The 461,373-nt window shown below is 62.2% G+C and carries 379 protein-coding genes, 8 tRNA genes, 3 rRNA genes, 12 pseudogenes and 2 riboswitches (2 of these 404 only partly in view); of the genes and pseudogenes, 163 read left to right on the top strand and 239 right to left on the bottom strand.

What is annotated here, in order from left to right:
* The 5 genes in view from F8G81_RS10310 to F8G81_RS10290 are tightly spaced (at most 53 nt apart) and all read left to right on the top strand, a layout consistent with a single transcriptional unit that may run on beyond the window.
* On the top strand, positions 1-343 hold the 3' portion of the coding sequence (locus tag F8G81_RS10310; RefSeq protein WP_267278872.1) for an ectoine synthase. It extends 5 nt beyond the left edge of the window; 343 of the gene's 348 nt are visible here — the last part of the coding sequence; the start codon falls outside the window, past its left edge; it ends in the stop codon at positions 341-343.
* 29 nt (positions 344-372) lie between these two features.
* The gene (locus F8G81_RS10305; protein WP_416377139.1) at positions 373-1,302 is read left to right on the top strand and encodes a carbohydrate ABC transporter permease; all 930 of its coding nucleotides are present in this window, start codon (positions 373-375) and stop codon (positions 1,300-1,302) included.
* A gap of 1 nt (position 1,303) precedes the next feature.
* Positions 1,304-2,200 carry a carbohydrate ABC transporter permease gene (locus F8G81_RS10300; RefSeq protein ID WP_267278871.1) on the top strand — a complete coding sequence of 299 codons (897 nt, stop codon included), beginning with the start codon at positions 1,304-1,306 and terminating at the stop codon, positions 2,198-2,200.
* Positions 2,201-2,253: 53 nt separating this feature from the next.
* Positions 2,254-3,549 carry an ABC transporter substrate-binding protein gene (locus F8G81_RS10295; protein ID WP_267278870.1) on the top strand — a complete coding sequence of 432 codons (1,296 nt, stop codon included), beginning with the start codon at positions 2,254-2,256 and terminating at the stop codon, positions 3,547-3,549.
* Positions 3,550-3,590: 41 nt separating this feature from the next.
* Positions 3,591-4,076 (top strand): hypothetical protein, encoded by a 486-nt coding sequence (locus F8G81_RS10290; RefSeq protein ID WP_267278869.1) that lies wholly within the window; start codon positions 3,591-3,593, stop codon positions 4,074-4,076.
* Positions 4,077-4,357: 281 nt separating this feature from the next.
* On the opposite strand, the gene F8G81_RS10285 is transcribed toward F8G81_RS10290, so the two are convergent.
* Positions 4,358-7,039 carry a right-handed parallel beta-helix repeat-containing protein gene (locus F8G81_RS10285; RefSeq protein ID WP_267278868.1) on the bottom strand — a complete coding sequence of 894 codons (2,682 nt, stop codon included), beginning with the start codon at positions 7,037-7,039 and terminating at the stop codon, positions 4,358-4,360.
* Positions 7,040-7,651: 612 nt separating this feature from the next.
* Between F8G81_RS10285 and F8G81_RS10280 the strand changes: the two genes are divergently transcribed.
* The gene (locus F8G81_RS10280; RefSeq protein ID WP_267278867.1) at positions 7,652-8,509 is read left to right on the top strand and encodes an amidohydrolase family protein; all 858 of its coding nucleotides are present in this window, start codon (positions 7,652-7,654) and stop codon (positions 8,507-8,509) included.
* Positions 8,510-8,573: 64 nt separating this feature from the next.
* On the opposite strand, the gene F8G81_RS10275 is transcribed toward F8G81_RS10280, so the two are convergent.
* Positions 8,574-9,362: a FadR/GntR family transcriptional regulator gene (locus tag F8G81_RS10275; protein WP_267278866.1), complete on the bottom strand. Its 789-nt coding sequence runs from the start codon at positions 9,360-9,362 to the stop codon at positions 8,574-8,576.
* A gap of 138 nt (positions 9,363-9,500) precedes the next feature.
* Between F8G81_RS10275 and F8G81_RS10270 the strand changes: the two genes are divergently transcribed.
* The 6 genes from F8G81_RS10270 to F8G81_RS10245 all read left to right on the top strand — a co-directional run bounded on the left by F8G81_RS10270 (position 9,501) and on the right by F8G81_RS10245 (position 14,734).
* A complete protein-coding gene (locus F8G81_RS10270; RefSeq protein ID WP_267278865.1) occupies positions 9,501-10,601 on the top strand; it encodes a mandelate racemase/muconate lactonizing enzyme family protein in 1,101 nt (366 codons plus the stop codon).
* 90 nt (positions 10,602-10,691) lie between these two features.
* Positions 10,692-11,459, top strand: a complete 768-nt coding sequence (locus tag F8G81_RS10265) for a fumarylacetoacetate hydrolase family protein (RefSeq protein ID WP_267278864.1) — start codon at positions 10,692-10,694, stop codon at positions 11,457-11,459.
* A 17-nt stretch (positions 11,460-11,476) separates the two neighbouring features.
* Positions 11,477-12,223, top strand: coding sequence for an SDR family NAD(P)-dependent oxidoreductase (locus F8G81_RS10260; RefSeq protein WP_267278863.1), 747 nt, complete (start codon positions 11,477-11,479; stop codon positions 12,221-12,223).
* Positions 12,220-12,591 (top strand): L-rhamnose mutarotase, encoded by a 372-nt coding sequence (locus F8G81_RS10255; protein WP_267278862.1) that lies wholly within the window; start codon positions 12,220-12,222, stop codon positions 12,589-12,591. Before F8G81_RS10260 ends, F8G81_RS10255 begins: the two co-directional genes overlap by 4 nt.
* A gap of 17 nt (positions 12,592-12,608) precedes the next feature.
* Entirely contained in the window at positions 12,609-13,598 is a 990-nt protein-coding gene (locus F8G81_RS10250) for an aldo/keto reductase (protein ID WP_267278861.1), read from the top strand.
* A gap of 161 nt (positions 13,599-13,759) precedes the next feature.
* Positions 13,760-14,734, top strand: coding sequence for a hydroxyacid dehydrogenase (locus F8G81_RS10245; protein WP_267278860.1), 975 nt, complete (start codon positions 13,760-13,762; stop codon positions 14,732-14,734).
* 524 nt (positions 14,735-15,258) lie between these two features.
* Here F8G81_RS10245 and F8G81_RS10240 read toward each other — a convergent pair.
* The 3 genes from F8G81_RS10240 to F8G81_RS10230 are packed head-to-tail and all read right to left on the bottom strand — an operon-like array spanning position 15,259 to position 18,352.
* Positions 15,259-16,101: a carbohydrate ABC transporter permease gene (locus F8G81_RS10240; protein ID WP_267278859.1), complete on the bottom strand. Its 843-nt coding sequence runs from the start codon at positions 16,099-16,101 to the stop codon at positions 15,259-15,261.
* Complete coding sequence (locus tag F8G81_RS10235) at positions 16,101-17,057, bottom strand: carbohydrate ABC transporter permease (protein ID WP_267278858.1); 957 nt, start codon at positions 17,055-17,057, stop codon at positions 16,101-16,103. Before F8G81_RS10235 ends, F8G81_RS10240 begins: the two co-directional genes overlap by 1 nt.
* A gap of 17 nt (positions 17,058-17,074) precedes the next feature.
* The gene (locus F8G81_RS10230) at positions 17,075-18,352 is read right to left on the bottom strand and encodes an ABC transporter substrate-binding protein (protein WP_267278857.1); all 1,278 of its coding nucleotides are present in this window, start codon (positions 18,350-18,352) and stop codon (positions 17,075-17,077) included.
* A gap of 186 nt (positions 18,353-18,538) precedes the next feature.
* On the opposite strand from F8G81_RS10230, the gene F8G81_RS10225 reads away from it, so the two are divergent.
* On the top strand, positions 18,539-19,939 hold the full coding sequence (locus tag F8G81_RS10225) for a hypothetical protein (RefSeq protein WP_267278856.1): 1,401 nt from the start codon (positions 18,539-18,541) through the stop codon (positions 19,937-19,939).
* Between the two features lie 494 nt (positions 19,940-20,433).
* Positions 20,434-21,864 (top strand): NAD(P)-binding protein, encoded by a 1,431-nt coding sequence (locus tag F8G81_RS10220; protein ID WP_267278855.1) that lies wholly within the window; start codon positions 20,434-20,436, stop codon positions 21,862-21,864.
* A gap of 1,723 nt (positions 21,865-23,587) precedes the next feature.
* On the opposite strand, the gene F8G81_RS10210 is transcribed toward F8G81_RS10220, so the two are convergent.
* The 5 genes from F8G81_RS10210 to F8G81_RS10190 all read right to left on the bottom strand — a co-directional run bounded on the left by F8G81_RS10210 (position 23,588) and on the right by F8G81_RS10190 (position 28,178).
* Positions 23,588-24,022 carry a MaoC family dehydratase gene (locus F8G81_RS10210; protein ID WP_267278854.1) on the bottom strand — a complete coding sequence of 145 codons (435 nt, stop codon included), beginning with the start codon at positions 24,020-24,022 and terminating at the stop codon, positions 23,588-23,590.
* Positions 24,023-24,112: 90 nt separating this feature from the next.
* On the bottom strand, positions 24,113-24,616 hold the full coding sequence (locus tag F8G81_RS10205; RefSeq protein ID WP_267278853.1) for a flavin reductase family protein: 504 nt from the start codon (positions 24,614-24,616) through the stop codon (positions 24,113-24,115).
* Positions 24,617-24,800: 184 nt separating this feature from the next.
* The gene (locus F8G81_RS10200) at positions 24,801-25,436 is read right to left on the bottom strand and encodes a TetR/AcrR family transcriptional regulator (RefSeq protein ID WP_267278852.1); all 636 of its coding nucleotides are present in this window, start codon (positions 25,434-25,436) and stop codon (positions 24,801-24,803) included.
* Positions 25,427-26,695 carry an MFS transporter gene (locus tag F8G81_RS10195; RefSeq protein WP_267278851.1) on the bottom strand — a complete coding sequence of 423 codons (1,269 nt, stop codon included), beginning with the start codon at positions 26,693-26,695 and terminating at the stop codon, positions 25,427-25,429. Before F8G81_RS10195 ends, F8G81_RS10200 begins: the two co-directional genes overlap by 10 nt.
* A gap of 97 nt (positions 26,696-26,792) precedes the next feature.
* Positions 26,793-28,178 (bottom strand): LLM class flavin-dependent oxidoreductase, encoded by a 1,386-nt coding sequence (locus tag F8G81_RS10190; RefSeq protein ID WP_267278850.1) that lies wholly within the window; start codon positions 28,176-28,178, stop codon positions 26,793-26,795.
* Between the two features lie 360 nt (positions 28,179-28,538).
* Here F8G81_RS10190 and F8G81_RS10185 point away from each other — a divergent pair, with 360 nt between their 5' ends.
* From F8G81_RS10185 to F8G81_RS10170, 4 genes are all read left to right on the top strand, one after another.
* Positions 28,539-29,906 (top strand): MFS transporter, encoded by a 1,368-nt coding sequence (locus tag F8G81_RS10185; protein WP_267278849.1) that lies wholly within the window; start codon positions 28,539-28,541, stop codon positions 29,904-29,906.
* Positions 29,907-30,004: 98 nt separating this feature from the next.
* Positions 30,005-31,510, top strand: a complete 1,506-nt coding sequence (locus tag F8G81_RS10180) for a flavin-containing monooxygenase (RefSeq protein WP_267278848.1) — start codon at positions 30,005-30,007, stop codon at positions 31,508-31,510.
* Between the two features lie 594 nt (positions 31,511-32,104).
* Positions 32,105-33,610 carry an NAD-dependent succinate-semialdehyde dehydrogenase gene (locus tag F8G81_RS10175; RefSeq protein ID WP_267278847.1) on the top strand — a complete coding sequence of 502 codons (1,506 nt, stop codon included), beginning with the start codon at positions 32,105-32,107 and terminating at the stop codon, positions 33,608-33,610.
* 213 nt (positions 33,611-33,823) lie between these two features.
* A complete protein-coding gene (locus tag F8G81_RS10170; protein WP_267278846.1) occupies positions 33,824-34,519 on the top strand; it encodes a helix-turn-helix domain-containing protein in 696 nt (231 codons plus the stop codon).
* A 202-nt stretch (positions 34,520-34,721) separates the two neighbouring features.
* On the opposite strand, the gene F8G81_RS10165 is transcribed toward F8G81_RS10170, so the two are convergent.
* The 4 genes from F8G81_RS10165 to F8G81_RS10150 form a co-directional block, all read right to left on the bottom strand.
* Complete coding sequence (locus tag F8G81_RS10165; protein ID WP_267278845.1) at positions 34,722-36,047, bottom strand: bifunctional o-acetylhomoserine/o-acetylserine sulfhydrylase; 1,326 nt, start codon at positions 36,045-36,047, stop codon at positions 34,722-34,724.
* Between the two features lie 45 nt (positions 36,048-36,092).
* Positions 36,093-36,208, bottom strand: a riboswitch (SAM riboswitch).
* Between the two features lie 1,074 nt (positions 36,209-37,282).
* Positions 37,283-38,398 carry an alanine dehydrogenase gene (ald, locus tag F8G81_RS10160; protein ID WP_267278844.1) on the bottom strand — a complete coding sequence of 372 codons (1,116 nt, stop codon included), beginning with the start codon at positions 38,396-38,398 and terminating at the stop codon, positions 37,283-37,285.
* Between the two features lie 400 nt (positions 38,399-38,798).
* Positions 38,799-40,160 (bottom strand): NAD-dependent succinate-semialdehyde dehydrogenase, encoded by a 1,362-nt coding sequence (locus tag F8G81_RS10155; protein ID WP_267278843.1) that lies wholly within the window; start codon positions 40,158-40,160, stop codon positions 38,799-38,801.
* Positions 40,161-40,511: 351 nt separating this feature from the next.
* Positions 40,512-41,876, bottom strand: coding sequence for an NAD(P)-binding domain-containing protein (locus tag F8G81_RS10150; protein ID WP_267278842.1), 1,365 nt, complete (start codon positions 41,874-41,876; stop codon positions 40,512-40,514).
* A gap of 502 nt (positions 41,877-42,378) precedes the next feature.
* On the opposite strand from F8G81_RS10150, the gene F8G81_RS10145 reads away from it, so the two are divergent.
* The 3 genes from F8G81_RS10145 (at position 42,379) to pdxS (ending at position 46,612) form a co-directional block, all read left to right on the top strand.
* Complete coding sequence (locus tag F8G81_RS10145) at positions 42,379-43,794, top strand: APC family permease (protein WP_267278841.1); 1,416 nt, start codon at positions 42,379-42,381, stop codon at positions 43,792-43,794.
* 100 nt (positions 43,795-43,894) lie between these two features.
* Positions 43,895-45,331, top strand: a complete 1,437-nt coding sequence (locus tag F8G81_RS10140) for an aspartate aminotransferase family protein (protein ID WP_267278840.1) — start codon at positions 43,895-43,897, stop codon at positions 45,329-45,331.
* 432 nt (positions 45,332-45,763) lie between these two features.
* On the top strand, positions 45,764-46,612 hold the full coding sequence (gene pdxS, locus F8G81_RS10135; RefSeq protein WP_267278839.1) for a pyridoxal 5'-phosphate synthase lyase subunit PdxS: 849 nt from the start codon (positions 45,764-45,766) through the stop codon (positions 46,610-46,612).
* 846 nt (positions 46,613-47,458) lie between these two features.
* Here the strand turns inward: pdxS and F8G81_RS10130 are convergent.
* The 4 genes from F8G81_RS10130 to F8G81_RS10115 form a co-directional block, all read right to left on the bottom strand.
* Complete coding sequence (locus F8G81_RS10130) at positions 47,459-47,725, bottom strand: hypothetical protein (RefSeq protein WP_267278838.1); 267 nt, start codon at positions 47,723-47,725, stop codon at positions 47,459-47,461.
* Between the two features lie 274 nt (positions 47,726-47,999).
* Positions 48,000-48,503, bottom strand: a complete 504-nt coding sequence (locus F8G81_RS10125) for a flavin reductase family protein (protein WP_267278837.1) — start codon at positions 48,501-48,503, stop codon at positions 48,000-48,002.
* Positions 48,504-48,956: 453 nt separating this feature from the next.
* Positions 48,957-49,604 carry a TetR/AcrR family transcriptional regulator gene (locus F8G81_RS10120; RefSeq protein ID WP_267278836.1) on the bottom strand — a complete coding sequence of 216 codons (648 nt, stop codon included), beginning with the start codon at positions 49,602-49,604 and terminating at the stop codon, positions 48,957-48,959.
* A 347-nt stretch (positions 49,605-49,951) separates the two neighbouring features.
* Positions 49,952-50,995 carry an LLM class flavin-dependent oxidoreductase gene (locus tag F8G81_RS10115; RefSeq protein ID WP_267278835.1) on the bottom strand — a complete coding sequence of 348 codons (1,044 nt, stop codon included), beginning with the start codon at positions 50,993-50,995 and terminating at the stop codon, positions 49,952-49,954.
* Positions 50,996-51,128: 133 nt separating this feature from the next.
* On the opposite strand from F8G81_RS10115, the gene F8G81_RS10110 reads away from it, so the two are divergent.
* Positions 51,129-51,716 carry a CGNR zinc finger domain-containing protein gene (locus F8G81_RS10110; protein WP_267278834.1) on the top strand — a complete coding sequence of 196 codons (588 nt, stop codon included), beginning with the start codon at positions 51,129-51,131 and terminating at the stop codon, positions 51,714-51,716.
* Positions 51,717-51,801: 85 nt separating this feature from the next.
* On the opposite strand, the gene F8G81_RS10105 is transcribed toward F8G81_RS10110, so the two are convergent.
* The 6 genes and pseudogenes from F8G81_RS10105 to F8G81_RS10080 form a co-directional block, all read right to left on the bottom strand.
* The gene (locus F8G81_RS10105; protein ID WP_267278833.1) at positions 51,802-53,202 is read right to left on the bottom strand and encodes an MBL fold metallo-hydrolase; all 1,401 of its coding nucleotides are present in this window, start codon (positions 53,200-53,202) and stop codon (positions 51,802-51,804) included.
* A gap of 86 nt (positions 53,203-53,288) precedes the next feature.
* A complete protein-coding gene (gene trxA, locus F8G81_RS10100; RefSeq protein ID WP_267278832.1) occupies positions 53,289-53,651 on the bottom strand; it encodes a thioredoxin in 363 nt (120 codons plus the stop codon).
* A gap of 64 nt (positions 53,652-53,715) precedes the next feature.
* Positions 53,716-53,935: pseudogene (locus tag F8G81_RS10095) on the bottom strand (rhodanese-like domain-containing protein); the annotation flags it as partial.
* Between the two features lie 32 nt (positions 53,936-53,967).
* Positions 53,968-54,309, bottom strand: coding sequence for a rhodanese-like domain-containing protein (locus F8G81_RS10090; protein ID WP_267278831.1), 342 nt, complete (start codon positions 54,307-54,309; stop codon positions 53,968-53,970).
* Between the two features lie 27 nt (positions 54,310-54,336).
* Complete coding sequence (locus F8G81_RS10085; protein WP_267278830.1) at positions 54,337-55,236, bottom strand: sulfite exporter TauE/SafE family protein; 900 nt, start codon at positions 55,234-55,236, stop codon at positions 54,337-54,339.
* The gene (locus F8G81_RS10080) at positions 55,233-55,853 is read right to left on the bottom strand and encodes a rhodanese-like domain-containing protein (protein ID WP_267278829.1); all 621 of its coding nucleotides are present in this window, start codon (positions 55,851-55,853) and stop codon (positions 55,233-55,235) included. The genes F8G81_RS10085 and F8G81_RS10080 overlap by 4 nt, the downstream gene beginning before the upstream one ends.
* Before the next feature lie 122 nt (positions 55,854-55,975).
* Between F8G81_RS10080 and F8G81_RS10075 the strand changes: the two genes are divergently transcribed.
* The 3 genes and pseudogenes from F8G81_RS10075 to F8G81_RS10060 form a co-directional block, all read left to right on the top strand.
* A complete protein-coding gene (locus F8G81_RS10075) occupies positions 55,976-56,233 on the top strand; it encodes a metal-sensitive transcriptional regulator (RefSeq protein WP_011777016.1) in 258 nt (85 codons plus the stop codon).
* Between the two features lie 623 nt (positions 56,234-56,856).
* The gene (locus F8G81_RS10065) at positions 56,857-59,016 is read left to right on the top strand and encodes a glycogen debranching N-terminal domain-containing protein (protein ID WP_267278828.1); all 2,160 of its coding nucleotides are present in this window, start codon (positions 56,857-56,859) and stop codon (positions 59,014-59,016) included.
* Positions 59,017-59,171: 155 nt separating this feature from the next.
* Positions 59,172-59,535: pseudogene (locus F8G81_RS10060) on the top strand (recombinase family protein); the annotation flags it as partial.
* A gap of 524 nt (positions 59,536-60,059) precedes the next feature.
* On the opposite strand, the gene F8G81_RS10055 reads toward F8G81_RS10060, so the two are convergent.
* A complete protein-coding gene (locus F8G81_RS10055; RefSeq protein ID WP_267278827.1) occupies positions 60,060-60,974 on the bottom strand; it encodes a LysR family transcriptional regulator in 915 nt (304 codons plus the stop codon).
* Between the two features lie 114 nt (positions 60,975-61,088).
* Here F8G81_RS10055 and F8G81_RS10050 point away from each other — a divergent pair, with 114 nt between their 5' ends.
* From F8G81_RS10050 to F8G81_RS10035, 4 genes are all read left to right on the top strand, one after another.
* Positions 61,089-62,279, top strand: coding sequence for an NAD(P)/FAD-dependent oxidoreductase (locus F8G81_RS10050; protein ID WP_267278826.1), 1,191 nt, complete (start codon positions 61,089-61,091; stop codon positions 62,277-62,279).
* Positions 62,280-62,342: 63 nt separating this feature from the next.
* Positions 62,343-63,770, top strand: coding sequence for a VOC family protein (locus F8G81_RS10045; RefSeq protein ID WP_267278825.1), 1,428 nt, complete (start codon positions 62,343-62,345; stop codon positions 63,768-63,770).
* Between the two features lie 18 nt (positions 63,771-63,788).
* On the top strand, positions 63,789-65,327 hold the full coding sequence (locus tag F8G81_RS10040; RefSeq protein WP_267278824.1) for an aldehyde dehydrogenase family protein: 1,539 nt from the start codon (positions 63,789-63,791) through the stop codon (positions 65,325-65,327).
* 99 nt (positions 65,328-65,426) lie between these two features.
* Complete coding sequence (locus F8G81_RS10035) at positions 65,427-66,776, top strand: FAD-binding oxidoreductase (protein ID WP_267278823.1); 1,350 nt, start codon at positions 65,427-65,429, stop codon at positions 66,774-66,776.
* Between the two features lie 67 nt (positions 66,777-66,843).
* Here the strand turns inward: F8G81_RS10035 and F8G81_RS10030 are convergent, their stop codons facing one another.
* From F8G81_RS10030 to F8G81_RS10015, 4 genes are read right to left on the bottom strand one after another with little or no spacing between them, the layout of a single operon-like run.
* The gene (locus F8G81_RS10030; RefSeq protein ID WP_267278822.1) at positions 66,844-67,680 is read right to left on the bottom strand and encodes a substrate-binding periplasmic protein; all 837 of its coding nucleotides are present in this window, start codon (positions 67,678-67,680) and stop codon (positions 66,844-66,846) included.
* Between the two features lie 22 nt (positions 67,681-67,702).
* On the bottom strand, positions 67,703-68,356 hold the full coding sequence (locus F8G81_RS10025; RefSeq protein ID WP_267278821.1) for an amino acid ABC transporter permease: 654 nt from the start codon (positions 68,354-68,356) through the stop codon (positions 67,703-67,705).
* Positions 68,353-68,991, bottom strand: coding sequence for an amino acid ABC transporter permease (locus F8G81_RS10020; protein ID WP_267278820.1), 639 nt, complete (start codon positions 68,989-68,991; stop codon positions 68,353-68,355). Before F8G81_RS10020 ends, F8G81_RS10025 begins: the two co-directional genes overlap by 4 nt.
* 6 nt (positions 68,992-68,997) lie before the next feature.
* Entirely contained in the window at positions 68,998-69,768 is a 771-nt protein-coding gene (locus F8G81_RS10015; RefSeq protein WP_267278819.1) for an amino acid ABC transporter ATP-binding protein, read from the bottom strand.
* A gap of 263 nt (positions 69,769-70,031) precedes the next feature.
* On the opposite strand from F8G81_RS10015, the gene F8G81_RS10010 reads away from it, so the two are divergent.
* From F8G81_RS10010 to F8G81_RS23585, 3 genes and pseudogenes are all read left to right on the top strand, one after another.
* A complete protein-coding gene (locus tag F8G81_RS10010) occupies positions 70,032-71,057 on the top strand; it encodes a LysR family transcriptional regulator (protein ID WP_267278818.1) in 1,026 nt (341 codons plus the stop codon).
* 156 nt (positions 71,058-71,213) lie between these two features.
* Complete coding sequence (locus F8G81_RS10005) at positions 71,214-72,386, top strand: Glu/Leu/Phe/Val family dehydrogenase (RefSeq protein WP_267278817.1); 1,173 nt, start codon at positions 71,214-71,216, stop codon at positions 72,384-72,386.
* Positions 72,387-72,846: 460 nt separating this feature from the next.
* Positions 72,847-72,972, top strand: a pseudogene (locus tag F8G81_RS23585) (enoyl-CoA hydratase/isomerase family protein); the annotation flags it as partial.
* A 650-nt stretch (positions 72,973-73,622) separates the two neighbouring features.
* On the opposite strand, the gene F8G81_RS09995 reads toward F8G81_RS23585, so the two are convergent.
* On the bottom strand, positions 73,623-74,465 hold the full coding sequence (locus F8G81_RS09995; protein ID WP_267278816.1) for an SDR family oxidoreductase: 843 nt from the start codon (positions 74,463-74,465) through the stop codon (positions 73,623-73,625).
* Between the two features lie 64 nt (positions 74,466-74,529).
* Here F8G81_RS09995 and F8G81_RS09990 point away from each other — a divergent pair, with 64 nt between their 5' ends.
* From F8G81_RS09990 to F8G81_RS09970, 5 genes and pseudogenes are all read left to right on the top strand, one after another.
* Entirely contained in the window at positions 74,530-74,865 is a 336-nt protein-coding gene (locus F8G81_RS09990; protein WP_267278815.1) for a winged helix-turn-helix transcriptional regulator, read from the top strand.
* A 315-nt stretch (positions 74,866-75,180) separates the two neighbouring features.
* Positions 75,181-75,588, top strand: a complete 408-nt coding sequence (locus F8G81_RS09985; protein ID WP_267278814.1) for a transposase — start codon at positions 75,181-75,183, stop codon at positions 75,586-75,588.
* Between the two features lie 301 nt (positions 75,589-75,889).
* Positions 75,890-76,855, top strand: a complete 966-nt coding sequence (locus F8G81_RS09980) for an alpha/beta hydrolase (RefSeq protein ID WP_267278813.1) — start codon at positions 75,890-75,892, stop codon at positions 76,853-76,855.
* A gap of 128 nt (positions 76,856-76,983) precedes the next feature.
* Positions 76,984-77,172, top strand: a complete 189-nt coding sequence (locus tag F8G81_RS09975) for a hypothetical protein (RefSeq protein ID WP_267278812.1) — start codon at positions 76,984-76,986, stop codon at positions 77,170-77,172.
* Positions 77,173-77,343: 171 nt separating this feature from the next.
* Positions 77,344-77,510 (top strand): annotated as a pseudogene (locus tag F8G81_RS09970) (recombinase family protein); the annotation flags it as partial.
* A gap of 591 nt (positions 77,511-78,101) precedes the next feature.
* On the opposite strand, the gene F8G81_RS09960 reads toward F8G81_RS09970, so the two are convergent.
* The gene (locus F8G81_RS09960) at positions 78,102-78,443 is read right to left on the bottom strand and encodes a DMT family transporter (protein ID WP_267278810.1); all 342 of its coding nucleotides are present in this window, start codon (positions 78,441-78,443) and stop codon (positions 78,102-78,104) included.
* 1,228 nt (positions 78,444-79,671) lie between these two features.
* Between F8G81_RS09960 and F8G81_RS09955 the strand changes: the two genes are divergently transcribed.
* Positions 79,672-80,412, top strand: coding sequence for an IclR family transcriptional regulator (locus F8G81_RS09955; RefSeq protein WP_267278809.1), 741 nt, complete (start codon positions 79,672-79,674; stop codon positions 80,410-80,412).
* A 197-nt stretch (positions 80,413-80,609) separates the two neighbouring features.
* Positions 80,610-81,935 (top strand): tyrosine--tRNA ligase, encoded by a 1,326-nt coding sequence (gene tyrS, locus F8G81_RS09950; RefSeq protein WP_267278808.1) that lies wholly within the window; start codon positions 80,610-80,612, stop codon positions 81,933-81,935.
* 1,397 nt (positions 81,936-83,332) lie between these two features.
* On the opposite strand, the gene F8G81_RS09945 is transcribed toward tyrS (F8G81_RS09950), so the two are convergent.
* From F8G81_RS09945 to F8G81_RS09930, 4 genes are all read right to left on the bottom strand, one after another.
* The gene (locus tag F8G81_RS09945) at positions 83,333-84,790 is read right to left on the bottom strand and encodes an aldehyde dehydrogenase family protein (protein WP_267278807.1); all 1,458 of its coding nucleotides are present in this window, start codon (positions 84,788-84,790) and stop codon (positions 83,333-83,335) included.
* 197 nt (positions 84,791-84,987) lie between these two features.
* The gene (locus tag F8G81_RS09940; protein WP_267278806.1) at positions 84,988-85,395 is read right to left on the bottom strand and encodes an ester cyclase; all 408 of its coding nucleotides are present in this window, start codon (positions 85,393-85,395) and stop codon (positions 84,988-84,990) included.
* 93 nt (positions 85,396-85,488) lie between these two features.
* Positions 85,489-86,262 (bottom strand): MBL fold metallo-hydrolase, encoded by a 774-nt coding sequence (locus F8G81_RS09935; protein WP_267278805.1) that lies wholly within the window; start codon positions 86,260-86,262, stop codon positions 85,489-85,491.
* Between the two features lie 111 nt (positions 86,263-86,373).
* A complete protein-coding gene (locus F8G81_RS09930; protein ID WP_267278804.1) occupies positions 86,374-87,852 on the bottom strand; it encodes an APC family permease in 1,479 nt (492 codons plus the stop codon).
* A gap of 584 nt (positions 87,853-88,436) precedes the next feature.
* Here F8G81_RS09930 and F8G81_RS09925 point away from each other — a divergent pair.
* The 8 genes and pseudogenes from F8G81_RS09925 to F8G81_RS09890 form a co-directional block, all read left to right on the top strand.
* Positions 88,437-89,384 (top strand): LysR family transcriptional regulator, encoded by a 948-nt coding sequence (locus F8G81_RS09925; protein WP_267278803.1) that lies wholly within the window; start codon positions 88,437-88,439, stop codon positions 89,382-89,384.
* Positions 89,385-90,028: 644 nt separating this feature from the next.
* A complete protein-coding gene (locus F8G81_RS09920; protein ID WP_267278802.1) occupies positions 90,029-91,372 on the top strand; it encodes an aspartate aminotransferase family protein in 1,344 nt (447 codons plus the stop codon).
* A 585-nt stretch (positions 91,373-91,957) separates the two neighbouring features.
* Positions 91,958-92,488: pseudogene (locus tag F8G81_RS09915) on the top strand (aldehyde dehydrogenase family protein); the annotation flags it as partial.
* Between the two features lie 703 nt (positions 92,489-93,191).
* Positions 93,192-93,509, top strand: a complete 318-nt coding sequence (locus F8G81_RS09910; RefSeq protein ID WP_267278801.1) for an ArsR/SmtB family transcription factor — start codon at positions 93,192-93,194, stop codon at positions 93,507-93,509.
* 35 nt (positions 93,510-93,544) lie between these two features.
* Complete coding sequence (locus F8G81_RS09905) at positions 93,545-94,993, top strand: ABC transporter substrate-binding protein (RefSeq protein WP_267278800.1); 1,449 nt, start codon at positions 93,545-93,547, stop codon at positions 94,991-94,993.
* Positions 94,994-95,203: 210 nt separating this feature from the next.
* Entirely contained in the window at positions 95,204-96,556 is a 1,353-nt protein-coding gene (locus tag F8G81_RS09900) for an amidase family protein (protein ID WP_267278799.1), read from the top strand.
* 175 nt (positions 96,557-96,731) lie between these two features.
* Entirely contained in the window at positions 96,732-98,093 is a 1,362-nt protein-coding gene (locus F8G81_RS09895; RefSeq protein WP_267278798.1) for an MFS transporter, read from the top strand.
* 760 nt (positions 98,094-98,853) lie between these two features.
* Positions 98,854-99,501 (top strand): annotated as a pseudogene (locus tag F8G81_RS09890) (transposase); the annotation flags it as partial.
* A gap of 97 nt (positions 99,502-99,598) precedes the next feature.
* Here F8G81_RS09890 and F8G81_RS09885 read toward each other — a convergent pair.
* The 4 genes and pseudogenes from F8G81_RS09885 to F8G81_RS09870 form a co-directional block, all read right to left on the bottom strand.
* Positions 99,599-100,850: pseudogene (locus F8G81_RS09885) on the bottom strand (IS256 family transposase).
* A 136-nt stretch (positions 100,851-100,986) separates the two neighbouring features.
* Positions 100,987-102,088: pseudogene (locus F8G81_RS09880) on the bottom strand (PDDEXK nuclease domain-containing protein).
* 521 nt (positions 102,089-102,609) lie between these two features.
* Positions 102,610-103,083: a hypothetical protein gene (locus F8G81_RS09875; RefSeq protein WP_267278797.1), complete on the bottom strand. Its 474-nt coding sequence runs from the start codon at positions 103,081-103,083 to the stop codon at positions 102,610-102,612.
* A gap of 580 nt (positions 103,084-103,663) precedes the next feature.
* Positions 103,664-105,025, bottom strand: a complete 1,362-nt coding sequence (locus tag F8G81_RS09870; RefSeq protein WP_267278796.1) for an aspartate aminotransferase family protein — start codon at positions 105,023-105,025, stop codon at positions 103,664-103,666.
* Between the two features lie 127 nt (positions 105,026-105,152).
* Between F8G81_RS09870 and F8G81_RS09865 the strand changes: the two genes are divergently transcribed.
* Entirely contained in the window at positions 105,153-106,745 is a 1,593-nt protein-coding gene (locus F8G81_RS09865) for a PucR family transcriptional regulator (protein WP_267278795.1), read from the top strand.
* A gap of 92 nt (positions 106,746-106,837) precedes the next feature.
* Here F8G81_RS09865 and F8G81_RS09860 read toward each other — a convergent pair whose 3' ends face one another.
* The 5 genes from F8G81_RS09860 to F8G81_RS09845 form a co-directional block, all read right to left on the bottom strand.
* Entirely contained in the window at positions 106,838-108,343 is a 1,506-nt protein-coding gene (locus tag F8G81_RS09860; protein WP_416377125.1) for a CoA-acylating methylmalonate-semialdehyde dehydrogenase, read from the bottom strand.
* A 1,125-nt stretch (positions 108,344-109,468) separates the two neighbouring features.
* On the bottom strand, positions 109,469-111,127 hold the full coding sequence (locus tag F8G81_RS09855) for an FAD-dependent oxidoreductase (protein WP_267278793.1): 1,659 nt from the start codon (positions 111,125-111,127) through the stop codon (positions 109,469-109,471).
* Between the two features lie 111 nt (positions 111,128-111,238).
* A complete protein-coding gene (locus F8G81_RS09850; RefSeq protein WP_267278792.1) occupies positions 111,239-111,475 on the bottom strand; it encodes a hypothetical protein in 237 nt (78 codons plus the stop codon).
* 721 nt (positions 111,476-112,196) lie between these two features.
* The gene (locus F8G81_RS23580) at positions 112,197-112,394 is read right to left on the bottom strand and encodes an FAD-binding protein (protein ID WP_416377124.1); all 198 of its coding nucleotides are present in this window, start codon (positions 112,392-112,394) and stop codon (positions 112,197-112,199) included.
* 38 nt (positions 112,395-112,432) lie between these two features.
* Positions 112,433-113,293 carry an FAD-binding protein gene (locus F8G81_RS09845; protein WP_267278791.1) on the bottom strand — a complete coding sequence of 287 codons (861 nt, stop codon included), beginning with the start codon at positions 113,291-113,293 and terminating at the stop codon, positions 112,433-112,435.
* A gap of 516 nt (positions 113,294-113,809) precedes the next feature.
* Here F8G81_RS09845 and F8G81_RS09840 point away from each other — a divergent pair.
* The 3 genes from F8G81_RS09840 to F8G81_RS09830 all read left to right on the top strand — a co-directional run bounded on the left by F8G81_RS09840 (position 113,810) and on the right by F8G81_RS09830 (position 117,577).
* Complete coding sequence (locus tag F8G81_RS09840; protein WP_267278790.1) at positions 113,810-115,231, top strand: NAD(P)/FAD-dependent oxidoreductase; 1,422 nt, start codon at positions 113,810-113,812, stop codon at positions 115,229-115,231.
* Between the two features lie 212 nt (positions 115,232-115,443).
* Entirely contained in the window at positions 115,444-116,352 is a 909-nt protein-coding gene (locus F8G81_RS09835; protein ID WP_267278789.1) for an amidohydrolase family protein, read from the top strand.
* Between the two features lie 40 nt (positions 116,353-116,392).
* Positions 116,393-117,577 (top strand): PucR family transcriptional regulator, encoded by a 1,185-nt coding sequence (locus F8G81_RS09830; RefSeq protein WP_267278788.1) that lies wholly within the window; start codon positions 116,393-116,395, stop codon positions 117,575-117,577.
* A gap of 124 nt (positions 117,578-117,701) precedes the next feature.
* On the opposite strand, the gene F8G81_RS09825 is transcribed toward F8G81_RS09830, so the two are convergent.
* From F8G81_RS09825 to F8G81_RS09745, 17 genes are all read right to left on the bottom strand, one after another.
* Entirely contained in the window at positions 117,702-118,196 is a 495-nt protein-coding gene (locus F8G81_RS09825) for a DUF3237 domain-containing protein (protein WP_267278787.1), read from the bottom strand.
* 101 nt (positions 118,197-118,297) lie between these two features.
* Positions 118,298-120,202 (bottom strand): FAD-dependent monooxygenase, encoded by a 1,905-nt coding sequence (locus F8G81_RS09820; RefSeq protein ID WP_267278786.1) that lies wholly within the window; start codon positions 120,200-120,202, stop codon positions 118,298-118,300.
* An 80-nt stretch (positions 120,203-120,282) separates the two neighbouring features.
* Positions 120,283-121,122 carry a class III extradiol dioxygenase subunit beta gene (locus tag F8G81_RS09815; protein ID WP_267278785.1) on the bottom strand — a complete coding sequence of 280 codons (840 nt, stop codon included), beginning with the start codon at positions 121,120-121,122 and terminating at the stop codon, positions 120,283-120,285.
* The gene (locus F8G81_RS09810) at positions 121,115-121,486 is read right to left on the bottom strand and encodes a hypothetical protein (protein ID WP_267278784.1); all 372 of its coding nucleotides are present in this window, start codon (positions 121,484-121,486) and stop codon (positions 121,115-121,117) included. The genes F8G81_RS09815 and F8G81_RS09810 overlap by 8 nt, the downstream gene beginning before the upstream one ends.
* The gene (locus F8G81_RS09805) at positions 121,483-122,523 is read right to left on the bottom strand and encodes an amidohydrolase family protein (protein ID WP_267278783.1); all 1,041 of its coding nucleotides are present in this window, start codon (positions 122,521-122,523) and stop codon (positions 121,483-121,485) included. Before F8G81_RS09805 ends, F8G81_RS09810 begins: the two co-directional genes overlap by 4 nt.
* The gene (locus F8G81_RS09800) at positions 122,523-122,915 is read right to left on the bottom strand and encodes a RidA family protein (protein WP_267278782.1); all 393 of its coding nucleotides are present in this window, start codon (positions 122,913-122,915) and stop codon (positions 122,523-122,525) included. The genes F8G81_RS09805 and F8G81_RS09800 overlap by 1 nt, the downstream gene beginning before the upstream one ends.
* Positions 122,912-123,622: a 4-carboxy-4-hydroxy-2-oxoadipate aldolase/oxaloacetate decarboxylase gene (locus F8G81_RS09795; RefSeq protein ID WP_267278781.1), complete on the bottom strand. Its 711-nt coding sequence runs from the start codon at positions 123,620-123,622 to the stop codon at positions 122,912-122,914. Before F8G81_RS09795 ends, F8G81_RS09800 begins: the two co-directional genes overlap by 4 nt.
* The gene (locus tag F8G81_RS09790) at positions 123,619-124,272 is read right to left on the bottom strand and encodes an RraA family protein (RefSeq protein WP_267278780.1); all 654 of its coding nucleotides are present in this window, start codon (positions 124,270-124,272) and stop codon (positions 123,619-123,621) included. The genes F8G81_RS09795 and F8G81_RS09790 overlap by 4 nt, the downstream gene beginning before the upstream one ends.
* Positions 124,269-124,901 carry a 4-carboxy-4-hydroxy-2-oxoadipate aldolase/oxaloacetate decarboxylase gene (locus tag F8G81_RS09785; protein ID WP_323809238.1) on the bottom strand — a complete coding sequence of 211 codons (633 nt, stop codon included), beginning with the start codon at positions 124,899-124,901 and terminating at the stop codon, positions 124,269-124,271. Before F8G81_RS09785 ends, F8G81_RS09790 begins: the two co-directional genes overlap by 4 nt.
* Positions 124,902-125,196: 295 nt before the next feature.
* Complete coding sequence (locus F8G81_RS09780; RefSeq protein ID WP_267278778.1) at positions 125,197-125,940, bottom strand: SDR family NAD(P)-dependent oxidoreductase; 744 nt, start codon at positions 125,938-125,940, stop codon at positions 125,197-125,199.
* A gap of 42 nt (positions 125,941-125,982) precedes the next feature.
* Positions 125,983-127,626, bottom strand: a complete 1,644-nt coding sequence (locus F8G81_RS09775) for an amidohydrolase (protein WP_267278777.1) — start codon at positions 127,624-127,626, stop codon at positions 125,983-125,985.
* Complete coding sequence (locus F8G81_RS09770) at positions 127,623-128,465, bottom strand: ABC transporter ATP-binding protein (protein WP_267278776.1); 843 nt, start codon at positions 128,463-128,465, stop codon at positions 127,623-127,625. Before F8G81_RS09770 ends, F8G81_RS09775 begins: the two co-directional genes overlap by 4 nt.
* Positions 128,462-129,457, bottom strand: a complete 996-nt coding sequence (locus F8G81_RS09765) for an ABC transporter ATP-binding protein (protein ID WP_267278775.1) — start codon at positions 129,455-129,457, stop codon at positions 128,462-128,464. The genes F8G81_RS09770 and F8G81_RS09765 overlap by 4 nt, the downstream gene beginning before the upstream one ends.
* Positions 129,454-130,308 carry an ABC transporter permease gene (locus tag F8G81_RS09760; RefSeq protein WP_267278774.1) on the bottom strand — a complete coding sequence of 285 codons (855 nt, stop codon included), beginning with the start codon at positions 130,306-130,308 and terminating at the stop codon, positions 129,454-129,456. Before F8G81_RS09760 ends, F8G81_RS09765 begins: the two co-directional genes overlap by 4 nt.
* On the bottom strand, positions 130,305-131,249 hold the full coding sequence (locus F8G81_RS09755) for an ABC transporter permease (protein WP_267278773.1): 945 nt from the start codon (positions 131,247-131,249) through the stop codon (positions 130,305-130,307). The genes F8G81_RS09760 and F8G81_RS09755 overlap by 4 nt, the downstream gene beginning before the upstream one ends.
* 41 nt (positions 131,250-131,290) lie before the next feature.
* A complete protein-coding gene (locus F8G81_RS09750; RefSeq protein WP_267278772.1) occupies positions 131,291-132,724 on the bottom strand; it encodes an amidase in 1,434 nt (477 codons plus the stop codon).
* On the bottom strand, positions 132,721-134,490 hold the full coding sequence (locus tag F8G81_RS09745) for an ABC transporter substrate-binding protein (RefSeq protein WP_267278771.1): 1,770 nt from the start codon (positions 134,488-134,490) through the stop codon (positions 132,721-132,723). The genes F8G81_RS09750 and F8G81_RS09745 overlap by 4 nt, the downstream gene beginning before the upstream one ends.
* A gap of 131 nt (positions 134,491-134,621) precedes the next feature.
* On the opposite strand from F8G81_RS09745, the gene F8G81_RS09740 reads away from it, so the two are divergent.
* The 10 genes from F8G81_RS09740 to F8G81_RS09705 all read left to right on the top strand — a co-directional run bounded on the left by F8G81_RS09740 (position 134,622) and on the right by F8G81_RS09705 (position 143,998).
* Complete coding sequence (locus F8G81_RS09740; RefSeq protein WP_267278770.1) at positions 134,622-135,539, top strand: SDR family NAD(P)-dependent oxidoreductase; 918 nt, start codon at positions 134,622-134,624, stop codon at positions 135,537-135,539.
* A 76-nt stretch (positions 135,540-135,615) separates the two neighbouring features.
* Positions 135,616-137,205: an acyl-CoA synthetase gene (locus F8G81_RS09735; protein ID WP_267278769.1), complete on the top strand. Its 1,590-nt coding sequence runs from the start codon at positions 135,616-135,618 to the stop codon at positions 137,203-137,205.
* A gap of 70 nt (positions 137,206-137,275) precedes the next feature.
* On the top strand, positions 137,276-138,763 hold the full coding sequence (locus tag F8G81_RS09730; protein WP_267278768.1) for a gamma-aminobutyraldehyde dehydrogenase: 1,488 nt from the start codon (positions 137,276-137,278) through the stop codon (positions 138,761-138,763).
* A 139-nt stretch (positions 138,764-138,902) separates the two neighbouring features.
* On the top strand, positions 138,903-139,154 hold the full coding sequence (locus tag F8G81_RS09725; RefSeq protein ID WP_267278767.1) for a hypothetical protein: 252 nt from the start codon (positions 138,903-138,905) through the stop codon (positions 139,152-139,154).
* Positions 139,155-139,231: 77 nt separating this feature from the next.
* A complete protein-coding gene (locus F8G81_RS09720) occupies positions 139,232-139,468 on the top strand; it encodes a hypothetical protein (protein WP_267278766.1) in 237 nt (78 codons plus the stop codon).
* 345 nt (positions 139,469-139,813) lie between these two features.
* Positions 139,814-140,203, top strand: a complete 390-nt coding sequence (locus tag F8G81_RS09715) for a nuclear transport factor 2 family protein (protein ID WP_267279184.1) — start codon at positions 139,814-139,816, stop codon at positions 140,201-140,203.
* Positions 140,204-140,551: 348 nt separating this feature from the next.
* Complete coding sequence (locus tag F8G81_RS23575; protein WP_416377138.1) at positions 140,552-141,661, top strand: CoA transferase; 1,110 nt, start codon at positions 140,552-140,554, stop codon at positions 141,659-141,661.
* Positions 141,662-141,771: 110 nt separating this feature from the next.
* A complete protein-coding gene (locus F8G81_RS09710) occupies positions 141,772-142,245 on the top strand; it encodes a MaoC family dehydratase (protein ID WP_267278765.1) in 474 nt (157 codons plus the stop codon).
* Positions 142,203-142,787, top strand: coding sequence for a MarR family winged helix-turn-helix transcriptional regulator (locus F8G81_RS23570; protein WP_416377123.1), 585 nt, complete (start codon positions 142,203-142,205; stop codon positions 142,785-142,787). Before F8G81_RS09710 ends, F8G81_RS23570 begins: the two co-directional genes overlap by 43 nt.
* A gap of 638 nt (positions 142,788-143,425) precedes the next feature.
* Positions 143,426-143,998, top strand: coding sequence for a GNAT family N-acetyltransferase (locus tag F8G81_RS09705; protein ID WP_267278764.1), 573 nt, complete (start codon positions 143,426-143,428; stop codon positions 143,996-143,998).
* A 447-nt stretch (positions 143,999-144,445) separates the two neighbouring features.
* Here F8G81_RS09705 and F8G81_RS09700 read toward each other — a convergent pair whose 3' ends face one another.
* The 3 genes from F8G81_RS09700 to F8G81_RS09690 all read right to left on the bottom strand — a co-directional run bounded on the left by F8G81_RS09700 (position 144,446) and on the right by F8G81_RS09690 (position 147,287).
* Positions 144,446-144,934 carry a RidA family protein gene (locus F8G81_RS09700; protein WP_267278763.1) on the bottom strand — a complete coding sequence of 163 codons (489 nt, stop codon included), beginning with the start codon at positions 144,932-144,934 and terminating at the stop codon, positions 144,446-144,448.
* A gap of 35 nt (positions 144,935-144,969) precedes the next feature.
* A complete protein-coding gene (locus tag F8G81_RS09695; RefSeq protein WP_416377122.1) occupies positions 144,970-146,097 on the bottom strand; it encodes a PLP-dependent cysteine synthase family protein in 1,128 nt (375 codons plus the stop codon).
* Between the two features lie 275 nt (positions 146,098-146,372).
* Positions 146,373-147,287 (bottom strand): LysR family transcriptional regulator, encoded by a 915-nt coding sequence (locus F8G81_RS09690; protein ID WP_267278762.1) that lies wholly within the window; start codon positions 147,285-147,287, stop codon positions 146,373-146,375.
* Positions 147,288-147,566: 279 nt separating this feature from the next.
* Between F8G81_RS09690 and F8G81_RS09685 the strand changes: the two genes are divergently transcribed.
* The 3 genes from F8G81_RS09685 (at position 147,567) to F8G81_RS09675 (ending at position 151,762) form a co-directional block, all read left to right on the top strand.
* On the top strand, positions 147,567-148,892 hold the full coding sequence (locus tag F8G81_RS09685; protein ID WP_267278761.1) for an MFS transporter: 1,326 nt from the start codon (positions 147,567-147,569) through the stop codon (positions 148,890-148,892).
* Between the two features lie 133 nt (positions 148,893-149,025).
* Positions 149,026-150,225, top strand: coding sequence for an amidohydrolase family protein (locus tag F8G81_RS09680; protein ID WP_267278760.1), 1,200 nt, complete (start codon positions 149,026-149,028; stop codon positions 150,223-150,225).
* Positions 150,226-151,180: 955 nt separating this feature from the next.
* Positions 151,181-151,762 carry an L-2-amino-thiazoline-4-carboxylic acid hydrolase gene (locus F8G81_RS09675; RefSeq protein ID WP_267279182.1) on the top strand — a complete coding sequence of 194 codons (582 nt, stop codon included), beginning with the start codon at positions 151,181-151,183 and terminating at the stop codon, positions 151,760-151,762.
* Between the two features lie 519 nt (positions 151,763-152,281).
* Here F8G81_RS09675 and F8G81_RS09670 read toward each other — a convergent pair.
* Complete coding sequence (locus F8G81_RS09670; RefSeq protein WP_267278759.1) at positions 152,282-152,404, bottom strand: hypothetical protein; 123 nt, start codon at positions 152,402-152,404, stop codon at positions 152,282-152,284.
* 90 nt (positions 152,405-152,494) lie between these two features.
* On the opposite strand from F8G81_RS09670, the gene F8G81_RS09665 reads away from it, so the two are divergent.
* Positions 152,495-152,860, top strand: a complete 366-nt coding sequence (locus F8G81_RS09665) for a hypothetical protein (protein WP_267278758.1) — start codon at positions 152,495-152,497, stop codon at positions 152,858-152,860.
* A gap of 253 nt (positions 152,861-153,113) precedes the next feature.
* Here F8G81_RS09665 and F8G81_RS09660 read toward each other — a convergent pair whose 3' ends face one another.
* Complete coding sequence (locus tag F8G81_RS09660) at positions 153,114-153,272, bottom strand: hypothetical protein (protein ID WP_267278757.1); 159 nt, start codon at positions 153,270-153,272, stop codon at positions 153,114-153,116.
* Between F8G81_RS09660 and F8G81_RS09655 the strand changes: the two genes are divergently transcribed.
* From F8G81_RS09655 to F8G81_RS09620, 9 genes are all read left to right on the top strand, one after another.
* A complete protein-coding gene (locus F8G81_RS09655; RefSeq protein ID WP_267278756.1) occupies positions 153,271-154,371 on the top strand; it encodes an aminotransferase class III-fold pyridoxal phosphate-dependent enzyme in 1,101 nt (366 codons plus the stop codon). The genes F8G81_RS09660 and F8G81_RS09655 overlap by 2 nt on opposite strands.
* Before the next feature lie 371 nt (positions 154,372-154,742).
* Positions 154,743-155,528, top strand: a complete 786-nt coding sequence (locus tag F8G81_RS09650; protein WP_267278755.1) for a flavin reductase family protein — start codon at positions 154,743-154,745, stop codon at positions 155,526-155,528.
* Positions 155,529-155,597: 69 nt separating this feature from the next.
* Complete coding sequence (locus tag F8G81_RS23565) at positions 155,598-156,053, top strand: MaoC family dehydratase (RefSeq protein WP_416377121.1); 456 nt, start codon at positions 155,598-155,600, stop codon at positions 156,051-156,053.
* 538 nt (positions 156,054-156,591) lie between these two features.
* Entirely contained in the window at positions 156,592-158,097 is a 1,506-nt protein-coding gene (locus F8G81_RS09645; RefSeq protein WP_267278754.1) for a PucR family transcriptional regulator, read from the top strand.
* Between the two features lie 296 nt (positions 158,098-158,393).
* Positions 158,394-159,548, top strand: coding sequence for an alcohol dehydrogenase catalytic domain-containing protein (locus F8G81_RS09640; protein WP_267278753.1), 1,155 nt, complete (start codon positions 158,394-158,396; stop codon positions 159,546-159,548).
* A 33-nt stretch (positions 159,549-159,581) separates the two neighbouring features.
* Positions 159,582-161,069, top strand: coding sequence for a flavin-containing monooxygenase (locus F8G81_RS09635; protein ID WP_267278752.1), 1,488 nt, complete (start codon positions 159,582-159,584; stop codon positions 161,067-161,069).
* Positions 161,066-162,022, top strand: coding sequence for an alpha/beta hydrolase (locus tag F8G81_RS09630; RefSeq protein ID WP_267278751.1), 957 nt, complete (start codon positions 161,066-161,068; stop codon positions 162,020-162,022). The genes F8G81_RS09635 and F8G81_RS09630 overlap by 4 nt, the downstream gene beginning before the upstream one ends.
* A 145-nt stretch (positions 162,023-162,167) precedes the next feature.
* The gene (locus tag F8G81_RS09625; protein ID WP_267278750.1) at positions 162,168-163,676 is read left to right on the top strand and encodes an NAD-dependent succinate-semialdehyde dehydrogenase; all 1,509 of its coding nucleotides are present in this window, start codon (positions 162,168-162,170) and stop codon (positions 163,674-163,676) included.
* Positions 163,677-164,338: 662 nt separating this feature from the next.
* Positions 164,339-164,611, top strand: coding sequence for a hypothetical protein (locus F8G81_RS09620; RefSeq protein WP_267278749.1), 273 nt, complete (start codon positions 164,339-164,341; stop codon positions 164,609-164,611).
* Here F8G81_RS09620 and F8G81_RS09615 read toward each other — a convergent pair.
* The 3 genes from F8G81_RS09615 to F8G81_RS09605 all read right to left on the bottom strand — a co-directional run bounded on the left by F8G81_RS09615 (position 164,608) and on the right by F8G81_RS09605 (position 168,715).
* Positions 164,608-165,798 (bottom strand): acetyl-CoA C-acetyltransferase, encoded by a 1,191-nt coding sequence (locus F8G81_RS09615; protein ID WP_267278748.1) that lies wholly within the window; start codon positions 165,796-165,798, stop codon positions 164,608-164,610. The two genes, F8G81_RS09620 and F8G81_RS09615, sit on opposite strands and share 4 nt — an antisense overlap.
* Entirely contained in the window at positions 165,795-167,888 is a 2,094-nt protein-coding gene (locus F8G81_RS09610; protein WP_267278747.1) for a 3-hydroxyacyl-CoA dehydrogenase NAD-binding domain-containing protein, read from the bottom strand. The genes F8G81_RS09615 and F8G81_RS09610 overlap by 4 nt, the downstream gene beginning before the upstream one ends.
* Before the next feature lie 83 nt (positions 167,889-167,971).
* Positions 167,972-168,715 carry a TetR family transcriptional regulator gene (locus tag F8G81_RS09605; protein ID WP_267278746.1) on the bottom strand — a complete coding sequence of 248 codons (744 nt, stop codon included), beginning with the start codon at positions 168,713-168,715 and terminating at the stop codon, positions 167,972-167,974.
* Between the two features lie 63 nt (positions 168,716-168,778).
* Here F8G81_RS09605 and F8G81_RS09600 point away from each other — a divergent pair, with 63 nt between their 5' ends.
* From F8G81_RS09600 to F8G81_RS09570, 7 genes are all read left to right on the top strand, one after another.
* Positions 168,779-169,507 carry a GntR family transcriptional regulator gene (locus F8G81_RS09600; RefSeq protein ID WP_267278745.1) on the top strand — a complete coding sequence of 243 codons (729 nt, stop codon included), beginning with the start codon at positions 168,779-168,781 and terminating at the stop codon, positions 169,505-169,507.
* Between the two features lie 96 nt (positions 169,508-169,603).
* Positions 169,604-170,812 carry a CaiB/BaiF CoA transferase family protein gene (locus F8G81_RS09595; protein WP_267278744.1) on the top strand — a complete coding sequence of 403 codons (1,209 nt, stop codon included), beginning with the start codon at positions 169,604-169,606 and terminating at the stop codon, positions 170,810-170,812.
* Positions 170,791-171,951, top strand: a complete 1,161-nt coding sequence (locus F8G81_RS09590; RefSeq protein ID WP_267278743.1) for an acyl-CoA dehydrogenase family protein — start codon at positions 170,791-170,793, stop codon at positions 171,949-171,951. The genes F8G81_RS09595 and F8G81_RS09590 overlap by 22 nt, the downstream gene beginning before the upstream one ends.
* Before the next feature lie 624 nt (positions 171,952-172,575).
* On the top strand, positions 172,576-173,856 hold the full coding sequence (locus F8G81_RS09585; RefSeq protein WP_267278742.1) for an MFS transporter: 1,281 nt from the start codon (positions 172,576-172,578) through the stop codon (positions 173,854-173,856).
* On the top strand, positions 173,853-176,357 hold the full coding sequence (locus F8G81_RS09580) for a glycoside hydrolase family 3 C-terminal domain-containing protein (protein WP_267278741.1): 2,505 nt from the start codon (positions 173,853-173,855) through the stop codon (positions 176,355-176,357). Before F8G81_RS09585 ends, F8G81_RS09580 begins: the two co-directional genes overlap by 4 nt.
* A 3-nt stretch (positions 176,358-176,360) precedes the next feature.
* Positions 176,361-176,990 (top strand): TetR/AcrR family transcriptional regulator, encoded by a 630-nt coding sequence (locus F8G81_RS09575; protein WP_267278740.1) that lies wholly within the window; start codon positions 176,361-176,363, stop codon positions 176,988-176,990.
* Positions 176,991-177,073: 83 nt separating this feature from the next.
* The gene (locus F8G81_RS09570; protein ID WP_267278739.1) at positions 177,074-178,342 is read left to right on the top strand and encodes an MFS transporter; all 1,269 of its coding nucleotides are present in this window, start codon (positions 177,074-177,076) and stop codon (positions 178,340-178,342) included.
* A gap of 229 nt (positions 178,343-178,571) precedes the next feature.
* Here F8G81_RS09570 and F8G81_RS09565 read toward each other — a convergent pair.
* Positions 178,572-178,763 (bottom strand): annotated as a pseudogene (locus F8G81_RS09565) (enolase C-terminal domain-like protein); the annotation flags it as partial.
* Between the two features lie 452 nt (positions 178,764-179,215).
* Between F8G81_RS09565 and F8G81_RS09560 the strand changes: the two are divergent.
* The 5 genes from F8G81_RS09560 (at position 179,216) to F8G81_RS09540 (ending at position 190,024) form a co-directional block, all read left to right on the top strand.
* Positions 179,216-180,652 (top strand): GntR family transcriptional regulator, encoded by a 1,437-nt coding sequence (locus tag F8G81_RS09560; RefSeq protein WP_267278738.1) that lies wholly within the window; start codon positions 179,216-179,218, stop codon positions 180,650-180,652.
* Between the two features lie 952 nt (positions 180,653-181,604).
* Positions 181,605-182,639, top strand: coding sequence for a DUF4192 domain-containing protein (locus tag F8G81_RS09555; RefSeq protein WP_267278737.1), 1,035 nt, complete (start codon positions 181,605-181,607; stop codon positions 182,637-182,639).
* 831 nt (positions 182,640-183,470) lie between these two features.
* Complete coding sequence (mobF, locus tag F8G81_RS09550) at positions 183,471-187,046, top strand: MobF family relaxase (protein ID WP_267278736.1); 3,576 nt, start codon at positions 183,471-183,473, stop codon at positions 187,044-187,046.
* Between the two features lie 21 nt (positions 187,047-187,067).
* The gene (locus F8G81_RS09545) at positions 187,068-187,631 is read left to right on the top strand and encodes a hypothetical protein (RefSeq protein ID WP_267278735.1); all 564 of its coding nucleotides are present in this window, start codon (positions 187,068-187,070) and stop codon (positions 187,629-187,631) included.
* Between the two features lie 539 nt (positions 187,632-188,170).
* Complete coding sequence (locus F8G81_RS09540; protein ID WP_267278734.1) at positions 188,171-190,024, top strand: hypothetical protein; 1,854 nt, start codon at positions 188,171-188,173, stop codon at positions 190,022-190,024.
* A gap of 308 nt (positions 190,025-190,332) precedes the next feature.
* On the opposite strand, the gene F8G81_RS09535 is transcribed toward F8G81_RS09540, so the two are convergent.
* The 13 genes from F8G81_RS09535 to F8G81_RS09475 all read right to left on the bottom strand — a co-directional run bounded on the left by F8G81_RS09535 (position 190,333) and on the right by F8G81_RS09475 (position 206,226).
* On the bottom strand, positions 190,333-191,076 hold the full coding sequence (locus tag F8G81_RS09535) for a glycosyltransferase (protein ID WP_267278733.1): 744 nt from the start codon (positions 191,074-191,076) through the stop codon (positions 190,333-190,335).
* A complete protein-coding gene (locus F8G81_RS09530) occupies positions 191,045-192,073 on the bottom strand; it encodes a B12-binding domain-containing radical SAM protein (protein WP_267278732.1) in 1,029 nt (342 codons plus the stop codon). The genes F8G81_RS09535 and F8G81_RS09530 overlap by 32 nt, the downstream gene beginning before the upstream one ends.
* Positions 192,074-192,483: 410 nt before the next feature.
* Positions 192,484-193,608, bottom strand: coding sequence for a glycosyltransferase family 4 protein (locus F8G81_RS09525; RefSeq protein ID WP_267278731.1), 1,125 nt, complete (start codon positions 193,606-193,608; stop codon positions 192,484-192,486).
* Positions 193,596-194,189, bottom strand: a complete 594-nt coding sequence (locus F8G81_RS09520; RefSeq protein ID WP_267278730.1) for a class I SAM-dependent methyltransferase — start codon at positions 194,187-194,189, stop codon at positions 193,596-193,598. The genes F8G81_RS09525 and F8G81_RS09520 overlap by 13 nt, the downstream gene beginning before the upstream one ends.
* 98 nt (positions 194,190-194,287) lie before the next feature.
* A complete protein-coding gene (locus F8G81_RS09515; protein WP_267278729.1) occupies positions 194,288-195,517 on the bottom strand; it encodes a hypothetical protein in 1,230 nt (409 codons plus the stop codon).
* Between the two features lie 1,911 nt (positions 195,518-197,428).
* Complete coding sequence (locus F8G81_RS09510; protein ID WP_267278728.1) at positions 197,429-197,941, bottom strand: single-stranded DNA-binding protein; 513 nt, start codon at positions 197,939-197,941, stop codon at positions 197,429-197,431.
* Positions 197,942-197,998: 57 nt separating this feature from the next.
* Entirely contained in the window at positions 197,999-199,150 is a 1,152-nt protein-coding gene (locus F8G81_RS09505; RefSeq protein WP_267279181.1) for an ArdC-like ssDNA-binding domain-containing protein, read from the bottom strand.
* 88 nt (positions 199,151-199,238) lie between these two features.
* On the bottom strand, positions 199,239-199,751 hold the full coding sequence (locus F8G81_RS09500; RefSeq protein ID WP_267278727.1) for a hypothetical protein: 513 nt from the start codon (positions 199,749-199,751) through the stop codon (positions 199,239-199,241).
* The gene (locus tag F8G81_RS09495; RefSeq protein WP_267278726.1) at positions 199,735-201,492 is read right to left on the bottom strand and encodes a type IV secretory system conjugative DNA transfer family protein; all 1,758 of its coding nucleotides are present in this window, start codon (positions 201,490-201,492) and stop codon (positions 199,735-199,737) included. The genes F8G81_RS09500 and F8G81_RS09495 overlap by 17 nt, the downstream gene beginning before the upstream one ends.
* Before the next feature lie 60 nt (positions 201,493-201,552).
* Positions 201,553-202,767, bottom strand: coding sequence for an ATP-binding protein (locus F8G81_RS09490; RefSeq protein WP_267278725.1), 1,215 nt, complete (start codon positions 202,765-202,767; stop codon positions 201,553-201,555).
* A gap of 239 nt (positions 202,768-203,006) precedes the next feature.
* Positions 203,007-204,452, bottom strand: coding sequence for an SCO6880 family protein (locus tag F8G81_RS09485; RefSeq protein WP_267278724.1), 1,446 nt, complete (start codon positions 204,450-204,452; stop codon positions 203,007-203,009).
* A 58-nt stretch (positions 204,453-204,510) separates the two neighbouring features.
* The gene (locus tag F8G81_RS09480; protein WP_267278723.1) at positions 204,511-205,926 is read right to left on the bottom strand and encodes a type IV secretion system protein; all 1,416 of its coding nucleotides are present in this window, start codon (positions 205,924-205,926) and stop codon (positions 204,511-204,513) included.
* Between the two features lie 12 nt (positions 205,927-205,938).
* Positions 205,939-206,226, bottom strand: a complete 288-nt coding sequence (locus tag F8G81_RS09475; protein WP_267278722.1) for a hypothetical protein — start codon at positions 206,224-206,226, stop codon at positions 205,939-205,941.
* Between the two features lie 681 nt (positions 206,227-206,907).
* Here F8G81_RS09475 and F8G81_RS09470 point away from each other — a divergent pair.
* A pseudogene (locus F8G81_RS09470) lies at positions 206,908-207,306 on the top strand (recombinase family protein); the annotation flags it as partial.
* Positions 207,307-207,389: 83 nt separating this feature from the next.
* Here F8G81_RS09470 and F8G81_RS09465 read toward each other — a convergent pair.
* The 10 genes and pseudogenes from F8G81_RS09465 to F8G81_RS23560 form a co-directional block, all read right to left on the bottom strand.
* Complete coding sequence (locus F8G81_RS09465; RefSeq protein ID WP_267278721.1) at positions 207,390-208,496, bottom strand: hypothetical protein; 1,107 nt, start codon at positions 208,494-208,496, stop codon at positions 207,390-207,392.
* On the bottom strand, positions 208,493-210,265 hold the full coding sequence (locus F8G81_RS09460; RefSeq protein WP_267278720.1) for a hypothetical protein: 1,773 nt from the start codon (positions 210,263-210,265) through the stop codon (positions 208,493-208,495). The genes F8G81_RS09465 and F8G81_RS09460 overlap by 4 nt, the downstream gene beginning before the upstream one ends.
* A gap of 1,475 nt (positions 210,266-211,740) precedes the next feature.
* Entirely contained in the window at positions 211,741-212,361 is a 621-nt protein-coding gene (locus F8G81_RS09455) for an adenylate kinase (RefSeq protein ID WP_267278719.1), read from the bottom strand.
* Positions 212,362-212,551: 190 nt separating this feature from the next.
* Complete coding sequence (locus F8G81_RS09450) at positions 212,552-213,328, bottom strand: enoyl-CoA hydratase-related protein (RefSeq protein WP_267278718.1); 777 nt, start codon at positions 213,326-213,328, stop codon at positions 212,552-212,554.
* 33 nt (positions 213,329-213,361) lie between these two features.
* Positions 213,362-214,183 carry an enoyl-CoA hydratase/isomerase family protein gene (locus F8G81_RS09445; protein ID WP_267278717.1) on the bottom strand — a complete coding sequence of 274 codons (822 nt, stop codon included), beginning with the start codon at positions 214,181-214,183 and terminating at the stop codon, positions 213,362-213,364.
* Positions 214,184-214,186: 3 nt separating this feature from the next.
* Positions 214,187-215,761, bottom strand: a complete 1,575-nt coding sequence (locus F8G81_RS09440) for an AMP-binding protein (RefSeq protein ID WP_267278716.1) — start codon at positions 215,759-215,761, stop codon at positions 214,187-214,189.
* An 11-nt stretch (positions 215,762-215,772) separates the two neighbouring features.
* Positions 215,773-216,324, bottom strand: coding sequence for an OsmC family protein (locus tag F8G81_RS09435; RefSeq protein ID WP_267278715.1), 552 nt, complete (start codon positions 216,322-216,324; stop codon positions 215,773-215,775).
* Between the two features lie 60 nt (positions 216,325-216,384).
* Positions 216,385-217,968, bottom strand: a complete 1,584-nt coding sequence (locus tag F8G81_RS09430; RefSeq protein WP_267278714.1) for an MFS transporter — start codon at positions 217,966-217,968, stop codon at positions 216,385-216,387.
* A gap of 216 nt (positions 217,969-218,184) precedes the next feature.
* Positions 218,185-218,898, bottom strand: a complete 714-nt coding sequence (locus F8G81_RS09425; RefSeq protein WP_267278713.1) for a LysR substrate-binding domain-containing protein — start codon at positions 218,896-218,898, stop codon at positions 218,185-218,187.
* 42 nt (positions 218,899-218,940) lie between these two features.
* A pseudogene (locus F8G81_RS23560) lies at positions 218,941-219,048 on the bottom strand (helix-turn-helix domain-containing protein); the annotation flags it as partial.
* Positions 219,049-219,351: 303 nt separating this feature from the next.
* Between F8G81_RS23560 and F8G81_RS09420 the strand changes: the two are divergent.
* The 5 genes from F8G81_RS09420 to trxA (F8G81_RS09400) all read left to right on the top strand — a co-directional run bounded on the left by F8G81_RS09420 (position 219,352) and on the right by trxA (F8G81_RS09400) (position 224,710).
* On the top strand, positions 219,352-220,512 hold the full coding sequence (locus tag F8G81_RS09420; RefSeq protein WP_323809235.1) for an iron-containing alcohol dehydrogenase: 1,161 nt from the start codon (positions 219,352-219,354) through the stop codon (positions 220,510-220,512).
* Positions 220,513-220,531: 19 nt separating this feature from the next.
* Complete coding sequence (locus F8G81_RS09415; protein WP_267278711.1) at positions 220,532-221,551, top strand: enoyl-CoA hydratase/isomerase family protein; 1,020 nt, start codon at positions 220,532-220,534, stop codon at positions 221,549-221,551.
* Between the two features lie 54 nt (positions 221,552-221,605).
* Positions 221,606-222,577 (top strand): zinc-binding dehydrogenase, encoded by a 972-nt coding sequence (locus tag F8G81_RS09410; protein ID WP_267278710.1) that lies wholly within the window; start codon positions 221,606-221,608, stop codon positions 222,575-222,577.
* A gap of 109 nt (positions 222,578-222,686) precedes the next feature.
* The gene (locus F8G81_RS09405) at positions 222,687-224,201 is read left to right on the top strand and encodes a CoA-acylating methylmalonate-semialdehyde dehydrogenase (RefSeq protein WP_267278709.1); all 1,515 of its coding nucleotides are present in this window, start codon (positions 222,687-222,689) and stop codon (positions 224,199-224,201) included.
* A 185-nt stretch (positions 224,202-224,386) separates the two neighbouring features.
* The gene (gene trxA / locus F8G81_RS09400) at positions 224,387-224,710 is read left to right on the top strand and encodes a thioredoxin (RefSeq protein WP_267278708.1); all 324 of its coding nucleotides are present in this window, start codon (positions 224,387-224,389) and stop codon (positions 224,708-224,710) included.
* A gap of 825 nt (positions 224,711-225,535) precedes the next feature.
* On the opposite strand, the gene F8G81_RS09395 is transcribed toward trxA (F8G81_RS09400), so the two are convergent.
* Both F8G81_RS09395 and F8G81_RS23555 read right to left on the bottom strand, forming a co-directional pair.
* A complete protein-coding gene (locus tag F8G81_RS09395; RefSeq protein WP_267278707.1) occupies positions 225,536-226,666 on the bottom strand; it encodes a C40 family peptidase in 1,131 nt (376 codons plus the stop codon).
* A gap of 778 nt (positions 226,667-227,444) precedes the next feature.
* On the bottom strand, positions 227,445-228,149 hold the full coding sequence (locus F8G81_RS23555) for a hypothetical protein (protein ID WP_416377137.1): 705 nt from the start codon (positions 228,147-228,149) through the stop codon (positions 227,445-227,447).
* Between the two features lie 391 nt (positions 228,150-228,540).
* On the opposite strand from F8G81_RS23555, the gene F8G81_RS09390 reads away from it, so the two are divergent.
* On the top strand, positions 228,541-228,864 hold the full coding sequence (locus tag F8G81_RS09390) for an ArsR/SmtB family transcription factor (RefSeq protein WP_267278706.1): 324 nt from the start codon (positions 228,541-228,543) through the stop codon (positions 228,862-228,864).
* Here the strand turns inward: F8G81_RS09390 and F8G81_RS09385 are convergent.
* Entirely contained in the window at positions 228,818-229,324 is a 507-nt protein-coding gene (locus F8G81_RS09385; protein ID WP_267278705.1) for a hypothetical protein, read from the bottom strand. The two genes, F8G81_RS09390 and F8G81_RS09385, sit on opposite strands and share 47 nt — an antisense overlap.
* Before the next feature lie 202 nt (positions 229,325-229,526).
* On the opposite strand from F8G81_RS09385, the gene F8G81_RS23550 reads away from it, so the two are divergent.
* A complete protein-coding gene (locus tag F8G81_RS23550) occupies positions 229,527-229,805 on the top strand; it encodes an ArsR/SmtB family transcription factor (protein WP_416377120.1) in 279 nt (92 codons plus the stop codon).
* Between the two features lie 36 nt (positions 229,806-229,841).
* Here the strand turns inward: F8G81_RS23550 and F8G81_RS09380 are convergent, their stop codons facing one another.
* Genes F8G81_RS09380 through F8G81_RS09365 form a run of 4 tightly spaced genes read right to left on the bottom strand, consistent with a single transcriptional unit; the run spans position 229,842 to position 233,023 of the window.
* Positions 229,842-231,074 carry an alpha/beta hydrolase family protein gene (locus tag F8G81_RS09380; RefSeq protein WP_267278704.1) on the bottom strand — a complete coding sequence of 411 codons (1,233 nt, stop codon included), beginning with the start codon at positions 231,072-231,074 and terminating at the stop codon, positions 229,842-229,844.
* Positions 231,049-231,510, bottom strand: a complete 462-nt coding sequence (locus tag F8G81_RS09375) for a hypothetical protein (RefSeq protein WP_267278703.1) — start codon at positions 231,508-231,510, stop codon at positions 231,049-231,051. The genes F8G81_RS09380 and F8G81_RS09375 overlap by 26 nt, the downstream gene beginning before the upstream one ends.
* Positions 231,507-232,538 carry an MAB_1171c family putative transporter gene (locus F8G81_RS09370; RefSeq protein WP_267278702.1) on the bottom strand — a complete coding sequence of 344 codons (1,032 nt, stop codon included), beginning with the start codon at positions 232,536-232,538 and terminating at the stop codon, positions 231,507-231,509. Before F8G81_RS09370 ends, F8G81_RS09375 begins: the two co-directional genes overlap by 4 nt.
* Complete coding sequence (locus F8G81_RS09365; protein WP_267278701.1) at positions 232,535-233,023, bottom strand: hypothetical protein; 489 nt, start codon at positions 233,021-233,023, stop codon at positions 232,535-232,537. Before F8G81_RS09365 ends, F8G81_RS09370 begins: the two co-directional genes overlap by 4 nt.
* Before the next feature lie 253 nt (positions 233,024-233,276).
* Between F8G81_RS09365 and F8G81_RS09360 the strand changes: the two genes are divergently transcribed.
* On the top strand, positions 233,277-233,555 hold the full coding sequence (locus F8G81_RS09360; protein ID WP_267278700.1) for a hypothetical protein: 279 nt from the start codon (positions 233,277-233,279) through the stop codon (positions 233,553-233,555).
* Positions 233,556-233,594: 39 nt separating this feature from the next.
* Here F8G81_RS09360 and F8G81_RS09355 read toward each other — a convergent pair whose 3' ends face one another.
* On the bottom strand, positions 233,595-234,725 hold the full coding sequence (locus F8G81_RS09355) for a tyrosine-type recombinase/integrase (protein WP_267278699.1): 1,131 nt from the start codon (positions 234,723-234,725) through the stop codon (positions 233,595-233,597).
* Between the two features lie 86 nt (positions 234,726-234,811).
* Positions 234,812-234,893: transfer RNA gene (locus F8G81_RS09350), tRNA-Leu, on the bottom strand.
* A 207-nt stretch (positions 234,894-235,100) separates the two neighbouring features.
* Here F8G81_RS09350 and F8G81_RS09345 point away from each other — a divergent pair.
* Entirely contained in the window at positions 235,101-235,706 is a 606-nt protein-coding gene (locus F8G81_RS09345) for an ANTAR domain-containing response regulator (protein WP_267278698.1), read from the top strand.
* An 87-nt stretch (positions 235,707-235,793) separates the two neighbouring features.
* On the opposite strand, the gene pyk is transcribed toward F8G81_RS09345, so the two are convergent.
* The 11 genes from pyk to hisI form a co-directional block, all read right to left on the bottom strand.
* Positions 235,794-237,281, bottom strand: a complete 1,488-nt coding sequence (gene pyk, locus F8G81_RS09340) for a pyruvate kinase (protein ID WP_267278697.1) — start codon at positions 237,279-237,281, stop codon at positions 235,794-235,796.
* A 95-nt stretch (positions 237,282-237,376) separates the two neighbouring features.
* Positions 237,377-238,834 carry a glutamate synthase subunit beta gene (locus tag F8G81_RS09335; protein WP_267278696.1) on the bottom strand — a complete coding sequence of 486 codons (1,458 nt, stop codon included), beginning with the start codon at positions 238,832-238,834 and terminating at the stop codon, positions 237,377-237,379.
* Entirely contained in the window at positions 238,827-243,443 is a 4,617-nt protein-coding gene (gene gltB / locus F8G81_RS09330; RefSeq protein ID WP_267278695.1) for a glutamate synthase large subunit, read from the bottom strand. Before gltB ends, F8G81_RS09335 begins: the two co-directional genes overlap by 8 nt.
* A 265-nt stretch (positions 243,444-243,708) precedes the next feature.
* Positions 243,709-244,851, bottom strand: a complete 1,143-nt coding sequence (gene lgt, locus F8G81_RS09325) for a prolipoprotein diacylglyceryl transferase (protein WP_267278694.1) — start codon at positions 244,849-244,851, stop codon at positions 243,709-243,711.
* Positions 244,852-244,857: 6 nt separating this feature from the next.
* Positions 244,858-245,664 carry a tryptophan synthase subunit alpha gene (gene trpA, locus F8G81_RS09320; RefSeq protein ID WP_267278693.1) on the bottom strand — a complete coding sequence of 269 codons (807 nt, stop codon included), beginning with the start codon at positions 245,662-245,664 and terminating at the stop codon, positions 244,858-244,860.
* Positions 245,664-247,067, bottom strand: coding sequence for a tryptophan synthase subunit beta (gene trpB / locus F8G81_RS09315; RefSeq protein ID WP_267278692.1), 1,404 nt, complete (start codon positions 247,065-247,067; stop codon positions 245,664-245,666). Before trpB ends, trpA begins: the two co-directional genes overlap by 1 nt.
* A 131-nt stretch (positions 247,068-247,198) precedes the next feature.
* Positions 247,199-248,020 carry an indole-3-glycerol phosphate synthase TrpC gene (trpC, locus tag F8G81_RS09310; RefSeq protein ID WP_267278691.1) on the bottom strand — a complete coding sequence of 274 codons (822 nt, stop codon included), beginning with the start codon at positions 248,018-248,020 and terminating at the stop codon, positions 247,199-247,201.
* The gene (locus F8G81_RS09305; protein WP_267278690.1) at positions 248,020-248,307 is read right to left on the bottom strand and encodes an HGxxPAAW family protein; all 288 of its coding nucleotides are present in this window, start codon (positions 248,305-248,307) and stop codon (positions 248,020-248,022) included. The genes trpC and F8G81_RS09305 overlap by 1 nt, the downstream gene beginning before the upstream one ends.
* Before the next feature lie 108 nt (positions 248,308-248,415).
* Positions 248,416-249,081, bottom strand: a complete 666-nt coding sequence (locus F8G81_RS09300) for a Trp biosynthesis-associated membrane protein (protein ID WP_267278689.1) — start codon at positions 249,079-249,081, stop codon at positions 248,416-248,418.
* On the bottom strand, positions 249,081-250,697 hold the full coding sequence (locus F8G81_RS09295) for an anthranilate synthase component I (RefSeq protein ID WP_267279180.1): 1,617 nt from the start codon (positions 250,695-250,697) through the stop codon (positions 249,081-249,083). The genes F8G81_RS09300 and F8G81_RS09295 overlap by 1 nt, the downstream gene beginning before the upstream one ends.
* A 136-nt stretch (positions 250,698-250,833) precedes the next feature.
* Positions 250,834-251,319 (bottom strand): phosphoribosyl-AMP cyclohydrolase, encoded by a 486-nt coding sequence (gene hisI, locus F8G81_RS09290; protein ID WP_267278688.1) that lies wholly within the window; start codon positions 251,317-251,319, stop codon positions 250,834-250,836.
* 111 nt (positions 251,320-251,430) lie between these two features.
* Here hisI and F8G81_RS09285 point away from each other — a divergent pair, with 111 nt between their 5' ends.
* Positions 251,431-252,075, top strand: coding sequence for a TIGR03085 family metal-binding protein (locus F8G81_RS09285; protein ID WP_267279179.1), 645 nt, complete (start codon positions 251,431-251,433; stop codon positions 252,073-252,075).
* An 80-nt stretch (positions 252,076-252,155) separates the two neighbouring features.
* On the opposite strand, the gene hisF is transcribed toward F8G81_RS09285, so the two are convergent.
* From hisF to F8G81_RS09215, 14 genes are all read right to left on the bottom strand, one after another.
* Positions 252,156-252,932 carry an imidazole glycerol phosphate synthase subunit HisF gene (gene hisF, locus F8G81_RS09280; RefSeq protein WP_267278687.1) on the bottom strand — a complete coding sequence of 259 codons (777 nt, stop codon included), beginning with the start codon at positions 252,930-252,932 and terminating at the stop codon, positions 252,156-252,158.
* A 58-nt stretch (positions 252,933-252,990) separates the two neighbouring features.
* The gene (gene hisG / locus F8G81_RS09275; RefSeq protein WP_267278686.1) at positions 252,991-253,851 is read right to left on the bottom strand and encodes an ATP phosphoribosyltransferase; all 861 of its coding nucleotides are present in this window, start codon (positions 253,849-253,851) and stop codon (positions 252,991-252,993) included.
* 95 nt (positions 253,852-253,946) lie between these two features.
* Positions 253,947-254,210 carry a phosphoribosyl-ATP diphosphatase gene (locus F8G81_RS09270; RefSeq protein ID WP_028270786.1) on the bottom strand — a complete coding sequence of 88 codons (264 nt, stop codon included), beginning with the start codon at positions 254,208-254,210 and terminating at the stop codon, positions 253,947-253,949.
* Positions 254,211-254,305: 95 nt separating this feature from the next.
* Positions 254,306-254,791, bottom strand: coding sequence for a 6,7-dimethyl-8-ribityllumazine synthase (gene ribH, locus F8G81_RS09265; RefSeq protein WP_267278685.1), 486 nt, complete (start codon positions 254,789-254,791; stop codon positions 254,306-254,308).
* Between the two features lie 18 nt (positions 254,792-254,809).
* The gene (gene ribA, locus F8G81_RS09260) at positions 254,810-255,586 is read right to left on the bottom strand and encodes a GTP cyclohydrolase II (protein WP_267278684.1); all 777 of its coding nucleotides are present in this window, start codon (positions 255,584-255,586) and stop codon (positions 254,810-254,812) included.
* On the bottom strand, positions 255,583-256,314 hold the full coding sequence (gene ribB, locus F8G81_RS09255) for a 3,4-dihydroxy-2-butanone-4-phosphate synthase (RefSeq protein ID WP_267278683.1): 732 nt from the start codon (positions 256,312-256,314) through the stop codon (positions 255,583-255,585). The genes ribA and ribB overlap by 4 nt, the downstream gene beginning before the upstream one ends.
* Positions 256,311-257,015: a riboflavin synthase gene (locus F8G81_RS09250; RefSeq protein WP_267278682.1), complete on the bottom strand. Its 705-nt coding sequence runs from the start codon at positions 257,013-257,015 to the stop codon at positions 256,311-256,313. Before F8G81_RS09250 ends, ribB begins: the two co-directional genes overlap by 4 nt.
* The gene (ribD, locus tag F8G81_RS09245; RefSeq protein ID WP_267279178.1) at positions 257,015-258,082 is read right to left on the bottom strand and encodes a bifunctional diaminohydroxyphosphoribosylaminopyrimidine deaminase/5-amino-6-(5-phosphoribosylamino)uracil reductase RibD; all 1,068 of its coding nucleotides are present in this window, start codon (positions 258,080-258,082) and stop codon (positions 257,015-257,017) included. Before ribD ends, F8G81_RS09250 begins: the two co-directional genes overlap by 1 nt.
* 337 nt (positions 258,083-258,419) lie before the next feature.
* Positions 258,420-258,575: riboswitch (FMN riboswitch) on the bottom strand.
* Positions 258,576-258,614: 39 nt separating this feature from the next.
* Entirely contained in the window at positions 258,615-259,295 is a 681-nt protein-coding gene (gene rpe, locus F8G81_RS09240; RefSeq protein ID WP_267278681.1) for a ribulose-phosphate 3-epimerase, read from the bottom strand.
* A 75-nt stretch (positions 259,296-259,370) separates the two neighbouring features.
* Positions 259,371-260,990 carry an RsmB/NOP family class I SAM-dependent RNA methyltransferase gene (locus F8G81_RS09235; RefSeq protein WP_267278680.1) on the bottom strand — a complete coding sequence of 540 codons (1,620 nt, stop codon included), beginning with the start codon at positions 260,988-260,990 and terminating at the stop codon, positions 259,371-259,373.
* A complete protein-coding gene (gene fmt / locus F8G81_RS09230) occupies positions 260,987-261,907 on the bottom strand; it encodes a methionyl-tRNA formyltransferase (protein ID WP_267278679.1) in 921 nt (306 codons plus the stop codon). Before fmt ends, F8G81_RS09235 begins: the two co-directional genes overlap by 4 nt.
* On the bottom strand, positions 261,904-262,521 hold the full coding sequence (def, locus tag F8G81_RS09225; protein ID WP_267278678.1) for a peptide deformylase: 618 nt from the start codon (positions 262,519-262,521) through the stop codon (positions 261,904-261,906). The genes fmt and def overlap by 4 nt, the downstream gene beginning before the upstream one ends.
* Positions 262,522-262,614: 93 nt before the next feature.
* Complete coding sequence (locus F8G81_RS09220) at positions 262,615-263,475, bottom strand: cytochrome (protein WP_267278677.1); 861 nt, start codon at positions 263,473-263,475, stop codon at positions 262,615-262,617.
* A 92-nt stretch (positions 263,476-263,567) separates the two neighbouring features.
* A tRNA-Val gene (locus tag F8G81_RS09215) sits at positions 263,568-263,639 on the bottom strand.
* A gap of 272 nt (positions 263,640-263,911) precedes the next feature.
* Here F8G81_RS09215 and F8G81_RS09210 point away from each other — a divergent pair.
* The 7 genes from F8G81_RS09210 to F8G81_RS09180 all read left to right on the top strand — a co-directional run bounded on the left by F8G81_RS09210 (position 263,912) and on the right by F8G81_RS09180 (position 266,363).
* Positions 263,912-263,984: transfer RNA gene (locus tag F8G81_RS09210), tRNA-Gly, on the top strand.
* Positions 263,985-264,031: 47 nt separating this feature from the next.
* Positions 264,032-264,102 (top strand) — tRNA-Cys (locus tag F8G81_RS09205).
* A 40-nt stretch (positions 264,103-264,142) separates the two neighbouring features.
* Positions 264,143-264,217, top strand: a tRNA-Val gene (locus F8G81_RS09200).
* 54 nt (positions 264,218-264,271) lie between these two features.
* Positions 264,272-264,344, top strand: a tRNA-Gly gene (locus F8G81_RS09195).
* A gap of 61 nt (positions 264,345-264,405) precedes the next feature.
* Positions 264,406-264,477: transfer RNA gene (locus tag F8G81_RS09190), tRNA-Val, on the top strand.
* 192 nt (positions 264,478-264,669) lie between these two features.
* Positions 264,670-264,918: an antitoxin gene (locus F8G81_RS09185; protein WP_267278676.1), complete on the top strand. Its 249-nt coding sequence runs from the start codon at positions 264,670-264,672 to the stop codon at positions 264,916-264,918.
* A 227-nt stretch (positions 264,919-265,145) separates the two neighbouring features.
* Complete coding sequence (locus F8G81_RS09180; protein WP_267278675.1) at positions 265,146-266,363, top strand: benzoate/H(+) symporter BenE family transporter; 1,218 nt, start codon at positions 265,146-265,148, stop codon at positions 266,361-266,363.
* Between the two features lie 135 nt (positions 266,364-266,498).
* Here the strand turns inward: F8G81_RS09180 and zapE are convergent, their stop codons facing one another.
* On the bottom strand, positions 266,499-267,536 hold the full coding sequence (zapE, locus tag F8G81_RS09175) for a cell division protein ZapE (RefSeq protein ID WP_267278674.1): 1,038 nt from the start codon (positions 267,534-267,536) through the stop codon (positions 266,499-266,501).
* A gap of 217 nt (positions 267,537-267,753) precedes the next feature.
* Between zapE and F8G81_RS09170 the strand changes: the two genes are divergently transcribed.
* From F8G81_RS09170 to ybaK, 3 genes are read left to right on the top strand one after another with little or no spacing between them, the layout of a single operon-like run.
* A complete protein-coding gene (locus tag F8G81_RS09170; RefSeq protein WP_267278673.1) occupies positions 267,754-268,671 on the top strand; it encodes a sulfurtransferase in 918 nt (305 codons plus the stop codon).
* A 54-nt stretch (positions 268,672-268,725) separates the two neighbouring features.
* Positions 268,726-269,187, top strand: coding sequence for a SufE family protein (locus F8G81_RS09165; protein WP_267278672.1), 462 nt, complete (start codon positions 268,726-268,728; stop codon positions 269,185-269,187).
* Between the two features lie 16 nt (positions 269,188-269,203).
* A complete protein-coding gene (ybaK, locus tag F8G81_RS09160) occupies positions 269,204-269,701 on the top strand; it encodes a Cys-tRNA(Pro) deacylase (protein WP_267278671.1) in 498 nt (165 codons plus the stop codon).
* Between the two features lie 22 nt (positions 269,702-269,723).
* Here ybaK and F8G81_RS09155 read toward each other — a convergent pair whose 3' ends face one another.
* Entirely contained in the window at positions 269,724-271,010 is a 1,287-nt protein-coding gene (locus F8G81_RS09155; RefSeq protein ID WP_416377119.1) for an alpha/beta hydrolase family protein, read from the bottom strand.
* Positions 271,011-271,154: 144 nt separating this feature from the next.
* On the opposite strand from F8G81_RS09155, the gene F8G81_RS09150 reads away from it, so the two are divergent.
* The 9 genes from F8G81_RS09150 (at position 271,155) to F8G81_RS09110 (ending at position 281,464) form a co-directional block, all read left to right on the top strand.
* The gene (locus tag F8G81_RS09150; protein ID WP_267278670.1) at positions 271,155-271,646 is read left to right on the top strand and encodes a hypothetical protein; all 492 of its coding nucleotides are present in this window, start codon (positions 271,155-271,157) and stop codon (positions 271,644-271,646) included.
* 14 nt (positions 271,647-271,660) lie between these two features.
* Entirely contained in the window at positions 271,661-272,233 is a 573-nt protein-coding gene (gene msrB, locus F8G81_RS09145; RefSeq protein WP_267278669.1) for a peptide-methionine (R)-S-oxide reductase MsrB, read from the top strand.
* A gap of 150 nt (positions 272,234-272,383) precedes the next feature.
* A complete protein-coding gene (locus tag F8G81_RS09140) occupies positions 272,384-273,787 on the top strand; it encodes a DUF6421 family protein (protein WP_267278668.1) in 1,404 nt (467 codons plus the stop codon).
* On the top strand, positions 273,784-274,539 hold the full coding sequence (locus F8G81_RS09135) for an SDR family NAD(P)-dependent oxidoreductase (protein ID WP_267278667.1): 756 nt from the start codon (positions 273,784-273,786) through the stop codon (positions 274,537-274,539). The genes F8G81_RS09140 and F8G81_RS09135 overlap by 4 nt, the downstream gene beginning before the upstream one ends.
* A 31-nt stretch (positions 274,540-274,570) precedes the next feature.
* A complete protein-coding gene (locus F8G81_RS09130) occupies positions 274,571-275,680 on the top strand; it encodes a threonine aldolase family protein (protein WP_267279176.1) in 1,110 nt (369 codons plus the stop codon).
* Positions 275,681-275,741: 61 nt separating this feature from the next.
* Positions 275,742-276,392, top strand: a complete 651-nt coding sequence (locus tag F8G81_RS09125; RefSeq protein ID WP_267278666.1) for a DUF3000 domain-containing protein — start codon at positions 275,742-275,744, stop codon at positions 276,390-276,392.
* 86 nt (positions 276,393-276,478) lie between these two features.
* On the top strand, positions 276,479-277,819 hold the full coding sequence (locus F8G81_RS09120) for an HRDC domain-containing protein (protein WP_267278665.1): 1,341 nt from the start codon (positions 276,479-276,481) through the stop codon (positions 277,817-277,819).
* 136 nt (positions 277,820-277,955) lie between these two features.
* A complete protein-coding gene (locus F8G81_RS09115; protein ID WP_267278664.1) occupies positions 277,956-279,281 on the top strand; it encodes a thiolase family protein in 1,326 nt (441 codons plus the stop codon).
* Positions 279,278-281,464 (top strand): 3-hydroxyacyl-CoA dehydrogenase NAD-binding domain-containing protein, encoded by a 2,187-nt coding sequence (locus F8G81_RS09110; protein ID WP_267278663.1) that lies wholly within the window; start codon positions 279,278-279,280, stop codon positions 281,462-281,464. Before F8G81_RS09115 ends, F8G81_RS09110 begins: the two co-directional genes overlap by 4 nt.
* Before the next feature lie 171 nt (positions 281,465-281,635).
* Here the strand turns inward: F8G81_RS09110 and F8G81_RS09105 are convergent, their stop codons facing one another.
* The 11 genes from F8G81_RS09105 to F8G81_RS09055 form a co-directional block, all read right to left on the bottom strand.
* Entirely contained in the window at positions 281,636-283,306 is a 1,671-nt protein-coding gene (locus F8G81_RS09105; protein ID WP_267278662.1) for an ABC transporter ATP-binding protein, read from the bottom strand.
* A complete protein-coding gene (locus F8G81_RS09100; RefSeq protein ID WP_267278661.1) occupies positions 283,290-284,093 on the bottom strand; it encodes an energy-coupling factor transporter transmembrane component T family protein in 804 nt (267 codons plus the stop codon). Before F8G81_RS09100 ends, F8G81_RS09105 begins: the two co-directional genes overlap by 17 nt.
* On the bottom strand, positions 284,050-284,859 hold the full coding sequence (locus tag F8G81_RS09095) for an ECF transporter S component (RefSeq protein ID WP_267278660.1): 810 nt from the start codon (positions 284,857-284,859) through the stop codon (positions 284,050-284,052). Before F8G81_RS09095 ends, F8G81_RS09100 begins: the two co-directional genes overlap by 44 nt.
* A 135-nt stretch (positions 284,860-284,994) precedes the next feature.
* On the bottom strand, positions 284,995-286,050 hold the full coding sequence (locus tag F8G81_RS09090; RefSeq protein WP_267278659.1) for a nucleoside hydrolase: 1,056 nt from the start codon (positions 286,048-286,050) through the stop codon (positions 284,995-284,997).
* Between the two features lie 12 nt (positions 286,051-286,062).
* Positions 286,063-287,040, bottom strand: a complete 978-nt coding sequence (locus F8G81_RS09085) for an aldo/keto reductase (protein WP_267278658.1) — start codon at positions 287,038-287,040, stop codon at positions 286,063-286,065.
* Between the two features lie 8 nt (positions 287,041-287,048).
* Complete coding sequence (locus F8G81_RS09080; RefSeq protein ID WP_267278657.1) at positions 287,049-287,609, bottom strand: hypothetical protein; 561 nt, start codon at positions 287,607-287,609, stop codon at positions 287,049-287,051.
* Positions 287,606-288,223: a DUF402 domain-containing protein gene (locus F8G81_RS09075; protein ID WP_267278656.1), complete on the bottom strand. Its 618-nt coding sequence runs from the start codon at positions 288,221-288,223 to the stop codon at positions 287,606-287,608. The genes F8G81_RS09080 and F8G81_RS09075 overlap by 4 nt, the downstream gene beginning before the upstream one ends.
* Positions 288,220-290,193 carry a 1-deoxy-D-xylulose-5-phosphate synthase gene (gene dxs, locus F8G81_RS09070; protein ID WP_267278655.1) on the bottom strand — a complete coding sequence of 658 codons (1,974 nt, stop codon included), beginning with the start codon at positions 290,191-290,193 and terminating at the stop codon, positions 288,220-288,222. The genes F8G81_RS09075 and dxs overlap by 4 nt, the downstream gene beginning before the upstream one ends.
* 126 nt (positions 290,194-290,319) lie before the next feature.
* Positions 290,320-293,130, bottom strand: coding sequence for an aconitate hydratase AcnA (gene acnA / locus F8G81_RS09065; RefSeq protein ID WP_267278654.1), 2,811 nt, complete (start codon positions 293,128-293,130; stop codon positions 290,320-290,322).
* 165 nt (positions 293,131-293,295) lie between these two features.
* Positions 293,296-294,747: a class I SAM-dependent RNA methyltransferase gene (locus tag F8G81_RS09060; RefSeq protein WP_267278653.1), complete on the bottom strand. Its 1,452-nt coding sequence runs from the start codon at positions 294,745-294,747 to the stop codon at positions 293,296-293,298.
* Positions 294,744-296,699, bottom strand: a complete 1,956-nt coding sequence (locus F8G81_RS09055; protein WP_267279175.1) for an APC family permease — start codon at positions 296,697-296,699, stop codon at positions 294,744-294,746. The genes F8G81_RS09060 and F8G81_RS09055 overlap by 4 nt, the downstream gene beginning before the upstream one ends.
* A 131-nt stretch (positions 296,700-296,830) precedes the next feature.
* Here F8G81_RS09055 and F8G81_RS09050 point away from each other — a divergent pair, with 131 nt between their 5' ends.
* Both F8G81_RS09050 and F8G81_RS09045 read left to right on the top strand, forming a co-directional pair.
* Positions 296,831-297,505 (top strand): potassium channel family protein, encoded by a 675-nt coding sequence (locus F8G81_RS09050; protein ID WP_267278652.1) that lies wholly within the window; start codon positions 296,831-296,833, stop codon positions 297,503-297,505.
* On the top strand, positions 297,502-298,275 hold the full coding sequence (locus F8G81_RS09045; RefSeq protein WP_267278651.1) for a potassium channel family protein: 774 nt from the start codon (positions 297,502-297,504) through the stop codon (positions 298,273-298,275). The genes F8G81_RS09050 and F8G81_RS09045 overlap by 4 nt, the downstream gene beginning before the upstream one ends.
* Here the strand turns inward: F8G81_RS09045 and F8G81_RS09040 are convergent.
* The 4 genes from F8G81_RS09040 to dut form a co-directional block, all read right to left on the bottom strand.
* Entirely contained in the window at positions 298,242-298,997 is a 756-nt protein-coding gene (locus F8G81_RS09040; protein WP_267278650.1) for a DUF3159 domain-containing protein, read from the bottom strand. The two genes, F8G81_RS09045 and F8G81_RS09040, sit on opposite strands and share 34 nt — an antisense overlap.
* The gene (locus tag F8G81_RS09035) at positions 298,994-299,356 is read right to left on the bottom strand and encodes a hypothetical protein (protein ID WP_323809234.1); all 363 of its coding nucleotides are present in this window, start codon (positions 299,354-299,356) and stop codon (positions 298,994-298,996) included. The genes F8G81_RS09040 and F8G81_RS09035 overlap by 4 nt, the downstream gene beginning before the upstream one ends.
* A complete protein-coding gene (locus F8G81_RS09030) occupies positions 299,349-300,074 on the bottom strand; it encodes a DUF3710 domain-containing protein (protein ID WP_267278649.1) in 726 nt (241 codons plus the stop codon). Before F8G81_RS09030 ends, F8G81_RS09035 begins: the two co-directional genes overlap by 8 nt.
* A gap of 111 nt (positions 300,075-300,185) precedes the next feature.
* The gene (gene dut / locus F8G81_RS09025) at positions 300,186-300,764 is read right to left on the bottom strand and encodes a dUTP diphosphatase (protein ID WP_267278648.1); all 579 of its coding nucleotides are present in this window, start codon (positions 300,762-300,764) and stop codon (positions 300,186-300,188) included.
* Positions 300,765-300,860: 96 nt separating this feature from the next.
* Here dut and F8G81_RS09020 point away from each other — a divergent pair, with 96 nt between their 5' ends.
* Positions 300,861-301,349, top strand: coding sequence for a DUF3093 domain-containing protein (locus tag F8G81_RS09020; RefSeq protein WP_267278647.1), 489 nt, complete (start codon positions 300,861-300,863; stop codon positions 301,347-301,349).
* Positions 301,350-301,401: 52 nt separating this feature from the next.
* Here the strand turns inward: F8G81_RS09020 and F8G81_RS09015 are convergent, their stop codons facing one another.
* Positions 301,402-301,701, bottom strand: a complete 300-nt coding sequence (locus F8G81_RS09015; protein ID WP_267278646.1) for a DUF4193 domain-containing protein — start codon at positions 301,699-301,701, stop codon at positions 301,402-301,404.
* 284 nt (positions 301,702-301,985) lie between these two features.
* Here F8G81_RS09015 and sepH point away from each other — a divergent pair, with 284 nt between their 5' ends.
* Positions 301,986-303,425: a septation protein SepH gene (gene sepH / locus F8G81_RS09010; RefSeq protein WP_267278645.1), complete on the top strand. Its 1,440-nt coding sequence runs from the start codon at positions 301,986-301,988 to the stop codon at positions 303,423-303,425.
* A 25-nt stretch (positions 303,426-303,450) separates the two neighbouring features.
* Here the strand turns inward: sepH and F8G81_RS09005 are convergent, their stop codons facing one another.
* The 4 genes from F8G81_RS09005 to F8G81_RS08990 are packed head-to-tail and all read right to left on the bottom strand — an operon-like array spanning position 303,451 to position 308,933.
* Complete coding sequence (locus tag F8G81_RS09005) at positions 303,451-304,167, bottom strand: thymidine kinase (protein WP_267278644.1); 717 nt, start codon at positions 304,165-304,167, stop codon at positions 303,451-303,453.
* Positions 304,160-305,395, bottom strand: a complete 1,236-nt coding sequence (locus F8G81_RS09000) for an alkaline phosphatase family protein (RefSeq protein WP_267279173.1) — start codon at positions 305,393-305,395, stop codon at positions 304,160-304,162. Before F8G81_RS09000 ends, F8G81_RS09005 begins: the two co-directional genes overlap by 8 nt.
* Before the next feature lies 1 nt (position 305,396).
* Complete coding sequence (locus F8G81_RS08995) at positions 305,397-306,143, bottom strand: DUF5998 family protein (protein WP_267278643.1); 747 nt, start codon at positions 306,141-306,143, stop codon at positions 305,397-305,399.
* A gap of 42 nt (positions 306,144-306,185) precedes the next feature.
* Positions 306,186-308,933, bottom strand: coding sequence for a bifunctional GNAT family N-acetyltransferase/acetate--CoA ligase family protein (locus tag F8G81_RS08990; protein ID WP_267278642.1), 2,748 nt, complete (start codon positions 308,931-308,933; stop codon positions 306,186-306,188).
* Between the two features lie 66 nt (positions 308,934-308,999).
* On the opposite strand from F8G81_RS08990, the gene F8G81_RS08985 reads away from it, so the two are divergent.
* Positions 309,000-311,513: a DNA gyrase/topoisomerase IV subunit A gene (locus F8G81_RS08985; protein ID WP_267278641.1), complete on the top strand. Its 2,514-nt coding sequence runs from the start codon at positions 309,000-309,002 to the stop codon at positions 311,511-311,513.
* A gap of 9 nt (positions 311,514-311,522) precedes the next feature.
* On the top strand, positions 311,523-312,041 hold the full coding sequence (locus tag F8G81_RS08980) for a DinB family protein (RefSeq protein WP_267278640.1): 519 nt from the start codon (positions 311,523-311,525) through the stop codon (positions 312,039-312,041).
* 62 nt (positions 312,042-312,103) lie between these two features.
* Here F8G81_RS08980 and F8G81_RS08975 read toward each other — a convergent pair whose 3' ends face one another.
* The 4 genes from F8G81_RS08975 to F8G81_RS08960 all read right to left on the bottom strand — a co-directional run bounded on the left by F8G81_RS08975 (position 312,104) and on the right by F8G81_RS08960 (position 318,823).
* Entirely contained in the window at positions 312,104-312,568 is a 465-nt protein-coding gene (locus F8G81_RS08975; protein WP_267278639.1) for a pyridoxamine 5'-phosphate oxidase family protein, read from the bottom strand.
* 61 nt (positions 312,569-312,629) lie between these two features.
* Positions 312,630-316,145: a thiol reductant ABC exporter subunit CydD gene (gene cydD, locus F8G81_RS08970; protein ID WP_267278638.1), complete on the bottom strand. Its 3,516-nt coding sequence runs from the start codon at positions 316,143-316,145 to the stop codon at positions 312,630-312,632.
* A 1-nt stretch (position 316,146) separates the two neighbouring features.
* On the bottom strand, positions 316,147-317,196 hold the full coding sequence (cydB, locus tag F8G81_RS08965; RefSeq protein WP_267278637.1) for a cytochrome d ubiquinol oxidase subunit II: 1,050 nt from the start codon (positions 317,194-317,196) through the stop codon (positions 316,147-316,149).
* Positions 317,197-317,218: 22 nt separating this feature from the next.
* Positions 317,219-318,823 carry a cytochrome ubiquinol oxidase subunit I gene (locus F8G81_RS08960; protein WP_267278636.1) on the bottom strand — a complete coding sequence of 535 codons (1,605 nt, stop codon included), beginning with the start codon at positions 318,821-318,823 and terminating at the stop codon, positions 317,219-317,221.
* 266 nt (positions 318,824-319,089) lie between these two features.
* Here F8G81_RS08960 and F8G81_RS08955 point away from each other — a divergent pair, with 266 nt between their 5' ends.
* Together F8G81_RS08955 and F8G81_RS08950 are read left to right on the top strand one after the other, a co-directional pair.
* Positions 319,090-319,476: a BlaI/MecI/CopY family transcriptional regulator gene (locus tag F8G81_RS08955; RefSeq protein WP_267278635.1), complete on the top strand. Its 387-nt coding sequence runs from the start codon at positions 319,090-319,092 to the stop codon at positions 319,474-319,476.
* A gap of 6 nt (positions 319,477-319,482) precedes the next feature.
* Entirely contained in the window at positions 319,483-320,496 is a 1,014-nt protein-coding gene (locus F8G81_RS08950) for a M56 family metallopeptidase (RefSeq protein ID WP_267278634.1), read from the top strand.
* Positions 320,497-320,560: 64 nt separating this feature from the next.
* Here the strand turns inward: F8G81_RS08950 and F8G81_RS08945 are convergent, their stop codons facing one another.
* The gene (locus tag F8G81_RS08945) at positions 320,561-322,669 is read right to left on the bottom strand and encodes a DNA gyrase/topoisomerase IV subunit B (RefSeq protein ID WP_267278633.1); all 2,109 of its coding nucleotides are present in this window, start codon (positions 322,667-322,669) and stop codon (positions 320,561-320,563) included.
* Positions 322,670-322,924: 255 nt separating this feature from the next.
* Here F8G81_RS08945 and F8G81_RS08940 point away from each other — a divergent pair, with 255 nt between their 5' ends.
* Positions 322,925-323,146, top strand: coding sequence for a DUF7455 domain-containing protein (locus F8G81_RS08940; protein ID WP_267278632.1), 222 nt, complete (start codon positions 322,925-322,927; stop codon positions 323,144-323,146).
* Positions 323,147-323,329: 183 nt separating this feature from the next.
* Here the strand turns inward: F8G81_RS08940 and F8G81_RS08935 are convergent, their stop codons facing one another.
* The 4 genes from F8G81_RS08935 to F8G81_RS08920 all read right to left on the bottom strand — a co-directional run bounded on the left by F8G81_RS08935 (position 323,330) and on the right by F8G81_RS08920 (position 328,616).
* Positions 323,330-324,640: an RNA polymerase sigma factor gene (locus F8G81_RS08935; RefSeq protein WP_267278631.1), complete on the bottom strand. Its 1,311-nt coding sequence runs from the start codon at positions 324,638-324,640 to the stop codon at positions 323,330-323,332.
* A gap of 275 nt (positions 324,641-324,915) precedes the next feature.
* Positions 324,916-326,172 (bottom strand): DUF4192 family protein, encoded by a 1,257-nt coding sequence (locus tag F8G81_RS08930; protein WP_267278630.1) that lies wholly within the window; start codon positions 326,170-326,172, stop codon positions 324,916-324,918.
* A gap of 83 nt (positions 326,173-326,255) precedes the next feature.
* Positions 326,256-327,605 (bottom strand): MFS transporter, encoded by a 1,350-nt coding sequence (locus tag F8G81_RS08925; RefSeq protein WP_267278629.1) that lies wholly within the window; start codon positions 327,603-327,605, stop codon positions 326,256-326,258.
* Positions 327,606-327,677: 72 nt separating this feature from the next.
* Positions 327,678-328,616 carry a proteasome assembly chaperone family protein gene (locus tag F8G81_RS08920; RefSeq protein ID WP_267279172.1) on the bottom strand — a complete coding sequence of 313 codons (939 nt, stop codon included), beginning with the start codon at positions 328,614-328,616 and terminating at the stop codon, positions 327,678-327,680.
* A gap of 258 nt (positions 328,617-328,874) precedes the next feature.
* On the opposite strand from F8G81_RS08920, the gene F8G81_RS08915 reads away from it, so the two are divergent.
* From F8G81_RS08915 to F8G81_RS08895, 5 genes are all read left to right on the top strand, one after another.
* A complete protein-coding gene (locus tag F8G81_RS08915; RefSeq protein ID WP_267278628.1) occupies positions 328,875-330,401 on the top strand; it encodes a leucyl aminopeptidase in 1,527 nt (508 codons plus the stop codon).
* Between the two features lie 252 nt (positions 330,402-330,653).
* Positions 330,654-332,036, top strand: a complete 1,383-nt coding sequence (gene lpdA / locus F8G81_RS08910) for a dihydrolipoyl dehydrogenase (RefSeq protein ID WP_267278627.1) — start codon at positions 330,654-330,656, stop codon at positions 332,034-332,036.
* 126 nt (positions 332,037-332,162) lie between these two features.
* A complete protein-coding gene (sucB, locus tag F8G81_RS08905) occupies positions 332,163-333,956 on the top strand; it encodes a 2-oxoglutarate dehydrogenase, E2 component, dihydrolipoamide succinyltransferase (protein ID WP_267278626.1) in 1,794 nt (597 codons plus the stop codon).
* 191 nt (positions 333,957-334,147) lie between these two features.
* Positions 334,148-334,498 carry a hypothetical protein gene (locus F8G81_RS08900; RefSeq protein WP_267278625.1) on the top strand — a complete coding sequence of 117 codons (351 nt, stop codon included), beginning with the start codon at positions 334,148-334,150 and terminating at the stop codon, positions 334,496-334,498.
* A gap of 169 nt (positions 334,499-334,667) precedes the next feature.
* Positions 334,668-335,096 (top strand): OsmC family protein, encoded by a 429-nt coding sequence (locus F8G81_RS08895; RefSeq protein WP_267278624.1) that lies wholly within the window; start codon positions 334,668-334,670, stop codon positions 335,094-335,096.
* A 150-nt stretch (positions 335,097-335,246) separates the two neighbouring features.
* On the opposite strand, the gene F8G81_RS08890 is transcribed toward F8G81_RS08895, so the two are convergent.
* The gene (locus F8G81_RS08890; RefSeq protein ID WP_267278623.1) at positions 335,247-338,756 is read right to left on the bottom strand and encodes a S41 family peptidase; all 3,510 of its coding nucleotides are present in this window, start codon (positions 338,754-338,756) and stop codon (positions 335,247-335,249) included.
* Positions 338,757-338,829: 73 nt separating this feature from the next.
* Between F8G81_RS08890 and F8G81_RS08885 the strand changes: the two genes are divergently transcribed.
* Positions 338,830-339,723, top strand: a complete 894-nt coding sequence (locus F8G81_RS08885) for a TIGR01777 family oxidoreductase (protein ID WP_267278622.1) — start codon at positions 338,830-338,832, stop codon at positions 339,721-339,723.
* 29 nt (positions 339,724-339,752) lie between these two features.
* Here F8G81_RS08885 and F8G81_RS08880 read toward each other — a convergent pair whose 3' ends face one another.
* A complete protein-coding gene (locus tag F8G81_RS08880; RefSeq protein ID WP_267278621.1) occupies positions 339,753-341,621 on the bottom strand; it encodes a serine/threonine-protein kinase in 1,869 nt (622 codons plus the stop codon).
* A 138-nt stretch (positions 341,622-341,759) separates the two neighbouring features.
* On the opposite strand from F8G81_RS08880, the gene lipB reads away from it, so the two are divergent.
* From lipB to F8G81_RS08860, 4 genes are all read left to right on the top strand, one after another.
* Complete coding sequence (gene lipB, locus F8G81_RS08875) at positions 341,760-342,428, top strand: lipoyl(octanoyl) transferase LipB (RefSeq protein WP_267278620.1); 669 nt, start codon at positions 341,760-341,762, stop codon at positions 342,426-342,428.
* Complete coding sequence (gene lipA, locus F8G81_RS08870; protein WP_267278619.1) at positions 342,425-343,432, top strand: lipoyl synthase; 1,008 nt, start codon at positions 342,425-342,427, stop codon at positions 343,430-343,432. Before lipB ends, lipA begins: the two co-directional genes overlap by 4 nt.
* A gap of 86 nt (positions 343,433-343,518) precedes the next feature.
* A complete protein-coding gene (locus F8G81_RS08865) occupies positions 343,519-344,271 on the top strand; it encodes a DUF4191 domain-containing protein (protein WP_267278618.1) in 753 nt (250 codons plus the stop codon).
* Between the two features lie 131 nt (positions 344,272-344,402).
* Entirely contained in the window at positions 344,403-344,753 is a 351-nt protein-coding gene (locus F8G81_RS08860; protein ID WP_267278617.1) for a DUF3817 domain-containing protein, read from the top strand.
* A gap of 77 nt (positions 344,754-344,830) precedes the next feature.
* Here F8G81_RS08860 and F8G81_RS08855 read toward each other — a convergent pair whose 3' ends face one another.
* Positions 344,831-345,268, bottom strand: a complete 438-nt coding sequence (locus tag F8G81_RS08855; RefSeq protein ID WP_267278616.1) for an RDD family protein — start codon at positions 345,266-345,268, stop codon at positions 344,831-344,833.
* 261 nt (positions 345,269-345,529) lie between these two features.
* Between F8G81_RS08855 and glnA (F8G81_RS08850) the strand changes: the two genes are divergently transcribed.
* Positions 345,530-346,954: a type I glutamate--ammonia ligase gene (gene glnA / locus F8G81_RS08850; RefSeq protein ID WP_267278615.1), complete on the top strand. Its 1,425-nt coding sequence runs from the start codon at positions 345,530-345,532 to the stop codon at positions 346,952-346,954.
* 254 nt (positions 346,955-347,208) lie between these two features.
* On the opposite strand, the gene F8G81_RS08845 is transcribed toward glnA (F8G81_RS08850), so the two are convergent.
* The 7 genes from F8G81_RS08845 to glnA (F8G81_RS08815) all read right to left on the bottom strand — a co-directional run bounded on the left by F8G81_RS08845 (position 347,209) and on the right by glnA (F8G81_RS08815) (position 355,598).
* Positions 347,209-347,427 carry a hypothetical protein gene (locus F8G81_RS08845; RefSeq protein WP_267278614.1) on the bottom strand — a complete coding sequence of 73 codons (219 nt, stop codon included), beginning with the start codon at positions 347,425-347,427 and terminating at the stop codon, positions 347,209-347,211.
* 109 nt (positions 347,428-347,536) lie between these two features.
* On the bottom strand, positions 347,537-348,349 hold the full coding sequence (locus F8G81_RS08840) for an IS3 family transposase (protein WP_267278613.1): 813 nt from the start codon (positions 348,347-348,349) through the stop codon (positions 347,537-347,539).
* 38 nt (positions 348,350-348,387) lie between these two features.
* Positions 348,388-348,876 carry a helix-turn-helix domain-containing protein gene (locus tag F8G81_RS08835; protein WP_267278612.1) on the bottom strand — a complete coding sequence of 163 codons (489 nt, stop codon included), beginning with the start codon at positions 348,874-348,876 and terminating at the stop codon, positions 348,388-348,390.
* A 1,317-nt stretch (positions 348,877-350,193) separates the two neighbouring features.
* The gene (locus F8G81_RS08830) at positions 350,194-350,730 is read right to left on the bottom strand and encodes a GNAT family N-acetyltransferase (RefSeq protein ID WP_267278611.1); all 537 of its coding nucleotides are present in this window, start codon (positions 350,728-350,730) and stop codon (positions 350,194-350,196) included.
* A gap of 6 nt (positions 350,731-350,736) precedes the next feature.
* A complete protein-coding gene (locus F8G81_RS08825; protein ID WP_267278610.1) occupies positions 350,737-351,180 on the bottom strand; it encodes a VOC family protein in 444 nt (147 codons plus the stop codon).
* Positions 351,181-351,236: 56 nt separating this feature from the next.
* Entirely contained in the window at positions 351,237-354,248 is a 3,012-nt protein-coding gene (locus F8G81_RS08820; protein ID WP_267278609.1) for a bifunctional [glutamine synthetase] adenylyltransferase/[glutamine synthetase]-adenylyl-L-tyrosine phosphorylase, read from the bottom strand.
* A gap of 9 nt (positions 354,249-354,257) precedes the next feature.
* A complete protein-coding gene (gene glnA, locus F8G81_RS08815; protein WP_267278608.1) occupies positions 354,258-355,598 on the bottom strand; it encodes a type I glutamate--ammonia ligase in 1,341 nt (446 codons plus the stop codon).
* Between the two features lie 273 nt (positions 355,599-355,871).
* Between glnA (F8G81_RS08815) and panB the strand changes: the two genes are divergently transcribed.
* Positions 355,872-356,777 carry a 3-methyl-2-oxobutanoate hydroxymethyltransferase gene (panB, locus tag F8G81_RS08810; protein ID WP_267278607.1) on the top strand — a complete coding sequence of 302 codons (906 nt, stop codon included), beginning with the start codon at positions 355,872-355,874 and terminating at the stop codon, positions 356,775-356,777.
* 33 nt (positions 356,778-356,810) lie between these two features.
* On the opposite strand, the gene F8G81_RS08805 is transcribed toward panB, so the two are convergent.
* Positions 356,811-356,978, bottom strand: a complete 168-nt coding sequence (locus F8G81_RS08805) for an SPOR domain-containing protein (RefSeq protein WP_267278606.1) — start codon at positions 356,976-356,978, stop codon at positions 356,811-356,813.
* 120 nt (positions 356,979-357,098) lie between these two features.
* Here F8G81_RS08805 and map point away from each other — a divergent pair, with 120 nt between their 5' ends.
* From map to F8G81_RS08790, 3 genes are all read left to right on the top strand, one after another.
* On the top strand, positions 357,099-357,977 hold the full coding sequence (gene map, locus F8G81_RS08800; RefSeq protein WP_267278605.1) for a type I methionyl aminopeptidase: 879 nt from the start codon (positions 357,099-357,101) through the stop codon (positions 357,975-357,977).
* 69 nt (positions 357,978-358,046) lie between these two features.
* On the top strand, positions 358,047-358,850 hold the full coding sequence (gene ppgK / locus F8G81_RS08795) for a polyphosphate--glucose phosphotransferase (protein WP_267278604.1): 804 nt from the start codon (positions 358,047-358,049) through the stop codon (positions 358,848-358,850).
* Positions 358,851-358,852: 2 nt separating this feature from the next.
* Entirely contained in the window at positions 358,853-359,620 is a 768-nt protein-coding gene (locus tag F8G81_RS08790; RefSeq protein ID WP_267278603.1) for an SDR family oxidoreductase, read from the top strand.
* Positions 359,621-359,718: 98 nt separating this feature from the next.
* Here the strand turns inward: F8G81_RS08790 and nrdR are convergent, their stop codons facing one another.
* The 3 genes from nrdR to F8G81_RS08775 form a co-directional block, all read right to left on the bottom strand.
* Positions 359,719-360,234 (bottom strand): transcriptional regulator NrdR, encoded by a 516-nt coding sequence (gene nrdR / locus F8G81_RS08785; protein WP_267278602.1) that lies wholly within the window; start codon positions 360,232-360,234, stop codon positions 359,719-359,721.
* Positions 360,235-360,463: 229 nt separating this feature from the next.
* Positions 360,464-361,846, bottom strand: coding sequence for a histidinol dehydrogenase (gene hisD / locus F8G81_RS08780; RefSeq protein ID WP_267278601.1), 1,383 nt, complete (start codon positions 361,844-361,846; stop codon positions 360,464-360,466).
* A 9-nt stretch (positions 361,847-361,855) separates the two neighbouring features.
* Entirely contained in the window at positions 361,856-362,419 is a 564-nt protein-coding gene (locus F8G81_RS08775) for a hypothetical protein (protein ID WP_267278600.1), read from the bottom strand.
* Between the two features lie 137 nt (positions 362,420-362,556).
* Between F8G81_RS08775 and F8G81_RS08770 the strand changes: the two genes are divergently transcribed.
* Positions 362,557-363,057: a flavin reductase family protein gene (locus F8G81_RS08770; RefSeq protein WP_267278599.1), complete on the top strand. Its 501-nt coding sequence runs from the start codon at positions 362,557-362,559 to the stop codon at positions 363,055-363,057.
* A 32-nt stretch (positions 363,058-363,089) separates the two neighbouring features.
* Here the strand turns inward: F8G81_RS08770 and dnaE are convergent, their stop codons facing one another.
* The 23 genes from dnaE to dinB all read right to left on the bottom strand — a co-directional run bounded on the left by dnaE (position 363,090) and on the right by dinB (position 389,868).
* The gene (gene dnaE / locus F8G81_RS08765; RefSeq protein WP_267278598.1) at positions 363,090-366,647 is read right to left on the bottom strand and encodes a DNA polymerase III subunit alpha; all 3,558 of its coding nucleotides are present in this window, start codon (positions 366,645-366,647) and stop codon (positions 363,090-363,092) included.
* A 36-nt stretch (positions 366,648-366,683) separates the two neighbouring features.
* The gene (locus F8G81_RS08760; protein ID WP_267278597.1) at positions 366,684-367,610 is read right to left on the bottom strand and encodes an RluA family pseudouridine synthase; all 927 of its coding nucleotides are present in this window, start codon (positions 367,608-367,610) and stop codon (positions 366,684-366,686) included.
* On the bottom strand, positions 367,603-368,175 hold the full coding sequence (lspA, locus tag F8G81_RS08755) for a signal peptidase II (protein WP_267278596.1): 573 nt from the start codon (positions 368,173-368,175) through the stop codon (positions 367,603-367,605). The genes F8G81_RS08760 and lspA overlap by 8 nt, the downstream gene beginning before the upstream one ends.
* 90 nt (positions 368,176-368,265) lie before the next feature.
* Positions 368,266-368,961 carry a DivIVA domain-containing protein gene (locus F8G81_RS08750; RefSeq protein WP_267278595.1) on the bottom strand — a complete coding sequence of 232 codons (696 nt, stop codon included), beginning with the start codon at positions 368,959-368,961 and terminating at the stop codon, positions 368,266-368,268.
* A 176-nt stretch (positions 368,962-369,137) separates the two neighbouring features.
* Positions 369,138-369,425 (bottom strand): YggT family protein, encoded by a 288-nt coding sequence (locus tag F8G81_RS08745; protein WP_267278594.1) that lies wholly within the window; start codon positions 369,423-369,425, stop codon positions 369,138-369,140.
* A 122-nt stretch (positions 369,426-369,547) separates the two neighbouring features.
* A complete protein-coding gene (locus tag F8G81_RS08740) occupies positions 369,548-370,078 on the bottom strand; it encodes a cell division protein SepF (RefSeq protein WP_267278593.1) in 531 nt (176 codons plus the stop codon).
* Between the two features lie 87 nt (positions 370,079-370,165).
* Positions 370,166-370,870 carry a YggS family pyridoxal phosphate-dependent enzyme gene (locus F8G81_RS08735; RefSeq protein ID WP_267278592.1) on the bottom strand — a complete coding sequence of 235 codons (705 nt, stop codon included), beginning with the start codon at positions 370,868-370,870 and terminating at the stop codon, positions 370,166-370,168.
* A gap of 28 nt (positions 370,871-370,898) precedes the next feature.
* Positions 370,899-371,588 carry a polyphenol oxidase family protein gene (locus tag F8G81_RS08730; RefSeq protein ID WP_267278591.1) on the bottom strand — a complete coding sequence of 230 codons (690 nt, stop codon included), beginning with the start codon at positions 371,586-371,588 and terminating at the stop codon, positions 370,899-370,901.
* Between the two features lie 8 nt (positions 371,589-371,596).
* Positions 371,597-372,838, bottom strand: a complete 1,242-nt coding sequence (gene ftsZ, locus F8G81_RS08725) for a cell division protein FtsZ (protein ID WP_267278590.1) — start codon at positions 372,836-372,838, stop codon at positions 371,597-371,599.
* Positions 372,839-373,027: 189 nt separating this feature from the next.
* Positions 373,028-373,912, bottom strand: coding sequence for a cell division protein FtsQ/DivIB (locus F8G81_RS08720; protein WP_267278589.1), 885 nt, complete (start codon positions 373,910-373,912; stop codon positions 373,028-373,030).
* Positions 373,905-375,281, bottom strand: a complete 1,377-nt coding sequence (murC, locus tag F8G81_RS08715) for a UDP-N-acetylmuramate--L-alanine ligase (RefSeq protein ID WP_267278588.1) — start codon at positions 375,279-375,281, stop codon at positions 373,905-373,907. Before murC ends, F8G81_RS08720 begins: the two co-directional genes overlap by 8 nt.
* Complete coding sequence (gene murG / locus F8G81_RS08710; protein WP_267278587.1) at positions 375,278-376,378, bottom strand: undecaprenyldiphospho-muramoylpentapeptide beta-N-acetylglucosaminyltransferase; 1,101 nt, start codon at positions 376,376-376,378, stop codon at positions 375,278-375,280. The genes murC and murG overlap by 4 nt, the downstream gene beginning before the upstream one ends.
* Positions 376,379-376,384: 6 nt before the next feature.
* Positions 376,385-377,686 carry a putative lipid II flippase FtsW gene (gene ftsW / locus F8G81_RS08705; protein WP_267278586.1) on the bottom strand — a complete coding sequence of 434 codons (1,302 nt, stop codon included), beginning with the start codon at positions 377,684-377,686 and terminating at the stop codon, positions 376,385-376,387.
* A 2-nt stretch (positions 377,687-377,688) separates the two neighbouring features.
* Positions 377,689-379,266, bottom strand: coding sequence for a UDP-N-acetylmuramoyl-L-alanine--D-glutamate ligase (gene murD / locus F8G81_RS08700; RefSeq protein ID WP_267278585.1), 1,578 nt, complete (start codon positions 379,264-379,266; stop codon positions 377,689-377,691).
* Complete coding sequence (mraY, locus tag F8G81_RS08695; protein ID WP_267278584.1) at positions 379,248-380,357, bottom strand: phospho-N-acetylmuramoyl-pentapeptide-transferase; 1,110 nt, start codon at positions 380,355-380,357, stop codon at positions 379,248-379,250. The genes murD and mraY overlap by 19 nt, the downstream gene beginning before the upstream one ends.
* On the bottom strand, positions 380,354-381,820 hold the full coding sequence (locus F8G81_RS08690; RefSeq protein WP_267278583.1) for a UDP-N-acetylmuramoyl-tripeptide--D-alanyl-D-alanine ligase: 1,467 nt from the start codon (positions 381,818-381,820) through the stop codon (positions 380,354-380,356). The genes mraY and F8G81_RS08690 overlap by 4 nt, the downstream gene beginning before the upstream one ends.
* Before the next feature lie 6 nt (positions 381,821-381,826).
* On the bottom strand, positions 381,827-383,464 hold the full coding sequence (locus tag F8G81_RS08685; protein WP_416377118.1) for a UDP-N-acetylmuramoyl-L-alanyl-D-glutamate--2,6-diaminopimelate ligase: 1,638 nt from the start codon (positions 383,462-383,464) through the stop codon (positions 381,827-381,829).
* An 84-nt stretch (positions 383,465-383,548) separates the two neighbouring features.
* A complete protein-coding gene (locus F8G81_RS08680) occupies positions 383,549-385,345 on the bottom strand; it encodes a peptidoglycan D,D-transpeptidase FtsI family protein (RefSeq protein WP_267278582.1) in 1,797 nt (598 codons plus the stop codon).
* Positions 385,346-385,386: 41 nt separating this feature from the next.
* Complete coding sequence (locus F8G81_RS08675; protein ID WP_267278581.1) at positions 385,387-386,079, bottom strand: hypothetical protein; 693 nt, start codon at positions 386,077-386,079, stop codon at positions 385,387-385,389.
* Positions 386,076-387,068: a 16S rRNA (cytosine(1402)-N(4))-methyltransferase RsmH gene (rsmH, locus tag F8G81_RS08670; RefSeq protein WP_267278580.1), complete on the bottom strand. Its 993-nt coding sequence runs from the start codon at positions 387,066-387,068 to the stop codon at positions 386,076-386,078. Before rsmH ends, F8G81_RS08675 begins: the two co-directional genes overlap by 4 nt.
* 166 nt (positions 387,069-387,234) lie before the next feature.
* Complete coding sequence (mraZ, locus tag F8G81_RS08665; protein ID WP_267278579.1) at positions 387,235-387,663, bottom strand: division/cell wall cluster transcriptional repressor MraZ; 429 nt, start codon at positions 387,661-387,663, stop codon at positions 387,235-387,237.
* Positions 387,664-388,086: 423 nt separating this feature from the next.
* Complete coding sequence (locus F8G81_RS08660; protein ID WP_267278578.1) at positions 388,087-388,458, bottom strand: DUF3040 domain-containing protein; 372 nt, start codon at positions 388,456-388,458, stop codon at positions 388,087-388,089.
* Between the two features lie 261 nt (positions 388,459-388,719).
* Positions 388,720-389,868, bottom strand: coding sequence for a DNA polymerase IV (gene dinB / locus F8G81_RS08655; protein WP_267279170.1), 1,149 nt, complete (start codon positions 389,866-389,868; stop codon positions 388,720-388,722).
* A gap of 151 nt (positions 389,869-390,019) precedes the next feature.
* Here dinB and F8G81_RS08650 point away from each other — a divergent pair, with 151 nt between their 5' ends.
* Both F8G81_RS08650 and F8G81_RS08645 read left to right on the top strand, forming a co-directional pair.
* Positions 390,020-390,547, top strand: coding sequence for a hypothetical protein (locus F8G81_RS08650; RefSeq protein ID WP_267278577.1), 528 nt, complete (start codon positions 390,020-390,022; stop codon positions 390,545-390,547).
* Positions 390,544-391,638: a polyprenyl synthetase family protein gene (locus F8G81_RS08645; RefSeq protein ID WP_267278576.1), complete on the top strand. Its 1,095-nt coding sequence runs from the start codon at positions 390,544-390,546 to the stop codon at positions 391,636-391,638. The genes F8G81_RS08650 and F8G81_RS08645 overlap by 4 nt, the downstream gene beginning before the upstream one ends.
* A gap of 17 nt (positions 391,639-391,655) precedes the next feature.
* Here F8G81_RS08645 and F8G81_RS08640 read toward each other — a convergent pair whose 3' ends face one another.
* Positions 391,656-392,009, bottom strand: coding sequence for an Rv2175c family DNA-binding protein (locus F8G81_RS08640; RefSeq protein WP_267278575.1), 354 nt, complete (start codon positions 392,007-392,009; stop codon positions 391,656-391,658).
* A 260-nt stretch (positions 392,010-392,269) separates the two neighbouring features.
* Between F8G81_RS08640 and F8G81_RS08635 the strand changes: the two genes are divergently transcribed.
* Both F8G81_RS08635 and pknB read left to right on the top strand, forming a co-directional pair.
* Positions 392,270-393,673, top strand: coding sequence for a LysM peptidoglycan-binding domain-containing protein (locus F8G81_RS08635; RefSeq protein WP_267278574.1), 1,404 nt, complete (start codon positions 392,270-392,272; stop codon positions 393,671-393,673).
* A gap of 111 nt (positions 393,674-393,784) precedes the next feature.
* Complete coding sequence (gene pknB, locus F8G81_RS08630) at positions 393,785-395,836, top strand: Stk1 family PASTA domain-containing Ser/Thr kinase (RefSeq protein ID WP_267278573.1); 2,052 nt, start codon at positions 393,785-393,787, stop codon at positions 395,834-395,836.
* 60 nt (positions 395,837-395,896) lie between these two features.
* Here the strand turns inward: pknB and F8G81_RS08625 are convergent, their stop codons facing one another.
* Entirely contained in the window at positions 395,897-397,288 is a 1,392-nt protein-coding gene (locus F8G81_RS08625) for a class II 3-deoxy-7-phosphoheptulonate synthase (protein ID WP_267278572.1), read from the bottom strand.
* Between the two features lie 221 nt (positions 397,289-397,509).
* Positions 397,510-398,190, bottom strand: a pseudogene (locus F8G81_RS08620) (lysophospholipid acyltransferase family protein); the annotation flags it as partial.
* A 112-nt stretch (positions 398,191-398,302) separates the two neighbouring features.
* Between F8G81_RS08620 and F8G81_RS08615 the strand changes: the two are divergent.
* Genes F8G81_RS08615 through F8G81_RS08605 form a run of 3 tightly spaced genes read left to right on the top strand, consistent with a single transcriptional unit; the run spans position 398,303 to position 400,555 of the window.
* Positions 398,303-399,106, top strand: coding sequence for an alpha/beta hydrolase (locus F8G81_RS08615; RefSeq protein WP_267278571.1), 804 nt, complete (start codon positions 398,303-398,305; stop codon positions 399,104-399,106).
* Complete coding sequence (locus tag F8G81_RS08610) at positions 399,103-399,939, top strand: alpha/beta hydrolase (RefSeq protein WP_267278570.1); 837 nt, start codon at positions 399,103-399,105, stop codon at positions 399,937-399,939. Before F8G81_RS08615 ends, F8G81_RS08610 begins: the two co-directional genes overlap by 4 nt.
* Positions 399,932-400,555 carry a hypothetical protein gene (locus F8G81_RS08605; RefSeq protein ID WP_267278569.1) on the top strand — a complete coding sequence of 208 codons (624 nt, stop codon included), beginning with the start codon at positions 399,932-399,934 and terminating at the stop codon, positions 400,553-400,555. Before F8G81_RS08610 ends, F8G81_RS08605 begins: the two co-directional genes overlap by 8 nt.
* Positions 400,556-400,621: 66 nt before the next feature.
* Here the strand turns inward: F8G81_RS08605 and F8G81_RS08600 are convergent, their stop codons facing one another.
* Positions 400,622-401,713 carry an ROK family glucokinase gene (locus tag F8G81_RS08600; protein ID WP_267278568.1) on the bottom strand — a complete coding sequence of 364 codons (1,092 nt, stop codon included), beginning with the start codon at positions 401,711-401,713 and terminating at the stop codon, positions 400,622-400,624.
* Between the two features lie 177 nt (positions 401,714-401,890).
* Between F8G81_RS08600 and F8G81_RS08595 the strand changes: the two genes are divergently transcribed.
* Complete coding sequence (locus F8G81_RS08595; RefSeq protein WP_267278567.1) at positions 401,891-403,702, top strand: AMP-dependent synthetase/ligase; 1,812 nt, start codon at positions 401,891-401,893, stop codon at positions 403,700-403,702.
* A 104-nt stretch (positions 403,703-403,806) separates the two neighbouring features.
* Here the strand turns inward: F8G81_RS08595 and F8G81_RS08590 are convergent, their stop codons facing one another.
* Positions 403,807-407,205, bottom strand: coding sequence for a pyruvate carboxylase (locus F8G81_RS08590; protein ID WP_267278566.1), 3,399 nt, complete (start codon positions 407,203-407,205; stop codon positions 403,807-403,809).
* 301 nt (positions 407,206-407,506) lie between these two features.
* On the opposite strand from F8G81_RS08590, the gene F8G81_RS08585 reads away from it, so the two are divergent.
* The gene (locus tag F8G81_RS08585) at positions 407,507-408,328 is read left to right on the top strand and encodes a ParA family protein (RefSeq protein WP_267278565.1); all 822 of its coding nucleotides are present in this window, start codon (positions 407,507-407,509) and stop codon (positions 408,326-408,328) included.
* Between the two features lie 120 nt (positions 408,329-408,448).
* On the opposite strand, the gene F8G81_RS08580 is transcribed toward F8G81_RS08585, so the two are convergent.
* From F8G81_RS08580 to gcvH, 5 genes are all read right to left on the bottom strand, one after another.
* Positions 408,449-409,045: a MerR family transcriptional regulator gene (locus F8G81_RS08580; protein ID WP_267278564.1), complete on the bottom strand. Its 597-nt coding sequence runs from the start codon at positions 409,043-409,045 to the stop codon at positions 408,449-408,451.
* 236 nt (positions 409,046-409,281) lie between these two features.
* Positions 409,282-409,785 (bottom strand): bifunctional nuclease family protein, encoded by a 504-nt coding sequence (locus F8G81_RS08575; protein WP_267278563.1) that lies wholly within the window; start codon positions 409,783-409,785, stop codon positions 409,282-409,284.
* Positions 409,785-410,501, bottom strand: a complete 717-nt coding sequence (locus F8G81_RS08570) for a MerR family transcriptional regulator (RefSeq protein ID WP_267278562.1) — start codon at positions 410,499-410,501, stop codon at positions 409,785-409,787. Before F8G81_RS08570 ends, F8G81_RS08575 begins: the two co-directional genes overlap by 1 nt.
* A 23-nt stretch (positions 410,502-410,524) precedes the next feature.
* Positions 410,525-411,001 (bottom strand): FHA domain-containing protein, encoded by a 477-nt coding sequence (locus F8G81_RS08565; protein WP_267278561.1) that lies wholly within the window; start codon positions 410,999-411,001, stop codon positions 410,525-410,527.
* Positions 411,002-411,153: 152 nt separating this feature from the next.
* Positions 411,154-411,540, bottom strand: a complete 387-nt coding sequence (gcvH, locus tag F8G81_RS08560) for a glycine cleavage system protein GcvH (RefSeq protein ID WP_267278560.1) — start codon at positions 411,538-411,540, stop codon at positions 411,154-411,156.
* 119 nt (positions 411,541-411,659) lie between these two features.
* Here gcvH and F8G81_RS08555 point away from each other — a divergent pair, with 119 nt between their 5' ends.
* From F8G81_RS08555 to F8G81_RS08540, 4 genes are all read left to right on the top strand, one after another.
* A complete protein-coding gene (locus tag F8G81_RS08555; RefSeq protein WP_267278559.1) occupies positions 411,660-412,295 on the top strand; it encodes a hypothetical protein in 636 nt (211 codons plus the stop codon).
* A 4-nt stretch (positions 412,296-412,299) separates the two neighbouring features.
* A complete protein-coding gene (locus F8G81_RS08550) occupies positions 412,300-413,169 on the top strand; it encodes an Fpg/Nei family DNA glycosylase (RefSeq protein ID WP_267278558.1) in 870 nt (289 codons plus the stop codon).
* An 85-nt stretch (positions 413,170-413,254) separates the two neighbouring features.
* A complete protein-coding gene (locus F8G81_RS08545; protein ID WP_267278557.1) occupies positions 413,255-413,911 on the top strand; it encodes a MerR family transcriptional regulator in 657 nt (218 codons plus the stop codon).
* Positions 413,908-414,837, top strand: a complete 930-nt coding sequence (locus tag F8G81_RS08540) for an NAD-dependent epimerase/dehydratase family protein (RefSeq protein ID WP_267278556.1) — start codon at positions 413,908-413,910, stop codon at positions 414,835-414,837. Before F8G81_RS08545 ends, F8G81_RS08540 begins: the two co-directional genes overlap by 4 nt.
* 61 nt (positions 414,838-414,898) lie before the next feature.
* Here the strand turns inward: F8G81_RS08540 and F8G81_RS08535 are convergent.
* From F8G81_RS08535 to F8G81_RS08490, 10 genes are all read right to left on the bottom strand, one after another.
* A tRNA-Pro gene (locus F8G81_RS08535) sits at positions 414,899-414,975 on the bottom strand.
* 147 nt (positions 414,976-415,122) lie between these two features.
* Positions 415,123-416,673 carry a ribosome biogenesis GTPase Der gene (gene der, locus F8G81_RS08530; protein WP_267278555.1) on the bottom strand — a complete coding sequence of 517 codons (1,551 nt, stop codon included), beginning with the start codon at positions 416,671-416,673 and terminating at the stop codon, positions 415,123-415,125.
* 10 nt (positions 416,674-416,683) lie between these two features.
* Positions 416,684-417,364 (bottom strand): lysophospholipid acyltransferase family protein, encoded by a 681-nt coding sequence (locus F8G81_RS08525; RefSeq protein WP_267279169.1) that lies wholly within the window; start codon positions 417,362-417,364, stop codon positions 416,684-416,686.
* A gap of 31 nt (positions 417,365-417,395) precedes the next feature.
* On the bottom strand, positions 417,396-418,109 hold the full coding sequence (gene cmk, locus F8G81_RS08520) for a (d)CMP kinase (RefSeq protein ID WP_267278554.1): 714 nt from the start codon (positions 418,107-418,109) through the stop codon (positions 417,396-417,398).
* On the bottom strand, positions 418,109-419,218 hold the full coding sequence (locus F8G81_RS08515; RefSeq protein WP_267278553.1) for a prephenate dehydrogenase: 1,110 nt from the start codon (positions 419,216-419,218) through the stop codon (positions 418,109-418,111). Before F8G81_RS08515 ends, cmk begins: the two co-directional genes overlap by 1 nt.
* A gap of 3 nt (positions 419,219-419,221) precedes the next feature.
* Complete coding sequence (locus tag F8G81_RS08510) at positions 419,222-420,478, bottom strand: pseudouridine synthase (RefSeq protein WP_267278552.1); 1,257 nt, start codon at positions 420,476-420,478, stop codon at positions 419,222-419,224.
* Between the two features lie 111 nt (positions 420,479-420,589).
* The gene (gene scpB / locus F8G81_RS08505) at positions 420,590-421,159 is read right to left on the bottom strand and encodes an SMC-Scp complex subunit ScpB (protein ID WP_416377136.1); all 570 of its coding nucleotides are present in this window, start codon (positions 421,157-421,159) and stop codon (positions 420,590-420,592) included.
* 125 nt (positions 421,160-421,284) lie between these two features.
* Positions 421,285-422,097: a segregation and condensation protein A gene (locus tag F8G81_RS08500; RefSeq protein WP_267278550.1), complete on the bottom strand. Its 813-nt coding sequence runs from the start codon at positions 422,095-422,097 to the stop codon at positions 421,285-421,287.
* Between the two features lie 7 nt (positions 422,098-422,104).
* Positions 422,105-423,004: a ParA family protein gene (locus F8G81_RS08495; RefSeq protein WP_267278549.1), complete on the bottom strand. Its 900-nt coding sequence runs from the start codon at positions 423,002-423,004 to the stop codon at positions 422,105-422,107.
* A 245-nt stretch (positions 423,005-423,249) separates the two neighbouring features.
* Positions 423,250-424,596 (bottom strand): cation:dicarboxylate symporter family transporter, encoded by a 1,347-nt coding sequence (locus tag F8G81_RS08490; RefSeq protein ID WP_267278548.1) that lies wholly within the window; start codon positions 424,594-424,596, stop codon positions 423,250-423,252.
* A gap of 141 nt (positions 424,597-424,737) precedes the next feature.
* Here F8G81_RS08490 and F8G81_RS08485 point away from each other — a divergent pair, with 141 nt between their 5' ends.
* The 6 genes from F8G81_RS08485 to F8G81_RS08460 all read left to right on the top strand — a co-directional run bounded on the left by F8G81_RS08485 (position 424,738) and on the right by F8G81_RS08460 (position 431,514).
* Positions 424,738-426,378, top strand: a complete 1,641-nt coding sequence (locus tag F8G81_RS08485; RefSeq protein ID WP_267278547.1) for a sensor histidine kinase — start codon at positions 424,738-424,740, stop codon at positions 426,376-426,378.
* Positions 426,375-427,094, top strand: a complete 720-nt coding sequence (locus tag F8G81_RS08480) for a response regulator (RefSeq protein WP_267278546.1) — start codon at positions 426,375-426,377, stop codon at positions 427,092-427,094. The genes F8G81_RS08485 and F8G81_RS08480 overlap by 4 nt, the downstream gene beginning before the upstream one ends.
* Positions 427,095-427,224: 130 nt before the next feature.
* Positions 427,225-427,866, top strand: coding sequence for a GntR family transcriptional regulator (locus tag F8G81_RS08475; protein WP_267278545.1), 642 nt, complete (start codon positions 427,225-427,227; stop codon positions 427,864-427,866).
* 10 nt (positions 427,867-427,876) lie between these two features.
* Entirely contained in the window at positions 427,877-429,397 is a 1,521-nt protein-coding gene (locus tag F8G81_RS08470; RefSeq protein WP_267278544.1) for an MmgE/PrpD family protein, read from the top strand.
* Positions 429,398-430,300, top strand: a complete 903-nt coding sequence (gene prpB / locus F8G81_RS08465) for a methylisocitrate lyase (protein ID WP_267278543.1) — start codon at positions 429,398-429,400, stop codon at positions 430,298-430,300.
* Between the two features lie 62 nt (positions 430,301-430,362).
* The gene (locus F8G81_RS08460) at positions 430,363-431,514 is read left to right on the top strand and encodes a bifunctional 2-methylcitrate synthase/citrate synthase (protein WP_267278542.1); all 1,152 of its coding nucleotides are present in this window, start codon (positions 430,363-430,365) and stop codon (positions 431,512-431,514) included.
* 126 nt (positions 431,515-431,640) lie between these two features.
* On the opposite strand, the gene F8G81_RS08455 is transcribed toward F8G81_RS08460, so the two are convergent.
* The 8 genes from F8G81_RS08455 to F8G81_RS08420 form a co-directional block, all read right to left on the bottom strand.
* Positions 431,641-432,621 carry a hypothetical protein gene (locus F8G81_RS08455; RefSeq protein WP_267278541.1) on the bottom strand — a complete coding sequence of 327 codons (981 nt, stop codon included), beginning with the start codon at positions 432,619-432,621 and terminating at the stop codon, positions 431,641-431,643.
* 2 nt (positions 432,622-432,623) lie between these two features.
* Positions 432,624-433,133: an RNA polymerase sigma factor gene (locus tag F8G81_RS08450; protein ID WP_267278540.1), complete on the bottom strand. Its 510-nt coding sequence runs from the start codon at positions 433,131-433,133 to the stop codon at positions 432,624-432,626.
* Between the two features lie 134 nt (positions 433,134-433,267).
* Positions 433,268-433,753, bottom strand: coding sequence for an 8-oxo-dGTP diphosphatase (locus tag F8G81_RS08445; RefSeq protein WP_267278539.1), 486 nt, complete (start codon positions 433,751-433,753; stop codon positions 433,268-433,270).
* A gap of 40 nt (positions 433,754-433,793) precedes the next feature.
* Positions 433,794-434,591 (bottom strand): hypothetical protein, encoded by a 798-nt coding sequence (locus F8G81_RS08440; RefSeq protein WP_267278538.1) that lies wholly within the window; start codon positions 434,589-434,591, stop codon positions 433,794-433,796.
* Between the two features lie 2 nt (positions 434,592-434,593).
* Positions 434,594-435,070, bottom strand: coding sequence for an RNA polymerase sigma factor (locus F8G81_RS08435; RefSeq protein ID WP_267278537.1), 477 nt, complete (start codon positions 435,068-435,070; stop codon positions 434,594-434,596).
* Positions 435,071-435,209: 139 nt separating this feature from the next.
* Positions 435,210-436,220 carry a site-specific tyrosine recombinase XerD gene (gene xerD / locus F8G81_RS08430; protein ID WP_416377117.1) on the bottom strand — a complete coding sequence of 337 codons (1,011 nt, stop codon included), beginning with the start codon at positions 436,218-436,220 and terminating at the stop codon, positions 435,210-435,212.
* Positions 436,220-436,882, bottom strand: coding sequence for an NUDIX domain-containing protein (locus F8G81_RS08425; protein ID WP_267278536.1), 663 nt, complete (start codon positions 436,880-436,882; stop codon positions 436,220-436,222). Before F8G81_RS08425 ends, xerD begins: the two co-directional genes overlap by 1 nt.
* Before the next feature lie 28 nt (positions 436,883-436,910).
* Positions 436,911-438,698, bottom strand: coding sequence for a CTP synthase (locus F8G81_RS08420; protein ID WP_267278535.1), 1,788 nt, complete (start codon positions 438,696-438,698; stop codon positions 436,911-436,913).
* Between the two features lie 78 nt (positions 438,699-438,776).
* Between F8G81_RS08420 and F8G81_RS08415 the strand changes: the two genes are divergently transcribed.
* Complete coding sequence (locus tag F8G81_RS08415; RefSeq protein WP_267278534.1) at positions 438,777-439,307, top strand: DUF2867 domain-containing protein; 531 nt, start codon at positions 438,777-438,779, stop codon at positions 439,305-439,307.
* A gap of 33 nt (positions 439,308-439,340) precedes the next feature.
* On the opposite strand, the gene recN is transcribed toward F8G81_RS08415, so the two are convergent.
* The 13 genes from recN to F8G81_RS08350 form a co-directional block, all read right to left on the bottom strand.
* The gene (gene recN / locus F8G81_RS08410) at positions 439,341-441,080 is read right to left on the bottom strand and encodes a DNA repair protein RecN (protein WP_267278533.1); all 1,740 of its coding nucleotides are present in this window, start codon (positions 441,078-441,080) and stop codon (positions 439,341-439,343) included.
* A gap of 3 nt (positions 441,081-441,083) precedes the next feature.
* Positions 441,084-442,109 (bottom strand): NAD kinase, encoded by a 1,026-nt coding sequence (locus F8G81_RS08405; RefSeq protein ID WP_267278532.1) that lies wholly within the window; start codon positions 442,107-442,109, stop codon positions 441,084-441,086.
* A gap of 14 nt (positions 442,110-442,123) precedes the next feature.
* A complete protein-coding gene (locus F8G81_RS08400; protein ID WP_267278531.1) occupies positions 442,124-442,936 on the bottom strand; it encodes a TlyA family RNA methyltransferase in 813 nt (270 codons plus the stop codon).
* A 2-nt stretch (positions 442,937-442,938) separates the two neighbouring features.
* Positions 442,939-443,163, bottom strand: coding sequence for a hypothetical protein (locus F8G81_RS08395; RefSeq protein WP_267278530.1), 225 nt, complete (start codon positions 443,161-443,163; stop codon positions 442,939-442,941).
* Positions 443,164-443,172: 9 nt separating this feature from the next.
* On the bottom strand, positions 443,173-444,162 hold the full coding sequence (locus F8G81_RS08390; protein WP_267278529.1) for an HAD-IIA family hydrolase: 990 nt from the start codon (positions 444,160-444,162) through the stop codon (positions 443,173-443,175).
* Between the two features lie 5 nt (positions 444,163-444,167).
* Positions 444,168-446,192, bottom strand: coding sequence for a hypothetical protein (locus tag F8G81_RS08385; RefSeq protein WP_267278528.1), 2,025 nt, complete (start codon positions 446,190-446,192; stop codon positions 444,168-444,170).
* A gap of 343 nt (positions 446,193-446,535) precedes the next feature.
* A 5S ribosomal RNA gene (gene rrf, locus F8G81_RS08380) occupies positions 446,536-446,652 on the bottom strand.
* Positions 446,653-446,881: 229 nt separating this feature from the next.
* Positions 446,882-450,022 (bottom strand): 23S ribosomal RNA (locus F8G81_RS08375).
* Between the two features lie 538 nt (positions 450,023-450,560).
* A 16S ribosomal RNA gene (locus F8G81_RS08370) occupies positions 450,561-452,085 on the bottom strand.
* Together the 16S, 23S and 5S rRNA genes form the textbook arrangement of a ribosomal RNA operon.
* Positions 452,086-452,351: 266 nt before the next feature.
* Complete coding sequence (locus F8G81_RS08365) at positions 452,352-452,522, bottom strand: hypothetical protein (protein ID WP_267278527.1); 171 nt, start codon at positions 452,520-452,522, stop codon at positions 452,352-452,354.
* 60 nt (positions 452,523-452,582) lie between these two features.
* The gene (tyrS, locus tag F8G81_RS08360) at positions 452,583-453,896 is read right to left on the bottom strand and encodes a tyrosine--tRNA ligase (protein WP_267278526.1); all 1,314 of its coding nucleotides are present in this window, start codon (positions 453,894-453,896) and stop codon (positions 452,583-452,585) included.
* A gap of 119 nt (positions 453,897-454,015) precedes the next feature.
* Positions 454,016-456,244 carry a HelD family protein gene (locus F8G81_RS08355; protein ID WP_267278525.1) on the bottom strand — a complete coding sequence of 743 codons (2,229 nt, stop codon included), beginning with the start codon at positions 456,242-456,244 and terminating at the stop codon, positions 454,016-454,018.
* A gap of 137 nt (positions 456,245-456,381) precedes the next feature.
* Positions 456,382-457,032 (bottom strand): DNA-3-methyladenine glycosylase, encoded by a 651-nt coding sequence (locus tag F8G81_RS08350; RefSeq protein WP_267278524.1) that lies wholly within the window; start codon positions 457,030-457,032, stop codon positions 456,382-456,384.
* 126 nt (positions 457,033-457,158) lie between these two features.
* Here F8G81_RS08350 and F8G81_RS08345 point away from each other — a divergent pair, with 126 nt between their 5' ends.
* A complete protein-coding gene (locus F8G81_RS08345) occupies positions 457,159-458,655 on the top strand; it encodes a DNA-3-methyladenine glycosylase 2 family protein (RefSeq protein ID WP_267278523.1) in 1,497 nt (498 codons plus the stop codon).
* Positions 458,652-459,146 carry a methylated-DNA--[protein]-cysteine S-methyltransferase gene (locus F8G81_RS08340; protein WP_267278522.1) on the top strand — a complete coding sequence of 165 codons (495 nt, stop codon included), beginning with the start codon at positions 458,652-458,654 and terminating at the stop codon, positions 459,144-459,146. The genes F8G81_RS08345 and F8G81_RS08340 overlap by 4 nt, the downstream gene beginning before the upstream one ends.
* A gap of 30 nt (positions 459,147-459,176) precedes the next feature.
* Here the strand turns inward: F8G81_RS08340 and F8G81_RS08335 are convergent, their stop codons facing one another.
* The 3 genes from F8G81_RS08335 to argH form a co-directional block, all read right to left on the bottom strand.
* A complete protein-coding gene (locus F8G81_RS08335) occupies positions 459,177-459,980 on the bottom strand; it encodes a maleylpyruvate isomerase family mycothiol-dependent enzyme (protein WP_267278521.1) in 804 nt (267 codons plus the stop codon).
* A 9-nt stretch (positions 459,981-459,989) separates the two neighbouring features.
* A complete protein-coding gene (locus F8G81_RS08330) occupies positions 459,990-460,526 on the bottom strand; it encodes a pyridoxine/pyridoxamine 5'-phosphate oxidase (RefSeq protein WP_267278520.1) in 537 nt (178 codons plus the stop codon).
* Positions 460,527-460,654: 128 nt separating this feature from the next.
* Positions 460,655-461,373, bottom strand: the 3' portion of a protein-coding gene (gene argH / locus F8G81_RS08325; RefSeq protein ID WP_267278519.1) for an argininosuccinate lyase. 700 nt of this gene lie beyond the right edge of the window; 719 of the gene's 1,419 nt are visible here — the last part of the coding sequence; the start codon falls outside the window, past its right edge — the gene reads right to left on this strand; its stop codon occupies positions 460,655-460,657.

Raw genomic sequence — 461,373 nt, 5'->3', positions numbered from 1 at the left:
CCCCATAAGCTGGAGCCGCCCCGAGGACGTCGAGCGTATTGAACTGAAGGAAGGAGGAACCGAATTCAGTCATCGGCTGATCACCGAAAAACTGCACGGTTCTTCGTTCTCCTTCCACATCACGCACATCGCCCCATATTTTGAGCACACTGCCAAGGGGGACGGAGAGCACGAATCCGTGCTCTACTGCCTGCACGGCAGCTCAACACAGACACTGCCGGATGGAACAACGCACGAGTTCCGCCCGGGAGACGCCATGTATCTTCCCCGGGAACACACCTACGAACACAAAGTAGGCAGTTCCGGGCTCGTCTTCGCAGTCGCCTGCACCCCATCACGATGACAGCACCGGCAGCCCACCGTCCCTCGAAAATGGTCGCCGCCGACGAGGTTATGCCTGCCACAGCGAAGGTGCGCAGGCGGCCCAGGCGACAGCGCGTGGCCTACCTGTTCCTGCTTCCGTGGCTTCTGGGCATGGTGGTGATCACCCTCGGGCCGATGATTGCGTCCTTCTACTTGTCCCTCACGGATTACAACCTGATCGGACGGCAGAACTTTGTCGGTCTTGAGAACTACCAGCAGATGTTCACGAACGATGACCGTTTCATCTCATCACTGTGGGTAACTGCCCAATACGTTCTGATCTCGGTTCCGCTGCAGCTTGCCTTCGCACTCGGCCTTGCAGTCCTGCTGAACCAGGGCCTGCGTGGACTCTCCTTCTATCGCTCCGCCTACTACCTCCCTTCACTGCTCGGCAGCAGCGTTGCCATCGCCGTGCTGTGGCGACAGATATTTGGAGCGGAAGGCCTCTTCAACCAGGCACTTGGTCTCCTCGGGTTCAGCAACCTGCCCAACTGGATTTCCACACCTGAATGGGCGCTGGGAACAATCATGGTCCTCAACGTCTGGACATTTGGCGCGCCTATGCTGATCTTCCTTGCCGGCCTCCGACAGGTCCCCGTGGAGCTCCATGAGGCGGCAGCGATGGACGGAGCAGGGGTAGTGAGTAGGTTCTTCCGAATCACCCTGCCACTACTGAGCCCGGTCCTGTTCTTCAACCTGGTGCTCCAAATGATCAGCGCCTTCCAGACCTTCACCCAGGTCTACATCGTCAGCGGCGGAACCGGAGGACCCGTGGATTCAACCCTCTTCTACACGCTTTACCTCTACCAAAAGGCCTTCACCGAATTCGACATGGGATACGCCTCAGCCATGGCCTGGATTCTCCTCGCCATCACCGGCCTCTTCACATGGCTGGCCTTCGGGACTTCCAAATACTGGGTCCACTACTCCGGAGAGTGACATGACCAGCCAAACAAACATGATTCCCAAGGTTGCGCTCCTGCAGCCGCCAGGACGCGCACGCAAAAAGCCCACCTACCTGAGAAGGTTCGGTGCACACATCATCGTGAGCGGCTTGGGGCTGCTGATGCTCTACCCGCTCATTTGGATGCTGAGCAGCTCACTCAAGCCCACCGAAGCAATCTTTTCGGAACCGGGCCTTATCCCGGAGAACTTCACCCTGGACAACTACGTTCAGGGATGGAATGCACTCGGCCTCGACTTCGGAATCTTCGTAGCCAACTCCGCCGTGATCGCCGTCCTCTCCGTTGTCGGAAACCTCGTTTCCTGCTCGCTGGCGGCCTACGCCTTCGCCAGGCTCGAATTCCGATATAAAAAGGTGATGTTCGGCGCGATGCTGGCAACGCTGATGCTTCCCTTCCACGTTGTCCTCGTTCCGCAGTACATCCTTTTCCACTCGGCCGGCATGACTGACACGTTCTTTCCGCTGATCATCCCGAAGTTCCTAGCCGTTGACGCCTTCTTCATCTTCCTGATGGTCCAGTTCATCCGGGGCCTGCCCAAGGAATTGGATGACGCGGCCACGGTCGATGGGTGCTCAGCGGCCGGCGTTTTCTGGCGCATCATCCTGCCCCTAATGCGGCCCGCCCTCGCCGTCACGGCGGTCTTCACATTCATCTGGACATGGAATGACTTCCTCACCCCCCTGCTCTACCTGACCGACCAGGAACTGTTCACTGTGCCCCTGGCCCTGAATGCATTCTTGGACTCCGGCGGGGCCTCGGCATGGGGGCCACTGTTCGCCATGTCGATTCTGTCCGTTCTGCCCATCCTCGTAATTTTCATCATTTCCCAAAAACACCTCACCGAAGGCATCGCCACCAGCGGCCTGAAGTGATCACAGGCTGTTCCAACCCCAACCACCCACCCCCTCGCACCATGGAGAATGAAATGTCCTCAACTGTCACCCGCCGGAGTTTCCTCGGCTTCGGACTCGGCGCCGCCGCCGCGTTCGGAGTCGCCGGCTGCGCCGGATTCTCACCACAGGGCTCCAAGCCCTCCGGCAAACTCGAAGTCGGCATCTGGGGCGGCGCAGACCGCGCCAAGCTCTACCAGAGCGCCATCAACCTGTACACCAAGCGCAACGCTGACGTGCAAGCAACCCTCCAGTTCGCCGACAGCGCCCCGTACTTCGAACGTCTCACCACCTCGGCAGCTGCCGGCAACCTGCCCGACGTCTTCTGGATGACCGATACAAACATCGCCAGATACGCGGACGCCGGCGCACTGATGGACCTCAACAAGTACATCGGCGGCTCCATCAAGAAAGACGGAATCGGGGACGCCGGCGTGGACGCTGGCCGCAACCCTAAGGGCGTGTTCGGCCTCCCAACACATTTCAACAGCCAGGCAATCCTCACCGACAACGATGCGCTGGCAGCAAAAGGCGTCTCATTCTCCCAAGTAAAGACCTGGGACGACCTCGCAGCTGCGGCCAAACAGATGACCAACAGCGCCGAAGGCTACTACGGCCTCCTGGACCCGACACTCGGAACGAATCACCGCAGCTTCGAAGCCTGGGTCCGCCAAAGCGGTGCTGAACTGTTCACCGACGAGGGGAAGCTTGGTTTCGACGCAGCCGTCCTGGGCGATTGGTTCGCATACTGGGCAAAAATGCGCAAAGAAGGAACCATCCCTCCTGCAACAACCCAGACCGAATCCGATAGTGCGGGCTGGACCAGCGACCTTCTGGTTAAGTCCAAAGCAGCCATTCGGGTGGCCAGCGCATCACACCTGGGCGTCGTCAAGGGTCTCCGCCAAGGCAACATCGGACTCAACAGCTACCCTGTAAGGGCCGACGCCAGCAAGGACTGGTGGTTCTTCACCCCGATCCTGGTATGCGTCAGCGCGAAAACAGGCAACACGGACGCCGCGGCCGACATGGTCAACTTCTTCATCAACGACAAGGAAGCAGCCAGTCACACGCAGATAAGCATGGGAACACCCGCCGTGCCTGACGTCGCAAAGTCGCTGATTCCCAACCTCAAAGAAGACCAAGTGCTCGTCGTCAACCAAATCCTGCGCGAAATGGAACACCCCCGCCGCAGGGTCCCGCTGAAACCCGAAGGCTCGGACAAGCTGAACTCCGCCCTCACACGCATCGGCCAGGAAGTCGCCTTCGAAAAAACGTCAGTGTCCAACGGAGCCAGCGCAGTCATCGCCGATTCCGCACAGTACCTCAAATAATGAGCCCCCAACCTTCCAGCTCCCCGAAAGGAACAACCCGTATGAGCGATTTGACCACTGAAACAAACCTGAATATCAGCACCGCAGAGAGCGTATCCCTCGAAGGCACCCAGCGCTTCCAAATGAAGGAATACCTGACCCTCGGCCGGAAAATCGGAGGCCTCGCGGTCACCTACATTGGCCCGAACTTTCTCCGGCACTTCGGCGACTTCGTGGAAACAGACGTCCCGGCCCGCACGGTAAAGTACTGGACCCTCAAAGAATGGTCACTTGACGGGCCCATCACCCAAGCCCTCGCAGCACCATCACCCACTTCATCACTGGCATCCCTAATCCAGATCTTGGAATTAGGCCACGACGGTCCCGGACTCTTCAACGGCGAGTCCAACGTTCACTATCACACCTCCGACAAGGACGGCGCCCTCTGGACGCCTCACTGGTACGTCCGTGGCAATCGGCTCGGATTCGGCGCCCTCCCCGCAGGGGACGACGTCGGATGGGAACCAGGCGACCGGTTCTTCCTCTGATCTATTTTGGATTTGCTATCCACACGCTGAAATAACTGGAGATCGAATTTCGCAGTTGAAGCTGCCAGCCCGTACCGCTGGCAGCCTCAACTATGAGATCGAAAACATACTAAAAGGAGCAAGAGTAGATGAGTGGAGTAATTGTTGTCGGCGTTGATAGCAGCTCCAGCGGAGCGATTTCCCGGGAAGTCGCATCGGGAGGGTTCCAGTGGCAGCGCGCCCCTCTACCCTCCCGATGCAGCTTCTGTGGCGTTGTGCCACAGCCGGCTTCAGACTTCCGTCTACAGCTTCTTTAGCCTCGTTTCCAAGGTCGCCTCCGCCTTGTCAATCTGCTTGACCGTGGATTGACCGCTCGCATCCACCGCGATCGCTTCAGCGAGGGCAGTTTGTACCGCTTCGACCCGCTTCGGGGAATGCGCGTCCTGGTCCACAGCCCATCCCGCGTCGATCTGCACCCACAGGGCGGTCTTGTCCGGCACTGGTTGCGTGCCAACCACAGCACCGGGGAATTCGCTGTTCCAAGCCTCGATCCAGTCCACTCCAAAGTTTGGTGTCGTTGACAGCGAGCTTGAGTCGGAGAATGTTTGTGTATTCCGGTCGAATCCCACCTCCAGGGGAGTGCTCACTGACACTTGGATGCTGTCGAGGTCAGGGTTGTAGTGGTCGTAGTCATATTCGGTGAACTGCCAGTTCTCCGGCCATGTCTTTCCTCCCGGGCCCTCGTCAGGGGTGTTGATGAGCACGTTCCGAGCGATTTCGGTACCGGACGGCACGAGCAGTGAGTTCGGGTTTTCATATGCTGCCTCCACAGTGCACGAGCTCGTGTCGATCTTCTGGCACGCAGTGCCATCCGGATTCGATGGCCAGTACCAGTTGACGAGGTCAGGGTAGTCTTCCGCGTAGTGCTGTAGCCAGGTGTTGATGTTTGCCTGCGTATTCGTGAACCCCGTGCCGTCACCCGCCTTCAGCATGTCGTTGAATCGCTCGACATGCACCTTCTGATTTGGCACCGGCAGCGTGGCGCCATGCTTCGTACGGAATGACAACTCGAATCCCGCATACTCGTGATCGAGGAAGACGTTGTCAGTCACCTCGGACGCACGTCCGGAGTTGATGTAAACCGCCTCGGTTCCGGAGTCGAAGAGGTTGTGGTGGATGTTCATGGCCGACATCCCGTCGTCGAGGTAGATCGCCCATCGACGCGGACCGTCAATGTCCGCGAAGGTGTTGTAGGCTATCTCGTTGCCCAGGTACGTGAAGTCTCGGCCAGAGTAAATCGCTGCCTGGTCTGCGGCCGCCGTCACGACGTTCTCGAATCGGTTGTGAGTGATGAGCATATCGTTGCCGAAGATCTGCAGAGCCATTGTGGGCGTGTCATGTATGTAGTTGTGCGATGCCGTGTTGCCCACTCCGGCCAGGGTGATCGCGGGAGTGTAGTTCGCGAGAGTGAGTTTGGAGATGTTCCGGAACTCGTTGTGACTGACGATGTTATTGCCGCGTTCCAAGCTCTTCCGGTCGCCACCGGCGAGCCATACACCGCCACCGCCAAGGTCGTGGAAGGAGCTGTTCGCCACGTGATTATTGTGCCCACCGCGGCGGGTCTGATACTCGCCGAGAGCGGTCAACGTCTGGTTGTCTTCGCCAATCCTGATAGCGTCGAGGCTAAAGTTGGCGAACTCCGAGTTTTCAATTCGGCATGACTCACAATCAAACAGTTGTATCCCTACACCTGTACCGCCGTCGAACCTCAAATCATTGAATGATACACCGGCCACTCCCTCGAGCTTGAAGAAGGGCTCGCTGAGCGACGTCAACGATATCGACTTCCCGTCTACTGTGCCATCGGCAGGAAGGTAGTACAGCACGTTGTTGTCTTGCCACCGGTCGATGTAGTACTCGCCTGGGCTATCCAGCTCGTACAAGACATTTTGAGCAATGAGACTGTAAACGCCCCCTGAGCTGGTCGCTTTGTACATCGTGGGGTACTTGCTACGGAGGTTGTAACCATCATCGGCGGCGGAATATATCTGAACGTTCTCTGTGGCCCAATCTGTGCCAAAGAATCCACTCAGCCACCCGTCCGTCTCGTACTGCGAGTTGTCGACGTAGTAGGGGTCTCCTGCATTGGAGGAGTGCGGCGGTTGGTTGACCTGCTGCGTCCAGGTCGTCGGAGGACCCCACTTTAGAAAGCGCTCCTTTACGGCTGTGGAACCCGCATTGAAGATGGGTCCCGGCATCTGCAACATCTCGTCGTACGTTTTTGTAGAACTCGTCTTATCGGAGAAAAAATCGCGGGCGCCTTGCGGGGCGTATTTAACCGTTAGGTCAGCGCGAGTCATTTTCGCATCGCCATTCGGATACTGGGCAATCTTTTGTGTAACGCCTTCGACAAGGAGCTCGGGCGGAAGTGGCTGTTGCACCCAGTTGAACCCGTTCTTATAAATGTCGCCTGGCGCGATCCCAGCTGCGTCAAGATCGAGCGCATATATTTGGTCGCGCACCGAATCCTGCAGACGAGACGCCGACGAATACTGGGTTCCCGAGACATCTGCCAACTTATGGAAGCCGTCGGTGCTCAACGTACGAGCGCCGGTGAATTGGACCTCTTCACCCCGGTAGGAGGTGTAGGTGACGTAGGAGTTTTCAATGCCACTGAGCTTTGTCGTTTCCTCAACCTGATATACACCGCCCCGGATATAAACCACGCCTGGGGAAGCGGCTGACGTTTCTCCTGCCAGTAAATCCCGCGCTTCCGCGATCGACGACACCGGATCTTCGAAGGTACCCGCCGCATCCGGTGCGCCATCTGTCGCCACGAAGACAACGTGCTCCGGGGCGACCGCGGGGTCAGCTTCCTCCGCGGCCGCCGTTAAGGAAATCTTTGTGGCGGCGTTGGCAGGTTCTGTTTCGACGAGCTCTGTCATGGCAAGAGCTCCGGTGGCGAGGATGAAGGCTGTACTCATCCCGAGTAATCTTCGCCAAGGTCCAGAGCATTGAAGGATCAGGAACAACGGACATACCCCTTTCGCCTGAGGGTGCCGTCTTCGTTGACGGCTGGGACCAGCAGGCTATCGATCGAATGAAACATGGTGAAAGATACCTTATCTTACGTATTACGTTTAATGGCGATTTCAGAAGCGCCATTTTGCGCCCACCGCTGCAGGGAAGGGACAGCTGTCCTACTTTGGTTTTCTGGCCGGACACCATGCGAACCAATGGCCGGGACACGGACCTCACGATGGAATTCGTCGAAGGCGATATTCAGGCCGCCACGTATATTCCCGATTCCAGGGTGATGTGCAGCGGTCAGATCCCCGATCCCTGTGGCCATTAATGGAATAGCATTCTCCGCTAAGGGGGAACAGTGGGGTTGTCGGAACCAGCTGCAGCCCTGATATGTGTTGTTCTGGCACCACCATTGACGGTGATGGAGGACGCAGAATAGGCTGCGGGTCACACATATGACGTCTTATGCGGAGGATCCCGCGTTGCTGCGAATGAGGCTTCAGTCGCACACTGCCCCAAGCCAAAAGGGGAAGGTGTTATGCCCCTAAAACAACCAGTCAGGCGAAACCATGCAGCGCAACATCATTGACTCACACACGCACGTCTGGAACCGCTCGCGCCATCCCCAACCGTGGATTGATTCATCCATGTCGCCGATAAACCGGGACTTTTCGGCCGAGGATCTGCGGTCCGCACTCTCCGGCGTGGCATCTGCCGGACTACAGGTCTGCAAAGCCGTCATCGTGCAGGCTGTCAACTCCGATCAGGAGACCGATGACCTTCTTGCTGCCGCGTCAGAAGCTGGCATTGATGGCGTTGTGGGGTGGGTGGATGTGGCATCGGATGACCTTTCCGATGTCCTCGACCGCCGCCGTGCGGATCCAGCCGGGAAGCTGGTCGGCCTACGGCATCTGGCACACCTGGATCCGGACCCAGATTGGCTGGGCCGCAGCGATGTCGCCCGCGGCCTGACTACCATTGGCAACCATGGCCTGCCGTTCGACGTAGTTATCAGGCACTGGCAATTGTCCGCCGCATCGAAAGCCATCGCTTCCAAACCGGAAGTCAGCTTCGTCCTCAATCATCTGGGCAAGCCGCCCATCGCCTCCGGCGACCTGTCGGCCTGGTCTTCCGACCTGCGGGCCCTCGCGGACTGCCCGAATACCGTCGCCAAGCTCTCCGGACTTACCATCGAGGCCAACTGGAAGTCCTGGACCTATGAGGAGGTGGCCGCCGTTATGGATACCGCACTTGAGGCTTTCGGTGCTGACCGGCTCATGTTCGGTTCGGACTGGCCTCTCGTGCGGCTGACAGGCGGGTACCATTCGTGGCTTGAGACGTACTTGCAATGGTCGTCTTCGCTGTCCCCGAGCGAGCAGGAAGCCCTCGACCGGGGAACCGCGGCTGCTACCTACGGAATTGGATAGCGGGAAGCCGGAAAGGACATTAGCGGCCGCCGATGGGCGCCAGAGTCCCCGATTCGGTCGATTCTTAGTGCCGGCTTTTCCCGGCCACGGGCAAACGCCGCCGCTGCCATGAGCCTTCGATGTGGGAGCGCATGGCCGCCTCCGCTCCTGCTGAGTCACCGCTGGCGATCGCATCCAGGACCTGGCGGTGCTCGTCAATGGTCAGCTCGAAGGCGCGTTCCGGATCGCGGCCATGGTATCGCTGGCTCTCGACCGCCCGGTCACTCAACGAATGGGCGATGCTGGCAGCGAGACGGCTATCGGAAATCGCCATCACCAGACGGTGAAAATTAATGTCCGCCTGCCTGAAGGCAGACGGATCATCCAGGGCAAGTTCCATGGCACGCAGGGCTTTCCGCAGTTGATCAGCCTCTTCCACCGAGGCGCGGATTGCTGCGTCCCTCGCCATCAGGGACTCCAGGCTGGCCCGAACGGCACTGACTTCATCCAAAATGCCCAACGAGTCGTCGTGGTCAATCATCGCAGCCAGGACTGTCTCATCGGCAACGTCCCATGAGGATGTGGGATTCACTGTTGTACCCCGCCCCTGGGACACAGTGAGCAACCCTTTTTCCTCGACGCGCTTTATGGACTCCCGCAACACTGTTCGGCTGACGCCAAATTGCGCGGTCAGCGCCCCTTCTGCGGGCAGCAAATCGCCGGGCTTAAGGACACCCGTAACGATCACATCCACCAGGCTGCGCACTACCGCGACACCGAGCCTGGCAGCCGGCATTTTCGTCTCGAGATTAGGGATCCCCATGGAAACGACAGCTTGGCCCTCGGAAGGAGCCGAAAGTTCTGCGGTAGTCATAAATCGAGTCTACGTCAACGTATGTCGTACTACCTCTGCTCACCCTCGCAGACATATGATGTATGCTCTTTCCTAGTGATTCAATGACGAGATGCGAAGGCCAAAATGAAGATCATCGGCTACAGAAGCCTGACGACCGTGCATAACTGGGGGCGCCCTGTGGGGGACGTCAACGGGTTTGTCGAAGGAGGAATCACTGAGGTCCCAGTCCTCCTGGTCCTCACCGACGCTGGCCTTACGGGCGTGGGTCTCGGTCCCCACCCGGACATTGCCCGGGTATTTCCTGCCGTCGAAGGCGAAGACCCCCGCGCTGTGACATCTCTGTACGACCGCATGATCGCCAGGGTCTTCAAGTCAGGCCACGCCGGCACCACCTTCGGAACCATTGGTGCCCTGGACATGGCCCTCTGGGACCTAAAGGCCAAGATGGCAGAGGAACCGTTGTGGCGCACCCTCGGTGCCCGCGACCGCTTTGTCCCCGGATACGCCTCCGGTCTGGACATAGCACTCGATGACGAGTCACTTGTCCGCGTCTACCAGGGTTATGCCGACCGGGGCTTCTCCAGCGGAAAAATCAAAGGCGGAAGGGATCCCAGGACTGACATCGGCCGGCTTCGCGCCGTTGCCGATGTCCTGAGGCAGAATTCGCCAACACCTGCCCTTATGCTGGACGCCAATGAGGCGTGGACCCGCAAACAGGCCATCCGCTACGTCTGCGACGTGGAGTCCCAGATCCCGCTTGCTTGGATCGAAGAACCCGTTCGCCGATGGGATGCCGAGGGCCTGGCCATGGTCTCCCGCGGCGTCAAAGCATCTGTGGCCACGGGCGAGAATCTCGTTGGGCTTGAGCAATACCGCCCCCTTCTGGACGCAGGCGCCGTCGACGTGGTCCAGACCGGCATGGTGTGGGGCATTACCCACTTCCTCCGCGTGGCAACGATTGCGCACGCCAGGGACCTGCCCATTAGCCCGGTAGGGTACAACGGCAATCCCGTCGCCCACGCAGCGGCCGCAGTGCCCAACCACCTGACAACCGAAGTCCAGGACCTCAGCTTCCCGGATGGTCTTACCATCGACCAAACCATCGCCGACGGCGGCATCGTCCTCGGGGACGCCCCCGGGCTGGGTATCGAAGTCGACGAGGCCGCCATCGCCGCCATCGCCGAACGGTCCGGCTGGAAGAGCCCGGCAGGTCCTCACGTCCGGCCCGCGCGTGCCGGCCTGCAGCTGACCCCCTGAACTCCTACCCCCCAACAAAGAACAGAAGAAGGAACCGTGCCGTCGTCCCGGACTTCCCCAGAGCCAAACTCCTGAGCGAAAAGAGCATCCATGAAGTTCCAGCGCCGCAGTCCCATGGGCTACGAAACCCCTGCCGTTCTCATCGGGGACACCACCTATGACATCTCCTGCATCACCCCGGATATCGATGGTAAGTTCCTGTCCGGCACCGGCCCCGAAGCGGCCCAAAATGCCCTTGACGCCGGAAAGCTGGCTCCCCTGGAGGACCAGGATGCACGCGTGGGCGCACCCATCGCGCAGCCGACCAAAATTGTCTGCGTGGGCCTGAATTACCGGGACCACGCCGACGAGACCGGCGCCGAATACCCCACCGAGCCTGTGGTTTTCATGAAGGACCCTTCTACGATCATCGGCCCGTTCGACAGCGTGCCCATCCCCCGCGGGTCGGTCAAGACCGACTGGGAAGTCGAGCTCGGCATCGTCATTGGCAAGACCGCCCGATACCTCTCCGGTCCCGAGGAAGCCCACGACTACATCGCCGGGTACGTTCTCTCCCACGACGTTTCAGAGCGGGAGTTCCAGCTGGAACGCGGCGGCCAGTGGGTCAACGGCACCATGCGGCAGAACGGTTCCACCGCCAACCAAATCTTCAACGTCGCCCACATTGTGTGGTACCTGAGCCAGTTCATGGTCCTGCGCCCCGGAGATCTGGTCAACACCGGAACACCCGCGGGAGTCGCGCTGGGCCTGCCCGGTCAGCCCTACCTCACGGCTGGGGACGTCGTGGAACTTGAAATTGACGGGCTGGGCGCCTGCAGCCAGACCTTTGTCGCCGCAGATGTCTTCGATACCGTCTAAGCAGAAAGGCACCTCCAATGGGAGATTTTGAAGGACTCACTGCCGTCGTCACCGGCGGAGCGTCCGGAATCGGACTCACCACCGCCCAATTGTTGGCATCACAAGGCGCCAAGGTCGCAGTGCTTGACAGGAACGTCGACTCTTTGCCGGCACCGCTCACCGGGTTCAAAGCCGACGTCACGTCGACTGCATCCGTCCGGGCTGCGATCCATGCAATTGGCACGTGGTCCGGCGGGATCGACATCGTAGTAAATAACGCCGGCGTCAGTGCCATCGGCACCGTGGAAGAGAACGACGAAGACCAATGGCGGAAGGTACTGGATGTAAACCTCATCGGCATCGCCCGGGTATCCGCGGCTGCCATGCCATGGCTGCGTAAGTCCCACCATGCAGCCATCGTTAACACCGGATCCGTGGCCGCACTGAACGGCCTGCCCAACCGCGCCCTGTACAGCGCCTCCAAGGGCGGGGTCCTGTCCCTTACCTATGCGATGGCCGCCGATGTGGTCCGGGAAGGCATCCGCGTCAACGTGGTCCTTCCGGGCACGGTGGACACACCCTTCGTTTCTAACTTCCTCAAAAGCTTCGATGATCCAATCGCTGAGCGGGCGGCACTGGACGCACGGCAGCCTACGGGCCGAATGGTTAGCACAGACGAAGTCGCGCACGCCATCGTTCATCTTGCCCACCCTGCGGCGACTTCCACCACGGGCACCGCCCTTGAGGTCGACGGCGGCATGGCCAACCTCCGGGTACGGCCGTGACATCGCCAGCACCCCGCTGCGGGACTGAAAGAATCAGCGAACCTGAGCGCCACGCCCTGGTGGTGGCAATCCGTCCGGGCATGCGGGAACGCTACCTCGAACTCCACGCCGCCGTCTGGCCACAGGTGGAGGCGACACTCACCGCCTGCAACTTGACCAACTACAGCATTTTCATTCGGGACGAGATCCTATTCGCCTACTACGAATACCGCGGCAAGGACCACGACGCCGACATGGCGCGAATTGCCGAGGACCCGATCACCCGGGAATGGTGGACCCACACCGATCCCTGCCAGTCCGCCTTTTTCCTTGACCTTCCCCCCAATGAGCGGTGGGCTGAGCTGCAGGAAGTCTGGCACCTCCCATGAGCGTGGAGCCGCACACCGTGAACCAAACGACCCTGCCCACCCGGCCCATAGCATCCACCGGGTTACGGATCTCCGAGATCGGCTTCGGGGCCGCCAGCTTGGGTAACCTCTACCGGGCGACCAGCGATACGGAGGCGCAACACGCCGTCGAGCGGGCCTGGGACCTCGGAATCCGGTACTTCGATACCGCCCCTCACTACGGTCTCGGCCTTTCCGAACGCCGTATAGGCGCCGCCCTAAAGCAGTATCCGCGGGATGAATACGTTCTCTCCACTAAAGTCGGAAGGCTCTTGGTCCCCAACCAGAACCCCCTAGGCCAGGACGGGGACTTTGTCGTCCCTGATGACCTGCGGCGTCAGTGGGACTTCAGCCAGGACGGGATCCTAAAATCCCTGAAGGCAAGCCTTGACCGGTTGGGCACAGACCGGGTTGACGTCCTCTACTCCCATGACCCGGACCAGAATTGCCCCGATTCCGCATGGCAGGCAGCTGAGACGTTGACCGAGCTTCGGGACTGCGGGGTCATCGGCGCCCGGGGCATCGGTACAAACTCCGCGGAGCAACTGGCCGAACTGTTCGCCGCCGATGCCATCGACGTCGCCATGCTCGCTGGCCGCTTCACGCTGCTCGAAGCCGACGGCATCCATGAACTCCTGGAAGCCGCCACCAAACACGGCAAATCCATCGTCGCAGTCGGTGTCTTTAATTCAGGCCTTCTTGCCAACCCCAGACCGCCGGCGGACGCCCACTACAACTACGCTCCGGCACCTGCCGAAATGCTGGCCCGCGCTAACCGGTTGGCCGACGTGTGCGAGGCGGCAGGCATCAGCCTCCCCCAGGCAGCCATCGCTTTCCCCTTGCGCCATCCCTGCGTTGCTAACGTCACCCTCGGGATGCGCACGCCGGAACAGGTGGAGCGAAACACCGCGCTGTACCGCTCCAACGTACCCGTGGAATTGTGGTCAGCGTTAGAGAACGAGCATTTACTCCCGCTGTCTCTCCCATAGTCCAACCCCGTTTCAAACTTCACACACCAGAATTTTCCGGAAAGAGCCCGTTCCAGATGCATCCAGACTCCTTGCCGTCTCCGACCCCATTACCCGCCGGTGCCACTAACCCGGGTAAGGAACCTCGCCCGGGTCAACAACGTGTGTCCGCAGTTCTGGCAATGGATACGGTCATGCTGGACGAGGTCTTCAGCGGGTCGGCGCTAGCGCGGCTGAAGGAGATAGTCGATCTGCCCCATGGCCCGATCTCCGGTCAGGCGCTAAGGGAACGCGATGATCTCGCGGCAACCGAAATCCTGGTCACCGGCTGGGGGGCTCCCCAGCTGGACGCCGGCATCCTCGAACGTATGCCGGCGCTGAAAGTCATAGTTCACTCGGCGGGATCCATCCGCAACCTCGTATCGCAATCGGTGTGGGACCGGGGCATCAGGGTCAGTTCAATGGTCGAGTTGAATAACGAGCCGGTCAGCGAGTTCGTCTACGCAGAGATAGTGCTGGCCCTCAAAGACGTCCACAGGAGAAGCGCTATCCTCCGGGCCCAGCGAATCCTGCCGCCGCTGAACACAGCGCACGGCATCTACGGCGCCACCATCGGATTAGTCTCCTTCGGCTCCATTGCCCGTAAAATCCGCGACCGGCTCTCCCCGCTCAACGCCGACGTCATCACCTGGGACCCCCTAATTACCGACGAAGACGCCAATCGGGCGGGTGTGCGGAGGGCAGTGGCGCTCGAGGACGTATTCCGCGAAAGCGACGTCGTCAGCGTCCATGCGCCTTGGATTCCGGGGATCACCGACAAGCTCATCGGCCGCGAGCAACTGCAGCTCCTCAAACCCGGCGCCAGCTTCATCAACACTGCACGGGGGGCTCTCGTGGACGAAGACGCACTGGTGGATGTGATGACCGAAAGGACAGATCTGTTCGCCATATTGGACGTCACATGGCCCGAACCGCCGATGCCAGACTCCGCGCTGTATACCCTGCCTAACGTCCACCTCACCGGTCATGCAGCGGGAAGCATCGGATCAGAGAGAACCGCTCTCGGGGACGGAGCCATCTCGGATGTGGAACGGTACCTCAACGGACTGCCCCTGCTCGGCGAGATCACCGAGGCGGTCGCGAAGAACCGCGCTTAAGGCACCCGCGTCGCCGGTCGGCACTGATCTGAGGCAAAACACGCTCACTAGGCTAGATACCGAAATACGGGCGTCCGACATCGGCCAGGATTGTCCCGTCGCCGGGCTTGATTCCCGGATAGACCTCCGATGTCCCGGACGTTCCGGTTCATCCAGCCGCCCAGCCTGACGGCCCGGCGTCGAAACATGCTGGGACAGGCACGGCGACGCCGGAATCCCCATCACAGCTCAGCCCTATTCGCGGGCTGTATCTACTTGTTTGAGGTGTAACCCGCTGCCGGCGGGAGTTCCCGGTTTGGAGACTCCTGACCGTCCGAAAGCAGCCCGTTTGAATTGTCCAGCAGGAGGAACCTGTCGCGACGATGGTTGGAGGGCGCCAAACGCGAGTCGGCGGATATCTACTCGTGCTCAAGTGGCCGGAGCAGCTGATCAGTACATAAAGAATTGCCCCGGCGGGGAGAACCGTGTTGGCTCTCCCGCCGGGGCAATTACGGGCAGACGATAGAGAGGATCGGGGTGGACGGCTATCCCTTTGTAGCGCCTGCGGCCAGGCCGCTCATGACATAGCGCTGCATCAGGATGAAGATCAGCAGGATCGGAACCACTGCCAGAAGCAGGGTCGGAAACACCTTGGTGTAGTCGGCCGAATACTGCCCAACGGACGCGTAGACGCCCGTGGTGACCGTATACAGGCCGCTGCCTGGCCCGAGGATGACCTGGGGGCTGGCGAAGTCATTCCAAACGCCGAGGGCGTTGAGAATGAAGACGGTGGCAACGATGGGCTTCATGAGCGGGAACACTATCCTCCACAGCGTGTACAGTCGGCCGGCGCCGTCCATTGACGCGGCTTCGTCCAGTGCCTTTGGCAGGAGCCGGATGAAACCCGTAAACACGAACAACGTGAAAGGAACTGTTGCAGAGGCCATGAACAGCACGAGTCCGGGGAACGTTCCCATCAATCCCAGCCCTCGGAGCACGAAGATAACCGGAATTAGAATCACTTGCGTGGGGATGAACATCCCAGCGATAAAGAACAACAGAATTGCCCTGAAGAGCGCCTTCGGGGAACGTGCGATGACGTAGGCGGCAGGGGCGCACACGCCGATGGAGACGATGTTGACGCAAATCACCAAACCACAGGTGATGAGGTATCCGAAGGGCACGCTGAACTCGCGGCTGTTCCATGCCTGAATAAGGAAATCCGGGGTTGCCGTGGCCAGATTCAGTTCAAACGGAGCACTGAGGATTGATTGCTGGTCTTTGAAGGAATTCACGATCAGCAGGTACATCGGGACGAGCATCGCCAGGCATAGCAGGCCTACAAAGCTAATCCGCAGCGCATTACTGATAGTTGCTGTTTTTCTCATCAGACGCTCTCTGCTCCTTCGTCAGCCTTTTTCCGCAGGGCAAGAACGGTGAAGGCAAGTATTGCTGCGGCGATGATCAGCAGCACGGATTCAGCCGATGCCAGTCCAATCCGCCGTTCCGGGAATGAGACCGACAGGATCTCGTAGGCAAGCGTTTTGGTGGATCCGGCGGGGCCGCCTCCGGTGAGGGAGACGACGACGTCGTAGGTCTTCAGCAATGAAATGCCTGAGGTGATGATGGCTACGGTGGCTGTGGGACCCAGAGCCGGCCAGGTCACCGACCTGAACAGCTGCCATTTGTTGGCCCCGTCGATCCGCGCTGCTTCCAGGAGTTCGGCCGGAATTGTTTGCAGACCGGCGAGATACAGGACCAGTTGGACGCCGAATTGCGCCCAAACGATGACACCTACCATCGTCCACAGCGCCCATAAGGGGTCAGAAAGGAACGGCAGGTCACCTTGACCCAACACTTCCCTCAGGGTGTTGACCGCTCCCTGTGGGCCGAGGATGGCGGCCCACAGGAAGCCCACAACCAGCATGCTGAGCACATGGGGGTAGAACATGACAACGCGTCCAAAGGTGTTGAAACGGTTCGTCTTTTGCAGCAGCAGGGCCATACCCAGTGCCGCGAAGTTCACCAGCAGCGAGCCGACCGCGGCGACAATCCCGGTCAAGACCATCGTTCCCTTGACGTCCGCTGATTCAAAGATCCGTTCGAAGTTTTTGAATCCGACGAATTTCGGTGTCTGTGAAGGGAATCCGTTGTAATCGGTCAGGCTGTAGTAGAAGGCGAACAACACCGGTACCACCAGTAGTCCCACATACACCAGGACTGCAGGAGCCACCATGCTGAATTCCGTCAGGACAGCACGGGTCTTGGCTTTGTTGCTTCTTTTGGTCTTGGTCGGTGGCTTGGGGCTAAGTTCAGCCCGGCTGGTTCTGGTCTCGGTTGTCACGGTTGTCATCCCTGGGATCACCGGTTCTCTTTAACCCACTGGTCGATCGAATTTGCAGCGTCCTGGGGCGAAGCGCCGGTGAACAGGCTCTGCGCTACCTGGGTGAAGCGCGGGTTGAAGCCAGCCACAGGAAGCTGGTTGTCGCCGGCGCCCTGACCCACCGATACAAGGCTGGGGGCGCTGTCTACAATTTTCTGAACATCTTTGCCGGCGTCGGACGTCTGAACGTCATAACCTGCACGGAAGCCCCCATCTGCCGTGAGCTGAGTCTTGATGGCCGTCTCGTCAGTGACCAGGTACTGCACCAGCTGCTTGGAGGCATCCAGGTTTTTGCTGCCCTGGTAGACCATGTACGGCGTGGCCATTGTGGCACCCTGCGGTCCCGGGTAGTCCTGTCCCTTGTCCACCGGAGGGGAGAAAACTCCAACTTCGAAGGGAAGATTCCCGGCTTTTACCAGCGTGGCTACAAACCAGCTGCCCAGCGGGTACATACCTACCTTGCCGCCAATGAAATTGGCATCCGCCGCGGAGGGATCAAGACCAACAGCGTCCTTCGCTATGTATCCGTCTTCGATCCACTTGGAGTACTTTTCAAACATGGGCTGGTAGGCTTGGCCGACCGTCAGGCTCTCATCGGTAACAGAGGACTGCCACTTGGGGTGTTCAATGTTCAGCGTCGGGTGCCACAGCTGCTGGAGCTGGAGGCCGGTCATGAACTGGCCAGCTGACTGGAGCGGAGTGAAGCCGGCCGTCTTCAGCTTCTGCAGCGTTTCGTTGAACTCATCCCACGTTTCGGGGGTCTTGGTGATGCCCGCTGCGGCAAAAGCTGACTTGTTGTAATAAACGAGGGACTGGGCCTGCGAGCCCACGCCTACGACATAGTTCTTGCCCTCCATCGCATAGGTGTCGGCCATTGGCGTGTCCTTCACCCAGCCCTCACCGGAGAGATCGACGAGTTCCGGGGCGGTCTGCTGGTCGGGAAAGAGGGACTGGATAACGTCCGGAGCGGTGCCTGCGGCCAACTGCGTGGGGAAGGTCTCGGCCACAGACTTGCCGGTGGGCCCTTCAATCTTGACGTCAATCCCGGTCTTGTCCTCAAACGGTTTTACCAGCTTGTTCCAATAATCCTGAGTGAGGTTATCGGTCAAATTGACGAGCATGCGCACTTCGCCGCCGGCGGTGGCACCGCTCCCGGAATCAGTGCTGGGTGACGAACATGCGGTCAGCAGGAGGAAGGGAACTGTTCCTGCGGCCAAGACAGCCGTGGCGCGGCGCCTCGTAGTTGCAAACATCATTGTCTCCATCTTGAAATAGGTGAGCCGTAGCAGAGGGTTCTGGGAAGCGCATTCCGTCGGCTATGGTGACTAACATAACACGTCTTATCTTTGCCGTCATTACTCGTAGCACACACGGAAGCAGAACTCATGTCAACAGCATCGTCGGCACCCAGCCAGCCCAGCCTGAATGCACTAGTCAGATGGATGAGCACCTGGGTAACGGAGGAGGGAGCCATCAATGGCTTCCACAATCACAGTGTTTGGGGCACCAACCCGGCCACATTTCTTGATTTCACCAGCGGGCACGCCGCCTTTTCCGCCCCAGCCCTTGGAGCTCTTGCCAAGATGCTGTCGGTCAACCCGGACCCCCGTGCCGTGGCACTGTGGAAGCGGATGATGCACTTCCAGTCCCATGCATTGCAGGATGACGGGTCGTATCGTCATGTAGGGTTTCAGGTCGGCGAATCGGCAACCATTGGTCTGATTCACAACGCCACAGGAAGCCTTGGCCTCCTGATGGGGCTGCGCTACGGACGGTCACTTCTCGACGATTCCGAAGTTGACCAGATTCTGAAGACCGTTCTCGGCAACCTCGAAGCCATGAAGACCTTTGGCAGTGGGCGGCCCTCGGAGGAGGGAACGTGTAATCAGGAGTATGCACGAGTGTGGGTCAAGCTCCTCTACACCGAGCTCACCGGCGACCCCCTATACAAGGAAGAGATTCCAGAGGACCTCGATACTCTCATCTCGCTGCATCACCACGCAGGCGTGCCGGACCCGGACTCGTCAGGTGCCTTCCGCACCGCAGCCGACCGGACCCGAGGGGGCATTCTCGAACCGGCAGAGTACTACGGGCTGATGATCGCACCACTCGTCACCGCCGCGCAGACCTACGGACTCCCAGGATTACTAGAAGAAGCCCGGCGCCTGGCACTCCACATTGCGCGCTCGGCCTGGATCGACCCTGAAGGAATGGTTCGCTTCCACCGCTACTGGTACGTTTCCGGGGACAAGGTCCTAAAAACAGATTCGCCGATGCTTATCGCTGGAATGGGTTTGACCCTTCATGGCATCTCCGAGCTCGTTAGAGTAGCGCCGGATGCCGAGTTGCAGAGCTTCATTGACCAGTGTTTGGCCACCTATGCCCACTACCAAACCCCGGCCGGGTACTTCGCTTCAGCAACCGGATGGCATAACGAGGCCGATGTCGCACCAAGCACCGCTTGGCACTCCCACGACCTGCTTTTCCTCGCCTTCCACCTCGGTGAAGATGACCCCGGCATATGGGACGAGGTCTTCGCACCCTTCGAGCGTCAGTCAGTGCTTACCACCGACCGGGCCTATTGGTCCGAGCAAGGCGTTCACTGGTGCATCAAGAGCCCACTCACCGCTGGTGACCTAAACATATTCGGACGAAAAGACCAATCGACCTTTACCAGAGAATTCTTCGCCTGGACCGACAAACCGCCATTGCCGGCAGAACTGCGGTACGACGAAGCCCTCACCCTGTTTGCCAGCAATGACGGCATCTACTGCACCTCTGGTGATGACACAAAAGCCGATATCACCACACTCGGGCAACTCCCGTACCGCGGGTGTATCTGACCGGCGAGGATTGCGTCGGGCCCCTCCGGAACCACCTCGAAAGCGAAGAACATGCAGACGCAGAACCGCCAAGCAGCTGGTTCAGTGGCCGAAGACCTCGTCAAGCTGTCCACCGACTGGCATACACTCCGGCCTGGGGAAGCACGTTGGTTCGGATACGGAAATCGGCCCGCAGGACCGTGGACTCTCGACCCTTTTTCGAAGGACTGGAGCATTCTCGGGACACTTGCGTCTGGAGCAGCGACAAGAAGGATGTATCACAAGGCGGATGGACAGGACATCTGGGTCGATCCAAGGGACATGGCTGGAGAATCCAAGAGGCCACGGGCAGACAAGTCTGGACGTGGCCGTAAGGGCAACAGGCAGCCTACCCCGCGTTCAGTGAAACGGGACACATCTGATAGGATAACGGAGCATACTTCGATTTATAGTGCAATCCGCTATTTTTGCGGACCAGCCAATGGAGAACATCGTAGTTCTAGTGGAGGATCAAAATGTCCATTATCGAGACTGACTATCTGGTGGTCGGGGCGGGCGCCTCGGGCATGGCCTTCGTTGATAGCCTCATCGAGCACTCTGACGCCGACGTCGTCATGGTTGATCGGCGCCATTCGCCTGGCGGCCATTGGCATGATGCCTACCCCTTCGTCAGGCTTCATCAGGCTGCAGCTTGCTATGGGGTTTCCTCAACTGATCTCGGCAAAGACCGTATTGACGGGTCCGGGCACAACGCTGGAATGTATGAGCTTTCGTCAGCCCCTGAAATTTGCGCCTATTTTTCGGACGTCCTGAACCGGGTGTTACTCCCCTCGGGTCAGGTTCGCTTTTTCGGTATGACCGAATTCCACGAGGACCGGCCGGGCGAGTACAGGCTCGTCTCACTACTCACCGGGAAGGAAACCACCGTCCGCGTTCGTCGTCGTCTCGTCGATGCCACCTACATAGAACCAGACATTCCATCACGGCGGAAACCGGCGTATGAAGTCGACCCGGGCGTCACGCTCGTAACACCTAATCAGTTGGTCAACCTAGGCAGTACGCCTGCCGGATTCACTGTAATAGGTGCAGGCAAAACTGCAATGGACGTGTGCACCTGGCTACTCGATCACGGGGTAGACCCCAACTCTATCTCGTGGGTCCGCTCGCGCGATGGTTGGTACATTGATCGCACGTGGACTCAGCCTCTCGATCTCGTACACACCCGCCTCAGATATCAGAGCACCTTGGCACAGGCAGCAGCAAAGGTGACGACTGGTCGCGGCCTTGCATACCAACTGGAAGACGCTGGCCTCTTCCTTCGACTTGACCGAACTGTGGAGCCAACTCAGTTCCGCGGTGCAACAATCAGCAAGTCGGAATTCAATCGTTTGGCCTCTATCGAGCGCGTGTCCCGTAGCGGCCGCGTCCAACGCATCAGAAGCGGCGGCATCGAGTTTGATCGGGGCCACGAAGCCCGCCCGCCTAGTGAAATCTACGTCGATTGCACAGCAACAGGGCTAAGGACGATCGCGCCAAAACCTGTTTTCGAAACAGGGCGAATGGCTTTGCAATATGTCACCCCTGGATACGCCTGCTGGAGCGCTGCAACCTTAGCCGTCGTAGAAGCGACCCGAAATGATGACGAAGAGAAAAACTATCTCTCACTGCCGGTGGTTTACACCGGGCACGTCGATGATCTTCTCTCCTTCACCAGCGCCAGTCTCACCAGCGCCTCCCGGCGTGAAGCACAGGCAGAAATTGCGGCGTGGTCAAGCAATACCAGGCTAAATCCAGCCCGGGGCCTCAACGAGCGAAAGCACCTGCCCGAGGTGAGCGCCGAGATAGCTCGTCTTAAGCTATGGCGAGAGGCCGCAATGAGCAACCTCGCACATCACGTCGGCGCTCCCCAACACGCCCCAGGGGACGATTTGCGAGTCCTCGCCTAGTCGCACCCAGCCCAGCAGGGTGGTCGTGCTGATGGGAGTCTCGCCACCGAGGCTGCTGTGGGGTCGGTGGTTGCGGGTTGGGTGCTTGGTTCAGGTTGAAGTGTTGGCGGCAGGCCCAGCCTTCCTGGACTATGCGTTTAGAGCGCCGCGCTTTGCCGTGTTGCCAAGGATCCCAAGACTTGATCAGGACGTGGTTGGCGCCCCCTTACGAGCTTGGCCGGCGTCCCGGGAGTCTGCCATGGCGGCCCGCAGCTCTGGTTAAGAGACCTGCGAAGGTGGGACCTCTCTCGCATCGGGCTGAACCCTTGGCCTAGACGAAGCGGATGTAGCCGTCGACGGCGACGTGACGAAACCCAGTTTCTGGTGTGACGTGCAGTGCTTGCCGGGCTTTGGGGCGCCCGGCTGGCCAGCCGCCGCACGTCGATGTAGATCATGTCCCGGGCATCGCGCTCATGGCGTCAGTCGGCGGGCCGTGAAATCCCAGACGGTGCCTCTGTCACCGAGTCCGATTCCTGCAGCCTCGGAAGGTCGGCTTGAACCAAGATCGAGAGGCGTCCGGGCGCTGACATCACAGCGCAATGCACATCTGGCCCTCGCTGTTCCACGTGTTTGTCAGGACCCCGACTACCATATTCGCAAGAGTGGCGTGCGGCCTAACTTGGGTCTGAAACTCCCGTCATTTACACGTCCTAACCGTGAGCCGGTACGGCTAATCCCGCGGTGGATGCAGTCCCGCGAGTTACGCATTTAATGGCCACATGGTCAGGACGCGGGCTCGACGAGAATTAGATCCATCCATCGGATGCCCCACGGTTTTGTGGACTCCTTGACTAAAACGAGCAGGTACATATGAAGGATGACCATACCCACGCCTTATGGGCGGAGCTCCCCCAGGATGGCATTGGTGTTGTGTTGCCCGCAAGGTCGAGGCGCCATTGGGCAGATCGCAGTGGATTTCGCGCTTTGGATCGCGACCGCTCATGCGCTGGCTCGCCCTAGCCGAGCGTAAGGAATCTGGGGCCGGCCCGCAGCATTGGAGGGGCGGGGATGGCACTGACGAAACGGAACCGGTTGTTGGAACAGGAGAATGAGATGCTCCATCGGGCTGCTGCCTATCCTGTCAGGGACATAAACCCCAAATGATGTACCCCGCTGGCCACGGCCGACAGCCACCAGACGGAATTTGTGCGCCTCGTTCGTCATGGCCTGGACCCAAAGAACTCTGTCTCCTGCGGCGACGTCAAAGACGGCTGGGAAAACCTACGCCTATCGAATAGAAACAATGAACCGGACCGCACTTGCAGCGGAGGGGCCCCCGAGTAATCAAAAGCCGTGGCACAGCAGCCCAATTCTCCACTGGCACATTCCATTGAGATGCTCACGCCTTAGCGGGAATGACCGCCGCTCCTGTCGCCTGCGTGCCCGTGTATCCAGCGGCTCCAGCTATCTGCCTTTTCGACGTTAGCTCCATGTGTCAGGGGCCGGTGGTGGGTGGCGCGCACTACCCGCAACTTCGATGGAAGCAAGCGGCCAAACCGCCACGTAGGAAGGCATACGCGGGAAGCTTGAGGTGTCGGCAAAGCTAAACGAACTTTGTGAGCGTGGCGAAATCCGGATCCGCCGGCAGAAGTCTGGTCCACAACGTCACATGGGTGTCGAGCTCTATAGCGGCTGCCGGCAACTCAGGTCGAGGCGACATAGCCACAGAGCGCGCAAGTCGGCCTTACCGAATTTCATCTGTGTGCATGGTGTAGCAGACGGCTGTTCCCTCGAGTACTACAGTGCCGTCTCCTCGCACCACCTGGGTGTTGAGGTTGGTAATTGGTTTATCCTCGCGCACTTGGGTTACTTCTACCCGTCCGGTAATGACGTCACCTGGCCGTACAGGCGCCTTGAAGTTCCAGTTAACGTTGAGGAAGACCGTGCCTGGTCCAGGCAGTTCCTCTGCGACCACGGCGTTGAGGATGGCGCTGGTAACGCCTCCTTGGACAACAATCTCGCCGAACTGGGACGCCTTTGCCACGTTCAGATCGTAATGTAGCGGGTTCCGGTCTCCGCTGATTTCTGTAAACAGCGAAATATCATTCTCGCTGATCGTGCGCGACAGTTCCGCGGTCTGCCCAACATGAAGTCGATTATGCGGCCAGTTGGAGGTCATCTCTGATCCTTTATTGGGAGCCATGCAGGTGAGTTCGCCGCCCTAGTCTTCATAAGGCAGGTTGTGCTTGTGTGTCTCTATACCTTCGGCTCAGCGGGAACGGGCGAGGTCGAGAGACTTGAACTTGGAATCGTGGAAGATGATTGGGCTTTCCTGGAGATGAACATCGGCACCATGGACCTCCAGGAGGGCTACGACGTGGTCGCCGGCGGGGTATTCGGCGAACAGGGAGCAGTCAAGCCAGAGGGAGCAGCCGGGGATCAGTATGGCTCCCCCATCGGTCGAAGTGTAGGAGATGTCGTCAAACTTGTCCGGATTCTTTGATGCCAGCTGGCGGCAGGTTAGCTCTTGACCGGTGCCAAGTATGGACACCCCGATTCTTTCTGCCTTGCGGAGGGACGGCCAGGTAGTTGAGCTGTTCTGTACGGCGACAGAGACCAGTGGCGGTTCAAGAGAGACTCCAACAGTGAACGACGACGCGGCCAGGCCTTTGGGCACTCCGTCAACTATCGCGCAAATGGCGGCAACGCCGGATGGAAAGTTGGAGAAGGCTTTGCGGACATCCAGGGATTCAGAGACGTTGATGACAGACATTGACGTTCCTTTCGACGGCGGCTGAGACACCCACCGATTATGAAAGCGAGCTTTTTTCGGAGTGTACTTTCATTAGAGCATTGCAGAGGTGATTTCGCAAGAGCTGGCGGGGCAGTTTTTTGGTCTGCAGACACCAGAACCGGCCAAGGCTGGGAGCAAGGGATAGGGCAGGTTCGGTTGTGCTTCAGGTTGTGAGTGTTCCCGCTAATGCGGAGATGCGCGTCGCCAATCGTTGCTCTATGGTTCTGGGGTCGCGGCCGCGGGCGTGTGTGGCGAGCACTTCGTGGACATAGATGGCGTGGATGTTCTGGGCGATCAGGCGCGGCGGCGACGGGCGGAGGACGCCGGCGTCCTGGCCTCTGTGGATGACCCGTTCGACGAGGGCGTGCCAGCGGTCGCCCTGTTCCAGGCCGCGTTGGCCGAAGTCTTCGGGGCTGAAGGAGTCCCGCACGTACACGTAGCCGCTGTCGGGGTCCCGTTTGTAGAGCCCGGCAAGGGATGTGTACATCGTTGTGATTCTGTCGATGTAGTACTGGGCCGTGCCATGTTCGGTGGTGTCTTTGGCGTCCTCGTCCAGGCAGGCTTGCAGCACGTCGTTGAAGAACTCCTCGTAGATGAGGAGGAAGAGGTTCTTTTTGTTGACCACGTACCGGAAGAGCGTTGCCTCGCCGATGCCGGCCCTGGCGGCCACTTCCTTGGTCGTGATGCTGTCGTATTCATTTTCGGAGAGCATCTCGCGAGCGGCGGCCAAAATGCTTTTCATGGTCTGGCGCTTCTTCCGTTCGCGCAGTGTCATGGAGGCCTCTGCTATCAGGGACACGATGCAGACTCGCCATTCATGGACGATTCAGTGCCATTATCACGTTGTGGACGCGGCCTTGATTTGAGCAACTGGAGGAGTGCGATTCCGACCACCGGTCCAAGGACGAGCGCAAGCACTGCCAGTTCCCAGCTCAGGGCCCCGGCAAGGAGCGGGAATAGGGCGATGCTGCCGGCGCTGATTGCATAGCCTCCAGCCATCTGTACCGAGAGCGCGCTGCCGACATGGGCTTCAGGGCAGTGGTCGCGGAGCAGGGCAGAAAGAAGGGCCGATTCTCCGACAACGGTCATCCCCCAGAGGACGCACAAGAACAGTAACACCGCTGGTTGCCAGGTGGCGCTTATCGCCACCAGGGTCGCCGCCGCGCCTGAAAGCAGCATGAACATCTGCGAAATCATGATTTTGCCAAAGCGGTCGGCTAAGAGTCCGGCGGCGATACATCCCAGAGCACCCGAAGCGATGATGACGAAGGAAGCCACCGCAACCAGACCAGTAGGCGCCGCGCCGCCGGAAATACGGTGGGCGAAGAGGGCGCCCACAAATGTCCACATGGCGTAGAGCTCCCACATGTGGCTGAAGTATGTCAGGTTTACAAGCAGGACTTTGCGGTTCCTGAGCACGGCAAGTCCCTGACGCAGGCTGACGCGGGTACCGGTGTCCCTGTATGGGGCGGTCCCCGGAACGAGAAGGAACAGTAGGCCGCCGACAATAGAGCAGATACTTGTGGCGATGATGACAACCCGCCAGTCCGCACTTCCGACACCGTTGATCAGGTGGGGTGCGGCCGATCCGATGGTCAGGGCGGCGAGCAGTGTGCTGGAAGCAAAACCTCGCCGTCCGGGGCTTACCCAGGCTAGGGTTTCTCGGACGGCAACAGGATAGATGCCTGCCAGGAAGATTCCTGTGGCCAGCCTCAGTGCGAGGGCGGCCTCGAAACCGGGAAACACAAGAAGCAGGAGATTGGCCGCCGCGGCGCCCGCCGCGCAGGAACTGTATAGTACCCGAGCGCTAAGCCGATCCGGCAGGCGCAGGAGCGCGGACGCGATGGCGCCGAGAATGAAGCCCGCCTGGACACCAAACGTCACCCAGAAGAGTTGAGCCTCCGGAACCTGCCATTGAGCGGAGATGCCTTTGATGATGAATGAGGCAGAAAACCAGACGCTGATGCTGAGCAATGTCGCGACGCAGATAATCAGGACCGCGCTCTTAGTGTGAGGTCTGGTGGTGCTAACTGCAGCAACCGTCGTTATGCCTGCCATGGTGGCCTTTCCGGCGCGCCGTCGACGCGCTTAGTGAGGACGCTCAGGTAACTGCAGTGCGGCTGCACGTAGCAGCCGCACTGCAGTTCCTGCTGTCTTAGCTGGGGGCAAACCGGCTGGAGATGGAGTGGCTGGCGGCGGGATGGGTTTCCGAGACGTGGGTATTGCCTTCCCCACGGAGGTACTCGCGCAGCGTGGAGCCCTCGTAGTCCTTCCAGACCCGGCCCCGCTTCTGCAGCTCCGGTACGACGAGTTCCACAAAGTCTTCGTAGTCCCCCGGTGAAACAGCATAGGAAAGATTGATGCCGTCCAGGTCACCTTCGTCGACCCAGCGTTCAATTTCATCGGCAATCGTTTCAGGGCTGCCGGCGATGACTGGTTCCATCCCGCCGATGCTGAGATATTCCGCAATAGCGGCCGGAGTCCACTCGCGCGACGGGTCGGCCTTGGTAAAGAGGTTCACTACGGTCTGGATTGAATTTGATTCCAGGTTCTTCAGCGGCTCGTGCAGCGGGAACTTGCTCAAGTCAACGCCTGACCACCCGCCAAAGAGGGCCATCGCGCCCGCGTGGGATGCGTGCTTGCGGTACTCAGCAAGCTTTCGTTCAGCGGCCGCGTCCGAATCGGCCACGACAGCCGTCAGCAGGGAGAAAATCTTCAGGTCCTCGCCGTTGCGGCCCTCCGCCTCTGCAGTTGCCCGGATGTCGCCGGTTATCTGACGGCTGAGCGTGGGGTTCAGGACATTAACGAAGAGCCCTTCGCCATGTTTAGCCGCGAAGGCGCGACCGCGGGGTGAACCGCCGGCCTGATAGATGACAGGAGACCGCTGTGGAGACGGTTCGCACATGTGGAAGCCCGGTACGTTGAAATATTCACCGGCATGTCCAATGGGGTGAACCTTCTCAGGATCAACGTAAATGCCCCTTTCGCGGTCAAGAACCACAGCGTCGTCTTCCCACGAGCCTTCCCAGAGCTTGTAGACGACTTCCATGAATTCCTCGGCCAGCTCATACCGTTGGTCGTGGGCCATCTGCCCGGACATTCCATGGTTGAGAGCGGCGCTATTGAGGTAGGAGGACACCACGTTCCAGCCGATGCGTCCTGCCGTCACGTGATCGAGAGTGGAGAGCCTGCGTGCCAGAGCGTACGGATTTTCGAATGTCACGGCCGCCGTGACGGCAAATCCCAGATTCTGGGTCGCAGCCGCCATCGCAGAGACATACACCGTTGGATCATTAGCTGGAATCTGCACGCCGTCGCGCAGGCTGGGGGCGGCAGAACCCTCGAAGACGTCGTAGGGGCCAAGGACATCCGCCAGGAAAAGGGCGTCGAATCGGCCCTTTTCGAGGAGTTTCGCCATGTTCGTCCAATAGTCCAGCTGGGTGTAATTTTCGGTCTTGCTTCGGGGATGCCGCCACAACCCAGGGCTCTGGTGCCCTGGAGTCGCCATATTGAATGCATTGAGACTGATGCGCTTACTCATCATCGGCTCCTAGAGTCCTAAAGTGATCGGACACTCCGATCGAAGTACGCACTCAGTAAAGCACGTATCGGCCTCGCTGTGAAGCGGCGGGATGGGAACAAGCGCAAGAATCTTACGAGAATGCATCTTGTGCCGCAGGTCACGATCATGCTCTACTAGAAGTGCGCTCCTAACGAAGTGCACTTCCAGTATTTCATTCGGCCGTCCATGCGGCCCGGATCGTACAGGTAGATAATTGGTCTTATCTCGTGCAGGTCTCGCTCCCCGAGCGTGCCGACGAGGTGTGAACACTCTGCCTCTCCAGGTCTGATAACAGTTGCGATGACGCTTCCAGTTTTCGCCCTAGCTTTGGGATAAATCATGAGTAGTTTGCATACGAGTGGGGCCGCGGCCTTGTCCATGAAGGACCGACTTCGGTCTGTACGGGCCGCAGCTGCGGGAAACATGCTCGAATGGTTCGACTGGACCCTTTACGGGATCTTCTCCACCTATCTGGCCGCCAACTTCTTTGACAACAGCAACCCCACGTCCGCGTTGCTGTCCACCATGGCCGTCTTCGCCGGCGGCTTTATTGCCCGTCCAGTTGGCGGCTTCTTTTTCGGCCGGCTCGGCGACAGAGTTGGACGACGGCTTACCTTGCTGGTCACGATGATGACTCTTTCGTTCACCACACTGGCCGTTGCCCTGGTCCCGACCTACGACCAAATCGGGGCCTGGGCCTCGGTCATCCTGTTGGTACTGCGACTGCTTCAAGGCTTGGCCCATGGCGGCGAAGCCGGCGTCTCCTACACCTATGTTGCTGAAATTGCGCCGAAGGAACGCCGCGGCCTCTGGACGAGTGTCGTCTACGTCAGCGTGATGATCGGCGTCATGGGCGCCACAGCCACGGCCGCCCTGTTGAGCAACCTCTTGGGCAGCGCGGTAATGACTGAATGGGGCTGGCGGGTCGGCTTCGGACTCGGAAGTCTGCTCGCCCTGTACGTTCTTGTCCTGCGGCGTTTTGCCAAGGAAACCGATGTGTTCACTGAGCAGAAATCCGAGCAGCATCAGAAGCCAACCGGAAGCAAGATGTCAGCGGCGGATCGTGCAAGGGTGTACAAGGCCTGCGTTTTCATTTTCCTTCTCTCCTCCTGCACCAACGTTGTCTACTACACCTGGGTGACGTTTGCCCCGGTAAACGCAATCACATTGAAGGGCATGGACCCGGGCGGCGCCTACATCGCGAGTCTGCTGGCCCAGCTCATGGTGCTGTTCTTCCTCGTCCTGTTCGGCCACCTGTCGGATAAAGTGGGACGCCGCCCCATGACCATGGCTCTCGGGATCGCCGTGATCCTGCTGATCGTGCCGATCCAGATGATTCTCACTGACCAGCCCTGGACCCTCTTCGTCGCCCAGGGACTGGGCCTCACGGCATGGGCTCTCGCCGTTGGCTTCTACCCGGCACTGATGGCCGAACTGGCGCCCACCTTTGCACGGGCCCGCGTCGTCGGTGTGATGACGTCACTGGCGGCAGGCGTCTTCGGGGGCACGGCACCCTATCTGTACACCTGGCTGACCGGCATTGGCCTGGCCTCTGTTTTCTACGCCTATCTGGCGTCACTGGCCGTACTGACCATCATCGTCGGCTTCAAAATGAAAGAAACCAGCGGCATGGACCTGAATGAGGACATGCATGAACCGGCTCTGCCCTCAGAGCAGCCCCAGCCATCCTCAGCGGCTTCAAACTGAGCAGGCCCTCGACGGAATTGAAGGGAAATCCCCCTATGCAACCCGAACCTACGACTCATACTGCCGCGATTCTAGGAGCCGGCTTTGGTGGACTCGGCATGGCAGCGCAACTCAAGCGTGCGGGTATCGACGATTTTGTCGTCCTCGAAAGGAATGACGGCGTTGGGGGTGTCTGGAGAAACAATGACTATCCAGGCGCAGCGTGCGATACGGAAGCCCAGATCTACAACTACAGCTTCTTCCCGCATCTCACTGTCAGCCGGATGTACGCAGGACGGGACGAACTGCTGGCCTATCTCGAGCGCATGGTTGACTACTTCAGCTTCTCAGAACAGCTGCACCTTGGCACTGAAGTCGTCACAGCATGCTGGGAGGAGTTCGAAAGCCGCTGGCGCCTGACAGCCGCAGACAGTCAGGTATATTACGCCCGGTTCCTCATTCCGGCCTGGGGCCAACTCAACCTTCCCTCAGCGCCCCGCTATCCCGGCCTTTCATCGTTCGCCGGCAGTATTTTCCACTCGGCGCAGTGGGACCACGGCGTGGAATTGAAAGGCAAACGCGTTCTAAGCATCGGAACCGCGGCGAGTGCAGTCCAATATATTCCGGAAGTCGCGAAGGTGGCAGCGGAACTTGTTGTGTTCCAGCGCAGTGCAAACTGGATGCTGCCGCGCAATCAGGTGATTTTCAGTCAGGAAGAACTGAACGCATTCCAAGCAAGCCCTGACCTTTTTGAGGCAAGCAGGGACAACATCCATCAGGCACGTGAACATGGGTTTGAGCGGACACGTCACGGCTCTGATGCCCAGCTCGAGGGAATGAATCAGGCACTTGCCCACCTTGCCGCCCAAGTACCAGAGCTTGAGCTGCGGCAGAAGCTTACACCAGACTACGAATTCGGATGCAAGCGAATTCTCCGCTCCGACGATTACTACCCGGCATTGATGCGGCCAAACGTCGAGCTGGTCACTGGACCTATCTCGCGCGTAGTGCCCGAAGGTGTGGTGCTGGCCGACGGGAGCCTGCATGAAGGAGATGTCATCATTTTTGGAACAGGCTTCAAATCCCAGGCGTTCCATGGCGCTCTTCGGATCTTCGGACGGGATGGGGTCGACCTTGCAGAACGCTGGGGGGACAGCCCTGAAGCCTACTTGGGAATGACCGTGGACGGGTTCCCGAACATGTTCATGATCTATGGCCCCAACACCAACCTCAATCACAATTCCATCATCAGCATGCTTGAGATTCAGCAGAAGTATGTCACGGACATGCTGCACGAGATGAGGGCCGAGGAAGGCAGTTGGGTCGAGGTATCCCCAGCAACGCTCGAGCTGTACAACTGCGCCTTGCAGGAAGAATTGAAAGACTCAGCATTCGCCTCTAACTGCTCCAGCTGGTACAAGAACCCTGCTGGCCGCATCATCAACAACTGGTCAGGCAGCGTGGAGGACTACCGCAAGATCGCCGCGTGGAACAGATCCGACTTCACGACAGACTCGGAGCGGGGGGCGCAGGAGCTCGTCGAAGCCGGTGCTGCCGTCGGCGAGAGTCGTCGCGGCGGAACCGACCTGGACAGTTTCCTGTCCAGCTTCATGTACGGCGAATAATTCCCGGCACCACCACGAACTTAGGGAGAACCTTGCCCAATCACAAAATGCCAGTATGGGCCGTTCAACGAGTCAACGCAGTGTTGGCCGACGAGATCAGCTCCGGCCGTCGTCCAACCCACCAAGTCCTCGCCCGCCGGACGGGGCTAAGTAAACGCCTCATTCGGCGCTGCCTCATCGAATCCATCGCATCGCCAATAAACTCCGACGGCCATACGCCAACGCCTCAGGCCAGAGAACGCAGTATCTCCGGGCTGCCTCACGCCGGAACTTCAACGGCCGATAACATTCGACATCACCTCAAAGGCAGTCCCGGGACTGTTGACCCGTTGCGCATGATTCCCTGAAAACGGCAAACGTCCACTAAAAACGTCAGGGCTACCTGGAAGGGCAAGAACTGCGACAGGCTCTATCCGGCCAGTCGTGAATGCTGCATAAGCCGAAAGTACCCGCGCTCCTTGCCCTCGGCAGGAGATCTATGCCCACCGGCGCCGAAATCACAAGCCGCGCGGGCCGGTGCCTGGTTATCCTCAGCCGGGAACGCAGCTCCCGGCTGAAATCCCAACAACTATCTACACGATTGGAACATCCGCTATGTTGTCATCACTGACCGCCCCGGACCTGAATTCCGAAGCACGCGAAGGTGAATTGTTGTCTTCCGTACCCACGGGTTTGCTGATCAATGGTCAGTGGCGCCCTGCGCACTCCGGGAAGACCTTCGATGTCGAGGATCCAGCAACAGGCAAGGTCCTGCTCAGCATTGCCGATGCCGGTCCTGAAGACGGTGCGGCTGCCCTCAACGCCGCAGCTGCTGCCCAGGCTGACTGGGCACGTACCGCGCCACGGGAACGCGGTGAGATCCTGCGCCGCGCTTTTGATTTGGTCACCGAAAGCGCCGAGGACTTCGCCCTGCTCATGACGTTGGAAATGGGCAAACCTCTGGCTGAAGCCCGCGGCGAGGTCACCTACGGTGCCGAGTTTTTGCGCTGGTTTTCCGAGGAAGCTGTGCGTGTCAGCGGGCGTTACTCCCAGGCTCCTGACGGTAAGAACCGCCTGCTTGTTCAGAAGAAGCCTGTAGGCCCGTGCCTGCTGATCACCCCCTGGAACTTCCCACTGGCCATGGCCACCCGCAAAGTGGCCCCTGCCGTCGCCGCCGGGTGCACCATGGTCCTCAAACCAGCCAATCTCACCCCGCTGACCAGCCTGCTGTTCGCCCAGGTGATGCAGGAAGCCGGGCTTCCCGACGGGGTCCTGAACGTCATCCAAACCTCCACCGCAGGTGCGGTCACCGGCCCGTTGATCAAGGACGACCGCCTTCGAAAAATCTCCTTCACCGGCTCCACCCCAGTGGGCAAGGCCCTCATCCGCGAGGCCGCTGGCAAGGTCCTGCGCACCTCCATGGAACTCGGCGGCAACGCCCCATTCATGGTTTTCGAGGACGCGGACCTCGATAAGGCAGTAGAGGCGGCTGTCGCGGCAAAGATGCGCAACATGGGCGAGGCCTGCACCGCGGCCAACCGCTTCATCGTGCACGAGTCCATCGCCGATACCTTTGCCGAGAAGTTCGCCGCCAAGATCAGTAACCTGACCACCGCCCGCGGTACCGATCCGGAATCCAACGTGGGACCACTTATTGATGCCAAGGCTCGCGAAAGCGTCCATGCCCTTGTCACCGACGCGGTTGCAGCAGGGGCGACGGTCCTCACCGGTGGAGCAGCCGTCGATGGTCCCGGATACTTCTACCAGCCCACGGTATTGAAAAATGTCGCTGCCGATGCCCGCATACTGCAGGAAGAGATCTTCGGCCCAGTCGCGCCGATCGTCACGTTCTCCACTGAGGACGACGCGATCCGCCTCGCGAACAACACCGAGTACGGTCTGGTGGCCTACGTCTTCACCAGCGACCTTAACCGAGGCCTGCGCGTGAGCGAACGCGTGGAAACCGGCATGCTCGGCCTGAACGCCGGCGTCATCTCTAACGCTGCCGCGCCCTTCGGCGGCGTCAAGCAGTCCGGCCTGGGACGTGAAGGCGGCACCGAAGGCATTGAAGAGTACCTCTACACCCAATATGTAGGTATCGCGGACCCTTACGCCGACTGACGTTCATACCTTTCCACCGCCCTCGCAACAGGAACGGTTGGCAAAGCGGTGGGCCCTCCCAAGAAACGTGAACCTCGTTCGCTTCTGAGGAGGGCCCACAGGCCGTCCCCGCGCGATGCGATAACCGCAGGATTGCAGCAACCCTATTGCCGGACTACATCCCCTCGCCGGCACCGGAACAAGGATTCACAGGTGACTGGGTAAGGTGTGACCATGACGAACGAGGACGAAGCCCCCGGCGGCACACGCCGGCGTCACCTCGCCCTTGAAATCGGGGCAAGGGTCAAAGCCGAACGACGGCGCCTGGGATTCACTCTGGACGAGCTTGCTGCCCGCGGCGGCTCGAGCCGCAGCATGCTCTCAGCCATCGAGCGGGGTGACAAAATTCCAACAGTCCTGACCCTGGACCAAATCGCCAGTGCGTTGGGAGTGAGCGTCTCACGTCTTCTGGCCAGTCAGACGCAGAGCAGAGTATCCGTTATACGACGCCAAGATCAGAAGATCGTCCAGGAACCAGAACGACGCGGACGAAAACCGGGCTTTTGGCGCAGGGTCACATCTCCAGTACTTGAGAACGTCAATTTCGAAATGGGCCGGCTCGAAATGGAGGCTGGTGTTGACGGCGGTACATATCCGCCCCATCAACCTGGTTGGTCAGAGTATGTAGTGGTCGAAAGCGGCATCCTGGAAATGACTATTGACGGACTATCCCACCGCTTGGATACGGGAGACGCGATATATTTCGCTTCTGACTGCACCCACGCTTACAGGAACATCGGCGACAAGCCCTGCATCGCATATGTGGTCATGACGGGCCCCCAGACACTGCCGCAACGCACACGGGACGACATGGCGTACCCTCTTGGACGCGCGCAGGCAGACTCTTTCAGTATCGATGACCAGGAATAATTGTCATAGCCTGCTGCGCGGCTCGCCATGACAAGCACTGGCCGGAGTTGCATCTGCCTCGTTAGCGCCTTTATCCGGGGTTTGAACTCTAGACCGCCACGAATTCCCAAAATCGGTATGCACGGACCGCGTAGCGGCTCTACTCTATGCCGGCTAGAACTCCCCGCAAGGTCCGCTAAAAGCCCCAGCTACAGGCCATTGGTCAGGCGCCGCTGGCCTCCTTGGCGGCACGGAAGCCAGCTTCAAGGTCTGCCAGGATGTCATCGATGTGCTCGATGCCCACGGAGAGGCGGACCAGTCCCGGGGTCACGCCGGCCACGGCCTGCTGCTCCGCAGAGAGCTGACTGTGGGTGGTGGAGGCCGGATGGATGACCAGGGACCGGACGTCCCCGATATTGGCCACGTGTGAGTGCAGGTCCAGCGCGTCCACGAACCGCTTGCCCGCCTCGGCGCCGCCGGCAAGATTGAAGGACACGATGGCACCCGTCCCCTTGGGGCCGTACTTGCGCCCACGCTCGTACCAGGGGCTTGAGGGGAGGCCCGCGTAGGCGACGGATTCGACGTCGTCACGCGCTTCCAGCCAGCGGGCCACTTCGCCGGCGTTGGCCACGTGGCGTTCCACCCGCAGGCTCAGGGTCTCCAGGCCCTGCGCGATGAGGAAGGCATTGAACGGGGATACCGCCGCCCCCAGGTCCCGCAGGAGCTGGACGCGTGCCTTGAGGATGTAGGACAGGTTGGCGCCCAGGGCGCCGCCCTCGCCGAGGTCGCGGCCGTAGACAAGCCCGTTGTAGGTGGGGTCCGGGGTGTTGAAGCCGGGGAACCGCTCCGGGTCCTTGCTGAAATCGAACTTGCCGGAGTCCACGATGACGCCTGCGATCGCTGCGCCGTGGCCGCCCAGGTATTTGGTGGCCGAATGGACCACAACGTCCGCGCCCCATTCCAGCGGCCGGATCAGGTACGGCGTGGACAGCGTGTTGTCGACGATCAGCGGCACGCCTGCCTCATGGGCGGCCTCGGAGACGCCCTCAATGTCCAGGACATCCTGGCGGGGGTTGGACACCACCTCGGCGAAGAAGAGCTTGGTGTTCGGCTGCACAGCGTCACGCCACTGGTCCAGGTTGTCCGGGTCCGCCACGAACGTGACAGTAATGCCGAACTTCTTCAGCGTGTGCGCGAAGAGGTTGTAGGTGCCGCCGTAGAGGCTGGGGCTGGCCACGATGTGGTCCCCGGCTTCGGCGATGTTCAGGACCGCGTATGTCTCCGCCGCCTGGCCGGAGCTGAGCAGCAGCGCTGCCAGGCCTCCTTCGAGGCTGGCGATCCGCTGCTCCACCGCATCCTGGGTGGGGTTGCCGATGCGCGTATAGATCGGCGCCAGTTCGGCCAGGGCAAAACGGTTGGCCGCGCTCTCGGCGCTGGGAAACACGAAGGACGTGGTCTGGTAAATGGGCAATGCCCGGGCGCCAGTGGCAGAATCCGGCTCCTGCCCGGCGTGGATCTGGCGGGTTTCGAAGGACCATCCGTTGGACATTCAAGGCTCCTATGACATGGGCCCGGGGCATGCTGGGAGCACCACGGGCCGCGCTTGCCATCCGGCCATTGCCGGACAGCCAGGTCCTCACCCGGGGCACCCCACCGCGGATGGAGGGTTGCCGGCCAGCGAGCCGGGGCTTGGCGCTGGCGCTCATAACCTGTCCCCAGTGTAGGAACACCGGACTGTTTCGGGGACGGCTACGACGGATATGACCTTGCAGATCTAGTTGTTGTGGGTGCGGTAAATCCGAAAGCATCTGAAATGCCACGACGCCCCGCCTTCTCCTCCGGAAGGGGCGCATAAATGCCTCAAGTTCCGCCATCGCGTTGCTTTCGCCAGCCTTTTATCTGCCCCTTCGCCATCAAGAATGGTTGACGGGGCTGACGTCTGCGCCACTGCCACTTCTGGCGAAGGTTGCCGCAGGCTTCGCGCTGGTCTCGCCGTCAGACGGTGTGCACGGTACTTCAGGCACCGGGGAGATGATATTCAACAGACCGCTGACCGGCGCAACTGCGACACTTTCTGCCACCCGCTTATTGCAGCGGGCTCCCCCACCTTTCGATAATCACGCCGGGGGGGACGTCGCAACTCAGACGCGCTTCATAGCGGCCCGGAGCGAGCCGAGTCACCGAAATGCCAATGCGTTCAGACATGGCCGCCGGCTTCAGGCGGTCCACCGCTTGATCCAGGGCAGAGTCCAATTCCTTTCGGGTTTGAACGTCTACAACGAGACGTCCGCCTGCTGCGTTCATGGGAAAGAGTCCTTATCTTGGTGGTGATCGATACGTTGGTTAGGTCAGATGCGCCAGGCGGGAAGGGAAGAATTACGGCCGCCGCGGGTAGTCAACTTGGGCCAGCCCAGGCAACCGGTTAGTCCGGACGGAACCCAGCGAACCAGGCCTACGCCAGAAGAAGGGGCAGAGCCCTGTTTCGGAGCGCGCCACGGTTTTGCTGTCAGACAGCCCCAAAAAAGGTGGCTATGTGACACTGCTCGTAGCCCAGTTCAAAACCTCGCTGCCCTACGCACGTCGCTGCATCTGGGCAACCAAATCTGCGTTCAAACCGTAAGCGCCAATAGCGGAACCAGCCTATTGCAGGGGCTCACCTCAGAATCATGTATGAGGGCATTTGGTAGCGAGGAGCAGTATGGCCTTGTCGTTACATCAGCCCTGCCAGCCGGAGTCGCCTGCCCACCCCCTCGTGCGGGGCGGGGCAGGCGACCAAGAAAAGCGTTAGGCGTTGACGAGTTCCGACCAAGGAGCGAGCTCAAGCCCATGGGCGTCGCTCACCGAATTGTTCGTGACCTTGCCTGCTGCGATATTGAGCCCGGCGGCCAGTGCCGCGTCCTTTTCGAGGGCCTTTTTGACGCCCAGGTTTGCCAAGGCGATGGCGTACGGCAGCGTGACGTTCGTCAGCGCGTAGGTGGAAGTGCTGGGAACCGCACCTGGCATATTGGCGACACAATAGAACACCGTATCGTGTACGCGGAACGTAGGTTCCTCGTGCGTAGTGGGCCGCGTGTCCTCGAAGCAGCCCCCCTGATCGACAGCGATGTCCACAAGGACGCTCCCGGGCTTCATTCGAGAAACCAAATCATTGCTCACAAGCTTGGGAGCCTTGGCACCGGGGATGAGCACCGATCCAATCACCAGATCCGCATCAGTTACGGAACGTTCAATCTCGAGACTGTTCGAGGCAATGGTTTTGAGCCGGCCAGCATACTGGGCATCAAGTTCCCGAAGCCGGGAGACATTGATGTCCAGGATGGAAACATCTGCGCCGAGGCCCACGGCCATGGCAGCAGCGTTGGTTCCAGCGACTCCAGCGCCCAGAATCGTGACCTTTGCGGGGCGCACGCCCGGAACACCACCCAGAAGCACGCCCTTCCCGCCGGCAGGAGCCATGAGAGAGTTCGCGCCAACAGTTACCGCCAGCCGGCCCGCCACCTCACTCATTGGAGCCAGAAGCGGCAAGAAACGTCCTGCCTGGACGGTTTCATAAGCGATGGCAGTAACGCCAGAGGCTAGCAATGCTTCCGTCAGTGCCGGCTCGGCTGCAAGGTGCAAGTACGTGAAGAGCGTTAGCCCCTCTCGGAAGTGACGGTATTCGGACGAAATAGGTTCCTTGACCTTCAAAACCATGTCCGCCCTGGCCCACAGCTCGTCCACATACTGAACTATCTCCGCCCCAGCGAGCATGTACTCCTGATCGCTGATGCCCGAGCCATCACCGGCACCGGACTCGATGAGAACCTGGTGCCCGTTGGTTTTGAGTTCGTGCACACCAGCTGCAGTGATGGCCACACGAAACTCGTTGTTTTTGATTTCTTTAGGGATGGAGACGATCATGTCGGTTACCTTCAAATAGATGGGTTGTTATTAGGGGCGGTGGCAGAAAAAGCTGAAGCTACTAAGCACATCCACAGGTGATGAAGCCAGTCGTTCGCGTGCGTAGTAGACGCAAATTCGGAAGTTCCGGAATACATGCGAGCATCGCCAGGATCCGGCTGTTACCCGAAACGTTGTTTGAGGTATTCGAACCTGGGCATGCGGCGGAGTACTCGGAGTACATGCAAATGAACATCCCGCCCCAATACCGGGGTGCTCATCGGAAATGCATTCGTTAGGGGTCTGATGGACTGGCAACGAGTTCGAACATGTAGGTACGTCCGTGAAGCTGGCCAGGGACACACACCCTGGTGGCAAGACGAGTATCTTGGTCCCGATGCACGTGCTTGGCAAGCTTGCGCTAAGGCAGGCGGACGGCCCTCTTGTTCATGAATTCCTCAATGCCGAGAGGGCCAAGTTCGCGGCCGATGCCTGAACGCTTGATACCTCCGAACGGTACGTCAGGCAGTGAACCCGGTGGGGTGTTAACCGTGATCATGCCTGATTCGAGCCTGTCACCGACCCGCTGGGCACGTGTGGGGTCTGCACTGAAGACGCTGGCGCCAAGGCCGTAAACCGAGTCGTTGGCCAAAGCGATGGCTTCATCCTCGCTGGCGGCGCGGTAGATCACGATGGCGGGGCCGAAGAGCTCCTCGTAGTACGCGCGCATGTCCTTCGTCACCCCGGTCAGGACTGCTGGTTCGACGAACGCCCCTGGTCTGTCAATGTGCCTTCCGCCGGTCAGCAGGGAGGCACCCTTGTCGACGGCGTCCTGGATCTGTTCGATCAGCTCGTCGGCGGCTTGCTGGGAAGAGAGCGGGGCGAGCGTCGTCTGCGGATCGGCGGGGTCACCTGGTTTGTAGTAGGACATACGGGCCGTTACCTTTTCAACGAACTCTTCGAAGAGGTCGTCCATCACGATGATCCGCTTGGGTGAGTTGCAGGCCTGGCCATTGTTGCCCATTCTTGCGCTGACGACGGTGTCAACGGTGTTGTCCATGTCGGCGGTATCGAGCACGATCAGGGGGTCGGATCCGCCGAGTTCCAGAACGCATTTTTTAAGGTTGCGTCCGGCTGTGGCACCCACCGCCGCACCAGCCCGTTCGCTTCCAGTCAGAGAGATGCCTTGGATCCGGTCATCGGAAAGCATCCAGGCGATTTGGTCGCTCGTGGCGTAGATGTTGATGTAAGCATCTTCAGGGACGCCCGCGTCATGGAGGAGCTGCTCGATGGCGGCGGCGGAACGGGGGCAGTTCCGTGCGTGCTTGAGCAGGATGGTATTACCGAGAACCAGATTTGGGGCAACAAAGCGGGCAACCTGGTAATACGGGTAGTTCCACGGCATAACACCGATTAGTGAACCCACGGGGCGCTTCTGGATCAGCGCCTTTCCGCCTTTGATCTCCAGCTGCTCGTCGGAAAGCAGCGCCGGCCCGTTCTCGGCATAATAGGCGAAGATGTCTGACACAAGTTGCAGTTCGCCCTTGCCCTCGTCAATCCTCTTGCCCATCTCTTGGGCAATGATGGCTGCAAGTTCTTCGCTCCGTTCGCGAAAGAGCTCGCCTGCACGCTTCACCGCCAAGACCCGGTCTTCGACCGGCCGCTCCCGCCACAGCCGGTAAGCGTCATGTGAGCGGCCGACAGCCGCGCTCACCTGCTCGTTGGTTGCTGTTGGAAACTCTTCTACCAACAAACCTGTTGCTGGATTGACGATCTGGTACATCTACGACTCCATCCTGAGCGGCTTGCAAGGGCCGCTAGACGTTACCTAGGGCAGGGCCGATGCTTGCTTACCGACCCACCAAGTGAAAGTGTACTCCGTTAGGAGCTCACTTCTAATTAGAGCATGTTCGTGACCTGCGGCACAAGCGGAAACTATGGGAACCAAAGAACTGCAGATGCATTCAGCCTTCAGGAACAGCGTTTGAGATTGTCATGGTGCTGGCTCGGGAAGAACGCAAACTCGCGCGGCTTCTCGTCAGGCATGGCAACCCCGCCTCTCGCTGTACCTAGAGCAAACCTCGGCAGGATGGCTCCTCACGGGAGCCTTCCTGCCGAGGCATGCAGGTAGGACTTAACGTGGGGCTGCCTCGGCGAGGGCGGGGCCAAGATAGGTATCGAATGAGTCGTCCATGGCATCGAGCCAACGCGTGTGGTGCGGCGTGGCCAACGTACACGTCATGATGGATCTGTAGCACACGTCACGATAGCGAAGGATGTCGGCTTTCTTGTCCTCTTGCCAAGCCAGGAAAGTAGCCACAACTTCTTCGAGGTCAAACATCGGATAATCAGTTGCTTCGATAAGGTCCTTTATGTAATCGGCCTGAAACTGCACCTCGTCCTTGTCGCCGGAGAGGCTTTCCTGGCGTTCCCGCCACGTATCGATCTCCGCTCGTCGCTGATGCGGGGAGGGAAGGCTCGCCTGGCCGAGGATGACATCGCGGACATACCAGGCCTGGGCATCAAACATGTTGAAGGTGAACCATTGATCCTGCATTCCCAGGAAGAACAGCCGCTGGTTTGCCTCCGAAACAACACCTTTATAGAGGTGGTCCGGATAAAGGCAGTTTTGGGTCTTCAAAGCAAGGTCGCTGGGAAGAAAAGGGAAATGGTGCTTGTAACCCGTGCATAGGAACACTGCGTCAAACTCGTGCGACTCGCCGTTCGCAAAGTATGCACGCCGCCCCTCAAAGCGTTGCACTAAGGGCAACTCCCGAGCCCCGTCCGGCCATCCGAAGCCCATGGGGCGGGTCCGGTAGCTGAAAGTTACGCTTCTGGCGCCCATTTTGTGGGCCTGGATCCCGATGTCCTCAGCGGAATATGAGCTTCCGATAAGCAGCACATCCTTACCCCCCAGGTCCTCAGCACCACGGAAGTCATGGGCGTGACAGATGCGTCCGGGAAAGGTCTCAATGCCTGGGAAAGCAGGCATGTTGGGTGTGGAAAAGTGTCCGTTGGCAACGACCACCTCGGTGTAGAGGTCGGTGGTTGTTTCACCTGTCGGGAGGTGAACACTCGTGACGGCAAAAGCATCTTCCGCGGCCAAATACTGCACTGCACGTACTGAGGTCTCGAAGCGTACGTACTGGCGGACATTGCTCTGCAGTGCCCGCCCCTGAATGTAGTCCCACAGGACCTGCCGTGGGGGGTATGACGAGACGGGGTGGCCGAAGTGCTCGTCAAAGGTGTACTCCGCGAACTCCAGACATTCTTTGGGCGCGTTGGACCACAGATGCCGGTACATACTTGAATGAACCGGCTCTCCGTACTCATCCAAGCCTGTGCGCCAGGTGTAATTCCATTGGCCACCCCAGTCGCGCTGCTTTTCAAAGCAAACCACCTCCGGCACATCCACGCCCTTTGCCCGGGCGGATTCGAAGGCCCTCAACTGAGCCATTCCGCTGGGGCCGGCCCCAATAATGGCGATGCGTTTATTCATCCAAGTCTCCTTAGTTACAAAAAGGGGCAGATCGGCAAGCCCGATCGATCCAGGCAAGCAGGGTCACGTCGCAACCGGAAGCGGGACCCCGGCCCTTCTACACGGCTGTCGTTCTACGCCTGTAGATAAAAGGGAGTGCACTCCGTTAGAAGCTCACTCGCAAAAGTAGAGCACGGAGTGGCCTGCGACACAAGCGTGAAAAGTTTGGTGCTCCACTTCACATGCTGAAAAAGTCATGCTTTACTGAACGTACGCTTCGATCGGAGTGCACGCTCATAACATCGCTCCTACCTTGGTGAGAACCAAAAGGCTTTTTCGCTTCCATGCCGCCCGTATCCCTACGGCGTGATCCGGGCGCAAGCCGCCGGCCCGACATCAGCGGGACGGTGCCAATCAACTTAAATAACACCACCGTCAGTGGAAGTTATCCACTATGGTGGAAACACTGTTGGCTGGTCGATGCGTCGGCCATCCCTCAGAACAGTAAAGAAAGTGGCCCAACATGAATTCTTCCACTTCCCAAACCGCCCCATCGGAAGCGGCTGCATCCCCACGCTATAAGCGCGTGCTGGGCTTGCCCGCACTGGTCCTCTTTGGATTGGCCTACATGGTTCCGTTGACGGTATTCACAACTTTTGGCTATGTGAGCGTCATGAGCGAGGGACATGTTGCAGCGGCATACATCGTGACCCTGATTGCGATGCTGTTCACGGCAACCAGCTACGGTGCGATGGTGAAGGCGCACCCTAGCTCGGGTTCGACCTACACGTTCGTCCGGCGGACATTTGGTGCTAACACCAGCTTCGTCGTGGGCTGGGCCTTGTTGCTCGACTACATTCTGCTGCCGATGATCTGCTACCTGTTTTTGGGCATCTATCTGCAGCCATACACTCCGGAGGTGCCTGTCGCCGTCTGGATCGTCGGCGCTGTTGTCCTCGTCACAGGGCTGAACATTTTGGGCATTAAGATGGTGGCTAAAATGAACCTGGTCATGGTCGGGTTCCAGCTTGTCTTCATCGCGGTCTTTATTCTGGCCTCAGTTCAGACTATGGGCGGCCAGGACCTACCATCACCTATCACACCGTTCTTCTCCCCCGATATGCCCATCGGAGGAGTGATCGCCGGCGCTGCAATGCTATGCCTTTCTTTCCTGGGCTTCGATGCGGTGTCCACGCTGGCCGAAGAGACAGATAATCCGAGGGTGAAAATTCCCCGGGCCATCCTGCTTTGCACTTTGATCGGTGGAGGCCTCTACATCGGAATCGCTTACACCGCGCAGATGGTCTTCCCCGGCTACACATTCGAAAACGTCGACGCCGCGACGCTGGAGGTCATGACTCACGCAGGCGGGGAATGGCTGTCCGTGTTCTTCACCGCCGCCTACTGCGCCGGCCTTTTTGCCTGCGCAATGGCCTCTCAGGCAAGCGTTTCACGCATCCTCTACGCGATGGGGCGCGACGCTGCGTTGCCGAAGCGGGTCTTCGGGCAAATGAACACGCGCTTCAGCACCCCCGTCAATGCCACAGTAATTTCAGGTGCATTCGGCCTCACCGCGCTGTTCATTGACGGCACGACTGCTGCGGCACTGATCAGCTTCGGCGCCCTTTCCGCCTTCACCTTCGTGAATCTAACCGTCATCAAGCACTACGTAATCGACAAGGGCAATCGTGGTGCGCGCGCAATCCTCCGCTATGCCGTCGTGCCAGGCATTGGTGTTGCCCTTACATTATGGCTCTGGACCCAGCTCACGGAAGTCGCCTTTTGGGTGGGCTTTATTTGGATCGGTCTCGGCTTGGTCTGGCTGTTGTCCCTGACCAGGATGTTCCGCCGCCCGCTGCCCGAGGTCACCTTTGAGGAGATCGAAACACCAGAGCTCCCTGTACGCACCAGCCAGGAAGCAACAGCGGGAAACCCCTGACCCTCAGAACCTGAGTGTGGCACCAGTTGGTGCCCGCCACCGCCTGTCCGCTTGTCCCTTGCACCGGGCAGGTGGGATTCACAAGAAAGAGAGAACCGCCATGTCAACGCCAACCGAAACCATTGCCCCCGAGACGTCCGCAGCAGCCCGGGAGTCCTCGGAACTGCAGGACCTTGCCCAAAAGCACCTCCTGATGCACTTCACCGGAGCCCATACTTACACGGAGGCCCCTCCTGCCATCATGGTCAAAGGCGAGGGGTGCTGGCTGGAGGACGAGAAGGGCAACCGTTACCTCGACGCTCTTGCTGGCTTGTACTGCGTTCAAATCGGCTACAGCCACGGCGAGGAGATCGGGGAGGCAGTCAAAGCCCAGATGACTGACCTGCCGTACTACACCAACTGGGGCTATGCCCACCCCCCCGCCGTCCGGCTCGCCGCAAAGGTCGCCGAGATCGCACCTGAGGGCCTGGACCGGGTTTTCCTCACCTCCGGCGGCAGCGAAAGCAACGAAGCTGCCATCAAGCTCATTCGCCAGTACCATCAGGCCAAGGGTGAAGGTTCCCGGATGAAGTTCCTGGCCAGAAGGAACGCCTACCACGGCACATCGTTTGCGGCTTTGTCCATCAATGGCATGACAAACTTTCGGAAGCCATTCGAGCCGCTCATGCATGGTGCCCGCCATTTCTCGAATACCAACCGTTACAGGCGGCCGATCAACGAGACCGAGGAGCAGTTCACCGACTTCCTGCTCCACGAGCTTGAGGAATTGATCCGCCAAGAAGGACCGGACACAGTAGCTGCCATCTTCATCGAACCCCTTCAGAACGCGGCCGGTTCAGTAACCCCACCCCGCGGATACTGCGAAGGCGTCAGGGCGATTTGCGACAAATACGGCATTTTGCTGGTAGCGGATGAAGTCATCACCGGGTTCGGCCGCCTCGGGGAATGGTTTGCATCGACGCGTTTTGGCCTCAAACCAGACATCATCACCTGCGCCAAGGGAATAGCTTCCGCCTACGTCCCGCTGGGCGCAATGATCGCCACCAGTGACGTGGTCGATACCGTGCTCAATGGTCCTGCAGGGATGTACCTGCACGGCCTCACTTACGGAGGGAATCCTTCCGCCTGCGCCGCAGGGCTGGCCAACCTGGCGATTATGGAACGCGAAGACGTTCTGGGCAACGTCAGGCATAACGAAGATTACTTCCGAACCCGCATGGCCGATCTGGGCTCGCTTGCCCTGGTTGGAGACGTTCGAGGCGCCGGTTATCACTGGACCCTTGAGCTGGCCACCGACAAGGAAAAGCGCACATGGGCCGACCCGGTAGATGCTGCCGATTTTGTAGCAAATCATCTGGCCCCCGGGTTGCTGTCGGCAGGTGTCCTCTGCCGGGCAGCTGTAGACCAGGGCGGCGCCCCTCTTATCCAATTCTCCCCGCCTCTCATCCTCAACCGCGACGAAATTGACTGGCTGGTTGCCAGCGTAGCCGCGGTGCTGAAGGAAGCCGAAAGCGCCCTTGCGGGCACCAGAGCCTAAAGCGCGAGACGGAAATCCTGCCGGCCAGCGGTCGCTGCCCTGCTGGAAGAGACGGGCCAAAGGCCCGGCAGTCAGACTGAATTGAGTTCACGTGCGAGGCAGCTTTGCGCGTAACCCGAAGCGGGCTCGCGCGCAATGCCTGTTGCGCGTGAGCCCGCTCGGGTCGGCAAATACAGCGAGTTCACCTTTTGCAAGCAACGCTGATCCTGAGGCAGAACCGGCAGTAGATGAAAAATAGCAACGCAGAGATATTCCGTCAGGATTTGTCACTCAGTAGACAGAACTTCTAACGGCAGGGTCACCCGATCCAGCGAACTAGCGGACATGTCCCGTTAGGAGTTTGATTTCCAAAACATAGAGGAATTATTGGTGAACAGCAGCCACGTAAGTGGTCTCAGCTCCGGTGCTGGAAGCCGCCGCGTGAAGCGCGGTATGGCTGAGATGCTCAAGGGCGGCGTCATCATGGACGTCGTCAACGTCGAGCAGGCCCGCATCGCCGAAGATGCCGGTGCCGTTGCAGTGATGGCGCTGGAACGTGTGCCGGCTGATATCCGCGCCCAGGGCGGCGTGTCCCGGATGTCGGATCCGGACATGATCGACAAGATCATCGAGGCCGTGTCCGTGCCGGTCATGGCCAAGGCCAGGATCGGCCACTTTGTTGAGGCGCAGATCCTGCAGTCCCTGGGCGTTGACTACATTGACGAGTCCGAGGTCCTGACCCCGGCCGACTATGCCAACCACATCGACAAGTGGGAATTCACCGTTCCCTTCGTCTGTGGTGCCACCAACCTTGGTGAGGCGCTGCGCCGGATCAACGAGGGCGCGGCGATGATCCGGTCCAAGGGCGAGGCCGGCACCGGAGATGTTTCCAACGCCACCACGCACATGCGCCAGATCCGTGCCGAGCTGCGCCGGCTCTCCTCGCTGCCCGAGGACGAGCTGTACGTTGCCGCGAAGGAACTGCAGGCCCCGTACGAACTGGTCAAGGAAGTTGCGCTCACGGGCAAGCTTCCGGTGGTGCTGTTCACTGCCGGCGGCATCGCCACCCCTGCGGACGCGGCGATGATGATGCAGCTCGGCGCTGACGGCGTGTTCGTCGGCTCGGGCATCTTCAAGTCCGGCAACCCGGCCCAGCGCGCGGCCGCCGTGGTGAAGGCCACCACCTTCTTTGATGACCCGGACGTTATCGCCAAGGCCTCCCGCGGCCTGGGCGAAGCCATAGCGGGCATCAACGTCGACGAAATCCCACAACCTCACCGCCTCGCCGAACGCGGCTGGTAACTGCGACCGGCAGCGCCCATCCATACCTAGGACGGCATCATGGGTCATTTCCTTGGTCGTTCCAACCTGGACGACCCCGCATCAGGTCATTCACCACAACCCACTGCCTATCACCTTCGGATTGCAGAGGCGTGGCGGGCGTGCCGCATAGGCGACGGCGTTAGTATCCGTGGTGGCGACACCTTGGTCCGGCGAGGGGTGGTGGCTGATGTGCCGGACGGTCTGGGATACGGATAGCCGCTAACGGCGTGGCTACGAAATCATTTTTTCATACTAATAACGGTATGGAAGTGTAGGGCCCGGACAGATCCGGACCAACAGCAAGCGCTGCCCAGAGGAATGAGTGCGGGTATTTCAGAAGGGACTGATGATGAGCATGCCTTCACCAAGTAGTGAGATCCTTTGCTGATCATGGAGAAACTGGTGTTGCTCCGGCGATGAAGGACGTCCGGTGTGCAGCTGGCGGTCAGCCTCGAACGGCTCTCGCCGTTGGAACCGTACAGGTCAAGCAGGGCTTGAAGCTCGAATCTCTAGCCGTAGACGGCTCACCGCCCAAGCATCCTTCTGGCTGCCACCCACGCCCCGGTTACCTCAGCTTTTGCAATCTGCGGTACTTCGTGGTCAATGGTCCGGGCCGCAACCGTGGCCTGCCAACTGCAGCTGCCCGATGTGGACAAGCTCAGTCCGGCTGATGCTCGGCATTGATGAACACTGGCTCCGGTCTGTTCGCTAATTTAGGACACGTCAACCTGGGCGTGGATACGGTTCGAGCCGTGGATGACAACCATCGTGGATTTTGGAACACCGGGTAGGTCCTTGGCGTGGTCGACGGCCGCGATCACAAGGTCAGGGGACTGGATGTTCGCCCTGCGCCTTCAATAGCGCCTGGCCGTGCAGGTCGTCTCGATCGATCCCCCGGCGGCGTTCCGCAAAGAGTTGCGGATGTGGCTGGCCCACACCGCGGTCGCGGTTGATCATTTCCACTAGATCTCGCTGGCCAATCAGGCCATACTCGAGACCCGGCAAAACCTCTCCCAGCAGGTCAAGGGCCGCCGCGGCAGTGGCCGGGGCGGCAGCGCTTCCGGTGCGCAGGTGGCGGAAATTACTAGTCACCAATATAAGCAAAAACCCGTTACAGGCAGAGGATGCGCCAGGTCACCGCAAGGTAAGTCCTCGGACGCGGACATGGTGCCACCGGTAAACCGGGCGCTGTTGGCATCCACTAGGACTTAATCATCCAAGAACTGGAGGGAAGGCGTTCCCGCCCCTTTCAGTGAAACGCAGCCCGACCGGATGATCGGAAGCGTCTCCGTAAGTGGGCGAGATTCGCGGGCTGCCCGGTGCAGCATGGCAACGTTCGACGTCAGTATTATCGAAGAGGCCGGGCTTAGACTGCCTGCGGGGCTTCTAGAAACTTGAACAGGGACTCGTGGAGGATGATGGGACTCTTGTCAGAATAGGCTTGGGCGGATTCCACTTTGAGGAGTACCACCGAATGATCTCCGGCGGGAAGTTCTGCAAAGACGGAGCACTCCAACCACAGGGAACAGCCAGGGACAACGATGGCTCCCTGATCGTTGACGCGATAAAGGATGTCATCGAACTTGTCAGGCCTGCGCGATGCCATCCTGAGACACGTCTGCTGCTGCTCCGATCCCAAGATGGAGACACCGATCCTTTCGGCATTACGGAGAACAGGCCACGTAGTGGAGGTATGTTGAGCCGAAAAGGAAACCAGGGGTGGGTCCATGGAGACTCCTACCGTGAACGAGGAGGCAACAAGCCCCTTAGGAACCCCTTGTACCATCGCGCTGATTGCAGCTACCCCCGTCGGAAACTTTGAGAAAACCTCTTTGAGGTCCAATGATTCAGTGATAGCGAGCGTAGTCATAGCTTTCCTTCGGTCTTGGAGCTAATTTGAAAGTGTCATCCTTTCGGAGTGCACTTTCATTAGATCACTTTGTGAGAGGGGACACAAGGGCAGTAAGTAAAAGTCTCGCCGTTGCAAGTGTGTGATGACCTTGTACAAGGCGAGGGCTTGTGGAGTCTCAGGACGCACTCGTGATGGGCAACTAATACATCGGCCGAGCTATCCGCACTAACTGAAACAACCGCCGTCTGCTTGGAACCCCTGGGGAGCAGATCATCAGCCATCCCAGACCCCATAAGTTGGCAATAGCAATCTCTCAGACGCAGCGGCTGAGCCCGCCCGCGCCCGCCGCGAGCGTAAGCACTACCCGTGCAAGACCGACGCCACGCCGAAGCCCAAACGAACAGTGTCCACACACTCCTGAGACATCATCTGTCACGAGGTCATGAGACATGAGTCAGAAGAGACGGTTACCTACTGCGCTGCAGTTATGTTCAGGGGTTCAAGCAGGGCTTCCAAACGGCTGGCGAGCCTGGCATCTATTGTCTTAGGGTCCCGGCGGCGGGCGTGTGTGGCGAGCACTTCGTGGACATAGATGGCGTGGACGTTTTGGGCAATGAGGCGCGGCGGCGACGGGCGGAGGACGCCGGCGTCCTGGCCTTTGCGGATGACCCGTTCGACGAGGGCGTGCCAGCGGTCGCCCTGTTCCAGGCCGCGTTGGCCGAAGTCTTCGGGGCTGAAGGAGTCCCGCACGTACACGTAGCCGCTGTCGGGGTCCCGTTTGTAGAGCCCGGCAAGGGATGTGTACATTGCTGTGATTCTGTCGATGTAGTACTGGGCCGTGCCATGTTCGGTGGTGTCTTTGGCGTCCTCGTCCAGGCAGGCTTGCAGCACGTCGTTGAAGAACTCCTCGTAGATGAGGAGGAAGAGGTTCTTTTTGTTGACCACGTACCGGAAGAGCGTTGCCTCGCCGATGCCGGCCCTGGCGGCCAGTTCCTTGGTCGTGATGCTGTCGTACTCCTTTTCGGAGAGCATTTCACGAGCGACAGCCAAAACGCTTTCCATGGTCTGGCGCTTCTTCCGCTCGCGTAGAGTCAGGGGGCCGTCAGATATAAGAGACACAATTGCAATTTACCAGTCCATGCCGAATTGCGGGCGAGGGCCACGGTTGCTGACTGCAGATTTTCGGGCCTAACAACAACTCGTTTGCGGTGCTCGGCCTTCATCCGCGTGCCGGAACGACAGGATAAAAGAACCGTTTTGGTTGACTGAGCCCGAGTTCTGCGCCGCCGCCTGTAGCAGCCCTGCCGGAACGGAAGGGCAAGATGGCGCCGAACGGGTGGGGTCCACGAGCACCCCCACCGCAGTCAATCTTGGGCTACACGACAGCAGGTGAAAAGCGAATGACCTTCCCCGCGAACAAAGCCATGCCGGGCGTAAGCCCTAACGACCTGACATTTCATAAAACCTCAGGATGGTTCAGAGTTCCCAGTCGGCATGCCGTAGTGGTCTGCAATCAGTTCAAGGGTGTGTGCTTGAGCGCGGCGCGAATAGCCTTGGACAACCAGCATCACCTCGTTGACGCCTGTTTGATGGTGAAGCTCCTCCAAGCCGGCTGCAACCTGGGCAGGGGTTCCATGAAGTGCCCGGTCGGTGTATTCCTCAATAACCTGTTGTTCCTGGCCGTTGGCTTGGTAGGCTTCCACTTCCTCGGGCGGGAGCAGTGCGAAGGACTTGCGTTGGAACATCCTCAGCATTGCCATCGCGGTGGAAGCTGATTGACGACGGGCCTCTGCGGGATCTTCATCAGCGATCGCCCCGACGCTGACCAGACTGTAGGGTTCGGCAAGGAAGCGCGATGGGCGGAATCTTTGGCGGTAAATCCGCATGGCGTTGAGAACGTCGGCGCTGCCGAACTGCAGGGCGAAGGCATAGGGTCGGCCGAGCCGGGCGGCGACCTGCGCGGAGTAGATCGATGACCCCAGTATCCAGACATCAGCGCTGGTTTCGGGTTGCGGTATGCGGTTCTGCTCTGACTGCCAGGGTCCGGGCACCGCATGAACGTCGCGGTAGGGGTGATCTTGTGGAAAATCGTTGCCCAGAAAGCCCAGCAGTTCTGCGACTTGCTCGGGAAATTCATCGTTCGCGGTGTGGTGACGACGCAGGGCTGAAGCGGTTGCCCCGTCGGTGCCGGGAGCCCGTCCCAACCCTAGATCGATCCGTCCAGGGGCCAGCGCGTCGAGCATGCCGATTTGCTCGGCGACGACCAGGGGCACGTGGTTGGGCAGCATGATTCCGCCCGCCCCGAGCCTGATGCGCTCGGTCTCGCCGGTCAGCCGCGCCACCATCAGCTGCGGGGAAGGTATGGAAGCTCCGGGCATTGCATGGTGCTCCGACATCCAGAAACGCTGGAAGCCGCGCCGGTCGGCCAGCTGCGCCAGCTTGATGATCTCATCATAGGTTTCCTGCACAGAGTTGCCGACACCGGTAAAGGCATTGTCCAGTACAGACAAGACGAACGGGGCGGTGCCGCAAGAGCGCGAACTAGTCACAAAAGTACCTCACATAACGGAAAAAAGTTGCTTTTAGCGTGATAACCACACTACGGGATTCTCACGTCAAACTCCAGCTGGTAGCGTGAGAAGCATGAAGATCCCACTACCTCCCGCCCCAGGAACTGGCGAACACCCCTGCCTGGCGCTGGTCAACACCATCGTCACTCTTCCCGGCGGGCAACGGGTCGATGAACTCGACAGCCCGGAAAAAGCCACCGCATGGCTGGTAACGCAGGAACTCGTGCCCGAAGGCACCGGGCTGCTGGAATACTGCCAGCTACAACTCACCGACCTGCGGGGGCACCTCCGGGACGTCCTGGATTCGCAGACCAAGGGCGTCGCTCCGGACTCCTTATCCCTGGACGGCATCAATCATGCGCTGACCGCGGTGCCTAACGCAGCGCCGCTGCGTTACGACCCCGCCGAAGGGCTTTCCCGAATTCCGATCCATCCGCTAACACAACTGGTAGATCACGCCCTGGCGAATATCACCGAGGACGCCGCTTCCTTGTTGACGGGCCCGGATGCGCATCGCATCGCCCAGTGCGCTTCCACGCCCTGCGATCGATTTTTGATTCGGACCCACTCAAGGCGGCAGTGGTGCTCCGAACGATGCGGCGCCAGACAAAGAGCAAACCGCGCCTACGCCCGCAAACACGACAAGGCTTCGGCAGGATGACCAAAGCCGCTGTAGGTCAAACCGGGATAGGCAGGGCCGCCCGAGCCGCAGGGGGCGTGCCCGGGCGGTCTGAGGGCATGGTTGGTTAGGCTGCGGGAACGGAGTTCCGCCAAGCGCTCCAGCCGGCGTAGCTGCCGTCGAGTTCGACCACGTCGTACCCCGCCCGGCGCAGGGCGCTGGCCGCAACCGAGTTCCGTACCCCGGACTGGCAGTAGGTCACAATAGCTCCTTCGGCGGGCAGTTCGTCGAGGTGCCACATCAGGCGGCCGCCACTGAGCTGGTACGAGCCCGGGATGTGCCCGGCGGTGTGCTCGGTTTTGTTGCGGACATCCAGCACCGCGGCGGGATCGAATTTGTCGAGTTCCTTGGGCTGGATCAGCTTCGGTGTGAAGGTGGGGAGCCCTTCGATGCTGGTGACGTAGCCGGCGACGTTGTCAATTCCCACTCTCACCAAGTGGTCCCATATGTCCTGCGCGGCTTCCTGGTCCTGGGCCAGCAGCACCAGCGGGTTCTTGTCCGTTTCCGGGTTAACTACCCAGGCCCCGTAGCTGGCCACTGACTTGCCGGCCGGTACATTCAGGGATCGGGTTACGCTGCCTCCGTGGACCTCGCTGTTGGGGCGGGTGTCGATGAAGGTCAGGGTGTCCGCCGCCAGGCCTGCAGCAACTATGCCGGCTGCGAGTTCGGGCAGTGGTGTGCGCTTGCCCATGACTGCAGGGCCTTCACGGTTTTCGCGTTTCATTCGGCCGAAGTAGGCGTGGGCGTCGGGCTGGCCGTCGAGGAGTTCGTCGATGAAGCCCTGCTCGTCGTTGGCGGCGAGGTAGGGGCCCCACCAGGAGTAGAGCCGCTCGTAGCCAACCGTGGAGGACGGGATGGCGCCGAGGGCCTTGCCGCAGGCGCTGCCTGCGCCGTGGGCGGGGTGGACCTGGACGTAGTCGGGAAGGATGAGAAACTTGTCCCGGAGGCTGGCGAAGAGCTGCCTGGCGCCGTCGAAGCGGGTGTCGGTGCCGCCCGCTGCCTCGTCCAGCAGGTCCGGCCGGCCCAGGTCGCCGGAGAAAACGAAGTCACCCGAGAGCAGGTAGCCGGGCCGGTCGCTGAAGGCGCCGTCGGTGACCAGGAAGGACAGGTGCTCGGGGGTGTGGCCCGGGGTGTGCAGGGCCTGGATGCTGATGTTGCCGATGGTGATCTTATCGCCGTCATAGAGGCGTTCGGCGTCGAATTCGTACTGCCAGTCCGGTCCGCCCTCGCCGGAGACGTAGATCTTCGCGCCGGTGGTTGCTGCGAGTTCGCGGGTGCCGGAGAGGTAGTCGGCGTGGATGTGGGTTTCGGTGACGGCCACGATTTTCATGCCGTTCTTCTCAGCCAGTTCCTGGTAGACCGCGATGTCGCGGCGGCTGTCAACAACAACGGCGGTGCCGTTGGCCTGGCAGCCGATCAGGTAGCTGGCCTGGGCGAGGTCTTCGTCGTAAATGCGCTCGATAAGCATCTTGGGTGAGCTCCTTTGGATGAGGCGTGGAGGGTAGTTGGTCTTTCTTCACTCCGCAGTGCTGGGGCGGATTTTTGCTGTGGGTGTTAGGGCTGTTGCTGTGCGGCGTCGGCGCGGAGCTTGTCCATGTCCAGGTTTTTCACGGCCTGGATGACTTCCTCGAGTCCGGTGGCATTAAGGGCTCCGGGCTGGGAGAACACCAGTGTTTTGTCCTTGAAGGCCATCAGGGTCGGGATGGAGGTGATGCTTGCGGCTGCGGCGAGGGCCTGTTCTGCTTCGGTGTCGACCTTGGCGAAGGTGATATCCGGGTGCCTCTCAGCGGCGGCTCCGTAGGTGGGGGCGAACATACGGCAGGGACCGCACCAGGCCGCCCAGAAATCCACGAAGACGATCTCGTTGTTCTCCAGGGTCTGGCCGAAGCTCTGTTGGGTAATGTCGATGGTTTCCATTGTCTTTTGGGTCCTTTCGGGCTTTTGTCTTGGTTGGTGGCGGGGCTGCCGGGTTCAGGTGGGGGGGGAGGCCGGCGCGGGTCCAAGCGATCGTGCCGCCGGTCATTGTGTCCGCCGAATAGCCTGCGCCGTTGAGGGTGTCGGCCACGGCGGCACTACGGTTGCCGCTGCGGATTGCAGGGCACCGCGGCTCATGCCCTCTTCGATCTCGAATTCTTCGCGGACATCGAGGATGCGGGCGGTGGAGCGCCGCTCTTCGCTTCAGTGACGGTGATTTCAGCCACGGGTTTCTCTCTCGAAATAGTGTGGGGTGTTGTTAGCGGACGGGTTCGCCGGCCTGGCGCCAGGCGCTCATGCCGCCGCGCAGGGTGTAGGCCTCGTAACCCTGGGTAGCGAGGAGCCGGGCCGCTGAAGCGGAGCGGACACCGGACTGGCACATCGCGATCACGGGGCGGTTTTTGTTGATTCCAGCGGTGTTGGTCTGCAGCCGGTCCAGCGGGATGTGTTTTGCCTGGGGTGCCCGGCCGGAGCGCCATTCCTGCGCGGAGCGGACGTCGATCAGCGAGGCGCCCGAGGACAGGAGGTCCTTTGCCTCAGCGACTGAGACTGTTTTGTAGGGCTTGCTAAAGGCCTTCTTCAGGGAGCCGATGAGGCTCATGGTGTTCTCCTTGATGAGTGTTGCGGGTCAGGCAGGTGAGGGGACGCTGCTGCGGCGGCCGCTGCGGTTGCGCAGGGGGCAGGAACTGATGAAGAACCAGCAGATTCCGGCGGTGGCTGCGGTGAGAGCTGCGATTCCGGCGGCTATGAACCAGCGCAGGTCGGCCGGGGCCTGCTGGATGAGGACGAAGGTTCCCATGGCCATGACGAACCAGCCGAAGGCTTTGCGCAATGCGGCTTCCGGGATGCGACCTGCCAGCTTGGCACCGGCAAGGGTGCCCACAATGGCGGCGGCGGTCACGCCGAGGGTGATGCCCCAGTCCAGCTGGACGGTGGAGAGGTATCCGGCGAGCCCCGCGAAGGACTTCATCGCGATGACCACCAGGGAGGTGCCCACGGCGACGGACATCGGCAGGCCGCCCAGGAGTGCCAGGGCCGGGACCACGAGGAATCCTCCGCCTGCGCCGACCAGGCCCGTGATGAGCCCGACGACTGCCCCGTCCAGCAGCACCCTGGCAAGGGGTAGCTCGTGCTGGGCTGGCGCGCCTCCGTCGTCGTTCTTTATTTTCCGTCCGCGAAGCATGGCCACGGAGGTCCCCACCATCATAATGGCAAAGGCGATGAGCAGGACCTCGCCGGGGATCTGTCCGCCGAGCAGCCCGCCGACGAATGCGCCGGCCATGCCCGCCGCGCCGAAGATCAGGCCGGTCCGCCACCTCACCCTGCCGCCGCGAGCGTGGCTGAGCACGCTCACCGCCGAAGTCACGCCCACGACGAAAAGCGATGCTGCGATGGCTTCCTTCGCGTCGAACCCGGCGACGTAGACCAGAATCGGGACAGTCAGGATGGACCCGCCTCCGCCCAGGACGCCGAGCGAGAGCCCGATGACCACCGAGAGGGAAAGGACCAGGACCAGGGTGGCGGTCATGAGGCTTTGGCCTCCTCCCTGGTGTCAGCGACAGGCAGGGTCAGGATGGCGCTTTCGCGAGTGGGTTCCTTGGCTGCCTTGTTCCACGGCATTGCCGAGAGGGCCTGGCCCATGGCGCACGTATTGGTGGCTGCGGAGAAGGTGAGGCCGGCGCCTATGGCCCCGGCGAGCATGCGTATCTTCGGGGAGACGAACTTGCCGCCGGCCAGGCCCAGGACCACCAGGGAACCAGCGGCGAGGCGGACCTGGCGCTCCAGTGCCCAGCGGCCCGCACCCTTCACTACGTCTCCGCCGGCGGCAGCGAAGCCGGGTGGGCCGCCGGCCAGGACGTAGGCGCCATCAATGCCAGACTTGGCCAGGTGCTGGCGGGCCTGCTCGGCGCGGGCTCCGGACTGGCAGACCAGGACCACGCGGGAGCCCAGGCGGGCGGCGAGCTCGTCGGTGTGGGCGGACAGCAGCGGCAGGGGGACGTTGTAGGAGCCGCGAATGTGCATGGACTCGAATTCGGCGGCGGATCTCACGTCGATGACCACGAGGTCCTGGCGCTGGTCAATCCAGGTCCGGAGGGTTTCGGGAGCAAGGGCGGTGACGGCCGGTGCCGTGGAAGGGGAAGTCATTGCTGGCCTCTCGTCAGGGGAATGAGTGAATACCCCACCGAGTATTACAGATACCCGTGGGGGTATGTCAAACACCCCTGGGGGTATAGGATTGGAGAAGCCATCAAGATTCGGAGAAACCCTTGGAACTCAATCCCTCAGAACTGACGCCCGTGATCAACCGGCTCAAGCGCGCCCAGGGCCAGTTGGCCGCTGTCACCCGCATGCTTGAAGAAGGTCGAGACTGCAAGGACGTCGTCACGCAGCTCGCGGCCGTGTCCAAGGCGCTCGACCGGGCCGGATTCGCCATCATAGCCACAGGCCTGGAGCAGTGCATTGTCCAAAAGGACGCAACCATGGACAAGAAAGACCTGGAAAAGCTCTTCCTTTCCCTCGCTTGACCAGTCCGAGGTTCGAACTAGCTCAAATTAGAACGTAGACACGCAAAGGTATGCGGGTGGAGTCAGTCAAAGAGAGCTTCGAACCGGTCTTGAATTTTGGGGCCCTTCGTCGGTGCCGCGCTGATCAGCCCGTTGCTCTGCCGTCCGTCCCTTATGGATGCCTTCATTGACTTCGAACGCTCACTCATCCTGGAACAACAGCGAAAGGGAATCCCCTTGGCCACGCAATGCGGCGTCTACAAAGGCCGAAAAAGGACACTCGCCTGAGCGGTGGGGCCGAGCTGGCTCAAATTGTGCTGGGCAGAATCGCCGAGAGGAGGCACCTGTCGGGATCAACCGGCCGTAGAGTTCCGGCGAGGAATTTGCTGCTTGTACGCGAAAAGGGACGCCCTGAACTGGAGGCTTGTAATGGAGGGGTTTACGCTGCTCGGTTCAGGACTGGTGATCCATACACAGGCCAACTTTGCTCTGTGCAGCAGCATGCCCTGATGTTCAAGATGCCATCTAACGCTAGCGTGAGTTCCCTTGACGGGCGTAATTTGAAATAGGGAAATACGAGCAGGACTTGTATAGGCTCCAGTCCGACCTCGGCGTTCATTGGCACTCGTTTGGAGGAGACAAGGATGGCTGGATGGAACAATGACACCGCCGCCGGGCCATTGGGTGCCGGAACTGTAACCTTGGTGGAAGGAACGTCCTTCTGTATCTCCTTGCCGAATGGCGACATCCGTGAAGGATCCGCACATGGAGTCTTCCTTCAGGACACACGGATGGTTTCGGGGTGGCATCTCACGATTGACGGCCAATCACTGGAGCCGTTAGCGTCCGAGACACAGGAGCCCTATAGGGCACTCTTCGTCGGGCGGGTCATTCGAGTCGATGAGTATGCTGACAGCCCACTAATCGTTGAACGACTGCGGGAAGTAGACGCCGGGGTAACAGAGCGCATCACGGTGTGGAATTACTCCCTCAAGCCGGCGGTATGCGAGGTTTCGTTGAGCATTGCCTGCGATTTTGCAGACCTCTTCGAGGTGAAGGAGGCACGCACTCCTCGAAGATGGGATGAGATCCGCCAGCCTGATAATGAGTCGCTCGTCATCCGCGGGGCATGGCGCGACGCGCGGAAGGCTGTGATCTTCAAGGCTCCGGGCGCAAAGATCGAATCAGAAGGCTTGTCATTCCGGGTCGAAATCGCACCGCATACCTGCTGGAACACAACAGTCAGGATCGCTCCGCTCCTGGATGAGGCCACGTCGTCCAGCTCCTCGAGGAATCTGGCAGACACCCGAGAGGTGTCACCGAGCGACCGCCGTCGGCAGGAATGGGTCGCTAAGATTCCGGTGCTGCAAATCGGCAACCGCTCCATAGAACGAATACTTCGGCGCAGCTACGACGACCTCGGCGCCCTCCGCATAGAGGATCCGCACCATCAAAACCGGGTCGTCGTAGCCGCTGGCGCACCGTGGTTCATGACTCTGTTCGGCAGAGATTCGCTCTGGGCCTCGCTTATGGCCCTCCCCGTAGACCCTTCCTTAGCTTTGGGGACACTACAGACGTTGGCTGATCGGCAGGGCAGCCAAGTCGACGCGGTCAGCGAAGAAGAACCGGGCAAGATCCTCCACGAAGTCAGGCTGGACATCTCCAGTGGTCTTTCCCTCGGCGGCAAGTCCACCTATTACGGCAGCATAGATGCCACGCCCCTGTTCGTCATGCTCCTAGGAGCAGTGAGCCGCTGGGGATTCGCTGCAGATACCATCACCAACCTCCTTCCACACGCCGACCGCGCACTGGAATGGGTGCGTCGGCATGGAGATAGGGATGGAGATGGGTTCGTCGAATATGAGCGGCTGAACGATCAAGGACTTATCAATCAAGGCTGGAAAGACTCTTGGGATGGAATCAATTTTGCAGACGGTACCCTAGCCGAACCTCCAATTGCACTCTGTGAAGTTCAGGCCTACGTCTACACCGCCTACCTTGCGCGCGCCTGGATGGCATACGACGCCGGGGAAACAAACCTGGGAGATGACCTTTCTGCCCGCGCAGATGACTTGAAAAAGCGCTTCAACGAAAAATTCTGGATACCCGAACGGGGCTATTATGCCATCGCCCTTGATGGCAATAAGCGGCAGGTAGACGCCTGCGCGTCCAACATGGGCCACTGCCTGTGGCTTGGCCTTGTGGATGAAGACAAGGCACCAACGGTGGTAGAACGGCTGATGTCTGCGGAGATGTTCAGCGGATGGGGTATTCGGACACTCGCGAGCGATATGGGTGCATACAACCCCGCAAGCTACCACAATGGCTCGGTTTGGCCACACGATAATGCCATCATCGTGGCAGGGCTGGTTCGCTACGGCTTCATTTCCGAAGCCCAACGAGTTGCAACGGCACTGCTCGAGGCGGCCGATTATTGCGATGGTCGCCTCCCGGAACTCTTCTGCGGTTTCGAACGCGACAGATTCAAGGAACCGATTCCCTATCCCACCGCCTGCTCGCCGCAGGCTTGGGCCGCGACTGCTCCGATCCTGCTTATCACAAGCTTGATGCAGTACGACACGCACGTTTCACGCGGCGGTCTATGGATGGATCCCGTGCTCCCGGAATCCTATGGCGACCTTCACATCAGCAATGCCCCCATGAGTGACAGTCGCCTCACCATTGACATTGTCAACGGGCTGCCGTCCATCCAGGGGCTGCCCAGCGGGATGACATTTCATCGCGGCCACCGCCCCTGGTTAACTGAACTGGTAGAGCAAGCTAAGCGAAGCACATCTGCTTAGTAACACACGTCCGCCGTCGTTTTGATGCTGGTGTCTGATCAGACTGATTTACACCCAAGCCTTGACGGATGAGGTCCTGTACGTCTTGCCTTTCTTCAGGGACGGACCTAGAACTCAACCTGTCAGGACGAGGTTGGGGGCGCAAAATGGGTACCCGCAACCTCGACGACCTGCGTGCGCCCGTACAGGGCCTGACAGTCAACGGAGTGCGGGTGGAGTTCATCAAAGAAGGCTTGGTCTTCACTGGCGAGGACTCCCCCATAGCCAACCTCACGGTCTCCGTGACGGGTGCCTTCGCCGAATTCGATTGCTCCCTTATCAGGGAACGCCGAAGGGAAGGCCACGCTGGCCAAGCAGCGCGGCGCCTATAAAGGACGGAAAAAGACCTTCACACCGGAACAGGCGGCCGAGCTGGCCCAGCGCGCCGACAGCGGTGTTCCGAAAGCCGTCCTCGCCCGCGACTACGTGATCAGCAGGGAGACCACCTACCAGTACCTACGTCACGCCAAGCTTGAGTGATCCGCTCTTTGCCGGCGCCGTCGTTGTGGCACAGCCATTCTGGCCGCAGCCTGACGAAAGGTCGCACGCAGCCTGACGGAAGGTCCATTACCGCGTAAAGCGCGGGAGTAGAAGTAGCTACAAGAATTCTTGTTCTGTGGGGATTCTGGCGTTCTAAATGCGAAGGAGTGCCCGTATTTCGATTCAGATGTCCGAACCTGCCGGATCAGTTTCAGCGACGCAGACGACCTGGGGGAAAGCCTCCCGAACGCCGGGTGATCCGGGCCCTTTGACCGACTCTGAGCACCCTTGCGCGTTCTCTCCAGTGCTGCCGGCTTTCCGGACGTAGGGCGAGATGGGCATTGGTCAGCGCACTGTACGTCAAACCGAAAGTGGCCTCCAAACTGGCCCAGCGCCGCCGACAGCGGAATCCCGAAGCCCGTCCTTGCCGCCAGCGCATGTCGAAGGAACTTAGGTAATTGCTGGACCGATCCTCGGTGGGGCCAAGGATGGGCATCACTCGCGGTATAGCCGAATATCTTGGGCTATTCAGAGGCCAGCGGTGAGAACGACTGTGTGAGTGCGTCGCGGACGGCTCGGACGCTGTCCTTTTCGAGCGCTGCAGAGCGAGCTATGGCCACGATACTGCGATGTGAATTGCCTGGCAGTGTGGCAATGGGGCTCTTGGTAGGTCGCAGTCCCATCATGAGGGTAGTTGCCAGGGTGATTCCTACTCCCGATTCGGCGAGTGCAATGGAGACGGCTGTGTCCGTGACCGTGTGCTGGACTCGTGGCTCGATGCCTGCCCGTGCGCATGCAAAGCGGCAGGCCCTGCCGTAGTACGTTTCAATTGGGGGCAAAACCCATTCGGTTGCGTTGGCGTATTCCACTAGGGCTCGCTTATCGGCGGTGAGTGGAACAGCGGCTGGCGGAAGCACCATCAGGAATGGCTCTCGATAAAGCACTTCCGTAACCACTCCCCGCAACGGGGGCTGTGGTGCATCATCGTAGTTGAGTCCAAGGGCAATCTCTATCTGGTCAGACATGATCGCCTGCGGCATGTATTCGACGTCCACTTCCACCGCCTGAATGGCCACATGGGGGGCGGTTGCACGCAGCCGCTCGATAGCGGGCTGCATGGCTGACACGGCGGCAGATCCGAAGACACCTACTGTAACCACTGACCGCTGTTCCGACTGCGGACCGCTGAGGGCAGCTTCAGCCTTCCGTTCGGCCTCCAGAAGGGTTGTCGCGTGATGCAGCAAGGTCACGCCCGCATCAGTAAGAACGACCCGACGCCCGTCACGGGCAAAGATGGGCCGCGGAACGGCGGCCTGCAGCGCCGCCATTTGTTGTGACACTGCACCAGGGGTAAACCCTAAAGCTTCGGCGGCTGCAGTCATGGTGCCCCGGTCTGCAACCACCTTGAAAGTCTTCAGCTGCTCGAAGGTCCATTTCATATAGCAATTCTATACAAAGCTTTGAAAATTCATCGATTGACCTAAACCTATGGGTGGCGTGAAGCTTGATCCAGATACAGGACTGTTGGAGGGATCACATTGCAAACCAAACACGTGGATAACGTAGTAAAGCTGGCGACGACGCCAGCCGGGGCCTTGCCTGCCGCTGGTGAGGTGGTCATCATCGGTGGGGGCATCATGGGCACCAGCATTGCCTACCATTTGGCCGAGGCGGGTGTAAAGGACGTTGTCCTGATCGAGCGGAACGTCCTGGGATCGGGATCTTCTGCCAAGCCGTTGGGCGGCGTCCGTGCCACGTTCTCTGATCCGGGCAACATCAGGCTTGGGCAGCGCAGCCTGGAGGCCTACGAGCGGTTCAATGCGAAGTTCCGGACTGACATCGGCCTCCGGCAGGTGGGCTATCTCTTCCTGTGCCGGAACGAAGCGGAGCTCGGCCAGGTTGAGGAGAGCACTCATATTCAGAACCGGCTGGGCGGTTCCAGCAGGATGGTGTCACCGGAGGAGGCGTACCGGATCAACCCTTTCCTTGATCCGGCAGCACTCCTGGCGGCGTCCTACTCTCCAAGGGACGGTTTCGCCCAGCCATCCAAGGTAGTCCAGGCCTACGCCGAGGCAGCGCAGGAACTCGGCGTGACCATTTGCCAGGAAATAGAAGTCCTGGACATCGACGCTGCCGGTGGCACCGTCCGGGCGGTTCATACCAACCGTGGATCGATCCGTACCTCCACTGTTATCTGCACGGCGGGTGCCTGGTCGACAAGGCTCGGGGCGATGGCCGGTGTTCATCTGCCAATAGAACCTGTCCGCCGCCAGATCGGCATGACCCGCCAGATATCCAAGCCCTTGCCCACTGTTCCCTTCACCCTCGACCTGTCCACCACCCTGTACTTCCACAACTACCTGAACGGGATGCTTTTGGGCATTTCCAATCAGGACCAGGAACCGGGCTTCTGCCGCGAATTTGATTACCAGTGGCTGCCAGCTTTCAACCGCGCTGCGGAAATCGTCGCGCCGTCCCTGGCCAACCAAGAGCTGGAAGTCGGCTGGGCCGGACTGTACGAAAACACGCCTGATCACAACGCAATGATCGGTTCTTCAGACACGGTTGACGGCTTTATGTATGCCACGGGCTTTTCCGGCCACGGCTTCCTCCAGGGACCCGCTGTCGGCGAGCTGGTCCGGGACATGTACCTGGGCAGGGAATCCTTCATGGATCCGGAACAGTTCAGCGCCGCGAGGTTCGTCGGCGAGCTCTCCCAGGTGAGGGAAGTCCACATCATCTGAACCGCCCGGTGCACCAGCCCACGAATCACCCCGAAAAAGACACCAACAGAAAGGACCAAGCCCATGCCAACAACAAAGAAGCTTCAGCTGTGGGAACTGCGGGCTGAATTCGCCCTGCGACTGGCGACGCTTTACGGGAACGAAGTTCCCGCCTACAACACCCTCGTTGACGTCTCCCGGGAGGTCAACGAGGACTTCATTCGCCGCAACGGGAACGACGCCGAGCGGCTGGGCAGCATCCAGCGTGTCACCGCCGAACGCCACGGGGCCATCCGCGTGGGTTCAGCGCGGGAACTCGCCCAGGTTGCGCGGGTTTTTTCCGGCTTCGGCATGTATCCGGTGGGTTTCTACGACCTGCGGGATGCCTCAAAGAGTTCAGTCCCCGTGGTGTCCACCGCATTTCGTCCGATCGATCCAGACGAGCTGGCCAAGAACCCGTTCCGTGTGTTCACCTCCATGCTGGCCCACGACGACCGCCGCTTTTTTGATGCGGAAACAGAAAAGCAGCTCGAAGCCTTTATCGACGCGCGAACGCTGTTCAGCGAGGAACTCCTTGAGCTGGCGGACAAGGCCAGCGCGCAGAAGGACCTGGCACCGGAAGACGCCGCCCGCCTGCTGGACCTGGCTACTGCCGCCTTTGAACTGTCCCAGGAGCCGGTTGACCACGACTGGTACTTCAAGCTCGAACGGATCTCGGCCGTGGCCGCGGATATTGGTGGCGTCCCCTCCACCCACATCAACCACCTGACGCCGCGCGTGCTGGACATTGATGACCTTTACGCCCGGATGGAAGCCCGCGGAATCGCGATGATCGACGAAATCCAGGGCCCGCCGAACTGGGAAGGCCCCGACGTCCTGCTCCGCCAGACATCCTTCCGAGCCCTCGCCGAGGAACGGAGCTTCCGCCATCAGGACGGCGAAGTCCGCCCGGGCTCTCTTCGCGTCCGGTTTGGGGAAGTGGAACAGCGCGGGATCGCCCTGACCGAGCTTGGCAGGGACCTCTACGACAGGATGGTGGCCGACGTCGATAGCCTGCTGGCCGCAGGCCCGGCCGGAACCACCCGCGTGGAGGTAGCAGCGCAGGTCTGGCGGAAGAACCTTCCGGCCAGCGAGCAGGAACTTGCCCTCCAGGGACTGGCCTATTTCACCTATCGTGTGGCGGACGCCGGGCATGCCCCCCACAAGCAGACTGCCTCGCTGCGTGAACTGGTCGAGGGCGGCGTCCTTGTCCCGGAACCAATCGTCTACGAAGACTTCCTGCCCCGGTCCGCCGCCGGAATCTTCCAATCAAACCTCACCGACGACGGCTCACGCGACGACGGGCAGCTCGGCACTCCTTACGACATCGACCGGCTCTCGGAAGTGCTCGGAACCAGGATTTTCGACCCTAACGAGCTCTACTCAGCAGAACAGACCGCCTCAATCGAGGCAGCCGGGCGCCAGCTCGGCATCACCATCACCGACCTCCCCCCGTCAGCATCCAAAGCCTAACCCCGAAAGAAGGCCATCATGACCGCAATCACATCCACCATTCCCGCAACATCCCAAATCACTGAAGAGGTACGCAAAAGCCTCCGCTCCATCGGCGTCGATCCTGCATCGCTGGACGGAACCCGCGAAAGCCGCACACCCGTCACAGGTGAAGTCGTCCTCCACACCAAGGTCCACAACGACGAAGAAATCGAAGCGGCGATCGCCCAGGCAACTGAGGCCTTCAAGACCTGGCGCAACGTCCCCGCACCGGTCCGCGGCGCCCTGGTCAAGCGCTGGGGCCAGCTGCTGACCGAACACAAAGAAGACGTCGCCACCCTCATCACCGCCGAGGTCGGAAAAATCCGCTCCGAAGCGCTGGGCGAAGTCCAGGAAATGATCGACATCACGGACCTCGCCGTCGGCCAGTCCCGCCAGCTGTACGGCAAAACCATGCCGTCCGAGCGCCCCGGGCACAGGCTTGCCGAAACCTGGCACCCGCTGGGCGTCGTCGGCATCATCTCGGCTTTCAACTTCCCGGTGGCCGTCTACGCCTGGAACACTGCACTGGCCCTGGTTGCCGGCGATACCGTCGTGTGGAAGCCCGCCGACGCCACCCGCCTGTCCGCCCTCGCCGTCGACACCCTCCTCGCCCGTGCGGTCAAGGACGTGGGGGCACCCGAGGGAATTCATCAGCTGCTCCTCACTGACCGCGTCGGTGGACAGAAGCTGGTCGAGGACCCACGCATTGCTTTGGTTTCGGCGACGGGCTCAGTGCGCATGGGCCAGGAAATCGCGCCGCTGATCGCCAAGCGGTTCGGCCGTGCGCTGCTGGAACTCGGCGGCAACAACGGCGCTATCGTCGCCCCGTCCGCGGACCTGGATCTTGCCCTGCGCGGCATCGTCTTCGCCGCTGCGGGTACCGCGGGCCAGCGCTGCACCTCCCTACGGCGGCTCATTGTCCACTCCTCGATCGCCGATACCCTGGTCAGCCGGATTGTGGACGCCTACGGCACCCTGAGCATCGGCAGCCCCACCGAGGAGGCAAACCTTGTTGGGCCGCTGATCAACGCCGGCAGCTTCCAGGCACAGCAGGATGCACTCATCCAGGCCGTCGCAGAAGGCGGCGAGGTCATCTACGGAGGCGACCGCGTCCTTGCCGACGACGCACCGGAGGCCTACTACGTCCAGCCGGCCGTCGTCCGGATGCCCGCCCAGACCGCCGTCGTCCACGATGAAACCTTTGCCCCCATCCTTTACGTCCTGACCTACGAGACCCTGGACGAAGCCATCGAAATCCACAACAGCGTTCCGCAGGGCCTCTCCTCGGCAATCTTCACGCAGGACCAGACCGAAGCCGAAAGGTTCCTCTCCGCGAGCGGATCCGACTGCGGCATTGCCAACGTGAACATCGGCACCTCCGGTGCCGAAATCGGCGGTGCCTTCGGCGGTGAAAAGGAAACCGGCGGCGGACGTGAGTCCGGCTCCGATTCCTGGAAGGTCTACATGCGCCAGGCCACCAACACCATCAACTTCTCGGGCGAACTGCCGCTCGCCCAGGGCGTCAAGTTCCTCTAGGCACCACCACTTATGCGGCGGCCACCTCCGGGTGGCCGCCGCATCTTTCTTTCCCCAAGATTCCATGGGCACCGCCCACCAACCAGAGGAAGACCATCCATGAAGACAACCCAGGAACTGACAGAAGGGCTCCAAGGCCGGATTCTGACCGACCCGGACGAACTGGTCCGCTACAGTTCCGACGCCTCCCGAGCCATACCGCAAGGATTGCCTTTGGCCGTCCTGGCTGCGCGGACGGCCGAAGATGTGGCAGCCGGGCTCCGCTGGGCCGCGCGGAACAACGTCCCCGTGTCCGTCCGCGGTGCCGGGACGGGCCTCGCCGGCGGCGCCGTGGCTTATCCGGGCGGCCTGGTCATTTCGCTCGCCGAAATGGACTCCATCGTCAGCATCGATCCCGGCAACAGGCTCGCAGAAGTCCAGGCCGGCGTCATCACCGCTGACGTGGACGCCGCCGCCGCTGAATACGGCCTGATGTATGCCCCTGATCCTGCCAGCTACCGCCAGTCGACGATCGGCGGCAACATTGCCACCAACGCGGGCGGACTGCGCTGCGTAAAGTACGGTGTCACCACAGACAGCGTGGCCGGCCTGGAGGTGGTTCTGGCCGACGGCGAGATCATCCGCACCGGCTCGAAAACACGCAAAAATGTCGTGGGCTATGACCTCACCAGCCTGTTTGTGGGTTCCGAAGGCACCCTCGGCATCGTCACCGGTGCGACCCTCAGGCTGAAGCCCCGCCCCGCTGGCAGAGCCGTCACATTTCGCGCGACATTTCCTTCGGTCGCCAGCGCGGGCAGGGCAGTGACCGCCATCATGAACAGCCCGGTGGTCCCGGATGTCCTGGAATTGATGGACCGGGCCAGCGTGGAGATCGTCGAACAGTTCCACCCCACCGGGCTGTCGACAGATGGCGCTGCGATCCTGGTGGGTCAGTTCATATCGCTGACCTCCGGGGCCGATGCGGCGCTGGCGTCACGGCTCTGCCAGGAGGCGGGAGCCAGCAACGTGGAACAGGCCGACGGCGACGTACTCCTGGAGGCCCGCCGTGTCTCCGGCAAGGCACTGGATGCCAGGGGCCTGCGCGCGTCCTGCGATGTCGCTGTGCCGATCGCCCGACTGGCGGAGATGTTCGAAGGACTGGAGAAGATCAGCGCCGATGAGAACGTGGCAATACCAACATTTGCGCATGCCGGTGACGGCAATCTCCACCCATCCGTGGTCATCGAGGATGAATCAGCCGAAGCCTATGCGGAAGCAGAACGGATCCTGGACCTCATCACCGACCACGCTCTGCGCCTGGGCGGGACAATCAGCGGGGAACACGGCGTGGGATCACTGAAATTCGGGTCCCTCTCCAAACAGCTCGATCCTGCCACCCGCGCAGCGCACCAACGGATCAGGAGCGCTTTCGACCCCCAGGGGATTCTCACCCCGGGACGTGGCGTGTAGTACGACGGCGCGAACACCAAAGCGGCGGCCCCTCGGGGGACCGCCGCTTTGTCGTGCCGTTATGGGCCTAGCTGATGAGGCGTGCTTCGCCTGTGTCGGCTGCTGATGAATCCAGGCCGTTGGCCTTCAGAATCTCCTCGAGCTTGCCACTTTCCCGGAGGGTCTTCAGATCAGCGTTCAACGCCGCGAGCAGTTCGGCGTTCTGTTTGGGCACGGGGATGGCAATCTGTGCCGCTTCTTTGGACGCTGCGACAGCTTCGTGGGGTTTGATCACGGAGACCTGGAAGTCACTCTTTTTGTTGAACTGGGCTGAGCCGTAGCTGTCGATGCCAATGTCGATGCGGCCGGCCTCAAGGTCCTGGTTCATATTCAGCGTGGTCGGGTACACCTTCAGGGAATCGCCGAGCAGCTTCTTCATGTCATCAACCCACAGGTAGCCGTCGACGGTGCCAACGGTTTTGCCCTTAAGCTGCTCGGCGTCGTCCAGGCCGTCTTTGGAGATGATGGCCATCTGGTCTGTGTAGATGGGGTCGGTAAGGCCCACTATTTCAGCACGGGAGGCAGTGCGGTACCAAGCCGCAATAGACAGGTCGGCGCGGCCTGCCTGCACCGTGGGGATGTTCGCGGCTGTCGCAACCGACTTTGCTGATACTGACAGGCATTCCATTTCGGCGATGGCGTTAATGATGTCGCCGTCGACACCGGCCACTTTGTTGCCCTCGAGCTTTGAGAACGGGGGGAGGTCGTACAGCACGACCGACAGCTTTCCCTCCGCGACGGTCGGGAACTCGTGCGCAGGCTTGCAGTCGGCACTCGGGGCGCTGCTTGCCGTTCCGCCGCAGCCCGAGAGGGCGGTGGCAGCGAAGGCGAGGGCTGCAATGACTGTGGTCTTCTGGTTTTTCATGGTTTCTCCTTGGGGTGGGGACTTAGAGGTGTCGGGCAAGGCGCTTTTCGGCCCGGGAGGTGAGCCAGCTCGCCGGGATGGTGATGGCCGCGTACATCAGGCCTGCCAGAACCAACACGCTGAGGTAGTTGAAGGTCGAGGAGCCGATCGAGTACGCTTGGCTCAGCAATTCCGGCAGGGCCACGGTGTAGGCGAGGGAAGTGGCCTGGAATATCAGGATGGCAAAGCCGATGAGGGACGGAATCGCGATCCTCAAGCCCTGGGGAACGACAATGAACCGCAGGGTGTCACGACGGCTCATCCCAAGTGCCCCGGCGGCCTCGACCTCGCCCTGGGGGACGGCCTGGAGTCCGCCGCGCAGGATCTCACTCGTGTATGCCGCCGTCGTAGCAGCGAGTGCAACAACACTCGCCGCCATGGACGACAGCGTGAGCCCGCTGGCGGGAAGTCCGAAGTAGAAAATCTGCAGCACCACCAGGGCGGGGGTTCCACGGCCGATCTCGACGACGCCAATGATCAGGAGCCGGACAGCCTTTTTCCTGCTGCTGGCTCCTATGGCCAGCAGCAGGCCACCGGGAATACCAATGACAAGGCTGAGCAGGGCAACCTGGACACTGACGCCAAGGCCAGCAAGGAGGCCCGGCAGGAAAGTTGGCCAGTCGCTAAGAAAATTCATCGGGCTACTCGCATCCGGAGTCGGGCATCAAGGGCACGGGTCGCCCAGGCACAGGGAATGGTCATGATGACGTACACCAGTGCCGCCAGGAAGAACGGTCCAAGGGCGTCGGAGGTCTGGCGCGACTGATCGTTGGCGAAGTACACAATTTCGGAAACACCGATGGTGTAGGCCACTGAGGAGTCCTTGAGCAGCCCGATCGCGTAGCTGGCTGCCGCGGGCACGGAAACGCGGAAGACCTGAGGCCCGATGATGAACGTCAGCACCGATCCCCGCCCCATGCCAAGTGCTTCGCTGGCCTCCCATTGGCCGCGGGTAATGGCCGAAAGGCCTCCACGGTAGATCTCCGCCATGTAGGCACAGGAAATCAAGCCAAGGCCGACGACGGCAGATGTGATCGGGTCGAGCATGGGCAGGGCGGTGCCGAGGCCAAAGTAGATGATGAACAGCCAGACGATGGGCGGGATGCCACGCAGGATTTCAATTATGGAGACAGCTGCGAGGCTGATGATCGGAACGTTGGAGCGCCGGCCCAAGGCCAGTGGGATTCCGCCAACGGCGCCGATGGCAAGCGCGGCGACTGTGAGTCCGATTGTCATCGGGACGCCCTGCAGGATGGTCAGGAAGATGTCCACGTTGCCTCAGCGCTCCAGGACGGCGCGGAGGAACTCGCGCGTCCGGGCCTGGACCGGGTTGGTGAAAATCTGTTCCGGGTCCCCTTCTTCAAGGATTGAACCGTTTGCCATGACCACCAGGTGATCAGACACGTCCCGGGCGAACTGCATCTCATGCGTCACCACGACCATGGTCATTCCTTCGGCGGCCAGTTCCTTCATGACGGCCAGGACTTCCAGACCTACCTCGGGGTCCAGGGCAGACGTTGGCTCATCAAAGAGCATCACCCTCGGGTCCAGGGCCAAGGCCCGGGCAATGGCGATGCGCTGCTGCTGCCCGCCGGAACAGCGGGCAGGGTACTGCTTAGCCTTGTCCGCCAGGCCTACGCGCTCCAGGAGTTTCATGGAGCGGAGGTCGGCGTCCTTGCGGGAGCGTCCCAGAACGCGCTCCTGCGCGATGCTGACGTTGCGCAGCACGTTCAGATGTGGGAACAGGTTGAAGGACTGGAACACCATTCCGACATTGCGCCGCAGCGCGGCCAGGTCTTTCGCCGTGAAGTTGGTGCTGGCGTCGATCTGGTTGCCTTCGACCGTGATGCATCCGGTGTCGGGCCGCTCCAGTAGGTTGATGCAGCGCAGCAGCGTGCTTTTGCCGGCGCCACTGGGACCAATCATTGCGGTGACCTCCCCCTCGCGTACCGACAGCGAAACATTGTTGAGGACGGTGTGGTCTCCGTACGTCTTGGCAACAGATTCGAGCTGTATCGCCATGGGCTTGGTCAAGGGTTTTTCGTGCATATGTGGCGGCATTCTGGCTGTGCTCCTATGGACTGGCTCATGGGATACATGGATGGGGAAATCGGGGCCTCGGCGGGCTTGGGGCAGCCCGTTCTAGTTGGTCAGTGTCCGAGTCATGCCCGACCTGTCTGCTTGACTATGCCCGACGTTTCCGACCCGAGGAAGCGATTCAGAATGACCGATTGTGGCCCTAGGGCAAGCATTACTTGGTCTGGAGTTGTGACCAGCATCACCGCCGCAGAAACCAATGGAAGTGGCCTCACATGGTGCAAACACGGGTTGCCCGGCGACTCAAGTGCCGGAAGCTCGTCGCTGATCCCGCCCCGGTCTTTGCGGATGTGTCCGGCATGGGGTTAGCTGGCCGTATGCTCAATCCCCTGCACTTGAGAACCCTCGTAGTAGTTCTCCGGACCGGTTCGTTTGCCGAGGCCGCACGCCGGCTTGGCTACACAGGCTCAGCCGTTTCACAACAGATGGCCAGTCTGGAACGGGCAGTAAAGATGACTCTTTTCGAGAGGGACGCCCACGGGATCAGGCCCACCCCGACCGCGGGTTTCCTCGCCGAAAAGGCGCAGGAAGCGCTCGCTGCCTTTGGAGTATTCGAAGACGAGGTGCGCGCCATGTCTGAAGGCAGCATCGGACGCGTTCGGCTGGGCAGCTTCCCAACAGCGAGCCAGAAGCTCCTTCCGCTGGCGCTCTCAGACTTTGTCCAGGCACACCAGAAGGTCACCATACAACTCGACGAAGGGGAACCGGACAAGCTCGTCCCCCTGCTGCTCGACCGGGACCTGGACCTCGCGCTGGTGTACCACTACGACCTTGTTCCGCACGCCTGGCCGAAGGCCTTGAAGTCCACGCCACTTCTAACCGAAGAACTGATCTTGCTCCTTCCCGGAGGTCACCGGCTGGAAGGCATGGAAATCTCGCTCGCAGACCTCAAAAATGAGACCTGGGTTTCATCCGGGGCGAGAACATCAGGGGCACGTTCCCTGCGAAGGGCATGCGCCGCGGCCGGCTTTGAACCTGATGTTGATTTTCGAAGTGACGATTACGACGTCATCAGGGGATTTGTCCGTTCCGGGCTTGGAATCGCCCTCATCCCGGCATTGGGCCACAAATACAGTAGCGACATCTCCACTGCGCGGATCCTGGACCTTCGCGTCCGCCGGCATGTCCTGGCCCTTTATCCGCACACCACGGTCAATCCCGCGGTTGAGGGTGCTCTCCTGGCCCTGCAGACTGCAGCCCGGACCTCCGCGGATGTGACTCCCGGCGTCCATGTGGGATAAGGCAGGGTCACACTAAGCCCCTCTCTGGCTGGGCCAGGCCAAGGATTGCTTATGCCGCCTGCACCAACTGTGGCACTGCAGCTCTGGCGGAGCCCGGGATCCGCCCCTCAAGCTAAGTAGTAGTTACTAATGCTCACGACAAGGGGATAGATCAAAATGACAGACAGCGTATTTTCAATGATCGACGAATGGGGCCCGGAAAAGATTGTTGTGGTGTCAGACCGGAAGACGGGGATGCGCGGAGTCCTCGTCCTAGACAACACCGCACGCGGAACCGGCAAGGGCGGAACCAGGATGAGCCCCAGCCTCTCCGTCCAGGAAGTGGCGCGGCTCGCCAGGACCATGACCTGGAAATGGGCCGCTGTTGATCTCTTTCACGGCGGGGCCAAGGCTGGTATCCTCGGCGATCCCAACGACCCAAAGAAGGAATCGATACTGCGGGCCTTCGCCCGTGCCCTCTCAAACGAGGTTCCGTCCGAGTATGTTTTTGGGCTCGACATGGGACTGGCCGAGGAGGACGCCGCCATCTTCCTCGACGAACTCGGGGACCGCGGCGCATCGACCGGACTTCCCAGGGCGCTGGGCGGGCTCCCCTACGACCAGCTGGGGGTCACGGGATACGGGGTCGCGGAAGCCACGGAAGCGGCGGCCCAACACCGGAACATCTCCATCCAGGAATCGCGTGTTTCGATCCAGGGTTTCGGAGCCGTGGGGCAGGCTGCCGCAGTGCGCCTCGTGGAACTGGGGGCCACCATCGTGGCGGTATCGACGTCGGCGGGTGCTGTCCATGACCCCAACGGCCTAAACGTCGCCAGGCTGGCGAACCTTCGTGCCGAGGCTGGCGACGCCTGCGTGCGCCACTACGGATCAATGCAGCCAGCAGACACCGCAATGACAGTGGACGCCGACATCCTGATCCCCGCTGCCCGAGAGGACACCGTCAACGATGTCATCGCAGCGTCGACAAACGTGAAACTCGTGATTGAAGGGGCCAACCTCCCGACCTCCCCAAGCTCCCGCCGCATTCTCCACGAGCGCGGCATCACCGTCGTTCCGGACTTCATCGCCAACGCCGGCGGCATCGTGGCGGCAGCCCACTCGATGGCTGCAAGATACTCACCGTTCGTGATAGACCCAGCGGAGATCTTCACGATGATCTCCACAAAGTTGAGGGCCAACACAACAGCTGTCCTGGAGGAGAGCAGCCGTAACTACCTAACGCCACATGAGGCCGCCTATGCCATCGCCCAAAAGCGGGTCCTTGAAGCAATGCAGCTTCGTCGACAGATCCCTAAACCAGTCACCGAGACAGTCGATGTCCTTATCTAAAGTCAAGGCTCAGCCGACACCCTTGTGCGCCTCATGACTCACTGCCCGGCGAGGGCAACTCCTCCTGATGCATCCGGCCGACCCGAATTACACCGGAACGAAGCTGCTTACCATCAGCCCGGAAACGCCCCCCACAGGCTTCCAGTGATTCAAGGTCTCGACGCGCTTTCAGCGGGCGTTGATCGGCGCCCGCTCGCCGTGTTAGACGAAACTGCCCTGACGAACCTGGGATGTGCTCCAAAGCGGTACGTATCCACGGCACTGAGCTGGAACTGTATTCGCCTGTAGTCAAGCGGGCGGGCTCAACTGGCAGCTGGCTTGGCAGCCAATTCACTGGCGCGCACGCTGTCGGGCCTGGTCTCACTGCCATTGACGGCGCTCCTCCACGACGTCACGACAGGCCGCCGGGCCGCCGGGGCCGCCGATCATGTCGTCCGGAACATCCGGGCGATAAAGTGGTGATGCATACGCGCTCGCCTACGGCGCCGAATTGGCGTACGCGGCCGACTTCAGCGTCGGCACTCCTGCCGTGTGGATGGGCAACCCCGAGACAAACCTCGGCATCCTCGCCGCGGCCGGTGCCACATGACGGCTGAAGGAGTTCGTCGGGGAACCGGTGGCCAAAAAGATCCTCCTCGCCGCCTGAATCCTGAACTCCCGATCGTGATTGTGGCCAGCGTCTGTGTTGAAACTCTGGCAAAGGCATGCAAAAGCGGCCCCGAGCTCCTCCGGCCTCTCGGTGAAGTTGAATTCCCCAACAATGTAGCCGAATAGGGGATCACGCTTGGTTCAACAAAGGTGGCAGCGGCGATCGTTGGACCTGCGGGTCTGAGCGCAGGAGGCGCCGTCCCCGGGCTCTTGGACCTGTCCCTCGCCGCGGCCTCCAACCGCTCCGCGGAGTACGGCAGTCCGCTCTTGAACTCGGCACGGATTCGGGCCGGAGGTATTGTGTTAATCCTTCTCCAGCCGCCTGCTGTGGCACACATCCTTCCGGCTCGTTTTTGCCGAGCTGTCGAAGAGGGACCTATCTTTTGTAGCCGCGGTCTTCCACCATCAGCTCAGAGAAGTTGCCCACTGGCGGACACTTTTTCGTCCACCGCTATCGTCCTGGACCACATGGGACCTGCGGGCACGGATCGAAGTAAGGAAGCAAAGAAAGAACTCTTCGGGAAGCCGGGCGTTCAAGTGGCCACGCAGCGCTGCTGGATCTCACCAGCAGAGCTGCCGGCACGTCCGTTAGAGTCGGAGGTCTCGCAACCACAGCTCAACGCTGCGGGGTTCCAGACCAAGAAGCTTCTGCGCAGACCGGGCTTCAGGTATGAGCTCGTCAGTCTGGCCCTGCCGGTACTTGTATGACTCAACCACTGGTACGGCCGCCGCTTCCCCGAAGACGGGGACGATGAGCTCACCGAAGCCTTCCGGGCTCAACGCCTCAAAGACAATCTCCTTTTTGAAACCCTTAGAGAAGCCGGCAGCAAGATCAGCGCCTAAAAGTCCTGGCAGCGCGCCGACAGAGACGATACCGGTAACGTCACGGTTCACCAGCAGGTGTACCACGACATCGGCGACATCCAGGTGCGAACTCCAGGAGGTCGCATAGTCCTCCCGCAGCGGATACCGCAGCACCCCCTCCGCCAAAGCAGGTTCGTGAATCGCCGGCATCAGCAGGTTCTCCAAATACAGGCGCGGCTCCACTACCGCATACGAAACTGCACTGGCTTCGAGTTCGCGAAGCATCGTGCTGGGACCGTCTGACCCTTCATTGTTATGTTCAACCGAGTAGCCACTGGTCGAGAACACCACCCGGGCAGGCCGCGCCCGCCGCACCGCTTCGCCGATGGTTTCCGCAAACGCTGTCTGGTCTTCCGGCCGACCCAACGGGAGATGGACGAAGACTCCCTCAGCACCTTCATACGCTTGGACAAGGGAATGTACCGAGGAATAATCGACGGCTACAGCCGGGCCATCGATCGTTGAAACATCGCGAACCGCAGCCACGGCCGGGTGACCGTGGGCCTTCAGGGCAGCAAGAACAGGGGAACCTTGGGCGCCAGTGGCGCCGTGAACTATGTACGTCATTCGTCTATTACTGCATATGATGCATCGGTTACATCAACTGCCCTAATGGCTTTAGGATAAAAACATGAGATTCGATCATTGCTCCCTACGGGATTGCGGCATCGCCCGATTCCTCAGTCTGCTCGATGGCCCGTGGGCAACCCTGATCGTACGAGACCTCCTCAAGGGACCACGTCGCTTCAACGAACTTCTCGATGGTCTCCCCGGGATCAGCGCCCACACGCTCACCAGTCGGCTCCGTAAATTCGAGGCACACGAGCTGCTGACGCGCACCGCCTACTCAGAAATCCCTCCCCGCGTCGTCTACGAGCTCACTCCCCTGGGGCAAAGCCTTCGCCCGGTGCTGAACTCTATGAACGAGTGGGCGCTCTCCGTACCTGACAGCACGTTTGATAATTGAGCCGTGCCATCGCCTGTGGCATGGACGGAATCGCCAGACAAAGCCAGACCTTGAGCTAGGAGAATGCTGACCTAGCGGCGTACGGCAACCGCAGCCGCCATTATTCACCGCGCAGACGCTTCGGCTGAACTCTTGAGTTTGGTCGAGTAGCCTAACGCTGGCTGCTGCCGTGCTCTTGACCCCAAGCCATGAATGGGTATTGGCCATCCAAAGCCGACCAGGACTGAATTGAGGGACCAGGCAGATCCAGCACAGCAGGCGGGGGTCCGCAGGCCCGGACGACCCGCCACCTACGAATTTCGCGACCTTCAGGGCGTGGGCACCGACGTCGCCAGCCAGTTACTGGTCACAGCGGGAGACAACCCCGAACGCGTGACCTCCGAGGCGAAGTTCGCCGTCCTCGTCGGCGTCGGCCCGATCCCCGCCTCCTCGGGCAAGACAACCAGGCACCGGCACAGCCGCGCCGGGGACCGGAAGGCGAACAAGGCCATCCACCGCGTCGTGCTCGTCCGGATGCGCTACGACAACCGAACCCGGGCCTTCTTTGGCCAGATGGCGTCAGGAAGGCAAAAGCACCAAGGAAATCATGCGCTGCCTCAAACGCTACGTCGCCCGCGAAATCCACGACCAACTCCTCCACCGGTACGAAACCTGGCTCAACCAACAGCGCCCCGCAACAGTTCACAATGGTTGACCGACCAAACGGCCGAGATGCTGATCTGACGACAAAGTCACTGGCCGGGGCGCCACGGGATACGGGCAAAGCGACGTCGTACCAAGCAGGCAAGTTGATCGGTGCCGTGTGGGCGCCCACAAATTGCCGGTCACGATCGTTCTCAATTCATCTGGCGGTCTGATGTCGGACCAGCAAGGATCTGGAACAGGCTCAAGCCGTGATGGATAACCCGCCAGATGGCGGTTTCTCTGAAGTCCTTTGCGTCTGGCTGGCGGTTCGAATTGCTCAAGGAAATGCCTAGGCTCAAACCAGTCACAAATCGTTGACCCGCAACCCAGGAGACCGATGATGGCCAGCCCTAAAGCCCCGCCTTTTGACCTTGAGGTCGGTAGTGTACTCGCCGCTTTTGGTGACCTGCTGAATCCGGCATGGACTCCGGACATGATTGAGGGCATGCGCGCTTCAATAGTTTCCCGGCCAGTTGAAGCCATGCTCGCTGGTCGGCCCGTCACACATGTTGAACGCACCATTCCCGGGCCCGAAGGTGGCCCCGACGTCGTCGTGTCCATCTTCTCCAGGACCGACCACGTTCCCGGTGGCCCGGGGATCTATCACACACATGGTGGCGGCATGATCATCGGAGACCGCTTCACAGGCGCTGAAATGCTTATCGAGCATGTGGAAGCACTGGACGCCGTCGGGGTGTCTGTGGAATATCGGCTGGCGCCGGAAAACCCCGACCCTGCACCAGTGGAGGATTGCTACGCCGGACTTGTCTGGACGGCAGCGCATGCCGAGGAACTGGGTTTCAACCCGGATCGCCTGGTAATCATGGGGGCAAGTGCGGGTGGTGGACTCGCAGCGGGAGTCGCTCTTTTGTCCAGGCACAGGGGCGGTCCCGCGCTGGCCGGCCAATTGCTGATGTGCCCCATGCTGGATGACCGCAACGAAACAATTTCCAGTTACCAGATCGATGGAATCGGAGCATGGGACCGCACCAGCAACGACACCGGCTGGGACGCCTTGCTCGGGGATCGCCGCAAGGGCCCGGAGGTTTCCATCTATGCGGCACCCGCTAGAGCAACTGACTTGTCCAACCTCCCACCGGCGTTCCTTGACGCAGGGTCAGCAGAAGTGTTCCGGGACGAGGTGGTGGCCTACGCGTCGGGCATATGGGCAGCAGGAGGCGTCGCCGAACTCCACGTCTGGCCAGGTGGCTGCCACGCCTTTGAAGTAGTTGCGCCCCAGGCAGCCATTTCCATCCAAGCCAGTGAGGCGCGGGGAAAGTGGCTTCGGCGGATCGTGGGCAACTGACGCGGCTGACAAATGCAATGGCAGTTACCTCACCGACTAAACAGCAGAACCTCTGTTAACCACTGTTGGGCAGGGTGAGGCGCATAGCGGCCGAAGAAGCAGAAGGACCAGGACACCTCACCTGCCGCATGACAGGACTCGTTGCAGAGCTGGTGAAATGCAATGGTCCTGACACCGCAACAGAACTGGCCATCGCCTCGGCACGGCAACACTTCACCATCCTTCACTCCGTTGCCCAGGTCATCAACATCCCGGTAGATGAGCTTCTCGCTGCCCTGGAACCGAAGCATCTGGAAAACACGAAGTACAACGGCTGAGCCGCGGGATTTAGCGTATTGAGATTCGGCAGGTGCCGGACCGCCTGTTCATGGACAAAGCTAGGTCATCGAGTTGCGGGCGGACCGGATTATGTTGTGAACCACGACGGTGTCCCGTCGCGGGCGACCGCAACAGCTCGGTCAGTTCCGGCCCGGACTGTCCCCGGCTGGATGCGTGCCCTCGTCCAGGATCTCAGAGGTAAAGGCGTCGGGTGGAGTTCATCAAGGAGACCCTGGTCATCACCGGCGAGGACTCCCCTATAGCCGAGCTCATGCTCTCCGTCGTGGGAGCCTTCGCCGAATCCGAACGTTCCCTCATCAGGGAGCGCCAGGCCCAGTAAAGAACGGTTCATTCCCCATCGGTAAGCCGAGTCGACCGCTATGGTGGCGCGGGACAAGGAGGTCCGGTTCAGGTTCGGATCAACCAGGGTCACTCGGACTGGGTACCCTCGACGAAAGCGGTGCACCCGTGTGCTGTCAGCCTTCTGACGGTGAAAGATAGCAGGCGCTGAGAAACACACAACAAAGCTCTGCTCCGCCTGCTGCCGTAGCCGAGAGACTGACGACTCGCGTACTCCCCCTGTGTATCCATCTCGCTAAGACCTTCGTCGCCGCTTTCCTGAACCACAGTTGGTTCGCTAATGGTTGGCGCCAAATTCGATCAGTAGGACACCAAAAAAGATGAGGGCAAGGCCGGCGATCATAACGGGGTCATATGTTCTTTGTAAATGACGCGGCTGGCCCCGCGGTAAGGGCGACGCCGGCGCTAGCCCAGGTATCGTAGGCGACTCCCAGGCTCATGCCCTGATCCAGCGCCAGGCTGAGGAGGGTGAAAGCCAGCAGTTATCCGATGCCAACCAGGATGTACCAGATGCTTCTCCCCTGGGAAGCGATGCGGAGGCATAGAGTGGCGCTCACCTCGAACCACATCATGCCGCCGCCTGTTTTTGGGGTTGTTCGTGGGAACCGAGTTCGACGCAGAGGACGCCGCCGATGACCAGGCTGACCCCTATGAGCATCGTCGGCGTCAGTGGTTCGCGGAAGATGGCTGCCGCCAGCAGTACAGTGAAGGTTACGCCCAGGGCGGCCCAGATACCGTAGGCAACTCCGAAGGCCAAGCCGGTCCGGAGGACCCCAGCAAGGAAGGCGCAAGAGGCGATGCATCCGGCAGCTACGATGACCAGGAAAGCCGGATCATTCAGGGCAGCCTTTAGGGAGAGGGACGCTGCCACTTCACAAATGATCGCGCTGGCCAAAAATATCCATTTCATACATTCAGTCCTGGTCAAGTCGTTGAAGTGGGTGACCCTGGTGCCAATGGAGCAGCGGGCAACGCGGCCTAACCGGTGCCAAGCGCGCCGCGCTGGCTACTGCCGAGATCCCTCTTGGCCAGAGCTCGCCGGGCTTACCCCTATTGCCCGCTGGATTCACTGGCACATAGATCGGGTGCTCTCGGATCGCTCATTGTCCCTACCGGCTGTGACCTAGATCCTGGTTTCTGGTTGCACTAGTGAGTGTCGATTAGACAACCAGATGCTGAGCAAGCCAAGCATATGCCTTTTTTCAACAGCCACCCGGCGATACACCGAGCCGTACCCTCAAACATTTGACGTCACCAAAGATCATCCAGATCGCTGTCATTCGGCTTATTCACGGACCCGGACCGGGGCACTGAATTCCGGCTTTCGTTGGCGAATTGGCTGCCGGCCGACGTGGTCTCACAGAGTAGGGGTGTCAGTGTGGACGTATCTTGTCTCAAACCGCTGCTGCCGCCCCAAGATGTTTCTGCCGGCATATTTCCTTTCCTTGCCTGCACAAGGAGTCTGCTTTTCATCGTAATCGCTTCTTAAGTGTCTTAGACCGATAGGGATTTTGCTGGCCGAGGGCCGTAGGTACTGGATCGGATACGTTGTAATGGTTCAAGCTCCAGCACCAGCTTCCACATTGTCTGATCCCCATCTAATGCGGGCATTATTTCTCCCCGCTGAAGGTAGCGGAATGGCTCTGGTTCCGTTTCCGGACTCCACCAGCCGCTGGCCGGGGCGTGTTGGCCGGTAAGAACGTGACGAGTTACGGCAGCAGGATACTTTGGCTGATGGGTCATGTGCGCTGCACTTCCTTTGTCGTAATTGGTATTTAGCGCCTAATCCCTCGCCCGCCAATACGGAATAAATGAAGAGGAGGAATTATGGATTCAGTCTGCTGATTGCTAATCTCATTCTCGGACGAATAGGTAAACGCTGCAACACTGGACTCGCGATCGGCCGATCGCCTTTCGCTATCACCTAGCCACTGCTTTTGCAAGCAATTTCACCTTAGAATCATAGTAGTTAATGGTTGTCGCCTCATACTGCGGTAGCTCCTGATGCTTTTCATGTAGGCGTCAGTCCTTTTAGGCCGGGCAACTGCCTTCGCCTGACATTTGATTCGTGGAAGGGTTTCACCCTGTTCATGAAGACCAGAGAAGCTACATCGGATAACTAAGCGAAAGGCGCAGCCTTGGCAAACTCAGCTTCGGGCGACTCGGTGGTGGACAGGATTGTCCGGTTGATCAGTGCTTTTCCAAAGGACGGCGCCCTGTCCCTTTCGGACTTAGCAAGCCGGGCGGCTCTGCCGCTGACCTCGACGCACCGATTGGTCGGACAACTTGCCGGCCACGGGCTCTTAGAGGCGGGCCCGGGGGGAATGGTTCGCCCGGGGATCAGGCTCTGGGAGCTGGCCAACCGTACATCTCCTACGCTGGCGCTGCGGCAAGCGGCCATGCCATTCATGCAGGACATCCAGCAGGTCCTGAACCAGAACGTTAATCTGGCAATTCTGGATCGCTGGGAAACTCTCTTCGTCGAGCGCCTGTCCAGGCCGGGATCCGCAACTAACCGAGCGCAGGTGACTGGGAGGATGCCGGTGCATATATCGTCTGCCGGGCTGGCACTCATGGCGAACCAGGACAGAGCAGTCCAAGCCGAATACCTTGACGACTTTCATGACGCTGACGGCAGGGTCAGCATTGGCTGTTTGCGGGCGATACTCAGCGAAACGAGGCAGCAAGGATTCGCACAGTTGGCTGGGGCGGTGGACGCCGATACTTGGGGTATCGCGGTGCCCATCATCGATCGCAAGCATTTCGCGGTGGCTTCGCTCGGCGTCGTGGTTCCTCTGCGGGAATTGCGTCTCCAGGCACTGGTCCCTGCCATGCAGACAGCCGCTCGAGGAATCGCCCGGGATCTCGGAGTCTTGTGAAGGCTTCCGCCCAACGGAATGATTCGCACTGTATCAAGGCAGGGAAGCTCATACTGGGACCCAAGCTCGAACATCCCGGCGTGCGACGAAAAGAGATCCAGTCATGGCAACAGGCAGTACCATCACCATGCAGGGGGCCGACCTGGGCTCGCTTGTCCCTAACTTCGACTCTTGCCTTGACCTTAGGAAGTGACTTCGTGCCGGAGATCATCAGCCTCGAATCGCAGCAGAACGACCCCACTTTTGCCAATATCTGGCAGGAACTGAAGTGGCGTGGCCTGGTCCACGTCGCCACTGACGAAGCAGAGCTGGAAAAGCTCCTCGCCGGTGCATCGGTCACGTACTATTGCGGCTTCGATCCCACCGCGCCGAGCCTCCACCTAGGCAACCTGGTCCAGCTGCTCGTGATGCGGCGGCTGCAGCTGGCCGGGCACAAGCCCCTCGGGCTCGTAGGCGGTTCCACCGGCCTGATCGGCGATCCCCGCCCCACCGCCGAGCGCACGCTGAACACCAAGGACACGGTGGCCGAATGGGTGGGCTACCTTCAAGCCCAGGTGAGCCGGTTCCTCAGCTTCGAGGGCGCCAATGCGGCCCGCATGGTCAATAACCTGGAGTGGACCGCGCCGCTGAGCGCCATCGACTTCCTGCGTGAAGTGGGCAAGCACTTCCGTGTAGGCACCATGCTGCGCAAGGATGCCGTGGCTTCGCGGCTGAACTCCGACGAAGGCATCAGCTACACCGAGTTCAGCTACCAGATCCTGCAGGGCATGGACTACCTGCAGCTCTTCCGGGACCACGGCTGCATACTGCAGACTGGCGGTTCGGACCAGTGGGGCAACCTCACCAGCGGCACCGAGCTGATCCGCAAGGTGGAGGGCAAGACCGTCCACGCCCTGGGGACGCCTTTGATCACCAACTCGGACGGCACCAAGTTCGGTAAGAGTGAGGGTAACGCCATCTGGCTCGACGCCGGCATGTGCAGCCCGTACGCCTTCTACCAGTTCTGGCTCAACACCGCAGATGCTGACGTTGTGGACCGGCTCAAGGTGTTCACCTTCCTGACCCGCGCCGAGATCGAAGGCATTGCGGCTTCTGTGGCCGAACGCCCCTTTGCGCGTGTAGGCCAGCGGAAGCTTGCCTTCGAAGTCACGGCCCTTGTCCATGGTGTCGAGGCCACCGAAAAGGTCATCGCCGCCTCAGCTGCGCTGTTTGGGAACGGTGACCTGTCCGCACTGGACAAGCGGACACTCCAGGCGGCCACTTCAGAACTCCCCTCCACCACTGTGCAGGTGGACGCGCTGGGAATCGTTGACCTGCTGGTTGCCTCCGGGCTCTCGGGCAGCAAGTCTGCTGCCCGCCGCACCGTTGGCGAGGGCGGTGCGTACGTGAATAACGAGAAGGTGCTCGACCCCGAAGCAGTGATATCCGAGTCCGAACTCCTGCATGGCCAGTACCTGCTCCTGCGCAGGGGCAAAAAGAACCTGGCCACCGTCTCTGTGCGTTCGTCGGGCCGAAGGAACTGACTGGACCGGAAACCCACTACCTTTTCCGGCTGGATCTGGGGTGCATTCCACGGGCCTCGCGGCGCCTCGGAGCATACAGCGCGAACCAGATGCTTTACGGGCGACAGCCCTGACTTGGGTCACGTCACGTTACTCTCTAAATGCGTCGCGGTGCCTTGGAAGATGTTCTCTGAGTAGAGACTTTCACGCAGAAAGGGTTTGGCCTAACGTCGCTGATGCGACGTCTATCAGGCAGATGCGGACAGCTTCCCGGGCGACGGCAGTGCGGCTCGCAGAGTATGTGAACCGCCATCAGCAAATTGCGGAGCATATCGTTTCAGCGGGTGGAGCGCGGCTCACGGATTTCACGCAGTTGCCGGGCCTCACCGCGTTGGGGTTCGACGGGCTCGGTGACGGGTGTGCCGGGAACTAGTGGTCGCCCGGGTGGCGGAACCTACCTCGCTGCTGGAGGCCGACAGGGTTCTGCCAGCTATGCAACGATGAAGCGCACGCTCGGCCGGGCTGCCGCCCGCAAGGACCGCGCCCAGCACACGACCTGGTGTTTCAGCACGCCGGCACCCACGGGGACGTTTCCTTGGTGCTATATGACGTCACGACGCCGTGATTCGAGGCGGAGAACATAGACGAGCTGCGCAAGGTCGGGAACTCCAGGGAACGCCGAGTCGACCCGCGGATCGTTGCCGGTCTGCTGGTGGACCCGAACGGGTCCCGGGCTGACTGATATGTTCCTCGCCGGTGCGGGGATGCTCCCTGCGGCAATCTGCACGAGCTGGACAAGGTGAGCCTGTGGTTTATGGTCGATTCCCGGCCGACGGGGGTTCGACACGATCTGGCCTCGCACTTCCGCTGGCACGGGGACACATTCAGCGATAGGCAGCTGATCGGCACCATCAGACCAAATCGGCCACAAGCCACAAGCCGGAGAACAACCCCGACGTACGCGCTGCGCCCGTCAGGGACCCGGGATCCTGGCGGTGGTATGGCCTATCCGCAAGCCACCGTAGCGGCGACGCGATCAATGCGCACCTGACGATCGTAACCGTGCTGCCCACGTCCAGAACCGTTCACACCAGGACGGGCTCGCTCTGCGCAACACCTTCAGACTACTCCGGCTCTCACGCTAGGCGATGATCGCCATCAACGGCACCACTCAGGCGTTCGCACCCGCCATCACGACCGAGCAACAGACCATTCTCGGCGAATTTCAAGCTCAAAGCTACCACTATGCAAAAGGGCCTAGTCAGGTCAGACGATATAGTCGGAACCAGATGCTTTACGGGCGACACGACGCTGCCACCGCATGACCTCAACGATAGGATCGTGCGGCGGCAGCGTGTGCCTGGCTAAGGATGTGCCTGGTAACGCATCGCTGGCAAGCACTCTTAATCCTGCGGCTATTAGAACGGGTAGGGCGCGATTTCCGGACGCAGAGTTAGCCACTGGACTTCGGTGAATGCTTCGATGTTTGCCGCAGCCCCGCCGAAGCGCGACCCTGTTCCGGACGAACCGACGCCCCCAAAAGGCGCGTTGGCCTCGTCGGATACGGTTTGTTCGTTGATGTGAATTTTGCCGGAATTGATCCGATCGGCGATCTTCATTGCCTGGCCTACCTCGCCAAGTATGCCTACAGAAAGCCCGTAGTCGTTCGCGTTGACCAGTTCCACCACCTCGTCTTCGGTCGAGTAGGACATGACTGGGGCAACTGGCCCGAAGATTTCCTTTGCGAAGGCAGGATTGGTCAGTTCCAGGTCGACCAAAACGGTGGGACGGTAGAAGAGGCCGTCATAGGTGCCCCCAGCTGCGACCCTCGCACCTTCTTTAACCGACTCTTCGACGATGCCATGAATACTGGCAAGCTGGCGTTCGTCGATAATCGGTCCAAGGGCGACGGTCCCGGATGTTGGGTCGCCCACGGGAATGCCCTGCGCTTTGGCAGCTAGCCGTTCTACATACGCCTCGAACAGTGATTCATGGACAAAGTGGCGCCCCGTTGCCATGCAGATCTGACCTTGATGCATGAACGAGCCAAAGGCTCCGGCCGAGGCTGCCTGGTCCAGGTCTGCTCCGGGGAGCACGACGAGTGCGTTGTTTCCGCCGAGTTCCAGATGTGCCCGCTTCAGGTGCCTGGCTGCGGCTTCGCCCACCTGGCGTCCCGCGGCGGTTGACCCAGTGAACGAAACGATGCGTACTTCAGGTGCTTCCACAACCGCCGCGCCGATGTCTCCACCCCCTGGCAGCAGCTGTAGCAGGCCGGCCGGAAGTCCTGCTTCTTCGAAGATGCGCATCAGGGCAACACCGCCGCTGACGGCGGTTCGTGGATCCGGCTTGAGCAGCACGGCGTTACCCAGTGCCAGGGCCGGCGCGACTGAGCGTATCGACAGAATCAACGGAAAGTTATAGGGCGCGATAACACTTACAACGCCAGCAGGCCTGCGCCGTGCGAAAGACCAGCGGTCCTCGTTTGAGGTCAATACTTCACCATGAGGGTGGGAAGGCAGCGCGGCTGCTTCCCAGCATTCATTAGCCGCAATGTGGGTTTCCAAGGCGGCTTTGGCGGGAATTCCGCCTCCTTCCCGGACGATCCACTCATGGACTTCGGCTGCATACTGCTCCCACAGGTCCCCTGCCCGGCGCAACACAGCAGCCCGTTCTTCCGGTTTGACCTTGGCCCAATCAGCCTGCGCTGCTGCTGCAGATTTCGATGCCGTCGCGACGTCCTCAACTGACGCTACCCCGACCCGTCCTAGAACTTTGCCTGTCGAGGGCTCGACGACATCCTGCACTCCACCGCCGCCGGTGGTCCAGCGGTCAACAAAGATTTTTCCATCCCAAAGGGATGTTTCCAGCAGACTCACAACTACTCCTAATGATTTATTGTCGTAAAGCTTTGGGTATGCAAATTTGCGTCGCCGAAACCAGGCTGGCGCGGGGTAGGGAACTCTCTGAAGCATGCGTTGTCGCAAGGAGGGAAATCACGCCTGTACTTGATGAAAGGTTGCCTGGCTGCATGACGGGCGGTAAGTGCGGACCGGATCTTGCCGGATCACACTCTTTAACTCCCCTTATTGAGTTGTTCCATGTGGTCCAGACGGTCAAAATGGGCGCGCTTTTCAATGAATTTGCCGTTCTTGATCCGGAAGAGGTTACACATAGACATCCGCAGGTGGGCACCCTTGGGTGTAATACCGAAAATTTCCCGGCTTTGATTCCCCTCAAAAACGATGTAGGCAACCACATTGTCACCTTCGGCGATCGTTTCGATTTCCATGCTGTAACCTTCGAAAGCGTCCAGATTCTTTTGCTCGGAAGCCAGAAAGCCTTCGATCCCGTTGCGTGGGGTGTCGATTTGGTTGTAGAATACAAAATCTTCATGACACATGCCCGTCGCGGCAGCTAAATCTTTGCGCTTAAGTGCGCCATAAAAACTCGAGACGAGTTTCTTGTTCTCCTCTAGACCCATTAGAATTTCCTATTCATGCATCGGTTTGTTCGGTAACTGGTCATGAAGTCGACTTTGCATGCCGGCCTCTCGGAATGCTCGGAAATTAAGGACCTAACCTACGATGGTTGACTGCCCGGGCTTGAGGGCCCTGATTCTGTCGCCAAGGCCCTCGCGCTCAAAGAGATCCGCCAGTTGAGATGAAGTTTGCGAGAAGTGCTCCCAAGAGTCGGCATGGACCGGGACGATAGTTGCGCCCTGGAGAATAGCGGCGGCTTTGACGGCGTCTTCGTTGCTGAGTGTCAGGTAGTCCCCGCCCAGAGCTTCAAAGCGGGCGCCGCCGACAAAGAGAACGGCAACCTGAATCGGTCCACACTTTTGTTGAACTTCTTCGATGACCTCAAGCCAGGAGTTATCACCGCTTATGTAAGTGGTTGGAATGCCGCTGCCGGTCAAAACGAAACCTGTAACGGGGCCGGCTACCTGCCAGACCCCGTCGGGCCCGTGCAGCGCGGGCACTGCAGTGACCGTCAGTTCCCTGCCGTCGGGCATCGGTACAACAACCGATTCGTAAGGGTCCAACCCGGATACGTTCTCACCAAAGTTTGCGGCGGCTTCTACCGTCGTCAAACCCTTGCTCGAGTTCGCAAGGAACACACGGCCGAGGTGGTCCAGGTTGTCTTCATGCTCATGAGATGCGAGCACAAGGTGAACCGGGTCCAGTTCTTCCGGGATGAAGGCCGGACCCGCCGTCTTGACCATAGTGATGGGGACGTCTTCGCGGGAATACGATTGAGGGGGATCAAACGTGGGGTCAACGACGATACGAAACCCGCCGATGTCCAACACTGCGGTTGGACCGCCAACGAGAGTTATTTCAAGAGTCATGATTGCGCCTCCAATTTCAGTAGATTGATGGGTTTAGGGGGTAACGACAGTGCGCGCGCTAAGTGATCCCAGTGGCCAGCGGAAATCTGCTGGGCCCAAGAGGGCAACATCCTAGCTTCTGACCTCGGGGACGTTCGAGGCAGCGTGTTCGGAACCCTGATACCCAGGACGGGCACCTGCTACCGATCCCACCTTGGAGAAGACGGCCCAGAGCACCCCTGTCAGGCCAGCAACTACCACCAGCCAAGGAAGAAGCACGGGCACCCCTTCCTTCGCTCCGGTCAGGAGGTCCCAATTCGTGACCGCCAGAAATGCCGCGCCCGCAAGTCCGATCCCCCCCAGCACCGGAGCAATTACCCCACTCCAGAGCCGGAGCTCGGTCCTCTTCCTGCGCAAGAAGAAGACCAGAACAGCGAAAGAGGTTGCAGCCTGCATGACGAGAACGCCAAGTGTGCCGACCCCAATCAGCCACGCATACAGCTCAGCGAATGGATCCGCGCCGGCGAGCATGAACAAGGCAAGAATGACGATTGAGACGGTTGTGACCGCAAGACTTGCCCGGTGCGGCGACTGCCAGCGGGGATGGGACCTGCCCAGCGAGCTAGGCAGGGCACCGGCCCGACCCAAGGCAAAGTTATAACGCGAGAGTGTGTTATGGAATGCAACCAGCACGGCGAAAGAGCTCGTGACCAGCAGGACGTTCATCAACAGAGTGGCCCAATGACCCACATATTGCGTGTTCACCGCGAAGACAAAGTTGCCCGGATCTTCGGCGGCTGCCGTCTGCACTGCCTCGGTGCCGTGCGCGAGACCGATGGCCCATGTTGAGATCGCATAGAAGACGGCGATTAAAGTTACGGCTGCATATGTAGCTCTAGGAACAGTTCGCCGGGGATCCTTCGCTTCCTCCCCATAGATTGCAGTGGCCTCGAATCCAACGAAACAGCTTGCCGCAAAAAGCAATGCAACGCCGAGACCGTCAGAGAAGACGTTGCTGGGCTGGAAAGCCTCAAAGTTGATACCGGAGGCTCCTCCCTGGGCGAGAACGCCGACATCGAAGACGGCGAGGATAAGGACCTCCCCGATCATGAGGACTCCAAGTACTTTTGCGCTGAGGTTGATTTCCATGTAGCCAAGGATGGCAACCCCGGCCCAGGCGATCAGCGACCAGACCTTCCAATCCAGCTGCAGTCCTGTCAGATCAGCAACAATGGCGCTAGTAAAGAAGCCAAGGATCCCGTAGAGGGCAATGAGCATGCAGGTATATGACAAAAGGGCGAGTGCAGCGCCAACAAACCCCGCGGTGCGGCCGAAGCCAGACTCAAGGTAGGCGGCAAATCCCGCAGTGCTCGTGACAAATCGGCTCATGGCCGCGTAGCCAACGGCGAAGAGGATCAGTACTAAGCCCGCGATGATATAGGCGCCAGGCGCGCCGGCTCCCAGGGAAGCGAACGCAACAGGAGAGGCGCCAAGGGCTGCCGCCAGAGGCGCTGCGGCGGAAACGACGAAGAAAACGATACCGGGCACTCCGACCGCGTTGCGCTTGAGCGCACCCACTGTCTCGGCCGTCACCGTGGAGGAGCTGGACATGAAGTTGACCTTTCAAGGCAAGGATAAGGCGGCAGTCCTGTCTAAGCGGACGCGCCGAAAAACTAATGGCGACAACTGGAAGGTTGGTGGATGTGTCTTCAGCCCTGACGAACTGGGACGAAAGCGCTTGACCGGTTGGCTGCTGAAGCGGACGATAGCCAGCTTCGTCAAGAAGATGAATCACGGAGGGGTTTGGACGAGGCGTTGGCGCACAAGGTTTTCTTTCTGCCACTTGGGCCCATCACTATGCCAGTGCCGCCATGGGCTGGCTCGCTGAGACCGCCTACTCCCCAACGCGGGGAAATCCCGGATGCAAGGGCAACCTCCTGTCCAGGCCGCCTGCACGAAGTATCGCCTCTCGAGGACGTCCTGTATCTTCAGCCGGACAGCGCAAGCAACAGGATGACCTTGATCCGCGGGCGTGTGAGACTGGATAGTCAACATGTATGTACGCGCCTTTCCGCTAGCGCTTATCCTTATGTGGGGGCTAAATCAAGCATGATTGCCGTCACAACTGTGATCAATGGACAAACAGCGATCGCCCGATCTTCACTGCAGATCAGGAGGTCCACAAGGAGGCATACGTGGACATTCGCCAGCTGCAGTACGTGGTCAGGCTCGCCGAGACACTGCATTTTGGCCGTGCTGCCGAATCCCTGCACATAGCCCAGTCAGCATTCAGCACGCAGATCGCACGGCTTGAGCGACAGATCGGCGCCCAGTTGTTCGACCGGTCAGCTAATCGGGTAACCATTACGGTCGCTGGCGAAGCTTTTGTCCGCCGCGCACAAGAGATTCTCGCGCAGATGGCCGATGCGAGCCATGAAGCCAAGATTCTCCACAACATGGGGCAGAATCAGCTCAAAATCGGCCTCTTCTACGAGTCCGCGGGCGAACTAACACCACTGATTATCAACGCATTCCGGCAAGCCATGCCCCAAGTCGAGCTCTCATTCCGCGAGCTAACGATGAGCGATCAGGTCGAAGCCCTAGCCAATGGTGATGTAGACGTCGCCTTCGTTCGCTCCCCAATAGCCGACTCGCGTGTCCAGCTGCTCGAGCTCTTCGCAGAGCCCCGCTACGTCGGGCTTGCACGGGATCACGAATTGGCAGGCCGTACGGAGGTGCTCGCCAAAGACCTCGTAGACCAGGCCTTTGTCGTTGCTTCGCCAATGGCTCCACCTCTATGGCGCGGGTACTGGTCCTTTGACGACCTGCGTGGTGGACCTGGCCGGGTTGCCACCGCAGTCGACAGCGTGCCTCAAAGCCTGAACGCAATCGCATTCCAAGGAGCGGTGGATACCTTCCCCGGATCCGCCGCCCGCCTACAGCAGCCACCTGGCGTGGTGTACCGGAGGATTGCTGACGGAACCTACTCACCGAGCGCTCTAGCCACTCGGGCTGGTGAGCGGCGCCTTCACGTTGAAGCCTTTCGTCAGGTAGGAAAGCAGCTGGCCATCACCTCGCTCAAGGTTGTTCCCGAGGCCGTCCCCGTAGCGGAGGCACCATCGGGGACTCCCCGTACCTCCTAGGCAGCCCGACCGTCCGAAACCAAGTGATGCCCAGCAAGCTCGAGACGTAATCAGTCTCGCGGCTGGGTTAGAAAAGAACTTGGTCTCACTTCCAGACCTCCGCTCGGTTGGTCCTTGCACGGCCCCTGTCCGGGGCCGAAAGCTGGCAAGGGCCGGCCTTGCCAGTGCAGGCGTGGTATAGCTTGGTGCAATCAACGCCCCGTGGGAAGGGCTGATCGCGGGGTCCGGAGCTTCAGCAAGACTTGCAATGACCTGGCGGCCCTGGAACGGAGGGTCCCTTCGCCTAGCCGAACTCGGTAGCGGTGGGGCGCTCCGGGACGATGATCATCCCATTTGAATGTATGCGACACCCCTCAAGCTTTCCGGCTATCAAGCGACCGGTTTAGTACACAGAGGCCGTTCCCGCGCCCTCTGAGAAACCCGCGCAGTCAGCCTGCGTGCCACCGCAATTGGATCCAGACCTCGAAGTGAGAAGCGAGCCATCGTATTCGACGATTGGCTGATCGCAGATCGCCCATTGCCGCCGGAACCGTCGCCCATTCACGATGAAAGAACCGACAAATCTGCAACTACAGATCGCCGGATATCCAGCGCGGAGTGCTCACGGAGCACATCACAGGCAGTTACGAGATGGAGTAGTACTAATGGGCACGTTGAGTATCGAAACGAGCGTCAAGGCGTTCAGCAGTAAGTTTGCGGAGTCTGCCGAACTGACGCGGAAGGGACGTGAGCTCATTCCCGGGGGGTACAGCAGGAACTCCTTCAACTTCGGGCCCCACGCGGTATTTGTTGACAAAGGAAACGGCGCATACCTCGAGACCGTCGATGGCCAGCGGATGCTCGACCTCAACAACAACTTCACGGTGAACGTTCTCGGACACAACCATCCAGCAATCACTTCAGCGCTGCTGGAAGCCATACCGCAAGGCATTTCGTTCGGGAATCCCAGCACCGCCGAAGCTGACCTGGCACAGATCCTGATCGCACGCATCCCATCAGTCGAGAAGATCCAGTTCTCATGCTCAGCTACGGAATCGTGCATGAGTGCCATCCGTGTAGCACGGGCCTACACAGGTAAGACCAAGATCGCTAAGTTTGAAGGCGGCTACCACGGGTTCAGCGACCTCCTCCAAATCTCAGCCCATCCTCGCCCCGAAGAGAGCGGCAGCGAAGCTGACCCGAAACCTGTACCGGATAGCGGCGGGATCCCGTCTGATGAACTGGAGAACATCATCATTCTTTCCCAGAACGACAGGCAAGGCTGTGAACGGATTCTGCGTGCGCACGCTGACTCAATTTCATGCCTCATCCTCGAACTACAGAGCGGAGCCGGGGGCTTGGTCACACTCGATCAGGATTTCGTCGAAGAGTTGCGCGCGCTGACGACGGAACTCGGCATCGTTCTGATTTTTGATGAGACGATCAGCCTTCGCGCAAGTTACCACGGTCTCCAAGGTGTATATGGGGTAACCCCTGACCTGACCGTGATGGGCAAGATCATCGGGGGCGGCCTGCCGTTGGGTGCTTTGGGTGGATCGTCCGAGGTCATGAGTGTTATGGAGAACGGAAAGGTGACAATCTCGGGGACGCACCACGGCCACAAGCTCTCTCTAATTGCTGGTGCTGCTTGTATGCGCGAACTGGACCGGACGGCCTTTGACCAGCTGAACAATCACGCGAAGCGCATCATGACCGAGATGAACGACTGGAGTGCTGCCAGGAACAGCCCGTTCAAGGTGTACGGCAAGGGCTTTTCCCACATGGCCTACGCTTACATGAACTCCCCCGAACTGTCGGTTCGGACGCACCGGGACTACTGGCGGAACGTTCATGGGGAGAAGACACAGATTTGTTCCCTCGAGCTGGCTAACCGCGGCTTCTTTCCAGTCCACCGTGGTGAATTCTCCCTATCTCTGCCCATGACAGATGACGATATCTCGTCCTTCATCCAGGCGCTCCAAGAGATAGTCAAAGACCTGGAGGCTTAGGCGCGTCTCCTAATACGGCTTGGACGCGCGACCTACCGCCACCGCGACGGTCGAGGAAGTGACCAAGGGCTCCCAGCGAGTAGGGGCACGCGGCATCTTGGTGATCCCGGACACGGAACGCGCTTTTCGTCGTCGCTCTCAGTCATACGATCCCCTTTGGCTGACTTCCTTAGTTCGACTTCCGAAGGACGTAATGGAAGTGGCTCTCGGACCGTTCATTCATCGGTGCTTGTGTGGGATATCGGACTTCGGGCGTAGGCCGGCCATCGACTTTTGTTAGGGCCACCCCTACGGAGGTGAAGCCGAAGCCTGGAGACTCCGGGCTTCGACCTCACCACACCGATGCTCTTCGTCTTCTCCCCCACCGTCGCCCGGACGCCTGAACCAGCACCACGCCTTTGTCGAAGCCGCGGCCAAGGCCCGCGTCAATCACACGTCTGCCGCAGTCGTTATGGAACGTGGAGGGCGAACTGTAAGGAAGCTGGTCCTGGGGCATGACGCAACCGCCTGTAGGAAGGCGCACGGGGTAAATGCTGCAGGCTCAGAGGCGGACGTCGTTGCCCTGTAGGCGCACCTGGTTCTCTTGCGCATACCATGCTCGACGCCGGGCTGCCCACCGGAGTCCTCAACGTCGTCGCCTCCGCCAGCGTGCCAGGGATCTCGGGTCCCCTGCTGAAAGACTCCCGGCTGCGGAAGGTCTCCTTCACCGGCTCCACCCTCGGCAAACGGCTCATGGCCGACGCCGCGCAGAACGTGCTGCGGACTTCGACGCAGCTGGGCGGGAACGCTCCGTTCATCGTGTTCGAGGACGCCGACCTCGACAAAGCCGTTGAAGGTGCGATGGCAGCGAAGATGCGGAACATGGGCGAGGCCTGCAAAGCCGCCAACCGCTTCCTTGTGCACGAATCCGTTGCGCAGGAGTTCACCCGGAAGTTCGCCGCCGCCATGGTCGCCCTCGACACCGGCCGCGGCACCGATCCCAACACCCAGGTCGGTCCCCTGATCGACGCCGGCGCCCGGGATGACGTCCACGCCTTGGTCAGAGCCGCCGTCGACGCAGGCGCAACAGCCGTCACCGGCTGGGCACCCGTGGACGGGCCCGGCTACTTTTGCCAGTATGAAGACCGCTTTGGGCGTTCCTTCTGCCACAAAAGTCAGAAAGATGAGTCTTATCAGTCTGAACCCGGCCCGTAAAGGTGCCGGTTTCAGGTCAACTCAACCAGCCGGTGCGGCACGTCCGCGTCGGGCTGCCTAGGTCTGGGGGCACCGTGGCTCGGGGACGAGCACTCTTAGGGGTCCAGGGACGGTCGGGCGTGAAGGAACACAAGCCAAAATTTCTACCTCCAAAAGATGCTGAGTACGTACAGGACTGGGCAATGCTGGCGTTAGGAGACGACGTCTGCATCCTCCCTGCCGATGGACCTGAGCTATCTGGTCGCGTTGACGCAGTCACAGAGGAAGGCACAATTCTCTGCCTTCATTTGGTAGCTGGGGAAGGGCGAAAATTACTTTTGCGTTCCGAAGGACTGGTTGTTTGGAAGGTCCCAGCCAGCCCGGAAAAACGCCAGTCGTGAACCGGCCCTGGCGGTTGCTGCTTGCCCGTAGGTGCTTTTGGCGATGACGCTGGTAGCGACCGGGTCGTTCTATGCGAATTCCCCGGACTACTGACCCGGCACGTTCGACAACTATGCCATCAGCGACCATCAGTGTGTGCCCGATAAGTAAACACGTAGGCAGCTGTTTACCGGCTGGGCTACAGTGGATGAGAAGAGTTTCGGCAGTAGAGCCGTAACCTGCGTGATCATCGAGGAGGAGAACGGTGCCCGACTATGCTGCTTTGGCCTTCTCCGTTATGGCCGATCCGACTCGCCGTTCGATCCTTCGATTGCTGAGTGAAGAGGAAGAGCTCCCGGTGACGGGAATAGCCGAGCACTTTCCGGAAATGACACGGGCCGCCGTTTCCTCGCATCTGAGGGTACTGCGCAGTGCGGACATGGTGTCCGAAAGGCGCCGGGGGCAGTTTCGCTTCTATAGTTTGGGGCCCAACCGCGCTGATGACGTCGTTCAGTTCCTGCACTCCGTTTACCAGCGAGACCTGGATGCTTTTGTACAGCGCGCCGAGGACGGCACGACCTGAGCAATACCATCCTGACTAAACGTTAGGTCAAAGTGATGAACGATCTTTCGTTCTTTGTCCGGGCATCCTCCACGCTGCCTCCCGAACGTCTATGGGCAAACCTCTCCGAGGGAAGTGCAAGCGCCTGGCCGGTACTTGAACACTGCGGACGCCTGCGCGTTGGCGAAACAGTGATTTTCAGCCTTCCTCACCCCGATGGCTCCGCGGTGATATCGTCCGGACGAATTGCCCGTATCCAACCCGGACGTCGTATAACCGTTCATCAGGAGACGCCCTGGACCGGGCAAATCCAGTTTTCACTGCAGGCCAAAGAGGCTGGAAGTATTGTCACTGTCCACGTTCAGCTCGGCTCTGACTGCCTGCCTTGGTTCTTATCCGGCGGCATCGCCCCGACTCCAGCAGATGGCGAGAGAACAGGACCGCGCATTGGCCTTCTTCTTCCCCTTTCAGGGGCCGCCGGCATCATGGGGCGTGCCATCGTAAACGCCGCGAGGATGGCTATCGATGAACTGAATGGCGCGGGCGCCTTCGGTTTCGGCTGTGCCGAGTTGGTTGTTGCTGACGAACGCACCAATGCGACTACATCCCGGCAGCTCTTTGAACGACTGGTTGAGGCCGAACGCTGTGACGTCGTGGTGGCCAGCGTGCCGTCCGCTTCGATGGCGTTGATCAGGCCAGCAGCGCTACGCCGGGGAACATTGCTTCTATCTGCTGCCCTCAGTGAGCACAACGACGTCGGACGCAACGTCTTTCAATTTGGTGAAACACCGTTGGATCAACTCACGTCCTCTGTGCCTGGCATAATGCACTCGTCCGCGGCCAGCAACTGGTTCATTCTGGGCTCCGACTATGTGTGGCCCCGCTCCATTGGTACGGTGGCGCAGGAGCTCATTAAGCACCATCGGGGAACGGTCGCGGGCATACATTATCAAGCGCTGGGAAGTGACAATTTCAGCGATGTTATCGCGCGGTTAGCGGCAAGCGACGCCGATTTGATCCTCTCGTCACTTGTCGGCCTCGACGCTGTGATGTTCCAGCGGGCCTTTCACGAAGCAGGCCTGCGGCCCCGGTTCCGTACACTCGCTACAAACTTCGATGAATCGGTTCTCGACCATACTGGACGGGATGAAGCGGAAGGCATCTGGTCTACTCAGGACTACTTCATGCCAGCGTTATCCGATGAGATGGACGAGACAGCACGACGTTACATGGTGAGGTTCGGGGACATTGCACCGCGGCTAAGCAGCATGGCCAAAGCGGTATTCGACACCATAACCCTTTATGCCCAAGCGGTGCAGGTCGCAAAGACTGTAGACCCGGACGCTGTAGGTGCCGTCATCCGGGCAGGCAGAGCCGGAGGTCAACGCCTTCTGAAGCGTCACGGCGGTGAGCATCTGCCCACCGGAGTGGCCGAGGTGACAGCAAGCGGCTTCCGTCCCATCGAATTGCCAGGAGTCGTGCGGACTTCTGTTGGCGGGAATTGAACGTACGGGCGCCGCAAGCCTTCCAGACAGCTTGCGGACTCCGATCAGGGCTTTCGCTGGTTATTCCTGCTCAGGACATTTCATTGCACCGGAGGTTGACGTGGCCCGCCTCACAATGCGTTAATGGGTAAAGATTTTCTTACATACTTACCTGCAGGTAGTTTTCTGCTCTTCCAGCCACTCTTGTTCAGCGCAAAGGACTTCTCACTGATGACCATGACTTTGGCAGCCTGGCTTACCCTCGACCCAATCGCCCGTAGCGATGCTGCATGTGAGTCCCGGGCCGCAGCCGCGAAGAGTGCCGTCAGCCACGGAACCTATATTTTTGTTGCCGATGAGAGCGACTTCGATGCGGAAGTGCAGGCAGGCGGGAAGGCGTCCTGGTCCGGTGTCCCCATAGCAGTCAAGGACAACATCGACGTGGCGGGCTTTCCCACAACAGGAGGCGCAAGCTTTCTCGCCAACTCCATCCCGCAAATTGATGCCGGCGTTGTAGGCCGGATGCGTCAACTCGGGACGGTGATCGTGGGCAAAACAAACCTGCACGAACTGGCGTTCGGCATCACGAGCAACAATGGCGCTTTCGGTCCAGTACGCAACCCCGTCAATCCCTTCCTGTCTGCAGGAGGCTCATCAGGTGGCAGTGCTGCGACAGTAGCCGACGGCACAGTTCCCCTGTCCCTTGGAACCGACACGGGAGGCTCTATCTCCATCCCGGCAGCGTTCTGCGGTGTTGCCGGTTTCCGGCCCAGCCTTGGCCGCTACCAGGGCGACGGGGTTCTCCACTTGAGCTGGACACGCGACACTATCGGAACACATGCGAACACAGTGGCCGATCTCCGCCTTGCAGATGAACACATCTCTGAACAGCCCCGGGTTCCTGCACTGCCGTTGCCGTCGGAACTGGCAGTCGGCATAGCAAACTACTTCTATCAGGATCTGGACCCCGCAGTCGCAAAAGTGGCCGAGCAGGCCTTGAATGCACTCACCCGTTCGGGCGTCCGCCTCATAAACGTGGATCTACCCCCTCATTTCACGCACGCTGAAGAGGTCGGCAGAACAGTGGTCGGCTGGGAGGCGCCCCGCTCAATTCTCGCCTACCTCCGCGGGCTGGATGCACCCTACTGCGGGCTAACGTTTGAGGATGTCATCGCCGGCACGTCGTCTCCGGATGTGGCAAAGCTTCTTCAGCACCTGCGGGATGATCCTGTCCTGCCCGAGGAGTACCGCCAGGCAATGAAAGCCAGATGGCAGTTGCGACACGCATACGCCTCAGTTCTCTCCGAGGCGGGCGTGAACGCAATGATTTTCCCTACCTCACCGGTGTTACCCCCGCATCTGGGGCTCGACAAAACCCTGACGCTGAACGGCCGGGATCTGCCGATCTTCCCTACCGTTACTCGCCACACCGCACCCGGCACCGTCATGGGCGTTCCTATGGTCACCCTCCCCGCAGGCCGGGCCGAAGGCCTTCCTGTCGGGATGACTCTCGAAGGCGGCTTCTTTACCGACCCTGCGCTGCTGGCCCTGGCTGAAACCGTGGAATCCGTCCTGGTTTCCTGACTGCAACCTGTCCCCTGGCAGGACGGGTTCCTGCAGCACTTTGCGCTCCTCCTAAACGTCCCGGCGGATGACAGTCCCCGCCGGGAAGGCATTTCAACCACGCGAACAAAAGCTCACGCATCCAGCGAACCTGCCGTCAGTTCCACAAGCAAGCACTTATCGATTGAGGAAATCCATGTCATCACCACTCGCCTCACCAAGAGTTCAAGGGCTCGACCCACGGCAACTGTTCAGGGTCCGCCTGGCCAGCGGAATCGGCTCGACCATCGAATGGTATCTATCGTTCGCTTATATCTCCGCCGCCGGCTTGATATTCAGCACCCAGTACTTCGGCGCGTTGGGCCCCAACGCGCTCATAGTGTCCCTCGGCTCGGTAGCGGCCAGCTTCATCGCCAGTCCCGTTGGCGGCGTCATCGCCGGTCACTTCGGAGACCGCTACGGACGCAAAGCCACCCTCGTGGGAACCCTGGCCATTATGGGCGCCGCCAGCCTGGGAATGGGACTGCTGCCAACGTATGATCAGATCGGGATCCTCGCCCCGGTACTTCTGGTTATCTTCCGGTTCATGCAAGGCCTCAGCACCGGTGGTGAATGGGCAGGCGCTGCTTTGATGTCCGTCGAGCACGCCCCTTCAACAAAGCGGGGCGCCTACGGCGTGTTTGTCCAGATAGGAGTGCCAGCCGGGCTTGTCCTGTCAACCGGGGTGTTTTTCCTTATACAGCTCCTCACTTCCCTTGAACAGTTCCAGTCGTGGGGCTGGCGGATACCGTTCTTTATAAGTGTGGTCCTGGTCTTGATTGGCCTGAAAATCCGCACCTCAGTCTCCGAAAGCCCGGTCTTCGCCGAGGTCCGGGAGTCCCGTACCGAAGTCCGGGTGCCGCTGAAGGAAGCACTGCAGCACTACTCCAAACATATGTTCCTGGCCGGGGGCTCCTTCGTCGCCAACATTCTCGCCGGGTACCTGATGATTGGCTACCTCCTTTCCTACGCGTCCAACGCCCTGAGCATGGATCCGCAGCCCGTCCTGTTCGTCTTGATGCTGGCGGCCGTCGTTTGGATCATTTCAACAGCCCTGGGAGGCCAATGGTCGGACCGCTTCGGCCGGAAGAAGACGATGATTATCGGCTACGCCCTCATGGGCCTGTGGGCCGTGCCGATGTTCCTTCTTGTCGACACAGGCTCGATCCTCGCCTTCGCTTTCGCAGTCTTCGTTCTGGCCATTTCCCTGGGGGTGTCCTACGGTCCCCAAAGCGCCATGTTCGCGGAACTGTTTCCACCCCGCATCCGGTACACCGCTGCATCCCTTCCTTACGCCGTCGGAGGAATCATCGGCGGAGGATTTGCCCCTGCCATCTCGGAATGGTTGCTGGAGTCCACTGGAACGTCATTGTCCATCGCGGTATACCTGATGGGTTTCGTCGCGATCTCAATTGCCTGCCTCCTCCTGCTCCGGGACTCGTACTTCCAGGGCTTTCCCGACAACAGCTTCAAGGGAACAGCCGCTGTCCGGGCCGCACCAACCCACACAGCTACCTAAGAAGCGTGTACCACCAGGCCTAAAGCCTTGGACATGTTGGAGCCGAACCCGCACGCCGCGTGCATCCGGGACCTTACGCCTCCATCTCAGGCAGGTCTCAGCGTCGATGGTTATGCCCACATCATCCAAGGTGATGTGGGCATATCCACTGACGGCACCAGCACCGGCCTCTTGTCGCTGGAAGGCTTCTCGTCCGAGGTTAGTTTGCAGATGCCACGGGCGGCCTCCAATGCACCGGCCGTTAGCGGCCATTGTGTGGGAGTGCACTGAACTGGGCGTTCGTAGCGTTGCTGTGCACGGCTCCCGAACCTGGTTTTATCGCAATTCTTGAGTCCGTTGCCCTTCGCTCAAGGCGATTTTCCTGAGCCACCTGCACGCAGACCATTGCATGGATCTGGGCAGCTATGCCGTCTCGGCCGCACAGTTTCCCACGCAGTACACGTACAAGGAACCGATCGACCTCTACGGGCCGGGCAGTGCCGGCAACCCCGACTGCTGATCTTGGTCCCGGTCCAAGGTGGGCGAATCCGGACCAGCAGACGCCAGGTACAGCAGTGCTTCTGCGCCTGGTCACCCGAGCATTCGACGGCTCGGCGAACTTCTTTATCGCTGAGCGGTTCATTGGGAATCCCGCGGAATTGATCCGCGCACACTGGGTCCATGTCCCCGAAGCGACCGGCGCCTGCTGGTCCAACCCGCACCGGACACCGCGTCCATACCCGTGATGGAGGACGATAACCTACGGGTCACTGCCACGCTGGTGCGGTCAAAAATCCCGGCCCTCGTGGACGCGCTCACCGGACGGTTCAGGCCCCATCACGCGTTCATGGCCAGGCTGCACCTGGACCAAATCGATGCCCATACCCGGATCATCGAAGCGCTCACCGCGCGCATTGAGGAGGCGATGGAACCCTTTCGTGAGGCCAGGGAAGCCCTGGCCACCATCCCAGGTGTCTCCCAACGAGTCGCCGAAGTAATCATCGCCGAAACCGATGCGGACATGGCCGTCTTTGAAACCCCGGGCAGACTCGCATCCTGGACCGGTGTCTGCCCCAGCGCGAACGAATCCGCCGGCCGCATCAAATCAGCGCACATCATGCCCGGAAACAAATACCTCAAAGGTGCACTCGGTATCGCGGCCATGTCAGCTGCCGAATCCAAGAACACCTATCTCGCAGCCAGATACCACCGCCTCACGGCCCGCAGCGGACGCAACAAAGCCCTCGTCGCCGTCGAACATTCAATCCTCACTGCGGCCTGGCACATGCTCGCCAACGGCGAGTGCTACAACGACCCCGGCGCCGACCACTACACCCGGACCAACCCATCCCGAGCGAAGAACCACGCCATCAGACAACTCAACAGCCTCGGCTACGACGTCACCATCACCCCGGTCACCGCAGTCTAACCAACCCCTACTTTCGTATTATGTGGGTCCCTGCCTTCGTGCGGGCACTCCCGGAGGGACTGTCCGATAAACGGTGTGTGGGTCCGGCCGGTTTTCATTAGTGAATGGTTCTTTCGAACCGATCGGCGAAGGTAATCGCGAACGCGTTTAGCGCAGGCTTCCACCTCATCACCCAGCGTGCCCGACCGCCGCCGGTCGGATCAAGAGACCTGGTGACCAGATACAGGCATTTCAGCGCAGCTGCCCTCGTTTGGAAAGTGCCCGCGGGCCCTCACGGCCCGCCGGTAGCGGGCGTTGATCGACTCGATCGCGTTCGTTGTGCAGATCACCCGTCTGATCTCCACGTCGTACTCGAGGAACGGCACGAATTCCGCCCAAGAGGACTCCCAGAGCCGCACGATGGCCGGATATCGCTGGCCCCACTCGGCCGTAAACTCGGCGAACCGGTCCTTCGCCGCTTGCTCGGACGGGGCCGTGTAGACCGGCTTGAGCGCCTTGACGATGCCGTCACGGTGCTGGCGTCCGGCGTAGCGGAAGCTGTTGCGGATCAGATGCACAACGCACTGCTGCACCACCGTTCGCTCCCACGTGGTCGTGATCGCCTCCGGCAGGCCCTTGAGCCCATCGCAGACAGCGATCAACACATCCTCCACACCCCGGTTCTTCAGCTCGGAGAATACCTGCAACCGGAACCGGGCACCCTCGCCACCGTCGCCGGCCCAGATCCCCAGAATCTCCCGCTCCCCGTTCACGGTAACCCCCATGACGACATAGAACGGGGTGTTGCGCACCTGCCCGTCACGGACCTTGACCACGACAGCGTCAACGAAGAGCACCGGATAGATCGGATCCAAAGGTCGGGCCGACCATTCGGCCAGTTCCCCGGCGACCTTCTCCGTGATGCGGCTGACGGTGTCTTTGGAGACCTTGGCCCCGTAGACCTCCTCGAAGTGCGCGGCGATTTCCCCGGTGGTCAGCCCCCGGGCGGACAGCGAGAGCACGATCTGATCGATCCCGTCCAGCCGCCGTTTCCGTTTGGGCACGATCACCGGCTCGAACGAGCCGTCCCGATCCCTGGGCACCTCAATCTCGACCCGGCCGATCTCGGTCAGCACGGTCTTCGACCTGGTGCCGTTGCGCATGTTGGCCGCGATCGGCGTCTGACCATGCTCATGCCCGAGGTGCTCGGTAAGTTCCGCTTCCAGCGCGGTCTCCAGCACATTCCTCGTGAGCTGGTTCAGCAGCCCGCCCGGGCCTACCAGGCTCACGCCCTGCTCCTTGGCCTGCGCGAGCAACCGCTCCGCAAGCTCCCTCTGATCAATGATCTCTCCCGTCACAGGATCGATCATCACCCCTGTCATCTCGGTCGTGGACTCCGACACGGCCGTCTCCTTTCGGATCAGGCCGGACACTCACACACCGTTTTTCTTACAGTCCCCTCCCGGACGAGGGCTTTGAGCAGTCCCCAGCTGGGGTCAATTCGGGTTATTCAGGGCTGGAAATTGGGAGCCAATAGGGTAGCTCCCTAGCAGCAAGTGGCGGTGGATAACCTATAAGAATTGTCCCCCGTTTTGGGCAGCGCCCCATTGCATCGTTGGGGAGTGCCTCTTGCTCGGCCGGGGGGAGTTTGTCATAGGTGTAGGCGGCAACGGCCATGGGTGAGGTGGAGCGTCCCAGGCTGTACCGCAACGCTGCGGTCGTTTTTGGTGCCGCAGATGAGGATGCCGATGGTTTCGTTGTGGTGGTCGCGCCTGAGCACGTCATCGACGAGGGCAACATAGAAATTGAGTTTGCCTGCGTATTCGGGCTGGAACTTGCCGGTTTTGAGTTCAATGACGACGTAGCGGGATTGTTCGATGTGGAAGAACAGCAAATCGACGTAGAAGTCGTCCCCGTCGACGTCGAAGTGCACTTGACGGCCAACGAATGCGAAACCTGGGCCGAGTTCGCGGAGCGTTTCCGTGATTCTGCTGGTGAGGGCGTTTTCGAGGTCGCGTTCGGCGACTTCGCCTGAAAGGCCGAGGGAATTCGAAGTTGTAGGGGTCTTTGACTACCTGCTGGGCGAGCTCTGAGTCTGGTTCAACGAGGTTTTGGACAAGGTTCGAGGGCGCAGCCCCTGTACGCTCCAGGGTGTTGTTCATGATCATGTTCATGAGCACGTTGCGGGACCAGCCGTGCTGGACAGCGGCGGCGGCGTACCAATCCCTTGCTGGCGGCTCGAGCCGTTTGTCGAGAATGGTGCGAATATGACCCCACGGCACATGTCCCACAGGCTGTGGGACATTTAGGTCGAGTGCCGGCCAGGCCTCAGCGAAGCTGCGCATGTACTGCAGGTTCGACCGTGACAGGCCTTTCATATCCGGGAACTCCGCTCCCAGGTCTTCGGCCAGCCTGCCTATGACCCCACTCCCCCATCCTTCAGCTGCCTGACGTTCCAGGATGGTCTTGCCGATGGACCAGTACAGAGTGCGATGAGCTGGGTGCTAACGGTCCGGATTGCCTGGGTGCGGGCAGCCCGCACCCGGTTCTTGAGCTCACCAAGGAGGTCGGTGTAGCCAGCAGGCAGGTCGAGGTCGCGGGCAGTCATGGGTTTGATCCTATCGATCGGCACCGACTTGGGGACGCCCCGCCCCGTTTCGCTGTCGAATTAGCGGCCGGGACCGCCTTACCTCTTTCGACGCCCACTGCGGCCCCTGTGCGGGTCTTTGTGGCCTTGGCGGCGCTCTTGCCCTTCGTGACTGCTGCGCTGGGGGCGCGTTCCTTCGCTACGGACTGCGGCAAGGCGCCGCGAATCTGCGTTTCTTTCGCGCCAGTCTTTCTCAGAGACTCAGCGAACTTCTCGTGGTGTTCGGCCGAGCCGTAGTGTAGCGGAGGTCATCCATGGGCGGGCTGAGTTGTTCGCAGCCATGCCGTGACTTCGTGCCGCGTCCGCACATGGATCGACGATGTTCAGCCCGGTCTTCTGCTGAAAGGTTTCCTCCGTCGCGCCTTCCCCGGTCGTGATGGCGGGTGCCATCGTATCTGTCGCCATCTGTGGCTGTCTCCTACTTGCGGACGTGGAGAGCGAGTACATGCCCTGCACATGCGTCACCTCGCCGACAGCCGACCTCACGATCGTCCCGGTGTGTTTCCGAACCGCTCCCGCGCAGTTCGAGCGGACGTGCCGAGGGCCGCACCGATAACGTCCCAGGAGTCTCCGTTCGCGCGGGCTGCGCTGACTGCGGCGTCGAGCTCGGCCTGGGCCTTCGCGGCAGCCGTCCGGGCAGCGGTGATCCGGCGGAAGTCCGCGGCGTCCCTATCAACGTGAGGCGCCGGGCTCAGGCGAAGGAGCGTTCCAGCCACCCGCAGCGGCACGGCTAGGTGCTCGACGTGCAGGACGTAATCGTCTTCGGGTTCGCGCTGTACGTAGACGGTGAGGACGACCTTTCCTTCGCTGTCATCAAAGTCCACTTTCCCGTAGCTCTCCCTCGGGCCAATAGGCCATGGGCGTGGCTTCAACCGCTCTCCAGTTTCGTACGGTGTCGGCTCGTACGCGGGCTCTCCGCCCCGGAAGCCCGGGGCTTGCGCTTCGCGAGGGGTCATACTGACCGTTCTCCTTCAAGTTGTCTTGTCACTGCAGACCGATGCGTAGGGGCCGCAGCAAGGCCTCTGAGATGGGCGATACTGCTTCATATTCGATTCCCCCATCCACTTGATTACTTGATCTTCGCAGCGGCATGCGGGCAGCGCTTTCGTACAGATACCAGTACAGGTGACTGCGGGTTGAAGCGCACGAGTACCCGGTACTCGATTCTCCCCGCCAAGAGGTTAACGATCATGCAACCGAATAAACGCAAGAAGGGAGACCACCACATGGTGGTCTCCCTTCTCGTTACCGCGGGTTCTACGTAGCTTGCGTTCTTGTCTATGGAACCCCGGCCGTCGGGGCCATATTTCATCCATTTTTCCCACGGATTCCAAAGCCACCAGGCTTCGGAATGAATAACGAAACTACGCGTCGATTGGCAGCCGCTTGGGCATCAGAAGCCGGGTTGGGGTAGAGAGGGTCAGCGGTTCCCTTGCCAATTACGGTAATGCGCTTGGCGTCGACGTCGAGCTGCGTCCCTGGGGCTGCGGAGGGGCAAGCGGTAAACACTGCGTCGACCAGCATGCTCGGTTTCTGTCAGCTACCCACAGCGCTGAGCGCCTGATCGTAGATGGCCAGTGCCTGGGCCACTTCTTTAGCGGTGACGACGGCGGGCGGAACGACGTGGAGGCGGTTGTCGGCAATGAACGGCAGCAGGTTGAGGCGAAGCAGTTCGGCCTTGAGGCGGCCCATGTAGTTGGCGCTGACGGGGGTGCGACTGGTTCGGTCGTTGACGAGTTCCAGCGCCCAGAACACTCCGCGGCCACGGACTTCGCCGATGACGCTGTGCTTTTCGGCCAAGGCGTTCAGGCCCGGTTCGAGGTGGTCCCGGCCGATGCGTGCTGCGTTCCCAACGATGTCCTCTTCTTCGAAGGCCTCGATGGAGGCGACGATGGAGGCTGCCGCGATCGGGTGTCCGGAGTAGGTCAGACCGCCCGGGAAGACGCGCTCGTCAAACGTAGCCGCAATCTCCCCTGAAATAATGACGCCGCCGACGGGGATGTAGCCGGAGTTGACGCCTTTGGCGAAGGTGATCAGGTCCGGCGTCACGTTGTAGGCGTCAAAGGCGAACCAGTCGCCCGTGCGGCCGAACCCTGCCATGACCTCGTCAAGGATCATGATGATGCCGTATTCGTCACACAGCGCCCTGACTCCTTCGAGGTAGCCAGGGGTGGGGACCAGGATACCGGCCGTGCCGGGTACGGTTTCGAGCAGGAGCGCGGCGACGGATTGGGGTCCTTCGGCCTGGATCACACGGCGAAGGTGGTGCAACGCACGTTCGGTCTCTTGCTCGGGTGTCTCGGCCCAGAACTCGGAGCGGTAGAGGTAGGGGCCGAACACGTGGATGTGGCCGCGGGAGTACTCGTTGGGGATTCGGCGCCAGTCACCGGTGGCAGCAATGGCAGAGCCGGTGTTGCCGTGGTAGGAGCGGTAGCGGGAGAGGACCTTGTCCCGGCCGGTGTGAAGGCGGGCCATGCGGATGGCGTTCTCATTGGCGTCCGCGCCGCCGTTGGTGAAAAACACCTTCTCCATGGTGGACGGCGCGTGGGAAAGGATCTTCGCAGCGGCCGTGGACCGGACGTGGTTGGCGGCAGCGGGCGCCACGGTAGCCAGGCGTGTTGCCTGGCGGGCGATGGCTGCGATGACCTTCGGGTGCTGGTGACCGATGTTGGTGTTGACCAGTTGGCTGGAGAAGTCCAGGAAGGTGTTGCCGTCGTGATCCCACACCTTGCTGCCGGAACCGCCGGCAATGGCCATCGGCTTCAGTGCCTTCTGGGCAGACCAGGAATGGAAGACGTTCGCCCGGTCCAGGGCAACGACCTCGGCATTGCGGAGGGCTGCGTTGGTGGCTGCGGCATCAGTGTCTGCTGCGGGCAGGGTTGCCGGGCTGGCGACCATGGCGGTTCCTCTCGGTAGGTGGATTCGGAGTTAGTTCATCATCCGCTGCCAGCACCCCCTGCCGCTGTATACGTTTGTACAATCAGCTCTATAGAGTTCGACGTTTTCACATCGGAAGGTGCCGGCCATGCCGCCAAGCCTCAATGTCCTCCTCCGCAGCCGGGCACTCAAGCTTCGGCTCGTGGTTCCCGAGTTGGGTTCCCCCAGGCTTGAAGTACCCATCAGCTGGGTGCACAGTTCAGACCTTGAGGACCCCACTCCTTTTCTTGACCGGGGACAGCTGCTGTTGACCGACGGCACCCAGTTCGCGGTCGGACCGCCAGCAGTTACGACGACGCCGGGGACTACGGGGCATCAGTCACCGGAGGTCCAGAATCGCCGGGGGTATGAGGAGTATGTCCGGAGGCTGGTGGATCACGGCATCGCCGGCCTGGGCTTCGCGACACAGGTGATCCACGGGACCTTGCCGCCGGGGCTGGAAGAAGCGTGCCGGAACCATGGCCTGCCGTTGCTTGAGGTCCCGGACCGCACGCCGTTCATCGCGATCATCAGGATGGTGGCGGACTACCTGGCGCGGGAAGAACATGCCAGGGCCGAGTGGTCGCTGCAGGCGCAGCGGGCCATTTCCCGCGCGGCTCTCCGGCCGGACGGGCTGACATCGATCCTTGGCGAGCTGGAGCGGCAACTCCACAGCTGGGTGGCCTTGTACGATGCAGCGGGAAATTACGTCCGCATGCCCCGGAACCGGCCCGTCCCCTCGGACATCGCCGGTGAAGTTACCCAACGGGTGCGCAGCGCCCTGGATCTTGGCACCCGTTCTGCCTCGCATCTGGAAATTGAGGGCCAGTCGGTGACGCTGCAGACCTTGGGGCGTAAGGGAAGCCTTCGCGGCGCCCTGGTCCTGGGCGCCATCGAGCCTCTGGACCCGGCCAGGGCGGACATCGTCAACAGCGTGATCGGTTTGGCCAGTCTGGCACTTGAGCAGGCGCGCACCCTCGATACCGCCCGCCGTCATCTTCGCGCGGGCGTCTTCGAACAGCTGCTTGCCGGCAGCACCGACGTTGCAACCAGAACGGCGGGGCAGGTCTGGGGTCAGCTCCCAAGGGATCCCCTGCTGGTGACGGCATCGCGGCAGGAAAGTCCGGCACCTAACCTGCTTGAAGCGTTGGAGCTCCTGGCTGACGACTACCGCGGTGCGGTTTTTTACGCGCTCCGCGGGGAGCTGCTGGTGATCCTCGCGGGACAGGCGCATCAGGGCAGGGTTCTGGAACTGCTGGAGCGCCACGGGGCGGTGGCCGGCGTGTCCTCGGAAACGGTGATGAACGCCCTGCCCGATGCATTTGAAGAAGCCACCCGCGCCGCCGGGCGTGCCCAAGAGCTTAGACGCGCCGTGGTCAACTTTTCTGAGTTGTCAGAAGGCGGCATGCTGGGCCTCCTGCGGGAGGAAGAGGCAGGCCCTGTGGCGCGGGGTTTATTGCAGCCGCTGCTCGCCCACGACGCTGCAGAGCACACACAACTGCTTGAAACGGTCCGCGAATGGCTCACCAACGACTGCGTGTGGGACAAGTCTGCCCGCCGTCTGGGGGTGCACCGGCATACACTTCGAAACCGGATTGACGCCGCGGGGCGGATCCTTGGGCTGAATCTGGACGGGATGCGCGACCGGCTGGAGCTGTTCGCAGCTATGCAATTCCTGGAAAACGACGCAGGTCGCCGCTGACGTTGAGCAGAAGGGCCTCCGGCGCGCGAGGGATGCGCCGGAGGCCCTTGCTGTCAGGGGACCTGAGCCGGGTCCCGTATAGCTTTTTCCCCTTAGTTCTGGGGGAAGCCCAGATTGATGCCGCCGTGGCTGGGATCGAGCCAGCGGGAGGTGATGGCCTTTTCCCGTGTGAAGAACTGGAAGCCCTGCAGGCCGTAGGCTTTGGAGCTGCCGAAGATGGAGTCCTTGAATCCGCCGAAGGAGTAGTAGGCGACCGGAACGGGGATGGGCACGTTGATGCCCACCATGCCCACCTCGATCTCGTTCTGGAAGCGGCGGGCTGCGCCGCCGTCGTTGGTGAAGATCGCAGTGCCGTTGCCGAACGCGCCGGAGTTGATCAGGTCCACACCTTCTTCGTAGCTGCGCACGCGGACCACGGACAGGACCGGCCCGAAGATCTCTTCGGTGTAGACGCGGGAGGTAACCGGAACGTCGTCGATCAAGGTGGGGCCCAGCCAGAATCCGTTTTCGTCGCCGTCCACGTTGATGCCGCGGCCGTCCACCACAACCTTGGCGCCGTCCTCGATGGCAACGTCGATGTAGGAGGCCACTTTGTCGCGGTGCTGCCTGGTGACCAGTGGGCCCATGTCGCAGTTGCGGCGGCCGTCGCCGATCTTCAGCGTGGACATCCGGGAAGTAATTTTTTCGATCAGCTCATCCGCGACGGGTTCGACGGCGACGATGACGCTGATGGCCATGCAGCGCTCACCGGCGGAACCGAAACCGGCGTTGATGGCAGCGTCGGCTGTGAGTTCAAGGTCGGCGTCGGGCAGGACCAGCATGTGGTTCTTGGCTCCGCCGAGGGCCTGGACGCGCTTGCCGTTCCGGGCTGCGGTTTCGTAGATGTACTGGGCGATCGGGGTGGAGCCGACGAAGGAGATGGCCTTGACGTCCTTGTGTTCGAGGAGTCCGTCCACGGCTTCCTTGTCTCCGTGCAGGACGTTGAAGACACCGTCCGGAAGGCCGGCCTCGGTGAATAGTTCCGCCAGCCAGTTAGCAGCTGTGGGGTCCTTTTCGCTGGGCTTGAGCACCACGGTGTTGCCGGCGGCGATGGCGACCGGGAGGAACCACAGCGGAACCATCGCCGGGAAGTTGAAGGGGCTGATGATGCCGACGACGCCCAGCGGTGACTTGGTGGAGTACACGTCCACGCCGGTGGAGACGTTCTCCGAGTGTTCGCCCTTGATCAGGTGCGGGAAGCCGGTAGCCAGTTCCACAACCTCCTGGCCGCGCGTGATTTCGCCCAGTGCGTCGGAGACTACCTTGCCGTGTTCGGCGGTAATGATCTGCGCAAGTTCGCCCTTGCGCTCGTTGAGCAGTTCGCGGAAGCGGAAGAGGATCTGCTGGCGCTTGGTAATGGACATGTCCCGCCAGGCCGGGAAGGCTTTGTGCGCCGAGGAGATGGCGGACTCGATGTCACTGCCGTTGGCCAGTGCCACGCGCTTGGTCTCGATGCCACGTGCGGGATCGAAGACGGGGGCGGTACGGTCCCCTGCCAAGGGCGACTCGGCGCCTCCGATCCAGTGCGGGATCACCTGGAGCTCGTTGATTTCAGTCACTGCATTCTCTTTTCTGACGGGGATCGATGTGCGAGGCATCTGGCTCTAGCGTAGACAGCAACTAACCTCAGCGCCGATCTTCTTTTGTCTGATTCATCGCGATGCAATAGACAAATGTATAGCTGCGGAAGTTGGAAGTATCCCTTGAAATGAGGGGTATACGCTGTCGCCGTCAGGAGGACCGATGAAAAGCCCGGATTCCACACCAGTTGCCCGAAGTAATCGAACGGGACTTCTTTACGTTGCGAAGTCGATCAGTACGGGAGCTCATTGTCCGTTGACTGGACTCTGGGTTCCTGAAGGCCAAGTGGGCCCCATCGTCTTTGTCAGCGAGGGAAATCTAATGCCGGCTTTTCGGGGTGGCCCTGTCGCTTGGGAACAACAAAGAGCAACGGTGGGTCCGTAGTTTCACTTCAGGAAGTGGCTCCATAACAACTGCCCATAGAACTCCTCCTTGGGCAGGTCACCCTTAGACGAGCCAGGAACGGGCAACTGTCTAACTCCCTTTCGAAGGCTCACCTATATACACCTCTATAAGGGCGGTGGGGTTGGCTCTCAAGGAAGCGAGGGCAGCCAACCTGCCCCGCTAGATTCGTCCTGTCACGGGCCTTCACTCGTGCGCGACTATGAGCCGAGCTGACGCCCCAAAGCGCAATGGTGTGGGGTGCTCTTCCTGCGTAGCGGTGATGCGGCTACCCAAAAAGGCTCGGAAATCGGGTCACTCGGAAGGCCAAGTAACCAGGCGCATCATAGGAATGAAGAGTTGCCCTAACGCTTTCTGATCCAAGTGTGTGGCAGCTTGGCAGCCTTCTACACCCGGCGGGCGCAAGTGTTGTCCTAATTCTAGCCAAGGGTGAGCGGACAGGAGTGCGCTCGGAGACTGATCAAGGGCGCTTTTCCGCTGCGGTGCCTGTTCAATGCATGGGAGGGGAATGGGACATAAACACGAGCAACTTCGACAGCCATACGGTTTCAGCCAGGCGGGCTTAGCCGCCCGGCTGAAACTTTCATGCCTTGGTGCAGGGCAGAATGTGCCGTTCCAAGGTGCTCCACCTAGGAATCGGAGATAGCCTGACATGCCTTTGGCCTGCTCAAGCGCAACTACCGACATTGGCTAGCCCTTGACTAAATTCTGGACAGCCCCAGAGCCGAAGGGTCGACGCCGGCGGCATGACAGGCACCAAGCATCGCGAAAACAAGCGCGCGAGTGTTCGCATACCCACTCTGGTAACCGATGCCGGTGTCGTGCATTGCCATCGAATTGCCAGCCACATAAAGACCTTCAATTACATGGTTTTCCCAATCGAGTACGCGGCCGATAGTATCCGCAGCTAATCCGGCAACTGGAATGCCGATGCTTGCGGTCACCAACGGCACACCGTAAAAGGGTGCCTTCGTCAGTGGGCCAATCGTGGCAGCGCCTTGGCTTGCGGCAGACTTGTAGAACGTGCTCGGGCGGGTTGCTCTTCCAAAGCGAGGGTCTGCTCCTTCGCTTGCATGGAGGTTGAATTGCTCCAACTCCGCCACCAGTCCCTGTGGATCGATCCCAAGCTTCTCCGCTAGCTCCTCTGGTGTATCGGCCGACACAATTTCATCCGGTAGTGGATCACCTGGGTTGATGGAACCGACGGCGCGAGCTTTGCGGAAGCCATCGTCGAAGATGGCCCAGAAGGGCTGATTAGCCAGGCTCGGTCGGTCAACGTCGACATGTGCCAGAGCAGCGGTGAAAGATGGACCGAATGACTCGTCGGAGAAGCGGGCACCCTTGCGGTTAACCATAATTACGCCCGGGGCCGACGTGTTGATCCGTTCTAATGAGCTGCCCAGACGGAAGCGGGGGTCTATCCATTGTGGACGGACGCCGGGTGAAACCACTCGGGCACCGAGCATGCCTGCCATCCGCAGGTGGTCGCCCGTTATCTCCGGCATGGTGAGGCTGGCAGGTTCGGTGCGGGCATCGAAATTACGGACCATTTGAGGTGACCAGTCGTATCCACTCGTTGCGAGCAATACACCGCGCTTGGCTCGGATCGCCTTCGTAATGCCGTCTTCTTTGACCACTACCCCGACGACGCGGCGTTCCACCCGGACGAGCTCGACAACTTCACAGCCGGGACGAAGGGAGATGCCTCGTTCGACCGCGTTCCTTATGAGGTACGCAGCCAGGCCGCCGCCTTTTGCCCGAAAATCCTTCTCTGCGCGTTCCGCCAGTAACGTCTTGCTGGATCCAGTGGCTTGTTCTTCATTTGTCACTCGGGCGGTTGGGGGAATGCGGGTGAGTTCAGCCCACTTGCCGAGGTTTACTCCCGCCAACGGTTCGACCTCCAAGCAGCGGCCTTCGGTAACTGAGCCAGGTCCGACCGGGAAGTAATAGTCGGGTTGGCCGCGCCAAATGCGCCAGGCCACATGAGCATGTTTTCCTAAGAAATCGATTATTGCCGATCCCCAGCGCACAAAGGCGTCTGTGTGGGCGGATTCGGCAAATCCTCCACCAACCCAAGTCATATAGGCGAGGCCTTCCTCAGCCGAATCACGGATTCCCGCCTCGGCTTCGAGGCTATTGGCTGGCACCCAGACTTGGCCAAGGGACAGCGAGGCGACACCGCCAAGCTTGGCGCTCTTCTCCAACACAACCACATTCAGGCCAGCCTCATGGGCAACAAGAGCAGCTGTAAGGCCACCAATGCCCCCGCCTACACTTACAAAGTCCACTTCTTCGGACCACAACATCATCCGCACCTCTTCCTCATAGTAGCAACGTGAAATTTCTTCAAACACACTCATGGCAAGGCCGGCGCAATGGAAACGAACCACTTGGACGCAAACCTATTCCCCGCATGCTGCACTGAAGTTCCCAGTCCAATTCGCGGGAGAAGTTCACATTCGCATCGGCTGTTAGATGCCGTAAACCCAATCGATCAGGCTGGCTATGGCGAACTTACTCGCCCCTAAGGTGACACGTTGTTTCACTCTTCCCGGTCCTTTCTGGTGCGAAAGCATCAATTCCTGAGGCTGGATGCATCGTTCGCACACGCCGCATGGAGGGCCCACACCCACGATGGCGTGTTTGATCGCCAACAGTTCCAGCGATGTTTCCAAGACTCCATAAGTGTCATCAATCACAATCCGCATGTCAAGGATCCTGATACTGACGATCAAATAGGTCGTGGCTCAGCCTGGAGCAATCCTCAAGTCCTGTCATGGAGCAAAGCGGGGGAGGCCGCAGGCAAGAATGTAAGAAGGCAGTGGCAGAACCCGTCAAACAGCATTTACGCGGGTGAATAACCCGGTCAGCCGGCGTGCGGTACTCCACAGCTGTTCTCGGACAACGGCACGGCATTCGCACTTGAGGTCCCATGCGTGGAGATCGATCTTCCCAGCAATGGTTGCTGGTCGCACGCGGAGCGGCGGAACTGCGACGGGGCTTTCGCTAGAGTATCCGGCAGCGCTCCTGGCACGGCGCCGAGGTCGGTCCGCGGCTTGATCGAACGCGCCACGTAGCTGCTACCGAACCGTAGGCAGCGGCCAGGGCGTTGAACCTGTAAAACCGGGATCAGCGCCATTGTGCTTCAACGCGAATGTGTCCCACTCATGGAACCGAGCCCAATCCGTCAAGGCTTCCACAAAGCCCGAGACGCGCCGTCCACGATGTCCAGCTACAGACGTCCTTATAGATACGAAACTCGGCCCAAGAGCGGCTAGAGACTTCCGCAGTCGGGCACTTGCCGCCTAGGCCCGGGTTGCCGGCCTGCAGGAATCGGGACGGAGCGCCTTTCCTGGGCTCCCCCGGCCTCCTCTGCACCCACGCCGAACATCCTATTCCTTGCCCTTCTATTCTGTCCGGTTTGGTCTCTTACCTAGGTGTCGCAAGTATCGATTCCCTGGCTGCGGCCCTGCCCGCCCGGAGTGCATGGACAATCGCCGGACCCAGGATCACCCCGGGACCCGGATAGCTGGGACCCATGATGCTTGCGGCCACGTTTCCTGCGGCAAAGAGGCCATCAATTGGCCCGCCGTTCACGTGACGCACACGACTTTCCAAGTCGACCATTGGGCCGCCCTTGGTTCCGAGCGCGCCCAGCCGCATTTTCAAACCGTAGTAGGGGCCTTCGCCCAATCGTCGAATGGTCCCATTTTCTCCCAGGTAGGATCGCCGGCGTATCGCTCGTAATCGGTTTCACCACGACGGTAGTCCGGATCTTCTCCGGCCGCGGCCTTTTCATTGTATTCAGCTATCTGTCGGGAGAAGGAGTCGATGTCGATTGAAAGCTTGTCCGCCAGTTCTTGCAGCGATGAGGACTCGTTCATCCAGCTGGGAGTCGGGTCGCCCGGCTCCACGCCAACCATGGGGTAGGAGCGACGGCATTGATTATCAAAAACCAAAAAGGCCGGGGTGTTCGGGTACTCATATGCAGCGCCGTCAAAGACAGTCATCGCCTTGCCGAAATCGTTGTAGTTCAAGGTTTCGCGGGCAAAGCGACGTCCTGTGCGGTTTGCTACGATTGATCCTGGCTTCGGCCGCTCGTGAGTGACAAAGCGGTTCAGAGGTCCGCCTTCGTAATACTCGTCTGCGACGCGAATTGCGGGTGTCCACCAAGCCTGCGACATGTTGCCCAACTGTCCGCCGACGGCCATTGCCATCCGAAGTCCGTCGCCGACGTTGGTAGGTGCACTGACGGGGGAATCCATGGGCGTGCCGAGGAAAGCTTGGACCAGTTCGCTGTTCCATTCGAACCCACCGCTGGCAAGGATCACACCACCGCGCGCTTCGATGAGAGTCTCAGCGTCGTCCGATCCTTCACGCTTCACCCAGGCTCCGATCACTCGGTCCTCGCCCTTCTCAAGCCGCACGGCACGCGTACCTGTCTGTATCTCAATATCGGCTGTGAGGCAGGCGTGCAACAGCGCACCCACCAGCGCCCTTCCGGCACGCCACTCATTGTGGGCCATGTCCGTCTTCTCAACGTCAAGCAGCGCCTCCCGCCAGCCAGATGGGGAGCGACGTACCAAGTCCGCGTAGGGGCCAAGAGGGCCAAAGTTCCATTCGCAGGGTTCGATGCCTCTCCCCGTTCGGCCGCCGACAGAAGATGACAGGTCCCCAGAGGGCTCCCAGCGTTGCCCGGGCCGCCGCACTGAACTCAATGCCGCCGTTCGCACCGCAGCAGCCGTGTCATGTAATAGCGACAGGCCTCCGTGTTCAAGAAAAGGCGCCGATCGCATCCACGAGCTTGTCCCTTGTTAGTGGCTTCACTGGCGGTGCGGCAGATGGAAGCGAAAGAGGCTGATTCTCTCTGCGGAGGCCACAGGGTTCGCGTTTCGCACGCTGCTGCCAAGGGCGACAGCCCCAAGGTATCGCTCCAAGCAAGCATGGTAAAAATGCCGCCTTAGCCCTACAATGACAGGAGTCCTGATAACAGGGAACTTGATACTACAACGAGCTGCCCTGCCATCGTTACTAGGAGCATGATGAACCACACCGCTTACGGACATATCCTGCGAAATGATGCGCAGCTGATCGAGGCGAGCCTCAGTGGGGCCAGCAAAGTCCCCTTCTGGCTGGATGGTCCGGGAAAGCCGAATCCGCGTCCCATCCTCTTGGATGAATTGACGGCGGATTTGCTGGTGGTGGGCGGAGGCTTTTGCGGTTTGTGGACGGCGTTGACAGCTAAGGAACGCTACCCGGAGAGGCGCGTCGTGTTGTTGGAGGCCAGTCAGGTGGGGTGGGCTGCCAGTGGGCGGAACGGTGGTTTCTGTGAAGCCAGCTTGACGCATGGATCCGAGAACGGAGCCACGCATTTCGCTGATGACCTAAGGGTTCTCAAGAAATTGGAAAGTCAGAATTTCCAAGCGATCCAGGAACGGATCGAGCGGTACGGCATCGATGCTGAATTCGAGCTGGAACCTATGCTGACGGTAGCCACCGAAGAGTATCAGGTGGAGCAACTCCGTAAAGCGGCTTTGTCCGGGGAAGGAGAATTCCTCGACGACGCCCAACTGCGGGATCTGGCTAATTCTCCCCTCTACCGGGCTGGCATGCTCAGCACCAAGGGTGTTGCCCTGCTAAACCCCGCAAAATTGGCGTGGGGCTTGGCCCGTGCGGCTGAAAATCTGGGCGTGGAAATCTACGAACGGTCACCGGCGATCGTGTTGAAACGCAGGAACATGGCCGTGATGGTTCGGACGCCATCGGGAAGCGTCCGTGCCAGCAAAGTAGCACTTGCCACGAATGGCTTCCCATCTCTATTGAAGCGTCTCCGTCTGTTCACTGTACCGATCTACGACTACGTGCTGACGACAGAGCCACTACGCGACGAACAACTTGAAAGTATCTCCTGGACGGGCAGGCACGGAATCACCGATGCCGGCCGGGAATTTCACTACTACCGAAAGACGGCCGACAATCGGGTTCTCTTCGGGGGCTACGACGCTGTTTATCACCGTGGACGTCGTGTAAAGCCAGAACAGGATCAACGCCCGGAAACCTTCGTACGCCTGGCTGATCATTTCTACTCCACGTTCCCGCAGTTGAAAGGCGTCATGTTCTCCCACAAATGGGGCGGCATGATCGACATGTCAACGCAACTTGTGGCCTTCCATGGCAGCACCGGGGACCAGCGGGTGGCTTACAGCGCCGGCTACACGGGTCTCGGCGTTGCGGCTACCCGTTTCGGGGCCGAGACAATGCTCGACCTGCTGGAAGGCGCTGACACTGAACGCACACGGTTGAAAATGGCCCGCCGCTTGCCGATTCCGATTCCACCCGAACCAATCGCGTACCCCTTGATTCAGGCAATGCGTAGGGCAGTCGCCAAATCCGACGCCAACGGTGGCAAAGACGGGATACTGCTAAAGGCGGCCTCGTTATTCGGAATTCGCTTCGACTCGTGAGGCCAGAGGGCAGCACCCACGGATGAAGTGGAGCTTCAGCCTCAAAGCGCGGCCCTCGCCCGACACCATCGCGCAGGCCGGTTACGCAAGGTCGTTTTGAATGCCCGTACCTTCAACCCATGCGACCGACAACGGCGCAGGGATAACATCACAGCTCGCGATCACGGGTCGGCCAGCCATGAAACACTCAACAAAGTCCAAGGGAGGACGACATGTCCAACACCGTGTCCAGGAAACACTCACGTTACGAACCAGCCCTCAAACTGGATGAGATTGAAGCGATCGACATGCATGTTCACATCGAAGTGGATCATCATGGGCACCAGTCCTTGCCGCCTGATCTTGCGGAGGCGGCGGCGAAGTACTTCAAGGCCGACGGCCCGCGCCCAGATATTGATGGGATTGCCGCCTATTATCGTGAACGGAAAATGGCCGCAGTGGTCTTTACTGTTGATGCGGAAACTCAGCTGGGTCATGCGGCTATCTCCAGCGAAGAAATCGCCGAAGGTGCGGCACGCAATAACGATGTGCTCATACCCTTCGGTTCGGTCGACCCTCGCCGGCACGACGCCCTCGAAGCAGCTCAACGTCTAATAGATGAAAGCGGAGTTCGGGGCTTCAAGTTCCACCCAACTGTCCAAGGGTTTGACCCAAGCGACGAACATTTCTATCCTTTGTACGCTGCCCTGCAGGAGGCAGGATCTGTCGCCCTGTTCCACACAGGGCAGACCGGCATCGGTGCAGGAATGCGAGGCGGACGCGGGTTTCGGCTTGGGCTGTCGAACCCGATCCTCATTGACCCCGTCGCCGCCGACTTTCCCGACCTTCAAATCATCATGGCCCACCCGTCAGTGCCGTGGCAGGACGAGGCACTCGCTGTGGCCACCCACAAACACAATACGTGGATTGATCTCTCAGGCTGGAGCCCAAAGTACTTCCCACCCGAGCTTGTGCGATACGCTAACTCGATTCTGCGAAAACGCGTCCTCTTTGGATCCGATTTTCCGCTGCTGACTCCTGACCGGTGGATAGAAGATGCCCAGGCCATGTCCCTCAAGCCGGAGGTCCTACCCGGAATTATGAAAGACAACGCCGTTCGCCTCCTAAAACTGGACCTCTAGTCCTGGCCCGAAATCCACGAAAAGCGAAATCCTTGCCATCATGAACCTCGACGATGCCACTGAAGAACTAGCCACCCGCCTCGGCGTTCCCGTGGTGGTGCTGGACACGGAAATGAACCTCGCCGCGCACAGCAAACAACGTGAGAGCGTCGATAGAGCCCAGCTCTCTATCATTCTTACGCGTCGGGGCACTGACGGGGCCATCAATGCTATTCGGCGACTGAAGGTAAGGAATGCGACGGGACCGGTCAAGCTTCCATCTGAAAAGGACGTTCCTAGCCATGTGGTTTACCCTGTTCGGCTTAGCGGGGAGCTCAAGGGCTATGTAACATACGAGGACGCGAGCCCCGACGGATCAGTACCTGAGCATGACTTGAAAATTCTCAGTTCCGTCGGCGAGATCCTTGGCCGGCTGCTGGCCGAACGCGAGACCGCCAGGCGCCAAGGAGCGGAACAACTGCAGGAACTCATGCAGAAACTCATGCACACTTCCCCGGATGAACGCCGTCGGGCCGCACACGAGATTCACAAATCAGGGCTGATCCAGCAAAGCAGCCATTACACAGTTGTCAGGTTTACCAGGCGAACTCCGTCGAAGATGGACCACACGTCAGATACGCAAATAGACCTAGGCGAGGCAGTCAGAAAAGCCCTGCGCCTCGCCAAATTTGCCGGAATCGGCACTACTTTCGGTGACGAAGGCGTCGCTGTAACAGTCGGGCGCTTAACTCAAGCAGAGCTGCAGAGACTTGTTTCTGCGATGCGGCCCATGGGCGTCGATATCGCCGCGGGCGGGGAATGTGATCGGCTGGAGGACGCATATCGTTCCTACAAAGAGGCACGTCTTACAGGTGGACTGTGCGACTTAGACCCCAACAGATATCCCCAGGGAGCACGCTGGGACCACATCGGGTGGGACCGATTGCTGGTCCAGCTGCCCTTGGAAGAACTGACCATCCACGATTTACCGTCCGCCCTCAGAACTCTCTGGAAAGCCGCTGACAGCGAAATCTTGATTGACACCCTCGAATGCTACTTCGAACAGGGCGGCAACGCCCTGGAAACCGCCAAGACCCTGAACGTTCACCGGAGCACTCTCTACTACCGATTGAATCGTGTACGCGCACTCACCGGAGTGGATCTGGCCGACGCTGGCGTGCAACGCGACCTTCATACCGGGATTCGTGTTTCCCGTCTTGCAGGTCTACGTCAAACTTCGCTTTGAGAACCATCCCATGCTCTCCAGGCCCTCCATCTGGCGCGGGCACGGAGCTCTGAAGAATTATGGGCTGGGCCGGCTCATGCAGCCGAAGCCCCGCACGAGATTTCTCGGAGGTATCTACCGCAAGTTAAGTGATGCGCCAAGCCTGTAGGCGCACCCCGTCCGCGTAGCGGGCACCAGCGCAGATGAAGATGTTTTGGTTCAGCCACTCGTACTTACCGGCGGGAGCAATGAACTCGGGGACAGTTCGAAAGTAGTACTCAGCAGGGTCTACGTTCTCTCCTTGCACGATGCGTTCAAGGACGTCCGAGGGTCCTCGTCGTAGACCTCGGTTACGCACCTGAATAACCACGCCATCATCCGTACGTATCGCGTACATCGCGTCGACTACCGTCACCCCGTCGGAGCGCGTCACTTGCCAGTCTGCCGCTTCAGCCAGCAGATGCCCTCGGATGTGGGGGCCCTGAAGGCGGCCTTCGCCGCGGACGGGGATGATGCGGCGAAAGCCGTCCGTCGTTTGTCCTACCGGCACAGCTGCCGTGACGTCTACTGTCGTCTCGTAGACAAATTCAAGGCCTGGAACCGGAACAAGGTCTGTTCTGCCGATTGGGTCGCCGTTCAAATCCGTTTTCCTTTCGCTCAAGTGCACGTCAAAGTATCTAGAGCGCGAATGTCCGCCGACCGGGACATCCGCGCTCTAGATGGTTCGCTGTTTGAGGCAGCTTACGGTGTACCGCGTTCGGAGAAAATCCGGGCCTGACGGGAACTTTCGTTCGTTCGCAGGGCTTCGCCAGCCACCGTAATCCGCTCAATCTCCTCCAACGTATCTGTTCCCGACGGAACCACAACGGGATCAATCACCCGTTCCACGGCCTTCTTGAGTTCCGAATGGACATCTGAGGGAAGGTCAACAGCCCTCCACGCCACATGTCGGTCCGGGCGAACGAGAATTGCTCCTCCCTCGTGGACCTCACGAGCGGCCTCCCAGTCTCTCTGGGGATCCTGATACTCGCCGCCTTCACCAATGACTACAACGTGGATTGGACAAGCACCGGTCGATGAGATCAGCGCCGCAGCTTCACCCCATGCTGCCGAACCGGCTGAACTGAGCAGCAACGTCAGTCCTTCTGGCTGAATTAGGTCAGTCGTGGAGATTTTGGCTCCGTCGTGCTGCACCCAAACGTGTGGCAGGTGGTGACCAGGACGCGAGGACGGCACGAACTGCGCGGGAGATCGTTTCACCGGCGCCGGGACAGCATCGGGAACCAATGCGCCCTGTTCATAACAAAACCCCGCCTCGATGTTGAGCTGGCTGAAGTTCTCCCGGTTCGCGGCGATGGCCGCCGCCGCCGCCTCACGACGCCGTTCACCTTCGGGGCTGTCGCTGGCCCATAAACCGACCTCCTTCCACCCTTCCTCAATACCGATGCCACGGCGCAGCCCCAGTGCTTCAGCAATGGGAGCATGACGTCCTGCGTTTCGCAGGGAGTGTTCAACGTTCTGCAGAGCAATCTGGCGTCGCTCCGGCTCGTATGTATCGAGCAACGTTTCCTTCGCGTTGCCTTTCAGCACTGATGCCAATTTCCAGGCAAGATTACTGACATCACCTACGGCGGTATTCAGGCCCAGACCGCCAGTCGGAGGATGCCTGTGTGCTGCATCCCCGACGATGAAGACGGGACCAACACGGAAACGGTCGGCCACGACGCCCTCGAACTGCCAGTGACTGACGGAATGCACCTGCATTTCCAAGTCAGCAATCCCGATCAGATCTTTGGCACGTTCGATGAGTGAGGAATCGCTTTCCAGAGCAGGGTCACTGAGGTGGAAGGACATGCCGACGAGCCATTCGGTGCAATTCTTCCCCCATTCCTTTGGGCCAAGTCCAAGAAGAGCTCCGGCAAAACTTCCCTGACCTTCGGGTCGCACGAAGTAGGTAAGCAGCGCCTCTTCGTCGGCGTGCCCAGACAGGTCAGCACTGAAGTAGACACTAACGTGGTCAATCAGCGCGCGCGGTCCCTCCATACTGACGCCGAGCAACCCCGTGAGGGTACGACCACCGTCTGCAGCAACGACGTAGCGGGCTCTGATCTTGGACGTAGCTCCGCCGGCGTGGTCGAGGACCGTTGCGATTGCGTGGTCTTCGTCGTACTCCAGGTCAATAAGTTCCGTCCGCGAACGTATTGCGTTCGGCCACCTCATTTTGGCATGTTCCGCTAGCACTCGATCGAGCCTGATCTGGGGAAGGTTGGCGAACTTACGGGGGCTCGCTTTCTCGTATTCGGCAAGATCCCCGCCACCTCCCCACGCGTCTACATACCCGATCCGTTGACCGTGCAGAGGCGTGGGACCTGCAAGAGAGGTATACCATGCGGCACGGTGCCACTGATCCTCTGGCGGCGATTGCGCGTATATATCGTCGGCGACACCGACGTCCGCGAACGTCTCCATGGTTCGAACGTTGAGGAGGTGGGCACGTGGAAAGTGCGACGTGAAGTCACGCCGTTCAATCAGCATTCCGGTAATACCGCGCCTTGCCAATTCAAGGGCCATGGTGAGCCCCGCTGGGCCACCACCGACGATAAGAACCGGGACCTCCAAGATCTCACTATCGACGTCATGTTTCATCAGGTTGTATTGCCTTTTCTCTGGGAGGGATCCATCAGGTGTCCAGCTGCGCTGCCAGGTGTGAACCCGAAGATGGAGAGTTATTGGGGATTCTCAAGTGTCACTACCCCGGCGGCTGTGCTCGAGATGGGGACGCGGTAACCGGAGTGAACTGCGGAGGCCGTCGCGTCCATGGCACCACGCATTACGAGCCACATGACCAACTCCGCACCCTCCGAACCGGCGAGGTCGATGTACTCCATGTTCGACAGGGCGGTAAGCGCGTCGGGATCCTCGACTATTTTGCTCAGGAACATCCTGTCGAATTCGGAATTGATGTGGCCTGCCCGCTGCCCTTGAAGTTGATGGGACATACCGCCGGTTCCAATGACCGCAACTTTGACGTCTTCGGGATAACTGGCGATGGCACGTCCGATGGCCTTACCCAGATCGAAACAACGCTGCGCGCTGGGTGTCGGCTGCTGTACTACGTTGACTGCGATAGGCACCACGCGCATGGGCCACTCTTCAGGGGTTCCGAAGAGACTCACGAGAGGCTCAGAGAGGCCGTGGTCCACGTCCAGTCGCTGGCAGACAGTCAGATCGAAGCCCTCGGGTACGACGCTGTCGATCAGATGCCAGGAGAGGTCCTGGTCACCAGGAAAATCTGGCACGGGTCGGCGGCCGCGTCCTTCGTCTGCCGGGAGGTACTTCTTGGCAGCGCCGATTGCAAAGGTGGGGACGAACTCCAAGGAGAGCGCTGAACCATGGTCGTTGTAGATCACCACTACGACGTCAGGGTTCTTTTCGCGAATCCACTCCCCTGCCTCATGGAAGGCAAGAAAGTCTGTGTCCGGCGATGAATCAGTTCGGTCGGTCTCCAGCACCCTCGCCAAGGATGGTACGTGAGAGATACCGATTCCAGCTACAAGCTCAGCCATTGGGGTTCCTTCCACCATTGCGCATCATCGCCGCAAACTCCTCAGGCGTTTTTCCTGCCATTTCTGCGATCACCTGGGGGACCGGAATGCCGTCACTGACTCCGATTTTGCAGATGAAGTACACGTTCCCGCCGAGTTCGACCATCTTGAGCCAGTCCCTGGCCCGTACGGCCTCCTTCTGCTCATTCGATAGGCCGAAGCGTTCCATGAATTCTTCGGGATCTTTGGCAAAAGATGCCTGGTTGGCCTCATCGTTGAGCGCGGCACCCATGCTGTTAAGTGGGAATCCATCGCGTGAGCGCCGGCCGTTGAAAACGAAGGTTCCAGGGATGTCCTCAGCCTTGATTCGTTCTTCGGCGCTCACGCGGATACCTCCTGGCCTGTCGAGGAGGTCTTGCCCGACTTGATGCTTAGGCGCGAGAAGACCTTACGTGCGTTGGCTTCGAAGATCGCCTCGAGCTGGGCAGGCTGCAAGAAATCGAACGACTCGAGCACCGGTTTAAGGTCGTCGAAGGGCCGGCCGGTGGCTGGGTTGTGTGCTGTGCCACTTCCTGGCCGCTCCGTGCCGAAGAGCACGCGGTCACTTCCCACGGTCTTGAGTAACAGTTCCAGCGCCGGCGGATAGTGCAGCACGGTGTCGAAATGGAACCGGCGAAGGGAGACTTCGAATCGCTCTGCGTCATCCGATCCCCCGAGCCAAGGATGCAGTCGCTCCGCCTGCCAGCGGCCGAGCTGATAGGGCACGGATCCTCCGCCGTGAGAAATGATGACCTTCAAAGTGGGGAAATCCTTGAAAACATCGCTGCGAAGCAGCGACAGGATCGCGATGGACTCCTCGGTGATGAAGTGCTCACTGTACGTTTCCCGACCTGAGAAACAACCGGCGGAGTGGACCTGCATGGGAACGTCCAGCTCGACAAGCTTCTCGTACAGGGGGTACCAGTAGCGGTCCCCGAGAGTAGGGGCTGTTCCCTTGCCTTCGAATGGATCCGGGTTGACGAGCACCCCAACAAATCCAAGTTCTTCGACGGTTCGGTTCAGCTCTCGAAATGCGTTTTTCACCGGTGCCCCTGGAGTGATGGGTAGTGCTGCAACGCCTGCGAACCGGTCAGGATACGCGGCAATGGTGCGGCTGATGGTGTCGTTGTGAGCCGCCACCCACGGTTCAACAAGGATTGAGGGCTCCATGGAGTGGCCCAGCTGGAACGGGCGCGGTGAGAGCAATTGCATGTGCGTGCCGACTTCGTCCATTGTCTGGACATTGCTGGCGGCTGTTTCGGCGATCATCGAATCAGTGATTTTAGGTTGACCGATATGGAAGCCACCGCTGGCCTGAAGGTGTGCACGATAGGCGTAGAGCGCCTCAGGGGCGACCAAATGGGCGTGGGAATCAATAATCATCAGAGGGATCCTTCGAGGTTGGCGAAGATTTCACATTGAATCGCTAACGCGCCTGGCAGCTCGACGATAAGCAAGTGCCGGGCGGGCCGGGTTTGCGCATCGGGGAACATTTGCACCCAGTGGGTGTCAAGCAGGGGACGCACGCTGCGGTCACGGACGAAGAACGTCATTTTGATGATGTCGTCCGGCGTTCCTCCTGCCTGTTTGAGGACCAAGTGCACATTCGAAAAGAGATGGGTGATCTGTTCTGGCAGTTCTTCAGGGATCTGCCCGGTGGCAGGGTCCATGCCACTGATGCCGCCGGACATGAGCAGCCCGCCGACGACACATGCTTGAGGGATAGGGGCGCCGCCATGGCCAAGCCCTGGAACATCGATGGCTTTGCGTTTCATTTTGCGACCTCATTTCCAGGATCTAACAGGATGGGATTTGCTGTTGTGATCAGCGGTTCGTCAATGTCCCGGAAGCCAAATACGTCCAGCGTCAATTCGCCCTCGCGAAGCCGCTGCATGTATGCGTCTTCAACTGCTGTCCGTTGACGGGCCGCCTCCACAACCTCGGAGATGCGCGATGAGGGAAGTACGGCAATGCCGTCCCTGTCCGCGACGACAAGGTCACCGCGGGAGATGGGCCGACCTCGTAGCGTAAGCGTCGGACCAATGCTGCCGGCCCACTTCTTATTTGTTCCACGAATTGCAACTCGCGTGCTGAATACCGGGAATTTGAGTGCTTCCAGTTGTCGTGTGTCCCTGACTCCGCCATCGATGATGACCCCAGCGATACCTCTGGCTTGGGCAGCTACTGCCATGACTTCCCCGAAGTAGCCACAGTCCTCGTCGCCACCGTCCACGACGAGCACGTCTCCGGGACGAGCAAGGGCGAGGGCCCAGTGAAGGGCTAGATTGTCCCCGCTAGCTGCGAGGACAGGGAGCGCCCGGCCGACGAATTGCGCCCCTGCCCAGGCGGGCTGAAACGTCGGGTTCAGGTAACAATCGATGCCGGAAGCTTCGTACAGTGTTGCCGAGCCCATATCCAGAAGCTCGTCGGCAATTACGCCCTGCTGCAGGTCGATATCGGCAACGGCTCTTCGCTTGCTCATGCCTGTCGCCGCTGCAGGCTGTGGTATCCGAAAGCCGCTCGCGCCTCTGCGATGGTTGCCCCTGCTAGCGCCCGGGCCAGGATGCCCTCCTCGCGTTCATGAATTTCGCGGGCCAACTCAAGTACGTCGTCCTCGCAATCCCTCGGAATAACGACGACGCCGTCGCGGTCACCGACGATCAGATCTCCGGGTTTGATCTGCGTCCCGCCGATGCTGACGGTTTCCTGGACTGCAGCGACTTCGACGCGATCTTTGCCGGTGCGCATGAAGTGCCCTCGGCTGTAGATCGGATAGGACAGGTCGAATGCACGCTTCGTATCGCGACACACACCGTCAATGAGCGTCCCGGCCACGCCACGTGCACTAGCTACTGCTGTAAGGATGTCCCCCCACACGGTGCAATCCGTGCGGGCTTGGTTGTCGAGGACGACCACGGCACCTTCAGGGACGTCATCAAGGTAGTCCCCTACTGTTCCGGGAGGAAATGCGGCAGGGACATACCGCACGGTGTACGCCCGACCAGCCATACTCAAATGGGAGCCCAACGGAGGAAGGTCGAAAACGGCTCCGGGCCGGCCCAGCCGGTCAAGGGCGTCAGATAGCGTCGCAGTGGAAAAACCTGCCAATGCACCGATGATCGAATCATTCAATTTTTGCTCACTTCAATGGATGGGAACTGGGAGTCGTGCATGACGTCCAGCACGCTCCTTCCGGAGCGGACCGCTGCGCTCATGGCCGTCTCACGCTCAGTAATTCGGCGTGCAAGGTCGAGAACGGCGTCCACTTGGCTGTAGGGGATGAATGCGATGCCGTTGCGGTCGGCGATCACCAGGTCGCCCGACATTACTGAGACGTGACCGACCTGGATCTGAACATCCATGGCCTTTTGCACCAGTCGTCCCCGGGCGCTCACGGGAACGGCAGCGCGCGAGTACAGGGGCAGGCCGAGATCCTCACACTCCCCTATGTCGCGGCATGCTCCGTCGACGATGACCCCCACAACACCGCGGTGCACGGCAGCTTCAGCGAGAAGCCCTCCCCACGACGAGACGTCGATTCGACCGTGGTTATCAATTACGATCACGTCATCGGGCTCAGCGGTTGCCACTAGAGCTGTGGCCACGTGGGCTGCCGCGCCGTCGGTGGATTTGGGGGCCACGGCCACAGTGCGGACCACTCCCGCCACAACATGCCCTGGTTCCCACATGGGATGAATGCCAGTGACAGCACCCGCTAGGTGCAGAGTGTCAAGAGCATCGGAGACTGAACAGGTGTCCAATGCTCGTAGGGCGCCCAGTCGGGTGGCCCGTTCTTCAGCGGCACTTGCAACATCGGGAGGCGGTCCTTCTGCTTTCTTGGTTTCGGTGGGCAGAACTGGGAGCTTCGTTTGCACGGTAACCTTCTTCACTGAGTGGGCGTCTCGAGGGCTCCTAAGACCCTGTATCAGGGCTCCTGAGAACCTGTATCTCGACGTTATCTACCGCTCGAACGAAGAACATCCGGCACCGTGATTGAACTTTGGCGGGGTTAATGCGACACCATGTCGCATAGGAGGCCCCCCTCGCTACCGGCGACTATCCGGCGGTGTAGCCACCATCAACAACGAGGGCTTGGCCAGTGACGTAAGACGAACTGTCGGACAAAAGCCAGAGAACTGCCTCCGCCATCTCGGCAGGGTCGGCACTTCGGCCGAGTGGTACGCCGCCGATGGCTTTCCCGGACCCTCGTCGTTTTCTGGAAACTTCGGTCATAGGCGTGTCGGTGGGCCCAGGGCAGACCGAGTTGACACGGATGCCTACGGTTGCACTGCTGAGCGCAGTCGCCTTGGTCATGCCAACAACAGCGTGCTTGCTGGCGGAATAGGCCACGGCCCCAGAGATCCCGACAATACCTGCTATGGATGCAGTATTGACGATGGATCCTGAGGTTTGAGGTGTCATCACACGGAGCTCATGTTTCAGGCAGAGCATCACGCCGGTGACGTTGATGTCCATGCATCGTTGAAAGTCCTTCGCGTCCCATTCCTGTTCGAGGGATGCCAGCAGGATGCCGGCGTTGTTGAAGGCAGCGTCGAGTCTGCCATGAGTCTGCACTATCGAGTCCAGCAGTTCGGATACTGCTGTTTCGTTTCTGACATCCAAGTGTCGGAAGTAGACCTTGCCGTTAGTTCCCACGTCTTCGATGTTCGGGGGCAGGTCCTCCGTTATGTCTGTCGCGTAGACGATGGCTCCTTCCGCCACCAAGGCCTTCGCAGCGGCAAGCCCGATACCGCTTGCTGCGCCTGTAGAAAAGACGATCTTCTCTGTCATGCGTCCCATAAGGGCCTTTCTACGTTGTTGAGGTAGACCACAGCACCCTGCTTAATCGCGTTCGTGCACGCATTGGCCGTCGACCCAGGTGCTTAGAACTACCGTTTCGGCGATGTCGATGGGGTCGCCTTGGAAAGGATCCCGGTCCAACACCACGAGATCCGCGGCGTAGCCGGGGGCCAGACGTCCTATTTGGTGCTCTCGGCCGTTGATAAAGGCGGACCCTGAGGTGTAGGCCTCCCAGGCTACTGAGAGCGGAATCCGCTGTTCAGGCAGGAAGACCCTGGAATCAGCGGGTTCATGTTCTGCGATCCGGTTCACGGCGACATGAATGCCCTCCAAAGGGTTGGCACTGGAGACTGGCCAGTCGCTGCCCGCCACGAGGCGTGCTCCGCTGGCCAATAAGTCGGCGAAGGGATACTGCCGCTCAGCGAAACTCGAAGGGAGGAACGGCAGGGTCAGTTCGTCCATCGCAGGCTCATGTCTGGCCCAATGAGGCTGTATATTGGCGGACGCCTGGAGCTGAGCGAAACGTGGAATGTCTTTCTCCAAGACGACCTGCAGATGAGCTAGATGATGCCGTGCCCTCGAAGCCGGGTTGAGCCTGCGGGCATGTTCAACAGCGTCCAAAGCTTCTGTAACGGCCCTGTCGCCGAGCGCATGGAAGTGGGCTTGCAGGCCCTGTTTGTCCAGCGCGGCAACCACTTCTTTGAGTCCCTCAGCGTCCAAGAAGCTCAAGCCGCGGTTTTGCGTGGAATGGCCGCAGGAGTCTCGGTAGGGTTCAGAGATTGCAGCGGTATAGTTTTCGATGATTCCGTCGACAAGAACCTTGACAGCATCGGCTCGGAACCACTCGTGATACTCCGGACCGACCCGTTGGGAGCGTTCCACAATGTCCTCGAGTTGCTCGAGCCCTCGCGAACGGTCCCACAAAATCGCACCGGTAACGCGGCTTCGCAGGGTCCCCCTTTCAATCGCCAAGCGGTAGGCGTCCACGGCATCTGCTCCACCCGGGTGTTTGTAGAGCAGTGCATCCTGCCAGCCGGTGATTCCGAAACGTGCGGCCACTTCCTGGCCACGCAAGAGCCCGTCGTAGAGATCCTCGATCCGCGTTTCTGGGGCATGCTTCGAGACCAGAAGGGAAGCTCCCTCATGCAGCGTCCCCGAGGGTGAGCCATCAGGTCCGCGCTCAATCCGCCCGTCCAGAGGGTCCGGAGTGTCCGAAGTGATGCCCGCGATCTTCAGAGCCGCGGAATTCGCCCAGGAACCATGATGATCGCGGTTCCGGAGAAGCACTGGCCTGTCGGGAACAATTGCGTCCAAGAGTTCCTTACTAGGAACGCCCCCCTCGAAATGGTCCAGGGTCCATCCCCCGCCCTCAATCCACGGTAAATCGGGGTGGGCGGCGGCATAGGCCACAATTCTGTGGAGCGAATCCTCTGCTGAGGTTGCTTCCGTTAGGTCGCACTGCGCCATCTCCCGCCCAGCCATGACCGGGTGCAGATGGGCGTCCACGAAGCCGGGACTCACCAGCTTGCCCTTAACATCAATGATCTCAGCGGTGTCGGAAGCAGCGGCTCGCACCTCATGCTCATTGCCGACGGCAAGGATCTTGCCGTCGCGGATTGCAATGGCCCCCGGGCGTGACTTTCCAAGAGTGACGTAGTTTCCGCCTGCAAAGACGATGTCTCTCATTGCCTCTGAATTCCTTTCGAACTGCCTACAATCTCGGCCGCAAGCGATCGCCGAGGTCGCCAGCCGGGCCGGGGTACGCTTTCCCGCAGCACCTGCGTGTATGGATTTGTTGGATGGTCGAGGACGTCGGCCGTGCGTCCACTCTCCACAACTTGACCTTTCTGCATCACAACCACGTGCTCGGATACCTGGCGCACGACGGCCAAGTCGTGGCTGATGAACAAATAGCTCATACCAGTCTCTCGGCGGATGTCGCTCAGCAGGTTCAATACCTGTGCCTGAATGGAAACATCCAAAGCGGCCACAGGTTCGTCCAGTATGAGAAGCCGCGGCTCGGCGGCAAGAGCTCGAGCGATGGCGATTCGTTGCCGTTGTCCACCCGATAGAGCGCGCGGCCGAACGTTTAATTGGGTCGAGGAAAGACCGACCAAGTCCGCCAGCTCAGCGACGCGTCGGCGCCGCTCAGTCTTCGATCGCAACGTCGTGTGCAACCTGACAATCTCATCGAGGGTCTGCTCTGTTGAGTAGCGCGGGTCCAGGGAGGAATACGGGTCCTGGAAGACGAGCTGGACCTGACGGGCACGTGTAATGCGTTCCTTCAACGAGTGGGCAGGACGCGACTGGTCGCTGCCAGCCAGCGTTATCGTGCCTTCAGTCGGCTTCGTCAGGCCGACGATCATGCGGGCCACCGTAGTCTTGCCGGAGCCCGACTCCCCCACAATGGCCAGTGAGCTACCGGATTCCAACTCAAAGGAAACGTTGTCCACGGCAGTGACGTCCCCGATTTTCTTCCTCAGGCCCGACACGGAGAGGATGATTGGTTTCCTGTCTTCGATCATGCCCTGGCCTCCTGACGGACAGTCGGGATCTCCCGGACTCTTAGACATCGGACTGTTCCGCCATCGAAATCTTCAAGTACCGGGTGATTTTGCGTGCACGTGTCCACGGCGAAAGGGCATCGGGGGTGGAAGGAGCATCCTGCCGGGGCATCCGATGGCCCTATGGGGCGGCCCGGGATGACTGCCAAGCGCTCCACAGCTCCCTCCATTGACGGACGGGCTGCTACCAAGGCTCGGGTGTAGGGGTGTCGGGCGGCGTCATGCATGCTGGCACTGCCGCGCGACTCCATAATCTCCCCTGCGTACATGACTGCTGTCCGGTCGCAGACAGCGCTGGCAAGTTCAAGGTCGTGAGTGATGAAGATCAGCGCGAGCCCCCGTTCACGGCGCATCTCGTCCAAGATCGCGACGACCTCGGCCTGCGTCGTGACGTCCAGCGCGGTGGTGGGCTCATCTGCAAGGATGACGGAAGGGTGACCCATGAGGACGGTGGCAATCATGACCCGTTGAAGAAGCCCACCGGATAATTCATGTGGGTACTGCTCCAGCCGGCGTTCAGGTTCGGAAATACCGACATCCTTCAATGCCTTCGCTGCGATCTTCCGCGCCTGGTCTCGCCTCAATCGGTCGGACAGAATGAGCCCCTCGGTCATGAAGTCTCCGACACTTCGCACCGGATTAATGTGGGCCTTTGGGTCTTGGAAAATAAATCCAACACGGGACCGGTGTGCTCGCAGAGCTGCGCCTGATAGGGAGCTGACCTCCACTCCTGCCACGTTTATCCGACCAGTGACGTGGGCCCGCTCCGGCAGCAGCCGCGCTATCGTCCTGGCTGTCATGGACTTGCCGGAACCGGATTCGCCGACAATTCCCAAGGCCTCTCCGGCCCCTACAGACAGTGACACGTCGCGCAGGATGGGGCGCCACTTCCCTGCAACATGCAGGGAAGCTGCAACATTCTCTAGTTTGACTACGGGTTCAGATGTATTCATGACTCGTTCCGATCGGAAATTCGCTCGCCAAGGTAGTTCACAGCGAGCACAACCAGCACGATGCACGCACCTGCCGCAAGGGATTCCGTGGGGTAGCCAAGAAGCACACCCCTTTGTCCGCCAGCAACCATGGCACCCCAGTCCGCAGTCGGTGGTTGTACTCCTAGGCCCAAAAATGAAATAGCCGCGAAGTCAACCATTGCGTAGCCGAACAAGAGGGTCCCTTGTCCGATGATCATCGGCGCCACATTGGGCATTAAGTGCCGAACGCAGATGAGGAAGCCCGAAAGCCCCTGCAGTTCGTACGTAAGGATGTACTCGCGCGATCTTTCTCTGATCAGGAACGAGCGCAGGACTCGGACCGTCAGCGGTATGTACGCGAAGCCGAGGGCTATGGTGGGTCCCACCAGCCCGGGGCCGAACACGGCCGCAGCCAGGACGGCCAGGACAATCGCTGGAAATCCCAGCATCATGTCGGTGACGGTGGTAACCAGGTTGTCAAGCCACCCACCGAACCACGATGCAAGGAGGGCAACTATTGTGCCCATTGTCATTGCCACGATCACCACCATGAGCGGACCGACCATCGAAGACTGCGCACCCACCATAAGCCGGCTGAGGATGTCGCGTCCCTGGCTGTCCAAGCCGAGTGGGGCTCCGGAACTGGGCTCAAAGAACGCACTTGCAATGTCTGTCTTGTTCGGATCTCCAGGCGCCAACAAAGGACCGAAGACTGCCAACAGAATCGCAGCCAGAACGACAATAATCGACAGACCGGTGAATATACTCTTACCGCGCCCTGTCACCGAACGCCGGGGTTTTGTATCTATGGCTATTGCAGTCGTTGTCATGCTGGTTCCTTCCCTGCCTTGATCCTGGGGTCAAGGAACACATAGAGAATGTCCACGAGGGTGTTTGTGGCAATGAACGCGAAGACAAAAAGCAGTGCGATGGCCTGCACGACCGCCATGTCTCTCGCAAGAGCTGCCTGCACCAGGGCTGATCCGATACCGTCCAAAGAGAAGGCCTGTTCTACGACTGCGGAAACTGCCAACAACGAGGCGACCGCCACCCCAACGATCGTCGTAATGGGCATTAGAGCGTTTCTGAGGATGTGTCGGCGAACGATTTGCGCCTTCAGGAATCCCCTGCTGACGGCGGTCTGAACGTGTTCGCGATCCGACTCGCCGCGAACTGCCACACGCGTTACTCTGGCCACGATTGCCAATGAAGACAACGCCAAGGCAATAGCAGGAAGCGTCAGATGCAAAAGACGCTCCCCATCTGCGCCTGCGCCGATCGCGGGGAACCAACCCAAACCAACAGCGAAGACTGATAACAGGACAATCGCGGCCATATACGGCGGAATGGCGGCAAGAAATGCTGTAGCGCCAACAATCACCGAGTCCACGGCACCTCTGCGCAGCCCCGCAATGAGACCCAGACCAACCCCTAAAACAACGAGGATGACTCCTGCATAAAGGACAAGTTGCAGCGTCAAAACGACCTTGGTGGCAAGCATTTCGGAGACGTCCTGGTTGAAGATGACGGACGTGCCAAGATCGCCCCGCAGGACACCTGAAAGCCAGGAACCGTACCGCTGCAGAAATGGCTCATCCAGGTGATACCGCTCTCGTAGAGCCTGAAGCGCTTCCGGAGGAAGGCTGCGTCCTCCGGTCAGGATTCGGATTGGATCGCCAGGCATTAGGTACAGCGCGCTGAACACGACGAAGCTTGAGACGAACAACGCTGAAACGAACAGAATCAAACGTTGAATAAGATACCTAATCAATGCGTTTCACGACCTTAGAGGCACGGTTCCAATGGGCACCGTCACCGTGGAGCCGGGGAGGGGCGGACACTGGAATCGCCGTATAGCGATACGTGGTTTTCAATGGCAGCACCGATGCGGAAAACGACCTCGTCAGTGTAAGTGGGACCGACAATCTGCACTCCGGTTGGCAAGCCATTGTCGGCAAAACCAGAAGGAACCGACAAAACAGGGCACTGGCTCATGATGTTCCAGGCAATCGTCATAACCCCAAACATAGGGTCGTTGAACTCCTCACCGTCGATAAAGAACGGTTCATCACCGAGGTAGTCCGAATCGGCTTTCATTCCCCTGGTCGCCATTGTGGGGGTGATGAGAGCGTCATAGCTCTCGAACAAAGCGGCGACCTTCACATACAACTCCGCCTTGAGTTCATTCATCTCCGCAATGGAACCGCCGGCACCGTACCTGTCGAATCGTTCCACGACTACGGGCATGTAAGGGGAAACCAGGTCGGACTTAGCGTACTCGCGCATCATGTCCCCACCCTGAATAAGGTAGTGTATCGAAGCGATCCGGTGAATCGTATCCCGAGACAGGGTAAGATCCACTTCCTCTACGGTGGCGCCGGCGTCTCTCAAAGCCGCCGCAATATCCAGGGTGTTCTTACGCACTTCCGGATCCACAGGATAGCTTCCCAGGTCCACGGACAACGCAATTCGGAGACCCCGGACGTCCTCTAGCGTGTCCGGAAGGACGTATTTGGGACGTAATGTGTTGATGTCGCGCTGGCTCGGGCCGGCAAGAATGTTCTGTAAGAGGGCAGTGTCTCTGACAGTCCTTGCCATCGGACCGACGTGAAAGAATGTGTCGAAGTTGGAAGGAGGATCCAAAGGTACACGGCCAAAGGGAGGCTTGTATCCCACGATTCCGTTGAAAGATGCGGGAATGCGTATCGAACCCCCGATATCCGAGCCGGTTGCCAACGTTGTCACGCCAGCCGCGAGGGCAGCGGCCGAACCTCCCGAAGAGCCGCCAGCGGATTGATCCGGATTCCACGGGTTGCGAGTGGTGCCCCACAGCCGGGATCGCGTAAATCCGGCCGACCCGAGTTCGGGCATGGTGGTACGAGCATGAACAATACCGCCGGAGTCGAGGACCCGTTGGGGCACATCTTCTGTGTGATCAGCGATTTCGTCGCGCAGGACGAGTGACCCCTGCGTCCACGGTTCACCGGCAATCGCTTCGTCCTCCTTGATCGCGACCAGGAGGCCCTCAAGCGGACGCGGCCCGGGGCCCTTGCCGCTGTACCGCGCTTCCGCCTTTTTGGCCGCCGCCCGCGCTGCGTCGAAGTTGACGTGGCAGAGGGAGTTCACCACCGGTTCGACTTCTTCGGCACGCAACTGAATAGCATCCAGAACTTCGACGGGCGAGAGCTTACGTTCCCGGAACAGCGTCAAGGCTTCGGTCGCGGAAATATATGCGAGATCGCTCATTTTGCAGCCTTTCCGATGAAGTTGGCCCACGGTCCTGCAGCAAAACTGTATGAGGCGGGGGCACCCGACAACGTGTTGTCGAGATACAGAACGTTGTAGGGGTGGGCCATCGGGATCTGAGGCAGGCCCGAGGTAATCAACTTGTCAGCTTCAGCGACCAGTCGCGCGCGTTCATTTTCGTCAGCGGTGATCCGTGACTGATCCAGTAGTTTTACGACCTCACTGTTGGACCACCCGGAGAAATTGTAAGCACCGTCCGGAGTACCAATCGATGCCAGCAACGGCGCAGGATCGGGGGCGATCGGGTTGTTGACCGTGACAAAGACGTCGACCCCCGTACGCGCTGCGGGGTCAAAGAAGAGCTCGTTATACTTGTCCAAGGAGATCGTCTGCAGCTCTAGTTTCAGCCCGATGTTCTCGAGGGCTTCCTTCAAGACTGCTGCCATGATCTGTCCTGTGACCAGGCCCGAGGCGACCACCATTTTGATCGTCTTGCCCTGCATGCCAGTTTCAGCCACGAGAGACTTGGCCTTCTCGATGTCTTGCTTGAGGGGCTCGGCTTTTCCGAGTTCATCTTCGAAAACCTGCTTGCCGTAACCCCAAGTGGAAGAGCTGCTCACAGAAGTAGGGACAGTGGCCTGCCCGGAATAGACTTGGTTAATGTAGGCACTGCGGTCAACGGCAAGGGACACCGCTTGCCGTAGTTTTTCGTTGCCCATCGGCCCGGACGGATCCCCGATGGCCAGCAAATCGGTGGTGAGAGATGGCCCACTTGTTGCCTTCACCTTCCCACTGGCGCTCAATTCGTCGTACACGCTGCTGCCCGCAACGTAGTAGCCGTTCAGGTCCCCGGTGCTGAACGCCGCTGCCAGGTTGGCATCGTTCGAGACCGGCCTGAAAGTAACGGAGGGCACCATCGCTTTCGCGTCCTCCTTCCAATACGAGTCGTTGCGGTCCACAACAACATCGCCGCCTGAACTCCATGATGAGAACTTGAAGGGACCGCTACACATTACTCCAGTGCTCGGAGTGCCAAGGTCAGCACCGGCCAGCTCGGCGAACTTTTTCTGAACCACTATTCCTGGCATTGCGGAAAGTACGCCCCGCAACCAGTAGTCCGGCTCCGAAAATGAGATGGTTACTTGGTCTTCTGCGGTGACGGAGATCGTTTGGACGCGGGCAAAGTCCGTCGTGAAGAAGCCGCCTGCTTTCGGGTCCCGCACGCGCTCAAGACTGAATGCCACATCTTCCGCGGTCACCGGTGACCCATCCCAGAAAGTAGCCCTCTTATCGAGTTGCAGTACTAGCGAGGTGGGGCTCACATACTCCGCGGAAGTGGCGAGCCCGGGCGTAAGACTGAAATCTGGCTGTTGGACAAGCAATGTCTCGCACATTGCGGTGATGACGGCAGTCTCAGGAATATCAAAAGCCTTGATCGGATCAAGTGAGGACGTTGCACGATAGATGGCCCATTTGATGGGGCCCGCCTCTCCTGCCGCCTTATCTGTCGTGGCCGAGACGGTTGCATCCGCCCTGTCAGAAGGTTCTTTTGGGCTCCGCCCTGTGCAACCTGAAGCGGCGAGAGTACTTAGCGCGAGGAGCCCAGCAAGGGCTGCCCTTTTCATCTCCATGATGTTCTGCTCTCTAGGAAAGGAATTCGGCGCTTCCCGCAGCAGATCAGCTGCGCAAGCAAGCGTCGTTTGAGTTGCCTCAGCATCGCAGTCGATATGATCTCTGTCAAGTGTCCTGATACAGATGATCTTCACCCCTGCCGGTCCGTGGCCTCATCGGATTAAGCATCCCCCAAGTGGTTCCATGAAGACCGCCTGTGTCAGGGGTCTTGACACACGGGTCTGGTGCTCCTTAGCCTGACTTCGACGAATGAAAGGAACTTCTCATGGATTTGCAAGGCAAGGTAGCCGTCGTCACTGGTTCGGGACGCGGTCTGGGTCTGGCCTACGCAAAAGCGTTGGCAGCCGCCGGAGCTTCGATCGTTATCAATGATGTGGACTCCACTCGCGTGGACGAAGTCGTAAAGGAGCTTCGATCCGCCGGGGCTGAGGCGACAGGGGTGGCAGCTCCCGTAGGCCCGACGGATACAGCGGAAAGGCTGGTGGCAGCGGCAGTATCCGCTTTCGGACGGCTGGACATCCTCGTTGCCAACGCTGGCATCCTTCGGGATGCAGTTCTGTGGAAAATGACAGATGAGGACTTTGACGCTGTCGTCGACGTTCATTTGCGGGGAACATTCACCTGCGCTCGGGCGGCTGCCCGACAAATGCGCGAGCAAGGAGAAGGCGGAAGACTGATCCTTATCGCCTCTCCGGCTGGACAACGAGGCAACTTCGGGCAGACCAACTACGCGGCCGCCAAGGCAGGAGTAGTTGCTATGGCCCGCACGTGGGCAATGGAACTCGCCCGCGCCAATATCACCGTTAACGCTGTTATCCCGGTCGCAGCCACCGACATGACGCGATCCATTCCGGCATTAGCGCCGATCTTCGAAGAATCGGATCGCTCCGGCGAACCGCTTCCGGCCTGGCTCCGAAAGGATGAAGGACTCGGCGAAGTTGAGGACGTAGCACCTCTCGTTTCGTTTTTGGCATCCGAAGAAGCAGCCGGAATTACCGGGCAGGCGATCGGCCTTGGAGGCGACCGCCTATCACTCTGGTCCCACCCGAGCGAAAAGCTTGTTTTGGTAGCAGAGAACGGCTGGTCCGCTGACCTCTTGGCAGAAAGCTGGGGCAAGGAACTCGCCGCTCAAAGCGAGACGTATGGCATTCCTGCTCCTCGCATCCCAGAGGCCAAGCACTAGCAATAGTGCTTCGGCGGACAAATGATGGTGTTCTCCGAGGTCACCAACCTTCGTGGTTGGCGACCTCGGAGAACACATGAAGCTTGAGATAGGCATATCGATGACAGACCCAACCGAAAAAGGCACTAGGCGCCCGCTGGCTCCTCAACGTGACGCTGGAATCGGTGGGTGGGCAACCCGCCGGGCGATAACCCACCCAGATGTGTCCGCACTGATCTACGACGGCTCACACGTCACCTACCGTGAGCTCCTTGACCGTTCAACGGCGGTTGCCCATCACCTTGCCGGGCTCGGCGTTTGTCCAGGCGACCGCGTCGCCTACGCAGGACGTAACGAGCCGGCCTTCGTCTATACGATGCTGGGAACCCATTTGCTGGGGGCGATCTTCGTCCCGCTGAACTTCCGGCTCGCGCCCCGGGAACTGGACTACGTTCTTCAGCACTCGGAGGCTACGGTCCTCATCTATGCACCTGAAAGCGCGGCATCCGTCCAGGAGTCCGTGGCCGCCGGCGAACTGGCGAAGCGACAAGCCTTAGTGGCAGTTACCGATGCCGCACCTGACGGAAGCGACTTTGCCTCGTGGCTTGAATCCGGGTTCCAGAGATACTTCGACGTGCCGATATCGCGCGACGACACGGCCTTCATCCTTTACACTTCTGGCACGACGGGACGCCCCAAGGGGGCAACCCTTTCCCACGATAACGTCTACTGGAACTGCCTGAATCTTTTCGCCACGCTGGACATCACCAGTAGAGAAGTGGCCCTGGTCAGTTCTCCTCTGTTTCACGTTGCAGCGCTTACCCAGACACTGCTTCCCGTTCTGCTAAAAGGGGCAACAGCTGTGCTGATGCCAGCGTGGGACACCGAAGAATGTTTCGACCTCATTCAAGATCATGCGATTACCTGGATGTTCGGCGTCCCAACAATGTACGCCGCAATGGAACAGTCTGCCCGCTGGAAGAACACCAACCTGTCATCACTTCGGCTGCTCACAGCGGCCGGGGCTCCAATTCCGCCGAGCATCATCGCGTCCTACCAGAAACGGGGCTTCTTGTTCTGCCAAGGATACGGGCTGACAGAAACCGCCCCCGGAGCAACCTTTCTTGAGGCATCCGCCAGCCGCCGAAAAGTCGGCTCAGCTGGCCTCGCCCTTCCGTTCACCCAAGTACGCTGCGTCACTAAGGACGGAAGGGACGTTCTCCCCGGCGAACGCGGTGAAATTCTCATAAAAGGCCCCAACGTGATGAAGGGCTACTGGAACGACACCAAGGCTACAAAGGAATCGTTCACCGATGATGGATGGTTCCGATCAGGCGACATAGCCGTAACTGACGACGAAGGCTACATCTATATAGTCGATCGTCTTAAGGACATGTTTATCTCAGGCGGAGAAAACATCTACCCGTCGGAGGTGGAAGCAGCCCTCTACGAACATCCTGCTGTCCAAGATGCAGCTGTCGTCGGAACCCCAGATGAAAAATGGGGAGAGGTGGGGAAGGCCTTCATCTCCCCTGCCGCAGGCCAACACACTTCTTCGCAAGAGCTACGCCAGTTCCTAGCTTCCCGCCTAGCGAAGTACAAGATCCCAGTCTATTTCGAGTTTCTCGATGACCTTCCCAAAACAGGCTCCGGGAAAGTGAGAAAGGACATTCTCCGCGAACGGTGAATGCAGCCTCGAGCCCATGCGCTTGAAGGTCATCGTTGTTCCCAAATTCAACACACCGAAAGCAGGAGTTATGAACAGCCAGTTCATCAAGGGCAAATATCATGCGGGTTCCACGGGTGAAAGCTCACCCGTTCTTGATCCATCTAACGGCGAAACCATCGCCGTACTCACAGCGGCCGGCAGCGACGACGTTAAGCTCGCCGTCCAGGCCGCCCGCGACGCCTTCCCGGCATGGTCCCGCGCCACTCCGGCCGAGCGTTCGGCTGTCCTGACCAAATTCGCCGCGCTCATGGCAGAGCGCGCGGAGGAATTCGCGCAGCTAGAGTCCCGCCAGGCCGGCAAACCCATCCGCCTCACGCGCGAGTTCGACGTCCCCGGCACCATCGACAACATCGCATTTTTCGCTGGAGCCGCACGCAACCTCGAAGGCAAGGCCACTGCGGAGTACTCCCCCGACCACACCTCCTCTATCCGCCGCGAAGCAATCGGCGTCATTGGCTCCATCTCGCCATGGAACTACCCACTGCAGATGGCGGCCTGGAAGATCCTGCCTGCCATCGCCGCCGGCAACACGATCGTCCTCAAGCCTGCGGAGATCACCCCGTTGACCTCCTTGCTGTTCGCCGAGGTAGCGACCGAAGCGGGCCTTCCTGCCGGCGTCGTCAATGTCCTTACCGGCCGCGGTTCCACCGTGGGTGCCGAACTGCTCCGCCACCCGGACGTGGACATGCTCTCCTTCACCGGGTCCACAGGCGTGGGCCGCACGGTCCTCGATGCCGCAGCCACCACCGCCAAGCGCGTCCACCTGGAGCTCGGCGGCAAGGCCCCGTTCGTGGTGTTCGAGGACGCCGACCTTGAAGCAGCGATCCACGGCGCAGTGGCCGGGTCCCTCATTAACACCGGCCAGGACTGCACCGCAGCGACCCGCGCGATCGTGCACCGCTCCCTGTACGAAAAGTTCATCGCCGGCGTCGCGGACCTCTACTCCAAGGTAAAGCTCGGCCCCACCCAGGATCCGGCGACCGACCTCGGCCCGCTCGTCTCCGAAACCCACCGGGACAAGGTAGCGGAGATGGTGGAGCGCGCCCGCGGCTACGCTCGCGTCATCGGCGGCGGGGCCCCCGACGACGGCGACCTCGCCGCCGGCTCCTACTACCGCCCCACCTTGGTGGCCGACGCGACGCCGGACAGTGAGATCTTCCGCGACGAGGTTTTTGGCCCCGTCTTGGCGGTGACTCCGTTCGACACCGATGACGAAGCCATCGAACTCGCCAACGATACCCCCTACGGCCTGGCCGCATCGGCCTGGACCAAAGACGTCTACCGTGCCCTACGTGCCACCCGCGAAATCCGCGCAGGCGCCGTGTGGGTGAACGACCACATTCCGATCATCAGTGAAATGCCTCATGGCGGCTTCAAGGAATCCGGCTTCGGCAAGGACATGTCCACCTACTCCTTCGACGAGTACACCGTGGTCAAGCACGTCATGTTCGACCTCACCGGCGTAGCCGCCAAACCGTGGCACCGCACCATCTTCGCGCCGACCGAATACCCCTAGTGCAGTCTGGCTGTTCGCGTCCGAAAGAGGGGTACGTAGATTCGTCGGCAGTTCCGTTCAGAGTCACGTCCAGCCCAGGCAGCGATTGGCATCCAACGGTGCTGTTGCAAACGAAATCCCCTAAAGGAAGAGCCACTGCATGGACCTCAGACGCGTAAACGACTGGACCACTTTGCTTGGTGCCAGTATTGAGCTCTGGCAAGAAGGCCAGTGGATTGCGGGCGGTTTCGTCGACGCAATTACCGATGACGGCGAGATTCTCTGGATGCAGGCCCCCGCACAAGAGCGCAAGCTCTACGAAAAGGCTGAATTCTACGAAGCCTGGGTCGCGGCGACCGAACCGGCGCTGCATTACCGGCTAGCTAAAGGGCCCCTAGTGCTTCAAGGCTGACTCTCGGACGCAACGACGGATCGAAAACATCTATCGGCTGGGCGTCGCCACGCCCCGACCTCTCTAAGGAGCATGAAATGACCTTGAGCCTCGACGTGATCAATGTTAACTCAGTGCCGCTTGACTATGTCCGAGTACGCTCGGAAGCCACCACCGCTGGGACTCCTTCCACCGGAACCCGGGAACTGGAAGCCTTTGCCGGTGCAGGAATCGGCATTTGGGAGATGACGGAAGGGGGCATGAGGGACATCGAAGCGGAAGAACTGTTCGTCGTTACGGCGGGCAAAGCCAGCTTTGGTGATTCACCACTCTGATGGCAGCAACGAAACGGTCCAATTGATACCCGGCGCGCTGGTCCGCCTCTGCGAAGGTCTGAAAACCACGTGGGCAGTAGCCAGCCCTTTGAGAAAAGTCTATTTCCTGCCACCAACCAAAGACTCCTTGGCATGAAGCAAAGTGGTGGGCCTGCTCAAGGATGATCTCGAATTGGCAGCTCTTGGCATTGACATCTTCAGTACATACCGACATGATTTCTATATCAGGATTCCTGATACTTTGGCGGGCTCTCCGGCTAGTTCGCACATTTTCGAGGGAGGAAAGTTTTGGTCGTTTCACATGAAATCGATCGCGCACATCGGGATGCCATCGTTGATTTAACTGTGTCGTATTCCTGGGCCGTTGACACCGGTGATGGGGAAGCACTTTCGAACCTCTTCACGTCCGATGGGAAGTTTCAGGGCGCAGACGGTTCGGTCACACAGGGAGCCGATGATCTAAGGAAATTCGCTGTGCGGGTACATGAATCCCGCCCTTACCACTTGCAGCACATCGCATTCAATCATCAGTTCAGGGCGCTGAACACCACTACCGTAGAAGTGCGCTCCTATGTGCATGTCTACACCGGAAGCGCAGACGGGCCTCAGCTTCTAGGCATGGGTACCTACCTCGACACCGTGGAGCACACCAGCGATCGATGGCTCTTCAAGGAACGCCGGTTCGAGAGCTTGGGGCGAACCGAACGCGCGGCGACTCAGCCTCTCGGCGGGTGAGCGGTGACTATTATCGGCCTTGAGCCAGACCTGCAGGAGCACCTGAACCGCTTGTGCAAAGCCATCCGGCTCCGAAATACAGACGCAGCCAAGGAAATTGAGATTGCTGGGGAGGCACCGGGGCTCGGCACCCCGCTTAGGGTGATAGAGGCCGGGCAGCTGGCCCTTACCGCGCAGGCGCTCTCAATCGCAGGTTTGGATCGATTAGCAGCGCGGCCTGAGCAGCTGAGCATACTCAACCGGGAACGCATCGTGTTCGCGTTGCGTCCGTTTCCTTATCTCAGGCGCAACGGGGCGCCCACGAATGCCTGGGGCAGACAGATCACCGCTGCTCCTTGCAGTGGGCATATGGCCACAGCGGATGGCCGCTACGTATACATGGCCAACGTTGTTCCCCGCCTTCGTGAAGGGACACTTCGCGTTCTTGGCTGTGCGGGAAGCCGCGAAGCAGTCGAGGCGGCGGTGCTGACATGGAAGGCCTCCGAACTCGAGCAGGCAATGGCCGAGGCTGGACTGCCATTGACAGTGGTGCGGAGCTCTGAGGAGTGGCTGGCAAGTCCTCAAGGGGGGTTTATGACCGATTCGCCCATAGTGCATGTTGAGCAACTCGGAAGTTCACGGGTTGAGCCCGTCCCTCAGGGCAACCGAAGCTTGGCAGGGCTAAAGGTGCTGGATCTGACGCATGTCGTTGCCGGGCCCATGATCACCCGGGGCTTGGCCGAACATGGAGCCGATGTTCTACATGTAGGACCTGATGCGGAAGACCTCCAGGATCCGTTGGCTGTCACTGATGAGCTGATGATCGGAAAACGCAGCGCAGGTCTCAACCTTAAATCCTCAAACGGGCGTCGGGAGATTGAGCGCCTGATTGCAGGGGCCGACGTACTGGTTCAATCATGGCGCCCTGGCGTGATGGAACGGTGGGGGCTGGATGCCAATAGGGTTGCGCAATTGCGGCCTGGGCTCGTTCAGTTGAGCGTGTCGTGCTACGGGCCTCAAGGACCCTGGTCGGATCGGCCAGGCTTCGACGGGAATGCGCTTGCTGCCGTAGGCGCCACGAATATCGAGGCTGGCTCAGGAGTGCCGAGGCTTACCCCGCCGGGTGTTCTGACGGATTCCCTGGCGGGATTCCTCGGCGTAGCGCTCATTAACTCTCTGTTGATGGACCGTGCCGAACGGGGAGGTAGCCATTTAGCGCACATTTCTTTGGCGCGCATGGCAACCTGGCTGATGGAGTTGGGTCTTAAACCAGGATCGTCCGGGGAACCGGCTTCAGGATGGGGCCTGCCCGAGCTTAGACGGACGACCGCTGATGACGGTGGAGTCCTCGAGCACGTCGCCCACCCCATCCAGTACCAGCAGCGACCGGCTCGTTTGTCACTTCCTCAACCTCTGCTCCGAGCTTCGCCGCCTGAATGGTCGGACGAAGCATCGAGTAGCCGATCAGTCTCTCCCTGAATACCCATCAACAACCAACGTAACAACTTGCCTGACAGTCAGGCGGCACGGCAAGGGAGCGCAAAGCCAACTGGCTTCCGTGCGGCAAAATTTATTGAAAGGAATACGACATGATTGCGACAGCAACTATCGCAAATGGAATCGAAGGTATCCGAGCCCTGGTCGGGACCCAGCTGGGGCCGACCGAGTGGCTTGAGGTAACGCAGCAGCGGGTAAACCAATTTGCAGACGCGACAAGTGACCATCAATGGATCCATGTGGACGTAGAGCGAGCGCAGGCCGAAAGCCCTTATAAGAGCACCATCGCTCATGGCTATCTGACGATGTCTCTCGTACCCCACTTCATGCCTCAACTGCTCGAAGTGACTGGATTTGCAATGGGCATCAATTATGGTGCTGAACGTGTACGGTTCCCCGCGCCGGTTCCCGTTGGCTCGAAGCTCCGCGGTTCCTTGGTGATCACTGAGGTTTCCGAGATCCCTGGCGGTGTGCAGATGCTGGTGACGTTTACCATAGAACGGGAAGACTCGGAGAAACCGGCATGCGTTGCGGTCTTGGTTCTCCGCAACTACGGCGATGCATAAGCGATAGGCTTTCAATGAATCCACGAGCAAGCTCTCACGCCGATGCGAAGGCGGCCCAGGACGGCCCACAAGGCCAGAAAGCAGCCGACGAAAAAGGCGGCAAGGATGGGCTGGTATGGCAAGGGGCGAGAACAACATACCTTGTAAAGCAACTTGAAATGCTTCTTCGATCCCGTATGGAACCCATCGCTCGGTCCGCGGGGGTGACGGTCCCTCAGTACACCGCGCTATCCATTTTGCAAGCGAGCCCTCGCCTCTCGTCCGCACAGCTTGCCCGAAGCACCTTTGTAACTGCCCAATCAGCGAACGAGCTGGTTAATGGGCTTTACGTCAAGGGACTGATCGTTCGTACTCCGAGCCCGGACCACGCAAAGATCCTTTTGCTTGAGCTCTCGAAGGAGGGGCAGGAAATACTCGCTACGTGCGCGGTGCGGATTAGCGAGTTGGAGGGTCTGATGCTGGGCGCATTGGAAGGAGACGCGGCTAGGACCTTCCATGACAACCTACGGTCCTGCATTTCTGCTCTTGGAAATGAATCGTAGGTTCATGTTGCAAGGAGCTTAGTTGGTTCCTACCTGCTCGCTTTCTGATCAACAACATGTGGCACACCGAGGGTCAGCCCGGGGTTCCTGTACAGGACGTCATCCTCGAACTGGTTGACCTGCCGAGGGCATCTTTCAGATGGTTGCAGAACCAAAGCGACAGCCCGAGGGAACGCCCGAGCCGAAATTAAAGTGACTTGAAAAGAAGGGCCTGCGGCACGTTCCGTCCCCGGAGACCCTTTTGCCACAGATTTAGTCCTTCACCGGTTCCTGGGAGGGGTGCCCGCAACCCAAGTATCGCAAATGTTGTGTTTATGCCGACCCGCCGTATTCACCAACACGCCTGATCCAAGGCGTTACGTTACCCCATCCACGGCGTCGGACGAGCAACGGGTTGAACGATCGGCCATTTGGGGCAATTGTAAGACCGCCGGTCGAGACCAATTCACAGTGCTGCGCTATTTCAAATAGCGATGGATGCATCGGACGCCCCGATGGCCACCAACCACCAGGACACCGGCCGGCGAGTCCAATACCCCTGAGCCATAGTGGGTACCAATGATCGCATTCCACAAATGTCGAAGGCGCCTCCTGCCCTCCCTCATCGTTACCCCCACGAGCCCTTGAAAGGAATCTCAATGACCCCAGTGCCAGCAGAGCGTGAACTGTTTCAGTTCCGCAGTATCGACCCAGTACTGGACGCCGACATCCTCCACAGCTGGGTGACTCAGGAGCGTTCACGCTTCTGGGGCATGCTCGCAGCGTCGCGACAGGATGTCGAGAATGAATATAGGCAGATAGCTGGATTAGCTCATCACGATGCGTTTCTGGGGCTCGAAGCTGGCGTACCGGCTTTCCTGATGGAGCGCTATTTGCCCGCGCTATCACCCCTATGCAATGTCTACAGTGTCGAACGCGGGGACGTGGGAATGCACTTCCTAGTGGGCCCCCCATGCGGTGGAAAACGCCATGGGTACACGCTGTCTGTTCTGAAGGCGATCATGGAAAAACTCTTCAGCGACCTCGAGGTAGAACGGATAGTGGTAGAGCCAGACATTCGAAACCACAAAGTGCATGCCCTGAACGCAAAGGTCGGCTTTCGACCGCGCGGGACGGTGACCCTGCCAGCCGTCGAGCCTTTTCAAGAGAGCAAACAGGCACTATTGGGCTTTTGCTCGCGTCGTGACTTTTTGGCAACATTTTCTTCGTGAAGGGTTCCGCGCTGTTCTGCCACCTTGGCGATGCTTCTGGGGCACCTATAGCCTCAGCCTAGAGGAGGTCCCGAAGGCTAGCTGATGGAGCTGGAGGCAAGCCAGCCCCAACCAGCCAACGGAGGACCGCCCAGCAGCTGTTCAGAGGCGACAATAGATCACGGCCGTAGACAGGGTTTCGGCCGGGCCTGAGCCTGACGATCTTCAGGACTAGGGCCTCCCGCAGCCCCGCCCGGGTGTAGTCGCGGTGCCAAGCGGTCAGTTCCAGGGCACTACCCGCAAGGGTGCGCGCGTGGAGTTCGTCAAAGAGAGCTTGGTCTTCACCGGCTAACATCATGCTCTCCGTCATGGGTGCCTTCGCCGAGTTCAAACGCGAATATGGAGCTCTTTTCACTATATGGGATTGTCCTCGTCATCAATTTAGATGTTGGATGCGTCAGTTGGTAATTAGATCTCAACGATGATTTCAATTTCGACGGGAGAGTTCAGCGGGAGGGCAGCTACGCCGACGGCGCTGCGGGCGTGTGGGCCGATGTTTTCGCCAAAGGCATCGGCGATAAGTTGGCTCGCTCCGTTGATAACGCCGGGCTGGTTCGTGAAGTCAGGGGCGCTGGCGACGAATCCGACCACTTTAACAACGCGCCTAATGAGCCGGAGATCTCCGATGAGGGAGCGAACAGCTGCAAGCCCATTGAGCGCACACTGACGCGCAGCCTCCTGTGCCTGTTCCAGGGTTACTTCCGCGCCAACTTTGCCTGGGTGCAGCAGTGTGCCCGCGTTCAATGGCAGTTGTCCTGAGGTGTAAATCAGTTGCCCGGTCTGAACTGCTGGCACATAGATCGCCACGGGAGCAGTCACGGAGGGGACTTCAAACCCCAATTGCGACAATCGTTCCTCCGGGGAAAGATCGTTCTCTTGAGTAGTTGTCGATGTCATTTCTGTCTCACGTTCTACGAATTGAGGGGTGATGGTCAGGAGAGGGTGCCGGTCCGCATAAAGGTTTGCAATCTGCGGCCATAAGGTTCGACGTCGATGCCGTTGGCTTCAAGCCACTCAGTTGAGTAGTACTTCTCGAGATATCTGTCACCGGAGTCACAGATCAGGGACACGACGCTGCCACGTCTTCCGGCACTGACCATTTCGGAGATTATCCGGAACGCGGCCCAGAGCCCTGTTCCTGTGGAAGCTCCCGTCCGGCGGTCCAACAGTTCAGTCAGAAGATGGATGGATGCCATGGCGGCGGCGTCTGGTACGCGCATCATGCGGTCTATCGCGCTGCCGATGAAGCTGGCTTCGACGCGTTGGCGGCCGATTCCTTCAATGCGGGAACCGATCGCAGTGGTAATGCTGGGGTCCCGCTCTTTCCAAGCGGGAAAGAACGCTGAGTTTTCAGGATCCGCTATGCAGATTCCTGTAGCTCTGCCTGTGTGACGGATATAGCGGGCGATGGTTGCCGAGGTGCCGCCCGTTCCTGCTGTGGCGGCTATCCATGCAGGCTCCGGGTATCGTTCCCGCGACATCTGCTTGAAGATTGATTCAGCGATATTATTGGTTCCGCGCCAGTCAGTAGCCCGCTCGGCGTAGGTGAACTGGTCCATATAGTGACCGCCGGTCTCCTGAGCCATTGCCGTTGCAACGTCATAGACCTCGCTCGGGTTTTCAACGAAATGACAGCGTCCCCCGTACGATTCGATGAGCTTAACCTTTTGCAGGCTCGTGGACCGGGCCATGACAGCAATGAACGGAACGCCAATGAGCCCGGAGAAATAGGCCTCGGATATGGCCGTTGATCCACTGGATGCTTCGATGACCGGCCTGCCCGGTGTGATCCATCCGTTGCATAGGGCATACAGGAACAACGATCTGGCAAGCCGATGCTTGAGGGAGCCGGTGGGATGCGTCGACTCGTCCTTCAGGTACAAGTCGACTCCCCAGGTGTCTGGGAGGGGCACCGAAATCAGGTGGGTGTCGGAAGAACGGTTGGCCTCAGCCTCGATCTTCCGCACCGCATCTGCGCTCCATCGCCGGTATTCGAGGTCATAGCGATCGATGTCTTCCTCGAGACCGGCTGCTGCAGTCATAGCTGTGTCAGCAGACATATATCCTCCTGGGAACGTGATGGGGTGCGGAACGTGGATAGAGTCTGGGTCAATCAGACGACAGCGCAGACGTTAGCCTCCTCCCGACTTTGAGGTGAAGTTGCTAAAACGGGCGGCGACGCGCCGGCCGAAATTGCTATGGCTATGGATAAGTGGCCGACCCAATCCTCAGGAGCAGTTGTACGTCCGCAGATGTGTTAGCTCCTAGCTGGAGTCTTCCTTACATCCGGGCCTGGAATCCAATGACGATTTGTAGGTAGTTATATAAGCGAGAGTTATTGGTTGGCGACTTCGACGGCCTTCTCAGCTGCCCATGTCAGTGATTCAAGCATGTGCTTTACGGCGGGCAGGTTGCGGTTTCCGCGCAAGATAGTTGCCGTAATTGTTCGGTTTCGGGATGGCAGGATGGGTCGGATCCTCAGCCTCGGGTGCTTCACGAAGGTCTGGATCATCCTGGGCATCATGGCAAGTCCCAGCCCGGCGACTACGTAGCTTTGAACGGCAAGATTGTCATCGGTGGTGACGTCGATGCGAGGGGAGAATCCTGCGTCTTCACATGCGCTGACAAACTCCTGCCTGCACTGCAGGCACCCGGCAATCCATCGTTCTTCGCTGAGTTCAGCCAGGCCCACCTGCTGCCGGCGGGCAAGGGGGTGGTCCTCTGCCATAAAGAGAACAAGGGGTTCCTGCATCAGGGGAAATGACAACGTGTCGTCGTCCGCGATTGGGCCTTGGTCGTCATAGTGGAAAGTCACAACGATGTCATAGTCACCCTTTTTCAAGCCAGCAAGGGAGTCAGGGGGCTCTGCTTCAAAAAGCTCCAGCTGGACGCCCAGGTGGTCCGAACGCATTTTTGAGATAGCCGCTGGGACTAAGGTTGCATTCGCACTTGGGAAGGCGCAGACCTTAACCAGTCCGTCCCGGAGCCTCGCCACGGCCGCAACGTGCTCAGCGGTCGCCAACAGGTCCGACAGAAGCACGGAAGTTTTTGCCGCCAAGACCTCGCCCTGTTCACTTAAACGCAGCATCCGGCCGGCGCGCACGAACAGGGTGGCCTTGAGTTCGCGCTCAAGCGCCCGAATGTGCTGACTCACCCCCGGCTGCGTGTATCCCAGCTCACGAGCCGCCGCGGCCAGCGTTCCTGTCCGAACCACAGCGTCAAAGGTAAGTAGGTGGCGGGTCTCCAACATGAAGCAAGTATAAATTCAGGTTTGCTTAATGCAACAAATTAGTATCTAGACTTTTAGTTGTGATGCTCGTCATGATGGTTTCGAGCCGCACTATTCGTGACGGCCGAAGGTCGCTCAGGAGCGGCCAGCACTCAAGAGAGATCACCTCGATGGAAGCTCATATCGTCGCAACAATGACAGCAGGGACTTGGCGAGGCCGGAAAGGCACTCTCCTGGAAATGAGTTGGGGCCCTGATGGGGCAGGCCTTCGCGTGTCGGAGCTAGCAAAGGAAGCGTCACATGTCTGAACTGAAGAAGGACGAGACCGCACGCGTGGTCAGATTCCGAGCAATCGCCGGAAGCGTTATAGGAACGGCGCTGGAGTGGTATGACTTTTTCCTCTACGGCACCGCCGCAGCCCTGGTATTCAATCAGTTGTTTTTCCCCAAATTTGATCCGCTGACCGGAACCCTGCTGGCGTTCGCAAGCTTCGCGGTTGGTTTCGTGGCCCGCCCGATCGGGGCCATCGTCTTTGGAAACTTTGGAGACCGGATAGGCCGCAAAAAGGTTCTTGTTTTGACCCTCGTCATCATGGGGGTGGCGACCATGCTCATCGGCCTAGTGCCTACGTATGAGGTCGCCGGCATCTGGGCGCCCATCGCGTTGACGGTCCTGCGTTTCATCCAGGGATTCGGCCTCGGCGGCGAATGGGGCGGCGCGGTTCTTATGTCACTCGAGCATGGAGACCCAAAGCGAAGAGGCTTCGCTGCGAGCTGGCCGCAGATCGGCGTACCACTGGGTCTGCTCATGGCAAATGGAATCCTTGCCTTGATGTTCCTGGTGACATCCCCGGCTGATTTCCTGGCTTGGGGCTGGAGAATCCCGTTCCTGCTCAGTGCACTGCTCGTTGGAGTGGGTCTATGGATCCGCTTCCGCGTCACAGAATCTCCCGAATTCGAAGAGCTGGCGGCATCAGGAAAACAAGCAAAAATGCCCATCATCGAGGTGCTTCGGACGCAGAAGAGAGAACTGTTGATATCCACCGGATCAAGAATCGGTACCGATGTTGCTTTCTACATCTACGTTTTGTTCGTCGTGACGTACCTGACGCAAATGGTAGGTGTTTCGCAATCCGTAGCTCTCTTAGCTGTTCTTGTCAGCGCGGGCGTGATGGTTGTCCTCATTCCACTGTTCGGGTCACTGTCCGACCGGGTAGGCCGGAGGCCTGTGTATCTGGCAGGGGCGCTTGGTGCTTTGATTTGGGTGTTCGCCTTCTTCCCCCTCCTCGGCACTGGGAATACACTTCTGATCTTGCTTGCTGACGTCGTGGGAATGACCTGCTGGGCAGCAATGTATGGTCCACTGGCGGCATTTACTACAGAATTGTTCCCCACCCGCGTCCGCTACAGTGGGGCATCCTTGGGATACCAAATGGCAGGGATACTCGGAGGGGCTTTCGCGCCAATCATTGCCGTTGCCTTGTATGGTCAGTTCGGCACCTGGCTTCCGGTGGCAATCTACGTCTCGGTGATGCTCCTCATCACCATCATCTCCGTGTCCATTGCGCGGGAAACCTCCAAGGATCTACACGGTTCAATGGATAAAATCCTGGCAGAGCGAGCCTGACCCACAGGGGTAGGCCCGGCACGGTTCCCCATCTAAAACCGGACAAACAAGAAATAGATCTACAGCCAATCAGCACAATCTCGGGCGGACTTTAGAATCGATGTCTGCCCTTACCGAAAGGTGGAACCACTCAATGTGGGACGAAAGTTATAACGCGGGGCATTTCGCTCCCGAAACCGGCAGCACGATCATTAAAAACCTGCGCGGCGCTGTCACCGGGCGGCTTGGCGAATCCATTCTTGAAGTTGAGACAATCCGAATTGAAAATGGCACGATCGTCGACATGGGCGGATCAGCTGATGCGGCAGCCGACGTCGTCATCGATGCACAAGGCGCTGTCGCCCTTCCCGGCCTGATTGATACACACACCCATTTCTCAATCGGTGACTTTACGCCGAAACAAAACGCCGTGGGATTCATTGAGAGCTACATGCACGGCGGAGTCACGTCCATGATGTCGGCCGGTGAAGTGCACTTCCCAGGCCGCCCTATGGATCGTGACGGCGCGAAGGCTCTCGCCGTCACAGCTTCACGTTCCTTCACGAACTACCGACCCGGCGGAGTGCGTATCCATGCAGGATCTCTGATGACGGGACCTTACATGGAACAGCCTGACTATGCCGAACTGGCCAGGCAGGGCGTCTGGCTGATGAAAGTTGGATTCGGCGGCTTCCGGGTACCAAAAGATGCGGTTCCACACGTCAAATGGGCCCAAGAGGCCGGATTCCTTGTTATGTCCCACTCCGGCGGTGCATCATCCGTTCCCGGGGTGGCACCAATCACGGTCGATGATCTGCTCGCCATGGCCCCGGACATCGCAGGCCATATCAATGGAGGAACTACGAGCCTGCCGGAGGACCACGTCAAGAAACTCATTACAGATTCGAACGCGGCCATCCAGCTTGTTCAGGCCGGCAACCTGGCTGCCAGCCTGAAAATTCAACGGATGGCGGCCGAGAATAACGCACTCGAACGCGTGATCCTCGGCTCGGATACCCCCTCCGGCACAGGCGTGATGCCGCTGGCGATCATCAAAACGATCTGCGAGCTGTCCTCTATCGGAGGAATGGCTCCAACCGATGTCATCTCCTACGCCACGGCGAACGCAGCCCGAGTGCTGCGCCGCCCGGAGGGCGTCCTGGACCTCAACCGTCCTGCCGATCTCGTGCTCGTTCAAGAACCGGTAGGCGGATCCCAGGATCACCCCCTGAAAGCCATAAGCAATGGTGACATCCCCGGCATCGCAGGCGTGATCATCAACGGCCAGATCCGGGCACTGCGGAGCCGGAATTCACCTGCCCCCGCCCGCGAAGTTCAGGTCGAAGTCTTCTAACACCCGGCAGCCCCTTGAAAAAGAAAAACTGAACTGGTTCCCTTGGAAGTTGGACTGGCCGAATAGAGCCTAAGCGTCCAGGTACCTGGGCACGGTATTGGACCGGGCTCAGGTACCTGGACAGATGTTCTCATCCCCGGGTTCTCGCGAACACTGCTTGTTCCGGCGGGTCCTTCCGGCACCGCGCCGGATTCTCCGGTCCATGCCCGCGCAGCCAGCCGACGTCATCCGCAGAACTGGCTGTTACTAATCATCTGATCATCGGCCTGACTCACCCATCGCCCAACGTCAGCGATGATCGGCACGTGGTCACCACCGTGGACTTCGGTTAGTGGTGCGTGGATCCATCCCAGCGCACCGTGGATCTGCGGAGTGCCCATGGCAGATGGCCTCCAGGCGCCACCGTGAATTTGTCATCGTTCTCGCGGGATAGTGCTTGGAAACGTTTTGTGGCCTCCCAGCAAGCTATCGGCGAATTTCCCGGCCCGAGAGTTTTTTCGGCCAGCTCTGCCACGTCCCGGCATCCGATGGGACCCGTGCCTGGCACTTGCCTAAGGGCTAGAGAAGGTTGTGTCTAAGATCATATTCCCCATATAATGAAGCACACTCCGAATGAGTGATGCTCTCACCATCGTCTAGATCAGCGTTTGGTTCGCATCGCCCCCCCCAGCGACACTCCGTTGGCCAACGACCAACATGCATTCCCCTGTCTCTTAGCTGCAGTGTCGGGCGCCGTCTCGGATTAAATGGGAAAGATTGGCCTCCCTAGACAAACAAGTGACCCCAGTGGCGGCTCTCCGGGCTGACCCCTCATGTATCAAAAAGGAAACGAGCGATGAAAAATAAGGCAAGCAAGGGTTTCCAGACACGAACCGCGAACTTATGGAGGCGGGCGTTCCTAAGGGGCCTTAGGCGTGAAGTTAGCTTCCTCCTCCCCAGTGAGACAACACAGGTGATGGCGGCAGTCAAAGAGCAAGCGCAGATCATTTTCGATAGGCACAGTCATAAAGCACCAGATCCGCAAGGAATGATGGTGGTCGGACTCCCCTCGCTGGTAATTGCCGCGCACCGTGAGCTGACTGCACGAGGCGTCAGTGAGGGTGTAGCGTTCGAGGTATTACGCCGAACTTATCGTTCCATGCTCGGGGCTGAGATGCGGTTACTAACCCAAATTGAAGTGTTCTTCATGCGCGACCCCTTGAAGTTCTACGAGAAGAACTTCATACCGCTTCTAAATTCGATGTTCGGGAAATCGTTCACTTGGGATAAGAAAACGACTCAAACTGGCTGGGTACTAGTTGGCACCCAATGCGGCTTCTGGGACATGTTCCGTGCCGAGGGCGCCCCGCAGCTCACCAAATTGATCTGTGAATGGGACCGGAACTATCTCAATGTGCTGGATAAATCTCGCCGTCCGATCGCCACACGCCGAACCATGACCTTATCGACCGGCTCATCGCACTGTGAGTTCCACTTCGATAGAGCCGCCGCAGGTGCTTCCAAGACGGTAGATGTAGTGATCGAGAGCAGTCGCTGACTTCCCAACCCTATCCCTCGACGCCCTATGGGCTACCTTTGCCTCAAACGCGCGTCAGACGAGTGGGAGCCCCGGCATTCCTCACCCTCCACCGTTCGCGCTCGGATTGGCCACCAGTCCCCTGCACTGGTCCGCGTCCGCGTGCCGCGGGAATGAGCCCCGTGGTTTCCGGGATCGGGCCTCTGCCGTCAACCGTACAGAGGAGGCCGAGCCGGCCGTAGTGTGCCACAACGGTTTCGGTTTGATGGTGGTAAAGGCCCAAACGGTGCCGGATGACCGCTTCTGTATCGTCTGTGCGGCCGTCCACGGCGGCGCGACCGAGCAGTGCGGGGGGGGTAGCCGTCCAGGAGGAAGCCGTCGGTCACCTCGGGTTGGGCGAGCCGGTCACGGACCATGCTGTTGGTGACCTGTCAGGAAAACGTAGTCGCCCTTGTCTGTACTTCCTGGCCTCAACGCCGAGCTTCGTCTGGCCCCTGGAAGACGCCGGCATCTTTGGCTTGACCGGACCGTTGAGCCGACTCAGTACCGCGGTGCAACAATCAGCAAGTCAGGACTCAACCGGTTGGCCTCCATCGAGGCGTGTCCCGCAGTGGCCGCGTCCAGCGCATCAGGAGCACCGGGATCGACTTTGATCGGGGCCATGAAGCCCGCCCGGCAGGTGAAATCTACGTTGACTGCACAGCAACAGGACTAAGGACGATAGCGCCGACACCTGTTTTCGAAACAGGGCGAATGGCCTTGCAGTATGTCACCACTGGATACGCCTGCTGGAGCGCCGCGACCCTAGCCGTCGTGGAAGCGACCCGAAACGATGACGACGAGAAGAACTATCTCTCCCTGCCGGTGGATTACACCGGACATGTTGATGATTTGCTCTCACTCACCAGCGCCAGCCTCAACAGCGCCCACCGGCGTGAAACACAGGCAGATATTGCCGCTTGGTCAAGCAACACCAGGCTAAATCCAGCCCGAGGCCTCCCCGAGCGAAAGCACCTGCCCGAGGTAGCCGCTGAGATGGCGCGGCTCAAACAGTGGCGTCAGTCCGCGATGAACAATCTCGCAAACCACTTAGGCGTTCCAGAACCTGCCGTCATCTGAAGTTCTCGTCATATCCCTGCCCGGGGATCCCGAAATGGTCTGATCCATGACGTACGGCGACTCACAGGTAGCCATGACATTCATTTAACTGCATCCGAAACCAATGAAGGTACGCGCACCCCAGCATGAGTGAGGCCTGATCCAGGCCTCTGACCTGAGCAATGCCTGCATGCAGCTGCCCCCTGCTCCTCCACCGCGGACTAAAAAGCTGTTTGGGACGGGCCGGCAGGCCCATTGCCAAGCCCCCCGATAGTCACACGCTTTCGTCACGGCCGGCGCGGACGGCGTCGCTGCCTCCAAGATCCAGGTTATCTGCGGCGCCGACAAAGAGTGCCACCAACTGGCGACCAATCCGACCCCGCTGCGTGTCCTTTGCACGTGCACGCGGGGTAACGAAAGAGAGAACGATCATGTCAATCCCAACCGAAACCATGGCCCCCGAGACGTCCGCAGCAGCCCGGGAGTCCTCGGAACTGCAGGACCTTGCCCAGAAGCACCTCCTGATGCACTTCACCGGAGCCCGTACTTACACGGAGGCCCCTCCTGCCATCATGGTCAAAGGCGAGGGGTGCTGGCTGGAGGACGAGAAGGGCAACCGTTACCTCGACGCTCTTGCTGGCTTGTACTGCGTTCAAATCGGCTACAGCCACGGCGAGGAGATCGGGGAGGCAGTCAAAGCCCAGGTGACTGACCTGCCGTACTACACCAACTGGGGCTATGCCCACCCCCCCGCCGTCCGGCTCGCCGCAAAGGTCGCCGAGATCGCACCTGAGGGCCTGGACCGGGTTTTCCTCACCTCCGGCGGCAGCGAAAGCAACGAAGCTGCCATCAAGCTCATTCGCCAGTACCATCAGGCCAAGGGTGAAGGTTCCCGGATGAAGTTCCTGGCCAGAAGGAACGCCTACCACGGCACATCGTTTGCGGCTTTGTCCATCAATGGCATGACAAACTTTCGGAAGCCATTCGAGCCGCTCATGCATGGTGCCCGCCATTTCTCGAATACCAACCGTTACAGGCGGCCGATCAACGAGACCGAGGAGCAGTTCACCGACTTCCTGCTCCACGAGCTTGAGGAATTGATCCGCCAAGAAGGACCGGACACAGTAGCTGCCATCTTCATCGAACCCCTTCAGAACGCGGCCGGTTCAGTAACCCCACCCCGCGGATACTGCGAAGGCGTCAGGGCGATTTGCGACAAATACGGCATTTTGCTGGTAGCGGATGAAGTCATCACCGGGTTCGGCCGCCTCGGGGAATGGTTTGCATCGACGCGTTTTGGCCTCAAACCAGACATCATCACCTGCGCCAAGGGAATAGCTTCCGCCTACGTCCCGCTGGGCGCAATGATCGCCACCAGTGACGTGGTCGATACCGTGCTCAATGGTCCTGCAGGGATGTACCTGCACGGCCTCACTTACGGAGGGAATCCTTCCGCCTGCGCCGCAGGGCTGGCCAACCTGGCCCTCATGGAACGCGAAGAACGTTCTGAGTTCAGGGAGGCGCACCACTGATCCAATTCTCGCCACCCCTGATCCTTAGCCGTGACGAAATCGACTGGCTGGCAACGAGAGTCGACGCGGTGCTCGAGGAAGCCGGAACTGCGCTTGAAGGCATGAAGGCATGACATTAAAATTCAGGACTTAGCATAGGCGAACCCTTCCTGAACCTACGGCGGTTTGCCCAGCAATCCGAAGCCGCGGCGAGGCAGGGGTTGCGGCAATAGACGCAGCGCGCCCCCGCAATACTGGCAACGTGCGTACCGAAACAACGAATTCGCACTAACGGAAAAGACGCGGTAAATATCCTCCGCCAGTAGATTCTTGTTACCTGGAATCTCGTCCACCCGCGGGACGCAGCTGACCACAGGTCCTCATGTCAGGCGGTGTTTAAGGGCCTGCATCCGCTCCCCTGGGCCGACAAGATCAGCGATGGCCTGCCCAAGTTGGAATACTCAGCCGACGCCGGGACCATCATTGAGCAGATTCCCATTGAAGGGCATACGCCACGGCACCCGCAGCGTTTTGGTCGGAGTCCCAGGATAGCTGGAAAAGTCGACGAAACGCCCTTGAAAAAACTCCTGGTCAATGCTTTACTGAAAGTGCACTCCGAAAAAAGTTCACTATCAGAAGTTGAGCCTCGTCGTGCTACCGGTGAAAGGAAAACCATGACAGTCATCGATCTCTCCGAGTCCGTGGACATTCGGAAGGCTTTTTCGAATTTCCCATCCGGCGTTGCCGCCATAAGCGCGGTTGTGGATGGTGTTCCCAAGGGACTCGCTGCGTCGTCCTTCACGGTTGGTGTCTCGTTGGAACCGCCGTTGGTTTCCTTCGCGGTGCAGAACAGCTCAACGACCTGGCCCATTTTGCGCAAGGCAGAGAGGATTGGTGTATCAATCCTCGGCATTAATCAGGAATCGGTGTGCCGTCAGTTGGCATCCAAGAATCCGAACAAGTTTGACGACATCTACTACACGGCCACAGAACTGGGAGCCATACGTATCCCCGGCTGCACGCTCTGGCTGGACTGCTCCCTGTATGGCGAGTTCCCAGCCGGCGACCATGCCGTTGCGCTGCTGGAAGTACATGATGCCGACTTTCAGATGCTTGAGAGTCCCCTGGTCTTTCATGAGTCAAAGTTCAAGGGCCTCGAGGCCGCAAACGTGCCCTAACTAGTGGATAGTCAGGCGAGCGTTGGATAAGCGAAGCAAGTACAGACATGGGACAGACCGGGAGAAGAAATGCCCTCCAGACCTAATCGCTCGTATCCTCGTGTAGGGGACTCAGCACAGCTGTCGCGCAAGGTTACTGACAGGGACATCACTCTTTTCACCGAGCTAAGCGGTGACCGCAACCCCTTACATTATGATGAGCGTGCGGCCAGATCCTCGCGCTTCGGTGAGATCATAGTGCAGGGCGGGGTAACCAGTGCGATCCTCAACGCCGTTGTGGCAGAACAACTGCCCGGTCCCGGGACCGTCTTTCTTAATGTCAACTGGAACTTCGTGGCTCCCGTCCGTCCTGGAGACGTAATCACCGGACACGTCAAAGTGACCGATATACATCCGAGCAAGCCCATCACCACCCTTCGGACTTGGGTGGTCCGAGATGACGGCACCGTCGTACTGGAAGGCACAGCGGTCTGCTACACGACGGACCTCGGCCCCGAAGACGATCAGAGCAACTTACCTTGCTGATCATCTGAAGGGTTCGTCAGCTGAGCTTTCCCATCCTGTTACCTCCCGGAGGGGACTGTTAGGCAGCCGTTCTCTCAACACTCTCCCGGGTATGCATTTTCTGAGGCGGCCTGTCTTTGTTGACGGCTTCGACAGGTCCACACCACCATGGGCCGGCATGACCTGCTGAAGGACCTTTTTCGGGCCGCATGTTGAAGCTCGTAGTAACCGCTCCTGTTGAGGTGACGGCGCCTGCGGGTACCAGCGGCTGCGTTAATTACCACAATGGCCGGGGAAGCCAGGGTAGATGCCTACCGTCACGGCCGTAAGCAGCACGGTCACGCATGTGAAAAGCAAGGCCGATGTTCCGGAGGGCGCCGCTGACATCACATGAGCCTGGTTGCCGTGGGTGCTACCTACAGTCGCTAGCCCTCAGTGGTCCAGAAGGTGCCGATTCCAGCAGTGCGTTGAACTACATCACCCGGTGCCGATCCGAGGGGGTTGGACAACCAGCCCTACCCAATTCAAGAATCAGCCGTACGGTACACAAGAGGTCGTTATGATCACCCTCGCAAGACTTGTTGAGGCCGCAAAGCCCGAACTCGCGCCCTACTGGCCTATTCCGCTCCCCCGCGTGGAACTGACGGGCGTGCACGTCTCCGAACTCGAGGATCCCACAATGTTCCTCTACGGCGGCGAGCTTCTCCTCACTGTCGGACTGCAGCTCGCCGGCCTTGATGGAGACGCGCGCCAAGAGGCGGCTAAAAACTATGTGCAACGTCTGGTGGAAGGCGGCGTAGCTGCGCTGGGTTTCGGCTTGGGCTCAGGACATGCCATGGTGCCGGACGAACTGCGGGCGGCATGCGTGGAAGCCGGCCTTCCTCTTCTGACTATTCCCCGCGAGTCCCCGTTCCTGGCCGTGTCGCGCGCATACTGGGAGCTTGTCAGGCAGGGCGGCGAAGCCGAACTCACCGCTCTGTTAGGGCTTCAGGTGGCACTGACGCGGGCCGCCGCACAGGATGACGCGGAACCGGAGATCGTCCGGGAATTGTCCCGCGCGCTGGGGACCTGGGTTGCATACCTGCCTGAAGGCGACGGGGCCCCATCCTCGGCTGCCAACGGTGCTGAACTCCCGCCGGGACTGCTGGCCGAACTCACACGGGAATCTGTCATTTTGCGTAACGCGCGCCGGGGTGCCACCGGCAATATTCAACTGGCATTCGGTGTTGCTTCGCTCTATCCGGTATCTGATGGTCCGGCCGCCTCGGGCTATCTAGCGTTAGGCAGAAGCGGGCAACTGGCTGCTGCAGAGCGGCACTTGTTCCTCACCGCATCCACGCTCCTGGCGGCCAGAGCCGCCGGACAGCGCAGGGCCGCGGCTGAGCGTCGACGTGCTGAGGGTATGCTCGCGGCGCTGGTACTGGAAGGACATGACGATGCAGCCCGGCTCCTTGCAAAGCAGATGGGCTCCGAACCGCTACCAAAAACAGCCTTCGTCGCCGTCCTGCCGGATAGCGAACAGTTGGCGGCGCAGCACGCTCTGTCCGGGCTGGTACTTGAGCGTTCCGGTGTCGTATTTGTGCTTCAGGCAGCGTCGAGCCCTTATCCGTCGCTGCCTAAAGGTGTCCGCGGTGCATGGGGTGGACCTATGCCATTACGACGCCTTCACGAAATTGGATCGCAGGTGGCCGAGGTCGCCGCCTCAGCGCCCGCCGGTCAGCTGATACGCGTTGGTCACGGCCTCGATCTGCCGGCAGATGAATGGGTCGATGAACTGGCCTCCCACACTGGGCAGCTCCTTGAAACGGTCCGCTCGTACCTGGCCCACCGCGGGCAATGGGAGGCGGCCGGCCGCGAATTGGGAGTGCACCGTCACTCGGTCCGCTACCGAATTGCCCAGGCAAAGGAACTGCTGGGGGTTGACCTGGATGACCCCGACGTAGCAGCCCAGCTCTGGCTCGCCCTTAGAGGCCGCTCCCAGGAAACCTGTAGCGAAATGATGGCTTCGCCTGCACCTGGCCGGACACCATTAGACATCGGAGCGGACCCCGAGGAAGGTGCCTAGCCCACGTGGCCTTTCCTATCGGCGGGTAGACAGCTGCACCCGCCTTTCCTTTTGACGCTTCGTACAAAGGAACCCGCATCTATCGACTTTCCGCACCGTGACGCCAGCCTCTCGGCTGCCTAATCTCAATGGACGGTCCATAGCCGGAGGAACGATCCCCTCGGGGAGTGAGCACACCCGTTACAGGAGGAACGATGAGCAACGTGAGGCAGCCCACATGGTGCTGCTCTGCGCCGCGCGGTCCCTCCCAAACGACTTCCCCTGCACAGCTTTACCGCACAACTGAGAGGACAATCGTGACGATCGAAGATACGAATTCAACCGAGACGCAGGCCACCCGCACCAGGACCATACGTGGGGCGGTACTTGAGGCCATCGGGGCAGAGCGACCCTACGCGGATACCCGTCCTATCCATGTGGACAACCTTGAACTCGAGGGTCCTGGCAAGGGCGAGATCCTGGTCCGCATCGAGGCAGCCGGCGTCTGCCACTCCGACCTTTCCGTCGTCAACGGAAACCGGCTACGACCGGTTCCGATGCTGCTCGGCCACGAGGCGGCCGGCATCGTTGAGGAACTGGGCGAGGGTGTCAACGACATCTCTCTGGGCCAGCGCGTCGTTATGACCTTCCTCCCCCGCTGCGGCGAATGCTCCGGATGCAATTCCAACGGCAAAACGCCGTGCGAGCAGGGCAGCGCTTCCAATACTGAAGGAACGCTGCTGGGCGGAAACCGCCGACTCTCCCGCGAGGGTGAGCCCGTCCAACACCACCTTGGAGTCTCGGCATTCGCATCACACGCCGTGGTCTCCCGCCGTTCCGTTGTGCCGGTCGGGTCCGACGTCCCGGCGCACATCGCCGCTTTGCTCGGATGTGCCCTTCTCACCGGCGGAGGAGCCATCCTCAATGTCGCCAAGCCGGCGCCTTCCGCCCGGGTAGCCATCGTCGGTCTTGGCGGAGTAGGCATGGCGGCACTCATTACGGCCATCGCCACCGGAGTTGAACACGTCGTTGGCGTCGATACCCTGCCGGCCAAACTCGAATCCGCCCGGAACCTTGGTGCCGCGGACGCGATGACCTCTGCCGAGGCCCTGGAACGCGGCGAAAAGTTTGACGCCGTCATCGAAGCCGCCGGACACCCGCGCGCTCTGGAAGCTGCCATCGCACTGACGAAGCCCGGCGGCATCACCGTCACCGTGGGATTGCCGGCGCCGGGCCAGTCGGTCTCCATCGACCCCCTGACCCTGACAGCAGAGGCCCGGTCGATCGTGGGCAGCTACCTCGGCTCGGCAGTCCCGGAACACGACATCCCGATCTACGAACAGCTCTGGCGATCCGGCCAGCTGGCCGTGGAAGGCCTGGTCTCAGACACTATTCCGCTCGAAGAAATTAACCGCGCCATGGACACGCTCGACGGCGGCCACGCACTGCGCCAGATCATTACCTTTTCCTGACCACCCACAGTCCAGCTCCCGAGAGAGAACATCATGACCTCCACAAATGACCACATCTACAGCGCAATCATCATCGGCGCAGGCTTCGGCGGCCTGGGCCAGGGCGCCCAGTTCGTCCAGGAAGGCATTGAGGACTTCCTGATCCTCGAGCGCGGCAACGATGTGGGAGGCGTATGGCGCGAGAACACCTATCCCGGTGCCGCTTGCGACACGCAGGCCCTTGTGTACTGCTATAGCTACTTCCTGAACCTCAAGGTAACCCGGATGTTTGCCGGCCAGGAGGAACTCCAGGGTTATCTGCGTTCCATGGTTGAGGAATTCGGGCTCGGCAAGCACATCCACTTCGGCCAGAACATCACCGCGACTGAATGGGACCAGGACCGCGGCCTTTGGACCGTGCATACGGCCGACGGTTCGGAGTTCCTGACCCGTTCCGTGGTCGCTGCCTGGGGCCAGCTGAACGAACCGAACATCCCTAACTTCCCCGGGACCGAATCCTTCGAAGGCGTGGCGTTTCACTCCTCCAAGTGGCGGCACGACCTTGACCTGACCGGCAAACGCGTCGCTTCCATCGGCTCCGCTGCAACCGCCGTTCAGTACGTGCCCGAGGTTGCCAAGATCGCATCGAACCTGACCGTATTCCAGCGCTCAGCGAACTACATCCTCCCCCGCGACCAATACATCTTCACGGAGGAAGAAAGCGCACGCTTCCAGGAAAACCCGGACACCTACCGCCAGTTGCGTCAGGAAATCCACGAATTCCGCGAAGCCGGATTCGAACGCACCCGCCGCCACACCGCAGCTTCCGAGGAAGGAGTCGAACTTGCTCGCCAGCACCTCGAAAACCAGGTATCCGACCCCGACCTGCGGGCCAAGCTCACACCCGACTACGACTTCGGTTGCAAGCGCATCCTCCGGAGCGATGATTTCTACCCCGCCCTGACCCGCGAGAACGTAGAACTCGTGACAGAGGTAATCACAGAATTCACACCCCGCGGCCTCCGCACCGCTGACGGCGTCGAGCACGAATGTGACGTCATCATCTATGCCACCGGGTTCAAGAGCCACGCCTTCATGGGTTCGATGCGCGTCTCAGGTCGCGACGGAATCGGCCTCGATGAGCGGTGGGGCAACGCCCCGGAGGCCTACCTGGGCATCACCGTCGACAACTTCCCCAACCTCTTCCTGGTCTACGGCCCCAACACCAACCTCAACCACAACTCGGTCGTGTCCATGCTGGAGGCCCAGCACCGCTACATTGCCCAGGGTGTGCAGTACATTGCGGCCGATGAATCACGGATCCTGGAAGTCGACCGGGCGGCGGTCGAAAAGTTCAACGAACACGTTCAGGAAGAACTTCAGAAGTCTGCGTTCTCCTCCGAATGCTCCTCCTGGTACAAAAACGAGGACGGCCGCGTCATCAACAACTGGTCCGGAACCGTCGAAGAATACCGGGCCCATACCCAAGACCTCCAGCTCGACGACTACCTGCAGCTGGCCGAATCCGGTTCCGCAAAATGACACAAACTGACCAATTCAGCGGGAGGCCCATAGCACCCGACGCTGCCGAGGTTCTGCAAAAATTCCGGGTCTCCGGCGGGCGCCCCTTTCACTCCTATCCCCTGGAGCAGGTGCGCGAGCTCTACGAGAGAAACTGCGCTGCCAACGGACTGAGCGGTGACCTGCTGCCGTCGGCCACGGAATTCAGCGTGGGGCACTTCAAGGTTGGGATCTATGACCCCCGCACCACCGGGGGGCGAACCCCCGCCGTGCTGTTTCTCCACGGCGGGGGATGGGTCATGGGAAGCCTCTCAACTCATGACGGGCTGTGCCGCCGTTTGGCCTCCCTCACCACCATGCCCGTCATTGCAGTGGACTACCGGCTTGCCCCGGAACATCCCTACCCCGCAGCGATTGACGACAGCCGCGTTGCGTTGCAGTGGCTATTTGATGCCGGCAACGAGCACGGCCTGGACGTGACCGAGGCTGTGCTCGTCGGTGACAGCGCGGGAGGGCAATTGGCCGCAGTCCTGGCCAACGAGAACGCCAACACGACGAAGCCACTGCCTATTGTTGGCCAGGTCCTCATGTACCCCATGCTGGACCTGACCATGTCCTCGCCCTCCTACAAACGCGTCACCGATGGGTTCCCCCTGGTTGCTGACACCATCGCCTGGTTCGCGGACAACTATCTGCCAGAGGGTATAGACCGCTCTGCACCAGATATCAGCCCCGCCCTGGCGCAACTCCCCGCAGGGCTGCCACCAACGTACGTAATCACCGTGGACAACGATCCACTAGTTGATGAAGGAGCGAACTACGCCGCCGCCCTAGCCCAGGCAGGCACGGAAGTCCAGTACCAGCACCTCCCCGGATACGCCCACGGATTGTTCACCTCCGCTGGACGCATTCCCCGTGGAGAACAAACAGTAGACCACGTCGCCGCCTTTATCAGGGACCGCACTATCTACTGACATGAAGTACGTCCCCTTCATCGCACTACCCCACGTGGCCAATTGCGCTTCCGGCGCCTGAGCCCCTTGAACTGATTATCCAGCGACGGCTATGACCGCCAAAAGGCCGGTGGATCGTCGTCATTCTCATTCTTTAGGAATCTTCATGACCACTGCTCTCGTTGATCCAACTTCTGTCTCACGCCAGCGTGAGTCCGATCTCCTTGCCTCTGTCCCCACCGGTTTATTCATTGGAGGTCGGTGGCGGGACGCATCAGACGGCGGCCAGTTCGATGTTCACGACCCCGCCACGGGGGAAGTGCTCGCTACTTTAGCCTCGGCCACGAGCGAGGACGCCATCGCTGCCCTCGACGCAGCCGATGCCGTTCAGGTCTCCTGGGCGCGCACCGCACCGCGGAAACGCGCGGAGATCCTGCGCCGTGCCTTTGACCTGGTCACCGAGCGCGCCGAGGACTTCGCGCTGCTGATGACGTTGGAAATGGGCAAGCCGTTGGCCGAATCCCGCGGTGAAGTCTCTTACGGGGCCGAGTTCCTGCGCTGGTTCTCGGAGGAGGCAGTCCGGGATTACGGCCGCTACCTCACCACCCCCGAGGGCAAAAACAAGATTCTGGTCCAGCACAAGCCAGTGGGCCCCTGCCTTCTCATCACGCCCTGGAACTTCCCGCTCGCCATGGCTACCCGCAAGGTCGCCCCCGCCATCGCAGCAGGGTGCACCATGGTCCTGAAGCCGGCCAAGCTAACCCCCCTGACCTCCCAGCTTTTTGCGCAAACCATGATGGAAGCCGGCCTTCCCGCCGGTGTCCTGAACGTAGTGTCCTCCTCCAGGGCATCGGGCATCTCCGGACCACTTATGAAGGACTCGCGGCTTCGCAAGGTCTCCTTTACCGGCTCCACCCCGGTTGGCAAGCGTCTGATGGCCGACGGCGCCCAGAACGTGCTGCGCACCTCCATGGAACTCGGCGGCAACGCCCCCTTCATCGTGTTTGAGGACGCGGACCTGGATAAGGCCGTCGAAGGGGCGATGGCCGCCAAGATGCGGAACATGGGCGAGGCCTGCACGGCCGCGAACCGGTTCCTCGTCCACGAATCCGTGGCCCAGGAATTCACCCGCAAATTCGCCGCCGCCATGGGTGCCCTCACCACCGGCCGCGGCACAGACCCCGGCACCCAGGTCGGGCCCCTGATCGAAGCCGGCGCCCGCGATGACGTGCACGCGCTGGTGAGCGCCGCCGTCGACGCCGGAGCCACCGCAGTCACCGGCGGCACACCCGTGGACGGCCCCGGCTACTTCTACCCGCCCACCGTCCTCGCCAACGTCCCCAACGACGCGGCGATCCTGGGTCAGGAAATCTTCGGCCCCGTAGCCCCCGTCACCACCTTCACCACCGAAGAAGACGCCATCCGGCTCGCCAACGCCTCCGAGTACGGCCTCGCCTCCTACCTCTACAGCCGGGACTTCAACCGGCTCCTGCGCGTGGCAGAACAGATCGAATTCGGCATGGTCGGGTTCAATGCCGGCGTCATCTCCAACGCCGCCGCACCCTTCGGCGGCGTCAAACAATCCGGCCTCGGCCGCGAAGGCGGCTCCGAGGGCATTGCCGAGTACACCACCACCCAGTACATCGGAATCGCTGATCCATACACCGACAATTAGCTGACAGGGCGCCTTGCTGCAAGGGATCCCCTCAGCAGAAGATTTGCGTGCAGCACACCGACAGGGGCTGGCCGGATTCTCGATGCACAGTGATGTGTTCGGCTTAATGATGCCGTTGAGTCCAGCGGGCTCGAGCATCTCGAGGGCCTGCACTCGGCGCCAACGTCAATGCCTTATTTGTCACCTGTGGGATGGAATTTGTCCGCAGCGGTTCAAAAGCCTTGCGACGTTGCCAGAGGTTACGGGTTCTCTTACTGAAGGCGCCAGCTCGATGGTGACCAGGAACCAAGCAGCGGCCAGCGCCTACTGGTAAGGGCAGAGCCTACCGAGAACATCACCCGGTCGGCTGCCGACGGGGTCGAGAGCACAACTCAGCCGTGCCGCACTCTCGACCCCGGCCGCGGCGATGCCCATTTTGTCGCGGCCGTAGGCGGCGGGTCTTCGCTCCAGCGGTGTGGGGCGCCCCAGACTCGATTCCGGAAGTCCGCCGAGCTGTTCGACAGCGAGCCCTGACATCAAGCGTCTGCTCGAGCTCCGGTGCTCCATGGTTCTGAATCAGGTGCACCAGGTCCTGCAGGCGGCGGCCCGGTTGGGAGGACGCTCACCTTCACAGCACAGGCGCGCAACAGATGATCTGTTTGCGCCGCTGCGGCCGGTGAACGGTGGAAATTGCAGAAGCCGTGCAGGCCTCCTGGGCAGGAGTGCAAAGAACCGGCGGACACGCCAGAGCAGATGTGATTCTGGGGCTGGGGCAGCTGATCTCGCTGGGTTCAGACGAGCGTTCCACGAATACGCCTTCGTTAGGAGCTGGCTTCACCGGCTCGAGCTGGCTTCCCGCCGACCCCCGAAGCGTCCGCCGCCTTCACCGGCTCAACGAGCGTGTGGTCCTGCTGGTGGCACTCCGCGACCAGCGCCGCAGCGCCGCACAAATCTAGTCGCGGAAGAGCAACAAGGCCTCGCCTTGCCCGCCGCCGCCGCACAGGGCCACGGCCGCTTTGCCGGAGCCGCGGCGGACCAGTTCGTGCGTGGCCGAGACCACAACCCGGGCACCGGATGCCCCGATGGGGTGGCCCAGGGCAATTGCTCCCCCGTTGATGTTGACCTTGTCCATGTCGAGACCCATTTCCCGGGCTGACTGCAGAACCACAGATGCAAACGCTTCATTGATCTCAACGAAGTCGAGTTCCGTTGTGTTCCAGCCTGCCGATTCCAGTGCCTTGGCGATGGCCCGCGCCGGCTTGTCCGGAAGCGATGTGTCCGGGCCTGCGATTTGCCCGGGAGCTCCTATCACGGCCAGCACGTTCAGGCCGTGCGCGTCGGCGTACGCACGGGTCGTGAGTACCACCGCCGCCGCTCCATCGTTGAGAGGGGAAGCGTTGCCGGCGGTGACGGTTCCGCTGGAAGAAAATGCTGTCCTGAGTTTCCCGAGCGCCTCCACGGTGCTGTCCGGACGCACCCCTTCGTCTGTTTGCACGAGCTCGGCCTCACCACGGCGCTTTGGTACCTTGACAGGGACGATCTCGGCGTCGAACCGTCCTGCAGCCTGGGCGGCTGCGGCCCGGCGGTGCGAATCGACGGCCACCCTGTCCTGGTCCCGGCGGGAGATGGCCAGCGCAGCATTGGCCCTGTCGGTAGCCAGTCCCATGGCCTCGTGATCGAAAGCATCGGTCAGGCCGTCGTGCGCAGCGGAATCAATCAGCGCGATATCGCCATAGAGATGCCCGGCGCGGGAACCTTTCAGCAAATGCGGGGCGTTGCTCATGGATTCCTGCCCACCCGCCACCACAACGTCGGCTTCCCCAAGACGCAGGATTCGGGCGGCCTCGATGATGGCGCTAAGGCCAGAGAGGCACACTTTGTTGACGGTGCTCGCGTGCGCTCTCAGCGGGATACCCGCAGCGAAGGCGGCCTGCCGGGCGGGGTTCTGCCCGGCACCTGCCTGGAGAACGTGCCCCATGATGATAGCCTGGACAGCTTCTGCTGGTACGCCCGCGCTGTCCAGGGCTCCGGCGATGGCGGCACCGCCAAGCTCGACTGCGGATAGGGGTGCCAGCTGTCCCATCAACCTGCCTTGGGGGGTGCGTGCGGCACCCACAATCACAACATCTGCAGCGGCGTTCATGAGTTCTCCTTGGAAAGATAGTCAGCCCCCGGTGCTACCCGAAGGCCAGGGTGGAAAGTGGTTCCGGCTTCCCTGTCCAGCAGGGGCGTCAGGCCGCCGGTGTGGAAAGGGTAATTGGCGCCGAGGATCATGCAGACATCAATTTGTTCCGGGCCGGCTACTACGCCTTCGTCCAGCATTGCGGTCACCTCGGTCACAAGCGCAGTCAGGATACGGGAACGTACGACGCCGACGTCCGTCGCCTCGGGCGGGGGCAGGAGGGAAGCAGCGGCAGGTGAGATCCCGCCGTCGTCGGTCAAATACCCCGGGATCCCTGCGGCGACGAGCTCTTTCAGGCTGGAGCTGAGCCCGAAGCGCTCCGGATATGTCTGCTGCATCATCTCGCAAATGTGCAGTTGGACGGCCGGCCCAATAAATTGCAGCAGCCGCAGCGGCGTCATGGGCAGGCCCACGGGGTCCAAAGCATGGTCCACAGTCATTGGATCGGCGCCCTGGTCAATGAGTGTCAGTACTTCACTGAACAACCGCGTCAGTACCCGATTGACGACGAAGCCCGCGGTGTCGGTCACGAGCACGGCCGTTTTGCGCAGTCGCTTGGCAAGTTCAAAGGCGGTGGCAAGTGTGGATTCGTTTGTTTGGGGGGTGGTGATGATCTCCACGAGCGGCAACACCGCCACGGGGTTGAAGAAGTGGAAGCCAACCAGGCGTTCGGGATGGCTGAGGACGGCCCCCATTGCCTCGATGGAGAGCGAGGAGGTGTTTGTGAGCAGGAGGGTATCCGGTCTCACCAGTCGCTCAAGTTCGGCGAAGACCGCCCGTTTTACTTCCAGCTCCTCAAAGACCGCTTCGATGACGATGTCGCAACCAGCCAAATCGCCCTTCGCCGTTCCCCCGGTTACCAGTGCCCGGATGTCCTCGGAAGTGGCCGGATCCAGGTGCCCGCGCTGAACCAGTTTGCTGAGTTGTCCGCCGACCCACTGCAGCGCACCCTCCACCCGCTCTTGCGACAGGTCTGTAATGCGCACCGGCACCCGCAGTTGGCGTGCGAACACCAAAGCGAGCTGGCTCGCCATCAGTCCGGCCCCTACGACGCCGATTGAGCGGACCGCCAGGGGCTCGGCGGTGGGACGCCCGGTAGGTGCTTTGGCCAACGACTGGGTTACATAGAACGCATAGATGCTGGCGCGCGCCTGGTCGGAAAGCAACAACTCACCGAAGGCTCGGATTTGCGCCGCAGGTGTCACGGATCCAGCAGCCATGAGCTCGAGGGCACGATATGGAGCTGGAATTGCACCCTTAAAACGGGCATCAAGCTGCGCCTTGACGCCCTCCAAAGCAGGCCCGCTCACCTCGAACGATGATTCATCCGTGAAACCTGCAGCCCGGGGCTTTGAGATGTTGCCGGAAAGAAGGCCCACGGTGAATTCCAGGGACGCGGCGAGGAAGTCTTCGCCGGGCAGCACGGCGTCGATGAGGCCGGCGTCGGCAGCCGCTGATGCGGTAAGGTTCTTGCCGGCCAGGGAATCCGTGATCACGAGTCGGGCGGCCAGTTCGGAACCCAGCAGGGCGATGGTCCGCGGAATCCCGCCCCAGCCGGGGAGGAGGCCAAGCCGGACCTCGGGAAAGCCCAGTGCTCGCACTGATTCGCAGGCGACCCGATAATTCGTGTGTAGCGCCAATTCAAGGCCACCGCCCAGCGCTGCTCCGTTGATGAAGGCAAACGTGGGCACCGGGAGCGCCTCAAGGCGATGGAAGACATCAAGGCCCCGGCGGGCAACCTCCTCAGCGTCCCGAGGGGTGCTCGCACCTGTCAGCTCCCGCAGGTCGGCGCCGGCGCAGAAGATCGAGCCTGTACCCGTCAAGGCGACCGCGTCCACTGTGGACAGGTCGAGGGCCAGTAGTGCTGCCTCCAGGTTGTCCAATGACGCCGGGCCCAGGGTGGCCGGGCGCCCTTCAGGGTTTTCCAGTGTCAGGACAGCGATGGTGTAGTCGTCTCGCTGAACATATGTGATGCGGATTTCGGTGGTCGATTCCGTTGGTGTGGCTCTGGTTTCCCGGATTATTTCCAGGGTTGCGGGCTTTTCGGACACGACACTCCCTTGCGTGAATAACGATTACGCAAGTTGTACGTGGTACTCAGTTCCGCGTCAAGTGCAACTGAGTTTCATGACGCTTATATGTGCTGGTTTTGGCTTTTGGCCTGCTCCACGGCCTCGCGGAGCTTCCTGGCCAAGGCGTCACCGGTCAATGTTCGCGGAACGATGGCAACGACGACCGCTTCAGAGGCGTCCCCGTCAAGTACCCCATGCAGGCGGCGGACGTCGTCCAGTGCGTCGCGGAGTTCCGCTTCCTTGGGCGGCGTAGCGTCCCTCATGAGTCGTCGCAGGAAGTAGTTGTTGGTGCTTACCACTGAGGACGTGAACCGAATGCCCTCCAAAGGTTCCATCCCGGGCACGGCCTTCCTGAGGTGTTGGTTGAACAGCTGCTCGTACCTGAAAACCGTCACAAGCTCCTTGTCCCGGAGGGCGGGGACCGCGTTGACCACCTGGTACCGCTGCCGCGCGAGTGATCCTTGGCGCTCATAGTGGCGGAAGACCATCGCGGCAGCTTCACAGACCGCCTGCCATGGATCCGCGTCCGTGGCGGTCAGATACTTTTCCGCCTGGTCTACCAGTTCGTCGTGATCGGCAAAGACCACGTCCTCCTTGGAGCGGAACTGCCTAAAGAAGGTGCTGCGAGAGATTCCGGCGGCTTCGGCGATGTGGGGCACGCTCGTGGCTTCAAAGCCCCGGGAGAGGAAGAGTTCCACGGCAACTTCGGCAACTCTCGAGCGAAAACCGGCAGGGTCTTCTTCAGGGGCTGGCGAATCAACACTTAGCCGTCCAACCCGCCCGGCGCGTGGTGCGGTTTTTTCCATCGTCCTAAGTTACCGCGGCCGATGACCTGAACGGCGGTTGCGCTCGGCCCGTAGAATGCCAGCATGAGTAGCATGCAACAGATCGACCACGGCCAATCGCTGACAGTTCAGGTCACCAACATGCTGCGGGCAGCCATCACCTCCGGTGAGATGAATCCCGGAGAGCACTTCTCTGCCGTTGGCCTCGCGGAGAGACTCGGGGTCTCCAGGACACCGGTTCGCGAAGCCCTCCAGTTGCTCGAGAAAGAAGGCATCGTCCGGATCGAAAAGAACCGGGGCGTGCGTGTGCTGCAGATGTCCCTCGACGAGATCGTGCAGATCTTCCAGATACGCATCATGCTGGAACCGCCCGCCGCAGCCCGGGCCGCGGAAGTTGCCACCGACGCAGACCTGGCCCACTTCCTTGTCCTGCACAGGCGCATCCTAGACGCAGCCGCGCGAGACGACGGCCCCGGTACCTTGCAGGCCGATAAGGACTTCCACCTATTCCTGATGGAACTCGCGGGCAACCCCCGGCTATCTGCCCTGGACAGCGAGCTGCGCAACATGGTGCTGGCGCACGGCTTGGTCACCATTCCGTCCGCGCGGAGCAGCCAGGGCCTGGCCAATGACCGCAAGGACATCCTGGCGGCGCTGGAACATCGCGCCCCCCGGGCAGCGGCCGAAGCTGTGCGCGACCACGTAACCCGGACCGCCCAGCTGCTGATCACGGGCGTGTGCGCCCAAACCCCGGGCTTGTCATCTAAGGAGTACCTCAGCAAGCTGGAGCATCTCACCAAGTTTTCCGGCTGACGCCAGCTAATAGGTATTTACAGACAGCCCGGACTCACCTAGAGTTGCATGCAACATACATCAGTAGCATGCAACATACATTGGAAAGGATGCGAAGTGGCATCCCCAAGCTCCTCACTCATCCAACCTCTGGCAGGGATCCGCATTGCGGATTTCTCACGGGTCCTGGCAGGTCCACTGTGCACCATGATGTTGGCGGACTTCGGCGCCGAAGTCATCAAAATCGAAAGCCCGGCTGGCGACGACACCCGCGCTTGGGTCCCCCCGGTGGACGGCCAGGGCCAAGGAACGTACTTCGCGAGCGTCAACCGCAACAAGAAATCAGTTGTCGTTGACCTCAAGACAGAGGACGGCGTGGCCTACGCGCGTGAACTGGTGTCCGAATGCGACGTCGTGGTGGAGAACTTCAGGCCGGGAATCATGGCCAAGTTCGGACTCGACTACCCGACGTTGGCCGCGGAACGGCCGGAGCTGGTGTACTGCTCCATCTCCGGCTTCGGATCAGGCGCCGGTGCCGAGCTGCCCGGATACGACCTCCTGGTCCAGGCACTGGGCGGCTTGATGAGCATCACCGGGTCGCCCGATGCGGAGCCGAGCAAGGCCGGCGTAGCCCTGGTGGACGTACTGACCGGGCAGAATGCCTTGGCGGGCATCCTCATGGCGCTGCGTGTCCGTGACACCACCGGCTCCGGCCAGGAGGTCCAGGTCAACCTGCTGTCCTCGCTCCTTGCTGCCTTGGTAAACCAGGGAACTGCCGCCCTGGCCACCGGCAACTCGCCGGCCCGGATGGGCAACGCCCATCCCAGCATTGCCCCCTATGAAACCTTCCGGACAGGCGGCGGCATGCTTGCCGTTGCGGTTGGCAACAACCGGCAGTTTGGAGCGCTGGCCGGAGTGCTGGGGCTGGACGGCCTGGCGGAGGACCCGCGCTTCATCAGCAATGAACTCAGAGTGGAATCTCGCATGGAGCTCAAGGCAATCCTCGAACAGGCTCTGGCAGCCGACACCGCCGGAATTTGGCAGGCGAAACTCCTCGAAGCCGGAGTACCCGCCGGCAAGGTCAACAACATCTGCGAAGCGTTGGAACTCGGCCACAATCTTGGCCTCAGGCCTTCCATCCTCGTAACCGAGCCAACCACAGGCCGCGAATCAAACCAGTTGACTAATCCCATCCGGCTATCAGCTTCCCCGGCCGCATATCGGCAAGCTCCCCCTGTCCTCGGTGAGCACCAGGGCAGCAACTTCACTTCCCATTCCTCGAACACCACTGTGAAAGGCTCCCCATGTCCAGCATCAGCGATCTGATTGACTTTGATTCCCTACTTACCCCTGAAGAGCGGGGGCTGCGCGACTCCGTTCGGTCCTTCGTGGACGCGGAAATCCAACCGAACATTGCCAAGTGGTACGAATCGGCCACCTTCCCCCTGGAGATCGTTCCGGAGCTGGGCCGGATGGGGCTCCTGGGTATGCACCTGAAGGGCTACGGCTGCGCTAGCGGCTCCGCAGTGGATTACGGTTTGGCCGGTGCCGAACTCGAGGCCGGCGACTCCGGCCTGCGGACCTTCGTCTCCGTACAGGGCTCACTGGCCATGAGCGCCATCTACAAGCACGGCTCGGAAGAGCAGAAGCAGGAATGGCTGCCCGCCATGGCCAAGGGTCACGCGATCGGTTGCTTCGGATTGACTGAACCCACGGCAGGCTCCGACCCGAGTGGCATGAAGACCTTTGCCCGCCGCGACGGGAACGACTGGGTGCTCAACGGCTCCAAGCGCTGGATCGGCCTGGCGTCTGTGGCCAACGTCGCCATCATCTGGGCGCAGACCGACGAGGGCGTTCGAGGCTTCGTCGTACCCACGTCCACCCGGGGCTTTACCGCGACTCCCATCGAACCGAAGCTTTCCATGCGTGCTTCCATCCAGTGCGACATTGATTTGGTGGACGTGCGTCTTCCCGAATCGGCAGTGCTTCCGAACGTGGTAGGACTGAAAGGCCCCTTTACGTGCCTTAATGAGGCACGCTACGGTATCATTTGGGGCGCCATGGGTGCTGCCCGCGATGCTTTCGAGGCTGCGCTGGCCTACTCCCAGGAGCGGATGCAGTTCGACAAGCCCCTGGCCGGATACCAGCTCACACAGCAGAAGCTGGTGGACATGGCCCTCGAAATCAACAAGGGCTTCCTGCTTGCGCTGCATCTGGGCCGGAAGAAGGACGCCGGTACCCTGCAGGTGGACCACATCTCCGTTGGCAAACTGAACAACTGCCGTGAAGCTATCAAGATTGCCCGCGAAGCCCGTACCATCTTGGGTGGCAACGGCATCACCCTGGACTACTCGCCGCTGCGCCACGCGAACAATCTGGAATCGGTGCGGACCTACGAGGGCACGGATGAGGTTCACACGCTCATCCTCGGCAACAAGCTCACCGGCATCCCCGCCTTCCGCTAAGCCCGCAAGAGTCTGGGATGCCCGTGCGGATCCAGCAGCAGGAGCAGGTTTCCAGCTACCCGGCAACGGAACGATCCGCTTCTGATTGACGGTGGAAGTACTTCTGGCGGAACGAGTTCGTGGAGCTGCGAGGGGATGGGGGTCAATGGGCACCGGCTGGTAAGACGACGTCATTCCAGACGGTTTCCATCACCTAGATCCACCTCGTGGGGACTCGGCCGTGTCATGATCCGCCGCCGACGACGGACTGGACATGTGGCACGTGGATAACCGGACCCTCCAGGACCCGAAGTCGGCAGGCAGTCCCGGAACAGCCAGCTAAACCGGTATCCCTTACATGACAGGCAGCAACGCCCAACGACGGCACTGGCCGGGTGCCGCCGTCGGGCCTTGCCAGGCTTCTGACTCTTAAGCGGGGAAGGCCGCAACCGCGCCTCAGACGCCAATTCTTGCCAACCGATCGCGCAGCAGTGCAGATCGGTCCGCTTCCCACCCCACCAAATAACAAAAGTAACGATTTGATTAACAGACCGAGTACTCGGTCTGTTAATGCTACCGTGGTACTCATCACTTCGGGCATTGATGCCTGATGTTTTTACCCATCCACAGAAAGCGATGAGACCCATGGTTGTGTCTGATCCGGCTGCAGGGGCGACGTTGCCGTCGCTCACCGCATCTGCTCCCAAAGAAAAAGCCAAAGCAAGCGTGATCGCCACGATGGTGCTGGCCCGGCTCGGGCTTATGACGGCCCTTTCCGTGCCAATCGTGGCCGGGATGACGCTCAAGGTGCAGTCTTTGGTGTCCCCAGCTGAAGTTGCCCCTACACTCGGTCTCGTGATCTCTATGGGCGCCTTCGCCGCCCTCCTCTTCGATCCCATCTTTGGCCGGCTCAGCGACCGAACCATTGGCCGTTTCGGCCGGCGTCGCCCGTGGCTGGTTGCTGGAGCATTGGGACTCCTGGTAAGCCTGACCGTCATTGCCATAGCACCAAATGTCATGATTCTGGGCATTGGCTGGTTCTTGGCACAGGCCCTTGGCAACGCTGCGGTGGCTGCGCATACGGCCTCCCTCGCAGACCAGATACCCCAGTGGCAGCGTGGCAAAGTCAGCGGCATGATTGGCATCGCCTCCCAGGCCGCGGGCCTGGGCGCAGCCTACTCGGCAAGTCTTCTCGGGCAGAACATGCTCCTTCTCTTCCTGGTTCCCGGAGTCCTCGGGCTGATCCTTGTCCTCGTCTTTGCATTCGTGCTGCCGGACCAGCCCATGGAACGCCGGCCTGAATCCGAAGGCGGCCTGCGCACCGCTCTGAAGACATTCTGGGTAAACCCGGTCAAGCACCCAGACTTCGCATTCGCCTGGATCTCACGCTTTCTCGTCGTCCTGGCACTGTTCATGTTCGTCTCGTTCCGCCTCCTGTACCTGCAGCAGGACCTGGGCCTTTCCAAAGAGGACGCGGCTGGAGCCTTGGCGACCGGTGTCCTCATTTACACCCTCGCCCTCGTGACGGCAGGCCAAATCGCCGGATGGATCTCGGACAGGCTTGGGCGTCGAAAGGTCTTCATCTGGATCTCGGCCGTTATCTTCGGCATTGGCACCTGGATGCTGAGCCTGGCAGACTCCACGAGCGGGTTTTATTGGGCGGAACTGGTCATCGGCATCGGCTTCGGCATCTACATCGCTGTTGACCTCGCCCTCGTCATCGATGTCCTCCCCAACCCGGATGACACAGCGAAGGACCTGGGCGTCTTCAACATCGCCATGGCCGGTCCCCAGACACTTGCACCGGCAGGTTCAGCCGCACTGCTCACAGTGGGTGGAGGCAGTTACGACCTCCTGCTGACCGTAGCGGCCGTGATCGCCGTGCTTGGTGCGCTGACCATTCTTCCGGTAAAGAAGGTCCGATGAACGAACATCCCACCCTCACAAGCACAGACAGCGAGGAGACAGCAGCAATGGGCCAGGACTTTGCCAGGGCCATCGAACAGGCAATTGCCGCTTTGGACCTTCCTTCGAAGGTAAAGCTCCTCTCCGGGGCAAGGATGTTCAGCTTGTCCGCTGAGCCAGCGATCGGCCTTAGGGAAATCGTTATGTCCGATGGGCCCTCAGGGGTACGCGGGCCGCTGGTGGTCGGAGGACGGGTCGCTTGCCTGCTGCCCAACGCAACGCTCATCGCCCAAAGCTGGGACCTGGACGTGATGCGCGAGGTCGGGCAAATCCTTGCCGACGAAGCAGAGGACCAAGAGACCCATGTTGTCCTGGGGCCCACGGTAAACCTTCACCGGACCCCTCTTGGCGGACGCCTGTTTGAATGCTTCAGTGAAGACCCCGTCCTCACGGGCCACCTCGGGGCGGCGTACGTACAATCCCTGCAGGCACGGGGGATCGCGGCGACGCCGAAACACTTCCTTGCCAACGAAGCCGAAACCGAGCGCACCACCGTGGACTCGGTGGTTCCGGAAGATGCCCTCCGGGAGTTGTATCTGCTTCCCTTCCAGATCATTGTGGAAGACGCCCGGCCCTGGACGATCATGGCATCCTACAACAAGATCAACGGAACCACGGCCACCGAGCACGACGAACTCCTGAACAAGATCCTCAAAGAGGAGTGGGGCTTTGACGGGCTGGTGATGTCCGATTGGCTCGCCACCAAAACAGCCGTGGAAAGCGCCAACGGCGGACTCGACCTCGTCATGCCCGGACCGGACACTCCCTGGAACCGGTCCCTGGTGGACGCCGTCCAAAAAGGTGACGTCTCCGAAGACACCATCGATGACCACCTCCGCAGACTTCTCAGGCTCGCATCGCGCGTGGGCGCCTTCGACGGCGGCCGCACCTGGACAAAGAACCTGCCCCGCCCTGACAGCCCGGAGCGCCGCGAACAGCTGCGCCGGCTCGCCGGCCGCAGCATGGCCGTCCTGGTCAACCGCGAGAACACGCTTCCACTCCGCAAGGACTCCACGGAAAGCGTGGTGGTCATCGGCCGTCACGCCATCGATACCGTGGCGCAAGGTGGCGGCTCCGCCATCGTGCGCCCGCCCCACGTCGTCAGCGCCGCCACGGGAATAGCGCGGGCCCTCGGCGAGGACCGCGTAACCGTCGTCGATGGGGTCCGGACCCGCACGCAATGGCTCGCAGCGAATCCCGAACTCCTCCGGGACCCGGAAACCGGGACCCGCGGTGCGCGCGCGCGGACCTTCGACAAGGAAGGAAAGCTGCTCGGCACCCGCCATCTCGAAGTCCCGGAGCTTGAAGTCAGCGGGGAAAGCTGGGCCTCCGGAGCGGCGTCCATCGAACTCTCAGCCGAGCTGGCAATCGACCAGCCCGCCAGGATGATGATCGGCACCCGCGGGGCCGGCAATTGGGACGTATCCGCGCCTGGATACCGGGAGTCCATACGGACGCCCTTCCACCACGGTCCAGGCGGCGGATTCTTCCGCCCCAAGAGCCATGCCGTACCGCTGGACGTCGATCCGGGCGCGCGGATCACCGCGACCACTGACGCTGAGAACGAGAACCGCCTCATCGGCCTGGTCGCGGAACCCGCATTGAAAAACAGCGCCGCCGCCATCCGGGACGCTGTGGCGGCCGCCGCTGACGCGGACGTTGCCGTCGTCGTCGTCGGTTATACGCAGGAACAGGAAACGGAAGGCCAGGACAAGAGCACCCTCGCCCTGCCCGGGGACCAGGATGCCCTCGTGGCAGCGGTGGCAGCCGTGGCGAAGCGGACCGTCGTGGTCCTGAACGCCGCGACACCGGTTCTCATGCCCTGGATCGCGGACGTGGACGCCGTGCTGTTTGCCGGGCTCCCGGGACAGGAAGCGGGCGACGCCATAGCGGCGGCACTGACCGGCGATGTCGAACCTGCGGGACGCCTGGTAACCACCTTCCCCGCCCGGGACGGCCAAGGCCCGGCATGGTCAGTGACCCCACGTGGCGGCAGGCTCGCCTACTCAGAGGGAACAGGAGTGGGATACCGCGGATGGAGCACCTCCACCGAACAGCCCATGTTCTGGTTCGGACATGGCCTCGGCTACACCGAATGGGACTACAAGGCCGCCGAGATCACCTCCATGAAGCGGGAAACCGTGAAGTCCGTACGCGTGACGCTCGGCAACGTCGGGAACCGCGCAGGAACCGAAACCGTACAGGTCTACCGCTTCCCGGATGACCCGTCCGTTCCTCCACGGCTCATCGGCTGGGCGCAGCTTCACCTGGAACCCGGCGGGGAGGAAAGCATCGACGTCAGCTGCGACCCCCGCGCGCAACGGCGGTGGAACAGTACCGCGCGTCGCTGGGATGACATCGCCGGAGGCCGGGTCGTCGTCGCACGTGGACTTGGCGATGTCAGACTGGAACTGGCTCCCACCGGGCGCGAGGCCATGGTGGCCGGAACAAGCAAGGAGTAAACCATGTCGTACCCAGCCGGATACCGGATAGAGCGGGAGCACCCCCGGCGCCGCCGCAACGGCGAAACCGCAAGGCTCAAGGCAATCCAAACCGCGATTGAACTCTTCGCAGTGGGCGGCTACGGAGGAACTTCCATCGCCGATGTCGCAGCTAAGACCGGTCTCTCGCAATCCGGCTTGCTCCATCATTTTCCGTCCAAAACGGTCTTGCTGTCAGCGGTGCTCGAACACCGTTCCAAGGAAGACGCCGACTTCCTTTTCGACGGAGAGCAGGCTCCTCTGGGCTGGGAAGCCTTCGATGCCCTAGTATCCCTGGTTGCGAGGAACTCAACCCGGCCCGACTGGGTGGGGCTTTTCGTGAGGCTCTCCGCCGAAGCCACCGAACCGGGACATCCCGCGCATCAATGGCTTCTGGACCACTATTCGAGCCTGCGCCGGTGGCTTAGCGAAGCGCTGGAAGATGGGAAGGTCCACGGGAATGTCTCCCAGGACGCCCCAGTGGAGGCAATCGTCAACAACACCATCGCAGTCCTTGACGGCATACAGCAGCAATGGCTCTGCGCTCCCGGGAGTTTCTCGATGGTGGCGCAGTTGAGAATTTTCATCGAAAGCATAAAGACCACCTGGGGCTAAGGGCCGGCACCGGGGAAGTTCCGTTTGATCCGCGGACCCTCCCCTCTGTTGCCGTGCCCGGTTCACGGAGAAAGTCAGAAAACATGGAAACTCCTGCAACACATCAAGTAGCCGTTCAAACGGACGCGCCGGACCGGCACGAAGGCCAGCGGCGCACCATCGGCGTCCTGATCGCAGGACAGATTCTCGGCGGAATCGGAATGGGCGCCTCGCTCTCACTCGGTTCCCTTCTTGCCGTTCAGGTCTCCGGTTCCACGTCCTGGTCCGGAATGGCCGCCACGATGAATACACTCGGCGCCGCCGCCTTTGCCATCCCCTTGGCCCGCGCGGCCGCAAAACGAGGGCGGGGAGTCTCGCTCGCGGCCGGATCGCTGACCTCCGCATTCGGTGCAGCCATCGCCATCGCTTCGGCGGCACTGTCCTCCTTCCCGGCCTTGCTGATTGGGCTCATCCTGCTTGGCGCGGGAACCGCTGTGAGCTTCCAGGCCCGCTTCGCTGCCACGGATCTGTCCACGCCAAAGACCCGTGGCCGTGACCTTTCCATCGTCGTATGGTCAACCACCATTGGGGCAGTTTCCGGCCCCAACCTCTTCGAACCCGGAGAGGCCTTCGGCACACTGCTCCACTTGCCGACGCTGACGGGTGCGTTCGCGTTCACGGTGGCGGCCCAGTTAGTTGCCGCCCTGGTCTTTTATGCGGGCCTCCGGGTCAAGCCCCAAGTCATGGGGCCCCCACCGAGAGAAGACGGCGGCATCACCACCAAACCTGATTCCGGCTTCTCGATCCTTCGCCGCAACCCCGCCGCCCGTTACGCCGTTACGGTGGTGGCGCTCAGCCACGGCACCATGGTGGCACTCATGTCGATGACCCCGGTACATCTGCACGATCACGGGGCAAGCCTCGCGATCGTCGGCATGACCATCAGCCTCCATATTGCGGGGATGTTCGGCTTTTCGCCGCTGTTCGGATGGCTCTCAGACCGCCTCGGCCGGATTCCCGTGCTGCTGACGGGGCAGGCAATGCTGCTGGCTTCCTTGGTGTTCGCATGGCTCGCCCCGCACACCATGGTGACTCCAAGCCTGATCCTCCTGGGTCTGGGATGGTCAGCTTCCATCGTTTCCGGCTCGTCCCTGGTGGGCGATTCGGTGTCCGCAGCCGAACGGGGTCCCCTGCAAGGTGTTTCAGACCTCCTCATGAACCTCACCGGGGCAACTTGCGGAGCCCTGGCAGGACCCATCCTCGCCGCCGTTGGCTATTCCGGGCTTAGCGCAGGAGCCATGGCACTGGTCGGCGCCGTCACCGCATGGACCCTTTGGCGGTTACTCAGGGGCCGCCGGGCTCCAGCTGGCTGACGTGACCACCATCAGCTGTGCGCCACAGGCTGAAGCAGCCGGCCGGAATATTCGTTGCAGCCCAACAGGATATGAAGTTCCATTCACGCCTTGCCGAGGCGCGGCACCACCTGGAAAACCTGCTTGCGGTTTCTCTGCCACGGTAGCCGTCGCAGATCCTCAAGTGCTGGCCGCCCTTCTTGGGAACCCGCCTTGTCGCGCGAAAACACGACGGCGGGCGCCCGTCTCATGCCAGCGGGGTGGTGGTGTGTTGGCGGACCAGGCGCAGGCCTTCCTGGTTCTCGGCAGGGGTGCAGTCCTCCATCCAGAACAGATCATACGGTTCCAGGGCTTTGCCGAGTTTGGCTGCCTGGATTGGGGTCATCCGGTGGTGGCCGTCGTGCAGTAGCGACATTTCCGGGCCGAACTCGTTCCGTGAGTGCGAGAAGTTCCCTGTCAACTTCCGTATTGGACGTAATGCCTGAACTGGTTGACTAGGCGTTCCATCTCGGCGAATAGATGTCGTACCTTCTCCAAATAGGAGGACGAGGGGCCGTGCCGGTTCGCTTACGTCAGACGCCCAGTGTGGAGGCCGGTGTCCTGCCTGCTGCTGGGAAGGCAGGTGAAGAAGGAGGGCTGCTCAACTGGAGCGAACGGGACGACTAGCCACTGGCCTCCGTAGAACTCCACGTAGGAGTCTGAAGGGCAACCTGCATACGCTTCTTCACGTGTCATGCCCATCATTCCCTTCAACCTGGTTCGGAGATGTCTACATCTCGCTTGTTCTTCTATAAGTTTCAGACCTTTAATGTTATATGTCAATAGACATTTGACGTTAAAGGTCAGAGAATGAAGATGGCGTAGCCAAGCACGCCTGACAAGGAGCAACCGTCCATGACCTCATGGAGAGAGCAGCTCGCCTTCGCCCCGTTGGCCACCTTTGACCGGGGGGAGGAGGTGGGGAGGCGGCTCAGGTACGCCATCGAGCTCGGAGTGCTTGAAGACGGGACCCAGCTGCCCAGCGAAAACGAGCTGGCAGCCAAAATGGGCGTCTCCACCCTGACCCTTCGCGCTGCCTTGGCAGAACTGCGCGGACGCGGCTTGCTCGAGACGCGGCGCGGCAAGGGCGGCGGAAGCTTCGTCAAAGCCAGCACGGGCGACATTATCAAGGCCGAGCGCGAATCGGTCATGGCCTACTCCCTCGACGACCTGCGCGACATCCGCGACTACTGGGCCTTCCTGGCGGGCTCCGCAGCAGCTGCCGCCGCGGAGCGCAGCGGACGGCTTTCCCTTGCACGCCTGGCATCCATGGCCGCCAAGATCGAGTCGGCTGAGGATTCCGCGCAGGCGATCCGCGACGACAGCAGGTTCCACATCGAACTTGCCGCCAGCTCAGGCTCCGTGCGCCTCACCCGCGAGGAAATGGCAATGCAGGCCGAAGTGGGGCCACTGATCTGGGCAGCCCCCGCCGGATACAGTAACGCAGCCTCGGAACATGTCGCCATCGTTGAAGCGATCCGGTCCGGCGACGGGGCACGTGCCCGCGCTCTGGCCGAAGATCATGTCCGTGCGGATATGAACCGGGTACTCGACCTGCGCATGAGCGTGGATGCATCACGGAAAGAAACTTTTCCTGACCCCGTCAAGGAAGAACGCGAAGTTGCGTTGATCGAATCCTTTTCTGAGCTGCTGGCCGATACGGCCTCCTCCTCAATCCGTGCGATTGAAGACGCGGTGCGCGTCCAGCTCGGCTCTAAGCGTGAGGCCGACAGCTCTGCCCTGGACGCTATCTACGACGTGTCGCGACGGACTCTCGAAGGGAACGTCGCACTTCTGTACGGAGCGGGATTCCTTCCCGACACCTCATTCGGCCATGCCGGCTCGGCGTGGTGCCATGCCCCGACAGGACCGCAATCACTTCAGCGGCTCGTGGTCGACTGGGACTTATATGACATCGGAACCGTAGCGTGGCGCCCTGAACACTATGGCGACGAAACCATCCACATCAGCCATGCATACCTGGATGCCAACGGGAGCAACGAAAACGTCCTCACATTCAGCAAAGCCGTTTACGTGGAAGAGGAAATGGTCGGGATCGTCGCTGCAGATGTCCTCGTCCGGGGAATCCAGAGCCACCTCGAACCGCACCTTCGGGCCTTGCCTCCCAATACGTGCCTCGTCGACCAGCAGGATGCCATCATCGCAACCAACACCGGCCGCTTTATGGGAGGAACCTACTCAGCCGGACAATACGCCGGGAAGCAGATCGACCTCGACGCCATGCCGTGGCGGCTCTTCATCGGCACCCCTACGGCTGGCCGCGTGCCCTAAGTGCCGCCGCCCCCGTCATACAGACAGCGCCTTTAACTGTGTAGAAATTGCCGTCCATATTGTGCCGGGCTGTGGAAACATACAGAAAAAAGGTACAAAGGAACGCCGCATTCACCGGCCCGTATCCGAGACGTCGGATGCAATTTGGACGCCCCACCCCTCCTACCTACCCGCGGGCCGGACGTCCAACTCTTCCGTCGAGAACTTGTCTATGCCGAACCAACTTAACCTGAACAAGCGCCCAGCGCCTGACAGTTGGGAGGTGCGGTTACTCAGCCTCCGGTGGTATTAGGTATAACCCAACCTGACGTCAGGCACTCCCTCAAACACCGTCGGAATAGGATCTAAAGTTCGTTACTGGACGTCCCTTTTTAGGAAGTCATAGGTCTCATCCAGACAGCTTCGGCAGGGTGGCTCTTGCAGCTGGGCGTTCGCCGAAAGCTCACCGAGTTGGATGTTACCCCCGCCGTCGCTCCACAGGCAAGCACGAAACGCTGTTATGTGATGACTACAGGAACAGCAATGGCATCATCGTTCACGAGACCGCTCGGCATGGCGGCTCCACGGGTCCCTCCCCTTAGCGGCATGCCCTACTGACGCACCAATGGGTAGACACCGATTCATCGGCGACGGTGTTGAAGGTGAGGCCACCTGCTGGTCGCCAAAATCCTGATTCGGCGTGTTCAAAATTTCTTCTCGCCTCAGGGCAATAATCATGCTGCGAAAGTTAAGCATCTCCATGAATTGATGGGAAGCAATATTGCTTTTGTCATTCTGAAAATCCATCATCGCTGGGCCGGTCCGGCGCACGATCTCAGCCTCAATCGCTGGGCGAGCTAGCGCCATTTATTCAAAAAATACCGCAGCTCTTGTCCTTCGATCTCCTTTTCAGGATGCCCGAACCATCAACGGCCCGGGCCCCAGGCCGCGCCGCGTTCAAAGGAGAAGGAACATGGAATCGCTCAGCATCAAAACCCCAGCCGATGTCCTCAGTTTCGTGGGACATACTCTTGGCTTCTGGCCCAAGGAGAGTCTGGTCTGCATCACGTTGAATCATAAGAATATGGTCGGGGCTACACTGCGTGTGGATCTGCCCAAGAGCGAGGAGGGGCTCTTCGCCTACGCCCAAACAGTCGCCGGCTACATCCAGAAGGACGCGAATGCCTCGACGGTCCTCTTCGCCGTCTACACCGAGAAGCCTTGGGAGATTGGTGAGGAGAAACCGCAGGCTCATACCGTCGCGGCTCTGACTGGCGCCTTGGCCCAGCAAGGTATTTCCATTCGAGACGGACTGCTTGTGGGAAACGAGGCGTGCTTGCCATACGACGGTGATCACTTGAGCGGCCCTTCAATCCCCCTCGCGGCAACCCAGTCCAGCGAAATCAACGCCGAATTCGTGTACCGCGGGAGCCAAATCGAACCACAGGGGATCAGATTACCTGCATCAACCAAGGAGACCTTGACGACCGATGCAGTCTTGGACCGCATGGAGGAAATTCGGCGCCTTCCTGCTCAAGAAGCGTTAGACGAGGCCCGCGCACTCTGGGGGTCCATGCTGCAGGGGAAGACCTATCCCACGGATGAGGAGACCGTTAGTCTGATTGCGAGCTTCCAGTTCGCCGGGATCCGCGATCGACTTATGGCCGACATCCCGGGAATAGACGAACCGATGGTCGAGGTCCTCCTGGCCCAGACCGAGGCCAAACCACAATGGTCAAGGGTGGAATGGGCGCAGCAACTGCTCCTACATGCCTACACGCACAGCAGCACCCAACACTCCGCAGCACTGTTGACCACCGTCGGGTACATCAACTGGTGGGAAGGCCGAGGCAGCAAGGCCCACCAATTCCTGCAGCTCGCACTCGAAGCAGACCCCGCCTATCGCCTGGCCCGGCTCAGTGACCAGATGGTCGCACAGGGAATGCTCGCGCCCTGGAGCACAGACAGGAACAAGGCATATGGACCGAGAGGGCTCGAAGCTTCCTAACCACAGCACTTCACTCGCCACATTCCAAAGAACCGCCGACCCGCCGTCGACGGTTCTTTTCTGCCTCCAGTACGCCGGCACTAACTTCTTTGCCCTTGGCACAAAGCCCCTCCCCCAAACGCTCATCCGGTCAGAACCGACGATGACAGGTGCCCAGCAGGCACCCTCCACTCGCGCGTCCACTGGCAGACCCACAGCGCATTCACACCTCTGGCATCCAAGGCCGACGCCGTGGTCGTCGCCTCACGCCAAGTCATGTTGCACAGGGGCACCAGGCTGATGAATGAACGTGAAGAGGAAGATATGCGAGGAGTGCCGTGTGGGCTTTGAGCCGTCTCGCAAGACGCAACGGTTCTGCTGCACCCGCTGTGCCGATAGACAGCGTGATCGACGACGGCGGAAACGGAACCAGGGCGGTGGGGTTCGGACCGATGACTCCTATCCGGCACAGTCCCTCAGCACATCCGAAGCTGAATGCCATTCCCCATCAGCCCTTGAACCTCGAGCGACCAGTCGAGGACACGATGCTGCCATTAAGCAATTCCAACAGACGATCGATGCACTTCAGACCCAGCTGCGGTCCCAATCGTTGGATCTCGACCGCGTCGAAGCTGACAACGCAGAGCAACAGGCGCGTGTAAGCGTCCTCCAAGCTGAGCTCGCCCGATTAAAGCGAGCACAGCGAATAAACGTCCAGGATCTGGCCCACGTCGCCGCAAGGCTTGTAGCTATCACCCAAGCAAAACAGGTGCCGCTGGACACGAAGACGATAGAGATCCTCCGCCGTCGAGGTTGGATCTCGAGCAAGCGCCGAGCGGAGGTCAGAGGGCGATGACCATGTCCATCGCCCGGCTCTCCGCTCAGTCGGGCCTGAAGTACCTCTTCAAGACAACAATGATGGACGACATCACCGTCACTCCCCCGAACGCCACCAGCTACTACATGAAAGCAGGAACACCGCAGGGCAGATGGCTTGGCTCAGGCCTCGCCGGCATCAACCGCAAAACCAGAGACGTCGTCACGGAGACCGATGCTCAGGCGCTTTTCAACCACGCCGTCCATCCGGACACCGGCGTCCCTTTAGGCCGGCCACACGGCCAACCCACCCTCGTTCAGACCAGCCAAGGTCAAACAACCAGACGGCATGCCGTCGTCGGATTCGACCTGACCTTCAGCGTCCCCAAGTCGGTCTCGGTCCTCTGGGCCCTTAGCCCCCGCACCATGCAGGACCAGATCCTCCAAACGCACCACGAAGCCGTAGCAGCCACCCTCCATTGGCTCGAGGAGAACGTCATCCACACACGAGCGGGACGTAACGGCGTCGCCCGCATCGGCACGAACGGCGCGGTCGCTGCTGCTTTTGACCACTGGGAGTCCAGGGCCGGAGACCCGCAGTTGCACACTCACTTAGTCATCGCCAACCGCGTTCAGCGCATCACCGACGGCGCCTGGGTCACCTTGGACTCCCGGACCCTCTACAAAGCGGCCGTCGCGGCCAGCGAGCACTACAACGGACTCCTCTTCGATGCCCTGCACCGGAACCTCGGGACCGACGCGGAGATGCGGAAACCGGCAGCCAACACGCACAACCCAACCCAACAGCTCGCCGGCGTCGACGACGAACTGATCCGCGAATTTTCCAACCGATCCCGCCTCATCGACCTGGAAACCGACCGCCTCGTCTCCGTCTGGACTGAGGAGCATGGCAAACGTCCAAGCGCTACTACGACAGTGAAGCTGAGGCAGCAGGCCACTCTCTCAACGCGAGCGCCTAAAGCGGAGTCAGTCGCCCCGCTTCGCGTGCTCTCTCGGCAGTGGCAGGCACGCGCTATTGCTCGGGGCTACGAGCCTAGCCGCGTTCTCCTCGAGACTGTCCGACGCTCGCAAACCTCACCATTCCGCAGTAGCGACTTCACAGGGAACTGGGTGGAAGCCGTTGCCTCCATTACCAAGGATCGTGTGGCGGCCAAACGCTCCACCTGGAACCGGTGGAATCTACTGGCCGAGGCCGAACGGGTTTGCGCCGCAGTCCGCTGCCAAACCCCCGGGGACCGCAAGTGCTTGATCGATGCCATTGCTACGGCCGCTGAGATGCAGTCCGTCCCCCTCAATGAGTGCCGATACAGCGTCGACGCGGACGCGGCGCCTGACCTGCGCCTCGGTAAGCAGAGCGTCTTTGATTTTCATGGCGCACGACTTTACACCGACGCCAAAACCCTCGCCGCTGAGGATGTCGTTATGCAAGCAAGGAACGACGACGGCGGGCCTGCCGTGCGCGCCACCGTCACCATGGACGCGCTCGCCACCTACACGCATCACGGCCGCTTTGAACTGCACGCGGACCAGCGCGCCGCCGCTGCCCAGGTTCTACTGAGCGGTAACCGGCTCGACGCCGTCGTGGGACCGGCCGGCACGGGCAAGACCACCACCCTCGGGGCTGTAAAGGCCGCGTGGGAATCAGAGTTTGGTGCAGGCAGCGTCGTCGGACTAGCACCGGCGGCGGCAAGCGCCGAGGTTCTCGGACGGGAACTGACCATGGACACGGAGAACGTCGCCAAATGGCTCTATGAGTCCGTGGGTCAAGGAGCCAGCCAGCGAGCGTCACGTTTTTTCGAGATGGAACGCCGCCTCGACGCCGAGGTAAATCCGCTTAGCTTCCGGCGAACGCGTCTGGCACAAGAAACAGCTCGGTTGGCCGCCGAACAGAACAGGTGGCGCTTTCACCACAACCAGCTTGTCGTCGTAGACGAAGCCTCAATGGTGTCCACGATTCAGCTGTCCGCCTTGGTGGGACAAGCACGAGACGCCGGAGCCAAGATTCTCTTAGTGGGCGACCCTGCCCAACTGGATGCCATCGACGCGGGCGGCATCCTTGGCTGGCTGGACCGACAAGGAAAAACGGCGAGGCTAAGTACGATTTGGCGGTTCGAGCAGGCGTGGGAACGGGAGGCGTCGCTAAAGCTCCGCTCAGGCGACTACGCTGCCATCGCTGACTACGATCAGCAGGGGCGCATCCGGCACGGCTCCTATGTCAACATGGTCGACCAGGCCTACGTGAACTGGCAATCCGATATCCAATCCGGAAACTCGTCCATCCTCATAGCGGCAGACAATGACACAGTGGGCATCCTCAATGAACGTGCCCAGGCCGATCTGGTGATCCAGGGGGTCGTAGACGCGGAGCAGACTGTCCTGCTCAGCGACGGGCTGCGCGCCGGCCGGGGTGACACGATCATCGTCCGCCACAACGACCGCACCATCTGGGACAGCAACGGTGACTTCGTTCGCAACGGAACCATGTTCGACGTCGGACGCGTCGCCAAGCGCGACGGCTCCCTCGTAGCGGTCCGCAGGGACACAGGAGGCGTTGTTACCTTGCACCGTGATTACGTTCAGTCCGCGGTTGAGTTGGGGTACGCCACAACGGCACACCGTTCCCAGGGCCTTACAGTGGATACCGGCCACACCGTCGTCACAGAGGGGCGACTGACCCGTGAACTCCTGTACGTGAGTATGACCCGGGGGCGCATCGGTAATTACGCATACGTCAGCCAAGACGATCCGCTGGATCACGATCCTTTGGACCCGTCAGTGCAGCTGTCATGGCGCGAGATCCTGGGTGAAGTCCTCGCTGCAGAAGGTGCCGAGCGCACTGCCCATGAGGTCCGTGACGCCGAACTTTCCAAAGCCAACAGCTTGCAGCAGCTTAGCGCGGAGTACGACTACCTTGCACAGATCGCAGCCGGTGAGGATCTGGCTGAGTTCCTCCAGTCCCATGCCCCGGAGCGGATCAACGAGATCCAGCAGTCTCCCTCGTGGGGTGCAACTGTTGCAGCCTGGCGCCGCTGCTCTCCTATCAGCCGCCCAAGCACCCAGCGACTTGTCGTGGAAGCCTTGGAGACAAGCTTGTCGGCTAGAGATCTTGCGTCTGTCCTTCACTCCCGACTCCGGGGACTTCTCTCTCGCTTGCCTTCAGATGAATTCACAACGTTTCCTGAGGTTCTACAAGCGAGCCGCTCCGACCTGGGAGGGCTGATGACCCAAGTAGCGGATCGAATGGAGCGCAGGTCGGACGATGTCGCGAAAGCGTCACTGATGCAGGACACGGATTGGAGGCGGGATCTTCTCCAGTCCCTCGGACGAGAGGTACAGCCGGAAGAGGCAAGACGACTCATTCGAGAAGTCGCTCTCTTCAGAGACAGGTGGGGCGTCGACGACTCTCCACTTCCCCTCGGACCAGTGCCCCCAGACTACGAATGGGAACAGAAATCGCAGCGGGCGAGCATTGAGCGTCGAATTTCCCAAGCCGCCCTCCCCTCTTATGCCACGCCCCAGCAGCATGGAGCATGGACGGAGGAGCCTCGTCAGCGTGAGGCGAGTCTTATCAATGTCGGATGGCAGCTCTAAACTGGGCAGCGGAAGGAACCCATGAGCTCGAACCCAGTCCTCAAGCCCAGGTTGGCGACACCCGCGCTGATATTGACCAGTGCCGCGGTCTCGATTGCGGCTGGCTATTTTCTGACAGCTCTGAGTGCCGGAATGCCCCGTGGTGCGATTCTGATAGTTGGCGGCGTTACCATACTCTCGGCGTCTGTTGCCCTAGCGGCCATTTGGCTGACTCGCTTTCACCGCCGCCGCGCTTGGATGGCGGCCGCCGAACAAAAATGGCACGAGTTCGATGATGCCAAGCGGAGTCACCGTACGACAACCGAAATCACCGTGATCAGCGTCGATGCTCTGGAGCCCACTGGATCCTGGATTACGATTTATTGGAATCGTTTCGACCACGTTCAGCAAGCATGGATCGAAGCTTTGCCGGAACCGATCTGGCCTGGATCGGTTCTCCTTATTTCCCCGGATCCCGCACAAGTCAAGCCGGGACTTCCGTGGCCCCAGACCTACTACATTGGCGGCCCTGACACACTTGCCTGGGCGCCGAAAGCAGAACCGACCAGGAAGCCGCGGAAGATTCCAGCTCGCGCTCACTCTTAGCGATGACTAGTGCAATCCCAACCAAAGTCCTTTGATGAGAGGAAGTTGGATATGCCGCTAGCGGTCCACTTAGGATCTTGCTGACACTTAGGCCTGTGCAAAGGTCATCAAGGAAGCAGGACGCGGCGACGTCCGTCACACTTCCAGCCCCTTTCCAAGAGCCCGCACGATCGACCCATTGCCGGATCCGCTCGATCTCGATGAAATCAGGAAGCCGGCCGCGAATCCGCTTCCGACAGCTGTCCAATGCGCCGCGACATTAACAATCGCACCTCCGAAATCCGGCCAATCCCGACGCAAATTAACACTCGTCGGGCGATCCCGTCCGCCTGGAGATTAACAATTTTGGCTGGCAAGGACTTCGTGGCCCCGGCAGAGAGGCTTCCCTGAGCGAGTGATCAACTAGAGGCAGAATTGTTCATTTCGCCCGCACTGGACTTCCGCCGCCATTCCTACGCGGACTCGACATGCGCCGCGTCCGACGCGTAATAAAGGCCCAGATCAGGACCCTGTCGGGGGCCGGCCATGACAATGTCTTTATGAAAAGGCCGTTGGGGGTAGCTCTTTCCGTTGTCGCTTTGCTGTGCGTGGTGGTCGTCGGACTGGTGTTCACGGGGGTCTGGTCACCGCCGTGGGAAGCAAAGGCCACCCCGGAGGCTGACGGCAGCATCGCCGTGGCACAGGGGCGGGACGTTACTCTGCCCAGCAAGGACGGATCCCCGGAAGTCACCATTCCTGGGTCTGCCATATCAAGTGCGGGGAAGTTGCACGTCAAACCGGTGGCGTTGCCGGAGAACCGGTCCGGCTGGGCTATCGAGTTGGTAGGGGCTCAGCTGACCGGCGAGGCCACGTTGGTCTTCAAAGGCGTAGTCAAGGACGGCGAACCGGCCCCTCTCGTGGGGTTCACCGAGAATCCCGAAGACGATCCGCAATACATGCTGAACGCTGAAGTGTCCGGAGCTGACCTCATCGTCCGCACCAACCATTTCTCCAACTGGTTCACTGACAGCTGGGACTGGCTGACAAACTGGGCCAGGAACAAGCTCGACTCCGTCTACAAAGGATCCGGCTACGGTTCCCAGCCCAAATGTGAGCGGGAGTCAGAGGCACGGGCAGGAGGGGTTACTGTCACCAGCGACAGTGGTGGCGCCGTCCAATGGTGCGTTGGCAAAAATGCTGATGGCTCAACGGTCCTGAAAGTGAACAACTCCCGCGGCTACGCTGTTTCGGCTGAGAGTACGGCTGGGCTGACATTGGGGAGCCGCAGTCTGGACTTTGGGCAGATGCTGCCCCGGCTGGCGAAATACATCACGGCGCCGACCATCAGAGGCAGCAGCATCAACATCATTGGGCCCGGCGAGACAGTCGAATACAAGTTAGATTCATCCGCCGCCGTTGGGGTCCGGCTGGACCCCTCTCCCCCGGCGTACCTGGCCACGGCACTGTGGTTCGGTATTGAGACGACCACCATGGTCTACGGGAAGATCTTCGGCAAGATTTCCTCCGAAGCTGTCAGCTCTGCAATGGACGCCGCGAACTGCGCCGCCGGATTCCAGGGGATGGCGACAGCTGACGTGACTCAGGTATCGGCAGCCGGGAGGTACCTCAACGACGCGGTCAGCACCGTCATGGCCTGCAGCGGAAAGGTCTTCATGGACCTGGCCAAGGGGAAGATGCTGGACATCCTGGCTGTCAGTGTCGCGCAGGTGTTCACCTGGGCCTGGTCAGGGATTCAAACGGCCGCACATGGGCTCGCCGCGGCCGCAGACACCGCCCTGAACTTCAACGGGTACCGGATTTCGATATCGCCGCCTTCCGCCGTGGACCACACGCCCCTGCCGGCGACAGTCACATACTCCGGAACAATCGAGAACGCGACGTTCAGCTTCGAACATCCGCTGGAATGGAAAGTCGACGATGCCGTGACGGGAGGAGCAAAGATCACGAACGCGCGCGGCGAAGAGATGGGCGAGTTGGCGGTCTTCACGATCTGGGATGCCAACGGGGCCATGAAACATCGTCCTGTCACCAATCTGCCGTCTACACCCGGCAGGGCGCCGCTGTCTGAAACCGGCCTTTTCGTGGTCAAAAACGTGGCCATGGACTTGGGCCCGTTCCCGGAAGAGCTCGGGATGATCAAATGGCCCAAGCCAGTCCAACTCTCAATGTCCATGAGCCCGCCGGACTCGGCACCTCCGAAGGAACTGGTCCCATTCCTCCTATACGGGCAGGTCCAGGTGGAAACCGGCAAACTCTCCATCGGAGGAATGACAACCCGCCTCGTGCTGTTCAACTCGAGCAAATACTTCAGCACCATGGCTGAGATGACCGCCTACACAAAGACCACCGAGTACCAGCAGATCCAGTCGATGCTCGCGTCCTTCAAAGGCTGAGACGGCGGAGGGAGCGCCCCCGATCAGGGACGCTCCTTCCATGAGGCAGTAGTGGTATTACAGGCCGCCCTCAGTTCAAACCAGTAGTTTTTGTCCACGTTTACCAAAACTTACCAACACAATGGCCGGAAAATTGGTCCGGCGTTTTTCCGGTTAGAGGCTCCCCAGGGGCGTGTAATGGCGCCATGGCGAATACGCGCATGTCGGCCATCGCACCTAGTTACACGTAAGCGCCAGCGGCAACTGCCCCCGGAAAACTGCGAAACTCAGTCACCTCGTTTCAGTGTCCTATGTAGCCGTAGTCTCATTTATCTGCGAGTAACTTCTACCCGTTCACTGGAGTCAATAGCTCTGTTGTCCAGTGCTATTTTCACGCGGCTACAACGAACACAGTCCACGTGGTCCCAAGGCAGTAGACCGGCGGATTGGAGTATTGTTCGACCGACATCCGTGGCCATTTCTTTGTAATCGGTCAAGGGCTTTGCCCGATGCGTCATGTTCCTTACAGGCAATTCACGCACGGCGACGCCTGTTTGCAGTGCCGCCATGGTGAGCGCCACATCGAAGCCCCAGTGCCCTGGAAGATGTGTATTGCTTAGGAAGGATCTTGCCACAAGCGCCAGCCCACCGAGCGGCTCACTCACCTTTTGAAAACCCAGGGTTTTCAGAAGTGGTTGCGCGCATAAATATGTAACCGGTGCTAGTTCGGGCGCACGGTCCAATGCTAGACGGGCCAGAATTTCCCCAGGAATCCGGTTTTCTAGCAGAACCTCCGCCGCCGTGAAGTCGAATCGCTCTATGTCTGCATCGCAGAGGAAGACCAGGTCCGTTTGCGTATGTTGGACGCCGGCGTCTACGGCGTAGCCTTTACCCCGACGGGGCTCGTAGATGACACGGGCGCCCGACCGTCGTGCGATGGCTCCAGTCCCGTCGGTGCTACCGTTGTCGACGACCAGCACCTGTTCGGGGTTCAGGGCTCGCCGGAGAACTGAAAGAAGGTTGCCGATCCGGTCAGCCTCGTTACGAGCGGGTATCACGAATGTGCAATTCACCACCGACTCCTTTCACAGATTTGTTCAATTCGTGGATCCCACCAGTGGTTGTGGTAGTCGGAAGCAACCCCGCCAACGCTGCAGCAGCGCTTTTGTTCATCCCTAAGAACGCCTGCTGCAGCTCACGGATAGCACTGGTAGGCAGTGATGGCTGTTCTCGCTGTAGCCTCACTTCCATTCGTAGCCACCATGAGTATTGTTCTCCAAAGTCCCAATCAAACTGCGAGCGACCGTAGTGCGCCATAAGTGCGCTTCCGAGTGGCGAACCGGGGTAGGGATAGATCGGATCGACTGGGATGTCCCAAGTAAGCGACATGTCATGGGGATAGATGTCAACATAATCTAACGTCGACATATTGAGACGGTTGAACCGGACGACCGGGATGGCGTCCCGGCAGGCAATCACTCCGAGATCTGCCTGCTCAAGGTGCTGGCGACGGCCCATGTCTTTAGAAAGAAGGTCACCGACCACATCAACGCCGAGTTCTGCGTAGACGCAACCAGCACTCGCGAGTCGCCGTGCCCGATTATCGTTGATCAGGTCTGGCCTTCCTTGAAAGCCAAATGACAGCCCGGAACGCTCGAGCAGAGAAAGGACATCTTCTTGATGATCAGAGGCAATATTGAACGTCTCGTCTATAAAAAAGACGTAGTCGTATCCGAGCTCTACAGCTTGCGCAACTTCACGAGCGATCGAATCAAGGGGCCGCCGTCCGTAGCGATCGCGAACTGGAGCTTTCGCACAGTACGCGCATGCCCATGGGCAGCCCCGACTTGCCTCGAGAAGTATGCCACGAGAATTATTGCCAAACACTGTCCTTTCTTCATCGCTAAGTGACCAAGCATGTGGCGGATAATCTATGGAAGAGCTCAGCACCTGGAGATCGGCGACTGGGAGGTCTACAGCGCCGTCGACTCGGATTATTCCTTGATCGTTGCCGTTGTATAAATACGGGCTTTCAGCTGGTGCCGCCAACTCGAGAGTTGGACCGAGCATGGTGTCCGTAGATCCGCGCCAGACATAGTCGGTACCTGTCGCCTTGTGTGCCCACTCGGGGTTGTGGGTCCCATGTGGGCCCACCACCACTAGACTTCCCAGAAAACCAGAGCTTCTTATCGCAGATATTAGCTTTCTAGGAGCCTCCACACTGAATGGTGGACAACGCCAATACAAGGCATTCGGTGCCGAAGAGATGATGATGAAATCCGGGTTGCTCTGCAGTACAAGTTCAGCAGTTGCTGAGTCAGTGAGATCGTGTAGATATGCGTCGGTGCAGATGAATGAAGCGGATTTCAAGGACGCCGATAGATACGCCCATTCGAGGGGAAATGAGACCGGAGGTCTCAGGGTGTCTGTCGGGAGAGGCGAAAGGTCTGAGCGCCAATTCGGGGTTACTGCGTGGACTTTCAAGATTCTGGTTCTCCTGCCCGTATCAAGCTGTCTAGGTTGGCGAGAGTTCGATCTGAGTTGTAAACCTCGAGCGAACGACGATCCTGCACAGTTATCCGACGAGACGTCCGACTGACGATAGCTTGTGCGAGTTCTTGGACGTGCGGCCCGTCCACACCGGTCGGCACTGCGACTTGTGATGCTGCTCGCAGAAGCAGTGAAAGCCCTCCAACGTCTGAGCCGATGACAGGAGTTCCGAGGCCAATCGACTCAGCCGCGAGCAGGCCTAGGGGTTCGAAACGAGAAGGCATTATCAAACAGCTTGTTCGAGTTAGCGATGCGCGCAAGTCGGCTGCGTTGTTCCAAGGCAGCCAAACAATGTCGATCGATTTGTCCCGAGCCTGGCCACGGCACTCCCGTTCGTATTCAGCATCGCCGTGCCCTGCGATGATTCGGCATAGAGGCGGGGACTCGATCATATCGAGAGCTTTGATCAGGATGTCGAACCCCTTTTGGCGAACGAATCTTCCGGCCGCGAGGATTTCGTTAGGTAAAGGTTTGTTCGAGATTTCTTGATCTACGAAATGTGCCAGCGGAAGATTTATCACAAAGGCTTGTCGGCCTGAGATTTCAAGGACTGCTTCGGACTGGGCCGTCGAGGCGACGGCGATCTGGGGCGCCTCAAGGTGGACGTCCCTTTGTAAGTCCCAGAGACGGCTTTGGCCAGGATGCTCTTCCTTAGCCAACCCATGCGAAAAATACACCACGTCGATACTCCGAGCCCCTCGAAGCGCTCGAATCAACGGCAAGAACTCTTCGTTGTGGATGATTACCTGCAGTGCGTTCTGAGTGCTCAGTCGCCGAAGTAGGTAGGTCATTTCCTCGCTGATAATTGCGCCGAGGGCCAACCGATCTGCTGCATAATAAAAGTCCCCGGGCCCATTGATGAGGCCGTGAGAGGTGCGTATATCCTGAACGGGGTGTTCGAGTGCTGGAACGAGAGCAGAATTCAGAGGAGTCAGAACCGCAGTGGGAGTTGCTTCCTCGGTCGCTGCCCGCACTAACAAGTCGATCGCAGTGCCAATTCCTCCCCAAACGGCGTTGGGATGTTCAACCGAAACATGCACTATTAACGACGGCATGCTACGACTATCAATCGAGGTGATTTGGTTGTGTAAGCAGAAAAATCGAAGTCTCCAAAGACCGATTGGTTGTGCCAGCCAGCCTCAGCGAGAGCAGTCAGCATCCAAGGGAGACGAGGTTCGGGATATGAAAATGAGTGCACCGAAATGACGTTCCAACGACGAGAGAGATTGCATTGGTACCTCCGCTCTCTGAAGCGAAGACTAATCATTCGGCCTTTACCACCTTCAAATGAATCACGTGCGAGCTTCAAGCGTGAGCCACGGTTTGCCAGGTCAATCACCAAAATTGCCTTGGGTTTTGCTATTCGAGACCATTCCCGGAGTTGTTTCGAAATGTCCCTGTCATAATCCAAGCTTGAATACATACTGTAAAGCGCGTCGGCGCTCTCGCTTTCGCAAGGAATTTGGGAAAGATCTGATTTGACATAACGAAAATTAAGGCCATTAGGTTTTGGGGCCGCATCGACGCCGATAACAGTCAAACCACGGGCACTGAGACGACAAGCATGACGGCCTAGTCCGCAACCTAAATCGATGATCGTTTGGCAACCGCCGAAAAGTGTTGTCAGAAATTCCACTTGGGTGTCGGTGTCGTCTCGAGACTCGACATCGTCAAGACTGAAGGGATATGGCTCCTCGAAGAAAAAACGCCTCCACCCCAAAACAAAGCGCAGCCTCATCGGATTTCACCCCCCGTGACCGCGCCGCATGGAGTGTCTGCGCTTCCATAGGTCGATGCAGTACGAAGAGAGTTAGAGGTTAGGTCTATGGCATGAGGGCATGAACCACAAATCGTTAGAAGATGCGCGTCGCAGTGCACGCGCCCCGTGTAGTGGCATTCAGGACGCGCCCGCCGCCACCGAAAGACATAAGTACAACCCTCGTGATCGCAGACGAAACGCTGCCAGAAGCCGTGTGCGTGCGCAATCAAAGCGGCGCTACTAAGGAGAACGAGCACCGACGCTGTGATTAGGCTGACAGTTCCTACGGTTTCCAGCATAGTTGGAGCTGAAGTAAGGCCAACGACGGCGGCCGCCAGTAGCAAGAATACTGTGACCTGCGCGGAGAGCACCGTTGCCTGAATCCAACTTCGTGTCGCGTTGTAGACCGAGAAAGTCGAGATTTCACGGGAAAAATCCCAGATGACTCCGGCCACAGCGATGAAGATTGCAATGAGCGCGCTGAAGCGATCGCCTTCATCAATTTTCGTCGCGAGTATGGCGACAACGAAAATGAGGAGACTAGCCACGCCGGCCCGTCCAAGGTGCAGCCAGGGTGCGGTAAGTCCCTCGTTGGGCGCAAACCGGTAGAACAGGCGAACAGGAGAGTTCCTGAAATAGATATTTGTTAGACGGAAACCAGAATCCAAACGAGACGGGTAGGCCAACGTGAAGTTACCTTGCGTGCTTCGCGGCCCCACGGACACCGGAGTCCTTAGGGTGATCAGGAGCGGTCGCTGCGGCGCAAACGGAACATCCATTTGCAGAGCAAGCACTGAGTACAAGTAGGGCGAAGCCCCGCGCAGCGGGGAACAGATCTCCCACAACTGAAAACTCAACTGAAAATCACGGACAGTTGCGTCGGGGCTGAGGGCTGAGATCGTCGTTCCAGACCAATCGGTAGTGACACGCAAGGTAAGCAGCGGATCGTTACTCGTGAGCTCCGTGATTTCAAGCGAAGCACTACCCGCTTTTCCGATGTGCAGGAGCGGTACGGCTTCCGTTGTCGAAAGAGGGACGGAGCGAAGAGTGACATGGATGTCCGACACTTGATCGCCGGGGGTGGCTCCGATAGTTATCTCGGTCCGTTCCCCGGAGCCGCCATGGCGAGATCCTCTGTCGAAGGCGTCGCGGTAGAGAGTCAGCGGATCCGTCCGCCGCAGCACTTCACGATTGCGACCGTTCATCGGGACCACAGGAATTCGATCGGGCTCTCTTCAGCGACCTTGTCGAGGTGCTGACGAAATCGACCTACGGCGGGCTGGCTCTCATAATGTGAGATGGCACAGCGCTTCGATAGAACGTTGTGCGGGGATGCATTAGCAGACCAGATCAGTGCCTTCTCGCCCTCAGGAAAAGCAGAACACTCGATTGCGTAGGGTTGGTCAGAGTAGTAGACGGTCTGTCTAGCATTGATGAACTGCCCGATGTCAGCGACGGTTCGGTGATCGATGTGATGCCCTATTCCGCAAGGCAGTACTAGCAACGATGATGCCCAAGAGCCGTTCAGAGCTAGAACGGATTGTGCAACCGCCGACCGAAGTGAAGGCGAGACACCGAGATCAGGGTCGAAGACGGAGTTACCTTCCCTGTATGTGTCTCGGAGGGGCGCATCTAGGAACGCGAGAGAGTGAAGATTGACGTCTGACCAGTCTGCAAACAGGTTATCCTCGCGTGCACGTATCGCAGTGACAATGTCACGATCACCATTCGGAAGCCAACTGAATGCGGACACCGTGAAAACGCTCACAATGTTGATGGGCTTGGGCAGTGTGCCGGCGAGGATCGCTAGAGCGAGACTCAGTGCTGCATCGTCCGGGTGGGGCGAGATGATCCAGGTACCGGCGGTAATGGACGCGAAGTGACTCAGGACCATGCCGCGACCTCCAACCAATCGAGAGTCTGGGTTGAGTCTGCTCCCATTGCTCGGACTATATCCCAAATGGTTTGAGGTATATGACTGATTTTCACCTCTCGATGATCGTGTCAACTTAGTCGAGTCACCGAGGACAGGGACTGCCGATTGGGTCAGCGATAGGTCGCCAGGCTGACCTTAAGTAGGCACTGCCCGAGAGTGGTTGCCTCGCCGCCGACGCTGCTGGTTGCGGCTAGCACGCCGTGGATAAGCACAAGCACCTCCACCGATGGAAGAGCACCTAAACGCCCTTACATGGGGAGTGGGCGCAGCGGCGCAGTCTGGACCTCGCCTGGTCCCTCACTCGGCATAGGAATTACATCGCCAGGAAGCTGTTCGGGGGAGCCCAGCAGCGATTGCCGCCATGGCCGCCCACCAGTTCCCTTGCCGGGACTGTTCTCAGCACCTCAAAGAGCTCGAGGACGGCGATCGGGCAGGGGCCGGTCAACCCGGTATACATGTCGGTGGATCTGCGCGGAGGGCCAGCTGCGCCCGTGCCACATCGACCTCGCTTACCCGGACGGACACAAAGACCGTCTCCCCCGGGCTGTCATCCCAGACGTCCCGTTCCGCCAGTGCTCTGCGAAGCCCTATAGCCCTGAAGGGCTTAAGCGATCCGGCCACGGGATTGGAAGCAGCACTGCTGCAGTGAGATCTGGAATGTCCAAGTCCAGCATCTAATGGCGCATTGTGTTCCCGCCAGCATGACCGTTGAGATGAAGCTGCATCGCCGCTTTTGACTCATGGGGAGCCGGAGCTGGGCTTGCTGCTGCTGAGAACCGCCTGGGCGGAGCCCCGGATGCTGTGCCGGCACGGGCAGCACCCCGGCAATCCTGAAAAGAGCTCACCATACATCGAGTATGTAGAGAACAATGTTCGCCGGTGTCGAGGTGCCGCGGTCAGGGGCTGTCCTGATGGCTGATCGAGTTGTGACAGCTTGCGGCAGCCCGCATGGTCAAGGTGGTGCCCAGCGCAAGGCTGCCCGACATCGATGAGACCCACGTGACCAGCCGTCGCCATCCCGGTAGTTAGGTGCGCACGTCGTCACTGCGGGGCACCATCGTTAGTTAGGTCATACGCTCTCGACAAGGGTGTTCCAGAGCGTCGCAGTCCAGAAAACAGGCGTTGACTCCGGTGGTACACCTGTTACTGTTTTCGGACTCGAATGCCCGCTTAGTGGTCGTCACCAGCTCATCTCATTCCCCGTTGCCGGGCCAAAAGGGGGCACCACAACCGGATTCTTCGTCGAAACGTTGTAGGCAGGGGCAGAAGAAACGCCGGCCACTGACGTCTGAGGGCCGGCTTGAACTTCCAGCTCAGGACGAGCATCTGTCGTGCGTGACGAACGCTGATAAACGGCCGTGCCGAATCGAAGATCCGGCCCGATGGTATCCGCGATGATCCGACGTGCTTCACGCCGTTCTCCGTCCTTGTCGTAGGCGCGAAACTCAAGCTCGCCAGCCACGTTGACCGGGTCACCCTTCTTAAGCGAGTTGGCAACATTCTCTGCGAGCGCGCGGAAGGCCGAAACGTTGTGGAAGACGGGCTCGCCGTCTTGCCAGGTGCCATCTGCTCCCTGGATTCGCTGGTTCACTGCGACGCGCAGCTTGGCGTGTGCGATGCCGCTTTCGCCAATGGTGAGCTCAGGATCGGCGACGAGGTTGCCCGTGATGCTTACAGGGATCTTGGTACTCATTTTCATTCCTTTCAGTGTCGAGCGGGCCTCTCCCGCTCATGGGTGTTGCAGTTACGACTACGGGCCAGCCATCACAGGCCCATCGGGCTTCACAATGGGGCCGGCACGGACATACGACGCCGTTGGAGTAGCCTGCGGCTGCAATTCAGGGCCGGCAACCTTCCCCCCAAACCCTGGTGGATCAGTGATCTCGAGGATCCCCTTCGTCGCAGCGGTAACCCGGCCGAGAACCGACTTCGCTACATCCGCGCGGGACGTAGGGTGCATGCTGTACATGTCCTGCTCGAATGCGGCACGCTGAACTTGAATCACCGTTTCGGCCCATCCCAACAGGTACAGCGCTGATTGGTCACCGCGGTCAATGCCGTGGGCCCGCAGAACCGTGTAAGCCACGGATTCGGCCTCGATTTCAGCAAGGCCACGGTGGTTCGCGCTGCTGCCGTACAGTTTGCCCGTCTCGTCCTCTGGGCCGTGAAGCATCACATGCCCTAGCTCATGCGCGAGGACTGCGACCCTGTCTTCGGCGTTCATCCACGCTCCCACCTCGATCCGATGCTGTGCGAAGTCAGTGAAGCCGCTCGCGAGACCGTGCTGAGCGTCAGAGAGATGCAGTTCGAAACCATGTCGACGAGCCACGTTGGCCAATGATTCCCATAGCTCCGGCGCACTAGCCTCAGCTTCTGTTCCCCCGCGGGGCACCAGGAGCGGCCTGCCCTGCGTTTGTGAGACATCAAAAACCGCCTGCCCGCGCCAACCGGTGATTATTGTCTTCTTTCCACCATCGACAGCACCCCGCGGCAAACTATCGCCGACTGGAATGCGCTGCCGGGCGCCGTCGGGCATGACCACCTCTTGAACGCGAGCTGTGCGAGGCGCAATCACCCACAAGGCGTGCTCCCCCTTTAGGACTCTCCGGCCGTGGCGTTCCCACTCCTTGTAGCCGGCCACTAGAGAGGGCTCCTCGGTACCCCGCTGAGCCATCTGCATCATGAGCAAGGCAACGTTCCCGCCCGAGTACCGCCACAGAGTTGCCGAAGCGTCCAAGAGCACCTGCCACTGGGACGGGGACTCCACAGCGTGCTCAAGGTGTGCGTGAAGCCCTTCTGTCAGTGCAGCGATACGCTCCTCGGGGGACATCCGCGTCTTGCCGAGTTCGTCCAGCCCTGGCGCAGGACCGAGCGGAAAAGCACCACCCACGTCCTCAGACATTGGAGCCACGACAGCCACCTCCACGCTTCTAAGCTCCACCAATCGGCGGATACCTATTCATGTCCTCAGGGGCGCCAACAGCATGACTTCAGAAATCAGCCCCCAGCTGGTGCGGTTCTGCCTGCCACTCCAGAAAGGCGGGATCATCCGTCGAGAGAATCCGTCGCGGAGGTTCCTTGTGCGCCTGAAGGCCAACGCAACCAGCCGCCCGGCAGTGCGTCCTGAGACGCTCGACGGCGTGCGGCAGCCGCTCGTGGAGGGCCAGCGGCCCGAACCCGGAGTCGTCTGCTGTGTAAGAGGCGAGCTCAGCCCTCTGGAGGGCATATAGCTCAGCCACAATTTCAGGGTGACGCCACCAGCAATCGGGAACCACCGACGTCGTGAGCTGGTACGTGGCGACGAACCACCTCACCCACACTGCCAAGGCACGCCACGCGCTTTCAGACTGCTGGGCGTCCATGTCCCGCCATCGGTATGTCACGCGAGAAGCTCCGCCCTGAGGACGGAAAGCCGAGCGGAACAGTTGCGCGGTCAGCTCGTCGTCGTCCCCTCCAGCTGATGGGATCTCAAAGCGTTCGCCATCCTCATAACTGCTCATCATCAGTCCCCTCAGCGGCCTGCTGGCGCAGCCTGTGGCCATCTGCCAACGTTCGTTCGACTTCCATCTTTGATCGTCCGAGCTCGGCTGCGTCCCTGCGCTTGTGCCACTCCCTGAGGTCCAGGAGTATCGGCCGTGTACGCCTGCCCAGCATGAGTGCCGTGCCGACAGGCAGCCGACGGATCTCATCGAGCCGAATAACAGGACTCTCCCGGATCTGCTCGCCGTCCTGCCGGCCTTGGGAAGACCAGGAACGGGTATTCAAGATGAGGCTCCTCTCCCCCAGCAGGCCGGCCAGGGAACGAAGGTCACGTTCGTCGGAACCCCCTCCGAAAATCACCTTGATGATGGCCGAGTCCCAAATGGTGGCTGCCTCCTCAATCGACCAGCCGGTACGTGCCTGCGAAAGCGACTGCAACACAACCAGCGTGGAGATTCCTATACCGCCTCCGTCGGAAAGCGCGACGGGCAAGCCAGGCCATGGGGCCAGATTGGCGATCTCGTCGAGGATGAGCGACAGGGGTGGGTCAAGTCGGCCGCCGGGTGACACGAAGGCCATCTCACGGGCGGCATTGTCGATGTCATCGATTAGTGCTGAAAGGTACGGACCCGCCGCGGCGGCTCCAGCCCGAGTGCCGATCAAATAGAGGGTGCCGCAGTCACGGATAAACGCCTTGGGATCAAACTCCTCGGACGCTTCATGGGGATCCAAAGCAGCCAGCACCTTGGGCGACGACAGCGGCGCTACGGCGGCCGATACACCGATCCACGAATTGGACGTGTTCCTCGGGTCGTCCTCAAGGATCCCCATGAGGTCGGCCTGCCATCCCAGCGCCGCCCCAGGACGACTCAGCAGTTCCAGGGCTTCCCGAGCCAACACGGGGCTCGAGGACCACCGGCGGAACGCACGTACGCCCTCCCCGGACAAGGCAGCAGCGTGCAGCAGACATTGCAGAACGATCAGCGAGCGCTTTTGCCACGCCGCGTTCTCACCCTTCATCTCGGTGTCCGCCGTGATAACCAGCGCCCGGCGGGTTGCGATGTCGGGATCCTCGCACCCGCGCACCGGCGACCACCGGAGTGTGGAAGGCAGTCCAGACATTCCCTGCGGGTCGAACACTGTTACTGGTCTCCCTCCCGTGGCCCGCGCCAGCATGGTCACCACCAGGTTGTCGGCTCGAGTGGACGTCGTCACCACGGCGCCCGGAGCGTCGAGTATGGCGTTAATGACCACATATAGGCCCTTTCCTGAACGGGGAGCGCCTTGAATCACCATGGATTCTTCAGTAGAAACGTGGACTGTAACTCCATGTGATCGACCCAGCGTCCATGACACGTCTTCGATTTTGGGTTTGCTAAGTCCTGGCCGGGTGAACTTTCCGCGTCGCCTGACGGCTCTGGCACCGTAATCGTGAAGGATCTCGGCGCGTCCTGCGATGCCGTCTCGCTTCAAGATGTCCTGGCGAAGCCATGCTCCGGATTGCTTCCATCTTCGCCAGCCCAGGATGGAACCGGCCGCGAGCGCGGCGAGGAGGACGAGAACCGGGCCTACCACCCACCACACATCGCCGATGCCGACGCTGCAGTTGGGCGCTTGAAGCAACACCCAGTCAATCCGGTCCATAACAAGCCCGACGGCGGCTGCCGGACTGAAGGGCGAGGGCTTCCCTGCGCCGCAGCGCCAACTCGCCACGAGGGTGGCTGACGCCTGAACAAGAAAGCACAGGCAAAAGTATCCGGCCATCGTCACGAGGCCGGCTGTGATCAGTGGACTGCTACTCCCCCCGCGTGTCATGGATCCCACTCAAATCATCCGTTCGTCAGTGCCGAAGACCTCCAGCTCGTCAGTGGTGACCCGGTTCGCGACGATGAAGGAACGGTTACCCACCTTCCAAAGTCCAACGCCCTTGGGAAGGTTCTCCACATGCTCGCATTCAGCCTCGGTTAGTCCCAGGGCTTCTTTGGTCAGGCGCATGGCGTCATGTTTTTGCCGGTAGATGATCCGGGTGTCCGCCTCGGTAAGCAGGCCAAGGGCCTTTTGCCGGTGACCGCTGGTGCTGTCGCCAATCTCGTTGAGGTCAGCCACCTTGTGCATGATGAGCAGGTTCGCGATTCCGTAAGTGCGTGCGAGTCGCCATTGCTCGCTCATTTTGGCCAGCATGTAAGGGTCGGCCAGCATTCGCCAACCTTCGTCGTAGACGACGAGCCGCTTACCGCCGTCGGGGTTGGTGATCGCCGCCTCCAGCCAAGTGGCGCCGCAGGCCGCTGCAAGGGATAGCGCCTGTTCGGAAGCACCTATCAGGGCCGACGTATCCATCACCATCATCGGCGCGTCTGCATCGAAGACTACGGTCGAGGGAGCGTCAAACATGCCCTCCAAGTCGCCGGAAACGGTGCGCCGTAATGAGTGGCTGACAGCCAGGCCGCCGTCTTTGCCGACGAGCCCTATCGTCTCCTTCGACGGGTTCAAGAGGTGGTCCAGCACCATGGGCAGGGTGGGATTCGAATTCTGGGCGACAGTCTCCATCAGCGCCATGTCCAAGGCCGTGTGCTCGACTGGTCGCAGCGGCGTGCCCTGCCGCATCAGTGAAACTAAGGCCACCAGCAGATGCCGGCGTCGTTGACGCACCACAGCCTGCCACTGAGTCTCCGTAAGAGCGCTAGGTCTGGGTCCCTCGTCGAGGGGGTTGACCCGTGCGGAGCGTCCTGGTCCCACCGAGATGACTTTGCCGCCAACGGCTTTGGCGACGGCGCCCCACTCGCCTTTGGGGTCAGATGCGACCGCAGCCTTACGACCCAGCGTGATGGATCGTGCCACCAGCGACTTTCCGCACATGGACTTACCCGTGCCGACAGTGCCAATCACGACAATCGAGGGGCCGCTGATCACGCCCTTGTCATAGAGTATCCACGGATCGTAAGAGAATGCCCCGGAGCCAAAGACGTCCGTGCCGATGTACGTGCCCTCGTGACCCAGGCCTGATTCGGTGATGAACGGATAGGCGGCCGCAAATGTCATGGTCGAAGCGCGGTGTGGCGCCGGTCGCAAACGATGCGGACCGCGCAACGAATTGGGCTCTCGGCTCCCCCAGTCACTTCCCAGCCGAGGAGCGTCCAGCCGTTCGTCGGCCAGGTCGATAAGTCGATGCAGAGCTAACGCCCGCGGTAGACGGTTGGCGAGGCTCTCTTGCCGGCGTCGTTCCTTCCGCTCCTGGCGATTACCTGACGGCGTGTAGCGAACCGTTTCCTTGTTTCGAGTCATCGCAATCCTCTTCCAAAGGGCAATGCGCCAGCGACGTAGGCCGCCCATTGCTGTCCAGCCAGCAGGCGCAGCTCAACGAAAGCTCCTGCTGCCGCTGATTCCAGTTCCTGCCTGTGGCGGGCAAGATCGTCGAGCGTGGCGGCCGAAATAGTCACGTAGGCAGCGGGGCGGACATCACCATGTCCGGCGACGATCTCCTCCTCCCTTTGGGCCACCTCTTCCTCCTCGGCTTTTTGCTCGCGGGTGAGCGGCCTGTCAAAGCGAGTGTTGATCCGTCGTCGAGTTTCATGCGCCTCCTGGGCGGAACGAATGTCCCTCAGAGCCTCCACCGTGGGAACGGTTCGGATCACTTGGGTCACGGTGTGGCGGAACTCGCCCACATAGATCAGCGGATGGAGGAATCCGGGGAATACCTTTTGCCTCGGCCACTCGGCGATCCAGAACGTCTGATGGAAACCAGAGTCGGTGCGCACATACGTCCAGTGCTCCTCGACCGCCATTGGCCCCGCAGCCAGAGCTCTTGATTGGGTATCGACGTCGGATTGGCGATTCGGGATGGCAGCGGGCATTTCTTCCTTCACGTCACTGACCGGCGCTGCCACTGCAGCAGGATCAAATGCCCCGTGTACGACGTCAAGGATCCCGTCCTCAGATAGCCACTGCTCGACCTTCACGTTGTGCGTTCCCAAGGAGGTGCTCATGGCCTCGACTTCCAGTCGGAGCACGCGCTCGAGACCGGCCAGGCCGCCACCCGACTCCTTGATCCGGCGCCGGGCCTTTGCTGTGTCCACCACGACCGTGACCAGAAGGTCGTGACTCATGGCGGAACCGGCGGCGGCCATGAGGTCCTCGTAAGCCTGTTCACCCCATGTCAGCCCACCGACGGCGTCGGACTTCCGCTGCACGCTGCGGTCATAGAAGTCACGGAGGGCCGTTGAAGGGTAGGGAACGGTGTAGTCCTGCACTGCGATTCTCGCGATGCTTGACCGCTGGGCCATCCCCGCCTGTACGCGCGACCAGGCCTGTACGGCCCACGCCTTGTCATCGGGGTCGAGGAGGGCGAAGGACCTTGTGGTGCAGCGCAGCACCGCTATCGCTTCCCTGCCCTTGGGATCCACAATGAAGCACTCGCCTTTAGCCGCACGACGGAACTCCAGATTGCCCAGACCGCCAGGAAGCACTAGCCGCCCAGCAAGAAGCGCGCTTTCAGGCCGTGCCAGGAAGCGGGTCTGCCTGATTGCAGAGCGGTAGAAAAACACGATGATCTGTGTGGCCCAGACCGGATAGGGGATCCGCGAATACTGCAGGAGACCGAGAAGCATTAGCGACAGCCACATGGGTCCGGAGGTGAACAGGCCGCCTGGTCCACCGACGGCAGAGGCCACACTCCCCGTAAAAACGCCGGCCGCGAGCAGCAACAATTGGTACCACTTCAATCCCATGAACAAACCACGACGCTCGTACCGGGGAAACTTGACGGCTTCTAGAGTCCGTGAACTTTCAGACATCGGATTTACCACCTGATGGAGGTTCGACTTTTGGTTGGGGGTGGACTGGAGGCGGTGGCGTCGCCGGCATGTTCAGCACCGGATTCCCGCGGTCGGGAACATGAGATGGCAGCGGCCGCTCCGTATCAACGGCCGCGTTCCTTGGGCTCACCGCGGTGGCTAATCTTGATGCGGATCGGGCGTGGCTTCCAGCGGCTTCACGCCCGGAACCAGGGGCCTCCCATGACTGGGGAAGCATCCCGGAACTTGGACCCGTGTCGTCGAAAGTGGGAGCGAGTCTGCCAGACCCTAGCGACGGCGTCGGGGCCTTCGAGGACACCGGCAATGACATACCGGCCGGCAGCGCTCGCGTTGGAAACTGTGCACGGCTGGATTGGATCGGCCGCGTCACCGACGAGCGCCCAATCATTGAGGCGAGGGTAAGCCGGCCGCCTGCCTGGCGGCTTATCTGCCGGGCGGCAACACTACTGCTCCGTGATAGGACGTGCCCGCCACCAGCAGTTTGCGCCGCTGCCGCTAACTCGCCGCCTGCGAAGCTGACGAGCCTCAAGGCCATCAGCGGTGCGCCACAAGCCAGCACCATCCCGACAGTGCCGGCGGCGAGTCCGGCGAACGACGTCGAATCCGCAAAGAGCTTGATTGCCACTGCCAGCACTGTCGCCGCGAGTGGTTTCGCGAGCAACAGGGCAACGACAATCTCACACCAGCGCCTGGCCCACGTCTTCGTCTTCTCCCACGGCATAAGCATTAAAGCGACTGGCGCGACGGCGGCAAGCACAATGAGTGCGAACGATCGGAAGATCATCGAGCACATGAGAATAAATGCCAAAATCCATACAACGATGACGGCCATCGCAGTGACAATCACCCCTCCAGCGGCGCCCCCCGCTGTACCTGGAGCCAGCGAGATGACATTCCACTCCCTGTCGGAGCCGGCTGGTGCACGCTCGAAGCCAAAGAGCCGCATGAAGACCACATAGGGATCCGTTCCCATCGAGTCCAGAAGTGCAGTCGACGCCGAGTCGCTGACCCGTGTGAGCTGACGAACCACGTAAACTGCCCCGGCCACCATGGGTATCGCAGCTGCGCCGCCAACCAGCGCCCTGACCAGGCGCCTCGGTTGTTGGCTAATCAGACCCGAAAGTAGTTGGAGGATCATCACGACGACCAAGGGCGTCATCATCACAATGACCCACCAGTTTGTCAGGCCTCGGATGGAGGTCCACTGCGAATCGTCGATCTCCGATGCACTAAAAGCGCCTGTGATGAAGGCCCACATCCACGACGCAGTATTTTGAAGAATGTTCGCGAAGAGGGAGGTGATAGCGCCCTGAACACCATCGTTGGCCTGCGAGACGAGTCCGCATCCGGGCGGCCACCAGCCATTGAGGTCGCATTGAACTGGCATAATCGATGGGACCTAGAACCCGAGCGGGAATGCGCTTTGGGACCAGAGGATGTAGCCGTTGATGCCGCCAAGGATCGCGGCCACTGGGCCTGTCCACAGCAGGATGGAGCCACCGCCTGAGGCGAGGCGCGACGATTGGCTCAGCTTGCCGGCCAAGAGCATCGCGGCCCCGATGATCGCCACGATGGCGATGACAATGAAAGCGCCGACGAGGATCCCTCCGCCGATCTGTTTGAGGGATTCAAGAAAGGGAAAGTTCGCATTTGGGGTGATACCAGGATCCACCGCTGCCAGAAACATCTGGTGCTCCGTCCGTCGTTTTCCAGTGGAATGAGCAGTTTGAGCTCACGACTTCATGGAGCAGGCGGGGCGTAGCGACATGACGGCTCGCCGCAAAGCGACGGGGAAAAGGAACAGTCGGATGATCGACCAAGGCCTGTCTGCTGATGGCTCATATACCGCGCCCGCCCACTGTGTACACCCACGGCGTCTACGCACCGATCGTGGTCGTACCGGCACGAGTGGCTACCCGTCTGGAGCGCTATGTGGGCGAAGCGAGCAGTGATTACTCACGAATATCTCCAGACCAAACGCGACGTCCAAGCACTCCAGGCAGCGGAAACCGCACAACGGGCCAACCGCTCGAACGAACTCACCAAGAGTCTGTGGGCGGCAAGGGTCCACATAGCCCGTTAGCCGCACCAACGACGGACTTCCCTGCCAATGCCCTACACCGCTCCCCCATCAGGACGGGGCAGGTAATGCTAACGCTGTTGTACTACCGTTCTGCTCAGTTTCCCGACCCGGCAAAGGGACCGGAGGACTCCGTTTCATCTCGCTGGAGTCTGTCACTAACGAAGTCTGGGATTCGGTTACTGCGGCCGGACCCTGTCCGGCACGCGCACAAAAGTCATTGAAGGTTGACTGTTGTCCGATAAGAGCCTAAAACTCAGTTTGACAGCTCGACGGTTGGAGGCGCCGGTGGTTGGGCAGAGGATCGGGTACGTGCGGGTGACCACGCTGGACCAGAACGAGAAACGCCAGCTTGAAGGCCAGGTTCTCGACAGTGTCTTCACGGAGAATGCCTCCGGCAGGGATACGGCCGGGCCGCAGCTCACGGAACTGCTGCGGTTCGCCCGTGACGCGGACAGCGTTGTGGTGCACAGCATGGACCGGCTCACCCGCAACCTCGATGACCTGGGCGCTTTGGTTCAGACCCTGACAAGGAAAGGCGTGCGGGTGGAATTCGTCAAGGAGAGCCTAGTCTTCACAGGGGAGGACTCCCCCATGGCCAACCTCATGCTTTCCCTTATGGGTGCCTTCGCTGAATTCGAACGTTCGCTCATCAGGGAACGCCAAAGGGAAGGCATCCCTCTGGCCCTGCGCCATGCCAAGCTGGAGTGAATGCTCCTCCTCTGCTGGCAAAGCAGCAGCCTTACTGGCTCTCAGTAGGCCGGGGATCATCAGTGGTCGGCACTAAGGTTTTTCAGCACAATTGTGCGCCAGCTCTGTAGCGTCCGCGCGTCTTGGGCACTGATAAGCCGCATATGGGCGGCCCTGTTTCGAATTGGAACCACAGCGTGACGGAACTTTGTCCACAGATAGGTTTCAAGTCCAAGGTTGCCGAGTTCGCGAGCTTCACGGAGTTCGAGCAACTCAACTGTTGTTAACCATTCGAGTGGATCGCGTAGGTCTTTCACCGATTCTGCAGATGGTTGGGCGTCCTTCCGTGCTCGTTCGAGGATCTCGGGCTGCATCGCAGAGGACAAGCAACTTTCGCGCCACCCGTCCCCTTGCTTGATTATCAATGCATCTCTAACAGCGTTTCTGATGGCTCTCTCGATGACCCAGAGATCGGTAAAACTGCCAGCCAACCATGTCGTCGCCACGGTATATCGTGATGAGGCCAGGGCGACAGCATTCCTAAATTTCTTCCACGCACCGGCAATCGTCCAGGTAACCGAAGACTCATCAACTGTCACTAGACCGGCACCCCTGAGGGCCTCCAGGTCAGTCTTTCGTAGTTCTGTGATGCTTTCGTTCGGACTGAGGCCGTGCTCCCAGAGTGCCTGGCTGAGTGCATGTACAGTTTCAGATCCGAGTTCTTCGAGACATGACGTCAGCAACGTCGTCCCATCCCGCTCGCCCCCGCGGTGTGCGGGCAACACTGCGAGATGGTCTCCGGCCACAGGAGGGTCGAGAGGGGCATAAACCTGTCGGGCATCGGCTAGGAGATCACTGCCTGGAGCGGCTTCGTACGCATTGCGTGAAATCCTCGACACAAGAATGAAGATATGCCCTGCCTCAACGTCCGAATGAACGCGTTCCCGAAGACGCCCGATGGTTGCATCCTTAGTCTTTGCTACGCGCTCGAAGTCCTCGAGAATGTGGAGAGTTGGTTCATTCGGAGCCACCTGCCCCAAGTACTCGGCTAGGGGCATTTGTCGGCCTTTGATGTCCGCCAAGTCACCGCGCAGGGGTGCAAAAGCGCTTCCAAGCTGTACAAAGACGATTGAATACCTACGGGCCTTCCGCTCAAGGTTGAGGACCCACTCTCCCCTATCTGTCACCGCAGCTCCAACAGAGTGCTGGAGGTGAACTGTCCACTGGACTCATGAATTAGACCAAGGCTGATGAGGTGGTGCACTGCTTTGTCTTCAGTTGATGCCAGCGACTGAAATTCGGTTGGAGACTCAGCCAAGATTTCGAGAAGAATCGCTTCAGTCGGGTAGTAGCGCTCTAGGTGGCCCAAAATCTCGTCAAGGTTTCCGGCGATAGATCGTTTCCAGGGAATAAGACGATGCAGCACATCTGAAGTCCGCATTATGCGCCTGTATGTAGCTACAGGTAGATCGCCGACTACAGCGGATGCAAGGTTGCGATACAGGTAGGCATGTCCTCCGGAGGCATCGTAGAGCGCATCGAGTGCCCCGGCTTCGATTTCAATACCCATCCGGGAGCCCACCGCTGTGGCGAGCTCGCTGGCTTCGGAGTGGGCGAACGGTCCGATGTAGCGAGCCTTTGCCCAAGAAAACAGCGGGTTTGGACGCCCATACAACCTCCCGTTCTCTAATATCTCATTGGTCAACCCAGATAAAAGGAATGTGAAATTTTCGGTACTTTGGACCATGCTTCTCAATATTCCGAGGACTTGAGCGACTCCGGAGAATTCTCCTTCGGCGGTGTCAATTTGGTCGCCAGGCGTCAGAAACTCGATCTCGTCAAGCATGAGAGTTACCTTGATACCGGCGTCGTCGAGACGCGTAAGAAGTTTCTGCAACGCACTCTTCAGAGCCGGTATCCCGGGATCGGCTTCAAGCGGTGCGAGCTCATGAGTGGGGATTCCGCGTTTTTCCAGTTCGGCACGTAGACGCGCAGCGATCTCCACGATCAAGGGCAGAGTAGGATCACTGGGAGGCGAGGGCAACACCTCGAGGTCAACGAAGACCGGAATAGAAGAATTCGAGTCGATGAGCTCTGAAAGCTGCAAAAGGATGCTCGTTTTGCCACTTTTGCGCAGACCAAAGAGACCGGATACCCTCTGATTCGTGACATCGTCCCTGAGTTCTTGCAGCAGTGTCTTTCGCCCAAAGAATCTTTCTCCCCGCACGGGCGTCGTTTCGTAGAACAGATCCCGAGCGTATACGTGATCCCGAATCAGTCGCACCAGCGAGATAGGATCGGGGTCGAGCCCCGACGCTAAGGGAATCGCTGTGAAGGCAAGCCTCGACCAATCTTCAAGTTTGATGGTCAGACGTTCATCTGGAGAGTGGAAGAGAACCAAGTCCGGCGTTGCGTCCCGTGAAAGCGATGCCAGCGCGTCTTTTGCCCAAGTAAATGACCGGATTTGCAGATCCCGATACGGCGTGTAGAAGAACATCACTTCGCGCGTGATTCCGAACGCGGCCTCTATCGCTCCGCTGAAGCGCGCCAGCGCCAACCCAAGTGTTTTCCCATCTGAAGCCCTGAACGTTTTGGCGAAGACAAACTGAGATCCCAGGCCCTTCAACATCCGGCGATGCTCGGCTGCAGCGGGAAAGCGCCTTTCCAACGCGGTAATTCGGTCCAGCACTTCCTGTTTTCTCGGCTCCGGGACAGGATTTGCTTCCCATGTGTACATCGTCGGAGGGGTGAACGATATCGGTTTAGGAGCTGGTAAAGCTTGGGCCTTGGGCTCCGAGCCGGCGGCGCCAAAGAATTCAAGGACCTTAACGGCGACAACGTCTTCCACTCCGCTGGCGGATGACCGAACGAACTCCCCCACGTCGCGCAGATGATCAATGATCACTTCGGACTCAAGACCGGTCATTCTGGCTATCTCATGTACCCGATACTTCATGTGCCGCATTCTCCCCGTTAAGCCTCAGACGGAGTTTAGTCCAACGCGGATCTCAAGGCTGTTCTGCGAAGCATGCGACATCGTGTCGAGTCGAGCGGGGCATCGCAAAGCGGAGCTATGCTGTGACCACTTCCGGATCAAGGCGTTAAGTCGCAACTTGTAAGCGGCTCTCCTACGACAAAGCTGGCAAAGGGACAGGTTGGGTTGGCTAGTACCCCGTCTGGCAGGTCGGCGAAAAGATTGGAAGGCCGGCCAGTCCCGGCAAAAGGTTGCAAGAAGGGTTCAGGATGAACCGGGAGTCTTGTCGGGTTAGGGCGCACCCCAACCCGACAGAGGCCATGCCGCCTGGTCTCCGAACGAGGGCCAGCCTCTGCGATCCACAGAGAAGCCGTCCCGCCGCCCCACACGGGGACAATTCCAATGGGTTATCCACCGCTACTGCTGCTAAGGGAGCTACCCCACGGCTCCCTCAATACCCAGCCGTGGATAATCCGATTGATCCCAGCTGTGGACGGATCAGAGTCACCGAGCGAGCTTGTCCGAGCACAGTCAGTTGACCGAATATCCGTTATCGGCGTTCATATTCGACGGGGAGGGCACCATGAAGGGGGCTCATTTCCGGCCGGTATCACGTTTTCTCCCCAGACCTCGCATGTCAGAACTGCCTAGCCTGTGACTGCTTACTTCGTTTGGCTGCTAAATCGTAGCTCCTCCCATCCCTTTCAAAGAAAAGGAATGGGAAGGCTGGCCCTGCGCCGCCTGTCGGGACATTAGGACGAGTCGCAAATGTCCGGACGACAAACTGACCGCTCTCAGAATCGCCAGTCGTCAGGCATGGCTTGGAACTGGTCGTATGCCCAGTCCTCCACGGCCTACAGCGTGCCGAACTATTCCTAGCCCGTTCGACCATTTCCCGAGTGGCAGGACCTTCGGCCGTTGCCAGTCTGGTTGCTCGTGGAATTCCATTGACTCCTGCTATTCCGATGGATGCGGCCTGTGTGTGCGCCCTTCATCGATATCCACAGAATTGAATTGTCAGGTATCACGGCCTCGACCGTGTCGGAGCGGAGAGTCTCGCCATGGAGGCCAATCTGACAAACTCACCAAACGTGCGATTTTCGTTGACGAAATAGCGCTACCTGTGATGGGGAGCGACGAGGCACCAAGAACTGTTGCGACAGATGATGATCCGGGTGATGCCTCGCCGCCGACCAGCGGCGGCTTCAGGCCGCGTCAAATGCCCCGTCAGGGCCGCTGTTGGCACTTACTGGGGGACGAGGGAGTGCCGCTTGCTGTACATGGCGGGTGCCGCCCAGCCGGGGATCCACATGTCCGTGACCTCTTCGGTCATGCGTTCTGGAACTGCGGCAAACCTCGCAATCTTAATCCGAGTGGGTCTTAGCGGGCCAGGTTCTTGTCGCTCGTATAGACGCGGACGTTGTGTGGGGCCGTCACAGGTTCCTTTCAATGGCGCCTCAATACCGTAGGAGCCGGGACCGTCGCCCACGGGCAGGTTCAACGTGTCGAGGCAATGTTGTCATGGCTAATGCGGTCAAGGTTCGGTCGGTGATGTCGTTGACGGAGCCGAGTCCGTCTACCCTCGTCAGCAGGCCGCGTTCTGCGTACTCCGAGAGGACGGCGTTTGTTTGCTCATGATACAGATCCAGCCGATGGCGGATCACGTCTTCGTTGTCATCGCTGCGGTTATCGGCGCGGGCGAGGAGTCGCTGGACTACCTGTTCGTCGCTAACAGCTAACTCAAGGACTCCGTCAAGTCGCTGGCTGCTGGAGTCAAGCATGCCGTCCAAGGCTGCGACCTGCGCAAGCGTCCGGGGGTAGCCATCAAGCAGGAACCCGTCCCTTACATCGGACATTGCCAGGCGTTGCCGGACCATGTCGTTAGTCAGGTGGTCTGGTACGAGATCCCCGTTGTCCATGTGTCTCTGGGCTTCGGTCCCCAATACGGTCTGCTCCAAAACGTTCATCCGGAAGATGTCGCCGGTCGAGACGGGCACAATCTCTAGATGCGCTGATAGCCTCTGTGCCTGGGTCCCTTTCCCGGATCCAGGAGGACCGATAATCAATAGTCTCGTCATGCAAGAATTCCTTCGTAAGGGCTGGCTAGGAAGCTTTGGTCTGTGTCGACTGGGCAACGCAAATGAGCAGTGTCTCTGTATCGAATCTCCTCTGGCAGGGACTAGATGGGCGGCGGCCGGCGGATATCCGGATAGTTCCGCCGGCCGACCGCTTTCGTCCCCGGAGAGTCCTAGGTCTCTGCTGCTTGATCTAGCGGTTCGAAAACTTCGCCTTCCGCTTCTCGATGAAGGCTGCCATGCCTTCTTTTTGATCGTCGGTGGAGAACACGGACTGCGAGGAGCGGAGTTCAAATCTCAGCCCTTCCGAGAGCGGGCTCTGGAAGGCGACGTTTATGGATTCTTTGACCATACGAGTGGCGATCTGCGACTTTCCTGCCACTTCCAGGGCGAACTTCTCGACTTCGCTCTCAAATGTGTCTGCAGAAAACACGCGTGCGACAAGGCCGTATGACTCGGCTTCAGTCGCGGAGATCATGCGTCCCGTGAGCATCAGGTCCATGGCCTTGGCTTTGCCGACGGCGCGGGTCATGCGCTGCGTTCCACCCATGCCGGGCATGATTCCGAGATTAATCTCCGGTTGGCCGAATTTCGCCGTCTCACTGGCAAGGATCAGGTCACACATCATGGCCAGTTCGCAGCCACCGCCCAGGGCATAGCCGGATACAGCTGCAACCAGAGGCTTGCGGATGTTCGCAAGGGCGTCCCATCCGGAAAAGAGGTTAATGGTGTATGCATCCGCAAATGACAGAGTTGCCATCTCCTTGATGTCAGCGCCGGCAGCGAATGCCTTCTCCGAACCGAGGATGAGAATTATTGACACGTCGTCGTCGTCGTCCATCACTCGGGCTGCGTCGCAGACCTCGTTCATCACCGTGCGATTCAGGGCGTTGAGCGCCTCAGGCCGATTGAGCCTAATGTAGCCGATATTGTTGTCGTCGATCCGGGTGATTATGGTCTCGTAATTCATTTTGCTTCTCCCGTGGTGTCTGAGCGGACGTCATTAGCCTTCGAGGGACCCGTAGCGTTCGTCGCGCCAAGCCAAGGCAGCACCCAGTCCCTTGGATGCGACCAGTTCAGTGAACTCCTGGCGCTCGATGCTGTGCACAGAATTCAGAACCGCGGCGATGTCGAGATTCGACTTGACTGCTTCCCGTAGCCCCATTGCTTCGTAGGCACGGTTGAGCGCCAACTTCGTAAAGCGCAGCACCGGCAGAGGAGTCAGCGCCACCTTACGTGCCAGCTGTTCCACGACCTGGGTTAGCTGATCTGCCGGCACGACTTTGTTGACCAAGCCAAGGGCCAGCGCTGTTTCAGCGTCGATAACATCGCCGGTAAAGAGGAGTTCATTGGTCTTCTTCTGGCCAAGAACAAAGGGCATGAGCAGGGTAACGGGGCCGGATCCGAATCGGATTTCGGGCTCGCCGAACTGGGCGTCCTCGGTGGCGATCAGCATGTCGCAGGCCATGGCCAGTTCACAGCCGCCCGCCAAAGCCCAGCCGGAGACTGCACCGATGACAGGCTTGGAAAGGGCCCATATCTGCATGGTAAGGCCCACATTGTTTGTCAGGCCCGCGTGCCACTGTTCGGCTGTCGAAACCCCCAGTTCCACCTCTTCGGCGATGTCGTAGCCCACGCTGAAGGACTTGTCAGTTCCGGCGAGAACGACGACTTTTACCGACGAATCGTTCTCTACTTCGGTAAGAACTGCGGACAGCTCCCCCATGAGGCCCGTGGAGAGAGCGTTCAACTTCTTCGGCCTCTCCATGGTGATCCATGCGATGCCATCCACGTCTTTTCGGGTGATGAATTCGTTGATTTCCATTACCTACACCTTTTCTTTCTGGGATTCTGCAATTTTCCGGAGGGAGCGCTTGTCGATTTTGCCGACCGCAGTGGTGGGGAGTTCGTCAACAATGACGATTTGGTCCGGAAGCCACCAGCGTGGGAAGGCCTGGGCCAGGTGCGCGGTGAGGGCTTCCTCAATCAATTCCCCGACATCCGGTTCTCTGTTGAGGACGACGAAGGCTCTGGGTCGTTCGATCCATTTCGGGTGGCTTACAGGGATCACTGCCGCCGCGACCACATTGGGATGTGTGCAGAGACCTTGTTCCATTTCCGCAGGTGCGATCCACTCGCCCCCGGATTTGATGAGGTCGTTCTCTCGGTCCCGAAGTGTCAGTGAACCATCTGCGTCGATGGTCGCTATGTCCCCTGTCATGAACCAGGCGCCGGGTTCCGCTGTGTTGCCGATGACGAAGGGCCCCCTAACCCGCAGCCGACCCTGCGGGGTATCCAGTCCGGCGGTCGATGGCACTGTCTTGTGAAGGCCGAGTTCGACCAGCGGAATCGGTTTGCCGGCGCGTTCGTGTGGGCGCTCCCGTTCATATGTGCTGCACGCCATGGTTTCTGTCATTCCCCAAGCGGTGGCGACACCAGCGCCCAGGGTTGACCGGATGCTCTTCCAAACAGACTCCGGGAGCGGGCTGCCGCCCGTAAGAACTTCCCGCAGGGCCATGGGTCGAACTGCCTCGCCGCGCTCAATGGCCGCGCAAACATCGAACCAGACGGTTGGCACAGCAGCTGCTACGGTGACGTTCTCCTTTTGCATGACGTTCGCTATCCGGGCCGGAGTCAGATCTCCGCCGGACAAAACCAGGGATGCGCCCGTGAGTGCAGCAGTCAGGGGCAGCCCCCAGCCGTTTACATGGAAGAAGGGCGCAAGGGGGAGGACCCGGTCCTTGCTGGACAGTCCGGTTGCTTCTACTGTCGCCTGGCTGAGGCAATGCAGAACAGCGGCCCTGTGCGTGACCTCGTAGCTCTTGGGCAGACCCGTCGTTCCACTGGTGTGGAAGATGAACGCAGGAGCATTCTCATCCTCCAGGACTTCTTCCCAACGGCGACCAAGATTGGCGTGGATCAGCGACTCGTACGAGATCGTTTCAGGAGCAGATGGCCTTCCGCCTGGAGGCGTGATGGCAACAATGATGACACCGGTGCTGCGCATTTCTTCAACCAGTGCATCTATGGCTGGTCCAACGGCAGGATGCTCAAAGAGGTCGCTGCTTACGACAACCGCCTTCGGCCGGGGATTGCGGGCAAGATGGGACAGTGTCTCCCCTCCGAGGCGGAGGTTGATGCTGCTGACCTTTGCGCCGGTCAGTGGAACGGCCAGAAGCAGTTCCAGGTGCTGCTGGTCGTTCCAGCCAAGTACGGTTACCGTGTCGCCGGGGCCAAGTTCGATCTCGTCCCTGAGTCCGTGCGTCAGAGCTTCTATACGCCATGCCAGCTGTTCATAAGTGCATCTGGTTGATCGAAGGTCATTTACCGGTCCCGTGACTGTGACGACCTCTGACGTCGGGTGGACGGTCAGCATCCTCCACAGCAGGTGATGAAGCGTCAAAGGGAACATGGTCAGTGCTTTACCAGCGTCGTCTGGACCTCGACAGGACCCGCCAGCGTATCCCGGATGGGGGAACGTTCCTCCACAATCTTCGTAAGCTCTTCCAGACGTTCCTGTGAAGCATTGGGAGAAGACGCATGGACCTGGATGCGGATCTGCTGAAGGCCTGGACGGACGTCGGCGTTCAAGTTGAGGAAACCCTGGAGATCAATGTCCGTAGTCATTTCAAGGCGGAGTGAACTGAGCTCGATGTTGTTGACGGTTGCGTTCGCGGCGTACGTCACCGCGTAGCAGCCGGCCAGCGCGTGGAGGATGAATTCCGCCGGGCTTGCAGCCATGTCCGTGCCGAGCAGGGCCACTGGCTCATCAGATTCGAGAACGTAAGTCGCCTCGCGGGATTCGACGACATTTCCGTTCTGGATGATGTCACCAGTGGTGGCGCGCTGGCGGCAACCCTGGAGCCATTCAGAAGTGAGGTTGAATGAAACCTGTGCGAGTTCCGGCCGGTTCTTCACCGCGTCGATGGTGGCGAACAGGGCATCTTGGTCTACGCCGTTGATCATGTGTATCTCCTCGTTGAGTGTGATTTGTGGTCATTCCTGGGTATTTGGGCGGGTGCACCGTCAGTGTGTTGGCTGGTGCGATGCTTCCGGCACCGTTCTTCCGAGTTCCGTGTCATCGTCGATGTCTCGGAGGTTTGTTTCCGGGGCCAGATAGGCGCAGACGACGGTGATGCAACTAAGGAAGAGGAAGTACGCGACAATCAGCCAGGGATTCCCGCCGCCCAGTGCCAGTAGGGCGGTTGCGATGAGCGGGGAGAACCCGCCGCCGAACACAGATCCGAGCGAGTAGCTGATGGATGCACCGCTATACCGGACCCCTGTCGAAAACAGCTCGGAAAAAAAGGCTGCCTGGGGCCCGTACATTGCGTCATGGAAAAAGTTGATTCCCAGCACCATAGCGACAACGATCAGGACTGGATTACCGGTGTCTGCCAGCATGAAGAACGGCATGACGAACAGTCCGCTCCCCACGGAGCCGAATATGTAGAGACGTCGCCGCCCGAAACGATCCGACAAGGCGCCCCAGATCGGGGTGGAAATGATGCCCAGCGCGGAGGCAATCATCACTGCGACCAGCGATGTGTTGTTGTCCGATCCCAGGGATCGGCCGATGTAGGCAACGGCGAAAACGGTGTAGAGGTAATAGACGGCGTTCTGCGAGATTCGCATACCCGTGGCCAGCCACATGTTCCGCTTTTCGTTGCGATACATGTCGACAATGGGCCGACTGGACAGCGTGTTTTGCTCTTTCATCTCCTTGAACTTCGGAGGATCCTCGAGCTTCAGCCGGATAACCAGGCCGACGCCAATCAAAAAGGCGCTGGCAAGGAAGGGCACACGCCAGCCCCAGGCCAAGAATGTTTCGTTGTTGAACACTGTGCGCGCCAACGCGAATGAACCGGTTGCTAGGAGCATGCCAATAGGGACGCCGATCTGGGTAAAACTGCCGTAGAACCCACGTTTTTTGGCAGTAGCGTGTTCTACAGACATCAGGGCAGCGCCGCCCCATTCTGCCCCTGCTCCGAACCCTTGGACCAGCCGGAGGAGGAGGAGGAGTGCTGGGGCCCAGAATCCGAGTTGGGCGTAGGTGGGGAGCAACCCGATGAGGGTTGTGCTGACACCCATGATGAGCAGCGAAGCAACGAGCATAGCTTTTCTGCCAATACGGTCCCCGACATGGCCTGCAACGATGCCGCCCACGGGACGGGCAAGGAAGCCGACGGCGAGGGCACCGAATGAGGCCATGAGTCCGACCAGAGGATCTGCTCCTGGGAAGAACAGCGGGCCGAAGACTACCGCCGCCGCTGTTCCGTACAAAAAGTAGTCGTACCATTCAATGGACGTACCGATGAGACTGCCGATGGCAGACTTGCGGGCAGTTTTCTTACTTTTATCCCCGGCTACGGGGGTGTAACTTTCAGGCATTACCCCTACTTTCAATGAGAATGCTCTGCGAGGAAACGCAGACGGGCATTCAGGGAGTGATGTCGCCGAGAAGAACGGCTTTGTTCCTTCGGGCATTTGACCGTGTTGTCGGAGTTCGGACAACAGCGGCGGGTGGAGCGCAAGAGTCATTGTGAGTTGAGTCTCTTGCCTTTTGCGACTCAAGACAAGAACCAAATGAGCACTTTGCTGTGCATTCATGCACACTCAGTGACCGTCGTCTTGCAGTGGTCGTGGATGCGTTGGGATCACAGAAAGACTTTTTTGACGGGTGCGTTTCGCGTTTCCGGTCCGCCGATGCCGCCATCTCCATGGTCACAACGCGCCGCCCAGGAATCCCGTCGTTACCATGACCTCGGTCAGCGGAATGCTTGCGGCACTGCCTTGTGGGGCGTCATCGGGCTGGCCTCCGGGCCGTTAGTCATCCGTTGAATGTTCCAGGGCTATGGCCTGGATCAACTCTGCTGCCGCCCGTACTCTTGGCAGCCTGAGAAGTCCCCGCGGTACGACAATCCAGTACGTTCGGCGTACTTCGACTTCGCCCGGCAGGACCCGAACGAGGTTCTCATCGGCATCGCCTATGTAGCTGGGCAGGGGGGCGATGCCCAGGCCGGCGGCGGTTGCCTTCCAGTGTCCTGTGATGTTGTTAATCTGAATCTTTGCCGAATAGCCTGGAAGGATTTCACTCATGATTCTCAGGGGGTCAATGTCCAATGTCTCGTCGACGTAGAAGATGAGTGTATGGGCGTGCAGGTCCTCAACCGTCTTGATCTCCGGGTAACGGGCAAGGTATTCGCGAGAAGCATATAGACCCAACGTGTAGCCGAGAAGCGGCCGGCTCCAGACAGCGCGTGGCGAAGGTTCCAGCAGGACTACGGCAATGTCGAATTCCCGGGTCGTAAAGGATGACTTTTGGCTTGAGGTCATGATTTCCAACGTCAGATCCGGGTGCTTGCTGCGGAGGGGACCGAGCCCCGGTGCCAGCAGGAACGCGCCAAAGCCGTCTGGTGTGACGATGCGAACGGAACCGCTGAGGGCGTGCTGCTGCTCGGAAACATTGCATGCCGCGTTGAGGGCATCCTCGATCGTTTCGGCGTGGACGAGGAGCCGATCGCCAGCCTCCGTCAACACCCATCCGCTGCTTCGGCGACTAAAAAGCCGTACACCGAGATCAGACTCCAGCTTTGCTATGCGTCGGCCGACAGTCGTGTGATTCACCCCCAGGGCATGACCAGCGAGGGTCAACCGTTGGTGACGGGCGACCTGGAGAAAGTAGCTCATGTCATCGGCGGAAATCACGTGTTAGCCCCACCTTCATATGGAGTCAGTTTTGCGTTGACCATAGTCTCTTCATTAAGGCCAAGGTGGGAGACATGGCGATCCAGCATGGTTTCCTAAGTGTGCATAATTGCACTGCAGTGTGGCAACTTGGCCATTGTAATCGGAATGCGTTCAGATCAGACTCGCTGTAGCAAGCATCACGTTTTGAGAGTCGTGGTGACCCTAGTATGCAGCGACTCTCCGTAGGTGCCCTCAGAGGCTTGAACCAAGACCGACTAGGGCCCGACCAATCCGGAGGTTTAGATGATTTCTGCCGTTACACTCCCCCGCGCCCTGCGCGTCGGCGGCGGGTCCGTTGCCGAACTAGGCACCCTCATAGGCAGCATGGGCTACCGACGGCCCCTGCTGGTCACGGACGCATTCATGGTCCAGAGCGGAGCAGCGGAGAATCTGATTGCCTCCCTGTCGGCCTGCGGCCTGGAGCCTTGTCTCTTCTCTGAAACAGTGCCGGACCCCACGACGGACTCGCTGTGGGTTGGAGTCCGTCTAGCACAGGACCACAACGCTGATTGTGTAATTGGTTTCGGCGGAGGCAGCCCCATGGACAGTGCCAAAGCAATAGCACTGCTCGTGGCCCAAGGTGGGGAAATGCGCGACTACAAGGCCCCGAAGATCAACTCCGGGCCAGCGCTTCCAATTTTTGCCGTCCCGACCACGGCGGGAACCGGTTCGGAAGCTACTCAGTTCACCATCATCACCGACAGCAAAACGGATGAGAAGATGCTCTGCATTGGGTCTGCCTTCCTCCCTGTGGCGGCAATCGTCGACTTCGAATTGACCTTGTCGATGCCCGCACGGCTCACAGCTGACACAGGCATCGACGCTCTGACGCACGCCATAGAGGCTTACGTCAGTCGAAAAGCCAACAATTTTTCAGACCTACTGGCTTTGAAGGCGATCAACTCGATAGCGGGAAACCTCGAACGTGCCTATGTCGACGGCCAGGATCGGTCTGCCCGCGAGGCCATGATGTACGCATCTACACAGGCGGGCATGGCATTTTCTAATTCGAGTGTCGCGCTGGTCCACGGCATGGCCCGGCCGCTGGGGGCTCATTTTCACGTTGCCCATGGGATGTCGATAGCCATGCTCCTCCCTGTGGTCACGGAATTCTCTGTTGGCTCCGCGATCCCGCGCTATGCCGAATGTGCCCGGGCATTGATGTGTGCATCCGACTCAGACCCGGACCGACTCGCAGCTGACAAATTGGTCGAGCGCTTGCGGAACTTGGCCACGGATCTGGCCGTGCCCACACCGCGCTCCTACGGCATCAATGAGCAGGAATGGAAGAAGCTGACCCCCTTGATGGCACAGCAAGCCATTGATTCAGGATCCCCCGGAAATAACCCCGTCGTTCCCGAGGTCACGGAAGTGGCTGCCCTCTTCGATCAGGTCTACGCCTGACCACGGCAGGAGCCCTGAGATGTCAACCAACGAGCTCGTAACGTCTTCGCTGGCGGAAGGCCTAGGCCACATCGTCTTAAACCGCCCAGCAGCTTACAACGCCCTAAACACAACAATGGTAACGGCCATCAGCGCGACACTGAGGGCCTGGGAACCGGAGCGCCTTGATGCCGTTCTGATCCGCTCTGACGCCCTCAAGGCCTTCTGTGCAGGCGGAGACATCAAAAACATCCGCCAGCAATCTGTGGACGGCGACGTCAGCATGATTGAGGACTTCTTCGCCCGTGAATACGCTATGAACGCCTATATCGCGACGTATCCGACGCCCGTGATCTCACTGATCAACGGTCTTTGCATGGGCGGCGGGATGGGCCTGGCAATCCACGGCCGATTCCGGGTGGTATCGGAACGAGCCACACTGGCAATGCCGGAAACGGCTATCGGCTTCTTCCCTGATGTAGGCGCCAGTTACTTCCTTCCGAGGTTACCGGGGGCCTTGGGTATGTACCTCGGCCTCACCGGCCACCAGATGGACTACCGGGACGCCCTCTACTGCGGCCTCGCCACACATTACGTCCCTTCTGACATCATCGACACGGTTCCGGATGTGCTGGCCGAGCGGCGGGGCACTCCGGTAACGACGGTACTCGCAGCTCTCAACACGACCCGGCCGGAGGCCGGAGGGCACTTGGCCGATCATCGGTCCGAAATTGACTGGTGTTTCGGTGCGCCGACTCTTGGCGACATCGAGAGTCGACTAACAGCGGTTGATACCCCCTGGTCTCGGTCCGTCATAGAAAAAATGCGATCCCTGTCACCTCAAAGTCTGGAGATAACGGTTCCACTGATTCGCTGGGGCGGCCAACGTTCCTTGGCCGAATGCCTGCAGACAGAGCTTCGAATGACGAGGATCATTACCGGATCCAAGGACTTCATCGAGGGCGTCCGTGCCGTCCTAGTCGACAAGGACCGGAATCCCGCATGGGTGAAGAACACAACAGAATCGTTGGATCGCCTCTTGGAACCGATGCAAGCCTAAATACATTCTCGGACGTGACTCAAATGATTCAGTCCACCAACAGAAGGAGCCGCAATGCGTGCCGTTTACGCAACTTCCCTCTCGGCGGAGGATCCGCTGTCAGGATTAGTAGTTGGAGAACTACCGCTGCCTGACGACAGAAATCCTTCCGGATTCGTGCGTGTCAAGCTAAAGACTTCCGCCCTGAATCACCACGATATTTTCTCGCTAAAGGGTGTTGGACTGGCGGCAGACAAGCTGCCGATGGTCCTGGGTGGCGACGGAGCCGGCGTCGACGATGACGGAAACGAAGTCATTGTTCATAGCGTAGTATCCACTCCTGATTGGCGCGGCGACGAAACCTTGGACCCGAAACGCTCGCTGCTGTCTGAGCGCTACCACGGCACTATGGCGGATTATGTCTGGGTTCCAGCCCGCAACCTTGTCCCTAAACCTGCCGAGCTCAGCTTTGCTGAAGCGGCCGCACTTCCCACGTCTTGGCTTACGGCGTACCGAATGCTGTTCAGCGTGTCGCAAGTGCAGCCTGGATCAACGATCCTGGTCCAAGGCGCTGGCGGTGGCGTCGCCACGGCCCTAATTTCGCTCGGCAAGGCAGCGGGTTTCCGGGTTTGGGCAACCAGCCGCAGCGACGAGAAGAAGGCGAAAGCACTGGTCCTGGGGGCCTCAGAATGCTTTGCCACCGGTGAGCGGCTACCCGAGCGGGTTGACGTCGTCTTTGACACTGTCGGCGAAGCGACGTGGTCCCACTCCCTCAAGTCATTGAATCCCGGCGGGACAATTATCACTTGCGGCGCTACCAGCGGAGCCGCCCCCTCGGCTGACCTGGGCAGGGTGTTCTTCATGCAATTGCGGATCATTGGATCAACCATGGGCACCCGGGAGGAGCTGGTGAGGCTGAGCCAGTTTCTGGCCAACACAGGCGTGCGTCCCGAGATCGACAGCGTCTATCCGTTGGAAAAGGCCAGAGACGGGTTCCAAAAGATGCTCGAAGGCGACATCTTCGGCAAGGTCATCTTCCAGCACTGAACATTCGCATGAGGCGCATCCTGCGTCTGCCTGCTACCGCCCATCTAACCCAACAAACTGACGTACAGCCCGCGCACTCCATGAGGGTACTGAAGACAAGGAAGTCACCATGACGACAAGCACAACAAGCGCCACCATCATCAATCACTTCATCGGCGGGGTCGAGACCAGCGGCCAAGGCCAGGACACGAAGCCCGTATACAACCCGGCAACCGGCGAAATCACGGCGGAGCTCCGCCTGGCGAACGCGGCTGACCTTGAAGCCACGGTCGCGGCCGCAAAGACAGCTGCCCACACATGGGGTGACACATCTCTGGCGAAACGAACTGCTGTGCTGTTCAGGTTCCGTGAACTTGTCGCTGCCCATGTTGACGATCTTGCCGAGTTGATTACAGCCGAACACGGCAAAGTCCTCCTTGACGCCAAGGGGGAGATCGCGCGTGGCCTCGACGTCATCGAGTTCGCATGTGGCATCCCGGAGCTGCTCAAAGGCGATTATTCAGATCAGGTGTCCACGGGGATCGATGTATTCTCGTTCCGGGAACCGCTTGGCGTAGTCGCCGGCATTACTCCATTCAACTTCCCCGTGATGGTGCCACTCTGGATGGCACCCATGGCCATCGCCACGGGCAACGCCTTTATCCTCAAGCCATCCCACCGGGTACCTTCCGCAGCCATGCTGCTCGCGAAGCTGTGGAAGCTGGCAGGTCTGCCCGACGGCGTCTTCCAGGTTTTGCACGGCGACAGGGCGGTTGTGTCCGGACTTCTGACCCACCCAGATGTGGACGGTATCTCCTTCGTGGGTTCCACGCCTGTGGCAAGGCACATCGCTGAAGTCGCCGCCAAGAATGGCAAGCGAGTCCAAGCCCTGGGCGGAGCAAAAAACCATGCCATCGTCATGCCGGACGCCGACCTGGATCATGCGGCCGACCATCTGGCGGCAGCTGCTTTTGGTTCCGCCGGACAGCGATGCATGGCGATCTCCGTCGCCGTCGCCGTCGGTGACGCAGCTGACCTGTTGGTTAAGAAGGTTGAAGAGCGGGCATTGAACATCAAGGTCGGCAACGGTACAGAACCGGGAGCCGACATGGGCCCAGTCATCAGCCCGGAATCACGGGAATTCATCTGCAAGACTGTGGCTGCAGCGGAAGCTGCGGGGGCGGCCATGATCGTGGACGGCCGCGACGTCATCGTCCCGGGCCACGAAGAGGGATTCTGGGTCGGCCCCACGGTCATCGACCACGTCAAAACTGAGATGTCCGCATATACCGAGGAAATTTTCGGCCCCGTTCTGGCTGTCGTCCGAGTCGAAGATCTTGCCGCGGGCATTGCCTTGATCAACGCCAATCCCTACGGCAATGGCACCGCCATCTTCACCTCATCGGGAGCCGATGCCCGCAAGTTCCAGCGCTCCGTCGACGTCGGCATGATCGGAATCAACGTACCCCTGCCCGTGCCCGTGGCATACCACTCCTTTGGCGGCTGGAAGGCATCACTGTTCGGTGATAAGCACATCTACGGCCCCGAGGGCGTGTCGTTCTTCACCCGTGGCAAAGTCGTCACCTCACGCTGGCCGGAGCCTGCCCACGCATCGGGAGCTTCGTACAACTTCCCATCCAACTAGATAAGAGCGCATTGGCATGAGGCCACGGGCGGTCCAGCTAGCGTCAACATCCATGAATGATCGCGGGCAATCCGGACAGCTGTTGGTCGTCAATCACACTGCGCAAGGAACACCACAGCGTCCAAATGCACGCTGTTTGCACAGGAGCTCCCAACCGAGTAATCCTCTCTGAAAGCGAGTACGAAATGTCTGCACGCACCACCACAACTTCGACGTTTAAGACAGATGTACTCCGAAACGAACGGCCCGTCTTAGTCGACTTCTGGGCAGCATGGTGCCCGCCCTGTCGGGCAGTCGGCCCCGTGCTAGACGAAATCGCACGACACCACAGAGAAAAGATTGACGTCGTAAAGCTCAATGTGGACGAGAATCCCGAGCTCGCCCGGAAATACCAGGTAACTTCGATCCCGGCCTTCCGAGTGTTCCAGAACGGTGAAATCGTCGATTCATTCATGGGAGCCATGCCTAAGGAAGCTTTCGAAGAGCGATTGTCGCCATATCTCGGCTGAGACGAGGACGACCTTCAACGGACTGCAACGGCGGACGCCGCCGGCTGGCACCCTTCGAGGGTGGCGGGACCTCCGCCGGGCGCCCCCACGCTCTTGATGACGACCCTGCCCGCTCAATCATTGCCATCCGTGATGGGCGGACCCGTTCCCTTAGGAAACGGAGTTGTTTGCCATGCGCAACTACCTCCCCCTGAGGTCGGCCCGGACGTCTTGGTCGACCGTCTCTGAGAAAAAGGGCCAATTAGTTTGGAGCAGCGCCAAAATGGGGTGATCGAAAGCTTCGCGAAAAGAGTGAGTTCAACATCCCGGAATGGTCCAGATAGATCGGGATCTCACAGCGCTAACGCGCCGCCCTGTTCACCCTGGTAGGAGTTGTATCGCTTCCTGCACCGGACCTTGCAGGCCAACCAAAGGGCCTGCAGCGGCTTCAGCACGCTCTTCTTCGCGACCGTCCACCCTTGCTTGAGTAGCTCCGTATGGACCCGCCGTGCCGTACCGGCCATGGTTCGTTCCGAAGATCTCCGTGATCGCCGCCTTGAGCTTCTCTTTCGGGTCGGGCGCTGGAGCAGGATCTGGTAATAGAAGAACGCGGATTGGCCAGCCCGGCGACGAAGTGCATCTGTTCTCGGAGGAGAGCGATGCCGAAGACGCGGTCTGGAGACACCCCTAGCTCATCTCCAAATAACTACTTAGGGAGGTACTAGCAAAACAGACGTTTCAAAGCACGGACTCACCATCACCGAGGCGATGCCTCGGGAGTTTCGCGTCGCCGCCACTACCGGCAGGGCCTCAAACGGTGGTTATTGACTCACGGAAAATAGCCGACTAAGTCAATCGGCTACTTAGCAAATCGAAGTAGGCACTGCCTGGGTTCCAGTCCACAGGATGAAGCAAAGTCCCTGCCGATGGGTTCAGCGCGCTGTACATCATGCCGTCACCTGCATAGATGCCCACATGGCCCCAGTTGTCCGGCCCTTGGGGATTCTGGACAACCAAGTCGCCGGGCTGCGGGCTCTCGGTCCGCTCCCCCACCCTCCACTGTTCCACGCGTGGAAGGTTGATTCCGACCTGACTATAGATCCACTGGACGTATCCAGAGCAGTCCCACGCTTTGAACTGTTCACCACCCCAGATGTAAGTTCCACCCACACCGGCTTGCGTAAAGCGCAAGACATCCTTGCGGATCTGGGTAAGGTTCTCGTGTGCAACGGCAGGCGCGGAAACCTTCACCGCATCCGCGCATTTTGCCGGCGCAGTGGCACCCTCGAGCGAGCTGACTATAGCGGTTGCCTGAGACTCCCACCGCGAGTACAGCTCGGGAAAAGCCGAAACTTGGACGGCCTGAGCAGCTTGTCCTTTGTCCAGCGATTGCCAACCAGGAACGTCGAGCAAGCCCCGCGGGCTGCCACGATTGGGCCCCGACGGCCCGCCATAGAATGCACGTGCGTTATAACCAAGGTCCATCAGCTGCTCAACGCTCCCCCAGCCTGCAGCCGGTCGCTGCTGAGCACTCCCAATCGAGTCATGATCGCTTCCGACACCATCGTGCGGAAACTGGAACGAGGCCGGGACATTCGAGTTTGCGAGGACCCTAAGAGTCGATTCCTGAAGAGCCATCATGATTGCGATAATCCAGGCGTCCCTTGGGATTCCAAGTTGCTTCCCGACCGAAATGTAGCCGCTCGCTACCGTGACCTGGCGTGGAGTGAGCCAGACTGGTTCCCGGCCGCCAACGTGGATTTCCAGTCCACCACCACGTCTGCTCGAAGGCCCCTCGCCCACAGGACCCATGAACGTGCAAACGGAGGCCTCGCCCGACCGACTAGCGACCAGCACGGTAACGAATGCGCAGAACACTACGCCGAACATCAGTGCCACGACCGTTGCCATGGCTATCGCGGCGTGGAGCAGTGCACGGCGCTTTGCCACTGCCATCAAAATCGCAGGGAATGGCATCAGTACACGATCCTGCTTGAGGTCGCGTAGAAGCCCACCATCATGCATCGGTCAGGCGGGGCAGTTGCAGCCGGCGGACAATTGACCATGATGCTGACTGGTGCCGTGTAGGCGTTACGGCTACTGGCCGTCTGATCCACCACTCGCAGGGAGACGGTGCAGACGTGCATACCCAACCACGGAGCCGGACGCTGCCGCACCTCCGCCAACTCCTCGTCACAGGTCATGGATTCGGCCGTGGCCGTACGGAAGGCCCCCTGCCCGGCCAAAGAAGCAAAAGTTCCGGCGTTGATACCCGTGGCTTCAAATTCCTGAGCAAAGACAGCCAATGGGTTCGATCCGTCCGGCAGGACGTCCCACCAGCCACGGAGGCGGGTGTAGACCTCCGAGTACGACGACGTTCGCGTGTCCCAGCTGTAAATGGCCTCGGCAGCGGCTGTTGCCAGCGCTCGATAGTTCGTGGTGCGTGGAACCTCAATCGCGCTCGTTTTCTCGGTGGCTGGCGTCGTCGTCGAGCCCGTTGAAACAGACGGAGCGGATGGCGACGGACGACCGGTGGAAGAGGCTAGCGGCGGTGGGATTGGAACCGCCGTCGTACTGGTTGACGGAGGACGTGGTGACCCAACCAGAACAAGCACGACAGCAACGGTGGCCGCCAAGATCGCACCTAGGAGCCACAGGCGCAAGCGGCGACTTATACCTCTCACCGTTTCTCGTGACATAGACATATTTGCCTCCCCTTACCGTTCATGGCGGACAAGCGGGTTGAGTGCATGACTTAGCGGGTCGAAATCGTTGCTCCACGAAGGGTCCGCCACGCAGTTTGATACAGCCGCCTGGCGCAGCCAATCTGGACGGCCACATAGCGTTCTGTAACGCCGAGTTCGACTGCCAACGCGGCTATGGCCTTGCCACGCTCTGGTCCGCGTACATCAGGACGCACAATTGAGTCCGCTACTCCACGCAGGAGCGGGCTGGGCAGGCATTCAACAGCACATCGGCACAGGTCCTGCATATTCCGGACAGTTCCAGGATCAACGTCCAGCGCTTGGTTGATCGTCTTTGCTGTCTGGCGCACCACGGTCACAGCATTCCAGCGGCGCCGATCCTGGGGCGAGGGCGGTCCGTATTTGCGCGGTTCTGTAAGACTGTCCATCGCGAGTCCCCAAATTGCCGGGGACACAGAGGCGCGTGTCAGGCCAAGCAGCGTCTGAGCCCACTCTTGGTCAACAACCTTTTCGGCGCCCCGGTCCTCGTGGCGGTGCCTGGCCAGAACAGTCAATGCATCGAACGGGACTGAGTCCTCAGCAGCCCCGGGGTCTAGGAGCAGCGGGAGTGTTTGATGCGCTAACTCCCGACGGATATGTGCAGAACAGATATTGATTGCTACACCCTGCACCCAAGCAGCAAACCGAACTCCCGGGAATGGTCTATACCGACCTTGGGATACTCCATCCCAGACAGCAACTCGAATGTCTTGCATGACATCGTCTACGTCGCACGTCCGGCCAACCCTCGACAAGTGTGAAATGACGTAGCGCCGAATTCCTTCGACGGCAACCATCATCTGGTCGACACCTACCGACAGTTCTTCGGATATCGGTGGATTGAGCAGGGAGACGTCGACGCCAGTCGACTGAGATTGGTTTGGTTCGGCGTGATTCGCCGTGGTTTCGACTCGCATGGTCTTCACCGCTTCGACTGACAGTTTCCAATACCTCCGGCGCCAACAAACGCTCGGCACCTCTGACGTGGCCTCAGCGTTGCCTTCAACCACTTGTGAATAGGCTATGAAAAATATTGTCAAAGATAATTAAAGTATCGTCAAGAGTGCAGTTCTTACTTTTTCGGAGGTGTTCAGTAAGAATGGTTCCATGCCACGTATCACCCAGCCGCACGACGACGCATGGTCGTCCGACGTTGAGGCTGCCGTGGCAACTTTTGGCAATCGGGCACGGAACGAGATCCTTCGGTACCTTTCAGCCCATGGACCAGCGACGCGTGGGGATATTGTTGCTTCCGTGAGCGCTGGGGAGCCCAGCGTGGCCAAGCATCTGTTGGCCCTGGAAGAAGCAGGCGCCATCATCGTGGACGTGCAAGCCGGCCGCCGGCACGGCCGCTCTCCCCGCTATTCAGCGAACACTCCCCGTATCAAGGAGCTGCTTGACGCCCATCTTCAGTATCTGCTGGAGGGCTAGCTGCTGCCTGTTCGCCACCAGGATGGAGGCGGATGTCCTCATTGAGGTATTCGGAGATGGCGCGCAGCGTTTCCGGGGAGACGTCGCCAAGAGTTCGAACCGCGAAGGACTTCACTCGAGCCGCCCGCAGGGATTTGACGAACTCGAGCTGGGAATCGATGCGCTCGGGCAGATCGGCATCGTTGCCTATCTGGAGATAGGAGGCGTCAACTTTGAATATGTCGCAAAGGGCTTTGAGAAGCGCCGGATCACTCACCAGGCGACCTCTGCCGTCCTTCATGTAGAACCAGCGGGCGCGCGAGAGCTTGATGCCCCTGGCCGCCAGCTCTCCCTGAATCTCGCGGAAAGTAACTGGCTGTCCACGCTCGGCGACCACGACGTCGAGCATCAGATTCAGACGGCGGGCAAGCCTGGCTTGTGGGGATAGTCCCCCATCAAGGCTTGCCTCGTCAGCAATCATCGCCCACCCCTTCATGAGACCTTAGGCCGGTCAGAATCGATCATGTGTCTTGCTCCCAGTATTCCGCGAGTCATATGAAAGGGGCAATCAACCTCAAAAAGGTTGACCGGACGCTTCCCAGACGGCTAGAGGAGGAGTAACCTGCTGCTGTAGACCCGTCTACAGCGCCAATTCTTTTCATCCTTGCTCAAACTTGGTCCCCATGACGAACATCTTGATGAACCGAACACGAAGCCAAATTCTCCGCTTCCTTATCAGAAACGGACCCTCGACCTGTGGCGAAATTGGCACCGGACTCCAAGCATCGTCGTCAGCCATCGGCCGTCACCTTGCGCAACTGCACTCTGCTGGGTTTGTTGTACGCGTAACAGACGGGAGATTCGAAGCTTGCCCGGAACAAGTTCGGGCGCAACTTGAAGCCCTTGCAGCCGTTTTCGCCGGCGATGTCGTTGCGACAGGCTCCTTGATGCCAAGCGATTGAAAGCGAAATAGGCGAATCGGTGAATAGTGCGAGCACCTACTCCGCCGAGGCGTCCGCCAACTCTCCGGCTTCGTCGTCTTCCTTTACTTCTCCGTTCAGGCTCACGATCCAGTCAGCCACTGCTCCTTCCCACTTTTCAATATCAACATTCCATTCCTGCGAATGACCCTCGACGTCGAAAGGGACCAATTGAATCAGGTCAGGACGAAGGTTGGCAACGAGCTCCGACACTTCGAAGGGCGTTGAAAGGTCCCCTTTTCCATGCAAAAGCAATACCGGTTTCTTGAGCTCAGACGCGCGCTCCACCCAGTCCAACGATTGAAAATTGAGTGGCTCTTCTAGCCCCGTGACCCACCGGAACGTCCTGGACTGCATGAGGCGCAGTCCTAAAGCGGCCACCGGACCCGGGAGCCCGCTTGCCTGCGCGTTTGAAGTCAAGGTCCTACTCCAGTCCATAACTGGGGCATCGAGTATGAGCCCAGAGACATATCGGGAGTAGGCCGACAAATTTGCCAATTGTAAGGCGATGGATCCGCCCAAGGACCAGCCGAATAGCAGTATCTTCTGGGCGCCCTCGCTAATGGCGAATCCGATCGCAGCTTCGACGTCGATCCATTCAGTCTGCCCCAACATGTAGCGAGCGTCAGTCGATTCTGTCGCCTCGCGGTCATTCCGAAATGAGACGACCAGCGATGTGTGGCCCAGCCGATTTGCAACTGGGACCCCACGGAGAGCACCTGCTCTGGTTCCGCCCATCCCATGGATATGTATCGCCCATACGTTAGAAACGAGGGAAGCAGTGGCCGGCATGAACTTCCATGCGGGGGCAGTGCCGTGCTCAGTCGGGATCTGAACTACTGAATAAGGCAGGTCTAGCTGGTCCGGTTTAGAGAAAACATATCCGCTCCAGATTCCTGCCCTGGCGGACGGCAAGTCACCGGAGTCGACCCGCTCCACAACACGTGTCACTGTGCCTGCTTCAGTGTCCGTCTTCGTAACCCTGCCAAGACAGGCATGGCCGGAACCGTTGGCGAACCAAAGGCTGTAACGCCCGGGTGCCCTTGTCTGTGGTGATGCAGGCAGTTCGATTTGCAGCGAGCCTTCGGCGCCTCCAAAGACCCTTCGGATGGGAAGGTCCTCGCTGCGGGTGGTCTTTGGAACGACAACCTGGCGGGCAAAATACGCCGCGCCAAGAAAAACTACCGCGCTCCCGGCCGTGGCCGCCGTCGCCAGCCCAATAAGGCTACGAAGGGCTGTCTTCTTTGCCACCCTGGTGGCCACCTCCCAGTCGTTCGTCGATTGCTTTACGAAGCCGCACGAGGGTTTCAGGGGAAATTCCCTGCAGCTGCCGTGCGGCAAAGTTCCGCACACGAGCTTCACGCAAACTACGCAGCAACTCAAGCTGGGCGTCAACGAGTTGAGGAACGTCACCTGAATCATCCAGCAGGTAATCCGAGTCGACACCGAAAAATTCAGCGAGATTCCGCAAGAGCGACTCATCGGTGGCCAGCGAGCTGTCCCCGCTCCGCATGTACGCCCAGCGCGAGCGTGACAATGGCGTTCCACGCTGCGCCATGTGATGGCTGATCTTTCGGTAGGTGACGGGATCTTCCCCTTTCGACTCGAAGAGGTCAAGCAGGAGGTTCAGCTTTCGAGCGAGTCTTGCTTGCGGCGTTTCCGAAGTGTTGGCTTCTGATTCCGTCATAGAGCGTGCTCCCCCCGGCCGACAGCGTGGGGACCTCTTCGGTCTTCCTTCCGTGAAGGAGGTGCGGCCAGATATCGCTCCACCAGGTTTAGAATCTGGTGGTCCCGATCATCCAACAACCTCGAGAGCTCAGGATCGATCAGAAGGGCATCCTGGATTTCGACCAGCATCCTGTGGAGGCGCCACCGCACTGATTCACGGCGATCCGCAATTTGGGCTGAGGACAGAAGGCGGACCTCTGGCCTCGGATCCGTAGTCTTTTCCCAAACCTCAGCGAGGCGAGGAATGAAGGTGGCCTCCATCTTGGATTCTCTCTTGCGGGAAAGCATGCGAGCCATGGGCGGCAGTGCAAGTCCTGCACACAGAAAGGCCATGGCTCCGACCAAGGCACTATCGTAAACAAGCGAAAGGGCGGTCATCCCTTCCAAGTCACTCTGCAGGTGGAGGATGTCCATTCCCAGAACAGCCAGAACTAGAACTACCGCCAACGAACAGCCGACACCGATAAGGGCGAAGGCGACACGGAAGTATGGCTTGGACATATGGCCAAGGAATCTGAAACACGTGTAGCCGGTAATGGATACGACAACTCCAATGTAGCCAAATTGGACGGCGGAATAGACGGCGGCGGACCATTGGTCGCCGAAGTCCTTCATAAAACTCGTCGAGGAATAGGGAGCCGCCACATTGGCGAAGCACGCAGTAAGCCCAACAATCACAAGGCCCAATGCAGCGAGACCGAAGCGATCCTGCCGTGCCGGGAGCTCGCCGGGGTCGACCGCACGAAGGATTGCCCTGGATAGGAAATATATGCCGACGACCATCAGGATGTTTGCAAGCAGATCCAGGACATTACGACGGCCGAGCAGCGCATCTCCGGCTATATAGACAGGATCGATGTTTAGCGTGAGCGCCGTCGCGATGGTCACACCCGCCACCAGGATACTTTGGTCAGCGCGCCATCGGATTCCGGGCAGCAAACATAGGACGAGCCCCCAGATCAGGGAGGCAACGATGATCTGGATCATCCGAAAATCCTCTCGAACGAGCGTGGTTCGACGGTACTGTCCCGGATCGCAGCCGCGAAGAGGTCTGCCAGAGTTTCGGCTGCGGCCTCGAAGTCGTCCAAGAAGCTGCTTCGAGCAAACACTCTCGAAACCAGCTCACGCGGCAGATCAGGAAAGAGGATGTCGGCGTAATCGGAGGGGAGAACCAACTCGTCATGGCGGAGAACCATGTGGCCTAGCTCGTGAAGAATGAATTGCTGCCTATGAAGCGATGATGGGGTCGCGGCGTGCAAGATGATCTCCGCCGTGTCTGTCGACAGCCATAGGCCGCAGACAGACCCTCCAGTGAGTGCTCCGGAAACCTCAATCTCAATGCGCCGGTTTCGGATCCCCTCGACAACTTCGACAAGGCGTTCAAGCGTTAGATGTGCAGGCAGCAGAAGCGCTTTGAATGCATCTTCTGCGCGTACTGCCGGAACTGCTTCTAAGTGTGAACGAACTTCCATGAGCATCCCCCATATGCCTGTGTCATCCCAATTCAAAGCCAGCGTCCGTCAGATAGAGCCCTGCCGAGCACGACAAGTGACGACCACCAGACCTCAATTGAACCCCCGGCCTCTGGACATGTCCAGAGGCCGGGGTAACGAGAGATTCAAGATGTCCTCTTCGGGTGATGAACGTGCTCTGGCATCGGGTCATGTTTTCTGCAGCATCAATCTGCATGAACAGCCGAAGCAATCGAGATAGAAGAGAGTTCCGATGGATCTTGAATTCTTCGAGCCGGCCGAGGCAGCTGCCCTTATGCGGTGCACTGAGGCCTGGCTCCGGGACGGCGCCGCCAGCGGTCGGTTTCCCCACGCATGCTGGGGGAAGGGAAAAATTATCTTCACTTCTGAGCACATCATGGAGATTGCCAGGCTGAGTGAGGTTCAACCCGGCAGCACGTCGAACCGTGCCCCTGCCGAAGCCAAGACGGCGTCAAAGGAGCGGCTCATCGGAACCCGGGCGAGAGTACGACGACTTGCATCTGCCAACTGACTCGCCCCAAGTGGCACAGCGCCCCCGCAGCAGTATTCCCTAGCGAACAAACCCGGAAATCGAACGCTCCGTCGCATCCGCACCCGCCTGCAGGGCTTCCGGCATCAGGTGTCCGTAGACCTGCTCGGTGGTTCTGGTTGACGTGTGGCCGAGCCTCCGCGAGATGGTGAACAGGTTTACCCCATCTTGGATCAGCCACGATGCGTGCGTGTGCCGCAGATCGTGGATGCGCGGGGACTTTTTCAGTCCGTGCGATTGCGCCGCCTGCACGGCTGGAACCCAGTAATAGTGCCAATACAGCCTATGGACAATCCGCTCCCCCTTGGGAGTCGTAAAGAGGAGCTCATCGCCGGTACGGCTCGCCACCAGGGGTACGAGGAGATCCACGAGCGCCGGGTTGAGGCCGATGGTCCGCTTTCCCGCACCCGTCTTCGTGGCGCCAATGTAGAACTGGGACTGGCCATCCCGTTTCCAGGCCTTGTTCACCCGCACCGTGGGCGGCTTGGCGAGCAAATCGACATCCGCCACCTTCAGCGCAGTAGCCTCCCCAAATCTGGTTCCCGTCATAACCAGAAAGCTCGTGAAGGTTTTGTACCGCTCCCCCATCACCTCCAGAATCATGTTGAACTCGGAATGGGTGAGGAACATCGCTTCATCCTCAGCCTTGTCGATGCTAGGCAACTGCACGCCACGGCAAGGATTTTTGGGGATGTACTGGAGCATTTCTGCAGTATTCATCGCTGCCGAGATGAGGCCGTGAACGTTGTGGATAGTCTTGGGGGCCTTACCCTTCGCCATCATCGATTTCACCCAATGATTCAGGTGCCGATAGTCGAGCTTGTCCGCAGGAATGTGGCCGATTGAGTCTCGGACATGACGATCCAGCATCACTTGATAAGTTCTAACAGTTCCGCTGGATGGGCGAATCAGCAGGTCGATATGTTCCTGGACAACCTCAGCGACAGTGGGAACCCTTGCTTGGTTGGAGAGTATGGCGTGCTGGGCGATCTCGAATGACTGGCCGTTCGCGTCCAGGAGTCGCTTGAGCGTTTCAGCCTCGGACTCGGTGGCCACAGTAAGGCCTTGAGCTGTTCGCGTTTTCGGGTCGCGCCAGCGAACCATGAAGGACTTGGAACCGTCCTTTTTGATGCGCGTACTGATGCTGGCCACGTAAAAAGGCTACGCCGCTGTACACACATTTTGGGGTTTTGTACACAGCCAGAGGCCCAATGGGCCTCTGACCTGCAGAAACACTGTGCCCGAGGTGGGACTCGAACCCACACACCTTTCGATACCGCATTTTGAGTGCGGCGCGTCTGCCAATTCCGCCACTCGGGCGCGGAAGATACGGAAGCAGACAGGGTACGCCCACAGCTGATTGTGAGCAACGCGATCGCTTCACGTACGCGGAATTACTCTACCTCCAGATAGGCTGAATTCCAGAATCGCGCCACCGACGCCGCAATCAACCCATGCAGATCAAGTACAGAACGCGGGCGCGCCTAAGATAGTGATGTTCCCGCCGTACCTTTCCTAGGAGATCCCGTGACTGAACCGACGGAGTCAAAATCCACGTCCCAGCCGGCGCGCCGCGTCATTGTGGCCGAGGATGAAACCCTCATCCGCCTCGACATCATCGAAATCCTGCGCGGCGAAGGCTACGACGTGGTGGGCGAGGCTGACAACGGCGAAAAGGCCGTGCAGCTCGCTGAGGAACTCAAGCCTGACCTCGTCCTGATGGACGTCAAGATGCCGGTCATGGACGGAATCTCCGCTGCTGAGAAGATCGTCAAGGCCCGCATCGCCCCCGTGGTCCTGCTGACCGCCTTCAGCCAGAAGGAGCTTGTGGAGCGGGCACGCGACGCCGGCGCCATGGCCTACGTGGTCAAGCCCTTCACGCCTGCAGACCTCATCCCGGCCCTGGAGATCGCCCTCTCCCGCCACGAGGAGATCAAGGCCCTCGAAAGTGAGGTGTCGGACCTGCAGGAGCAGTTCGCCACCCGCAAGCTTGTGGAGCGCGCCAAGAGCCTCCTGACCACCAAGATGGGCCTCACCGAGCCTGAGGCGTTCCGCTGGATCCAGAAGACCTCCATGGACCGCCGCCTGAGCATGCGTGAAGTGGCCGAAACCATCATCAACCAGGTCAACTGACCCGGCGATAGCCAAATATAAACAAAAACAAAAAGGGAGGGTCCCCGCCAGTTCAAAACCGGCGGGGACCCTCCCCTTTTCAGCTGCTTACTTCTTCTTCTTTTCCGGCCACGGGCCAAGCTTTTCCTTGTTTCCAGCTGTCTCGCCAGGACCGGTGGTGTCGGCGAGGTCGCCCACCTTGTGGACCTTCAGCGAGTTCGTGGAACCGGCCTTTCCGGGAGGGGAACCGGCAGCGATGACCACCAGGTCACCGTCTTCCACCAGTTCCATTTCCAGCAGGCTGCGGTCAACCTGGGCGGTCATCTCGTCGGTGTGGCCCACCATGGGGACCAGCACCGGCTGGATTCCCCAGGTCAGCGCCAGCTGGTTCCACACGTGCTCCACCGGAGTGAATGCGAAGACCGGCTTGATGGGACGCAGGCGGGACAGGCGGCGTGCGGAGTCACCGGACTGGGTGAAGGTACAGATGTACTTTGCTTCCAGCTGATCGGCAATTTCGACGGCGGCACGGGTGATGGCGCCGCCACGGGTCTTGGGCTTGGTCCCCAGCGGCGGGACGCGCTCCAGGCCGTGGACCTCGGTGGATTCGATGATCCGGGCCATGACCTTGACGGTTTCGATGGGGTACTTGCCCACGCTGGTCTCGCCGGAGAGCATGACAGCGTCAGCACCATCGAGCACGGCGTTGGCACAGTCAGAAGCCTCTGCACGGGTGGGCCGCGGGTTATCGATCATGGATTCGAGCACCTGGGTGGCCACGATGACCGGCTTGGCCCAGCGGCGGGCCAGTTCAATGGCGCGCTTCTGGACGATCGGCACTTCCTCAAGGGGAAGTTCCACACCGAGGTCGCCACGGGCCACCATGATCGCGTCGAACGCGTCGATGATCTCGTGGAGCTGGTCCACTGCCTGCGGCTTTTCGATCTTGGCGATGACCGGCACACGGCGGCCTTCCTCATCCATGATCTCGTGGACGCGGACGATGTCCGAGGCGTCGCGGACGAACGAAAGCGCTATGAGGTCAACACCGCGGCGCATGGCCCAGCGGAGGTCATCCTCGTCTTTTTCGCTCAGCGCCGGGACGTTGACGGCCACGCCGGGAAGGTTGATGCCCTTGTTGTTGGACACCATGCCGCCCACGGTTACTTCGGCCACGACCTTGACGTCGTCCACCTCGATGGCACGCAGTGCCACCTTGCCGTCATCGATCAGCAGGGCATCGCCCGGGTTGACGTCCTCGGTGAGGCTCTTGAGCGTGGTGGAGCAGATTTCCTTGGTGCCGGGAACGTCTTCGGTGGTGATGGTGAAGATGTCACCAACGGCCAGCGCGTGCGGGCCGTCAACGAACCGGCCCAGGCGGATCTTGGGACCCTGAAGGTCTGCCATGATCGCAACGGGCTTGCTCAGCTTGGCCGAAGCCTTGCGGACGTTCTCGTAGGTGTTGTCGTGAACGGAATAGTCGCCGTGGCTCATGTTCATCCGGGCAACATCAACGCCGGCTTCCAACACCGCGAGGGTGTTTTCAAAGCTGGCAATTGCCGGTCCGAAAGTGGCCACAATTTTAGCGCGTCTCATATACCTACCCTAGTAGTTTGCTGCATTGATTAAGTTGTTGTGGAGATGAACTCGAGGGGTCAAACCCCCGATAAACCGCGCCGACAAATCGGCGCTCACAGAACCGCGATTGCCCTGTCGGTCGGGGCCACGGGTGCAGGAAGGATGGTAGTGCCCATCAGGAACTTGTCCACGGCTGCCGCGCAGGCCCTGCCCTCGGCGATGGCCCAGACAATGAGCGACTGCCCGCGGCCGGCGTCCCCGGCCACGAAGATTCCCTCGGTGTTGGTCATGTAGTAACCGTCACGGGACACATTGCCGCGTCCGTCGAACTCGGCACTGACCTGCTCGGTGATGCCCGCAGGTTCGGCGCCGGTGAATCCGAGTGACAGGAACACGAGGTCGGCCGGGATGACCCGCTCGGTGCCGGCCTTCGGGAGCCGCTTGCCGTCCACAAATTCCGTTTCGGCAACCTTGACGCCGGTCAGCTTGCCGTTTTCGCCGACAAACTCCACGGTGGAGGCGAGGTAGGTGCGTTCGCCGCCTTCCTCATGCGCGCTGGCCATCTCGAACAGGGTGGGGAAGGTGGGCCACGGCTGGTGGCCGGCCCGCTCGATGGGAGGCTGCTTGCCGATGGCCAGGGTGGTCACAGAGGCTGCCCCATGGCGGTGGGCGGTGCCGAGGCAGTCCGCGCCGGTATCGCCGCCACCCAGGATGACCACGTGCTTGCCGCGGGCGTGTATCTGGTCCTCCACTGACTCCCCCGCAACGACGCGGTTGGCCGGGACAAGGTAGTCCATCGCGAAGTGGACGCCGTCCAGCTCCCGGCCGGGGATGGGCAGGTCACGCGGAACGGTGGCGCCGGTGCAGACCACCACGGCGTCATACCGGCGCCGGAGCTGCTCCCAGGTCACATCCGTGCCCACGGAAACGCCGGTGCGGAAGCGGGTGCCCTCCGCCTTCATCTGCTCGATGCGGCGGTCCACCTGCTCTTTTTCCATCTTAAAGTCAGGGATTCCGTAGCGCAGGAGCCCGCCGATCTTGTCGTCGCGCTCGTACACGGCCACGGTGTGGCCCACCCGGGTCAGCTGCTGCGCCACTGCCAGGCCGGCGGGGCCGGAGCCGACGACGGCAACGGTCTTTCCGGTAAGGCGTGTGGGGGGCAGCGGGTTGACCCAGCCGTTTTCGAACGCTTCGTCGATGATGGAGACTTCAACCTGCTTGATGGTCACCGCAGGCTGGTTGATGCCCAGCACACAGGAAGCCTCGCACGGTGCCGGGCAAAGCCGGCCGGTGAACTCGGGGAAGTTGTTGGTGGCGTGCAGCCGCTCAATTGCTTCCTCCCCCTTGTCCCGCCAGGTGAGGTCGTTCCATTCCGGAATCAGGTTCCCCAGCGGGCAGCCCTGGTGGCAGAACGGCACGCCGCAGTCCATGCAGCGGCCGGCCTGGGCTTTCAGGACACCTTTTTCCTGGGCCTCGTAGACTTCCTTCCAGTCCATGATGCGGACCGGAACGGGGCGCCGTGGCTGGGTTTCACGCTGCCGTACTTTAAGAAATCCGCGTGGATCAGCCACCGGTCACCTCCAGGATTCGAGACCATACTTCTTCGCCGTCGGGGTCAAGGCCCTCTTCGATGGCGTCAAGACGGGTTTGCAGGACTGCCGCGTAGTCGCGCGGAAGCACTTTGGTAATGCGGGCAGCGGTGTCGTCGAAGTTCTCCAACAGCCGCGCGGCCAGCAGGGATTCCGTCTCTTCGTGGTGCTTGACCAGGAGCCCGTGGACAATGTCACGGTCCTCCGCGTCGAGCTCGAGGAGCTGGAGTTCGCCGCTCTGCAGGGCGTCCTTGTTCACCCGCGTGGTCTGCAGGTCCAGCACATAGGCCGTGCCGCCGGACATGCCGGCACCGAAGTTGCGCCCGGTGCGGCCGATGATCAGCGTCTGGCCGCCCGTCATGTACTCGCAGCCATGGTCGCCAATGCCTTCAACAACGGCTGTTGCACCGGAGTTGCGCACCAGGAAGCGTTCGCCCACCTGGCCGCGGAGGTACATCTCGCCGCTGGTGGCGCCGTAGCCGATCACGTTTCCGGCGATGACGTTGTTTTCCGCCTTGAACACGTTGGTGCGGTCCGGCCGGACGATGATCCGTCCGCCGGAAAGGCCCTTGCCCACGTAGTCGTTGGAGTCACCGAACAGGCGCAGCGTGATGCCGGCCGGCAGGAAGGCGCCCAGCGACTGGCCGGCCGTTCCGGTCAGCGTGATGTCGATGGTGTCCGTCGCCAGGACGTCGGTGCTGAACGTCTTGGTCACAACGTGGCCCAGCATGGTTCCCACGGAGCGGTCCGTGTTGATGACGTCCACGGCGATCTTGACCGGGCTGCGGTCAGTCAGCGCCTCGGTGGCCATGGTGATCAGGCGCTGGTCAAAGTGCTTGTCCAGCTCGTGGTTTTGCGACGTGAGGTTCCGCAGCGGCGCATCATCATCAAACTCGAGTCCGTGCAGGATCGGATCAAGGTCCAGGCCATCGGCCTTCCAGTGGTTGATCGCCTCGCGGGCATCCAGCATTTCGGCGTGGCCGATCGCCTCCTCCAGGCTGCGGAAACCAAGCTCGGCAAGGATCTCGCGGACTTCCTCGGCAAGGAATTCGAAGAAGTTGACCACAAACTCGGGCTTGCCGTTGAAGCGAGAACGCAGCTCAGGGTTCTGCGTCGCTACGCCTACCGGGCAGGTGTCCAGGTGGCAGACGCGCATCATGATGCAGCCGGACACCACCAGCGGAGCGGTGGCGAAACCGAACTCCTCGCCGCCGAGCAGCGCCGCGATCACGACGTCGCGGCCGGTCTTGAGCTGGCCGTCCACCTGCACCACCACACGGTCACGGAGACCGTTCAGCATCAGGGTCTGCTGGGTCTCTGCGAGCCCCAGCTCCCAAGGCACACCGGCATGCTTGAGCGAATTCAGGGGGGAAGCGCCGGTTCCGCCGTCATGGCCGGAAACCAGTACGACGTCGGCCTTCGCCTTGGTCACGCCGGACGCCACAGTGCCGATCCCGACTTCCGATACCAGCTTGACGTGTACACGGGCCGAGGGGTTGGCGCGCTTCGCATCGTAGATGAGCTGCGCGAGGTCCTCGATCGAGTAGATGTCGTGGTGCGGAGGCGGCGAGATCAGTCCGACGCCGGGGGTTGAGTGCCGCGTGCGGGCCACCCAGGGGTAGACCTTCTGCGCCATCAGCTGGCCACCTTCGCCGGGCTTGGCACCCTGCGCCATCTTGATCTGGATGTCGTCGGCGTTGCTCAGGTACAGGCTGGTCACACCGAACCGGCCGGAGGCGATCTGCTTCACGGCGGAGCGGCGCTTCGGGTCCAGCAGGCGGTCCACGTCCTCGCCGCCTTCACCGGTGTTGGACTTGCCGCCCAACTGGTTCATGGCGATCGCCAGGGTTTCGTGCGCCTCCTGGGAGATGGAGCCGTAGCTCATGGCACCCGTGGAGAACCGCTTGACGATGCTGGAGACTGGCTCCACTTCCTCCAGCGGAACCGCGGGACGCTGGCCGGTCTTGAACTTCAGCAGGCCACGCAGGGTCATCAGGTTCTCGGACTGGTCGTCAACGCCCCTGGTGTAGGACTTGAAGATGTCGTAGCGACGCTCACGCGTGGCGTGCTGCAGGCGGAAAACCGTCTCCGGGTTGAACAGGTGCGGCTCGCCGTCGCGGCGCCACTGGTACTCGCCGCCGCCCAGCAGGGGCCGGTGCGGCTGTTCGATGCCGCCCTCGGGGTAGGCCATCTGGTGGCGCGCCGAAACTTCAGCGGCGATGACGTCGAGGCCCACACCGCCAAGCTGGGAGTGCGTTCCCGCGAAGAATTCGTCCACGAGTTCCTGCCCGAGGCCCAGGGCCTCGAACGTCTGTGCGCCGGTGTAGGACGCCACGGTGGAGATGCCCATCTTGGACATGATCTTCAGGACACCCTTGCCCAGGCCCTTGATGAGGTTGTAGACGCCGTCCTGCGGGGTCACGCCCACAACGTCGCCGGAGGCGATGAGCTGTTCCACGGATTCCATGGCCAGGTACGGGTTTACGGCGGAAGCGCCATAGCCCACCAGCACGGCCACGTGGTGCGTTTCCCGGACGTCGCCGGCCTCAACCACCAAGGCGGTCTTGGTGCGGTTGGCGCTGCGGAGCAGGTGGTGGTGCACGGCGCTGACCAGCAGCAGCGACGGGATGGGTGCCCACTGCGCGTTGGAGTCACGGTCGGACAGCACCACGTACTGCACGCCGCGGTTGATGGCGCCGGAAACCTGCTCGCAGATTTCGGTGAGCCGGGCGCGGAGCGCGTTCTCGCCGCCTTCCGGGCGGTAGAGGCCGCGGACCTTCATGGCCACCTTGTCGCCGTCGGCGTTTTCGATGTTGGCGATCTTGGCCAGCTGGTCGTTGTTGATCACCGGGAACGGCAGCGAAACCTGGGGCTGGCGGACCTGCTTGGTGTCCAGCAGGTTCCCGTTGGGGCCGATGGCACAGGTGAGGGAGGTGACAAGCTCTTCGCGGATGGCGTCCAGCGGCGGATTGGTGACCTGCGCGAAGGACTGCACAAAGTAGTCAAAGAGCAGCCGCGGACGCTTGGACAGCACGGCCACGGGGGTATCGGAACCCATGGCACCCAGCGGCTCTGCGCCGGTGCGGGCCATCGGGCCGAGCAGGATCTTGAGCTCTTCGGTGGTGTAGCCGAAGGTGCGCTGGCGGATGTTCACCGAGGCAGCGGTGTGGACCACGTGCTCGCGCTCGGGAAGTTCGTTGAGGTCGATCAGGTTGTCCTTGACCCACTCGGCCCAGGGATTCGCCGCGGCGACCTCGGCCTTGACCTCTTCGTCGTCGATGATGCGGCCGCTGTCCGTATCCACCAGGAACATCTTGCCCGGCGAAACGCGGCCCTTTTTGACCACCTTGGAGGCTTCGACGTCGATCACGCCGACTTCGGAGGCGAAGACGATCAGGCCGTCCTCGGTGATCCAGTAGCGTCCGGGGCGCAGCCCGTTGCGGTCAAGGGTGGCACCCACCAGGTTGCCGTCGGTGAAGGACACGGCTGCAGGGCCGTCCCACGGTTCCATCAGCAGCGAGTGGTACTCATAAAATGCGCGCCGTGCCGGATCCATGGTGGCGTGGTTTTCCCAGGCCTCGGGGATCATCATCATGATCGAGTGCGTGATGGGCCGGCCGGACAACCAGAGCAGTTCCGCCACCTCGTCGAAGGAGGCGGAGTCGGACGCGCCAGGGGTGCAGATGGGATACAGCTCCTCCGGGGAGTCCCCCAGGAGCGGGTTGGCAAGCTGCGACTGGCGGGCACGCATCCAGTTCCGGTTGCCCTTGACCGTGTTGATTTCGCCGTTGTGCGCGATGGTGCGGAACGGCTGGGCCAGCGGCCAGGACGGGAACGTGTTGGTGGAGAACCGGGAGTGGACGATGGCCAGCTTGGTCTTGAACCGCTTGTCCGAGAGGTCCGGGTAGAACGGCTCCAGCTGCGCGGTGGTCAGCATGCCCTTGTAGACGATGGTCCGGGAGGACAGCGACGGGAAGTACACGCCGAACTTGTTCTGCGCGCGCTTGCGGAGGCGCCAGGCCCGGGAGTCCAGCTCGTTCCGGTCCAGTTCCTCGCCGGTGGCCGAGGCCAGGAAGGGCTGCGAGAAGTACGGCATGCAGGCACGGGCCATGGCACCGACCAGGTCTGCAACGATTGGCACCTCGCGCCAGCCAAGGACCACCAGGCCCTCGTCCGCGGCCAGGCCTTCGATTCCGGCCTTCGCGGCATCGGCTTCGCGCTGCTCGGCAGGGAGGAAAGCCGTGCCCGCAACGTACTGGCCGGGGGCCGGGAGTTCGAATTCGGTGACTGCCCGGAAGAACTCGTCCGGGATCTGCATCAGGAGTCCGGCGCCGTCGCCGGTTCCTTCGTCCGCGCCGACGGCACCGCGGTGCTCAAGGTTGCGCAGGGCAGTCAAGGCGGCGTCAACAATGTCGTAGCCGGGCTCACCGCGGAGGGTGGCGATGATTGCAAGACCGCAGGCGTCCTTCTCCTGCTCCGGGTTGTAGAGCCCACGTGCCTCCGGAAGGGCCGCGAAGCGCTCGAATGGCGACATGGCGGCCACAGGCTGGTCCGGTTCGGACCAACTGGGAGTGTGAAGAGTTTGGGTCATGGGAGACGTCCTTCCTCCTGATCGTGCGTATGGAAGGGACAACGTTGGCCCCACTCGTCAGCCTGTGTGATGGGCACAACAAAGTGTTTATTGCTACTGGAAATTGTAGGCCAGGCCGGTCTGCTGAACTAACAGTTACGCAGACCCCTGACCCGGGCTTGGACCGGTCAGCAGCTCTTGCTTTCCGGGGTGGGCCCCGATGCCACGACGCTGTGGTGTGCGGGCGCTTCGAGAGGTGACTCTTCTTGCCCTGCCTGCCGGCGTGTTACTTGCTGGTGCCAGCCTCCGGCGCGGATCCTGTGGCTTTGTGGCCGGAACTTCCGGCCACCGGCGACTCCGGTACGGACGTGGTGCCCGCCGGAGATGCCGGCACATCTTCCTTGGGGGTGGAAGAGTGGCCGGAACCGCTTTGGTTATCAGGGAGATTATCACGCGATTCACTATCTGAGACAACAGAGTCCGCATCCCGGACCGGTTTGCCTTCGTCCTCCTCGTTGTCCCCGGCTGGTTCCTGACCCGCCAGATACGGGCTGTCCGGCTCCGGACGGCCCTTCATTCCCAACAGGATGAACGCGGCCAACGCCACCAGCAGGACCACAATGCTGGTCCAGACATTCAGCCTGGCCGTGATCCCGAGGAGGCTGATCTGCTCGGCTTCATCGATACGCATGGCTTCGATCCAGACCCGGCCCAGCGTGTAGTACACGGCGTAGAGCCAGAAGAGCCGTCCGCGCCGGAAGTGGAACTTCCGGTCCAGGGCCAGCAGGATCAGCACTCCGGCGATGTTCCACAGTGACTCGTACAGGAAGGTGGGGTGGAACAGGGTGTCCGTTGGCATGCCGGCCGGGAAATTGGCGTTGTCAGCGTCGATCTGCAGGCCCCACGGAAGGGTGGTGGGTCCGCCGAAGAGTTCCTGGTTGAAGTAGTTCCCCCAGCGGCCCACGGCCTGCGCCAGGAGCAGGCCGGGTGCGGCAGCGTCCAGGAAGGCGCTGAGCTTAACGCCGGAACGCCGGCAGCCGATCCAGGCTCCGAGGACCCCCAGCACCACTGCTCCCCAGATCCCCAGCCCGCCGCGCTGGATCTGCGGGATGAGCGAGAGATCACCGGTGCCGTCAAAGCCCGGGCCGAAGTAGGCGTCCGGGGATGACACCACGTGGTACAGCCGGCCGCCGATGATGCCGAACGGAATCGCCCAGATGACGATGTCCCACACGCTGCCTTCGGGTGCACCCCGCCGGGCCCACCGGATGGAGGTCAGCCAAAGGCCCACAATGATGCCGGCAAGGATGCAGAGGGCGTAGGCGTGGATGCGCAGCGAACCCCACGGCAGCGGGATGTCGAAGCCGGACCAGTCCGGGCTGGGGATCGCGGCGGGCACCAGGCCTGCGGCGTACATGAGGGTCTGCATGTTTGGTTAAGCTTCTTCCCTGACGAGTCCCGCGCTGAGTTCCCTGGTGAGATCGGCAACTGCGGGGACACCGCCGTCGCGGATGGCGGCCACCAGTGCAGTGCCCACAATCACGCCGTCCGCGTAGGCGGCGATCTCCCGGACGTGGCCGGCGTTGGACACGCCAAGCCCCACGCACACACGCTCGGCACCGGCGGCATGTGTGTCCGCTACGAGCTGTTCCGCGCTGCTGCTGACATCCTGCCGGGTCCCGGTGACACCCATGATGGAGACGGCGTAGACAAAGCCGCGGCTGGCCTTGACCGTCATGGCCAGGCGCTCGGGAGACGATGAGGGTGCCACGAGGAAAACCCGGTCCAGTCCGTATTTGTCGGAGGCCGCGAACCACTCGGACGCTTCGTCCGGGATGAGGTCCGGCGTAATGAGTCCCGCTCCCCCGGCCTCGGCCAGCCGGCGGGAGAACTCGTCCACGCCCATCCTGACCACAGGGTTCCAGTAGGTCATCACCAGCACGGCGACGTCGGTAGCCGCGGTGATCCCCGCGACGACGTCGAACACGCTGTCAACCCGGAAACCGTTGGCGATGGCTTCTGTGGTGGCTGCCTGGATGACGGGACCGTCCATCACCGGGTCAGAGTACGGGATGCCGATTTCGATCAGGTCCGCGCCGTTCTTCGCCATGGCAATGCCGGCGTCGATGGTGGACTGGACATCCGGGTAACCGGCGGGCAGGTAGCACACCAGGGCTGAGCGTCCGGCGTCGCGGGCACGGTCGATGGCAGCTGCCGACTTGCTGGCCGTCTGTTCAGTCATCACTTCTGGTCCTCATTGTTGTCAGCGTTGGTCCCCGCATTGCTGGCGGCAGGAACGGCTTCGGTGGCTGCCCTGTCCGAGGGGCCCTTGGGCTTGCGGGTGGAAAGGTTGGTGCCCTTGACCTTGCCCTCCTCATCCAGCATGTCGAACCAATCCGCTGCGGTCTCCACGTCCTTGTCGCCACGGCCGGAGAGGTTGACGATGATCACAGTCTCCGAAGGGTCGGCCTTGCCCTCCGTCAGCCGCTTGCCCACCTTGATGGCGCCGGCCAGGGCGTGCGAGGACTCGATCGCCGGAATGATGCCCTCGGTCTGGCACAGCAGCTTGAAGGCGTCCATCGCTTCGCTGTCGGTAATGGGTTCGTAGCTGACCCGCCCGATGTCGGCGAGGTAGGCATGCTCCGGCCCTACCCCCGGGTAGTCCAGGCCTGCCGAAATGGAGTGGGACTCGATGGTCTGGCCGTCGTCGTCCTGCATGAGGTAGGACCGTGCGCCGTGCAGGACGCCCGGCTTGCCGAGCGTAATGGTGGCAGCATGGCGTCCGGTGTCCACCCCGTCACCGCCGGCCTCGAAGCCGTAGATTTTGACCTCGGGATCGTCCAGGAAACCGTGGAAGATGCCGATGGCATTGGAGCCGCCGCCAATGCAGGCGCAGACGGCATCCGGAAGCTTTCCGGTCTGGTCCAGGATCTGTGCCCGGGCTTCCTCGCCGATCACTTCGTGGAAGAACCGGACCATGGCCGGGAACGGGTGCGCCCCGGCGGCGGTGCCCAGGAGGTAGTGGGTGGTGTCCACGTTGCTGACCCAGTCCCGGAGGGCGTCGTTGATGGCGTCCTTGAGGGTCTGGGAACCGTTGACGACAGGAACCACGGTGGCGCCCAGCAGCTGCATGCGCGCCACGTTCAGGGCCTGCCGGCGGCAGTCTTCCGCACCCATGTAGACGACGCATTCAAGGCCCAGCAGGGCGGCGGCGGTGGCACTTGCCACGCCGTGCTGTCCTGCCCCGGTCTCGGCGATCACACGGGTCTTGCCCATCCGCTTGGCCAGGAGGGCCTGCCCCAGCACGTTGTTGATCTTGTGCGATCCGGTGTGGTTCAGGTCCTCGCGCTTGAGGAAGACCCTGGCGCCGCCTGCGTGCTCGGAGAAGCGCTTGGCTTCGGTCAGGAGGGAGGGCCGGCCCGAATAGTTTTTGTTCAGGTCCGCGATCTGGGCGAGGAAGTCAGGATCCGCCTTGGCCTTTTCGAACGTGTCTTCAAGTTCGTCCAGGGCGGCGATGAGGGACTCGGGCATCCAGCGTCCGCCGTACCCGCCGAAGTAGGGCCCCGGGGCGTGCTTGAGGGAGCCGCCCTGCAGGAATGCATCCGCGGCGTTGTTGTCAGCGTTCCCTGAAGGTGCGTCAACCATCAGTCTCACCGTCCTGTTCAGTTGATCGTTTCAGAAGTGTGGTGCCGCGGGCCCATGGCCCGCGCGGTGCAAAGGCGGGCAGCAGCGCTCCAGGCTTTCAGTGCCTGTTGCCGCCGCGGGCCCGCGGGTGGTCAAGCGCGTGCAGCGATCGCGGCAGCCCCCGCCGCCGTAAACTCTGCGATCCGCTCACGGGGAGTGGAATCGCTGACCAGGGCCTCGCCCACCAGGATGGCGTTCGCGCCGCTGGCGGCGTAATGGGTCACATCATCCACGCCGCGCACACCGGATTCGGCGATGATCAGCGCCCCGGCGGGAATCATCCCGGCGAGGGAGGCAAAAACGGAACGGTCGACGTCGAGCGTTTTCAGATTCCGCACGTTTACGCCAATGAGCCGCGCCTCCGCAGCCACGGCGCGTTCGATTTCCTCTTCCGTGTGCGTCTCCACCAGCACGTTCATGCCGAGTTCCCGGCTGAGTGCGCTGAAGTCCTGGAGCTGGGAATCGGAAAGCGCGGCGACGATCAGCAGGATCAGGTCCGCGCCGTGGGCGCGGGCTTCCCAGATCTGGTACTCGTCCAGCGTGAAGTCCTTGCGCAGCAGCGGGACATCAACGCGCGCCCGGACGGCGTCCAGGTCCGCGAGCGAGCCATTGAAGCGCCGCTGTTCGGTCAGGACGCTGATGACTGCAGCCCCGCCGTCGGCATACTGCTCCGCGAGGGAGGCCGGATCCACGATCGCGGCGAGGTCACCCTTGGAGGGACTGCGGCGCTTGATTTCCGCGATGACTTTGAGCTGGTCCCGCCGCTCGGACGGGCCGCCCAGCGCAGCCCAGGCGTCCCGGGCCGGAGCCGCAGCCGCCGCCCGGTCCTTCAGTTCGGTGATCGAAACGAGGCGCTTCCTGGCCTCCATATCCTCCCTGACACCGGCATTGATGTCATCGAGAACAGTCGCCATCAGTGGCCGGAGTTCTTCAGCTTGCTGCCTTCGACGCCGTAGCCTGCCTTGCGCATGACGTAACCGAGGATCAGGCCGAGGACCATCACGGCTGCGCCGGCGATGAAGATGGGGGTGCTGTTGATCACAAACGCGATAGAGGCAACGAGGGCGCCTACCAGCATAACGATCACGCAGGTCCAGGCGGCCGGGCTGTTGCCGTGGCCAAGTTCCTGGCTGTGATCGACGGCGCCGGGGGCAACCGTCCGGGTGCCTGACTTGGAAACGGACGCAGGTGCTTTGCTCATGGAAATCTCCTCAGGGTGAATACTGCTTACATTCTGCCATTTTTTAGCCGGGACCTGCTTACCGGCAGGGCGCGGGACTGCTCCCCCGGACCTGCCGGCCTGCTCCGGTCAGGTGGGATCGTCGCCCCGGGACAGCCTGTCCCAGCTGTCAATCTCGTCTACGGGGCCCGCAGCGGCGGCCGCGCTGCCAGCGACGGCGGTGTCACCTTTGGCCGCATCATAGGTGGCGGCGTCATATTTTGTCCGTGACTTCCAGTACCGTCCGGCCGGGATGATCAGCACGGCGCCCACCGCCAGCAGGATGCCGATCACGACGGCGACGGCCGGGAAGGCGGTCAGTGACACTTGCGCGTCACTCCCGGTGACACCGGTGGCGGCCGCGATGGAACCCTGCGCGGCAGCCAGCGGGTCGGCAAGCACCGTGGCGGCGGCAGCAACGATCCCGGCTGAGGCCAGGACGATAATGACGGCGGCCACCCAGCGGGCGATCCTGCCGGCGATGGATGCGGCCAGTCCCCCGGCCAGCGCCACGAGGGCCAGTGCTGTCACCGTCGTGGCGGCTTTGCTGCCCTGGACCTGGAGTGTGCTTTGGGAACTGCCGGCCTGTCCCACTTGGTCCGGATCCAGGCTGACCGTCATCCACGTCTGCGTAGTGGTGCCGAAAACAGCCAAGGCCAGCGCGGCGATCAGCAGGACCACAGTGGACTTTCGTGCCCAACCGGGGGTTCCTCCTGCTTTGCCGGTGCGGCCGGCGGCTGTTTCAGGAACGGGCATCAGTCGTTCGCCCGGCTGGTATGGCCGGCGCTGCCGGCATCGGGAACGGTGTCAGCCGAAATGGTGTCCGCCGAAATGGTGTCCGCCGAAATGTTGTGCAGTGATCCTGCGGTGTGGACGGCGCGCAGCGGAGCTGCGGCCTTATTCACGGTTTCCAGCGCCTCCGTCGGGTTGACCGAATCAGCAACAATGCCGCCTCCTGCCTGCACGTAGGCGCGTCCCTCCCGCAGCAACGCGGACCGGATGGCGATGGCCATGTCCATGTCGCCCGCGAAGTCCAGGTAGCCCACCACGCCGCCGTAGATGCCGCGGCGATGGGGTTCGAGTTCGTCCAACAGGCGCAGTGCGCGGGGCTTGGGAGCACCGGACAGTGTCCCGGCAGGGAACGTTGCCTTCAGGACGTCGTAGGCTTTGGCCCCCGGCGCCAGTTGGCCTACCACCGTGGACACCAGGTGCATGATGTGGCTGAAGCGCTCCACTTCCATAAACTGCGTCACGTCAACGGTTCCCGCCACGCAGACCTTGGAGAGATCGTTGCGGGACAGGTCCACCAGCATCAGGTGCTCGGCGCGTTCCTTTTGGTCTGCCAGGAGTTCCTCGGCCAGGGCTTTGTCAGCCTCCACCGTCTTGCCCCTGGGCCGCGAACCGGCGATGGGATGGGTGATGACTTCCTCGCCTGTGACTGTCACCAGGGCCTCGGGCGAGGAACCAACGATCGAGTATTCGCGGCCGTCGGCGTCCGCAAGGCTGAAGATGTACATGTAGGGGCTGGGGTTGGTGTTCCGCAGGACGCGGTAGACGTCGAGCGGAGAGGCTCCGCATTCCATCTCGAAGCGGCGCGAAATCACCACCTGGAACACCTCGCCGTCGACAATGGCTTCCTTGCCGCGGTCCAGCGCCGCCAGGTAGGCAGGCTCGTCCCAGCGCTCCTGGACGCTGGAGGCGAAATCCAAAGCGGCAGGCTCCAGGACTGACACGGGCTGCGCCACGGGCGTGCTGATCTGGGTCAGGAGTGCCTTGACCCGGGCCACGGCGTCGTGCCAGGCCTCGTCCACGCGTTCGGAGCTGTCATCGAAGTTGATGGCGTTGGCGATCAGGAGCACGGTGCCGTCGACATTGTCATGCACAGCCATATTGGACACCAGGTTCAGCGCCATTTCCGGCAGCTGGAGATCGTCCTCGGGCGGGCTGGTCAGCCGTTCCCAGTGCCGGACCGTTTCCCAACCCAGGAATCCCACCAGGCCTGAGGTAAAGGGCGGCAGCCCCTCGAACCTGTCAGTGCGGAGCGCTTCGATGGTGTCCCTGATGGCATCAACCGGGTTCCCGTCCACCGGCACACCAACGGGCGGCTGGCCCAGCCAGTGCGCCTCACCGTCCTTCGTGGTCAGCGTTGCCCGGGAATTGGCTCCGATGAAGGAGTAGCGGGACCAGGTCCCGCCCACGGCCGCGGATTCCATCAGGAAGGTTCCGGGCTGCCCCTGGGCCAGCTTCCGGTAGAGGCCGATAGGCGTCTCAGCGTCCGCCAGGACCTTGAGCCGGACGGGGATGACACGGCTGGTGCCGGCGAGTTCACGGAACTCCTCGAGGCCCGGGCTGATGATTCCGAGGTCCTGCATGGCTATGGCTCTCCGCCTGTTCTTGTAGGGCGCCCGCATGGTGGCGGACATCCGCGGTGTGCTGTTCGAAAACTCAGAAAACTCAGAATACTCAGGGTGCGGCGGGACTGGACCGCCCCGCATGGCTGGGAGCCGGTCAGCCCGCCTGGCCTGCGCCGCCGGTGCTTACTGTACTGACCTGCAGTTCCCTGCCGTCAAAGCAGGTGCGGGTGCCGGTGTGGCAGGCGGCACCCACCTGGTCCACGCGCACCAGCAGGGCGTCGCCATCGCAGTCCAGTGCCACTGACTTGACCCACTGAACATGCCCGGACGTGTCCCCCTTGCGCCAATACTCCTGGCGGGAGCGGGAATAGAACGTTACCCGTCCGCTGGTCATGGTGCGGTGCAGTGCCTCGTCATCCATCCAGCCGAGCATCAGCACCTCGTCGGTGTCGAATTGCTGCACTATGGCCGCCACCAGTCCGGCACTGTCCCGCTTCAGCGCAGCGGCAACGTCTTCCGGAAGCGGGCCGGCGGGCAGGCTTCCCGAGGCGACCCCTACAGGTCCGTCGGTGTGCCCCGCCGAAAGGCCTGCGGGCACGGCGGAATCAGGGGTTGGCTGGGGGGCGGGCTGCTCAGACATCAGACCAAGTCTAGTGCCTCTGCGCATCCCGTCAGGAGTGTGAACAAGCGCACGGCCCCGGTGGCGGTTCTGCTGCCCATCTCCCCGGCTGTCGTGCTAGTTTCACAAGTGATGCATTTCGTCGACCCGTCCCGAGAAGTCCTGGCCGAGACCCTGCTTGCGGCCGGTCCTGATGCCCCCACGCTCTGCAAAGGCTGGCGCACCAGGGACCTTGCCGCGCACCTTTACCTGCGCGAACGCAAGGCGGCCGTGGGATTGGGCCTGATCATCAAGAGCCTGTCCAAGGCCTCGGACAAGGCAACGGCGAAACTTGCCGCGAAGCTGAAAACGGCTGACGACTACGCCGGGCTGGTCAACACGTTCCGCGCCGGTCCGCCTGCGCTGTCACCCATGAACATCAAGGCCCTGGACGAGAGTTCCAACCTGATCGAGTATTTCGTCCACACCGAGGACGTCCGCCGGGCTGTGGACCGCTGGGCACCCCGCGCCCTCGACGAAGCCTATTCGGAAGCGCTCTGGGATGAACTCATCAAGCGCGCCGCCATCCTTTACCGCGGGGTGGATCTTGGCATTGTGCTGGTCCGGCCCTCAGGTCCGCGCCACGTGGCCAAGCGCGCCCCGGTATCCGTGGCCATTGTTGGTGAGCCGGGCGAGCTGCTGATGCACGCCCACGGCCGGACCCGCCATGCCCTGGTCACCTTCGAAGGCCAGCCCGACGCCGTCGCGCTTCTCCAGTCAGCAGAAGTGGGCCTCTAACCCTCCCAACTGGGTAGCGCTAAGTGTCGTTATGAGCGCTCAAAACGACACATAGCGCTACCCAGTTGGGTTGGAAGATGCTAGCGGACCTCGAAGCCTGCATCCCGGATGGCCTGCTTGACCTGGGACATCATGTCGTCGGGTCCCCAGTGGAAGATCGACGCGGCCAGGACGGCGTCCGCGCCGGCAGCTACCGCGGGCGGGAAGTGTGCGGGCTCCCCTGCTCCGCCTGAGGCGATGATGGGAACCTTCACCGCCGCACGCACCAGCCGGATGAGCTCGAGGTCGAATCCATCCTTGGTGCCGTCGGCGTCAATGGAGTTCAACAGGATCTCGCCCACGCCGCGCTCGGCCGCTTCCTTCGCCCAGGCAATGGCGTCGATGCCGGTCCCGGTACGCCCGCCGTGGGTGGTGACCTCAAAGCCCGACGGCGTGGGGACAGACCCGGGGCGGGTGCGGCGTGCGTCCAGGGAGAGGACAAGCACCTGCGAGCCAAAGTGGCGCGTGATCTCGTCGATGACCTCCGGGCGTGCCACGGCGGCGGTGTTGATGGAGGCCTTGTCCGCGCCGAAGCGCAGCAGCTTGTCCACCTCGGCAACGCCCCGCACTCCGCCGCCGACGCACAGTGGAATGAAGACTTCCTCGGCGGTGCGGCGGACCACGTCGAAGGTGGTTTCCCTGTTGCCCGAGGATGCTGTGACGTCCAGGAACGTCAGCTCATCCGCCCCTGCGTTGTCGTACCGGTGCGCCAGTTCGACAGGGTCTCCGGCGTCCCGCAGGCCCTCGAAGTTGACGCCCTTGACGACGCGGCCTGCGTCGACATCGAGGCACGGAATGACGCGTACGGCTACAGCCATGGGTACTCCTGGAATTCAGTGGTGGATACTGCTGGCCGGCATTGTCTGGGCGTGAGGCTCAGATGCGGCAGGCGTGGATGCTGCTGACCAGGATGGCGCGTGCGCCGAGGTCGTAGAGCTCGTCCATGATCCGGTTGGTTTCCCTCTTGGGCACCATCGAGCGGACAGCCACCCAGTCGGAGTCCCGCAGCGGCGACACGGTGGGTGACTCGAGGCCCGGGGTCAGGGCCGCGGCGCGTTCCACCAGTTCCTTGCGGATGTCGTAGTCCATCAGGACATACTGGCGCGCCACCAGGACACCCTGGAGCCGGCGGATCAGGACCTCGATCTCCTTGGCGGTGCCGTTGGCGGCTCCACCCTCTCCGGTGCGGCGGATCAGGACGGCTTCGGACTTCAGGATGGGCTCGCCGAAGATTTCCATTCCGGCCGCCTTGAGGGTGCTTCCGGTCTCCACGACGTCGGCGATGGCGTCAGCCACGCCGAGGCGTACGGATGATTCCACGGCGCCGTCGAGGCGGACAACCCTGGCGTTGATTCCCAGCCCGGCGAGGTAGCCGCGCAGGAGGCCGTCATAGCTGGTGGCCAGGCGTTTGCCTTCGAGCTCCTCTACCTTGGCGAAGTCGCCCACGGGGCCGGCGAAGCGGAAGGTTGAGGCGGCAAAACCGAGCGGGAGCAGTTCCTCCGCTTCCACCTCGGCGTCCAGCAGCAGGTCGCGGCCGGTGATGCCGACGTCGAGCGTTCCCTGGCCGACGTAGACGGCGATGTCGCGCGGGCGGAGGAAGAAGAATTCGATGTCGTTGTCAGGGTCCACCATGACCAGCTCGCGGGTGTCGCGGCGCTGGCGGTAACCGGCTTCGGACAGCATTTCGGAGGCGGCTTCGGACAGGGAGCCCTTGTTGGGTACGGCTACTCGCAGCATGGGGATCTTTCTTGGTTGGGAGGTCTTTTGATCAGGCAAACGGGCCACACGTGGGCACCGGCAGAGTTGTTTGTCCGCGCGGGGTGCCGCAGTGGCTACAGATGCTTGTAGACGTCTTCCAGGGTCAGCCCTTTGGCGAGCATCAGGACCTGCAGGTGGTAGAGCAACTGGGAGATCTCCTCGGCCGCGGCCTCGTCGGATTCATACTCTGCGGCCATCCATACTTCGGCTGCTTCCTCCACGACTTTCTTGCCGATGCCGTGGACTCCGGACTCCAATTCAGCGACGGTGCGGGAGCCTGCCGGACGGGTGGCTGCCTTCTCACTCAGTTCAGCGAACAGCGTCTCGAAATTCTTCACGCCCTACAGCCTACTTGCTGCGGGCCCGGGGGCGCCTGTCGGGCCGTAGCATGACGGGTGCGGTGTGACGGAAGACACCCCGCACCCGTGCTTTGCTAGCGGTACTGCTTGAGTACGACGGCGGTGGCCAGCGCCGCGGTGACGGCCTCATGCCCCTTGTCTTCCTTGGATCCCGGCAGCCCGGCGCGGTCCAGGCCCTGCTGCTCGGTGTCGCAGGTCAGGACGCCGAAGCCCACCGGCACTCCGGTGGAGACGCTGACATCGGTCAGTCCCGACGTCGCCGCCTGGCAGACGTACTCAAAGTGCGGGGTTCCGCCCCGGATGACGACGCCGAGGGCAACCACCGCGTCGAAGTGCGGTGCCAGCCGCGCGGCAGCGACCGGAAGTTCGAAGCTGCCCGGAACCCTCACCACGGTGGGTTCGCTGATGCCGGCGTCCTTGGCGGCGCGGAGGGCACCATCCAGGAGCCCGTCCATAATCTGGGTGTGCCAACTGGCCGCCACAATGGCCAGCCGGAGCTGGGCCGTCTCGGCCGGGTTGAGGGTGGTGAGGTCAATATCTGGTGCGCCGTGTCCGCTCATGCGTAAATCGTGATCCGTTCAGTCTTGTTCGTGGTCGAAAGTGTCCGCCGCGATGGCAGGCACTGTGGCGATGTGGGTGTCCAGCGTGAGCCGGTGTTCCATCCGGTCCTTTTTCGTCTGCAGGTACCGGATGTTCTGGTCGCGGGAAGGCACCTCCGTGGGAACCATCTCCACCACCTTCACGCCGGCCTTGGCCAGCCTGTTCTGCTTGTCCGGGTTGTTGCTCAGCAGCCGGACCTCGTGGAGGCCCATCTCGGCCAGGACCTGGGCCGCGGCGTTGTAGCACCGGGCATCCACCGGGAGCCCCAGCTGCTCGTTGGCCTCCACCGTGTCGAAACCGGCTTCCTGGAGGGCGTAGGCCTTGATTTTGTTGGCCAATCCGATGCCCCGGCCCTCCTGCCCGCGCAGGTACAGCAGGGTCCCGCCGAACTCCTGGATCATCTCCAGGGCATAAGCCAGCTGTTCACCGCAGTCACACCGGTAGGAACCGAAGATGTCCCCGGTGAGGCATTCCGAGTGCAGCCGCACCAGCGGGGCCTTACCGTCTTTAGGCGGGTTGGGTGAGCTGACGGCCAGGTGCTCGGCACCGGTAACCAGGTCGGTCCACGCTTGCGCAACAAAGTCACCGAACGCCGTAGGAAGCTGAACGATGGGACCGCCGCTGACGGGGTGGAGGACTTTGGTATTGCCGGTCTGTCCCTTGTGGTGGCCGTTACTGTGCTGGCCGTTCCCGTGGTGGCCATTATTGTGGTGGCCATTCTGGTGACTGTCGTCAGTAGCTCCGGAAGCCGTCATCGTATCTCCTCTTCTCCTCCCGGGTTCGTGGCCCGGGTACCTCTCTCCGCGGTGGCCGCGGGCTCTGCTCCAAGGTAAGCCACCAGATCCTCGATCGAGATCAGGGGGCAGCCGTGTTCAGCAGCGAAGCTCCGCAGTCCGTCCAAGCGCATCATTTCTCCGTCGTCATAGACAACTTCCGCGATCACGCCCACCGGCTCCAGTCCGGCGAGCCGGCAGAGGTCAACGGCGGCCTCGGTGTGGCCGGGACGCTCACGCACTCCCCCGTTAACGGCCCGCAAGGGGAAAATATGCCCGGGCCTGGTGACGGAGGCAGGCCCGGCGGCGGGATCCGCCAGGACCCTGGCCGTCAAAGCGCGGTCCGTCGCGGAAATGCCGGTGCTCACGCCCACTGCGGCATCGCAGGAAACGGTGTACGCCGTACCCTTGGCGTCCTCGTTGACCAGCACCATGGGCGGCAACGCCAAGGCATCGGCGCGTTCACCTGACAGCGGGACGCAGATAACCCCTGAGCTGTACCGGATCGTCCAGCCCATCAGGGCGGGTGTGGCGTGCTGGGCAGCGAAGATGATGTCACCTTCGTTTTCGCGGTCCTCGTTGTCCACCACCAGCACTGGTCTGCCGGCCGCGATGGCGCGGATTGCGTCCTCGACTGGATCGAGCCTCAGGGCTGGAGCTACTGCTAATGCTGGCGCGGAGACCGGCTCCAGCCGGGCCGTCCCGTTCATCGTGCGCCGCCTGCGGTGCTGGTGACGGTGCTGCTGGATGCGCTGACGCTGCTGGCGGCACTGGTGCCGCTGGTGACGCTGCTGGCAGCTCCTGCACTGAAGGCAAGGAGCCGCTCGGTGTATTTGGCCAGGACGTCAACTTCAAGGTTGACCCTGCTGCCTTCCGTTTTCGCCCCCAGTCCGGTCTCGGCCAAAGTGGTGGGGATCAGCCCCACTTCAAACCACGGTTCAGGTTCGGGGGCCGGGCTGACGGCCGTCACGGTGAGGGAGACGCCGTCGATCGCGATGGAGCCCTTCTCCGCAATGTAGCGTGCCAGGTTGGCGGGCACGCCGAAGCGGAGCCGTTCCCAGTTCCCCAGGGCTTCGCGTTCCAGCAGCCGGCCAACCCCGTCCACATGGCCCTGGACGACGTGCCCGTCCAGCCTTCCGCCGGCCGGCACGCAGCGCTCAAGGTTGACCGAGTCGCCGGAGGCCAGTTCCCCAATGGTGGTGCGGACCAAGGTTTCGCCCATCACGTCCACGCTGAATTCCTTGCCGTTGATCTCGGTAGCAGTCAGGCAGACGCCGTTCACCGCGATGGACCCGCCCAGGCCAAGCCCTTCGGTGGTGCCTGGTGCATGCAGCCTGACAGTGGCGCTGGTATCGCCGTCCCTGTCAACGGACAGCACGTGGCCCTGTTCGGCAATAATTCCGGTAAACATCAGTAGCCTCCCAAGGCTTGTTCCGCGCCGGCGCGGGATGGTTGTGGTGCCAAAGCTTCAATTCGTTGCGGATGCAGGTGGAGCCTCAGGTCGCGGCCGAGCGTGCGCACCGCGCCGCCGTCGGACGCATCCCATTCCCATTGCTGGGCATCCGCGAGGGTACTGATCCCCAGCCCGTTCAGGGCAGGCGTCCCTGACCCGAGCAGGGTGGGGGCCACGTAGACGATGAGTTCGTCCACGAGTTCCGCGGTGAGGAACGCACTGAGGATCCGCGATCCGCCCTCCACCATCAGGTGGCGGACGCCCGCTGCGTAGAGCAGCGACAGCGCTTCCCGTGGATCACGCGTGGGCAGATGGAGAACATGGCCGTCGTCCCCGCGGACGGCGGCATCGGCAGGAATGTCCCGCAGTCCCATGACTGCCCGGAGGGGCTGCTTTCCAGCGGGTGCGCCGCTCGCGTCGCGGGCGGTCAGCCGCGGGTTGTCCACCAGGACAGTCTGGGTTCCCACCAGGATGGCATCGATCCGGGCCCTCAGGGCATGGTTATCGGCCAGGGATTCAGGGCTCGAAATCCACTGGCTAGTGCCGTCCTCGGCCGCGATCCGGCTGTCCAGGGTCTGGGCAATGTGAAGCGTCACAAAGGGACGTTTCGCAGCGACAGCCTGGAACCACTGGCGGTTCAGTTCCAGCGCCTCGCCGGCCGCCAGTCCGCTGCGGACACTGACACCTGCTTCCCGCAGGGTAGCCGCGCCCCCGGCAGCGGGGTCATGCGGGTCATCAACGGCGTAAATGACGTCCGTGATGCCCGCACCGATGATCGCCTGGGCGCAGGGGCCCGTGCGCCCGGAGTGGTTGCAGGGTTCCAGCGTGACCACCATGGTTGAACCGCGGAGGTCAATCCCGGCGGCCGCTGCCTGGGCAATCGCATCGGCTTCCGCGTGGGCGGTACCTGCGCCGCGGTGGTATCCGGTGACAAGTTGTGTGCCGTAGGCATCCACGACGACGGCACCCACCAGCGGATTTGCTCCGCGCGGCCCCCGCAGGGCTGCTTCAAGGGCGGCGTCCATGGCAGCCGATTCCGCTGCAGTGAAAGCGGTCACGACGTCGTCGGGCGGCGCTGCCTGACGGGTGCCTGTGTGTTGGGTGGCCGGCTGTTGGGTGGCAGGCCATTGCGTAAGGGGCTGTGTGGCGGGCCGGGCTTCGGTCCGCTGCTCGGATGCCGCCGTCACGGACTGGCCACCGGATCGGCAAAGGCGGACCCTGCACGTGCAGGGGTCCTGGCATCAAAGAGCCATCGCAAGGGGTTCATGTCTGTGTGTCGTTCCTTCCCTCTAGAACCGCGATGGCTCCGGGGGTATACGACAGCGGAAAAACGGGGCGTCACAGGACACCACGGATACAGCTGTACGTGCTTCTCTCATCCAGACTTTAACTGTCGGTACCGGAATTTCACCGGTTCAACCGTCCGCCGGCTCTTCTCCTTGGAGTGGAAAAGCACCGGCTCGCGGGTCGCGGACTATCACCGCCGGTTCGGACTTACACCGACCCCGGAGCACGTATTGTGTGTTGCTATTCTGCCACACCCCCAAGGGCTCGAGACTATTCCGCCGACACAGCACTTAATGTTTGGCTGCCCGCGGCGCGCAGCCGCTCGATGGCAGCTGCGGGGTCCTCTGCGCCGTAAACCGCGGAACCCGCGACAAAGACGTTGGCCCCGGCTTCGGCTGCCCGGACGATGGTTTCCTCGGTGATGCCGCCGTCCACCTGGATGGCCACACCGATCCCGGATCCGTCGATTGCCGCCCGGGCGCGGCGGATCTTCGGCAGCGTCAGGTCCAGGAAGGACTGGCCGCCGAAGCCGGGCTCCACCGTCATGATCAGCAGCATGTCCAGCTCGGAAAGCATGTCAAGATACGGTTCCACCGGCGTTCCCGGCCGCAGTGCCATCCCGGCCTTGGATCCGCGCGCACGCAGCTCGCGGGCAAGCTTGACGGGTGCGATGGACGCCTCGGCATGGAAGGTCACCGAAGCAAGGCCGGCATCGGCAAATCCCGGGGCCCAGCGGTCGGCGTCGGAAATCATCAGATGGGCGTCCAACGGCACCGGGCTGACGGCCTGGATCCGCTGAACCACGGGCAGCCCAATGGTGAGGTTGGGAACAAAATGGTTGTCCATCACGTCAACGTGCACGGCGTCGGCGTTGCCGATGCGCTGCAGTTCGGCTTCGAGGTTGACGAAGTCTGCGGAGAGGATGCTCGGGTTGATGCAGCATTGGGTCATGGTGAACCTTTCACTGGGTCTGCGGGATACGTCTTCTGCACCCGGAACTATCTGGCACTGCCCGGTAATGACAGGTCAGGCCTTTTTCCGGATGAGGGCAAGGAACATGGCGTCGGTGCTGTGCACGTGCGGCCACAGCTGCGCGGTGGATCCGTTGCCCGCACCGAGGTTGCCGGTGAGGCTCACTTTATCCAGCGCGGCGCCGGCATCCAGCAGCTCAAGGTCATCCCGCTTCCGGAGGGCATCGGTGACCACGGCTGTGGTTTCCGCGGGATGCGGCGAGCAGGTCACGTAGGCCACTACTCCCCCCGGACGGACGGCGGCAAGGGCGGACTTGAGGAGGTCACGCTGCAGCGGCCCCAGATCGGCAAGGTCTTTGGGCGTACGGCGCCAGCGGGATTCCGGGCGGCGCCGGAGCGCGCCGAGCCCGCTGCAGGGCACATCCACCAGGACGCGGTCGAATGATTCCGGCTGTTCGGCGCCCAGTTCGCGGCCGTCGCCGGTGCGCACCTGCCAGACGTCCTTCGGCACGGCGGCGAGGGCCTGGCTGACCAGCTTGGCCCGGTGCGGGGCCGGTTCGTTGGCCAGGAGTGTGGCGCCCTGCTGTTTGGCGAGGGCGGCCAGAAGCGCGGCTTTGCCGCCGGGCCCTGCACACAGGTCCAGCCATGACTCGTCCGTGGCCGCGCCGTCCGTACCAGCCGCAGCACGCGGCAGAACGTCTGCCGCCGCCATGGCCCGGGCCACCAGCTGGGAGCCTACGTCCTGCACGCGCGTGCTCCCGGCCCGGACTGATGCGAGCCGGCCAAGATCACCGCCGCTGGACAGTGCCGAACCTTCGACAAGCTCGCCAGGCGTGGCACCGTTCTCAAGCGCCTCATCCAGGCTCCCCAGCCCCGGCAACGCAACCAGGTTGACCACGGGAGCAGCGTTGTCGGCGTCGAGCAGGTCATTGATTTCGGTGGCCGGGCGCCCATGCGCCACCAGCGATTGGCGCATGGCGCGCACAATCCATTCCGGGTGGGCATAGCGGATGGAGGATACCTTGGTTTCATCGGTTTCCCCGGCGACCAGCAGCTCCAGCCAGTCCTCAAGCGTGTGCGCTGTTACCTTGCGCAGCACCGCGTTGATGAGGGCGGACGGGCCGGCACCAATAACAGCGCGGGCCAGGCCAACAGTCTGGTCCAGCGCCGCATGGGCCGGGACGCGCATGGCCAGCAGCTGATGGGTGCCGATCCGCAGGGCGTCCAGGATGGCGGGATCCAGCTGATCCAGCGGCCTGTCGACGCACCGCGCCAGGATGGCGTCGTACGTCCCCTGGCCACGGAGTGCCCCGTAGCTGAGTTCGGTGGCGAAGCCGGCGTCGCGTTTGTCCAGCCCGTGGTGCCGAATCCTGGCCGGCAGCACCAGGTTGGCGTAGGCGTCCTCGGCAGCTACAGCCCGCAGGACTTCGAAGGCCACCAGCCGTGCCGGATCTGCCCTTCGGGTGCGCTGTGCCGGTGCATTCTCGGTGAAGTTGCGCTGCGGGCCGCGGTTCCGTTCCCGGCCCTGCGCGTTGCGCTGGCTGCCGTCCCGGGGGCCGCCCCCGCCGCGTTGCCCGCCACTGCCCTTTTGTCCGCCACTGCCTTGTCCACCGCTGCCGCTTTGGCTGCGGCCGCTTGGGCCGCGGCCGCCTGGATTTCCGCCGGACCCGCTCATTCGAACACCACACTTTCAAGGGAAGCCATGCCGCGCGCCCAATCAGCGGCGGCCATCATCTTTTTGCCGGCGGGCTGGATCCGGGTCAGCTCGACGGCGTGGGAACCCGTCCCCACCAGGACGCTCTTCCCGTCAACCGCTACAGCGCCGGGGGCCAGGTCCTGGATTTCCGGCCGGAGCCGCATGGGCTCGAGCTTGACGCGCTGGGCGTCCAGGGTGGTCCAGGCGCCGGGCTCCGGGGTAACCCCGCGGGCCCTTCTGCCGATGGCCAACGCCGGCTGGTTCCAGTGGATCCGGCCGTCGTCGAGGGTCAGCTTGGGAGCCAGCGAAACATCGCCCTGCTGGGGCTGGGGAGCGGCCCTGCCTGCCTCCACTGCTGACAGCGTCTGGCTCAGGAGGACTGCACCGCTATGGGAAAGCCGCTCGAGCAGCTCTCCAGCGGTGTCGTCAGGGCCAACCTTCTCCGTGAGTGTCCCGAAGACGGGACCTGTATCCAGTCCTTCCTCCAGCAGGAAGGTGACGGCCCCGGTGATGTCATCGCCGGCCATCACGGCCCGCTGCACGGGCGCTGCCCCGCGCCAGGCGGGAAGAAGCGAAAAATGCAGGTTGATCCAGCCGTGCCGGGGAATATCAAGGGCCGCGCGGGGAATCAGCCCGCCATAGGCCACGATGGCGGCCACATCCGGGTTCACACCGGCGATCTTCGCCGTGACGGACTCATCCACGCGGGCTGCACGGATGACCTCGATGCCCAGCTCCATGGCCCGCGCCGCAACGGGCGACGGCGTCATCACGCGTTTACGGCCAATCGGCGCGTCCGGCCGAGTCAGGACCGCCACGACGTCGAAACCTGCCTCGACGAGGGCGTTCAGCGACGGGACCGCCACGGCAGGGGTCCCGGCAAAAAGTACCCTCATTTGCTGCGGCCGGCCGGATTCGTCCCGGCAGCGGCACCAAAACTTGCCCCGGCACCAAAGCTTGCCCCGCCAAAGCTGGACCCAACAGATTTGGCGCGCTCCGCCGTCGTGCGTTCCGTCACGGCGTCATAGTTGGCGTTGCGGATGGAGCGCAGGGCCGCCTTCCGGTCCTCGCCCTCCAGCCTGTCGGTGTACAGAATGCCGTCCAGGTGGTCCGTCTCGTGCTGGAAGCAGCGTGCCAGCATGCCTTCGCCCTCCACGGTGACGGGATTGCCGTGGAGGTCAACGCCGGTGACACGGGTAGCGCGGAAACGGCGGACAGGGAATCCAAGCCCGGGGATGGAGAGGCAGCCTTCCACCTGGTCCGGCTGGTAGTCGTCGCTGTTTTCCAGCACGGGGTTGATGATGTGGCCCTCGACGCCGTCGATGCGGTAGGTGAAGACCCGCTGGCTGACGCCTATTTGTGGGGCAGCAAGCCCTGCGCCGTCCACGTCCTCCATGGTTTCGGTCATGTCCGCGACGAGCTTGGCCAACTCCGGCCCGAATTCCGTCACGGGATCGGCGACTGTGCGCAGCACAGGATCACCGATGATGCGGATATTCAGAATGGCCATGTGCTGTTTTTCCTCACGGTGGACGGTAAAGGGAACCAAACCAGTTTAGGTGCAGGGACTTGAGGGCAGGGACTTTACTTCCCGGACCGGCCGCTAGGCCATACGGACCTGCGCCAGCGGCGGTGGAGCAACCGGAAGCAGGGCAGAGCCTGCGCTGATGGTGTCCGCCGACAGTTCCCAGACCCGCCTCAGGGCGCAGAACTTCCACCAGTGGTGTTTGAGGACTTCCGGGTTGGCCCGTACAGGGCGGACTTCCGTCTCACCTATTGCTACAGCCAGGAGGACGGGGTTCTCCCCGTATTTCCAAGCCTCCCATTCCCCGGCGACGGCATCCACCAGGCTTTCTTCCGCCTTCATGCCGGCGACCAGTTGCATGACCACCTTGTCATCGAGTGGTTTGACGGTGCCCTCACGGGTGGTGCCTTTTGTTTTGTAGTCGATGAGGCAGATCCGGCCGTTGATCCGGGCCACCAGGTCCAGGGTTCCGGCGTAGCCAACGGACTTGTTCCAGACCGTGATTTCCGGGGCTATTGGCTCCACACCAAACAGATCCCACCATTCGTCGAAGCGGACGGCGAAGGCTTCCTCCCCGTTGGCGGCCAGCGCTTCCCGGGTTTCCTTCATGGTGTGGGGCCGGCCCAGGGCGCGGAGGGCAACCTGCTCGCAGTAGCTGTGCACACGGTCACCACGCCTGGCTGCTTCATCGCGGTAGGTCTCGGCCGCCTTGGAAGCCCGATTGACGGCCTGCCTGATCTTGGCCGGGCTCCCCAGGCAGTCAGCCAGCAGCGGATCCTTCGCCAGGCTGCTGGCCCCCATGTATCCGAACCAGCCGTCAAGGCCGTGCGGCTGCTGGCCGATGACAGTGGTGATGGACGGAACGGAGAACTGTTCAGTAGTGGACCGCGCATACATGCGGCCGTACTCCGTGGCGTGGGCAAGAAGTGGATCAGTCATAGAAAGACTCTTTCACAAGGGGGTGACAGAAAGGCACGCACAAAAAAGGTCCGTTTCCACTCGAATGAGCAGAAACGGACCAGATTCCTCGGTGGGCGATACTGGGTTCGAACCAGTGACCTCTTCGGTGTGAACGAAGCGCGCTACCACTGCGCCAATCGCCCCGATGCATTTGAATGCTAGCCCACCCTGGAGGGTTTTGGAAATCCGCTGGTCTTGCCCAGGAGAACGTCGTCGAACCGCCGGGAAATCTTTGCTGAATCCCAAACAAATTACACGCCTGTAATTTCGAAAAACCCCTAGATTGCAGGGATCCAAGCACCTTGTGACCGCGTGACGCCCGGCGATTTGGAGAATCCCTGAACCTCCTATAGAGTTTTTACTCGTTGGAACGCGAGGAAATGCCGGTAACGGCACGGAATCCGCACTCCAGAATGCGGACGTAGCTCAGCTGGTAGAGCACCACCTTGCCAAGGTGGATGTCGCGAGTTCGAATCTCGTCGTCCGCTCGCAGGACACTGTCACGGCAATGGTTCTTCGGAATCGACGCTTACACGGTGGGTTGGCCGAGAGGCGAGGCAGCGGCCTGCAAAGCCGTATACACGGGTTCGAATCCCGTACCCACCTCGGTGAAAACCATGGTTTCCGGTTCAGGCCGGATGGCAATGGGCGATTGGCGCAGCGGTAGCGCGCTTCCCTGACACGGAAGAGGTCACTGGTTCGATCCCAGTATCGCCCACCAGGCAAGGTAACTTGCTTCTTGCAGTAGGTTCGGCCCCGGCGGAACTGATGCATTGCGGACGTAGCTCAGCTGGTAGAGCACCACCTTGCCAAGGTGGATGTCGCGAGTTCGAATCTCGTCGTCCGCTCTCTTCTCCCCATGTCTTTAGGCACACAAGTTCCCAAAGACATGGCCGGACTTCCGGTTCCGGGCGATTGGCGCAGCGGTAGCGCGCTTCCCTGACACGGAAGAGGTCACTGGTTCGATCCCAGTATCGCCCACAGCAGCAGCTCTGACGGAGCTGCTTTTTTATTTGCATTTCCGCGGTTCTTCCCGCATCAACGCCAACCGCACCCAGCCTTACTGACAAAGCACTTGACAACTTTTGTCAAAGACCTTGGAATGCTCAGGCATCAGGGCTAGGATCGGTTGCGCGAGGAGCGACCTGGCTCCGCGATTGAAGGGAGGTGCTCGTGGGACTGATTGACGATCTTAAGGGCAAGGCTCAAGGTCTCATCCATGGCAACGAGCAGGCCATCAAGGACGGCATCACCAAGGCCGGCGATTTTGTCGACACGAAGACCGGCGGCAAGTACGCAGGTCACGTGGACAAAGTCCAGGATGGCGCTTCCAAATTCGTTGACAAAAACGACGGAACACCTGACCAGCCACCTGCCAGCGGGCAGGTACCGCCGGTTCCTCCGGCAGACAGGGCTCCGTAAGCAGGATTTGGCCAGGGCTTTGCCCTAGCACGTCAAGGGGGTGCAGGTCCCGCCGCGAGGCGGCACCTGCACCTTTGGCATTTAAGGACGCATCCTCGCCCGCCTGGCCCTGCACTCCTGTTTCAGGACACCGCGTGTTTTCCGGACACCGCGCGTTTCAGGACCCAGCGCGTTTCAGGACCCAGGGTGTTTAAGGACATCGCACCCCGCCCGGTAACGTGCTGGTTATGCCTGAGTCCCCCGCAGCCGCCCGCCCGGTTTCAGCTTCCCGCGGTCTTCACCGTCTCTCCCAGCCCATCGTCGCCGGCATAGTCACAGCACTCGTGGGCTTCACCTCATCCTTTGCCGTAGTGCTCGCCGGGCTCCAGGCGGTGGGCGCTGATCCCCGGCAGGCGGCTTCCGGGCTGCTGGCCCTGACCCTGGTCTTCGGGCTCGGCGTCCTGTGGCTTTCCTGGCGCTCCAAAGTCCCGGTGACCCTGGCGTGGTCCACACCCGGAGCGGCGCTCCTGGCCGGTTCCGGAGGAGTCGACGGCGGCTGGCCGGCCGCCGTCGGGGCTTTCCTCATCACCGGCGTCCTGATTGCCCTGACGGGCCTTATCCCTGCACTGGGCCGGCTGTTTACCCGTATTCCTGAGCCCCTGGCGCAGGCGATGCTGGCCGGCGTGCTGCTGTCCCTGTGCCTGGCACCCTTCAAAGCGCTGGGCAGCACCCCGGTACTGGTGGCCCCGGTAATCATCTGCTGGCTGCTCATGATGAAGTTCGCGCCCCGCTGGTCGGTGCCGTCTTCGCTGCTGGTTGCTTTGGCCGTCATCGGAATCCAGGTGGCCATCGATGGTCCGGCCCCCGCCCGCACAGGCCTGCTTCCGGAACTCATCTGGACCACACCGGCGTTCAGTCTGCAGGCAATTGCCGGAATTGCGTTGCCCCTTTTCATCGTGACCATGGCATCGCAGAACATCCCGGGGGTGGCGGTACTCAAGTCCTTTGGCTACACCACGCCGTGGGCCCCGTCCATGCTGCTCACCGGAGCGGGCACCGCGCTGAGTGCTCCCTTCGGCGGCCACGCCATCAACCTGGCCGCGCTCAGCGCAGCGCTTGCCGCCGGTCCGGAGGCGGGCCAGGACAGGAAAAAGCGGTGGATTGCGGCCTTTACCTCCGGCCTGGCGTACACGGTGCTGGCGCTCTTCTCCGCCGCGCTGGTGGCGGTGGTGACGTCCGCTCCCCCGGGAATGCTGGAGGCGGTGGCAGGCCTGGCTCTGATCGGAACCTTGGCAGCTTCTGTTTCCTCCGCCCTGGCCGTGCCCGAGGACCGGACCGCCGCGTCAATAACGTTCCTTATCGCGGCCTCCGGACTCAGCTTTGCCGGGATCGGGGCAGCATTCTGGGCACTGGCTGCTGGCCTGGCGGTGCGGTGGATTTTCAAGGATCGCAAGCCACAAGGCTGAAGGAGGTCCCGCCGTCGTGGGGCACTTTGGACCACGAAACCCGGGAAACAGGCTAAGACGGCGGCGTGTTCGTGTCGAAGTGCCCCAGTTTGGCCCAGCTGGAACCACGCCCGGAAGCACCGCTGGCACAGAACCCTACGACGGCTCGTGGTTTTGGCCCTCCCGGGCAAGCGCAGTCAGCCGCGAAACCGCGCGGTAGTACTTTTTGCTGTACCCGCCGTGCATCATCTCGTCGGTGAACAGCTGGTCGAAGGGAACACCGCTCGCCAGGATGGGAACGTCCTTGTCGTACAGGCGGTCCGCGAGGACCACAAAACGCAGCGCCACAGCCTGTTCGGTAATGGTCTCAACGTTGCGCCACACCACGCCGTCGATACCATCAATCAGCTTCCGGTAGCGGCTGGGGTGCACGCCGGCCAGGTGGCTGATCAAGATGCTGAATTCGTCCTGCGCCACTGTCTTGCCGTCGAATTCGGCTTTCATGTGCGCTGTCAGCTGGCTGTTCTTCAGCGGAGCCGGAGCGGCGGGCAGGCCGCGATGGCGGAAGTCCTCGCCGTCGATCCGGATGACGTCGAACTGGTCTGCCAGCACCTGGATTTCACGCTGGAAGTCCACAGCGGCAAACCGGCCGTCGCCCAGAGAGCCGGGGAGCGTGTTGGACGTTGCGGCGAGCTTGACACCGGCGTCGGCAAGTTCCCGCATCAGCCTGGACATCAGCACCGTATCGCCTGGATCGTCCAGCTCGAATTCATCGATGCACACCAGCTTGTAGTGGCTCAGGGCCTCGACGGTCTTGCGGAAGGACAGGGCCCCCACCAGGTTGGTGTACTCCACAAAGGTGCCGAAGGCTTTCGGGCCGGGGACAGCGTGCCACATCGAGGCGAGCAGGTGGGTTTTCCCGACGCCGAATCCACCGTCCAGATAGATACCCGCCCGGGACACGTCCTTCTTGGCAAAGAGCCTCTTGAAGAGGCCCGCGCCGTCGCCGGCACCGACGCCGCCGGCAAATCCTTCCAGTGCCCTGACCGCTGAAGCCTGGCTGGGCTGCTTCGGATCCGGCCGGTAGCTGGCAAAAGAGACCTGGCCAAACCTCGGCGAGGGAAAGAAGCCCTTGAGGAGCTCATCCACCGAAACTTTGGGAGTCCGGGCGGCAAGCTGTTCAATCTGTACCAAGGTGGTCCGTTCTGCTGGTGACGTGTCCCCAGAAAGAATACCGGCAATACGGCAGGGCTCCCCCGCCTTGGCAGGCATGGACGGCAGGGCGTGACGAAGGCCATATTTCCCTCTGTTAACGCAAAGCGGAAATCACTCCCGGCCGTGGCTAGTGTTGGAACAGGTTACCAACGTCCTACTGCAGGTCCGCCGTAGGTTTCAGTGAAAGGCCATCACCATGTCCTACCCCGTTGAACAGAACGAGAAGTTCGCCGCGTATGCCCGCCCCGAGCGGCTGGTTTCCACCGAATGGCTTGCCGCCGCCCTTGAAAGCGGCGCCGTTGCCGACGGAAAGCTTGTGGTGGTGGAGTCGGATGAAGACGTCCTCCTTTATGAGACCGGGCACATCCCCGGGGCCGTCAAGATCGACTGGCACACCGACCTGAACGATGAAGTGACCCGGGACTACGTGGATGGAAAGGCGTTCGCGGCCCTCGTGGCGGCCAAGGGCATCTCCCGCGACAGCACCGTGGTGGTCTATGGCGACAAGTCCAACTGGTGGGCTGCCTATGCCCTGTGGGTCTTCACCCTCTTTGGCCACGAGGACGTCCGGCTGCTGGACGGCGGCCGGGACAAGTGGATCGCCGAAGGCCGGGAACTGACCACTGACACCTCCACGCCGGCCGCCGGCGACTACCCGGTAGTGGAGCGCAATGACGCCCCCATCCGCGCGTTCAAGGAAGACGTCCTGGCCCACTTCGGCAACCCCCTCATCGACGTACGCTCCCCTGAGGAATACACCGGACAGCGCACCCACATGCCCGCCTACCCCGAGGAAGGCGCCCTCCGCGGCGGCCACATCCCGACGGCGGCGTCCATTCCGTGGGCACGCGCAGCCGCAGCGGACGGAACCTACCGCAGCCGCGAAGAACTGGAAGCCCTGTACCTGGGCGAGGCAGGCCTCAGCGAGGGCGACGACGTGGTGGCCTACTGCCGCATCGGTGAGCGCTCCAGCCACACGTGGTTTGCCCTCAAGTACCTGCTGGGCTTCGACACTGTCCGCAACTATGACGGTTCCTGGACCGAGTGGGGCAACGCCGTCCGTGTCCCGATCGTCAAGGGCGCAGAGCGCGGCACCGTGCCCGCGGCCAACTGAGGCGGCCCGGTTTGTGCGCGGACGCCCGCCTGAAAACTGCGTAAGCTGGACGTGATGAACACACATGCCCTGCCCGCCGCACTGGCGGAAATCGTTGACGACTTCCAGGCCCTGACCGAACCGGACCGGCTGCAGTTGCTGCTTGAGTTCTCCCGCGGGCTGCCTGAGCTTCCGGACAGGTTGAAGAACCATCCTGAACTCCTGGAGCAGGTGGTGGAATGCCAGTCTCCGCTGTTCCTCACCATCGAGTCGCAGAAGAACGACGACGGCTCCGAGGACGCTGTCCGGCTCTACTTCAAAGCACCGCCGGAAGCGCCCACCACGCGCGGCTTCGCAGGCGTACTGCACGAAGGACTTGACGGTCTCACTGCGGCCGAGATCCTGGCGGTCCCGGACGACATGCCGGAACTGCTGGGCCTCACTCGTGCCATCACGCCGCTGCGGATGCGTGGCATGACAGCCATGCTGGGCCGCATCAAGCGCAAAGTTGCCGCCTCCACCCGGCTTCACGCCTAAACCCGCAATTTACGGTTTGGGACGGAAGAGCACTTCCCAGGGAACGCCGGCCACCGCTGCACTGGCAGCGGCCGGCGTTCCTTTTGTGCTGCATCCCTACAGCCATGATCCCGCTACGGCCAGCTACGGGACCGAGGCAGCCGTCGCCCTGGGCATTGAACCGGAGAGGGTCTTCAAGACCCTGATGGTGGAAGTGGAGGGGCGGCTGGCCGTGGGAGTGGTGCCGGTCAGCGGAAATCTCGACCTGAAAGCCTTCGCCGCCGCGATAGGCGCCAAAAAGGCCACCATGGCGGATCCCGCAGCTGCCGAAAGGCGCACCGGCTACGTTCTGGGCGGCATCTCACCACTGGGCCAGCGCCAATCCTCCCCCACGGTTATTGACGGCAGCGCCCTCGCCCTGGAGACCATGCTGGTGTCAGGGGGAAAACGCGGCCTCGACATCGAACTGGCCCCCGCGGATCTTATCCGGCTGACCGCCGCCGTTACGGCCCCCATCGGCACGTCCAAAAGCTAGCGCTGCCCATCGCCCTCACGCTTCAGGATTCGGTGGTCTCCTGGGCAGGCTGACCCGGGTGGTTGGCCCGGGGCGCGAGCTGCTGCCGCAGCCACGCCTTGACCAAGCGCTCCCATCGTTCGGGATCGACATTCCACTCCTTGGTGTGCCTGGCGCGGTTAAAGGTTTCAAAGGTCACCATTTCCGGGTTCCGCTCCGCGAGCATGGCAGAAGGGCCGTAGGGCACGTATTCGTCGTCGACACTGTGCAAAATCAGGGTGGGTGTCCGGAGTTCCACGGCACGCGAGACCCAGTCCATGGCCTTCAGGTCCACCGGTGCGGCCAGTCCTGTCAGCCTTCGGCCCAGCGGGTGGCCCAGCATCAGCTGCCCGTAGCGCCCCACCAGGGAGGGGATTCTGTTCATCGCCGCATGGTGGGCCAGTACGTTGACCCAGTCGATCACCGGCGCGTCCAGCACCAGGGCGCGGATCAGGTGCCGGAAGCGGGACAGGTCTGCCGTCTGCAGGCAGATCGCACCGCCCATGGACCAGCCGAAGAGGACAATTTCTTCCGCGCCGTTGGCCAAGGCGTATTCGATGCCGGCTTCGACGTCCCGCCATTCCGTAGACCCCAGGCCGTAGCGGCCGTCGTCCGCGGACGGCGCCAGGCCGTCATTACGGTAGGAGACCACCAGGCTGGTCAGCCCGAGTTCCAGGGCGGGGCCAACAGCCCTCAGTGCCTCCTGCCGGGTCGCACCCCGGCCGTGCACCATGATCGCCCAGGTGCGGCTTTTCCCGGCCGCCCTCACCAGCCAGGCAGGCGCCTGGCCGCCCTCCACCTCGATCAGCACGTCCTCCGCGGGCAGTCCGACGGCGGCGGGGTCGGGGTACACCGCGCCGCTCCACCATCCGCGGTGGGCGGTGTTGATGTCGCCGGAGTAGACAGCCTCCACCTCCCGAAGCACCGTGCGTTCCGCCGGCGAGTAGGAGACGATCCGGCCGATCCGTGCATGGCCCTTGCCGCCGTCGAAAAACAGGCCGTAGGCGCCTTCCACTGTGGTGTCCTCGTTGGCAGCCACGATGATTTGCTGGCCCTGGCCTTCGCGGATCACGGCCAACACTTCCTGGTTTGCAATCCGCTGCCGGGCGGGGGTGATGACGCGCCGGGCGAAATATAAAGCCAGCGCGGAGGAGCCTGTCGCCAGCAGGCCGGCCACTGCTCCCCCGCCGATGACGCCAGCGAGCGTCCACTTGGCCCGCAGGGACATCCCGGCGTCGGTCGGAGGCGTCGGTTTGGCCGGCAAAGTGCTGGTGCGGGAAGAAGGTGCCATGGAACTATTCTTACTGCAGCCTCCCGGTTGGCCATATTCCGGCGCCCGTGCCACGCCGGAATGCTGTTGGAATTCTGGCGGAACACCGGGGCGCCACCACCCCAAATGGATGCAGGCACAGGGGCACAGGACTAGGCTGATGCCATGAGCGAGCCAATCGTCATCCTGACCGAAGAACCCCTGGGCGCGGACGACCGCCTGAACATTGAACGGCTGGTGGACGGCGCAGACACGCAACTTGTGTTGCTGGTCCCGGCGAATACCGAGCGCCATCTGCTGGTGGATTTCCTGGAGAATCTATCCATGCTGGAGGTCGCGAAGGCCTTCCGCGAGCTGACCTCCCATGGCCCTGATCCCGCCGCTGAACGGGCGGAGGCGGCGGAGACGCTGACAGTGTCGCTTGGAGCCCTGCAGGGGCTGGGCGGCGGAGTCACCGGCGAGGTGGTGGAAGGTGGCGCTGTCGACAGCCTGGTGGCAAAGGTCAAGGAGCTTGGTGCTGCCCAGGCCGTGGTGATCACCCGCCCGCATGCGGTGGCCGATACGTTCCATACGGACTGGGCCAACAAGGCGCAGGACAAGCTTGGCCTGCCCGTCCTGCATCTGTACGCCGGTTCGGGATTTATCGGCGACTCCTAGGCGTTGATCAAACTATGAGCATCTTGGGAAAAAACATCTTCGGCAACAGGGCCACCGGGTCTATTCCTGGCACGTTTGATGGCACGGAAAAAGTGGACAGTACGGAAAATGCTGACGGCGCTGTGAACGATGACGGCGTTGCGAAGGGCCAGCAGAAGTCGGATGCCCAGTGGCGGCAGGAACTGACCCCTGAGGAGTACCACGTACTCCGCGAGGCGGGGACCGAGCGTCCGTACACCGGTGAGTACTGGGACACCCACACGGCCGGCGTCTATCAGTGCCGTGCCTGTGGGACCGAACTGTTCACGAGCAACGAAAAGTTTGACTCGCATTGCGGCTGGCCGTCCTTCTGGGCACCGCTGGCGGAGGGCACGGTCCGTTACATCCACGACCGCACCCTCGGGATGGAACGGGTGGAGGTCCGCTGCGCCAACTGCGATTCCCACTTGGGCCATGTGTTTGACGGCGAAGGCTACGGAACCCCCACTGACCAGCGCTACTGCATCAACTCGGTCTCCCTGAAGCTGGTGCCCCGGGAAGAAGCCGGCGACGAACAGGGCGCGGACAGCTCCGGCACTGAACGCTGAGTCCGAGGCGTCGAAAGGCTGCACCTGAATAGCCCCTGGGCCACCCTGAGGCCGAGAGTCTCTTATGCTCAAGGCATTCTTAGGTTAGAAACTCTGGTTGCTTGTTACGCTCGCCTCAGAGGTTCAAGCAAAAGAGAAAGGCAGCCTGCCGTGACCGAGACAGTGATCAGTGCCCCCACCAGGATTTCTTCGGAGCACCCTGACTGGCTTCGACTCAAGGCCGCTGCCATTGCCCTGCAGGAGCTCCAGGTGCAGGACGGCTCCGTTCCTGCACCCGAGGATCACCCCGCTGCCGCTGTGCACGTTGCGGCCATCGTTGAGGCGCTGGCCAGGTTTGCCCCGCTTTTCCCGCATGACGAGGCCTACCTGGCCGCCGCTGCCCATGACTTCGAGGCATGGGCCGGCTCCGGCTTCGGTGTGCCGGATTTCCTTTCCTCGCTCCTGGCGTTCCAGCCCCAGCAGCAGCGCCATGACGGCCTGCAGCACGTTGTGGTGTTTCCCATGTACACCCAAAACGGCAGCAGCAGCAGGCTCGTGGAGGCCGTGCTGATCGAAGTGGTCTGGCCTGATTTCGTCGCGGGGCTGGAGGCCGGCGACTACTCCAACCAGCTGTTTGTGCCCATCCGCTTCCTGGACTTCACCCCCGGCTACAACACCAACTCTGCCGTCCTGTTCCCGGAAACTGTTGCGGTGCGCCAGACCCCTGCTTTCACGTGGGGCGCCATCTTTGCGGACCGTGAAGCGGCGCGGTTCCGCCACGTCCTGCGGGCGGCTGCGGAGATCACGTCGCTGGAACTTCCGCCCGGTGCTGCCGAGCTGCTGGAGGACCAGGAACTCACGGAGGCCACTTTTGTGATGTGGGACCTCATCCATGACCGCACCCACATGCGCGGGGACCTGCCCTTTGACCCGTTCATGATCAAGCAGCGCATGCCGTTTTTCCTGTATTCACTGGAGGAACTCCGCTGCGATCTCACGGCCTTCCGGGAGTCTGTCCGGGTTGAAAAGGACGACGACGCCCAGCCTGAAGCCCGCCGGCACGCCAAACTGGTGCAGTACGCCATCATCTTCGACAGGATTTTCCGTTTTGCCATCACCGGCAGCCGGGTGCGCAACTACGACGGCCTGGGCGGCCAGTTGCTGTTCGCCTGGCTGCACCAGCACCATGTCCTGCACTGGACGGACAGCAGGCTCAGCATCGACTGGGACCAGGTGGCGGACGCCGTCATCGCGCTGGGAGCCAAGATCGATGACCTGTACTGGCGCTCCATCGACCGGCCAAAAATGGCACACTGGCTTGCCGCCTATGAGCTGATTTCGGCCACCGTTACGCCCCACCCTGCCTCGGTCTGGGCCAGGGGCATTGACGCTCTGCCCCTCACCGGCCCTCCCCGTGGCCTCACGGACCAGGTGCTGGATGACGAATTCCCGCTGTCCATGTTCTACGAAGCATTGGAGAAGAAGATGCGTCCTGTCATCGAGTCAACAGCCGGTATCACGGGCAAGTCAGGTATCACCGGCAGTTCCAGCATCACCGGCAGTTCAGCGCAGTGAATGAGGGCACAGCCCTTAACGTCCTGGTCACCGGGGGCAGCGGAGCGTCGGGGGTTGCCGTGGCCGCGGCGCTCCTGCAAGCCGGTTTCCGGGTCTTCACCGTAGGTTCAGACCGGACCCGCATCGAGGAAGCGGCGGCGAAGGCGGGCGACGGCGTTACCCCACTCGTGTGCGACCTCGCCAGCCTGGCCGAGGTGCAGGAGCTGCAGGACTATCTTGCCAGCGCCGGCGTCAGCATCGATGCGGTCATCCACCTGGTGGGCGGCTGGCGCGGCGCGAAAGGCATCGCGGACCAAAGCGATGCCGACTGGGAGTTCCTGGAGCGCGCAGCCATCACCACCCTCCGGAATGTTTCCCGCGTTTTCCATGACGACCTGGCCGCCTCGAGCTGTGGCAGGTTCGCGATGGTTTCCTCTACTTCAGTGGGGAAACCCACTGCTGCCGCTGCCAGCTATGTGGCGGCAAAGGCGGCTGCGGAAACGTGGACCATGGCCATGGCGGAGGGCTTCGCCCGCACCACCAGCGCTGGATCGGCAACAGAATCTGAAACTGAATCTGCGGGCGGTCCGCTCCGCTGTGCCGCCGTCGTCCTGGTGGTCAAGGCGCTCGTGGATGCCGACATGCGGAAGCAGCACCCGGAACGGAATTTTCCCGGAGCCACCGACGTCGGGGACCTGGCCCGCGCCGTCGTCGAACTTTTCAAAAAACCTGCCGACGAGCTGAATGGCCAGCGCCTGCTGCTGGCCCCGTGACTGTACCTAGACTGGAAGCGTGAGCAAAGCAATGACAAGCACCACCGCGGAAACTGTCCCGCGAACCGGAACCCGCCTGCATGATCCATCCGTCCGAGGCTTCGCGTCGGACAACTATTCGGGGGTTCATCCCGAAGTCCTGGCCGCGCTGGCAGCGGCAAATGACGGCCACCAGGTCTCCTACGGCGAGGATGAGTACACCGCGCGGCTGCAGGAACTCATGGAGCAGCACTTTGGGCCCGGCATCGAATGCTTTCCCGTGTTCAACGGAACCGGGGCCAACGTCCTGTCCCTCCAGTCGCTGCTCCCACGGTGGGGCGCGGTGGTCTGTGCCGCCACCGCCCACATCAACATGGACGAAAACGGTGCGCCTGAGCGGATCGGCGGCATCAAGCTCCTTTCCGTCCCCACGCCGGACGGGAAACTGACCCCGGAGCTGATTGACCGGGAGGCGTGGGGCTGGGGCGATGAGCACCGGGCCCAGCCACTGGCCGTCTCCATCACCCAAACCACGGAACTGGGGACGTGCTACACACCGGAGGAGGTCACGGCCATTGCTGAGCACGTCCACTCCAGGGGCATGAAGCTCCACATGGACGGCGCACGGCTGGCCAATGCTGCCGCCCACCTGCAGGTGCCACTGAGGGCTTTCACGCGCGACGCCGGCGTGGACATCCTGTCCTTCGGCGGCACCAAGAACGGGCTGCTTTTCGGTGAGGTGGTGGTGGCCCTGAATCCCGAGGCCGCGCACGGCCTGATCTACCTGCGCAAGATGAACATGCAGCTGGCGTCCAAGATGCGGTTTTTATCTGCCCAGTTCATCGCGCTGCTGGAAGGTGACCTGTGGCTGCGCTCCGCCTCCCACGCCAATGCAATGGCGGCCCGCCTTCGCGCAGCCGTGGACACGATCGACGGCGTCGAGCCGACGCAGAAAACCGAATCCAACGGCGTCTTTGCCATCCTGCCCAAGGGCGTGGCAGACAAGCTGCGGAAATCCTTCCGCTTCTACGACTGGAACGAGGCGGCCCACGAGGTCCGCTGGATGTGTTCCTTTGATACAAACGAGGATGATATTGATGCCTTTGTTGACGCGATCCGCCGGGAGCTTGCCCAGCACCAGGCGGACCAGGCTGCCACGTAGCATGCGAGTGCTGACGGCGAGCCTGCACTCCCTGCCCGCCGCGGTTGCGTAACCTGCGAAGGTGAACGCACTCGCCCAGGTTCCCCCGGAGTTTCGCCACGCCTTGGGGACCCTCAGGAAAGCCCATTGCCGCAGTGAACTGCGGCTCGCAGAGATTCCTGCCCCGGCACGCCTGGCGCCCTATGCCGTGGCCCTGGGAGCCGAAGTCATGGCGTCCGGTCCGGGCGGCGGGACAGTGCCTGTCCACGGACCCGCCGCCATGGCCCTGGCAGCGGCATCCGGGACGGAGGAGGACGACGACGCCGAACTCGCCACTGGCCGTTTTATCCTCCTGCACGACCCCGACGGGTCCGCGGTCTGGGACGGCGAATTCCGCATCGTCACGTACATCCGCGCCCAGCTGGAGCCGGAAATGGGCAATGACGAGATGCTGGGCACGGTGGCCTGGACCTGGCTCGTTGAGGCCCTGGAAAACCATAAGGCCCTGTACCGCGCCGCGGGAGGCACCGCCACCCGCGTCCTTTCGGAAAGCTTTGGGACCTTATCCGACAGGCCCGGCTCGATCGACATTGAACTCCGCGCCTCCTGGACGCCGGCTTCCTCGGACGTCACGGCGCATTTGGAGGCGTGGTCCGATATGGTCTGCACCTTTGCCGGGCTTCCCCCTCTTCCTGATGGCGTTTCGGCCCTGCCGCGCCGCCGCCGGAACTAGCCGCGGTATGCACAGCTGAACGCACTGCCGCATTGTGGCGATGTTGAGGCAGCCTGGCACCACCTTGTCGGTAAACTGAAGGCACCATGACCCCTCACATTCCGGATAACACCACGGCCGGCGCTCCGGCTGCTGACTCCACTCCCCACATCACGGTGGACGGCTTCGACAGCCCCATCCCTGTGGTCATTGATCTCGACACACCCCGCGAGGGCGTGCCCCTGGTGATCGAAACCCAGTCCGGGCTGGAACGGTGCGCCGCCGCCATTGCCGCCGGCACCGGTCCAGCGGGGGTTGATGCCGAACGGGCGTCGGGCTTCAGGTACGGCCAGCGTGCCTTCCTGGTCCAGATCCGCCGCGAAGGCTCTGGAACCTGGCTCATCGACCCCGAGCCCTTCAACGACCTGTCCATCATTAACGACGCACTCAAAGGCGTGGAGTGGATCCTGCATGCGGCCAGCCAGGACCTGCCGTGCCTGTTGGAACTGGGCATGTGGCCCGACAGGCTGTTCGATACCGAGCTCGCCGCACGGCTCGCCGGACTTCCACGGGTGGGCCTGGCGGCCGTTATTGAGCAGCTGCTCGGCTTCGGCCTGGCGAAGGAACATTCCGCCGCTGACTGGTCCACCCGGCCGCTCCCCGAGCCCTGGTTGCGGTACGCGGCCCTGGACGTGGAAGTTCTGACGGAACTCCGTGAGGAGCTCATCGAACTCCTGGAGGCGGATGGCAAACTCGAGTTCGCGGAGCAGGAATTTGCGGCCATCCTTGCCGCCGGAGTTGCGCCGCCGCGGATCGATCCGTGGCGCAAAACCTCCGGCCTGCATCAGATCCGGGACCGCCGCCAGCTGGCCGCGGTCCGTGAGATGTGGCTGGAGCGGGATTCCCTGGCGCAGAAGCGGGACGTTGCCCCGGGCCGGCTCATTCCAGATTCCGCGCTCGTTGCCGCGGCCAAGGCCATGCCCTCCACCGTGCCCCAGTTACTGGGAACCAAGGGCTTCCACGGGCGTGCGGCACAGCGCGAGGCGCCGCGCTGGCTCCGCTGCATCGCCACGGCCAGGGATCTCACTGATCTTCCTCCCCTGCACCTGCCCACCAACGCTCCGCCGCCCCCGCGGGTCTGGGCTGACCGTGATCCTGAGGCGGCAGCACGTCTGTCCACCGCGCGCCCGCTCCTGCAGGAAAAGGCCGAGGCGCTGAACCTGCCTGTTGAGAACCTGCTGACCCCCGACTATCTGCGCCGCGTCGCCTGGCGCCCTCCGGCAGTGATCTCCGAAGCGTCCGTCGCCGAGGAACTCCGTGTCCTCGGTGCCCGCGAGTGGCAGGTCGGCGTTGTCGCGCCGCTGCTTGCGGAGGCATTCCTCAATCCCCAGCCGCTGCCTCCCAAGGAGCCGCGGGAGCCCAAAGCTGCGGCTGCTGCCACCGACTAGCCCGCGGCTGCGCCGACGGGACCGGCGTCCTCTTGCACACTAAGTTACTGGCGAGTAACATTGAGTCCACTGCCGTCCGGATCATCGCTGCCCTGTGGCCTTTGACCGGCGCCAACGTCTCGATGAGGAGTTACACGTGAGCCAAGCCCGCCACAGCGGAGAACACAGCAGCGGATCTTCGCGCACTGTCCGCGACGTCGTTTTTGTCGACGGCATTCGCACCCCCTTTGGCCGCGCGGGTGAAAAGGGAATCTATGCAGGAACCCGTGCCGATGACCTGATGGTCAAATGCATCCGGGAGCTTTTGCGCCGCAACCCTTCCCTGCCCGCTGAGCGGATTGATGAGGTGGCGGTAGCTGCCACCACCCAGACCGGGGACCAGGGCCTAACCCTGGGACGTACCGCGGCCCTTCTGGCCGGACTCCCCCGGACGGTCCCGGGCTTCGCGATCGACAGGATGTGCGCGGGTGCCATGACTGCCGTGACCACAACGGCCAGCGGTATTGGTTTTGGCGCCTATGACGTTGTCATCGCCGGCGGAGTGGAGCACATGGGCAACCACCCCATGGGATCCGGTGCGGACCCCAACCCACGGTTCATGTCCGAGCGCCTGGTGGATCCCGCGGCGCTGAACATGGGCAACACCGCCGAAAACCTGCATGACCGCTTTCCCGCCATCACCAAGGACCGGACCGACGCGTACGCCGTCGCCTCCCAGGACAAGCTGGCCGCGGCCTATGCGAAGGGCCAGATCCAGCCCGATCTGGTTCCAGTTGCCACCCTCAAACCAGGCCAGGGTTGGTCGCTCCAAACCGTTGACGAGCCGCCCCGTCCAGGCACCACAGTGGAAGATCTTGCCGCCCTGCGCACCCCGTTCCGCGCGCACGGCCGCGTCACCGCCGGCAACGCCGCCGGATTGAACGACGGCGCCACCGCCGCCGTCCTGGCCTCCTCCGATGCCGCCGCAGAGCTGGGATTGCCCGTCAAGATGCGCCTGGTCAGCTACGCCTATGCAGGCGTTGAGCCTGAGGTCATGGGGATCGGCCCCGTGCCTGCCACCGAGAAGGCGCTGAAGAACGCAGGCCTGGCCATCGGCGACATCGGGCTGTTCGAAATCAACGAGGCCTTTGCCGTGCAGGTGCTCAGTTTCCTGGACCACTTCGGAATCTCCGACGACGACCCCCGGATTAACCGCTACGGAGGTGCCATCGCGGTGGGCCATCCGCTCGCGTCCTCAGGCGTGCGGCTCATGAACCAGCTCGCCCGGCAGTTCGAGGAGGACCCCTCCGTACGGTACGGAATGACCACCATGTGCATCGGCCTTGGCATGGGAGCGACCGTGATCTGGGAAAACCCGCACCACGCCGATTACAGCGGCGCCGCGGCAACACCTGCTGCCGGCACCACGGCATCCCCCACCGCATCCGCCCCGACGGCAGACACTGAAGGAGCAGCAGCATGAGCGCCGCAGATTTCACCAGGCTCACCGAACTCTTCCCCGACGAGTTAGTGACCCATTCGTACGTCCAGGACATCCAGCTTCCGTCGGCGCACGGGAAACCCAGCGCCGGCACCTTCGCCCTGATCACGCTGGACAACGGCCTGGACCATTCCAAGCCCACCACCCTGGGCCCAAACACCCTGGCGGAGCTCGGAACTGTTCTGGAAGGACTCCGGGACCGTGCGGCCCGCGGTGAAATCGTGGGCGTCGGCGTCACCGGGAAGCCGTACTTCCTCGTGGCCGGGGCTGACCTGTCTGCCGTCAAATCCCTCGAGAAGCGCGACCAGGGGCTGTGGATGGCCCAGCTCGGCCACGACGTCTACGCCACGCTGGCCAACCTGGGCGTGCCCAGCTTTGCCTTCATCAACGGCGTTGCACTGGGCGGCGGCCTGGAGATCGCCTTGCAGGCCACGTACCGGACCGTCTCATCCGGGGCCGGTGCCCTGGGGCTGCCCGAGGCATTCATCGGCCTGGTGCCCGGCTGGGGCGGAGTCTATATCCTGCCCCGGCTGATCGGCCCGGAAAATGCCGTCCAGGTGATGATCGAAAATCCGCTCAGCAACAACCGCACCCTCAGCGGGCCACAGGCGTTCAAACTGGGCGTTGCGGATGCCCTGTTCGAACCCGCAGATTTTCTTGAGCAGTCCCTCGCCTGGGCTGCCGGGGTTATTTCCGGTGAGGTTGTCCCGGAGCGGCCCAACGCCGTCGACCCTTCCGACCCCGCCGTGGTGCAGCGCTGGAGTTCTGCTGTGGCCGCCGGCCGTGCGTTTGTGGAAGCCAAGACGTCCAACGCATCGCCGGCTCCGGCCAAGGTCCTGGACATCATGGAGGCGAACCGCACTCTGACCCAGGCGGAGTCCGCCGAGCTTGAGTGCGAAACCCTTGCCGGGCTGATGCAGACCGACGAGTTCCGTGCCACCGTCTACGCCTTCCTGGACCTGGTCCAGAAGCGTTCCAAGCGGCCGGCCGGAGCCCCGGACCGGAAGCTGGCGCGACCGATAACCAAGGTAGGTGTGGTGGGCGCCGGCCTGATGGCAAGCCAGCTGGCCCTGCTGTTCGCCCGCCAGCTGAAGGTGCCCGTGGTGATGACGGACATCGACCAGGCGCGCGTGGACAAGGGTGTGGGCTACGTCCAGGCCGAGGTGGACAAGCTGCTGGGCAAGAAAAAGATGAGCCAGGACGCAGCCAACCGGACCAAGGCCCTGGTGACCGGGTCAGTTTCCAAGGAGGTGTTCGCGGACGCCGACTTTGTGATTGAGGCCGTTTTTGAGGAGCTCAACGTCAAGAAGCAGGTGTTTGCCGAGGTGGAGGCCATTGTGTCGCCCGAGTGCATCCTGGCAACCAACACCTCATCCCTTTCCGTGACGGCGATGGCCCAGGACCTGCGGCATCCGGAACGCCTGGTGGGCTTCCACTTCTTCAACCCGGTGGCGATCATGCCGCTGGTGGAGATCGTCCGTGCGCCCCGGACGGACGACGCCGTGCTGGCCACTGCCTTTGAGCTTGCCAAGGGCCTGAAGAAGACCGGTGTGCTGGTCAAGGACGCCGCGGCGTTTGTGGTCAACCGGATCCTCCTGCGGCTGATGGGTGAAGTCACGGCCGCATTCGACGAGGGGACTCCCGCGGAAGTCGCGGACAACGCGCTGCGGCCCATGGGGCTGCCCATGACTCCCTTCACCCTGGGGGCCATGGTGGGCCTTCCGGTGGCGCAGCATGTCCAGGAGTCACTGCACGCCGCGTTCGGGGACCGGTTCGCTGTCTCCGCCAACCTGCAGAAGCTGATCGACAACGGCGTGAAATCGCTCTGGGTGCCCACCGCCGACGGTTCGCAGGAGATTCCGGAGTCAACACTGGCGCTGATGTCCTTCGGCTCGTCCCCGTCCACCGGCGAGGAAGTGCTGCGCCGTACGCAGGATGCCCTGGCCGGGGAGATCGGGCTGATGCTGGCCGAAGGAGTGGTGGCCGGGCCCGAGGACATCGATCTCTGCATGATCCTGGGCGCGGGCTGGCCCATGTTCCTGGGCGGCATCACTCCCTACCTGGACCGGGTGGGGGCATCCGAGCGCGTCAACGGCAAAAGGTTCCTGCCGGCAGGCGCCGCATCCCGCGCGTCACAGGAGAGCGTGGATAGCGCCGTTTCCTAAAACGCCCGCCTCGGGCGCAACTGCTTCGGCATACAAGTGAACAGCGACGGCGGTGGTCACCTTAGGTGACCACCCGCCGTCGGCCGTTAAAACCCAACCAAGTAGCGCTAACTGTCGTTTTGGGCGCCCATAACGACAGTTAGCGCTACCTGGTTGGGGAGGGAGCCGGGTCTACGCCCGCCAGGCGGCTGGGGCCGCGACGCCGAAGGCAACGCCCGCGCTGAAGTGTGACTGCAGCACCTCGCCGAAAGGGCCGTCAGCTGCCAGCCTTCCTTCACTCAGCACCAGCAGCCTGCTGCACGTGCGGTAGGCGAAATCAAGGTCGTGGGTGACCATCACCACGGCGGCCCCACGGCCGGCCTCGGCGGCAATGGCTTCGGCCAGCACGTCCAAGCCATGGCGGTCCAGGGAGACGGTGGGCTCGTCCAGGGCGATAAACCGCGGCGCCTGGGCAAGCAGCGCCGCAAGGGCCGTCAGCCGCTGGCCAGATGCCGGCAACTCGTAAGGATGCAGTCCTCCGGCCTCCAGCAACCCGGTACGGCGCAGCGCCGCCTCCACACGCTCCCCGCGAACCGCGTCGCCGAGGCTGCCGGGCAGGCCCGCGCCCACTTCGCGCCGGACGGTCCGCTCAAAAAGCTGCTCGAGGGGATGCTGGAGCAGGGCGCCCACCGCTGGGCCGGAGCCCTGGGAGCCGGCGGCCTCGGGGCCTTGGAGGGGCCTGAGCAGGACTGTTCCGGACTGCGGTGTGGACAGTCCCGTCAGCAACCGCAGCAAGGTGGACTTTCCTGATCCGTTGGCCCCGGCCACCGCGACGCACTCCCCCGGGTTCACGGTGAGGCCCACATCCTCAAGCACCGGCGACGCCTGGGGGGTCCGCCGCCAGGGACGGGGTTTCCGCCACCCATACGCGAACCGCAGCCCCTCAGCTGCCAGGACAGGAGCTTCCACCGGCACGGACGCGGGAGGGGATTCGGCTGATCCTCCCGTGGAAATTCGTCCGCCAGGTCCTCGACGTACTGGTGCATATGCAGGTTCCTGTGGCGCGGGCTGCGCGCCTGCACGCAGCACCGGCAGCCCGAGGTCCCAGGCCGCGTCCGCTGCCTCGTCAGCCGCCCCCGTGAAGACCGCCCGGCCCTCCGCCAGCAACACCACCTGGTCCGGGGCCCACGCGGCTCCGTTGGGGTCTCCGGTTACGTTGCCGGTTCCTGCCGCGGCGAGGTCCTGGGAGAGCACAACAACACCCATACCGCCGGACAGGAGGGCCGCTATCGCCGCCGTGACATGCATCCGCGCCTGGAGGTCGAGGCCGGCAAGTGGCTCGTCGAGAACCAGGAAGCGTGGCCGCGGTGCGATCGCGGCAGCGAGGGCCACCAGCTTTTGCTGACCGCCGGACAGCAGGCCAGGGTCCCGCTCCAACAGCAGGGTCAGGCCCAGGTCCGCCGCCACTTCCTGGACGCGCGCCCGCATGTCATCCCGGGCCATGCCGGCGTTCTCCAGGGGAAAGGCAATCTCCTCGGCCACCGTCGGGGCGACAGTGGAAAGCTGAGCCGCGGCGTCCTGGCCTGCATATCCCACCAGGGTGCCCCAGTGCTGATGGTCGATCCGCTTCGCCTGGGCTGCCGGAAATTCCAGGATATGACCATTCAGGGTGATGCTCCCGTGCAGGGTGCCGCGGTGCTGTCCGGGAAGCACCCCGCCAAGGATGAGCCCCAGCGTGGTCTTCCCGCTGCCCGAGCCGCCCGCCACCAGCAGGTGCCCGCCCGGCCGCACCGCCAAGTCAACGTCTGCCAGGACGGGCCGGGTACTGTCCGGGTAGCCGAACGATCTAAGGCTGAGGCGCACCGCTGCCTCCCCCCGGTCCGAACCACAGGACCAGGAAGACCGCCGTTCCGGCCAGCAGGGACCAGCGGAGAACTGACTGGAACCTCGAATCAGGGACCGCCCGCAGGCTGGTCCGGGCTGCGGTGCCCCCGAACCCCCGGGTTTCCAGGGCAGCGGCGCGCTGGCCGGCGTCGTGGAGCAGGGAGAGCAGGAGCGGAAGGGCCAGTACACGGAAGGAGGCCAGCCGGGCCGGAAGCGAATTGCCCGAGTACAGGCCCCGGAGCTGCTGTGCCTCCCGGATCCGCTGGACCCGCCGCTTGATCTGCGGCGCGATGGTGAGGGTGGAGCAGAGCACAAAGCCCAACTGGGCAGGGACGCCGTGTTTCGCACACAGGGCCATGATGTCCGCCGGCTGAATGCTGAAGGAGAGCGTTAGCAGGAGGACCACCAGTACCGCTGCCCTCAACGCCAGGGATCCCGCAACGCCAAGCCCTTCCGCCGTGAGCCTGGCAGGGCCGAATGTCCAGAGCACGGTGTTGCCTTCGGGGAAGAACAGTCCATGGGTCAGCAGCAGGGACGCAGCGAGCGGCAGGAGGACAAGGCCGGCCGCGGCCCCGACGGCACGTGCCGTCCCGGCAATGGCGGTGATCGCTGCCGCTGCAGCCAGCACGGAAAGCGACACAACCCACTGGCCCACCGCCGTCGTCACCACTACAGCGGTGACGACGGCGGTGAGCTGGGTCAGCGGGCTGATCCGGCCCAGCCTAGGAATCCTTGCGTCCGGCCAGGACCCGGAATTGCCGCACAAACGGGAACTGGAACGTCACCCTGCGCGGCAGTGCATACACCAGCAGGGCAACAATGGTGAACACGATGGCCTTGTCCATGGGGTCCGAGATCAGGGCCTGCTTAGTGACGGCGGCAAAGAGCGTGTCGCCCATGGCACGGAACGCACTGACTATGGCGCCGGTGGCCACCCCTGACGTGCCGCCAAACACGAAGGCGGCCACCGGGGCCGACACCACACCGGCAAGGATGCCGGTTATAAAACCGGCCACCGGGGCAAGGTAGAACCGGCGGAAGAAGCCGTGGCGTGCGGCCAGGCCGGCGAGGAATCCGATCAGGGCGGCGCCGGCGGCAAAAGGCAGGACCGTGGGATTGAAGAAGGACCAGACGATGCTGCTCAGTGCACCGGTGGCCGCGCCTGCCGCCGGGCCTGCCAGGACGGCGATCAGCACCGTTCCGATCGCGTCGAGATAGAAGGGCACCAGGGTGCTGCCCACAAACTGGCCCATTACGATGTTCAGCACCAGCGCCACAGGGATCAGCACCACGGTGGTGGTGGGAAGGGTTGGCAGTACGGCCACCACCAGCAGGATGGCGCCCACCAGGAAACCTGACAGGGCAATCAGGGCCGACGCACTCCCTGGCCCCGAGGCGATGTCCGCCGGCTGGTTCATCACCAGATAGATGTAGGTTCCCGCGATGGCGGCTGCGCCGAGGATCTCCAGGATGCGGCGCTTTCGCGCGGCTGCCTGGGTGGTTTCGGGCAGCGTCAGGGACGAGGATGACATGGTGTTCCTTCAAGGGTTCAGGTAAAGACTCAGGCTCTGAAGGCCGGATGGCCTTCAGGGCTGTGCATTCAGCTGCCTATGTCACCTCGGCAGCGGACCGGCCGGCGTTGCCGCTCCCCCGGACCGCTCAACAGTTTAGCGCCTGGCCCGCCGGGCGCCATCCCCGTCAGCCAGCCTGCGCGCCAGCCCGCCGACAGAAGCCACCAGTTCATCGAAGGCTGCCGCCGGATTGTTGTCGGACACGATCCTGGCGTTGGCCGGATGGCCCCACAGGTTGCGGAAGTCCGCCACCGTGGTCCCGATCAGGAGTGGGGATTCCGTCTCGACATCCACAGTGGCCGGCCGGGTGGAGTATTCAAGGGTCCCGGCCGCGACGCCGGCGGCGAAAAAGTCGTGGATGTGTGCCACGTAGCCCTGATCGTAGCGGCGGTGGAATTCGAAGTAGAAGCGCAGGGCGTCGGAGAGCTGACGGACCAGTTCATTGCCAGACGTGCTCCGAAGGCCCTCGGGCTGGTCCGGCAGCACCAGCTCCTCCACGGCGCAGCCTGCCGCCTCAGCCAGCCGGCGCACATGCTCCGGCCGGAGCTCGATCCGCTCGGTGGTGTCCAGGGAGCAGACGATGGGCAGCTGCTCCTCAGGAAGGCCGCGGTAGGCCGCGTACACCTCTTTGGCGGCGTGCGGATCCACGTGTGTGTTCCACTCAGCCAGGGGCGTGGTGTTGCCCTGGTGGTAGAAGCTGCCGCCCATGATGACCGTCCTGCGCAGGAGCTCCGGCAGGCGCGGCTCACGGCGGATGGCCAGGGCGAAGTTCGTTAACGGTGCAGTGATGAGGGCAGTCAGCTCCCCCGGGCGGGCACGGGCCGCCTCGACCCACAGGTCCGCGGCGTCCCGTTCGGAAACGGACCCCGACGGCGGTGGCAGGACCGCGTGCCCCAGCCCCTGAGGACCGTGGGTTTCGGGTGTGGTCACCAGCGGAACCTCAAGCGGGGCTTCCGCCCCCACGGCCACTTCCACGCCATGGCGCCCGCACAGTTCCAGCAGTGCCAGGGTATTTTGGGCCACCTGATGGACACCGGCATTGCCCGCCGACGCCGTGACGGCCACGAACTCAACGTCCGGCAGTGACGCCAGATAGGCCAGCGCCACGGCGTCATCGATTCCGGTGTCCACGTCCAGCAGGAGGCTGATCACTGGTGTTCTCCTCTAGAAAAGTGCCACTTTGGGGACGGCCGGGAAGATGTCATCCAGTTCCGTCAGGTCCTCCGGCCCCGGCACCCAGGCAACCGCCCCGGCGTTCTGCCGGACCTGCTCAGGCTTGGTGGCGCCGGCTATGACGCTGGAAACAGACCGCTGGGCCGCCAGCCACGAAAAGGCAACCTGGACCTCGGTCAGGCCACGCTCGGCAGCAAACGCCGTGAAGCGCCCCAGCTGGTCCCAGTCCGCGTTGTGCACCAGATGGGTCCTGGTATGGCTGAGCCGCGATCCGGCCGGGGCAGTATCCGGGGAGTACTTTCCAGTCAGGAGCCCGTTGGCCAGCGGGAAGTAGGGCAGGACGCCCAGGCCGTACGCCTCCGCGGCCGGGGTGACCTCCAGCTCTGCCCGCCGATCCAGCAGGTTGTAATGGTTCTGGGTGGAGATAAAGCGCGCCCCGCCGCCGGCCCGTGCCACATACTCCGCCTCGGCGATTTGCCAGCCGGCGCGGTTCGAGTGCCCGATGTAGCGGACCTTGCCGCTGGCCACCAGGTGGTCCAGCGCGGACAGTGTTTCGTCGATCGGGGTCAGCGGGTCGGGGGTGTGGAACTGGTAAAGGTCGATCCACTCCGTCCCCAGCCGGCGAAGCGATGCTTCCGCCGCCTGGATAATGTACCGGCGTGAGCCCCTGGCACCGAAGTCCGGGCCGTTGGCCCCGCGCATGTCCATCCCGAATTTGGTGGCCACCACGGCCTCGTTCCGCCTGCCGGCGAGGGCCTTGCCCAGCATGGTTTCGCTGAGACCGGGTTCGCGGCCGTACGTGTCAGCGACGTCGAAAAGGGTCACCCCGGCGTCGAGCGCTGCATGCACGACGGCGTCCGTCCCCTCCTGCGATTCCGTCGCCGTATGGGCACGGCCCAGGTTGTTGCAGCCCAGCCCCACAACGGAGACGGTCAGTCCGGAATTTCCAAGCCGCCGGTATTCAGTCACGGAACCACCTAGAGGCTGAAGCTGTTGGCGGGCTTCGCCGTATGCTTGAGCTTGAAGTTGCCCGGCTCGTTGTAGGGCGCGGCACCGATGCTGAGCTTGGTGAAGTCCAGGTCCTCGCCGCGGCTGCAGACTTTGATGGCGTTGACTGCCTTGTTCACGTCCGGGCAGAGGCAGAAGATGTTCAGCTTGTACTCGCTGAATTCGGAGCGCTCCACGGTCCCCAGCCCGCGCCAGGCCAGATGGCTGATGAGGGCATCCTTCGCCTTTTCCTCAAGGTACCGGTCGCGGTCGGTGCCGTCCTTGGTCTTCAGCGCGAACTGGGCCACCACCCAGGACTGCTCTTCGTCGGGAATCTCGGCGTAGCCGTCCTCCGCGCACTGCACGGCAAACGCAGCCATCAGGCCCTCCGCTGCCTCGGCGTCGGCAACGTCCGTCTCTTCGGTCTTGCTCTGGTGGCCCACCACGCCGTAGTTCATGACGAACTGGCTGTAGTCCTCGTCGAACCAGCCCTCCCGGAAGTGCAGTACTCCCTCGTCGTCGCGTTTGTAGACCCTGATAATTCCGCTCATGCGCGTCCCTTCGTGAACCAGTCGACGTCGGTGCCGTCGAAGGGTGCCTGCTGTGCCTTTACGGCCTGATAGAGCTCGTTGGTGGCCGCCTGGAGGGATTCCACCAGATGCGCCGGGTAATTCATTGCGAGGCGGTGCTCGGCAAACTCGTCTTCGTCGTCGATGTAGACCCCGCGGTCAGCCGTGCGGACCACGTCCAGGTCCATGTCGATGACATGAAACTCGGTCACCCCGGGCCGGATGGTGTCCCACTCATGGGCAACGGCCACGTCAACGTACACGCGGACCCCGTTGGGGTGGGCGTCATCGTAGAAGGTGGCCACCCAGTCGCCCGAGCGCGGAATGAGCAGGACGGCATCGGACTCCGCGTAGAACGCAGCCCCCGGCCGCGAGCAGAATTCGTTGGTCCCCTGGAAGATCCACCATCCGAAACTGTCCTCGCCCAGGTAGCGTCCCGGCACCACCCAGTGGGCTTTGCCGTTCCATTTCCTGTTCCGCGCCACCACCAGTTGCCCGGGTTCAAGGCCTGAAGGCACACGGGTGGTGCGGTGATGCTGCTCAGTCTCCCGGTCCCCCGACGCGCCCGGATACTTGAGCCTGTCCTCTTCCCTCACAGGATTGGCAGGCTGCCGGTAGTGGGGTGTTCCTGGCCGGGCAGGGGACGCGCAAAGGGAACCTTGGTTCCCAGGACCTGGGCCACGACGTCGTGGGTGATCTGCTGGGCCGTCAGGCCCGCGCGCTCCAGTACCTGGCTGCGGGTGCCGTGGTCAAGGAACTCGGCGGGCAGCCCAACCTCGTTCAGGGCAGTGTCCACTCCTGCTGCCCGCATTTCCTGGCGGATGCGCGAGCCCACACCGCCGGCACGCACGCCGTCCTCGATGCAGATCACCAGCCGGTGGCGGGAGGCCAACGCAATGATGGAACGCCGCACGGGCAGAACCCAGCGCGGATCCACCACTGTGGTGCTGATTCCCTGGGCACCGAGCCTGTTGGAAACGTCCAGCGCAAGTTCAGACATGGCGCCGACGCTGACGATCAGGACGTCGTTCTCGGTGGAGCCCGAGGGCCTGCGGGCGAGGATATCCACGCCGTCGTTGAGCCGTTCAATGGCTTCCACTTCGGCTCCGACTGTCCCCTTGGAGTAGCGCACCACGCTGGGCGCCCCGCTGATGGCGACTGCCTCGCGGAGTTCCTCCCGCAGGCGGGACGCATCGCGGGGGGCAGCGAGGTGCAGCCCCGGCACGATCTGGACCATGGACATGTCCCACATGCCGTGGTGGCTGGCGCCGTCGGGGCCTGTCACACCGGCCCGGTCCAGGACGATGGTGACGCCTGCCTTATGCAGTGCCACGTCCATCAGGAGCTGGTCGAAGGCGCGGTTCAGGAAAGTGGCGTACACGGCCACCACCGGGTGGAGCCCGCCAAAGGCCATGCCCGCAGCGGAGGTGAGTGCGTGCTGTTCGGCGATACCCACGTCGAACACCCGCTCCGGGTGCTTCGCCGCGAACTTGTGCAGCCCCACCGGAATCAGCATGGCGCCGGTGATGCCAACGATGTCCTGGCGTTCATCGGCAATCGCGGCGATCTCATCGGCGAACACGGAGGTCCAGGACTGGGCACCGGCGGCGCCGGTGGCTTCGCCTGTTTCCGGGTCGATGATTCCCACTGCATGGAACTGGTCTGCTTCATGGGCGCGGGCCGGTGCGTAGCCGTGCCCCTTTTCGGTCATGGCGTGCACAATGACGGGGCCGCCGTAGTTCCGGGCGGTGGACAGCGCATGCTCCATGGCCTGGAGGTTGTGCCCGTCCACCGGGCCGATGTACTTCATGCCGAGGTCTTCGAACATTCCCTGCGGCGCCCACCAGTCCTTGATGCCCTTTTTCATGGCATGCAGGCTCTTGTACGTGAACTGGCCGACAGGCCCGCCGTTTTGAAGCTTCCGCTTCCACCAGTCCATAACGCCCTCGTAGGCCGGCGCGGCGCGGAAGGAGTCGATGGTGGGACGGAGGGACGCGAGGTAGTCAGCGAACCCGCCTACCGTTGGCGCGTAGGAGCGGCCGTTGTCGTTGACCACAATGACCACCCGGCGGCGCTTGTCGGCAGCGATGTTGTTGATGGCTTCCCATGCCATCCCGCCGGTCAGCGCACCGTCCCCGACGACGGCAACAACGAAGCGGTCACCCTCACCTGTCAGCTGGCGGGCCCGGGAGATGCCGTCGGCCCAGGACAGCGAGGAGGAGGCGTGCGAACTTTCCACGATGTCATGTTCGGACTCGGCCCGCGACGGGTAACCGGACATGCCGCCCTGTTGGCGCAGGGTGCTGAAGTCCTGGCGGCCTGTGAGGAGCTTGTGCACATAAGACTGATGGCCGGTGTCGAACACCAGGCTGTCGTGCGGCGAGTCGAAGATGCGGTGCACTGCGAGGGTGAGCTCCACAACGCCGAGGTTGGGGCCGAGGTGTCCACCTGTCTGGGAGACGTTGGTGATCAGGAAAGTCCTGATCTCAGCGGCCAGTTCCTCCAGCTGCCGGGGGGACAACTCGTTCAGGTCCTGCGGATTCCGGATGGTGTCCAAGATTCCCAATGACCCCTCCTTCGGGTGGTAGACGTGCCTATTAACTCTAACGCCTCGGCTGAAATGCAAAGCCGAAGCCCCGGCTGGTCGGTGACCGGCCGGGGCTTCGAAAGGGTGCTGCAGGTTCAGAATCCGCTAGTTGGCGGAAATCTGGCGCAGGACGTACTGCAGGATCCCGCCGTTGCGGTAGTAGTCCGCCTCGCCCGGGGTGTCGATGCGCAACACAGCGTCGAACGACTTGGCGGAGCCGTCCTCAGCCGTGGCAGTGACCTTGAGGGTCTTGGGCGTGAAGCCCTCGTTCAGCCCGGTCACGCCTTCCACCGCAAAGACCTCGGTGCCGGTCAGGCCCAGGGTTGCTGCGCTTTCTCCGGCCGGGTACTGCAGGGGCAGGACGCCCATGCCGATCAGGTTGGAGCGGTGGATGCGCTCGTAGCTTTCGGCGATGACTGCCTTGACGCCCAGGAGCGCCGTGCCCTTGGCTGCCCAGTCACGGGAGGAACCGGAGCCGTACTCCTTGCCTGCCAGGACCACCAGCGGAGTGCCGGCTGCCTGGTAGTTCTGCGCGGCGTCGTAGACGTAGGCCTGCGGGGCGCCTTCCTGGGTGAAGTCGCGGGTGAAGCCACCTTCGACGCCGTCCAGGATCTGGTTCTTGATGCGGATGTTGGCGAACGTGCCGCGGATCATGACCTCGTGGTTGCCACGGCGCGAGCCGTAGGAGTTGAAGTCCTTGCGCTCCACACCGTTGGCCAGGAGGTACTGGCCGGCAGGAGTGTCCGACTTGAAGGAACCGGCCGGGGAGATGTGGTCGGTGGTGACCGAATCGCCCAGCTTGAGCAGCACGCGTGCGCCCGTGATGTCCTGGACGGGTTCGGGCTGCGCCTTCATGCCCTCGAAGTACGGGGGCTTCCGGACGTACGTGGAGTTCGGATCCCAGGCGAACGTGTCGCCGGCGGGGGTGTCCAGTGCCTTCCAGCGGTCGTCGCCGTCAAAGACGCCCTCGTAGCCGCGGGCGAACATGTCCTTGTCGATGGAGGAATCGATGACCTGCTGGACCTCCACCGGGTTGGGCCAGATGTCCTTCAGGAAGACGTCGTTGCCGGCTTCATCCTTGCCGAGGGAATCGGTGTCGAAGTCGAAGTCCATGGAACCGGCCAGGGCGTAGGCGATGACCAGCGGCGGGGAGGCCAGGTAGTTCATCTTCACGTCCGGGTTGATCCGGCCTTCGAAGTTGCGGTTACCGGAAAGCACCGCGGTGACGGAGAGGTCGTTGGCCTGGATGGCCTCGGAGATCTCTGCGTCCAGCGGGCCGGAGTTGCCGATGCACGTGGCGCAGCCATAGCCCACGATGTAGAAGCCGAGCTTCTCCAGGTATGGCGTCAGGCCGGACTTTTCGTAGTAGTCGGTGACAACCTTGGAACCCGGGGCGACGGAGGTCTTGACCCACGGCTTGGACGTCAGACCCTTGTCGACGGCGTTGCGCGCCAGCAGTGCGGCGGCAAGCATCACGGACGGGTTGGACGTGTTGGTGCAGGAGGTGATCGAGGCGATCGACACCGCACCGTGGTCCAGCTCGAATTCGCGGCCGTCTTCGGTCACGATGTGGACCGGGCTGGACGGACGTCCCTGTGCGCCGTTGGCAGCCGAGACAACCCGGCTGGTCTCGGTGGTGTGCGAGTCAGCGTGGGTGAAGGACGGGGCGTCCGAGGCTGGGAAGGATTCGTCCAGGGACTCATCCACGCTGCCGTCTTCGATAGCGACGTAGTTGTGGATGTCCTTGCGGAACTGCTCCTTGGCATCCGTCAGCTCAATGCGGTCCTGGGGACGCTTGGGGCCGGAGATGGAGGGAACAACCGTGGACAGGTCCAGCTCGAGGTACTCGGAGAACTTGATCTCGCGGGAAGGATCGTGCCAGAGGCCCTGTTCCTTGGCGTAGGACTCCACGAGTGCCACGTTTTCGTCCGAGCGGCCGGTGAGGCGCAGGTAGTCCAATGTGACGTCGTCGATCGGGAACATTGCGGCCGTGGAGCCGAACTCCGGGCTCATGTTTCCGATGGTGGCGCGGTTGGCCAGCGGCACCGCGGCAACACCTTCGCCGTAGAATTCCACGAACTTGCCCACCACACCGTGCTTGCGCAGCTGCTCGGTGATGGTCAGCACAACGTCGGTGGCGGTGGCGCCGGCCGGGATGGACCCGGTCAGCTTGAAGCCCACGACGCGCGGGATCAGCATGGAGACGGGCTGCCCCAGCATGGCTGCCTCGGCTTCGATGCCGCCAACGCCCCAGCCCAGGACACCCAGGCCGTTGACCATGGTGGTGTGCGAGTCGGTGCCAACGCAGGTGTCGGGGTATGCCCGGACAACGCCGTCGATTTCACGGGTCATGACCGTGCGTGCCAGGTATTCAATGTTGACCTGGTGCACAATGCCGGTTCCCGGCGGAACCACCTTGAAGTCATCGAACGCCGTCTGGCCCCAGCGCAGGAACTGGTAACGCTCGCCGTTGCGCTGGTATTCGATCTCCATGTTGCGCTCCAGCGCGCCGGAGTTGCCGAAGGCGTCAATCTGCACGGAGTGGTCGATGACCATTTCCGCCGGAGCCAGCGGGTTGACCCGCTTGGGGTCACCGCCCAGTTCCTTGACTGCTTCACGCATCGTCGCCAGGTCAACCACGCAGGGAACACCGGTGAAGTCCTGCATGATCACCCGCGCCGGCGTGAACTGGATTTCTGTATCGGGCTGGGCGTTGGGATCCCATCCCGCCAAGGCGCGGACGTGATCGGCAGTGATGTTCGCGCCGTCCTCGGTCCTCAACAGGTTTTCAAGCAATACCTTGAGGCTGAACGGAAGGTTTTCTGCACCTTCAACGGAGTTCAACCGGAAAATTTCGTATTCGGTTCCGGCTACATTAAGTTTGCCTTTTGAACCGAAGCTGTCCACAGTGCTCATCGCAGGACTCCTCTCGCAACAGTTTCATCTTTGTCGCGCGGTAGACCGCTTGCTAGTTAGGCAGGCCTAATTAGTGCAGGCCCGGAAAATTGCAGGTTGTCCAGCCGTGAGTACGGAGCGCGACGTGGGATTACTACCGCCATACTAGTGCAAATCGCGGTGGCGTCAGCGGGCTGGCGTCAGCAATGCGACAGTCTCCAGGTGGTGGGTGTGCGGGTACAGATCAAACGCCCGCAGCCCGGCAAGGGACCATCCCCCCTGCTGGAAGTAACCCAGATCACGCGCAAAGGATGCGGGGTCGCAGGACACATAGACGATGGCACGCGGCCCGGCGGCGATCAGCTGGCTGACCACTGCTTTTCCGGCGCCTGCCCGGGGCGGATCCAGCAGCACCGCGTCAAATTCCCGTGGTTTCTGGCGCAGGACGCGCTCAACCCGCCCCTGCACAATCTCCACCTGCGGCGCGTTATGCAGGTTTTTGCGTGCGTCCCGGCTGGTTCCCGGTGCGCCTTCGATAGAGAGAACGGAGCCCGTCTCCCCCACCGCGTCCGCCAGGGGTGCGGTGAACAGGCCGGCCCCGGCGTACAGATCCGCCACCACTGAGCCTGGCTCCAGGAAGCCGCCGCCGCGGAGGAATTCTGTGACGGCCCCCACAAGTGCTTCGGGCGCGTCGCGGTGAATCTGCCAGAAGCCGGCCCCCGTGATGCGGTAGTCGTGCCCGGCGGCGGTCTCCTGTACCCAGGTCCGGCCACGCAGTTGCCGGATCTCGTCCTTCAGGGGGTCGAAGCTGGCCACGGAAACGTCGTTGGGCAGCTGGGCAACGATGGCGCTGAGCCGCTTGGGTTTGGTGCCCGGCGCCGGGGAGAGCAGCACCAGGGGGCGTGAGCCGTTAGCCGGCGCGGCCACCTCCACCCGGTCGATGCCCTGCAGGTCGATGTCCCACAGGCGCAGCCGGTTAATGCCGTCGACGGCGAGCGGCATCCCCCGTACGGGGATGATCTGGTCGGAGCGGTGGGCGTGCATGCCCAGTTTCCCGCCGGTGGTGACAGAAAAACTGGCCCGGGTCCGCCACTCAAGGCCGGCGCCGGCGTCGGATGTTGGGTTCTCGCCTGACCGGCTGCCCACGGCCTCCACCGGCGTGCCGGTGTTCGCTTCATTCTCATGGGTTGCGGCACCCGCCGGGGGAAGTTCGACGCCGGCGAGCCGCTTGAGCTGTTCGGCCAGCACCGCGGATTTGAGGGCCCGCTGGCGGGACAGCGTGATGTGGCCGAACTCAGCTCCGCCGACGGGCGGGTGCCCGGCATTCCAGGCGCGCCGCGCGTCAGCAAGGTGCCAAAAGTGCTCCACCCGGTCCGGCGAGGCGTCCAGAACCTCCACTACGTCGGCACGCCAAAACTTGGCCGTCTCCCCTGCCTCCGTCACCCGGACCCGGACTTTCTCGCCGGGGATGCCGTGGCGGACAAAAATCACCCTGCCTTCGTGCCGTGCCACGCAGTGCCCGCCGTGGGCCACGGGTCCGACGTCGAGCACCAGTTCCGTCAGCGCCTCAGGGGCCGGATGGGAAGCGGCTGAATGGGTAGCGGCTGAATGCGAAGCGGTCTGGGTCTTGGTGTTCATTGGATATCCTGCAGGTTCTTGGCTTCTTCGGACGATTTCAACTGCCACGGGACGCTGGCCACCATCACGCCAGGTTCGAAATGCAGGCGGGTCTTGATGCGCAGCGCAGTCTGGTTGTGGACCAGCTGCTCCCACCATTTGCCCACCACGTACTCGGGGATGTACACCACGATGAGGTCACGCGGGGAATCGCGCCGCATGTTCTTGACGTACTCCATGATGGGGGTGACGGTCTCCCGGTAGGGGCTTGCCAGCACGGTCAGCGGCACAGGAATCTCGAGCTTTTCCCAGTCGGCAACGGTCCGTGCCGTCTCTTCGGCATTGATGTCCACGGTGACGGCGTCCAGCCGTGAGGGCCGGGAGGCGCGGGCGTAAGCCAGCGCCCGGAGCACGGGCTTGCGCACGTGGGAGACCAGGATCACGGCATGCACGCGTGAGGGAAGGGCCCGCGGCGAGGAATCCTCATCCACGGCCAGTTCCTTGGCGACGTTGTCATAGTGGGCCCGGATGCTCCACATGATCAGGTAGAGCACGAACATCGCCAGCAGGGCGATCCAGGCGCCCTGCTCGAATTTGGTGATCAGGACGATGACCAGGACCAGCGCCGTCATGCCGAAACCGATGGTGTTGATGGTGCGGGACTTCACGATCCGCAGCCGGACTGTTGTGTCCTTGGCGAGCTTGAGCTGCCGTCCCCAGTGCCTGATCATGCCCAGCTGGCTTGCGGTGAAGGAAATAAAGACGCCCACAATGTACAGCTGGATGAGCTTGGTGACATCTGCGTTGAAGGCGATGATCAGCACCAGGGCTCCGGCCGCCAGCGCCAGTACACCGTTGCTGAAGGCCAGCCGGTCCCCCCTCGTCCGCAGCTGCCGGGGAAGGTAGCCGTCCTGGGCCAGGATGGAACCCAGGACGGGAAAGCCGTTGAAGGCGGTGTTGGCCGCAAAAACCAGGATCACGCCGGTGGCTGCCACCACAATGTAAAAGGGAATGGAGCCGGGGCCGAAGATGGTCTGCGCAATCTGGCTGATGGCAGGGGTCTGGATGTAATCGGGGGGCAGCGGAATGCCGTTGAGCAGGAACTCCCTGGCCGGATCCAGCACAATGTGGACCTTGGTGGCACTGGCCAGGTACATGATCCCGGCCAGCATCGACGCCCCGATGACGCCCAGCAGGAGCAGCGTGGTGGCAGCATTCTTGCTTTTGGGCTCCTTGAAGTTGGGCACACCGTTGCTGATGGCTTCAACCCCGGTGAGGGCAGCGGCTCCGGAGGAAAACGCCCTCAGGAGGAGGAAAGCGCCGGCCAGGCCCACCAGACCCTCGTCGAATCCCGGCGCCGGCACGATGCTGAAGGCGGCTGAGGGCGCCTCGCCCAGCTGGCCGGTGGAGGCCTGGAAGATTCCCACGGCCGTCATCCCCAGGATCGAGGCCATAAAAATGTAGGTGGGGACGGCGAAGACGGTGCCGGCTTCCTTGATGCCGCGAAGATTGACCAGGGCCAGGATGGCCACGCCAATGGTGGCGAGGAGCGCCTGCTGCCCGTGCAGGTCAGGAATGGCGGTGGTCAGGTAGGTCGCTGCGGATGACATGGATACCGCAACTGTCAGGACGTAGTCCACCAGGAGGGCCGACGCCACCGTCAGGCCGGCATGCTTTCCGAGGTTCACGTTGGCGATCTCGTAGTCGCCTCCGCCGGACGGGTAGGCGTGCACGTTCTGCCGGTAGGACGCCACGACAGTCAGCAGCACCACCATGACCGCCAGGCCAACCCACGGCGAAAAGGCCACCGCGCTCACGCCGGCCAGTGCCAGGGTCAGCAGGATTTCATCCGGTGCGTAGGCTACGGAGGACAGCGCGTCGGAGGCGAAAACCGGAAGCGCGATCCGCTTGGGAAGCAGGGTATGGGAAAGCCTGTCATTCCTGAAGGGCCTGCCCACCAGAACCCGTTTCATTATTGTCAGCACCACACAAAGCTAGTCTGATTCAGGGGCTATGTCATGACGGCCCCCGGGCCGCTGTAACCAGCGCCATGCCGGTAGAGTTCTAGCAGCAGCAACAGGTACGGAAATTGAGGAGATAACGGGTGGCGCATTTCGTGATCATGGGATGTGGCCGTGTGGGGGCGACGCTTGCGCATACGCTCGAGGACGCCGGCCACTCCGTGGCGATCATCGATCAGGACGACCGCGCCTTCCGCAGGCTGCGCCAGGGCTTTACGGGGCGCAAGGTCACCGGCGTCGGCTTTGACCGGGACACGCTCAAGCAGGCCGGGGTGGCCGACGCCTATGCTTTCGCCGCCGTGTCCAGCGGCGACAACTCCAATATCCTGGCTACCCGCGTTGCCCGGGAAACATTCCACGTCCCGCACGTTGTGGCCAGGATCTACGATCCCGGCAGGGCCGAGATCTACCAGCGTCTGGGCATTCCCACGGTGGCCGCTGTCCGGTGGAGCGCGGACCAGGTCCTCCGCCGCATCCTCCCTGAGCAGCACCTCGCCGGGGATTTCCGCGAGCCCTCCGGCCGCCTGGTGCTGGCCGAACTGGATCTCGACCCCGGCTGGGTGGGGCACCGGGTCACCGCAATCGAGAAGGCCGCGGATGTCCGCGTGGCCTACCTCACGCGCTTCGGCGAGGGACTGCTGCCCGACGCCGGCACGGCCTACCAGGACGGCGACACCCTGCACGCCATGCTGCAGGTGGACCGCAGTGCCCAGGTGGCGCACATCCTGGCCAAAGCCCCCGCGAAGGAACCGAAGTGAAAGTAGTTATCGTAGGCGCCGGCAGTGTCGGCTCGTCGATTGCCAGGGAGTTGCTGGCCCACAAACATGACATCCTGCTGATAGACCTCAAGCCGGAGGTGATTGGCCGCAGCGGACTCCGCGGCGCGCACTGGCTGGTAGGCGACGCCTGCGAACTGAGCACGCTGCAGGGCGCAAAGGTGGAAGACGCCGACGTTGTGGTCTCGGCCACCGGCGATGACAAGGTGAACCTGGTGGTTTCCCTCCTGGCCAAGACGGAATTCGGCGTGGGCCGCACCGTGGGCCGGGTCAACAATCCCAAGAACGACTGGATGTTCAACGATTCCTGGGGCGTTGACGTGGCCGTCAATACACCGCAGTTGATGACCGCGTTGGTGGAAGAAGCCGTGGAGATCGGCGACCTGGTCAGGCTGCTCACGCTCCAGACAGGCGTCTCTTCCCTGGTGGAGTTCACGGTCCCGCATGACTCGCACGCCATTGGCCTGACCGTGGGAGAAATCCGCTGGCCCGAAGACTCGACGCTGGTGGCCATCCTGAGGGACCACGCCCCCATCACGCCCAGCCGGGATGACGTGATAGACGGCGGCGACGAACTCTTCTTTGTCACCACGATTGCTGCCGAGGACGAGCTCCGTGCCCTGCTCTCGCCGGAGTCGGTTGAGTCAGTGGAGCCTGCGGAGTCCTTGGCCGGGGCGGGGCAGCCTGGCGCTGACCAGGCCGCCCAGCCGGTAGAGGCTCAGGTGGCGGAGGGCGACGGCTTCGACGGCTGAGTTGGTTCCGCCGCGGGAACCGGCCGGGTGACCAGCCAGGCGATCCAGACGCCAAGGATGTACAGCGGGGCCCCCATGATGAGGCGTGTGGTGGCCAGTCCTGCCAGCCCCTCCTCGCCCATCAGATAGAGGGGAACCTGGACCACCAGCCGGAGCACCAGCACGGTGATGATGATCCAGGTGCCAAGTCGGTACGCCTTCAGCCGGGCGGGGTTCTTCCGCCACTCAATGCCTTCATTGCGGATGAAGCCGAACAGCAGTCCGGCCACGGGCCATTTGATGAAAATTGAAATGGCCATGGCAAGAATGTAGGAGGCGTTGGTGATGAAGCCGGGAAGATAAAAATCTTCAGCTTTTCCGGTGGTGTTGGCCAGCCAGGCCGAGATTCCTACGCCCACTACCCCGGCCAGTGCCTGGGTCAGCGGGCGCCGCTGCACCAGGCGCACCACCGTAAAGACAGCCGCCGAGGCCAGGGCAGCCACCAGCGACGGCGTCAGGTCCCGGGTGGCGGTGAACGCGATGAGGAAAACCAGGCCCGGAGTGATGCTTTCCGCGATTCCCTGGACGCCGCCGGCGCTGCGCAGGACATCGATGCGGCCGTCATGGGTCCGGTGGAGCCCGGCTTTAGCCGCGTAGCCTTCGGCCAGTCCGGCCATGGTGGAAGGATCCGGCTCGGGTCGGGGTGATCCCGGGGACGGCTCGGGCTGCTGGGACGAGGTCATTCATTCTCCTGGCTGGACAGTATCTCGTAGCGTGGATTGAACATGGTGGGCAGGCCCTGGCTCTGCGTGACCATGCCTTCAAGCCGGACTTCGGTGCCGGCGTCGATGCCTGGCACGCGCCGCCGTCCCAGCCACACCACGCGAAGGCGGCCGCGTTGCCCGGACGCCGTCCGTAAAGCGGGCCTCTCACGTTCAACGTCTGAAACTATCGCTGTATATGCTGCCGTCTGGTCCGCCGGCATAAAGGTGACGGATTCAACCTGCCCGTGGCACACCACACGGCCTTTTGCCGGGAGACTGCTGACAGGTATCCCGGGACCCAGGGACGACGCCGGCTCATCCACGGACAGATCAGCCAATCTGCGTTATCTCCGGGCCGCGCTCGGGCTCCTGGAGCTCTGGCGCAGCCGGTGCCGCTGCCGGTGCTGGTGCGGCGTCCTTCGGCAGGCGGAGCTGCAGCAGGTCGCGCGGCGGCATGGGGCTGTCGCCGCGGATCACCACAATCTTGCGGAACAGGCCCTCAAGTGGTGCCGCGGCTTCGCGGTCCATCGCTGCCGCGCCACCCAGTACCCCGCGCAGGAACCACCGTGGGCCATCCACCCCCACAAAACGGGCAACGCGGTATCCCTGGCTTCCGTCTGCCGCGCCGGCGGGAAGCTTGGCAATCAGCTCAGGGCCGAACTCGCCCGGGATCTCTTCAACCTGGCCGCCCTGGCTGCCCACCGACTGGCCAATCTGCTCGCGGATCTCATCCCACAGTCCCTCGGACTTGGGTGCCGCGAAGGCTTGGAGCTGCAGGCTTGAACCGTTCAGGTCCATGGTGACCGCCACTACCCGCTGCGTTGCTTCCTCTACTTCAAGCCTCAGCTGGAGGCCTTCGCTGGGGGTGATGAGGAGGGCACCGAGGTCCACGTAACCGTCACGGCTGGAGATTTCGGAGACGTCAAATGGTCCGGCGGCCCGCGGACCCTTGGTGCTGGCCACACCTTCCGAATCTTCCGCGTCCGTGATGGCCAGGGAACCGTCCAGTTCGGCTTCCTGATCCTTCTTGACTTTCCTGCCGAGCCCAAAAACCATGGGGGTCGTCTCCTTAGTTATGAATATGCCTGGCCGGCCCGGGGGTCGCGCCGTCAAAGTCGTGATGCCGTAATGCAGCCCTGCCGCCCGGCCGCCTGCCGGGGCGGGACGTCAGGTGGTGGGCTGTGTGAATCCGCCGGTGGAACCGAATCCGCCCGCACCGCGTACCGAGCCGCTCAATTCGTTGACTGGGATGAACTGCGCATACTCCACCCGCTGGATCACCATCTGTGCAATTCTATCGCCGCGCCGCAGCTCAATGGCCTGGTGCCTGTCGGTATTGAGCAAGGTCACCGAAATTTCACCGCGATAGCCGGCGTCCACAGTTCCGGGCGCGTTGACGATCGTCAGCCCGTGCTTGGTGGCCAGGCCCGAGCGGGGGTGGATCAGTGCCACGTAGCCTTCCGGCAGGGCAATTGCCACTCCGGTGGGAACGAGTTTCCGGTCCCCGGGCTGCAGTATAACGTCTTCCCTGGCACGCAGGTCTGCCCCGGCATCACCGGGGTGGGCGTAGGACGGGGCCTCCAGCCCGGCATCCAGCATTTTCAGCTGTACATGCAGCGTTGGCGCCCCGTACTGCGCGGCTGCACCAGTGAAGGCACCCGGCGCAGCTTCAGGTAAGGCATCAGGAGCTGCGCGGGGCGGCGTCTCGTCACGGGCGGAATCTACAGTGGCAAGTTCATCAGTCACAGTCACTCACTCTAACGCCCGGCAGCAAATCCGGCCCGGAATGTTGGCCTCCCTGCCCAAGGTGAAATAGCCACCCAAAGATGGAAAGCTGGAGGCATGCCCGAATCAAGCTCCACTCCCCCTGTGCCCAACACGCCTTCCGCCGGTACCACGGTGATTTTCAAGGAGCGGCTGTGGCCCACCATTTGGGTCTGGGTCATCGCAGCGGGCATTGCCGGGGCTGGGATCCTGGTTTTTGCGCCCATCAGCATGGCTGCCGGCTACACGGCGGCCGCTGTGCTTTTTGGCATCATGGGTGTGCTGCTGGTGCTCTCGACTCCCGCCATCATTATCACGGGGACGTCCCTCACGGTGGGCCGCGCCACCATCGAGCGCAAATATATCGGTGAGGTACAGCCGTTCCGGGGCAAAGAGGCTACCGCGGAGCGGGGAACCCGGCTGAACGGGCTTGCCTACCTTTGCATCCGCGGGTGGATCGATCCAGTGGTCAGGATTGAGATAACCGATGCGTCGGACCGGACCCCGTACTGGCTGACCTCCACGCGGCGGCCCGAGGAACTGACAGCGGCCCTGCAGCACACCTGAGTCCAGCGCGGGCCGTCACGGCCATCAGCCCTTACGGGGACGTAGAAGGCCGTCAGCCTTCGCACTCCCTGCAGTAAAGGCGGCCGTCTTTTTCCAGGGCAATCTGGGAACGGTGCCTGACCAGGAAACATGACGAGCAGGTGAATTCATCCGCCTGGGGCGGGACTATCTGGACAAGGAGTTCTTCACCGGAGAGGTCTGCTCCCGGGAGCTCGTAGCCGGCGGCAAGCTCACTTTCGTCCTCTTCCACCACTGCAGCGGGCTTGTCCGACCTTCGGGTCTTCAGTTCCTCCAGGGAATCCTCATTGAGGTCTTCTTCAGACTTCCGCGGCGCGTCATAGTCGGTGGCCATTCGCCTCACCTCGCTCCCAATCCGCTTCCGGATGTAACACCCTTGATAACGCCGGACACCTGGCGTTGGTGCCCCGCGTGCCGCACATCTTTCCCTAATGCGCGGGCAAAATCCAGCACCTTCGGCGCTGAACGGCACCCGCCCGGGACCCGGGATGTGGCCAGGCTTCGGTCCTGCGGCCGGAAACTCCCGGAATATCGCGGCGCGCCCTCCCTCCTCACCCAAAAATGTGCAGCCGGGTGGCAGAGTTTCGATTGATAGTAATGCCAGGGTGGAGGATTTGCATGCAGGATCTACGGCTTGTAGGCGTACACGACGACGGGGAGCATCTCCTGTTGAGCGGTGCCGGCGGCGAGATGTTCCAGCTGCCGATCGACGAAGCTCTCCGGGCGGCCAGCCGGTCATCGGCGAAGGCATCGGCGGCCACGGCTCCCATTGCCATGTCGCCGCGGGATATCCAGGCGAGGATCCGCAGCGGCGCCACCGCGGCGGACGTGGCGGAGCTCTCCGGGCTGCCGCTCGCCAAAGTTGAGCGCTACGAGGGACCTGTCCTGGCTGAACGCGAGTATGTGGCCCAGCAGGCGCGCAAGATCGAGGTGGCCTCACCCTCCCCGGGACACGACGCGTACCGTTCAGTTTTCGGCGACAACCCTGCCTCGCTGGGTGACATGGTTGCCCACCGGCTCTCGGCACACGGCATTGACCCCTCCTCGGTGGAATGGGACTCCTGGCGGCGCCCCGACGGCAGCTGGACAGTGGCTGCGCGTTTCCCGCTGAAAAATGATGGCACGCCCGGGATTGGCGAAGAACCCCCTGCCCTGTGGACGTTCAGCCCGGCCCGCAAGGCGCTCCAAAACGCCAACCGCTGGGCACAACAGCTCAGCGAGCTGGAGCCGCTGGACGGTCCTGTTCCGGCACGCCGGCTGACGGCCGTTTCGGACCGGCCCTTCGACTTTGAAGCGGATGCGGGCGCGGCAGCGGCCCGGAACGCAGGTGCTACCCACAGCGGTCCCCAGCCGGTCAAGGAATCCGACGGACTGTTGGACATGCTGCGCTCGCGCCGCGGCCAGCGCCTCGGTGTTGATGAAGACGCCGACGACGCCCTGGCCCTGCTCCTGACCCATGGGGTCCCGGCAGCGCATCCACGGCCTGCCGAACTCAGCCAGCAGCAAAAGGAACACCAGCAGCAATCGGAAAAGAACCAGGAACTCAGCGATTCTGAGCCTGCCGGAACGCCTGGATCCGTTGAACCGGGGCAGGAGGCGCCGGCGGCGCAGGCTGATCCGCTCACGCGCAAGCGCGAGGGGCGGCCTTCCATGTTGTCCAGGTTGAGTCTGATTCCGCCGCACCGGGACAACGTGGAGGACTTGCTGAGACTGCACGACGGCGTCAGTACGGACACGCGGGAAATCACCATTGTGGCCTCCCCGCTCCGCCCCGCCGGGCCGGCGTACACACCCCCGGCCTCCACCAGGAATCCTGCATCCTCAACGGAACAGCCACCGCAGCCGGACACCGGAAACAGCACACCCAGCGTGGGCCTTGACGAACTGCTGGGCGGCGGGAGCCCGCGGCGCACGCAACGCTCCACTACGCCTGAAGACCCGCCGGCCAGGGCGAACCAGGACCACGATGCAGACACGCCGGAACGGCAGCCCTCCAAACCGAAACGCTCAAGCATTCCTTCCTGGGACGAAATTGTCTTCGGGACCAGGGGCGACTGACCACCCTGGCCGCGCATCCGCAGGCTTAGCCGGCCCCGCCGGAACCCCGCCATAGGCAGGCATCAGTCTCAAACGGGAGCAACTGGTCCCGCTGGGCCATTATGCTGGCGCCGTGCGCTGTTACCCGCCGCATGTAGTGCCGCCGGCACAGTGTTTCATAGCCCACCAGCGGGACGTGGCCTTCACCCTTGGACGCTGTGGGATCGACGGCCATATCCACGTCACCCACCACAACCTGGGCGCCCTCCACCACCATGACTCCGTCCACGGTCCGGGCGTTCTGGGTGGCCCGCCGTCCGCACCAGCAGAGGGCTTCCACCTGGAGGACCTTGACGTGGTCGGCGAGTTCAATCAGCCGCTGGGATCCGGGGAAGAGCCGGGTGCGGAAGTCCGCGCTGATTCCGAAAGCAAAAACGTCGACGTCGATCTCGTCCACCACCCTGGCCAGCTGCTCCACCTGCTCCGGCGAATAGAACTGTGCCTCGTCGCAAATCAGGAAATCCACTTTCTGTCCCCTGGTGCGGCGGCTGACCACTTCGTCCCAGAAGTCGGTGCTGTCCAGGACCTCCACGGCGTCCGTTTCAAGGCCAAGCCGGCTGGAAATCCGGGACCCTCCGGCCCGGTCGTTGCGGCTGAACCGAACGCCGCCGCGCCCGCGCGCCCGGTGGTTGTAGTCCATCTGCAGGGCGAGCGTGGATTTTCCGCAGTCCATGGTTCCGGAGAAGAACACCAGCTCAGCCACGGCGGGCCTTCTTGCCCTCCGCAGCGAAGCACAGCAGCGGCACTTCACGTTCAGCCTTCGTCAAGGAGCCGTGCTGGCCGATGACCTCCATGGCTGTGGGCCTTGAACGGCGGGTGTCGTAGAGGGCAAGGGCATCCCGTGCGGCAATCATGATGTCGCCGATCCTGGGCCCGACGGCGGGGCGGAGAGGACCGAACAGCCCGGCGGCCAGCGCTTCCTCCCTCGTGAACGCCCAGATCCTCTCGCCAAAGCGGGCCCGCCAGGCGTCCAGCAGCCGGTCCCGGCGGGAAGCATCCATCCAGTCTTCAAGGTAGAGATGGACCATGCGGGGCTCCCCCGCTGTGTGCCGGACCCCGTCGATCAGCGCAGGATCCGCGGCGTAGTCGATCCGTTGCGCCTCGGGAACGTCCAGCATGCCGTGGTCTGCCGTCACAAGCACGGTGGTGCCGGCAGGAAGCGAGCTGTTGAGCCTCTTGACCGTGGCGTCCAGTTCCTCCAGCTGGTGCTCCCACTGTTCGGACTGGCAGCCATGCCGGTGGCCGGCCTTATCCAGCTCGTTGACATAGAAGTACATGAGCGAGGGCCCGGCGGCGGCCATGGCATCCGCGGCTGCCCCGGTGCGGGCATGTGAGGTGTTGGCGGAGATGAAGCGGCCACCACGGAGCGCCGCCTGGGTCATGGGCGACGTGCTGAACTGCGGAAGGCTGACGGTTGTCACATCCACCCAGGCCGCCGCACGCTCAAACACGGTGGGAAACGGCTGCCACACCAGCGGATCCACGCCCCCGTCCCAATTGCCGAGCATGTTCACCACTTTGTCCTGGTCCGGGTCCAGCACGTCGAACCCCACCAGGCCGTGCTGGCCCGGTACCAGCCCCGTACCAAAGCTCGCCAGTGCTGCTGCCGTGGTGGAAGGGAACGTGGAATCCAGCCACACCGGGACCTCACCCTGCCCGGCCTGCATGACCGAGCGCAGGAATGGCGTGTGGGCTGACTTCTGCTTCAGGAGGTTGCGGCCCAGGCCGTCGGCCAGGACCACGCAGACCCGCGACGCCGGCGGAAGGCCGAGGGTGTTGCTGAAGCCTTCCACGCCCAGGCTTGCAGCCGCGCTTGTCAGCACATCGGCGATGGAACGCTCCCCGAAGGCGGGCGGCGGCGGGGTGTTCAAGGCCGGACGGTTCCGATCAGAAGGTGCTGGGGGGACGGCTATTTTCCCGTGGTCCGGCATCTCAGCGCTGCTGGTGTCCGCGGCTGAGGCGGTTTCCGAACACGCCGGCCCGCGGCCGGGGCTGGAGCGTCTGCGGTGCATGCAGGACGGGTGCGGTGGAGCCGGTGTTGACGGCGCGCAGGGCCCTTGCGAAGAGCTTGGCGTCCTGGACTGCCTGCAGGCCATCGGCTTCAGCACTGATCCGCAGGACAATGTCTTCCTGGGCTATGGTGCCGCTGTAGCCATGATCTGCCTCGCATTGCGGATCGCCGCAGCTGGCCGGGCCCATGTCGAGCCGCTGGCCGCCGGACCAGGCGATGGCGAGGGTCAGCTCACGCACCGGATCCGAAGGCTTATAGTCCTGGGGCTGGGAATACATGTAGCTGAGCACCACCGAGCGGATCTGGGCTACCGGGACGGACTCGGTGGAAATCTGGGCCACGATTTGCTCGCCTGCTTCATCCAGCTGCTGGTCGTCCACGTGCGTGATGACCAGCATGTCCGCGGTGAGCACCAGGACGGTGATGTGGCGGCGGACCTCTGCCCGGTCAAAGTGGGTCTCCAGGTGGACCAGGTGGGCAACGCAGTCGCGGCCGTCGAGGGCGTCATCCACAACGTCGGACACCAGTCGCGGGTAGAAACCTGCCTTCTGGAGCGCCCCTTCCAGGCTTTGGCCCTGGGCGCTGTGGCTGTGTGAGCTGGAGTGGTGGGCTGCCTGGTTGTCATTGCCGGGCGTTTGAGGCGTCGACGTGGGAGGCTGTGAGCTCATTCCCCCATTTTCACAGATCGGCCCGGGACTTGCTAACCGCGGTTACCCCAGCATGGCCCGGCGGGCGCTGTCCGTACGGTGCGCGGCGTTCCCGATTCGAATGTCAGCCGCAAGGATTGACGCGCCCTGGGGCCCGCACAGCACCGGATTGAACTCCACCAGCGCAATCTCCGGATGGTTGTCCTTCAACCACGCCAGCCGTCCGGCCAGCTCTTCCAGGGCAGCAACATCCACCGCCGGCAGACCCTGATAGCCGAACAGCTTGCGCGCCGCCCGGGGTCCGCGAATAAAGTCCTTTACATCGGCGGCGGACAGCGGCGGGACTCGGTGCGCCCAGTCGTCCAGCAGGTTGACGGCGTCACCAGCCAGCCCGAAGGAGATCACCGGCCCGAGCAGCGGATCCTCGATGGCGCGGAAGGTGCAGGCCTGGCCTACGGGCGCCATCGACTGCACCTCCAGTCCGGGTGAACCGTACGCGGAGAGTGCACGGCGCATCTGCTGGATATTGAGCCGCAAAGACTCCTGGTCCTGGATGTCCAGGCGGACACCGCCGAGGTCCAATCGGTGGCGCAGTGCCGGTTCGGTGGTCTTCAGTGCCACCGGCCAGCCCAGCGTGTTGGCCGCTTCGACAGCCTGCTCCGGCGTGTCAAAGCCCGCGGACGGCAGTACCTCGATGCCGTAGTGCCCCAGCAGTGTGGCCACCGCGTCCGGATCCAGCTTTTTGAGCTGCTCACCCTGGACGTCCCGGAGCAGGACCTCAAGCTGGAGCCGTGCGGCTTCGGGGTCGCAGCCGTCAGGTTCCACAAAGTGGCCCTGGTCCCGGGCCACCCATTCGGAGTATCTCACCACGGCGGCGAGCGCAGCCACGGCGGCACCGGCATTGGAGAAGCAGGGCACAGCCTGAATGGGCTCGGTGGATTCTGCCGTTCCGCTGGCGTCCCCGGTTGCGGCGGCGTCACCTGTTCCTGTTCCGCCTCCCACCATTCCTTCGACGTACACAGACGGGTCCAGAATCCCCGTGAAGGCGGCCACCACGGGCTTTCCCGCCCCGGCCGAACACTCCGCCAGGACCTCGGCGATATTTTCCACGGTGAGTCCCCTGGCAGGGAGCAGCGCGGCCACCACCGCATGGACCTGCTCGGATGCGAGCGCTTCCTGCAGGCTCCGGCGGAGAGCCGGCAGCGCAAGGGACATGCCGGCGTCGAGATTCACGTCCGCGATAATGCGTTCCACCGTGAGGCCCTGCGAGGAGGCACTGTCCGCCACCACCTTGCCCAGAGCCAGGGAATTGCTGAAGACAGCAACTCCCGGCCCCGCGGGCAGGGGCTGGCCTGACACGATCTGGGCCACGTCCATAAGCTGTTCGATGGTCTCCACCCGGATCACCCCCGACTGGCGCATCATGGCGTCAAGCGCCCCGGCCGGTGCCTGGGTGGTGCGGACGGCGTGGCCAGGTGGCAGCCGCAGGCCCATGGTTTCGGACTTGGCCACAATCACCGGCTTGATGCGTGCCAGCCGCCGGGCGAGGCGGGAAAATTTGCGCGGGTTGCCGATCGACTCCAGGTAGAGCCCCACCGCGGCGGTGCCGGCGTCGTCCTCCCAGAACTGCATCATGTCGTTACCGGAGACGTCTGCCCGGTTGCCGGCCGAGAGGAAAGTGGAGATGCCCATCCTGCGCCGGCTTGATGCGGCGTAGAGCGACACACCAATGGCGGCGGACTGGCTGAACAGTCCCAGCCCGCCCCGCCGCGGCAGGGCGGGGGCCATGGAGGCGTTCAGGGACACGTCCGGGTGGGTGTTGACGATTCCCAGCGAGGCTGGGCCGATGACCCGCATGCCGTTGGCGCGCGCCTTCCGTACCAGCTCCCGCTGGCGGGCGAGGCCGCGTTCGCCGTCGTCGGCAAATCCCGCGGAGGCCACCACCATCCCTTTGACTCCCGCGGCGGCGCAGTCGTCTGCCACAGAGTCCACTTCTTCGTAGGGGACGGCGATGATGGCCAGCTGGACGGGGTCCGGGACGTCGGCGAGGCTGGCGAAGGACAGCATGCCGGCGAGCTCCAGGGCCTCCGGATTGATGGCGTAGACCGGGCCCGGAAAGCCGCCTTCAATGATGTGCTCCAGCAGCTGGTAGCCCACCGTGCCCCATTTGCGGCTTGCGCCGATCACTGCCACCGACGACGGCGCCAGCAGGTCCCGCACGCTGCGAGCCTCCGCGCGGTGCTCGCGGGACTCCATCACTGCACGGGATTTCTCCGTGGGGTCGATATTGAACTCCAGGCTCACCACGCCGTCGTCGAAATGGCGCCGAACGTCATATCCGGCGTCGGAGAACACCATCAGCATCTTGCGGTTTTCCGGCAGCACTTCGGCGCTGAACCGGCGGATGCCGTTTTCGTGGGCGGCGGCGGCAAGGTGCTCCAGGAGGATCGAGCCGAGCCCACGGCCCTGGTGCGCGTCGGCAATGTTGAAGGCGACCTCGGCCTCGGCGGGGTCCTCAAGCCTGTCGTAGCGCCCGATCCCGATGATCTCGCTGCCGATGGTAATCACAAAGGCCACCCGGTCTTTGTAGTCCACTTCGGTGAAGCGCCTGAGTTCCTTGCTGGACAGCCGGGCCTTGAACGCAAAGAAACGCATATAGATGGAGTTCTGGGACTGTCCGGTGTGGAAGGTCTGGACGGCCTCGGAATCGGTAGGATGGATGGGTCTCAAGTGGGCGGTTCCGCCGTCCCGCAGAACGACATCGGCTTCCCAATGTTCCGGATATATGCCGTCCCCGGGCTGATCCACCATAGGCTTAGCCTAGCCAAAAACTCCCGAAGTACGCCCTGAGTCCCCCCAGAAGGATTTACCAGCCCCATGGCCCGCCGCCAAAGTTCAGCCCCAGCAGTGGATTCCACCCAGGATTACACCGAGAACATCGTGGACATAGATGTCACGTCCGAGATGGAAGGCTCCTTCCTGGAGTACGCCTATTCGGTGATTTACTCCAGGGCCCTCCCCGACGCCCGGGACGGCCTGAAGCCTGTCCAGCGCCGGATTCTCTACATGATGAGCGAGATGGGCCTGCGCCCGGACCGCGGCCACGTCAAGAGCGCGCGGGTGGTGGGCGAGGTCATGGGCAAGCTCCACCCCCATGGTGACACGGCCATCTATGACGCCCTGGTGCGCATGGCCCAGGACTTTTCGCTGCGGCTGCCCCTCATCGACGGCCACGGCAACTTCGGATCGCTCGACGACGGCCCGGCGGCTCCGCGGTACACCGAAGCCCGCCTCGCGGCTGCTGCACTAACGCTGACGGACCACCTTGACGAAGACGTGGTGGACTTTGTCCCAAACTATGACAACCAGCTGACCCAGCCCGATGTGCTGCCGGCGGCCTTCCCCAACCTGCTGGTCAACGGAGCCACAGGAATCGCGGTGGGCATGGCCACCAACATGGCCCCGCACAACCTGGTGGAGGTCATTTCGGCTGCCCGGCACCTCATCGCGCATCCGGACGCCACCCTCGATGACCTCATGAGGTTTGTGCCCGGGCCCGATCTTCCCACCGGCGGCCGGATTGTGGGCCTGGACGGCATCCGCGATGCCTACGCCACCGGACGCGGCTCCTTCAAGACACGCGCCAAGGTGGAAATCGAGCAGCTCTCGGCCCGCCGCACCGGCCTGGTGGTCACCGAGCTTCCGTACATGGTGGGGCCGGAGAAGGTGATCGAGAAGATCAAGGACGCCGTCAACGGCAAGAAGCTGACGGGGATCAGCGACATCGTTGACCTGACGGACCGCAAGCACGGCCTTCGGCTGGTCATTGAGCTGAAGAACGGCTTCAACCCGAACGCGGTGCTGCAGCAGCTGTACCGCTACTCGCCCATGGAAGACTCCTTCGGCATCAACAACGTCACGCTCGTGGACGGCCAGCCGCAGACCCTGGGACTCGTGGAGCTGCTTTCGGTTTACGTCGGCCACCGGATCAACGTGGTGCGGCGCCGCACCGCGTTCCGGCTGGGGAAGAAGCAGGACCGCCTGCACCTGGTGGAGGGCCTCCTCATCGCCATCGTGGACATCGACGAGGTCATCCAGATCATCCGCTCCTCGGATGAGGCCGCGGCAGCCAGGGTCCGGCTGATGTCCATTTACGACCTGTCTGAGATTCAGGCCAACTACATCCTTGAGCTGCGGCTCCGCCAGCTGACCAAGTATTCCCGGCTCGAACTGGAGAAGGAACAGGACGAGCTGCGCCGGGAAATCGCGGAACTCGAGGCCATCCTGGCGTCCGAGGAACGGCTCCGGGACCTGGTGTCCGGGGAGCTGGGCGAGATCGCCGAGAAGTACGGGACACCCCGGCGGACGGTGCTGCTGGAATCGGAGGCCGTCTCCCCCACTGTCGCCGCTGCGCTGACCGCAACCAATGGCAAGGGAAAGCCTGCGCCCCTTGCCTTGGAGATCGCCGATGACCCCTGCTGGGCCATCCTCACCGCCTCCGGCCAGATTGCCCGCACGTCCAACCAGGAGCCCCTCGCCGAATCGGGTCCGCGCTCCAAGCACGACGTGTTCCGCTCCGTGCTTAAGACGTCCGCCCGGGGCGAGATTGCGGCTGTGACGTCCCAAGGCAGGATGCTTCGCCTGCAGGTGATGGACATGCCGATGCTGCCGCCAATGTCAGGGCTGCCCAACCTTGCCGGCGGTGTGCAGGCCAAGGATTTCATTACGCTCCTGAAAGGCGAATCGCTGGTGGCGTTCGCGCCGTTGGACGAGGTCCTGGCCATCGGCACAGCCCAAGGCGTGGTCAAACGCGTGCAGCCCGACTATCCGCTGAACCGCGAGGACTGGGAGGTCATCGCGCTCAAGGACAAGGACTCGGTGGTGGGGGTGGCCGCGGCCGGATCGGAGGACACCGAACTGGTGTTCCTGACCCGTCAGGCGCAGTTGCTCAGGTTCGGCGCCGGAAACGTCCGGCCCCAGGGCAGGACGGCAGGCGGGATGGCCGGGATCAAACTGGCCGCCGATGATGAGGTGGTGTTCTTCAACGCTGTGGCGCCGAACGACGACGCCGCCGTAGTGGTCACCATCGCGGGCACGAACGGCGCCCTCCCGGGGACCGCCCCGGGCACGGCCAAAGTCACCGCCTTCGCCGAATACCCGGCGAAGGGCCGTGCCACCGCCGGCGTCCGGGCCCACAGGTTCCTCAAGGGTGAGGACACACTGCTGCTGGCCTGGGCAGGACACGGGCCGGCCAAGGCCTCATCCCTCGCAGGCGTCGCCAGGTCACTGCCGCAGGAGCACGGCCGGCGGGACGGGTCCGGCATTCCGCTGTCCCAGCCGGTTGATGTGATCGGCCCGGCCATGGCGTGGCCGGATCCGGATCCGGCCTAGACTGCTGCCATGCCTATCATTCCTGATGAAAAAGACTGGACCTGGGTCCTGTCCCGGCCTTGCCCCGAGTGCTCCTTTGATGCCTCCACGGTCACCCCGTCAACGGTTCCGGGAACTGTGCGCAACATGCTGCCCCGCTGGCGGTCGGTCCTTCGCCGGCCGGACGTGGCGGAGCGGCCGGACGAAAGGACCTGGTCCGCCCTGGAATACGCCTGCCATGTCCGCGATGTGTTCAGCCTTTTTGACCAGCGCCTTAACCTGATGCTCGACGGCGACAACGCCCGGTTCGAGAACTGGGACCAGGACAGGACCGCCGTCGAAAAGGACTACGCCAACGCCGATCCTGTGGTGGTCAGTGCGGAGCTGACGGCAGAAGGTGAGCAGGTGGCCGAATCCTTCGCGGGGGTCCGCCAGGCGGAGTGGGGCCGGAAGGGACTGCGGAGCAACGGTTCGGAGTTCACCGTCCTGACGCTGGCGCAGTACTTCCTGCACGACGTCGTTCACCACCTCCACGATGTGGACGGGTGAGGCGTGGACGGGTGAGCTGAGCCCGGCCCTGCCCCTTTGTTCCGGAACGTCCGGACTGATCGCTATTCGAAGGACGAGCGGCGCTCGTCGGCGAGGCGGGTGTTCCACAGATCCGGCTTGCTTACCTTGAAACGGCGGCCCGTCAGCGCGCGGGGCGTAAGCCGGACGTAGTGGTCCTTAGCGCCTGGCTGCCACGGTTCAAGCTGGAGTGCGTCCACGGCGGCTTTTTCGGCGTCGCTGCTGATTATTTCCGTTTCTCCCCTCGCCACGACGCTCCAGGCCTCCTCCTGACGCGGGTCGTAACCGTCGATCTCCAAGGCGGCGGGCCTGGACGCGTAGGCTCCCCACAGTTTGGTGCCACCGGCCGTTCGGAAGACAATACTCCGACGCTCCAGGACGTAGTTCACGGGAAAGATCTCGGGGTGATCATCCACAATCAGGGCGAGCCTGCCAATCACTGCTGCTGCCAGCAGGTCCCAGCACTCGTCGTAGCCAAGTTTGCCCCCTGGGGGCGGAGTTGCGTCCATGAACAGCCACCGTACCTGTGGGGTACCGGAAAAGACCGGCACCGGGTTTCGAATACTTTTCTTAGGGTGAAACGGCCACGCCATGCCCAGCCAAATGGGTGACTGCGGACCGGACTCCTCCCAGGTCCAGCAAGGCGTCCTCCGGATCGATGTCCGCAGGGTTGTGGGTGACCAGGACAACTGTGCGGTCCTTCAATCCGGCCCTCAGGTCCGTCAGCATGGCGCGCCCTGCCTCGGCGTCCAGGTGGGCCGTCGGTTCATCGAGCAGGATCACCTCCGCCCCGGTCATAAGCGTCCGGGCGACGGCCAGCCGCTGGCGTTCACCACCGCTGAGGAAGGAACCTCCAGGACCGATCCGGGTGTCGAGCCCGGCGGGAAGGCGGGACACCAGGCCGCTGAGGCCAACGGCCGAAAGGGCAGCCGCCATCGCGGCGCCGTCCGCGCTGCTGTCCGCGGGACCGCCGGTGGACGGCCGCCCCAGCAGCAGGTTCCCGCGCAGCGTGGAGTCGAACAAGTGTGCTTCCTGCGGGCACCAGGCGGCCCTCCCCGTAACCCGGACACGGCCGTGGGCGGCCGGCAGGAAACCCAACAGGACTGAAAGCAGAGTCGATTTGCCGGCACCTGACGGGCCTGTCAGGGTCAGCCAGCGGCCAGGTCCGGCGGTGGCGGACACCCCGGAGAACACCGGGCTCGCTCCCGGCCAGGCTGCCCCAACGTCCTCAAGCTCAATCCCTGCCTCCCCGCCGGCGCGCTCCAGGACGGCCGCGCGACCGTCATCTTCCGCGTCTTTCGGGACACCATCTTTCGGGACACCGCTGCCGCTGTCCCCCGGTGCGCCCTCCAGCGCCCCGGACCGGCCTATCCGGCGCAGGACCGTCCGGAGCGCAGGGAACTGGCGCACCGCCGTCGTGACAGCTGCGTAAGGCTCCACAAGGGCCAGCTGCAGCAAGACCAGGACTGCAGCGGTGGCCGGAGGCAAGGTTCCCGCCAGCACCTGCGGTGCTGCCATGACAGCGCTGGCAAGGGCAGCAATGCCACAGGCCGCCACGGTGATGGCCTGGCCAATTCCTTCGGCCCAGGCCGACCGCTGGGACGCACGCGTGGCCGCACGGTCCTGGATGGAAAGTTCGGCAAGGACCGCCGCGGCTACTCCATTCACTTGGAGTTCTGCCCTGGCATCCAGGGCCGCCGCAGTGCGGCGGAGCACACCGCGGCGCAGGCCCTGTTCGGCGCTGGCGGATTTCCGGTCCCCCCACAGGGCGGCTGCGGGGGCCACCAGGAGGCTTATGCCCGTCCCGGCTGCAGCGGCCCAAAAGGCTGCCGGCACAAGGAGTCCGGAGGCCACCAGGCTGCCCACACCGACAGCGAGCGCCGTCAGCGGAGGAAGCACCACGCGCGGGAGCAGGTCGCGGACATTGTCGACGTCGTCAATCACCGTGCTGAGGACGCTGCCACCCTGCAGCAGGCGGCGGAGCGAGAGCGCCTTCCGGCTCAGGGATTCCCACAGCCGGCCGCGCAGCCTGGTCAGGGCGGCGAACACGGCTTCGTGGAGCAGGAGCCGTTCCCAGTAGCGGAGCACGGCGCGCCCGATCCCGAAGAACCGCACGCCGACAATGGCTGTGAGGAGATACAGGATGGGCGGCTGCTCACTTGCCCTGATGATGAGCCACCCGGACAGCCCGGAGAGCGCCACGGCAAAGATCGCGGCGAGAGTCCCCACCACTGCAGCGCCGGAAAACAGTCCGGCCACAGGCTGCAGCAGCCCCATCAGTAGCCGGCTTGAGGAGGACTGCCGCTCCCCCGGCAACCGATCTGTCCGTCCTGGCAGAGCCAGCAGGCGTGCCGGCAGGCCAGCGGGCGGACTAGCCGGAGGACTAGCCGGAGGACTGGCCGGAGAAGGGGGTACTGGGGCTCCCGCCCCGATGCCCTGTGCAACAGTGTCCGCGAAAGCCGGCGCTGCGGATTCCGTTGCGCCAGCTGCCGCGGAGACCGGAACCAGGTGGTCGGCGAGCTCCCGGGTCTGCTGGTCGTGGGCCACAAGGATGACGGTGACGCGTCCGCGGAGGCTGAGGACTGCCTCCTGTACACGCGCTGCGGACGCCCTGTCCAGGTGGGCCGTGGGTTCGTCGAGCAGGAGAACGGATGCACCGGCGCGAAGGCGGGCCAGGCCGCGCGCCAGTGCCACCCGCCGCAACTCGCCGGGACTCAGTTCCGAGGGATGCTTTCCGGCGAGATGGCCTGCTGCCGCCGCAGCCAGGCATTCCATCGCAGCAGTCTCAGCGGTGGAGCCGGCACGGCCGGCCTCACCCAGGGTGAGGTACAGCAGGACTTCCGCCAGGACGGTCTCCGCCACCATTACCGGGTGCTGCGGAACCCAGGCAATGCTGTCCCGGTTGAGGTGGGTGATACTGCCGGTGACGCGGGTGCCTGCACCGTCGCCGACCGTCCCTGCCAGTACACCGAGGATGGTGCTCTTGCCCGTCCCGCTGGGACCGTCCAGGGCAGTGATGCGGCCTTGGGGGGCGGTGAAGCTCACGGGCCCGACGGCGGGAACGGACCGTCCCTCATAGGTGACAGTGAGGTTGGTGACGGTGAGATTGTCGGCAGAATCGCCGACAGGCGCATGGGCGGGCAGCGGCCGCGGCTCTGGCGCCCCGGTGACCGCCCTCGTCTCCGCGAGCGCCGCACGGCCGTCGTCGCTGGCGTGGTGGGCTGTGCCCAGTTCACGCAGCGGCAGGTAGCAGTCCGGGGCCAGGATCAGGGCCAGCAGTCCGGCCTCAAGGGCCATCTCCCCGTGTACCAGGCGCACACCGATGAACACGGCCACCACCGCAACGGAGATGGTGGCTATCAGTTCCAGTGCCAGTGCCGACAGGAAGGCTGTCCGCAGCGTTCCCATGGTCTTGGCACGGTACTCCTCCGAGATCTCCTCCAGGGCCCTGCGCTGGGCGGTGGCCCGGCCGAGGCCCACGAGAACCGGCAGTCCCTTCGCCAGTTCGAGCATGTGTGCGGACAGCCGGGCCAGGGCGGCCTGGGCCTCCCTGACATTGTCCTCGGTGTAGCGGCCGATCAGCACCATAAAGAGGGGGACCAGCGGAACCGTGAGGACAATGACCACGGCACTGACCCAATCCGCGAACAGAATCCGGGCGCCGAGAAGCAACGGAATTGCAGCGCAGTTCACCAGTGCCGGGAGGAACTGGGTGTAGTAGCTGTCCAGGGCGTCCAGCCCGCGGGTGGCCAGGACAGCGAGTCCGCCGTCGGCCGGGCCTGTGCTCCGCGCACCGTTACGGAGGGCTCGGTTCAGCAGCTCGGAGCGCAGCTCCTCCTTGATGCCCAGGGCCGCACGGCGGGCAGCGATTCCCTGGGCCCAGACTGTGCCGGACCTCAGGACAACCCCGGCCAGCCCCCAGGGGAGCTGATCCTGCCAGCCAGGATCAGCGGTGGCCAGCCCGGCCAGCATGGAGGCAACGGCCTGGCCCATCAGGACCAGGGACAGCGCCTTCAGGGCGGCAAGCAGTCCCAGCCAGTACAGGGCGGAGCGGGTGGCCGGTCCGGCCGGGAAGTCCGGACGCACGTCAGCCCTTGTTGGTGAAGGCCTTGGCCGCAATGGCCGGCAGGAAGCTGTGCGCCTCCGGGATGTGCTGGGCACTGACGCGCCGCCGGAAGACCCAGTAGGTCCAGGCCTGGTATGCAATGACCAGCGGCAGGCCGACGGCGGCCACAACGCTCATCAGCCCGAGCGTGTAGTCCGAGGAGGACGCGTTGGAGATGGTCAGATCAAACGCAGGGTTGAGGGTGGACGGCAGCACCACCGGGAAAACGGCGGCGAAGATGGACGCGCTGCCCAGCACCAGGAAAGCTCCAAGCGCTGCAAAAGCCCTGCCTTCACTCCCCTTGCGGGCCATCATCCAGGCCGCGGCCGCTGCCACAACCGCAAGGAGGACCGCGGCCCAGGTCCACATCTTCCCGTCCACGACCTGGATGCTGACGGCCCAGCCCGCCAACGGGAGCAGCAGCACCGGAAGCAGCCGGATGAACCAGCGGCGCGCGCGGTGCCGCACGTCGCCGTCGGTCTTCAGTGCCAGGAAGGCCAGGGCGTGCAGCAGGGAGAAGCACACCACGGCCAGGCCACCGAGCACGGCGTACCAGCTGAACCAGGCGAACGGGCCGCCCTCGCGGTCACCGTTGGCGTTGAGCGGAAGACCGGTGGTGGTGAGCGCCAACGCGGCGCCGACGCCAAAGGCAGCCAGTAAGGAACCCAGTGCGATGGCCCAGTCCCAGCGGGCGCGCCAGGTGTCGTTGTCCACCTTCCCCCGGTACTCGAAGGCCACAGCACGGAAGATGAGCGCCACCAGCACCACCAGCAGCGGGAGGTACAGGGCGGAGAAGAGCGAGGCATACCAGAGCGGGAAGGCGGCAAAGGTTGCGGCGCCTGCGGTGATCAGCCAGACTTCGTTGCCGTCCCATACAGGCCCAATGGTGTTCAGCAGCACCCGGCGCTCGGTGTTGTTGCGGGCAAAAAGCTTCATCAGCATTCCCACGCCAAGGTCAAAGCCTTCAAGGAAGAGGTATCCGGTCCACAGCACCGCAATGATGATGAACCAGAGAGTTGGCAGCAGTTCCATTGTCGAGTTTCCTCAGCTCTTCTTAGTAGGCGAATGCCAGGACGTCGTCGGCGTGCTTTCCGCTGCCCGGTCCGTCCGGCCCCGGGGTAGCGTCCTCGTTTTCGTCCACCGGCGCATGGGCCAGTTCCGGCATCGCGGAAACCACGCCACCGCGGATGTACTTGACCAGCAGCTTCACTTCCACCACCAGCAGGACCGCGTAGATGGCTGTGAGCACCACCAACGACGTCAGGAGTTCCCCGGCCGACACCCCCGGTGACACAGCGGCCGCAGTAAACATAAACACCTGGTCGATGCCGTTCAGGTCCGGGTTGGGGGCCACCACAAACGGTTGCCGGCCCATTTCGGTAAAGATCCAGCCTGCAGCGTTGGCTCCGAACGGCGCCAGGATGCCGAACACTGCAAGCCGCATGAGCCAGCGCGATTCCGGAACAGTGCCTTTGCGCGTCACCCACAGCGCTACCAGCGCAGCCATGGCCGCGAGACCGCCGAATCCGATCATCATCCGGAAGCCCCAGTAGGTGACCTCCATGACCGGAACATATTCGATTTCCTGGCCGGCGCGCTCGCCATAGATCGGGTTGTCCGGAAGGTTTGTTCCGTAATCGGCCTTGTACTGGTCCAGGAGGCTGTTGACACCCTTGACCTCCGTGGTGAAGTCGCCCTTGGCCAGGAAGGAGAGGATCCCGGGAACCTCGATCAGGGCCACGATGTCATCGCAGTTCTTCGATCCGACGTTGCCCACACTGAGGACGGAGAAGCCGGTGCCGTCGTGGCAGGCAGCCTCCGCGGCCGCCATCTTCATGGGCTGCTGCTCAAACATCAGTTTGCCCTGCAGGTCGCCGGTGATGGCGGTCCCGGCAAAGGAAATCATGGCGACGACGGCGCCGATGCGCAGCGAGCGGATCCAGACATTGTGGTCGGCCCGGTCACGGCCGGGGATGTCTGCTGCTTCACCGGGGATGACCTTGCCGTCGGCGCCGATGGTGTCAACGCCGTCGCGCCGCCGGCGCCACAGGTGGTACCAGGCTATGCCCAGCAGGAAGCCGCCGGCCACGGCCAGGGCACCAAAAAGTGTGTGCGGTACGGCAACCAGGGCGGTGTTGTTGGTGAAGACCGCCCATGCGTCGGTCATAACAGGCCTGCCGTTGACCATCTCCACGCCAACCGGGTGCTGCATCCAGCTGTTCGCCACGATGATGAAATAGGCGGAGAAGGCCGAACCCACCACGGCAATCCACAGGCAGGCCAAGTGGATGCCGGGCTTCAACTGCTTCCAGCCGAAGATCCACAGCCCCAGGAACGTGGACTCGACGAAGAACGCCAGCAGTGCCTCCAGTGCCAGGGGCGCCCCAAACACGTCGCCCACGAACCGGCTGTACTCACTCCACGCCATGCCGAACTGGAATTCCTGCACGATCCCGGTGGCCACACCCATGATGAAGTTGATGAGGAACAGCTTTCCCCAGAACTTGGTCATCCGCAGGTATTCGGGCTTACCGGTGCGGTGCCAGGCCGTTTGGATGACTGCCACCACCAAGCCAAGCCCGATGGTGAGCGGCACCATCATGAAGTGGTAGACGGTGGTGATGCCGAATTGCCAGCGTGCGATTTCCAAGGCGTCCAAGGCAGTCCCTACTGTTGGCGGGGCGAACTTTTCTACGATCCGTAGAACTTTGACTTCTACCGAGTGTAGAACACTGCGCCCGGCGCTGTAAACCAACTTTTCCACCCTGGGCAGGTCCCTACAAGGCCCCGGAGCCGCTGTGTGTTCTACCTGACGTAGAAACTGCGGCGGAAACGGGGTAAATTTGTTTCTGTAGTTGCAGCGCTCGTTAGAAGTCATCGCTGGCCTGGCGCCAGGCGGTGCGGGGAATCTTAAGGATGTATGGAATGGCCAGTCTTGGTGAACTTGAACGGGCAGTGATGGACCTGCTCTGGGCGGGCCAGGGAGCAGCCACCGCCAACACATTGCGTGACAGGCTGGCGCACAGCACCGAGGCCCAGGGTGGCTCAGCAGGTCATGAAGGCAAGGAACTGGCCGTAACCACGGTACTGACCGTGCTTTCGCGGCTGGAAAAGAAGGGCCTCGTCGAGCGCGAACGCGGCACCCGGCCGCACCGCTACCAGGCGATCTCCAGCCGGGAAGACCACACCGCCGAGCTCATGCACGAGGTGCTGGGCTCAGCGCCCGACCGTGAAGCCGTGCTGGCACGTTTTATTGGATCCGTATCGGAAAATGAAGCCGAAACCCTGCGCAAACTGCTTGGCCACATCTAGCGGACCATGTTCTGGACCTCATACCTGCTGGCGGTCCTTGCGATAGTCCTGGCGTGGCCGGTGCCTATCCTCCTCTCGCGTGCCCAATGGCCGGCGCGCTCCCCTTTTACGGCGATGCTTCTCTGGCAGGCCATCGCACTGGCCGGTGGCCTGTCCATGATTGGCGCCATGCTGGTGTACGGGCTGGAACCCATTGGCGACAACCTGATCGCGGGCCTGCGCGCGCTCGCCGAAATGGTGCTGTTCAATGCCCCCACCACGGCCCTGGGCTTCTGGCATATCTTTGCCCTGTCCGCCGCGGCGCTGCTGACGGCCCACCTGGTTTTTACCCTGCTGCTCACCTACTACAGGATCGAGCGGCAGCGCCGCCGGCACCGCGAGCTCCTGGCGCTGCTGGCCTCCCCCTCCGCTGAAGGTGCCGGGACGGTGGTCATCAGCCATGACTCGCCGGTGGCCTACTGCCTTCCTGGCGGGGCCCGTTCGGTCACCGTGCTTTCGGACGGCCTCATGGCAGCCCTGGAACCCGACGAGCTGCGGGCAGTCCTGATCCATGAGAACGCACACCTGAGCCAGCGCCATCACCTCCTGCTGTGGGCGTTCGCGGCCTGGCGCCAGGCACTGCCCTGGCTTCCCACCACCCGGCTGGCCCAGGAGTCAGTGAACTCGCTCATCGAAATGCTTGCGGACGACGTTGCCCTCAAAACAGAAAGCAAGGCAACCCTGATCAAGGCCATCGCGATCGTCGCGAGTGGCAGCGCCAGCGGCAGTGCAGGCAGCAATGCCGACGCCGGTGTATCTGCAGGCACACGTCCAGCGGACGCCAACCCCGGCCTGGCCGGGCTGGAGACGCCGGGACTTGCGGGCTCGGATTCTGCCCGCACCACGGTCTCCCGCGTCAGCCGCCTCCTGTCACCGCAGGCAGAGCTGCCCGCGGCCGCCCAGGGGGCCGTGCTGGCCGGCTGCGTGCTGCTGCTCGCCCTGCCTACCGCTCTTCTGATCGTTCCCGGCCTCCTGGGCTGAGGCGCGGCCTTGTGACTGAGCAGGGCCCTCCTGGGCTGGGTTCAGGGGTCCGTGGCAGTGCCGGTCAGGCGTCGATCCGCTCCCTGTCCAGGCTCGACGCTCCGGCGATGATGAAGTCCTTGCGCGGCGCCACATCCGAGCCCATCAGCAGGTCAAAGGTGTCCTCCGCCTGCTGGGCGTTCTCGATTCCCACCTTCCGCAGCGTGCGGTGCCGCGGGTCCATGGTGGTCTCGGCAAGCTGCTCGGCGTCCATTTCACCCAGGCCCTTATAACGCTGGATGGGCTCCTTGTAGCGCTTGCCCTCCTTGGCCAGCCGCGCCAGCAGGACGTGAAGCTCGGCCTCGGAGTAGGTGTAGATCATCTCGTTGGCCTTTTGCCCGGCGTTGATGACCTCCACCCGGTGCAGCGGCGGGACGGCAGCAAAGACGCGGCCGTCGAGGATCATCGGCCGCATGTACCGGAAGAACAGGGTCAGCAGCAGCGTCCGGATATGGGCGCCGTCCACATCCGCGTCGGTCATCAGGATGACCTTTCCGTACCGCGCCGCGGCAAGATCGAAGCTGCGTCCCGAGCCGGCGCCAACCACCTGGATCAGGGCCGCGCACTCGGTGTTGGACAGCATGTCCCCCACCGAAGCCTTTTGAACATTCAGGATTTTTCCGCGGATCGGCAGCAGCGCCTGGAAGTCTGAGGACCGTGCCAGCTTGGCGGTGCCCAGCGCCGAGTCACCTTCCACAATAAACAGCTCGGAACGTTCGACGTCGTCCGTCCGGCAGTCTGCCAGCTTGGTGGGCATCGATGAGGTTTCCAGGGCATTCTTGCGGCGCTGCGTTTCCTTGTGCACCCGGGCGGAAATGCGCGACTTCATTTCGCTGACGATTTTTTCCAGCAGCAGGGCCGACTGGGCCTTGTCGTTCCGGTTGGCGGAGTTGAGCTTGGCATTGATCTCGTGTTCCACCACCTTCGCCACGATGGCCCGGACGGCAGACGTGCCCAGGATCTCCTTGGTCTGGCCCTCGAACTGGGGCTCGGCGAGGCGCACTGTCAGGACCGCCGTCAGACCGGCGAAAATGTCATCCTTCTCGATTTTGTCGTTACCGGCCTTGAGCTTGCGCGCGTTGCTCTCCACCGCCTTCCGGAAAGTCTTCACCAGCGCCTGCTCAAAGCCCGACTGGTGCGTTCCGCCCTTGGGCGTGGAGATGATGTTGACGAAGCTGCGGACGGTGCTGTCGTAGCCGATACCCCAACGGAGGGCAACGTCCACTTCGCAGTCGCGCTCCACCTCCGCCAGTTGGCTGTGGCCCCGCTCATCCAGCACCGGAACGGTTTCCTTGAACTTTCCGGATCCGTGAAGCCGCCAGACATCCGTAACCGCTGGATCGGCGGCCAGGAAATCAACAAATTCCGAGATGCCGCCGTCGTGGTGGAAGACTTCCTCGTGCGGCGCTGCTTCCCCCGGCGTTCCGGCGAGCCTGCGCTCGTCACGGACGGTGAGCTTCAGCCCCGGCACCAGGAAGGACGTCTGCCGCGCGCGGGCTGCCAGCTCGTCATAGGAGAATTTGGCGTCCGGGGTGAAGATCTGGCGGTCGGCCCAGTACCTGATCCGGGTGCCGGTGATCCCCCGCTTCGCCTTGCCCACCACGTCAAGGACGGAACCGTCCACAAACGGGGCAAACGTGGCCGACGGGTCCAGCCTGCTGCCCTGGTCCTTGAACCGGCCCGGCTCTCCCCGCCGGAAGGACATCTTGTACGTTTTGCCGCCGCGGTCCACCTCAACATCGAGGCGGGCGGACAGGGCGTTCACCACGGAGGCGCCAACACCGTGAAGGCCGCCGGAGGCGGTGTAGGAACCGCCGCCGAACTTTCCGCCGGCGTGGAGCTTCGTGAACACCACCTCGACGCCGGTGAGTCCGGTCTTGGGTTCCATGTCCACCGGGATGCCGCGTCCGTCGTCGTGGATCTCCACAGAGTTGTCCGCGTGCAGGATGATCTTGATGTCGTGGCCGAACCCGGCCAGGGCTTCATCCACAGAGTTGTCGATGATCTCCCAGAGGCAGTGCATCAGGCCGCGGGAATCTGTTGATCCGATGTACATGCCCGGCCGCTTGCGGACGGCCTCGAGGCCCTCCAGTACCGAGAGGTGCCGGGCGGTGTAATCAGAACTTGGTGCCACGGGTGTGAACTCCTTCAATGACGGAACAGCTGGTGCATAAAGCACCCTTCCAAGGGTAGCCGGGCCGCCACGGGACGCCGGCCCACCACGCTTTTAAACAGGCACAGGGCACGTGCCCGTTATCTTTTTGTGATGCCCTGCGGGGAGCTTGATCAATTCTTGCGGCTACGCGGACAGCGAACTTGCCCAATACTTGCGATGGATTCGCTAAAACTACTGGTTATATGGAGGTACAGATCTACTAAGGAGGCCGATATGACCACAGCAGTGGCAGCCCGCACACTCAACGCACTGGACCGGTGCGATCGTTGCGGAGCTCAGGCATATGTCCGGGTTGTACTCGAGTCCTCCGGCGGTGAGCTGCTCTTCTGCGGCCACCACTCGCGTGCGGTCGAGGCAACACTCAAGCCCTTGAGCTCCGACTGGCACGACGAGACGGGCCGGCTTCACGAGAAGGCACCCGTCGAAATCGATTGATTTCACCGACTGACTACTACATATCAGGACCCCTCCACTGGAGGGGTCCTGATTGTTTAAGCAACAGTTCACTGCCTGCCGCCCAAAGCCCTGCAAAATAGGACGCGGGGCCCCACTTCCCACGGACTGGGACCGTTGGGAGGGTGACCCCGCGCTGCCTGATGCCGTGCCTTGGTCCAGTGCCTAGTCCAGGTAGTCCCGCAGCACCTGCGACCGCGACGGGTGGCGGAGCTTGGACATTGTCTTGGATTCGATCTGGCGGATCCGCTCGCGCGTGACTCCGTAGACCTTGCCGATTTCGTCTAAAGTCTTCGGCTGTCCGTCGGTGAGGCCGAACCGCATGGCCACCACGCCGGCTTCACGCTCGGAGAGTGTGTCCAGCACGGAGTGCAGCTGCTCCTGCAGAAGCGTGAAGCTCACGGCGTCGGCAGGAACAACGGCCTCGGAGTCCTCGATAAGGTCACCGAACTCGGAGTCGCCGTCTTCGCCAAGCGGCGTGTGAAGCGAAATCGGTTCGCGGCCGTACTTCTGGACCTCCACCACCTTCTCCGGAGTCATGTCCAGTTCCAGGGCAAGCTCTTCGGGCGTGGGCTCGCGGCCGAGGTCCTGGAGCATCTGCCGCTGGACGCGGGCCAGCTTGTTGATGACTTCGACCATGTGCACCGGGATGCGGATGGTGCGTGCCTGGTCGGCCATGGCTCGGGTGATGGCCTGGCGGATCCACCACGTGGCGTAGGTGGAGAACTTGAAGCCCTTGGTGTAGTCGAACTTCTCCACGGCGCGGATCAGGCCCAGGTTGCCTTCCTGGATCAGGTCAAGGAAGAGCATGCCGCGGCCGGTGTAGCGCTTGGCCAGCGAGACGACCAGGCGGAGGTTGGCTTCCAGCAGGTGGTTCTTGGCCCGCTTGCCATCGTGGATGACGAATTCAAGCTCGCGCCGGAACTTCGGATCCATGGAGCCGTCATCGGCATTGATCTTCTCTTCGGCAAAGAGGCCCGCCTCAATCCGCAGCGCCAGGTCAACTTCCTGCTCGGCGTTGAGCAGCGCAACCTTACCGATCTGCTTCAGGTAATCCTTGACGGGGTCAGCCGTAGCACCGGCTGACATGACCTGCTGGACCGGGGCGTCGTCGTCGTCGGCGTCCGAGTAGACAAATCCCTTGCCCGTGGCTGCGGAAGCGGCCTTGGCGGCGTCGATTTCACCGTCGTCGCCGGCGCCTTCAAGGATGATGTCGTCAAGGTCTTCCTCAACCTCGTCCTCGTCATCGGAGTCGGCAGCGCGTGCAGACTTTCCGGCGGCCGCGGCAGCAGCTTTGGCGCCGGGCTTGGGCCCGCGCTTCTTGGGTTCAGGCTTGCCAGCCGTGCCGGCATCACCGGAGGCGGCATCCTTGACGGCAGTGTTGGCTGCCCGCTTGGCGTTCGTTGCAGCCAGCTTCTCCTCAGAGGACAAATCGTCCTGGGCGGCGGGTTCCTTCTTCGCGGAAGACGGGGTCACAGAAAACCTTTCTAGCGGCGGTCTGTGGAATCACCATACGGGCAACACCACTATGACCCTGTCAAGTCCGTGATGAACATCAGGTGCAACCACGGCCGGCAGAGTCTACAAGTAGAACTGCCGGGGCGGCTGTAATGTTCCCGTCAGGGTGCCATTACCTGCACTTGATTCACGGACCCAACCGGGTCTCGGCATCCATTGTCTCATGGTTTTCCCAAACAGGACCTCATGCCGGTGCCGCCCGGGGCTACCGAACGGTAGCCCCGCCAACGGTGCTAGGCCGCGTCCGGTTGGAACCTTTGCCAGGCCGCCTCCTTCCGTGCCGCCCAGCCGCAAAGTGTGCCCCGCCGCACCAGTTCCAGCATCAGTTCCGCCAGCCTGTACTCCGCCTCCACCTGGAGCGCCTGCCCCAGATAGGCGGCCGCATACGATCCGCGGCCCCGGCACCAGGCGATCCACCCGCGTCCTGTCAGGGCGGCAGCCGCTGCCTGCCCTCCGTATATGGGGAGGCTCGCCAGGATGCGGTCCAGGCTGTTGAGCCTGCCCCAGTCCGGCAGGACAGGCTTCACTCCGAGCAGGACTTCGCCGTATCCGGGCAGGTCAGGGCCTGCAGCGCGGGAGCCCTGAGTGGAAATGTCAGCCGACGTCCCGGCGGTCAGCGGGGCATTGCCTGGCGGGGAGGACGGGTCTGCAGGATCTGGGCCAACCGGCGCAAGGAGGCACCCGGCGTCGAAAATTCCGAAATGGCCGGCCCCCTCCTGGGCGGTGGCAGCCCCTGCGGCCGCCATCACCAGCACCGCGTCCCGCCATGCCGGCGCCCGGAGCGATGCGCGGAGAAAGGCCAGGTGGGCTTCCGGAAGCGCATCACCCGGCACAGAGTCCAGCAATCCTGCCCAGAACCCCAGGACCGCCTCAAACTGCGCGCGGCTCCCCCGGCGCGGGTCCAGTTGGCTGGACCATTCCTCTTCCGCTGCCAGGAGGGAGGCGGCAGCTTCGGCAGAAACGGAGCCAGGCTGCTGGGCGTGCTGATCCGGGGCAGGCCCCACACTGCTGCCGCGGTACACCATCTCGGCGTTGAGCCTGCTGTCCCGGATCTCCTCGATGGGCCGGCCGGGCACGGGGCAACACGACTGATCCGAGCAGTACGCATCGCGCCAGTACCTGTCCCCTACGTACCAGGCATCCCGGACCGGCATCCCGGATGTGCCCAAGACGGCTTGCAGGGCCGCGAGGAGCCCGGTGTAGGTACAGGTGTGCGGGAGATCCATCCAGCCGTCATTGGTGAAGAACACCAGCAAGGCAGCATCGGCGTGCTGGTCCGCCCGGAGATAATCCCGAACGGTGCGCGCGAACTCCCGCGGGTCTGCGAGGGTTCCAGGTCCGGGCAGGTCCAGCCGAAGTGTTGCCCCCAGCCGTTTGCCCTGGAGCGTCATGGCCACCAGGCTTTCGGCCGGCCAGTACCCCAGGGAATGCGGGATAAACCCCAGGACGTCTTCAGGGCCTTGGACTGTCAGGTGTTCCGGAGGTGTCATGCCTCCAGTTTTGGCGCACGTTCAACAGCGCGGAACAATCAATCTGCGCCATGTGCACAAGGCAATGCTGTGGAGGAAAAGTGTCAGTCCTCGGGAGTCCGCGAGCCCTGGCGCCGCTGGGCCAGGGTTGCCCGCCGCTGTTCGGCCAGGCTGCGGAGCAGCGGAGGGACAACAACCCCCTGCGCCGCCATCTGCCGGCGAACCTTCCGGCGGCACACGAGTGTGGCGGCCGCACCGAATCCCAGAACCAGGAACTGGACGCTGAGGGCGAGCCGGAACGGTTCCAGGCCATAGAGAACTCCGTTGGAGAACCCGCTGGCATGGAGAATGTCCAGCACAAGCCCGATCAGGAAAATCGATATCAGGGCCGCAATGAACCCGCCCACGTTCACGATGCCGGTCGCGGTGCCGATCCGGTGGGCGGGATTGAAGGTCCGGGCGAAATCGAAGCCGATCATCGAACCCGGCCCGCCGATCGCGAGCACCACCACCAGCCCGGCAAGAAGCCAGAGCGGGGAACGGCCGGGGGTGAGCAGCACCGCGGCCCAGGCAGCGGCCGTGGCGGCAGCGATCAGCAGGACCAGGGTGGAGCGGCGCAGCGGGTGCCTGGAGACAAACCGGCCAATAAACGGGCCCACGGCCAAAGCGCCCGCCACGTAAAGCCCCATAAGTCCAGCGACAGTCCCGGTGTCCAGGCCCTGAGCCGAGATCAGGAAGGGATATCCCCACGTCATGGCGAACACCGTGCCGCTGAACTGGATGGTGAAGTGGCTCCACAGTCCCAGCCTGGTGCCAGGCTGGCGCCATGCCCTCGCAAGCGACACACCGGTGGCGCGCAGGCCCTGCTGCGCCTGCGGCCGCGGCGTCCCGGGCGGGACGTCCTGCAGCAGGATAATGACCAGCACGACGGCGACTCCGGACATGCCTGCCAGCATCAGGAAGGCCGGTGTCCAGCCGGAGAAATGAAGGACCAGGGCAAAGGGGACCACGCTGAACAGCTGTCCAAGCTGGCCGGACATACCCGTCAGCTGCGTCACCAGCGGCACGCGGGACGGGGCAAACCACAGCGGAATGAGCCGGATCACGGAAATAAAGGTCATGGCATCGCCGGCGCCCACCAGCACACGGCCCGCAACGCCGCCCGGGATACTGTCTGCAAAGGCAAGCTGCAGCTGGCCGAGCCCCATGAGGAGGGCGCCGCCGGCAATCATAGCCCGGGAGCCGAACCTGTCCACCAGGAGGCCAACCGGGATTTGCAGCCCGGCGTACACCAGGAGCTGCAACACGGTGAAGAAGGAGATCGCTGATGCGCTGGCGTGGAACCGCTCGGTGGCTTCAAGACCCACAACACCGAACGAGGTCCGCTGCGTGACGGCCACCAGATACGCGAAGATTCCGATGGTCCAAATCAGCCAGGCCCGGGGTGCAGTCACTCCCTTATTATGCCCCGGGCCGGGCGGCGGCCCGGGCATAGGCCTGCGTTGCGGCGGTGCACTGACCCCCGCCTACTGGGCAGGGTTCTCCCTGGCGAGGTAAGCCTCAACCGCAGCCCCCAGCACGTCGCCGTTGGGCAGTTCGTCGTTTTCGTCAGCGAGGAGCGACCGGCGGACAGTGCCCTCAGCCTTCTCGTCGTAGCGGGTCTCCAGCCGTGACACCACCTGCTGGACGTCTTCGGAGGCGTCTATCTGCTCAGCTATTTGGCGTCCGACTTCCCGGCCCGCTTCCCGGAGCCTGTCCGTGGGCAGCATCAGGGACGTTGCGGCACCAAGGTATTCCAGGCCCGCTACTGCGGCCGTGGGGTATTCCGCCTCAGCCAGGTAGTGCGGAACGTGGATCACGTAACCCGCCACGTTTCGTCCTGCCTCAACCAGCCGGAGTTCCAGGATGTGGCCGACAGCCGCCGGGACCTCCACGGTGGGCTTCCACACCGAGATGCCCTCGATCAGTTCCGGCCTGTTGCCGTGGACAGTGACGCCTACCGGGCGGGTATGCGGAACTGGCATGGGAATGGAATGGGTCCACGTCACCAGGTTCACGTCCAGCTTTTCCACAATCCCAACAACAGCACGGGCAAACCGCTCCCATTGAAGGTCCGGTTCGAACCCGGCCAGCAGGAGGAACGGATTTCCGAGGCCGTCAATCAGCCGATACAGCGCCAGCCGGGGCTCCTGGTAGTCCTGCAGGTGGTCCTCCACAAAGGAGACGTGGGGCCGCCGGGACCTGTAATCGATCAGCTGGTCGGCATCGAACACTGCCACCGGCTCGGCATCAAGGGTGTCCAGCAGCTCGGCATTGATCTGCTTGACCACATGTCCGGCATCGGCAAACCCGGTGAAGCCCATCACCAGGTTCAGCCCGCGGAGCGCCGGGCTGTGGAACAACTCGATGTTGCTCGCGTAGAGCGCATCGGGGTCCAGCAGGGAGCCGGAAATCCGTTCAAGCACGGGATGTTCCTTTCGTGGATTCGGGTGGATACCTTTTACAACGTTGCCGGGCGCCCGGGCATTCCGTGTGGTGGTGTGGCGCAGGTCTCCAAAGATTCCGCTGCCGCCGCCCATACCGGCTACGATCGAAACTGGCCTGGCAACGGGCTTCGCAGACATCCCGGCGGCGTCCCAACCCGACGGCAGCCGGGTTTCCATGGCAGCGCGCCTAACATGCTTCCTGCCCGAACAATCTTTCGAGAATTGAGGACTGACCCGGTGGTCAAGAATACCGAAATTAACCTTAGTACCCTCTCACGGGACCTCAGGAAGGCATCGTCCGACGCCGTTGTCATCGGCGTCGGACAGGGACCTGATGGGCCCGTCCTCCTCGACAATCCCCTGGCAGCCAAGTCCGCCGAGGCGGTTGCTGACTCACTAAAGGCCCTCGGTGTCACGGGCGCAGCGGACCAGGTCGTCAGGCTTCCCGGGCTGCCGGAGACAGGCGCCGGCGTCCTGGTCCTGGCCGGCGTGGGCAAAGTGGGGGCGGACGGCGTGCTGGAAGAGGAAGCACTCCGCCGGGCCGCAGGCTCCGCAGTGCGCCAACTGGCCGGCCTTGCCACTGTTGTCATTGCGCTTCCGACGGCGGGAGTCGCCGACGTCGCGGCGCTCGCCGAGGGTGCAGCGCTGGGCGCCTATTCGTTCACTGAGTACCGGACCTCCAAGAACGGCATGAAGGACCCCGTACGCAACGCGGTGATCTTCACCGAAGTTGCGGGGGACAAGGAACTCAATGCCGCCCTGACCCGCGCGGCACTGATCGGCAAGGCCGTCAACGCCACCCGGTCCCTGGTTAACCAGCCGCCGAGCCACCTGTACCCGGAGTCCTTCGCCGAGGCCGCCAAGGAACTGGCCAAGGGCCTCCCCGTGAAGGTCACCGTGTGGGATGAACGGCGCCTCGAGAAGGAAGGCTTCGGCGGGATTATGGGCGTGGGCAAGGGTTCCACCCGCCAGCCGCGCCTGGTCAAGGTGGAATACGCCCCTGCCAAGGCAACGGCAAAAATCGCTTTGGTCGGAAAGGGCATCACCTTCGACACCGGCGGCATCTCCATCAAGCCGGCCCTGAACATGGGTGACATGAAGAGCGATATGGCGGGTGCCGCCGTCGTCCTCAACACTGTGCTGGCGCTCGCCGGCCTTGGGCTGCAGGTGAAGGCCACCGCCTGGCTGTGCATCGCCGAAAACATGCCCTCTGGTGCCGCTTCGCGGCCTGCCGATGTGCTGACCATGTTCGGCGGCAAGACAGTCGAGGTCCTGAACACCGACGCCGAAGGGCGCCTGGTGATGGCCGACGGCCTGGTGGCAGCGAGCAAGGAATACCCGGACGCCATCATCGACGTCGCCACCCTGACCGGGGCGCAGCTCATTGCGCTGGGTAACCGGACCGCCGGAGTGATGGGATCAGACAGCGTCACGGCTCCGCTCAAGGCTGCGGCAGACCGGGCAGGTGAACTGGTGTGGCCCATGCCCCTGCCGGAGGAACTGCGTCCCAGCCTTGACTCCCAGGTGGCCGACCTCGCCAACATCGGGGAACGCCACGGCGGCATGATGACCGCCGCCGTTTTCCTGCGCGAGTTTGTAGGCAAGGGCAAGGACGGCGAGCAGATCCCCTGGGCACACATTGACATTGCCGGGCCGTCCTTTAACAACGGCAGCCCGTACGGCTACACCCACAAGCAGGGAACGGGCAGCACTGTCCGCACCCTGGTGGCCTACGTGGAGGACCTCCTGGCCGCTGCCGCCTGACCTGTTTGTCGAGTGTTGCGCGGCTTTGTGACAGCCCAATGATCCGTTGAACACAAAGCCGCGTGACACTGGACACAAGCGCTCCACAAAACATGGTTGCAAGGTGGAGCATGGATAAGTGGTTCGCTAAGGTGAACCGGGTAGTCACAAATGAAAGAGAACCTGCCTGCTGGCATAATCTCGGCAGTACAAGTTCCAAGACCAGATGATGCGTGCACGCTCGTGTCATCGTTCACGCGAGGGAGCGTTTAAGTGGCCGATCAGGCAACTGCGCAAGAATTCGACATCCTGGTACTCGGTGGCGGCAGCGGCGGATACGCCACCGCCCTGCGGGCCGTTCAGCTTGGCTTCACCGTGGGCCTCGTCGAGAAGGGCAAACTCGGTGGCACCTGCCTCCATAACGGCTGTATCCCCACCAAGGCCCTGCTTCACTCGGCCGAACTGGCCGACCACGCCCGTGACTCCGCCAAGTATGGCGTGAACGTCACCCTCGACGGCATCGACATCAACGCCGTCAACGCGTACAAAGACGGCATCGTCGCCGGCAAGTTCAAGGGCCTGCAGGGACTCATCAAGTCCAAGGGCATCACCGTCATTGAAGGCGAAGGCAAGCTTCAGGGCACCGACACCGTTGTAGTGAACGGCACCGCCTACAAAGGCAAGAACATCGTCCTGGCCACAGGCTCCTACTCCCGGTCCCTCCCCGGACTGGAAATCGGCGGACGCGTCATCACCTCCGACGAAGCCCTCACCATGGACTACATCCCCAAGAGCGCGATCGTGCTCGGCGGCGGCGTCATCGGCGTCGAATTCGCCTCAGTATGGAAGTCCTTCGGCGTTGACGTGACCATCGTCGAGGGCCTGCCCTCCCTGGTTCCCAACGAGGACACCGCCATCGTCAAGAACCTGGAGCGTGCCTTCAAGAAGCGCGGCATCAAGTTCTCCACCGGCATCTTCTTCCAGGGCGTCGAGCAGAACGACTCCGGAGTCAAGGTCACCCTGGTGGACGGGCAGACGTTCGACGCCGAGCTCCTCCTGGTCGCTGTTGGCCGCGGCCCCGTCACGGCCAACCTCGGATACGAAGAAGCCGGCGTCACCATTGACCGCGGCTTCGTCATCACCAACGAGCGCCTGCACACCGGCGTGGGGAACATCTACGCCGTGGGTGACATCGTCCCCGGCGTCCAGCTCGCACACCGCGGCTACCAGCAGGGCATCTTCGTTGCCGAGGAGATCGCGGGCCTGAAGCCCGTCATCGTTGAAGACGTCAACATCCCCAAGGTCACCTACTGCGAGCCTGAAATCGCCACGGTCGGCTACACGGAGAAGGCCGCCAAGGAAAAGTTCGGCGACGACCAGATCCAAATCCAGGAATACAACCTCGCCGGCAACGGCAAGAGCTCCATCCTGGGCACCGGCGGCCTGGTCAAGCTGGTCCGCCAGAAGGACGGCCCCGTGGTGGGCGTGCACATGATCGGCTCCCGCATGGGCGAGCAGATCGGTGAAGCCCAGCTCATCGTGAACTGGGAAGCCTACCCGGAGGACGTGGCCCAGCTGGTCCACGCGCACCCCACGCAGAACGAGGCCCTGGGCGAAGCCCACCTGGCACTCGCGGGCAAAGCCCTCCACGGCTAATTTTCCGCCCCCGCATTACCGCAAGACACCAGAGCTTGGTCCACCCGGCACGATCTGCCGGGTGGACTAAGCTCAACAAGGCAGCAATCATCCGCACTAAAGATCAATAAGGAGAACGGGGACGACATGTCTGAATCCGTTAACTTGCCCGCCCTCGGTGAGAGCGTCACCGAAGGAACCGTCACCCGCTGGCTCAAGCAGGTAGGTGACCGGGTAGAAGTGGACGAGCCGCTGCTCGAGGTTTCCACCGACAAAGTAGACACCGAAATCCCCTCTCCGATAGCCGGCGTCATCGAGGAAATCCTCGTTGCCGAAGACGAGACCGCCGAAGTGGGCGCTCCCCTGGTCCGCATCGGCGACGGTTCCGGATCCAACGGCACCAGCCCTGCTGCTGCAGCAGCCCCTGCTGCTCCGGCGGAAGCAGAAGCTCCTGCTGCTCCTGCCGAGGAGGCAGCCCCCGCTGCTCCGGCTGAAGCGGCAGCCCCCGCCGCGCCTGCCGAAGAAGCACCGCAGGCACCCGCTGCCGGTGGCGACAGCCACGAGGTCACCTTGCCTGCTCTCGGCGAGAGCGTCACCGAAGGCACCGTGACGCGCTGGCTCAAGGCCGTTGGCGACTCCGTTGAGGTTGATGAGCCGCTGCTTGAGGTATCAACTGACAAAGTAGACACCGAGATCCCCTCCCCCGTGGCCGGAACGCTTCAGGAAATCCGGGTCAATGAGGATGAAACCGCCGAGGTGGGCTCCGTTCTGGCCGTCATCGGTTCCGGTGCCGCAGCCCCGGCCGCCGCACCAGCCCCGGCTCCGGAAGCGCAGCAGGAGTCGCCCGCAGCGCCTGCGGCCCCGGCCGCAGCACCTGAGGCCGCAGCACCTGAGCAGGAGGCACCGAAGCAGGAAGCCGCACCCGCTGCTGCTCCGGCACCTGCTGCTGCTCCCGCGCCGGCTGCCGCTCCGGCACCTGCCGCCGCGCCTGCTGCCAACGGCTCCGACTCCGGTTACGTCACTCCCCTGGTCCGCAAGCTGGCGAACCAGCAGGGTGTGGATATCTCCTCCCTGACCGGCACCGGTGTGGGTGGCCGCATCCGCAAGCAGGACGTCCTCGCAGCCGCAGAGGCAAAGGCTGCGCCCGCTTCAGCCGCTGCCCCTGCTGCTCCCTCGGCACCCGCCGCCCCGGCCGCCGCCGCTCCCGCCGCTTCGTCCCTGCGCGGCACAGTGCAGAAGGCCCCGCGCATCCGCCAGGTCATCGCCCGGCGCATGCGTGAATCCCTTGAAATCTCGACGCAGCTGACGCAGGTGCACGAGGTGGACATGACCAAGATCGCCAAGCTGCGCCTCAAGGCCAAGAACTCGTTCCAGGCCCAGAACGGCGTCAAGCTCACGTTCCTGCCGTTTATTGCCAAGGCCGTCGCCGAGGCATTGAAGCAGCACCCGAAGCTCAACGCCGCCTACGACGAAGACAAGCAGGAGATCACGTACCACAACGCCGAGCACCTGGCGATTGCCGTGGACACGGACAAGGGACTCCTGGTGCCCGTGATCACCGATGCCGGAAGCCTGAACCTGGCTGGCCTGGCCGGCAAGATCGCGGACGTTGCCGGCCGCACCCGCGGCGGGAAGATCGGACCGGACGAGCTGTCCGGCGGAACGTTCAGCATCACCAACATCGGTTCGGTCGGGGCCCTGTTCGACACCCCGATCATCAACCAGCCGCAGGTGGGGATCCTGGGCACCGGCGCCATCGTCAAGCGTGCCGTCGTTGTTTCCGACGAAAACGGTGACGATTCGATCGCCATCCGGTCCATGATGTACCTCTCCCTGACCTACGATCACCGCCTGGTGGACGGGGCCGATGCAGGCCGCTTCCTCCAGACGCTGAAGGCCCGCCTTGAAGAAGGCGCGTTCGAAAGCGACCTGGGCCTCTAACCTCAGGTTTTACCGAACAAAAAAGTGAACGACGGCGGTGCAGGCTGCCAGTGGGAAACCACCGGAACGCCTGCGCCGCCGTCGTCCTTTAATGGTGTTTCTGATGATGCCCGCTTCGGCAGCGGAAAAAACGCCTGCCGGCAACGCGGGTCTTACTACATGACGTAGAACGTCTGGCTAGACTGAGGTCCATGGACATCCTGTATAACGTCATGGTCTTCCTCCACATTGTCGGCGCTGCCATGGTGGTGGGGATCTGGATCGGCAACATGAAGAAGCCCACGGTCCACCCACGCCAGTTCGACGGCGCGGCAACCCAGGTCATCACGGGCGTGGTGATGATGGGACTGATCCCGGCCCTGGACATGGACGCCAACTACATGAAACTGGGGATCAAGTTGGCTATCGGCCTTGCCGTTGCGGTGTTGGCCTTTATCGGCAGCCGTAAGTACAGGAAGGGTGAACCCATCAGCAAGGGACTCGCTCACAGCGTAGGTGGCCTTGCCCTCCTCAACGTGGCAATTGCCACGCTCTGGAACTAATTCCCCGCCTATTTCCCCGGTCCCGACCGCACATGTGAATATGCCGTGCGGTCACAATCCACTGAGAGCGGACAACCCGTGCGAGTGTGCGGTGAACTCCCTAGGATTGAAACCGGCGGGGAGAGGCTGCGGCCTGCCCCGGACTGAATCGACCTTTTGAGGAGTGGACATGGCAGCAACACGCACCGCACACACAGTATGGAACGGCGACCTGATGACGGGTTCCGGCCAGACCACGTTGGACAGCTCAGGCCTCGGCACCTTCGACGTCACCTGGAAGGCACGCACCGAAGCCGCCGAAGGCAAGACCAGCCCGGAAGAACTGATCGCCGCTGCACATGCCAGCTGCTACTCCATGGCGTTCAGCAACATGTTGGCCCAGGCCGGTCACGCACCGGAAGAGGTCAACACCAAGGCTGACGTCACGTTCGTTCCCGGGACCGGCATTACGGGCAGCCACCTGACCGTGTCCGCACGGATCCCCGGCATCGACGAAGCAGAATTCCAGAAAATCGCCGGTGAGGCGAAGACCGGCTGCCCTGTTTCGGGAGCACTCGCGAGCATCGACATCACCCTGGACGCAACGCTGCAGTCCTGATCAGCGAACACGCGAAGCGGTGGCGTTAGCGGCCGTCCGCCGCTGATGCCACGGCAATAGCGCCAAGGCAGCACAAAGGCCCCGTTTCTCCCCCTGATATCAGGGGCAGAAACGGGGCCTTTCCGTCGCTTCGGCTGTAGCTTCCTGGCCTTAGAGCGCTGGCTTGCGGGCCGGGAGCGGGGCGGGCCGGAGACTGCGGTAACCCTCACGGACCGGCGGCCTGTCGGTGGGCAGTTCCTGGATCATTTCCTTGAGTGCGCCGATCCCGTACTCGAGCTGCGGGTCGCGGCCAGCGGCATAGGCATGGGGCGGGTACGTCACCTCGATGTCCGGGTCCACGCCATAGTTCTCCACGCTCCAGCCAACGCCGCCGGTGAACCAGTTCGCGTACCTTGGCTGGGTGACCCCGGTACCGTCAGCGAGCGAGAACCGGTTGTCGATGCCCACCACGCCGCCCCAGGTGCGGGTACCGATGACGGGCCCGATCCCCCGCAGCTTGGATACCTGGGTGATGATGTCGCCGTCGGACCCGGCAAATTCATCAGCGAGGATGATGACCGGACCGCGGGGAGCATGATGCGGGTAGGTCCTGGGCCGTTCTCCCCGGGGCATGCTCCAGCCCGTCACCTTACGGCCGATCAGTTCGGCCACCAGCTGTGAGGTGTGTCCGCCGCGGTTCCGGCGGACATCGACAATCAGCCCATCCAAAGCCGTCTCCGTGTCCAGGTCACGGTGGAGCTGCGCCCAGCCGTTGGCCATCATGTCAGGGATGTGCAGGTATCCGAACGTTCCGTTTGACGCTTCCCGGACTGTCCGGCGGTTGCCGGCAACCCATTCCTGGTAGCGCAGGCGTTCTTCGTCCTTAATGGGGACAACAGCGATGCGCCGTTGCCTGCCTGCCTCTGTTCCGTGCCCTGCTCCGTTGCTGAGGGTGAGCTCCACTGCACGGCCGGCCGCGCCTACCAGCAGCATCGCAGGGGTGACGGAATCCGAGAGCGGCACTCCGTCGATGGCCAGCAGCACGTCACCGGCCTTGGCCCCCGCCCCCGGACGGGTCAAGGGTGAGGTCGCCAGCGGATCGGAGGATTCACCGGCCAGGATGCGGGTGATTTCCCAGCCTGCCGGCGTCAAGGCGAGGTCAGCGCCGAGCCTGCCCTGGCCGTTGCTGCCATTTTCAGTGACCGGCGCGGGCTTTACGTAGGCGTGCGACGTCCCCAGCTCGCCGTGGAGTTCCCACAGCAGGTCCATGAGGTCGTCGTGGGATCCGAGGCGGTCCACCAGGGGCCTGTAGCGCTTGTGTACTGACTCCCAGTCCTGGCCAGCCATGTCTTCAGCCCAGAAGAAGTCCCGCTGCAGGCGCCAGGCCTCCTCAAAGGCCTGGCCCCAGACGCTGAGCGGATCCATCATGACCCTGATCCTGCCAAGGTCCACCTTGACCACCTGACCTGAGTCTTCATCGGCTTTGGCGTCGGCCGGCACCACAATCACCTGCTTGTCGTGGACCAGCACCACCCTCTTGCGGTCCCCCGAGAGCCGGTAGCTGGCCAGTGCCTCTACCAGAGTGGAGGACTTGCGCCGGGCAAGGTCATACCGCACCAGGCTGGGGAGGGCGTCCTTGTCATCCTGGCTTGCCTTGCCGTCACCTGTCACCCCGGCGAGCGCCCAGTCCAGCCACAGCAGTGCCCCCTCAGTGGTCTTCAGAGCGGTGTAGTTGCCCTGTGGCACCGGGACGCCGATCACGCGGTGGGCCAGGCCCTCAGGATCAACCCGCATTGCGGCAACGGCGTCCCCGGAGCCCTTTTCTTCACTGCTGTCAGCACCCCCGCTGTTGTCAGATCTGTTCTCAGATCCGTTCTCAGATCCGTCGAGGTCAACGGCCGGACCGAACGGGGATGGAGTGTCTGCCGCCAGGGCCACCAGGTAAGGCTTGATGGGGCTGGGGAAGGACAGGTCGAACGAGTGTCCGTCGTAGACCGGATCGAAGCTTCTGTTGGACAGGAAGGCCAGGAACTTTCCGTCCGGGGTGAAAGCGGGTGATGTGTCGCAGAAGCGGCCGTCGGTAACGTCAACCACGCCGCCGTCGGCTTTGGAGACGTTGACAAGGCGCAGCCTGCTCCTGGAGCCGAAGGACGTGACCGGCTCGGACCAGGCCAGCCAGCAGGAGTCCGGCGACCAGCCCAGTTCAGCGATGGTGCCTTCGCCGATGCTGGCTACCAGTGACAGCGTCCCGGAAGTGGTGTCCGCAACGTATACGTCGCCAAAGGAGGTGCCCACGGCAAGCCAACGGCCGTCCGGGCTTGATTCCATGGCGCTGGCGCGTGAGGGCTTCGGGAAGTCGATGCGGGCGGCTGCCGGCGGCTCTTGCGCATCCGCCGGTGATTCTGCCGGGTCCGGGGCAACATCGGCCCGTGAATCGTCAGGAACGGGAACAACCTGGCTGGCGTGCGCCTGGCCTGTGTTGCTGGCCGCCGGGACGGGACGGGGAAGCGCAGCGTCCGCCCCTTCTGGTGGGGCCGCGGGCGTAACGGGCGCGGGAGCCTGCCCGCGGGCAGGGCCTGGGACGCCGGGGACCGGGGCGGCGATCTCCCTGATGTAGAGGGCTTCCACACCGTCGTGGTCGGCGATGTAGGCGAGCCGGCCGCCGTCGAGCGGCCGGGGAAGCCTGGCCCGGACGCCGGGGGTGGCCTCCACGATGCGGGACGGGCCGTCCTTGTGCCTGATCCAGTGGATCGTTCCGTGGGCCTCAACAGCACTCGCGGACCCGGTGGCATCAGGAACCACCGCACCGAGGTGCTGCGAGGCCTTCAGGAGGCCCGGCCGCCGGGACTGGGAGGCCGAACCCAGTGAGATGTCCAGCCGTAGGGCTTCTGACTCAAGGTCGTTGAGGAGCCACAGCTCGCCGGCCGATTCGAAAATGATCCGCTGGCCATCGGTGGAGGCGTGCCGGACGTAGAAATCCTCATGGTCGGTGTGGCGGCGCAGGTCCTCTCCGCCTGGCTTGACGGAGTACAGGTTTCCGTACCCTTCGTGGTCAGAGAGGAACGCAATCCGTCCGTCCACCCACATGGGGTCCGTGAGGTTTCCGTCCAATTCCGGAACGAGGCGCTCAAACTCCCCGTTGCCGTCCGTGTCGATCCAGAGCTTGCCGGATGTGCCACCGCGGTAGCGCTTCCACCAGGCAGGTTCGCGGGAGAGAACGCTGCCCAGGACTACGGGGCGCTCGTCGCCGACTTCCGGTCCAAAGGCGACGGATTCAACGGGGCCAAAAGGAAGCTCCTCAGCCCATCCGCCATCAACCGGGAGGCTGTAGGCATAGGTGTGCCGGCTTTCAGCCTGGCGGAAGGCGCTTGTCACAATAACGGAGCCGTTGGCGGTGAAGCCCTTGACCCGGGTGGTGCTGTGCCCGAAATAGGTCAGCTGCCGGTAACCGCCGCCGTCGACCTTCGCCGTAACCACTTCAGGCGCCGTGCCCTGGACCACGGTCCAGACGAGCCGCTTGCCGTCGGGCGTGAAGCGGGGATTGCGGGCGGGCAACTGGAGCGAGGATACCCGCCAGGCACGGCCGCCGCCCAGTGGCGCAATCCAGACGTCGTCTTCGGCCACGAAAGTAACCAGATCACCGTGGACATGCGGAAAGCGGAGGTAGCTCGAAGAGGTCATCGTTCGATCATAGTCAAATCGCGAAGGCCCCGAGGGAGGTGCCGGGGTGGCGCCCCGCATGGTGAGATGGTTTATGCGAATCGTGATTGCCGGCGCCTCCGGGCTGATCGGGACCCAGTTGTCCGTCTCCCTGCGTGAGGCCGGCCACGACGTCGTGCCGCTTGTCCGACGGGCGCCGTCCTCGGCATCGGAGGTCCGCTGGGATCCCGACGCCGGCCGGCTGGATCCCAGCGTTTTGGCCGCTTCCGATGCGGTGATCAACCTCGCGGGTGCCGGCATCGGCGACCGCCCGTGGACGCGCCGCCGCATAGAGGAACTGTTCAGTTCGCGGCTGCGGGCTACCCAGACCCTGACCGACGCGATGAAAAGCCTGGATCAGCCGCCGCGGGTTTTCGTGAGCCAATCGGCATCCGGCTACTACGGTGACGCCGGTACGGCACTTCTTGGGGAAGGGTCATCCTCCGGTGCAGGCATCCTTGCCCGGTTGTGCGTTGAGTGGGAGGCCGCGGCACAGGAGGCGTCGACAGGAGTGCGCGTGGTGACGCCCCGCACGGGTGTGGTTCTCAGCCCTGCAGGCGGGGCTCTGGGAAGGCTTCTGCCGCTGCTCCGGCTGGGGCTGGGCGGCCCGCTGGGACACGGCAGGCAGTTCTGGCCCTGGATCACCCTCCCCGATGTCGCGGCGGCCTTCCTGTTCCTGATCCGCTCCACGCTGCACGGCCCGGTCAACGTCTGTGCACCGGAAACTGCTGATGTAAATTCTCTCGTGGCTACGCTTGCGAAGGCCCTGCACCGGCCCGCCGCTCTCCGGGTTCCGGCACCCGCGCTGCGCCTTGTCATGGGAAAGCTCGCGGACGAGTTGCTGCTGCCGAGCCAGCGCATGGAACCCCGCGTTCTGTCGGGCGCTGGCTTCCAGTGGCGGCATCCGACGCTTCAGCAAGCCGCCGCCTGGGTGGCGGCCAAGGACTGATTTCCCTTCTGTCAGGAAGCGGCGCAGACTCAGGGTCCGGGCAGAATTTCCGCGAGATGCCAGCGCCCGTTGACGGATACAAGCACCAACCGTAGCTCCTGGGCCTCCCCCGCCGGCGCCGCGGCCACGATCGCCCCCGTTCCGTCCTTTTCCTGGTAGGAGGATGTTGCGGAGGTGACAGTAACCACGGCACGGCTGGACGAGTTCCCCGGCTCGACGTCTGAACTGGAGATCGTGCTCGTAAAACCGGCCAGGACATGGCCCGAATCCCTCAGCCGCCCCCTGACCCGCTCATCAGCGGCAAAGGCGGCCGAACCGGGCGCATTGACCTGGTCCAGAAGCTCCAAGCGTCCGGAACTGAAGGCCCGGGACCTGATCCAGGCCAGCGCATGCACAGCTTCGGCGGGGTTGGCCGACTGCAGCTGGCCGGCGACGTCTTCCGGAATATCCAAGTCCACAGAGGTTCCGATCCTCCCCGTGGACTCGGATCCATCCGCGGCGGGCTGCGGGCTGGCGGACGGCGCAGAGTGGCCTGCTGTAAGCGATGGCCCTGCCCCTGTGGGTCCAAAGGCACCAGCGGCCCAAATGGCTCCCGCCAGCACCGCCACGGCTGCCCCCGCCGGCTGCAGGATCCCCCAGACGCGGCCTTTCCAGGGCATCGTCGAATGGCCGTGCAATCCCGGCCTAACATGCGGCTCCTGGCGGCTCGGCGTTCCCCGGGTGGAATGCTTTCCCCGCACAGCCTGAGCAGTTCGGTCATTCCGCGGCGGGGTGACGGCCCGCTTATCCCCGATTGCAGGAGCGGCGGCCGGCTCGTTTCCCATGGGAAAGGGCAGGACCTGCCGGGCACCAACCAGCCCGGACCATCGTGACGTTGAGAGCCTTCGATGCCAGGAGCGGAGTGTTTTGCCGGCGGCGCTGCCGGGACGGTCAGGCATGCGGCGCCGCGTCAACAGCTCGGGAATAACTGTCGCATGGACCGATCCGCCGAGGTCAACCGGCAGCGGTGCAGCACTGCGGTAAACCGCTGCGGCCAGTTCAAAGGCGGCGGGCCGCAGACGTCGGTCGTCGCTGAGGCCGGACTCCAACGCCGCGGCAAGCTCGGCCGGGACATCAGGACGCAGGAGGGGCAGGGGCGCCCGGTCCGCGGTTCTCCTGGGCGGCTCCCCGGTGAGGCAAAACCACCCGAGCGCTGCCACGGAATACACGTCGCGCTCCGGCTGGAGACCTGCCCGCATGGCATCTACGGGGGCTGGGTCCATGAATCCGTCTGTCCCCTCCCAAGCGAGGGCTGCGGCATCCCCCACGATCCGGGCGACCCCCAGGTCCGCGAGCATGGGTTTGCCGTGCCCTGTGAAAAGCACGTTCCCGGGCGAGACATCGGAGTGGGTAAAACCCCTGCCGTGAAGATAGCCAAGAGCCTGGGCAATAGGCGTCAACACCGTCACCGTTTCGCCGACGCTGAGCTTTCCGCGGCTGCGCACCAGCTGGCCCAGGGAGCCTCCGGGGGCATATTCCATCAGCAGGCCCAGGCCAGGGCCAGGACCGTCTGTACCGGGGTCAGCGGGCGTGTCAGAAGCTGCAGGGTTGTCCCGAGCAGCCGGGTGGTCCGGAGCAGCAGGGTGCAGGCGCTCCGGCGACAGCCTTACAACGTCGTGGGCCTTGATGAGGTGCGGGTGGTCGAGCACGGAGAGAATGCGGATTTCACGCCGCACGGCCTCATGAATCGCGGCAACCCCGGAGCGATCATCCCGGGGCGATTCGTTCAGCAGGCATTTCAGCGCAAAATCCCGGCCGGAGCGTGCTTCAGTGACGAGCCAGACACTGGAACTCGCGCCCCGGCCCAGTTCCCGTCCCACGGTATAGCCGGGAACATCGGGGACACTGAAATCATCCATGACCTATGTCTAGCCGAATCTGGCCGTTCCTGCAGAAGTTATCCACAGGCTCGCCCGGCGGGAAAGAGTCCGTTGGTGCCGGTGAGAGGTTGCACACTTAATCCGGAACGATGCTGGCCGGGGTCTAAGCTGGATGCCATGACTCTTGAGTTTTCCACGCTGGGTCTTGCACCGGATTTCGTTGATTACATGAAGGGCTGGGACATCCAGCGCGAACTCCATGACAAAGTCGTCGCAGCCGGGGCGCCCAGCACAGTCCTCATCCTTGAACATGCCGCCGTCTATACGGCCGGCAAGCTAACCGAAGACCACGAGCGGCCTTTCGACGGTACGCCCGTAGTGCCCGTTGACCGCGGCGGCAAACTCACTTGGCACGGGCCTGGCCAGCTGGTGGCCTATCCAATCCTCAAGCTGAAAAACCGGTCCGGCATCCGCGACTACGTTGAGCGGCTCGAAGCCATGATGATCGCCGTCATGGCTGACTACGGCATCAACGCAGAGCGCATCAAGGGGCGCGCAGGAGTCTGGATCAAGGCTGACAGCAAGGGCCCGGACCGGAAGATCGCCGCCATCGGCATCCGTGTCCTGGACGGGGTCACAATGCATGGAATTGCCATCAACTGCAACAATGATCTGGCACCTTATGCCCAGATCATCGCCTGTGGCATTACCGACGCCGGCGTCACCACGATGTCCATCGAAGCCGGCAGGAACATCTCCCCGGGCGATATCGCGGACCGGCTCGTCGAAGAATTCCGCAAGCATGAAGAAGCACTCGTTTCAAGCCCCGAAGGAGCTCTACTGTGACACTGGCACCAGAAGGCCGGAAGATGCTGCGCATCGAACAGCGGAACGCGGCCACCCCGGTGGAACGGAAGCCGGACTGGATTAAGGCCAAGGTCCAGATGGGTCCTGAGTTCGTTCAGCTGAAGAATCTGGTCAAGAAGGAAGGCCTCCACACTGTTTGTGAGGAGGCTGGCTGCCCCAACATTTTTGAGTGCTGGGAAGACAAGGAGGCCACGTTCCTGATCGGCGGGTCCGAGTGCACCAGGCGGTGTGACTTCTGCCAGATCGATACCGGCAAGCCGTCGCCGGTGGACATGTTTGAACCCACGAAGGTGGCCAGGTCCGTGCAGGCCATGCAGCTGCGCTACGCCACCGTCACCGGCGTGGCCCGTGATGACCTGGCCGACGAAGGCGTCTGGCTGTACGCCGAGACGGTCCGCAAGATCCACGAACTGAACCCGGGCACCGGCGTCGAGCTTTTGATCCCGGACTTCTCCGGCAAGCCTGAGCACATCGAGGCGATCTGCGATTCAAAGCCTGAGGTGTTCGCGCACAACGTCGAAACGGTGCCGCGGATCTTCAAGCGCATACGCCCGGCGTTCCGGTATGACCGGTCGCTGGATGTCATTACGCAGGGGAGGAAGCTGGGCATGGTCACCAAGTCCAACCTGATCCTGGGCATGGGTGAGACCCGTGGGGAAATCTCCGAAGCCCTCCGTGACCTGCACGAGGCCGGCTGCGACCTGATCACCATCACCCAGTACCTGCGCCCGAGTGAACGGCACCTGCCGGTGGACCGCTGGGTCAAGCCGCAGGAATTCGTGGACCTCCAGGACGAAGCGATCGAGATGGGCTTCCTGGGTGTGATGTCCGGGCCGCTGGTCCGTTCCTCCTACCGCGCCGGCCGGCTCTGGGCCACCGCGATGCGCAAGAAAGGCTGGGAAATCCCGGCCGAACTTGCCCACATCGAATCCTCCGGCAGCACCCGCCAGGAAGCCAGCTCACTGCTCGCAGCGCATTCCTGACTCGCTCATTTGTAGTGCCGGGGGCCGGCGCCGGAGAATCTTCGGCGTCCGGCCCTCAGGCATCAATCACGTAGAATTAAGGCACTATGGCGAAATCCCCTGATTCCAGCAGCAGCACTCCCGCGGCAAATGACGCCCCGAAGCGTGGCCTTTTCTCGCGCAAGCCAAAAGAAGCGAAAGTCAAGAAGCCAAGCCGGCTAAAGCAGATCGGCGAAGTCTTCAATATGACCCGCCGCCACGATCCCATGGTCCCGTGGCTGATGCTGCTGGTATTCCTCGGCGTTGTGGCTGTGAGCTTCCTGGTGGGTTTCTGGCTGGAAAACTGGATCACCGGCCTCATCATCGGCATCCCCCTGGGCCTGCTCGGCGCCACGCTGATCCTCTCCCGGCGGGCCGAACGTGCAGCGTTTGCCCAGATCGAGAACCAGCCCGGCGCCTCCGGTGCCGCCCTCGGCACCTTGAAGCGCGGCTGGATCACTGAGGATCAGCCCGTGTCGGTGAACCCTCGCACCCAGGATGCCGTGTTCCGTGCCATCGGCCGCCCCGGTGTTGTCCTGGTCAGCGAAGGGCCCAGCCACCGCGTCAAGCCGCTCGTTGAGGCGGAACGCAAGCGCCTGGCCCGGATTCTCCCGAACGTCACCATTCATGTGATCGAAAGCGGCCGTGGAGAGGGGCAGGTCCCCATCAGCCAGGTAGCGAAGAAAATGGGCAAGCTGAACAAGGAACTCACCAAGCTTGAGGTCAACGCCGTCTCCAAGCGCATTTCCTCGCTGGGCACCCGCCTCCCCATCCCCAAGGGCATCGACCCCTACAAGGCGCGTCCCAACCGCGGACGCTAGCAGGCACCTCTGGCTATACGAACCGCCCCGGCTGCCCGGCTCAAACCGGCCACCGGGGCGGTTTTGTCTGCATGCCGGTCCGGCCGGCCAGAAGCTGAACAAACCCACTTTAGATTGGACACCACGTGAAAATGCCCCTGAAGACTGCAGTAGTCCGCGCGTTCCGGATTCTGGCCATCGCGGAAGCATGCAGTTGGGCGGCCCTGCTGGTGGGCATGTACTTCAAGTGGATCGCCAAAACCAGCGAACTTGGCGTCGAAATAGCTGGCCCCGTCCACGGTGCCCTGTTCGTGGGCTACGGCGTCGCCGCTCTCGCCCTCTGGCGGATTCAGCGCTGGTCTTTCCCCGTGGCCCTGTTCGCCGGGCTGTCTGCTGTTTTCCCGTTCGCAACGGTGGCTTTTGAGCGCTGGGCCGGAAAACGCGGACTCCTGAGCGAACACGAGGCAGTGACGGAAGATTCGCTGGAAACTGCCGGCGTCTAGCCCCAGCAAGTCCTCTGGCACCGGGCTGCCTAACGACCGCAGCTTGGCAGGCAAGCACGGTGCCAAGCAGGCACCGGCTACATCCGGATGAGCACGGTGTTCATCGCCTTGTCATGCAGGCCCCGCTGATCGGGATCGAAGATGACAGCCGGGATCACAAGACACAGCAGCAAAGCCCGGACCACACCTGCCAGCGGCCCCGGCGCTCCGCCGCCAAGCCGCACCACATGGATGCCGGCCACACGGTGTCCGATGCTGTAGCCAAGGGTTCCCACCAGCAGCATCTGTTCTGCGGCAAAGACGGCAAGAGTTCCCCATGAGTCCCCGCCAAAGACGAAGTTGCTGATCAGCAGCGCAACACACCAGTCAATAAAGATGGCAACGATGCGCCGTCCTGCCCTGGCAATGGATCCCTGCCCCGATTCAGGAAGGCCCAACCGCTCCCCCGGATATCTGGAAACGCCTGAAGTATCCGGTCCGGTGAGCCAGGAGCCAATGTCTTTACGATCTACCACCGTCCCAGCTTAGCGACTCACGGAGGTTCACAGTGTGGAACCCGTTAGACCACCATCTGGACATTCGATAGCGTTGCATATCAGGGCTTTCTGTAACCTCCCGGAAACAATGTGGACACGGACGGGAAATGCCGGATCCATAGGGTAGTAGCAGTTTCAAGCAATCCTTCAAAGCAGGGAAACTCTGCGTTTCCCTGCTTTACGATTGCGCTGGATCAGATGGCTTGCCAGCCAGATTTTACATATGCGTAAGGAGCATAGATGTTCAAGACTGCGGACGAAGTCCTCAAGTTCATCCAGGACGAAGATATTAAATTCGTCGATATCCGCTTCACCGACCTTCCGGGCGTCCAGCAGCACTTCAACGTGCCGGCCAAGAGCGTTGACGCAGACTTCTTCGTCAATGGCCAGCTCTTTGACGGATCCTCCATCCGTGGCTTCCAGGGCATCGCCGAATCCGACATGCAGCTCATCCCGGACGTCACCACCGCATTCCTGGACACTTTCCGTATGGAAAAGACCCTTGCGCTGAACTTCTCCATCGTGAACCCCCGCACCGGGGACCCGTACCACCGCGACCCCCGTGGTGTCGCCGAGAAGGCTGAAGCCTACCTCGCGTCCACCGGCATCGCGGACACCGCGTTCTTCGCTCCCGAGGCCGAATTCTTCGTCTTCGACAACGTCCAGTACCAGTCCACCCCGCAGGGCAGCTTCTACAAGATCGACTCTGAAGAAGCACACTGGAACACCGGCCGCGAAGAAGAAGGCGGAAACCTCGGCTACAAGACCCCCGTCAAGGGCGGTTACTTCCCGGTTTCCCCCACTGACAAGCAGGCGGACCTGCGCGATGCCATGTGTGTCGCCCTGGACGAGGCCGGCCTTGAGGTCGAGCGCAGCCACCACGAGGTTGGCTCCGCCGGCCAGGCTGAAATCAACTACAAGTTCACCACGCTGACCCACGCGGCCGATGACCTGCAGAAGTTCAAGTACGTCGTCAAGAACACGGCCGACGCCTGGGGCAAGTCCGTAACCTTCATGCCGAAGCCGGTCTTCGCTGACAACGGTTCCGGCATGCACTGCCACCAGTCGCTGTGGAACGGTGGCGAGCCGCTGTTCTACGACGAGAAGGGCTACGCAGGCCTGTCTGACATGGCCCGCTGGTACATCGGCGGCCTGCTCAAGCACTCCTCCGCCGTACTGGCCTTCACCAACCCGACGGTGAACTCCTACCGCCGCCTGGTCAAGGGCTTCGAGGCTCCGGTCAACATGGTCTACTCGCAGGGCAACCGCTCTGCCGGTATCCGTATCCCCATCACGGGCACCAACCCCAAGGCCAAGCGCATCGAGTTCCGCGCTCCGGACCCGTCATCCAACCCGTACCTGGCGTTCGCTGCCCAGCTGATGGCCGGCATCGACGGTATCCGCAACCGCATCGAACCCCCGGCTCCGATCGACAAGGACCTGTACGAGCTCCCGGCCGAAGAAGCCAAGGACATTCCCAAGGCTCCGGGCACGCTTGAGGAAGCGCTGACTGCACTGGCAGAGGACAACGAGTTCCTGCAGGCCGGCGGCGTTTTCACCCAGGACCTGATCGACACCTGGATCGAGTACAAGTACGAGAACGAGATCCGTCCGCTCTCCCTGCGCCCGAACCCGTACGAGTTCGAGCTCTACTACGGCGTCTAGTTAATTCATACGGCCCTACGGCGCTTGGTCCGCAGGCAGTCCGTAAGAACTGAAATAAAGATGAGGCCGGTCCCTGGTTTCTGAACTGGTCCCCGAAAGTTGGACTCGTATATGTGCGAGGTCCACTCTAGCGGCGAGCGAGCGGCTATTCACAGAAGTCCCCGTCCCACCTTGGGACGGGGACTTCTTCGCGTTGGAGCATGCCGCCTAACAACCGCCGTCGGCAGGCGTGCTGACTGACATCAGCCTGTGGTTTATCTCGATGGTCCTGAAATTTTGGCGGCCTTCCGATACAGCCAGACGGAGACCCCAAAGAGGACGATGTTCATGGCCATGACGAGCCAAAAGAAGAGGGTCGCGGGACGACCCTCCACCAGCACCGCCACCGCGCTGCTGGCCATCCACAGCAAGGACATAACCGCCATGAACACGGCTTGGCCCTTGGTTGGCAGATTCTTCCTTAGAGCGCTCATGTCCAGAGCCTAACCGGGCGGTCAATAGAGCTGACTCCCGGAACACCAGGGCCAGCGGGTATCCAGGTATGCAACGACCTTCTGGAAAGCTGGACCGGGGAACTACCGGCTATCCGGCAAGGGCGTTAGCGCGGTATTGGCTGGGGCTAAATCCGTTGAGCTTTGTAGAGATTCTTTCGGTGTTGTACCAGTGGATGTATTCGTGCAGCGCTGATGCAAGGGCTTCGGTGTTGAGGAATCGGACGCGGTGGAAGAGCTCTTCTTTGAGGTGTCCGAAGAAGTTTTCCATGACGGCGTTGTCGTAGCAGTTGGCTTTGCGGGACATCGATTGGACCGCGCCGGCGTTCTGCAGGAGTAGGCGCCAGGAGGTGTGCTGGTATTGGAATCCCTGGTCGGAGTGCACGAGCGGTTGCTGTCCGGTCTCCAGGGTGGCCAGCGCGCAGCGCAGTGATGAGTTGGTCAGTTCCAGGTTGGGTGAGGTTCCAATGGCGTAGGAGATGATTTGGCGGTCGAAGAGGTCCATGACCGGTGAGAGGTACAGTTTCTTGTCGCCGACGCTGAACTCGGTTACGTCTGTCACCCATTTTTGGTTCGGCGCATCTGCTTCGAACTGGCGTTTCAACAGGTTCGGGGCAACAACTCCTTGCTCGCCCTTGTAGGAGTTGTACCGCTTCTTCTGCCGGACCTTGCAGGCCAATCGCAGTAAACGCATCAGCTTCAGTACGGTCTTCTTCGCGATCGTCCACCCTTCTCTGATCAGTTCGATATGGATGCGGCGGTGCCCGTATCGGGCTTGGCTCTTCTCGAAGATACTCGTGACGGCTGCTTTGAGGTTTGTTTGCGGGTCAGGGGCGAGGAGTCGAGCTTGGTGATAGAAGAATGTCGACCGGGGCAGCTCGGCGACGTCGAGAAGAACTTCCAATCGGTGTTCGGCCTTGAGGGCGATGACAGCGCGGACTTTTAGCGCTGTTCCTCGTCCCTCAAGGCGTTTACTTTTCCCAGGAAGGCCACCTCTGCCTGCAAGCGCTCGTTCTCGCGGCGCAATCGCTGCAGCTCCGACTCTGGCTGCGTCGGCGCCTTAGGAGGTGAGGTCGGTCGGCCAGGTGATTTCGGGCGCAAGGCGTCTTCACCTTCGTTGCGGTATATCCGCGCCCACTTCTTGATCAGATCCGGTGAGGAGAGCTGGAGCTCCTTCGCCAGGGCAATTTGGCTCTCCCCGGCTTGGAACCGGCGGACCGCGGCGAGTTTGAACTCGAACGTGAACTTCCGTTTGGTTGATTTGGTCACCAGCGCCGTACCTCCGCGTACTCTCCACAGGCCGTGGATGCGGATGACAGCTTTCGAGCGGACCCCTAGGCTCGTCGCCGCTGCCTTCGCGCCCCAACCAATTTCGAACAACGCTACCGCGGCCTCGCGCTGTTCCTCAGATAACGAACTACTCTCCTGCAAAAAACTGCTCCCCGGAAGTAAAGACTGATTTCTCAGTCCAACTTTCGGGGAGCAGTTCATTCACCACCCGGGGCCGGCCTTTTCTGCGTCTAAATCCGCTCAGCGGATACTCGCCCGTCCTGCACAACAGAGGCTGCGATGACGGCCTGAACGACGTTCCCGGGGAGTACACCTTCGCTGTCGCCGTGCGCTCCACGGGAGCTGACCAACATAGAGCAGATAGACGTCCGAACCCCATCTGATTGTGCCCCCATTTGGTGTACCCCAAAGGGCCCGGGGGCACAGTCAGGCCCCCAGGAGAGACAGAAGGAAGATAAGGAAGCGGGCACACCACCACATAGGCTCAGACCGCCAAGAGTGGCTGACCAGCCAAATTCCACTCCGTGATGCGGTGCCCGGCAGGACAGAACGGCAACCCTACCCTCTGCGCCTCGAACTTGCCCACCAGGCTCGAATCGGAGCCCCTGTACCATCTCTCCACCAATGGGGCCAGACACTTCGGGCATCGGTACTTAGACTCTCGACGTTCCATGGTCCCCCCATTGTTTTCATGGACTACCTTCCGAGCTTACGCCCCTGCCCCCCCACACCCCTCCCCCACCACCTCGTCTTCGCAGGCATAGCGAAAAAAATCCCCTACAGATCGGGTGTCACACTTTCTCCCCGCGAAACACCTGGGAACTGAAACAAAGATGAGGCCGGTCCCTGGCACAAAAACCAAGGACCGGCCTCATCTGCGTTCAGGAACCGCTCACAGCGGGAGACGGGCCCTAGTTCGGCGAATCCTCATGGGGCATCCACGTTGCCAATGCCTCAGTTGGGCCCGATTCCCGCAGTGCATGCCTGAAGGTCAACTCGTATCTCCCCCCAGGAAGTTCGATCGGGAAATCAGGCGTTTCGCGGAGATCGGACGTCCCGTCCTTGTCGCCGCCTTGATAGGTCACGTTCAGCTTCATAGTCGCAACCGTAGAACACCTGCAGGCCTTTAGAAAGACCCCGCACGTAGAATGACGCCGAACAACCTTTTGGGCTGACGGGGACTGTTTCGCCCACAAAAAGTCCGGATGGACTGCCAGCTTCGGCAGTCCATCCGGACCTTTGCGCGGTCACCGCCTGCTGTGCCGACGGTGGCGCTGACTCGAAGGTGGAGGCTGACTCCAGACGTGCTGAGACCGGGAGCCAGCCCCCCAGCGATGCTCCCCGAGACGAAGACTTTTCAAGCCTTCCCCCCAACAAGGTTTGAAGAACACCACCATCCACATAATCGGCCAATCCCGCGCCTCAGGCAATGCCCCGCACCGGAGCGTTACGTTCCGGTTATCCAGCACTGCCCGGGAGGGCGAAACTCCGGTACATGGTCCGCTGCGGCCCGGACCCGCCGCCCAGATACTCGCCATGGTCCACGAATCCGGCCCGCCGGTAGGCCGCGAGCCCTGCCGCATTGCGGACGTTGACGGAAAGTACGACGCCGGCCTCGCCGCCTTCCAGCCGCGCCGTAAGTTTTGCCGCGGTTTCCACGGCCTTGGCGGCAGCCAGGGGGCCCAGCCCCTGGCCCTGCCGTCTTCTGTCGATGAGGAACCCACGCAGCAGCCAGGCGGACGCGTCGTCCGGCCACCCGGCCAGCCGCGCCGCGCCTGACTGCAGTGTGAGGACACCGACGGCTTCCCCTCCGGCCTCGATGACGTAAGGCCGCCGTGAATCCTCGGCCAGGCCGGCCAGCATCATGCGCAGGGGGTCACCAACAAAATCGTTCTGCCCCGCGGCGAGTTCCAGGCCAGCGACGGCACCCAGCTGGATGGCGCGGGCGTCAGCGTCAAGGTCCTGGAGCGAAATCAGCCAAACAGGCTGCTGCACCGGCGTTCAGGACTGCGGGCCGGCGGTGTCTTCGGCAGGCGTGCTTTCGGGAGGTGGACCGGCGGGATCCATCCACATGACCTCCCACAGGTGCCCGTCCGGGTCCTGGAAGCTGTGGTTGTACATAAAGCCGTAGTCCTGGACTTCCTGGGACGGGGTGCCCCCGGCGGCCAGCGCCTTCCGCACTGTCTCGTCCACAGCGTCCTTGCTGTCAACCGAGAAGGCCATGATGGCCTCGGTGGAGGTGGCCGCATCGGCGATCTCCTTGGACGTGAAGGTCTTGAAGAATCCTTCCACCAGCAACATGACGAACGCATTGTCATTGACGATCATGCACGTGGCATTTTCGTCCGTGTAGTCCGGGTTGAAGGAAAAGCCAAGGGTAGTGAAGAAATCCACGGACCTCTTCAGGTCCTTCACGGGCAGGTTGAAGTAGATTTGAGTAGCCATGGGCTCAACGTAGCACCGGCCGCCGAGGGTGTCAGCCTCTGGGGCCGGGCGTCAGGTCAATGGCCGTAGAAAACCTTCTCGAAAACGGCCCGGGCCCGCCGGCTGAGGCGAAGATAGTCCTCCTCGAGGGCGGCCGCCTGGCCAGGTTCGTAGCCACACCAGCGTCCAACGGCCTCGAGATCCCGCCGGGACGACGGCAGCAGATCAGATGCCCTGCCGCTCCAGATGACGTTGGCGGACCTGATCCTGCTGGCAAGCCGCCAGGCGTCCGCCAGGAGCCGGGCATCGGCCTTGGACAGCAGGTCCAGGGAGGCAGCCGCGTCAAGGGCCTCCACCGTCGACGTGGTCCGCAGGGCAGGATGTTTGCCTGCATGCTGAAGCTGGAGGAGCTGCACCAGCCATTCGACGTCGCTCAGTCCTCCGCGTCCCAGTTTCAGGTGCCGCGCCGGATCCGCTCCACGCGGCAGCCGTTCGGCTTCCACCCGCGCCTTGACCCTGCGGATTTCCCGGACATCCTGCTCGGAAATCGACTCGGGATACCTGATCGGGTTGATGAGGTCAATGAAGTCCTGGGCCAGCTGGTCGTCCCCGGCCATCGGCCGTGCCCTGAGCAGGGCCTGCGCCTCCCAGATGAGGGACCATCGGCGATAATACTCCGCGAAGGAATCCAGGGAGCGGACCATGGCGCCGCTCTTTCCTTCCGGCCGTAAATCGGCATCCACCTGCAGCACCCGCTCGGCCATGATGGCAGGCTTGAGCGGCTGGGTCAGCAGGCTGGACACCTTGGCCACAATCCGGCCCGCCTGTTGCTGGGCTTCCTCCTCGGTGTGACCGGGCACCGCACGGTGGACGTACATCACGTCAGCGTCCGAGCCATATCCGATCTCCCGCCCTCCCTGGCGCCCCATGGCCACAACCAGCACGGCCGTCTTCAGCGGTTCCTTGGCGGAGACGATTCCCTCAGCCACCCGGAGTGCGCCCAGCACCGCCGCCCGGTCGGTGTCGGCAAGAGCGGAACCCACCTGCTCCTGGCCCAGCAGCCCTGCTGAATCCGCAATGGCGATCCGGAGGATCTCCCGGCGCCGGATCAACCGGATGAGCCGCATGGCGCTCTCAGGGTTGGCGTGACGGGACATCTTGGATGTTATTTCCTGCCACTGCGCCTCGAAGCTTAACGGCGCAAGCTCCTTGTCATCGCCAAGCCATTTGACGGATTCAGGTGACACTTCCAGCAGGTCCGCTATCAGCCGTGAGTTGGAGAGCACATGGCAGAGCCGCTCCGCCGCCGCCGTCGAATCCCGGAGCATGCCGAGGTACCAGTGCGTGGTTCCCAGGGTTTCACTGACTCGCCGGAAAGCCAGGAGCCCGGCATCGGGATCAACGCCCTCGGCAAGCCAGTCGAGGAGGATGGGCAGCAGCTGCCGCTGCAGTGCCGCGCGCCTGCTGACGCCTGCCGTGAGCGCTTCAATGTGGCGCATGGCGCCCTGCGGGTCACGGTAGCCCAGCGCGGCGAGGCGCCCCTGGGCTGCTTCCGGCGTCAGCCGTGCATCCTCGGTGCTGAGCCTTGCCGCGGTATTGAGCAGCGGACGGTAGAAGATCCGCTCGTGCAGTTCACGGACGGAGCGTTTCGTCTTCTGCCATGCGGCCAGCAGGGCGTCGGGATGCGGCCGCTCATGCGAGAACGGACCCAGCACTGCCTTGGCGAGGGAGCGCAGGGCCGCTTCGCTGACGGGCATCAGGTGGGTGCGGCGCAGCTGGAACAGCTGGATCCGATGCTCCAGCAGCCTCAGGTACCGGTACGCCTGGTCAAACCCCGCGGCGTCGGAGCGGCCTATGTACCCTCCTGCCGACAACGCCGCGATGGCCGAGGTGGTGTCCTTGCAACGAAGCGACTCGTCAGATTTTCCGTGCACCAATTGCAGCAGCTGAACAGTGAATTCAACGTCACGGAGGCCGCCGCGGCCAAGCTTGATCTGCCGCTGCTCCTCAGCCGCGGGGATGTGTTCGGTTACCCTGCGCCGCATTGCCTGGACCGACTCAACGAAGCCGTCCCGGCCGGCCGAACTCCAGATCAGCGGCGCCACCGCCTTTTCGTAGCGTTCACCCAGCCCGGTATCCCCCGCGATGGTGCGGGCCTTCAGCAGCGCCTGGAACTCCCAGCTTTCGGCCCAGCGCGCGTAGTAGCTCTCGTGTGAGGCCAGGGTCCGTACCAGGGGGCCGGACTTGCCCTCCGGCCGGAGGTTGGCGTCCACTTCCCAGAGCCCGGGTTCCCTGGCGATGGAGGAGATGGCCCGGGAGATTCCGGTGGCCAGTGCCGTTCCGATGGTGTTGCCCCGCGCGTCCTCCAGCTCACCGCCATCAATGACGTAGATGACATCGACGTCGGAGATGTAGTTGAGCTCCCGTGCTCCGCATTTGCCCATGCCGATGACAGCCAGGCCAACGTCAGACACCTCGCTTGCGCTGAACTGCGCTGCCGCCTCCGCCCGCGAAACTGCCAGGGCCGCTTCGATGGCGGCACCGGCCAGATCAGCCAGTTCGGCGCCGACGGCGGGCATGAAATCCAGGGGGTCCGCCGCGCACAGATCCTTGACGGCGAGGTCTACTACTCCCCGGCGGTAGGCCGTCCGAAGCGCCACATAAGCATCGGTACCTGTCATTCCGGCCACAGGCCGTGCTGCCCGCGGATCGGCCCGCACTGACCTCAGGAGGGCAGCGCGGAGCTGTTCCGCGTCCGCGCCCAGCGGCTCAGGGCTGGCGATGACGTCGAACGCGTCAAGATGTTCCGGATGCCGGATGAGGAACTCGCCCAGCGCCTCCGAAGCCCCCAGGACACGGTAAAGAGGTTCGCTTGTTTCAGGATCCGCCCCGGCCAGGTCACGCAGTGCCGGATGTTTTTCAATCAGCCGCACCAGCGACTGGAGGGCTGTGTCCGGATTTGCCGCCATCTGCAGGCCCGCGAACAGCTTGTCCTGGTCAAGGCCCTCCAGTTCCCGGGCAGCCAGAAACCGCTCGCCCTTCTCCAGGTCACTGAAGCCGGCCGAGATGAGACGGCGGGCAAGGCTCACCGTTGCCGCCTAAAGGATTCCCAGGTTGCGCTGCAGTTCGTAGGGCGTCACCTGGAGCCGGTAGTCCTGCCATTCGGCCCGCTTGTTGCGCAGGAAGTGCTCAAAGACCTGTTCGCCCAGGATCTGGGGCATCAGCTCGGACTCCTCCATGGACCGGATGGCGTCGTGGAGGCTGGCCGGCAGCGGGTCATGGCCCATGGCCCGGCGTTCGGCTGAGCTCAGTGACCAGACGTCGTCTTCAGCGGCGGCGGGCAGTTCATACCCCTCCTCGATCCCCTTCAGCCCGGCGCCGAGCAGGACGGCGTAAGCGAGGTAGGGGTTGGCGGCGGAATCAATCCCGCGGTATTCGATGCGCGCAGACTGCCCCTTGCCTGGCTTGTACAGCGGCACACGGACCAGCGCTGAGCGGTTGTTGTGTCCCCAGCTCAGGTAACTGGGGGCTTCGCCGCCGCCCCACAGTCGCTTGTAGGAGTTGACGAACTGGTTCGTCACGGCAGTGAACTCCGGGGCGTGCTTGAGGATTCCGGCGATGAACTGGCGGGCGGTCTTGGACAGCTGGAACTCGGCGCCGGCCTCGTAGAACGCGTTTGTGTCGCCCTCGAACAGCGAAAAGTGGGTGTGCATGCCGGACCCCGGGTGGGCGGTGAAAGGCTTAGGCATGAAGGTGGCGTAGGTGCCCTGCTGCAGCGCTACTTCCTTGATGACCGTGCGGAACGTCATGATGTTGTCCGCGGTCTGCAGGGCGTCGGCGTAGCGCAGGTCAATCTCGTTTTGGCCCGGACCGGCTTCGTGGTGGCTGAACTCCACGGAAATACCCACCGATTCCAGCATGGTCACTGCTGTACGACGGAAATCCTGGGCCACGCCGCCGGGTACGTGGTCAAAGTAGCCGCCCTCGTCAACCGGGACCGGGGAGCCGTCGGGGCCGGGTTCCTGGGACTTGAGGAGGTAGAACTCGATTTCGGGGTGGGTGTAGCAGGTAAAGCCCATGTCCGCGGCCTTGGCCAGGGTGCGCTTGAGGACGTTGCGGGGGTCAGCCGCGGAGGGCTCGCCGTCGGGCGTCAGGATGTCGCAGAACATCCGGGACGTCTGCTCCGTCTCACCGCGCCAAGGCAAAATCTGGAACGTGGAGGGGTCTGGCTGGGCCAGCATGTCCGACTCAAAGACCCTGGCAAGACCCTCAATGGCCGAGCCGTCAAAGCCGAGGCCCTCCTCGAAGGCGCCCTCAACCTCTGCCGGTGCCAGTGCCACCGATTTGAGCGAACCCACGACGTCGGTGAACCACAGGCGTACGAACCGTACGTCGCGCTCTTCGATTGTGCGCAGGACAAACTCTTGCTGGCGGTCCATGAAGCCTCTTCTCCGGTCAAACGTTCACACTCCGGGCCCGCACAGGGGAAGCCGGAAGCAGTTCACCATCACCTTACTAAGCAATTGGCACCAATGCGGGCGGCGGCACCCCCCGTAACACAGCATTAACAACCTCTCGGCACTCAACACAGCCTCCGAGGGGCGGGACAAGCCTGCCGGCGGACGTCCAGGACCGGCGAATATGACGCGAATCACCCGGCCCGGGCCCAAAGCCGGTAGCTCGGACTGCGGGTGCCGCACTACGCTCTTGCCATGGCCTCAAGCAATAGTTCTGACTCCCGCGCGTCCGCTGAAGTACCCGCACCCTATGGAAACGGCCCTGCCTCCGTTCCCTCGGCGTCGTCGGAACCGGCTGCGAAGCCGGCAGCGAAAGTCCGCATCCACCACCTGCAGCAGGCGAAGCGTGACGGCACCCGTTTTGCCATGCTGACGGCCTATGAGCAGTACACGGCTGAGATCTTCGACCAGGCCGGCATCGAGGTGCTCCTGGTGGGCGATTCGGCGTCGAACAATGTCTTTGGCAATGAAACCAGCCTGCCCGTCACGGTGGACGAGCTACTCCCGCTGTGCCGGGCCGTGGCGCGGGCCGCCAAACGTGCCCTGGTGGTGGCGGACCTGCCCTTCGGCAGTTATGAAGTGTCACCGCAGCAGGGCGTCGCCACCGGCGTCCGCTTCCTCAAGGAGGGACTGGCGCACGCGGTCAAGATCGAGGGCGGCAAGTACTACGCCGAAACCGTCCGGGCCATGGTGCAGGCCGGGATTCCGGTGATCGCCCACATCGGCTTCACCCCCCAGAGCGAGCACTCGCTGGGCGGTTACCGCGTCCAGGGCCGCGGCGACGATGCCAAGCGGCTGATCGAGGACGCCGTGGCCCTGGCTGACGCCGGCGCATTCTGCGTACTCATGGAGATGGTTCCTGCAGAGACCGCGGCCGCCGTTGACGCCGCAGTCAGTGTGCCCACTGTCGGAATCGGCGCGGGAAATGCCACCACGGGGCAGGTGCTGGTCTGGCAGGACATGGCAGGACTGCGCGGCGGGCGGATGGCGAAGTTCGTCAAGCAGTACGCGGACCTTCGCACCAGCCTCGGCGACGCAGCGAAGGCCTATGGCGACGACGTCCGTTCAGGCTCGTTCCCCGGCCCGGAGCACTCCTTCTAGACGCCCGGTTTCCCACGGCCAGCTTCCGGTGGCCTAGTCGTCTTCCTCGCCCTTTTCCCAGGCCTCGTTGCGCGCCCGCACCTTCTCCAGGGCATGCTCCGCCTCTTCCCGGGTTTTGTACGGGCCGATCAGCTGGCTCCAGTCGGAGAGTTTGTCCTCTTCCACCTCGTGGGTGTTCACGTTGTACCAGTACTCAGTCATGGTTGCTCCTCGTTCCGGCCGGCAGGAGACCCCGCGTGACCCACGTAACGTTTACCCCTACGCGGGCAGGTTGCGGCCTCCAGTTACTTGGCGTTCTGCGCTGCCTTATATGATCAATCTATGCCTTCCCTAGCCTCGACTGCACCCACCGGCACCCTCACCCGGGGAACCGTCAGCCCGCAGCTCCCTGTTCCCGCATCGATCCCGCGGCCGGAGTACGTGGGCAAGCCGGGTCCGGCCAAATTTACGGGCTCCGAGGTCAAGACTGCGGAAACCATCGAAAAGATCCGGGTTGCCAGCAGGATTGCCGCGCAGGCCATCGTTGAGGTGGGCAAGCACATCACGCCCGGCGTTACCACGGATCAGCTGGACAAGGTGGGCCACGAGTTCCTGCTGGACCACCAGGCCTATCCGTCCACTCTCGGCTACCGCGGATTCCCGAAGTCCCTGTGCTCTTCGCTGAACGAGGTCATCTGCCACGGCATTCCGGACAGCACTGTGGTGCAGGACGGCGACATCATCAACATCGACATCACCGCGTTCATCAACGGCGTGCACGGAGACACCAATTACACTTTCCTCGTCGGAGACGTCGATGAGGAGTCGCGCCTGCTGGTTGAACGCACCCGGGAATCCCTCAACCGGGCCATCAAAGCCGTGGCGCCCGGCAGGGAGATCAATGTGATCGGGCGCGCCATCGAGTCCTACGCCAAGCGTTTCGGCTACGGTGTGGTGCGGGACTTCACCGGCCACGGCGTCGGTGAAGCATTCCACACTGGCCTCATCATCCCCCACTACGACGCCGCTCCGGCCTACAACACCGTCATCGAGGCAGGCATGGTTTTCACCATCGAGCCGATGCTGACCCTTGGTACCGTGGAATGGGATATGTGGCCGGACGACTGGACAGTTGTCACAAAGGACCGCAAGCGGACCGCTCAGTTCGAGCACACCCTGTTGGTCACCGAGTCCGGCGCCGAAGTCCTGACCCTGCCCTGACCACCCTGTAACCGGCCGGCCCAATGGCCGGCCCTGCTCTGCCCGCCCACTGCCACGAATGGAAGTACATTGGCCAAGAAGGACGAGAAGTCGCACAAGAACGCACCGCTGATCGGCATCGACATCGGCGGCACGGGAATCAAGGGCGGCATTGTCGACCTGAAAAAGGGCAAGCTCCTGGGCGAAAGGTTCCGTGTGCCCACGCCGCAGCCGGCCACTCCGGCAGCCGTCGCCGAAGTGGTGGCTCAAGTTGTGGCAGAGCTCTCTGCCAGGCCCGAGGCCCCGGAGCCCGACTCCCCCGTTGGAGTCACGTTCCCCGGCATCATCCAGCATGGTGTGGTCCTCTCCGCGGCCAACGTTGATAAGAGTTGGCTCAACACCAATCTTGATGCGTTGCTCACGGAACGGCTGGGCCGGCCGGTCGAGGTCGTCAACGACGCCGATGCCGCCGGACTTGCCGAGGCACGCTACGGTGCCGGCGCGGGCGTGGACGGAACAGTCCTGGTGATTACGCTGGGCACCGGAATTGGTTCGGCCTTTATCTTCGACGGCAAGCTGGTGCCCAACGTAGAACTCGGCCACCTGGAAATCGACGGCTTTGACGCCGAAACCAAGGCCTCGGCAGTTGCCCGTGAGCGTGACGGACTGAGCTGGGAGGAGTACAGCGTGCTGCTGCAACGCTATTTCTCCCATGTGGAATTCCTCTTCTCCCCTGAGCTGTTCATCGTCGGAGGCGGCATCTCCAAGCGCGCTGACGAATACCTGCCCAACCTCAAGCTCCGGACGCCAATCGTCCCGGCGGAGTTGAAGAATGAGGCGGGGATCGTGGGCGCTGCCCTCGAGATCGCCGTGAAGCACAAGCTCGTCAAGTAGCCATGGAGAGTGCTGCCACGGGCAGCCCGGGCGTGATGATTGTTACGGGTGCCAGCCGCGGTATCGGTGCGGCCATAGCCCGGCGGGCTGCCGTGGCCGGGTACAGCATGGTTCTGAACTATTCAGTGGATGCAAAGGGTGCGCGCTCGGTAGCGCAGGACATCAAGAACGACGGCGGCACCGCCGTCGCGATTGAAGCGGATGTCAGCGATGCTGGCGCAGTGGCAGACCTGTTCGACGCCGCGACGCGTCTGGGCCGGCTCTCTGCGGTGGTGAACAACGCCGGCATCACGGGCAACCTGATCGGCAAGCTTGCCGACGTTCCGGCCGAGACGGTCCGCCGCGTGATGGACGTCAACGTGTCAGGCCTGATCTTTGTCTGCCAGGAGGCCGTCCGGAGGCTTGGCACGGACGGCGGCGGCACCGGCGGTTCCATCATCAACATCTCCTCCACCGCCACCAAGGCCGGTTCCCCGGGAACCTGGGCCCACTACGCCGCTTCCAAGGGCGCGGTGGACGTCCTCACCGTGGGGCTGGCTGCGGAGGTTGCAGCCCAGGGAATACGCGTCAATTGTGTCGCTCCGGGCAGCACCAATACCGGCCTGCATGCGGCGGCGGGCATGCCGGACCGGGTGGAGCGGCTGAATCCCACCATTCCGATGGGACGCGGGGCGGAACCGGATGAAGTGGCTGCCGCGGTTATGTGGCTGATGTCTGCAGAGGCCGGTTACATCACCGGCGCCATTCTCCCTGTCTCGGGCGGGCGTTAGCCCGGGCGGCGCACGACGGGGCAGGATAGCGCCCGAGAACAGCAGGCAGCTGGTGCCGGTGGTGGCTGCGGCTTCCCCTCCGCTGCCACCACCGGAGCTTACAGTGGGCTCTTTTCTGAGCTTTTGGCGCCCTTGGCGCCCTTTTCCACGAGGTCCTTGGCTTCCTCTTCGGACTCATGGCGGAGCAGCGAAATGGCCGTCTCGAAGTCTTCCAGCGACTCGAAGGCCTGGTAGACGCTTGCGAAGCGAAGGTAGGCAACCTTGTCCAGCTTCTGCAGAGGCCCCAGAATGGCAAGGCCTACTTCGTGGGCGTCGATTTCGGCCGCTCCCGAAGCGCGGATCTGTTCCTCGACTTCCTGGGCGAGCAGCGCGAGGTCGTCCTCACTGACCGGGCGGCCCTGGCAGGCTTTGCGCACACCGTTGATGACCTTGCTCCGGCTGAAGGGCTCCCCCACGCCGGAACGCTTGATAACGGAGAGGCTGGTGGTTTCCACGGTGGTGAACCTGCGGCCGCACTCGGGGCACTGCCTGCGGCGCCGGATGGCGGAACCGTCGTCGGCCATCCGGCTGTCAACGACACGGGAATCCGGATTGCGGCAGAACGGACAGTACATGGTGTCCCTCTCTCGCTTTCTTGCAGAACCTTCTTGCACAGCGTTCTTGCATGACGTTCATACACGACGTTCTTGAACAACGGGCAGTGCCGGATCTTTCCGCTACCAGTCTATGACTAGATGTAGCGGAATAACAAGCCTGTAATTACTACATGTAGTAGTCCCTGCCACAGCCTGTAGTAGTTACTGCCGCAGCTGGTGAACGGGCTGCCCCGGTCCCCCGCTGGTGTCAGGAGGCTCCGGGGTTTGCGAAACGTGCCGTTACTGCCTGGCCGTGGGCCGGCAGGTCCTCTGCCCCTGCCAGGCTGACGATGTGTCCGCTGACCTCCTGCAGTGCCGCCCTGCTGTAGTTCACCACTTGGATGGCCCGAAGGAACGTGGTGACATTCAGGCCGGACGAAAATGCAGCCGTCCCGCTGGTGGGCAGCACGTGGTTTGAACCTGCGCAGTAATCCCCCAGGCTGACCGGGCTGTAGTCCCCAACAAAAATGGCCCCGGCGTTGCGTATCCGCGCCGCCACGGTGGCCGCGTCCGCCGTCATGATCTCCAGGTGCTCAGCGGCGTACGCGTCACAGGCGGCGATGCCCTGTTCAAGGTCCTCCACCAGGACTACCCCCGACTGGGGGCCGGAAAGCGCCTCGCAGACCCGCTGGGAGTGTTTGGTGGCCGCCGCCTGCCGGTCCAGTTCAATGCGTACCGCGTCGGCCAGTTCCCCGGAGTCGGTGATGAGGACCGAGGCAGCGTTGGGATCGTGCTCAGCCTGGCTGATCAGGTCCGCGGCCACCAGTGCGGGCTGGGCGGAGCTGTCAGCCAGGATGGCGATCTCCGTGGTGCCGGCTTCGGAGTCGATTCCCACCACACCCTTGACCAGCCGCTTGGCAGTGGCCACGAAGATGTTTCCCGGGCCCGTGACCACGTCCACGGGTTCCAGCGCCGGTCCGGCGTCCGTTGCATCGATTCCGTAGGCAAATGCAGCAATCGCCTGCGCGCCGCCAATGGCGTACACCTCTTCTATGCCCAGGAGTGCGGCCGCCGCGAGGATGGTGGGGTGCGGCAGTCCACCGAAATCCTTTTGTGGCGGCGAGGCGAGGGCGATTGACTCCACTCCTGCCGCCAGTGCAGGCACAACATTCATGATCACCGAGGAAGGATAGACGGCCAGTCCACCCGGTACATACAGCCCCACCCGTGCAACAGGGACCCAGTTCTGGCTCACCAGAGCGCCGTCGCCAAGTTCGACGTCGATATTCCGCGGGCGCTGGCCGTCGGCGAAACGCCGGGCACGGCTGATGGACTCTTCAAGGGCGCGGCGTACTGCCGGGTCAAGACCGTCCAGGGCCCGGGCAAGCGCCTCGGCAGGCACCCGGGGGTGTTCCTGCTGCACGCCGTCCAGCCGCAGTGCGAGGTCGCCCAGCGCACGGAATCCCCGTGACCGGACGTCGGCGATGATGTCCAGGACCTTTTGCTCAGCATCGGCCACCGTGTGGTGCTGCGCCCTGGGAACGGCGGCACGCAATCCGGCGAGGCTCAGGCGGCGGCCCCTGAGATCAACCGTTCGGAAGTTTACGGCAGGGGCACGTGTGGCGGCAGGGAGGTCAGGAGAAATGGTCACCGGATCATTTTACGCGTCAGTGGCTTTGCTTCCCGCGAATGGCGGGCTGTCCCTGTCCCTGTCCTCGTAGCCATCGTCATCAGGGTAGGGCTTCTGCTTCAACAGGTTCAGCAAGCTGACGGCAAAGACAGCCACTGCTGTGGCCGCCGGCCACAGCAGAAGCACCGACATGGACCGGAGTGAGAAGGCCACACTCGCGTTGAGCGCGGAGTCTGCGGGGGCACCCCATATCTGGCTGGCGAAGATTCCGGCCTGCCATGCCACGACTGCTCCGACAAGGCCACCGGCAAGGGCAAACAGCAGGTCCTTTTGTCCATTCCTGCGGGTTTTGTCCGCCAGGAAAACACCCACCAGGCAGCCGGCAAGAACGAACAGGCCAGCAAGAGTCAGGTCGCGCAGCAGCCAGACCTCGGGATTTGTACCGGCCGCCAGTGCCGGGTTTCGGGTCATGAGATTCAAGCCGCCGGGCGCAAGGGTCCACCACAGCATGCCCACGGGGATTCCGGCCGCAGTCGCCAGGGCAAACCAGATCCGGGCCGGACGGGAGGAGTGCCCCTGCGTGCGTTGTGTCATGAAACAAACCTTAACAAATGTTTATGCCTCTCAATCAACGGACGTAGCGGGTAAAGCGATTCCTTGCTGCGGCAACACCGCCATACCCTTGAGGGAGAGTCCAGTCGCATTCAGTTACCGCAGGGAGTTCTTCTACCGTGACCGCAGACCATGCACCGTTCGAGCGTACGTTCAAGGAAATGTTCCGGCGCCATGCCGCAGGCGTGGCCATTATCACCGTGAACTACCAGGGCGAGCCCTACGGCTTCACAGCCACCTCGGTGGCGTCGCTGTCGGCGCAGCCGCCACGGTTTACCTTCAACATGGCCCGCAGTTCCAGTTCATGGCCTGCAATAGCCAACACCACCCACATCGGCCTCCACATGCTGGGCCTCGAGAACCAGGCCCTGGCAGAACGATTCGCCCGCACCAAGGACCGGTTCGGCGGTGACCACTGGGAACTGGGTCCGCACGAAGTTCCCGTCCTTAAGGATGTTGCCGGCTGGCTGATAGGCAAGATCCAAATGCGGCTGTCGTTCGAAAACAATGCGGTGGTGGTTGTTGAAGTGGTGGACGGCCTGGTGGGTGAAGACGGCTCGCCGCTCCTCTATCACGCCGGAGGATACAGCCAGCCAGTTCCGCTGGACTACGAGATCTAGCAGACCCAGGATCCGGTTGCCGCCGCCGGCTGTCAGTTGTCCAGGCAGGTAGGTCCCAGTAGCACCTTGAGGTCGCCGAAGAGTGACGGGCTGGGGTTGACCCTGAGGTGGACAGGCAGCGCCATGACCTCGGTCCTCGTGTCGCCCTGCAGGTGGACGCGGACCTCCGAGTTTCCCCGATGGTTCCGCAGGACGTCGCCAAGTTCGGTAACCACGGCCTCGGTGGCCTTGTGCGTGGGCATCGAAATGAGCACCGGCCCGTTGGTTCCCTCGCTGAGGTCTGGAACGGACAGCTCCATGCAGTTCAGTGTCACCGCGCCGTCATCTCGCCGCTGCAGCCTGCCTTTGACCACCACGATCAGGTCCTCGGCCAGGACCGACGCGATGGGGCCGTAGACCTGTCCGAAGAACATCACCTCCATGGAGCCGCCAAGATCTTCGATTTCGGCGCGGGCGTAGGCGTTGCCGCTGGCTTTGGCGATGCGGCGGCTCAGCGAGGTGATCATTCCGGAGATGGTGATGATGGCGCCGTCGTGCGGGCCGTCTTCGGCAATGATGGAGGTGATGGACTGGTCCGCGTGCTGGCTGAGTACCCCCTCCAGGCCCTGCAGGGGATGGTCCGACACGTAGAGCCCCAGCATGTCCCGTTCGAAGGACAGCTTGTCCTTCTTCTCCCACTCGGGAAGTTCGGGGATCTCAATGCTCAGGGAGGCCTCGGATTCGGCCTCCTCAAATCCGGCAAAGAGGTCGAACTGGCCAATTGCCTCGTTCCGCTTGAGGGTGATGACCGAGTCGATGGCCTCCTCGTGGACCATCACCAGGGCGCGGCGGTGGTGGTTCAGGGAATCGAAGGCCCCGGCCTTGATCAGGGATTCGATGGTCCGCTTGTTGCAGACAACCGCCGGAACCTTCATAAGGAAGTCCTTGAACGACGTGTAGGCGCCCTCGCTCTCCCGGGCAGCCACCATCGCCTGGACCACGTTGGAACCAACGTTCCGGATGGCGCCCATGCCGAAGCGGATGTCGGTCCCCACTGGAGTGAAGTTCAGCGAGGATTCGTTGACGTCCGGCGGGAGCACCGTGATGCCCATGCGGCGGCACTCGTTGAGGTATATAGCGGACTTGTCTTTGTCGTCGCCTACCGAGGTCAGCAGAGCCGCCATGTACTCCGGTGCGTAATGGGCTTTCAGGTAAGCGGTCCAGTACGAAATCACGCCGTAGGCGGCCGAGTGGGCTTTGTTGAACGCGTAGTCAGAGAACGGCAGGAGGATGTCCCAGAGGGTCTTGACGGCCTCCATGGAGTAGCCGTTGTCCTGCATGCCCTGGGAGAAGCCGGCGAACTGCTTGTCCAGCTCTGACTTCTTCTTTTTGCCCATGGCGCGGCGGAGGATGTCGGCTTGCCCGAGGGAATACCCTGCGAGCTTCTGCGCGACTGCCATCACCTGTTCCTGGTAGACGATCAGGCCGTACGTGCCGCCGAGGATTTCGGCGAGCGGTTCCTTCAGCTCAGGGTGGATCGGAATGACTTCCTGGATCCCGTTCTTGCGCAGCGCATAGTCTGTGTGGGCGTTGGCGCCCATCGGACCCGGGCGGTAGAGGGCCAGGACGGCGGAGATGTCTTCAAAGTTGTCAGGCTTCATCAGCTTGAGCAGGGAGCGCATGGGCCCGCCGTCCAGCTGGAAGACGCCCAGGGTGTCACCCCGGGCCAGCAGCTCGTAGGAGGCGGCGTCGTCCAGGGCCAGGCTGTCCAGGTCCAGGTCATGGCCGCGGTTGAGCTTGATGTTCTCCAGGGCGTCGGAGATGATCGTCAGGTTCCGCAGCCCCAGGAAGTCCATCTTGATCAGGCCCAGGCCCTCGCAGGTGGGGTAATCGAACTGGGTGATTACCTGCCCGTCCTGGATGCGCCGCATGATGGGGATGACATCGATGATCGGGTCCGAGGACATGATGACGCCGGCGGCATGTACACCCCACTGCCGCTTCAGCCCTTCGATGCCCAGGGCTGTCTCGAATACCTTGGCGGCTTCGGGGTCCGTGGCAATCAGCTGGCGGAAGTCGCCGGCTTCGCTGTAGCGCTTGGAGTCCTTGTTCTGGATGTCAGCCAAGGGAATGTCCTTGGCCATGACGGCCGGGGGCAGCGCCTTGGTCAGTTGCTCGCCCATGCTGAACGGATAGCCCAGTACGCGTGAGGAGTCCTTGAGCGCCTGCTTGGTCTTGATGGTGCCGTAGGTGACGATCATGGCGACGCGCTCGTCGCCGTATTTACGGGTCACATAGTCGATCACCTCAGAGCGGCGCCGGTCATCGAAGTCGACGTCGAAGTCAGGCATGGAGACGCGGTCCGGGTTGAGGAAGCGCTCGAAGATCAGGCCGTGGTGCAGCGGATCAAGGTCGGTGATGCGCATGGCGTAGGCGACCATGGAACCGGCGCCCGAGCCACGGCCGGGTCCGACGCGGATGCCGTTGTTCTTCGCCCAGTTGATGAAGTCGGCCACCACCAGGAAGTACCCGGGGAACCCCATGGAGGTGATGACTTCCAGCTCGTAGTCAGCCTGGGTGCGGACTTTGTCCGGAACACCGCCCGGGTAGCGGTATTCCAGGCCGGCAGCAACTTCTTTTACCAGCCAGGACGTTTCGTCCTCCCCCGGCGGGCAGGGGAACCGCGGCATGTAGTTAGCACCGGTATTGAAGGAAACTTCGCAGCGTTCCGCGATCAGCAGGGTGTTGTCACAGGCGTCGGGATGGTCCCGGAAAAGCTCGCGCATCTCCTGCGGCGACTTGAGATAGTAGCCGCTGCCGGAAAACGCGAAGCGCGAACCGCCGTTGTCGTAGGTTGGCTCCAGCAAGGTGGAACCTGACTGGATGGCCAGCAGGGCCTCGTGCGCCTTGGCATCATGCTCGTGCGTGTAGTGGAGGTCGTTGGTGGCCACCAGCGGCAGCTTCAGTTCCTTGGCAAGCCGCAGCAGGTCCCCGGTGACCCGGCGTTCGATGTCCAGGCCGTGATCCATCAGTTCGCAGAAGTAGTTCTCCGCACCGAAAATGTCGCGGAACTCCGAGGCTGCCTCCAGCGCCTCACGGTACTGGCCCAGCCGCAGGCGGGTTTGCACTTCGCCCGACGGGCACCCGGTGGTGGCGATCAGGCCTTCCGAGTACGTGTTCAGCAGCTCGCGGTCCAGCCTGGGCCACTTGCCGAAGACGGCATCCAGGGACGCGATGGACGAGGCCCGAAAGAGGTTGCGCATGCCGGCGTTGTTGTAGCTCAGCAGCGTCATGTGCGTGTAGGAACCACCGCCGGAGATGTCGTCCTTGCGCTGGTGTTCCTCGCCCCAGCGGACACGGCCCTTGTCCGTCCGGGCGGTACCGGGAGTGACATAGGCTTCGACGCCGATAATGGGCTTGATGCCCTGGTCCGTGGCGCGTTTCCAAAAATCGAAGGCGCCGAACAGGTACCCGTGGTCAGTGGTGGCGAGTGCCGGCATGCCCAGGCGTTCGGTCTCGTCGAAAAGCTCCCCCAGACGGGCGGCGCCGTCCAACATGGAGTATTCGGTGTGGTTGTGAAGGTGGACGAACGAGGCATTGCTGGAAGTCACCGCACTATTCTATGCGCTCCCCCGGCCCTGGATTGGTCAGGCCTGTCCGGATTCGAGGACTTCCAGGGCGTAAGCCAGGTCCTGCGGGTAGTCACTGGTGACAGTGACACGCTCGCCGGTCACGGGGTGGTCGAAACCGAGCTCGCGGGCATGGAGCCATTGCCGGGTGAGGCCCAGCGTTGCAGCCAGCCGCGGGTCCGCCCCGTAGGTGAGGTCGCCGGCGCACGGGTGCCGCAGGGCTGAGAAATGCACGCGGATCTGATGCGTCCGCCCCGTTTCGAGGTGGACCTCAACCAGCGTTGCCTTGCCGAAAGCCTCAAGGACCTCGTAGTGCGTAATGGACGGCCGTCCGTCTTCGATCACGGCGAAACGCCAGTCGTGTCCGGGGTGGCGGCCGATGGGGGCATCGATGGTGCCTTCCAGGGGGTCGGGAAGGCCCTGGACCACCGCGTGGTAGACCTTGTCCACGCTGCGCTCCTTGAAGGCCCGCTTCAGCGCTGTGTAAGCGCGTTCTGATTTGGCCACCACCATCACCCCGGAGGTTCCGACGTCCAGCCTGTGTACGATGCCGGCCCGTTCGGGCGAGCCGGACGTCGAGATCCGGTATCCGGCACCGGCAAGGCCGCCCACCACGGTGGGTCCCACCCAGCCCGGCGACGGATGCGCGGCGACGCCCACTGGCTTATCGACGACCACAAAGTCGTCGTCGTCGAGCAGGATTTTCAGGCCTTCCACAACTTCCTCCACCACTTCAAGGGGGTCCCGGCGTTCCGGCACCGTGACGTCCAGGACGTCGCCGGCCACCAGCCGCGCGGACTTGCCCACAGCCTTGCCCCGGTTCAGCACATTGCCTTCGGCGATCAGGGTGGCGGCAAGCGACCGGGAGATCCCCATCAGCCTGGCCAGTCCGGCGTCGGCCCGTACCCCGCCGAGTTCATCGGCCACTACAAGGCGCTCAGGCATCCCGGGTCTTCTCACGGTGGGCTCCGACGTGCCGGGATCCGTCGAGGGAAATACCGCGCAGAGTCAGGATGCAGATGATTGCCACCGCGGACACCACCGCGGAATCGGCGATATTGAAGATTGCGAAATTTGGCAGCTGGATAAAATCCACCACATGGCCCATCCCGAATGAGGGCTCGCGGAACAGCCTGTCCGTCAGGTTTCCCAGCGCCCCGCCGAGCAGCAGGCCAAGCGCCAGTGACCACCAGGCCGAGCCCAGTTTGCGTACCTGGAACAGAATGGCAATGGCCACTCCGGCCATGATGATGGAGAACACCCACGTGACATTTTCCCCGATGGAGAACGCGGCGCCGGAATTACGGATGAAGTACCAATGCAGCAGTGGCGGCAGGACCGGGATTCGTTCGCCTTCCACCATGCTGGATGTGACCCAGAGTTTGGTCAGCTGGTCGAACACATAGGCAAAGACCGCAAAACCTGCGAAGAGGGACAGCAGGACGGCGCGGCGGGTCCGTGGTGTAGATGGGACCGGGCGTGCGGCGTCAGGGGCAAGTTCGTCAGTCATGGTGCTTTCGTTCAGGAACCGATGTTAATCTCAAAAGCCGGCGGCCGAGGAATCCTCAGCCACCGGCTTTCAGAATACGTGTTTGACAGACTAGCTGTTGGCTTCGACTTCCGGAGCGGCAACAGAACCACGGGCATCCAGGTCACGCAGCTGGCCTTCGATGTAGGCCTTCAGACGTGAGCGGTAGTCGCGCTCGAAGCCGCGGAGCTGCTCTACCTTGCGCTCCAGGACTGAACGCTGCTGCTCCAGGGCGCCCAGGATCTTGCGGGACTTCTCCTGGGCATCGTTGACCAGGCTGCTGGCTTCGATCTGCGCTTCGGCGATGATCTTGTCCTTCTGCGCCTGGCCCTCGGCTACGTGGCGGTCGTGCATCTGCTGGGCCATGGCGAGCAGGCCGGCAGCGGATTCAGCGGAGGCGGTGCTGGCGGCCGGAGCCGGAGCAGCAGCAGGAACAGCCGCGACCGGCGCAGCCTGCTCCGCTTCCTTCTTCTTGCTTGCCTCGGCGGCTTTTGCCTCGGCCTCGGCCTTGGCGCGGGCCTCGTCCTTGTCCGCCTTGACGGGCGCGGGGACCTTCTCGACCACAGGGGCCGCTGCCGCGGAGCTTGCAGGAACGCCGGAACCGGCTTCTGCAAGCTTCTTGCGGAGCTCGTCGTTCTCCTGGTTCAGGCGCCGGAGCTCAACGACGATTTCGTCCAGGAAGTCATCAACTTCATCCTGGTCGTAGCCTTCGCGGAACTTGGTCGGCTGAAAGCGCTTGTTGACAACGTCTTCTGGCGTCAAAGCCATCTGGTCACCTCATTGGTCTAGTTAGTCAGTAGGCCTTCCGGCCGTCAAAACTACGGTACCTAAATATGGTCTGGTTCCTCTAATTCAACACTGTGGTGTCAAACAGAAGATTTCTTCGGTGTGCGGGCAACAGTTCCCTTCGGATCTATGCCTGCCCTGCTGGGTCTAATCGAAAACTATGCGAAGCCCCTGGTGATCATCATCGCCACGCTGACGGCGATGAACAAGATCAGGAAGCCCAGGTCCAGTGTGATGCCGCCCAGCCTGAGGGGCGGGACCAGCCTGCGCAGTACCCTGAGTGGCGGATCGCTGATGGAGTACACAGCATGTGCGGTCACGAGGGCAGCCCCGCGGGGCCGCCACTCCCTGGCAAACATCTGGACCCAGTCAAAGACCAACCGGACAATGAGGGCCACCAGGAACAGTAAAAGGGCGATATAGACAAGTCCGAAAACAATTCCCATGACTTAACTCATATCTCCATGTCCATTGACGGATACCGCAGTGTCCTGACGAGCTTTCTTGTCTATTTCAGCACAGATGCCAGACAGGTGTACCCGTCTGGCATCCGCTACAAGCTTAGTGGCTAGCTTTGGTTGAAGAAGCTGGCCTGCGTCTCGCTGACCTTTTTGTCATCGCCGATGACCTCAACGTACGACGGCGACAGGAGGAAAACCTTGTTGGTGACACGCTCAATGCTCCCCCGAAGCCCAAAAACAAGGCCGGCGGAGAAATCGACCAGGCGCTTGGCGTCGGCTTCACCCATGTCAGTGACGTTCATGATCACAGGGATGCCGTCCCGGAAGCTCTCGCCGATCAGTTTCGCGTCATTGTAGGAGCGTGGGTGGATCGTGGTGATCTGCCGAAGCCCTGTGGATTCTTCGCGGCTGGAGGCCGCACGCTTGATGGGGGTCACTGGTGCGCGATATTCCTCTTCAGGGGCGTAGGACGAGTCGCGGCCAACCTCGCGGACGGGTGCGGGTGCACGGCGTTCCTCGCGGTCAAATTCCATGGAATCGTCCTCGTCCTTACGTGTGATGTGGTGCTCGGACTCATAATGTTCATCGCCATCGGCGAGCCCAAGATAGATCATTGTCTTGCGCAGAGCGCCGGCCATGGTCGACTCCTAATCGTGTCCGTAGGCGGGCGCCATATGACTTGACAGCACTGGAATCCCCCGCCATTCGCTTCCAATAGTTTGACGCTACCCCACGGCCGGACGCGATCCGAGAATATCCGAGCCGATTCGCAGGTGTGTCGCACCAAACTGGATGGCCGCCTCCAGGTCCTGGCTCATGCCGGCAGAAATGGCTGTTGCGGACGGGTGGTCCTGGACGAGACGGGCAGAAATTGACGCCAGTTTTTCGAAGGCTTCCCCGGGCACGGCGCCCAGCGGTGCCACTGCCATCACCCCTGCGAGCACCAGCCCCTCAGCTGCAGCAAGGCGTTCGGCCAAGGCGGGAATTTCGTCTGGTGCCGCTCCGCCGCGGTGGGCGGAGGCGTCGTCGTCCAGGCTGACTTGAATGAAGCAGTCCAGGGGTCCGCGTCCTGTCCTGTCCTGCTCGGCGGCCATGGCCTTCGCCAAACCGTCCGCGAGCTGCAGGCGGTCCACCGAATGGACAGAGTGGGCGTAGCGGACCACCGATTTGGCCTTTTTGCTTTGAAGCTGGCCGACAAAATGCCATCTCAGGCCCAGCCCTTCCAGTTCCGCCGACTTTCCGGCTGCCTCCTGGTCCCGGTTCTCCCCCACATCCCTGACACCCAACAACGAAAGGCGTCTGATGTCCTCAACGGGATGGAATTTGGTCACCACAATCAGGGTGGGCAACTGCCCGGTCCGGCCGGACGCCTCTGCGGCGGACACTATGCGCTTCCGCACAGCAGCAAGGCGCAATGTCAGCTCTGCCATTCGCTCTGACTCATCCACGGCCCGGCGCTCATCCATGCTGCCACACCAATCCGGCAAACCTGCCGCTGCGGTTGTTTCGGCGGTGGGAAAAGAGGGCAGCATTCTCAAGGGTGCATGGTCCGGCATACTCGACGGCGACCCCTGCCGCTTCCAGCTGGCTTCGGGCGCCGGCCGGAAGATCAAGCGCGGGCGTCCCCCATGACGTTGTAGCCCAGGTTGCGGGGACGTCCGCGGCCACTTCTGCCCGCAGTGATGCCGGAACTTCGTAGCAGGCGCCACAGATTGACGGACCAAGCCAGGCGCGGATACCGGAGGCGCCCAGTGAGCGCATCCTGTCCAGCGCGGCCGGGATGATTCCCGCCGCTATTCCCGGGCGTCCGGCATGTACCGCAGCCAGCACGGGCCCGCCGGCTGTTTCGCCCACCAGCACCGCCGGCACGCAGTCTGCAACCATGACGGCCAGCGGAAGGCCGGTGGAAACCATGGCATCGGACCGTGGCGCGGGGCTGCCCGCTTCCATCACCGCAACGGACGTGCCGTGAACCTGGTCCATGAACCGCAGTGAACCGGGCCCTATGCCGGCTGCCCGCTCCAGGGCTTCACGCCGCAGCATTACCTCTGAGGGGTTGTCCCCCACATGCAGCGCCAGGTTTCCGGCACGGGTGTCGGTGAATGCCACCGACACGCCCGGAAGGACCTCGGCCCGCCAATGGAACAATCCGTGGCCTACTTCAGGAAATCGGGGACATCCAGGTCATCGGAGTGCTGACCGGAAAGATCGGGCTCTACCACTGAGGGAAGGTCGACGTCGAAGCCTGAGTCCGCCGGGACTGCGGACTGGCGCTGCTGGCCCCAATTGCTCAGTCCCGAAGCGCCAATACCGGCGTGGACGGGCTGTACATTCATCTGGTGGCTGCCGCCTGCCGAGGGTGCCTGGACAGGGGCAGGAGCAGCCGACGGCGCGGCAGGGCGCTGCGGGGCAACCTGGGGCTGGGACTGGTCCATGGAGGGCGAGGTGGCCTTGACGTCGTCGAAACCGGCCGCGATGACTGTCACGCGGGCCTCGTCGCCGAGGGCATCGTCGATAACAGCGCCGAAGATGATGTTTGCCTCCGGGTGGGCCACTTCCTGAACGAGGCGGGCCGCTTCGTTGATCTCAAAGAGGCCAAGATCCGAACCACCCTGGATGGAAAGCAGCACGCCGTGGGCGCCGTCGATCGAGGCTTCCAGCAGCGGTGAGGCGATGGCCAGTTCCGCGGCCTTCACGGCCCGGTCCTCGCCCCGCGCCGAACCGATGCCCATCAGGGCCGAGCCCGCACCCTGCATGACCGACTTGACGTCCGCAAAGTCAAGGTTGATCAGGCCGGGCGTGGTGATGAGGTCCGTGATGCCCTGGACACCGGACAGCAGGACCTGGTCCGCGGAACGGAAGGCATCGAGCACGGAGACGTTGCGGTCGCTGATGGACAGCAGCCGGTCGTTTGGAATGACGATCAGGGTATCCACTTCGTCGCGGAGGGCGTCAATGCCCGCCTCGGCGGAGCCGGCGCGGCGGCGGCCTTCGAAAGTGAACGGCCTGGTGACCACACCGATGGTCAGCGCACCGAGGGACCGGGCGATGCGCGCCACCACGGGGGCACCGCCGGTGCCGGTTCCGCCACCTTCACCGGCAGTCACGAACACCATGTCCGCGCCACGGATGACCTCTTCGATCTCGTCAGCGTGATCCTCTGCCGCCTGCTTGCCCACTTCAGGGTTGGCACCGGCACCCAGCCCGCGCGTCAGCTCACGCCCGACGTCAAGCTTGACGTCCGCATCACTCATCAGCAGGGCCTGCGCGTCCGTGTTGATGGCGATGAATTCAACGCCTCGAAGGCCCACCTCGATCATGCGGTTGACTGCGTTCACGCCACCGCCGCCGATGCCGACGACCTTGATGACGGCCAAGTAATTCTGCGGAGCTGCCACGTTACGTGTCCCTTGTTCGTGTTCTGTTGCGAAAACTGATGGAGTCGAGCTTGAAGCCTGGAACCTTAACCTTCGAGTTGAAGGTTATAGTTATGTCAAGTAACTCATGTCTGTGACGCTATTTCCTCTGGTTCCGACATTCAATGACCGGCGCCGCGTGTCGTGGGAATACCGGGGAAATAGGGTGATTCAGCGTGTTACGGGGTGCCGCGGCACGCTGACGTCGTACACGCGCACGGGGTTCTTGGGATCTGCCGGAGCCTTCAGGAGCGCTTCAAGGACCTTTGCCTTGAGTTCCCTCTCCCCCGCGTTGCCCCAGACGATGGTCTGGCCATCAACGAGCTTGAGTTCCACGGCGTCCACGGACTGCGCAGAGGCGTTCGACAGCTTTGCCAGGACATCCGGAGGAAGGGCGCCCAGGACGGCCGCAGTTGCCTGGAACAGATCCTTGCCGATGGCTCCGGCCCCGCCGTCGATCACGGGCAGGGAAACAGATGAAGGATCGTCCGTGGCAGCCAGTTGCACGCCCTCAACGTCCACCAGTTGGTACTGTTCCCCCTGCTTTACCAGGGCAACAGGTGCCCGCTCCAGCACCTTTACCACCAGTTCCGACGGCGGCCGCGCCTCACTGGAGACCGACTTGACCTGGACCAGCGGTCCCAGGAGCCGCGTCACCTCTTCGTCACTGATTTGCGGAAGCGGCCTGCCCCGCAGCGGCTCCAGTGCGGTCTTAACCTGCGCTTCAGTCAGGATTTTTGTTCCCGAAACAGTGATGGTGCCAACAGCCAGTACCGGCGAAAAAATGGCGACCGCCAGGAGTCCGGCGACCATGGCCGCGGTGATGCAGGCTGCGATAACGATGTTTCGCTTGAGCCGCCGTCCCCGGGGCTCGGGAAAGGCCAGCACATTGCCGCCGGGCACGGGCTCACGGTCCTTCCGCTTCTTCCGGCCGGTGGGCTCCGCAGGTTCTGGATCCGGCACGCTCTTGGACGCAGTGATGACAATGGGCTCTTCGTGGGGAGCTGCCGGCCGGCGCCCCGTCCCGGTGTAGGTGGGGCGGCGGGAACTAGCCATCCAGGGCCTCAACGATCCGTGGTCCGAAGGCCGTGACGTCGCCCGCTCCGGCTGTCAGCACAATGTCGCCGTCGGAGGCTGCTGCCGTAATGGCCGCCACGGCCTCACCGCTGGCGACGAGCCTGCCGCCCGGATTCAGGTGCCGCGCAATCAGATCGCTGCTGACCCCGGGAATGGGGTCCTCGCGGGCGGGGTAAATGTCCAGCACCAGGGCGGTGTCGGCCTGGTTCAGGGCGTCAGCGAACTCGGCGGCGAATTCCCTGGTGCGCGAAAAAAGGTGGGGCTGGAAAAGGACGTGGACCTTGTGGTTGCCCGCCACGGACCTGGCAGCAGCCAGGGCGGCGCGGACCTCTGTGGGATGGTGGGCGTAGTCGTCAAAGACCCGGACTCCGCGGGCTTCGCCCTTGAGCTCAAAACGCCTCGATGCGCCCGAAAAGTTGGCCAGTGCCCGGGCGGCAGCGTCCGGATCAACCCCCAGTTCAAGGGCAACAGCAAAAGCAGCGGCCGCGTTCAGTGCGTTATGCCGGCCCGGAACCTGGAGCTCGAGGCCGAAACGCCCCGACGGCGAGGACACTGCCACGTCCCCGGGGCCGCCGTCGTGGAGCACCAGGTTGGAGCGGTCAGAGGTGCCGTACAGAACCACGCGGGTGTTTCCACGCGCCTGTGTACGGTCAGCGAGGGCGAGGGCACCGGCGTCGTCGGCACAGGCAATCAGCACGCCGTCGGACGGAAGCAGCGCGGTGAACCGGTCGAAGGATTCGTAGACAGCTTCGGCGGTGCCGTAGTGGTCCAGGTGGTCAGGTTCGACGTTGGTGACCACAGCAATCCGCGGCCGGTAGTTCAGGAAGGAGCCGTCCGACTCGTCAGCTTCGGCAACAAACACCCCGGAGGTTCCATGGGCGGCGTTGACGCCCAGCGCAGGAACGTTGGCGCCGATGGCGAACGACGGATCCAGCCCGGCACCCTGCAGCAGGACGGTGATCATCGACGTCGTCGTGGACTTGCCGTGGGTACCGGCTACGGTGACCACCAGGTCGCCGCCCATGGTGGCGGCAAGCGCCTCTGAACGGTGCAGCACCGGCAGCCCTGCCGCGCGCGCGGCAACCAGTTCCGGGTTGTCCTCCCGGATCGCGGATCCGGCAACTACGGTCTGCGCATCGCCGACGTTTTCCGCGGAGTATCCCACTGAGATGGTGGCGCCGGCCGCGGCCAGATCGGCCATGACCGGAAGGTCCTTGGCGTCCGAGCCACTCACGGGCACTCCGCGGGCAACCATGATGCGTGCGACGGCGGACATGCCCACCCCGCCGATGCCGATGAAATGGACTCTGCCCAGGGACTCCTGGCTGGGGATATTGAGGGAGGTCATGCGGCTACCGCTTCCAGGACAAGACCAGCCATGCGCTGATCGGCGTTTCTGATGCCAAGACGGCGGGAGTTGGCCGCCATCGTTTCCAAACGGGCGCTGTCGGTAACCAGCGGAATGAGTTCCGTGCGGACCCACTCGGGGGTAAAGCTGCCGTCCTTGACCAGCAGGGCGCCGCCCGCGTCCACAACCCCGGCGGCATTGAGCGCCTGTTCCCCGTTGCCGATGGGCAGGGGCACGAAAACGGCGGGAACCCCCACAGCCGCCACTTCGCAAACCGTGGCCGCCCCTGACCGTGCGAGCAGCACGTCCGCCGCAGCGTAGACAAGTTCCATGCCGTCCACATACTCAAGCTGCCGGTATCCGTCGGCGGCGAGCGGTTCTCCGTCGGGACCCGTGACCGACTTGCCGCGGCCGGTGATGTGCAGCGTCTGGATCCCGGCGGATGCCAGGTCCTGGACAGTAGCGGCAATGGTGCGGTTGATGCTCTGGGCGCCGGAAGATCCACCCGTGACCACCAGGGTTGGCTTGGCGGCATCCAGGGCCAGCGCCGCGCGGGCAGCAGCGCGTGCGGCTGCCCTGTCCAGGCCGGAGATCTGCACGCGCATGGGCATTCCCACGTGGCGGGCATGGGGCAGCCGAGTGGACTCAAAGGCGACTGCGACGTGCCGGGTCATCAGGGCGCCCAGCCGGTTGGCCAGGCCGGGCCTGGTGTTGGCCTCATGGATCACAATGGGGATCCTCCGGCGCCGCGCTGCCAGGTACATGGGAGTGCAGACATAACCCCCAACGCCCACCAAGACGTCCGCGGAGGCTTCGTCCAGGATTCGGCCTGCCTGGCTCACGGCTCCGGCCAGCCGGACAGGCAGCCGCACCAGGTCCAGGGAGGGCCGTCGGGGAAACGGGACGCGATCGATAGTGGCCAGCTCAACGCCTGCGGCGGGAACCAGCGCGGTCTCCATGCCCGACGGCGTGCCCACGGCCAGGAGCCTCGCCTCCGGGGCAGCCGCGCGAAGCGCCGCGGCAATCGCCAGGAGGGGGCTGATATGGCCGGCGGTTCCGCCGCCCGCAAGGACAATGGAAAGGTTCTTGGAAGTCATCTGGTGCTAGGTACGCTTTCTTGCGGTTTTCTTGGTGCCGGTTGTTTCGCGGCGTTTTCTGGAGCCAAACTTCAGCATCCGTTTGGGGCGCATCGCAGGGGCCATCTGCTCCCGGGCGAGGGATAACACCACGCCCACGGCACACAATGACATCAGCAGTGCGGAACCGCCGTAGGAGATGAAAGGCAACGGCACGCCGATCACGGGCATCAGTCCCGTGACGACGGACATATTGACGGTGGCCTGCCCGAGCAGCCACACCATGATGGTGCCGGCCAGGACCCGGTGGAACATGGCCTCCTGCGCCACCACTACCCGGTAGATGGCAGCGCCGAGGATGGCGAAAAGGATCAGGACGACGACGGTGCCCACGAGTCCGAGTTCCTCACCGATGATGGCAAAAATGAAGTCGTTGTGGGCTTCGGGGATCCAGCTGTACTTCTGCCGGCTTTGGCCCAGGCCAACGCCAAACCAGCCGCCGGAGGCCAGCCCGTAGAGCCCGTGGGTGGCCTGGTAGTTGGCATCAACTCCATCGGCGCAGGACTGGCCCGTCCACCAGGACGTGATGCGGCAGACCCGGTTCGAACTGGAGATGGCCATGACGGCGGTTCCGGCGGCGGCGGCAATGGCGGCAAATCCGAAAAGATACAGAGGTACGCCTGCAAAGAAGAGCGCAGCGGCCGTGATCATCATAATGATCATGGCAGTGCCGAGGTCATTGCCAAGCAAAACAAGGCCGATCACCGCCCCCGCCAAGGGGACGGCGGGGATCAGTGCGTGCTGCCAGCGGCGAAGCAGCTTCCCCTTAACAGAGAGGACAGTGGCCATCCAGAGTGCCAGTGCAAGCTTGGAGGCCTCCGAGGGCTGAAACGTGATGCCGCCGAGGTCGATCCAGTTCTTGTTGCCATTGACCTCGTCACCAATCACCTGGACCAGGACCAGGAGAACCAGCGCCACCCCCAGCCCCGGCCACGCCAGGCGCTTGAGCCAGACCACGTTAATCCGGGAGAGCACGAACATGGTGAAGATTCCGATGGCCGCGAACATCCCCTGCTTCAGGGCATCACCGTACGGTGATTTCCCCGCGGCGATTGACTCCACGCTGGATGCGGAGAGCACCATCATGATGCCGATGGCCGTCAGTGCCAGGGTGGAGCCCAGGATGAGGTAGTACGTGGATCCGTTCCGGGACGTGCCCGTGCCTTCCAGCGCTGACCAGAAACCGCGGTACCAGCCCCGGATCCTGGCAGGCAGCGGACGTTTTGGCGTGAAGGACGAGGCCGGGGACCGGGTGGGCGTGCTGGCCATTTTTACTCCTCGCCGGTCTTGGCCTGTCCTTCCACCAGCTCGCGGACAGCTTCGATGAAGGCGTCGCCTCGGTGAGCATAGGAGGAGAACTGATCCATGGATGCAGCTGCCGGAGCCATCAGCACAGTGTCGCCTGCTGCGGCCACCTGCGCCGCCGACGCGACGGCCCGGAACATTACTGCCTCGCCGGAATCAGAAGGGCTTCCTGCGATGGTTCCGCCCGTTGCGGCAGTCTGCATATTCTCAGTGTCGCCCTCCCCCGCCGGGATCACGGGGACATCCGGTGCGTGTCGCCGGAGCGCCTCGGCCAGGGGTGCGGTGTCACTGCCAATCAGCACTACGGCCTTGAGCCTGGAGGCATGGTCACGGACAAGATCGTCGTAACTGACACCCTTGGACAGGCCCCCGGCAATCCAGACCACGTTCTCGAACGTGGCCAGCGATGCCGCAGCCGCGTGTGGGTTGGTGGCCTTGGAATCGTTCACCCAGAGCACGCCGTCCTGTCGGGCAACGGGCTGGATGCGGTGGTTACCCGGCACGTAGTCCTGGATTCCCCGGCGTACGGCTTTGGCCTCCACACCGTAGGCGCGTACCAGGGCGGCTGCGGCCAGGGCGTTGGCCACCATGTGGCGTGGGGCGAAGGGCCCCAGATCTGCCATGGACGCCAGTTCGGCTGCGCTGTCCTTCCGCTCTTCGATGAAGGCGCGGTCCACCAGCAGCCCTTCCACCACGCCGAGCATGCTGATGGCCGGAGTAAGGGTAGTAAAGCCCACTGCGCGGCAGCCTTCCATGACGTCGGCGTTTTCCACCATCCGCTCGGTTTCAATCTGCTCCGCGTTGTAGATGCACGCCTTCTGGGTTCCCGCGTAAACCTTTGCCTTGTCCGCGAGGTAGGACGTGTACGAGCCGTGCCAGTCCACGTGGTCTTCGGCCACGTTCAGGCAGACGCTGGCCACAGGTGAGAGCGACTCGGACCAGTGGAGCTGGAAGCTGGAAAGCTCAACGGCGAAAACATCGTAGTCGACGGGGTCACGGAGGGCATCCAGGATGGGCGTGCCTACGTTCCCCACGGCAATGGCTTTCAGGCCGGCTGCCTGGAGCATGGCCTCGGTGAGGCCCACGGTGGTGGTCTTGCCGTTGGTGCCCGTGATGGTCAGCCAGTCGGCGGTCTTGCGTCCCGCGCGCTCCCGAAGGCGCCAGGCCAGTTCGACGTCGCCCCAGACCGGAATATGGCCGCGTGCGGCGGCTGCCAACAACGCCTGGTCGGGCCGCCAGCCGGGCGAGGTAACGATGAGCTCCGGCAAGGCGCCGTCGATCCTGGGGATGCTCCGCACGGCGGCTTCTCCCAGGAGGACGTCCACGGCCCCGACAATCTTCAGCGTGTCCGCCTGGGCTTTTGCTTTGTCGCTGGTGGCGGCGTCAACCACCACCACCCGGGCACCAAGCTCTATCAGCGTGTCCGCCGCGGCGAAGCCGGAAACACCGATGCCGGTGACAACAACGCGTAAACCCGCCCAGTCCGAGTCCCAGCTGACGAGGCCTGCGAGGCGGGGGGAAACAGTCACAGCAGCACAACCCATTCAGCGTAGAAAACTCCCAGGCCCATGGCCACACAGAGCCCGCCCAGGATCCAGAACCGGACAACGACCGTCACTTCAGCCCAGCCCTTGAGCTCGAAGTGATGCTGGAGCGGTGCCATTTTGAAGAAGCGCTTGCCACCTGTGGCTTTGAAGTAGCCAACCTGGATCAGCACGGACAACGTGATCAGCACAAAAAGGCCGCCGATGGCACCCAGGAGCAGCTCGGTCCGGGACAGGATCGCGAACCCGGCGATGGCACCGCCAATGGCGAGGGAGCCAGTGTCGCCCATAAAGATCTTGGCGGGCGACGTGTTCCACCAGAGGAAGCCCACCAGGGCAGCGCTCATGATGGCCGCCAGCAGAGCAAGGTCAAGGGGATCGCGGACCATGTAGCAGCCGCTTCCAGCTTCCCGGGGTGATCCGCAGGCCTGGTTGTTTTGCCAGATACCCATCAGCGTGTACGCCCCGAACACCATGATGGAAGCCCCGGCCGCCAGGCCGTCAAGGCCGTCAGTGAGGTTCACGCCATTGGTGGCAGCTGTCACGATCAGGTTCGACCACAGGACAAAGAGGATGGCGCCCACCACGGTCCCGGCGAAGGCCAGGTCCAACCACGGCAGGTCGCGGACCAGGGAAACCTTGGTGGAGGCTGGAGTGAGGCCGTCTTCGTCAGGGAAATTCAGGGCCAGGACGGCAAAGATGACGCCCACGGCGCCCTGGCCGAAAAGCTTGGCCTTGACATTGAGGCCAAGGCTTCGCTGGCGGGAGATCTTGATGTAGTCGTCCAGGAAACCCACCAGGCCCATCCCCACCATAAGGAACAGCAGGATCAGGGCAGATGCGGACGGACCGGCGGACTCCGGGTTCATCATCCACATGATCAGGTGGGTCAGCCCGTAGCTGAGCAGCACGGCAGCCACCACCACGGTTCCGCCCATGGTGGGGGTCCCGCGTTTGGTGTGGTGTGAGGTTGGTCCGTCATCCCGGATGAACTGTCCGTAGCTCCTGCGGACGAGCAGGCGGATAAACAACGGGGTTCCCACCAGGGCGCACAGCAGGGCCAGTCCGGCGCCGATAAGAAGTGCAATCACAGCTGCTCGCTCCTTTCATGGGCAGGTACCGGGGGGTGTGGGGGTAATGCTATCCGATCGCCCAAATGGCGCAGTCCAACGCTGTTGGAGGACTTGAAGAGCACCAGGTCGCCCGGTGCAAGTTCGGCATTGAGCAGTTCATAAGCCTCATCGGCGGTCTCAGCGAACAGGCATTCATCGCCCCAGGAGCCTTCCTGGACGGCGGAAACATACAAGGCACGCGCCTCACGGCCTACCACCAGCAGCCTGGAGATGTTCAGCCGCACCACCTGGGTGCCCACGGCAGTGTGCTCCCGGATGGAATCGGGCCCCAGTTCCAGCATGGCGCCCAGGACTGCCCAGGTACGGCGGCCGCGGCCCAGGTCAGCCAGGGTGCGGAGCGCCGCGCGCATGGATTCCGGGTTGGCGTTGTACGCATCGTTGATGACCGTAACGCCGTCGGGGCGTTCAGTGCGTTCCATCCGCCAGCGGCTCGCCGCCGCCTGCGTGCTCAGTGAGGTTGCGATATCGCGGCCGGGAACTCCCGCGGCAAATGCTGCGGCCGCGGCTGCAAGCAGGTTGCCCAGATGGTGGGCACCGATGAGCCGGCTGCTGACGTGCAGGCCGGGGTCACCGCTGGGAAGTACGAGATCGAATTCCGGATTGCCTGCGGTGTTGGTGTCCGGAGAAGCGGCAAGTACAGCACCGTCGCTGTGGCCGTTGGCCGTGAAGCCCAGGACAGCGGCGCTGGTGCGCGAACGCATGGCCGCCACCCGGTCGTCGTCGAGGTTGACGATGGCGGTGCCGGTGGCAGAGAGCGCTTCCAGCAGTTCCCCCTTGGCCCGGGCGATGTTGTCCACCCCGCCGAACTCACCGGCATGGGCTGTTCCGACCCCAAGGACCACACCGATGTCCGGTTTCACCATGTCGGCCAGGTAACGGATGTGTCCGATTCCGGTGGCTCCCATTTCAATCACCAGGAAGCGGGTGCTGGAATCGGCGCGGAATACCGTCAGCGGCACACCCACTTCACCGTTGTACGAGCCTTGCGGCGCAACGGTGGTTCCCTGCTGTTCCAGGATTCCGGCGAGCAGGTCTTTCGTGGTGGTTTTGCCGGCGGAGCCGGTGATTCCGATGACCGTCAGGTCTTCGCCTTCGGCCTGCCTGGCGGCACGGATCCGGCGTACCGCCTCCGCGGCCAACTCCCCCATGGCCAGGACTGCGTCCTTGACCACCACGGCCGGATAAGCGGTTCCCTCCGGGTGCGCCACAGGGCGCTCGGCAAGTACCAGTGACGCGCCCCTGTCGAAGGCAGCCCCGATGAAGTCGTGGCCGTCGGCGTGTTCACCCGGCTTCGCAACGTAGAGCGATCCCGTTGTTGCCTCGCGCGAATCCGTGACCACCGAGAGGGGTGTGATGCCGGGATCGGCGTCCAGGCGGCCGTGTGTGATTTCGGCGATTTCCGCCGCAGTAAATGCAATCATCTCGGTTTAGGACTCTATCCGGTCGTCTTGGAGAACGGTGAATCCCCTGGCTGTCAAGGCATTCCGAAGCTCCACCCGGTCATCAAGTGCCAGGTTGACACCCTTGACTTCCTGCCAGACCTCATGGCCCCGGCCTGCAACCAGGATGGTGTCCCGGGCATCCGCGAGTTCCACAGCATGCCGGATGGCTGCGTCGCGCGGGTACACCTCCACAATGCTGCATTCCAGCGAGTCCTGTTCCTGGGCTGCCCTGGCCCCGGCCAGAACGTCTGCCCTGATGGCTGCTGCGTCCTCGTCGTGGGGGTCGTCGTCTGTGACGATAACTGTGTCCGCGAGCCGTGCCGCCACGGCTCCCATGGCCGGGCGCTTACCCTCATCCCGCTGCCCGGTGGCGCCAAACACTACAATCAGCTTCGCTCCCGGGACCGGTGGCCGTACTGCCTCCAGGGCACGCGCCAGCGCGTCAGTGTTGTGGGCAAAATCCACCACGGCTGCCGGCTCTTCCGAGACCAGCTGCATCCGTCCGGGGACCGCCACAGTGAAAGGATCATGACTGTCCAGGGCCGACTGAACCACGTCGGGGGCCACCCCGCTGGTCAGTACCATCACCAGAGCAAGGGCAGCATTGGCAACATTGAAGCTGCCGGGCAGGCCGGTGTGCACGTTCACTGACACACCATCGGGGCCCTGCAGTGTGAAGTCGGTTCCCAGGCCGCGGGCAGTGGTGTGGGTGACCACCCAGTCCGCCTCACCGGACGAAGTCGTGGCGAGCGTGGTGACGGGCACGTCAGCCGTATCGGCAAGCCGGCGTCCCCATGAGTCATCGACAGTCACCACTGCTGCCCGGGCACGGGAAGCAGTGAAAAGCGCGGCCTTGGTGTTGAAGTATTCATCCATGGTTCCGTGCAGGTCCAGGTGGTCCTGGGTCAGGTTGGTGAAGCCTGCAACGTCGAAAACAACACCATCCACGCGCTGGAAGGAAACGGCGTGCGAGGAGACCTCCATCGAAGCGGCATCCAGCCCCCGCTCCCGCATCAGGGCCAGCAGCCCGTGGAGGTCGGTTGATTCGGGGGTGGTCAGCAGGCTGGGAATCGCTTCGCCGCCTGCCAGAATCTCTATGGTCCCGATCAGGCCGGTCTTCAGGCCCAGCGAACGCAGCAGCGCATTGATGAAGTACGTGGTGGTGGTCTTGCCATTTGTGCCCGTGACGCCGAACAGCCGGAAACTCCCCTCGGCTGAAGTATGGCTTTGGTAGATCAGGGCAGAAAGTGGCCCAACAACGTTCCGGGGCCGGTCCACCACCAGCACGGGTACGGCAGTTTCTGCCGACAGCGCCAGCGTGCGCGCCCCGGCGTCGTCAGTCAGGACCGCCACTGCCCCGGCGGCAATGGCCTGTTCCGCGAAATCCACGCCATGACGGGCAGCGCCCGGCAGGGCGACGTACAGGTCACCCGGTTCCACCGTCCGGGAGTTCAGCGAGATTCCGGTGACGTCGACGGCGGCGGTATGGCCGGGAACGGGTACCCCTATTGCTTCACCAATGGCGTCCAGGCGGACCGCGGCTACCGTTTCCGGGCGGAAGCGGCCGTTGGCCGATCCCCCGGCCTGGGCAGGGTCGGGGCCGGGTACATGGTGCTCTGACAAGGGATCTCCGATGGTGCTAGTGGATCATGCCCGCGGCGAATTGCTTCGTTCGCGGGCGCTGCTGGGTACTGCTGGCTGCTGCCGCTATTTTGCGTACTGCGGCAGCCTGGCGGGTTCACCTGTGGACGGCTGAACGTTGTAGCTCCGCAGCGCCTGGCTCATGACCGAGCGGAAGACAGGACCCTGCGTGATGCCGTAGATGCTGCCCTTGGGCCGCTGCAGTACCACCTCCACAATAAACCGAGGATCATCCATGGGTGCCATGCCCACGATCGAGGCGGTGTAACCGCAGAAACCGGATTTGCCGTCGTCGCACGGTGATTCAGACGTTCCGGTCTTGGCGCCTACGCGGTAACCGTCAATGGCGGCGTCCTTGATCTGGCCTTCCGTAACGGCACTTTCGAGGATGTCCTGGACCTGCTGTGCAGTGTTGTCCGACACCACCTGCCGGGACGGCTTCGGCTCCACCTTTTCCTCAGTACCGTCCGGGGCTACGTAAGCGTCAATAAGGCGCGGCTGGAGCATGACGCCGTTGTTGGCCACCGCCTGGAACGCGCGCACCGTCTGGAGCGTGGATTGTGACACACCCTGTCCGAACAGGACCGTGTACTCCTGCCGGCCATCCCACTGGTCCGCAGGCGTCAGAATTCCCGAAGCTGTGGCTGGCAGCCCGATATCAGGCGCCTCGCCGATACCGAACTTCTGCAGCCAGTCGTGGCGCTGATCCTTGGTCAGGCGCTGCCCGGCCATCACCGTTCCGGTGTTCATTGACCAGCCGAGGATGCCGGCCAGAGTCCGCTCCTCGGTCCCGTGCGCAAACGAATCACTGAAGGTCTGGCCATCCACCGTGTAGGACGGCGGGAGGGTAAAGGTGTCCAGGGGACTGGACTTTCCTTCCTCGATCAGTGCTGCGGCGGTAATCATTTTCTCCACCGACCCCGGTTCGTAGGCTGCCGTCACTGACCGCACGCCCCTGTCCTTCGCAGCGACCCTGCCGGGATCGTTGGGATCCGGGGAATTCGTGTCGGCCATGGCGATGAGGTCGCCCGTCTTGGCATCCATCACGATGATGACACCCCATTCAGCTCCCAGCTTGTCCGACTGGCTTTGGATGGCCTGCTGGGCAAAATACTGGAGGTCGGAATTAAGGGTGAGCTTGACGTCTTTACCGTCCTGCGGCGGCGTCAGTTCATCGACGCCCACGGGGATCCGGAGACCGTCCGCTCCGATTTCGAAGAGCCGCTTGCCGTCCGTCCCCCTCAGGATTTCATCCTGGGTCTGCTCAATTCCAGCCTGGCCCGTGGAGCCGTCCTGGAGGAAGCCGATAATCCCGCCTGCAACGGAGCCATTCGGGTAGACGCGTTTGCTGACGCCTTCAGTAACGATGCCCGGTACCTGAAGCTTTGAAACCACGTCTTCCATGTCGGGCTTAAGGTCTTTGGCGATGATGTGATACTTCGAGTCGCCCGTCACGGCATTCCTGAGTTCGTCGATGTCCATCCCCAGGACGGCGGCCAATTCCTTGATGGCTTGATCGCGGGTGACGTCCTCCAGTTTGTCCTGGCCTTCAACGAGGCGCTTGAACTTCTCCGTTTTAGTGTTCACCGTCTGGTCCACCACCACGTTGTAGCGGATGACACTGTTGGCGAGGACTGTGCCGCCGGAGTCAAGGATGCTGCCACGTTCAGCCGGAAGGACTGTTGCCCGCATTCGCTTGTCCAGTGCGGCCTCGGCCATTCCCCCGACGTCCAGGCCCTGGACCAGGAAAAGTTTTCCACCCACCACCAGCAGGAGCGTCAGCATGATCCCCAGGCCCAGCCGCAATCGCCGCCTGGCGTTAGGCACCTTGCCGCTCGTCGCCTTGCCGGTCCTTTGCGCCACCCTTAGTTCCTTGCTGTTCGCCCTGCTGCTGATCGATCCTGTCAGTTACGGCCCGGCGCCTTCTGCTGGGGAGCCGGCACGGAACCACCGTGAAGTTCCACGGCCGGAGCAGCTGCCTGAGCTGCGGGGGCGGGCGCTGCTGCCGGCGGAGCCTGCGGTTCCGCCGGGGCCGCTGGAGGCGCGGCGCCCTCGGCCGGCTTGCGGCTGGCGAGTGGTTCGCCGGTGCTTGCCGGCGGCACAACAGTCATCACGCCTGCAACTGCCGGAGCCGGGATGACGGCACCTGCGGCGGCATCACCCTTCACGGCAGGAGTTGCCTTCCCGGAAACGGCAAGTGTGGAAAGATCGATCTGGCCTTTGACAGTGGAAGCAACCATGCCCAAGTCGGACGCCTTCGCAGCCAGGTTCTGCGGAGCCTGGAAGTTCTGGACCTGCTGGGCCAGATCCTGGTTCTGCTTGGTGAGGGTGCTCTGCTTGCTCCGAAGTTCCACGAGCTGATACTGCGCGGTGGAAACCGAGATATTCAGCACCAGGACCGCCACCAGGGCGACGGCGAGCAGGGCAAAGCACATCACCACAAAGGGCGCGCGGCGCTTCCTGGGTGCGGAGCGCACCACGGACAGGGGCGTGCGGACCTTCCGGCCATCGCCGGGGGCTCCTGCCGGATTGGTGCCAAGGGCCCGAGCAGAGCTGCCTGAGACGAGCGGCAAGTTCTTGACGGCGGCGGTGCTCATGCTGCTCTCCTGGCTCTGATTCGTTCCACTGCGCGCAGCCTGGCGGAAGCTGCCCGCGGATTTTCGGCGATCTCGACGGCGGTGGGCACCTCGGTGCCTTTAGTCAGGGTTTTCAGTTCGGCCTTGTGTTCTTCAAGTTCCACGGGGAATCCGAGGGGCGCAGAGGATTTGGAGCGGGCCTGGAACACACTCTTGACGATCTTGTCCTCAAGCGAGTGGTAGGACATCACCACTATGCGTCCGCCCAGGGCTATGGCATCCACCGCGGCGGGTACAGCTCGCTCCAACACGTCCAGTTCCTCGTTGACTTCGATCCGCAGGGCCTGGAATGTCCGCTTGGCTGGATGTCCGCCAGTCTTGGCAGCTCCGGCCGGAACCACCGAGCGGATCTGTTCGACAAGCTCCCCTGTGGTGGTGAACGGCTTGACGGCCCTGGCTGCCACGATCCTGTTGGCGATCCGGCCGGCGAACTTTTCTTCGCCCCATTTCCGGATGATCCTCACAAGTTCGTCTTCGCTGTAGTTGTTCACCACGTCAGCAGCAGTCTGGCCTCGGCTGGTATCCATCCGCATGTCCAGCGGGGCATCAAAGGAGTAGGCGAAGCCGCGCTCCCGCTCGTCCAGCTGCAGCGATGACACCCCCAGGTCCATCAGGATGCCGTGGACCTCAGTGACGCCGAGGTCCTCGAGGACATCGGCGATTTCGTCATAGACAGCGTGCACCAGGTCGGTGCGGGCCGCGAACGGAGCGAGCCGTTCACCGGAGAGGGCCAGGGCTTCTTCGTCGCGGTCGATGCCGATCAGGTGCAGATCGGGAAAGCGCTGCAGCATGGCCTCCGAGTGGCCTCCCATGCCGAGCGTGGCGTCGATCGCCACGGGGGTTTCGCCCCGCAGCCGCGCGGCTTCAAAACCAGGGGCCAGCAAATTGATGCACCGGTCCCTGAGGACCGGCACATGGCGTTCGGACGTCGGCTTGGGATGGTCGTTCATGCCTCGTCCTTTCTTGCCGTGATTGCTCGATTGTTGCTTCTTGGGCCAGATCCCCATCCGCGCCTATCGTGTGCCCGCCTGGCTCCGGGGAAGTGAGCCAGGTTGGCCGTCCGATGGGCGGCTGGAGATCTGATTCAAGAAGCGGTCCGCCGTACCGTCCCGTTGATCAGAGGATCCCCGGAATGGCGTCGTCAGTTTCAGAGAAGGCGGTCTCCTTCTCTGCCAGGTACTCGTTCCAGGCTTGGGCGTCCCAGATCTCGGCTCGGGTTCCTGCGCCGATAACGGCCAGTTCCCTGCCGAGGCCTGCATACTCCCGGAGCGCCGGCGGAATTGTCACGCGCCCCTGCTTGTCAGGTACCTCGTCGGAGGCTCCAGAGAGAAAGACACGGATGTAGTCGCGCGCCTGCTTGGAGGAAATAGGTGCCTCCCGCATTTGCTCGTGGACCCGCGCAAATTCCTGCTCACTGAAGACGTAGATGCAACGCTCTTGGCCCCTTGTGAGCACCAGCCCGCCGGCAAGTTCCTCACGAAACTTGGCGGGGAGGATAATCCGGCCCTTTTCATCCAAACGCGGTGAGTGGGTGCCCAAAAACACTGGCCCACCGCCCGTCTGCCGTCAGGAACTGCACATCCCCTGTGTTGCAACTACCCTCTTATGTCCTCCACATTACTCCACTTTCCCCCACAGTCAACGCAGAATCCCCCATTTGTCCCCCATTTGGAGGAATACGGACGCAAAAATCCGCGGAAGCCTGGGGTGGTGTGCAGTGGAGGCAATCGGCGGGCGTCCGGGCGGGCCGACGGCGGTCCTCGTCCCCCGTCACAGCCTCCGGTGACGGGGCAGGAGGCTGCTAAGGCCCGCAGCCCGTCCGTTCCGGGCAAAGGACCTCTTCCGTGGCATTAAAAGCAGAAGACCCGCCGTGGCGGGTCTTCTGCTGCGGTCCGTGGACCGGCTGGAGTGAAACGGGGAGGAAAGTGGAGGGCTGTGGCCCAAACCGGCCAGCTTCAGGGCTCTCCGTCAGGATTCTCCGCGGCGCCTTTCATCCCAGCGCTCTTCCAGGCTGCTCATGAACGAACTTCTTGACTTGCCGGGCTTCCCTGGGCTGCCGGAGCGTTGCTTGCCGCCTCCGGAGCTGCGCATCGTGGCGAAGTAGACCCCGCCGCCCATAACGATGAACCCCAGCACGCCAACAAATATGTTCTGGATCGTGACGCCGACCAGCAGAAGGAAGATGCCCGCCAACGCGCCAAGGACTCCAATCACCACGTGCCGGGTGGACCACGAACGGCCCGGATCCGAACCCATGGAATTAGCGAACTTTGGATCGTCCTCGTGCAGTTGCTTCTCCAACTGCTCAAGCAGCTTCTGTTCGTGCTCCGAGAGGGGCATCACGACCTCCTTAAGTAGGCCAACGTCCGGCTGGTCCCAGCCAGTACTTCTGCTCCGATAACGACCGGCATGCCGTGGAGGTTCCCGCCCCGCCGACGGTGGCGGAATGGGAGCCACGGCATGTGGCCGCGGGAGTGGCAGCATGTCCAGGAGGTCCGGCAGTATCTGAAAACTATGTACATCTAAGGATAGTTTGTCAGGGGCCGATCTGAAAGACGGCAATGACTTTCCGAACCCTGCCTTTGGCCCCGTGCCGCCGGTTTACCCGGACCCGTTTCCGGAATCCAGCAGCCGGGCAGGAAGGACGGATTTATTCCCAAATTTTCGGCTCACCCTGTCCAGTGCCTGCTCGGCCGCGCGCCAGTTATCGTCCCTTCGATCGAGGCTCAGCTGGAGGGACGTCTGCCCGGCATCTTCGAGTTGCTCCGCGCGGATCCCCACCAGGCGCACTGTCATTGTCCGGGTTCCGATCGACTCCAAAAGCTGCACGGCCACCGCGTAGATCAGCTGTGCGCTGTCCACTGGAGTATGGACCGTACGGCTCCGGGTGATGGTGGAAAAGTCGGCGTAGCGCAATTTCAAAGCGACCGTCCTGGCCACCATCCCGGAACTGCGCAAGCGCTCCGCTGTCCGGTGGGAGAGACGCAGCAGTTCGCGGTGAAGAATGGCGTCATCCCCGGTATCCACGGCGAAGGTCTCTTCTGCGCCGATACTCTTTTCAAGCCGGACTGGTGTAACGGGACGTGGATCGATTCCCCACGAGAGCCGGTAGACGTGTTCACCGGTGGCGCCCAGGACCTTCTTAAGGGAAGCCACAGGCGTAGCAGCAACATCCGCAACCGTCCTGATGCCCATTCTGGCGAGCACGTCCGCTGTTTTGGCCCCGACTCCCCACAATGCACCGACCGGCAGGCTGTGAAGATATGGGACGGTCTCTTCCGGAGTGATCAGCAGCAGCCCGTCCGGCTTGCAGCGTGTTGAGGCAATCTTGGCTACGAACTTGCTCGCAGCGATACCCACAGAGGCAGTGATGCCCAGCTCATTCGAAACCCGACGGCGGACCAGCTGCCCGATCTCCCGGGGCGCACCCAGCCGGCGGATGGCACCGCCAACATCAAGGAACGCCTCGTCGACGCTGAGGGGCTCCACCAGTTCGGTGATGGATTCAAAAATAGCCATGATCTGCGCGGAGACCTCGTAGTACAACCTGTGCCGCGGTTCGATGATGACCGCCTTGGGGCACATCCTGGCAGCTATCACCATGGGCATGGCAGATTTTACGCCGAAGGCCCTGGCTTCGTACGATGCCGAGAGGACAACCGACCGGTCTGCCGGATAGCCCACAATGACGGGCCGGCCCCGGAGCTCCGGGCGGGTACGCAGCTCGACGGACACAAAGAATGCATCCATGTCCACATGCAGAATGGAGCTGCGTCGAAGCTCCCGAAGGCTCACTTCGGTTTCCTCGTTGTTCCGCTCCGGGCCCACCCTGCAATCCTAGCCGCTGGTACTGACTAAACTGGAGGCTGAATCCGGCATCAACACCAGGAGGAATGTCTCTGTGACGGTCATTGGAAATCTTAAGCCGGCAGCGTTGGCCGCCTTGGTGGCGGGCGCTGCGCTGGCGCTCTCCGCCTGCAGTCCTGCGGGCCCGGAAGTGACCACGGCATCCTCAGGCACCACGTCGCAGACAACCAGCCAGCCCACGGCCACCGCTTCCGCGAGCCCCTCGGCGTCGCCGGGGACCTCAGCCACAGTGGGGGCCCTCGTCGAAGGTTTTCCCGGCAAGCTCCTGCCCCTGATGCCCGGGGCAACGGTGGTTTCCAGCAGCTTTGACAAGTCGGCAACGCCGGCCACCGTGGCGCTGGTCGCAACGGTTACCTCCCCCACTCCCGCCGTCGTCGATTTCTACACCAAGCAGCTGGAGGCGCAGGGCTTCAAGGCAGTGCCAGGTGAGGCCGTGGGCTCCGTCGCGTCCAAGGATTTCGTCAGGGGCGATAACGAGACGGTCAATCTTGCAGTAGTGGAGGCCGCCGGGGTTTCCACCTTTACCATCGGCGCAAATGTGGCAGCCGAGTCGGCCCAGTGACGGTCGCCGAGCAGCTGCGGCTGGAACAAACCGCGTTCGTGGCTGCCGTTGCCGGCGAGCTGACCGATTTCCTCTCCACCCGGCAGGCAGTCATGGCCGGCATTTCTCCCGATATCGACCCCATCATGGGCTCGATCTCAAACCTGGTGACGGGAGGCAAAAGGCTCCGTGCCCTGATGTGTTACTGGGGCTGGCGGGGCGCGGGCGGGGACCCCGAGGCCCACAACATCGTGACGGCCGGATCAGCACTTGAGCTGTTCCAGGCCGCGGCACTGATCCACGACGACATCATCGACCGTTCCGACACCAGGCGGGGCGGTCCCAGCGTCCACCGGCGCTTCACCCAGCTGCATCATGCCCAGGGGTGGGCCCTGGACAGCGAAAGGTTCGGGCACGCGGCCGCCATCCTGACGGGCGATCTCTGTCTGTCATTCAGCGAAGAGGCCTTCACCGACATCGGTGAACAGGCGGCGTCGGGGAGCCGCGCCCGGCTGATCTTCAACCTCATGCGCGCCGAGGTCATGGCAGGCCAATACCTGGACATCCTCGAAGAAGTGGCGGGGCCGGTCAGGGACAGGGCCGGGGCAGTCAACCGGGCCCAGTCAATCATCAGGTTCAAGTCGGCCAAATACTCAACGGAACACCCCCTGGCCCTGGGCGGAGCGCTGGCCGGAGCCTCTGACGACCTGCTCAGGGGGTATTCAGCCTTTGCGCTGCCGCTGGGCGAGGCATTCCAGCTGCGCGACGACATCCTGGGAGTATTCGGCGATCCGGTCACCACAGGCAAGCCCGCCGGTGATGATCTCCGGGAAGGTAAAAGGACAGTGCTGGTGGCATTGGCCCTGGACCAGGCCTCTCCCCACGAGTCGGCTTTTATTGACGCAAAACTCGGCAGCCCGGATCTTGGTGATGGGGACGTGGCCGAAATTCGCCGCATTATCGAAGAATCCGGAGCCCTGCAGGCAACGGAGGTGCTCATCGGGGAATTCGGGGCGGCTGCCTTTCATGCCCTGGACATGCTGCCCCTGGAAGAATTGCCCAAGACAGCTCTTCGCAGGCTTGCCGAAGCAACAGTCAGCCGCGCTTCCTGATTCTCAGGAAAGAGGACTTACCAGGCCAGCGTTTGAGCCCGGCGCCGAATTTCCGTCTTCCGGCCTTCGCGCAGCGCATCGATGGGACGCCCCCGCAGTGACTCGTCTGCAGTGAACAGCCAGACGATCAGGTCCTCGTCCGAATAGCCCGCGTCGGCCAGGACCACGATGGTCCCTTTAAGGCTTTCGACTACATGTCCGTCCTGGATGAACTCCGCCGGCACTGACCGTATCCGGCGTTCTCCAACCCGCAGGGCGGCCAGGGCCCGTTCATCGATCAGGCTGTGAACTTTCGTAATGGAAACGTCCAACAACTTTGCTACATCGGGCAGGGGCAACCATTCGCCCACAAGGCTTTCTACATTACTCACGGATCAAGGTTGCCATGACGGGCGCCTTTGAACCTAGTCCGGTGAATTACGGATGGAGCGTGGGCCGAAACGCCGACGGGATGGGGAGCAGCGACACTCCAAAAAAGGGCCTTGCCGGATTTCCTGGATTTCTTGTGCTAATTGGAATTTCGTGAGAGATTCACATAGATCACATTTGTAACATCAATAACTTAAGCAACACTAGTACCACCGATCGCCAGGCATCACGCATCCCCGCAGTTGAGAAGAGGATTCTTTCCATGACGACGTCCCGCTCGCCCAAGCAGCCCACCAGGCCCAGCCTGCCCATGATTGCCGCCACCACGGCAGCGTTGCCTGCGGTCGTTCTGTCGTCTCTTGCCCTCGCCCAACCTGCTACTGCGGAACCGCGCCCCCGCGCCATACCTTCCACGCTGTCCGCCGCCATGAAGGCACAGGCTGCCGCGGCCACGGCCTCTGTCATTCCGGCAGCGTCCGTTTCCACTACGGTGCCGGCAGCCTTCCGTCCGGCCCAGTCCTCTGCCCCTGCTGAATACACCATCGCCCGCGGGGATACGATCAGCGCAATCGCAGGAAAGTACGGACTCGACACCTACGAGATCCTTAAGCTCAACAACCTCCAGCCGAACACCATCATTTACCCTGGCCAAAAGATCAAACTCTCCGGCTCCGCACCTTCCGCGCCTGCCGCCGCGCCTGCTCCAGCCGCCCCTGCCGCTCCTGCAAATGGCGGGAGCAGCTATTCGGTCAAGCCCGGCGACACTCTGGGCGCCATAGCGTTCCGGCATGGCGTGGGCCTGTCCGATGTGCTCAGCTGGAATGGCCTGAACATGCGCTCCATCATCTACCCGGGCCAGAAGATCAAGGTTTCGGCCGGCGGCGCAGCGCCGGCGCCCGCAAGCGCCCCACAGCCGGCTGCGGCTCCGGCGGCCCCCGCTCCTGTTTCCGCCCCTGTTTCCGCCCCTGTTTCCGCCCCGGCAGGCAGCTACACGGTCAAGGCCGGCGACACCTTGTCCGCCATCGCGGCAAGGCACGGTGTCAAGCTGTCTGACGTCCTGTCAGCCAACCAGCTCAGCATGACCAGTGTGATCTACCCCGGCAACAAACTGGTGATCCCGGGCGCCGGAACAGGATCCGTGCAACCGGCGTCGAGCCAGCCTGCCGCCAGTGTGACCCCCCTGGTGCCGAGCACCTTCCTTGGATTCAGCTACCCCGCCGCAGTGGTCAGCTCCGCAAACGAGAACAAGGCGCTGTTGAACGCGTCCCCCGTGCCGTCCCGGGAACAGATGCGGACCATCGTTGCCGACACTGCCCGTCAAATGGGAGTGGAACCGTCCCTTGCCCTTGCTTTCGCCCACCAGGAGTCGGGTTTTGACCAGCGCGCGGTGTCACCGGCAAATGCCATCGGGACAATGCAGGTCATTCCCGCCTCCGGGCAGTGGGCCTCGGACCTCGTCGGACGCAAACTCAACCTGCTGGATCCCTATGACAACGCGACCGCCGGCGTGGCAATCATCAGCCGCCTGATCGCCACAAGCAAGGACATGGACACCGCGATCGCCGGCTACTACCAGGGCCAGTACTCCGTGAGCAAGTACGGAATGTACGACGACACGAAGGCCTACGTGGCGGCCATCAAGGCCCACCAGAAGAACTTCGGCTGAGCCTTCAGCACCCACGCCGGGGCATCGCCGGGAACCGTCCAAGGCGTAACGATACGGGTCCGGATCCCATGGCGGTTCGGACCCGTTTCCTTGCGGGATTAGGATCGTAGGGTGCAGGAATACGTGTCTGACCGACTTGTTGGAACGCTGGTGGATAACCGCTACGCCGTCCAGTCCAAGCTGGCGCGCGGGGGTATGTCCACCGTTTACCTGGCCACGGACCAGCGGCTGGAACGGGACGTGGCGCTCAAAGTACTGCACCCGCACCTGGCCGAAGACGACACCTTCCTTGGCAGGCTGGGACGTGAGGCGAAGTCTGCGGCGAGGCTCTCGCATGCCCACGTTGTGAGCGTCCTCGACCAGGGAAACGACGGTCAGACTGCCTACCTCGTCATGGAATACATCAAGGGCCACACGCTCCGGGACGTCATCAATGCCAAGGGTGCACTCCCGCCCCGGCTTGCCCTCGCGCTCATCGATCCCGTGGTGGAGGGGCTTGGAGCCGCGCATGCCGCCGGGATGATCCATCGGGACGTCAAGCCTGAAAACGTCCTGATCGCCGACGACGGGCGGATCAAGATTGGCGATTTCGGCCTGGCGCGCGCGGTCACTACCTCCACGAGCACCGGCGCCCTGATCGGCACCGTCGCCTACCTCTCCCCCGAACTGGTGCTCGGGAAGCAGGCTGACGCCCGCAGCGACATCTATTCCGTGGGGATCATGCTCTACGAGATGCTCACGGGCCAGCAGCCGTTCGACGGCGACGTACCCATCCAGGTTGCCTACCAGCACGTAAACGGCACGGTGGGACCGCCCTCCGCCCTGGTGCCTGGCCTGGCAGCCGAAGTGGATGAACTGGTGCAGTGGTGCACAGCCAATGATCCGGAGAACCGCCCTGTGGACGGCAATGCGCTGCTCCAGGAGCTCCGCCATATCCGGACCAACCTCACAGACTCCGAGCTTGACCTCCAGCCGCCGGCGGCCATCGGCCCCGGCCAGCAACACCCTACCGAAATCATCACCCGCAACAGCAACCCCACGGCGGTGATGTCGCCGTTTGGCCGGCCCCAGCCACAGTACGCCGCGGACTCCCCAGCCACCTCGGTCTATTCCACAATGCCTCCGCCACAGAGGCCTCCTGCGGACTACGGACCATTAACTCCCCAGACGCCGGTCCCGCTGAGTAAGCGCGCCCAGCGCAAAGCCGACAGGGAGGATGAGAAAGCCAGGTCCCGGGCGGCCGCCACGCCGCTGAAGACCCTGCGGGAAGGCAATCCGCGACGCCGGGGTGTCCTCTGGGCAGTCATCCTCATCATTGCCGCCCTTCTGGCTACCGGGGCCGGCTGGTTCTTCGGCATGGGCCCCGGCTCCCCGGGAACCGTTCCGCAGGTGGCCAACAAAACGGTGGCCCAGGCCCAGCAACTGCTCAGCGAGGCGGGCTTCCAGTCACGGACCAGCGACGTCTTCCATGACGACGTCCCGTCCGGGCTGGTGGTGGGTTCCGAGCCAGTGGCAGGAACCGAAATCCGGAAGTTCCAGCCTGTCGCGTTGTTCGTGTCCAAGGGACCCCAGCTGTTTGATTTGCCGAACCTCACGGCGAAGACACTGGATCAGGCCAAGGAAGAACTCAACCAGGCTGAAATGGCGCTGGGCACCGTCGTCGAGCAGTTTGATGAGGCGGTGGCCGCGGGTGTGGTCCTGGCACAGGACCCTGCCCCCGGAACACCAAGCCGGCATGGCACGCCGGTGAGCCTGACTGTATCCAAAGGTCCCCAGCCCATCCCGGTGCCGGCAGTCGTCGGCGAGGCCGCCGAGGACGCCGTGGCCGCGATCGAAGCGGCAGGACTCAAGGCCGTCATCGCACCGCAAGAGGTTAACGACAGGAACGTGCCCAAGGGCGCGGTGGCCAGCCAATCACCCGCGTCCGGAACACTTACCAGGGGCGGCACCGTAACGTTGACCGTGTCCAAGGGCCCCAAGCTCGTCAAAGTACCCAGCTACATCGGAAAGCAGGCCGACGACGCCCGGGAAGCACTGGAAGAGCTGGGGTTTGAAGTCCGGGTCAACGAGATCCTGGGCGGCTTCTTCGGAACGGTCCGCAGCCAGGATCCGGTCAATACCGAAGTACCTGAAGGCTCCGTCATCACGCTGACGGTGGTGTAGCCGGCTCCGTGCCGGCCACACCACCCACTGGTCAGGGTGGCGCTTAGACAGTGCCGTCTATCAGTTCTTGGCGAGCGCGCCGGCCACCAGGAAGGCCATTTCGAGCGACTGCATGTGGTTCAGGCGCGGGTCGCAGACCGACTCATACCTGTCCAGGAATGCCTCCTGGTCCACAGGATCGGCACCGCCGAGGCACTCGGCGACGTCGTCGCCGGTCATCTCGACGTGGAGGCCGCCCGGAACTGTTCCCAGCCCATGGTGAACTTCGAAGAACCCGCGCACCTCGTCAATGACGTCGTCGAAATTGCGGGTTTTGTAGCCATTGGGCGACGTAACGGTGTTGCCGTGCATCGGGTCGGTAACCCAGAGGACCTGGGCCCCGGAGGCGGTGACCTTCTCCACAACGGCAGGGAGTTTCTCGCGAATGTTTCCGGCTCCCATGCGGGTGATGAAGGTCAGGCGGCCCGGTTCCCGCTCGGGGTCCAGCTTGTCGATGAGGCGGAGGGCGTCATCCCCGGTGGTGGACGGGCCGAGCTTTACGCCAATGGGATTCCGCACCCTTGAGAGGAAATCGACGTGCGCGTGGTCAAGCTCGCGGGTGCGCTCCCCGATCCACAGGAAGTGCGCCGACGTGTCATAGGGGAAGCCCGTTCGCGAGTCAATGCGGGTCAGCGCGCGCTCGTAGTCCAGCAGCAATGCCTCGTGGCTGGCGAAGAACTCCACCCGCTTCAGGGCTTCGAAGTCCGCACCGCAGGACGCCATGAACTGGATTGCGCGGTCGATGTCCCGGGCAAGGGACTCGTAGCGGGCATGGGCGGGATTTTCGGTGAAGCCCTTGTTCCAGTGGTGCACCAGGCGGAGGTCGGCGAAGCCGCCCTGCGTGAACGCCCTGATCAGGTTCAGCGTGGAAGCCGAGGTGTGGTACGCCTTGAGCATCCTGGAGGCATCGTGCCCGCGTGATTCGGGCGTGAAGTCGTAGCCGTTGACGATGTCGCCGCGATATGCGGGGAGGGTCACGCCGTCGCGGGTTTCGTCATTGGAAGAACGCGGCTTGGCGAACTGGCCGGCCATCCGGCCCATTTTGATGACCGGCATGGCTGCACCATAGGTGAGCACCACAGCCATCTGGAGGATGGTCCTGACGCGGGCGCTGATCCTGTCCGCGGTGGCGGCTTCAAACGTCTCCGCGCAGTCACCGCCCTGCAGCAGGAATGCCTTGCCCTGCGCTGCGGCAGCAAGCCGCTCGCGCAGGATGTCCACCTCGCCAGCGAAAACAAGCGGCGGAAGGACGGAGAGTTCCTTCACTGAGGCGTCGAAGACGTCACTGTCCTGCCAGCTGGGCTGCTGCGATACGGGAAGATCGCGCCAATCATCCAGGCCGGGATAGTTGGCTGCTCCGCTCTGGGCGGTGCTGGAAAGCGAGAAGGCAGGTTTTGCGGATAGCTCAGTCACCCTCTAAGCCTAATGGCCCCGGGCGCCATGATGGCACCGGACCGTCACGCGACCTGAGAGCGTCGTCACAGTTATCCGGTTGCCGACGCCTCGCCATCGCCTTCCGGCTCCATGGTGCGTTGCTGTATGTCTTCCTGCTTGTCTCCCTGCCGGGGTTCCTGTTTGTCTCCCTGCCGGGGGTCCTGCACGGTGCTGTCTGCCCCAGGCGCCGTCTCCGTTTACTTTCCATCGAGCCGGAGCTTCACCACTGCCGCGTACTCGTCCACGTACTCCTGGCCGGAGAGGCGCATGAGCTCGAACATAATTTCGTCAGTCACTTTGCGCTGGACCAACCGGTCTTCGGCCTGGTCCTGATATCTGCTGAAGTCGAGCGGTTCACCGAAAATCATTCCGATCCGCCGGATATTGGGCATCCTTTTGCCGATGGGCTGTACTTTGTCCGTCCCGATCATTGCAACGGGAATCACAGGCACCCCTGCCTGAAGGGCCAGCCGTGCCACTCCCACCTTGCCCCGGTAGAGCTTTCCGTCGGGGCTGCGCGTGCCTTCCGGATAGATCCCCAACAGGCCGCCGGTGGTCAGCACGTCCATGCCGGCGTTCAGTGAGACAGCCGAAGCCGCGCCGCCGGACCTGTCCATGGGGAGTTGGTTGGTCAGCCTGAAGAAGAGTGCGGTGAGCCTGCCTTTAAGTCCTGTGCCGGTGAAGTACTCAGACTTGGCGAGGAAGACAACCGGCCTGGACACCATCAGTGGCATAAAGATCGAATCCGAGAAGGACAGATGGTTGGAGGCGATGATCGCCGCGCCCTCCGACGGAACGTTGTCCAAACCCTTGACCCAGGGACGGAAAAGCAGCCGCAAAACCGGACCCAGGAAGATCCTTTTCATGACCCAATAGAACACGTGATGAACCTCTCCTGAGGGCGGCGGGCCGGCCCTTCGTCGGGCCTGTCCGGGCACTCCAATGCAACCCTACTCTAGTGAGATTTGTCCCGAACAGTGACACGATGGTCTCATGACAGAAAGCAGCATCCCCTCCCGGCCTGCTGCTTTCAGCTACCCCGGCCACGGTGCCAACGCAAGGACCGGAATTGCCATTAGCCACGGCTTTACCGGCAGTCCGCTCAGCGTCCTGCCCTGGGCTGAGCACCTTGCCGCCCAGGGGTTTGCCGTATCGGTGCCGCTGCTGCCTGGACATGGCACGCATTGGAAAGAACTCGCACGCACGAGCTGGCGTGACTGGCACGGGACCTTCGAGGCCGCATACCTGGACCTCGCGGCGCGCACCGACCAATGCTTTGTGGCCGGACTGTCCATGGGCGGGGCTATCGCTTTGCTGACGGCATCCAGGCATCCCGTGGCCGGCGTGTCGGTGGTCAACCCGGGCCTCAGCTTTTATGACCGGCGGGTGAGGGTGGTGGGAGTCCTCAAATATTTCCAGCACACAACCCTGCCCATCCAGGAGGACGAGCCCACCGCGGAAGCCACCGAGGACGGTGACTATTCAAGGACTCCACTCGCCTCGGTGCACGAGCTCAAGAAGCTGTTCGGCGCAGCTGCCCGGGGCCTCCCCCAGGTGGCGGCCCCGGTACAGGTCTTCAAATCCAGGGCCGACGCCGTGGTGCCCCCCACGTCCCTGGCCGTGCTGAAACGGCGTTTGGGCCCGCGCCTCGTCGAGGTGGTGGATCTCCACAACAGCGGCCACGTGGCTACCCTTGACGTTGACGCTCCTGAGATTTTTGCCCGATCCACCACGTTCTTCCTTCAGCATGCTGCTCCCAGCAAGCCGTCCCACAACATCACGTCGGAGACATCATGACCACGCTTCCGGACCACAGCCCGTTCAGCAGCACCTTCCAAGACGGCGATGGCCCCCGCATCGGAGTGGTCCTCTCGCACGGCTTCACCGGCAGCCCGCACGGACTCCGGTCCTGGGCCCAGTCCCTCGCCGATGCCGGTTTTGCAGTCCGGATGCCCTTACTTCCTGGCCACGGCACCAGCTGGCAGGAACTCGCCCGCACCCGGTGGACCCAATGGCACACCGAGCTGGACAACGCCTACCTGGAACTTGACGGTTCCTGTGATTACGTTTTCGCCGCCGGGCTGAGCATGGGAGGCGCGCTGGCCCTCAGGATCGCCGCCACCAGGCCCGTGGCCGGTGTCATCCTGGTGAATCCAGGCCTGGTCATCGACGATCCCCGCGCCCCGTTGGCCGGAATCCTCAAGCTGGTACTCAAAAGCACACCGGCCATTGCCAATGACATTCTCAAACCGGGAATGGACGAAGGCGCCTACCCACGGACCCCCGTTGCGGCCGCCCACGAATTGAACAAAATGTTCAAAGACACCATCCGGCTTCTCCCCCGGGTGACGGCACCGGTGCGGGTCTTCCGCTCCACTGTGGACCACGTGGTGTCGGACACGAGCATAGTGGCACTGCGCCGCGGCCTGACCCATGCGCCCCTCCACCTGACGAGCCTGAGCAACAGCTACCACGTGGCCACGCTGGACAACGATGCAGAGGAAATTTTCCGGGGCTCATCCGAATTCATCCGCTCCGTGGTTTCGGCGTCAGCACCGCCGTCAACCGGACAGACCCCCACGGAGCGTCCATCAGTCCTGGCGGACACGGAGGGAACAACCAATGCCTAGGCCAGACTCGGGCTCACCGGACCAAAGCGCAAACCAGGATGATGCCGTCTGGCTGGACCTGGTGGCGCGCCTGGAAGGATCCACTCCAGACACCACCAGCGGCCAGGAGCCCGGACCTTCAGACACAGCAGACCTTTCCGGAACCAGTCCTGCCACAGGCACAGGTCCACAGGGGTCCGCGGATGCCTCCGACAACCCCGCTGCCGCCGGCAGGCACGTCGGCTTCCGGGACTTTGACCCCCTTGGCCTGGCCGCACCTACGGAACTGTCAGCGGCGGAGCGCCAGGCCGCCGCTTCACCAGCCCCGCCAAAGCATGCTGCCCCAGAAGATGGCGACGCCCCAGGCGGCCCCCGGGACTACGGCCTGGAGGACGACGACGACGGTTTCGTTCCGGACGAGCCGCCCAGCCTGGCAGGGACGGACCCGCTGACCATGCTTGCCTGGCTTGGCGCAGTCGGCGGCCCCGTGGCCCTCCTGCTGTCGGCAATGTTCTGGCGCTCCGCTCCCCTGTTGGCCATCCTGGGAATCCTCGCCGTATTTATCCTTGCCGTGGTGTACCTCATCATGAAGCTCCCCCAGGAAAAGGATGAGAACGACGACGGCGCCCGCGTCTGAGTGACGCACCCTGCGCTAACTGAAACGTCATAGGCATCCGAGGATGTCGAAGCTGAAACTGGGCGCTCAGCTGCGCATTCGGCTGCTGACACGGGAAAGATCTGCGGCCCCGATCAGGCCGGCGCTGGGGCCCAGCGCAGCGAGCTCGATGCCTGCGGCCGGGCGGAAGCCACGCCCTGTCAGGTTCCGGGCGAACGCCTTCCGGGCAGGCTCCACCAGCAGGTCACCGGCGGAGCACAGCCCGCCGCCAATCACGAACATGCCGGGGTCCAGTGCAGCGGCAAGGTTGGCGAGTCCCAGGCCCAGCCATTCGCCCACCTCAACCAGGAGTTCCCGGGACGCCGGATCTCCTGCGAGGGCAAGTTCGGTCACGATGGCTCCGGTGATGGCGTCGGTTTGCCCGTCAACAGCCGCCAGGAGTTCCTGGGCAACCGGAGAGTTGGCCTGTGCCAGGATCCGCGCTTCGCGTCCCAGCGCGTTTCCGGAGGCGTACTGCTCCCAGCAGCCCCGGTTCCCGCACTCGCAGCGGTGGCCGCCCGGCATGATGATCTGATGACCGAATTCACCGGCCACGCCATAGCGTCCGCGCTCAACGCGGCCATCCATCACCATGGCGCCGCCAATGCCCGTCCCCAGGGTGATGCAGACAAGCCTGTCCTGGCCCTGCCCTGCACCGAAGCGCCATTCCGCCCATGCCGCCGCATCGGCGTCGTTCGTGAGGAGCACAGGCCGCCGCAGCAGCCGTTGCAGGTTGGCCCGCAACGGTTCATTGCGCCAGGCGAGGTGCGGGCTGAAAAGAACGGTGCCGCCGTCCAGATCCATCCATCCGGCTGCGCCGATGCCCACTGACCAGACGCGGTGACCGGCACCCAATTCCTGTACCAGCTCCACAATGACCCGCTCCACGGCACGCGGATCGTTGCCGGGGGTGGAACGCCGCGCTTCATTGAGAATCCGGCCGTCTGCATCCACCACGCCGGCGGCCACCTTCGTTCCGCCGATGTCTATGCCGATGGCCAGTCCTTTCCGGCCGAGCCGGAGGTGTTCGCGGAAGCCCTCCCCATGCCGGGACCGGGCCCGCAGGGTTGGCGGCCGCCGCCTCCACGGTGCAGGGCGTCTGAGCGGACCGGCCTGTTCGCCGGGGGGCGGTGCGTACATAATTTCCCATTCTAGGCGCGGCCCGCGGCGCCCTCCGGCAGGCACTCCCGGCGGCAGCGCATTGGCTCGTTGACTGCTAAGTTACTCATCAGTAGATTTGTAACTGCACGGCCGCGCACAGGGGTACTAGTCTTTAGACATACCCTGTGCGGGTCTATGGATATCAAAGGAGCTATAGTGCGCGAATTCAGTGTTCCGCCGCTGGTTGTTGTCCCACCTGAAACCAACATCACCGATCTGGTGCTGCGCCAGGCAGCGAAGCCCAGCAATCCGGCCCTGTTCTCGCGGCTGGATTCCTCAGGCACGTGGCAGAACGTGTCCGCCACCGACTTCCTGGCAGACGTCACGGCCCTGGCCAAAGGCCTGATTGCCAGCGGCGTGGGCGCCGGGGACCGGGTGGGAATCATGTCCCGCACCCGCTACGAATGGGCCCTGGTGGACTTCGCCATTTGGTTCGCCGGCGGCATCTCCGTCCCCATCTACGAAACCTCATCGCCGTCACAGGTGGCATGGAACCTGGGTGACTCCGGTGCCGTTGCCGCCTTTGGCGAAGCAGCCCATCATGAGGACGTCATCCGCCAGGCCGCCACTGCCGAAGGCCTGACCGCGCTGCAGCACGTCTGGCAGTTGGAGGGTGCAGGACTGGACGCGCTTCGCGAGGCCGGCCGTGCCGTCAGCGACGACGAGCTGGAGTCCCGCCGGACATCGGCAAAGCTCACGGACCGCGCCACGATCATCTACACCTCCGGAACCACGGGCCGTCCCAAGGGCTGCGAACTGACCCACGGCAACTTCGTCGAACTGTCGGACAACGCACTGGCCATCATTGGCGAGATCGTCCACGAGAACGCCAAGACCATCATGTTCCTGCCCCTGGCACACGTCTTCGCGCGGTTCATCTCCGTCCTGGCCATGGCCGCCGGAACAACGGTGGCGCACACTCCTGACATCAAGAACCTGCTCTCGGACCTGCAGAGCTACGAGCCCACCTTCATCCTGGCCGTGCCTCGTGTGTTCGAGAAGGTCTACAACTCAGCCCTCACCAAGGCCGAGGACGGCGGCAAGGGTGCCATCTTCCATAAGGCAGCCGATACCGCCATCGCTTTCTCCAAGGCACGCCAGGAGGGACGCGTGGGGCTGGGACTGAAACTGCGGCACGCCCTGTTCGACCGGCTGGTGTACGGCAAGCTCCGGGCCGCCATGGGTGGCCATGTTGCGCACGCTGTATCCGGTGGCGGCCCCCTGGGCGAACGGCTGGGCCACTTCTTCCAGGGCATCGGGCTGCAGGTGCTGGAAGGCTACGGGCTGACCGAAACCACGGCTCCCATCTCCGTCAATACGCCGTCCCTGATCAAGATCGGTTCAGTCGGCAAGCCGCTTCCCGGCAATGCCGTCAAAATTGCCGACGACGGCGAGATCCTCGCCAAGGGAGCCTGCGTCATGCGCGGCTACTACAAGCGGGAGGACCTGACGGCGGAGACGTTCTCCGACGACGGCTGGTTCCGCACGGGTGACATCGGCCGGCTGGACGAGGACGGCTTCCTCTGGATCACTGGGCGGAAGAAGGAGATCATCGTTACTGCCGGCGGAAAGAACGTGATCCCCGCCCTGCTCGAGGACCAGATCCGGGCCGATGCCCTCGTGTCACAGGTCCTGGTGGTCGGCGACAACCGGCCGTTCATCGGCGCCCTGGTCACGCTGGACCAGGAGGCCCTGCCGGGCTGGCTCCAGCGCCATGGCCTCCCGTCCAACACCTCCCTGGCCGACGCCGCCGCCAACCCGGTAGTCAAGGCAGCGGTCCAGGATCTGATCACCGCCGCCAATGGGTCTGTTTCCCAGGCGGAAGCCATCAAGTCGTTCCGGATCGTGCCGGCTGACTTCACCGAAACTTCCGGACACCTGACCCCCTCCATGAAGGTGAAGCGGGCACAGGTGATGAAGGACTTCGAAACTGTCATCGAAGAGATGTACGCGGCTCCCAGGTCCTGATGACCACAAGGGCCGCCTGAGGTTATGCCGGCAGGCCCCGCGCGACGAACAACAAAAAGGTCCTCCCACCGGGAGGACCTTTTTGTTGTTCTATGAATTGAAGCTTATTGCTCCACGACCAGGAGCAGGTCCCCGCCTTGGACCTGTTCCACCGAGGAGATGGCAAGCCGCGATACTTTGCCGCCCACCGGCGTCGTAATGGACGCTTCCATCTTCATCGCTTCGATGGTGGCTACGGTATCGCCGGCCTTCACGGTGTCACCCACGGCGACGGTGACCGAGACGGCACCGGCGAACGGCGCAGCGACGTGCCCCGGCTGGGCAGGATCAGCCTTCTCAGCGGACTTGACGTTGCTGACCACCGAACGGTCCCGCACCACCACAGGCCGGGATTGGCCGTTCAGCGTACACATCACGGTACGCATTCCCTTTTCGTCCGGCTCCGAGACAGCCTCGAGGGAAGCGATCAGCCGGACGCCCTTCTCCAGCTGGATCTCGTGTTCTTCTCCCCGCTGAAGACCGTAAAGGTAGTCGCGGGTGTCAAGCACAGAAATGTTCCCGTAGGTTTCGACGCTCTTGAGGTAGTCCTTGGTGGGACCGTCGAAGAGCAGCCTGTTCAGCGTGTGCTGGCGGGTCTTGGAATCGCCCTGCAGTGCGGCGCTGTCCTCTGGGCTGAGCTCAACGTCGCGGACCTTGATGCTGCGGCCCTGGAGGGCCTTGGTCCGGAACGGTTCCGGCCAGCCTCCGGGCGGGTCGCCGAGTTCACCGGAGAGGAAGCCGATGACGGAGTCGGGGATGTCGTAGTTCTGCGGGTTTTCGTTGAAGTCCGCGGGGTCCGCGTTGAGTCCCACGAGGTGGAGCGCGAGATCGCCCACCACCTTTGAAGACGGCGTGACCTTCACCAGCCGGCCCAGGATGCGGTCTGCCGCGGTGTACATGTCCTCGATGGCTTCGAAGCGCTCTCCCAGGCCCAGTGCCATGGCCTGCTGACGGAGGTTGGAGAGCTGGCCGCCCGGGATTTCGTGCAGGTATACCCGGCCAGTGGGGCCCGGCAGGCCGGACTCGAACGGCGCGTAGACCCGCCGCACGGCCTCCCAGTAGGGCTCCAGGGAGCTCACGGCGGCCAGGCTAAGCCCGGTGTCACGCGGTGTGTGCGCCAACGCCGCCACGAGGGCCGACGCCGAGGGCTGGCTGGTGGTTCCGGCCAGCGATGCAGACGCTACGTCTACCGCGTCCACGCCTGCGTCCACAGCAGCCAAGAGGGTGGCCAGCTGGCCGCCTGCGGTGTCGTGGGTGTGCAGGTGGACCGGAAGGTCGAAGCGCTCACGGAGCGCGGCAACCAGCTTGGCGGCGGCTGCGGGACGGAGCAGGCCCGCCATGTCCTTGATGGCAAGGATGTGCGCGCCGGCATCCACAATCTTCTGTGCCAGCTCGAGGTAGTAGTCGAGCGTGTACAGCTTCTCGTCGGGGTTCAGAAGGTCGCCCGTGTAGCAGAGGGCCACCTCGGCCACGGCGGTGCCGGTGGCCCGGACTGCACGGATGGCAGGCGCCATCTGGTTGACGTCGTTGAGCGCATCGAAGATCCGGAAAATGTCGATGCCAGTGGCGGCTGCTTCGTTGACGAAGGCCTCCGTGACTTCCTCGGGGTACGGCGTGTACCCCACGGTGTTCCGGCCGCGGAGCAGCATCTGGATGCACACGTTCGGCAGCGCCTTCCGGAGCGCGGCAAGGCGGTCCCACGGGTCCTCGCCGAGGAAGCGCAGGGCGACGTCGTAGGTGGCGCCGCCCCAGGCCTCAACGGAGAGCAGTTCCGGGAGCAGGGCCGTGACGGCCGGGCCGGCAGCCACCAGGTCGCGGGTCCGGACCCGGGTGGCGAGCAGGGACTGGTGGGCGTCGCGGAAGGTGGTGTCCGTGACAGCCACGGCTGTCTGCTCGCGAAGGGCCTTGGCGAAGCCCTCCGGGCCCAGTTCCAGGAGCCGCTGGCGGGATCCCGGCTTCGGTTGCGTGCCCGCAACCGAAGGCAGCTTGGCTGCGGGGTTGGAATGGACGGTGAGCTCGCCGTTGGGCTTGTTCACCGTGACCTCGGCCAGCCAGGTCAGCAGCTTGGTGCCGCGGTCAGCGGAAACCCGGGCTTTCAGGAGCTGGGGACGCTCGTCGATGAAGTTGGTCGCCACGTTGCCGGCAATGAAGTCGGGGTCGTCCAGGACGGCCTGCAGGAACGAAATGTTCGTGGAGACGCCACGGATTCGGAACTCGGCAAGGGCACGGCGGGCGCGGGCCACGGCGGCAGGGTAATCGCGGCCACGGCAGCTGAGCTTCACCAGCATGGAGTCGAAGTGCGGGCTGATTTCGGCACCTGAGTACACGGTGCCGCCGTCGAGCCTTACACCGGCGCCGCCAGCGGAACGGTAGCCGGTGATCTTCCCGACGTCGGGCCGGAACCCGTTGGCAGGGTCCTCGGTGGTGATGCGGCACTGCAGGGCTGCGCCCTTGAGCTGGACCGACTCCTGGGAGAGCCCCAGGTCCGCAAGCGTTTCGCCGGAGGCGATCCGCAGCTGCGCCTGCACCAGGTCCACGTCCGTGACTTCTTCGGTAACAGTGTGTTCCACCTGGATGCGCGGGTTCATTTCGATGAACACGTGCTGGCCGGCCCGTTCGCCGACTGTGTCGACCAGGAACTCGACCGTACCGGCGTTGACGTAGTTCAGTGCCTTCGCGAACTTGACCGCGTCCCGGTACAGCGCCTGGCGGATCCCCTCATCAAGGTTGGGCGCGGGGGCGATCTCAATAACCTTCTGGTGGCGGCGCTGGATGGAACAGTCACGCTCAAAGAGGTGCATGACGTTGCCTTCGGCATCGGCGAGGATCTGGACCTCGATGTGCCGCGGCCGCAGGACGGCCTGCTCCAGGAACATGGTGGGATCACCGAACGCCGCATCCGCTTCGCGCATGGCAGACTGCAGGGCTTCCGGAAGGGCATCGCGGGTGTCCACCCGGCGCATGCCGCGCCCGCCGCCGCCGGCGACTGCCTTGGCAAAGATGGGGAACCCGATTTCGTCAGCCGCAGCGATGAGCTCGTCGAGGTCCTTAGACGGCTGGCTGGACTTCAGGACCGGGACGCCGGCCTTTCGGGCAGCTTCCAAGGCGGCAACCTTGTTGCCCGCCAGCTCCAGGACCTCAGCCGGCGGACCAACGAACGTGATGCCCGCTTCCTTCGCAGCACGGGCCAGGTCCGGGTTCTCCGAGAGGAAGCCGTAGCCGGGGTAGATGGCGTCGGCGCCGGATTCCTTGGCCACACGGACCACCTCGGCCACGTCGAGGTAAGCCCTGACCGGATGGCCTTCCTCACCAATCAGGTAAGCCTCATCGGCCTTCTGGCGGTGGATCGAGTTGCGGTCCTCGTTCGGAAAAACAGCAACGGTCTTGGCGCCCAGCTCGTAGCTGGCCCGGAATGCCCTGATCGCGATTTCGCCGCGGTTGGCCACCAGAATCTTGGAAAACATACTTCTCCTGCATCATTGCGGGTGTATCGGTAAGTGGTCACAGTGTCTAAGACCCGCGCTTAGAAATACAAATCAATGTGGCGACTGTCACAAATCCGTCCGTCATCACCCGTACTACAAGCTGTGCAAACGGCAAAGGCCTAACACATCGTCAGCGGTGCCATGCCGACGCCCGATAAGGCGGGATTCGCCAGTGCATCAACATATGATGAGTAGGGCGGCAGGAGCCGCCCGGCTTCGGCACTGCCGGAGCAAACACTACCCCCAACATGGCAGCCGTCGTTAGGTTTTGGTCTCTCAAGTGCAAGTAGTCAGCATCAGCAGCCTCAAGGGCGGGGTCGGCAAGACTTCCGTCACCACAGGATTGGCGTCTGCGGCGCTGGCCGCAGGCATCCCCACACTGGTGGTGGACCTGGATCCCCACGCGGACGCGACCACAGCCATGGGCGTGCAGCCAGGTGATCAGCTGGACATCGGCCGGATGCTGAAGAGCCCGCGCCGGGCGAAGCTCGCCGAGAACGTGGCCGGCAGCAGCTGGACCGCCCACGCCCATTCGAATGGCTCCGGGCCCGCGGTCCTGGACGTCGCCGTCGGCTCGGCCTATACCGGAATCTATGACCGCCCCGACCTTGGCCGGCGCGATCTGCGCCGGTTGTCGGCTGTCCTGGCCGGCGCCGATAAATACGAGCTGGTCCTGATTGATTGCCCGCCCTCCCTCAACGGACTGACACGGATGGCCTGGTCCGCCAGCGACAAGGTTGCCCTCGTAGCAGAGCCAGGGCTCTTCTCCGTCGCAGGAACCGAACGGACGATGCGCGCCATCCAGCTTTTCCGGCAGGAATTCGCGCCCAACCTTTCCCCGGCCGGCATTGTGGCCAACCGTGTCCGCAGCGGCTCGTCCGAGCATACGTACCGTTTGGCCGAAATGGAGTCGATGTTTGGTGAACTCCTCTTGAGCCCCAGGATCCCGGAACAGGCGAACTGGCAGCAGATCCAGGGCGCCGCCCACCCCGTCCACCATTGGCCCGGGGATTCCGCCAAATCAGCCGCGGCGCTGTTCGACACCCTCCTGGCCAACCTTCTCGCCGTCGGCAACGGTTTGCGGAGCCGCAGCCAGCGGTAGCGGCCGGACGGGCAACGCACCTACAGGCAGAAAAGTGGAGGCCACCTTCCCCAGCAGGGAAGGTGGCCTCCACTTTAACAGTTCAAAATGCTGTCCGGCCGCGGGCAGCGGCGGCTGTGCTCAGCCGGTCTTGCGGGCCGCCCGCCGTTTGCTCAACTCGTCGTCGGGAAAGGACTGCACCGCCGCGTGCTCACTGGGAAGTGATGCGAGGCTGCCTTCAACTTCGCGCCAGACACGTCCCACCGCAATGCCAAACACACCCTGGCCGCCCTGGACGAGGTCAATGACTTCGTCAGCGGAGGTGCATTCGTACACGCTGGCGCCGTCGCTCATGAGGGTGATCTGTGCCAGGTCCTCCACTCCGCGTTCGCGGAGGTGCTCAACTGCCGACCGGATCTGCTGCAACGAAACGCCGGTGTCCAGGAGCCTCTTGACGACCTTGAGGACCAGGATGTCCCGGAACCCGTAGAGCCGCTGGGAGCCTGAACCGGCTGCGCCGCGGACGGCCGGTTCAACCAAGCCGGTCCGTGCCCAGTAATCCAGCTGGCGGTAGGTAATTCCGGCGGCCTTGCAGGCGGTCGGGCCGCGGTAGCCGGCGTCCTCGTCCAGGACGGGAAGATCTTCGGTGAACAGGAGGCCCTGGGCACCGCTGGCGGGGACAGCAGCACCAGCCGTTGTGGGCTGTTTCAGCTCGCCTGCTTCGCCTTTGGGACTCACCTGGATCCTCCTTGTCTTTAGCCCCCGGGACAACTGCACAGCAGCATTTCACCGGCATGAAGTCCATGCATGTAATTTCGCGGGTCGCACTTACAGTGTGACTTGCGGGGCTGCCGTAAGCAATGGGAGCTTGATACCTTCGACGTTAGGCCTGCTGAGTCCCAAGGTCAAAGATGTAAGGGGCTTTCGAGGGGCGTGTCGAAAGTTTCAGGCTTAACTTTAACCTTAACGTGACCTCAGCCGTCGAAGTCTTCCGGCTCCACGTCGTCCAGGAACTCGCGGAAGCGTCGCAGCTCGCGCTCTTCGTCCACCGTAGGCCCGGGCTCGGTGTCCTCGCCTTCGTCGTGCTCGGTGATGCGCACGCCGGCCTCATCCATCACAGAGTCGGCACACCAGATCCGGCACTTGGCCCGCAGGGCGATAGCCAGGGCATCAGACGCCCGCGAGCTGACAGTGGTTCCGTTCTCGAACTGGAGCTGGCCGTAGAAGATGTTGTCTTCCACCGCCACGATATTGACGCTGACCACCGAGTGGCCCAGCGATTCAACCACGTCCACGAGGAGATCATGGGTCATGGGCCTGGGCGGCACCACCCCCTGCTGGGCCAGGGCAATGGCGCTGGCCTCCGGGGTTCCGATCCAGATGGGCACGTGGCGTTCGCCGCGGATCTCGCGAAGAAGAACCAGGGGCTGGTTGGAAGGCAGTTCGATCCGAACGCCTACGATCTCTACTTCGATCATCAGATGTCCATGCGTGAGATGTGGTCCTGCACCAGGGCCCGGTGCAGTGTGAGGCAGAGGTCGCTGATTTCCCGGGCGGCTTCGGCGGCCCGGGCCTGGGACGCGGAATCCTTCCGTGAAGCCAGGGGTGCCACGGCCCGCTCCACGAGCCCGAACTCGCGTTCCGCCGCCGCCTGGAACGGACGGAAGTGGCGGGGCTCCAGGCCGTGGCTTTCCAGCTGGACGCAGGCACGGGCCACTTGCAGGGCGTGCTCGTCAAACGCGCCGTTGCTGTGGCTGATCAACCCGAAGCTCAGCAGTGACTGGAGCAATGGCACGCTTGCCCCTGATTCCGTCCGCAGCTGTTCTTCGCTCAGCTTCCGCCCGCGGTTCTGGAGTTCGGCCGCGAGTTCATCGGAAACAATGCGCGGGGAAACCACGACGCCGGGAGGCAGGTTCTCCGGGCGTTCGCCCCTGTCGATGGCGTCGAGGTAGTCCTTGATGACTTTCAGGGGCAGGTATTGGTCCCGCTGGAGGGCGAGCACAAAACGAAGGCGTTCAACATCGCCGTCGGAATACTGCCGGTAGCCAGCCGGGGTGCGTCGCGGGTTGATCAGTCCCTTTTCTTCCAGGAACCTGATTTTGGACGCAGTCATTCCCGGAAAGTCGCTGCTCAGCTGCGCGAGGACTTCCCCAATGTTCAGGACCTGCGGTCCGCGGCGCTCCGGTTGTGCCATTGCCACAGGCAATTGTCCCGGGGTCAGCCGCGGCCTGCAGCGCGGGCAGGGCTCAGGTAGAAGGTGAGTCGGAATTTTCCGATCTGGACTTCGCTGCCGGACCTCAGCTCGACGCTGTCAACGCGGTCATGGTTGACGTAGGTGCCGTTGAGGCTGCCCGTGTCCACCACTTCAAAGCCACGTTCAGTGCGCCGGAACTCCACGTGGCGGCGGGAAACGGTGACATCGTCCAGGAAGATATCGGCGTCGGGGTGCCGTCCGGCAGTGGTGACGTCAGAGTCCAGCAGGAAGCGGGCGCCGGCGTTGGGGCCCGTGTGGGCGATCAGGAGCGCGGATCCGGCGGGAAGAGCCTCCACCGAGGACCGTTCCTCCGGCGACAGCCTGGGAGTGATGGTGGGTTCGTCGGTGACGGGTGTGAGGTGGATCGAGGTGGTCTCCGATGACTTGGCCTCACCAGCGCCGTAATCCCTGTCGGCAGGTTTCTTTTTGTGGCCAACCATGGATTCCTCCTCTTCCGCTGCAGCTGCTAAGCCTGCAATCACCATTTGCCCTCCAGATAAGCCTCGCCTATCCAGCAGCCGGCCCAATCCGGGCCTGACATGCGAAGACATGGAGTCTGCGCCTCAGGCCGGACCGGTTGAACCGGCTAGCTTTAGCCTACCTGCTGTTCGTACTCGGATGCACTGAGCAATGACTCCACCGCATCAGCTTCTGCGAGTTTGACCTCAATGAGCCAGCCGTCGCCATAGGGATCACTGTTGATCAGGGCGGAATCCGTGTCCAGCGAGTCGTTCCGGGCCACCACTTCGCCGCTGACCGGCGCATAGATGTCACTCACGCTTTTGGTGGATTCAACCTCGCCCACCACTTCATTGGCCGTGATCTTTGTGCCTACCTCAGGCATCTGTGCATAGACAACGTCTCCCAGGGCGTCCTGGGCAAAATCGGTGATGCCCACCCGGACCACGCCGTCGGAGTTGGGGGCAGTGACCCACTCGTGTTCGGCCGTGTAGGACAGGTCTTCGGGAATGTTGCTCATCTCGGGCCTTTCATCGGGTCAAACACCGGGTCGATCGGGGCCTGGAAAACAAGCCGCCGCTTGAAAGTATAGGCACAAGTCCACCGGCGTTCGAGGTGGGTTCTGACATGATGGGACCCATGACAGAACAAGCGCAGGCAACACTCCGGAAAAAGGGCAACTGGGCTGCCACGATCATCCTCGCCGGGGCGGCTGTGCTGGTTCTGGTCATCGCCTACTTTGCCCTGGCGGCCATCCTGCCCGTCTGGTGGGCAAACGTGATCAGGGACCAGGTCCGCGGCAATCTGGGCGCCGGGATCCTGCTGGGAATGTTCTACGGATTCACCTTCACGCTTGTCCCGGTGATGGTCGCCTGGCAGGCGACCCGCAAGGCAGTCCGCTGGCCATGGAAGCTCGCGTTGCTCCTTGTGGCCGTGGCGCTTGCCACGCCGAACCTCCTGACCGCGGCCATCATGATCAGCAACTCCACGGCAGCCCATAACGGCCAGCGGATCCTGGGTACCGAGGCCACATGGTTTCCGCTCTGGACGCAGCTCTCGGCTGTTGCCGCCGTTGTGGTGTTTGCCGCCGGGACCCTCCTGTGGGCCAACTGGCGTCAGCGCGGCAGGAAAGTGAAGGCCTTCAAAAAGGCCGACGCCGAACGGTCACGTGCCGCAGCGTCCGCCGCGACGGAGGCTACGGCCGGGAAGCCTGCCGGGACCAGCATCGATGCCGGAACATCAGCCGCCTCAGCCGACCGGGCCAACGGCAGGTAAGGCCATGCCGGAACTTCCTGAAGTCGCAGGCCTGGCCGGTTTCCTCGATGAGCACCTGCGCGGAACAACGGTGCGTAAAGTCCAGATCGTTTCGTTTGCCGTGCTGAAGACAGCGGATCCGCCGTACACCGCCCTGCAGGACAGGACCGTGACCGGCGTGCGGCGCTTTGGAAAATTCGTGAGCCTTGATACGGACGGCCCGTCCTTTGTGTTCCATCTGGCCAGGGCTGGATGGGTTCGTTTCACGGACTCCCCCACTGATACCCAACTGCGGATGGGCAAGGGCCACATCGCCGCGCGGCTTGCCTTCGCCGGCGAGGACGGTCCCCTGGGCATGGATCTGACCGAGGCAGGAACGAAAAAGAGCCTGGCTGTGTACGTGGTCCGCGACCCCCTGGACGTCCCGGGGATTGCGGCCCTGGGCCCGGATCCGTTCAGCCCGGCGTTCGACGTCGGCATGCTGGCAGAGATCATCGGATCCAGCTCACAGCAGATCAAGGGCCTCCTGCGCAGCCAGAGCGTGATCGCCGGAATAGGGAACGCGTACAGCGACGAGATCCTTCACGCCGCCAGGATCTCCCCTTTTGCGATCGCCAAGTCCCTGGACCGGGATACCGTGCAGGTCCTTTACGACGCCATCCACAGCATCCTGGGCACTGCCATGGCGGAAGCCGAAGGCAGGCCTCCGAACGAACTCAAGGATGCAAAACGGAGTCACATGAGGGTCCACGCCCGGACCGGGCAGGCGTGCCCGGTGTGCGGGGACACTGTCAGGGAAGTCTCCTTCGCGGATACCGCCCTTCAGTACTGCCCCACGTGCCAGACCAAGGGCAAGATCCTGGCCGACCGCAGAACCTCGAAATTCCTTAAATAGCCCCTGATCCCGCTGGAAAACAGCAACGAAAAATATCACGCGCAAGTATTGGTAGTTAAACTATCGATAGCGTTACTATCAGCGTATGAAGATCTCCGAAGTGTGCCGGCAAACCGGCGTCAGCGCGACGACGGTGAAGTACTACCAGCGAGAGGGGCTTGTGTCCGGCGGCGAGCGTGTCCACAGCAACCAGACGGTTTACAACGACAGCCACGTCCAGCGGGTGAAGCTGGTGCGGGCGCTTATCGACACGGGCGGCCTGTCGGTGGCTGCCACTAAGCGTGTGCTTGCCACCCTGGACTCGGATGACACATCGCTGGCGCATACGTTCGAAGCAGCCCAGCATGCTCTGGGCGTTGGCCAGGCGATGGCGGGGACAGCGGAACCCCTGGCGCGAGGCCGGATCAACCAGCTCGTCGACGCACAAGGCTGGCACACCAGCCAGGAGAATCCTGGCTTCGAGGTCGCCGCACGGACGCTTGATGCGTTTGCAACTATCGGCTTTGAGCCCCCAGACGAGTACCTGGATGCTTACGCGCAGGCTGCCGCACTGATCGCGCGGGCCGATCTCAGTGCCTTAGGAAGCCGCACCCGCCCGGACCTTATTGCCGAACTGATGGTGGTGGGGACCGTCCTGGGCGACGCGCTGATTGCCGGACTCAGACGCCTGGCCCAGCAGAACGAAACAGCGGACCTCTTTCCGCTGCCGGCAGGAACCCCAGGAGAAAAGGAAGCGACATGAGCAAACACGTAGTGCTCGGAGGAAACGGGATCATTGGCAGGGAAACCATCGGGGCGCTTCTGGCCGAGGGCCGGACGGTCTGTTCCGTCGCCCGGTCCATGCCGAATCTGCCAACGGCAACGCCCATCTTGGCTGACCTTCGGGACGCGGAGTCAGCAATGGTGGCGCTCCGCGGCGCTGACGTTGCCTACCTCACCGTCGGGGTGCCGTACACAACCCGGGCATGGAGACGGGACTGGCCCACAATCATGCAGAACACCATCGACGCCTGCCTTGCCCATGGCACCCACCTGGTGTTCTTCGACAACGTCTATGCGTACGGCCAAGTGGAAGGCCCCATGACGGAGTCGACGCCCATCCGGCCCTGTACCCGGAAGGGCCGCGTCCGCGCCTCGCTTTTGAGGATCCTTGAGGCTGCCTCCCGGGAGCGCGGCCTCAGCTGTAATATCGGCCGCAGCGCTGACTTCTACGGGCCGGGAGCGTCAACCAGTGTGTTCAACAACTTCGTCATAGACAATATCGCCAAGGGCAAGGCACCGGTGTGGCTCTTCGATGCACACCAACCCCATTCGATGACCTTCACGCCGGACATCGGCAGGGCACTGGCCGTCTTGGGCACGGACGAACGCGCCCGTGGACGCATATGGCACCTTCCAACTGCCCCGGCCCTGACTGGCGCCGACTACCTCGGGCTCTCCGGCGCCCGCCCGCCGTACCGGACCATGTCCTCAGGCACCCTGCGTATGGGCGCACTCTTTGTTCCTGCGGCCAGGGAGACCCTGGAGATGGCCTACCAGTACGAGGCGCCCTACGTCTTCGACTCCAGCGCTTTCACCACAACATTTGGGCATACCCCCACCGCGTATGCGGACGGAATCGCAGCCGCACGGGAGCACCGGCAGCGGACGCTTCAGTCAACGCCCTGACGCAAGATCCACTGAAGATACGACAAAGCCCCGGCGAGAAAGAATCTCACCGGGGCTTTTTTGGTCGGGCTGACAGGATTTGAACCTGCGACCCCTTGACCCCCAGTCAAGTGCGCTACCAAGCTGCGCTACAGCCCGTCAGTTCCGCCGTTCTCCGCTGCGTGTCAGCGCTGGATGTCCAACGTTTTCCACTCAGCAGTCCGGCCGAACCACCTCCAAAAGCTTACACGATTCCGGAGGGTGCCTGTGACATTAAGGGACTGCCACAGGCCTGGTGTGTCCTAATTAACGCTTCTTGCCGCGCTTTTCACGCACGCGCATGTTGACCTCGATGGGCGTGCCCTCGAAACCGAACGTCTCGCGAAGCCGGCGGGTGATGAACCGGCGGTAGCCGGGGTCCAGGAAACCCGTGGTGAAGAGTACAAACTTCGGCGGCCGGCTTGATGCCTGGGTGCCGAAGAGGATGCGCGGCTGCTTTCCGCCGCGGACCGGGTGCGGGTGCGCAGCCACGAGCTCACCGAGGAAGGCGTTGAGCCGGCCGGTGGGAATACGCTTGTCCCAGTTCTCCAGGGCCAGGTCCAGGGCAGGAACCAGGCGGTCCTTGTGCCAACCCGTCAGCGCCGAAATGTTGACCCTCGGGGCCCAGGCCACGTGGGCCAGGTCCTGCTCGATTTCGCGCTCCAGGTAGGTGCGGCGTTCGTCGTCCAGCAGGTCCCACTTGTTGAAGGCCAGGACCAGGGCCCGGCCGGATTCGATGGCCAGCTGAAGAATCCGGACGTCCTGCTCGCTCAGGACCTCGTCAACGGCCAGGAGCACTACGGCAACCTCGGCCTTTTCCAACGCGGCCTGGGTCCGGAGCGAGGCGTAGTAGTCCGCGCCCTGCGCCATATGCTGGCGGCGCCGGATACCGGCGGTGTCAACAAAGCGCCAGGTCCGGCCGCCGAGTTCGATGAATTCGTCCACCGGATCGCGGGTGGTGCCGGCGGTGTTGTCGACGACAACCCGCTCGGAGCCGGCCAGCTTGTTCAGCAGTGAGGACTTGCCCACGTTCGGGCGTCCGATCAGGGCGATGCGCCGCGGCCCGCCGGAGCGTTCCAGGCCCTCGATGGTGGAAAACTCGGGGAGAGTGTCCATCACGTGGTCCAGGAGATCCGCCACGCCCCGGCCATGGAGTGCCGAGACGGGGTAGGGCTCGCCGAAGCCAAGGCCCCACAGCGTGGCTGAGTCAGCTTCCTGGGCGAAGTCGTCCACCTTGTTGGCCACCATGATGACAGGCTTCTTGCTCTTGCGGAGCATCTTCATGACGCCCTCATCCGTGGCGGTGGCGCCAACGGCCGAGTCAACAACAAACAGCACCGCGTCAGCCAATTCCACGGCCATTTCGGCCTGCTCGGCAACGCGTGCGTGGATTCCGCGGGCGGAATGCTCCCAGCCGCCGGTGTCCACCAACGTGAAGTTGCGGCCGTTCCAGGTGGCAGAATACATCACACGGTCGCGGGTAACACCAGGGGTGTCTTCCACCACGGCCTCACGGCGGCCGAGGATCCGGTTAACCAGCGTGGATTTGCCCACATTCGGACGGCCGATAATGGCAAGTACAGGATCAAGCTTGACGGGGCCGTCGAAGTCTTCGTCGCCGTACTCCCCGCTGAGCAGGGCAGCGTCCTCTTCATCCAGCTCATAGTCGTCCAGACCGGCGCGGAGCGACGCCGCGCGCATCTCCGCTTCGTCATCGTCCAGGGCAGCCAACCGTTCGGCCACCTGGTCGGTGCCGGTGGGCGTGTATTCGTCTTCGCCGGCGCCGGAGTGGCCGGAGGATTGAGTCGTATCGCTCATTGCACGTTCCTTAGTGGTCATCTGCCGGCGTCCCGGCTACTGCGTGAAGTTCTTGCGGAAGATCCGCGTGGGGCAAAGGCTGCCCACTGAATTGGATGGTGTCCAGGACATGCCCTGCCAGCGCAGCGCGGATTTCCATTCCCGCCCTGTCCATTGAAGCACGGCCTGTTTCGCCGGTATTGCGGCTCAGCGTCAGGGCATTGCCGAAACTGACGTGGAACCGCCGCCCAAGTTTGGGGACCGAGTCGAGGTGTTCGTCTTCTATCCGGGTGCCCAGGATAGCGACCGGCACCACGGGAGCTCCCGAGTTCAGCGCCAGCCACGCGACACCATTACTGATGTCCGTTGCCTGCCCACTCCCCCGCGTTCCCTCAGGGAGTATGCCCACGCAGCGGCCGGCGTCGAGCACGTCCTTGCTAAGCAGCAGCGCCGCACGGTCTCCGGAGCGGTCCACCGGGAGCTGCCCGGAGGCACGAAGCACCCGTCCGAGGAAACCGTTGAACATCTCCTTTTTGACCAAGATGTGCATGGGCCGCGGTGAAGCGCCGAACATCACCGGGCCGTCCAGGAAACTGATGTGGTTGGCGGCGAAAATGACGGGTCCACCGGTTGGTACGTTGTCCCTGCCCGTGACCGAGGTCCGGTACACCAGGTGGTCCAGAATCCAGCCCACAGGCCGGCTCCAGGTCATGGTCCAGCGGGAGGGCAATCGTGCGCAGCGGTCAGTCACGGTTGAGGACCTTTGTGACGATGACAAGGGCAGCATCCACCGTTTCAGCGAAGTCCAGCTCCGAGGAATCGAGGGTGACCACGCCGTCGGCAGCCTGGGTGAAGTTCACCACCGTGGAATCCTTGGCGTCGCGCCCGGTCACCTGGGCTGCGAGCTGGTCCGCGTTCTGGGTCCCGCCCAGCTGGATTCCCCGGCGGCGGAGCCGGGCCTCTTCGCTTGCCGTCAGCAGCATCCTGACTTCCGCTCCGGGCGCGACGACGGTGGTAATGTCCCGCCCTTCCACCACCATCCGGCGGTGGTGCTTTTCGATCAGTTCGCGCTGGCGGCGGATCAGCTCGGTCCTGGCGCCAAGCGTCGTGGCGACGATGCTTACTGCTGAAGAAATCTCCGGTTCGCGGATGGCCCCGGTGACGTCGACGCCATCCACCCGCACGAATTCCTCCAGCGGGCTGGTGCTCACGTCCAGGACAAGGTCCCTGGCGGCCTGCTCCACGGCAGCTGCCTCATTAAGGTCGATCCCGCTGTTGAGGCAAAACCAGGTCAGTGCCCGGTACATGGCACCGGTATCGAGATAGGCCAGCCGCAGCCGCCGGGCAACTTCCTTGCTGACGCTGGACTTACCCGAGCCGGAGGGACCGTCAATGGCAACGACGAGCGGCCTGCCGACGCGCAGCGCAGGCAAGGTATCAAGAAGTTCCTGTGTCATTACTGGAGTACCCGCCATCCGCGGTCGTTGAGTGCTTCGATCAGGTGGTCATGCTTGTTCGGCAGTACGGAAAGCTCCACCATGCCAACATTCTGGCCGGAGGAATGATCGAGCCGAAGGTCCTCCACGTTCACGCCGATCTCACCGATTTCGGTGAGGAGCAGCGCGATCTGCCCTGGCTTGTCATCCACCAGGACTGTGAGCCATGAGTAGGCCTGCGGAGGGCCGCCGTGCTTGCCGGGTATCCGGGCCTGGCCGGCGTTGCCTTCGCTGATCAGCTGGGCAAGGTCAAGCCTGGCACCGGGCGCCGCCGGTGCTTCCAGCGTGCCGATGAGACGGTTGAGGTCTTCGCGGACGCCGTAAAGGATCTCCACGACCTTCGGTGCGTTTCCGCCCAGGATCTGGACCCACAGGGTGGGATCACTGGCCGCGATCCTGGTGACGTCGCGCAGGCCGTTGCCGGCCAGTGAGAGGGCGTGGAGCGGCGTGCCCTGCAGCCGGCTGGCCAGCAGGGACGACATCACCTGGGGCAGGTGCGACACCAGTGCCACCGCTTCGTCGTGCTCGTCCGGGGTGAACTGGGATACCACCGCACCAAGATCCGTCGCCAGCGCATGCGCTGTCTGCACAGCGGCGGCTGACGTTTCCTCTGACGGACAGAGCACCCAGGGCATGGACGTAAAAAGCTCACCGCGGGCAGCGACCGGTCCCGATTTCTCGCGGCCGGCCATGGGATGGGTACCCACGTAGCGGGAAAGGTCAACCCCACGACTGCGCAATTCGTCCAGGATGGCACCCTTAACGCTGGCGATATCAACCACCACGGAGTCGGGGTAGTCGGCCAGCGCTTTAGCCACCACATCAGCAGTCACGTCGGGCGGGGCAGCCACCACCACAAGCTCCGGTTTCCCGTCGTCGATCTCCCCCAAGGGCAGGCCGGCGCCGATATCAACGGCGACGGCCTGGTTGGTGGGAGAGGGGTCGGACAGGAACACCGGCACACCGCGTCCACGCAGGCCAAGCCCGATGCTGGCACCGAGCAGCCCGGTGCCAATCACCACTACCGGCCCGTTAAGGTGTCCGCGGCCGTGCGTGCGAAATGCGGACATGCCTCAGAGCCCTACGGATGCCAGCAGGTGACCGACTTCCTGCTTGCCGAGGTTCCGGATGCTGCCCTGGCGCTGGTCGCCCAGGCCGATGGGTCCAACCTTGACGCGCACCAGGCGCAGGACCGGGAAGCCCACCTCATCAAAGAGGCGCCGGACAATCCGGTTCTTGCCGGAGTGCAGGACCACTTCGATCAGCACGTGGCCAGGGGTGGAGTCCACCAGTTTGAAGGAGTCAACGGATGCGATGCCGTCCTCCAGCTCCACGCCTGCCTTCAGCTGGGCGCCAACACCCTGGGGGAAGGGGCCGCGGACCTGGACGAGGTACGTCTTGGGCACCTCGTAGGAAGGGTGCGTCAGCCGGTTGGCCAGTTCGCCGTCGTTGGTCAGCAGCAGCAGGCCCTCGGTGGCGACGTCCAGCCGGCCCACATGGAACAGGCGTTCGCCCTGGTGGGTCTTGCGCACGAAGTCACTGATGCAGGGACGTCCGTCGGGGTCCTCCATGGTGGACACCACGCCCTTGGGCTTGTTAAAGACCATGTAGACCAGATTGTCATCCAGCTGGATGCGGAGGCCGTCGACGTGGATAACAGCAGTTTTGGGATCCACGCGCACACCGAGTTCGGTGACCACCTGGCCGTCAACTTCCACCCGGCCTTCAGCGATCATTTCCTCACAGACGCGGCGTGAAGCCACGCCGGCCTGGGCCATGACCTTCTGCAGGCGGACGCCGTCGGCATCGTGCAGTTCAGACTGTGGAACAGCGCCGCGGGGGCCGCGCTTGCGCGCCGGCTTGCGGACGGGGCCAAGGTTCTGGCCAAAACGTTCGCTGCCGAAGGCGCGCGATGCCGCCGCTCCCGGCTTGCCGGTGCGGGGCTTAGGCTTGAGCGCACCAGGAGTGCCGGGAGCCTTGTTGGCGCCAGGCTTGCGGGCGGCAGGCTTACGCGAGGAAGGCTTGGCGTTGGGCTTCCAGTCCGAGGTGGCCCGTCCGTCCTGGGCTGCGGGGGCCTCGTCCGGATCGATGAAGCGCTCTTCGCGGGGCCTGGGTGCCTTGTAGGGCCGGTCGCCGCCGCTAAAGCCGGCACCGCCGAAGCCGCCGCCGCGCTTGCCGGCACTGCCGCGGAACCCGCCGCCCTGCGCACCGCCGCGGCTGCCGCCGCCCTGGGCGGGATTGCGGCTTGCGCCGCCCTCTGTTGAGTTGCGTTCTGAACTGTTACGTCCCGAACTGTTACGTGGTGAACCCTGGCGTCCCGCCTGTGTCATGACCCGTCCTTCGATATGTCGGCCGGCAAGTTGTCCAAGGACAACCCTAACCAGCCATGCAGAATTTATCTGCCCTGATGAATACTCTTGTGCGCAGGCGGGAATTCCCGCCTACATTCTTTCGGCGTCGTAGAACTCCTCGATGCCTTCCAGCCCCGGAAGATGGGGGGAAAGCTGAGGCAGGTCCGCCACAGAGCCGATCCCCATCCGTTCCAGGAAATACGACGTGGTCCGGTAGAGGATGGCGCCCGACTCGGGGTCTGTTCCCGAGTCTTCGATCAGCCCGCGCTGTGTCAGTGTCCGTACGACAGAATCAACATTGACTCCTCGAATTGCAGACACCCTTGCCCTGGAAACGGGCTGCCGGTACGCGATGACAGCGAGTGTTTCCAGCGCCGCCTGCGTGAGCCTGGCTGTCTGACCTTCAAGCACAAACCTGCCAACGACGTCGGCAAATTCCGTGCGTGAGTAGATCCGCCAGCCACCGGCGATATTCCGCAATTCAAAACCCCGGGGGCTGGAGCTGAAGCCAGCGTCGCTGGCAACGTCCGTGTCCGGGGCTTTAACAGTATAGCCGCTATACTCACGCTGCAGTTCCGCAAGGAACTGTTCGACGACGGCGACGGTCAGGTTCAATCCCGATGCCAACTCGGTGGCGGTGGCCGGCTGGTCAAGAACCATCAGTACGGCTTCGATGGCGGCTTTGGCCCCTCCGGGCAGGTTCCGAACGTCTGCGCCTGACTCAGCGCCGGAGGCTCCAGCTGAATCGGTACTGGCAGCTGGATCGGCATCCGGAAAGTCCTCGTTCACTGCTGCTCCTCATATTCTTCGCTCAAGTTTTCCGTGGACCAGTCCTGGCCGTCAGCGGTCCAATGCACAGTGAGGTCCCCCAGCGGGGAAAGCTGGTCGAAGGACACCACCTTGTCCCGGAACATCTCCAGCAGGGCGAGGAACCTGGCCACCACCACCAGGGTTGAGTCTGCATCAGCAATCAGGGCCCGGAAGGACAGAGGCTTCCCCAGCTGCAGCCGGAGGCCAAGGATTTCGGCCTGTTCCCTGACACTGACCGTGCTGCCGTGCAGATGTGCCAGGCCCACCTCGGTTGGCCTGGGCGTCTTGGGCTTCAGCGCAGCCTCGGCCAGCCTGGCAAATTGGTCCGGGGTGTGCTTCCAGACAAGTTCGGGGAGCATGGCGGCGAAGTGTTCCTCGAGGGCCACCTGGCGGGGGAACCTCTGCGCCTCCTGCTCGAGGGTGGCGCCGATCAGGCCCGCCACCTGCTTGAACGCCTTGTATTGGAGCAGGCGGGCGAAAAGGAGATCGCGGGCTTCAAGCAGTGCGATGTCTTCATCGTCCTCCACTTCGCCGGCGGGAAGCAGCCGGGCGGCCTTCAGGTCAAGCAGGGTGGCGGCGATGACCAGGAACTCACTGGCTTCATCCAGGGCCCATTCCTCGCCGAGCTTCTGGAGCTTCCTGATGTACTTAATGAATTCATCGGTGACCGTTGCGATGGCCACCTCGGTGATGTCCAGCTGGTGCTTGGCGATCAGGCCAAGCAGGAGGTCAAAAGGCCCGGTGAAGTTGGCCAGCCGGACCTCAAAGCCGGGTTTGGTTTCAGGCACGGCCTGGCTAGGGTGCGCCACCGCGGGAGATCAGCTCTTTGGCCAGGCGGCGGTAGGCATCGGCACCGATGTGGTTGCCGGCATAGCTGGTGATGGGCTCCGCGGCAACCGTGGCATCAGCAAACTTGATGGAACGCTTGATGACTGTCTCGAAGACCTTGTCCCCGAAAGCCTCCACCAGGCGGGTGATGACCTCACGGCTGTGCAGGGTGCGGGCGTCGTACATGGTGGCTAGCACGCCGTCCACCTGCAGGCGGGGATTCAGCCTGTCCTGGACTTTGTCGATGGTCTCCACCAGCAGTGCGACAGCCCGGAGCGCGAAGAACTCGCAGATCAGGGGAATGATGACGCCATGGGCGGCGGTCAGGGCGTTCACAGTCAGGAGTCCCAGCGAAGGCTGGCAGTCGATGAGCACAACGTCGTAGTCGTCCTCCACCTTCTTGAGCGCGCGGTCCAGGACCTGTTCCCGGGCTACCTCGTTGACCAGCTGCACTTCGGCGGCGGAGAGATCGATATTCGCCGGCAGCAGGTCCACATTCTCGACGCCCGTTTGGTGGATGGCATCGCGGATGTCCACTTTGCGGTCCATGAGGACGTTGTAGATCGTGAGGTCGAGTTCATGGGGATTAATACCGAGGCCGGCGGACAAAGCGCCCTGGGGGTCGAAGTCCACCAGCAGGACCCTGCGGCCGTATTCTGCCAAGGCCGCGGCCAGGTTGATGGTGGACGTGGTTTTGCCGACGCCGCCTTTTTGGTTGACCATGGCGATGACACGGGCCGGACCATGGGACGACAGAGGGGCAGGTTCCGGGAATTCGCGGTACGGGCGCCCGGTGGGACCCATCACGGCGTCTTCCAGATCCAGTTCCGTGCCTTCCAGAGTTGCTGAACCCTGTTCGCTGCTCACGTATCTATCCACACTTTCGATGACGGTGATTTTTTCTGCCGCTGACTCTCCAGCGCCCATGCTTCTTTCCACCCAAGGCTACAGCGCCGACACGGCATTCCATGGAACTTGACATTTCACGGCGTTTGAGCCTTTACCTTTTACCTGAGGTCGAAGGTTGGAATTCCGCCGAACAGGAAACCACCCGCACAGGCTGAGCTGTGCGGGTGGTTTCCTGGCGCCGGGGCGCCTGCTTTCCAGCGGATCTAGACGGTGGCGGGAACAGCCTTGCCCGAGGCCGGGCTTTCCTGGACCTCGTGGTGGCCGGCGATCATGGTCGTCTCGTCGAAGGGCTCCTCGCCGGACAGGACACGGGTGACCTGCTCGCCGTCGATTTCCTTGACCCAGGTACCGATCAGGAGGGTGGCTACCGCGTTGCCGGTGAAGTTGGTCAGAGCGCGGGCTTCAGACATGAACCGGTCGATTCCGACGATCATGCCAACGCCGCCGAGCAGTTCCGGCTTGTGTGCCTGCAGGCCGGCGGCCAGTGTGGCCAGGCCTGCACCGGTGACACCGGCTGCACCCTTGGAGGCGATGATCATGAAGATCAGCAGGGAAACCTGGGCGCCGAGATCCAACGGGGTTCCCATGGCGTTGGCCACGAAGAGTGACGCCATGGTCAGGTAGATGGCGGTGCCGTCCAGGTTGAAGGAGTAACCGGTGGGTACGGTGACGCCAACAACCGGCTTGGACACACCCAGGTGCTCCATCTTGGCGATGAGGCGGGGCAGTGCTGCCTCGGAAGAAGAGGTGGAGAAGATCAGGAGGTATTCGCGGGCCAGGTACTTCATCAGCTTGAAGATGTTCACGCCGGTCACTACCTGAAGCAGGCCACCGAGGATCACCACGATGAAGAGGGCGCAGGTGATGTAGAAGGCGGCCATCAGGGTGAACATGCTGACGATTGCAGCGACACCGGTCGCGCCGACGACTGCAGCGATGGCACCGAAGGCGCCCACCGGAGCAAGCCACATGATCATGATGAGGATCCGGAATACCAGCACCTGGCCGTGGCTGATGGCCTTCAGGACAGGAGCGCCCTGCGGGCCCATCTTCTGGAGGGCAAAGCCTACGAGGATGGCGGCGAAGAGTGTGGGCAGAACCGGAATGTCGCCCGGAATGATGCCCAGGAGGAAGGCAACGGTGCTGTCTACTTCTGCCTTCTTGTTGGGGTCGTATGCGGCCAGCTTCAAACCTTCACCGGGGTGGATCAGGTTACCAACCACAAGGCCAATGCCCAGGGCGAAGGTGGACATAAGGACAAAGTAGCCCAGGGCCAGGCCGCCCACCTTGCCAACGGTGGCTGCCTTGGCGATGGAGCCAATGCCCAGGACGATGGTGCAGAAGATGATCGGCGCGATCATCATCTTGATGAGCTTGATGAAGCCGTCGCCAAGCGGTTTCAGCGCTTTGCCGACCTCGGGGAACATCAGACCGACAAGGGCGCCCAGGATCACGGCGGCGATGACGGCAATGTAGAGGTAGTGGGATTTGTCCAGCCCCTTGCGGGCGGCCTTTGCAGGCGCTGCTGACTCTCCTCGTTGAGAAGCCATGATGTGTCTCCTTATGGATAATCTGGAAGACGCTTCGGCTCAGTCTCTGGGCCCTTCACGTCGGTCCGGTGTGATATCCATCATTAGGTACACCGTGACTTAGCTCACCGTTGCGTTCATATTGGTCATGGGAGGTACGAAATGATCCACCGCTGGAGTATCGCCCGCCGGCTGTTTGTAGCCAACCTGCTGATTGTGCTGGCCTTCCTCGCGATCGTGGGCACCGCAACGTTCACCGACGCCCGGGACCGCGCCTACGAGGAAGCCGGGCGCCGTATGACGGGGGTGGCTGCGGCCATCGCTGCGAATCCCTTGGTGCTCCAGGCAGCGGACGCCCCGGATCCGACGGCGGTCCTGCAGCCGTATGCACTGGATGTGATGGCGGGAGCGGGCGTGGACTTTGTCACGATCATGGCCCCGGACCGCACCAGGTGGACCCATCCGCGGGATGAGGAAATCGGCCGGCCGTACATTGGTTCCATCGATGCCGCACTCCAGGGCGGCGTCCTGACGGAGGTCACGGCAGGCACCTTGGGACCGTCGGTGCGAACCATCGTCCCCGTCAAGGACGCAGGCGGCAACGTGAAGGCGCTGGTCGCAGCCGGCGTTACGGTCCGGACCGTCGACGTGGCCCTGTCCAGCAGGCTGCCGGCGCTGCTGGGCATCGGCCTGGCCTTGCTCGTGGGCGGATCGGTTGCTTCGTGGCTGTTGGGCCGTTACCTTCGCAAGGTCACGCGGGGCTGGGGACCGGAACAGCTCGCCCAGCTCTTCGCCTATTACGAATCCGTCCTGCACTCCGTCCGGGAAGGGCTCATCCTGATCGACACCAAAGGCAGGGTGGTCATGTATAACGACCAGGCTGCTGAACTGCTGGGGCTCGAGCCCCGGGGATCGGGCGATGATCCTTCCCAGCCGCCGTCGCTGGCCGACCTTCCCCTTGCCGACAGCCTGAAGGAACTTTTTGAATCGGGGCGCACCGCCCTCGACGAAATCCATCTGACAGGACCGCGCATCGTGGTGGTAAACCAGGGCCCCGCCCTTGGTCCCGACGCACCAGGCGGGCGCCGCCCCGCCGTGTTCGGCACGGTGGCCACCATCCGCGACCGGACGGAAATTGAATCCCTGGGCAGCGAACTCCAGACCATGAGGACACTCTCTGACGCGCTCCGGGCCCAAACACACGAACATGCCAACAGGCTGCACACCATGGTGTCCCTCCTCGAACTGGGCCGGACCCGGGAGGCGCTGGAGTTCGCCACGAAGGATCTTGAGCTCAGCCAGCAGCTCACGGACGAAATGATCAGCTCAGTGGATGAACCCGTCCTCAGTGCCCTCATCATGGGCAAGGCGTCCGAAGCGAACGAACGGGGTGTGAAGTTGTCGCTGAGGACCCTGGGCTCCGCCTCCCTCACGGGATTGGCAGTCCAGGACCTCGTCACCATTCTGGGCAACCTCCTGGACAATGCCATTGACGCGGCTGCGGACGGCGAGGCACCCCGGGAGGTGGAACTGACAGTGGAGTCCGACGCCGAGGGACTGGACATCACCGTGCGGGATTCGGGCTCGGGGGTTGACCCCGAAGCGGTGGAACATATCTTCAAGCACGGCTTCAGCACCAAAAAGGCTGGCCCCTTCGGACGTGGAGTAGGCCTGGCCCTGGTCCGGCAGGCAGTGCAGCGCCTGGACGGTACGATGACCATCACAGGCACGGACGGAGCCCAGTTCCATGTCTTCCTGCCGGCCATGGCGCCCGGTGCCGACAAAGAGGAGCAGTACCAGTGAGTGAAATCCGCGTCCTCGTGGTGGAGGACGAGCCGGTTGCCTCCGCGGCCCACGCTGCATACGTGGGCAGGCTTGAGGGTTTCACGCTTGCCGGTACCGCTCCGGACGGACAGTCCGCGCTCCGCCTCCTCTCCGACTTTGCCGCCTCCGGTGACCCTGTGGAACTCGTCCTGCTGGACATGAACCTTCCCGATCTTCATGGCCTGGACATTGCCCGGCGGATGCGCGCGTCCGGAATACTCGCTGACATCATCGCCATCACGGCTGTCCGGGAACTGGCCATCGTCCGGAGCGCCGTGGCCATCGGCGTTGTCCAGTACCTCATCAAGCCCTTCACCTACGCCACCTTCGCGGACAAGCTGGCCAGCTACCGCCTGTTCCGGCAACAGCTCGCCTCCCCCGAGCCCGGCTCTGGTTCGCGAAGGACCGGCGCCTCGCAGAGCGAGGTGGACCAGGCCTTCGCAAGCCTCCGGGCGCCGTCAGAGATGCCTTTGCCGAAAGGACTCTCCGTTTCAACACTGGAGTCTGTCCAGGACTACATGAAGCAACACTCCGAGGCTGTCTCAGCCGCGGAGGTCATGGATGCGCTGGGCATGTCCCGCGTCACGGCACGGCGCTACCTGGAGTATTTGGCCGATGCCGGAACAGTGTCCCGGACGGCCCGTTACGGGACGCCCGGGCGGCCGGAGAACGAATACAAGTGGAGTGGGCGCTAACACCAAGCCCCATTGGCTGTATACATAATCGGCTGAACTTCAGCCTTTTTTCGTCTTTCTTCCCGTCTTGCGCCTAAAATCCCACATCTGTGTATACACTGGACTGGATCTCGGCGAAAAAGGAGCAAAGATGCGTGCCAGCGACAGGGCCTATGCCGCCCTCCGTGAGGACATTGTGGAATGGCGCCTGCGTCCCGGCACGCTGCTCGCGGAAGTGGAACAGTCAGAGCGCTTGGGCGTCTCGCGCACCCCCCTGCGGGAGGCGCTGGGCCGGCTCACCGCAGAAGGGCTGACGACGGCGGCGGGCGGCCGGGGCGTCGTCGTCACCGATATTTCCCTGGCGGACATCGACGAACTGTTCGAGCTGCGTGAAACGCTCGAAGGCAGGGCTGCGGCCCTCGCTGCGGAACGGGGCAATCCTGAGGAGTTCAGGGAACTGCACCGGGAACTGCTGGCCGGCAAGGAGCTGATCCGCAGCGACGATCCTGCAAAGCATGAATACTACGGGCTTGTGGCGCGCCTTGACGCCGCCATAGATGCAGCAATTTCGAACTCCTACCTGGCCCAGGCCATGGGCAGCCTCAGGGTCCATCTGGTACGGGTCCGCCGGCTGGCAGCCAACGACGCTCCACGCCTTGCCGCGGCAGCGTCCGAACACGCCGCCATTGCCGAGGCTATTGCCGAACGCAATCCCCGCCTGGCCGAGGCCGCCACCACCGTGCACCTGCACCGCAGTCTTTCCCACCTCAAAGCAACGCATACACCTCAATAAAAGGAGCCCCATGGTCAAGGAACACCACGTCCGTGTGTACAAAAGCGAGGAAAACCTGGCCCGGGAGGACCAGTTGGCGCACAAGATAGCTGTGGTCGCGGCGGATCCCGTGGAGGTGGGCGATGACGTCACCGAGATGGTGATTAACCGGATCATCGACAACGCTTCGGTGGCAGTCGCTTCCCTCAACCGTGCCCCCATCATCGCCGCCCGGGCGCAGGCGCTCAGCCATGGTCCCAGCACCGGCGGCAAGGGCGCCAAGGTCTTTGGCATCGCCGAGCGCGTCTCCCCCGAATGGGCGGCCTGGGCAAACGGTGTGGCCGTCCGTGAGCTGGACTACCACGACACCTTCCTGGCAGCGGACTACTCCCACCCCGGGGACAACATCCCGCCCATCCTCGCGGTGGCTCAGCACAAGGGCTCCAGCGGCAGGGACCTGGTGCGCGCCATTGCCACCGGGTATGAAATCCAGGTCAACCTGGTGAAGGCCATCTGCCTGCACAAGCACAAAATCGACCACGTCGCCCACCTGGGACCATCCGCCGCCGCCGGCATCGGCACGCTCCTGGGGCTCGACGTCGAAACGATCTTCCAGTCTGTAGGCCAGGCACTGCACACCACCACCGCTACCCGACAGTCGCGCAAGGGTGAGATCTCCACGTGGAAGGCCCACGCCCCCGCGTTCGCGGGAAAAATGGCCGTGGAAGCTGCCGATCGCGCCATGCGGGGCCAGACCTCCCCGGTGCCCATCTATGAAGGCGAAGACGGCGTGATCGCGTGGATGCTTGACGGCCCTGACGCCTCCTACACCGTTCCGCTGCCCACCCCCGGTGAGGCCAAACGGGCCATCCTGGACACCTACACCAAGGAGCACTCCGCGGAGTACCAGGCGCAGGCGTGGATCGACCTGGCCCGCAAGCTCCATAAGGAGCACCCGGAGGCCACCGACCCGGCGAACGTACAGTCCGTGCTGATCAAGACCAGCCACCACACCCACTACGTCATCGGCTCCGGAGCCAACGACCCCCAGAAGTACAGCCCCACGGCCAGCCGCGAGACCCTGGACCACTCCATCCCGTACATTTTTGCTGTCGCCCTGCAGGACGGTGCCTGGCATCACGTGGACTCGTACTCCCCGGAACGGGCGGCACGGCCAGACACTGTGGAACTGTGGCATAAGGTCACCACCGAGGAAGACGCAGAGTGGACCCGCCGGTACCACTCCCTGGACATCAACGAAAAGGCGTTCGGCGGCTCGGTGGAGATCACCCTCGCCAACGGCACCGTCATCACCGACGAAATCGCCGTCGCGGATGCCCACCCGCTGGGCGCCCGCCCGTTCGCCCGGGAGCAGTACGTTCACAAATTCCGCACCTTGGCTTCCGGGCTGGTGGACGAGGAGGAAATTGAGCGTTTCCTTGACGCCGCTTCGCGCACTCCCCACCTCGCCGAGGGAGAGCTGGACCAGTTGAACATCACAGCCGCGGCCGGAGTCATTGATTTCGGCGCCGCGCCCCAGGGGCTGTTCTAAATGCTGTACTCGGCCGTCACCCCTGAGCAGAAGCGGATCACCCTCCGCGAGCTCCTCGCGTCCGGAACCATCCAGCAGTTCCCGGGGGCCTTCAATCCGCTCTCCGCACGGCTCATCGGGGAGAAGGGCTTCGCCGGTGTCTACATCTCCGGCGCCGTGCTCGCCAACGACCTGGGGCTGCCGGACATCGGCCTGACCACGCTGACTGAGGTAGCCACCCGCGCCGGGCAGATCGCCCGCATGACCGACCTGCCCTGCCTGGTGGACGCCGACACGGGCTTCGGCGAACCGATGAACGTGGCCCGCACGGTCCAGGAACTCGAAAATGCCGGCCTGGCAGGCCTGCACATCGAGGACCAGTTCAATCCCAAACGCTGCGGCCACCTTGACGGGAAGAACGTGGTGGACCTGGACACCGCTACCAAACGGATCCGGGCCGCCGTGGACTCACGCCGCGACCCGAACTTCCTCATAATGGCCAGGACCGACATCCGGGCAACTGACGGCCTGGAAGCAGCGCAGGACAGGGCCAGGGCCCTGGTGGACGCCGGAGCAGACGCGATCTTCCCCGAAGCCATGAAGGACCTTTCCGAATTCCAGGCGATCAGGGATGCGGTGGACGTCCCCATCCTGGCCAACATGACAGAATTCGGCCAAAGCGCGCTCTTCACGGTGGACCAGCTCGCCGCTGCCGGCGTCAACATGATCATTTATCCGGTGACGCTCCTCCGTAGTGCCATGGGCGCCGCGGAGCGTACGCTGGAATCGATCAAGGCTGACGGAACCCAGGAGGCGCAGGTCGGAACCATGCTGACGCGTGCGCGCTTGTATGACCTCGTTGACTACGAGGCCTACAACCGCTTCGATACCGGGATCTTTAACTTCCAGATACCCGGTAAGTGATCCCTCAAACAGTTTCCGGCCGCAGGCCGGATACCAGGCGACAGGAACAAAGGAGATTCAGCGTGGCTGAACAGGACATCAAAAAGGGCCTCGCCGGCGTCGTGGTGGATTACACCTCCGTCTCGAAGGTCAACCCGGACACCAATTCGCTGCTGTACCGGGGCTACCCCGTGCAGGAGCTGGCTGCCAGGTGCACTTTTGAGGAAGTGGCCTACCTGCTGTGGAACGGCGAGCTCCCCAACGCGGAGCAGCTGGGCGAGTTCACCGCGCGGGAGCGCGCGGGCCGTGCCCTGGACCCGGTGGTCAAACAGGTCATCGATGCGCTGCCCGTGACCTCGCACCCAATGGACGTCTGCCGGACCGCAGCTTCCGTAATGGGCGCACGCCACCCGCTCACAGAGGACTCCTCCCGGGAGGCCAACATGGCCAAGGCGGTGGACCTGTTCGCCGCGATGCCGGGTGTGGTGGCCTACGACCAGCGCCGCCGCCACGCGGCGGGCCGCACCATTGAACCAGTCGAGCCGCGCGATGACTTGGGCTATTCGGCGAACTTCCTTTGGATGGCTTTCGGCGAGGAGCAGGTCCCGGAGGTGGTGGAGGCGTTCAACGTCTCCATGATCCTGTATGCCGAGCACTCCTTCAACGCCTCGACGTTTACCGCACGGGTCATCACTTCAACGCTTTCGGACCTTCATTCGGCTGTCACCGGGGCCATCGGCGCGCTCAAGGGGGCCCTGCACGGCGGGGCCAACGAGGCCGTGATGCACACCTTCGACGAAATCGGCATCCGGCCTGAGGAGTCGATGGAGGAGGCAGCCGCGCGGGCCAAAGCCTGGATGGAGGACGCCCTGGCCAAGAAAAAGAAGGTCATGGGCTTCGGCCACCGTGTCTACAAGCACGGCGATTCCCGTGTGCCCACCATGAAAGCCGCCCTGGACAAGATGATCGCGCACTATGGGCGGCCTGAGCTCCTGGGCCTCTACAACGGCCTGGAATCGGCCATGGAGGAGGCAAAGGCCATCAAGCCGAACCTCGACTATCCGGCCGGGCCCACGTACCACCTGATGGGGTTCGACACCCCCACCTTCACTCCCCTGTTCGTCGCCAGCCGGATCACCGGCTGGACGGCCCACATCATGGAGCAGCTGGACTCGAACTCCCTGATCCGTCCGCTGAGCGAATACAACGGCGCCGAAGAGCGGCACGTCCCGTAGCCCTCGGTTTCGCCAAGTATCAACACACCTCAGCTGAAGTAAGCCACGACGGCGGCCCGGTCACCTTTCAAGGGTGACCGGGCCGCCGTCGTGATGGGGCCGTCGTGCTTAGCCTGCTGTGACGCGTTAGCCTGCTTTGATTGCCAGCGAGGTGATCATTCGTTTGGCGTTGAGGTACTCCGGAGACTGCATGTAGGCGCGTGCCTCCTCCAGCGAGCCGAACGTCTTGGTGGCCCCAGTCCCTGCCGCGCCTGCGTTCACTTGCACGGTGTCGGCGAAGGAGTACATGGGGGCTTCGGCAGGGCCGTTGACCACGTTGTAGAACATGCAGCTCTTTCCGTCCACTCCGGCAGCGCTGCTGGTGATCCCGTAGGAGGCGGTGACTTTGTCCCCCTCCACCAGGGCGCGGAAGGTAAACCGGGGCGTGATGACATTGGACGCTGCCGCGTTGTACGGCAGGGCGAGTTCCACCGAATCAAGGACGGCATACGGCACTGGGGGCGTGGAGCAAACGCCACCGATGCCACCGGAGGCCCCATAGTGAAGGGCAGCCAGCTGCTTTCCCGCCTGGTCCCTGACCACAGCGTCCACGGCTGGATAATCCGGGTTGATCGTGTGGGGCTGCTGCACGCTCCAGTCGGCGGGATACTCAAAGGAGATCCTGCCATCAGCGCTGAGGTACGACTTCCACGCTTGCGCAGGCGGCGCGGAAGCGGTCACGGGAGGCGCGGCCGGTGCAGCAGCGGAAGCCCCGCTAGAGGGGACCGGGCTGGGCGTAGGCGTTGGCGTTGGCGACATGCTGCTGCTCACGGTGGGTGAGGCAGTAGCGGTAGAGGTGCCCGCCGGCGCCGGTGCGGAGGTAAGCGGTCCAAGGTTGAGCGACACCAGGACCCCTGCCGTAACCGCGGCCGCGGCGACACTCAGCAGTCCCGCGATCCTGTGACGGCGCTGCCTCCGCTCTGCCAGGGTGGGAACGTTCGGGGACACCCTGTCGGCGAAAACCTCCGGCCGGGAAAACATTGCGCGAAGGGCCTCTTCGCCGTCCGAAGCAACGGGTTTGCTGGCAACGGGGTCAGCGTCTGAAACGAGATTCCTGATGATATCCATGATTAGGCCCCCACTTTCTGGTCGATTGGTTCACAAAGAGCCGGCAGGAGCTTGCGGAAAGCTTCCCTGGCGCGGTGCAGCCGTACCTTGGCCGAAGTCTGGGTGCACTGCAGTACCTGGGCGATCTCAACGACCGACAGCCCGTCCCAGTAGGCCAGCTGGAGAACGTCCCGGTCCTTTTCCCGCAGCGCCATCAGCGCCTGCTCCACTGACATGTTGTCGCTGACCGATCCAGGCCCATCAGCTGCTGAAGCCACCAGGCGTTCCTGCAGCGCGCGCTGGCGGTCCCGGCCCCGGTAGGCGTTGCCGATCAGGTTGCGGGCAACGGTGAACAACCACGCCATCTCGATGCCGGAGGTGCCGTCCCACTTTTGCCAGGCGATCCGGAAGACGTCTGCCGCCAGTTCCTGGGCCAGTTCGGGATCATTCACGCGCCGTTGTACGAACGTGTGGATTCGTGGATAGCTGTCCTTGTACAAGGCGATAAACGCCAACTCGCGCTCTGAAAGCACCTTTCCCCCTGAAATGCGTTGTGTCCTGACTTGCAGGCTGACCGTGTAGTTTCCGGCTGCCGGCGAATGGTTACAGGCTGGCCGGAAGAATCTTTGACGGGCGCCGGGGCCTGGGCAGCCGGCGCGGCGGATTGTCAGCGGGTTGTGTAATCGAGCACTTCACGCACAGTCTCGTTGTCCTCGTTCAGCACCACCACGAGGTGCAGCACCGAGCCGTTAAGGGCCAATGGGAGCCAATGGGATGCATCCTGCCACATCCTGTCCACGGGGAGGGACCCGACGTCGAACCATTCGGGCAGGATTTCGGCGCTTTCGGCCGGCTCCCCCGCCCAACGGGTCGCAACGAACAGCCTGGTGGTCATGTTCCACTCCGGGCGCGCCGGGAAATCGAACACCACCACACCGGCGTCGCGCAGATCCTCCTGCAGGACAACAACCCCGGATTCCTCGTGCACTTCCCGGCACGCGGCTTCGGCGTCCGTCTCGCCCGGTTCAACGTGGCCGCCCAGGCCCACGATCTTTCCCCGCCCAAAGCCGGTCTTCTTGGTACCCAGCAGGACCTGGGGCACACCGGCAACATCCCGGGTCAGGAAGCACAGCGTTACGGCTACTGCTGTCATCCCCTAACCCTATAGCCTGGCCCCTCCAGGCACTGCGGATTTATTGCTGGGAGGGGTCGGCCGGGCCCTGGCCCACGAGCTGCGGGCGGAGCTCCACAGGGATGCCTTTCTGGGCGAATTCCTGGTCCATCGCTTCCTGTGCAGTCACCCGTTGACCGTTTTGCGAGACGTCATTGTTGAGTGCCTGGAATTCCCAGCTGAAAACCGTGGACCACGGCGCCTGGACGTCAAAGACGAACCGGCCATTTTCCAGCTTGGCGATGCGGTACCAGGCGTTTCCGCCGTCGAGCTGAAGTGCCCTGGCGCCGTCGTCGGAAATCGAGTAGGCCAGCCAACCTTCGGCGCAGCCAAGCACGGTGTAGTAGCCCTGCTCGGTTTGGGCGATCGGCCCGATGGTCCGGGCCGGCTCCGCGGGCTGGTCAATGTTGGCGACGACGCACGGGATGCCACCTGTGGTCAGGGCAGCAGGGGCTGTGGCGCCGGGAGGTTCTGTGGCAGGAGGAGGTGCTGTGGCAGTGGCGGTGGGACTCGTCGAGGGCGGAGGCGGGGTGGTTGTGCTTGGGGCGGTTGTGGCGTTAGTGGTGGCTGCGGGCCCGGGCCCAGGCTCGGGTACCCCCATTCCGCCGGCAAGGACAACGGCTCCAACCACTGCCGCGGCCGCAACCGCGACGACTGCCGCGCGGACGCGTGCCCGACGGGCGGACCTGTGCCCTGACAGCGAAACCACATCGGGGTCATCAGTAAAGACGGCTGACCGGGCGGCGATTGCTGCGGCTGCGGTTGGTGGCTCCCCCACCATTGGCTTGGCATCCTTCATGAGCTGTTCGATCCGGTCCATGGCTAGCCCTTCCGTTCTGTCATGAGTTGCGCGGGGGCCGCACTGGCGAATGCCCGGCGGGCCCGGTGAAGACGGACGGCAGCCGCCGAGGGAGAACAACCCAGTGTCTGGGCCAGTTCGGCGGTGGTCAGATCGTCCCAGTAGCTGAGCATCAGGACCTCCCGGTCCCGGTCCTTGAGCTGCAACAGGACCTCGGCCACAGCGGCCTGCTGGTCATCCCCGGAGCCAGGAGCCTGGATGCGGGCCTGGTCCTTCAGCCGATCGATAAGTTCGAGGCGGCGACGGCGGCCCTTGTACTCGTTGCTGAGGACTCTCCGGGCGGTAGCCAGCAGCCAGCCGATGCCGGGCGGCTCCCCTGGGTGCTTCTCCCAGGCGATCCTGAAGACATCTGCCGCAAGTTCCTCGGCCCGAGGCAGGTCATTGATGCGGTAGGCAATATAGCGGTAGACGCGCGTGAAATGCTGCGTGTGCAGTTCCATAAAGTCATGTTCACTGGCTGCCAACATGTGTCCCCCCGGCATCGGATAACGATGGTTGTTAAACCACTAAGTGTCCCGTGGTGCCGTGTTTATTACACCCCGGCGAAAAAACTTTCGCGGGGGCGTGCGCTGGAGACTCTTATCCCAAAGCCCGGGGGTGCGCGGCAGCATAGATTTCGCGGAGCGTATCGGCCGTGACCAGGGTATAGACCTGCGTGGTGGTCACTGAAGCGTGGCCCAGCAATTCCTGGACCACCCTGACATCCGCGCCGCCTTCCAGGAGGTGGGTGGCAAACGAGTGCCGGAGCGTGTGCGGCGAGACAGACTTGGTGATGTTGGCTTTGTCGGCGGCGGCCTTGAGGATTGTCCAGGCGCTCTGGCGGCTGATCCTTCCACCCCTGGCGTTCAGGAACAGCGCCGGTGTGCCCTTGCCTTTTGCTGCCAGCAGCGGACGGCCGCGTACCAGATAGGCGTCCAGGGCGCGCGCGCCGTAGGATCCCAGCGGCACCAGCCGTTCCTTGGAGCCCTTGCCAAACAGCCGGACAATCGCGGGGCCGGCCTCTGCCTCCTGGAGTGAGATGTCGTCCACATCAAGGCCAACTGCCTCGCTGATCCTTGCGCCGGTGGAGTACAGGAACTCCAGCAGTGCACGGTCCCGGAGGCCGGTGGCTGTGTCTGTGCCGGCCGCTTCAAGGATCCGCGTGACCTCATCCACGCTGATTGCCTTGGGCAGCCTCTTGCCGGGCATGGGCGGATGCACATCGCTGGCGGGGTCCGTGGTGGTCAGTCCTTCCAGGGCCCAGAACTTATGCAGGCCGCGCACCGCCACTATTGTCCGGGCGGCGGACCTGACGCCCAAGGCGGTACCGCCGTCGGAACCGTCGGAGAGGGCCTGGACATAGCCCGTGACATGGTGCCGGGTGACCTGGTCCGGGCTCTGGCATCCGGCCTCCGACAGGTAGCGGGAGTAGCGGGTGAGGTCCCGGCGGTATGCGGAGAGGGTGTTGGAAGCCAGTCCCCGTTCGACGCTCATATGCTGCAGGTACTCCGTGATGGCACGGTCGATCGCGGTTTGGGGTTTGGATGGTGCGGGTGCCTTATCAGGTACCGGGGAGACTGGTGCAGCGTCCGCCGCGATGCTCTGCGGCATCAGCGCTGGCTGGGGTGGGCCGGCCAGGGTGAATCAGCGGGGCGGAGCCGGGCAAAGCCGGCAGCACGCGCTGCCGCTGCTGCAAGAATGCCGACGACGGCGGACGGGTTGTGCAGCTGCCCTGCCAGCACCGCGGCCACGGCGTCGTCGAGGGCGATCCAATGGAACTCAATTTCCGCCTCCTCGTCCATCCGCTCGTGGCGCTCATGGTGGGGCACCTCGGTGAGGTCACGGGCGAGGTAGATCCTGATGGCTTCACTGGAGGAGCCGGGCGAATTGAAGAAATCAGCAAGGACGTTCCAGGTTCCGGCGGCGAGGTCCGCTTCTTCGGCCAGCTCCCGGGCGGCCCCCACGACGAAGTCCTCCCCCTCGACGTCCAGCAGGCCGGCCGGAATTTCCCAGAGATCCATCCCCACAGGATGCCGGTACTGCTTCAGGAGCAGGATCTCGCCGGCGTCGTTCATCGGCAGTACTGCCACGGCGCCGGGATGGTCGATGTAATCCCGGGTCAAAGCCTCACCGGTTTCGCTCAGCTGGAAGCTGTCGCTGACCACGTCCCAGATCCGGCCTTCGTAAACCTTCTCGGTAGACAAAAGACGGCGCGGGCTCGGTGCATCCGAAACCTGCCGTGCAGCATGGGTGGTTTCAGACTTACCGGGCATCGCGCCGTCCTCCTGCTATGCGAAAAAACTACTGTGCAGCAACCGTACGTGACGGTTTGGCCGAAGGCGCGTCAATGGCTGCCCCGGTGGCCTGCGTGGCGGCGGCGGTCAGGTCCGTGCCGTCCTGGTGGGCAAGTGCCGCCTTGACCAGGCCGGAGAAGAGCGGATGCGGCCTGGTAGGACGCGAGCTCAGTTCAGGGTGGGCCTGGGTTGCCACATAGTACGGGTGTACCTCGCGGGGCAGTTCAACGTACTCAACGAGCTTGCCATCGGGAGAGGTCCCCGAGAAGACCAGGCCCTGCGCGGCGATCTGATCGCGGTACTTATTGTTGACCTCGTAGCGGTGGCGGTGCCGTTCGCTGACGGTGGTCTTTCCGTAGGTTTCCGCGATCACGGAACCGGCGTCGAGCTTTGCCTCGTACAGGCCCAGGCGCATCGTTCCGCCCAAGTCCCCCTTGCCCTCGACGATGTCCAGCTGCTCCTCCATGGTGGCAATCACCGGGTACTTGGAGTCAGGTTCGAATTCGCTGGAGGATGCGCCTTCCAGGCCCACGACGTTCCGGGCATATTCGATCACCATGCACTGCAGGCCCAGGCACAGGCCCAGGACCGGCAGTTTGGTTTCGCGTGCGAATTTCAGGGCACCCAGTTTGCCTTCAAGCCCACGGATGCCGAAGCCGCCAGGCACGCAGATGGCGTCCACACCGCCCAGGGAGGCGATGGCACCTTCATGGGTTTCGCACTCGTCCGACGGGACCCAGCGGATCTTGACTTTGGTGTCGTTGGCAAAGCCGCCTGCACGGAGGGCTTCAGTCACCGAAAGGTAGGCATCCGGGAGGTCGATGTACTTCCCCACCAGCGCAATTTCCACGTGGTGCTTCGGATTGTGCACGGCCTCGAGCAGCTTGTCCCAGCTGGTCCAGTCAACGTCCTTGAACGGCAGGTCCAGGGCACGGACGATGTAGGAATCCAGGCCCTGGGAGTGCAGGGTCTTGGGGATGTCATAGATGCTCGGCGCGTCAGCAGCGTTCACCACGGCGTCGATGTCCACATCGCACATCCGGCCGATCTTTTCGCGCATTGCGTCCGGGACTTCACGGTCCGAACGGATCACGATTGCTTCAGGCTGGATGCCGATGGAACGCAAGGCTGCCACGGAGTGCTGCGTGGGCTTGGTCTTGAGCTCCTGGGAGGGTCCGATGTAGGGAACCAGCGACACATGGAGGAAAAAGACGTTGCCGCGGCCCACGTCCTGGCGGACCTGGCGGGCTGATTCGAGGAACGGCTGAGACTCGATGTCTCCCACCGTGCCGCCGATCTCGGTGATGATGACGTCCGGGGCATTCTTGCCCTCCGCGGGCAGCCGCATCCGGCGCTTGATTTCATCGGTGATGTGCGGGATGACCTGTACGGTGTCGCCCAGATACTCGCCGCGGCGTTCCTTGGCGATGACGGTGGAATAGATCTGGCCGGTGGTTACGTTGGCCGAGCCCTCGAGGTTTTCGTCGAGGAAACGTTCGTAGTGTCCGATGTCCAGGTCTGTCTCGGCGCCGTCGTCCGTGACGAAGACCTCGCCGTGCTGGAAGGGGTTCATCGTGCCCGGATCCACGTTCAGGTACGGATCCAGCTTCTGCATAGTTACAGACAAACCGCGTGCCCGCAGGAGGTGACCGAGGCTCGAGGCCGTCAGTCCCTTACCGAGCGAGGACGCCACACCACCGGTTACGAAGATGTGTTTGGTCGTCTTGGACGAGCCCGGGAACCGGGAATTTACACGGGAATTTGATCGCTGCACCACGGAATTCGAGCCTATCATCAAATGCGCCTTCCACGGGTCGGGAACTGTTTCCCCAAATGATCAAGTGTGCCGGGCCGGAGGCCCTACGATCAAGAGGTGACCAACGTCCCGGACCCGAAAAACGCGCCAGCACCTGAGCAAAACGGAAACGGCGGCGAAATGAAACCGGTCTTCCGCTCGATGGCGTTCAGCTCCATCCCTGCACCGGACTACGCAGATGTGATTGTTCTCCCAGTCCCTGTTGGACAACGGGAATGCCCGTCCGATCCCCGGACGTGGGCGGAAACAATGTTCTCGTTGAAATCCATGCCCGCATGGGTGACAGCCCTCCTGGGCGTGCGGCAGGCCGTCGTCGGGCTGGTAGGTATCAACAAAGCCCCTGCCGGCGTCTTTGCCGTCTCGAAAGTCCACGGAGAGGAGGCCTTGATCAGCGCGGATGACACGCACCTGGACTTCCGCTGCGGGGTGGCCTACGACGCCGGCGCGCGTCTTCTGCGGGTGACAACGGCCGTGCGCCTGAAGGGCTGGCGGGGCCGCCTGTACTTTCTGCCGGTGCGGCTGCTCCATCCGCTGGTGGTGCACGCGATGATGGCGCGGGCCATCCGCCGTCTTGTATCCGGTCCCTGACCAGATGTGCCGCGAGGCAGCCAGAGGCGGCGGCTAGGCGCGCTGCGGAAGCAGTTTTGCGTCGTCGAGAAGTTCCTGCGCGTGCGCCTGGGCCGATTCGGAGTCCTCCTGGCCAGCCAGCATCCTGGCTAGCTCGCGGACCCGTTCCGGGCCATCCAGGAGTTTGACGTCACTGGAGGTAAAGCCGGAGGCCGTGCCGCCGTCGGCTCCCCGGACGGACGTTTTGGTGACGGTGATGTGCTGGTCAGCGAAGGCTGCCACCTGCGGCAGGTGGGTGACCACCAGGACCTGCACGTGCTGTGCCAGCATGGCCAGCCGGCGGCCGATTTCGACGGCGGCCCGGCCGCCGACGCCGGCGTCCACCTCGTCGAACACGAAGGTGGGCACGGGGTCCACGGCCGCCAGGACCACTTCAATGGCAAGCATCACGCGCGAAAGTTCACCGCCGGAGGCGCCCTTGCCGAGCGGCCTTGCGGGGGCTCCCGAGTGTGGCTGGAGCAGGAACGAAATCTCGTCGGCGCCGTGCGGCATCAGCTGCGCGGCCGGTTCAATGGTGATCACCAGTGTGGCATCGGCCATGGCCAGCGCTTTCAGTTCAGAACTGACGCGGGCGGAAAGCTCCTTTGCCGCCTTGGCCCGGATTTTGCTGATGGCGGCAGCCTGTTTTTTCAGCTCCGCTTCCGTCCGGACCACTTCCGCGTCCAGCGCCTCGATCCGGGTGGAGTCATCCTGCAGTTCATCAAACCTGACCCGCGCATTCTCCGCCCACACCAGGACCTCGTCGATGCTTGGGGCGTACTTGCGGACCAGCTTGGCCAAGGCAGCACGCCGGTCCTCGATTTCCGCGAGCCGTTCCGGTCCCTCCGAATCCAGGCCTGCCTGATAGCTGGCCAGCTCCGTGGCGATGTCGTTGAGAAGGAAGCCGACTTCAGCCAAACGGGCTGCGGCCGCGCCGAGTTCGGCGTCGTGCTCGGCCACGTGCTCCAGGGTGCGCTTCGCAGCATCCACCAGGGTGGTGGCGTCGCCTTCGTCGCCGTAGTCCTCAGCAATAAGGGCCTGGTGCGCGGTGTTGGCAGCGATCCTCAGCTCTTCAACGTTCGCCAGCTTCACGGCCTCCGCCTTGAGCGACTCGTCCTCCCCCGGCTGCGGGTCAACCTCGTCGATTTCGGCCAGCGCGATCTCCAGGGATTCGGCTTCACGGAGCCTGTCACGGGCGGCGCTGCGCAACGTGTCCAGCTCCGCCTGGATGGACTTCCAGTGGCTGTACAGGCCCTGGTAGGTGCCCAGCTCCGCGGCGAGGGCCGGGCCGGCAAACTTGTCCAGCGCGCCCCGCTGGGCGGCGGCCCCCTTCAGCCGGATCTGGTCCGACTGGCCATGGACCACCACAAGGCTTTCGCCTATCTCGGCCAGGACGCCCACCGGGGCGGCGCGCCCGCCAAGGAACGCCCGGCTGCGGCCGTCCGAGCCCAGGCGCCGGGCGAGGATAAGTTCAGCACCGCCGTCGAACTCCTCGACGTCGGCGCCGGCCTCCAGGGCCCGCACCACGGCCGAATGGCCCGATTCAAGCCTGATGACTGCTTCGGCGGTGGCACTCTTCGCGCCGCTCCGGACCGCACCGGCGTCGGACCGTGCCCCCAACAGGAGTCCGACGGCGGTGACCACCATCGTTTTTCCGGCACCTGTTTCGCCGGTCACTACGCTCAGACCGGGGCCCAGCGGCAGCGTGGCGTCGGTAATGACACCCAGATCGCGGATTCTCAGTTCTTCAAGCATGATTCACTTTGCGGTTGACGGATCGGTTTCTTCATCAGGGCGGTCCCCATGGGAAACCTGGAGCGGCGCCATGGGACGGGGCGTCCTGATGATGGGGATGGGCCCGGTGTGGATGGCTTCGGCGCGTGGAACGGGACCTCGCCAGCCGTGGATGGGAAGCTCGAACTTCCGGACCAGCCTCGCGGAGAACGGCGTGCGGTGGGTCCGGGCCAAACGGACCGGGGTGGCCGATTTTGTCACTTCCACACGCGCTCCGGGCGGCAGGTCCACGGAACGCCGGCCGTCGCACCACAGAACCCCCTGGGCGTCGGTGCGGTTGAGGACCTCGACCGCCAGCCTGGACCGCGGCGATACCACCAGCGGTTTGGCGAACAGGGCGTGCGCGCTGATGGGAACGATGACCAGCGCTTCGACCTCCGGCCAGACCACCGGGCCGCCGGCGGAGAACGCATAGGCCGTGGAGCCGGTAGGGGTGGCCAGGACCACGCCGTCACAGCCAAAGGAAGTCAGCGGGCGCTCGTCCACTTCCGTGACCACCTCAAGCATGCGTTCGCGGTTTCCCTTTTCGATCGCGGCCTCGTTCAGGGCCCACGTGTGCCAGATCTTTTGACCCCTGACCCAGACCTGCACGTCGATGGTCATGCGTTCTTCCACCGTGTAATCCCGGCGCGCGATCCATTCAACGGTCTGCGCAAGGTCCGCACGCTCGCTCTCGGCCAGGAATCCCACGTGGCCCAGATTAACGCCGAGCAGGGGCACATCAACTTCCCGCACCAGTTCGGCGGCCCGCAGGATAGTGCCGTCACCACCCAGGACCATCACCAACTCGACATCAGGCAGCTGCACATGGTCGTGCAGGATTTCCACCGGCTGGCTCAGGTGCCCAAAAAAGCGTTCCATGTCACCGTGCTCGGACTCCTGCATCACCGGCACAATTCCCGAGGCGTGCAGCTGGGCGCAGGCTTCCCAGGCGGCCTTCAGTGATTCCTCGCGGCCAGTGTGGGCAAGGACAAGTACTCGCCTGCTCATCGGGATTCCGCTTTCTAGTGGTTCGGCCAAAGACGTCCAAGCAAAGCAGCAATGGCTGCGTCGCGCTCTTCGATCTTAGGCAAGTCTTGGCCGATCCTGCGTCTTATCCACAGGAAGTACTCGACGTTTCCGTCCTGACCCGGCAACGGACTGGCCGCCAAGCCGCATAAATCGAGTCCGGCGTCGAGCGCGGCGATAGCCACTTTCTCCACAGCCATCCGGCGTTCCCGTTCAGAATTCACTACCCCGGTGCGGGCCAGGCGGTCCTTGCCGATCTCGAACTGGGGCTTGACCATCAGCACCAGGTCTCCGCCCGGCTCGGTGCACAGGCCCAGCGGGAGAACCACCAATGTCAGCGAAATGAAGGACAGGTCAGCGACGGTCAGTGCGGCCAGCCCACCGATATCCGCCGGAGACATGTAGCGGACATTAAGTCCCTCGTGGACTGCAACCCGGGGGTCGCTCCTGAGCTGCGGCACCAGCTGCCCGTGCCCGACGTCGACGGCCACTACATGGGCTGCGCCGCGCCTGAGCAGGACCTCCGTGAAACCGCCGGTGGAGGCGCCGGCGTCAAGGCACCTCTTGCCTGCAACCGTGATCGCGGGGAATGCATCCAGTGCCCCGGCAAGTTTGTGCCCGGCCCTGCTCACATAACTGTCCTCTTCGCTGTGCTCCACCGCCAGGTCCTTGTCCTCCGGGACCTGGACTGATGCCTTGGACAACACCTGCCCGGCGGAACTGACTTTTCCTTCAGCGATCAACGCGGCGGCATGCGTGCGTGACCTTGCCAGGCCACGGGCAACCAGGGCCTGGTCGAGCCGTGCCATGGTCACAGTCCACCATTCGCTGACGGGGCATCCTCGTTCAGGGATTCCAGCAGGGCATCATGGAGTTCAGCGTAGACGGCGTCATGTTCGGCCACCGGCTGGTCCCTGAGGCTGTCCAGCGGAGCCACGATGGCTTCGACGGAAGGATCCCCTATGTCCCCCGGCGTGCTTTCGGGCCATTCCGGGGTGGGCTGGGCTGCCTGGTGCTCTTCGTTCAGCTCAGTCATGGCACCAGTCTAATGACCCAGCCACTCAAGCCTTGGCGAGTACGCCTCGGCTGTCTCCGGCACGGCGGCCCACCAGGCGGCGCAGGCGGCCCGCCAGGAGTCCAGGTCATCCTTGTCACCCGTGACCTTCACTGTGCCGTCGCCGGCCACGGCGCTGGAGGGGCCGCAGCGGTAGACGCCGTCGGCGTTCTCAATCACCGGATAAGGCTGGTGCAGGTCTGAAAGCGAGTTGATCAGGTAGTTGGGGCGTTCGGCAGTCCTGGCCGCCAGGATGGTCTCCCTTGTATCGACGCCGGTGAGGACGGCCACCGTGGCAAAGCCAGCGTTGTTGCCGCCCAGGATGTCGGTGTCCAGCCTGTCGCCCACCACCAGCGGGCGGTCAGAGGCAAGGCGTTTCGCAGCGGCGTGAAACAGCGGAGCCTCCGGCTTTCCGGCGACTCTCGGCTTCTGGCCCGTGGCAGCCGCTACCGCGGCTACCAGCGTGCCGTTTCCGGGAGCTATGCCGCGTGCCTGCGGGATGGACATGTCAGTGTTGGTCGCCACCCAGAGGGCGCCGGCGGCAACCACGTAGGCTGCCTCGGCGAGGTCCTTCCAGCCGATCCCGGGGTTGAAGCCCTGGACCACCGCCACCGGGTCCTCATCCTGACTCCAGACAGGGGTCAGGCCCACAAGTTCAATTTCCTGGGCAAGCGCCGGGCTTCCCGTGATCAGGACGCGGGAAGCGGGGGCGAGCACCGACGCCAGCAGTTCCGCGGCGGCCTGCGAGGAACTGACCACCTGCTCGTCTTCGGCAGGCGCACCCAGCTCCCGAAGGTGGGCGGCAACCTGGGAAGGCGTACGCGATGCGTTGTTGGTGACATAGCCCAGGCCCACGCCCAGTCCGGCCAGCTGTTGAAGCGAATCAACGGCTCCCGGAACGGCGTGCGGGCCGGCGTAGACCACCCCGTCCAAGTCGGCCAGCAAGGCGTCGAACCGGGAAATGAGAGAAGCGGCAGCCATCCTGACTAGTGTTCCCGGCTCTCGGTGTGACCTGCAGCCTCGTCATCGCCCTGTCCGGTTTCGATGGATTCAGCTTCGTCAGATCCCGATCCCTCGAAGTCCGGTTCATCCGACTCGAGTTCACCTGATTCAAGTTCGCCGGATTCGAGTTCGTCGGATTCGAGTTCGTCGGATTCGAGGGAGTCCTCATCTGATTCCGCGTCATCCGACTCGAAGAAGTCTGATTCGGCGTCATCAACCGATGAGTCCACGCCGGTTGGCTCCGGAGCGGAAGCGGGCTCCACTGCCTCGGGCCGGGTGCCGGCCGCGGTGGATGTGCCGGATGCAGCTGATGTGCTGGATTCGCTTGAAGCGCGTTCCATCAGGCGACGGCGGTCCGCCTCCTCGCGGGCTTCTTCTTCCTCGTCCCAGCCCAGATCAAGGATGTCCGGCTCTTCGTCTGCTCCCAGGCCCAGGGCGTTTTCGGCCACAACGGCCTGCTTCTCCCACTTAGCTGCTTCGGCCTCGCGGCCCACCGCGGACAGAGCGTTGGCGTAGGCACGGAACAGCCGGGGGCTGTAGGAGAAAGCGCGGTTGATATCAAGCTGCGGAATCTCCAGCTCAGCAACGGCGGCATCCAGCTGGCCAAGATCGGTGCGCGCTCCGGCAGCCACGATGGCCAGCTCAGCCTTGCCCGGAGCGTCCAGGTCCTTGGCTTCCTCGGATCGCACCACGTCGAGGGCACGGTCGGGGCGGCCCAGGCCGCGTTCGCAGTCTGCCATCACCGGCAGGTGGACGTTTGAGCCGCTGATGCGGCGGTAGGTCCTGAATTCCCGCAAAGCTTCCCCGTAGTGCCCTGCGGCATAGGCCGTGAGGCCAACAGCCTCGCGGACGGCGGCCAGCCTGCCGCCACGACGGCTCGCTGCCAAAGCATGCTGGAAAGCAAGCTCCGGCTCGTCATCGATCAGCCGGCCGGCCATCACCAAGTGACGGGCAACCCACTCCGCGCTCTTGTCTTCGAGGGTCTTAATCTGGTGCTGGGTGGCGCGGTCAAGCTCCTTGCCCGTGACATCCTCGTCGATCTCCGGAGAGCGTTCGCGGTCGGGCCGGTTGGCGCTGCGGAGGTCGCGCGCGTTGGGCACACGTGCCGGACGGTCTTCCGGACGGTCACGGCCGAACTGGCGTGGGCCTGAATCGCTGCGGTCGAAACTGCGCGGTGCCCTGTCCGGACGGTCACCAAAGGGTTTCCGATTTTCGCCCCCTGCATAGCTGCGGCGTTCGCCGTCGCCTTCGCGACGGGGACGGTCACCATACGGCTTGTTTTCACGGTCACCGTAGGGCTTCCGGTCTCCGTAAGGCTTGCGTTCACCGCCGGCGCCACCGCTGTAGGGCTTACGTTCGCCGGCGCCGAAGTTGCGGCGTTCGCCATCACCTTCACGGCGGGGGCGGTCACCATACGGCTTGTTTTCGCGGTCACCGTAGGGCTTACGCTCGCCACCACCGCTGAAGGGCTTACGCTCTCCGCCGCCGAAGCTGCGGCGTTCGCCGTCACCTTCGCGACGGGGACGGTCACCATACGGCTTGTTTTCACGGTCACCGTAGGGCTTCCGGTCTCCGTAAGGCTTACGCTCGCCACCGCCGCCACCGCCGTAGGGCTTACGCTCTCCGGCGCCGAAGTTGCGGCGTTCGCCATCACCTTCACGGCGGGGGCGGTCACCATACGGCTTGTTTTCGCGGTCACCGTAGGGCTTACGCTCGCCACCACCGCTGAAGGGCTTACGCTCTCCGCCGCCGAAGCTGCGGCGTTCGCCGTCACCTTCACGGCGGGGACGGTCACCATACGGCTTGTTTTCACGGTCACCGTACGGCTTACGCTCGCCACCACCACTGAAGGGCTTACGTTCGCCCGCACCGGCACCGCGCCGTGGACCATCAGTGCTTTCACGGTTTTCCCTGGAACGGAATCCCCGAGGTTCTCCGCCGGAGTTGCTTGTGCCGCGGAAAGGACCGCGGTCTTTTCCGTCGCGGTTGCCGCCATTGTGCTCAGCCATGTGGGATTCCTCCTGTTATGAGCCGACCACTGGCGCAATCGCAGCCGCTCTTATCCGTATTTCGTTGTCCTACGCAACCCGAAAATAAAGCGCTTCCGGGTCCGTACATCTGAATCAATTCTAGGCGAGGCGCCCCACTCCCCAGGACAGAGATGACGATATGCCTGCCGTCGTGGGAATCTTCACACTCGGCAGGCCGATCCTCGTCTGCGGCCGTTCCTGGCCGGATGGCCCGCTCCTCTGGGCTCCCGGCACCGTTCGGGACCCGGTTTCCGTGGATATCCAGTTTGGGTGTTTAAATGGGTCAGGCCCCGACTTGTGTCGGGGCCTGAGCCTAATGATTGTCCGGCGGTGTCCTACTCTCCCACACCCTCCCGGGTGCAGTACCATCGGCGCTGTGGGTCTTAGCTTCCGGGTTCGGAATGGGACCGGGCGTTTCCCCCACGCTATGACCGCCGTAACCCTTGTACCCGTCCCCCGTGGTGCTGGTGGGGGTGGGAAGTCTTTGTGGTTACAACGTGTTCTGCCGGTTAAGGCAGTTGTGGTGTTGTTATTTAGTTATGTTCCCTGCAACGTAACCGGTTTGGTTTGTTGTTTGGGAACCACATAGTGGACGCAAGCAGTCTTGTTTATCTTTTTACTTTCTTCGGGTGTGAACGTCTTTTGAATGCCGTTCACGAAGAAAGTGTGTGGTGTAAGTTATCGGCCTATTAGTACCGGTCAGCTTCACGAGTCGTTAGTCCTCGCTTCCACATCCGGCCTATCAACCCAGTGGTCTGGCTGGGGGCCTCTCACACACAAGGTGTATGGAAATCTCATCTCGAAGCGAGCTTCCCGCTTAGATGCTTTCAGCGGTTATCCCATCCGAACGTAGCTAATCAGCGGTGCACTTGGCAGTACAACTGACACACCAGAGGTTCGTCCGTCCCGGTCCTCTCGTACTAAGGACAGCCCTTCTCAAATTTCCTGCGCGCGCAGCGGATAGGGACCGAACTGTCTCACGACGTTCTAAACCCAGCTCGCGTACCGCTTTAATGGGCGAACAGCCCAACCCTTGGGACCTACTCCAGCCCCAGGATGCGACGAGCCGACATCGAGGTGCCAAACCATGCCGTCGATATGGACTCTTGGGCAAGATCAGCCTGTTATCCCCGAGGTACCTTTTATCCGTTGAGCGACGGCCATTCCACAATGTACCGCCGGATCACTAGTCCCGACTTTCGTCCCTGCTCGAGATGTCTCTCTCACAGTCAAGCTCCCTTGTGCACTTACACTCGACACCTGATTGCCAACCAGGCTGAGGGAACCTTTGGGCGCCTCCGTTACTTTTTAGGAGGCAACCGCCCCAGTTAAACTACCCATCAGGCACTGTCCCTGACCCGGATTACGGGCCGAAGTTAGATGTCCAAAGTGACCAGAGTGGTATTTCAACGATGACTCCACCCGAACTGGCGTCCGGGCTTCAACGTCTCCCACCTATCCTACACAAGCCACTCCGAACACCAATACCAAACTATAGTAAAGGTCTCGGGGTCTTTCCGTCCTGCTGCGCGTAACGAGCATCTTTACTCGTACTGCAATTTCGCCGAGTTTATGGTTGAGACAGCGGGGAAGTCGTTACTCCATTCGTGCAGGTCGGAACTTACCCGACAAGGAATTTCGCTACCTTAGGATGGTTATAGTTACCACCGCCGTTTACTGGGGCTTGAATTCTCAGCTTCGCCGTGAGGCTAACCGGTCCTCTTAACCTTCCAGCACCGGGCAGGAGTCAGTCCGTATACATCGTCTTGCGACTTCGCACGGACCTGTGTTTTTAGTAAACAGTCGCTTCCCCCTGGTCTCTGCGGCCCCGATCCCCTCCCGGTCGCTAGTACCGTTCAAGGTTGGGGCCCCCCTTCTCCCGAAGTTACGGGGGCATTTTGCCGAGTTCCTTAACCATAATTCTCTCGATCGCCTTAGTATTCTCTACCTGATCACCTGTGTCGGTTTGGGGTACGGGCGGCTAAAACCTCGCGTCGATGCTTTTCTCGGCAGCATAGGATCACCAAATCCCCCCGTGAGGGGGGTCCCATCAGATCTCAGGCATCATGAACAGCGGATTTGCCTACCGTTCGCCCTACATCCTTAGACCGGGACAACCATCGCCCGGCTTGGCTACCTTCCTGCGTCACACCTGTTAATACGCTTACCTCCCAGGATCAGGTCCCGCGCTCCACCAAAACCCACGTCACCACAAGGGTGGGCGGGCAGGTTTCGGGCAGTTAGTATCCCCTGTTCAGCATGGACGGTTTTTCGCCGGTACGGGAATATCAACCCGTTGTCCATCGACTACGCCTGTCGGCCTCGCCTTAGGTCCCGACTTACCCAGGGCAGATTAGCTTGACCCTGGAACCCTTGATCATTCGGCGGACGGGTTTCTCACCCGTCTTTCGCTACTCATGCCTGCATTCTCACTCGTGTAGGCTCCACCGCTGGTTTACACCGCGACTTCACTGCCCACACGACGCTCCCCTACCCATCCAGACGCCTGAACCACAAGGGCTTAGCTAATATCTGAATGCCACAACTTCGGCGGTGTACTTGAGCCCCGCTACATTGTCGGCGCGGAATCACTTGACCAGTGAGCTATTACGCACTCTTTTAAGGATGGCTGCTTCTAAGCCAACCTCCTGGTTGTCTTCGCAACTCCACATCCTTTCCCACTTAGCACACGCTTAGGGGCCTTAGTTGGTGGTCTGGGCTGTTTCCCTCTCGACTATGAAGCTTATCCCCCACAGTCTCACTGCTGCGCTCTCACTTACCGGCATTCGGAGTTTGGCTGACGTCAGTAACCTTGTAGGGCCCATTAGCCATCCAGTAGCTCTACCTCCGGTAAGAAACACGCAACGCTGCACCTAAATGCATTTCGGGGAGAACCAGCTATCACGAAGTTTGATTGGCCTTTCACCCCTACCCACAGCTCATCCCCTCCATTTTCAACTGAAGTGGGTTCGGTCCTCCACGACGTCTTACCGTCGCTTCAACCTGGCCATGGGTAGATCACTTCGCTTCGGGTCTAGATCACGCCACTGCAACGCCCTATTCAGACTCGCTTTCGCTACGGCTTCCCCACACGGGTTAACCTCGCGACGTAACACTAACTCGCAGGCTCATTCTTCAAAAGGCACGCCGTCACAGCTACTATGCACACAAGGTGCGGCTGCTCCGACGGATTGTAAGCACACGGTTTCAGGTACTGTTTCACTCCCCTCCCGGGGTACTTTTCACCTTTCCCTCACGGTACTGGTCCGCTATCGGTCATTAGGGAGTATTTAGGCTTATCAGGTGGTCCTGACAGATTCGCACGGGATTTCTCGGGCCCCGTGCTACTTGGGATACTCTCCAGGCGGTACAAAACATTTCGGTTACGGGGCTCCCACCCTCTCTGGCCGGCCTTTCAAGACCGTTCACCTATGCCTGCACATCACACCCCACTGTCCCGGCAGAGACAGAACGGAAAGTCCCACAACCCCGACCATGCAACGCCCGCCGGCTATCACACATGGAACGGTTTAGCCTGATCCGCTTTCGCTCGCCACTACTCACGGAATCACTATTGTTTTCTCTTCCTGCGGGTACTGAGATGTTTCACTTCCCCGCGTTCCCTCCACGCACCCTATGTGTTCAGATGCGGGTCACCAGATCACTCGCGCGTCTGGCGGGGTTTCCCCATTCGGACACCCTGGGATCACAGTCCGGTTATCGACTCCCCCAGGCTTATCGCAGATTCCTACGTCCTTCTTCGGCTCCTAATGCCAAGGCATCCACCGTGTGCTCTTAAAAACTTGACCACAAAAGATCAATCAGTAATTTTCGAGAGAACCACGAAAACCAACCACACCCCAACACCCACGAAGGGCATCAACAGCGCAGCCAGATCCAGGTTCATATTCTTGGAAATTGCTTCTTATAAAAGATGCTCGCGTCCACTATGTAGTTCTCAAACAACAACCCCAAACCACACACCCCACACACACAACCCTCCAAAAGAAGATCAAAACCGTGCGATCGGTGCAGCCAGGAAACCAGAAACAAACAAACCCGGAACCCTCCCTCACAGAAGAACCCCGGCCCTGTTGCCTCAGGACCCAACAGTGTGCCAAACACTACCCAGCAACCCGATCCATCCGCGTTCCAGGACACCCGCCCTTCCCAAAGGAAAGAACAAAACATCCGTACTAGCAAACGGTCCGTGCCACCAGGCACCTATTCGTTGATATTCCACCCATGAGCACCCGCCGCAGAACTTGCGTCTGCGCAACGGGCATATACTCCTGACAAACCCCCACCAACGCATACACGCAGCAGTGGTCTGTAGGTGCTCCTTAGAAAGGAGGTGATCCAGCCGCACCTTCCGGTACGGCTACCTTGTTACGACTTAGTCCCAATCGCCAGTCCCACCTTCGACAGCTCCCTCCCACAAGGGGTTAGGCCACCGGCTTCGGGTGTTACCAACTTTCGTGACTTGACGGGCGGTGTGTACAAGGCCCGGGAACGTATTCACCGCAGCGTTGCTGATCTGCGATTACTAGCGACTCCGACTTCATGGGGTCGAGTTGCAGACCCCAATCCGAACTGAGACCGGCTTTTTGGGATTAGCTCCACCTCACAGTATCGCAACCCTTTGTACCGGCCATTGTAGCATGCGTGAAGCCCAAGACATAAGGGGCATGATGATTTGACGTCGTCCCCACCTTCCTCCGAGTTGACCCCGGCAGTCTCCTATGAGTCCCCGCCATAACGCGCTGGCAACATAGAACGAGGGTTGCGCTCGTTGCGGGACTTAACCCAACATCTCACGACACGAGCTGACGACAACCATGCACCACCTGTGAACCGGCCCCAAAGGGGAAACCACATTTCTGCGGCGATCCAGTCCATGTCAAGCCTTGGTAAGGTTCTTCGCGTTGCATCGAATTAATCCGCATGCTCCGCCGCTTGTGCGGGCCCCCGTCAATTCCTTTGAGTTTTAGCCTTGCGGCCGTACTCCCCAGGCGGGGCACTTAATGCGTTAGCTACGGCGCGGAAAACGTGGAATGTCCCCCACACCTAGTGCCCAACGTTTACGGCATGGACTACCAGGGTATCTAATCCTGTTCGCTCCCCATGCTTTCGCTCCTCAGCGTCAGTTAATGCCCAGAGACCTGCCTTCGCCATCGGTGTTCCTCCTGATATCTGCGCATTTCACCGCTACACCAGGAATTCCAGTCTCCCCTACATCACTCTAGTCTGCCCGTACCCACCGCAGATCCGGAGTTGAGCCCCGGACTTTCACGGCAGACGCGACAAACCGCCTACGAGCTCTTTACGCCCAATAATTCCGGATAACGCTTGCGCCCTACGTATTACCGCGGCTGCTGGCACGTAGTTAGCCGGCGCTTCTTCTGCAGGTACCGTCACTTTCGCTTCTTCCCTACTGAAAGAGGTTTACAACCCGAAGGCCGTCATCCCTCACGCGGCGTCGCTGCATCAGGCTTTCGCCCATTGTGCAATATTCCCCACTGCTGCCTCCCGTAGGAGTCTGGGCCGTGTCTCAGTCCCAGTGTGGCCGGTCACCCTCTCAGGCCGGCTACCCGTCGTCGCCTTGGTGAGCCATTACCTCACCAACAAGCTGATAGGCCGCGAGTCCATCCAAAACCACAATAAAGCTTTCCACCCCCCACCATGCGATGAGGAGTCATATCCGGTATTAGACCCAGTTTCCCAGGCTTATCCCAGAGTTAAGGGCAGGTTACTCACGTGTTACTCACCCGTTCGCCACTAATCCACCAGCAAGCTGGCCTCATCGTTCGACTTGCATGTGTTAAGCACGCCGCCAGCGTTCATCCTGAGCCAGGATCAAACTCTCCGTTGAAGTAAAACAAAAACAGACACAACCACCAACCCCGGGAAAACGGGATAAAACGGCTGCACAAAATTTGAAACCAGCTGTAAAAACCAAACCAACCACGGGGTGGCGGCCTGGCCAATTCAACCAATTCATATAAAATAAACCGGTATCAACAAACTTGGCACACTATTGAGTTCTCAAACAACAGACACATTCGAATATTCCCGAATCAATTCATATTCAATGAATTGTTATTTCGTATTTCTTCGCTGCGATGTTTCTAGCTTATTTCATTCATATTCACTTTGCAAATCCGGGTTATTTTCCCGATGTTCACTTTGTGGAATGAATCCACCCATTAGAAAGTGAAGCTTTTCATCATTTCCGTGCTGTGCACATGAAGAATTGCTTCTCTTGTGAAGGGGGTTGTCACCACTCAGCGGCGGCGACTCAGAAGACATTACACGCTCCTTCGCGGCCGTGCAAATCGGCTGCGGAGGAGCGTGCATGCAGGGTAATTATTAGGGAACCAGGACTTCCACGGTTGCCAGATTCTTCTTCCCCCGGCGCAGCAGCAGGTACTGCCCGTGAAGCAGTTCCGATTCGGAAATCACGGCTTCAGGATCGGAAACCTTCTCATTGTTAACATAAGCGCCGCCTTCCCCCACTGTGCGGCGGGCGGCGGACTTGCTCTCAGAAAGGCCCGAGGCAACCAGCAGGTCCACGATGCCCATTCCGTCCACCTGGATCCGGGCGGAGGGAAGCTCGGACGTTGCAGCTTCGAGGGTCTGCCTGTCCAGCGCAGTCAGGTCCCCGTTTCCGAAGAGAGCGGCAGAAGCGGCTATAACCTTCTCGGTCGCCTCTACGCCATGGACCAGCGAGGTCACCTCAAACGCCAGTTTCCGCTGGCCTTCGCGAGCGAACGGGCGCTCCGCAACTGCGGCCCCAAGCGTTTCGATCTCGGCCCTGCTCAGGAACGTAAAGACCTTAAGCCTGTCCACAACGTCGGCATCGGCAGTATTGAGCCAGAACTGGTAGAAGGAGTAGGGGCTGCACATGCCGGCATCGAGCCATATCGCATTGCCTTCGCTCTTGCCGAACTTGGTGCCATCTGAATTGGTGATCAGCGGCGTGCCCAGCGCATGGACGGTCTTGCCCTCCACCTTGCGGATCAGTTCCGTGCCGCTGGTGAGGTTGCCCCACTGATCGGAGCCACCGGTCTGCAGGACGCAGCCGTAGTCACGGAAAAGCTGGAGGTAGTCCATGCCCTGCAGGATCTGGTAGCTGAATTCCGTGTAGCTGATGCCTTCCTCGGAATTGAGCCTGGAGGCGACAGCATCCTTCCGGAGCATGGTTCCCACCCGGTAGTGCTTGCCGATCTCGCGCAGGAAATCAATGGCACTCAGCGGCGCTGTCCAGTCAAGGTTGTTGACCATCCGGGCAGAATTGGCGCCTTCAAAGCTCAGGAAGCGGCGGACCTGTGCCTGAAGGTAGCCCACCCACTCGGTCACGGTGTCCTTGGTGTTGAGCGTGCGCTCCGCCGTGGGCCGCGGATCACCGATCAGGCCCGTGGAACCGCCCACCAGGCCCAGCGGCTTGTGGCCGGCAAGCTGCAGCCGCCGCATCAGCAGCAGCTGGACGAGGTTCCCCAGGTGCAGGCTTGGTGCCGTGGGGTCGAAGCCGCAGTAATAGGTGACCGGCTCGCCGGCGAGGAGCTTTTCCAGTTCCGCTTCATCAGTGGAGACATGGACCAGGCCGCGCCATTTGAGCTCCTGCCAAACATTGGCAAAGGAGGGGTCGTTCTGCTGGGATTCGAGATCGTTGAGTTCTGACACGCCTTCTAAGTTAGCAGGATTGACGGCCGCCGGCGCCGAATCCACAGCACTGGTCACCGGCAGCCAATGGCCTGCACCGCGCAGGCCCGCTGCACCGTCAAACCAAGCCCTTTGTCAGTTCAGCGTTCAATGCCCGCCGGAACGGTACCGGCCGCGATCAGCCTGAGCCGCTGCGTAGGACGCGTCATGGCGACGTACAGATCCCCTACCCGGCCATGCTCGTGATTAAGCATCATGGCTGGTTCCAGCACCACCACTCCATCGAACTCCAGCCCCTTGGCTTCGCGGGGGCTGATGACAACAATGTCCTGTTCGTAGCTTCCGGCACCGTTGCCAATGCGCCTGCCATAGATGGCGCGCAGGGCTGCTGTGGCTTCCGGCAGCAGGTGGCCGTCGGCGATGACGGCGAGCAGGCCGCCGTCGAGCGCTTCCAGTTCCTCTGGCAGGACCTCAACGAGCCGGCTGACGACCTTGCCTGTTTCCACGCGGTCGATAATGGGCGACCAGCGCCCTTCCCGGACTGCCTTCGGGGCCGAGACCACCAGCCCGGCGGCGTTGGCCATCCGCGCTGCAGCTTCTGCGATCTGCGACGGCGTGCGGTAGTTGACCGTCAGCTCTTCGAGTTGCCAGCGGTCCCCGAACATGGGTCCCAGCGCCGCCTGCCACGAGTTGGCGCCGGCCACGGAACTGGTCTGGGCGATGTCGCCGACAATGGTGAAGGACTTCACCGGGCACCGGCGGACCAGCAGGCGCCATTGCATGGGGGAAAGCTCCTGGGCCTCGTCCACCACAATGTGCCCGAACGCCCAGGTCCTGTCACTGGTGGCACGCTCGGCGGCCGTGAGCCTGCCTTCGCGCTCCTGGTTCTGGTCCACCAGTTCCTCGGCGGACACCAGGACGTCCACACCTGCAGTTTCCATGTTGACCAGCGTTTGCTTGGCGTTGGCGAGGTCGCGGGCACGGTCATGCTCCTGCTGGGCCAACCCCCTGCCCGCGGCGGGATCAAGCTCGCCGAGCAGCTCTGCAGCTTCATCAAGCAGAGGGACATCGGCCTCCGTCCATGGGGCATCCACGGGACGAAGCAGCAGGGCCCGCTCGGCTGCAGTCAGATGCGGGGTGCAGGCCTCCAGCACCGCCGGCTTGCTCAGGAGCTCGCTGATCAGCTTCTCCGGTGTCATGGGCATCCAGCAAAGGTTCAGTGCGATCCGCACATCCCGGGCGGTGCGGACGTCTTCGGCCAGGTAGGAGCGGTCGGCGTTGTTTCCGATGCTTCCGGCCTCCACGAGTTCCGTCATCTGTTCGGTCAGTTCGCGGAGCAGGATCTTCACAAAGGTGAGGCGGGCCTCGTTGTGCGGCTTGCCGGTGGAACGGGCACGCTCCCGGGCGCGACGGACCTGCCGCGGCGTCAGCAGCAGTTTGCGGCCGTCAACTTCCAGGACGCGGTTCTCGGCGGGAATCCGCTGCCGGTTGGCCACTGCGTTGGCCACAACGTCTGCCATGTCCAGCCGGCCCTTGATGGCGGCGACGTCCGCCTCAGGCTCCGCAACAGCATTGATGCCAGGCATCAGCCGCCCTACGCTTGCCATCACCACACCGGTTTCGCCCAAGGACGGCAACACCCGTTCGATGTACTTCATGAACGACGACGACGGCCCCACCAACAGCACGCCGGCGGTCTTAAGCCGGTCCCGGTGGGTGTAGAGCAGGTAGGCGGCGCGATGCAGCGCAACCGCGGTCTTGCCGGTGCCTGGGCCGCCCTGCACCACAACGGCACCGGAGATGGAGGAACGGATGATGCGGTCCTGCTCGGACTGGATGGTTCCGACAATGTCGGACATCCGGCCGGTCCGCTTGGAGTCGAGTGCGGCCAGCAGGGCTCCTTCGCCCTGCAGGGACGCATTGTCCGCCAACATGCCGGCGTCCAGCACATCGTCCTCGATGGCCTTGACTTCCCGGCCCTGGAGAATCAGGTGGCGGCGGCGGCGGACCCCTTGCCGGTCGAAGGCCGTCGCCTGGTAGAAGTGGCCTGCTTCGGGCGCGCGCCAGTCAACCATCAGGCGCTGCAGATCCTCGGTGGTCAGGCCGATGCGCCCGATGTACTGGGCTTCGCCGGAGTCCAGGTCGAGGCGGCCAAAGACGAGGCGGTCGTCCACGGCATCCAGCTGAGCCAGGCGGTCCTCATAAAGGGCAGCGAATGCGTCACGCTCGGAAACATTCTGCATGGTGCCCACGGCACCGGCCCGCCGGACCTGCGCCAGTTGCTTGCGCTTTTCTTCGCGGAGCTCTTCAAGCCGCGCATACAGGCCGGCAACATAGTCCCGTTCGTGGGCCAAATCGGCGTCGAGCATTTAAACGTTCCCCTATCGCAAAAGACAGACCGTCCATTCTACAACCATTTCGGTTAACGCACGTGTGGCGGCGGGACTGTTACTCCACTGTCACCAACTTCACCACTGTCAGTTGCTTCACCGTCCCCGTCACGCACTTAAGTCACCCTTCGTGCTTTTGCCGCCTTATATCGCGACACGGTGGGATCGTCCGTGATCCAGAACCGCCACGCGTACATGTCTGACCCGCCGGCGCCGGACACTCCCACCCGTGGGCCGGAGCTGATTCCGGCTACAGGCTCTGCGGGCAGCTCCAAGTGGAACGGAACGGCAAGGGCGTCACGGCCACTGTCCGCGGTGGTCAGCCCGAGCGCTTTGGCCAGCCTCGCCGGCCCGCTGGCCAGATCGGCTGTGGACCGGGACGTCGGCCGGCGCCGCTGGGCCAGCTGCTGCCCTGCCGTTACTTCTCCGGCCCGCAGCAGAACCGCGGAGGCCACTCCCGGCGGGCCGCACACAATATTGGCGCAGTGATGCATCCCGTAGGTGAAGTACACGTAGAGGTGCCCTGCCGGGCCGAACATCGGCGCATTTCGGGCGGTGGGGCCGCGGTATGTGTGGGAACCCGGGTCCGGGTGCAGTGAGTCCTCCGGGCCCAGATACGCCTCGATTTCCGTCAGCCGGACCGACACCGCGCCATCCCGGGAATCATGGGTCAGGACTGCACCCAGCAGCAGGGGCGCAACATCGCGGGCGTCGCCCGACAGGATCTCCCGGAGCCTGTCTTCCTTCGGCCGGCGGTTGGTGCTCATGCTCCGACTCTATCCATGGCCGGCCGGCACCAGGTGGATTCCAGCGGCGTAGGATGAGCAGCTGGCCCCCACGGCGGTGTCCGATTTCCGCTAGCAGAGGCCATCCGGGGCTGGCAGGATGGAGGCATGGACTTCTGGCAGCGCTACCGTGCGATCGACGCGCGGGATACCCGATTCGACGGGCAGTTTTACACCGCCGTCCGCACCACGGGCATCTACTGCCGCCCCTCCTGCCCGGCCAGGACCCCCAAAGCTGGCAACGTGACGTTCTACGAGACCTCCGCCGCCGCCCACGAAGCCGGTTACCGCGCCTGCAAGCGCTGCCTCCCCGAAGCCGTGCCCGGCACACCCGCCTGGAACATACGCCAGGACATTGCTGGCCGGGCCATGCGCCTGATCAATGACGGGGTCATCAACCGGGACGGTGTGGGAGGCCTGGCGGCGCGGCTGGGTTACTCCTCCCGGCAGCTCAACCGGATCCTCAGCCAGGAGCTGGGTGCCGGGCCGCTCTCCCTGGCCCGCGCGAGCCGCGCCCAGACGGCCCGGACGCTGCTGGTATCCACCTCCATGAAGCTTGCGGACATCGCCTTCGCGTCCGGCTTCAGCAGTGTCCGTCAGTTCAACGACACCATGGTGGAAGTCTTCGCCATGACACCTACGGGCCTGCGAGCTACGGCGAAGCACCATGGGCCGGCCACCCCCACTACCGCCCTGACGTTGAGCCTGCCCTACCGGGAGCCATTCGATCCGGGCGTCTTTTCCTTCCTGGCAGTCAGGGCCCTTCCCGGCATCGAAGCCGGGACCGCCACGTCCTACGCCCGCACCTTGCGGCTCCCCCATGGTGATGCGCGGTTCAGCGTGGAGTACGACGCCGGCATGCCGGGACGGCCCTTGACCCTCACCATCGGCGCGGTGGACCTCCGTGATTTGGCCGCGCTCCTGAGCCGCGTGCGCCGCCTGTTTGACCTCGATGCCGACCCCGTAGCGATCGACAACGCCCTTGCCGCGGATGCAAGGTTGGCCTCTGCTGTGACCGGCGCCCCCGGCATAAGGATGCCCGGCGCCCTTGATCCGCAGGAACTGCTCATCAGAGCCATGATCGGCCAGCAGATCACCGTAGCTGCGGCCCGCGCGGCGTTGACCCAGCTGTCGGCAGCCGGGAGCCCCACGCTGCTGCCCGGCGACGGGCTGGACCGGCTGTTTCCCACCGCCGCCGAGATCGCCGACCACGGATACACGCTGCTGCGCGGCCCCCAGCGCCGCATTGACTCCCTCCGCACGGCAGCAGCAGCCCTCGCGGCCGGAGAACTGGACTTTGGCTACGGCGACGACCTTCCCGGCCTGGCCGCGAAACTGCTGCCCCTTGCCGGCGTCGGTCCCTGGACGGTGGGTTATGTGGCCATGCGCGTCCTGGGCGCGCCCGATGTTTTCCTGGCAAACGACGCAGCTGTACGCAATGGGATCCGGGCGCTTGCCATGATGTCCCCGGCGGGCGCGGCCAGTCCTGATTTCCGCGAAGTCAGTCCCTGGCGGTCCTACGCCACCATGCATTTGTGGCGCGCGGCCGCCACGCAGGGTTCCCCCCGTTCTGAGAAATCAGTTGCAGAGAAAGCGATGCGATGAAAGCCCAGCTGTTGACGATGCCCACCCCGGATGGACCCTTCACCATACTCGCCCGGGAGGGAGCAGTACTGGCCTCAGGCTGGACCGCTGAGCCCGGCGAGCTCACCGGCCAGATCCACCCCGCGCTTCGTCCCAGCGAGGTGGAGGCAGTGACGGATCTGGGTCCAATTTCCCTGGCAGTGGAGGCCTTCTACCTCGGAGATCCAGGCCCCGCGATGAGCGTGGCCGTGCTGCAAAGGTCCGGCCCCTTCCGCAGCCATGCCTGGGACATGCTCCGGACGGTCCGGCCGGGCTTCCCGGTAACGTACACGGAGTACGCCGAGCTGTCCGGCAATCCGAAGGCCGTCCGGGCGGCCGCAAGCGCCTGCGCCTTCAACGCCGCGGCCCTTTTTGTGCCGTGCCACCGCGTGATCCGGACAGACGGCACCCTGGGCGGCTTCCGCTGGGGCCTTGCCATCAAGAAGAGTCTGCTGGACCGGGAAGCCGGCTGAGCGGTTTTCGCCGGAAGGCCCGGAACCCGGCTACTGGGCGGCGGGCACGCCGGAGGGCCAGGGCAACAGAGTTGGCAGGTCCACGCCGTCGGCGGCCGCGGAGGCCCGCAGGCTGCCGAGGGATGGTTCACGGCCGGCAAGCCAGGCCGCAATATCGGTGATCATTCCGCTGATGACAACGGAGCGTCCGCCGCTGCCAATGGTGACTGGCGGCAACCCCAGTGGCTGCAGCACCAGCTTGTCGCCGGGCGGAACCCGGGCCGCCAGGAAGTCGAACAGGTGCTCGCAAAAGAGCCGGCTCCAGGCTTCCGCCCCGGGACCGGTCCCGAGGTCCGAGGTGTGGATCACCAGTTCGCGCCAAAGGGCCAGGCCGCCGTCGAGGACAACTCCCCCTCGGTAGGCGATGGGCGTCTGCCAGGTGACACCTGATTTTCCCGCTCCGGATTCCGACGGGTCACTGCCGGGGCCTGCTAGTCCGGGGGCTTCCGGGCCTGCCACGGAGTCAAAGGCCTTCAGCACCCGGTCAAGGGCTGCCTGCAGGTCTTCCCGGTGGGTGGCGGCGTCATGGCCGGAAGCCGCATTAATCGCGTTGTTCCGGCCATCCTGGCCGCCGTCGTAAAGTTCAACTGTCTCACCGCGGGCTGCGTATTCCAGTTGCCTGGCCATCGCATGGGAGATCCCGGCAATGTGGGCCAGCACGTGGCCGCGCGTCCAGCCGGAGAGGGTGGAGGGGGCCACCACGTCCATATCCGTGAGCTTCCCGGCTGCGGAGGCGGCGGCGGCGGCGGCTTTGTGAAGTTCGGCGAGAAGGGTATCCGGTGCGGGAGCTGTCATGGCGCCATCCTAGCCGAGCGGGATACCGTCCGGTCCGTAGCGGTGCCGGATATGGTCGCGGTCGTGGCGGGCCTGCCAGAACTCGATTTCGCGTGGCCTGAGCGCGTAGAGCTGCCAGTCCGGATTGTCGCTGCCGTCCGCTGCCGGGCGCGCCTGCCAGTCGGCGGCCGACGCTTCCGGGGAGAGCTGAACCACCGGACCGGCTACCCGGACCTGCCGGCCCTGCTCTGGCCAGTAGAAGTTCAGGGCCGCGCTCGGGTTGACGGACAGTTCCCTGCCCTTCCTGGAGGTCCGGGACGTGGCGAAGTGCCAGCCGTCGTCGTCGATGTTTTTCAGGATGAGCATCCTGGCAGAGGGCTGCCCGCTGCCGTCCGCCGTGGCCAGGCTGCAGGCGTGGGGTTGCAGCACGCCTGCATTAAGTGCCTCGGCCAGCCAAAGCTTGAATAAAGCCACCGGGTCCGCGGGAGCCGTCGCGGGGTCGAACTCCGGGAGGTCGGCAGGAAAGTCCGGCAGGGCACGGAGTAGGCTGCGGAAGGCATCGCTCATCAGCCCAGCCTAAACGCACAACGCTCTCTCACTTAACGCAATAAATACGGCGACGCTCTCTCACTTTCCTGAGGAAAGTGACAGAGCGTCGGCCAAAAAGCCCCATTAAGTGAGAGAGCGTCTGACGGTTAGGCTGCTGCGTACTCCCGCACTCCGGCGAGCTCGCTTTCGAGGGCCACCAGCTGGCGTTCGACGGCGGCCGGTGCGGTGCCGCCTTGCGAGTTGCGGCTGTTCAGGGACCCTTCGGTGCTGAGGACCGTGCGGACCTCCGGCGTCAGGTGCTCCGAGATGGCGGCGTATTCCTCATCCGTCAGGTCCCATAGCTCCACGTCGCGGCTTTCCGCCTGCTTGACGGCTGCTCCGGACAGCTCGTGTGCCTCCCGGAACGGAACACCCTGGCGTACCAGCCACTCGGCAATGTCGGTGGCAAGGGCGAAGCCCTGGGGCGCCAGAGACTCCATCCGCTCAGTGTTGAACTTCAGGGTGGCGATCATGCCAGACACGGCGGGAAGCAGCAGCTCCAGGGTGTCGGCGGCATCAAAGACAGGTTCCTTGTCCTCCTGCAGATCGCGGTTGTAGGCAAGCGGCAGGCCCTTGAGCGTCGCCAGCAGGCCGGTCAGGTTCCCGATCAGCCGGCCCGCCTTGCCGCGCGCCAGTTCGGCCACGTCCGGGTTCTTCTTCTGCGGCATGATGGACGAGCCGGTGGAGTAGGAGTCATGCAGGGTGACAAAGGAGAACTCCTTGGTGGCCCACAGGATGACCTCCTCGGACACCCGCGACAGGTCCACACCGATCATGGAACACACCCAGGCGAACTCGGCGAAGACGTCGCGGGACGCGGTGCCGT

The organism is Arthrobacter sp. CDRTa11, assembly GCF_026427775.1.
In the GTDB taxonomy this organism is placed as follows: domain Bacteria; phylum Actinomycetota; class Actinomycetes; order Actinomycetales; family Micrococcaceae; genus Arthrobacter.
This window is presented reverse-complemented; position numbering and strand designations above follow the sequence as displayed.

Excerpts from the sequence above, each read along its gene's own strand:
- F8G81_RS10305 (WP_416377139.1), top strand. The coding sequence starts at position 373 with ATGGTCGCCGCCGACGAGGTTATGCCTGCCACAGCGAAGGTGCGCAGG.
- F8G81_RS10300 (WP_267278871.1), top strand. The coding sequence starts at position 1,304 with ATGACCAGCCAAACAAACATGATTCCCAAGGTTGCGCTCCTGCAGCCG.
- F8G81_RS10295 (WP_267278870.1), top strand. The coding sequence starts at position 2,254 with ATGTCCTCAACTGTCACCCGCCGGAGTTTCCTCGGCTTCGGACTCGGC.
- F8G81_RS10290 (WP_267278869.1), top strand. The coding sequence starts at position 3,591 with ATGAGCGATTTGACCACTGAAACAAACCTGAATATCAGCACCGCAGAG.
- F8G81_RS10285 (WP_267278868.1), bottom strand. The coding sequence starts at position 7,039 with ATGAGTACAGCCTTCATCCTCGCCACCGGAGCTCTTGCCATGACAGAG.
- F8G81_RS10280 (WP_267278867.1), top strand. The coding sequence starts at position 7,652 with ATGCAGCGCAACATCATTGACTCACACACGCACGTCTGGAACCGCTCG.
- F8G81_RS10275 (WP_267278866.1), bottom strand. The coding sequence starts at position 9,362 with ATGACTACCGCAGAACTTTCGGCTCCTTCCGAGGGCCAAGCTGTCGTT.
- F8G81_RS10265 (WP_267278864.1), top strand. The coding sequence starts at position 10,692 with ATGAAGTTCCAGCGCCGCAGTCCCATGGGCTACGAAACCCCTGCCGTT.
- F8G81_RS10260 (WP_267278863.1), top strand. The coding sequence starts at position 11,477 with ATGGGAGATTTTGAAGGACTCACTGCCGTCGTCACCGGCGGAGCGTCC.
- F8G81_RS10245 (WP_267278860.1), top strand. The coding sequence starts at position 13,760 with ATGGATACGGTCATGCTGGACGAGGTCTTCAGCGGGTCGGCGCTAGCG.
- F8G81_RS10240 (WP_267278859.1), bottom strand. The coding sequence starts at position 16,101 with ATGAGAAAAACAGCAACTATCAGTAATGCGCTGCGGATTAGCTTTGTA.
- F8G81_RS10230 (WP_267278857.1), bottom strand. The coding sequence starts at position 18,352 with ATGATGTTTGCAACTACGAGGCGCCGCGCCACGGCTGTCTTGGCCGCA.
- F8G81_RS10225 (WP_267278856.1), top strand. The coding sequence starts at position 18,539 with ATGAGCACCTGGGTAACGGAGGAGGGAGCCATCAATGGCTTCCACAAT.
- F8G81_RS10220 (WP_267278855.1), top strand. The coding sequence starts at position 20,434 with ATGTCCATTATCGAGACTGACTATCTGGTGGTCGGGGCGGGCGCCTCG.
- F8G81_RS10210 (WP_267278854.1), bottom strand. The coding sequence starts at position 24,022 with ATGACCTCCAACTGGCCGCATAATCGACTTCATGTTGGGCAGACCGCG.
- F8G81_RS10205 (WP_267278853.1), bottom strand. The coding sequence starts at position 24,616 with ATGTCTGTCATCAACGTCTCTGAATCCCTGGATGTCCGCAAAGCCTTC.
- F8G81_RS10195 (WP_267278851.1), bottom strand. The coding sequence starts at position 26,695 with ATGGCAGGCATAACGACGGTTGCTGCAGTTAGCACCACCAGACCTCAC.
- F8G81_RS10190 (WP_267278850.1), bottom strand. The coding sequence starts at position 28,178 with ATGAGTAAGCGCATCAGTCTCAATGCATTCAATATGGCGACTCCAGGG.
- F8G81_RS10185 (WP_267278849.1), top strand. The coding sequence starts at position 28,539 with ATGAGTAGTTTGCATACGAGTGGGGCCGCGGCCTTGTCCATGAAGGAC.
- F8G81_RS10180 (WP_267278848.1), top strand. The coding sequence starts at position 30,005 with ATGGCAGCGCAACTCAAGCGTGCGGGTATCGACGATTTTGTCGTCCTC.
- F8G81_RS10175 (WP_267278847.1), top strand. The coding sequence starts at position 32,105 with ATGTTGTCATCACTGACCGCCCCGGACCTGAATTCCGAAGCACGCGAA.
- F8G81_RS10170 (WP_267278846.1), top strand. The coding sequence starts at position 33,824 with ATGACGAACGAGGACGAAGCCCCCGGCGGCACACGCCGGCGTCACCTC.
- F8G81_RS10165 (WP_267278845.1), bottom strand. The coding sequence starts at position 36,047 with ATGTCCAACGGATGGTCCTTCGAAACCCGCCAGATCCACGCCGGGCAG.
- ald (WP_267278844.1), bottom strand. The coding sequence starts at position 38,398 with ATGATCGTCTCCATCCCTAAAGAAATCAAAAACAACGAGTTTCGTGTG.
- F8G81_RS10155 (WP_267278843.1), bottom strand. The coding sequence starts at position 40,160 with ATGTACCAGATCGTCAATCCAGCAACAGGTTTGTTGGTAGAAGAGTTT.
- F8G81_RS10150 (WP_267278842.1), bottom strand. The coding sequence starts at position 41,876 with ATGAATAAACGCATCGCCATTATTGGGGCCGGCCCCAGCGGAATGGCT.
- F8G81_RS10145 (WP_267278841.1), top strand. The coding sequence starts at position 42,379 with ATGAATTCTTCCACTTCCCAAACCGCCCCATCGGAAGCGGCTGCATCC.
- F8G81_RS10140 (WP_267278840.1), top strand. The coding sequence starts at position 43,895 with ATGTCAACGCCAACCGAAACCATTGCCCCCGAGACGTCCGCAGCAGCC.
- pdxS (WP_267278839.1), top strand. The coding sequence starts at position 45,764 with ATGGCTGAGATGCTCAAGGGCGGCGTCATCATGGACGTCGTCAACGTC.
- F8G81_RS10125 (WP_267278837.1), bottom strand. The coding sequence starts at position 48,503 with ATGACTACGCTCGCTATCACTGAATCATTGGACCTCAAAGAGGTTTTC.
- F8G81_RS10110 (WP_267278834.1), top strand. The coding sequence starts at position 51,129 with ATGAAGATCCCACTACCTCCCGCCCCAGGAACTGGCGAACACCCCTGC.
- F8G81_RS10105 (WP_267278833.1), bottom strand. The coding sequence starts at position 53,202 with ATGCTTATCGAGCGCATTTACGACGAAGACCTCGCCCAGGCCAGCTAC.
- trxA (WP_267278832.1), bottom strand. The coding sequence starts at position 53,651 with ATGGAAACCATCGACATTACCCAACAGAGCTTCGGCCAGACCCTGGAG.
- F8G81_RS10090 (WP_267278831.1), bottom strand. The coding sequence starts at position 54,309 with ATGAGCCTCATCGGCTCCCTGAAGAAGGCCTTTAGCAAGCCCTACAAA.
- F8G81_RS10085 (WP_267278830.1), bottom strand. The coding sequence starts at position 55,236 with ATGACCGCCACCCTGGTCCTGGTCCTTTCCCTCTCGGTGGTCATCGGG.
- F8G81_RS10080 (WP_267278829.1), bottom strand. The coding sequence starts at position 55,853 with ATGACTTCCCCTTCCACGGCACCGGCCGTCACCGCCCTTGCTCCCGAA.
- F8G81_RS10065 (WP_267278828.1), top strand. The coding sequence starts at position 56,857 with ATGGCTGGATGGAACAATGACACCGCCGCCGGGCCATTGGGTGCCGGA.
- F8G81_RS10055 (WP_267278827.1), bottom strand. The coding sequence starts at position 60,974 with ATGAAATGGACCTTCGAGCAGCTGAAGACTTTCAAGGTGGTTGCAGAC.
- F8G81_RS10045 (WP_267278825.1), top strand. The coding sequence starts at position 62,343 with ATGCCAACAACAAAGAAGCTTCAGCTGTGGGAACTGCGGGCTGAATTC.
- F8G81_RS10040 (WP_267278824.1), top strand. The coding sequence starts at position 63,789 with ATGACCGCAATCACATCCACCATTCCCGCAACATCCCAAATCACTGAA.
- F8G81_RS10035 (WP_267278823.1), top strand. The coding sequence starts at position 65,427 with ATGAAGACAACCCAGGAACTGACAGAAGGGCTCCAAGGCCGGATTCTG.
- F8G81_RS10030 (WP_267278822.1), bottom strand. The coding sequence starts at position 67,680 with ATGAAAAACCAGAAGACCACAGTCATTGCAGCCCTCGCCTTCGCTGCC.
- F8G81_RS10025 (WP_267278821.1), bottom strand. The coding sequence starts at position 68,356 with ATGAATTTTCTTAGCGACTGGCCAACTTTCCTGCCGGGCCTCCTTGCT.
- F8G81_RS10015 (WP_267278819.1), bottom strand. The coding sequence starts at position 69,768 with ATGCACGAAAAACCCTTGACCAAGCCCATGGCGATACAGCTCGAATCT.
- F8G81_RS10010 (WP_267278818.1), top strand. The coding sequence starts at position 70,032 with ATGGTGCAAACACGGGTTGCCCGGCGACTCAAGTGCCGGAAGCTCGTC.
- F8G81_RS10005 (WP_267278817.1), top strand. The coding sequence starts at position 71,214 with ATGACAGACAGCGTATTTTCAATGATCGACGAATGGGGCCCGGAAAAG.
- F8G81_RS09995 (WP_267278816.1), bottom strand. The coding sequence starts at position 74,465 with ATGACGTACATAGTTCACGGCGCCACTGGCGCCCAAGGTTCCCCTGTT.
- F8G81_RS09990 (WP_267278815.1), top strand. The coding sequence starts at position 74,530 with ATGAGATTCGATCATTGCTCCCTACGGGATTGCGGCATCGCCCGATTC.
- F8G81_RS09980 (WP_267278813.1), top strand. The coding sequence starts at position 75,890 with ATGGCCAGCCCTAAAGCCCCGCCTTTTGACCTTGAGGTCGGTAGTGTA.
- F8G81_RS09975 (WP_267278812.1), top strand. The coding sequence starts at position 76,984 with ATGACAGGACTCGTTGCAGAGCTGGTGAAATGCAATGGTCCTGACACC.
- F8G81_RS09960 (WP_267278810.1), bottom strand. The coding sequence starts at position 78,443 with ATGAAATGGATATTTTTGGCCAGCGCGATCATTTGTGAAGTGGCAGCG.
- F8G81_RS09940 (WP_267278806.1), bottom strand. The coding sequence starts at position 85,395 with ATGGGTCTAGAGGAGAACAAGAAACTCGTCTCGAGTTTTTATGGCGCA.
- F8G81_RS09935 (WP_267278805.1), bottom strand. The coding sequence starts at position 86,262 with ATGACTCTTGAAATAACTCTCGTTGGCGGTCCAACCGCAGTGTTGGAC.
- F8G81_RS09930 (WP_267278804.1), bottom strand. The coding sequence starts at position 87,852 with ATGTCCAGCTCCTCCACGGTGACGGCCGAGACAGTGGGTGCGCTCAAG.
- F8G81_RS09920 (WP_267278802.1), top strand. The coding sequence starts at position 90,029 with ATGGGCACGTTGAGTATCGAAACGAGCGTCAAGGCGTTCAGCAGTAAG.
- F8G81_RS09905 (WP_267278800.1), top strand. The coding sequence starts at position 93,545 with ATGAACGATCTTTCGTTCTTTGTCCGGGCATCCTCCACGCTGCCTCCC.
- F8G81_RS09900 (WP_267278799.1), top strand. The coding sequence starts at position 95,204 with ATGACCATGACTTTGGCAGCCTGGCTTACCCTCGACCCAATCGCCCGT.
- F8G81_RS09895 (WP_267278798.1), top strand. The coding sequence starts at position 96,732 with ATGTCATCACCACTCGCCTCACCAAGAGTTCAAGGGCTCGACCCACGG.
- F8G81_RS09875 (WP_267278797.1), bottom strand. The coding sequence starts at position 103,083 with ATGACCCCTCGCGAAGCGCAAGCCCCGGGCTTCCGGGGCGGAGAGCCC.
- F8G81_RS09870 (WP_267278796.1), bottom strand. The coding sequence starts at position 105,025 with ATGGTCGCCAGCCCGGCAACCCTGCCCGCAGCAGACACTGATGCCGCA.
- F8G81_RS09865 (WP_267278795.1), top strand. The coding sequence starts at position 105,153 with ATGCCGCCAAGCCTCAATGTCCTCCTCCGCAGCCGGGCACTCAAGCTT.
- F8G81_RS09855 (WP_267278793.1), bottom strand. The coding sequence starts at position 111,127 with ATGAGTGTGTTTGAAGAAATTTCACGTTGCTACTATGAGGAAGAGGTG.
- F8G81_RS09850 (WP_267278792.1), bottom strand. The coding sequence starts at position 111,475 with ATGCGGATTGTGATTGATGACACTTATGGAGTCTTGGAAACATCGCTG.
- F8G81_RS23580 (WP_416377124.1), bottom strand. The coding sequence starts at position 112,394 with ATGGTCGACTTGGAAAGTCGTGTGCGTCACGTGAACGGCGGGCCAATT.
- F8G81_RS09845 (WP_267278791.1), bottom strand. The coding sequence starts at position 113,293 with ATGGCCCACAATGAGTGGCGTGCCGGAAGGGCGCTGGTGGGTGCGCTG.
- F8G81_RS09840 (WP_267278790.1), top strand. The coding sequence starts at position 113,810 with ATGAACCACACCGCTTACGGACATATCCTGCGAAATGATGCGCAGCTG.
- F8G81_RS09835 (WP_267278789.1), top strand. The coding sequence starts at position 115,444 with ATGTCCAACACCGTGTCCAGGAAACACTCACGTTACGAACCAGCCCTC.
- F8G81_RS09830 (WP_267278788.1), top strand. The coding sequence starts at position 116,393 with ATGAACCTCGACGATGCCACTGAAGAACTAGCCACCCGCCTCGGCGTT.
- F8G81_RS09820 (WP_267278786.1), bottom strand. The coding sequence starts at position 120,202 with ATGAAACATGACGTCGATAGTGAGATCTTGGAGGTCCCGGTTCTTATC.
- F8G81_RS09815 (WP_267278785.1), bottom strand. The coding sequence starts at position 121,122 with ATGGCTGAGCTTGTAGCTGGAATCGGTATCTCTCACGTACCATCCTTG.
- F8G81_RS09805 (WP_267278783.1), bottom strand. The coding sequence starts at position 122,523 with ATGATTATTGATTCCCACGCCCATTTGGTCGCCCCTGAGGCGCTCTAC.
- F8G81_RS09800 (WP_267278782.1), bottom strand. The coding sequence starts at position 122,915 with ATGAAACGCAAAGCCATCGATGTTCCAGGGCTTGGCCATGGCGGCGCC.
- F8G81_RS09795 (WP_267278781.1), bottom strand. The coding sequence starts at position 123,622 with ATGAGCAAGCGAAGAGCCGTTGCCGATATCGACCTGCAGCAGGGCGTA.
- F8G81_RS09780 (WP_267278778.1), bottom strand. The coding sequence starts at position 125,940 with ATGGGACGCATGACAGAGAAGATCGTCTTTTCTACAGGCGCAGCAAGC.
- F8G81_RS09775 (WP_267278777.1), bottom strand. The coding sequence starts at position 127,626 with ATGAGAGACATCGTCTTTGCAGGCGGAAACTACGTCACTCTTGGAAAG.
- F8G81_RS09770 (WP_267278776.1), bottom strand. The coding sequence starts at position 128,465 with ATGATCGAAGACAGGAAACCAATCATCCTCTCCGTGTCGGGCCTGAGG.
- F8G81_RS09765 (WP_267278775.1), bottom strand. The coding sequence starts at position 129,457 with ATGAATACATCTGAACCCGTAGTCAAACTAGAGAATGTTGCAGCTTCC.
- F8G81_RS09760 (WP_267278774.1), bottom strand. The coding sequence starts at position 130,308 with ATGACAACGACTGCAATAGCCATAGATACAAAACCCCGGCGTTCGGTG.
- F8G81_RS09750 (WP_267278772.1), bottom strand. The coding sequence starts at position 132,724 with ATGAGCGATCTCGCATATATTTCCGCGACCGAAGCCTTGACGCTGTTC.
- F8G81_RS09740 (WP_267278770.1), top strand. The coding sequence starts at position 134,622 with ATGGATTTGCAAGGCAAGGTAGCCGTCGTCACTGGTTCGGGACGCGGT.
- F8G81_RS09735 (WP_267278769.1), top strand. The coding sequence starts at position 135,616 with ATGAAGCTTGAGATAGGCATATCGATGACAGACCCAACCGAAAAAGGC.
- F8G81_RS09730 (WP_267278768.1), top strand. The coding sequence starts at position 137,276 with ATGAACAGCCAGTTCATCAAGGGCAAATATCATGCGGGTTCCACGGGT.
- F8G81_RS09725 (WP_267278767.1), top strand. The coding sequence starts at position 138,903 with ATGGACCTCAGACGCGTAAACGACTGGACCACTTTGCTTGGTGCCAGT.
- F8G81_RS09720 (WP_267278766.1), top strand. The coding sequence starts at position 139,232 with ATGACCTTGAGCCTCGACGTGATCAATGTTAACTCAGTGCCGCTTGAC.
- F8G81_RS23575 (WP_416377138.1), top strand. The coding sequence starts at position 140,552 with ATGGCCACAGCGGATGGCCGCTACGTATACATGGCCAACGTTGTTCCC.
- F8G81_RS09710 (WP_267278765.1), top strand. The coding sequence starts at position 141,772 with ATGATTGCGACAGCAACTATCGCAAATGGAATCGAAGGTATCCGAGCC.
- F8G81_RS23570 (WP_416377123.1), top strand. The coding sequence starts at position 142,203 with ATGCGTTGCGGTCTTGGTTCTCCGCAACTACGGCGATGCATAAGCGAT.
- F8G81_RS09705 (WP_267278764.1), top strand. The coding sequence starts at position 143,426 with ATGACCCCAGTGCCAGCAGAGCGTGAACTGTTTCAGTTCCGCAGTATC.
- F8G81_RS09700 (WP_267278763.1), bottom strand. The coding sequence starts at position 144,934 with ATGACATCGACAACTACTCAAGAGAACGATCTTTCCCCGGAGGAACGA.
- F8G81_RS09695 (WP_416377122.1), bottom strand. The coding sequence starts at position 146,097 with ATGTCTGCTGACACAGCTATGACTGCAGCAGCCGGTCTCGAGGAAGAC.
- F8G81_RS09690 (WP_267278762.1), bottom strand. The coding sequence starts at position 147,287 with ATGTTGGAGACCCGCCACCTACTTACCTTTGACGCTGTGGTTCGGACA.
- F8G81_RS09685 (WP_267278761.1), top strand. The coding sequence starts at position 147,567 with ATGTCTGAACTGAAGAAGGACGAGACCGCACGCGTGGTCAGATTCCGA.
- F8G81_RS09680 (WP_267278760.1), top strand. The coding sequence starts at position 149,026 with ATGTGGGACGAAAGTTATAACGCGGGGCATTTCGCTCCCGAAACCGGC.
- F8G81_RS09675 (WP_267279182.1), top strand. The coding sequence starts at position 151,181 with ATGGCGGCAGTCAAAGAGCAAGCGCAGATCATTTTCGATAGGCACAGT.
- F8G81_RS09670 (WP_267278759.1), bottom strand. The coding sequence starts at position 152,404 with ATGGCCCCGATCAAAGTCGATCCCGGTGCTCCTGATGCGCTGGACGCG.
- F8G81_RS09665 (WP_267278758.1), top strand. The coding sequence starts at position 152,495 with ATGGCCTTGCAGTATGTCACCACTGGATACGCCTGCTGGAGCGCCGCG.
- F8G81_RS09655 (WP_267278756.1), top strand. The coding sequence starts at position 153,271 with ATGTCAATCCCAACCGAAACCATGGCCCCCGAGACGTCCGCAGCAGCC.
- F8G81_RS09660 (WP_267278757.1), bottom strand. The coding sequence starts at position 153,272 with ATGATCGTTCTCTCTTTCGTTACCCCGCGTGCACGTGCAAAGGACACG.
- F8G81_RS23565 (WP_416377121.1), top strand. The coding sequence starts at position 155,598 with ATGCCCTCCAGACCTAATCGCTCGTATCCTCGTGTAGGGGACTCAGCA.
- F8G81_RS09645 (WP_267278754.1), top strand. The coding sequence starts at position 156,592 with ATGATCACCCTCGCAAGACTTGTTGAGGCCGCAAAGCCCGAACTCGCG.
- F8G81_RS09635 (WP_267278752.1), top strand. The coding sequence starts at position 159,582 with ATGACCTCCACAAATGACCACATCTACAGCGCAATCATCATCGGCGCA.
- F8G81_RS09630 (WP_267278751.1), top strand. The coding sequence starts at position 161,066 with ATGACACAAACTGACCAATTCAGCGGGAGGCCCATAGCACCCGACGCT.
- F8G81_RS09625 (WP_267278750.1), top strand. The coding sequence starts at position 162,168 with ATGACCACTGCTCTCGTTGATCCAACTTCTGTCTCACGCCAGCGTGAG.
- F8G81_RS09615 (WP_267278748.1), bottom strand. The coding sequence starts at position 165,798 with ATGAACGCCGCTGCAGATGTTGTGATTGTGGGTGCCGCACGCACCCCC.
- F8G81_RS09605 (WP_267278746.1), bottom strand. The coding sequence starts at position 168,715 with ATGGAAAAAACCGCACCACGCGCCGGGCGGGTTGGACGGCTAAGTGTT.
- F8G81_RS09600 (WP_267278745.1), top strand. The coding sequence starts at position 168,779 with ATGAGTAGCATGCAACAGATCGACCACGGCCAATCGCTGACAGTTCAG.
- F8G81_RS09590 (WP_267278743.1), top strand. The coding sequence starts at position 170,791 with ATGTCCAGCATCAGCGATCTGATTGACTTTGATTCCCTACTTACCCCT.
- F8G81_RS09585 (WP_267278742.1), top strand. The coding sequence starts at position 172,576 with ATGGTTGTGTCTGATCCGGCTGCAGGGGCGACGTTGCCGTCGCTCACC.
- F8G81_RS09580 (WP_267278741.1), top strand. The coding sequence starts at position 173,853 with ATGAACGAACATCCCACCCTCACAAGCACAGACAGCGAGGAGACAGCA.
- F8G81_RS09575 (WP_267278740.1), top strand. The coding sequence starts at position 176,361 with ATGTCGTACCCAGCCGGATACCGGATAGAGCGGGAGCACCCCCGGCGC.
- F8G81_RS09570 (WP_267278739.1), top strand. The coding sequence starts at position 177,074 with ATGGAAACTCCTGCAACACATCAAGTAGCCGTTCAAACGGACGCGCCG.
- F8G81_RS09560 (WP_267278738.1), top strand. The coding sequence starts at position 179,216 with ATGACCTCATGGAGAGAGCAGCTCGCCTTCGCCCCGTTGGCCACCTTT.
- F8G81_RS09555 (WP_267278737.1), top strand. The coding sequence starts at position 181,605 with ATGGAATCGCTCAGCATCAAAACCCCAGCCGATGTCCTCAGTTTCGTG.
- mobF (WP_267278736.1), top strand. The coding sequence starts at position 183,471 with ATGACCATGTCCATCGCCCGGCTCTCCGCTCAGTCGGGCCTGAAGTAC.
- F8G81_RS09545 (WP_267278735.1), top strand. The coding sequence starts at position 187,068 with ATGAGCTCGAACCCAGTCCTCAAGCCCAGGTTGGCGACACCCGCGCTG.
- F8G81_RS09540 (WP_267278734.1), top strand. The coding sequence starts at position 188,171 with ATGAAAAGGCCGTTGGGGGTAGCTCTTTCCGTTGTCGCTTTGCTGTGC.
- F8G81_RS09530 (WP_267278732.1), bottom strand. The coding sequence starts at position 192,073 with ATGCTCGGTCCAACTCTCGAGTTGGCGGCACCAGCTGAAAGCCCGTAT.
- F8G81_RS09525 (WP_267278731.1), bottom strand. The coding sequence starts at position 193,608 with ATGCCGTCGTTAATAGTGCATGTTTCGGTTGAACATCCCAACGCCGTT.
- F8G81_RS09515 (WP_267278729.1), bottom strand. The coding sequence starts at position 195,517 with ATGAACGGTCGCAATCGTGAAGTGCTGCGGCGGACGGATCCGCTGACT.
- F8G81_RS09510 (WP_267278728.1), bottom strand. The coding sequence starts at position 197,941 with ATGAGTACCAAGATCCCTGTAAGCATCACGGGCAACCTCGTCGCCGAT.
- F8G81_RS09505 (WP_267279181.1), bottom strand. The coding sequence starts at position 199,150 with ATGTCTGAGGACGTGGGTGGTGCTTTTCCGCTCGGTCCTGCGCCAGGG.
- F8G81_RS09500 (WP_267278727.1), bottom strand. The coding sequence starts at position 199,751 with ATGATGAGCAGTTATGAGGATGGCGAACGCTTTGAGATCCCATCAGCT.
- F8G81_RS09495 (WP_267278726.1), bottom strand. The coding sequence starts at position 201,492 with ATGGCCGGATACTTTTGCCTGTGCTTTCTTGTTCAGGCGTCAGCCACC.
- F8G81_RS09490 (WP_267278725.1), bottom strand. The coding sequence starts at position 202,767 with ATGACATTTGCGGCCGCCTATCCGTTCATCACCGAATCAGGCCTGGGT.
- F8G81_RS09485 (WP_267278724.1), bottom strand. The coding sequence starts at position 204,452 with ATGGGATTGAAGTGGTACCAATTGTTGCTGCTCGCGGCCGGCGTTTTT.
- F8G81_RS09480 (WP_267278723.1), bottom strand. The coding sequence starts at position 205,926 with ATGCCAGTTCAATGCGACCTCAATGGCTGGTGGCCGCCCGGATGCGGA.
- F8G81_RS09475 (WP_267278722.1), bottom strand. The coding sequence starts at position 206,226 with ATGTTTCTGGCAGCGGTGGATCCTGGTATCACCCCAAATGCGAACTTT.
- F8G81_RS09460 (WP_267278720.1), bottom strand. The coding sequence starts at position 210,265 with ATGAAGTATCGGGTACATGAGATAGCCAGAATGACCGGTCTTGAGTCC.
- F8G81_RS09455 (WP_267278719.1), bottom strand. The coding sequence starts at position 212,361 with ATGACGAGACTATTGATTATCGGTCCTCCTGGATCCGGGAAAGGGACC.
- F8G81_RS09450 (WP_267278718.1), bottom strand. The coding sequence starts at position 213,328 with ATGAATTACGAGACCATAATCACCCGGATCGACGACAACAATATCGGC.
- F8G81_RS09445 (WP_267278717.1), bottom strand. The coding sequence starts at position 214,183 with ATGGAAATCAACGAATTCATCACCCGAAAAGACGTGGATGGCATCGCA.
- F8G81_RS09435 (WP_267278715.1), bottom strand. The coding sequence starts at position 216,324 with ATGATCAACGGCGTAGACCAAGATGCCCTGTTCGCCACCATCGACGCG.
- F8G81_RS09430 (WP_267278714.1), bottom strand. The coding sequence starts at position 217,968 with ATGAATGCACAGCAAAGTGCTCATTTGGTTCTTGTCTTGAGTCGCAAA.
- F8G81_RS09420 (WP_323809235.1), top strand. The coding sequence starts at position 219,352 with ATGATTTCTGCCGTTACACTCCCCCGCGCCCTGCGCGTCGGCGGCGGG.
- F8G81_RS09415 (WP_267278711.1), top strand. The coding sequence starts at position 220,532 with ATGTCAACCAACGAGCTCGTAACGTCTTCGCTGGCGGAAGGCCTAGGC.
- F8G81_RS09410 (WP_267278710.1), top strand. The coding sequence starts at position 221,606 with ATGCGTGCCGTTTACGCAACTTCCCTCTCGGCGGAGGATCCGCTGTCA.
- F8G81_RS09405 (WP_267278709.1), top strand. The coding sequence starts at position 222,687 with ATGACGACAAGCACAACAAGCGCCACCATCATCAATCACTTCATCGGC.
- trxA (WP_267278708.1), top strand. The coding sequence starts at position 224,387 with ATGTCTGCACGCACCACCACAACTTCGACGTTTAAGACAGATGTACTC.
- F8G81_RS09395 (WP_267278707.1), bottom strand. The coding sequence starts at position 226,666 with ATGCCATTCCCTGCGATTTTGATGGCAGTGGCAAAGCGCCGTGCACTG.
- F8G81_RS23555 (WP_416377137.1), bottom strand. The coding sequence starts at position 228,149 with ATGCAAGACATTCGAGTTGCTGTCTGGGATGGAGTATCCCAAGGTCGG.
- F8G81_RS09390 (WP_267278706.1), top strand. The coding sequence starts at position 228,541 with ATGCCACGTATCACCCAGCCGCACGACGACGCATGGTCGTCCGACGTT.
- F8G81_RS09385 (WP_267278705.1), bottom strand. The coding sequence starts at position 229,324 with ATGATTGCTGACGAGGCAAGCCTTGATGGGGGACTATCCCCACAAGCC.
- F8G81_RS23550 (WP_416377120.1), top strand. The coding sequence starts at position 229,527 with ATGACGAACATCTTGATGAACCGAACACGAAGCCAAATTCTCCGCTTC.
- F8G81_RS09375 (WP_267278703.1), bottom strand. The coding sequence starts at position 231,510 with ATGACGGAATCAGAAGCCAACACTTCGGAAACGCCGCAAGCAAGACTC.
- F8G81_RS09370 (WP_267278702.1), bottom strand. The coding sequence starts at position 232,538 with ATGATCCAGATCATCGTTGCCTCCCTGATCTGGGGGCTCGTCCTATGT.
- F8G81_RS09365 (WP_267278701.1), bottom strand. The coding sequence starts at position 233,023 with ATGGAAGTTCGTTCACACTTAGAAGCAGTTCCGGCAGTACGCGCAGAA.
- F8G81_RS09360 (WP_267278700.1), top strand. The coding sequence starts at position 233,277 with ATGGATCTTGAATTCTTCGAGCCGGCCGAGGCAGCTGCCCTTATGCGG.
- pyk (WP_267278697.1), bottom strand. The coding sequence starts at position 237,281 with ATGAGACGCGCTAAAATTGTGGCCACTTTCGGACCGGCAATTGCCAGC.
- gltB (WP_267278695.1), bottom strand. The coding sequence starts at position 243,443 with ATGACCCAAACTCTTCACACTCCCAGTTGGTCCGAACCGGACCAGCCT.
- lgt (WP_267278694.1), bottom strand. The coding sequence starts at position 244,851 with ATGCAGACCCTCATGTACGCCGCAGGCCTGGTGCCCGCCGCGATCCCC.
- trpA (WP_267278693.1), bottom strand. The coding sequence starts at position 245,664 with ATGACTGAACAGACGGCCAGCAAGTCGGCAGCTGCCATCGACCGTGCC.
- trpB (WP_267278692.1), bottom strand. The coding sequence starts at position 247,067 with ATGGTTGACGCACCTTCAGGGAACGCTGACAACAACGCCGCGGATGCA.
- trpC (WP_267278691.1), bottom strand. The coding sequence starts at position 248,020 with ATGGCGACTGTTCTCGATGACATCAATGCCGGTGTCAGGGAGGATATG.
- F8G81_RS09305 (WP_267278690.1), bottom strand. The coding sequence starts at position 248,307 with ATGAGCAAAGCACCTGCGTCCGTTTCCAAGTCAGGCACCCGGACGGTT.
- F8G81_RS09300 (WP_267278689.1), bottom strand. The coding sequence starts at position 249,081 with ATGCCCGTTCCTGAAACAGCCGCCGGCCGCACCGGCAAAGCAGGAGGA.
- F8G81_RS09295 (WP_267279180.1), bottom strand. The coding sequence starts at position 250,697 with ATGCAGGACCTCGGAATCATCAGCCCGGGCCTCGAGGAGTTCCGTGAA.
- hisI (WP_267278688.1), bottom strand. The coding sequence starts at position 251,319 with ATGTCTGAGCAGCCCGCCCCCCAGCCAACCCCTGATTCCGCCGTGCCC.
- F8G81_RS09285 (WP_267279179.1), top strand. The coding sequence starts at position 251,431 with ATGCATTTCGTCGACCCGTCCCGAGAAGTCCTGGCCGAGACCCTGCTT.
- hisF (WP_267278687.1), bottom strand. The coding sequence starts at position 252,932 with ATGGCTGTAGCCGTACGCGTCATTCCGTGCCTCGATGTCGACGCAGGC.
- hisG (WP_267278686.1), bottom strand. The coding sequence starts at position 253,851 with ATGCTGCGAGTAGCCGTACCCAACAAGGGCTCCCTGTCCGAAGCCGCC.
- ribH (WP_267278685.1), bottom strand. The coding sequence starts at position 254,791 with ATGAGCGGACACGGCGCACCAGATATTGACCTCACCACCCTCAACCCG.
- ribA (WP_267278684.1), bottom strand. The coding sequence starts at position 255,586 with ATGACGGCTTCCGGAGCTACTGACGACAGTCACCAGAATGGCCACCAC.
- ribB (WP_267278683.1), bottom strand. The coding sequence starts at position 256,314 with ATGAACGGGACGGCCCGGCTGGAGCCGGTCTCCGCGCCAGCATTAGCA.
- F8G81_RS09250 (WP_267278682.1), bottom strand. The coding sequence starts at position 257,015 with ATGTTTACCGGAATTATTGCCGAACAGGGCCACGTGCTGTCCGTTGAC.
- ribD (WP_267279178.1), bottom strand. The coding sequence starts at position 258,082 with ATGGACGCCGCCCTTGAAGCAGCCCTGCGGGGGCCGCGCGGAGCAAAT.
- rpe (WP_267278681.1), bottom strand. The coding sequence starts at position 259,295 with ATGACCCAATGCTGCATCAACCCGAGCATCCTCTCCGCAGACTTCGTC.
- F8G81_RS09235 (WP_267278680.1), bottom strand. The coding sequence starts at position 260,990 with ATGAGCGGGTCCGGCGGAAATCCAGGCGGCCGCGGCCCAAGCGGCCGC.
- fmt (WP_267278679.1), bottom strand. The coding sequence starts at position 261,907 with ATGAGGGTACTTTTTGCCGGGACCCCTGCCGTGGCGGTCCCGTCGCTG.
- def (WP_267278678.1), bottom strand. The coding sequence starts at position 262,521 with ATGGCCATTCTGAATATCCGCATCATCGGTGATCCTGTGCTGCGCACA.
- F8G81_RS09220 (WP_267278677.1), bottom strand. The coding sequence starts at position 263,475 with ATGACTGATCCACTTCTTGCCCACGCCACGGAGTACGGCCGCATGTAT.
- F8G81_RS09180 (WP_267278675.1), top strand. The coding sequence starts at position 265,146 with ATGCCTGAGTCCCCCGCAGCCGCCCGCCCGGTTTCAGCTTCCCGCGGT.
- F8G81_RS09170 (WP_267278673.1), top strand. The coding sequence starts at position 267,754 with ATGTCCTACCCCGTTGAACAGAACGAGAAGTTCGCCGCGTATGCCCGC.
- F8G81_RS09165 (WP_267278672.1), top strand. The coding sequence starts at position 268,726 with ATGAACACACATGCCCTGCCCGCCGCACTGGCGGAAATCGTTGACGAC.
- F8G81_RS09155 (WP_416377119.1), bottom strand. The coding sequence starts at position 271,010 with ATGGCACCTTCTTCCCGCACCAGCACTTTGCCGGCCAAACCGACGCCT.
- F8G81_RS09150 (WP_267278670.1), top strand. The coding sequence starts at position 271,155 with ATGAGCGAGCCAATCGTCATCCTGACCGAAGAACCCCTGGGCGCGGAC.
- msrB (WP_267278669.1), top strand. The coding sequence starts at position 271,661 with ATGAGCATCTTGGGAAAAAACATCTTCGGCAACAGGGCCACCGGGTCT.
- F8G81_RS09130 (WP_267279176.1), top strand. The coding sequence starts at position 274,571 with ATGACAAGCACCACCGCGGAAACTGTCCCGCGAACCGGAACCCGCCTG.
- F8G81_RS09120 (WP_267278665.1), top strand. The coding sequence starts at position 276,479 with ATGACCCCTCACATTCCGGATAACACCACGGCCGGCGCTCCGGCTGCT.
- F8G81_RS09110 (WP_267278663.1), top strand. The coding sequence starts at position 279,278 with ATGAGCGCCGCAGATTTCACCAGGCTCACCGAACTCTTCCCCGACGAG.
- F8G81_RS09095 (WP_267278660.1), bottom strand. The coding sequence starts at position 284,859 with ATGTCATCCTCGTCCCTGACGCTGCCCGAAACCACCCAGGCAGCCGCG.
- F8G81_RS09080 (WP_267278657.1), bottom strand. The coding sequence starts at position 287,609 with ATGAGCGGAATTATCAGGGTCTACAAACGCGACGACGAGGGAGTACTG.
- acnA (WP_267278654.1), bottom strand. The coding sequence starts at position 293,130 with ATGAGCACTGTGGACAGCTTCGGTTCAAAAGGCAAACTTAATGTAGCC.
- F8G81_RS09060 (WP_267278653.1), bottom strand. The coding sequence starts at position 294,747 with ATGAACACCAAGACCCAGACCGCTTCGCATTCAGCCGCTACCCATTCA.
- F8G81_RS09055 (WP_267279175.1), bottom strand. The coding sequence starts at position 296,699 with ATGAAACGGGTTCTGGTGGGCAGGCCCTTCAGGAATGACAGGCTTTCC.
- F8G81_RS09040 (WP_267278650.1), bottom strand. The coding sequence starts at position 298,997 with ATGACCTCGTCCCAGCAGCCCGAGCCGTCCCCGGGATCACCCCGACCC.
- F8G81_RS09030 (WP_267278649.1), bottom strand. The coding sequence starts at position 300,074 with ATGGTTTTTGGGCTCGGCAGGAAAGTCAAGAAGGATCAGGAAGCCGAA.
- F8G81_RS09020 (WP_267278647.1), top strand. The coding sequence starts at position 300,861 with ATGCCCGAATCAAGCTCCACTCCCCCTGTGCCCAACACGCCTTCCGCC.
- F8G81_RS09015 (WP_267278646.1), bottom strand. The coding sequence starts at position 301,701 with ATGGCCACCGACTATGACGCGCCGCGGAAGTCTGAAGAAGACCTCAAT.
- sepH (WP_267278645.1), top strand. The coding sequence starts at position 301,986 with ATGCAGGATCTACGGCTTGTAGGCGTACACGACGACGGGGAGCATCTC.
- F8G81_RS09000 (WP_267279173.1), bottom strand. The coding sequence starts at position 305,395 with ATGCCGGACCACGGGAAAATAGCCGTCCCCCCAGCACCTTCTGATCGG.
- F8G81_RS08995 (WP_267278643.1), bottom strand. The coding sequence starts at position 306,143 with ATGAGCTCACAGCCTCCCACGTCGACGCCTCAAACGCCCGGCAATGAC.
- F8G81_RS08990 (WP_267278642.1), bottom strand. The coding sequence starts at position 308,933 with ATGGTGGATCAGCCCGGGGACGGCATATATCCGGAACATTGGGAAGCC.
- F8G81_RS08985 (WP_267278641.1), top strand. The coding sequence starts at position 309,000 with ATGGCCCGCCGCCAAAGTTCAGCCCCAGCAGTGGATTCCACCCAGGAT.
- F8G81_RS08980 (WP_267278640.1), top strand. The coding sequence starts at position 311,523 with ATGCCTATCATTCCTGATGAAAAAGACTGGACCTGGGTCCTGTCCCGG.
- F8G81_RS08975 (WP_267278639.1), bottom strand. The coding sequence starts at position 312,568 with ATGGACGCAACTCCGCCCCCAGGGGGCAAACTTGGCTACGACGAGTGC.
- cydB (WP_267278637.1), bottom strand. The coding sequence starts at position 317,196 with ATGGAACTGCTGCCAACTCTCTGGTTCATCATCATTGCGGTGCTGTGG.
- F8G81_RS08955 (WP_267278635.1), top strand. The coding sequence starts at position 319,090 with ATGGCCAGTCTTGGTGAACTTGAACGGGCAGTGATGGACCTGCTCTGG.
- F8G81_RS08950 (WP_267278634.1), top strand. The coding sequence starts at position 319,483 with ATGTTCTGGACCTCATACCTGCTGGCGGTCCTTGCGATAGTCCTGGCG.
- F8G81_RS08940 (WP_267278632.1), top strand. The coding sequence starts at position 322,925 with ATGACCACAGCAGTGGCAGCCCGCACACTCAACGCACTGGACCGGTGC.
- F8G81_RS08930 (WP_267278630.1), bottom strand. The coding sequence starts at position 326,172 with ATGACACCTCCGGAACACCTGACAGTCCAAGGCCCTGAAGACGTCCTG.
- sucB (WP_267278626.1), top strand. The coding sequence starts at position 332,163 with ATGTCTGAATCCGTTAACTTGCCCGCCCTCGGTGAGAGCGTCACCGAA.
- F8G81_RS08900 (WP_267278625.1), top strand. The coding sequence starts at position 334,148 with ATGGACATCCTGTATAACGTCATGGTCTTCCTCCACATTGTCGGCGCT.
- F8G81_RS08895 (WP_267278624.1), top strand. The coding sequence starts at position 334,668 with ATGGCAGCAACACGCACCGCACACACAGTATGGAACGGCGACCTGATG.
- F8G81_RS08890 (WP_267278623.1), bottom strand. The coding sequence starts at position 338,756 with ATGACCTCTTCGAGCTACCTCCGCTTTCCGCATGTCCACGGTGATCTG.
- F8G81_RS08885 (WP_267278622.1), top strand. The coding sequence starts at position 338,830 with ATGCGAATCGTGATTGCCGGCGCCTCCGGGCTGATCGGGACCCAGTTG.
- F8G81_RS08880 (WP_267278621.1), bottom strand. The coding sequence starts at position 341,621 with ATGGATGATTTCAGTGTCCCCGATGTTCCCGGCTATACCGTGGGACGG.
- lipB (WP_267278620.1), top strand. The coding sequence starts at position 341,760 with ATGACTCTTGAGTTTTCCACGCTGGGTCTTGCACCGGATTTCGTTGAT.
- F8G81_RS08865 (WP_267278618.1), top strand. The coding sequence starts at position 343,519 with ATGGCGAAATCCCCTGATTCCAGCAGCAGCACTCCCGCGGCAAATGAC.
- F8G81_RS08860 (WP_267278617.1), top strand. The coding sequence starts at position 344,403 with ATGCCCCTGAAGACTGCAGTAGTCCGCGCGTTCCGGATTCTGGCCATC.
- glnA (WP_267278615.1), top strand. The coding sequence starts at position 345,530 with ATGTTCAAGACTGCGGACGAAGTCCTCAAGTTCATCCAGGACGAAGAT.
- F8G81_RS08845 (WP_267278614.1), bottom strand. The coding sequence starts at position 347,427 with ATGAGCGCTCTAAGGAAGAATCTGCCAACCAAGGGCCAAGCCGTGTTC.
- F8G81_RS08825 (WP_267278610.1), bottom strand. The coding sequence starts at position 351,180 with ATGGCTACTCAAATCTACTTCAACCTGCCCGTGAAGGACCTGAAGAGG.
- glnA (WP_267278608.1), bottom strand. The coding sequence starts at position 355,598 with ATGGACCGCCAGCAAGAGTTTGTCCTGCGCACAATCGAAGAGCGCGAC.
- panB (WP_267278607.1), top strand. The coding sequence starts at position 355,872 with ATGGCCTCAAGCAATAGTTCTGACTCCCGCGCGTCCGCTGAAGTACCC.
- F8G81_RS08805 (WP_267278606.1), bottom strand. The coding sequence starts at position 356,978 with ATGACTGAGTACTGGTACAACGTGAACACCCACGAGGTGGAAGAGGAC.
- map (WP_267278605.1), top strand. The coding sequence starts at position 357,099 with ATGCCTTCCCTAGCCTCGACTGCACCCACCGGCACCCTCACCCGGGGA.
- F8G81_RS08790 (WP_267278603.1), top strand. The coding sequence starts at position 358,853 with ATGGAGAGTGCTGCCACGGGCAGCCCGGGCGTGATGATTGTTACGGGT.
- nrdR (WP_267278602.1), bottom strand. The coding sequence starts at position 360,234 with ATGTACTGTCCGTTCTGCCGCAATCCGGATTCCCGTGTCGTTGACAGC.
- F8G81_RS08775 (WP_267278600.1), bottom strand. The coding sequence starts at position 362,419 with ATGACACAACGCACGCAGGGGCACTCCTCCCGTCCGGCCCGGATCTGG.
- F8G81_RS08760 (WP_267278597.1), bottom strand. The coding sequence starts at position 367,610 with ATGCCTGAGCGCCTTGTAGTGGCCGATGAACTCGGCGGGGTACGGGCC.
- lspA (WP_267278596.1), bottom strand. The coding sequence starts at position 368,175 with ATGACTGACGAACTTGCCCCTGACGCCGCACGCCCGGTCCCATCTACA.
- F8G81_RS08750 (WP_267278595.1), bottom strand. The coding sequence starts at position 368,961 with ATGGCTTTGACGCCAGAAGACGTTGTCAACAAGCGCTTTCAGCCGACC.
- F8G81_RS08745 (WP_267278594.1), bottom strand. The coding sequence starts at position 369,425 with ATGGGAATTGTTTTCGGACTTGTCTATATCGCCCTTTTACTGTTCCTG.
- F8G81_RS08740 (WP_267278593.1), bottom strand. The coding sequence starts at position 370,078 with ATGGCCGGCGCTCTGCGCAAGACAATGATCTATCTTGGGCTCGCCGAT.
- F8G81_RS08735 (WP_267278592.1), bottom strand. The coding sequence starts at position 370,870 with ATGGCAGAGCTGACATTGCGCCTTGCTGCTGTGCGGAAGCGCATAGTG.
- F8G81_RS08720 (WP_267278589.1), bottom strand. The coding sequence starts at position 373,912 with ATGGCTAGTTCCCGCCGCCCCACCTACACCGGGACGGGGCGCCGGCCG.
- murC (WP_267278588.1), bottom strand. The coding sequence starts at position 375,281 with ATGACCTCCCTCAATATCCCCAGCCAGGAGTCCCTGGGCAGAGTCCAT.
- murG (WP_267278587.1), bottom strand. The coding sequence starts at position 376,378 with ATGACTTCCAAGAACCTTTCCATTGTCCTTGCGGGCGGCGGAACCGCC.
- ftsW (WP_267278586.1), bottom strand. The coding sequence starts at position 377,686 with ATGGCCAGCACGCCCACCCGGTCCCCGGCCTCGTCCTTCACGCCAAAA.
- murD (WP_267278585.1), bottom strand. The coding sequence starts at position 379,266 with ATGGGTTGTGCTGCTGTGACTGTTTCCCCCCGCCTCGCAGGCCTCGTC.
- F8G81_RS08690 (WP_267278583.1), bottom strand. The coding sequence starts at position 381,820 with ATGATTGCATTTACTGCGGCGGAAATCGCCGAAATCACACACGGCCGC.
- F8G81_RS08675 (WP_267278581.1), bottom strand. The coding sequence starts at position 386,079 with ATGAGCACCGCCGCCGTCAAGAACTTGCCGCTCGTCTCAGGCAGCTCT.
- rsmH (WP_267278580.1), bottom strand. The coding sequence starts at position 387,068 with ATGAACGACCATCCCAAGCCGACGTCCGAACGCCATGTGCCGGTCCTC.
- F8G81_RS08660 (WP_267278578.1), bottom strand. The coding sequence starts at position 388,458 with ATGCCCCTCTCGGAGCACGAACAGAAGCTGCTTGAGCAGTTGGAGAAG.
- dinB (WP_267279170.1), bottom strand. The coding sequence starts at position 389,868 with ATGGATGCATTCTTTGTGTCCGTCGAGCTGCGTACCCGCCCGGAGCTC.
- F8G81_RS08635 (WP_267278574.1), top strand. The coding sequence starts at position 392,270 with ATGACGACGTCCCGCTCGCCCAAGCAGCCCACCAGGCCCAGCCTGCCC.
- F8G81_RS08615 (WP_267278571.1), top strand. The coding sequence starts at position 398,303 with ATGACAGAAAGCAGCATCCCCTCCCGGCCTGCTGCTTTCAGCTACCCC.
- F8G81_RS08610 (WP_267278570.1), top strand. The coding sequence starts at position 399,103 with ATGACCACGCTTCCGGACCACAGCCCGTTCAGCAGCACCTTCCAAGAC.
- F8G81_RS08605 (WP_267278569.1), top strand. The coding sequence starts at position 399,932 with ATGCCTAGGCCAGACTCGGGCTCACCGGACCAAAGCGCAAACCAGGAT.
- F8G81_RS08600 (WP_267278568.1), bottom strand. The coding sequence starts at position 401,713 with ATGTACGCACCGCCCCCCGGCGAACAGGCCGGTCCGCTCAGACGCCCT.
- F8G81_RS08590 (WP_267278566.1), bottom strand. The coding sequence starts at position 407,205 with ATGTTTTCCAAGATTCTGGTGGCCAACCGCGGCGAAATCGCGATCAGG.
- F8G81_RS08575 (WP_267278563.1), bottom strand. The coding sequence starts at position 409,785 with ATGATCGAAGTAGAGATCGTAGGCGTTCGGATCGAACTGCCTTCCAAC.
- F8G81_RS08570 (WP_267278562.1), bottom strand. The coding sequence starts at position 410,501 with ATGGCACAACCGGAGCGCCGCGGACCGCAGGTCCTGAACATTGGGGAA.
- F8G81_RS08565 (WP_267278561.1), bottom strand. The coding sequence starts at position 411,001 with ATGGTTGGCCACAAAAAGAAACCTGCCGACAGGGATTACGGCGCTGGT.
- gcvH (WP_267278560.1), bottom strand. The coding sequence starts at position 411,540 with ATGAGCAACATTCCCGAAGACCTGTCCTACACGGCCGAACACGAGTGG.
- F8G81_RS08555 (WP_267278559.1), top strand. The coding sequence starts at position 411,660 with ATGACAGAACAAGCGCAGGCAACACTCCGGAAAAAGGGCAACTGGGCT.
- F8G81_RS08550 (WP_267278558.1), top strand. The coding sequence starts at position 412,300 with ATGCCGGAACTTCCTGAAGTCGCAGGCCTGGCCGGTTTCCTCGATGAG.
- F8G81_RS08545 (WP_267278557.1), top strand. The coding sequence starts at position 413,255 with ATGAAGATCTCCGAAGTGTGCCGGCAAACCGGCGTCAGCGCGACGACG.
- F8G81_RS08540 (WP_267278556.1), top strand. The coding sequence starts at position 413,908 with ATGAGCAAACACGTAGTGCTCGGAGGAAACGGGATCATTGGCAGGGAA.
- der (WP_267278555.1), bottom strand. The coding sequence starts at position 416,673 with ATGAGCGATACGACTCAATCCTCCGGCCACTCCGGCGCCGGCGAAGAC.
- F8G81_RS08525 (WP_267279169.1), bottom strand. The coding sequence starts at position 417,364 with ATGACCTGGAGCCGGCCTGTGGGCTGGATTCTGGACCACCTGGTGTAC.
- cmk (WP_267278554.1), bottom strand. The coding sequence starts at position 418,109 with ATGACACAGGAACTTCTTGATACCTTGCCTGCGCTGCGCGTCGGCAGG.
- F8G81_RS08515 (WP_267278553.1), bottom strand. The coding sequence starts at position 419,218 with ATGTCCGCATTTCGCACGCACGGCCGCGGACACCTTAACGGGCCGGTA.
- F8G81_RS08510 (WP_267278552.1), bottom strand. The coding sequence starts at position 420,478 with ATGACACAGGCGGGACGCCAGGGTTCACCACGTAACAGTTCGGGACGT.
- scpB (WP_416377136.1), bottom strand. The coding sequence starts at position 421,159 with ATGGTTCTTGACCAGCCGGCCACCGCCACCGAGTTGGCATCGGGATTG.
- F8G81_RS08490 (WP_267278548.1), bottom strand. The coding sequence starts at position 424,596 with ATGGCTTCTCAACGAGGAGAGTCAGCAGCGCCTGCAAAGGCCGCCCGC.
- F8G81_RS08485 (WP_267278547.1), top strand. The coding sequence starts at position 424,738 with ATGATCCACCGCTGGAGTATCGCCCGCCGGCTGTTTGTAGCCAACCTG.
- F8G81_RS08475 (WP_267278545.1), top strand. The coding sequence starts at position 427,225 with ATGCGTGCCAGCGACAGGGCCTATGCCGCCCTCCGTGAGGACATTGTG.
- F8G81_RS08470 (WP_267278544.1), top strand. The coding sequence starts at position 427,877 with ATGGTCAAGGAACACCACGTCCGTGTGTACAAAAGCGAGGAAAACCTG.
- prpB (WP_267278543.1), top strand. The coding sequence starts at position 429,398 with ATGCTGTACTCGGCCGTCACCCCTGAGCAGAAGCGGATCACCCTCCGC.
- F8G81_RS08455 (WP_267278541.1), bottom strand. The coding sequence starts at position 432,621 with ATGGATATCATCAGGAATCTCGTTTCAGACGCTGACCCCGTTGCCAGC.
- F8G81_RS08445 (WP_267278539.1), bottom strand. The coding sequence starts at position 433,753 with ATGACAGCAGTAGCCGTAACGCTGTGCTTCCTGACCCGGGATGTTGCC.
- F8G81_RS08440 (WP_267278538.1), bottom strand. The coding sequence starts at position 434,591 with ATGGACCGGATCGAACAGCTCATGAAGGATGCCAAGCCAATGGTGGGG.
- F8G81_RS08435 (WP_267278537.1), bottom strand. The coding sequence starts at position 435,070 with ATGGAACTGCACACGCAGCATTTCACGCGCGTCTACCGCTATATTGCC.
- xerD (WP_416377117.1), bottom strand. The coding sequence starts at position 436,220 with ATGCCGCAGAGCATCGCGGCGGACGCTGCACCAGTCTCCCCGGTACCT.
- F8G81_RS08425 (WP_267278536.1), bottom strand. The coding sequence starts at position 436,882 with ATGCCCGGTAAGTCTGAAACCACCCATGCTGCACGGCAGGTTTCGGAT.
- F8G81_RS08420 (WP_267278535.1), bottom strand. The coding sequence starts at position 438,698 with ATGATAGGCTCGAATTCCGTGGTGCAGCGATCAAATTCCCGTGTAAAT.
- recN (WP_267278533.1), bottom strand. The coding sequence starts at position 441,080 with ATGCTTGAAGAACTGAGAATCCGCGATCTGGGTGTCATTACCGACGCC.
- F8G81_RS08405 (WP_267278532.1), bottom strand. The coding sequence starts at position 442,109 with ATGAGCAGGCGAGTACTTGTCCTTGCCCACACTGGCCGCGAGGAATCA.
- F8G81_RS08400 (WP_267278531.1), bottom strand. The coding sequence starts at position 442,936 with ATGGCACGGCTCGACCAGGCCCTGGTTGCCCGTGGCCTGGCAAGGTCA.
- F8G81_RS08395 (WP_267278530.1), bottom strand. The coding sequence starts at position 443,163 with ATGACTGAGCTGAACGAAGAGCACCAGGCAGCCCAGCCCACCCCGGAA.
- F8G81_RS08390 (WP_267278529.1), bottom strand. The coding sequence starts at position 444,162 with ATGGCTGCCGCTTCTCTCATTTCCCGGTTCGACGCCTTGCTGGCCGAC.
- F8G81_RS08385 (WP_267278528.1), bottom strand. The coding sequence starts at position 446,192 with ATGGCTGAGCACAATGGCGGCAACCGCGACGGAAAAGACCGCGGTCCT.
- F8G81_RS08365 (WP_267278527.1), bottom strand. The coding sequence starts at position 452,522 with ATGTCTTCTGAGTCGCCGCCGCTGAGTGGTGACAACCCCCTTCACAAG.
- F8G81_RS08355 (WP_267278525.1), bottom strand. The coding sequence starts at position 456,244 with ATGCTCGACGCCGATTTGGCCCACGAACGGGACTATGTTGCCGGCCTG.
- F8G81_RS08350 (WP_267278524.1), bottom strand. The coding sequence starts at position 457,032 with ATGAGCACCAACCGCCGGCCGAAGGAAGACAGGCTCCGGGAGATCCTG.
- F8G81_RS08345 (WP_267278523.1), top strand. The coding sequence starts at position 457,159 with ATGGACTTCTGGCAGCGCTACCGTGCGATCGACGCGCGGGATACCCGA.
- F8G81_RS08340 (WP_267278522.1), top strand. The coding sequence starts at position 458,652 with ATGAAAGCCCAGCTGTTGACGATGCCCACCCCGGATGGACCCTTCACC.
- F8G81_RS08335 (WP_267278521.1), bottom strand. The coding sequence starts at position 459,980 with ATGACAGCTCCCGCACCGGATACCCTTCTCGCCGAACTTCACAAAGCC.
- F8G81_RS08330 (WP_267278520.1), bottom strand. The coding sequence starts at position 460,526 with ATGAGCGATGCCTTCCGCAGCCTACTCCGTGCCCTGCCGGACTTTCCT.